Annotated in this window: 421 protein-coding genes, 1 tRNA gene and 11 pseudogenes (2 of these 433 only partly in view); 223 read left to right on the forward strand and 210 right to left on the reverse strand. The window is 67.5% G+C overall.

The annotated features are described in order from the left end of the window. The 13 genes from GO592_RS00775 to GO592_RS44005 form a co-directional block, all read left to right on the forward strand. A protein-coding gene (locus GO592_RS00775) for an enoyl-CoA hydratase/isomerase family protein (protein WP_007301673.1) crosses the window boundary here: on the forward strand, positions 1 to 138 show its end. Its footprint begins 591 nt before the window's first position; 138 of the gene's 729 nt are visible here — the last part of the coding sequence; its start codon lies off the left edge, out of view; it ends in the stop codon at positions 136 to 138. Beyond that, on the forward strand, positions 135 to 989 hold the full coding sequence (locus tag GO592_RS00780) for a 3-hydroxyacyl-CoA dehydrogenase family protein (RefSeq protein WP_007301672.1): 855 nt from the start codon (positions 135 to 137) through the stop codon (positions 987 to 989). Before GO592_RS00775 ends, GO592_RS00780 begins: the two co-directional genes overlap by 4 nt. A 40-nt stretch (positions 990 to 1,029) precedes the next feature. Beyond that, on the forward strand, positions 1,030 to 1,821 hold the full coding sequence (locus GO592_RS00785) for an enoyl-CoA hydratase-related protein (protein ID WP_007301671.1): 792 nt from the start codon (positions 1,030 to 1,032) through the stop codon (positions 1,819 to 1,821). 86 nt (positions 1,822 to 1,907) lie between these two features. Continuing rightward, positions 1,908 to 2,861, forward strand: coding sequence for a 1,2-phenylacetyl-CoA epoxidase subunit PaaA (gene paaA, locus GO592_RS00790; protein WP_007301670.1), 954 nt, complete (start codon positions 1,908 to 1,910; stop codon positions 2,859 to 2,861). Next, complete coding sequence (gene paaB / locus GO592_RS00795) at positions 2,858 to 3,163, forward strand: 1,2-phenylacetyl-CoA epoxidase subunit PaaB (RefSeq protein WP_005250775.1); 306 nt, start codon at positions 2,858 to 2,860, stop codon at positions 3,161 to 3,163. Before paaA ends, paaB begins: the two co-directional genes overlap by 4 nt. A gap of 8 nt (positions 3,164 to 3,171) precedes the next feature. Beyond that, positions 3,172 to 4,089, forward strand: coding sequence for a 1,2-phenylacetyl-CoA epoxidase subunit PaaC (gene paaC / locus GO592_RS00800; protein WP_039953157.1), 918 nt, complete (start codon positions 3,172 to 3,174; stop codon positions 4,087 to 4,089). Between the two features lies 1 nt (position 4,090). Next, entirely contained in the window at positions 4,091 to 4,600 is a 510-nt protein-coding gene (gene paaD, locus GO592_RS00805; protein WP_007301668.1) for a 1,2-phenylacetyl-CoA epoxidase subunit PaaD, read from the forward strand. A gap of 2 nt (positions 4,601 to 4,602) precedes the next feature. Further along, entirely contained in the window at positions 4,603 to 5,700 is a 1,098-nt protein-coding gene (gene paaE, locus GO592_RS00810; RefSeq protein WP_007301667.1) for a 1,2-phenylacetyl-CoA epoxidase subunit PaaE, read from the forward strand. Positions 5,701 to 5,732: 32 nt separating this feature from the next. Then, the gene (gene paaK, locus GO592_RS00815) at positions 5,733 to 7,031 is read left to right on the forward strand and encodes a phenylacetate--CoA ligase PaaK (RefSeq protein ID WP_007301666.1); all 1,299 of its coding nucleotides are present in this window, start codon (positions 5,733 to 5,735) and stop codon (positions 7,029 to 7,031) included. 11 nt (positions 7,032 to 7,042) lie between these two features. Further along, positions 7,043 to 8,002 carry a helix-turn-helix domain-containing protein gene (locus tag GO592_RS00820; RefSeq protein WP_007301665.1) on the forward strand — a complete coding sequence of 320 codons (960 nt, stop codon included), beginning with the start codon at positions 7,043 to 7,045 and terminating at the stop codon, positions 8,000 to 8,002. Positions 8,003 to 8,072: 70 nt separating this feature from the next. After that, positions 8,073 to 8,291, forward strand: coding sequence for a hypothetical protein (locus tag GO592_RS00825; RefSeq protein ID WP_007301664.1), 219 nt, complete (start codon positions 8,073 to 8,075; stop codon positions 8,289 to 8,291). After that, entirely contained in the window at positions 8,258 to 8,509 is a 252-nt protein-coding gene (locus GO592_RS46455) for an amidase family protein (protein ID WP_167332400.1), read from the forward strand. The genes GO592_RS00825 and GO592_RS46455 overlap by 34 nt, the downstream gene beginning before the upstream one ends. Then, positions 8,473 to 8,916: an amidase family protein gene (locus tag GO592_RS44005; RefSeq protein WP_007301663.1), complete on the forward strand. Its 444-nt coding sequence runs from the start codon at positions 8,473 to 8,475 to the stop codon at positions 8,914 to 8,916. Before GO592_RS46455 ends, GO592_RS44005 begins: the two co-directional genes overlap by 37 nt. A 16-nt stretch (positions 8,917 to 8,932) precedes the next feature. Here the strand turns inward: GO592_RS44005 and GO592_RS00840 are convergent, their stop codons facing one another. The 4 genes from GO592_RS00840 to hpaC are packed head-to-tail and all read right to left on the reverse strand — an operon-like array spanning position 8,933 to position 12,653. After that, a complete protein-coding gene (locus tag GO592_RS00840) occupies positions 8,933 to 10,210 on the reverse strand; it encodes an amidase (protein WP_007301662.1) in 1,278 nt (425 codons plus the stop codon). Continuing rightward, the gene (locus GO592_RS00845) at positions 10,207 to 11,757 is read right to left on the reverse strand and encodes a solute symporter family protein (RefSeq protein ID WP_007301661.1); all 1,551 of its coding nucleotides are present in this window, start codon (positions 11,755 to 11,757) and stop codon (positions 10,207 to 10,209) included. The genes GO592_RS00840 and GO592_RS00845 overlap by 4 nt, the downstream gene beginning before the upstream one ends. A 6-nt stretch (positions 11,758 to 11,763) precedes the next feature. After that, entirely contained in the window at positions 11,764 to 12,057 is a 294-nt protein-coding gene (locus tag GO592_RS00850) for a DUF485 domain-containing protein (RefSeq protein WP_007301660.1), read from the reverse strand. Between the two features lie 2 nt (positions 12,058 to 12,059). Further along, on the reverse strand, positions 12,060 to 12,653 hold the full coding sequence (gene hpaC, locus GO592_RS00855; protein ID WP_007301659.1) for a 4-hydroxyphenylacetate 3-monooxygenase, reductase component: 594 nt from the start codon (positions 12,651 to 12,653) through the stop codon (positions 12,060 to 12,062). Between the two features lie 224 nt (positions 12,654 to 12,877). Here hpaC and GO592_RS00860 point away from each other — a divergent pair, with 224 nt between their 5' ends. Continuing rightward, positions 12,878 to 13,498: a response regulator transcription factor gene (locus tag GO592_RS00860; protein ID WP_007301658.1), complete on the forward strand. Its 621-nt coding sequence runs from the start codon at positions 12,878 to 12,880 to the stop codon at positions 13,496 to 13,498. A 16-nt stretch (positions 13,499 to 13,514) separates the two neighbouring features. Here GO592_RS00860 and GO592_RS00865 read toward each other — a convergent pair whose 3' ends face one another. The 7 genes from GO592_RS00865 to GO592_RS00895 are packed head-to-tail and all read right to left on the reverse strand — an operon-like array spanning position 13,515 to position 19,157. Next, complete coding sequence (locus GO592_RS00865; protein WP_007301657.1) at positions 13,515 to 14,474, reverse strand: PDR/VanB family oxidoreductase; 960 nt, start codon at positions 14,472 to 14,474, stop codon at positions 13,515 to 13,517. Positions 14,475 to 14,519: 45 nt separating this feature from the next. Further along, positions 14,520 to 15,260 carry an SDR family NAD(P)-dependent oxidoreductase gene (locus tag GO592_RS00870; RefSeq protein ID WP_007301656.1) on the reverse strand — a complete coding sequence of 247 codons (741 nt, stop codon included), beginning with the start codon at positions 15,258 to 15,260 and terminating at the stop codon, positions 14,520 to 14,522. A gap of 41 nt (positions 15,261 to 15,301) precedes the next feature. Further along, on the reverse strand, positions 15,302 to 15,805 hold the full coding sequence (locus GO592_RS00875) for an aromatic-ring-hydroxylating dioxygenase subunit beta (protein ID WP_007301655.1): 504 nt from the start codon (positions 15,803 to 15,805) through the stop codon (positions 15,302 to 15,304). Then, the gene (locus tag GO592_RS00880; protein WP_007301654.1) at positions 15,795 to 17,084 is read right to left on the reverse strand and encodes an aromatic ring-hydroxylating oxygenase subunit alpha; all 1,290 of its coding nucleotides are present in this window, start codon (positions 17,082 to 17,084) and stop codon (positions 15,795 to 15,797) included. Before GO592_RS00880 ends, GO592_RS00875 begins: the two co-directional genes overlap by 11 nt. Continuing rightward, positions 17,084 to 17,584 carry a nuclear transport factor 2 family protein gene (locus GO592_RS00885; RefSeq protein ID WP_007301653.1) on the reverse strand — a complete coding sequence of 167 codons (501 nt, stop codon included), beginning with the start codon at positions 17,582 to 17,584 and terminating at the stop codon, positions 17,084 to 17,086. Before GO592_RS00885 ends, GO592_RS00880 begins: the two co-directional genes overlap by 1 nt. A 5-nt stretch (positions 17,585 to 17,589) precedes the next feature. Next, the gene (locus GO592_RS00890) at positions 17,590 to 17,967 is read right to left on the reverse strand and encodes a hypothetical protein (protein ID WP_005255968.1); all 378 of its coding nucleotides are present in this window, start codon (positions 17,965 to 17,967) and stop codon (positions 17,590 to 17,592) included. A gap of 29 nt (positions 17,968 to 17,996) precedes the next feature. Further along, complete coding sequence (locus GO592_RS00895; protein ID WP_007301652.1) at positions 17,997 to 19,157, reverse strand: acyl-CoA dehydrogenase family protein; 1,161 nt, start codon at positions 19,155 to 19,157, stop codon at positions 17,997 to 17,999. A gap of 198 nt (positions 19,158 to 19,355) precedes the next feature. Between GO592_RS00895 and GO592_RS00900 the strand changes: the two genes are divergently transcribed. Further along, on the forward strand, positions 19,356 to 20,861 hold the full coding sequence (locus GO592_RS00900) for a PAS domain-containing sensor histidine kinase (protein ID WP_007301651.1): 1,506 nt from the start codon (positions 19,356 to 19,358) through the stop codon (positions 20,859 to 20,861). A gap of 98 nt (positions 20,862 to 20,959) precedes the next feature. Then, positions 20,960 to 21,229, forward strand: a complete 270-nt coding sequence (locus tag GO592_RS00905; RefSeq protein ID WP_005250812.1) for a hypothetical protein — start codon at positions 20,960 to 20,962, stop codon at positions 21,227 to 21,229. A gap of 170 nt (positions 21,230 to 21,399) precedes the next feature. Here the strand turns inward: GO592_RS00905 and GO592_RS00910 are convergent, their stop codons facing one another. Next, entirely contained in the window at positions 21,400 to 22,407 is a 1,008-nt protein-coding gene (locus tag GO592_RS00910) for an Lrp/AsnC family transcriptional regulator (RefSeq protein WP_039953126.1), read from the reverse strand. A 137-nt stretch (positions 22,408 to 22,544) separates the two neighbouring features. Between GO592_RS00910 and GO592_RS00915 the strand changes: the two genes are divergently transcribed. The 3 genes from GO592_RS00915 to GO592_RS00925 are packed head-to-tail and all read left to right on the forward strand — an operon-like array spanning position 22,545 to position 26,130. Beyond that, the gene (locus GO592_RS00915) at positions 22,545 to 23,963 is read left to right on the forward strand and encodes a spinster family MFS transporter (protein WP_202715091.1); all 1,419 of its coding nucleotides are present in this window, start codon (positions 22,545 to 22,547) and stop codon (positions 23,961 to 23,963) included. Between the two features lie 44 nt (positions 23,964 to 24,007). Then, positions 24,008 to 25,114: an NAD/NADP octopine/nopaline dehydrogenase family protein gene (locus GO592_RS00920; protein ID WP_007301648.1), complete on the forward strand. Its 1,107-nt coding sequence runs from the start codon at positions 24,008 to 24,010 to the stop codon at positions 25,112 to 25,114. Then, positions 25,114 to 26,130 (forward strand): 3-hydroxybutyryl-CoA dehydrogenase, encoded by a 1,017-nt coding sequence (locus GO592_RS00925; RefSeq protein ID WP_007301647.1) that lies wholly within the window; start codon positions 25,114 to 25,116, stop codon positions 26,128 to 26,130. The genes GO592_RS00920 and GO592_RS00925 overlap by 1 nt, the downstream gene beginning before the upstream one ends. A 79-nt stretch (positions 26,131 to 26,209) precedes the next feature. Here the strand turns inward: GO592_RS00925 and GO592_RS00930 are convergent, their stop codons facing one another. From GO592_RS00930 to GO592_RS00955, 6 genes are all read right to left on the reverse strand, one after another. Beyond that, positions 26,210 to 27,922: an amidohydrolase gene (locus GO592_RS00930; RefSeq protein ID WP_007301646.1), complete on the reverse strand. Its 1,713-nt coding sequence runs from the start codon at positions 27,920 to 27,922 to the stop codon at positions 26,210 to 26,212. Between the two features lie 34 nt (positions 27,923 to 27,956). Beyond that, positions 27,957 to 28,478, reverse strand: a complete 522-nt coding sequence (locus GO592_RS00935) for a hypothetical protein (protein ID WP_007301645.1) — start codon at positions 28,476 to 28,478, stop codon at positions 27,957 to 27,959. 8 nt (positions 28,479 to 28,486) lie between these two features. Further along, positions 28,487 to 29,926 (reverse strand): APC family permease, encoded by a 1,440-nt coding sequence (locus GO592_RS00940; RefSeq protein WP_007301644.1) that lies wholly within the window; start codon positions 29,924 to 29,926, stop codon positions 28,487 to 28,489. Then, positions 29,919 to 31,877: a primary-amine oxidase gene (locus GO592_RS00945; RefSeq protein ID WP_007301643.1), complete on the reverse strand. Its 1,959-nt coding sequence runs from the start codon at positions 31,875 to 31,877 to the stop codon at positions 29,919 to 29,921. The genes GO592_RS00940 and GO592_RS00945 overlap by 8 nt, the downstream gene beginning before the upstream one ends. Before the next feature lie 172 nt (positions 31,878 to 32,049). Then, positions 32,050 to 32,619 carry a TetR/AcrR family transcriptional regulator gene (locus GO592_RS00950; RefSeq protein ID WP_007301642.1) on the reverse strand — a complete coding sequence of 190 codons (570 nt, stop codon included), beginning with the start codon at positions 32,617 to 32,619 and terminating at the stop codon, positions 32,050 to 32,052. A 52-nt stretch (positions 32,620 to 32,671) separates the two neighbouring features. Beyond that, positions 32,672 to 32,971: a DMT family transporter gene (locus GO592_RS00955; protein WP_039953156.1), complete on the reverse strand. Its 300-nt coding sequence runs from the start codon at positions 32,969 to 32,971 to the stop codon at positions 32,672 to 32,674. Between the two features lie 522 nt (positions 32,972 to 33,493). Between GO592_RS00955 and GO592_RS00960 the strand changes: the two genes are divergently transcribed. Then, positions 33,494 to 35,368, forward strand: a complete 1,875-nt coding sequence (locus tag GO592_RS00960) for a zinc ribbon domain-containing protein (RefSeq protein WP_007301640.1) — start codon at positions 33,494 to 33,496, stop codon at positions 35,366 to 35,368. Here the strand turns inward: GO592_RS00960 and GO592_RS00965 are convergent. Then, positions 35,326 to 35,520, reverse strand: a pseudogene (locus tag GO592_RS00965) (alcohol dehydrogenase); the annotation flags it as partial. The gene GO592_RS00960 and the pseudogene GO592_RS00965 overlap by 43 nt on opposite strands. 40 nt (positions 35,521 to 35,560) lie before the next feature. Then, positions 35,561 to 37,048 (reverse strand): phenylacetaldehyde dehydrogenase StyD, encoded by a 1,488-nt coding sequence (gene styD / locus GO592_RS00970; protein ID WP_005255982.1) that lies wholly within the window; start codon positions 37,046 to 37,048, stop codon positions 35,561 to 35,563. A 170-nt stretch (positions 37,049 to 37,218) separates the two neighbouring features. On the opposite strand from styD, the gene GO592_RS00975 reads away from it, so the two are divergent. Then, positions 37,219 to 37,884 (forward strand): helix-turn-helix domain-containing protein, encoded by a 666-nt coding sequence (locus tag GO592_RS00975; RefSeq protein ID WP_005255983.1) that lies wholly within the window; start codon positions 37,219 to 37,221, stop codon positions 37,882 to 37,884. Between the two features lie 72 nt (positions 37,885 to 37,956). Beyond that, on the forward strand, positions 37,957 to 38,553 hold the full coding sequence (locus GO592_RS00980; RefSeq protein ID WP_039953122.1) for a cupin domain-containing protein: 597 nt from the start codon (positions 37,957 to 37,959) through the stop codon (positions 38,551 to 38,553). Between the two features lie 73 nt (positions 38,554 to 38,626). Here the strand turns inward: GO592_RS00980 and GO592_RS00985 are convergent, their stop codons facing one another. Further along, on the reverse strand, positions 38,627 to 39,979 hold the full coding sequence (locus GO592_RS00985; protein WP_007301638.1) for an ammonium transporter: 1,353 nt from the start codon (positions 39,977 to 39,979) through the stop codon (positions 38,627 to 38,629). 201 nt (positions 39,980 to 40,180) lie between these two features. Between GO592_RS00985 and GO592_RS00990 the strand changes: the two genes are divergently transcribed. After that, on the forward strand, positions 40,181 to 40,585 hold the full coding sequence (locus tag GO592_RS00990) for a HutD/Ves family protein (RefSeq protein WP_007301637.1): 405 nt from the start codon (positions 40,181 to 40,183) through the stop codon (positions 40,583 to 40,585). A gap of 317 nt (positions 40,586 to 40,902) precedes the next feature. Here the strand turns inward: GO592_RS00990 and GO592_RS00995 are convergent, their stop codons facing one another. The 3 genes from GO592_RS00995 to GO592_RS01005 all read right to left on the reverse strand — a co-directional run bounded on the left by GO592_RS00995 (position 40,903) and on the right by GO592_RS01005 (position 43,311). Further along, complete coding sequence (locus tag GO592_RS00995) at positions 40,903 to 41,223, reverse strand: hypothetical protein (RefSeq protein ID WP_237720670.1); 321 nt, start codon at positions 41,221 to 41,223, stop codon at positions 40,903 to 40,905. Between the two features lie 44 nt (positions 41,224 to 41,267). Continuing rightward, complete coding sequence (locus GO592_RS01000; RefSeq protein WP_157234356.1) at positions 41,268 to 41,417, reverse strand: hypothetical protein; 150 nt, start codon at positions 41,415 to 41,417, stop codon at positions 41,268 to 41,270. A gap of 187 nt (positions 41,418 to 41,604) precedes the next feature. Then, on the reverse strand, positions 41,605 to 43,311 hold the full coding sequence (locus tag GO592_RS01005; protein WP_007301634.1) for a sensor histidine kinase: 1,707 nt from the start codon (positions 43,309 to 43,311) through the stop codon (positions 41,605 to 41,607). Between the two features lie 252 nt (positions 43,312 to 43,563). Here GO592_RS01005 and GO592_RS01010 point away from each other — a divergent pair, with 252 nt between their 5' ends. Beyond that, positions 43,564 to 44,013: a pyridoxamine 5'-phosphate oxidase family protein gene (locus GO592_RS01010; protein ID WP_007301633.1), complete on the forward strand. Its 450-nt coding sequence runs from the start codon at positions 43,564 to 43,566 to the stop codon at positions 44,011 to 44,013. Positions 44,014 to 44,118: 105 nt separating this feature from the next. Then, positions 44,119 to 44,767 (forward strand): annotated as a pseudogene (locus GO592_RS01015) (response regulator). A gap of 210 nt (positions 44,768 to 44,977) precedes the next feature. Here GO592_RS01015 and GO592_RS01020 read toward each other — a convergent pair. From GO592_RS01020 to GO592_RS46460, 3 genes and pseudogenes are all read right to left on the reverse strand, one after another. After that, entirely contained in the window at positions 44,978 to 45,595 is a 618-nt protein-coding gene (locus GO592_RS01020) for a transposase (protein WP_283236604.1), read from the reverse strand. After that, positions 45,562 to 45,666: a helix-turn-helix domain-containing protein gene (locus tag GO592_RS01025; protein WP_202715093.1), complete on the reverse strand. Its 105-nt coding sequence runs from the start codon at positions 45,664 to 45,666 to the stop codon at positions 45,562 to 45,564. The genes GO592_RS01020 and GO592_RS01025 overlap by 34 nt, the downstream gene beginning before the upstream one ends. Positions 45,667 to 45,686: 20 nt before the next feature. Continuing rightward, positions 45,687 to 45,965: pseudogene (locus GO592_RS46460) on the reverse strand (helix-turn-helix domain-containing protein); the annotation flags it as partial. A 395-nt stretch (positions 45,966 to 46,360) separates the two neighbouring features. Between GO592_RS46460 and GO592_RS01035 the strand changes: the two are divergent. From GO592_RS01035 to GO592_RS01045, 3 genes are all read left to right on the forward strand, one after another. After that, the gene (locus GO592_RS01035) at positions 46,361 to 48,100 is read left to right on the forward strand and encodes a CocE/NonD family hydrolase (RefSeq protein WP_007301632.1); all 1,740 of its coding nucleotides are present in this window, start codon (positions 46,361 to 46,363) and stop codon (positions 48,098 to 48,100) included. A gap of 373 nt (positions 48,101 to 48,473) precedes the next feature. Continuing rightward, complete coding sequence (locus GO592_RS01040; protein WP_007301631.1) at positions 48,474 to 48,638, forward strand: hypothetical protein; 165 nt, start codon at positions 48,474 to 48,476, stop codon at positions 48,636 to 48,638. A 992-nt stretch (positions 48,639 to 49,630) separates the two neighbouring features. Beyond that, positions 49,631 to 50,395 (forward strand): 2OG-Fe dioxygenase family protein, encoded by a 765-nt coding sequence (locus tag GO592_RS01045; protein ID WP_007301630.1) that lies wholly within the window; start codon positions 49,631 to 49,633, stop codon positions 50,393 to 50,395. On the opposite strand, the gene GO592_RS01050 is transcribed toward GO592_RS01045, so the two are convergent. The 5 genes from GO592_RS01050 to GO592_RS44030 form a co-directional block, all read right to left on the reverse strand. After that, entirely contained in the window at positions 50,364 to 51,884 is a 1,521-nt protein-coding gene (locus GO592_RS01050) for an MFS transporter (RefSeq protein WP_007301629.1), read from the reverse strand. The genes GO592_RS01045 and GO592_RS01050 overlap by 32 nt on opposite strands. 415 nt (positions 51,885 to 52,299) lie before the next feature. After that, a complete protein-coding gene (locus GO592_RS44015) occupies positions 52,300 to 52,527 on the reverse strand; it encodes a hypothetical protein (protein ID WP_007301628.1) in 228 nt (75 codons plus the stop codon). Next, positions 52,527 to 53,183, reverse strand: coding sequence for a hypothetical protein (locus tag GO592_RS44020; protein WP_237720669.1), 657 nt, complete (start codon positions 53,181 to 53,183; stop codon positions 52,527 to 52,529). Before GO592_RS44020 ends, GO592_RS44015 begins: the two co-directional genes overlap by 1 nt. Next, positions 53,180 to 53,743 (reverse strand): tyrosine-type recombinase/integrase, encoded by a 564-nt coding sequence (locus GO592_RS44025; protein ID WP_237720668.1) that lies wholly within the window; start codon positions 53,741 to 53,743, stop codon positions 53,180 to 53,182. Before GO592_RS44025 ends, GO592_RS44020 begins: the two co-directional genes overlap by 4 nt. 5 nt (positions 53,744 to 53,748) lie before the next feature. Next, positions 53,749 to 54,138, reverse strand: a complete 390-nt coding sequence (locus tag GO592_RS44030; RefSeq protein ID WP_237720667.1) for a hypothetical protein — start codon at positions 54,136 to 54,138, stop codon at positions 53,749 to 53,751. A gap of 98 nt (positions 54,139 to 54,236) precedes the next feature. Between GO592_RS44030 and GO592_RS01070 the strand changes: the two genes are divergently transcribed. Further along, entirely contained in the window at positions 54,237 to 54,404 is a 168-nt protein-coding gene (locus GO592_RS01070; protein ID WP_007301627.1) for a hypothetical protein, read from the forward strand. A 45-nt stretch (positions 54,405 to 54,449) separates the two neighbouring features. Here GO592_RS01070 and GO592_RS01075 read toward each other — a convergent pair whose 3' ends face one another. From GO592_RS01075 to GO592_RS01095, 5 genes are read right to left on the reverse strand one after another with little or no spacing between them, the layout of a single operon-like run. Beyond that, entirely contained in the window at positions 54,450 to 55,025 is a 576-nt protein-coding gene (locus GO592_RS01075) for a TetR/AcrR family transcriptional regulator (protein WP_007301626.1), read from the reverse strand. After that, a complete protein-coding gene (locus GO592_RS01080) occupies positions 55,022 to 56,020 on the reverse strand; it encodes a heme-dependent oxidative N-demethylase family protein (RefSeq protein ID WP_005569852.1) in 999 nt (332 codons plus the stop codon). Before GO592_RS01080 ends, GO592_RS01075 begins: the two co-directional genes overlap by 4 nt. After that, positions 56,017 to 56,994 carry a PDR/VanB family oxidoreductase gene (locus GO592_RS01085; protein ID WP_007301625.1) on the reverse strand — a complete coding sequence of 326 codons (978 nt, stop codon included), beginning with the start codon at positions 56,992 to 56,994 and terminating at the stop codon, positions 56,017 to 56,019. Before GO592_RS01085 ends, GO592_RS01080 begins: the two co-directional genes overlap by 4 nt. After that, on the reverse strand, positions 56,991 to 57,527 hold the full coding sequence (locus GO592_RS01090; protein ID WP_007301624.1) for a dimethylamine monooxygenase subunit DmmA family protein: 537 nt from the start codon (positions 57,525 to 57,527) through the stop codon (positions 56,991 to 56,993). Before GO592_RS01090 ends, GO592_RS01085 begins: the two co-directional genes overlap by 4 nt. A gap of 6 nt (positions 57,528 to 57,533) precedes the next feature. After that, positions 57,534 to 57,917: a cupin domain-containing protein gene (locus tag GO592_RS01095; protein ID WP_005250830.1), complete on the reverse strand. Its 384-nt coding sequence runs from the start codon at positions 57,915 to 57,917 to the stop codon at positions 57,534 to 57,536. 315 nt (positions 57,918 to 58,232) lie between these two features. On the opposite strand from GO592_RS01095, the gene GO592_RS01100 reads away from it, so the two are divergent. The 6 genes from GO592_RS01100 (at position 58,233) to GO592_RS01125 (ending at position 65,101) form a co-directional block, all read left to right on the forward strand. After that, positions 58,233 to 59,426 (forward strand): NAD(P)/FAD-dependent oxidoreductase, encoded by a 1,194-nt coding sequence (locus GO592_RS01100; protein ID WP_007301623.1) that lies wholly within the window; start codon positions 58,233 to 58,235, stop codon positions 59,424 to 59,426. 45 nt (positions 59,427 to 59,471) lie between these two features. Then, entirely contained in the window at positions 59,472 to 60,833 is a 1,362-nt protein-coding gene (gene glnT / locus GO592_RS01105) for a type III glutamate--ammonia ligase (RefSeq protein WP_007301622.1), read from the forward strand. Positions 60,834 to 60,857: 24 nt separating this feature from the next. After that, on the forward strand, positions 60,858 to 61,754 hold the full coding sequence (locus tag GO592_RS01110; RefSeq protein WP_007301621.1) for a class II glutamine amidotransferase: 897 nt from the start codon (positions 60,858 to 60,860) through the stop codon (positions 61,752 to 61,754). Then, positions 61,742 to 62,440, forward strand: a complete 699-nt coding sequence (locus tag GO592_RS01115; RefSeq protein WP_007301620.1) for a protein glxC — start codon at positions 61,742 to 61,744, stop codon at positions 62,438 to 62,440. The genes GO592_RS01110 and GO592_RS01115 overlap by 13 nt, the downstream gene beginning before the upstream one ends. Positions 62,441 to 62,450: 10 nt before the next feature. Next, positions 62,451 to 63,767 carry an FMN-binding glutamate synthase family protein gene (locus GO592_RS01120; RefSeq protein ID WP_005569862.1) on the forward strand — a complete coding sequence of 439 codons (1,317 nt, stop codon included), beginning with the start codon at positions 62,451 to 62,453 and terminating at the stop codon, positions 63,765 to 63,767. A 104-nt stretch (positions 63,768 to 63,871) separates the two neighbouring features. Beyond that, entirely contained in the window at positions 63,872 to 65,101 is a 1,230-nt protein-coding gene (locus GO592_RS01125; protein ID WP_007301619.1) for an allantoate amidohydrolase, read from the forward strand. A 37-nt stretch (positions 65,102 to 65,138) separates the two neighbouring features. Here GO592_RS01125 and GO592_RS01130 read toward each other — a convergent pair whose 3' ends face one another. Continuing rightward, entirely contained in the window at positions 65,139 to 65,732 is a 594-nt protein-coding gene (locus GO592_RS01130; protein ID WP_007301618.1) for a TetR/AcrR family transcriptional regulator, read from the reverse strand. Between the two features lie 80 nt (positions 65,733 to 65,812). Here GO592_RS01130 and GO592_RS01135 point away from each other — a divergent pair, with 80 nt between their 5' ends. Both GO592_RS01135 and GO592_RS01140 read left to right on the forward strand, forming a co-directional pair. Then, entirely contained in the window at positions 65,813 to 66,199 is a 387-nt protein-coding gene (locus GO592_RS01135; RefSeq protein ID WP_007301617.1) for a DUF1304 domain-containing protein, read from the forward strand. 26 nt (positions 66,200 to 66,225) lie between these two features. After that, positions 66,226 to 67,233, forward strand: a complete 1,008-nt coding sequence (locus tag GO592_RS01140) for an NADP-dependent oxidoreductase (RefSeq protein ID WP_007301616.1) — start codon at positions 66,226 to 66,228, stop codon at positions 67,231 to 67,233. A 53-nt stretch (positions 67,234 to 67,286) separates the two neighbouring features. Here GO592_RS01140 and xylB read toward each other — a convergent pair whose 3' ends face one another. The 4 genes from xylB to GO592_RS01160 are packed head-to-tail and all read right to left on the reverse strand — an operon-like array spanning position 67,287 to position 72,082. Further along, on the reverse strand, positions 67,287 to 68,669 hold the full coding sequence (xylB, locus tag GO592_RS01145; RefSeq protein WP_007301615.1) for a xylulokinase: 1,383 nt from the start codon (positions 68,667 to 68,669) through the stop codon (positions 67,287 to 67,289). Beyond that, on the reverse strand, positions 68,666 to 69,589 hold the full coding sequence (locus tag GO592_RS01150; protein WP_007301614.1) for a carbohydrate kinase family protein: 924 nt from the start codon (positions 69,587 to 69,589) through the stop codon (positions 68,666 to 68,668). Before GO592_RS01150 ends, xylB begins: the two co-directional genes overlap by 4 nt. Then, the gene (locus tag GO592_RS01155; protein ID WP_007301613.1) at positions 69,586 to 71,067 is read right to left on the reverse strand and encodes a mannitol dehydrogenase family protein; all 1,482 of its coding nucleotides are present in this window, start codon (positions 71,065 to 71,067) and stop codon (positions 69,586 to 69,588) included. Before GO592_RS01155 ends, GO592_RS01150 begins: the two co-directional genes overlap by 4 nt. 10 nt (positions 71,068 to 71,077) lie before the next feature. After that, positions 71,078 to 72,082, reverse strand: coding sequence for an NAD(P)-dependent alcohol dehydrogenase (locus GO592_RS01160; protein ID WP_007301612.1), 1,005 nt, complete (start codon positions 72,080 to 72,082; stop codon positions 71,078 to 71,080). A gap of 150 nt (positions 72,083 to 72,232) precedes the next feature. On the opposite strand from GO592_RS01160, the gene GO592_RS01165 reads away from it, so the two are divergent. Genes GO592_RS01165 through GO592_RS01185 form a run of 5 tightly spaced genes read left to right on the forward strand, consistent with a single transcriptional unit; the run spans position 72,233 to position 77,610 of the window. Further along, a complete protein-coding gene (locus tag GO592_RS01165; protein ID WP_005261020.1) occupies positions 72,233 to 73,255 on the forward strand; it encodes a sugar-binding transcriptional regulator in 1,023 nt (340 codons plus the stop codon). Positions 73,256 to 73,307: 52 nt separating this feature from the next. Beyond that, positions 73,308 to 74,633, forward strand: coding sequence for an ABC transporter substrate-binding protein (locus GO592_RS01170; protein ID WP_007301611.1), 1,326 nt, complete (start codon positions 73,308 to 73,310; stop codon positions 74,631 to 74,633). After that, a complete protein-coding gene (locus GO592_RS01175) occupies positions 74,630 to 75,595 on the forward strand; it encodes a carbohydrate ABC transporter permease (RefSeq protein WP_007301610.1) in 966 nt (321 codons plus the stop codon). Before GO592_RS01170 ends, GO592_RS01175 begins: the two co-directional genes overlap by 4 nt. Beyond that, complete coding sequence (locus GO592_RS01180) at positions 75,595 to 76,473, forward strand: carbohydrate ABC transporter permease (RefSeq protein ID WP_007301609.1); 879 nt, start codon at positions 75,595 to 75,597, stop codon at positions 76,471 to 76,473. Before GO592_RS01175 ends, GO592_RS01180 begins: the two co-directional genes overlap by 1 nt. Before the next feature lie 51 nt (positions 76,474 to 76,524). Next, a complete protein-coding gene (locus GO592_RS01185; protein ID WP_007301608.1) occupies positions 76,525 to 77,610 on the forward strand; it encodes an ABC transporter ATP-binding protein in 1,086 nt (361 codons plus the stop codon). Positions 77,611 to 77,689: 79 nt separating this feature from the next. On the opposite strand, the gene GO592_RS01190 is transcribed toward GO592_RS01185, so the two are convergent. Then, a complete protein-coding gene (locus GO592_RS01190; protein ID WP_039953119.1) occupies positions 77,690 to 79,099 on the reverse strand; it encodes an FAD-binding oxidoreductase in 1,410 nt (469 codons plus the stop codon). A gap of 9 nt (positions 79,100 to 79,108) precedes the next feature. After that, complete coding sequence (locus tag GO592_RS01195; protein ID WP_007301606.1) at positions 79,109 to 80,302, reverse strand: L,D-transpeptidase; 1,194 nt, start codon at positions 80,300 to 80,302, stop codon at positions 79,109 to 79,111. A gap of 258 nt (positions 80,303 to 80,560) precedes the next feature. On the opposite strand from GO592_RS01195, the gene GO592_RS01200 reads away from it, so the two are divergent. Together GO592_RS01200 and GO592_RS01205 are read left to right on the forward strand one after the other, a co-directional pair. Further along, positions 80,561 to 81,016 (forward strand): MarR family winged helix-turn-helix transcriptional regulator, encoded by a 456-nt coding sequence (locus GO592_RS01200; RefSeq protein ID WP_005261013.1) that lies wholly within the window; start codon positions 80,561 to 80,563, stop codon positions 81,014 to 81,016. Continuing rightward, positions 81,013 to 82,437 (forward strand): MFS transporter, encoded by a 1,425-nt coding sequence (locus tag GO592_RS01205; RefSeq protein ID WP_007301605.1) that lies wholly within the window; start codon positions 81,013 to 81,015, stop codon positions 82,435 to 82,437. Before GO592_RS01200 ends, GO592_RS01205 begins: the two co-directional genes overlap by 4 nt. 8 nt (positions 82,438 to 82,445) lie before the next feature. Here GO592_RS01205 and GO592_RS01210 read toward each other — a convergent pair whose 3' ends face one another. Continuing rightward, positions 82,446 to 83,024 carry a TetR/AcrR family transcriptional regulator gene (locus tag GO592_RS01210; protein ID WP_005261011.1) on the reverse strand — a complete coding sequence of 193 codons (579 nt, stop codon included), beginning with the start codon at positions 83,022 to 83,024 and terminating at the stop codon, positions 82,446 to 82,448. A 70-nt stretch (positions 83,025 to 83,094) separates the two neighbouring features. Between GO592_RS01210 and GO592_RS01215 the strand changes: the two genes are divergently transcribed. After that, positions 83,095 to 83,565, forward strand: a complete 471-nt coding sequence (locus GO592_RS01215) for a group II truncated hemoglobin (RefSeq protein WP_007301604.1) — start codon at positions 83,095 to 83,097, stop codon at positions 83,563 to 83,565. A 26-nt stretch (positions 83,566 to 83,591) separates the two neighbouring features. On the opposite strand, the gene GO592_RS01220 is transcribed toward GO592_RS01215, so the two are convergent. From GO592_RS01220 to mdlC, 3 genes are read right to left on the reverse strand one after another with little or no spacing between them, the layout of a single operon-like run. Continuing rightward, positions 83,592 to 85,049: an aldehyde dehydrogenase family protein gene (locus tag GO592_RS01220; RefSeq protein ID WP_007301603.1), complete on the reverse strand. Its 1,458-nt coding sequence runs from the start codon at positions 85,047 to 85,049 to the stop codon at positions 83,592 to 83,594. 27 nt (positions 85,050 to 85,076) lie between these two features. Beyond that, the gene (locus GO592_RS01225) at positions 85,077 to 86,453 is read right to left on the reverse strand and encodes an MFS transporter (RefSeq protein WP_082325089.1); all 1,377 of its coding nucleotides are present in this window, start codon (positions 86,451 to 86,453) and stop codon (positions 85,077 to 85,079) included. A 47-nt stretch (positions 86,454 to 86,500) separates the two neighbouring features. Beyond that, the gene (gene mdlC / locus GO592_RS01230; protein ID WP_007301601.1) at positions 86,501 to 88,087 is read right to left on the reverse strand and encodes a benzoylformate decarboxylase; all 1,587 of its coding nucleotides are present in this window, start codon (positions 88,085 to 88,087) and stop codon (positions 86,501 to 86,503) included. Between the two features lie 77 nt (positions 88,088 to 88,164). Here mdlC and GO592_RS01235 point away from each other — a divergent pair, with 77 nt between their 5' ends. Continuing rightward, complete coding sequence (locus GO592_RS01235) at positions 88,165 to 89,124, forward strand: LysR family transcriptional regulator (protein WP_237720664.1); 960 nt, start codon at positions 88,165 to 88,167, stop codon at positions 89,122 to 89,124. On the opposite strand, the gene GO592_RS01240 is transcribed toward GO592_RS01235, so the two are convergent. Further along, on the reverse strand, positions 89,092 to 90,222 hold the full coding sequence (locus GO592_RS01240) for a nitric oxide synthase oxygenase (RefSeq protein WP_007301600.1): 1,131 nt from the start codon (positions 90,220 to 90,222) through the stop codon (positions 89,092 to 89,094). The genes GO592_RS01235 and GO592_RS01240 overlap by 33 nt on opposite strands. 141 nt (positions 90,223 to 90,363) lie before the next feature. Between GO592_RS01240 and GO592_RS01245 the strand changes: the two genes are divergently transcribed. The 10 genes from GO592_RS01245 (at position 90,364) to GO592_RS01290 (ending at position 101,401) form a co-directional block, all read left to right on the forward strand. Further along, positions 90,364 to 91,338, forward strand: a complete 975-nt coding sequence (locus tag GO592_RS01245) for an LLM class flavin-dependent oxidoreductase (protein WP_007301599.1) — start codon at positions 90,364 to 90,366, stop codon at positions 91,336 to 91,338. Positions 91,339 to 91,450: 112 nt separating this feature from the next. Continuing rightward, a complete protein-coding gene (locus GO592_RS01250; protein WP_007301598.1) occupies positions 91,451 to 92,467 on the forward strand; it encodes a LacI family DNA-binding transcriptional regulator in 1,017 nt (338 codons plus the stop codon). Continuing rightward, a complete protein-coding gene (locus tag GO592_RS01255; protein ID WP_007301597.1) occupies positions 92,468 to 93,472 on the forward strand; it encodes a 2-hydroxyacid dehydrogenase in 1,005 nt (334 codons plus the stop codon). After that, the gene (gene manD / locus GO592_RS01260; RefSeq protein WP_007301596.1) at positions 93,469 to 94,686 is read left to right on the forward strand and encodes a D-mannonate dehydratase ManD; all 1,218 of its coding nucleotides are present in this window, start codon (positions 93,469 to 93,471) and stop codon (positions 94,684 to 94,686) included. The genes GO592_RS01255 and manD overlap by 4 nt, the downstream gene beginning before the upstream one ends. Before the next feature lie 5 nt (positions 94,687 to 94,691). After that, positions 94,692 to 96,227, forward strand: a complete 1,536-nt coding sequence (locus GO592_RS01265; protein WP_007301595.1) for a mannitol dehydrogenase family protein — start codon at positions 94,692 to 94,694, stop codon at positions 96,225 to 96,227. Between the two features lie 49 nt (positions 96,228 to 96,276). After that, positions 96,277 to 97,656 (forward strand): MFS transporter, encoded by a 1,380-nt coding sequence (locus tag GO592_RS01270; RefSeq protein ID WP_007301594.1) that lies wholly within the window; start codon positions 96,277 to 96,279, stop codon positions 97,654 to 97,656. After that, a complete protein-coding gene (locus GO592_RS01275; RefSeq protein WP_007301593.1) occupies positions 97,653 to 98,267 on the forward strand; it encodes a bifunctional 4-hydroxy-2-oxoglutarate aldolase/2-dehydro-3-deoxy-phosphogluconate aldolase in 615 nt (204 codons plus the stop codon). Before GO592_RS01270 ends, GO592_RS01275 begins: the two co-directional genes overlap by 4 nt. Then, positions 98,267 to 99,205, forward strand: coding sequence for a sugar kinase (locus GO592_RS01280; protein ID WP_007301592.1), 939 nt, complete (start codon positions 98,267 to 98,269; stop codon positions 99,203 to 99,205). Before GO592_RS01275 ends, GO592_RS01280 begins: the two co-directional genes overlap by 1 nt. A gap of 35 nt (positions 99,206 to 99,240) precedes the next feature. Further along, positions 99,241 to 100,311 (forward strand): L-idonate 5-dehydrogenase, encoded by a 1,071-nt coding sequence (locus tag GO592_RS01285; protein ID WP_039953151.1) that lies wholly within the window; start codon positions 99,241 to 99,243, stop codon positions 100,309 to 100,311. Between the two features lie 88 nt (positions 100,312 to 100,399). Continuing rightward, positions 100,400 to 101,401 carry an MDR family oxidoreductase gene (locus tag GO592_RS01290; protein WP_007301590.1) on the forward strand — a complete coding sequence of 334 codons (1,002 nt, stop codon included), beginning with the start codon at positions 100,400 to 100,402 and terminating at the stop codon, positions 101,399 to 101,401. A gap of 21 nt (positions 101,402 to 101,422) precedes the next feature. On the opposite strand, the gene GO592_RS01295 is transcribed toward GO592_RS01290, so the two are convergent. Genes GO592_RS01295 through GO592_RS01310 form a run of 4 tightly spaced genes read right to left on the reverse strand, consistent with a single transcriptional unit; the run spans position 101,423 to position 108,272 of the window. Beyond that, on the reverse strand, positions 101,423 to 104,644 hold the full coding sequence (locus GO592_RS01295) for an acetyl-CoA carboxylase family protein (RefSeq protein ID WP_007301589.1): 3,222 nt from the start codon (positions 104,642 to 104,644) through the stop codon (positions 101,423 to 101,425). Then, on the reverse strand, positions 104,641 to 106,350 hold the full coding sequence (locus GO592_RS01300; protein ID WP_007301588.1) for an AMP-binding protein: 1,710 nt from the start codon (positions 106,348 to 106,350) through the stop codon (positions 104,641 to 104,643). The genes GO592_RS01295 and GO592_RS01300 overlap by 4 nt, the downstream gene beginning before the upstream one ends. 33 nt (positions 106,351 to 106,383) lie before the next feature. Beyond that, complete coding sequence (locus tag GO592_RS01305) at positions 106,384 to 107,010, reverse strand: TetR/AcrR family transcriptional regulator (protein ID WP_007301587.1); 627 nt, start codon at positions 107,008 to 107,010, stop codon at positions 106,384 to 106,386. Positions 107,011 to 107,036: 26 nt separating this feature from the next. After that, positions 107,037 to 108,272, reverse strand: a complete 1,236-nt coding sequence (locus tag GO592_RS01310; protein ID WP_007301586.1) for a cytochrome P450 — start codon at positions 108,270 to 108,272, stop codon at positions 107,037 to 107,039. A 250-nt stretch (positions 108,273 to 108,522) separates the two neighbouring features. Here GO592_RS01310 and GO592_RS01315 point away from each other — a divergent pair, with 250 nt between their 5' ends. After that, complete coding sequence (locus GO592_RS01315; RefSeq protein ID WP_007301585.1) at positions 108,523 to 109,083, forward strand: TetR/AcrR family transcriptional regulator; 561 nt, start codon at positions 108,523 to 108,525, stop codon at positions 109,081 to 109,083. On the opposite strand, the gene GO592_RS01320 is transcribed toward GO592_RS01315, so the two are convergent. Then, positions 109,061 to 109,600 (reverse strand): nitroreductase family deazaflavin-dependent oxidoreductase, encoded by a 540-nt coding sequence (locus tag GO592_RS01320; RefSeq protein ID WP_007301584.1) that lies wholly within the window; start codon positions 109,598 to 109,600, stop codon positions 109,061 to 109,063. The two genes, GO592_RS01315 and GO592_RS01320, sit on opposite strands and share 23 nt — an antisense overlap. Before the next feature lie 181 nt (positions 109,601 to 109,781). On the opposite strand from GO592_RS01320, the gene GO592_RS01325 reads away from it, so the two are divergent. Beyond that, positions 109,782 to 110,249 (forward strand): DUF6069 family protein, encoded by a 468-nt coding sequence (locus GO592_RS01325; protein ID WP_005260988.1) that lies wholly within the window; start codon positions 109,782 to 109,784, stop codon positions 110,247 to 110,249. On the opposite strand, the gene GO592_RS01330 is transcribed toward GO592_RS01325, so the two are convergent. From GO592_RS01330 to GO592_RS01340, 3 genes are all read right to left on the reverse strand, one after another. Further along, complete coding sequence (locus GO592_RS01330; protein ID WP_007301583.1) at positions 110,246 to 110,896, reverse strand: TetR/AcrR family transcriptional regulator; 651 nt, start codon at positions 110,894 to 110,896, stop codon at positions 110,246 to 110,248. The genes GO592_RS01325 and GO592_RS01330 overlap by 4 nt on opposite strands. Positions 110,897 to 111,081: 185 nt before the next feature. Beyond that, entirely contained in the window at positions 111,082 to 111,693 is a 612-nt protein-coding gene (locus GO592_RS01335; RefSeq protein WP_005250938.1) for a TetR/AcrR family transcriptional regulator, read from the reverse strand. Between the two features lie 132 nt (positions 111,694 to 111,825). Beyond that, positions 111,826 to 112,776, reverse strand: coding sequence for a hypothetical protein (locus tag GO592_RS01340; protein ID WP_007301582.1), 951 nt, complete (start codon positions 112,774 to 112,776; stop codon positions 111,826 to 111,828). A gap of 140 nt (positions 112,777 to 112,916) precedes the next feature. Between GO592_RS01340 and GO592_RS01345 the strand changes: the two genes are divergently transcribed. From GO592_RS01345 to GO592_RS01375, 7 genes are all read left to right on the forward strand, one after another. Continuing rightward, entirely contained in the window at positions 112,917 to 114,068 is a 1,152-nt protein-coding gene (locus tag GO592_RS01345) for an acyl-CoA dehydrogenase family protein (RefSeq protein ID WP_007301581.1), read from the forward strand. A gap of 124 nt (positions 114,069 to 114,192) precedes the next feature. Next, positions 114,193 to 114,987, forward strand: coding sequence for an enoyl-CoA hydratase-related protein (locus GO592_RS01350; protein ID WP_007301580.1), 795 nt, complete (start codon positions 114,193 to 114,195; stop codon positions 114,985 to 114,987). 29 nt (positions 114,988 to 115,016) lie between these two features. Beyond that, a complete protein-coding gene (locus GO592_RS01355) occupies positions 115,017 to 115,754 on the forward strand; it encodes an SDR family NAD(P)-dependent oxidoreductase (protein WP_007301579.1) in 738 nt (245 codons plus the stop codon). A 25-nt stretch (positions 115,755 to 115,779) separates the two neighbouring features. Beyond that, entirely contained in the window at positions 115,780 to 117,459 is a 1,680-nt protein-coding gene (locus tag GO592_RS01360) for a class I adenylate-forming enzyme family protein (RefSeq protein ID WP_007301578.1), read from the forward strand. Positions 117,460 to 117,470: 11 nt separating this feature from the next. After that, positions 117,471 to 118,613 carry an acyl-CoA dehydrogenase family protein gene (locus GO592_RS01365; protein ID WP_007301577.1) on the forward strand — a complete coding sequence of 381 codons (1,143 nt, stop codon included), beginning with the start codon at positions 117,471 to 117,473 and terminating at the stop codon, positions 118,611 to 118,613. Between the two features lie 89 nt (positions 118,614 to 118,702). Beyond that, positions 118,703 to 119,365 carry a TetR/AcrR family transcriptional regulator gene (locus GO592_RS01370; RefSeq protein ID WP_007301576.1) on the forward strand — a complete coding sequence of 221 codons (663 nt, stop codon included), beginning with the start codon at positions 118,703 to 118,705 and terminating at the stop codon, positions 119,363 to 119,365. A 19-nt stretch (positions 119,366 to 119,384) separates the two neighbouring features. After that, the gene (locus GO592_RS01375; RefSeq protein WP_007301575.1) at positions 119,385 to 119,984 is read left to right on the forward strand and encodes a hypothetical protein; all 600 of its coding nucleotides are present in this window, start codon (positions 119,385 to 119,387) and stop codon (positions 119,982 to 119,984) included. Here GO592_RS01375 and GO592_RS01380 read toward each other — a convergent pair. Both GO592_RS01380 and GO592_RS01385 read right to left on the reverse strand, forming a co-directional pair. Further along, entirely contained in the window at positions 119,981 to 120,214 is a 234-nt protein-coding gene (locus GO592_RS01380) for a hypothetical protein (protein WP_007301574.1), read from the reverse strand. The two genes, GO592_RS01375 and GO592_RS01380, sit on opposite strands and share 4 nt — an antisense overlap. Before the next feature lie 115 nt (positions 120,215 to 120,329). Beyond that, positions 120,330 to 120,789 (reverse strand): annotated as a pseudogene (locus tag GO592_RS01385) (peptide deformylase); the annotation flags it as partial. On the opposite strand from GO592_RS01385, the pseudogene GO592_RS46225 reads away from it, so the two are divergent. Further along, positions 120,777 to 120,935: pseudogene (locus GO592_RS46225) on the forward strand (PadR family transcriptional regulator); the annotation flags it as partial. The pseudogenes GO592_RS01385 and GO592_RS46225 sit on opposite strands and share 13 nt — an antisense overlap. Positions 120,936 to 120,956: 21 nt before the next feature. Here GO592_RS46225 and GO592_RS01390 read toward each other — a convergent pair. The 3 genes from GO592_RS01390 to GO592_RS01400 all read right to left on the reverse strand — a co-directional run bounded on the left by GO592_RS01390 (position 120,957) and on the right by GO592_RS01400 (position 122,739). Beyond that, the gene (locus GO592_RS01390; protein WP_007301571.1) at positions 120,957 to 121,262 is read right to left on the reverse strand and encodes a WhiB family transcriptional regulator; all 306 of its coding nucleotides are present in this window, start codon (positions 121,260 to 121,262) and stop codon (positions 120,957 to 120,959) included. Positions 121,263 to 121,505: 243 nt separating this feature from the next. Continuing rightward, positions 121,506 to 121,805 carry a hypothetical protein gene (locus GO592_RS01395; RefSeq protein ID WP_007301570.1) on the reverse strand — a complete coding sequence of 100 codons (300 nt, stop codon included), beginning with the start codon at positions 121,803 to 121,805 and terminating at the stop codon, positions 121,506 to 121,508. Between the two features lie 76 nt (positions 121,806 to 121,881). Then, on the reverse strand, positions 121,882 to 122,739 hold the full coding sequence (locus GO592_RS01400; protein WP_007301569.1) for an SGNH/GDSL hydrolase family protein: 858 nt from the start codon (positions 122,737 to 122,739) through the stop codon (positions 121,882 to 121,884). A gap of 153 nt (positions 122,740 to 122,892) precedes the next feature. Here GO592_RS01400 and GO592_RS01405 point away from each other — a divergent pair, with 153 nt between their 5' ends. Then, entirely contained in the window at positions 122,893 to 123,753 is an 861-nt protein-coding gene (locus tag GO592_RS01405) for an SDR family oxidoreductase (RefSeq protein ID WP_007301568.1), read from the forward strand. A gap of 2 nt (positions 123,754 to 123,755) precedes the next feature. Here the strand turns inward: GO592_RS01405 and GO592_RS01410 are convergent, their stop codons facing one another. Next, positions 123,756 to 124,511 (reverse strand): IclR family transcriptional regulator, encoded by a 756-nt coding sequence (locus tag GO592_RS01410; protein ID WP_005260968.1) that lies wholly within the window; start codon positions 124,509 to 124,511, stop codon positions 123,756 to 123,758. Next, positions 124,508 to 125,962: an APC family permease gene (locus GO592_RS01415; RefSeq protein ID WP_172651640.1), complete on the reverse strand. Its 1,455-nt coding sequence runs from the start codon at positions 125,960 to 125,962 to the stop codon at positions 124,508 to 124,510. The genes GO592_RS01410 and GO592_RS01415 overlap by 4 nt, the downstream gene beginning before the upstream one ends. Before the next feature lie 422 nt (positions 125,963 to 126,384). On the opposite strand from GO592_RS01415, the gene GO592_RS01420 reads away from it, so the two are divergent. The 4 genes from GO592_RS01420 (at position 126,385) to GO592_RS01435 (ending at position 131,957) form a co-directional block, all read left to right on the forward strand. Next, on the forward strand, positions 126,385 to 127,890 hold the full coding sequence (locus tag GO592_RS01420) for an aldehyde dehydrogenase family protein (RefSeq protein WP_007301566.1): 1,506 nt from the start codon (positions 126,385 to 126,387) through the stop codon (positions 127,888 to 127,890). Between the two features lie 169 nt (positions 127,891 to 128,059). Beyond that, positions 128,060 to 129,553, forward strand: a complete 1,494-nt coding sequence (locus GO592_RS01425) for an APC family permease (RefSeq protein ID WP_007301565.1) — start codon at positions 128,060 to 128,062, stop codon at positions 129,551 to 129,553. Then, positions 129,550 to 131,496 carry a primary-amine oxidase gene (locus tag GO592_RS01430; protein WP_007301564.1) on the forward strand — a complete coding sequence of 649 codons (1,947 nt, stop codon included), beginning with the start codon at positions 129,550 to 129,552 and terminating at the stop codon, positions 131,494 to 131,496. Before GO592_RS01425 ends, GO592_RS01430 begins: the two co-directional genes overlap by 4 nt. Before the next feature lie 5 nt (positions 131,497 to 131,501). Then, on the forward strand, positions 131,502 to 131,957 hold the full coding sequence (locus GO592_RS01435; RefSeq protein ID WP_007301563.1) for a hypothetical protein: 456 nt from the start codon (positions 131,502 to 131,504) through the stop codon (positions 131,955 to 131,957). A gap of 9 nt (positions 131,958 to 131,966) precedes the next feature. Here the strand turns inward: GO592_RS01435 and GO592_RS01440 are convergent, their stop codons facing one another. Together GO592_RS01440 and GO592_RS01445 are read right to left on the reverse strand one after the other, a co-directional pair. Beyond that, entirely contained in the window at positions 131,967 to 132,857 is an 891-nt protein-coding gene (locus tag GO592_RS01440; protein WP_007301562.1) for an alpha/beta fold hydrolase, read from the reverse strand. A gap of 80 nt (positions 132,858 to 132,937) precedes the next feature. After that, a complete protein-coding gene (locus tag GO592_RS01445) occupies positions 132,938 to 133,846 on the reverse strand; it encodes an amidohydrolase family protein (protein ID WP_039953115.1) in 909 nt (302 codons plus the stop codon). An 80-nt stretch (positions 133,847 to 133,926) separates the two neighbouring features. Between GO592_RS01445 and GO592_RS01450 the strand changes: the two genes are divergently transcribed. Next, positions 133,927 to 134,745: an alpha/beta fold hydrolase gene (locus GO592_RS01450; RefSeq protein ID WP_007301560.1), complete on the forward strand. Its 819-nt coding sequence runs from the start codon at positions 133,927 to 133,929 to the stop codon at positions 134,743 to 134,745. Here the strand turns inward: GO592_RS01450 and GO592_RS01455 are convergent. From GO592_RS01455 to GO592_RS01475, 5 genes are all read right to left on the reverse strand, one after another. After that, entirely contained in the window at positions 134,720 to 135,946 is a 1,227-nt protein-coding gene (locus GO592_RS01455) for a cytochrome P450 (protein ID WP_007301559.1), read from the reverse strand. The two genes, GO592_RS01450 and GO592_RS01455, sit on opposite strands and share 26 nt — an antisense overlap. A gap of 71 nt (positions 135,947 to 136,017) precedes the next feature. Next, on the reverse strand, positions 136,018 to 136,848 hold the full coding sequence (locus tag GO592_RS01460; RefSeq protein ID WP_007301558.1) for an ABC transporter permease: 831 nt from the start codon (positions 136,846 to 136,848) through the stop codon (positions 136,018 to 136,020). After that, positions 136,845 to 137,801, reverse strand: coding sequence for a daunorubicin resistance protein DrrA family ABC transporter ATP-binding protein (locus GO592_RS01465; RefSeq protein ID WP_007301557.1), 957 nt, complete (start codon positions 137,799 to 137,801; stop codon positions 136,845 to 136,847). The genes GO592_RS01460 and GO592_RS01465 overlap by 4 nt, the downstream gene beginning before the upstream one ends. Positions 137,802 to 137,831: 30 nt before the next feature. Further along, positions 137,832 to 138,677 carry a DUF4097 family beta strand repeat-containing protein gene (locus tag GO592_RS01470; protein WP_007301556.1) on the reverse strand — a complete coding sequence of 282 codons (846 nt, stop codon included), beginning with the start codon at positions 138,675 to 138,677 and terminating at the stop codon, positions 137,832 to 137,834. Positions 138,678 to 138,749: 72 nt separating this feature from the next. Further along, positions 138,750 to 139,265 (reverse strand): YlcI/YnfO family protein, encoded by a 516-nt coding sequence (locus GO592_RS01475; RefSeq protein WP_007301555.1) that lies wholly within the window; start codon positions 139,263 to 139,265, stop codon positions 138,750 to 138,752. Between the two features lie 224 nt (positions 139,266 to 139,489). On the opposite strand from GO592_RS01475, the gene GO592_RS01480 reads away from it, so the two are divergent. Next, a complete protein-coding gene (locus GO592_RS01480; RefSeq protein WP_039953150.1) occupies positions 139,490 to 140,677 on the forward strand; it encodes a serine hydrolase domain-containing protein in 1,188 nt (395 codons plus the stop codon). A gap of 26 nt (positions 140,678 to 140,703) precedes the next feature. On the opposite strand, the pseudogene GO592_RS01485 reads toward GO592_RS01480, so the two are convergent. Both GO592_RS01485 and GO592_RS01490 read right to left on the reverse strand, forming a co-directional pair. Next, a pseudogene (locus GO592_RS01485) lies at positions 140,704 to 141,124 on the reverse strand (dihydrofolate reductase family protein); the annotation flags it as partial. A 51-nt stretch (positions 141,125 to 141,175) separates the two neighbouring features. Continuing rightward, positions 141,176 to 141,721, reverse strand: coding sequence for a GntR family transcriptional regulator (locus GO592_RS01490; RefSeq protein ID WP_007301552.1), 546 nt, complete (start codon positions 141,719 to 141,721; stop codon positions 141,176 to 141,178). Between the two features lie 243 nt (positions 141,722 to 141,964). On the opposite strand from GO592_RS01490, the gene GO592_RS01495 reads away from it, so the two are divergent. Beyond that, positions 141,965 to 143,743, forward strand: coding sequence for a CocE/NonD family hydrolase (locus GO592_RS01495; protein ID WP_007301551.1), 1,779 nt, complete (start codon positions 141,965 to 141,967; stop codon positions 143,741 to 143,743). Between the two features lie 133 nt (positions 143,744 to 143,876). Continuing rightward, complete coding sequence (locus GO592_RS01500; protein WP_007301550.1) at positions 143,877 to 145,016, forward strand: EstA family serine hydrolase; 1,140 nt, start codon at positions 143,877 to 143,879, stop codon at positions 145,014 to 145,016. Between the two features lie 20 nt (positions 145,017 to 145,036). Here GO592_RS01500 and GO592_RS01505 read toward each other — a convergent pair whose 3' ends face one another. From GO592_RS01505 to GO592_RS01525, 5 genes are all read right to left on the reverse strand, one after another. After that, positions 145,037 to 145,945, reverse strand: a complete 909-nt coding sequence (locus GO592_RS01505; protein ID WP_007301549.1) for an ABC transporter substrate-binding protein — start codon at positions 145,943 to 145,945, stop codon at positions 145,037 to 145,039. Between the two features lie 11 nt (positions 145,946 to 145,956). After that, complete coding sequence (locus tag GO592_RS01510; RefSeq protein ID WP_007301548.1) at positions 145,957 to 146,712, reverse strand: ABC transporter permease; 756 nt, start codon at positions 146,710 to 146,712, stop codon at positions 145,957 to 145,959. Next, the gene (locus GO592_RS01515; protein ID WP_007301547.1) at positions 146,709 to 147,359 is read right to left on the reverse strand and encodes an ABC transporter permease; all 651 of its coding nucleotides are present in this window, start codon (positions 147,357 to 147,359) and stop codon (positions 146,709 to 146,711) included. Before GO592_RS01515 ends, GO592_RS01510 begins: the two co-directional genes overlap by 4 nt. Next, complete coding sequence (locus GO592_RS01520; protein ID WP_005571860.1) at positions 147,356 to 148,471, reverse strand: ABC transporter ATP-binding protein; 1,116 nt, start codon at positions 148,469 to 148,471, stop codon at positions 147,356 to 147,358. Before GO592_RS01520 ends, GO592_RS01515 begins: the two co-directional genes overlap by 4 nt. Before the next feature lie 65 nt (positions 148,472 to 148,536). Continuing rightward, the gene (locus GO592_RS01525) at positions 148,537 to 150,033 is read right to left on the reverse strand and encodes an aromatic amino acid ammonia-lyase (protein WP_039953111.1); all 1,497 of its coding nucleotides are present in this window, start codon (positions 150,031 to 150,033) and stop codon (positions 148,537 to 148,539) included. Between the two features lie 256 nt (positions 150,034 to 150,289). Here GO592_RS01525 and GO592_RS01530 point away from each other — a divergent pair, with 256 nt between their 5' ends. Genes GO592_RS01530 through fdhD form a run of 4 tightly spaced genes read left to right on the forward strand, consistent with a single transcriptional unit; the run spans position 150,290 to position 155,136 of the window. Continuing rightward, positions 150,290 to 151,375, forward strand: a complete 1,086-nt coding sequence (locus GO592_RS01530; RefSeq protein ID WP_005571858.1) for an S-(hydroxymethyl)mycothiol dehydrogenase — start codon at positions 150,290 to 150,292, stop codon at positions 151,373 to 151,375. After that, on the forward strand, positions 151,372 to 152,004 hold the full coding sequence (locus GO592_RS01535) for an MBL fold metallo-hydrolase (protein WP_007301545.1): 633 nt from the start codon (positions 151,372 to 151,374) through the stop codon (positions 152,002 to 152,004). Before GO592_RS01530 ends, GO592_RS01535 begins: the two co-directional genes overlap by 4 nt. A 4-nt stretch (positions 152,005 to 152,008) precedes the next feature. Continuing rightward, entirely contained in the window at positions 152,009 to 154,315 is a 2,307-nt protein-coding gene (locus GO592_RS01540; protein ID WP_007301544.1) for an FdhF/YdeP family oxidoreductase, read from the forward strand. Next, positions 154,315 to 155,136 (forward strand): formate dehydrogenase accessory sulfurtransferase FdhD, encoded by an 822-nt coding sequence (gene fdhD, locus GO592_RS01545; RefSeq protein ID WP_007301543.1) that lies wholly within the window; start codon positions 154,315 to 154,317, stop codon positions 155,134 to 155,136. The genes GO592_RS01540 and fdhD overlap by 1 nt, the downstream gene beginning before the upstream one ends. Before the next feature lie 79 nt (positions 155,137 to 155,215). Here the strand turns inward: fdhD and GO592_RS01550 are convergent, their stop codons facing one another. The 4 genes from GO592_RS01550 to GO592_RS01565 all read right to left on the reverse strand — a co-directional run bounded on the left by GO592_RS01550 (position 155,216) and on the right by GO592_RS01565 (position 157,847). Next, positions 155,216 to 156,454, reverse strand: coding sequence for a helix-turn-helix transcriptional regulator (locus GO592_RS01550; protein WP_007301542.1), 1,239 nt, complete (start codon positions 156,452 to 156,454; stop codon positions 155,216 to 155,218). Between the two features lie 101 nt (positions 156,455 to 156,555). Further along, positions 156,556 to 156,714 (reverse strand): hypothetical protein, encoded by a 159-nt coding sequence (locus GO592_RS01555; protein ID WP_007301541.1) that lies wholly within the window; start codon positions 156,712 to 156,714, stop codon positions 156,556 to 156,558. A gap of 87 nt (positions 156,715 to 156,801) precedes the next feature. Further along, complete coding sequence (locus GO592_RS01560) at positions 156,802 to 157,017, reverse strand: hypothetical protein (protein WP_005260938.1); 216 nt, start codon at positions 157,015 to 157,017, stop codon at positions 156,802 to 156,804. 59 nt (positions 157,018 to 157,076) lie between these two features. Further along, positions 157,077 to 157,847 carry an IclR family transcriptional regulator gene (locus GO592_RS01565; protein ID WP_005260937.1) on the reverse strand — a complete coding sequence of 257 codons (771 nt, stop codon included), beginning with the start codon at positions 157,845 to 157,847 and terminating at the stop codon, positions 157,077 to 157,079. A gap of 213 nt (positions 157,848 to 158,060) precedes the next feature. Between GO592_RS01565 and dctA the strand changes: the two genes are divergently transcribed. The 8 genes and pseudogenes from dctA (at position 158,061) to GO592_RS01605 (ending at position 165,602) form a co-directional block, all read left to right on the forward strand. Then, positions 158,061 to 159,494, forward strand: coding sequence for a C4-dicarboxylate transporter DctA (gene dctA, locus GO592_RS01570; RefSeq protein WP_007301540.1), 1,434 nt, complete (start codon positions 158,061 to 158,063; stop codon positions 159,492 to 159,494). Beyond that, a complete protein-coding gene (locus GO592_RS01575; protein ID WP_007301539.1) occupies positions 159,487 to 160,269 on the forward strand; it encodes an MTAP family purine nucleoside phosphorylase in 783 nt (260 codons plus the stop codon). Before dctA ends, GO592_RS01575 begins: the two co-directional genes overlap by 8 nt. A gap of 4 nt (positions 160,270 to 160,273) precedes the next feature. Then, a complete protein-coding gene (locus GO592_RS01580; protein WP_007301538.1) occupies positions 160,274 to 160,681 on the forward strand; it encodes an allophanate hydrolase-related protein in 408 nt (135 codons plus the stop codon). 26 nt (positions 160,682 to 160,707) lie between these two features. Next, positions 160,708 to 161,529 (forward strand): hydroxypyruvate isomerase family protein, encoded by an 822-nt coding sequence (locus tag GO592_RS01585; RefSeq protein ID WP_007301537.1) that lies wholly within the window; start codon positions 160,708 to 160,710, stop codon positions 161,527 to 161,529. A 33-nt stretch (positions 161,530 to 161,562) separates the two neighbouring features. After that, positions 161,563 to 162,447, forward strand: coding sequence for a 2-hydroxy-3-oxopropionate reductase (locus GO592_RS01590; protein WP_202715094.1), 885 nt, complete (start codon positions 161,563 to 161,565; stop codon positions 162,445 to 162,447). Between the two features lie 36 nt (positions 162,448 to 162,483). Next, a pseudogene (locus tag GO592_RS01595) lies at positions 162,484 to 163,074 on the forward strand (thiamine pyrophosphate-binding protein); the annotation flags it as partial. Continuing rightward, a pseudogene (locus GO592_RS01600) lies at positions 163,053 to 163,283 on the forward strand (pyruvate kinase alpha/beta domain-containing protein); the annotation flags it as partial. The pseudogenes GO592_RS01595 and GO592_RS01600, both read left to right, overlap by 22 nt. Before the next feature lie 135 nt (positions 163,284 to 163,418). Then, entirely contained in the window at positions 163,419 to 165,602 is a 2,184-nt protein-coding gene (locus tag GO592_RS01605; RefSeq protein ID WP_202715095.1) for a malate synthase G, read from the forward strand. 58 nt (positions 165,603 to 165,660) lie between these two features. Here the strand turns inward: GO592_RS01605 and GO592_RS01610 are convergent, their stop codons facing one another. The 9 genes from GO592_RS01610 to GO592_RS01650 form a co-directional block, all read right to left on the reverse strand. Then, entirely contained in the window at positions 165,661 to 166,398 is a 738-nt protein-coding gene (locus GO592_RS01610) for an anti-sigma factor (RefSeq protein WP_007297550.1), read from the reverse strand. Next, positions 166,391 to 166,969 (reverse strand): sigma-70 family RNA polymerase sigma factor, encoded by a 579-nt coding sequence (locus GO592_RS01615; RefSeq protein ID WP_005259110.1) that lies wholly within the window; start codon positions 166,967 to 166,969, stop codon positions 166,391 to 166,393. Before GO592_RS01615 ends, GO592_RS01610 begins: the two co-directional genes overlap by 8 nt. Before the next feature lie 98 nt (positions 166,970 to 167,067). Beyond that, positions 167,068 to 167,868 carry a DUF1295 domain-containing protein gene (locus tag GO592_RS01620; RefSeq protein WP_007297551.1) on the reverse strand — a complete coding sequence of 267 codons (801 nt, stop codon included), beginning with the start codon at positions 167,866 to 167,868 and terminating at the stop codon, positions 167,068 to 167,070. Next, entirely contained in the window at positions 167,865 to 169,175 is a 1,311-nt protein-coding gene (locus GO592_RS01625; protein WP_007297552.1) for a class I SAM-dependent methyltransferase, read from the reverse strand. The genes GO592_RS01620 and GO592_RS01625 overlap by 4 nt, the downstream gene beginning before the upstream one ends. Then, on the reverse strand, positions 169,172 to 170,554 hold the full coding sequence (locus GO592_RS01630; protein ID WP_007297553.1) for a class I SAM-dependent methyltransferase: 1,383 nt from the start codon (positions 170,552 to 170,554) through the stop codon (positions 169,172 to 169,174). The genes GO592_RS01625 and GO592_RS01630 overlap by 4 nt, the downstream gene beginning before the upstream one ends. Beyond that, on the reverse strand, positions 170,551 to 171,291 hold the full coding sequence (locus GO592_RS01635; RefSeq protein WP_039951340.1) for a DUF1365 domain-containing protein: 741 nt from the start codon (positions 171,289 to 171,291) through the stop codon (positions 170,551 to 170,553). Before GO592_RS01635 ends, GO592_RS01630 begins: the two co-directional genes overlap by 4 nt. Then, positions 171,288 to 172,628, reverse strand: coding sequence for an NAD(P)/FAD-dependent oxidoreductase (locus GO592_RS01640; protein WP_039951341.1), 1,341 nt, complete (start codon positions 172,626 to 172,628; stop codon positions 171,288 to 171,290). The genes GO592_RS01635 and GO592_RS01640 overlap by 4 nt, the downstream gene beginning before the upstream one ends. Next, the gene (locus tag GO592_RS01645) at positions 172,621 to 173,268 is read right to left on the reverse strand and encodes an alpha/beta hydrolase family protein (protein WP_007297556.1); all 648 of its coding nucleotides are present in this window, start codon (positions 173,266 to 173,268) and stop codon (positions 172,621 to 172,623) included. Before GO592_RS01645 ends, GO592_RS01640 begins: the two co-directional genes overlap by 8 nt. A gap of 172 nt (positions 173,269 to 173,440) precedes the next feature. Then, positions 173,441 to 174,106 (reverse strand): fasciclin domain-containing protein, encoded by a 666-nt coding sequence (locus GO592_RS01650; protein WP_005259097.1) that lies wholly within the window; start codon positions 174,104 to 174,106, stop codon positions 173,441 to 173,443. A 194-nt stretch (positions 174,107 to 174,300) separates the two neighbouring features. Here GO592_RS01650 and GO592_RS01655 point away from each other — a divergent pair, with 194 nt between their 5' ends. Next, positions 174,301 to 174,903, forward strand: coding sequence for a lipocalin family protein (locus GO592_RS01655; RefSeq protein WP_007297557.1), 603 nt, complete (start codon positions 174,301 to 174,303; stop codon positions 174,901 to 174,903). Here the strand turns inward: GO592_RS01655 and GO592_RS01660 are convergent. Then, positions 174,882 to 176,363: an SDR family oxidoreductase gene (locus tag GO592_RS01660; protein ID WP_007297558.1), complete on the reverse strand. Its 1,482-nt coding sequence runs from the start codon at positions 176,361 to 176,363 to the stop codon at positions 174,882 to 174,884. The two genes, GO592_RS01655 and GO592_RS01660, sit on opposite strands and share 22 nt — an antisense overlap. Before the next feature lie 58 nt (positions 176,364 to 176,421). Here GO592_RS01660 and GO592_RS01665 point away from each other — a divergent pair, with 58 nt between their 5' ends. Then, the gene (locus tag GO592_RS01665) at positions 176,422 to 177,774 is read left to right on the forward strand and encodes a TIGR01777 family oxidoreductase (protein WP_007297559.1); all 1,353 of its coding nucleotides are present in this window, start codon (positions 176,422 to 176,424) and stop codon (positions 177,772 to 177,774) included. On the opposite strand, the gene GO592_RS01670 is transcribed toward GO592_RS01665, so the two are convergent. Beyond that, entirely contained in the window at positions 177,755 to 178,123 is a 369-nt protein-coding gene (locus GO592_RS01670) for an MmcQ/YjbR family DNA-binding protein (protein WP_005259088.1), read from the reverse strand. The genes GO592_RS01665 and GO592_RS01670 overlap by 20 nt on opposite strands. 77 nt (positions 178,124 to 178,200) lie before the next feature. After that, complete coding sequence (locus tag GO592_RS01675) at positions 178,201 to 179,316, reverse strand: acyl-CoA dehydrogenase family protein (RefSeq protein ID WP_007297560.1); 1,116 nt, start codon at positions 179,314 to 179,316, stop codon at positions 178,201 to 178,203. Between the two features lie 164 nt (positions 179,317 to 179,480). Between GO592_RS01675 and GO592_RS01680 the strand changes: the two genes are divergently transcribed. The 3 genes from GO592_RS01680 to GO592_RS01690 are packed head-to-tail and all read left to right on the forward strand — an operon-like array spanning position 179,481 to position 182,819. Beyond that, on the forward strand, positions 179,481 to 180,713 hold the full coding sequence (locus GO592_RS01680) for an aminotransferase class I/II-fold pyridoxal phosphate-dependent enzyme (protein WP_007297561.1): 1,233 nt from the start codon (positions 179,481 to 179,483) through the stop codon (positions 180,711 to 180,713). Next, the gene (locus GO592_RS01685; protein ID WP_202715201.1) at positions 180,713 to 182,356 is read left to right on the forward strand and encodes an NAD-dependent epimerase/dehydratase family protein; all 1,644 of its coding nucleotides are present in this window, start codon (positions 180,713 to 180,715) and stop codon (positions 182,354 to 182,356) included. The genes GO592_RS01680 and GO592_RS01685 overlap by 1 nt, the downstream gene beginning before the upstream one ends. Before the next feature lie 43 nt (positions 182,357 to 182,399). Continuing rightward, positions 182,400 to 182,819 carry a carboxymuconolactone decarboxylase family protein gene (locus tag GO592_RS01690; RefSeq protein WP_007297563.1) on the forward strand — a complete coding sequence of 140 codons (420 nt, stop codon included), beginning with the start codon at positions 182,400 to 182,402 and terminating at the stop codon, positions 182,817 to 182,819. 16 nt (positions 182,820 to 182,835) lie between these two features. On the opposite strand, the gene aztD is transcribed toward GO592_RS01690, so the two are convergent. The 4 genes from aztD to aztB form a co-directional block, all read right to left on the reverse strand. Next, positions 182,836 to 183,990, reverse strand: a complete 1,155-nt coding sequence (gene aztD / locus GO592_RS01695) for a zinc metallochaperone AztD (protein WP_039951309.1) — start codon at positions 183,988 to 183,990, stop codon at positions 182,836 to 182,838. A gap of 75 nt (positions 183,991 to 184,065) precedes the next feature. After that, positions 184,066 to 184,977, reverse strand: a complete 912-nt coding sequence (gene aztC, locus GO592_RS01700) for a zinc ABC transporter substrate-binding protein AztC (RefSeq protein WP_007297565.1) — start codon at positions 184,975 to 184,977, stop codon at positions 184,066 to 184,068. A 5-nt stretch (positions 184,978 to 184,982) separates the two neighbouring features. Further along, positions 184,983 to 186,257, reverse strand: coding sequence for a hypothetical protein (locus GO592_RS01705; RefSeq protein WP_007297566.1), 1,275 nt, complete (start codon positions 186,255 to 186,257; stop codon positions 184,983 to 184,985). Between the two features lie 13 nt (positions 186,258 to 186,270). Then, positions 186,271 to 187,125, reverse strand: a complete 855-nt coding sequence (gene aztB, locus GO592_RS01710; RefSeq protein WP_007297567.1) for a zinc ABC transporter permease AztB — start codon at positions 187,123 to 187,125, stop codon at positions 186,271 to 186,273. Between the two features lie 18 nt (positions 187,126 to 187,143). Here aztB and aztA point away from each other — a divergent pair, with 18 nt between their 5' ends. After that, entirely contained in the window at positions 187,144 to 187,779 is a 636-nt protein-coding gene (gene aztA, locus GO592_RS01715; RefSeq protein WP_007297568.1) for a zinc ABC transporter ATP-binding protein AztA, read from the forward strand. Here the strand turns inward: aztA and GO592_RS01720 are convergent. The 3 genes from GO592_RS01720 to GO592_RS01730 form a co-directional block, all read right to left on the reverse strand. Next, positions 187,760 to 188,152 (reverse strand): VOC family protein, encoded by a 393-nt coding sequence (locus GO592_RS01720; RefSeq protein WP_007297569.1) that lies wholly within the window; start codon positions 188,150 to 188,152, stop codon positions 187,760 to 187,762. The two genes, aztA and GO592_RS01720, sit on opposite strands and share 20 nt — an antisense overlap. A 26-nt stretch (positions 188,153 to 188,178) precedes the next feature. Continuing rightward, on the reverse strand, positions 188,179 to 188,655 hold the full coding sequence (locus GO592_RS01725; protein WP_005566320.1) for a VOC family protein: 477 nt from the start codon (positions 188,653 to 188,655) through the stop codon (positions 188,179 to 188,181). A gap of 91 nt (positions 188,656 to 188,746) precedes the next feature. After that, positions 188,747 to 190,024 carry an MFS transporter gene (locus GO592_RS01730; protein ID WP_007297570.1) on the reverse strand — a complete coding sequence of 426 codons (1,278 nt, stop codon included), beginning with the start codon at positions 190,022 to 190,024 and terminating at the stop codon, positions 188,747 to 188,749. 194 nt (positions 190,025 to 190,218) lie between these two features. On the opposite strand from GO592_RS01730, the gene GO592_RS01735 reads away from it, so the two are divergent. From GO592_RS01735 to GO592_RS01745, 3 genes are all read left to right on the forward strand, one after another. After that, complete coding sequence (locus tag GO592_RS01735; RefSeq protein ID WP_039951310.1) at positions 190,219 to 192,294, forward strand: acyltransferase family protein; 2,076 nt, start codon at positions 190,219 to 190,221, stop codon at positions 192,292 to 192,294. Between the two features lie 16 nt (positions 192,295 to 192,310). After that, entirely contained in the window at positions 192,311 to 193,048 is a 738-nt protein-coding gene (locus GO592_RS01740) for an IclR family transcriptional regulator (RefSeq protein WP_007297572.1), read from the forward strand. A gap of 91 nt (positions 193,049 to 193,139) precedes the next feature. Further along, positions 193,140 to 194,318 (forward strand): 4-hydroxybenzoate 3-monooxygenase, encoded by a 1,179-nt coding sequence (locus tag GO592_RS01745; protein WP_007297573.1) that lies wholly within the window; start codon positions 193,140 to 193,142, stop codon positions 194,316 to 194,318. 32 nt (positions 194,319 to 194,350) lie between these two features. Here GO592_RS01745 and GO592_RS01750 read toward each other — a convergent pair whose 3' ends face one another. The 6 genes from GO592_RS01750 to GO592_RS01775 form a co-directional block, all read right to left on the reverse strand. Beyond that, positions 194,351 to 194,977, reverse strand: a complete 627-nt coding sequence (locus tag GO592_RS01750) for a TetR family transcriptional regulator (protein ID WP_007297574.1) — start codon at positions 194,975 to 194,977, stop codon at positions 194,351 to 194,353. Between the two features lie 10 nt (positions 194,978 to 194,987). Continuing rightward, positions 194,988 to 196,253 (reverse strand): NAD(P)/FAD-dependent oxidoreductase, encoded by a 1,266-nt coding sequence (locus tag GO592_RS01755; RefSeq protein WP_007297575.1) that lies wholly within the window; start codon positions 196,251 to 196,253, stop codon positions 194,988 to 194,990. 5 nt (positions 196,254 to 196,258) lie between these two features. Continuing rightward, the gene (locus GO592_RS01760; protein WP_005251084.1) at positions 196,259 to 196,444 is read right to left on the reverse strand and encodes a rubredoxin; all 186 of its coding nucleotides are present in this window, start codon (positions 196,442 to 196,444) and stop codon (positions 196,259 to 196,261) included. A gap of 1 nt (position 196,445) precedes the next feature. Then, the gene (locus GO592_RS01765; protein ID WP_005259056.1) at positions 196,446 to 196,613 is read right to left on the reverse strand and encodes a rubredoxin; all 168 of its coding nucleotides are present in this window, start codon (positions 196,611 to 196,613) and stop codon (positions 196,446 to 196,448) included. Further along, complete coding sequence (locus GO592_RS01770; protein ID WP_039951345.1) at positions 196,613 to 197,845, reverse strand: alkane 1-monooxygenase; 1,233 nt, start codon at positions 197,843 to 197,845, stop codon at positions 196,613 to 196,615. The genes GO592_RS01765 and GO592_RS01770 overlap by 1 nt, the downstream gene beginning before the upstream one ends. A gap of 324 nt (positions 197,846 to 198,169) precedes the next feature. Beyond that, positions 198,170 to 198,658, reverse strand: a complete 489-nt coding sequence (locus tag GO592_RS01775) for a hypothetical protein (protein WP_007297577.1) — start codon at positions 198,656 to 198,658, stop codon at positions 198,170 to 198,172. A 121-nt stretch (positions 198,659 to 198,779) separates the two neighbouring features. On the opposite strand from GO592_RS01775, the gene GO592_RS01780 reads away from it, so the two are divergent. Beyond that, positions 198,780 to 199,862: an NAD(P)H-dependent amine dehydrogenase family protein gene (locus tag GO592_RS01780; RefSeq protein ID WP_007297578.1), complete on the forward strand. Its 1,083-nt coding sequence runs from the start codon at positions 198,780 to 198,782 to the stop codon at positions 199,860 to 199,862. Positions 199,863 to 199,894: 32 nt separating this feature from the next. On the opposite strand, the gene GO592_RS01785 is transcribed toward GO592_RS01780, so the two are convergent. The 7 genes from GO592_RS01785 to GO592_RS01815 all read right to left on the reverse strand — a co-directional run bounded on the left by GO592_RS01785 (position 199,895) and on the right by GO592_RS01815 (position 204,642). After that, entirely contained in the window at positions 199,895 to 200,593 is a 699-nt protein-coding gene (locus GO592_RS01785; RefSeq protein WP_007297579.1) for an HAD family hydrolase, read from the reverse strand. A gap of 53 nt (positions 200,594 to 200,646) precedes the next feature. Continuing rightward, a complete protein-coding gene (locus GO592_RS01790) occupies positions 200,647 to 200,970 on the reverse strand; it encodes a putative quinol monooxygenase (protein WP_005259041.1) in 324 nt (107 codons plus the stop codon). After that, complete coding sequence (locus GO592_RS01795) at positions 200,967 to 201,578, reverse strand: TetR/AcrR family transcriptional regulator (RefSeq protein WP_007297580.1); 612 nt, start codon at positions 201,576 to 201,578, stop codon at positions 200,967 to 200,969. The genes GO592_RS01790 and GO592_RS01795 overlap by 4 nt, the downstream gene beginning before the upstream one ends. Before the next feature lie 20 nt (positions 201,579 to 201,598). Next, entirely contained in the window at positions 201,599 to 202,069 is a 471-nt protein-coding gene (locus tag GO592_RS01800; protein ID WP_007297581.1) for a nuclear transport factor 2 family protein, read from the reverse strand. A 142-nt stretch (positions 202,070 to 202,211) separates the two neighbouring features. Continuing rightward, on the reverse strand, positions 202,212 to 203,816 hold the full coding sequence (locus tag GO592_RS01805) for a solute symporter family protein (protein WP_007297582.1): 1,605 nt from the start codon (positions 203,814 to 203,816) through the stop codon (positions 202,212 to 202,214). Beyond that, positions 203,813 to 204,166, reverse strand: coding sequence for a DUF485 domain-containing protein (locus GO592_RS01810; RefSeq protein WP_007297583.1), 354 nt, complete (start codon positions 204,164 to 204,166; stop codon positions 203,813 to 203,815). The genes GO592_RS01805 and GO592_RS01810 overlap by 4 nt, the downstream gene beginning before the upstream one ends. Further along, positions 204,163 to 204,642, reverse strand: a complete 480-nt coding sequence (locus GO592_RS01815; RefSeq protein WP_007297584.1) for a nuclear transport factor 2 family protein — start codon at positions 204,640 to 204,642, stop codon at positions 204,163 to 204,165. The genes GO592_RS01810 and GO592_RS01815 overlap by 4 nt, the downstream gene beginning before the upstream one ends. 203 nt (positions 204,643 to 204,845) lie before the next feature. On the opposite strand from GO592_RS01815, the gene GO592_RS01820 reads away from it, so the two are divergent. The 6 genes from GO592_RS01820 (at position 204,846) to GO592_RS01845 (ending at position 211,357) form a co-directional block, all read left to right on the forward strand. After that, positions 204,846 to 205,451: a TetR/AcrR family transcriptional regulator gene (locus GO592_RS01820; protein WP_050998621.1), complete on the forward strand. Its 606-nt coding sequence runs from the start codon at positions 204,846 to 204,848 to the stop codon at positions 205,449 to 205,451. Between the two features lie 136 nt (positions 205,452 to 205,587). Further along, a complete protein-coding gene (locus GO592_RS01825) occupies positions 205,588 to 206,781 on the forward strand; it encodes an acyl-CoA dehydrogenase family protein (protein WP_007297585.1) in 1,194 nt (397 codons plus the stop codon). Then, entirely contained in the window at positions 206,778 to 207,581 is an 804-nt protein-coding gene (locus GO592_RS01830; protein WP_007297586.1) for a hypothetical protein, read from the forward strand. The genes GO592_RS01825 and GO592_RS01830 overlap by 4 nt, the downstream gene beginning before the upstream one ends. Then, positions 207,578 to 208,426 (forward strand): alpha/beta fold hydrolase, encoded by an 849-nt coding sequence (locus tag GO592_RS01835; protein ID WP_007297587.1) that lies wholly within the window; start codon positions 207,578 to 207,580, stop codon positions 208,424 to 208,426. Before GO592_RS01830 ends, GO592_RS01835 begins: the two co-directional genes overlap by 4 nt. Continuing rightward, positions 208,423 to 210,129 carry an AMP-binding protein gene (locus GO592_RS01840; protein WP_007297588.1) on the forward strand — a complete coding sequence of 569 codons (1,707 nt, stop codon included), beginning with the start codon at positions 208,423 to 208,425 and terminating at the stop codon, positions 210,127 to 210,129. The genes GO592_RS01835 and GO592_RS01840 overlap by 4 nt, the downstream gene beginning before the upstream one ends. After that, positions 210,122 to 211,357: an acetyl-CoA C-acetyltransferase gene (locus GO592_RS01845; RefSeq protein WP_007297589.1), complete on the forward strand. Its 1,236-nt coding sequence runs from the start codon at positions 210,122 to 210,124 to the stop codon at positions 211,355 to 211,357. Before GO592_RS01840 ends, GO592_RS01845 begins: the two co-directional genes overlap by 8 nt. Positions 211,358 to 211,361: 4 nt before the next feature. Here the strand turns inward: GO592_RS01845 and GO592_RS01850 are convergent, their stop codons facing one another. The 4 genes from GO592_RS01850 to GO592_RS01865 all read right to left on the reverse strand — a co-directional run bounded on the left by GO592_RS01850 (position 211,362) and on the right by GO592_RS01865 (position 215,307). After that, positions 211,362 to 212,156, reverse strand: coding sequence for an alpha/beta fold hydrolase (locus GO592_RS01850; RefSeq protein ID WP_007297590.1), 795 nt, complete (start codon positions 212,154 to 212,156; stop codon positions 211,362 to 211,364). Between the two features lie 71 nt (positions 212,157 to 212,227). Next, positions 212,228 to 213,076 carry a catechol 1,2-dioxygenase gene (catA, locus tag GO592_RS01855; RefSeq protein ID WP_005251124.1) on the reverse strand — a complete coding sequence of 283 codons (849 nt, stop codon included), beginning with the start codon at positions 213,074 to 213,076 and terminating at the stop codon, positions 212,228 to 212,230. A 20-nt stretch (positions 213,077 to 213,096) separates the two neighbouring features. Further along, entirely contained in the window at positions 213,097 to 214,713 is a 1,617-nt protein-coding gene (locus GO592_RS01860; RefSeq protein WP_007297591.1) for a 4-hydroxyphenylacetate 3-hydroxylase family protein, read from the reverse strand. Between the two features lie 21 nt (positions 214,714 to 214,734). Beyond that, positions 214,735 to 215,307: a flavin reductase family protein gene (locus GO592_RS01865; RefSeq protein WP_005566286.1), complete on the reverse strand. Its 573-nt coding sequence runs from the start codon at positions 215,305 to 215,307 to the stop codon at positions 214,735 to 214,737. Between the two features lie 239 nt (positions 215,308 to 215,546). On the opposite strand from GO592_RS01865, the gene GO592_RS01870 reads away from it, so the two are divergent. Both GO592_RS01870 and GO592_RS01875 read left to right on the forward strand, forming a co-directional pair. After that, positions 215,547 to 216,494: an AraC family transcriptional regulator gene (locus tag GO592_RS01870; RefSeq protein ID WP_007297592.1), complete on the forward strand. Its 948-nt coding sequence runs from the start codon at positions 215,547 to 215,549 to the stop codon at positions 216,492 to 216,494. Positions 216,495 to 216,560: 66 nt separating this feature from the next. Further along, positions 216,561 to 218,084: an HNH endonuclease signature motif containing protein gene (locus GO592_RS01875; RefSeq protein ID WP_237720425.1), complete on the forward strand. Its 1,524-nt coding sequence runs from the start codon at positions 216,561 to 216,563 to the stop codon at positions 218,082 to 218,084. Here GO592_RS01875 and GO592_RS01880 read toward each other — a convergent pair. From GO592_RS01880 to GO592_RS01890, 3 genes are read right to left on the reverse strand one after another with little or no spacing between them, the layout of a single operon-like run. Further along, the gene (locus GO592_RS01880) at positions 217,981 to 219,192 is read right to left on the reverse strand and encodes a cytochrome P450 (RefSeq protein WP_007297594.1); all 1,212 of its coding nucleotides are present in this window, start codon (positions 219,190 to 219,192) and stop codon (positions 217,981 to 217,983) included. The genes GO592_RS01875 and GO592_RS01880 overlap by 104 nt on opposite strands. 14 nt (positions 219,193 to 219,206) lie before the next feature. Beyond that, positions 219,207 to 220,571, reverse strand: a complete 1,365-nt coding sequence (locus GO592_RS01885) for an NAD(P)/FAD-dependent oxidoreductase (protein WP_007297595.1) — start codon at positions 220,569 to 220,571, stop codon at positions 219,207 to 219,209. After that, positions 220,561 to 220,779, reverse strand: a complete 219-nt coding sequence (locus GO592_RS01890; RefSeq protein WP_007297596.1) for a ferredoxin — start codon at positions 220,777 to 220,779, stop codon at positions 220,561 to 220,563. The genes GO592_RS01885 and GO592_RS01890 overlap by 11 nt, the downstream gene beginning before the upstream one ends. A gap of 358 nt (positions 220,780 to 221,137) precedes the next feature. Here GO592_RS01890 and GO592_RS01895 point away from each other — a divergent pair, with 358 nt between their 5' ends. Then, entirely contained in the window at positions 221,138 to 221,422 is a 285-nt protein-coding gene (locus tag GO592_RS01895; protein WP_007297597.1) for an ANTAR domain-containing protein, read from the forward strand. Here the strand turns inward: GO592_RS01895 and GO592_RS01900 are convergent. Beyond that, complete coding sequence (locus tag GO592_RS01900) at positions 221,419 to 221,760, reverse strand: TraR/DksA family transcriptional regulator (protein ID WP_005259009.1); 342 nt, start codon at positions 221,758 to 221,760, stop codon at positions 221,419 to 221,421. The genes GO592_RS01895 and GO592_RS01900 overlap by 4 nt on opposite strands. Positions 221,761 to 221,843: 83 nt before the next feature. On the opposite strand from GO592_RS01900, the gene GO592_RS01905 reads away from it, so the two are divergent. After that, complete coding sequence (locus GO592_RS01905) at positions 221,844 to 222,605, forward strand: class I SAM-dependent methyltransferase (RefSeq protein ID WP_007297598.1); 762 nt, start codon at positions 221,844 to 221,846, stop codon at positions 222,603 to 222,605. Between the two features lies 1 nt (position 222,606). Here GO592_RS01905 and GO592_RS01910 read toward each other — a convergent pair whose 3' ends face one another. Together GO592_RS01910 and GO592_RS01915 are read right to left on the reverse strand one after the other, a co-directional pair. Continuing rightward, on the reverse strand, positions 222,607 to 223,146 hold the full coding sequence (locus tag GO592_RS01910) for a DinB family protein (protein ID WP_007297599.1): 540 nt from the start codon (positions 223,144 to 223,146) through the stop codon (positions 222,607 to 222,609). A 41-nt stretch (positions 223,147 to 223,187) separates the two neighbouring features. Beyond that, a complete protein-coding gene (locus GO592_RS01915) occupies positions 223,188 to 224,207 on the reverse strand; it encodes an Lrp/AsnC family transcriptional regulator (protein WP_007297600.1) in 1,020 nt (339 codons plus the stop codon). 128 nt (positions 224,208 to 224,335) lie between these two features. Between GO592_RS01915 and GO592_RS01920 the strand changes: the two genes are divergently transcribed. From GO592_RS01920 to GO592_RS01945, 6 genes are all read left to right on the forward strand, one after another. After that, the gene (locus GO592_RS01920; RefSeq protein ID WP_007297601.1) at positions 224,336 to 225,580 is read left to right on the forward strand and encodes a M20 metallopeptidase family protein; all 1,245 of its coding nucleotides are present in this window, start codon (positions 224,336 to 224,338) and stop codon (positions 225,578 to 225,580) included. Continuing rightward, on the forward strand, positions 225,577 to 226,893 hold the full coding sequence (locus tag GO592_RS01925; RefSeq protein ID WP_007297602.1) for an MFS transporter: 1,317 nt from the start codon (positions 225,577 to 225,579) through the stop codon (positions 226,891 to 226,893). The genes GO592_RS01920 and GO592_RS01925 overlap by 4 nt, the downstream gene beginning before the upstream one ends. Positions 226,894 to 226,986: 93 nt before the next feature. Next, on the forward strand, positions 226,987 to 228,129 hold the full coding sequence (locus tag GO592_RS01930; protein ID WP_007297603.1) for a lipase family protein: 1,143 nt from the start codon (positions 226,987 to 226,989) through the stop codon (positions 228,127 to 228,129). 157 nt (positions 228,130 to 228,286) lie between these two features. Continuing rightward, entirely contained in the window at positions 228,287 to 229,942 is a 1,656-nt protein-coding gene (locus GO592_RS01935) for a sigma-54-dependent Fis family transcriptional regulator (RefSeq protein ID WP_007297604.1), read from the forward strand. 116 nt (positions 229,943 to 230,058) lie between these two features. Then, entirely contained in the window at positions 230,059 to 231,567 is a 1,509-nt protein-coding gene (locus GO592_RS01940) for an aldehyde dehydrogenase family protein (RefSeq protein ID WP_005251153.1), read from the forward strand. A gap of 25 nt (positions 231,568 to 231,592) precedes the next feature. Continuing rightward, a complete protein-coding gene (locus GO592_RS01945; RefSeq protein ID WP_005258992.1) occupies positions 231,593 to 232,705 on the forward strand; it encodes an NDMA-dependent alcohol dehydrogenase in 1,113 nt (370 codons plus the stop codon). 34 nt (positions 232,706 to 232,739) lie between these two features. Here the strand turns inward: GO592_RS01945 and GO592_RS01950 are convergent, their stop codons facing one another. After that, positions 232,740 to 233,744 (reverse strand): LLM class flavin-dependent oxidoreductase, encoded by a 1,005-nt coding sequence (locus tag GO592_RS01950; RefSeq protein WP_007297605.1) that lies wholly within the window; start codon positions 233,742 to 233,744, stop codon positions 232,740 to 232,742. 109 nt (positions 233,745 to 233,853) lie between these two features. Next, positions 233,854 to 234,837: an LLM class F420-dependent oxidoreductase gene (locus GO592_RS01955; RefSeq protein ID WP_007297606.1), complete on the reverse strand. Its 984-nt coding sequence runs from the start codon at positions 234,835 to 234,837 to the stop codon at positions 233,854 to 233,856. 202 nt (positions 234,838 to 235,039) lie between these two features. On the opposite strand from GO592_RS01955, the pseudogene GO592_RS01960 reads away from it, so the two are divergent. From GO592_RS01960 to GO592_RS01970, 3 genes and pseudogenes are all read left to right on the forward strand, one after another. Continuing rightward, positions 235,040 to 239,567 (forward strand): annotated as a pseudogene (locus tag GO592_RS01960) (amino acid adenylation domain-containing protein). A gap of 31 nt (positions 239,568 to 239,598) precedes the next feature. Continuing rightward, the gene (locus GO592_RS01965; RefSeq protein WP_007297607.1) at positions 239,599 to 240,375 is read left to right on the forward strand and encodes an RsiV family protein; all 777 of its coding nucleotides are present in this window, start codon (positions 239,599 to 239,601) and stop codon (positions 240,373 to 240,375) included. Between the two features lie 154 nt (positions 240,376 to 240,529). Then, on the forward strand, positions 240,530 to 242,152 hold the full coding sequence (locus GO592_RS01970) for a flavin-containing monooxygenase (protein WP_039951348.1): 1,623 nt from the start codon (positions 240,530 to 240,532) through the stop codon (positions 242,150 to 242,152). Between the two features lie 73 nt (positions 242,153 to 242,225). Here GO592_RS01970 and GO592_RS01975 read toward each other — a convergent pair whose 3' ends face one another. Beyond that, positions 242,226 to 242,732: a hypothetical protein gene (locus GO592_RS01975; RefSeq protein ID WP_007297609.1), complete on the reverse strand. Its 507-nt coding sequence runs from the start codon at positions 242,730 to 242,732 to the stop codon at positions 242,226 to 242,228. A gap of 225 nt (positions 242,733 to 242,957) precedes the next feature. Between GO592_RS01975 and GO592_RS01980 the strand changes: the two genes are divergently transcribed. The 5 genes from GO592_RS01980 (at position 242,958) to GO592_RS02000 (ending at position 248,208) form a co-directional block, all read left to right on the forward strand. Next, positions 242,958 to 244,118: a Rieske 2Fe-2S domain-containing protein gene (locus GO592_RS01980; RefSeq protein ID WP_007297610.1), complete on the forward strand. Its 1,161-nt coding sequence runs from the start codon at positions 242,958 to 242,960 to the stop codon at positions 244,116 to 244,118. Between the two features lie 29 nt (positions 244,119 to 244,147). Then, positions 244,148 to 245,329, forward strand: coding sequence for an acyl-CoA dehydrogenase family protein (locus GO592_RS01985; RefSeq protein ID WP_007297611.1), 1,182 nt, complete (start codon positions 244,148 to 244,150; stop codon positions 245,327 to 245,329). A gap of 37 nt (positions 245,330 to 245,366) precedes the next feature. Beyond that, positions 245,367 to 246,272, forward strand: coding sequence for a biphenyl-2,3-diol 1,2-dioxygenase (gene bphC / locus GO592_RS01990; RefSeq protein WP_007297612.1), 906 nt, complete (start codon positions 245,367 to 245,369; stop codon positions 246,270 to 246,272). Between the two features lie 170 nt (positions 246,273 to 246,442). Beyond that, complete coding sequence (locus GO592_RS01995) at positions 246,443 to 247,234, forward strand: IclR family transcriptional regulator (RefSeq protein ID WP_007297613.1); 792 nt, start codon at positions 246,443 to 246,445, stop codon at positions 247,232 to 247,234. Between the two features lie 20 nt (positions 247,235 to 247,254). Further along, complete coding sequence (locus GO592_RS02000; RefSeq protein WP_007297614.1) at positions 247,255 to 248,208, forward strand: alpha/beta hydrolase; 954 nt, start codon at positions 247,255 to 247,257, stop codon at positions 248,206 to 248,208. Here GO592_RS02000 and GO592_RS02005 read toward each other — a convergent pair. After that, positions 248,205 to 248,942 (reverse strand): PadR family transcriptional regulator, encoded by a 738-nt coding sequence (locus tag GO592_RS02005; protein WP_007297615.1) that lies wholly within the window; start codon positions 248,940 to 248,942, stop codon positions 248,205 to 248,207. The two genes, GO592_RS02000 and GO592_RS02005, sit on opposite strands and share 4 nt — an antisense overlap. 130 nt (positions 248,943 to 249,072) lie before the next feature. Here GO592_RS02005 and GO592_RS02010 point away from each other — a divergent pair, with 130 nt between their 5' ends. The 9 genes from GO592_RS02010 to GO592_RS02050 all read left to right on the forward strand — a co-directional run bounded on the left by GO592_RS02010 (position 249,073) and on the right by GO592_RS02050 (position 257,450). Beyond that, positions 249,073 to 249,588 carry a flavin reductase family protein gene (locus tag GO592_RS02010; RefSeq protein ID WP_005258963.1) on the forward strand — a complete coding sequence of 172 codons (516 nt, stop codon included), beginning with the start codon at positions 249,073 to 249,075 and terminating at the stop codon, positions 249,586 to 249,588. Positions 249,589 to 249,758: 170 nt separating this feature from the next. Continuing rightward, positions 249,759 to 251,474 (forward strand): FAD-binding protein, encoded by a 1,716-nt coding sequence (locus GO592_RS02015; protein WP_007297616.1) that lies wholly within the window; start codon positions 249,759 to 249,761, stop codon positions 251,472 to 251,474. Then, the gene (locus tag GO592_RS02020) at positions 251,475 to 251,729 is read left to right on the forward strand and encodes a hypothetical protein (RefSeq protein WP_007297617.1); all 255 of its coding nucleotides are present in this window, start codon (positions 251,475 to 251,477) and stop codon (positions 251,727 to 251,729) included. Positions 251,730 to 251,741: 12 nt separating this feature from the next. Then, positions 251,742 to 252,542, forward strand: a complete 801-nt coding sequence (locus GO592_RS02025) for a mycofactocin-coupled SDR family oxidoreductase (RefSeq protein ID WP_039951311.1) — start codon at positions 251,742 to 251,744, stop codon at positions 252,540 to 252,542. A 2-nt stretch (positions 252,543 to 252,544) separates the two neighbouring features. Further along, a complete protein-coding gene (locus GO592_RS02030; protein WP_005251199.1) occupies positions 252,545 to 253,375 on the forward strand; it encodes a mycofactocin-coupled SDR family oxidoreductase in 831 nt (276 codons plus the stop codon). 103 nt (positions 253,376 to 253,478) lie between these two features. After that, positions 253,479 to 253,961, forward strand: coding sequence for a nuclear transport factor 2 family protein (locus GO592_RS02035; RefSeq protein ID WP_007297620.1), 483 nt, complete (start codon positions 253,479 to 253,481; stop codon positions 253,959 to 253,961). Further along, complete coding sequence (locus tag GO592_RS02040) at positions 253,961 to 254,722, forward strand: SDR family NAD(P)-dependent oxidoreductase (RefSeq protein ID WP_005258951.1); 762 nt, start codon at positions 253,961 to 253,963, stop codon at positions 254,720 to 254,722. The genes GO592_RS02035 and GO592_RS02040 overlap by 1 nt, the downstream gene beginning before the upstream one ends. Positions 254,723 to 254,991: 269 nt before the next feature. Continuing rightward, positions 254,992 to 255,858: a TauD/TfdA dioxygenase family protein gene (locus GO592_RS02045; RefSeq protein ID WP_007297621.1), complete on the forward strand. Its 867-nt coding sequence runs from the start codon at positions 254,992 to 254,994 to the stop codon at positions 255,856 to 255,858. Between the two features lie 56 nt (positions 255,859 to 255,914). Beyond that, positions 255,915 to 257,450, forward strand: coding sequence for a phospholipase C (locus tag GO592_RS02050; RefSeq protein ID WP_007297622.1), 1,536 nt, complete (start codon positions 255,915 to 255,917; stop codon positions 257,448 to 257,450). Between the two features lie 65 nt (positions 257,451 to 257,515). Here the strand turns inward: GO592_RS02050 and GO592_RS02055 are convergent, their stop codons facing one another. Next, positions 257,516 to 258,931, reverse strand: coding sequence for an amino acid permease (locus GO592_RS02055; RefSeq protein ID WP_007297623.1), 1,416 nt, complete (start codon positions 258,929 to 258,931; stop codon positions 257,516 to 257,518). Positions 258,932 to 259,188: 257 nt separating this feature from the next. On the opposite strand from GO592_RS02055, the gene shiA reads away from it, so the two are divergent. Further along, the gene (gene shiA, locus GO592_RS02060; protein ID WP_007297624.1) at positions 259,189 to 260,556 is read left to right on the forward strand and encodes a shikimate transporter; all 1,368 of its coding nucleotides are present in this window, start codon (positions 259,189 to 259,191) and stop codon (positions 260,554 to 260,556) included. A 103-nt stretch (positions 260,557 to 260,659) separates the two neighbouring features. On the opposite strand, the gene GO592_RS02065 is transcribed toward shiA, so the two are convergent. Then, the gene (locus GO592_RS02065; protein ID WP_005568382.1) at positions 260,660 to 261,439 is read right to left on the reverse strand and encodes an IclR family transcriptional regulator domain-containing protein; all 780 of its coding nucleotides are present in this window, start codon (positions 261,437 to 261,439) and stop codon (positions 260,660 to 260,662) included. A gap of 54 nt (positions 261,440 to 261,493) precedes the next feature. Further along, the gene (locus tag GO592_RS02070; RefSeq protein ID WP_007297625.1) at positions 261,494 to 262,309 is read right to left on the reverse strand and encodes an arylamine N-acetyltransferase family protein; all 816 of its coding nucleotides are present in this window, start codon (positions 262,307 to 262,309) and stop codon (positions 261,494 to 261,496) included. A 90-nt stretch (positions 262,310 to 262,399) separates the two neighbouring features. Between GO592_RS02070 and GO592_RS02075 the strand changes: the two genes are divergently transcribed. Beyond that, positions 262,400 to 263,479, forward strand: coding sequence for a PQQ-dependent sugar dehydrogenase (locus tag GO592_RS02075; protein WP_007297626.1), 1,080 nt, complete (start codon positions 262,400 to 262,402; stop codon positions 263,477 to 263,479). A gap of 39 nt (positions 263,480 to 263,518) precedes the next feature. Here the strand turns inward: GO592_RS02075 and GO592_RS02080 are convergent, their stop codons facing one another. Then, positions 263,519 to 263,848, reverse strand: coding sequence for a hypothetical protein (locus GO592_RS02080; RefSeq protein ID WP_005251221.1), 330 nt, complete (start codon positions 263,846 to 263,848; stop codon positions 263,519 to 263,521). Between the two features lie 120 nt (positions 263,849 to 263,968). Between GO592_RS02080 and GO592_RS02085 the strand changes: the two genes are divergently transcribed. Next, complete coding sequence (locus GO592_RS02085; protein WP_007297627.1) at positions 263,969 to 264,820, forward strand: spermidine synthase; 852 nt, start codon at positions 263,969 to 263,971, stop codon at positions 264,818 to 264,820. Here GO592_RS02085 and GO592_RS02090 read toward each other — a convergent pair. Genes GO592_RS02090 through GO592_RS02105 form a run of 4 tightly spaced genes read right to left on the reverse strand, consistent with a single transcriptional unit; the run spans position 264,817 to position 269,840 of the window. Beyond that, the gene (locus GO592_RS02090) at positions 264,817 to 266,208 is read right to left on the reverse strand and encodes a GntP family permease (protein WP_005258920.1); all 1,392 of its coding nucleotides are present in this window, start codon (positions 266,206 to 266,208) and stop codon (positions 264,817 to 264,819) included. The two genes, GO592_RS02085 and GO592_RS02090, sit on opposite strands and share 4 nt — an antisense overlap. A gap of 41 nt (positions 266,209 to 266,249) precedes the next feature. After that, positions 266,250 to 266,879 carry a bifunctional 4-hydroxy-2-oxoglutarate aldolase/2-dehydro-3-deoxy-phosphogluconate aldolase gene (locus tag GO592_RS02095; protein WP_007297628.1) on the reverse strand — a complete coding sequence of 210 codons (630 nt, stop codon included), beginning with the start codon at positions 266,877 to 266,879 and terminating at the stop codon, positions 266,250 to 266,252. Continuing rightward, positions 266,876 to 268,495 carry an N-acyl-D-amino-acid deacylase family protein gene (locus tag GO592_RS02100; RefSeq protein WP_007297629.1) on the reverse strand — a complete coding sequence of 540 codons (1,620 nt, stop codon included), beginning with the start codon at positions 268,493 to 268,495 and terminating at the stop codon, positions 266,876 to 266,878. The genes GO592_RS02095 and GO592_RS02100 overlap by 4 nt, the downstream gene beginning before the upstream one ends. 22 nt (positions 268,496 to 268,517) lie before the next feature. Beyond that, entirely contained in the window at positions 268,518 to 269,840 is a 1,323-nt protein-coding gene (locus tag GO592_RS02105; protein WP_007297630.1) for an amino acid deaminase, read from the reverse strand. Between the two features lie 220 nt (positions 269,841 to 270,060). On the opposite strand from GO592_RS02105, the gene GO592_RS02110 reads away from it, so the two are divergent. The 3 genes from GO592_RS02110 to GO592_RS02120 are packed head-to-tail and all read left to right on the forward strand — an operon-like array spanning position 270,061 to position 272,271. After that, entirely contained in the window at positions 270,061 to 271,074 is a 1,014-nt protein-coding gene (locus tag GO592_RS02110; protein WP_007297631.1) for a sugar kinase, read from the forward strand. Further along, positions 271,071 to 271,820: an IclR family transcriptional regulator gene (locus tag GO592_RS02115; RefSeq protein WP_007297632.1), complete on the forward strand. Its 750-nt coding sequence runs from the start codon at positions 271,071 to 271,073 to the stop codon at positions 271,818 to 271,820. The genes GO592_RS02110 and GO592_RS02115 overlap by 4 nt, the downstream gene beginning before the upstream one ends. A 46-nt stretch (positions 271,821 to 271,866) precedes the next feature. Further along, on the forward strand, positions 271,867 to 272,271 hold the full coding sequence (locus GO592_RS02120; RefSeq protein WP_005251231.1) for a RidA family protein: 405 nt from the start codon (positions 271,867 to 271,869) through the stop codon (positions 272,269 to 272,271). 4 nt (positions 272,272 to 272,275) lie between these two features. On the opposite strand, the gene GO592_RS02125 is transcribed toward GO592_RS02120, so the two are convergent. Further along, positions 272,276 to 273,616, reverse strand: a complete 1,341-nt coding sequence (locus GO592_RS02125; protein ID WP_007297633.1) for a potassium channel family protein — start codon at positions 273,614 to 273,616, stop codon at positions 272,276 to 272,278. A 220-nt stretch (positions 273,617 to 273,836) separates the two neighbouring features. Continuing rightward, positions 273,837 to 274,493: a hypothetical protein gene (locus GO592_RS02130; protein WP_007297634.1), complete on the reverse strand. Its 657-nt coding sequence runs from the start codon at positions 274,491 to 274,493 to the stop codon at positions 273,837 to 273,839. On the opposite strand from GO592_RS02130, the gene GO592_RS02135 reads away from it, so the two are divergent. Continuing rightward, complete coding sequence (locus GO592_RS02135) at positions 274,492 to 274,941, forward strand: PPOX class F420-dependent oxidoreductase (protein ID WP_007297635.1); 450 nt, start codon at positions 274,492 to 274,494, stop codon at positions 274,939 to 274,941. The genes GO592_RS02130 and GO592_RS02135 overlap by 2 nt on opposite strands. Before the next feature lie 53 nt (positions 274,942 to 274,994). Next, entirely contained in the window at positions 274,995 to 275,477 is a 483-nt protein-coding gene (locus GO592_RS02140; RefSeq protein ID WP_039951312.1) for a hypothetical protein, read from the forward strand. A 70-nt stretch (positions 275,478 to 275,547) separates the two neighbouring features. On the opposite strand, the gene GO592_RS02145 is transcribed toward GO592_RS02140, so the two are convergent. The 6 genes from GO592_RS02145 to GO592_RS02170 all read right to left on the reverse strand — a co-directional run bounded on the left by GO592_RS02145 (position 275,548) and on the right by GO592_RS02170 (position 279,882). Next, positions 275,548 to 275,775 (reverse strand): hypothetical protein, encoded by a 228-nt coding sequence (locus tag GO592_RS02145; RefSeq protein ID WP_007297637.1) that lies wholly within the window; start codon positions 275,773 to 275,775, stop codon positions 275,548 to 275,550. A gap of 110 nt (positions 275,776 to 275,885) precedes the next feature. Beyond that, positions 275,886 to 276,641 carry an AIM24 family protein gene (locus GO592_RS02150; RefSeq protein ID WP_005251237.1) on the reverse strand — a complete coding sequence of 252 codons (756 nt, stop codon included), beginning with the start codon at positions 276,639 to 276,641 and terminating at the stop codon, positions 275,886 to 275,888. Beyond that, positions 276,638 to 277,336: an AIM24 family protein gene (locus tag GO592_RS02155; RefSeq protein ID WP_005258896.1), complete on the reverse strand. Its 699-nt coding sequence runs from the start codon at positions 277,334 to 277,336 to the stop codon at positions 276,638 to 276,640. The genes GO592_RS02150 and GO592_RS02155 overlap by 4 nt, the downstream gene beginning before the upstream one ends. A 5-nt stretch (positions 277,337 to 277,341) precedes the next feature. Then, positions 277,342 to 277,965 (reverse strand): AIM24 family protein, encoded by a 624-nt coding sequence (locus GO592_RS02160; protein WP_005258894.1) that lies wholly within the window; start codon positions 277,963 to 277,965, stop codon positions 277,342 to 277,344. An 80-nt stretch (positions 277,966 to 278,045) separates the two neighbouring features. After that, positions 278,046 to 279,188, reverse strand: coding sequence for a DUF475 domain-containing protein (locus GO592_RS02165; RefSeq protein ID WP_007297638.1), 1,143 nt, complete (start codon positions 279,186 to 279,188; stop codon positions 278,046 to 278,048). Between the two features lie 118 nt (positions 279,189 to 279,306). Beyond that, positions 279,307 to 279,882 carry a TerD family protein gene (locus tag GO592_RS02170; RefSeq protein WP_005251244.1) on the reverse strand — a complete coding sequence of 192 codons (576 nt, stop codon included), beginning with the start codon at positions 279,880 to 279,882 and terminating at the stop codon, positions 279,307 to 279,309. 258 nt (positions 279,883 to 280,140) lie between these two features. Between GO592_RS02170 and GO592_RS02175 the strand changes: the two genes are divergently transcribed. The 7 genes from GO592_RS02175 (at position 280,141) to GO592_RS02205 (ending at position 288,625) form a co-directional block, all read left to right on the forward strand. Continuing rightward, positions 280,141 to 281,262 carry a hypothetical protein gene (locus GO592_RS02175; protein WP_039951314.1) on the forward strand — a complete coding sequence of 374 codons (1,122 nt, stop codon included), beginning with the start codon at positions 280,141 to 280,143 and terminating at the stop codon, positions 281,260 to 281,262. A 12-nt stretch (positions 281,263 to 281,274) separates the two neighbouring features. Then, complete coding sequence (locus GO592_RS02180) at positions 281,275 to 282,477, forward strand: HpcH/HpaI aldolase/citrate lyase family protein (protein ID WP_085990376.1); 1,203 nt, start codon at positions 281,275 to 281,277, stop codon at positions 282,475 to 282,477. Beyond that, positions 282,474 to 283,757 carry a phosphoribosyltransferase family protein gene (locus tag GO592_RS02185; protein WP_039951315.1) on the forward strand — a complete coding sequence of 428 codons (1,284 nt, stop codon included), beginning with the start codon at positions 282,474 to 282,476 and terminating at the stop codon, positions 283,755 to 283,757. The genes GO592_RS02180 and GO592_RS02185 overlap by 4 nt, the downstream gene beginning before the upstream one ends. Beyond that, positions 283,754 to 284,863: a cysteine protease StiP family protein gene (locus GO592_RS02190; RefSeq protein ID WP_039951317.1), complete on the forward strand. Its 1,110-nt coding sequence runs from the start codon at positions 283,754 to 283,756 to the stop codon at positions 284,861 to 284,863. The genes GO592_RS02185 and GO592_RS02190 overlap by 4 nt, the downstream gene beginning before the upstream one ends. After that, entirely contained in the window at positions 284,860 to 285,738 is an 879-nt protein-coding gene (locus GO592_RS02195; RefSeq protein ID WP_007297641.1) for a hypothetical protein, read from the forward strand. Before GO592_RS02190 ends, GO592_RS02195 begins: the two co-directional genes overlap by 4 nt. Before the next feature lie 62 nt (positions 285,739 to 285,800). Then, positions 285,801 to 287,048, forward strand: a complete 1,248-nt coding sequence (locus GO592_RS02200) for a TerD family protein (protein WP_007297642.1) — start codon at positions 285,801 to 285,803, stop codon at positions 287,046 to 287,048. An 8-nt stretch (positions 287,049 to 287,056) separates the two neighbouring features. Continuing rightward, positions 287,057 to 288,625: a TerD family protein gene (locus GO592_RS02205; RefSeq protein WP_007297643.1), complete on the forward strand. Its 1,569-nt coding sequence runs from the start codon at positions 287,057 to 287,059 to the stop codon at positions 288,623 to 288,625. Positions 288,626 to 288,646: 21 nt separating this feature from the next. Here GO592_RS02205 and GO592_RS02210 read toward each other — a convergent pair whose 3' ends face one another. The 4 genes from GO592_RS02210 to GO592_RS02225 all read right to left on the reverse strand — a co-directional run bounded on the left by GO592_RS02210 (position 288,647) and on the right by GO592_RS02225 (position 291,913). After that, a complete protein-coding gene (locus GO592_RS02210; RefSeq protein ID WP_039951319.1) occupies positions 288,647 to 290,053 on the reverse strand; it encodes an ABC1 kinase family protein in 1,407 nt (468 codons plus the stop codon). A 117-nt stretch (positions 290,054 to 290,170) separates the two neighbouring features. Beyond that, positions 290,171 to 291,025 carry an LLM class F420-dependent oxidoreductase gene (locus tag GO592_RS02215; RefSeq protein ID WP_007297645.1) on the reverse strand — a complete coding sequence of 285 codons (855 nt, stop codon included), beginning with the start codon at positions 291,023 to 291,025 and terminating at the stop codon, positions 290,171 to 290,173. Between the two features lie 56 nt (positions 291,026 to 291,081). Then, entirely contained in the window at positions 291,082 to 291,516 is a 435-nt protein-coding gene (locus GO592_RS02220) for a hypothetical protein (RefSeq protein WP_007297646.1), read from the reverse strand. Between the two features lie 76 nt (positions 291,517 to 291,592). Next, entirely contained in the window at positions 291,593 to 291,913 is a 321-nt protein-coding gene (locus GO592_RS02225; protein WP_007297647.1) for a GYD domain-containing protein, read from the reverse strand. Positions 291,914 to 291,996: 83 nt separating this feature from the next. On the opposite strand from GO592_RS02225, the gene GO592_RS02230 reads away from it, so the two are divergent. Together GO592_RS02230 and GO592_RS02235 are read left to right on the forward strand one after the other, a co-directional pair. Next, positions 291,997 to 292,812 carry a DUF72 domain-containing protein gene (locus GO592_RS02230; protein WP_007297648.1) on the forward strand — a complete coding sequence of 272 codons (816 nt, stop codon included), beginning with the start codon at positions 291,997 to 291,999 and terminating at the stop codon, positions 292,810 to 292,812. A 184-nt stretch (positions 292,813 to 292,996) separates the two neighbouring features. Beyond that, positions 292,997 to 293,470, forward strand: coding sequence for a hypothetical protein (locus GO592_RS02235; protein WP_007297649.1), 474 nt, complete (start codon positions 292,997 to 292,999; stop codon positions 293,468 to 293,470). Positions 293,471 to 293,475: 5 nt separating this feature from the next. Here GO592_RS02235 and GO592_RS02240 read toward each other — a convergent pair whose 3' ends face one another. Beyond that, positions 293,476 to 293,793: an ArsR/SmtB family transcription factor gene (locus GO592_RS02240; protein ID WP_005251263.1), complete on the reverse strand. Its 318-nt coding sequence runs from the start codon at positions 293,791 to 293,793 to the stop codon at positions 293,476 to 293,478. Positions 293,794 to 293,883: 90 nt separating this feature from the next. On the opposite strand from GO592_RS02240, the gene GO592_RS02245 reads away from it, so the two are divergent. Further along, entirely contained in the window at positions 293,884 to 294,939 is a 1,056-nt protein-coding gene (locus tag GO592_RS02245; protein WP_420228098.1) for an SDR family oxidoreductase, read from the forward strand. Positions 294,940 to 294,945: 6 nt separating this feature from the next. Here the strand turns inward: GO592_RS02245 and GO592_RS02250 are convergent, their stop codons facing one another. Further along, positions 294,946 to 295,470, reverse strand: coding sequence for a MarR family winged helix-turn-helix transcriptional regulator (locus GO592_RS02250; protein ID WP_007297651.1), 525 nt, complete (start codon positions 295,468 to 295,470; stop codon positions 294,946 to 294,948). 66 nt (positions 295,471 to 295,536) lie between these two features. On the opposite strand from GO592_RS02250, the gene GO592_RS02255 reads away from it, so the two are divergent. Further along, entirely contained in the window at positions 295,537 to 296,949 is a 1,413-nt protein-coding gene (locus GO592_RS02255) for an FUSC family protein (protein ID WP_039951323.1), read from the forward strand. 6 nt (positions 296,950 to 296,955) lie between these two features. Here GO592_RS02255 and GO592_RS02260 read toward each other — a convergent pair whose 3' ends face one another. Then, positions 296,956 to 297,264 carry a hypothetical protein gene (locus GO592_RS02260; protein WP_007297653.1) on the reverse strand — a complete coding sequence of 103 codons (309 nt, stop codon included), beginning with the start codon at positions 297,262 to 297,264 and terminating at the stop codon, positions 296,956 to 296,958. Positions 297,265 to 297,357: 93 nt separating this feature from the next. Beyond that, complete coding sequence (locus tag GO592_RS02265) at positions 297,358 to 297,945, reverse strand: TetR/AcrR family transcriptional regulator (RefSeq protein WP_007297654.1); 588 nt, start codon at positions 297,943 to 297,945, stop codon at positions 297,358 to 297,360. 96 nt (positions 297,946 to 298,041) lie between these two features. On the opposite strand from GO592_RS02265, the gene GO592_RS02270 reads away from it, so the two are divergent. The 3 genes from GO592_RS02270 (at position 298,042) to GO592_RS02280 (ending at position 300,909) form a co-directional block, all read left to right on the forward strand. Beyond that, a complete protein-coding gene (locus GO592_RS02270) occupies positions 298,042 to 299,076 on the forward strand; it encodes an ABC transporter permease (protein WP_007297655.1) in 1,035 nt (344 codons plus the stop codon). Between the two features lie 20 nt (positions 299,077 to 299,096). Further along, a complete protein-coding gene (locus tag GO592_RS02275) occupies positions 299,097 to 299,765 on the forward strand; it encodes a SanA/YdcF family protein (RefSeq protein WP_007297656.1) in 669 nt (222 codons plus the stop codon). Positions 299,766 to 299,832: 67 nt separating this feature from the next. Beyond that, positions 299,833 to 300,909 carry a VIT1/CCC1 transporter family protein gene (locus GO592_RS02280; protein WP_007297657.1) on the forward strand — a complete coding sequence of 359 codons (1,077 nt, stop codon included), beginning with the start codon at positions 299,833 to 299,835 and terminating at the stop codon, positions 300,907 to 300,909. Here GO592_RS02280 and GO592_RS02285 read toward each other — a convergent pair. Further along, positions 300,832 to 301,281 (reverse strand): hypothetical protein, encoded by a 450-nt coding sequence (locus GO592_RS02285; RefSeq protein WP_007297658.1) that lies wholly within the window; start codon positions 301,279 to 301,281, stop codon positions 300,832 to 300,834. The two genes, GO592_RS02280 and GO592_RS02285, sit on opposite strands and share 78 nt — an antisense overlap. Positions 301,282 to 302,028: 747 nt before the next feature. Between GO592_RS02285 and GO592_RS02290 the strand changes: the two genes are divergently transcribed. After that, complete coding sequence (locus GO592_RS02290; RefSeq protein ID WP_007297659.1) at positions 302,029 to 303,501, forward strand: DUF4185 domain-containing protein; 1,473 nt, start codon at positions 302,029 to 302,031, stop codon at positions 303,499 to 303,501. A gap of 58 nt (positions 303,502 to 303,559) precedes the next feature. Here GO592_RS02290 and GO592_RS02295 read toward each other — a convergent pair whose 3' ends face one another. Next, a complete protein-coding gene (locus tag GO592_RS02295) occupies positions 303,560 to 304,771 on the reverse strand; it encodes an SfnB family sulfur acquisition oxidoreductase (RefSeq protein ID WP_007297660.1) in 1,212 nt (403 codons plus the stop codon). A 126-nt stretch (positions 304,772 to 304,897) separates the two neighbouring features. On the opposite strand from GO592_RS02295, the gene sfnG reads away from it, so the two are divergent. Further along, entirely contained in the window at positions 304,898 to 306,013 is a 1,116-nt protein-coding gene (sfnG, locus tag GO592_RS02300; RefSeq protein WP_007297661.1) for a dimethylsulfone monooxygenase SfnG, read from the forward strand. A gap of 43 nt (positions 306,014 to 306,056) precedes the next feature. On the opposite strand, the gene GO592_RS02305 is transcribed toward sfnG, so the two are convergent. The 3 genes from GO592_RS02305 to GO592_RS02315 form a co-directional block, all read right to left on the reverse strand. Beyond that, positions 306,057 to 307,712 carry an FAD-binding dehydrogenase gene (locus GO592_RS02305; RefSeq protein WP_007297662.1) on the reverse strand — a complete coding sequence of 552 codons (1,656 nt, stop codon included), beginning with the start codon at positions 307,710 to 307,712 and terminating at the stop codon, positions 306,057 to 306,059. Continuing rightward, the gene (locus GO592_RS02310) at positions 307,709 to 308,416 is read right to left on the reverse strand and encodes a TetR/AcrR family transcriptional regulator (RefSeq protein ID WP_007297663.1); all 708 of its coding nucleotides are present in this window, start codon (positions 308,414 to 308,416) and stop codon (positions 307,709 to 307,711) included. Before GO592_RS02310 ends, GO592_RS02305 begins: the two co-directional genes overlap by 4 nt. 107 nt (positions 308,417 to 308,523) lie before the next feature. Continuing rightward, on the reverse strand, positions 308,524 to 309,849 hold the full coding sequence (locus GO592_RS02315; protein WP_007297664.1) for an MFS transporter: 1,326 nt from the start codon (positions 309,847 to 309,849) through the stop codon (positions 308,524 to 308,526). Between the two features lie 135 nt (positions 309,850 to 309,984). Between GO592_RS02315 and GO592_RS02320 the strand changes: the two genes are divergently transcribed. The 3 genes from GO592_RS02320 to GO592_RS02330 are packed head-to-tail and all read left to right on the forward strand — an operon-like array spanning position 309,985 to position 312,067. After that, the gene (locus tag GO592_RS02320) at positions 309,985 to 311,154 is read left to right on the forward strand and encodes an LLM class flavin-dependent oxidoreductase (protein ID WP_007297665.1); all 1,170 of its coding nucleotides are present in this window, start codon (positions 309,985 to 309,987) and stop codon (positions 311,152 to 311,154) included. Positions 311,155 to 311,173: 19 nt separating this feature from the next. Beyond that, a complete protein-coding gene (locus tag GO592_RS02325; RefSeq protein ID WP_039951326.1) occupies positions 311,174 to 311,626 on the forward strand; it encodes a helix-turn-helix domain-containing protein in 453 nt (150 codons plus the stop codon). A gap of 9 nt (positions 311,627 to 311,635) precedes the next feature. Next, positions 311,636 to 312,067, forward strand: coding sequence for a VOC family protein (locus GO592_RS02330; RefSeq protein ID WP_007297667.1), 432 nt, complete (start codon positions 311,636 to 311,638; stop codon positions 312,065 to 312,067). A gap of 10 nt (positions 312,068 to 312,077) precedes the next feature. Here the strand turns inward: GO592_RS02330 and GO592_RS02335 are convergent, their stop codons facing one another. After that, positions 312,078 to 312,590, reverse strand: coding sequence for a CGNR zinc finger domain-containing protein (locus GO592_RS02335; RefSeq protein WP_007297668.1), 513 nt, complete (start codon positions 312,588 to 312,590; stop codon positions 312,078 to 312,080). Positions 312,591 to 312,853: 263 nt separating this feature from the next. On the opposite strand from GO592_RS02335, the gene GO592_RS02340 reads away from it, so the two are divergent. The 4 genes from GO592_RS02340 to GO592_RS02355 are packed head-to-tail and all read left to right on the forward strand — an operon-like array spanning position 312,854 to position 316,589. After that, positions 312,854 to 314,704 carry a hypothetical protein gene (locus GO592_RS02340; RefSeq protein ID WP_007297669.1) on the forward strand — a complete coding sequence of 617 codons (1,851 nt, stop codon included), beginning with the start codon at positions 312,854 to 312,856 and terminating at the stop codon, positions 314,702 to 314,704. Further along, positions 314,701 to 314,895, forward strand: coding sequence for a hypothetical protein (locus tag GO592_RS02345; RefSeq protein ID WP_007297670.1), 195 nt, complete (start codon positions 314,701 to 314,703; stop codon positions 314,893 to 314,895). Before GO592_RS02340 ends, GO592_RS02345 begins: the two co-directional genes overlap by 4 nt. After that, the gene (locus tag GO592_RS02350) at positions 314,896 to 315,258 is read left to right on the forward strand and encodes a hypothetical protein (protein ID WP_007297671.1); all 363 of its coding nucleotides are present in this window, start codon (positions 314,896 to 314,898) and stop codon (positions 315,256 to 315,258) included. Continuing rightward, positions 315,255 to 316,589 (forward strand): hypothetical protein, encoded by a 1,335-nt coding sequence (locus GO592_RS02355; RefSeq protein ID WP_007297672.1) that lies wholly within the window; start codon positions 315,255 to 315,257, stop codon positions 316,587 to 316,589. The genes GO592_RS02350 and GO592_RS02355 overlap by 4 nt, the downstream gene beginning before the upstream one ends. Before the next feature lie 15 nt (positions 316,590 to 316,604). Here the strand turns inward: GO592_RS02355 and GO592_RS02360 are convergent, their stop codons facing one another. Continuing rightward, positions 316,605 to 317,411 carry a family 1 encapsulin nanocompartment shell protein gene (locus tag GO592_RS02360; RefSeq protein ID WP_005251300.1) on the reverse strand — a complete coding sequence of 269 codons (807 nt, stop codon included), beginning with the start codon at positions 317,409 to 317,411 and terminating at the stop codon, positions 316,605 to 316,607. Then, a complete protein-coding gene (locus GO592_RS02365; RefSeq protein ID WP_039951329.1) occupies positions 317,408 to 318,460 on the reverse strand; it encodes a Dyp-type peroxidase in 1,053 nt (350 codons plus the stop codon). Before GO592_RS02365 ends, GO592_RS02360 begins: the two co-directional genes overlap by 4 nt. Positions 318,461 to 318,611: 151 nt before the next feature. Here GO592_RS02365 and GO592_RS02370 point away from each other — a divergent pair, with 151 nt between their 5' ends. The 5 genes from GO592_RS02370 (at position 318,612) to GO592_RS02390 (ending at position 323,799) form a co-directional block, all read left to right on the forward strand. After that, entirely contained in the window at positions 318,612 to 319,037 is a 426-nt protein-coding gene (locus GO592_RS02370; protein ID WP_039951331.1) for a pyridoxamine 5'-phosphate oxidase family protein, read from the forward strand. 196 nt (positions 319,038 to 319,233) lie between these two features. Continuing rightward, positions 319,234 to 320,586, forward strand: coding sequence for an MFS transporter (locus GO592_RS02375; RefSeq protein WP_007297675.1), 1,353 nt, complete (start codon positions 319,234 to 319,236; stop codon positions 320,584 to 320,586). Continuing rightward, the gene (locus GO592_RS02380) at positions 320,583 to 321,635 is read left to right on the forward strand and encodes a Gfo/Idh/MocA family protein (RefSeq protein ID WP_005569696.1); all 1,053 of its coding nucleotides are present in this window, start codon (positions 320,583 to 320,585) and stop codon (positions 321,633 to 321,635) included. The genes GO592_RS02375 and GO592_RS02380 overlap by 4 nt, the downstream gene beginning before the upstream one ends. Beyond that, on the forward strand, positions 321,632 to 322,684 hold the full coding sequence (locus tag GO592_RS02385; protein WP_007297676.1) for an alcohol dehydrogenase catalytic domain-containing protein: 1,053 nt from the start codon (positions 321,632 to 321,634) through the stop codon (positions 322,682 to 322,684). Before GO592_RS02380 ends, GO592_RS02385 begins: the two co-directional genes overlap by 4 nt. A gap of 101 nt (positions 322,685 to 322,785) precedes the next feature. Further along, the gene (locus GO592_RS02390; protein ID WP_005251307.1) at positions 322,786 to 323,799 is read left to right on the forward strand and encodes a LacI family DNA-binding transcriptional regulator; all 1,014 of its coding nucleotides are present in this window, start codon (positions 322,786 to 322,788) and stop codon (positions 323,797 to 323,799) included. 9 nt (positions 323,800 to 323,808) lie between these two features. On the opposite strand, the gene GO592_RS02395 is transcribed toward GO592_RS02390, so the two are convergent. Continuing rightward, the gene (locus GO592_RS02395) at positions 323,809 to 324,615 is read right to left on the reverse strand and encodes a sugar phosphate isomerase/epimerase family protein (RefSeq protein ID WP_007297677.1); all 807 of its coding nucleotides are present in this window, start codon (positions 324,613 to 324,615) and stop codon (positions 323,809 to 323,811) included. A gap of 1 nt (position 324,616) precedes the next feature. After that, positions 324,617 to 325,774, reverse strand: coding sequence for a DUF993 family protein (locus tag GO592_RS02400; RefSeq protein WP_007297678.1), 1,158 nt, complete (start codon positions 325,772 to 325,774; stop codon positions 324,617 to 324,619). Positions 325,775 to 325,892: 118 nt separating this feature from the next. Between GO592_RS02400 and GO592_RS02405 the strand changes: the two genes are divergently transcribed. The 14 genes from GO592_RS02405 (at position 325,893) to GO592_RS02470 (ending at position 341,947) form a co-directional block, all read left to right on the forward strand. Beyond that, entirely contained in the window at positions 325,893 to 327,455 is a 1,563-nt protein-coding gene (locus GO592_RS02405) for an acyl CoA:acetate/3-ketoacid CoA transferase (protein ID WP_005251310.1), read from the forward strand. Between the two features lie 10 nt (positions 327,456 to 327,465). Continuing rightward, complete coding sequence (locus tag GO592_RS02410) at positions 327,466 to 328,635, forward strand: acyl-CoA dehydrogenase family protein (RefSeq protein WP_005569690.1); 1,170 nt, start codon at positions 327,466 to 327,468, stop codon at positions 328,633 to 328,635. Next, positions 328,632 to 329,390, forward strand: a complete 759-nt coding sequence (locus tag GO592_RS02415) for an SDR family NAD(P)-dependent oxidoreductase (RefSeq protein WP_007297679.1) — start codon at positions 328,632 to 328,634, stop codon at positions 329,388 to 329,390. Before GO592_RS02410 ends, GO592_RS02415 begins: the two co-directional genes overlap by 4 nt. Continuing rightward, a complete protein-coding gene (locus tag GO592_RS02420) occupies positions 329,387 to 330,214 on the forward strand; it encodes an aldo/keto reductase (RefSeq protein WP_007297680.1) in 828 nt (275 codons plus the stop codon). The genes GO592_RS02415 and GO592_RS02420 overlap by 4 nt, the downstream gene beginning before the upstream one ends. After that, a complete protein-coding gene (locus tag GO592_RS02425) occupies positions 330,201 to 331,325 on the forward strand; it encodes a glycerate kinase (RefSeq protein ID WP_007297681.1) in 1,125 nt (374 codons plus the stop codon). Before GO592_RS02420 ends, GO592_RS02425 begins: the two co-directional genes overlap by 14 nt. Positions 331,326 to 331,445: 120 nt before the next feature. Next, complete coding sequence (locus GO592_RS02430; RefSeq protein ID WP_007297682.1) at positions 331,446 to 332,555, forward strand: sugar ABC transporter substrate-binding protein; 1,110 nt, start codon at positions 331,446 to 331,448, stop codon at positions 332,553 to 332,555. 36 nt (positions 332,556 to 332,591) lie between these two features. After that, positions 332,592 to 333,623 carry an ABC transporter permease gene (locus tag GO592_RS02435; RefSeq protein ID WP_039951333.1) on the forward strand — a complete coding sequence of 344 codons (1,032 nt, stop codon included), beginning with the start codon at positions 332,592 to 332,594 and terminating at the stop codon, positions 333,621 to 333,623. After that, a complete protein-coding gene (locus tag GO592_RS02440; RefSeq protein ID WP_007297684.1) occupies positions 333,620 to 335,137 on the forward strand; it encodes a sugar ABC transporter ATP-binding protein in 1,518 nt (505 codons plus the stop codon). Before GO592_RS02435 ends, GO592_RS02440 begins: the two co-directional genes overlap by 4 nt. 44 nt (positions 335,138 to 335,181) lie before the next feature. After that, entirely contained in the window at positions 335,182 to 336,159 is a 978-nt protein-coding gene (locus GO592_RS02445; protein ID WP_007297685.1) for an ABC transporter permease, read from the forward strand. A gap of 34 nt (positions 336,160 to 336,193) precedes the next feature. Next, positions 336,194 to 337,312, forward strand: coding sequence for a Zn-dependent alcohol dehydrogenase (locus GO592_RS02450; RefSeq protein WP_007297686.1), 1,119 nt, complete (start codon positions 336,194 to 336,196; stop codon positions 337,310 to 337,312). 16 nt (positions 337,313 to 337,328) lie between these two features. Continuing rightward, on the forward strand, positions 337,329 to 338,840 hold the full coding sequence (locus tag GO592_RS02455; RefSeq protein ID WP_007297687.1) for an aldehyde dehydrogenase family protein: 1,512 nt from the start codon (positions 337,329 to 337,331) through the stop codon (positions 338,838 to 338,840). After that, positions 338,837 to 340,438 carry a GMC family oxidoreductase gene (locus tag GO592_RS02460; protein WP_005569676.1) on the forward strand — a complete coding sequence of 534 codons (1,602 nt, stop codon included), beginning with the start codon at positions 338,837 to 338,839 and terminating at the stop codon, positions 340,436 to 340,438. The genes GO592_RS02455 and GO592_RS02460 overlap by 4 nt, the downstream gene beginning before the upstream one ends. Positions 340,439 to 340,442: 4 nt before the next feature. After that, positions 340,443 to 340,934, forward strand: coding sequence for a hypothetical protein (locus GO592_RS02465; protein ID WP_007297688.1), 492 nt, complete (start codon positions 340,443 to 340,445; stop codon positions 340,932 to 340,934). Beyond that, complete coding sequence (locus GO592_RS02470; RefSeq protein WP_007297689.1) at positions 340,931 to 341,947, forward strand: aldo/keto reductase; 1,017 nt, start codon at positions 340,931 to 340,933, stop codon at positions 341,945 to 341,947. The genes GO592_RS02465 and GO592_RS02470 overlap by 4 nt, the downstream gene beginning before the upstream one ends. Before the next feature lie 7 nt (positions 341,948 to 341,954). Here GO592_RS02470 and GO592_RS02475 read toward each other — a convergent pair whose 3' ends face one another. Continuing rightward, the gene (locus GO592_RS02475) at positions 341,955 to 345,452 is read right to left on the reverse strand and encodes a serine/threonine-protein kinase (RefSeq protein ID WP_007297690.1); all 3,498 of its coding nucleotides are present in this window, start codon (positions 345,450 to 345,452) and stop codon (positions 341,955 to 341,957) included. A 69-nt stretch (positions 345,453 to 345,521) separates the two neighbouring features. On the opposite strand from GO592_RS02475, the gene GO592_RS02480 reads away from it, so the two are divergent. Further along, positions 345,522 to 346,193, forward strand: coding sequence for a cyclase family protein (locus GO592_RS02480; protein ID WP_005258787.1), 672 nt, complete (start codon positions 345,522 to 345,524; stop codon positions 346,191 to 346,193). Positions 346,194 to 346,199: 6 nt separating this feature from the next. Here the strand turns inward: GO592_RS02480 and GO592_RS02485 are convergent, their stop codons facing one another. The 3 genes from GO592_RS02485 to shbA are packed head-to-tail and all read right to left on the reverse strand — an operon-like array spanning position 346,200 to position 348,224. Beyond that, positions 346,200 to 346,490, reverse strand: a complete 291-nt coding sequence (locus tag GO592_RS02485; RefSeq protein ID WP_007297691.1) for a MoaD/ThiS family protein — start codon at positions 346,488 to 346,490, stop codon at positions 346,200 to 346,202. Continuing rightward, a complete protein-coding gene (locus GO592_RS02490; protein WP_005258783.1) occupies positions 346,487 to 347,584 on the reverse strand; it encodes a WD40/YVTN/BNR-like repeat-containing protein in 1,098 nt (365 codons plus the stop codon). The genes GO592_RS02485 and GO592_RS02490 overlap by 4 nt, the downstream gene beginning before the upstream one ends. Before the next feature lie 52 nt (positions 347,585 to 347,636). Then, positions 347,637 to 348,224: an RNA polymerase sigma factor ShbA gene (gene shbA / locus GO592_RS02495; RefSeq protein ID WP_007297692.1), complete on the reverse strand. Its 588-nt coding sequence runs from the start codon at positions 348,222 to 348,224 to the stop codon at positions 347,637 to 347,639. 169 nt (positions 348,225 to 348,393) lie between these two features. On the opposite strand from shbA, the gene GO592_RS02500 reads away from it, so the two are divergent. From GO592_RS02500 to GO592_RS02510, 3 genes are all read left to right on the forward strand, one after another. Next, positions 348,394 to 349,581: an AAA family ATPase gene (locus tag GO592_RS02500; protein ID WP_005258779.1), complete on the forward strand. Its 1,188-nt coding sequence runs from the start codon at positions 348,394 to 348,396 to the stop codon at positions 349,579 to 349,581. 130 nt (positions 349,582 to 349,711) lie between these two features. Further along, a complete protein-coding gene (locus GO592_RS02505) occupies positions 349,712 to 351,667 on the forward strand; it encodes an aconitate hydratase (RefSeq protein ID WP_007297693.1) in 1,956 nt (651 codons plus the stop codon). Positions 351,668 to 351,695: 28 nt separating this feature from the next. Continuing rightward, complete coding sequence (locus GO592_RS02510) at positions 351,696 to 352,412, forward strand: M50 family metallopeptidase (protein WP_039951336.1); 717 nt, start codon at positions 351,696 to 351,698, stop codon at positions 352,410 to 352,412. Here the strand turns inward: GO592_RS02510 and GO592_RS02515 are convergent. Both GO592_RS02515 and GO592_RS02520 read right to left on the reverse strand, forming a co-directional pair. Then, positions 352,347 to 367,067 carry a non-ribosomal peptide synthetase gene (locus GO592_RS02515; protein ID WP_082324919.1) on the reverse strand — a complete coding sequence of 4,907 codons (14,721 nt, stop codon included), beginning with the start codon at positions 367,065 to 367,067 and terminating at the stop codon, positions 352,347 to 352,349. The genes GO592_RS02510 and GO592_RS02515 overlap by 66 nt on opposite strands. Before the next feature lie 135 nt (positions 367,068 to 367,202). Continuing rightward, a complete protein-coding gene (locus GO592_RS02520) occupies positions 367,203 to 368,210 on the reverse strand; it encodes an NAD(P)H-dependent glycerol-3-phosphate dehydrogenase (protein WP_007297696.1) in 1,008 nt (335 codons plus the stop codon). A 106-nt stretch (positions 368,211 to 368,316) separates the two neighbouring features. Between GO592_RS02520 and GO592_RS02525 the strand changes: the two genes are divergently transcribed. Beyond that, positions 368,317 to 368,985 carry an Rv1157c family protein gene (locus GO592_RS02525; RefSeq protein ID WP_039951338.1) on the forward strand — a complete coding sequence of 223 codons (669 nt, stop codon included), beginning with the start codon at positions 368,317 to 368,319 and terminating at the stop codon, positions 368,983 to 368,985. Between the two features lie 8 nt (positions 368,986 to 368,993). Here the strand turns inward: GO592_RS02525 and GO592_RS02530 are convergent. Further along, positions 368,994 to 370,312: pseudogene (locus tag GO592_RS02530) on the reverse strand (HNH endonuclease). Positions 370,313 to 370,509: 197 nt separating this feature from the next. On the opposite strand from GO592_RS02530, the gene GO592_RS02535 reads away from it, so the two are divergent. Next, positions 370,510 to 371,733 carry an ISL3 family transposase gene (locus GO592_RS02535; protein WP_172651615.1) on the forward strand — a complete coding sequence of 408 codons (1,224 nt, stop codon included), beginning with the start codon at positions 370,510 to 370,512 and terminating at the stop codon, positions 371,731 to 371,733. Between the two features lie 207 nt (positions 371,734 to 371,940). Here the strand turns inward: GO592_RS02535 and GO592_RS45735 are convergent, their stop codons facing one another. Beyond that, the gene (locus GO592_RS45735) at positions 371,941 to 372,075 is read right to left on the reverse strand and encodes a hypothetical protein (protein WP_007297181.1); all 135 of its coding nucleotides are present in this window, start codon (positions 372,073 to 372,075) and stop codon (positions 371,941 to 371,943) included. 56 nt (positions 372,076 to 372,131) lie between these two features. Continuing rightward, positions 372,132 to 372,413: a hypothetical protein gene (locus tag GO592_RS45740; protein WP_007297182.1), complete on the reverse strand. Its 282-nt coding sequence runs from the start codon at positions 372,411 to 372,413 to the stop codon at positions 372,132 to 372,134. A gap of 138 nt (positions 372,414 to 372,551) precedes the next feature. Here GO592_RS45740 and GO592_RS02545 point away from each other — a divergent pair, with 138 nt between their 5' ends. After that, positions 372,552 to 373,196, forward strand: coding sequence for a dihydrofolate reductase family protein (locus tag GO592_RS02545; protein WP_007297183.1), 645 nt, complete (start codon positions 372,552 to 372,554; stop codon positions 373,194 to 373,196). A 31-nt stretch (positions 373,197 to 373,227) separates the two neighbouring features. On the opposite strand, the gene GO592_RS02550 is transcribed toward GO592_RS02545, so the two are convergent. Together GO592_RS02550 and GO592_RS02555 are read right to left on the reverse strand one after the other, a co-directional pair. Beyond that, complete coding sequence (locus GO592_RS02550) at positions 373,228 to 374,064, reverse strand: class I SAM-dependent methyltransferase (RefSeq protein WP_007297184.1); 837 nt, start codon at positions 374,062 to 374,064, stop codon at positions 373,228 to 373,230. Between the two features lie 103 nt (positions 374,065 to 374,167). Further along, on the reverse strand, positions 374,168 to 376,870 hold the full coding sequence (locus tag GO592_RS02555; RefSeq protein ID WP_007297185.1) for a helix-turn-helix transcriptional regulator: 2,703 nt from the start codon (positions 376,868 to 376,870) through the stop codon (positions 374,168 to 374,170). Positions 376,871 to 376,992: 122 nt separating this feature from the next. Here GO592_RS02555 and GO592_RS02560 point away from each other — a divergent pair, with 122 nt between their 5' ends. Together GO592_RS02560 and GO592_RS02565 are read left to right on the forward strand one after the other, a co-directional pair. Beyond that, a complete protein-coding gene (locus GO592_RS02560) occupies positions 376,993 to 378,927 on the forward strand; it encodes a 2-oxoacid:acceptor oxidoreductase subunit alpha (RefSeq protein ID WP_005562297.1) in 1,935 nt (644 codons plus the stop codon). A gap of 5 nt (positions 378,928 to 378,932) precedes the next feature. Beyond that, positions 378,933 to 380,000 (forward strand): 2-oxoacid:ferredoxin oxidoreductase subunit beta, encoded by a 1,068-nt coding sequence (locus GO592_RS02565; protein WP_007297186.1) that lies wholly within the window; start codon positions 378,933 to 378,935, stop codon positions 379,998 to 380,000. Here the strand turns inward: GO592_RS02565 and GO592_RS02570 are convergent. The 7 genes from GO592_RS02570 to GO592_RS02600 form a co-directional block, all read right to left on the reverse strand. Further along, entirely contained in the window at positions 379,976 to 381,340 is a 1,365-nt protein-coding gene (locus GO592_RS02570) for an MFS transporter (protein WP_039951182.1), read from the reverse strand. The genes GO592_RS02565 and GO592_RS02570 overlap by 25 nt on opposite strands. 146 nt (positions 381,341 to 381,486) lie before the next feature. Further along, the gene (locus GO592_RS02575) at positions 381,487 to 382,281 is read right to left on the reverse strand and encodes a 1,6-dihydroxycyclohexa-2,4-diene-1-carboxylate dehydrogenase (RefSeq protein ID WP_007297188.1); all 795 of its coding nucleotides are present in this window, start codon (positions 382,279 to 382,281) and stop codon (positions 381,487 to 381,489) included. Further along, a complete protein-coding gene (benC, locus tag GO592_RS02580; RefSeq protein WP_007297189.1) occupies positions 382,278 to 383,816 on the reverse strand; it encodes a benzoate 1,2-dioxygenase electron transfer component BenC in 1,539 nt (512 codons plus the stop codon). The genes GO592_RS02575 and benC overlap by 4 nt, the downstream gene beginning before the upstream one ends. Before the next feature lie 36 nt (positions 383,817 to 383,852). Next, positions 383,853 to 384,362, reverse strand: a complete 510-nt coding sequence (gene benB / locus GO592_RS02585) for a benzoate 1,2-dioxygenase small subunit (RefSeq protein ID WP_007297190.1) — start codon at positions 384,360 to 384,362, stop codon at positions 383,853 to 383,855. Positions 384,363 to 384,376: 14 nt separating this feature from the next. Continuing rightward, positions 384,377 to 385,753 carry a benzoate 1,2-dioxygenase large subunit gene (gene benA / locus GO592_RS02590; protein WP_007297191.1) on the reverse strand — a complete coding sequence of 459 codons (1,377 nt, stop codon included), beginning with the start codon at positions 385,751 to 385,753 and terminating at the stop codon, positions 384,377 to 384,379. 183 nt (positions 385,754 to 385,936) lie between these two features. Continuing rightward, complete coding sequence (locus GO592_RS02595; RefSeq protein ID WP_007297192.1) at positions 385,937 to 386,932, reverse strand: 2Fe-2S iron-sulfur cluster-binding protein; 996 nt, start codon at positions 386,930 to 386,932, stop codon at positions 385,937 to 385,939. Positions 386,933 to 386,934: 2 nt separating this feature from the next. Next, positions 386,935 to 388,146 carry a cytochrome P450 gene (locus GO592_RS02600; protein ID WP_007297193.1) on the reverse strand — a complete coding sequence of 404 codons (1,212 nt, stop codon included), beginning with the start codon at positions 388,144 to 388,146 and terminating at the stop codon, positions 386,935 to 386,937. 218 nt (positions 388,147 to 388,364) lie between these two features. Here GO592_RS02600 and GO592_RS02605 point away from each other — a divergent pair, with 218 nt between their 5' ends. Next, on the forward strand, positions 388,365 to 389,312 hold the full coding sequence (locus GO592_RS02605) for an AraC family transcriptional regulator (protein WP_007297194.1): 948 nt from the start codon (positions 388,365 to 388,367) through the stop codon (positions 389,310 to 389,312). 23 nt (positions 389,313 to 389,335) lie between these two features. Here the strand turns inward: GO592_RS02605 and GO592_RS02610 are convergent, their stop codons facing one another. Next, entirely contained in the window at positions 389,336 to 390,952 is a 1,617-nt protein-coding gene (locus tag GO592_RS02610) for a 4-hydroxyphenylacetate 3-hydroxylase family protein (protein ID WP_007297195.1), read from the reverse strand. Between the two features lie 24 nt (positions 390,953 to 390,976). Continuing rightward, positions 390,977 to 391,537, reverse strand: a complete 561-nt coding sequence (locus GO592_RS02615; RefSeq protein WP_007297196.1) for a flavin reductase family protein — start codon at positions 391,535 to 391,537, stop codon at positions 390,977 to 390,979. A gap of 165 nt (positions 391,538 to 391,702) precedes the next feature. On the opposite strand from GO592_RS02615, the gene GO592_RS02620 reads away from it, so the two are divergent. After that, positions 391,703 to 392,641 carry an AraC family transcriptional regulator gene (locus GO592_RS02620; protein WP_007297197.1) on the forward strand — a complete coding sequence of 313 codons (939 nt, stop codon included), beginning with the start codon at positions 391,703 to 391,705 and terminating at the stop codon, positions 392,639 to 392,641. A gap of 10 nt (positions 392,642 to 392,651) precedes the next feature. Here GO592_RS02620 and GO592_RS02625 read toward each other — a convergent pair whose 3' ends face one another. Beyond that, positions 392,652 to 394,136, reverse strand: coding sequence for a multicopper oxidase family protein (locus GO592_RS02625; protein WP_007297198.1), 1,485 nt, complete (start codon positions 394,134 to 394,136; stop codon positions 392,652 to 392,654). Positions 394,137 to 394,188: 52 nt separating this feature from the next. Next, complete coding sequence (locus tag GO592_RS02630; protein WP_007297199.1) at positions 394,189 to 395,136, reverse strand: acyl-CoA thioesterase; 948 nt, start codon at positions 395,134 to 395,136, stop codon at positions 394,189 to 394,191. Positions 395,137 to 395,368: 232 nt separating this feature from the next. Between GO592_RS02630 and GO592_RS02635 the strand changes: the two are divergent. Next, a pseudogene (locus GO592_RS02635) lies at positions 395,369 to 395,722 on the forward strand (dioxygenase family protein); the annotation flags it as partial. A 190-nt stretch (positions 395,723 to 395,912) separates the two neighbouring features. Here the strand turns inward: GO592_RS02635 and GO592_RS02640 are convergent. After that, entirely contained in the window at positions 395,913 to 396,683 is a 771-nt protein-coding gene (locus GO592_RS02640) for an IclR family transcriptional regulator domain-containing protein (RefSeq protein ID WP_007297201.1), read from the reverse strand. Between the two features lie 208 nt (positions 396,684 to 396,891). Between GO592_RS02640 and catA (GO592_RS02645) the strand changes: the two genes are divergently transcribed. From catA (GO592_RS02645) to catC, 3 genes are read left to right on the forward strand one after another with little or no spacing between them, the layout of a single operon-like run. Next, complete coding sequence (gene catA / locus GO592_RS02645; RefSeq protein ID WP_005264057.1) at positions 396,892 to 397,734, forward strand: catechol 1,2-dioxygenase; 843 nt, start codon at positions 396,892 to 396,894, stop codon at positions 397,732 to 397,734. Between the two features lie 29 nt (positions 397,735 to 397,763). Then, on the forward strand, positions 397,764 to 398,885 hold the full coding sequence (locus GO592_RS02650; RefSeq protein ID WP_007297202.1) for a muconate/chloromuconate family cycloisomerase: 1,122 nt from the start codon (positions 397,764 to 397,766) through the stop codon (positions 398,883 to 398,885). A 15-nt stretch (positions 398,886 to 398,900) separates the two neighbouring features. Continuing rightward, the gene (catC, locus tag GO592_RS02655) at positions 398,901 to 399,182 is read left to right on the forward strand and encodes a muconolactone Delta-isomerase (protein WP_005573881.1); all 282 of its coding nucleotides are present in this window, start codon (positions 398,901 to 398,903) and stop codon (positions 399,180 to 399,182) included. 49 nt (positions 399,183 to 399,231) lie between these two features. Here the strand turns inward: catC and GO592_RS02660 are convergent, their stop codons facing one another. After that, positions 399,232 to 400,425, reverse strand: a complete 1,194-nt coding sequence (locus GO592_RS02660; RefSeq protein ID WP_007297203.1) for an ROK family transcriptional regulator — start codon at positions 400,423 to 400,425, stop codon at positions 399,232 to 399,234. Between the two features lie 151 nt (positions 400,426 to 400,576). Here GO592_RS02660 and zwf point away from each other — a divergent pair, with 151 nt between their 5' ends. From zwf to GO592_RS02685, 5 genes are all read left to right on the forward strand, one after another. Beyond that, on the forward strand, positions 400,577 to 402,055 hold the full coding sequence (zwf, locus tag GO592_RS02665) for a glucose-6-phosphate dehydrogenase (protein ID WP_007297204.1): 1,479 nt from the start codon (positions 400,577 to 400,579) through the stop codon (positions 402,053 to 402,055). Then, positions 402,052 to 403,905, forward strand: coding sequence for a phosphogluconate dehydratase (gene edd / locus GO592_RS02670; protein WP_005264062.1), 1,854 nt, complete (start codon positions 402,052 to 402,054; stop codon positions 403,903 to 403,905). The genes zwf and edd overlap by 4 nt, the downstream gene beginning before the upstream one ends. A gap of 11 nt (positions 403,906 to 403,916) precedes the next feature. Beyond that, positions 403,917 to 404,543, forward strand: a complete 627-nt coding sequence (gene eda / locus GO592_RS02675) for a bifunctional 4-hydroxy-2-oxoglutarate aldolase/2-dehydro-3-deoxy-phosphogluconate aldolase (protein ID WP_007297205.1) — start codon at positions 403,917 to 403,919, stop codon at positions 404,541 to 404,543. Between the two features lie 29 nt (positions 404,544 to 404,572). After that, entirely contained in the window at positions 404,573 to 405,751 is a 1,179-nt protein-coding gene (locus tag GO592_RS02680) for an ROK family transcriptional regulator (protein ID WP_005573886.1), read from the forward strand. 216 nt (positions 405,752 to 405,967) lie between these two features. After that, the gene (locus GO592_RS02685) at positions 405,968 to 407,419 is read left to right on the forward strand and encodes a sugar porter family MFS transporter (protein WP_007297206.1); all 1,452 of its coding nucleotides are present in this window, start codon (positions 405,968 to 405,970) and stop codon (positions 407,417 to 407,419) included. Between the two features lie 37 nt (positions 407,420 to 407,456). Here GO592_RS02685 and GO592_RS02690 read toward each other — a convergent pair whose 3' ends face one another. Next, positions 407,457 to 408,188: a FadR/GntR family transcriptional regulator gene (locus tag GO592_RS02690; RefSeq protein WP_005251406.1), complete on the reverse strand. Its 732-nt coding sequence runs from the start codon at positions 408,186 to 408,188 to the stop codon at positions 407,457 to 407,459. 167 nt (positions 408,189 to 408,355) lie between these two features. Between GO592_RS02690 and GO592_RS02695 the strand changes: the two genes are divergently transcribed. The 3 genes from GO592_RS02695 to GO592_RS02705 all read left to right on the forward strand — a co-directional run bounded on the left by GO592_RS02695 (position 408,356) and on the right by GO592_RS02705 (position 411,479). Then, entirely contained in the window at positions 408,356 to 409,750 is a 1,395-nt protein-coding gene (locus tag GO592_RS02695) for a GntP family permease (protein ID WP_005264067.1), read from the forward strand. Positions 409,751 to 409,783: 33 nt separating this feature from the next. Then, a complete protein-coding gene (locus GO592_RS02700; protein WP_007297207.1) occupies positions 409,784 to 410,335 on the forward strand; it encodes a gluconokinase in 552 nt (183 codons plus the stop codon). Positions 410,336 to 410,507: 172 nt separating this feature from the next. Next, complete coding sequence (locus tag GO592_RS02705) at positions 410,508 to 411,479, forward strand: alpha/beta hydrolase (protein WP_007297208.1); 972 nt, start codon at positions 410,508 to 410,510, stop codon at positions 411,477 to 411,479. Between the two features lie 48 nt (positions 411,480 to 411,527). Here the strand turns inward: GO592_RS02705 and GO592_RS02710 are convergent, their stop codons facing one another. After that, positions 411,528 to 413,024 (reverse strand): MFS transporter, encoded by a 1,497-nt coding sequence (locus tag GO592_RS02710; RefSeq protein ID WP_007297209.1) that lies wholly within the window; start codon positions 413,022 to 413,024, stop codon positions 411,528 to 411,530. A gap of 64 nt (positions 413,025 to 413,088) precedes the next feature. Here GO592_RS02710 and GO592_RS02715 point away from each other — a divergent pair, with 64 nt between their 5' ends. Next, entirely contained in the window at positions 413,089 to 413,469 is a 381-nt protein-coding gene (locus GO592_RS02715) for a MarR family winged helix-turn-helix transcriptional regulator (RefSeq protein ID WP_005264071.1), read from the forward strand. 4 nt (positions 413,470 to 413,473) lie between these two features. Here the strand turns inward: GO592_RS02715 and GO592_RS02720 are convergent, their stop codons facing one another. From GO592_RS02720 to GO592_RS02785, 14 genes are all read right to left on the reverse strand, one after another. Further along, positions 413,474 to 414,277, reverse strand: coding sequence for a transglutaminase-like domain-containing protein (locus tag GO592_RS02720; RefSeq protein ID WP_007297210.1), 804 nt, complete (start codon positions 414,275 to 414,277; stop codon positions 413,474 to 413,476). Positions 414,278 to 414,328: 51 nt separating this feature from the next. Then, complete coding sequence (locus tag GO592_RS02725; RefSeq protein ID WP_007297211.1) at positions 414,329 to 415,168, reverse strand: alpha/beta hydrolase; 840 nt, start codon at positions 415,166 to 415,168, stop codon at positions 414,329 to 414,331. Positions 415,169 to 415,238: 70 nt separating this feature from the next. Continuing rightward, positions 415,239 to 416,837: a phytoene desaturase family protein gene (locus GO592_RS02730; RefSeq protein ID WP_007297212.1), complete on the reverse strand. Its 1,599-nt coding sequence runs from the start codon at positions 416,835 to 416,837 to the stop codon at positions 415,239 to 415,241. 33 nt (positions 416,838 to 416,870) lie between these two features. After that, entirely contained in the window at positions 416,871 to 418,094 is a 1,224-nt protein-coding gene (locus GO592_RS02735; RefSeq protein WP_005569476.1) for a cytochrome P450, read from the reverse strand. Between the two features lie 103 nt (positions 418,095 to 418,197). Then, a tRNA-Met gene (locus GO592_RS02740) sits at positions 418,198 to 418,274 on the reverse strand. Between the two features lie 61 nt (positions 418,275 to 418,335). Continuing rightward, positions 418,336 to 418,974, reverse strand: a complete 639-nt coding sequence (locus GO592_RS02745; protein ID WP_007297213.1) for an LON peptidase substrate-binding domain-containing protein — start codon at positions 418,972 to 418,974, stop codon at positions 418,336 to 418,338. Further along, positions 418,974 to 419,447: a DUF309 domain-containing protein gene (locus tag GO592_RS02750; RefSeq protein WP_007297214.1), complete on the reverse strand. Its 474-nt coding sequence runs from the start codon at positions 419,445 to 419,447 to the stop codon at positions 418,974 to 418,976. Before GO592_RS02750 ends, GO592_RS02745 begins: the two co-directional genes overlap by 1 nt. A 16-nt stretch (positions 419,448 to 419,463) precedes the next feature. Continuing rightward, on the reverse strand, positions 419,464 to 420,213 hold the full coding sequence (locus tag GO592_RS02755) for an ESX secretion-associated protein EspG (protein ID WP_007297215.1): 750 nt from the start codon (positions 420,211 to 420,213) through the stop codon (positions 419,464 to 419,466). Beyond that, positions 420,210 to 421,550 carry a hypothetical protein gene (locus GO592_RS02760; protein WP_007297216.1) on the reverse strand — a complete coding sequence of 447 codons (1,341 nt, stop codon included), beginning with the start codon at positions 421,548 to 421,550 and terminating at the stop codon, positions 420,210 to 420,212. Before GO592_RS02760 ends, GO592_RS02755 begins: the two co-directional genes overlap by 4 nt. A gap of 3 nt (positions 421,551 to 421,553) precedes the next feature. Next, the gene (locus tag GO592_RS02765; RefSeq protein WP_039951180.1) at positions 421,554 to 422,126 is read right to left on the reverse strand and encodes a DUF3558 domain-containing protein; all 573 of its coding nucleotides are present in this window, start codon (positions 422,124 to 422,126) and stop codon (positions 421,554 to 421,556) included. Continuing rightward, on the reverse strand, positions 422,123 to 422,464 hold the full coding sequence (locus GO592_RS02770; protein WP_007297218.1) for a hypothetical protein: 342 nt from the start codon (positions 422,462 to 422,464) through the stop codon (positions 422,123 to 422,125). The genes GO592_RS02765 and GO592_RS02770 overlap by 4 nt, the downstream gene beginning before the upstream one ends. Before the next feature lie 91 nt (positions 422,465 to 422,555). After that, positions 422,556 to 423,899, reverse strand: coding sequence for an HNH endonuclease signature motif containing protein (locus GO592_RS02775; RefSeq protein ID WP_039951181.1), 1,344 nt, complete (start codon positions 423,897 to 423,899; stop codon positions 422,556 to 422,558). A 53-nt stretch (positions 423,900 to 423,952) separates the two neighbouring features. Then, positions 423,953 to 425,176, reverse strand: a complete 1,224-nt coding sequence (locus tag GO592_RS02780; protein WP_172651615.1) for an ISL3 family transposase — start codon at positions 425,174 to 425,176, stop codon at positions 423,953 to 423,955. A gap of 177 nt (positions 425,177 to 425,353) precedes the next feature. Next, positions 425,354 to 425,983, reverse strand: a complete 630-nt coding sequence (locus GO592_RS02785) for a TetR/AcrR family transcriptional regulator (protein ID WP_202715096.1) — start codon at positions 425,981 to 425,983, stop codon at positions 425,354 to 425,356. A gap of 134 nt (positions 425,984 to 426,117) precedes the next feature. On the opposite strand from GO592_RS02785, the gene GO592_RS02790 reads away from it, so the two are divergent. The 7 genes from GO592_RS02790 (at position 426,118) to GO592_RS02820 (ending at position 432,749) form a co-directional block, all read left to right on the forward strand. Then, the gene (locus tag GO592_RS02790; protein WP_005264084.1) at positions 426,118 to 427,263 is read left to right on the forward strand and encodes an acyl-CoA dehydrogenase family protein; all 1,146 of its coding nucleotides are present in this window, start codon (positions 426,118 to 426,120) and stop codon (positions 427,261 to 427,263) included. Positions 427,264 to 427,303: 40 nt separating this feature from the next. Continuing rightward, a complete protein-coding gene (locus GO592_RS02795; protein WP_005251443.1) occupies positions 427,304 to 428,065 on the forward strand; it encodes an SDR family NAD(P)-dependent oxidoreductase in 762 nt (253 codons plus the stop codon). 44 nt (positions 428,066 to 428,109) lie between these two features. Next, a complete protein-coding gene (locus GO592_RS02800) occupies positions 428,110 to 428,805 on the forward strand; it encodes a TetR/AcrR family transcriptional regulator (RefSeq protein WP_005264085.1) in 696 nt (231 codons plus the stop codon). 122 nt (positions 428,806 to 428,927) lie between these two features. Further along, on the forward strand, positions 428,928 to 429,737 hold the full coding sequence (locus tag GO592_RS02805; RefSeq protein WP_172651562.1) for an SDR family oxidoreductase: 810 nt from the start codon (positions 428,928 to 428,930) through the stop codon (positions 429,735 to 429,737). Between the two features lie 22 nt (positions 429,738 to 429,759). Continuing rightward, positions 429,760 to 431,001 (forward strand): acyl-CoA dehydrogenase family protein, encoded by a 1,242-nt coding sequence (locus GO592_RS02810; RefSeq protein WP_202715097.1) that lies wholly within the window; start codon positions 429,760 to 429,762, stop codon positions 430,999 to 431,001. Further along, positions 430,998 to 431,756, forward strand: coding sequence for a 3-oxoacyl-ACP reductase FabG (gene fabG / locus GO592_RS02815; protein ID WP_007296548.1), 759 nt, complete (start codon positions 430,998 to 431,000; stop codon positions 431,754 to 431,756). The genes GO592_RS02810 and fabG overlap by 4 nt, the downstream gene beginning before the upstream one ends. 3 nt (positions 431,757 to 431,759) lie before the next feature. After that, the gene (locus GO592_RS02820; RefSeq protein WP_007296547.1) at positions 431,760 to 432,749 is read left to right on the forward strand and encodes an NADPH:quinone oxidoreductase family protein; all 990 of its coding nucleotides are present in this window, start codon (positions 431,760 to 431,762) and stop codon (positions 432,747 to 432,749) included. On the opposite strand, the gene GO592_RS02825 is transcribed toward GO592_RS02820, so the two are convergent. Next, positions 432,746 to 433,204 (reverse strand): SRPBCC family protein, encoded by a 459-nt coding sequence (locus GO592_RS02825; protein ID WP_007296546.1) that lies wholly within the window; start codon positions 433,202 to 433,204, stop codon positions 432,746 to 432,748. The genes GO592_RS02820 and GO592_RS02825 overlap by 4 nt on opposite strands. A gap of 119 nt (positions 433,205 to 433,323) precedes the next feature. On the opposite strand from GO592_RS02825, the gene GO592_RS02830 reads away from it, so the two are divergent. From GO592_RS02830 to GO592_RS02845, 4 genes are all read left to right on the forward strand, one after another. Then, on the forward strand, positions 433,324 to 433,944 hold the full coding sequence (locus GO592_RS02830; protein ID WP_007296545.1) for a TetR/AcrR family transcriptional regulator: 621 nt from the start codon (positions 433,324 to 433,326) through the stop codon (positions 433,942 to 433,944). Between the two features lie 99 nt (positions 433,945 to 434,043). After that, positions 434,044 to 435,255, forward strand: coding sequence for an acyl-CoA dehydrogenase family protein (locus tag GO592_RS02835; RefSeq protein ID WP_005261344.1), 1,212 nt, complete (start codon positions 434,044 to 434,046; stop codon positions 435,253 to 435,255). Beyond that, on the forward strand, positions 435,252 to 436,277 hold the full coding sequence (locus GO592_RS02840) for a phosphotransferase family protein (protein ID WP_007296544.1): 1,026 nt from the start codon (positions 435,252 to 435,254) through the stop codon (positions 436,275 to 436,277). Before GO592_RS02835 ends, GO592_RS02840 begins: the two co-directional genes overlap by 4 nt. Next, a complete protein-coding gene (locus GO592_RS02845; protein ID WP_007296543.1) occupies positions 436,274 to 437,011 on the forward strand; it encodes an SDR family NAD(P)-dependent oxidoreductase in 738 nt (245 codons plus the stop codon). Before GO592_RS02840 ends, GO592_RS02845 begins: the two co-directional genes overlap by 4 nt. Here the strand turns inward: GO592_RS02845 and GO592_RS02850 are convergent. Then, positions 436,999 to 437,559: a hypothetical protein gene (locus tag GO592_RS02850; RefSeq protein WP_005261347.1), complete on the reverse strand. Its 561-nt coding sequence runs from the start codon at positions 437,557 to 437,559 to the stop codon at positions 436,999 to 437,001. The two genes, GO592_RS02845 and GO592_RS02850, sit on opposite strands and share 13 nt — an antisense overlap. Before the next feature lie 94 nt (positions 437,560 to 437,653). On the opposite strand from GO592_RS02850, the gene GO592_RS02855 reads away from it, so the two are divergent. Genes GO592_RS02855 through GO592_RS02880 form a run of 6 tightly spaced genes read left to right on the forward strand, consistent with a single transcriptional unit; the run spans position 437,654 to position 441,464 of the window. Next, on the forward strand, positions 437,654 to 438,160 hold the full coding sequence (locus GO592_RS02855) for a methylated-DNA--[protein]-cysteine S-methyltransferase (protein ID WP_007296542.1): 507 nt from the start codon (positions 437,654 to 437,656) through the stop codon (positions 438,158 to 438,160). Further along, positions 438,157 to 438,648 carry an RNA polymerase sigma factor gene (locus GO592_RS02860; protein WP_007296541.1) on the forward strand — a complete coding sequence of 164 codons (492 nt, stop codon included), beginning with the start codon at positions 438,157 to 438,159 and terminating at the stop codon, positions 438,646 to 438,648. Before GO592_RS02855 ends, GO592_RS02860 begins: the two co-directional genes overlap by 4 nt. Then, positions 438,645 to 439,247: a methylated-DNA--[protein]-cysteine S-methyltransferase gene (locus GO592_RS02865; protein WP_005261350.1), complete on the forward strand. Its 603-nt coding sequence runs from the start codon at positions 438,645 to 438,647 to the stop codon at positions 439,245 to 439,247. Before GO592_RS02860 ends, GO592_RS02865 begins: the two co-directional genes overlap by 4 nt. Next, positions 439,244 to 439,954, forward strand: a complete 711-nt coding sequence (locus GO592_RS02870) for a 2OG-Fe(II) oxygenase (RefSeq protein ID WP_007296540.1) — start codon at positions 439,244 to 439,246, stop codon at positions 439,952 to 439,954. The genes GO592_RS02865 and GO592_RS02870 overlap by 4 nt, the downstream gene beginning before the upstream one ends. A 5-nt stretch (positions 439,955 to 439,959) precedes the next feature. Then, complete coding sequence (locus GO592_RS02875) at positions 439,960 to 440,616, forward strand: alpha-ketoglutarate-dependent dioxygenase AlkB family protein (RefSeq protein ID WP_039950822.1); 657 nt, start codon at positions 439,960 to 439,962, stop codon at positions 440,614 to 440,616. After that, positions 440,613 to 441,464, forward strand: coding sequence for a DNA-3-methyladenine glycosylase family protein (locus GO592_RS02880; RefSeq protein WP_039950806.1), 852 nt, complete (start codon positions 440,613 to 440,615; stop codon positions 441,462 to 441,464). The genes GO592_RS02875 and GO592_RS02880 overlap by 4 nt, the downstream gene beginning before the upstream one ends. Here the strand turns inward: GO592_RS02880 and GO592_RS02885 are convergent. Together GO592_RS02885 and GO592_RS02890 are read right to left on the reverse strand one after the other, a co-directional pair. Further along, entirely contained in the window at positions 441,461 to 443,683 is a 2,223-nt protein-coding gene (locus GO592_RS02885; RefSeq protein WP_007296537.1) for an MMPL family transporter, read from the reverse strand. The two genes, GO592_RS02880 and GO592_RS02885, sit on opposite strands and share 4 nt — an antisense overlap. Before the next feature lie 83 nt (positions 443,684 to 443,766). Continuing rightward, complete coding sequence (locus GO592_RS02890) at positions 443,767 to 445,302, reverse strand: bifunctional 3'-5' exonuclease/DNA polymerase (protein WP_007296536.1); 1,536 nt, start codon at positions 445,300 to 445,302, stop codon at positions 443,767 to 443,769. A gap of 122 nt (positions 445,303 to 445,424) precedes the next feature. Between GO592_RS02890 and GO592_RS02895 the strand changes: the two genes are divergently transcribed. Continuing rightward, positions 445,425 to 445,634: a hypothetical protein gene (locus GO592_RS02895; RefSeq protein ID WP_005251476.1), complete on the forward strand. Its 210-nt coding sequence runs from the start codon at positions 445,425 to 445,427 to the stop codon at positions 445,632 to 445,634. A gap of 1 nt (position 445,635) precedes the next feature. Here the strand turns inward: GO592_RS02895 and GO592_RS02900 are convergent, their stop codons facing one another. Further along, the gene (locus GO592_RS02900; RefSeq protein ID WP_007296535.1) at positions 445,636 to 446,979 is read right to left on the reverse strand and encodes a YhgE/Pip domain-containing protein; all 1,344 of its coding nucleotides are present in this window, start codon (positions 446,977 to 446,979) and stop codon (positions 445,636 to 445,638) included. A 75-nt stretch (positions 446,980 to 447,054) separates the two neighbouring features. Continuing rightward, on the reverse strand, positions 447,055 to 447,303 hold the full coding sequence (locus GO592_RS02905) for a phosphopantetheine-binding protein (RefSeq protein WP_037230874.1): 249 nt from the start codon (positions 447,301 to 447,303) through the stop codon (positions 447,055 to 447,057). A gap of 146 nt (positions 447,304 to 447,449) precedes the next feature. Here GO592_RS02905 and entS point away from each other — a divergent pair, with 146 nt between their 5' ends. Beyond that, positions 447,450 to 448,715 carry an enterobactin transporter EntS gene (entS, locus tag GO592_RS02910; protein WP_007296534.1) on the forward strand — a complete coding sequence of 422 codons (1,266 nt, stop codon included), beginning with the start codon at positions 447,450 to 447,452 and terminating at the stop codon, positions 448,713 to 448,715. Positions 448,716 to 448,731: 16 nt separating this feature from the next. Here the strand turns inward: entS and GO592_RS02915 are convergent, their stop codons facing one another. Then, positions 448,732 to 449,796 carry an iron-siderophore ABC transporter substrate-binding protein gene (locus GO592_RS02915; protein WP_039950801.1) on the reverse strand — a complete coding sequence of 355 codons (1,065 nt, stop codon included), beginning with the start codon at positions 449,794 to 449,796 and terminating at the stop codon, positions 448,732 to 448,734. Then, positions 449,793 to 456,265 carry the 3' portion of an amino acid adenylation domain-containing protein gene (locus GO592_RS02920; RefSeq protein WP_007296532.1) on the reverse strand. 610 nt of this gene lie beyond the right edge of the window, so 6,473 of the gene's 7,083 nt are visible here — the last part of the coding sequence; its start codon lies off the right edge, out of view — the gene reads right to left on this strand; it ends in the stop codon at positions 449,793 to 449,795. Before GO592_RS02920 ends, GO592_RS02915 begins: the two co-directional genes overlap by 4 nt.

The following is a 456,265-nucleotide window of genomic DNA, read 5'->3' on the forward strand; positions in this document are numbered from 1 at the left end:
CTGGCTCTCAAGCTCACGAAGATGATCGTCGACGCGCCGGGCTCGCACCCGTTCGCCGACGACATCGCCCAGGCGGTGCTGTTCGAGAGCCGCGACAAACACGACCGCATGACTGCGTTTCTGGAGAAGAGAAAATGACGAGCACAGCACCGAAGAACATCGGAGTGGTCGGCGGCGGCCGGATGGGCGCGGGTATCGCGCAGGTCTTCGCCACCCTCGGCTCCACCGTCACCATCGCCGAGAGCGGCGACCGGCAGGCGGCCCTGAAGCGGGTGTCCGACGGACTGGACCGCGCGCACGAACGCGGCAAGCTCGGCGACGTCGATCCCGCGACGATCCTCGGACGGGTGTCCACGGTGGCCGCCCCCGATGCGCTTCCGCCGGCCCTGGATCTGGTGGTCGAGGCGGTGCCGGAGTTGGTGGACCTCAAGCTGGCCGTGCTCTCGCTCGTCGAGAAGACGGTCGACTCGTCCACGGTGATCGCCAGCAACACGAGTTCGATCTCCATCGCCGGCCTGGGGGCGGCGCTGAACGACCCGGCGCGGCTGATCGGCATGCATTTCTTCAACCCAGTTCCGGCGTCGACGCTCGTCGAGATCGTCCGCGCCCCCGCGACCGACGCCGGCGTCGTCGAGAAGGTCCGGGAGTGGGTCGCCCAGCTCGGCAAGACCGAGGTGCTGGTCAATGATTCCCCCGGTTTCGCGACCAGCCGTCTCGGCGTGTGCCTCGGGCTCGAGGCGATCCGGATGCTCGAGGAAGGCGTCGCCGACGCCGAGTCCATCGACCGGGCCATGGAACTGGGCTATCGCCACCCGATGGGACCGCTGCGGTCCACCGATCTGGTCGGACTGGACGTCCGGCTCGCGATCGCCGAGCACCTCGCGAAGACGCTCGGCGACCGGTTCGCGCCGCCCGCGCTGCTGCGCGAGAAGGTCGCCAACGGCGAACTTGGCCGCAAGACCGGCCAGGGGTTCTTCACCTGGTCCTGACCGGGCCACGCACACCACAACCAGCAGGAGGCACATTCTCATGAGCACTGACGACGTGGTCGGACTTTCCGTGGACGCAGGCCTGGCCACCATCACCCTGCGCCGCGCGGGCGCGTCCAACGCCCTGGATCGCGCGGTGAAGGAGCAGTTGCTGGCGGCGGTGGAGAAGGTCGCCGCCGACGACGACGTGCGTGCCCTGCTGCTGCAGGCGGAGGGCAAGAACTTCTGCGTCGGCCAGGACCTGGCCGAGCACGTGGCCGGCCTCGAGGCGGACGCCGCGCACGCGATGGACACCGTCGCCGAGCACTACAACCCGCTGCTCCGGGCGCTGGCCGGGGTCCGCGTCCCGGTCGTCGTCGCGGTCGGTGGGGCCTGCGTCGGGGCGGGGCTGGGCATCGCCCTGGCCGCCGACATCCGGATCGCAGGGGAGGGCGCGAAGTTCGCCACGGCGTTCACGGGGATCGCGCTGGCCGGCGACTCCGGGCTGAGTCACACCCTGGTGCAGGCGTTGGGAGCGAGCCGGGCGACCGGGCTGATGATGCTCGGCGACCGGTTCACGGCGGCGCAGGCGCTGGACTGGGGGCTGGTGCACCGAGTGGTGCCCGACGCAGAACTCGGGGACGCGGCCACCGCGCTCGCGCGGAAGCTCGCCGACGGTCCCACGGCCGCGTACGCGCAGGTCAAGGCTCTGGTCTCGGCGTCGTCCACCGGACTGTCGGAGGCGCTCGAGCGGGAGCGCGGGGCCGCGGAGCAGCTCGGCCGGTCGAAGGATCACCGCAGCGCGGTCGACGCGTTCCTCGCGAAGCGCACGCCCGCCTTCGAAGGCCACTGACGTAATTCGGCTCCCGCCCTTGTGTGGGCGGGGGCTGACATGCATACTTGATACCAACCGATCATTCGGTAATAGAGGTAGGACATATGACCACGTCACACGCATCCGATGAGCTGCAAGAGCTCTTCGATGACACCATCGCAGCCGACCGGAGGGTCGAGCCGCGGGACTGGATGCCCGACGGCTACCGCAAGACGCTGATCCGGCAGATCGCGCAGCACGCGCATTCGGAGATCATCGGCATGCAGCCGGAGGGCAACTGGCTCACCCGCGCGCCGTCGCTGCGTCGCAAGGCGATCCTCATGGCGAAGGTCCAGGACGAGGCCGGACACGGCCTGTACCTGTACTCGGCGGCCGAGACGCTCGGAGCCGACCGCGCCGACCTCACCGAGAAGCTGATCGAGGGCAAGCAGAAGTACTCCTCGATCTTCAACTACCCGACGCTGACCTACGCCGACGTCGGCGTGATCGGCTGGCTCGTCGACGGCGCCGCGATCTGCAACCAGGTCCCGTTGTGCCGCAGCTCCTTCGGTCCGTACGCGCGGGCGATGATCCGGGTGTGCAAGGAGGAGTCGTTCCACCAGCGTCAGGGTTTCGAACTGCTGATGACGATGATGCGCGGCACCGACGCCCAGCGCGAGATGGTGCAGGAGTCGGTGAACCGCTGGTGGTGGCCGGCGCTGATGATGTTCGGACCGCCGGACGATCAGTCGCCCAACTCCGAGCAGTCCATGAAGTGGCGCATCAAGCGGCACACCAACGACGAACTTCGTCAGCGGTTCGTCGACATGTCCATCCCGCAGGCCGAGGTGCTCGGCGTGACGTTCCCGGATCCGGACCTGAAGTGGAACGCCGAGCGCGGCGCTCACGACTTCGGCGAGCCCGACTGGAGCGAGTTCATGCAGGTGATCAAGGGCAACGGCGCATCGAGCGTCGAGCGCGTCGCCAACCGGCGGGCAGCACACGAGAACGGGGCGTGGGTGCGGGAGGCCGCGACGGCCTTCGCCCGCCGCGAGAGCAGCAAGGAGAACGCACGATGAGCACGGACGACAACGCAGTGCGCGCGGACTGGCCCCTGTACGAGGTGTTCCTGCGTGGCAAGCGCGGACTCAACCACGTTCACGTCGGATCCCTGCACGCCGCCGACGACGAGATGGCCGTCCGGCACGCCCGGGACGTCTACACCCGCCGCAACGAGGGCGTGAGCATCTGGGTGGTGCGGTCCAATTCGATCGTGGCGTCCAGCCCGTCGGAGAAGGACCCCTACTTCGCGCCCAGCGGCGACAAGGTGTACCGGCACCCCACGTTCTACGAGATCCCCGACAACGTTCCCCACATGTGAGGCTGACGATGACCGACCACGACAATGCTTACGAAGGCCTCGTCGACGAAGACAGCCACGGCCAGTGGGCGTTCGGCACCAGCTTCGACGACCCCCTCGCGGGTGTCGACACCACGGTTCCGGAGGACGTCGACCTCTCCGCGCTGGCGGGCTACTGCCTGATGCTCGGTGACGATGCACTGATCAGCTCACAGCGTCTCGCCGAGTGGAGCACGCGCGCACCGGAACTCGAGGAAGAGGTTGCGCTCGCGAACGTCGGACTCGACCTGCTCGGTCAGGCGCGACTGCTGCTCGCCCGTGCGGCCGCGGCGGACGCGTCGGTGGTGCCGTACATCTCCGACACGAGCCCGATTCCCCCCGAGGACGCGCTCGCGTTCTTCCGGGACGAGAATCGGTTCCGCAACACCCGGCTGGCCGAACTCGACAACGGCGACTTCGCTCAGTCGATCACGCGACTGCTGGTGTTCTCGACGTGGCGCCTCGCACTGTTCGACCGTCTCCGCACGTCCCGGGACCCGGTCCTCGCGGCGGTCGCGGTGAAGGGCGTCAAGGAACTCACCTACCACCGCGACTACGCGGCCCGCTGGGTTGTGACGCTCGGCTGCGGCACGGAGGAGTCGAAGACCAGGATGGCAGCGGCGCTTACCCACGTGTGGCCGTACGTCGAGGAACTGTTCGTCCCGACCACCGAGGAGCTTGCGCTTGCGGCGGTGGGGGTGGGCGTCGACCCGCGGGACGTGCGCGAGGAATTCGATTCGGTGCTCGAGCAGGTGCTGCACGCCGCCGAGCTCACCGCCCCGACCGGCCGGACAGTCGGCACCGTCGGCGGTCGGGCAGGCAGGCAGGGGCTGCACACCGAGGCGCTCGGACTGCTGCTCGCCGAGATGCAGAGCGTGGCCCGGGCGCATCCCGAAGGAGTGTGGTGACATGACCACCGCCGTGCGCAGCGACGCCCGTCGCCTCGCCGAATCCGTGCTCGACCCCGAGATGCCGATGCTCACGCTCGCCGATCTCGGTGTGCTGCGCGACGTCGAGGAATACGCCGACGGGTCGGTGGTCGTGACCATCACCCCCACCTATTCCGGTTGCCCCGCCATGGCCACCATGCGGGACGACATCGCGCACACCCTGCAGGACGCCGGGTTCGGCAGCGTCGAGGTCAGGACCGTCCTGTCGCCGCCGTGGAGCACGGACTGGATCAGCGAGAACGGGATGCGCAAGCTCCGCGAGAACGGCTACTCGACACCCGGTCCCGCGCCGCGACGTGCATCGGGTCCGGTGCCGTTGACGCTCACCGTCAAGCCGCGACCCGTGGCATGCCCCAAGTGCCACTCGGCGAACACCCGGCTCGACTCGGAATTCGGGGCGACGCTGTGCAAGGCGCTCTACCGGTGCCTGGACTGCCTCGAACCCTTCGATCACGTGAAGGAAATCTGACCATGACCACAGCGGTCTCCCCGAAACCCGGTGCGGCGTTGCGCAACAGGGCGTTCCACGCCCTCACCGTCGCCGACGTCGAATCCCTCTGCGACGACGCAGTCGCGGTCACGTTCGACGTTCCGGCCGAGCTCGCCGACGAGTTCGCGTTCGGCCCCGGACAGTCGCTCACGCTGCGGCGGACGATCGACGGCGTCGAACACCGCCGCTCCTACTCCATCTGCGCCCCTGCCGGTTCCGCGCCGCGGGTCGGTGTGCGCGAGGTGTCCGACGGTCTGTTCTCGACGTGGCTCGTGCGCGACGTCCGCCCCGGCGACCGGATCGAGGTGCAGGGCCCGAGCGGAACGTTCGTCGCCGACCCCGCGGCCGGTGGTCGCCACGTGCTGATCGCCGCCGGATCGGGCATCACGCCGATGCTGTCGATCGCCGCATCGATGCTCGCCAACCCCGAGGCCGAAGTCTTTCTCCTGTATGGCAACCGGCGCACCCGCTCGGTGATGTTCGCCGAGGAGATCGCCGACCTCAAGGACACGTACGGGTCGCGCTTCGACATCATCCATGTCCTGTCCCGCGAGCCCCGCGAGGTGGAGCTGTTCACCGGCCGTCTCGACGCCGACCGGCTCCGGGCCATCTTCGACGCCGTGGTCCCCGTGGCCGACATCGATCACTTCTGGCTGTGCGGCCCGTACGGGATGGTCACCGACGCCGAGACGGTTCTCGGCGACTTGCAGATCGACAAGAGCCGCGTGCATCACGAGCTGTTCTTCGTCGACGACGTGCCCCCGCCCATCGAAACCCACCGCGAGCCCGGCGTCACCGGGCCGAGCAGTGAGGTGACCCTGGTTCTCGACGGTCGCTCCACCACCGCGACGTTGCCGCGGGACGAATCGATCCTCGACGCCGCCGAGAAGTACCGCTCGGACCTTCCGTTCGCCTGCAAGGGCGGCGTCTGCGGAACGTGCCGCGCCAAGATCACGTGCGGTGACGTGGACATGCGCCGCAACTACGCGCTCGAGGACTACGAGGTCGACTCCGGCTTCGTGCTGACGTGCCAGACCTTCCCGGTCAGCGACAACGTGACCGTCGATTTCGACGCCTGACCATACCCAGCCCGCACACCCCGGAGACTAGAATGACCAGTATCGCCGCCCCCTCGCAGGACATCGAGTTCGCCACGCGCGACCGGATCTCATCGCTGCAACTCGAACGCCTGCAGTGGTCACTTCTCCACGCGTACAGCAACGTTCCGCATTACCGGAAGGCGTTCGACGACGCCGGTGTGCACCCGAGTGACCTGAAGGACCTGTCCGATCTGGCGAAGTTCCCGTTCACGGCAAAGGCGGACCTGCGGGCGAACTATCCGTTCGGGATGTTCGCAGTGCCGCAGGAGAAGGTCTCGCGCATCCACGCGTCCTCCGGGACCACCGGGCGCCCGACGGTCGTCGGGTACACCACGGGCGACCTGAACAACTGGGCCGATCTGATCGCCCGGAGCCTGCGGGCGGGTGGGGTGAAGCCGACGGACAAGGTGCACGTCGCGTACGGGTACGGCCTGTTCACCGGTGGCCTCGGGGCGCACTACGGTGCCGAGCGGCTGGGCTGCACGGTGATCCCGATGTCCGGTGGCATGACGGACCGCCAGATCCAGCTGATCGAGGATTTCGAACCCGACGCGATCATGGTGACCCCGTCGTACATGCTCACGATCGTCGACGCGATGATCAAGAAGGGCATCGATCCGTCGAAGACGTCGCTGCGGACCGGTGTGTTCGGGGCGGAGCCGTGGACCGAGGAGATGCGCACCGAACTCGAGAAGCAACTGAACATGGACGCCGTCGACATCTACGGACTGTCCGAGGTGATGGGCCCGGGTGTCGCGATGGAATGCGTCGAGACCAAGGACGGCCTGCACATCTGGGAAGACCACTTCTACCCGGAGATCATCGACCCGGTCACCGGGGAGGTGCTGCCCGACGGTGAGGAGGGCGAACTCGTCTTCACGTCGCTGACCAAGGAAGCGATGCCGATCATCCGGTACCGCACCCGCGACCTCACCCGGCTGCTGCCGGGGACGGCGCGGTCGGTGCGGCGGATGCAGAAGGTCACCGGGCGCACCGACGACATGATCATCCTGCGCGGGGTGAACCTCTTCCCCACCCAGATCGAGGAACTGATCCTCGCCGTGCCGGCGCTGGCACCCCAGTTCCAGTGCATCCTCGACCGCCCGGGCCGCATGGACGAGCTGACCGTGCGGGTGGAATCGCGTCCGGATGCCGTGACCGACGACCACGCGCGGGCCGCGGGTGAACTGCAGAAGCTGGTGAAGAATAGGATCGGCGTGAGCGTGAAGGTCGACGTCGTCGCTCCCGGCGACCTCGAACGCTCACTCGGTAAGGCACGTCGACTGATCGACAACCGCTCCGCTCTGTGAGGTGATCGAAGGTGCGTCTCGGTGGTGGGCCCGCGCGTGACGACGGGCAGTTCGAGCACTGGCGTCAGGCCGTCTCCACGGCGTTCGTCCCGCTCGCCGTGGTGTCCACGGCGGAGGACGGGCCGGGGCGCTTCACCGGGACCCTGCGCACCACCGCGCTCGGCGGGTTGCAGCTCAGCGAGGTCGGGGGGCACGCGGTCGACGTCCGCCGGACCCACACGTCGATCAAGCGGTCCGACCCCGGCCTGGTGAAGGTGGGCCTGCAACTGTCGGGGAGCGGCGTCATCGTCCAGGACGATCGAGAGGCCGTGCTCGGGCCCGGCGACTTCGCCGTCTACGACACCAGCAAGCCGTACGACCTGCACTTCGCGGGCGACTTCAGCATGTTCGTGCTGATGTTTCCCCGCGAACTACTGCGCATCGCCTCGCGGGAACTGGGCACCGTCTCCGCGCGCCGCATCCACGGCAGCACCGGCATGGGCGCGCTCGTCTCGCCGTTCCTGACGAACCTCCACCACTCCGTCGTCACCGGCACCATGCCGACGACCCCTCTCGTCGAGGACGCGGTGCTCGACCTGCTCAGTGCCGCGGTGCAATCGGAGGCGCCCGCCGACGCCATCGCTCCCGGCGCGTCGTTGCTGCTACGTGTGAAGGCGTTCATCGACGCGCACCTGCACGACCCCACACTCGACACCGCCACGGTGGCGTCCCACCACCACGTATCGACGCGGCACCTGCAAAAGATGTTCGAGGCGGACGGACACACGGTGGCCGGGTGGATCCGCCACCGCAGGCTCGAGAAGTGCCGCCGCGACCTCAAGGACGTCCGATTCCGCGGCGACAGCATCGGAACCATCTGTGCCCGATACGGTCTCGTCAACTCGTCGCACTTCTCGCGGCTATTCAAGGAGACGTACGGGATCTCGCCGCGCGCCTTCCGCGAACAGGAACTGCTGTCGATCACCGTGTGACGGCGGCAGAAATTCGGTCGCGCCGCACGGTCCTCCGGGGCACACTGAATCGGTCGTCGCGACCTGAGGAGTGGGACCGCTGGAACTGCACGAGTACACCGGACTCGACGCCGTCGGTCTGAGTGAGCTGATCCGCGCCGGTGAGGTGACGGCAACGGAGGTCGAAGCCGTTGCGCGCGTCGCGATCGCGCAGGCCGATGCCGACCTCGGCGCACTGACGATGCGCACGGCAACGACGGTGCCGGTTCGCTCCGGGTGCCTGCCTCGTGCTGCGGGCTCGTCGGCCTGAAACCGAGCCACGGCCGAATCCCCTGCGGCACACTGGTCGGTGAGGCGGGGTTCGGGCACATCTACGAGTTCGCCCTCACCCGGACCATCCGCGACACGGCCCATCCGCCGTCGCCGTCGCCGCCCCGCCGGTCGGTGAAAAGTACACCGCCCCGGCGCAGTCCGGTCGCTACGCCGACACGATGCGCGCCGATCCCGGCCGTCTGCGGGTGGCCCTGACGACCGAGCCGTGGGGTGGGAGTTCGGTCGAGACGCAGGTATCGGCGGCCACGATCGCCGCCGGCAAGATCCTCGAATGGATCGGCCACACTGTGACCGAGACACGCCCGCAATTCGACGTGGAGGACGTCGTCGAGGCGTCGACCCTCACTGCGATCGCCACGGGTGCGGCGATCCTGCGCTCGTGGCTACGCCGCATCTTCGAGTTCGGACCGTTCACGGCACCGTTCAACGTGTCCGGGTATCCCGCGATCAGCCTGCCGCTCGCGCTGAGCCGGGAGGGCCTCCCCATCGGGATCCAGCTCGTCGCGGCCACCGGCAGAGAGGATCTGCTGCTGCAGGTGGCCGCGCAGTTGGAGCAGGCTGCGCCGTGGAAGGATCGCCAGCCGTCGATCTTCGTCGACTGACGATCTTCTGTCCCTGTCAGAGCACGGATTCCAGCCACGCGGCTGTTTCGAACAGGCGTTGCTCCGCGCCGGGTCGCCCGATCAGCTGCACTCCGAGGGGAAGACCCGCGCTGTCACGCTTCCCGGGGATCGTGACCACCGGCAGACCCAGGGCCTGCCACGGTCGGCTCAGGATGGGCGTCCCGGTCGCGTCGTGCCCGGGTGGAGCGGCGCCGAGAGCCGCGGGCCCGAGGATTGTTTCGTCTTCGTCCAACGCCGAGAGCAGCAGCTGTCGGGTCTCGCGGATTCCGGCGAGGGCGGCACGGTAGTCGGCTTCTGCGGTCGCCGCCCCCGCGGCGAACAGTTCGGCGAGGGGTGCGCTGATCCTGTCGGTCTGCGCGGCCTCTGCGGCGCGTTCCCCGGCCGCCTCGTACGCCATCACCGTGTGGTGGTGTTCCGTCAGTGGCACAATCGTTGCGGCGGCGTCCAACTCACGACATCGGATCCCCGCCGACTCGGCAAAATCAGCGGTCGTCCTGAGCGCCGTTGTCATCTCTCGGGACACCTCGCCGACCTCGAACCCACTCCACAGGCGAAGCCGGCGCGGAGCGGAAGGCTCGAGAACGGGCGCCCGCGTGCCGTCGCGCAGTGCGGTCCACGCGAAGTGGAGATCGGGCACGGTTCGTGCCAGCAGCCCCACCGTGTCGAGACTGGGACTCAGCCCGGTGATGCCCGCGGTCGGAAGTTCGCCGTGGGCGGTCACGAAACCTGCGACTCCGCAGAACGACGCGGGCCTCGTCAGCGACCCCGCGGTCTGCGTGCCGAACGCCAGCGGCACCATGCCCGCGGCCACCGCTGCCGCCGAGCCGCTCGACGACCCGCCGGGGGTGTGACCCAGGGCGCGGGGATTGCGGGTCGGACCGGGCTTGAAATACCCGAACTCGGTGGTGACGGTCTTGCCGAACGGGAGCGCGCCGAGGGCGCGCGCACGTGCCACACAGTCGGCGTCCGTCGTCGCCGGATCCGTGCTCCGCAGCTCACTGCCACAGCGCGTCGGCATACCGGCGACGTCGATGAGATCCTTGACGCCGACGGGCACGCCCCAGAGCGCGCCGCCCGGGCCGCTGTCCTGGATCCGGGCGGCCGCGGACCGCACCGCGTCGGCGTCGAGGTCGGCCCAGGCGTGGATATCCGGCTCGAGGTCCGCGATCCGTGCGAGTGCCGCCTCCGCCACGTCGCTCGGCGTCGTCCCGCCCGTCGCCAGCTGCTCCGCGAGGTCCCGGAGTGGGCTCGGTGACCGTAGTTCCGTCTTCATTGCATCGCCACCATCGTGTCGTCGTTCGTAGTCTCGGTCTGCCCGGTGAGTGCTCGGGTGCGCATCACCGAGAAGAGGTGATCGGCTCGTGCTTTCGTCTCCCCGGACGGCGCCGACACCAGCGCGACGATGACGGACACCGCCAGCGAGAGGGGTGCCACGGCAAGTGCCGGGTTCGAGAATCCGAGGATGGAGTCCGGTCCCTGCACGACCGGGCTGAGCAGGATGACGGTGACCGACAGGACGAGCCCGACCACGATGCCGGAGATGACGGCGCGCGCCGTCATGCGCTTCCAGTACATCGTCAGAAGCAGTGCCGGCAGGTTCGCGCATGCTGCGATGGACATGCCCAGTGACGCGAGGAACGCGACGTTCTGCTTCTGCGCCGCGAATGCGATGGCGACACCGATGACGCAGGTCGCCACAGTCGCGACGCGGGCCGCGCGGTGCTGAGCCTTCGCCGACACCGATCCGTTCCTGATCACCTGCCCGTACAGGTCGTGTGCGATCGCACCGGAAGTGGCGATCACCAGGCCGGACAGCGCGGCCAGAATGGTCACGAACGCCACGGCCGCGACGAACGCCAGCAGGACTCCGCCGCCGACTGTCTCGGCGAGCTGCGCGACCGCGAGGTTGCCGCCCCGATTCTCGGACTTGATCACCTCGACACCGACCAGCTTGGCGGCGCCGTAGCCGAGCACGGGAACCAGCAGGTAGAAGGCGAAGAAGATCCAGATCGCCGTGTAGGCGGACGTTCTCGCCTGCTTCGCGTCCGGAACGGTGAGGAAGCGGATCATCACGTGCGGCAGGCCGAGCACGCCGAGGACGAGCCCGACGGTCTGCGACAACTGGTCGAACGACGCGGTACCAGACGTGCGCTGCGGCGCGACGAATGATTGCCCGAACTCGGCGAGCGCGGTGCTGAACGGGCCGAAGGGATTGAAGTCGAAGCGCACCAGCACGAGAACGAACAGCACGACGGCGCAGACCATGAGGAGACCGGTTTTGATGATCTGGATCCAGCTGGTAGCGAGCATGCCACCCACCAACGTGTACGCGGTGGTGAGTGTTCCGATGATCAACACGGCCACGGCGTAGTCGAGGTCGAACAGCAACGACACCAGAAGCGCGGCACCGACCAGCTGCGACACGAGATAGACCACGCTGATCACCACCGTGCTGATCGCCATCATCGACCGCACGTCCTTGCCGGGGAATCGGGTGGCGAGGACATCCGCCAGCGTGAAGCGGCCGAGGTTGCGCAGGGGTTCCGCGATCAGCAGCATCGCGAGGACGAACGCGACGGGCACGAAGACCGCGAGGTAGAACCCGTTGTAACCGGTCAGCGCGATCGCACCGGTGACTCCGAGAAACGAGGCGGCGGAGATGAAGTCGCCGGCGATGGCGACACCGTTCTGCCTGCCGGTAAGGCTGCCGCCCGCGACGTAGTGATCGGCGGCGGACTTGTTCCTCTTGGAAGCCCACGCGGTGATCATCAGGGTGACAGCGACGAGGGCCGCGAAAAGTGATGCGGAGACGAGGTTCATGGCGCGTTATCCTTTCGCCCGCGAGGCGGTCCGGGAGTCGAGTTCGGCTGCCCGCGCCATGTAGTACCGGGCCACGACGATGGCGACGACGAATTGCGCGACCGCGTAGAGCCACGCCACGGTGACACCGCTGAAGACGACGCCGTCGAGCAGCGAGGTGAACCCACCGAGGATCGGCAGGGGCAGGAACAGTGCGAGGACCAGGGCGCTGAGACGAAACGTCAAGGCGGCACGCGTGTCCGCGAGCGCCTGCAAGCCGGAATTCTGTGGGACTTGTTCGGGTGGTGACGAGGTGGTCATGGCTATTTACCTCCGGCTGCGGCGGGAACGAGGGTGGGCGTCACGGTGATCGGATCGGACCATTCGTCGTAGAACAGCCAGTCGGGGGACTCGACCGGAACCGACAAACGGTGGAATTTGCGTTGGAAGTAGACGAGGCTGTCGCCGTGTTCGCGTGTCTGCACGCGGTCCAGTTCGACGAACATCACCGAATGCGATCCCACGGTCTTGCTGTCCGCGATTCGGCCGGCGAGCACCACGTGGGCGGCGCGCAGGATCGGAACACCGTCGTCGGTGTCTTCTTCCCAGATGTCCCACCGGAACCGGTCCGCCATCGCGACTTGGGTTGCGCCCGCGAAATGCATGGCCAGCTCTTCGTCGTCGCCGGAGAGCACGTTGATCCCGACTCGGCCGTTGTTCTGGAACACGTTGTGCATGGCACTGTTCTGATTCACGCACACGAGTGCGGTGGGCGGGGAGTCGGTCACCGAGCAGACGGCGGTCACCGTCATTCCGCAGCGCCCGGCAGGGCCGTCGGTCGTCACGATGTTGACCGCGGCCGGCAGATTCGCCATGGCGGTGCGGAAGCTCAGTTGCATGGTAGTGAGTTCGGGCATTTTCAGCCTCCGTGAGTTGGAACAGGAAGTCATGTCTTTCGTGTGCGCCCGCGTTCCCCGAGAAGAATAGGACGAATCACCTGGGTGGGAACATTGGCGGCGACGCTACTTTGTCGCAGTAAGTCGCCTACCCGGGTAGGGGATTCCTTCAGTTGGCTACCGCTTCCGTTACGGTCGGTGTTCACTGGACGAGCAAGCAAGCCATCTGTGCAAGGCAGGATTCGATGGATCAGCAGGAAACACGGGTTTACATCGTCGACGACGATCAGGAGTTGTGCGCATCGCTTGCGTGGCTGCTTGATTCGGTCAACATCACGTCGGAGTACTACTTCTCGGTGCAGTCCTTCCTGGACGAGTACCGCCGCGACATCCCGGCCTGCCTTGTTCTGGATGTCCGGATGCCGGAAGTCGGGGGGTTCCAGCTCCAGGAGGCACTCCTCGCCGACGAATCCCCGATCCCGATCATCTTCGTGTCGGCACACGGTGACATTAAGATGTCGGTGCGGGCGCTGCAGCGGGGTGCGCTGACGTTCATCGAGAAGCCCTACGATCCGCAGCACATGCTCGACGTGATTCAGGATGCGCTCCGGGTCGCGCGTCAACGATTCGGCGAGCGACGCAACAGAACGGAGTTGCAGGGCCGGATAGACACGCTGACGGTGCGAGAAAAGGAAATCCTCGCACTCGTCCTCGACGGATTGCCGAGCAAGAACATTGCGAAAGAGCTGGGAATCAGCGTGAAGACGGTCGACGTGCATCGCACCCGTATCAAGGAAAAGACCGGAGCGGAAAGCATCGCGGTTCTCGTACGCGATATTCTGCAGGCCGGAATTGCCGTCACCTGAAATAATTCAGTTCTCTTCAGGGAAGTTCGACGAGTAGTCGCCCGGATTTCGCGCGCGACACACACGCGGCAATTCTGTCTCCCGCCTTTCTCTCACTCTTGGTGAGGCAATTGTCGCGGTGGTCGGGCTCGCCCTCCAGCACGTCCATGACGCACGTGCCGCAGATACCTTCCCGGCACGACGTGTCGATCTCGATATCGTTCTCTTCGAGTACGTCGGCGATGGACTTCCCGGCAGGCACTTCGAACACCTCGCCCGTGTCGAGTTCCAACTCGAACGCGGTGTCCGATCCGGTCGCTATAGACGTCGCCGCCTCGAAGTGTTCGAAGTGGACCGCGTCCTCGCCGACCGCGGGTTCCGCCAACCCTCGCACCCGATCCATGAAACCTTCGGGGCCACAGGTGTAGACGTGCGTGGCGGCGGACGCGTCCGCCAGGATCTTCTCGAGGGCGGAGAGCTGGTCGTCCCTCGTCAGGCCGAAGTGCAGGTGCACGTCCCGGCGGAAATCCGCACTCTCCAGTAATTCAACGAACGCGGCCTGCGCCCTCGTCCGCGCGAAGTAGTGCAGGTCGAACTGTTGTCCCCGCCGGTGCAACGCGAACGCCAGACTCAGCATCGGGGTCAGCCCGATCCCCGCCGCCACGAGGATGTGCCGATCGGCGCCCTCGGCGAGCGTGAGGAGTGTGCGCGGCCGGCTGATCTGCAACTCGCTGCCGATCGTCACACGATCGTGCAGTGCGGCCGAGCCACCGCGGGGTCCGGTCTCGCGTTTGACGGCGACCACATAGGATTCGGACTCGTGCGGCGGACTGCACAGCGAGTACTGGGTGAGGATCTCGGTGGGGCCGAGGATGTCGATGTGGGCGCCGGCAGGGTACGGGTCGAACGGTGAACCGTCCCTCCGAACAAGCCGGAACGATTTGATGTCCGGCGTTTCGTCGACAATGTCCGCAACAGTGACAGTGAGCATGCTCATGGTGATTTTTCCTCCGGTGCTGCGACCCGTCGCCCTGGAGCGGGGTCAGCGCATGTACAGGCCGCCGTTGACGTCCCAGCAGGCTCCCGTGACCGACGCGGCAGTCGGCGATGCGAGCAGGGCGACGGTCTCGGCTATGAAATCGGGCGAGCCCAGGGTGCCCACCGGAATCGTGGTGAGGATGGCGGCCAGCTTGTCCGCGGGCACCGTCTCACGCACCACCGGTAGATCCAGAGGACCCGGGGAGACGGCGTTCACCGTGACACCCGACGGGGCGAGTTCGCGTGCGAAGACCTTGGTCAGTGTGCCGACGCCGCCCTTGGCCGCGGCGTAGTGCGCGCCGGTCGCCGTGCCACCGTTCTGTCCCGCCAGCGACGCGATGTTGACGATTCTGCCGTATCGCTTCTCGGCGAAATAGCTTCCGAACACCTGGCAACCGAGAAAGGCGCCGTTGAGGTTGATCTCGACGATGTCGGAGAATTCCTCCGGCGCGATGTCCATCAGCGTGCCCGTCTGCGACCGGCCGGCGTTGTTGACGAGGACGTCGATGCCGCCCCACTCCTGGATCAGCCGGTCACGTACGGCTTCGAAACTCTTCCGCTTCCGGACGTCCAACTCCACGCCGATGGCCGTGTCGCCGTCCGGATCCAGCTCCGCCGCGGTCTCTTTCGCGGCACCGCTGTCGATGTCCGCGACCGCGACGCGGTATCCCCGGTCGTGCAATTGGTGTGCGATCGCGGCACCGAGGCCGCGTCCGCCGCCGGTGACTACTGCGACAGAATCCACGTCGAGCTCCTGTTCGATCGATGAGGTTCGGAGAATGCTGATCAGAGCAGGTAGCCGGAGGCGTTGACCGCTGCCTGCGAGTTCACCAACCGGATGACCTTGAGATCGAACCGCGGTCCCCTCTCGGTGTAGCGGATGCGGTGCGTGACGTCGGCGGCGAGGGTCTGCTGGTCGTCGCGCTTGAAACCCACGAGGATTTGCGCGGACCTCACGGTGATCGAGTCCTCGGTCCGTTCCTCGACCGTGAACCGCGAGACGGTGCGGACCGTCCGGGCGGCGGCGAGCGCGGACATCGAGTATCCGGAGGTCAGTCGTTCGATACGCATGCGCCGCATGCGAGTGTCGTCGTTGACCATGTTCAGGGATCCGTCGAAGTCGTCGGTGTCCGGGTCGATGGGAATGACGTACCGGCCTTCGTCGGTCCAGAGGGCGTCCCACGCCTGGTAGTCCTTGGCGTCGAGGAGGGCCGCTTCGTGCCAGATGAGTTCGATCGCCTGCAGTACCCGGGTGTCGGCGAGTTGGGCGGTCATCAGATCAGTGCTCATCGGACATCATCCTCTTCCACATTGCGTAGGCCTCGCGCATTCCGGTTTCGTCGGTGACGTGCGAGGTGCGGTGTCCGTCGCTGTCGAGCGCTTCACGATTGAGACCGCGGTTCACCATGATCGGCATTCCGGGTGCGCCGCGGGATCCGCGTTGTACCCGGTCCCAGGCCTCGGAATCGTCGGGGCTGCCGAACCCGAACGGGCCCTGGAAATGTTCGTGGATGCGGAGGCGTTCGCGGTTGACGATCTCCGGTCCGCCGTCCATGCCGAGGGCGATGTGCCGGATCTCGGTCTCGTCGACCGAGATCGGGCGCAGTACCCGGAAGAACGACATCGACATCGCGACGTTGGGGAAGATGTTGAGGTTGAACCCGGCGCCGTGCATGGAGCGGACGATGCGGCGGACCTTGTCGGCGGGCATCGTCTTCGACAGTTCTTCGACGATGTGGTCGAAACGGGCCTGAATCTTCTCGGTGCCGTCGTCGTGGTCCAGGTCGACGTGCTCCGGGACCATGATCGCGACGCTGTGGCCGTTTCCGAGAGCGTGGGTCACGGCGTTGTCGTCGGTCATGAAGGAGAGCATGTCGGCGGTCTCGGCGTCGACGGAAGACATCCAGGACCGGTGCACGATCGGGAAGTGGTATCCGTCGGTGGTGTTCTCCAACTGGATCTTCCAGTTTCCGCGGAAGCGGAAGCAATGTTCGCCCTGCGTCTTGATGGGGAATCCGGCGCCCTGCTTCATGAACAGGTCCATCCACACCTTCGCGTCGCCGAGGAAGTCGTCGAGGGGTTCGACGTCGGGGTTGAAGCTGGCGAAGATCATCCCGGCGTAGGACTCCACCCGCAGGCTCTGCAGGGGCAGGTCCTTCTTGTCGAGGTCCTCGTCGTAACCGTCGGGGTACGGGATTCCGCGCAGTCGCCCGTCGAGGGCGTACGACCAGCTGTGATAGGGGCAGGTGAACCCGTTCGCCTTGCCCTTGGGGACCTCGCAGACGCTGGCCCCGCGGTGGCGGCACCGGTTCAGCAGGACATTGAAGTTCCCCTTGCGGTCGCGGTTGACGATCACCGGTTGCCGGCCGATGGTCGCCATCTTGTAGCTTCCGGCCTCGGGGATCTCGCTCTCGTGGGCAACCCAAACCCAGGTGCGGTAGAAGATCCTTTCGAGTTCCGCCTCGAACATGTCGGGGTCGGTGTACAGCGATCCGTCCACGCGGTCGTCCGTGGCGAGGGCCGCAAAGTTGGTGTCTGTAGTGGTGGTGGGATCCAGGGAAGTGGTCATCACGTTCTCTTTCCATTCGATTCGAACAGTCGTGTCGCCTCGTCGAGGCGAGTGACGAACAGCTTCTCGGTCGTGAAGTGCTTGATTCGGGCGATACCGCCCCGCACTTCACACTCGGCGGTGATGCGTGCGACGAGCAGTTCGGCCGATTCGTCCTCGTATCGCGACAGCTGCTGCATGATCCACCGCCCCCGCGCCGCGGGGCCGTCCACGTCGATCTGCTCACTCCCGAGCAGGTGCACATTTCCCCGAAAATGGGAGTTCGGTGGAAGGTACGCGGTGAGCATTCCGACGATCTCCGGCCGGCCCCGACGTGTGCCGAACTTGCGCGCGTACTCGGCGCCGATCCCTTCCCACACCGCGTCGGGCGTGAACAGCGAGGCGAGTTCCTCGACCGAAAACTCCACGGAGGGAACATCGCACAGTTCCATGTAGCGGCACATCACGCGGTGAACGGCCTCGCGGCTCTCGATGCGCTCGGTCGCGGTCGCAGAGTGCATTTTCCTCACACGCCGAGGTCGACGTCTTCGCGGACGGTGAGCGCACGGCCGATGCGGGCTTCGATCTTCGCGTATCGCCACAGCGTGTACTCGCCGACCGGGGTGGTGCGGAAGAGGTTGCAGACGGCCTTGACGGTCTCCTGGGTGTCGACGTCGGCGAGGATGTAGCAGGTCCAGGGCCAGCCGTCCGACGGTCCGACCAGGTGGCTGTCGTCGTCGATGTCGCCGATCACCCGGACTCCCGGTGTCTCGGCCACCGCGTCCATCATCCCGGAGAACGCCTTCCACACCAGCCCGCCCTGGCCGGTCGGGAGGTCGAAGAAGTTCTGGTTGATGCCGATGCAGAACAGGACTCGCAGCGGTGCGGTCTTGGTGTCACTCACGATTGGTCTCCTCGATTCGAACGGGGTGGTCAGATGAAGCCGGGGAACGGCGGGATGTCCATGAGCACCGCACCGGCGCTGTCGTAGATGCCGTCGCCGAGGAAGGCGTGCTGCGGCGGGACCAGGGCCTCGCGCATGTACCGCTGCATCGCGTTGCCGTCGTAGATCGCCCCGGTGCCCGACAACTGGAATGCGGTGTGCACGGCGGAGGCGCCCGCCTTGGCCACGTGCGTCGAGGACAGGCGAAGAAGCGCCGCAAGCTTGTCCGGGACGGGGTTACCGGCGACCACCGTGGCGTACGCCTCGTCGGTGACCTCGTAGAAGAAGGCACGGGCGGACCTCAGCGTCGCCTCCGCCTTGGCCAGGTCGATGCGGTAGTAGGCCCGATCGGCGAGCTTGGGCGCTCCGGTGATTCCCGTACGTCCCGCACCGACCTTGATCGCGTAGTCGAGCGCGGCGCGGCCCACTCCGAGATTGACGACGGCCAGGACCTGGGCGGCGTACGCGATGGAGGGGTAGCGGTAGAGGGGTTCGTCGACGGTCGGGGTTCCGCCCCGGATGAACGTCCGATCCTCGGGGACGACGACGCCGTCGACCTTCAGTTCGTGGCTTCCGGTACCCGACAGGCCGACCACGTCCCAGTTCTCGACGATCTCGACGTCCTTCGGCCACAGCAGGGCGGTGCGGGGTTTTCCGGCTGTGGAGTCGCCACCGCGGATTCCGACACCGAGAATGTCGGCACCCTTGCATCCGCTGGCGAACTTCCACTGCCCGGTGATCTTCAGGCCACCCGGCACCTGTTCGGCGGGTTGGACCGGGAACAGTCCGCCGGCGAAGACGAGGTCCGGGCTGTCCTTGTACAACTCCGCCTGTGTCGCGAGCGGCAGTGCCGCCAGGTAGACGAGGGCGGAGCCGAAGCTGGCAACCCAGCCCGCCGACGCGTCCACCGCGGAGATGCGTTCGATCATCCGCAGAAACTCGCTCGGGGGCAGCGCGTCGCCGCCGAATTGGCGGGGGGTCGCCGCGCGGTAGATGCCGATCTGCTTGAACTCGTCGATCATGTCGCGAGGCACGAACTTCTGGCGAGCGAACTCTTCCCGCCGCATTGCGACGTGCTCGAGGACGTCCTCGAAGGACAGCGTCCCGTTCGCGGAGGCGTCCGTCGTGTCGAGGGTCGGTGCGTTGGTCATCAAATACTCCGATCGACGCGAAGTAGAAGGGGTGATGCGTTTTTCGTGTCGAACTCACGCTATTGCGGTGGCGGGCATCACTCAATCGGTGCTTCCTCGCGCGGACGTGCAGAGATGTCGCCTCGGAGTAAAGGATTTCCCTATCGTGTCCGCGGTCCGTCCGCTCAGTAGACTCGAGGTGAGCCGAAGGAGGCCGCATTGTCCGATCTCGCGCCGTCCGACTACGAACGACTCGTCGAGTCCCTTCGCTACTGCGTCCTGGTCCATGATGCGGCCACCAAGGACATCCTCTGGGCGAACCGGGCTGCGTCCGAACTGCTCGAGTTCACGGTCGAGGAACTCAAACCGCTCAAGGCGCCCGACATGAGTTCCCCGGCGAAGCGATACCGCCGGTCGGTGGGACGGCGGTGGCTGCAGGAGGCTGTCGACAACGGGGCGGCGGTCATCGAATGGACGTATCGCGCGAAGAGCGGGCGAGAAATCCTGACGGAGGCGATCGCGATCCGGGTCGAGTTGAGCGCCCGGACCGTGGTGATGGTGCAGTTCCGCGACATCGAGCAGGAAACGTCGATGCGTCGCGACCTCACCCGCACCGAGGCCGACCTCACCCGCACCGAGGCCCGCCTGGCCGCGTTCCTGCGGAACATGGCCGAAGGAATCCTCGTCCTGGACGACGACAGCCGTATCACGTACGCGAGTGAGGCGGCGTCGCAGCTCCTGAAGGTTCCGGTGGCATCGCTTGTCGGCGAACGCTTCACGGAGTTCTGCCGGGCGGGGCAGTCACGGGAGAGCGTGCGGCGCGCCCTGCAACTGACGACCGCCGACGGGGGCTCCCAGAGCCTGCGCTACGAGGTGGAACTGTCAGCCGAGGAGCGCCGGTGGCATGCGGGGAGCTGCCAGCACATCGGTATCGAGAACGATCTGAGCGGCCACCTGCTGCTCTTCCACGACGTCACCGAACACGTCCGCACCGAGCAGGAGCACGAACGGGACTCGCAGTACCTCAATTACCTGGCCCGCTACAACGCGATGGGCGACATGGCGATGGCCATCGCTCACGAGTTGGCCCAGCCGCTCGCGGCCGCCACCAATTTCATCGCCGGAACGCAGAGCCGCCTCGACGACGGCCGGACCGGTCACGACGAGGTGAGCTGGGGCCTGGGGGAGGCGCGCAAGCAGATCGACCGGGCCAATCAGATCGTCCGGAGTCTGCGTGAATACGTGACGCAACTCGAGGAGTCACAGCAGATCGTCGATCTCAACGACATCGTCGACGAATGCGCGTATTTCATCGACATCCGGGCGCGGCAGAAGGGAGTTCGCGTCGAGTACCTCCGTGCGCACGACACGGTTGCCGTCGTGTGCGAACGTGTGCTCACCGGGCAGGTCATCCTGAACCTGTGTTTCAACGCGATCGACGAGATGGCGGAATGGCCGGCAGCCGACCGCATCGTGACGGTACGCACCGACGTCACCGAGACGGAGGGCGTCGTGAGTGTCGAGGACCATGGCAAGGGGCTCTCGCACATCCCGGACGGCCGAATCTTCGACGGCGCGTTCACCTCGAAGTCCACGGGTCACGGAATCGGGCTCGCACTGAGCCACCGCATCATCACCCGCCAGGGTGGGACACTCACCGCGCGCGAGAACGATCCGCACGGGGCCGTCTTCACGTTCACGTTGCCCGCCGATCTGAACCACTGAGCGGCCGACCCCCACGCGGGTAAAGGTTTCTTGGATTCCGTTGGGCGCGATCCGGTTCTAGCGTGGTGGGAAACACCACCGCGGCCCGGAGGTACCTCGTGGACTATTCGCATCATCACCGGACATTCCTGACCTGTTACGCCGACACCCACCGCTACGGGTGGCACCATGTCGACCTCTTCGTGCACGACGAGGACGGCAACGAAGTGAACTGGGTCCACTGGCAGACCCGCGAGGACGGACCGGACGGCGCCGACGCGGCTACCGCGCGCGTCGAACCGAACCTGAGACGGACCACCGACTGGCAACGCGGAATCAGCGCCGACGGAAGCGAGTACTGGATCGCCGAGGCGGCATGGGCTCAGTGACGGCCGTCGGCCACACCGGGGAATGCTCTCGGTAAAGAGCACGACTGCCTCGATTCGCAGCGCGCCCCCTCCATTGCCTCCACGCCCGGCGTCGCGCGGGTCGGTTGTGCCATCGCCATCACCGCCGCTGCTCACGCGGAGCGCGTCACCGACCGAGATTGCGGCAACAGTTACGGCTCTATGGGTACCGTGCCGACGCGGCGACCGCCGGTATCGAGCAGTGCTCCTAGCCGTTTCACGGTCTCCAACGTCACCTCTCGTTCGACAACCGAAAGCTCCGGTTGCTCTTTCTCCAAGCGGGTTTCGAAAAGCTGGAGATCGCCGACGTGGCGCAGCCATACCGTGAGCACGAGATTGGACCGTCCCGTCACTCCGCAGCAGACACGGACCTCGGGGTACTCGACGAGATCACGTCCCACCGTGTCGAGACACTCCGCGGGAACGCGCGCCCAGATCGTGGCGGTGACCGGCCAGCCGTTGAGGACGTGTGCGACTTCGCAACGGACCGAGAGGATTCCCTCACTCACGAGTCGGTCGAGACGCTTTCGCACAGTGGGTGCGCTGACACCGATCTGCTCGGCGAGTTCGACGGCCGACCGCCGCCCGTCGGGAGCGAGGGCTGTCATCAGCCTCTGCTCGTCTGCCCTGGGTGGCCGGGTCATCGTGCCTGTGTCGGGCACGTACGGACTGAGCACGTGCTGTTGCATCGGGCTGAGCGACCCGAGTCGCCACCGCACGCTCTCACCGTAAATGCGCGTCACGATCTTCGTTCGGATTCCGCGAACACCGTCGACGCGACTGAGGTCGTTCCGGATCCACTCGGACAGTGCACGGAGGTCAGCGACCATCACCGTCAGGAACAGGTCTTGTTCACCCGCGACGACCTGAATGCTCGCGACCTGCGGCACCGTCGTCAGCAACGTGGTCACATGCTCGCGGTGAGTGGGTTCGCAGGTCACGTCGACGAATGCGCTGCACTGGGCGTTGAGGAGCGACGGCCCGGGGTACGCGATCACCCATGCCACACCGTCCTGCACGAGTCTGTCCCAGCGCCGGGAGGCGGTGACGGGGCTGACCTGCAACGCCTCGCTCACCGCGCCCCACGGCGCGCGCGGGGCGATCTGCAGCGCGTGAGCGATCTGGTAGTCGATCTCGTCGAGCACCGCCTCATTCTGCATCACGGTCGCGAATATTTTCAGAATCGTCCAATCTCGGCCCTGGTTCGGCTCCGGACCTAAGTTGAGACCACTGCGACAGTCCGCTGCGGGAATGCTCACTCCCGGTGTGACTCCGACCCAATCGAAGGAGCTGATCGATGCCTGATCACGAGTTGCCCCAAAGGGGAGAACGATCGTATCGATACGAGTGGTATGTCGTGACGATCTGCATGATCGCGTATGTCTTCTCGTTCGTCGACCGGCAAGTGCTCTCGTTGATGATCGAGCCGATCAAGCACGATCTTCAGCTGAGCGACACGCAGTTCAGTCTGCTCCACGGGCTCGCGTTCTCCCTGTTCTACGCGTTCATGGGAATGCCGATCGCGGTACTCGCCGACAAGCGGTCGCGGCGTGTGATCATCTCGGCGGGCGTGGCCTTCTGGAGTCTGGCAACCGCGCTGTGCGGGTTCAGCAAGAATTTCACCCACATGTTTCTTGCCCGAGTCGGTGTCGGCGTCGGTGAGGCGGCGCTTTCGCCGGCTGCCTACTCGATGTTCAGCGACATGTTCCCCAAGGAGAAACTGGGGCGGGCGTACGGCGTCTACTCCGTCGGTTCGTTCATCGGGGGAGGCACAGCATTCCTCATCGGTGGATATGTCATCAACCTTCTTGCCGGAGTCGACAGCGTGCACGTTCCCCTGCTCGGCTCGATGTTCGGCTGGCAGGTGACGTTCCTGGTGATCGGGCTTCCGGGACTCTTGGTAGCCATATTGATCTTTTTCACCGTGCGCGACCCTGCCAGGAAGGGGCTGACGCGTACCGCTGACGGGCGGGTGGAGAAGGTGACCCTGCGCAACGCGTTCGCCTTCATCGGTGGGCACCGCAGTACCTTTGCCTGTCACTTTCTCGGGTTCTCGTTCTATGCGATGGTGCTTTTCGCCCTCATGGGGTGGACCCCGGCCTTCTACATACGCCACTTCGAGCTGAGCGCGACCACCGTCGGATACATGCTCGGAGCTGTCGTCCTCGTTGCGAACACCACGGGGGTTGTCTTCGCAGGTTGGTTCATCGACTGGCTGGCGCAGCGAGGGCACACCGATGCCGCTATGCGTGCGGGCGTGGTCGGTGCGGTGGGAATGGCGCTGCCCGCAGTGTTCTTCACCCAGGCGCCCGAACTCTGGCAGTCCATTACGCTGCTGTCCGCTGCGATGTTCTTCGCATCATTCCCGATGCCGGCGTCCACCGCGGCCATGCAGGTGCTCAGTCCGAACCAGGTGCGCGCCCAGATTTCGGCGCTGTTTCTGCTGACATCCAACCTCGTCGGACTGGGAGCAGGAACGACGCTCGTCGCAGTCCTCACCGACCGATACTTCAAGTCGCCGCAACTGGTGGGATCGTCGATGTCGGTCGTCATCGGAATCGCGGTCGTATTGACGGTGGCACTTCTCGGGCGGGGATGCCGTTATTTCCGCGAGAGCGCACGCACCGAGACGGTAGCGGAATCGATTTTGCTCGACCAGACCGAAATCGGCAATCCCGCGATCGATCCTTCGGTTCGCGGCGTCCGCATTCACTGATCATCCAACCGGTCACGAGATGGCCAGAAGAGGGAGAGCTTCACATGAAGGTTAGCGTTCTCGGTGGCGGTCACGGCTGCTACGCGGCAGCGGCTGCACTCGCGGAGAATGGGCACGAGGTGCGGTTCTGGCGACGGGACCCCCGCGCTCTCGCCGACATCTTGCGTCACGGCGGACTCACTATTCGGGACCACAAGGGGGAGAGGATAGTTGCTCTCGGTGACACACCGGGCACGATCGCGCCCACCGGTGTTCTGGCCGAGGCGATCTCCGGCGCGGAAGTGGTTGTGATCCCGCTCCCGGCACACACCCACGACGATCTTGCGCCGCAACTCGCGCCGCTGCTCGAGAACGGCCAGGTGGTGTTTCTCCCACCTGGCACGTTCGGAAGCTATCTCTTTGTCAAGGCAATGGCCGATGCAGGCAACCGTCACGATGTCGCATTTGCCGAGACAGGAACGTTGCCGTATCTGGCGCGCAAGCACGGACCAGCCGAGGTCGTGGTGAGTGGGTATGCGACGAGGCTTCCAACGGGGGTCTTTCCGGCCCGCCTCACAGACTCCACCCTGGCGGTCCTACGAGAGGTCTATCCCAGCGTCGAGCCTGTCGAGGACGGGCTGAGCGGTGCTTTGATGAACGCCGGGCCGGTGATACACCCTCCGCTCATCATGATGAACGCCGGTCCTCTCGAGCATTTCGATGCGTGGGACATTCATAACGAAGGCACGCAGCCGTCCATCAGAAGGGTCACCACTGCGCTGGACCGGGAGCGCATTGCAGTGCGCGAAGCACTCGGCTACCGAGCGCCGCATTTTCCACTGGCTGACCACTATTCGCTGGACGGAGACGAGTGGATGTACGGGCGGGCCGCGCACGAGAAGCTGACGGACAGCGGTGACTGGCGTGAGAAGATCGAGTTGGACAGCCACAGATACATGCTCGAAGACACGCGCCTCGGTCTCTCATTCCTGGTGTCGGTGGGCCGGTGGGCAGGTGTGCTGACACCGGTCGCACAGGGACTTCTGAATCTCGCGTCCGCGATCAGCGGAATCGACCTGTATGAGAAGGGTCGCACGCTGGAGGGGCTTGGCCTGTCGCAGCTGTCGCGCGAGGACATGCGCGAACTGCTTCACATCGGAGTACCGGCGTGATGGGACGGGTCCCGCATGTCGCAATCGTCGGTGCGGGACGAATGGGGCAGGGCATTGCGCTCGCGTTCATTCACGGTGGACTATCTGTCGCATTGATCGACATGAAAGTGCGTGAACCCGATGACGAGCGGCTGTACTCGGAGCGGGTTCGCCTCGATCTCGACCGGGAATTGTGTGCCAAGATCGGCCTGGGGCGGATCACAGCGGAGCAGGCGCGCGAGTCCGCCGGCCGCGTGAGCATCTTCGGCCGGGAGGACGGATTGCAGGCGTTGTCCGATGCGGACGTGGTGTTCGAGAGTGTGCCCGAGGTCATGACTGCCAAAGCCGCTGCATTGAGCTTGATCAGCGACGTTGCCCGGCACGACATTCCCGTGGCGTCGACGACGTCGAGTTTCCTCGTCACAGAACTTGCGACGCTGATCGAGGGGCCGCAGCGTTTCCTCAACGCGCACTGGCTCAATCCTGCAGATCTCATGCCTCTTGTGGAGATCAGCAGAAGCGAACAGACAGACGATGCTGTGATCGACGACGTCGTAGGGTTGCTCGAGCGGGTAGGGAAGGTGCCGGTCGTGTGTTCGGCCTCCGCCGGATACATCGTTCCGCGGATTCAGGCGCTCGCGATGAACGAAGCCGCGCGGATGGTCGAAGAAGGAGTGGCGAGCGCCGAAGATATCGACAAGGCTGTCCGCGTCGGCTTCGGCTTGCGATTCGCGGTGCTCGGACTCGTCGAATTCATCGACTGGGGTGGTGGCGACATCCTGTATTACGCGTCGCGGTACCTTGCGGGCATGCTCGGTGATCGATTCGAAGCGCCGGAGGTCATTGCCGCGAACATGGCGTCGAGTCGAAACGGTCTCCGCGACGGCCAGGGGTTCTACACCTACGATCCCGATACGGTTGGTGACTACAAGTCCCTTCGCATGAGGGAGTTCTCGGTCCTCCTCGACGAAGTCGGGCTCAGCCCCGAGTACGGAGCAGCCCTTGCTCCGGTGCCGGAGAAGACCCGCCGCGGATAACGGGAGTGGTCCACGACGGTTCCCGCGGAACGGCCCCACATCTGATGTGGGGCCGTTCCGGCTCAGATAGGTAAGCCGACTACGACGCGACACTCGCGGCGACGCGCTGGAACACGACCTCTCCACCCAGCACGGTCGAGACGACCTGCATTGCCGGGATGTCGTGCGGGTCGATGGTCTCGAGGTCGCCGTCGAGGATGCATAGGTCGGCCACCTTGCCGGCCTCGAGGGATCCCTTCCAGTCCTCGGCGAAGTCCTGCCAGGCCGCGTTGATCGTGTAGGTGCGGACGGCGTCGGCCAGGCCGATGCACTGGTCGGGCCCGCTCACCGCGCCGCTGGCCTTGCTCTCGCGCAGGATCATCGTCGAGATGCCCTGGCGCCAATCGGGCGGTGTGACCGGTGCATCGGAACTGCTCATCAGGTGCACCCCGGATTCGACGGCGCTGCGATACGGCCATTCGTAGGCGGCTCGTTCGGTCCCGACCACCCCGACCTCCAGGTCGGCGATCGTCCACTTGATCGTCGGGTTCATGTTGACGCCGATGCCGTTGTCGGCCAGGCGCTTCAGGGTGGCTTCGCTGATGAAGTCGCCGTGGATCAGGTAGTGCCGGGCATCCTCACGGGGGTGCGCATTCTGCGCGGCGATGATTGCGTCGGCGACGGTGTCGATGGCACGGTCACCGGTGACGTGCACACCGATCTGGTAGCCGGACTCGTGGGCGATGCGGACCATCTCGGTCACCTCGTACACCTGACGCTCGTCGGTGTCGCCGCCGACGCAGAGTGAGCCGCAGCCGCCGCCGACGTACTCCTCGTGCATCCACGCGGTCTTGCTCGGCGGGATCCCATCGGCGAACACCTTCACCCCGAGCACCCGGAACATCCGCGGATCCACCGATTCCGGAACCTCGATGTCCGCCAGGTTCTGTCCAAAATCCTCAGCCGATCCGGACATTCCGGTGGGCAGGAGGAGAAGGTTGACGCGGGCGCCCAGTTCGCCGCGGCGGGCGAGGTCGGCATACACCGCGAGGCCCTCGGCGCCCATCGCGCCACCGGCGAGGGCCTCGCCGCCGGGGCCGATCGCGGGATCGGTGAAGCTGGTGATGCCCTCGCTCTGCAGAATCGAGATCGCCGAGCGGAGTGCCTCCTCCCGGCGCTCCCGGGTGAGGGCCGGGAGAACACGCTGCACCAGCGCCTGCGCACCCTCCATGACGATGCCGGTCAGCAGGCCGTCCTCACCGACGGGCATGAGGCTGCCCGGCGGCAACGGGGTGGTCTCGTCCACCCCGGCGAGCGTGAGCGCCGCGCTGTTCACCCACGACGTGTGGCGCGAGAAGTCCTGCAGGAAAACGGGATTGTTCGGGGACACCTCGTCGAGGTCCCAGCGGGTCGGCGTCCGACCGGCCTCGGCGAGACACTCGTCGAGATACCCGTCGTCCCAGCCGGTTCCGATGATCCACTCGCCGTCCTCGGCCGCGGCGGCGGCCTCCCGCACGAGTTCACGGACGTCCGCGATCGACCGGACAGCCGGGAACGACACGTCCAGCGACAGCGGCGGAGTGTCGAGCCCGTAGGCGATGGCGTGCAGGTGCGAGTCGTTGATTCCCGGGAGGATCGTCTTCCCGCCGAGGTCCGTGACCACGGTGTCCGGCCCGATCAGGGTTTCGATCTCCGCATCGCTGCCCACCGCGTGGACGAGTCCGTCGCGCACCGCAAGGGCGGTGGCGATCGTGAAGTTCTCGTCGACGGTGAAGACCTTGCCGTGGGTGTAGACGGCATCGGCGTAACTCATCGGTTCCTCCAGGTTGCTGTCGGTGGGATGGATGTCAGACGGCCATGGGAGCCATGCCCAGGATCATCAGTGCGGATCCCGTCGCCGCGGTCGTGATGCCGGACCCGTGTTCGGGGCGCGGGGTGGAGCGAAAGAGATGCAGTGTCAACAGTGCCCAGCACACGAGCACAGCGAGAGGGAACCAGCCCGTCGAGATCCCTGCGCCACCGTGGTGGTGGCCCGAGGGTGCCGGCGCCGACGCCGTCGAGGCGGGAGCGGACGTCGGGGCCAGGAGCAGTAGCACCCCCATGGCGGTGAGGTCCACCGCGCAGGGAACGGCTGTCCGGCGGTGCATGGTCTCACCGGTGACGAAGACGGCGAGGGCGATGAGGACGGCACCCTCGAGCAGGTGAATCCCCGCCGGCACGCCGGGGATCATCATCGCGACCATGGACACCGCCATCGCACCGTGCGCGATCCGCACCCGGCAGTCCGTTCCGTGCGCCCGCCACATCGGCACGACGGCCCCGACCGCACCGACGAGCATCGCCGCGTGCACGGCAGGGATCTCGAACATCGTCGAACTCAGATCGTGGGGGTGAGTTCGCGACGCTGCCCGACGTCCGCCCGGCTCTGCCGGGTGACCCGGGCGACGACCAGTCCGGCGACGAAGAACAGAGCGATCACAGCCAGCAGGATGTCCGCGAGCAGTTCCGACCCGCCGATCAGCGTGGTGAAGTTGTCGAGCACCAACCCGGTGACGGCCACCAGACCCACGCATCCGAGCACCGGAGCGATACGCGTGTGCCAGAGTCGGGTATCCAGCCGGGTGCGGGCGAAGAACGCGATGATCGCGACGCTGGTGAGCACCATCAGCACCAGGATGCTCACGGTGGCCAGACCTGCCATCCAGGTGAACAGTTCCAGCACCGGGTCCGCGCCGACGAGCGCGAACACCCCCACGACCACCGTCGCGGAGATCGTCTGGGCGACCGAGCCGATATGCGGGGATCCGTGCTTGGTGTGGGTGCGGGACAGTGCGCGCGGAGCCGCGCCCTTGCGGGCCAGGGCGAACACGTACCGGGAGATGGCGTTGTGGAAGGCCAGGAGTGCGGCGAACAAGCTGGTGACCAGCATGATCGCCATGACATCGGCCGCGGGTCCGCCCAGGAAGTGCGCGGCGGCGGCGAACGTCAGCCCGGCAGGGTCGGCGGCGGCCGCCGCGGAGACGTCGTCGCTGCCGAACGCGAGCACCACCGCCCAGCTCGCCAGCGCATACACCAGTCCGATGACGATCACGGCGGCGTACGTCGCGATCGGAATCGTGCGCCGGGGGTTGCGGGCCTCCTCGCCGTAGATCGCGGTCGCCTCGAAACCGATGAACGACGCGATCGCGAACATCAATGCGACACCGGGGGATCCGCTGAAGAACGACGTCGGGGTAAACGACGCGAAGTCGATACCCGCGGCCCCGCCCCGCACCAGCACGCCGAACGACAGCGCCAGGATGATGCCGATCTCGAGCACGAGGAGCACCCCGAGGACCTTGGCGCCGAGGTCGATGCTGCGGTATCCGAGCACGGCCACGAGTGCGATGAGTACCAGCGCCCACATCCACCACGGCAGGTCGGGTCCGTCGTACTGGACCACGAGGCCCCGAATCGTCGCGGCGGCCAGGCCGTACACGGCGGCCTGAATGGCGGTGTAGGTCAGCAGAGCGAGGCCGGCCGCGCCGAGCCCGCAGGACTCGCCCAGCCCCTTGGCGACGTAGGCGTAGAAGGCGCCGGTGTCGACCATGTGGCTGCTCATGGCCGCGTATCCGACGCTGAAGACGAGCAGGACCAGTGCGGCGATGAGATAGGCGGTCGGGGCGCCCGCGCCGTTGCCGATCGCGATCATGACGGGCAGAGCGCCGCCGATCGCGGTCAGCGGTGCGGCCGCGGCGATGACGAGGAAGACGATCCCGACGACGCCGATGGATCCGCGTAACGTGCCAGCTCCCGAACCCGTGGTGGTGTCAGACATCTGTTCCCCCGTCCGCGTGGCAGCTGCCGCCTCCGGTCGCGCAGTGCTTCGACGTCGTGCGGGGAACGTCGAGAGCGGGGTTGCGGTCGAAGAAGCCGTTGGGCTTCAACGTGAATCCGGTGTAGTCGACGGGCATGATCGGCCAGTCCTCCGGTCGCGGGAAGTGCGTGAGGCCGAACGTGTGCCAGACGACGACGTCTTCGTTCTCCAGATCCCGATCGCCGGCCACGAAGCTGGGCAGTCCGGCGCCACCCGCGTGCTGGTTCACGAAATCCCCTGCCGCGTAACGCTCCTTCTCGTCGAACTGGGTGACCCACAGGTGCTTGGTGGCGAACGTCGCCCGCGCCGCGATCGAGGAGTCGTCGTCGGCCAGCAGGATCGGCTGACCCTCCGGGTGGAGTGCGTACGCCACCGGCTTGCCCAGACGATTCAGCTTGTTCGGGTTGCTGATGTGCCACACGCGTCCGACGCTGTTGTCCGCGAGGCGCTGCGCCTCGGATTCCTTCGTCAGCGGCGTGCGCTCGAGGGTGAACGCGTTTCCGTGCAGGTTTCCGGGGCCCATCTTCACCCGCTTGGTCTGCACCTCCTCGACGGAGTTGCGGTCGCCGTCGATCATCATGTCGAGGCGGGCGCTGAACAAGTGCTGGTGGTACGGGGCGCCGAGGCCGGGGGCGATCTCCGAGGCATACGGGTAGTCACCGCCCGGGTGACCCGACGTGAAGACGATGCCGGTGGCCTTGACCTCGAATTCGATGGTGCCGTCGAGGTACAGGTACCAGAAGAAGCCGTAGTCGTAATTGCCGATGGTGGTGAAGAAGGAGATGACGAGACGGCGCTGGCGGCGGGTCTCGGCGGAGCCGGCCCACAGATCGGTGTGCTTCCACAGCACGCCGAAGTCCTCCTCGTGCATGCACACGGCGTTCTTCAGCGTCTTGGGGGTGCCGAACTCGTCGGCGATGACGGCGTCGAAGTAGGTGATGTCGCCGACGCAGTCGCAGCCGAGTTCGAGGGCGTTCGCGTAGCGGCCCACCATGTACTCGCCGGTGTCGAAGTAGTTCTGCCACGACCGGACCGGCGAGGGATCGCCGTAGGGCACCACCATCTCGGCGATGGACGCGCGGTGGATGATCGGGCGGACCCGGTCACCGTCGGCGAATCCGAGCTGATGGAGGACGAGACCCTCGCGGGCGTCGAAACCGACGCGGAACGACCACTTCTCCCAGTCGACGCGGTTGCCGTCGACGACGAAGCTGGGGCCCTCGGGCTGGGTGATCTCGATGGGCTTCTGGGTGGTGCGCAGGGGGCCGGTGACGGCGAGGTCGTCGAAGTTGCCCGATTCCTCGGGGACCGGGACGGCGCCGAGGTCGAGAACATCGGTGACGGTCCGGTTCATGACGTCGACGAATCCGACGAGCCCGTCGATCGGGTGGGCCCAGGCATGGTCCTTCGGGTGGTCCTGGCGGAACGCGAGCCCCCGGAGGATCCGTGTGCCCGTCTCGCCGGGGTAGTCGAAGACACCCGCGGAGAGGGGAGCGACCCGGACGTCGGCGACGTCGAGTCCGCGGGCGGCGAGCGCGGCGAGCCAGCGTTCGTCGGCGGCCAGTACCTGCTCGACGAGTTCGAACTCCTCGTCCAGGACGGGCATCTGACCGTCGCGGGCGGCGTCGAGGGTCACCGAGCTGATCACCGACCGCTGGGTCACGGACACCACGACGTCCACCGCATTCGGCGACGAGATGTCGTGCAGCAGAACGCGGAATCGGCGATCGGTCTCCGGGGCCTCCGCCGTGTACAGCGTCGACTTGTCCGGTTCCTCGAGGCCGACGTAGACGAATCTCGTCTGCTCGGTCAGCGCGTCGGCGGCCTCGAGGATCTCGCGGAGGGAGGCGATTTCTTCGACGGTCGGCAGCGACAGCGGGTGGTCGATACGCGCAGGGGAAAGGGTGGGCATGTCGCGATCCTTTGGTTCTACGGGCGTTGAATAAAAAGCTTAGTGACGTACGTTACAGCCGAGGTGCCCTCGTGTAAACAGTGAGTTTCGCGCCCGAACATACTGACCGTTCGGTCAATAATGCCGAGCTAACAGATTCCGGGGCAACGTTTTTGGTCGAGCCGCGGCCGGCTCAGAGCGCGGCGACGAACTGCTCGAGCATCTCCAGCTGACGTGCCGCCGACGTTTCGCCCGGCGTGAGGACACCCAGAATCTGCATGCCCATCATCATGTTGAGTAGTTGCTCGACCACGATGCTGACGTCGATGTCGCCGACGGAGCCCTCCTCGCGCGCCTGCTCCAAGAAGACGGCCATCTGCTCGCGCCAATTGTCCATCGTCCGGCGGTTGGTCGCGGCCATCTGCTCGTCGTACATGGCCCGGGGCCACAGCGAGGCGGCGATCCGCGCCTCGAGGAGTTGCTCCTCGTTGATCGGCATCACTTCGCGGCACAGGATGCGCAGCGCGTCGAGCCCGGTCGCGTCGCCGAGCGCCTCCGCGATCCGGCGGTCGGTGGCCTCGGAGATGTGCTCGTACGACGTCCGGAGGATCTCGTCCTTGCCGGCGAAGTAGTGACTCAGGGCGCCGTTGGTGTAGCCGGCCTCGGTGGCGATGTCGCGCATGTTGGCGGCGTCGATACCGCGGGTGGCGATCAGCCGCCAGGCGGCGGCGGTGATGCTGCGCCGACGCTCGTCGTGATCCACGAGCTTAGGCACGACGCGTACCTACCCCACCAGCGATCATGCGACCACGGTATCAATGAGCTCCGCCGAGATTGAGAACGACCACTCCCGAGACGACGAGACCCAGGCCGAATACCTTGGTCGCGGTCAGCGGCTCGCCGAGGAACGCCGCGCCGATCGCGACGATCGCCGCGGTCCCGAGCCCCGACCACATGGCGTAGGCGATGCCGACCGGCACCGTCTTGACCGCCTGCGACAGGAACACGAACGCCAGAATGTAGCCGGCGAGGCACCCCACCGACGGCCAGAGCTTGGTGAAGCCCTCGGTGGACTTCAGTAAGCTTCCAACTGTTGCCGATATATCTAACACTATTGATAGGTTCTGACATCGTCTGCCGGTATGAATTGATGAGGCCGCGGAATGCTGGGGATGTCGGTGGTTGGGCTGTGCACGGCGGCATGGGAGGGCCGGTGGCCTTCTCGGCGCACCGGTTCGGTTCACCGACTCGTTGACCGCGCGGACCTCGACTCCTATCTGGGCAGGCCCGGATGGGAGTGTGCGGGAGCGACGCCGGAGAGGTGGAGGCAGTGTATTGCCGGGTGGGGGCTCGACATAACAAAGGAGCGTTGACGGCCAATCGGGAAAAGATGTTGCGGGAGAGCGCTACTGGTGAGGTGCATTCGGGTATGCATGGATCGCGGTTCGAGTCCGCGGGGGCAGCGGGCGGGGTTGGGCCGGATGCTCGACGGCGCGACTGAGGGCCGGTTCACGGTGGTGTGGCGCGGGATCGCTTGGCACGCCTGCGGACTCCCTCCGAGGCTAAATGTCGGGGGTCGGCGTTACAGTCGAGACCGTATGAGGCCGGGGGTGCCACATGTGCTGGTGGGAGGGTTGATGGATGACGTCACGGCGGTGCCGGCATCGTTGTTCGGCCCGTTCTCTGGGCGCTGTGGTCGAAACAGAATCAACGACGGGGTCTCCACGACGCCGCGGCAGTTCGCGTTTACCACCCGCGCCCATGTGGCGATCGACGACGCAACCGGCGAGCCGATCGGACTCGACGACGTCGACACCCGGGTGGGATGGCTGCTCGACCTGATCGCCGCGGCCGGCGCCGAGTTGATGTCGCGGCTGTGGCATCCGGCGACCTTCGATGTCCTCGCCGCCGGCCGTGACCGCCACGACCGCAGACTGCCCACACAAGGTCACGTCGCCGCGGCCCGCCTCGGCTGGAACCCGCGATACCCGGACGGGGCTTATGTGCCGTCGCGGGTGAGCCGGGTGGTGACCGCTCAGGTGATGGCGACCCTGCGGACCCTGGCCTACCGTGACGCCGCGATCGCGGCGCTGTCGACCCGATTCGATCCGGACACCGGGGTTGTGGCGCCGCCGATCGGGTCGGGCGATCACGTGTCTGCGGGTTTCGCTCGGGGCGTGCAACGTCAGCTCGCCGCCCGCGCCCGCTCCAGTGGCGGGGAACCGGCCGGCCGGGTGCGGATCACCGACCTGCAGGAACCACCGCGAATGGCGGCCATGGCCCGACTGTCGGCCGCCGATCGACAGCTCGCACAGATCACCGTGGCAGACCACGAGCTGGTGTTGACGGTGAAGCTGCCAACCAGCCCCGCACCGGCCGGGCGGGCGCAGTGGCGCGGGGTCCGGCTGACCGCCGCCATCCCCGCGCACCTACACCGCCGGGCGATCACCGACTGGCATCTGCCGACCCTGATCCTCGACCGCCGGGGCCTGCTCTGGCAGTGCGCCGCGACCGAACTCGTCCCGGCAGACGACCCGGAATCGGCCGCGGTCGCGGTCGGGGTCGACTGGTCCCCGTCCACACTCGGCGCCGCCGCCATCACCACCGACAGCCCGGAGGGGCTGGTGTCGGATTACCGGGGCTGGACCTACGACGACCGCGGCCTCGGGATCAAACTGGCGCGCCTGCAGGCCGAAGGCCAGATGCTGCACCGCAAGGCCGCCCGGCTGACGCGGCTGACCGCCACCGCCCCACCGGAGGTCCGCGCCCAGCTGGAGGAGAAGATCGCCGTCCTCAGCGAGCATCGGACCGCGGTGGGCGTCAAACGGGGCAAGATCAACCGGGAACTGGCGTTCCACTTCGCCCGCCAAACCATCGACTACGCCGCCACCGCGGGCGCACACGTGATCGCGGTCGAGGACCTCACCACCCTCGAGACCCGCGGCCACGGACACGTCAACAACAATCGGGCCGCGCAGTCCGCCCGCCGCCAAGCCGTCGCCGCTCTCACCCACACCGCCGCCGGTGTCGGTGTGACGGTGGTCTCGGTGCCGGCCCGCGGATCCTCCGCGTTGTGTCCGGGCTGCGACGAACCCCTTTCGCGCCCCGGCGGATACCACACTGCGTGGTGCCCGGGTTGCCGGGTCGGCGGCAACCGGGACCACGTCGCCGGGGTGAACCTGGCCAAACGCGCCCTGCTCGGTAGAACCAAGGTCACCCGGCGGCGTGGGCAGATGCCTGCCGTCCGGGTCGCCGAGCACGCATCGGTGCGCCGGTGCCGCGACAAGAACGGTCCCACCCCGCGTCGGCCGCGGCACCGCCGGGTCCGCCGCAGCCTGCCCACCGTCACACGGCGGTTGGGGGTGACTCCGAAACAGCATGTTCCTGCACCACAAGCGTCGGTGTGGGACACGGTCAAACCCGCACCGCCGCACGGGGGCGCGGGTAGCCGTGACACACGTCTATCTCAGGCGCCCGCCACGCCAGCGGCAGACATTATGAGATCTACGTAGACGCTGCCGTCCCGGACGTGTTCGTCCGAGTGGCACATCCCCGACGCCGCCAGCTGCAGAAGCACTTCACCGTGCTTCGGCGGGTCGAGTTCCAGTTCTTCGATCTGCCACGGCTGACCGGGCTCCCACAACACTGCGGCCTGGGTTTTCATAAGTCCTGCTCCTGTCCGACGACGTCGATGCTGGGGGCGATCAGAGGATGATCGTGACGACCTTCTCCTCGGTGTTGGCTTCGATTCCGGCCCAGCCGAGTTCGCGGCCGGTGCCGCTGGTCTTCATGCCGCCCCAGGGCAGTGCGGGGTCGATGGGTGCCCAGCCGTTGACCGCGACCGCTCCGGCGCGGACCTTGCCGGCGAGGGTGTGGGCGTGGGACACGTCGCGCGTCCAGATGGAGGCGGCGAGCCCGTAATCGGTGGCGTTGGCGATCGCGATCGCCTCGTCGGTGGTGTCGAACGCGATGACGGTGCCGACGGGGCCGAAGATCTCCTCGCGCGCGATCTTCATGTCGTTGTTCGCGTCCGCGAAGATGGTCGGCTGGACGAAGAACCCGTCCCCGTCCGGACGGCCACCGCCGGCGGCGACCCGTGCGCCTTCGCTGCGTCCGGCCTCTATGTAGCCGAGGACGGTGTCACGCTGCTTCGCGTTCACCAGGGCGCCCATCGTGGTGGCCGGATCGAACGGGTCGCCAAGGACCTGCGCGGCAGCGGCGGCGGCGAGACCGTCGACCACCTGCGAGTACAGCGAGCGGTGCACCAGGATGCGGGTGCCCGCGGCGCAGACCTCGCCCTGGTTGAAGAACAGTCCCATCGCGGTGCCGTTGATGGCGGCCTCGAGGTCGGCGTCGGGGAGGATGATCTGCGGGGACTTGCCGCCGAGTTCGAGGGTGGTGCGCTTGAACGTGTCGGCGGCGCGCTTGGCGATGATCCGGCCGACGCGGGGGCTGCCGGTGAAGCTGATCTTGTCGACGCCGGGGTGGCCGGCGAGTGCGTCGCCCGCGACCTCGCCGAGCCCGGGCACGATGTTTACGGTGCCTGCGGGCAGTCCGGCCTCTTCCAGCAGCGTCGCGAGGTGCAGGATCGACAGCGGTGCGTCCTCCGGTGGCTTGACCACCAGGGTGTTCCCGGCAGCGAGCGCGGGGGCGATCTTCCATGCCGAGATCATCAGCGGGGTGTTCCACGGGACGATCGCGCCGATCACGCCGACTGGTTCGCGGACGGTGTACGAGTGGGTGGGCTGGCCGAAGTAGCCGGCGGTCGGGATGGATTGGCCGGTGATCTTGTCGGCCCAGCCGGCGAAGTGCCGGAACGTGCCCGCGGCCATCGGGATGTCGAGCATGGTGGGCTGGCCGACGGGCTTGCCGACGTCGAGGGCCTCGAGCCGGGCCAGGATCTCGCCGTCGCGTTCGATGAGATCGGCGACCTTGTTCAGGATCCGTCCGCGGGCGGCGCCGGGCAGTGACCCCCATTCACCGTTCAGTTGGGTGCGGGCGGCCCGGACCGCGTCGTCGATGTCCTGGGCGGTGCCGGACGCGATCTGGGCGAGGGGGCGACCGGTGGCCGGGTTCAGATCCGTGAACGTCCCGCCGTCCGACGCCGCGCGCCACTGCCCGCCGATGAACAACTCGGTCGCGGTTCCATCAGGAAGTCCTGTGGCACTGACGTTCTCGTGTACTGCGGTCATAGCGTCAACTCTCCCGGTGGTGTTGTGATGGCTGTCACAAGCATGCGGGCGCGGGCGCGGCGTCGTCTTGCACGCATGCGCATGGTTGTTGCTCGTATGCGCACCGATTCACCGTCCGGCGTAGTGAGTCGCGGTTTCCTGACAGTAAACGGCGCTGCTACGATGCGGACGTGACCACTCGACCCGAGACCGAGGTCCACCGCGACACGGGAGACCCAGCGCCCGTCGAGCGTGAGGTGCCGTCCGATACGCCGACCGGGCCCGATCTCGAGAAGGTGATCGCCAGGCAGGTGCGGTCGCTTCGTAAAGCCAGTGGACTCTCCGTGGGGGACATGGCGGCCAAAGTCGGAATCTCGAAGGCCATGCTGTCGAAGATCGAGAACTCGCAGACCTCCTGCAGTCTGTCGACGCTGGCGCGTCTGGCGGCCGGACTCGACGTGCCCGTCACCTCTCTGTTCCGGGGCGCCGACACCGCCCGCGATGCCGTGTACGTCGAGGCGGGCCACGGTGCGGTCATCGTCGGGCGAGGCACCCGGGTGGGCCACCACTACGAACTGCTCGGCGCACTGCGTGGGCAGCACAAACGACTCGAGCCGGTGCTGGTCACGCTCACCGACTCCAGCGAGACGTTTCCGCTGTTCCAGCATGCCGGCACTGAACTGCTCTACATGCTCGAAGGCGTCATGGTCTACGGGCACGGCGAGGCCGAGTACACGCTGCGGCCGGGGGATTCGCTGCTGCTCGACGGTGAAGGTCTGCACGGTCCCAACGATCTCGTGCGGTTGCCGATTCGCTTTCTCGCCGTCACCGCATACCCCGACCACCACGAGGACTGACGGCGGTCATCGAGATTTCGACCTTCCTCCGCCTCCGCGCCGGGCGTAGAGTGGCGGTTGGTTCGAAAGGTCGTGGTTACCGTGATAGCGACAGTTCAGATAGCGTCCGACGACAAGACCGCGCTGCCCTTCGACCGCCTCGAGCCGGTTCACGTGGCCACGGCCGGCACAATCGGTGTCTACTATTTCGACTACGGCACCGATGCGCGGATGAATCCGAATGATCTCGGCGACTTCTACGTCGTTCAGATCCCGCTGTCGGGTACGGCTCGAATTACCTCTGGCGCAGAGGAATTCGATTCGACCATGTCGATCGCGTCGATTCTGCAGCCTGGACGCCCCGCAACCATGCAGTGGCACGAAGGGCAATCTCAGCTGATCATCCGACTGGCGCGCCGAAGTCTCGACGAGCACTTGCAGGAAATTCTCGGCAGCCCACTCGTCGAACCCCTGCGATTCGAGCCGCAGATGGAACTCGGAAGACCCGCGATCCGTGGGTGGCGTGAGGCGGTCGAACTACTCGAGCACGAAGTGACGAATCATGCCTCGATTACTTCCGATTCGGCCGCCATGCAGGAATTCGACCTGATCGTGCTGAGTCAGTTCCTTTCGGCCCAGCCGAACAACTACAGCACGAGGCTTCGGGGTCTGGCTCAGAGCCTGACCTAGCTGGGACACAGGCAGTGGCCCTGCCCCCGCAGCATTCCGCGGGGCTGGGCCACTGCCTGTGTCGGACGCTGGATCAGGCCTTCGCGGGGTCCGCCGCCCTGGTCGTGATCGCTTCTGCACCGAGCACCGCGTCGGTGCTGTGCTTCGAGGCGCCGGTCAGGCCGACGGCATCGAGCACGTAGGCCGTCTCGCCGTGGACGGAGACGTCGAGACCGTCGTATTCGCTTTCCTGGTCGGCGCGGATGCCCATGAATTTCTTCAGTGCGAGGACGATCACCAGCGTGACCGCGAAGGAGTACGCGAGAACGGCTGCCACGGCGACACATTGGCGCCACAGCACGTCGACGCCACCACCGTAGAAGAGTCCCGTCGCACCGCTGGGAGCGGCCGGATCCGCGAGGAAACCGATCAGAACGGTACCGAGGATGCCGCCGACCAGGTGCACGCCGACGACGTCGAGTGCGTCGTCGTAGCCGAGCCGGTACTTCCAGGAGACCGCGAAGCAGCAGACCGCGCCGGCCGCGCCTCCCACGACCAGCGCGCCGAGGGGTGAGACGGCGCCACAGGCCGGCGTGATGGCGACCAGCGCCGCGATCAGACCCGACGCGGCGCCCAGCGACGTGGCGTGGCCTTCGCGCAGTTTCTCGACGACCAGCCAGGCGCAGATGCCGGCGCACGACGCGGCGACCGTGTTGAGGATGACGACGGACGCACTGTTTCCGGCGGAGAGAGCCGAGCCACCGTTGAACCCGAACCAACCGAAGAACAGGATTCCTGCGCCGAGCATGGTCAGGGGAAGGCTGTGCGGGCGCGGCGAGACGGGGAACGTCTTGCGGGCCCCGAGGACCAGGACGACCGCGAGAGCGGCAACGCCGGCATTGATGTGCACGGCCGTGCCGCCGGCGAAGTCGACGGCGCCGAGGGTGTTTGCGATCCATCCACCGATCACCGATCCGTCCTCGGAGTCGAACGCGAAGACCCAGTGTGCGATCGGGAAGTAGACGAACGTGGCCCACAGTCCGGCGAACACCATCCAGGCACCGAACTTCATCCGGTCGGCCAGCGCTCCGGAGATGAGCGCGACGGTGATGCCGGCGAACAACAGCTGGAATCCGGAGACCAGGGCGGGCGGCAGTCCGGGTTCGGCGGGGGCCTCCAGTAATGAACTGGAGCCGAAGTACTTGAGGGGGTCGCCCAGGAGGCCGAGACCGCCGAGGGAGTTACCCAGCACGGCGGAGTAGCCGAACACGATCCACAGCACGCCGACGACGGCGAACGCGCCGAACGTCATCATGGCCATGTTGAGGGTGTTGCGCACGCTGACCATTCCGCCGTAGAACATTGCCAGGCCCGGCACCATGAGGCTCACTGCCGTGAAGGCCGCAAGAATCCAGGCGGTGTCGGCCGCAGCGACTGCTTCGTTCATAGTCGTCCACCTTGATCGAGGATGGCGTGACACTTGTCGTGTCCGCCTTTGGGAATCAATGTCTAGTGTCAGTGAACCAAAGCGGAGATTGCGGAAATGGTTCGCCGCGTGACAACTGCGTAACGGACTCCGGCGTGCGCCTGCGTGCTGGTGTGCGAAACAAAGTATCTTGACAGTGGAATTTCTAGGTTAGGAGAAAGCGTGACCACAGTTCGCGAGGCCCGCATCGTCCGTCACGCGGATCGCCGGATCACCCCGTGGGCCAACGGCGCGGGCACCACAGCGGAGATCGCCGCCGGTGTCGCGTCCCGGTGGCGATTCAGCGTCGCGACGCTCGAGGCGGGTTCGACTTTCTTCTCGCCGTTTCCCGGGGTGGATCGGATACTCACGGTGATCGGCGACCATCCCGTGTCACTCGACTTCGGCGGCGGCCCCACCCTGATTCCGCGCCTGAGTCCGACGGCCTTCGCCGGTGAGCGCGGCCCCGACTGCGTGGCGGAAGGGCCGACCGAGGCGTTCAACGTCATGGTCCACAGGACCACCACCGCGGCCTCCGTGATTATGTGGACAACATCTCGCAGTCAAGACACCGCCACCGGTTGTTGACCTCGCTCGTCTGAGAAGTATCGATAGGTGCCCGATTTGGGTGCTTGGGGTCCGGCTCACCGGTGGGGGTACTTAGGTTCGTCCGGGCGATGTGGTCGAGTAGGACGGACAAACTCGAGACGGCGCTGGTGTCCCCTTCGTCGAGTGGCTGCACGCACTTGCCTGCGAGGGCGTCGGCGAGGCTCCTCCGGTCGAGTGAATCTACGTGTTCCCTCCGAGCACGCGCATCAGGAATAAGTCCGGCCAGGACAATGGCAGAAGAACCCCCGGATCCGGACGCGTGCCGGTCTCGATTACGTGCGCCCAGGGCTGTCGTCTCAGTGACGCTGGTAGGTCAGGGACCAGGGTTGCTGTCCGCGGCCGATCTGCTGCCAACCGTCGTTCTCGATGGCGCGCCGAAGCTCGGCCAGGGACGCCGTCATCCCCGGCGCCCACGCTTCCTGTGGCGGAACGGTGCCCCACATGCGGGGGACCGGGAAGGTGGAACTGAGATACCGAGGCCGGCCGTTGACGACACCGACGAACCGCATGTACGTGTTCCCCGATTGGGAGGCCAGGGTCGCCAATAACGAAGCCCACCAGTGCCGCGCCCCAACCTCTTCCAGCTCGACCCGCAACGTCTTCGGCTCTGCCGACATGCTGCCCATTGTGGCTTCCTCACTCATGTACGCACAGGACGATGTCAGATCGGGATCGAGGCAAGGGCGACCACGAGGAAGACGAGGAGTTCGGCGGCCCCGGTGATGAGCGCGGAGCCGCTGATCATTGCGGCGGTCACGGTCGCCGCCGCCGTGGCACCGATCGCGAGTCGCGGTGCTGTGTAACCCGGCACCGCGGGACTGTCGTCACGTCGGGGATGGTGGTGCAGAGGTGATTGCGAGAACATCGGTTCCCTCTCTTCCCTCCGTGACGCCTTTCGCTACCCCACCTGCGCGCGTAGAGGGCAACATCAGCAACAGGACCTCGGACCTTTCGGTCTGCGGCCGGGGTCGCCGCAGTCAGGAAAGTGACTTGGTTTCCTAGACTGCGGGCAGCGGTGCGGCCCAGGTCAGGCGGGTGCCGGTGGGTTCGTGGGGTGTCACGGTGCAGGTGCCGCCGGCCTGTTCGGCGCGGGTGGTGAGGTTGTGCAGGCCGCTGCGTGCCACGGTGGCGGGGATGCCGATGCCGTCGTCGGTGACGTCGAGGGTGAGGTTGTCGCCGACGGAGACGGTGACCGTGACCGTGCGGGCGTGGGCGTGATGGACGACGTTGCTGAGTGCTTCCCGCAGAACGGCTTCGGCGTGGTCCGCGAGGGGGCCGGTGACCACGGTCAGTGGCCCCGACATCCGCACGGTGGTGCGCAGTGCACTGTTCTCGGTCTGTTCGGCAACGATGCCGGTCAGGACCTGCCGCAGGTTGCGGGTGTCGTCCCCCGTGCCGGCGTGCAGATCGAAGATGGCGGTTCGCACGTCATCGATGATCTGTTGCACGTCGTCGACCATCTCGCTCAACCTGGAGCTGATGTCGGGGGCGCGGGTGCGTGCCTGGGTGCTTTGCAGTGCCAGACCGTGGGCGAAGAGCCGTTGGATGACGTGGTCGTGCAGGTCGCGGGCGATCCGGTCGCGGTCGGAGATCAGCGACAGCGCCGCCAACTGCTGTTGGTCGTCGGCCAGTTTGAGGGCCAGCGCAGCCTGGTCGGCGAACTCGCCGGCCAGCACCTGCTGCCGGTCGTCGAACGAGTCCGACCCGAGGCGGCGGATGATCGCCAACACCCCGGTCACCGCGTCGACGGACACCCGCAACGGCAGCAACAGCGCCGGACCATACCGGCCACCGTCGGTGAGCTGCGGGACCTGCCGGCGCTGGCCGTCGCGGAAGACCCGCCCGGTCTCCGAGTCGTTCACGCGAATCTGCCGGTCGCAGAACTCATCCGGTTGGTCGCCGGCGTAGGCGGTGATGGTGAGGGCGGTGATCTCGGCCGGGTCCGGGTCGGGGGTGTCGGGTTGCGCGATGAAGACGTGATCGGCAACGGCAAGGTCGCGGGCCCGGCGGGCGATCAGGTCGAGCACCTGGCTGGGGTCAGCGGCCGCGAGAAGTTCCCCGCGGATCTCGCTGGTCGCCTTCTGCCACTGTTGCCGAAGCCGCGCTTCCTCGAACAGGCGGGCGTTGTCGACGGCGACACCAGCGGCGGCGGCCAGCGCCTGTACCACCACCTCGTCGTCCTCGGTGAAGGACTGGCCACCGGCCTTCTCGGTCAGATAGAGGTTGCCGAACACCTCGCCGCGGACCCGGACCGGCACACCGAGGAACGTCTGCATCGGCGGGTGATGGTCGGGGAATCCCGAGGAGGCGGTGTGCTGGGCGAGGTTGTCGAGACGAATCGGTTTGGGCTGTTCGATCAGCAAACCGAGCAGCCCGTGCCCGGTCGGCAGATCCCCGATCAACCGGCGCGTGTGCTCGTCGATGCCCTCGTAGACGAATTCCTGAAGCCCGTCCCGGGTGCGGTTGAGCACCCCGAGCGCCCCGTACCGGCAATCGGCCAGTTCGATCGCCGCGTGCACGATCCGTTTCAAGGTCGCTTCCAGATCGAGCCCGGAGGCCACGGTCAACACGGCCTCGAGGAGACTGTCGACCTGATCGCGGGCGCCGATCATCTGATCGATCCGATCCTGGACCTCGACCAGCAACTCCCGCAGCCGCAGCTGCGACAAGGTACCGGCGAGCAACGGCTCGTCCTCGGCGGTCATCTCGGCGCCTCCTCCCGCTCGCCTGATACCGAGTGTGCGCTTCCCGCGCGCTTGCTGCAGCGGTTCACCGGTTCCGTTAGCAGCGTCCTGCGCGGACAAACCGAGGTGACGCCGCCAACGGGATCCTTTCCCGGCCCTCGGGGCTATCCGGTGGCGAGCGGGCATGGTGACGACTTTGTACTCTGTCCCGGTCCGCCTCCGAGGACCGATGCTGGTGGTGTCCACGGCAACTGCGAAAGCGAGAAGGTGGTCATGGACCAGCAAGAGGCCCAGCGAATCGGCACCGCGGGCACAGACGGACCCCTGACCACGGCCGCCTGCATGTCGCTGCTGCAATCGGTCCCCACCGGTCGGCTGGTCTACACCGAGGACGCGCTGCCCGCCGTGCGGCCGGTCACCTTCGCCGCCCCCGACGGGGAGATCGTCATCCCGACCGGCGACAACCCGTGGTTCGGCCGCTTCGACGGCACCGTGCTCGGGTTCGAGGCCGGGGTGATCGACCCGGCCACCCGGGCGGGTTGGACCGTGCTGACGGTCGGGAGGGCGCGGCTCGTGCCCGAGGCCGCCGGTCTGATCGGCTTCGACGACCCCGTCGCCGCACCGTGGGACACCACGCCTGGTGACTGCTACCTCGTCATCGACATCGGACAGATCACCGGGCACCGCACCACCCTGCTCCGCCCGCCGGGCGATGCCCGCTGACCCTGGGCGCGCCTGCACGGCCCTTCCTCGATCCTGTGCGATCGGATTCATCCCCGTACCGTGGACCGGGACAGAGCTGACACCGGAAATTGGGGGCTCGCCGCAATGATCACCGTATTTCTCGTCGACGACCACGAAGTCGTGCGCCGCGGCATCGCGGAACTGCTGAGCGGCGATCCGGAACTGACCGTGATCGGTGAAGCCGGAACCTGTGAACAGGCCCTGGCCCGTATTCCCGCCCTGCGACCCGACGTTGCCGTACTCGACATCCGATTACCCGACGGCAACGGCATCGAACTGTGCCGCGATCTGCGCTCGCTCCTGCCCGAGCTGCGGTGTCTGATGCTGACTTCCTTCGGCGACGAACAGGCCATGGTCGACGCCATCCTCGCCGGCGCCCGTGGATACGCACTCAAGGACATCCGCGGAACCGAACTGACACGCCGTCCGTGACGTCGGTTCGGGCAAGTCCCTGCTCGACACCCGGGCCGCTACCGTCCTGATGAACCAGCTGCGGGCCGCGCCCAGCGCGGAGGAAAACGCTGTCGCCGGCCTGACCCCGCAGGAACGCACCCTCCTCGAACTCCTCGGTGAAGGCTTGACCAACCGGCAGATCGCCGAACGAATGTTCCTCGCCGAAAAGACCATCAAAAACTACGTCTCACGGCTGCTGGCCAAACTCGGGGTCGAACGCCGCACCCAGGCCGCCGTCCTCGCCGCCAAACTCCCCAGCACACCTCGCTCATCACGCTGACCACGCCTACCGTTTCGCTTGCCTTCTCCATCGCAGCATTGCCTCTCGACCCGAAACGCCCACCTCTCCTGCGGCAGCGGTCGTCACCGGCTACGCACTCACGACCTGCCCTTCGGTGGTCGGCCGTTGGAGGTGCACGTCCCCAGATACGTGGTGGTGGACGATGCCCCTCGTCGAGGTACTAAAGGCGAGCGTAAGTATGTCGACTGATTATGCGGCGGCGCGGATGTAGGTGAGGTGGGGGTCGGCGAAGAAGCCGCGGACGAGGTGCGGCATGCATTGCAGCCGCCGCAGAGCCCGGGTGCGCAGGGTCTTGAACTGGTCGGGCCCGGTGATGCCGGATCGGCCGATGCGGTCGTGTTTGACGTTCTTCCATACCCATTCGTCCGGGTTGAGTTGCGGCGAGTAGGCGGGGATGCGGAACAGGGTCAGTTGGCCGCCCGTGGCGTCGGCGAAGGCGGTGACGGCCTTGGACCGGTGGACGGGATGCCCGTCGAGGATCAAGAACACCGGCCCGTCGTTGTCGCGGAGCAGGCGTTTGCAGAAGTCGATGAACTTCGCTGCGGTGAGGGTGCCATCGACGATCGAGAACCGTAGAGCGCCTTTGGCACTGATCGCGGAGATCATGTTCACCGAGAACCGGGCCCGGTCGCTACAACGACCGGGGTGCGCCCGGCCGGCGCCCAGGTGGTGCCGGCGTGGTAGTCGCTGCGCACGGATGCCTCGTCGGTGAAGTAGATCGTCGCCTTCGCCTTCTTCGCCTGTTTCTGGATCTTCGGGAACGTCGAACTCTTCTATTGCTCGACGGCCTCCGGGTCGGCCTGATATGCCCGGTAGAGGGGTTTCTGCGGGGACAATCCCATCGCTTTGAGCCACCGGCCGACGGTGACCTCGGACATGGTGACCTGAACTCGCGGCCTATCACCTCGCGAATCATGTTCCGCGTCCACAGGGCGAACTCGAACTCGAGCCGACGCGGATCGGTGCCGACGATGATCGAATACAGCCGCGCCAGCTGATCGCCGGTCAGGATGGAAGGTCGGCCGGGCACCGGTTTCGCTTCGAGCGCCTCCCAGCCCCCGGCGCGGAACTTCGCGACCCACCCGTAGACGGTCTTGCGGTGCAGCCCCAACGTCTCGGCGACCTGTTCGGGGTGCGCCCCGGCCTGAACCTGCTCCACCGCAATCCTTCTCAACACAGCAAGGGTTGCATGGTCGAGTTTGCGGCCATCGTTTTCTCGCTGATTCAATCAGACACAAGGCCAATAGTCGACATACTTACGCACTAGTCAAGGACGTCGCCACACGGCTGTCATCTCACCACGCACCGTGCGAACCACCTCACCCACGTCTACGCCTAACTTGGGGTCGCATACCCGTACAACTCGTCCAAGAAGCAGCACCCCACATCTGAGCCGGTGGGGGCCCAGTTTGGTCGGTGCATCAAGCAGAGGCCGCCCGAGTTGTAGAAATGCAGCATCGCGGAAGGCGAGCGCTGTGCGATCGCTGTGAGACAGAGAGTTGTCGTAAAGGGTTTGCACGTTTTACGATCAGTTCCGTGTTTCACCAATTCGTGAAATGACGGAGGTCATGGATGTCGAGTGGTGTTTCCGGCGTCGATGTCGGTCAGCGTCAGCTCAACGGCCCGCAGACCACCGGCCGGGAGTACCGCAACCTCAGTGAGCCGCGGTTCGGGGCCGTCGCCGATTGCAATGTCGCCGTGCCGATGCGCGACGGCGTCGACCTGCTCGCGGACGTCCACCGGCCTGCCGCTAACGGCCGCTTCCCCGCTCTGATCGCCGCGTCACCCTACCCTCGGCAGATCCAGGACCTCGGCGCTCCCGCGGGATTCATCGAGGCAGGTGCGACGGACTTCTGGGTGCCCCGCGGCTACGTGCACGTGATCGCCAACGTGCGCGGCACCGGTGGTTCCGGCGGCACATTCGGGTTCTTCGATGCCCGAGAGCGCCGAGACATGTATGACTTGGTCGAATGGGTGGCAGCGCAGCCGTGGTGCGACGGCAATGTCGGCATGATCGGCATCAGCTATTTCGCGATGACCCAGTTGGAGGCAGCCGTCGAGCGCCCGCCACATCTCAAGGCGATCTTCCCGGTCGCGGTCACCGCCGACCTGTACGAGGCCGCGGTTCATCACGGCTTGTTCAACGCATCGTTCGTCACACCGTTCCTGTCGATGCTCGGACTGACCGCGGACCGCACCGACCACCTGTGGCGTGGCCCGCTGCTGGGAATGGCCCGACACATCCTGACCTCGCCACGGGTACACCACAAGTTCGCCACGATGAACGGTGAAGCCGCCGTCACGATGATGCATGCGCTGCTGAAGCTGCCCCATGACCCACACCCGTGGGACGAGCTGTGGCTCGATGCTGCCGTACGGCACCCCACCCGCGACACCTGGTGGGAAGAACGCAACCTGCTGCCACTACTCGGAAACATTGATATCCCGGTCTACCTGGGCTGCGATTGGCAGAACGTCCCGCTGCACCTGCCGTCGACGTTCACCGCCTGGCGCGCGCTGTCGGGTAGTCCAACCGTGCGGATGGGCATGCTCGGCGAATATGGGCTGACCTGGCCGTGGGAAAGCCTCCATATCGAGGCGCTGGCCTGGTACGACCACTGGCTCAAAGGCGCAGACACCGGCATCCTCGATGGCCCGGCCATCCGCTACATCGTGCCCGGTGCCGACGAATGGCACACCGCGGAGTCGTGGCCACCGGCCGACGGCCACCGTGAGCTGGCGTTGCGCGCCGATGGCGGGCTCGACAGCGAGGAAGGAGATTCGGGCAGCCGGGAGTTCATGGCGCTGGGCGCCGGCCTGAGCCGCGCGAAACCGAGCCCGATCGACCCGCCGTCATCGCTGACGTGGACCAGCAGACCGCTGGACGGACCGCTCGTGGTAGTCGGTGGCATCGAACTCCGGTTGGTCGCCGCCGCCACCGCCGCGGACACCGCCTGGATCGTCACCCTGCAAGACGTAGCGCCCGACGGCAGCGCCGAGGACGTCACGGCCGGGTGGGTGCGTGCGAGCCTACGCGAGGTCGACGAGGCTGCGAGTCGCCCGGGTGCACCGGTGCTACCGTGTCGCAACCTGGCCACGATACCCATAGGTCAGGACATAACCTACCGAATCCCCTTGGTGCCCAACGCTCGCCGATTCAATACAGGCCACCGCATCCAGCTGGTGCTGACCAGCGACGACCAAGATCCGTCGACGCCGGCCATCATGAACTTCCGCCATGCCAGCGTCGGCACCAGCAGCGTCAACACCGTGCGCGCGTCATCGCGGCTGCTGCTGCCAGTCCTCCGGTGAGCACCGGCGACAGGTGCCCTGCCGAACCGAACCCGCGCGATGACCCACGACGCAGTCGAGGCGGATGTCCTCGTCTCGGGCACCGGACCGGCCAGGACTGACCGCGGCAGGAGACCTCGCGCGTCGACCGGTCGGTCATCGTGTCGGAACGATGGTCCACGATCGATCCGTCGAGCCGTGCCTTCGCTATCCTGAGTCCTCGTCGCCGAGTGTTGATCCTCAATAGCACTGCGGGGCAGTGTATTACGTCTCGTATGTCAGTGCTCTCGGCACGGAGGTGAACGCGGTTGGCCATCGTCTGGAGATCCTGTGCTGTAACCTCGGCGGGGCGGGAACTGTCTCCTCGGATGACTCAGCGTTCGGACGCCACCGGATGAGTGGGGACCCGTTCCCGGCGGGTACCCCCCGGTGCGGGGACGGCCCGCTGGTCACCGGCACCGATTCCGGCATCGACGAAATCCCGGCGTCGGTGCGGGACTGGCTCGCGCAGCGCGACTGGGTAGTGGATTCGGACCTGTTGTGCCCCAACCATTCCTGAACCTCATCGGGTTTCGCCGTCGTCGAGGTCGTCGAGCAGGTGCTGGAGCCGCCGGCACGTTGCTTCGTGCCGTTCGACTTCCCGGTCCCAGCCGCGGGATCGGGCGTCTCCGATCAGGACCTGCTCGTCGCCAGGCGCGCCCGGATCCGCGGCGCGTACTCGCTGGGCACATTACGGGCAGCTAACCCGGACCACGGACCGCTGACACGACCATAAGTCGGAATCTCACGGTGAGTGGCGGGCAGATGGCGGATCCGCCATTGTCGTGAGACAGGCCCACGCCAATGTCGGGTCAACGGATCACCAGGGTTGATGATCGATGGTGAAGGGCTGCGGTAGTGCGGTCCGCTTCGGTATCGAGGTTCCCTGATGGCCGTTGATCTTGATCCGCCTCCGACCTCCGTAGTGGCGAGCGTCCGCCGTAAGGCCGCTGGTGTTGAAGCAGAAGCTGATTGGGGCGATGTCTCGCCGGAGGAGCTGGTCGACGTCGCCGCACCGTGGCGAACGTTCAGCTGGTACCACGGTCAGAAGCACTATTCCGGCGCCTACTGGGCCAGCGCGGAGCGAGCGCTAGTGGTCTACGAGTCGCGGCTGGAGTTGGCTCGCACTGCGAGAGAAGTGACAAGTCCGCAGGTCGCAGCGTCTCAAAATGCCACCGACCGCGGGGACCCTACAGGAGCTCCCGTCTGAGGTCAGACCTCCGGCGGGTTCCCGAAGGTGCCGCGCCGATCGCCCGCGCGGTACATCTGATCCTGCAGCTCCGCAGGATAGGCTAGCCGCTCTGCTTCTAGTTGGGGGTTCGATATTGCTCCGATGACAGGTTGGTACGTGGGGTGCTCGCGGTATGCGCCTGGACCATCCGCCGCATCGCCCAGCAGGACCGGCCGAATACGGCGGGGAGGTCTGGCCCACCGAATCGCTTCCCGAATTCATCGCCGCCCCTGCACCGGCGAAGGTTGCGCTGTGGGACCGTCCTCGCCGACTCTGAGTAGATGAGGGAGGACGCCGCGGGGGGTAGGGAAGCCGGCACGGACCCGGTCGACGCCGCACGGCGAGCGCTCGCTTCCGTGGGTACGTTCCTGATGCCGGCGGCAGACCTGTGGCGATCCATCGGTGCCGACGCCGATACCTGGGTTCGGTTCTCCGCGCATTGGGAGGAGCTTGCGCCCGACCCGTACGCGGCAGAACAGGGCGTGCACCGGCTGCGGCGCTACGGCCGGTTCCAGTACCGGGCGGCCGACGGCGCGCTGGAGCCGACGGCGCACGGTGAATTCGTACAGCCTGACGACTCCAACCTTCTCTACCTCGGACGAGACCGCCATTTCGAACCGCTGACAGCCGCGTTCCTCGAAGATCCGCTGTTCGAGCGCACGGTGAAGCTGGTGGGCCGGATCGCGCCGGTCCTCGACGACGCTCCCGAATGGACGGTCTGGGTGCATCCGTTCCGCGTGGTCGCATCGGCTGACAACGAGGGCCGGCCCACGCCCGAGGGCGTGCACCGCGACGGTGTCACGCTGGTCGGTTCCCTGTTGATCGGCGTCGACAATGCCGTCGGGGGCGAAAGCTCGGTGTTCGGCCCGGACGGCGAACGACTCGTGACGGCGACCCCGCGCGAACCCGGCACCTTCCTCCTGGGCGACGACCGTCGCACCTGGCACGGTGTCTCGCCGATCCGACCCGTCGACCGCGGTGAGCCGGCCCGAAGGGACGTGCTGGTAGTCACCTTCACACCGTCGGCTTCTTGCGGCGGGCCATGAGCACGAAGGCCGCCCCCGCCACAGCGACGGGCAGGACGCTGACGGTCAGCATGGTGAGTCGCACCGCGTCGGCGAAGTCCGCTCCGAGGTCGAGACCGCCCACCTGCCGAAGCAGATTCGGGTCGTACCCGGCGCCACCGAGGCTCTGCGCCACCGAACTGCGCGCGGCATCCACGGCTTGCTCGCCCTGGGTCGCCGTCAGTCCGCGTGCCTCGGTGTCGGCCAGCCATTCGCGCCGGAAGAACACGTTGAGAAGCAGCAGGTACACGGTGGGTCCGAACGCATAGCCGGTCATCCCGAAGGCCAACTGCACGGAAGCCACCGTTCCGGACTGCCCGCTGGGCGCCTGGGAGAGCACCGTCTCGGACACCGATGTGGAGGTCACCATCGAGCCCAGGTTGTACAGCCACACGGCCGAGACGAGCAGCCACAGCGCCATCGTCGGGTCGACCGTGCCCGCCATCAGCAGTCCGGCGGCTGCCATGAACAGGAGGCCGACGACCATCACCGGTCTCGGCGAGAACTTCCCCACCAGACTCCCGGACAAGACCACGAAGCCGGCGATCAGCAGCGTGCCGGGGAGGAACAACAGGCCGATGGTCTCCGGCGACAGCGCGAGCACCACACTGCCGAACTGCCCCAGGACGATGCCGAGCCCGGCCATGAGGAAATTCAGCGTGAAGGTCGCGGCCAGAGCCACGCTGAAGGGTCGGCTTCCGAACAGAGCCAGGTCCAGTGCCGGTTCGGAGGTGCGGCGTTCGTGGCGAACGAAAAGCACGGCGGCGACCACGCTGACAGCCAGCGGCAGCCATGTCTCGGGCCGGACCATGCCGTTCTGCGCGGCTGCCAGTCCGATGACGAGTGCCAGGAGCGCCGTACCGACCAGGGCGACGCCGGCCACGTCCAGCCGAGCGCGATGCTGAACGGGCGTCTCCGGGACGTACCTCGCCGTCAGCAGAAGCGAGATCACGGCGAGCAGCGGTGCGACCAGGAACACGACTCGCCAGCCGACGGCCGCCACCGCCCAGCCCGTGAGCGCCGGGAGTACCCCACAGAGAACCATCTCGACCGCCACGAAAACGCCGATGGCCGTCGGCCGCTGCTTGTCCGTCACGGAAGCCTTGAGCAGGGCCAGCGGCACGCCGAGCAGCGCCGTCATTCCCAATCCGTCCAAGACTCGCATCGCAAACAGAAAGGTGTAGTTGGGCGAAAGCATGGAGAGCAGGTTGGCGACCGTGACGACGACCAGTCCCGACATCAGCAAGCGTCGAAGCCCGAACGCGTCGCCGAGGTTGCCCGCGGCGAGGACGGCGGCGGCCATCACCAGCGTCGCCATGCCGCCCAGCAATCCGCCGAACTGCGGTGGCACATCGAGGGCCCGGCTCACCTGCGGCAGATTCAGGCTCAGCACCAGCGGGTCGACGACCGTGATCGTGAAGGCGAAGGACAGGGCCAGGATGATCGGCAGGGTCCTCAGGTCGGCCTGCAACCGAGACGTAGGCACCGCCCACCTCCCCTGCTCCCACATCCGACGTGATCGACTCTAGCCTCCGGCTTCCGCATCCCGTCCGAGGTTCGGAGGACCGAACCGACTGCCCGACCCAGTGGCTCGTGGTGGATGCGAGAGACCGCCGTCGTCGAGGATCTAACCGAGACCCGGCCACCGACGCGTTGCGCGCGGTCGTGTGGGCTACGCCCGGGACGGCGTGTCCGAGAGGGTGCACGAGCCAATGTAAGTCGACATCAGGTCGATGTCCGAGGCGACGAACCACGCCCGATCCTGGGGCCACCACAGATCCGGCCCGCACGACCCCAACGTGCGCACGGCATCGCGCACGGTGCCGCGCGCGAGGTAGTTTTCCCGGAACGGAATTATGGACGGCGCGGCCCGGGATGGGGCAGGTTCATGCCATGACCGGCGCGGCCTTCCCAGAAGCCGAACCAGCAGTCGTCCGGAGTAGTGGTGTGTTGCACGAGGACATCGGCCAGCGCTGCCCCACCCCTTCCTCGCGCACCGCGGCCACGATGTTCGTCAGGGCCTCCCACTGGTGGAACCGGGGGAAGAGCATGCTCGTTCGCCGCACCGACGTCCCGGTCGTGAGGTCCCACTCCTCCTTGGTCTCCACGATCATCAGCCGGCCGATGATGCCCAGCCAGGCATTCTTCTCCCAGACCCGCTCCCACAGATACGCCGTCGCTGACCGCGCGCTCTCCTGACAACCGCGACGAGCAACAGGTCGCCACCCACTGCCCAGACCGGTGACCTGATCACGGTCCTGATCTGCGGTATTCCGCGGATTGGCAGGTGCGTGGCGGCCTGTTTCTCTTTGCGATCTGCGGGTGAACCCGCCATCACTCGGCCTGCACCCAATAGGGCCCACTCATTGGGTAGCTGTACCGATCCGCCTCCGGCGGTCGAAACGCAGCGCAGGAGGTGCGCTTTGTCGAGCAGACGGGCGTACTTGCGGGCGAGGAGGAACTCGAAGTCGAGGCCGACTCCCTGGACCATGGACAGATACACCAGGTAGCCGCTGGCGCGATGCGAGTCGGTGCGCCCGTTCGAGCGCATGCCCTCGCCGACGAAACCGAGCCGCACCAGTAGCGGTTCGGCGAACCATGTTTCCAGGTCCGGCCAGCGCTCGACAAACCGGCGATAGGCACCCATCCGCTCCCACCGGGCCGGAAGTTGGGGCACGTGGGCGTCCACCCACGCCTGGTATTCGCCTTCGTCGACGTGCCGCCGCGGGCGCGGACCCGATGCTGGCAAGGCCGTCGCCGGCCCGGTCACCGGCGATCCCGCAACGCGGCCGAGTACTCTTCCCGCACCTGCTGATCGGAGACCCGGGTGTAGATCCGGGTCGATTCCGGTGAGGCGTGCCCGAGACGACGCTGCAACGCCAACTCCCGCATCCCCGCCTCCCACATCGCTGTTGCGTGGGTATGCCGCAGGGCGTGTGGGGTTTTGTCGGCCGTACGTACTCCGAGCGTGTCGAGCCGCCGGGCGAACATCCGCACGAGCGCGTCGTACGAGAGCGGCTCGCAGCGGCGAGCGCCCCGGCCGCCCACCAAGAACACGAACAAATTCGGTGCGTCGACCGGACGTTCATGGAGCACATACCGATTCACCGCATCCAGCGTGCGGGGGTCGAGCAGGTCGACGACCCGTTCGTGCCGGGACTTCGCACGCACGCCCCGCGGATGGTCGTCGCGTTTGCGGATCGTGACCCGCCGTCGGCGATAAGCGATGTCGCCGAGCTGCAGCCCGAGAACCTCTCCTGGACGCAGGGCACCGTCGAGCATCAACAGCATCATCGCCAGATCCCGCAAACAGCGCATACTCTCCAACAACGCCGTCACCTCGCACTCACGCAGCGGCCGGGGCAAGCGGCGCGGCAGCCGGACCCGCACCTCCCCGCTGACTGGCTGCTGCCGACTCGCGTTCCCGGTGAACGGGCGGTGGCGCTCGGCGACCATCGCCAACGCGACATCGCGGCGGCGGCGCAGCCATCCCAGCAGTTCCAGGGCCAGCGCTGGCCGGAATTCGCGCCAGTCAATCCGCGTTCTGCGAAGAACTCGAACACCAGGCGCAGGTCGTAGCCGTACGCCAGCGCGGTGTTCGGGCCGCGGCCGGAATCGAGCACGTATCGCAGGAACCGGGTCACCGGCGGCACCGGCTCGCCATCGGCTCCGACCAGGACCACCGAGGACACGATTCCGCCCGTCTTCACGGTCTGCACGTGCATGACCCCAGCCCACCACTGGCTGCCCTGACCGGCGTGCCGACTCGCCGTGAGATGTCCACATAAGAAAGAACATCGTCGACATCGGAGCGGCGCAGGACGTGACCGCCGACGGACGGCTGGCCGCTCTCGCCCTGGTCTTCGGTGGGCGGCTGACGACGGACCTCGGTCCCGTCGGGCCGGGCGACTGCCTCCTCGTCGAGCGGGGGTCGGTGCGCGTCTCAGGACCGGCGTCGGTCGTGGTGGCGGAGATCCTCGACCTCACGTGAGTGGCAATGCGTGCCAGGGCACACTTTGCCACTCACGTGCAGGGACTACCTCGCGGTCGACAGGATCCGGCGTAGGCGCTCGATCGCGCGCTCGGTCGCGGGACGGTCCTTCGCGACGAGCTGGTGCATGATGAATCCCTCGATCGCCGAGTACACCAGCAGGGTCAGGTCTTCGTCGGCGGTGATGCCCAGCCGGGTCAGTGCCTGCGACGTCGCCTCGATGTACGTGGCGTACAGCAGTTTCACGTGCGGGTCGAGGCGTGGCGTGCGCCGGGACTCGAGCATCAACTCGTACTGGAAGACCTGGAGGTCGGGATCGCGGGCGACGAGATCGGTGAGGTGTTCGACGAAGTGGTCGAGCGACGATCCGGCGGCGATGTCGGCGAAGACGCTCGCGCTCTTGTCCAGTGCGTAACGGAGTGCGGCGTCGACGAGGGCGTCCGTCGATCCGACACTGTGCAGGACGGCCTCGTCCGAAACGCCGGCCTCACGGGCGACGGCCTGGGTCGTCAGACCGCGCAGGCCGTCGCGGGCGATCACGGAGACCGTCGCGAGAACGAGGTCGAGAGCCTGAGCGGTCTGGGGTGCCGGCCTTCGCGGCCGCCCGTCGGCCAGCGTCACGGTGCGACGTTCCCATGGGTCAACAGCCATCTCATGCCGGGTTCCCGGGTGCGGCTGATGCCCTTGTATTCGGCCATGTCCACCGGGAGGTCCTCGAGCACCCGGTACAGCCGATCGCCCCACTCCGGAACGGATGCGACGTCCCGGAACGAAAGCAGATACGTCCGGATCAGGAACATGACGGTGCCGGAGTGCGCGAGCCGGATCAGATGCTGCACTTCGGTTCTCAGGAACAGGCGGTCCCCGACCTCGTCCAGCGGACCGTCGGCGAGGGTGCGCCGGTCCTTCCCCCACCGGGGATAGGTCTCGGTCGAGGTGTCGAGTTTGCCGTCCACGGTCAACGACCAGTTGGTGCGCCGATAGCTCTGGCCGGGCTCGAGCCGCATCAGGAAGTTGTGTGCGCGGGTGATGATCTTCTCGCTGTGAATTCGCGGGACGGGGCCGTGAATTTCGAGAAAGCTCATGCCCACGTCGAATCCGAAGGACCAGTCCGCCGCGAACGTCACCAGTCCGGCGTCGCCCCACAATTCGCCCTCACGCTGGTCGAGCAGCACGACGTCTTCCTGGATCTGGCCGCAGATGTACACCAGCGGCGGCGCCGGCAACGTGTCGAGATCGCCGAACACGAAGCTGTGCTCGATCCCGAGGAGGTCGTTCTTCCAGAACCAGCTGCCCTCGCGCCGTTCGAGGGTCATGGTGCCGGGGTATTCGTCGGCGAGCATGCGCATCAGCGTGAGCATCGCGTCCCACGCGGCGGGGACCATGTGGGGCAGGCACTGGTGCCGCGACGGATCCTCGGCCAGGATGCGCTCGCGTTCGGCGAGTTCGCGGTGGTAGTCGGCGTCGATGGCGATGCGGGTCTCACCCCAGCTGCCGGTCGCGGTGTCGGTCGAGTGTCCGGCCGGTTCGACGTTGGTGCTGTAGCGGTACTGGTCGCGGGGAAAGGGGAACGGAAAGCGCGCGATGTGGTCGGCGCGCGAGTCGGTGGTTGTCACAGATCCAGCTCCAATCGGTCTCCTGCGGAACGTGATACGCACGGCATGATCGAATCTCCGGAGGCCTTCTCCTCCTCGGTGAGGAAGAGGTCGCGGTGTTCGATCTCACCGCCGCGAACCGACAGCCGGCATTCGCCGCACACACCCTGCCGGCAGAGGTTCGGAACTTTGATTCCCTTGTCCAGCAACGCTTCGAGGAGACTGATTCCCGAGGGCACGGGCACGATCATTCCGGTGCGCCCGAGCGTGGCGGCAAAGGGCGCCCCCTCGGGCAGCGGGCCCGCCCCGAATGCCTCCGAGTGCACGCGCCCCGGCGGCCAGCCGCAGTCGCGGGCCCACTCGGCCACCGCCGCGATCATCGGCGCGGGACCGCACGTGTAGACGTGGGTACCGAGTGGCTGGTCCGCCAGCTTCGGGATAAGGCGGTCCGCGAGTTCTCCGGGCGTGGAGACCGTGATCATCCGGTCACCGCACAGCGCCGCCAACTCGTCGGCGTGCGCTCCCGACTGGTCGCGGAAAGAGTAGATCACTTCGAACGAACGACCCCACTCGAGCGCGGCCCGGACGTGCGACAGGATCGGTGTGACGCCGATTCCACCCGCGACCAGCAGGTGGTGCCGAGCATTGAGCACGGGCGCGAACGCACTCCGCGGAAGGCTCACACGGATGCGCTGATCCGGCTGGAGGTCGTGGACCCAGCGCGAACCCCCGTGGCCGTTCTCGTCGAGCCGGACCGAGATCGCGTAGTGGTCCGGCTCGATCGAGGGGCCGGTGAGCGAGTAGGAATTATGCCGACCCTCGGCCCAGGTGACGGCGATGTGGCTGCCCGGGGTGAACGACGGCAGGGTGCGGCCTGCCGGGTCCGCGAGGACGACGTGACGGATGCCCGGGCACAGCAGCCGTGCCTCGCGCACTGTCAGAGTGAGCCCTCCGGTGATGCTCTCGCCCGCAACTGTTTCGAGGGCCGTGGTCATGGCAGTTCCTCCGAGTCGGCTCGATATCCCAGGTAGGCGCTGTGGCGTCGGGAGTAGTGGAAGTAGACGGTGAGTTCGGCGGAACAACCGGCGCACGGTGTCCGGCCGCCGATGGCGACCGGCACCGAGGGCGACGTGGTGTGGCAGTGCGCGCAGAACACGTCGCGCACCGGGGCGTCGGGGTCGATGATCGCGGCGATCTCGGCGGGCAACGCGCCCGCGGAGATCAGCCGGGCACGCGCCGCCCCCACCATGCGCTCGGGGCCCGCCACGACGAACCGCCACCCGATGCGCGCCTCGGACAGCAGTTCGCCGAGCCCGCCGAACCCGGATCCGGCCCCGTCGTCCACGATCACCGTGCGAGTGGGAACGGGCGCCACGCGCTCGGACAGCTCGCGGATGACCTGCGCGCTGACCGAGCGCTCCGAGACCAGTACGTAGCGGGTGACGAGAGCGCCCGCTGCGAGGTCGTCGACGGCCGAGTAGTCGGATCGCCACCGTGGGACGCTGGTCGACCTCATCGATACCGCCATCGCGGATCAGGGAGCGAAGGAACGGTGGCCGACGAAGTAGGCCAGTGCGCGGTCGGGGGTGGTGAAGCGGATACGCGAGCCCCTGGGGAAGAAGATCGCATCCTTCGCCTTCGCCACCTCGACCTGGCCGGTGTCGAGGTTCTCGAGGGTGAACTCCCCTTCGAGGACGACCTTCATCTCGTCGTAGGCGTAGTAGTAGTCGAGCGGGGCGTCGGTGCGCTGGAGTTCGAAGTAGCCGGCCGACATCTCCGAGCCGTCCGGGTTGGCGAAGACGTCGTCGATGTATCCCTTGGTGCCCGGGTACTCCGAGACCGGCATCTGAGGCAGGTTCTCGTGGAATCCAGCGGTGACGCGGAACGGGACGGCGGTGGGCTTGTCGGTCGTGGTCATGGGTTCTCCCTGAAGGTGTGGTGAGTTGGGTCCGCGACCTCCTCTGTATGAAACGAGGAGTAGCAACAGGAAACCACAAGACGTATTTCGATGACGTAAATCAATCGGACAGAGCCGGAAACGTGCAGATCGGCGCGAGGATATTTATTGAAAGAGCGTTTGAACGCCGTAATTTGGTGATGCACCAACAACGTTGCCGTAACACGATCGACATAGTAGAACTGTTTCATAGTGAACAACAGCGATTCATGACATGAAACGAACCGCTACCCATGCCGACAGCGCCCGATCATCCGGCCGAATGAAGGAAGCAACGTGACACAGACAGCAAAGTTCGTGATCGTCGGTGGGGGACTCGAAGGTCTCGCCATCGCGTGGTCGCTCGCGGACCGCGGAGAGACCGATGTCCTGGTCCTCGAGCGTGACACCCTGTGCTCGGGCATGACCGGCAAGTCCAGTGGCGTGGTCCGGTGCCACTACGGGACGCCGTCGCTGGCGGCGATGTCGTGGTACGGCGTCGACATCTTCACCAGTGCCACCGAGATCTTCGGCGACGACATGGCATTCCGCCAGTGCGGATACGTGGTCGGCGTCGGTGAGAACAACATCGACCCGCTGAAGGCGAACGTCGCGATGATGCAGGGCCTCGGTATCGACGTCGACTACATCGGCCACGACAAGATGGCCGAACTGTGGCCGGGGCTGCATCTCGACGACTTCGCCGCCTTCGCGTACGAGCCCCTCGGTGGCCGCAGTGAGGCGTACATGGCCGGCATGGCGTTCGGTGCCTCGGCCCGCAAGCTGGGCGTCACGATCCGCCAGAGCACGCCGGTGGCATCGCTGCTGCAGAACGCGGACGGCCGCGTCTACGGGGTGACGCTCGCGAACGGCGACGAAGTGCATGCCGAGCAGGTGATCCTCGCGACCGGTCCGTGGGCCCCCGAACTCGGCGCCGGTGTCGGCGTCGACATCCCGGTGAAAGCCCAACGGGCGCAGCTTGTCCTGATCGACCAGGGTGTTCCGACTCCGGAGGTGCCGGTGCTGTCGGACCTGGCCGGACTGCAATACATCTGCCGCGAGCCGAACGGTGAACTGCTGGTGGGCAACAGCGACCACGCCGCGCCCGAATACATCGACCCCGACAAGTACAGCAACCGCGCGGACGACAGCACCATCGAGAAGAACATCGGCAAGCTCGGGAACCGTCTGCCCGACATGCCCGATCCGCGGATCACCTCGAGCTACGTCGGCGCGTACGACGTCACTCCCGACTACAACCCGATCATCGGACCCGCACCGGTCGACGGACTGTTCCTTGCCACCGGGTTCTCCGGTCACGGTTTCAAGATCTCGCCGGCGGTCGGCCGCCTCGTCGCCGACATGCTCCTCGACGACGGCACGACCAGCCTCCCGAACGTCGAGCCGTCCGACTTCCGCTACTCACGCTTCGAGGAGGACGACCTCCTCTTCAGCCTGCACCCCTACGAGGGTGCCGGCGAGATGCGCTGACCCACAGACCCCCTCACCCGTAGACCACCAGTTCAGGAGCTACCCATGGCTGTCGACACTGCTGACGCGTTCACCGCGCAGAACATCGTGACAACCCCACCGCAGACCTTGTCCGAGGTGGCACGGGCCACCGGAACCACCTTCATCCTCGCCCTGTTCGTGACGCTGTCCGGCAAGCCGTGCGCCAAACTGGTCCCGATCGAGGCCGTCGAGCAGCTTCAGGACGACGGCGTGGGCTTCGCCGGGTACGCGGCGGGGCACATGGGGCAGGAGCCCAAGGATTCCGATCTCGTTGCCGTACCGGATGTCTCGTCGTTCACGCCGATCCCGTTCGTCAAGCCCGGACTGGCGATCGTGCACTGCGACCCGCACGTGGAGGGAAAGCCCTGGCCGTACGCGCCGCGGGTGATCCTGAAGGAGACGCTGAAGAAGGCGTCCGATCTCGGCCTGTCCGTCAACGTCGGCGCGGAGATCGAGTACTTCCTCGTCCACCGCGTCGGAGACGGCGCCCTCACCACCGCGGACACCGCCGACGTCAGCCGTCAGCCGTGTTACGACGCCCGCGACGTCACCCGGATGTACGACCATCTGACCGAGGTGTCCGCGGCCATGAACACGCTCGGCTGGGGTAACTACGCCAACGACCACGAGGACGGCAACGGGCAGTTCGAGCAGAACTTCGACTACGCCGACGCCATGACCACCGCCGACCGGGTGATCACCGCCCGGTACCTGCTGTCGGTGATCGCCGAGAAGCGCGGCATGAAGGCCACGTTCATGCCCAAGCCCTTCTCCGACCGCACCGGGTCCGGCATGCACCTGCACCTGTCGCTGTGGAACGACGCCGGTTCGGTGTTTCCGGACGGCGACGATCCGAAGGGGCTGGGACTGTCGAGGACGGCGTACGCGTTCATCGCGGGGATCCTCGAGCACGCGTGCGCGCTGCAGGGTGTGATCGCGCCGACCGTCAACTCGTACAAGCGGACCGGCGCCACGTCCACGAGCAGCGGCGCGACCTGGTCTCCGCGGTACGCCACGTACGGCGGCAACGACCGCACCCACTACCTCCGGGTGCCGGACAAGAACCGGGTGGAACTGCGCGGCGGCGACGGCTCGGCCAACCCCTACCTCGCCGCGGCCACCGCCATCGCCGCCGGCCTGGACGGCATCGAACGCGATCTCGACCCCGGCACCCCCGGCTCCGGCGACAGTCCCAGCGACATGCTCCCGATGACGCTGCTGCACGCGATGGACGCACTGGAATCGGATCCGGTCGTGACGGGCGCCCTGGACGTCGCGGGCGCCGGGGTCGCCGAGTACTTCGCAACACTCAAGCGCGAGGAGTTCTTCGCCTGGCACAACACCGTCTCCCCCTGGGAACTCGACCACTACCTGACAGCGTTCTGACAGACCTCCCGAAAGGAGACATCCATGTGTGGAATCGTCGGACTTCACCTGCGTGAGCCGTCCCTCTACCCACAACTCGGCGCCCTGCTCACCGACATGCTCGGTCAGATGTGCGACCGCGGACCCGATTCCGCAGGCATGGCGATTTACGGGGACCGGGCCTGGTCCCCGGTCGGGGAGTCCACGGTCTCGCTGCTCGACTGCCCCGTCCCCGCAGCGGAACTCGCCGCAACGCTGTCGGCGTCCCTCGACACCACCGTCACCGGAATCGACCTGCAACCGACGACGATCCTGCACGGCGTCGTCGGCGCCGAGGATCTCGCGGCGGCAGTGCGCAGCGTGGTGCCGTCGGCGCGGGTCATCGGCTTCGGTGACGATCTGACTGTTCTCAAGGGCGTCGGAAACCCCATCGACCTGGCGAACCGGTTCGGGCTGCCGTCGGCGAGCGGCTGGCAGGGTGTCGCGCACACCCGCATGGCCACCGAATCCGCGGTGACCGCCGAGGGATCGCACCCGTTCTCCGTCGGCCCCGACCAGTGCCTCGTTCACAACGGCTCGTTCTCGAACCACATGAGCATCAAGCATCAGCTCGAACGTGACGGCGTCGCGTTCGACAGCGCCAACGACACCGAGGTCGGGGCGCGGTTCGTCGCCAAGCAGCTCGCCGAGGGCGTCGACCTGGAGAAGGCGCTGCTGATGCTGAACGAGACGTTCGACGGCTTCTACACCCTGCTCGTCTCGACGGCCGACTCGTTCGCCGTGGTCCGGGACGCCATCTCCTGCAAGCCCGCCGTCATAGCCGAGACCGACCAGTGGGTCGCGATGGCCTCCGAATACCGCGCCCTGGCGAACCTGCCCGGCGTCGACAACGCCCGAATCTTCGAGCCCGAACCGGAAGAGGTGCACGTATGGCACCGGTAGCCACCACCGAAGCGACTGTCCTGAACCTCGAGACGTCGAGTACCCGTGCCGTCAACGAGCGGCTCACCTCCCCAGAAGCCCCGAAGAAGGTCACGGTCACCGGTCCGCAGGGCGCGCACGCGCTGGCCTGCGGCCTCGACTCCGACATCGACGTCACCATCGAAGGACACGTCGGCTACTACTGCGCCGGCATGAACCAGCACGCGACGGTGACCGTCACCGGCAACGCCGGAGTCGGGGTCGCCGAGAACATGATGTCGGGAACGGTGCACGTCAAGGGTGATGCGTCGCAGTCCGCGGGCGCCACCGCCCACGGCGGCCTCCTCGTGATCGACGGCAATGCCGCTGCGCGCTGCGGCATCTCGATGAAGGGCGTCGACATCGTCGTCGGCGGCAACATCGGCCACATGTCCGCGTTCATGGGTCAGGCCGGACGTCTCGTCGTTCTCGGCGACGCCGGCGAGGCCCTCGGCGACTCGCTGTACGAGGCCCGCATCTACGTGCGCGGCACCGTCGCCTCCCTCGGCGCCGACTGCATCAAAAAGGAGATGCGCGAGGAGCACCTGACGGAACTGCGAGAGCTGCTGGATCTGGCCGGTTTCGACGCCGACCCGTCCGAGTTCACCCGCTACGGCTCTGCCCGCAAGCTCTACAACTTCCACGTCGACAACGCCAGCGCGTACTAGGAGAACCGTCATGAACACCCCGAACCCGGCCCTGCGCGAATCGGCGACGTTCGACCGCGGCGTCATCTCCGAGATCCAGCGGGCCGCCGAGACCGGCATCTACGACATCCGCGGCTGGGGTGCCAAGCGCAAGCTGCCGCACTTCGACGACCTGCTGTTCCTCGGCGCGTCGATGTCGCGGTACCCGCTCGAGGGCTACCGCGAGAAGTGCGACACCGACGTCGTGCTCGGCGACCGCAACGCCAAGTTCCCGCTGCACCTGGACATCCCGATCACCATTGCCGGCATGAGCTTCGGGGCATTGTCCGGGCAGGCGAAGGAAGCCCTCGGCCGCGGCGCCAGCGAGGTCGGCACATCCACCACCACCGGTGACGGCGGCATGACCCCCGAGGAACGCGGGCAGTCGAAGAACCTCGTCTACCAGTACCTGCCGTCCCGGTACGGGATGAACCCGGACGACCTCCGCAAGGCCGACGCCATCGAGATCGTCCTCGGCCAGGGCGCCAAGCCCGGCGGTGGCGGAATGCTGCTGGGACAGAAGATCACCGAACGCGTCGCCGGGATGCGCACCCTCCCGATGGGTGTCGACCAGCGGTCGGCCTGCAGGCACCCCGACTGGACCGGTCCCGACGACCTCGCGATCAAGATCATCGAACTGCGCGAGATCACCAACTGGGAGAAGCCGATCTACATCAAGGTCGGCGCCACCCGCACCTACTACGACGTGAAGCTCGCAGTGAAGGCCGGCGCCGACGTCGTCGTGGTCGACGGCATGCAGGGCGGCACCGCCGCCACCCAGGACGTGTTCATCGAGCACGTCGGCATCCCCACCCTGGCCGCGATCCCGCAGGCGGTCCAGGCGCTGCAGGAACTCGGGGTGCATCGCAAGGTACAGCTCATCGTGTCGGGGGGCATCCGTAGCGGCGCTGACGTCGCGAAGGCCATGGCCCTCGGGGCGGACGCCGTCGCCATCGGTACCGCCGCCCTGATCGCGCTGGGCGACAACAGCCCCCGCTACGCGAAGCAGTACGAGGAACTGGGCTCGGCGGCCGGGTTCTACGACGACTTCCAGGCCGGCAAGGACCCCGCCGGCATCACCACCCAGGACCCGGAACTGTCCAAGAACCTCGACCCCGTCGAAGGCGGACGGCGGCTCGCGAACTACCTGCGGGTGCTCACCATGGAGGCGCAGACCCTCGCCCGTGCCTGCGGCAAGTCGCACCTGCGCAACCTCGAACCCGAGGACCTCGTCGCCCTCACCGTCGAGGCGTCGGCGATGGCCCGCGTGCCCCTCGCCGGAACCACCTGGATCCCCGGCGCCCTGTAGGCGGCTCCGCCACCCGTGTGCCTTTTTGGTAGCTGGAGCAACCAGAAAGGCGCACGGGCGCGGAGCGCCTACCGGCTTTGAACTATGAGTAGAGGACCGAGAACATGACTTCCTTCGATTCGCTGTGGGCGAGCATCCTCGATGTGGGACAGCACAAGTCGACCAGGGGATACCGAAGATTCGCGTGGAACGACGCCGACATGACGCTGCGCGAATGGTTCTCGGACTGTGCGCAGGCTCGTGGCATGAGCGTCGAGGAGGACCGCAACGGCAATCTGTGGGCGTGGTGGATGCCCGAGGGCTGGGACGGCGACCCTCGCGACGCGTTCGTCACCGGATCGCACCTCGACTCGGTACCCGACGGCGGCGCCTACGACGGACCGCTGGGGGTGGTGTCCGCGTTCGCCGCGATCGACCTCGTCCGCGAGCGGGGGATCACGCCGACGCGTCCGGTGGCGGTCACGGCCTTCTCCGACGAGGAGGGCGCACGGTTCGGTGTCGCGTGCGTCGGCTCGCAACTGTCCACCGGGGCAGTGGCACCCGAACGCGCCCTGGCGCTGCGGGACAACGACGGCATCAGCCTCGGCGAAGCACTGGTCGGCGCCGGCCGCGACCCGCACCATCTCGGCGAGGACCCCGACCTGGTCGACCGCGTCGGCGTGTACGTCGAGTTGCACGTCGAGCAGGGACGCGCCCTCGACCTGATCGACAGTCCCATCGCCGTGGCCTCGTCGATCTGGCCGCACGGCCGGTGGCAGTTCGTGTTCTCCGGAGAGGCCAACCACGCCGGCGCAACCCGACTCGTCGACCGCCGCGACCCGATGCTCGCGTTCGCGTCCTCGGTCCACACGGCCCGGACCGCCGCGACGCTGCACGAGGCGGTCGCGACGTTCGGTAAGGTGCGGGTACTTCCCAACGGTGCCAACGCTATTCCGTCGGAGGTGCGGGCGTGGCTCGACGCGCGGGCCGCCGACGAGGAGACGTTGACGAAGCTGGTGCAGCAGATCACCGCCGAGGCGCAGGCCTACGCGGCCGCCGACGGTATCGGTCTCGAGGTCGACGCCGAATCGGTCACGCCGATCGTCGAGTTCCCGCACTCGACCCGGGAACGACTGCGCCGCTCGCTCGCCCACCTGGGTGACATTCCCGTCCTCCCGACCGCTGCCGGGCACGACGCCGGAATCCTGTCCGCGAAGGTGCCCACCGCGATGATGTTCGTCCGCAACCCCACCGGCGTGTCCCACTCGCCCGACGAGTTCGCCGAAGCGGACGACTGCAACCGCGGCGCCGAGGCGCTGGCGGACGTGATGGCGGACTGGGTCACCGCCATGTGAGTGGCAAAGCGTGTCGGGGCACACTTTGCCACTCACGTCAGGAGGTGGGCCGCCATTCCTCCAGTTGCTCGACAGCGGTGTTCGCGACCGCGACGGCTTCGTCCCGATTGACCCGCGACAACAGGAGGGCGCTGACGGACAGTGATGTCAGGAGCCGGGTCCGGTGTGCCAGGGTGGCAGTCGACGCGTCCGGGTCGTGGGCCCGGAGAGCGTGGGTGAGCGCCCCGGACAGTTCGCGCTGGTATGCGTCGACGACGGACCGCTGCGTGTCGTCGTGTGCGGCGAAACTTGCGGCACTGTTGAGCAGCAGGCAGCCGCGTCCGGGGGTTTCGTCGGGGAGGGACGCGAGGGCGCCGGCGAGGCTGCGGTAGTAGCGCTCGGCGGCGTCGGGGCGGGTCGGTTCGTCGGTCAGGATGCGGAGGCGGGGGCGAACCACCCGGTCCAGGTAGTCGTGCACGGCGGCGTCGAAGAGTCCGCGTTTGCTGGTGAATGCGTTGTACAGGCTCGACCGATTCAGTCCGGTGACGCGTTCGAGGTCGGGTATCGACGTGGCTTCGAAGCCCTTGTCCCAGAACAGGTCGCGGGCGCGGCCGACCACTTCGGCCGTGTCGAAATCCTGCGTGCGCGGCATGACGATCCTCACTGCTGGTTGTGAAACGACCATTTCAGTATATATTGAAATGGTCAGTTCAGAACGAGGAGGAGTTTCGTATGGTCGCCGCGGGTCTTGTTCTTGCCGCACTCGCCAGTGCGCTGCACGTGTACATCTTCGTGCTCGAGTCCGTCCTCTGGACCGCTCCGCGCACCCGCGCGACGTTCGGGACCACTGCCGAAGAAGCCGCGGCCACCAAGGAGATTGCCTTCAACCAGGGCTTTTACAACCTCTTCTTGGCGATCGTGACCGCAGTCGGCATCGTCGCCGTGATCATCGGCGCGACCGGCGTCGGTGCGGCTCTCGTCTTCGCCGGCGCGGGATCCATGCTCCTCGCGGCCCTCGTGCTCCTGCTGTCGTCGCCCGACAAGGCTCGCGCAGCGATCACGCAGGGAACACTTCCGCTGCTCGCGGTACTCCTCCTCGCGCTCGGACTGGCGCTGTGACCTCAGAAGTATCGAAAGGAACACCCATGACGACGAGCACCCAGATTCAGCTGATCAACCGGCCGGTGGGCTGGCCCACCCAGGACGACTTCCGCACCGCGACCGTCGAGCTGCCCGACCTCGGGCCCGACCAGGTGCGCGTGGCCAACGAGTTCGTCTCGGTCGACCCCTACATGCGCGGCCGGATGAACGACGTGAAGTCGTACATCCCGCCGTTCGCGCTGGGCGAGACGATGACCGGCGGAGCTGTCGGTCGGGTCGTCGAATCCACCGCCGCCACGCATCCGGTCGGCTCGGTGGTGGTTCACGACCTCGGGTGGCGGGACGTCGCGCAGGGTGACGCCTCGGCGTTCCGCGTCGTCGACGAGATCCCGGGAGTGTCGATCTCAGCCTATTTGGGGATTCTCGGACTGACCGGGCTCACGGCCTACGTCGGACTCGTGCACATCGCCCACCTGAAGCCCGGCGACTCCGTGTTCATCTCCGGCGCCGCGGGTGCGGTGGGGACCGCCGCCGGGCAGATCGCACGACTCGAGGGCGCGTCGCGCGTCATCGGATCCGCCGGGTCCGCCGAGAAGGTCGCCCTGTTGACCGACCGCTACGGATACGACGCGGCATTCGACTACAAGCAGGCACCGGTGCGCGAGCAGCTTCGCGGACTCGCCGGTGACGGCATCGACGTCTACTTCGACAACGTCGGCGGCGACCACCTCGAGGCCGCGCTCGACGTCATGCGGAACGGCGGACGCGCCGCCCTCTGCGGTGCCATCTCCGCGTACAACGCCACCGAGCGCACGCCGGGCCCCGACAACATGGTGAACATCATCAGCCGCGGGCTCACCCTCGAGGGCTTCACCCTCGGCAACTACACGCACGTCTTCCCCGAGTTCGCCGCCAAGATGGGACCGTGGCTCGCGTCCGGCGACGTGGTCCACGACGAGACCGTCGTCGACGGCATCGAGAACTCGGTCGACGCGTTCCTGCAGCTCATGCACGGCGGAAATGTCGGCAAGATGCTGGTGAAGGTGGCGTAGCCACCCGTGCGCCTTTTTGGTAGCTGGAGCAACCGGAAAGGCGCACAGGCGCGTCAGCGCCTCACGGAGGCGTACCGTTCGCGCACTTCGGGTGCCGAGTCGGCTTCGTAACGCTGGGTGGACGTCTGATTCCACTGGGGTGGTTCCAGGGTCCCGGCCAGCGTCCAGGCCGCCTGCCTGCAGGCGCCGATCGCGACGTACTCCGCCGGTTGCGGCACCAGGACCGGCGCCCCGAAGATGGCGGGCGCGAGTTCGCACAGTGCCTGTGAGCGGGCGCCGCCCCCGACGAGGAGGATACGACGCACCGTGACGCCCTGGGCGATCAGGTGGTCGATGCCGTCCGCCAGGCCGCACAGCAGCCCCTCGACTGCCGCGCGGGCGAGGTGAGCGGGGGTCGAATTGGCCAGCCGCAGTCCGTGGACGGAGCCGGTGGCGTTCGGGCGGTTGGGGGTGCGCTCACCCTCGAAATACGGCACCATCACCAGCCCGCCGCTGCCCGACGGCGCCGACAGCGCCAGCCGCGACAGTTCGTCGTGATCGACGCCCAGCAGGGAGGCGGTCGCGTCGAGCACCCGGGCGGCGTTCAGGGTGCACACGAGGGGCAGTTGACGTCCGGTGGCGTCGGCGAAGCCGGCGACGAAACCGCCTGGATCGTTCGCCGGTGTCACGGACACCGCGGATACGACACCCGACGTTCCCACCGAGACGACGACGTCGCCTTCCTGGGCGTCGAGGGCGAGTGCGGCGGCGGCGTTGTCGCCGGTGCCGGGACCGACGGCGGCGCCCCATCGGGTTTCCCCGATCCGCTCGGCCGGGCGGGCCACGCGCGGCACGGCGGCGGTGCGTCCGCGTAGTGCCAGCGACAGCAGGTCGGGGCGGTAGGAATCCGTTGCCGCGGAGAAGTATCCGGTGCCGCTGGCGTCGCCGCGATCGGTGGCCAGGGTGCCTAGATCGGACCTGCCGGTGAGCTGCCAGCCGAGCCAGTCGTGGGGCAGGCACACCGCGGACGTCCGGTCGGCGTTCGCCGGTTCGGAATCGGCGAGCCAGCGCAGTTTGCTGACGGTGATCGCGGCGAGCGGCACCACCCCCACCGCGTCCGCCCACGCGTCCGGACCACCGAGATCGTCCACCAGCTGTGCGGCGGCGTCGGCGGAGCGAGTGTCGTTCCACAGCAACGCCGGACGCACGACCGTTCCGGCGTCGTCGAGGCACACCATGCCGTGCTGTTGCGCGCCGACCGACACCGCGGCGACGTCGTCGAGTCCGCCGGCGGCGGCGATGGCGTTGTCGAGGGCCGACGCCCACGCCTGCGGGTCGACCTCGGTGCCGTCCGGATGCGAGGCCCTGCCCTCACGGACGAACTCACCGGTGTCGGCGTCGCAGACGATCACCTTGCACGACTGGGTGGACGAATCGATGCCCGCGACGAGGGTCATTGCTGGACACCTGCCGCGCGATCCAGTGTTTCGCGGCTGGGGAGGTCCGCCCCTGCGCGCGCGACGGTGAGACCCGACATAAGTACCGCGTTGTCCAGCACGTTCCGCACCTCTTCCGGGGCGATCGCGTGGAGGGCGTCGCGGCTCTCCGCGCCGAGGAAGCCGTGCGCCCAGAACCCGTCGAGGAGCCCGGCCATGAAGGCGTCACCCGCGCCGACCGTGTCGACCACCTCGACGTTGCGGGCCGCGACCTCGACGAGTCCGGCCGCGCAGACCGCGAATGCGCCCTCGGCGCCCTTCGTCACCGCGACCATCGCCGGTCCGCGGGACAGCCATTCGCGGGCGATGTCGTCGGGATCCCGTTCGGGGTCGTACCAGCGGAGGTCCTCGTCGCTGACCTTGACGATGTCCGAGATCGACACGAGGTGCTCGATCCGCTGCCGGGCGCGTGCTTTGTCGGTGATCAGCACCGGTCGCACGTTGGGGTCGTAGCTGATGGTCGCCGACGAGCGGCGGCGGTCGAGCATGTCGGCGACGACGTCGCAGCCGGGTTCCATCACGGCGGCAATGGAACCGGTGTGGACGAGCGCCGGGGTAGACGACCCGCTGGGGCAGGGGAGGTCCCACTCGATGTCGAACTCGTAGGTGGCGGATCCGGCGGAATCGAGGGTGGCGTGGGCCGTCGCCGTTCGCTGCGCGGTGACGCTGCCGGGCGCGAGGCTCACTCCCGACTGCTCGAGGTGCCGGACGATCGCGCCGCCTCTCGTGTCGCCGCCGATCCGGGTGACGAATTCGACCGGACGATCGAGCCGGCCGAGACCGACCGCGACGTTGAGCGGGCTGCCGCCGACATACTCGGTGGTGGCGCCGCTGCTTGCCGTCACGATGTCGATGAGGGCTTCACCGATGACCAGACTCATGACTGCACCTTCTCACGCAGAGCCTCGAGTGTCTTCCGTGCACCGACGCTGTGCAGTGAGTCCAGCGCCCAGAGGTACGCGGTGACGAAGCGCGGATTGTCGGCCAGGTCGCCGAAGACCGACTGATTCTCGATGAACGCCGTGCGGTTCTCGTGCTGGCTGCGCGCAATCGGCACGAGGGAGTCCTTCAACTGGTCGACGACGTCGATGGGCTCGCCGTCCTCATCGACTCCCTCGGCATACCGGGCCCAGCTCGCGACGATCGCGGCCGACAGCCGGATGTGCCGGTCGGCCAGCAGGTTTTCACGGATCACCGGCAGCAGCCACTTCGGGATGCGGTCGGACGATTCGGCGCACAGGCGGGCGACGGTGTCGCGGATCTCGGGGTTGGAGAAGCGTTCGATGAGCGTGCGCGTGTAGTCGTCCAGGTCGACTCCGGGCACCGGCGCCAGGGTGGGCGTGGCCTCCTCGTCCATGTACGCGAGCAGGAAGTCGGCGAAGAGTGGGTCCTGCGCGACGTCGTGCACGAGCCGGTATCCCGACAGGTAGCCGAAGTAACAGAGGCCCTGGTGGCTGGCGTTGAGCAGACGCAGCTTCATCAGTTCGTACGGTTCGACGTCGTCGACCACCTGGACGCCGACGTCCTCGAATGCGGGGCGGCCGAGCGGGAAGGCGTCCTCGAGCACCCATGACGTGAACGGTTCGGCGGCGACGGGCCACTGGTCGTCGATGCCGAACCGCGTCGACAGCGCCTCCGTCACCTCGGGGGTGGTGACGGGCGTGATGCGGTCGACCATCGAGTTGGGGAACGACGTCTCCTCGCGCATCCACGCCGCCAGTTCGGGATCCTTCAATTCGGCGTACGCCAGGAACATCTTGCGCGCCACGTCGCCGTTGCCCTGAATGTTGTCGCAGGACATGATGGTCGGCGACGCCAGCCCGCGCGCTCGGCGCCGGGCCAGCGCCTCGATGACGAGTCCGAACGTGGTCCGCGGTGCGACGCCGTCGGTGAGATCGTGTACGACATCCGGGTTCTCGGCATCGAACTCGCCCGTGTCGTGGGTGAAGTTGTAGCCGCCCTCCGTGATCGTCAGCGAGACGATCTTCGTGGACTCCGCGGCGATCTTCTCGATTACGGCCTCGGGGTGGTCGGGGGCGAAGAGGTAGTCGACGATGGACCCGATGACGCTGACGTCCCAGGTGCCGTCCGGGTGCCGCAGCGCCAGCGTGTACAGGCCGTCCTGCGCGTCGAGGACGTCCTTCATGCGCCGGTCACCGGGCAGGACCCCGACCCCGCAGATGCCCCACTCGCGGGCCTCCCCGCGCCGCAGCAACCGGTCGACGTACATCGCCTGATGTGCGCGGTGGAATCCGCCGACACCGAAATGCACTATCCCTACGGTGATGTCGCTTCGATCGTAATTCGGCACCTGCACGGTGTCGTCGAACTGCTGCAGTGCCTGCGCGCACAGTTGCATCGGTCTCTCCTCATTCCTGGACGCGTACGACGGCCTTGAGGCTGCCCGGCGTCCGGTCTGCGTTCAGTGCTTGCTCCGCCTCGGCGAGCGGAAATCTTCCAGTGACCATCGAATCGAGGTCGACCCGCCCCGACCGCGCGAGGGCGATCGCCGTCGGCCAGGTGTTGGCGTAGCGGAATACCCCGGTCAGCACCAACTCCCGGTTCTGGATGGTCTGGACCGGCAGTGTCATCTCGGGGGCCCCCATGCCCACCAGAACCACGGATCCCGCGGGCCGGACGGCCTGGATCCCGGCCAGCACCGCGCTCGGGGCGCCGGACGCGTCGACGAATGCGTCCACGTGGAGTCCCGCGACGTCCTGCTCGCGAGGGTCGAGCACCGCGGTGGCACCGAATTTCGTTGCGACGTCGAGTCGCCGGGGATCGAGGTCCGAGACGACCACTTCGGTGGCGCCGAACGCGAGGGCCGTCTGCACCATGGCGATCCCGATCGGTCCCGCGCCCGCGATCAGGACGCGGGATCCGGCCGTCACGCCGGCTTTGCGGGTGGTAGCGATGGCCACGGACAACGGCTCACACAGCGCGGCCGCGTCCTCCGACATCTCGTCCGGAATCGCATGGGCGAACGCCGAGCCGATGGTCACGTATTCGGCCAGCGCCCCGTCGATCGGCGGGGTGGCATAGAACTGCATGTGCGGACAGAGGTTGTAGAGACCGCGCCGGGATTCGTCGCTGTCCGGGTCGGGGCGCTGCGGTTCGATGGAGACTCGCTGCCCGATACGCGCTGCCGGGACTCCGGTACCGACACCCACGACGGTGCCCGACGCTTCGTGGCCCAGCACAATCGGCTGGTCGACCACGAACTCGCCGATGTGGCCCTCGCGGTAGTAGTGGGCATCCGATCCGCAGACGCCTACCGAGGCCACGCGGACCAGGACGTCGCCGGGGCCGGGAGTCGGGACGGGTCGTTCCCGAATCTCGATCACGCCCGGCTCCGAGAGCACGCTGGCACGCATCGTCCTGGGGATATCCGAAGGGAGTGTTGTGTGGGTCACACTTCGATGCTAGCGTATTGAGCAGATGAACGCATAGTGATCATTTGCTCACGGCTTCTCGAGGCTCTGAAGACACACACGACGGGCTCGAGATCATGGCGAGGAGAACCAGTGACGTCCCCCAACTCGACGGCCCCGACGCCGTCTCCCATCACGGCACCACCGCCGTCCACCACGGAGGATCTGCGCCTCGCGTTGCGCGCTGCAACGCTGTACTACCTCGACGGAATGACCCAGGCCGAGGTCGCCACACGCCTCGGTGTCTCCCGCCCGACCGCGGGCCGGCTGGTGGCGCGAGCCCGCGCCCAGGGCCTGGTGCGCATCGAGGTGCAGGCTCCCGCGCATCTGCGTGATGCGCTGCGCTCGGACGAGGAGCGTGCGCTCGAGGAGAAGTACGGACTCGTCGAGGCGGTGGTGGTCGCCGATTCCGTCGACGCCGCCGGTGCGATCGACGACCACAACAGCTTCGCCGGCGTCGGCAGGGCCGCGGCGTCGCTGCTGGTTCGCCGGATTCGGGAAGGCGACACCCTCGGATTCACGTGGGGCCCGGAGACGGTCGCCGTCGCGCAGGGCCTGCCGTCCGGGGCCGCCACGTGCGCGTCCGTCGTCCAGCTCGACGGTTCGGTGAGTGCCATCAACTACCAGACCGGAACGGAGTACGTCCTGGGTAGGTGCGCGGAGCAGTTGCAGGCCAACACTGTTCGGCTTCCCGTTCCCCTGTACGCGGACGCATCGACCGTGGTATCCATGCGGGGCGACTCCGTCATCTCCAAGGCGCTCGAGGCCGGGCGGACGGCGGAGATGATGATGTTCGGCACGGGCGCCGTCTCCACGTCGACCACCCTGTTCGAGGGCAGCTTCATCGACACGGACATGCTGTCCGTGCTCACCGGCCTCGGCGCGGTCGGCGAAGTCGGTGGGCGCTTCTACCGGCTCGACGGAACCGAGGTCGCCGGCCCTCTGGACGAACGGGCCATGTCCGTTCCACTCGACGACATCCGCGCGTGCGGGGGATCGATCCTCGTCACGGGTGGCGTCGCCAAACACCAAGCGGCACTGGGTGCCCTCCACGGCGGACTGGCCAAGATGCTGGTCTGCGACATTGAATGCGCGCGTTGGCTGCTCGATCAGTAGCACCACGCAAGAGAGGTGAAGATCGGTGAAGAAACACAGGAAACCGGCGACGATGCTGGTAGCCGGCGCGGGCGCGCTCTGCCTCACGCTCAGCGGTTGCGCGGGCGCAGGAACGCTGGGCGCGTCGGACCAGACCATCACCATCGCGATGGTCTCCAACTCACAGATGCAGGATGCCCAGAAGCTCGCCTCGCAGTTCGAGGAAGAGAATCCCGACATCGACCTGAAGTTCGTGACGCTGTCGGAGAACCAGGCGCGCGCGAAGATCACGGCATCCACCGCAACCGGTGGCGGCGAGTTCGACGTCGTGATGATCAGCAACTACGAGACCCCGCAGTGGGCCAAGTACGGCTGGCTGAAGAACCTGTCGCAGTACGCGCAGGCCACCGAGGGCTACGACGAGGCCGACTTCATCCCCACCCTGCGCGAATCCCTGTCCTACGAGGGGAACATGTACTCGGTGCCGTTCTACGGCGAGTCCTCGTTCCTGATGTACCGCAAGGACCTGTTCGAGCAGGCCGGAATCACCCTGTCGGAGAAGCCGACCTGGACCGAGGTGGCCGCGGCCGCAAAGCAACTCGACTCCGAGGACATGGCGGGAATCTGCCTGCGCGGCAAGCCGGGCTGGGGTGAATTGCTCGCACCCCTCGACACGGTGATCAACACGTTCGGTGGCCGCTGGTTCGACGAGGACTGGAACGCTCAGCTGACCAGCCCCGAGGTGGAACGCGCGGTGCAGTTCTACGTCGACCTGGTGCGCGAGTACGGCGAGCCGGGCGCCGCGACGAGCGGTTTCGGTGAGTGCGCCACGCAGCTGGCTCAGGGTCAGGTGGCGATGTGGTACGACTCGACGTCCGCGGTGTCCACGCTGGAGGATCCGGCGTCGAGCGCCGTCGTCGGCAAGATTGGCTACGCGCCCGCGCCGATCGAGGTGAAAGACAACTCCGGTTGGCTGTACAGCTGGTCGCTCGGCATTCCCGAGAGCAGCGAGAATCCCGATGCGGCGTGGAAGTTCATCTCATGGATGACCGACGAGCAATACATACGCACGGTCGGTGAGGATCTCGGCTGGGAGCGGGTGCCTCCGGGCAGCCGGCTGTCGACCTACGAGATTCCCGAGTACAAGGAGGCCTCGGCGGCCTACGGTCCGCTGACGCTCGAAGCGATCGAGAACGCGACACCGGAAGCGCCCACCGTGCAACCGGTTCCGTACACCGGCGTGCAGTTCCTGGCGATCCCGGAGTTCCAGGATCTCGGAACCCGCGTCAGCCAGCAGATCAGCGCGGCGATCGCAGGACAGCAGACCGTGCCCGAGGCGCTCGCCCAGGCACAGCAGTACGCCGAGGTGGTCGGCGCGACGTATCGGGAGGAACGATGACAACCATCGCCGAGAAACCCACCGCGGACGGCACCGCCGACCGGGTGCGGCAACTGCGGGAGGCCAAGGACGACAGCGTCTCCCGCGCCGAGGGATGGCGTCGCCGGGGACCGTTGCTCCCCGCCCTGATCTTCATGATCGTGGTGACCCAGATCCCGTTCCTGTTCACGCTGTACTACTCGACGCAGTCCTGGAACCTGGTCCGTCCGGGGTCCCAGGCCTTCGTCGGCCTGCAGAACTATGTGGACGTGTTCCAGGACAGCCAGTTCCGTGAGGTCGCGGTCAACACCGTGATCCTGATCGTCGGGACCGTGCTGATCTCGGTGGTGCTGGGTCTGCTGCTCGCACTGCTGCTCGACCGCGCCTTCCTGGGCCGCGGCATCGTGCGGACCCTGCTCATCACCCCGTTCCTGGTGACGCCCGTCGCCGGCGCGCTGCTGTGGAAGACCACGATGTTCGACCCGGTGTTCGGCATCGTCAACTTCGTGCTCTCCCCGTTCGGGGTGGGACAGGTCGACTGGGTCAGCAAGTTCCCGCTCGCCGCGGTCATGGTGAACCTGGTCTGGCAGTGGACCCCGTTCATGATGCTGCTGATCCTCGCCGGTCTGCAGTCGATGCCGCGCGACATCCTCGAGGCGGCACGGGTGGACGGCGCCACGCCGTTCGCGATGTTCCGTGAACTGACGCTCCCGCATCTGCGCCGGTTCATCGAACTCGGCGCGGTGCTGGGCGCGATCTACCTGATCAACACGTTCGACGCCATCTACATGATGACCCAGGGCGGGCCGGGCACGGCCAGCGCCAACCTTCCCTTCTACATCTATCAGCGCGCATTCCTCGGTTTCGACATCGGGCAGGCCGCCGCGATGGGCGTCATCGTCGTGATCGCGACCATCGTCGTCGCGACCCTGGCGCTGCGCCTGATCTTCAAGAGCTTTACCGGTAACGAGGAGGCAGCGTAATGAGTACCGACACCGCGGCGGCACCGGTGGAGTCCACCCCCACCGCGCCGGAGACGAAGCGGGCGCGCAAGCACCGCAAGTTCAGCCCGTGGAGCGTGGTGGCGTGGATCGTGGCGCTCGGCTTCTTCTTCCCCGTGGCGTGGATGGTGCTCACCGCGTTCAAGCAGGAGGGCGACGCGTACACGACTCCGCCGAAGCTGTTCTTCACGCCCACCCTGGACCAGTTCAAGGCGGTCCTCGACAGCGGAATCGGCACCGCACTGCTGAATTCGGCGTTCGCGACCGCCATGTCGACGATCCTCGTGCTGGTGCTCGGTGTGCCGGCGGCGTTCGCGCTGTCGCTGCGGCCGGTCCGCAAGACGAAGGATGCCCTGTTCTTCTTCATCAGCACGAAGATGCTCCCGATCGTCGCCGCGATCATCCCGCTGTACGTGATCGTCAACGACATCGGCTTGCTCGACAACATCTGGGCGCTGGTCATCCTGTACACGGCGATGAACGTCCCCATCGCGGTGTGGATGATGCGTTCGTTCTTCCTCGAGGTCCCGGGCGAACTGCTCGAGGCCGCGAGCATGGACGGTGCAAGCCTGTGGACGTCGGTGCGTGAAGTGATCCTTCCGCTCGTGTCACCCGGCATCGCGGCCACCGCGCTGATCTGCGTGATCTTCTCGTGGAACGAATTCTTCTTCGCGGTCAACCTCACCGCCGTTCAGGCTCAGACCATTCCGGTGTTCCTCGTCGGGTTCATCACCGGTGAGGGCCTGTACTGGGCCCGGCTGTCGGCGGCGGCGACGCTGGCGGCGCTCCCGGTCATCCTGGCCGGCTGGATCGCACAGAACAAACTGGTCCGCGGCCTGTCCTTCGGTGCGATCAAATGATCACCCCGGCAACCACTACCCCCGACTTCGGTACCCACAAGAGGAGCAATCATGGCTGACATCGCGTACAAGGGCGCATCCTGCCTCTACGAGAATGCCGACACGCTGGCGGTCGATTCGCTCGACCTCGACATCGAAGACGGCGAGTTCATCGTCCTCGTCGGCCCGTCGGGTTCCGGCAAGAGCACCGCACTGCGGATGCTCGCCGGCCTCGAGGACATCGACGAAGGCACCATCGAGATCGGTGGCAAGGACATGGTGGGTGTGCCGTCGAAGGACCGTGACATCGCGATGGTGTTCCAGAACTACGCCCTCTATCCCAACAAGACGGTGGGCGAGAACATGGGCTTCGCTCTGAAGATGCGCGGAGTCGGTGTGGAGGAACGTAAGAAGAAGGTGGCCGATGCCGCCAAACTGCTCGACCTGACCGACTACCTCGACCGTAAGCCCGGCAAGCTGTCCGGCGGTCAGCGCCAGCGCGTCGCGATGGGCCGGGCGATCGTGCGGGAGCCGCAGGTGTTCTGCATGGACGAGCCGCTGTCGAACCTCGACGCCAAGCTGCGCGTCCAGACCCGCACGCAGATCGCGGCGTTGCAGCGCCGGCTCGGCACCACCACCGTGTACGTCACCCACGACCAGGTCGAGGCGATGACCATGGGTGACCGGGTGGCCGTCCTCAAGAACGGCAAGCTGCAGCAGTTCTCGGCGCCGACCGAGCTGTACGACCGGCCCACCAACGCCTTCGTCGCCGGCTTCATCGGTTCGCCCGCCATGAACCTGATGACGATGCCCATCATCAGCGACGGCGTGCGCCTTGGAAACTCGACGCTCGCGCTCGAGCGCGACCAGCTGTCGGCGCTGCACGCGGCCGGAGTGGAGACCGTCACGGTCGGTGTGCGCCCCGAGCAGCTGGAGTTGTCGACCGGGGACGGTGGCATCGAGGTGATCGTGGACCTGGTCGAGGAACTCGGGAGCGAATCCTACGTCCACACCCACATCGCCGGTGACGGTACGCAACTGACCGCCCGGTCACTGACCCGCACCCCCGCGCGGCTGGCCGACACGGTGTCCCTGCGCAAGCGGGACGGAGCGGTCCACCTGTTCCACCCGGAGACGGGGGAGCGGATCGGCGACTAGGGCATATCTCCCAATCCCCATTTCGGCGCACCTGGCGCCCAATCGCCAGGTCCATCCGAGAAGGATTGGGCGATATGCCCTAGAGCGGATAGTGCGTTAGTACCCCCATCGGATCGTGCCTCTGCCGCAGTTCGCGCAGTCGGCGAAGGTTTCCACCGTAGGCCGCGTCGATCTCGGCGCCGGTCTCGGGGAAGCCGGGCCGGACCTCGACGCTGTAGACGCCGATCGTGTGGGGTGCAAGCGCGTCGAGGGTGCCGCCCGCCCACGACAGGCAGGCGGCTCCGTCGTAGGGGTCGGACCAGACGGCGTTGAGCGGGATGTTCCACTCGCCGCTTCGGCCCCAGAACGCGGTGTCGCCGTCACCGACGTCGGCGAGGGCACCGCCGGTGTGCTGGAAGTCGATACGACAGTCCCGCGTCGGCGCCCCACGGATCTGGGTGGCCAGAGCCTCCGCGAGTTCGGAGTCGAGGGTCGGTCCGGTGAAGACGGCCTTCCCGAAGAACGACCCACGGCGCTCGCCCGGTTCGGGCAGCCGGATCGGTTCCGGTTCTTCGCCGTCGGGGCCGGGTGGCGCGAATTCGGGTAACCCGGTGAGGTACGTACCGGACATCTCGGATCGGTACAGCACCTTGCCCGACACGTCGGCGACCGTGGTGGCGGCGGATCGGGCGCGGTCGATGTCGGACTCGTCCCCGCTCGCGCACGCGGTGTACACGAAGAGGACGGGCTCGTCGGGAGACAGTGCGCTGTAACCGAGTACCGCGCCCATCGTCGTGTCCCGAGGAAGCGTCGGTGCGACACGGAAGTAGGTGGCGAGCGCTTCGAGTCCGAGCACCATCCGGTCGACCCACACCGGACCCACCGGGTGTGTGCGCAGCACCGCCGACGTCACGACGCCGAAGCACGGTGCACAACCCCGGACCGCCCACCACAGGTCCGCCTCGTCGCCGGTGCTGGCATCGGACAGGTGGACGACCTCACCGGACGGAAGCACCAGTTCGGCCTCGACGAGCTGATCGATCGTCAATCCCAGACTGCGCGTGAGGTATCCGACGCCGCCGCGGGTGACGAGTCCGAATCCGGCGTGGCCCACGATCCCCACCGGCACCACCCGGCCGGTGGGTGCGAGGGCGTCCAGCATGGTTCCCACGGTGGCGCCGCCGGCGACGACCACCCGGTCGTCCTCGGGTCGGGCCGTGTTCAGGTGCGCCGACAGGTCGAGCATGACGGCGTCGTCGGCGACGCAGTTGGAACTCAGCCCGCCGCCGCGGACGGTGACGGTGCCGCCCGTCCGGTGCGCGACCCTCATGACGGTGGAGACCTCCGCCACGGATACCGGTTCGACGACGCAGGACGGACGGCGTCTCGCGGCATCGGGAAAGAACACTCTGCCCAGCGCGGTGCGGTAGTCGTCGGTGTCCGGCAGTTGAACCCGGTGCGGGAGAACCGCCTTCAACTGTGCGACACATTCCGCGGATGGTGAACTCACGAGCGCCTCCTATCCCGTTGCGTTACCTGCCAGCCACTGATCCCACGGGACCTCCCAGTCACCGTACGTGTCCCACACGGGCAGGAGCGGCCCGCCCGAGTTGGTGATCTCGACGACGTCGCCGATACCGAAATGGTCGAACATCCACTGGGCGTTGGCGGGTGCCAGGTTGACGCAGCCGTGGGAGACGTTGCTGCTGCCCTGATCACCCACCGACCACGGCGCCGAATGGACGAACTCGCCGTCGTTGGAGATCCGCAGGTTGAGATCGACCTTTTCGCGGTAGTAGTCGGGATCGCCGGCGCACACCCCGTACGTGCAGGAGTCCATGATGATGCTCTGCTGCTTGTCGGAGATCACGTGCGGACCCTCGTGCGAGGGGTGGTCGGGGGTGCCGAGACTCATCGGCATCGCGTTCTCCTGGACGCCGTTGTGGAAGACGGTGAGCATTTTGCTCGCCCCGTCCGCCTTGGCCACCCACGAGTCGTGCACGGTGTAGTCGGCGGAGTTGTTCTCGGCGCCGAAGGCCCCGTCGCCCAGATCGACGCCGTACACATCGGCCTCGATGTGGATCTTGGTGCCGGGCGCCCAGTATCCCGCCGCGCGATAATGCGCGTTCTGGTCGTCGGTCCAATACCAGGCGCCGGGTTGCGGCGGTGTCGTCGTCACGTGCAGTCGCTGCTGCACCTCGGCCTTGTTCACGACCGGTGCGGTGAACTGGAAGACCATTGGCTGGCCGACGCCGATACCGGTGTCGGCGACGACTTCGGGTGCCGGGACGACGTTCGCGTACGCGGTGGTGCCGGGTGTCAACGTCGTGACGGTGAAGGTCTGTTCGATCGGGGCGCCGTCGGGGTTGACCGCGTCGGCGACGACTGTGTACGTGGACCCGTAGCCGAGTGGTTGGCTGCTCGTCCACTTCGTCCCGTCGGGCGTGAGATTTCCGGCGACCAGGGTGTTCTGCTCCGCGGGATTCGTGACGGTCACGGCGGTCAGTCTGCCGCCTGTCGCGGTGACCACGATCGGGGTGGTCGGGTTGATCGGCGCCCCGTCGGCGGGGACGGCAATCGAGGCCGGCGCGGACTGTGAGGTGGTCGGGGGTTCCGACGTGCCGGTGTCTCCGATGGTGCACGCCGTGGCCAGGAACGTCATGGCCACCACCGCGACAATGCCGGCTGTCCGTGTGCGAAGAGTCACGACCACCTTCTTTCGGAATCTGGATCAGCGCTCGCCGTCCTCATACTGCCAGCGATCGCGTCGGACTTTCCTGTGAGACGCTCGCTCCGCCCGCCCCACCTGCAGAAATTCGAGGTCGCGGGGTCTCCCCTCGAAGCATTAGACAGCAATGCTGATGAAAAACTGTGACTAAATCGTCTGTTTTCAGCGTTAATCGATCGATTGAAGAAGGTAAATAGAACAGCTAGACTGGCTAATGAACCTGACTGTGAGAGGGAGGCCGCCATGGACCAGATGGTCGATCAGTTCCGCGAGGACGTCGTTCTGTTCAACCGACGTATCCGGAAGCAGCGCGCCGGGCACCTGCTCACCCCCTCGCAACTCCAGGCCCTTGCGCACCTCGACCGGGAAGGTCCGATGAGCGCACGCGCTCTCGCCGATCTCGAGCAGGTGGCGCCGCAGTCCATCGCTCGGACCGTCTCGATGCTCGAGGAGTCCGGAATGGTTTCCCGGACCGTGGACCCCCAGGATGCGCGCGCAAGCATCGTCGCGATCACCGCGCTGGGGTTGCAGACGCTCGTCGACGATCGGTCGCGGCGAAGCGAGTGGCTGGCGGCCGCGCTCGCCGCCGAATGCACCGACGCCGAGCGCGACCTCCTCTTCATCGCCGGACGACTACTCCGTCGACTCGCCGGAACTACCGAGCCGGCGCCGCAGCAGGAGTCACTGATGAACTCGTGAGCGCGACCGTCGCCGATACCGGCCTCGCGCAGAAGTCCCCGTCCGTACCGTTCCGGGTCAGCGGTTCGGTCGCCACCGGGAGCGTCCTCCAACCGCTGAACTCGTCGATGATCGCGGTGGCGATCGTCGGCATCGCCGCCCAGTTCGGCTCCTCGTCCGGGATCGCGTGGGTGATCTCGGGGCTCTACATCGCCACGGCCGTCACCGCTCCGATGGCAGGCAAGCTCGGCGCGCTGCTCGGAGCCCGGAAGGTCTACCTCGGGGGTCTCGCCCTGGTGGCGCTGGGCTCGATCGCCGGTCTGCTCGCACCCAGCGTCGGCTGGCTGATCTTCTCCCGCATCCTCGTCGGAATCGGAACCGCCACGCAGTATCCCAATGCGATGACGATGATTCGCGGGTACGCGGAGCGGCGCGGCGCGCAGCCGCGCACCGCGATCACGACCCTCGCGATCTGCAGCCAGGCGGTCGTGGCCCTGGGCCCGACGCTCGGCGGACTGCTCGTCGGGGCGTTCGGCTGGCAGTCGATCATGTGGATCAACCTTCCGATCGTCGCGTTCAGCGCGGTGGCGGTCACGAAATTCGCCAAGGTCGGCTTCGTCGGCGGCATCTCGGTCAGCGGTCGGCAACTGCTGCACGCGCTCGACGTGGCCGGGGTCCTGCTGTTCCTCGGGCTCGTCTCGTCGACGATGCTGTTCCTGCTGTCGCTCACCAGCGATCCCGTGTGGTGGCTGATCCCGGTGTGGGCGCTGGTGTTCGCCCTGTTCGTCCACTGGGAACGTCGTGCGGACGAACCGTTCATCGACGTTCGGGCCCTGGCCCGGAACCGTGCGCTCAGCGCCACACTCGCCCGCACCCTCCTCACGTACACGGCGTTCTACTGCGTCTTCTTCGGCATCCCGCAGTGGCTGCAGTACTCCCGCGGAATGAGCGCCACCGACGCCGGTCTGACGATGCTGCCCGTCGCTGTCGTCGGCATCGGCTCCACGCTGTTCGCGTCACGGACGTATCGGCGGCACGGGGTGCGCCGGACGCTCACCGTCGGAACGGGTGCACTCCTGGTGGGAGGGCTGCTCCTGGCCTCGGTAGAGAGCAGTACGGCCCCGATCGTCGTGCTACTCCTGGTGGCCGCGGTGCTGGGGATTCCCAATGGATTCAACAATATCGGCAATCAGAATCTGATCAGCTCGGTCACGTCCGTCGAGGAAGTCGGCACGGCGATCGGGATGTACCGCACCGTGCAGTACATCGGAGCGAACCTGTCGGCCGTCGTACTGCAGACCACCGCCGGTCACATCATCGGGGACGACGGACTGCACCGCACGGGCTGGTTCATCGCCGTCGCGGGCGTTCTCCTCCTCATCGGCGTCCTGATGTCACGGAACATGGGAGACCGGCGGTCGACGAACGCGTCGACGGCGTAGCAACCGCGTCAGGTCGGCGGCACCCCGCCGACGGCCCGCCAGATCAGTGTCGCGGTCCGGGCCGGCCAGTCGGCGGGTGGGCGATCACCGGCCAGCGCCCGGCCGTACCAACTGCCGGTGGTCATGGTGACGGCGACGTCGAGATCGGCGTCCGCGTCGATCAGCTCCAGTTCGGCGGCGCGGTCCAGGATGGCGCGGATGCGGCGGCGGCGCGGCGCCACCACCCGGGCGCGGTACTGCGCGCGGACGTCGGCGTCCGTCGTGTCCTGCAGCATCGTGCCGACGAGCGACAACCGGCCGCTCCGCGACACCCCGCGCCGGAAGTCGGTCAGCTCGCGGACCAGATCCCCGAACGGATCGGCCGACGCCCTCCCCGACTGTTCGTCGGCCAACTGCGCCACGACTGCCGCGGCGAGCTCCGACTTCGACGCCCACCGCCGGTACAACGCCTGCCGGGTGGTGCCTGCCTCCGCGGCGATCGCGGCGAGCGACATCGCGTCGTAGCCGGCGCAGGACAACTGCCTGCCCGCCACTTTCAGAACCCGGGTGTCGATATCGGTGTCGCGACTGCGCCCGGCCACACTCATGCTCGAACCCCTTTTCAATCCAATACTGATGTGTATTGTAATGGACAGACGACGGAAATCGGGAGCTCCCATGAGTGATCAGGAAACACCGTCCCTGTACGAGTGGGCGGGCGGTGAGCAGTCGTTCCGGCGGCTGATAGACGCCTTCTACGACCGGGTGGAGGGCGACGAACTGCTGTCGCCGATGTTCCCCGGCGGCGTGCACGAGGAGCATCGGCGCAACGTGACTCTCTGGTGGTGCGAGGTGTTCGGCGGCCCGCCGGGCTACAGCGAACAGCTGGGCGGCTACGAACGGATGTTGCGCCACCACATCGGCCTCGCCATCAGCCCGGAGCAGCGGCACCGCTTCGCGTCGACGATGAGCCTCGCCGCCGACGACGCCGCCCTCCCGTCGGATCCCGAATTCCGTTCCGCATTCATGGCATACGTCGAGTGGGGGACCAGACTCGCGCTGCAGAACTCGAGCCCCGGTGCCGAGGTGGTCGAGCACGCACCCGTCCCGCACTGGGGTTGGGGCGTGGCCCCGCCCTACCGCGGCTGAGTAGGGCAGGGTGTCAGCCTGTCCGATCAGAACGGGTACTGCTGAATCGGCCCCTGGATGGTGGCCCACTGGAGTTCGGTGAACGCCTCGAGGTTCGCTGCGGCGCCGCCGACTCGTCCGCCGTTTCCGGAGGATCCCATTCCGCCGAACGGGATGTGGGCGTGGTCGCCGACGGTCTGGTCGTTGATGTGCACGAGCCCGGTGGGAATCTGCCGCGCAACTTCCCAGGCCGCCATCGCATCCGAGCCGAGGACGCTCAGCGACAATCCGTACTCGGTGTCGCGCGCGATCTCGACGGCCTCGTCGATCGTCGAGTAGCGCAGCACGGGAGCGACGGGGCCGAACACTTCGTGGCAGAACGCGGGGGTGTCGCGCTGCACGTGGTCGAGGACGGTCGGGCGGTAGAACAGCCCGTCGTGGGTGCCGCCCTCGACGAGGGTCACTCCGGCCGAGACGCTCTCGGTCACGAGTCGGTGGATGCTGTCGCGCTGCACCGCGTCGATGATGGGGCCGAGTGCCACCTCACTGGTGTACGGGTCGCCGACGGGGAGCGCCCGCGCCTTCTCGGCGAGCACCGCCACGTATTCGTCGGCAACCGATTCGTGGACCAGGTGCCTGCCTGCGGCCATGCAGATCTGGCCCTGGTGGAGGTATGCGCCCCAGGCTCCGGCCGACGCAGCCTTGGTGACGTCGGCGTCGGGAAGGACGATGAGGGCGTTGTTGCCGCCGAGTTCGAGGTGTGCCCGCGTGAGGTGCGCCGCCGCGGCCTGGCCGACCTTCCGTCCCGCCGACGTGGAGCCGGTGAACGCGATGACGCGGGTGTGCCGGTCGGTGACGAGGGCGGCACCGGCATCGGCGCCGCCGGGCAGCATCTGGAAGACGCCGTCCGGTACCCCGGCGGCCGCGAACACGGCCGCCAGCACCACACCGCCGCACACCGCGGTCCGGGTGTCGGGTTTCAGAATCACTGAGTTGCCCAGTGCCAGTGCGGGTGCCACTGCGCGGATCGAGAGGATCAGGGGGAAGTTGAACGGAGCGATCACGCCGACGACACCCGCTGCGATCCGACGGCTGAAACTCAGACGTCCGTCGGCGGACGGGAGCACCTCACCCTTGGGATGCGAAGGCAACGCCGACGCCTCGTAGCATTCCTGCGCTGCGACGTGCGTCTCGAGGCTCGCTTTCGCGCGAATCGATCCGGCCTCCCGGACGATCCACGTCTCGATCTCGGAGGCGTGCTCCTCGAAGAGCTGGCCTGCGCGGCGCAGGATCGCGGCCCGATCCTCGAAAGGCATTTTCTCCCAGCGGCGCTGGACCTCGGCGGCCTTGATGCAGGCCGCGGCGACGTCGGCGGCGGTCGTGGTGCCGACGTGACCGAGGGTGCTACCCGTCGCGGGCTCCACGACCTCTGAGAACGCGCCTTCGGCGGCGGTCCAGCTGCCGGTGAAGACCTTCTTCTCCCAGTCGATGTCGAGCAGGCTCATGGTCGATCCTTCTTTCGGTGAGGTCGGTCAGGACGCGAGTACGGGTGATGGCGCCGCGGATTCGGTGCGGGGTGAGCGGAACTTCCGCTTGGCGACGATTGCCACCGCGACCGCGCCGACGACTCCGGGGACGGCGACGGCGAGAAAGTTCTGCTGGAACGGTAGATGAAGAGCGAGGAGCGCGCCGCCGAGGGTGGGGCCACCGATCGCACCGATCCGTCCCATGCCCGCAGCCCACCCGACGCCGGTCGACCGTACCTCGGTCGGGTAGAACTCGACGGCGAACGCGTGGACGATGGCGAGCGCGCCGATGGTCGCCGCACCGGCGACGAACAGCAGCACGTTGAGCAGTGCGGCGGCTGGGTCGAAGGACAGTCCCACCAGCGACAGGGAAGCCAGGGAGAAATACGTGATCAGGGTGTTGCGGTAGGACCAGCGGTCGGCCAGCCAGCCGCCGAAGATCGCGCCGGCGATGCCACCGAGATTCAGCACCACCAGGGTCCACAGCGCGGAACTCAAAGCGTAGCCGGCGGTCTGCATCAGTTTCGGTAGCCACGTGTTGAGCCCGTAACTCAACAACATGCACATCGCGAAGAAGACCCAAATCAGGAAGCTGTTCAGGGCGTTTCCGTTGGTAAAGAGCTGGGCGACGGGCGCCTTCCGAGCTTCCGGACGTGGCGTGGCCACGACGTCGCTCAGGTCGCGACCCGGGTCGACCTTGGACAGCACAGCCTCCAGCTTGTCCTGATGACCGTTGATGGCGAGGAACTCCGGCGACTCCGGCAGGTACTTCAGCAGAACGGGTAGCAACAGGAGCGGCAGACCGGCGACGTAGAACACACCGCGCCACGTCCAGAGCGGCTCCACGTTGATTGCGAACACCGCGGCGGCGATGCCACCGACGGAGTAGAACGACGACACGAACGTGACGAGCAGTGCCTTCGACGTGAGTGGGGCGAGCTCGGCGATCAGTGCCGTGAAGTTGGGTACGAGCGCGCCGAGCGACACACCGACGACGAGGCGGAGAATGCCGAGTTGTGCCGGGGCGCCGGCGAAGGCGCAGCTGAACGACGCCACGCTCGCCACCGTCACGCAGATGAGCATGAGCGGACGGCGGCCGTACCGATCGGCGAGCGGGGCGACGAACAGTCCGCCGATCAGCATGCCGACGAGCGCCGCGGATCCGAGGGTGCCGGCGGTGACCGGGTCCATGTTCCACTCGTCCATCAGATGGACGATCACGGTGCCGTACGAGACCATGTCGTATCCGTCGATGATCATCAGCAGTGAGCACAGGGCTACGACACCATAATGGAACGGCCGCAGTCGGGCCTTGGAGATGATCGAGGTAACTGTGTTCTGGGACAGCGGGTTCTGGGACAGCGGGTTCTGGGACAAGGGCATACTCCCGATGCGGGGCAGCGTTGCTGCCGTGGGAACGAGTGGGGCTATCACGGCTCGGTGAGGTCGGTCTCGACCTCGATCACGGCAGGCTTTCCGCTGCCGAGGGCGGTCTTGAAGGCGCGGACGAAGTCGTCGCCGGTCCGTACCGCGGTGGCCGTCACGCCGTACCCCGCAGCGATGGCGGTGAAGTCGATCCCGGGAACGTCCATGCCGGGGGTCTCGCCGGACCCCAGCACCGTCGAGAACCAGCGCAGTGCGCCGTAGGTCCCGTTCTTGAGGATGACGATGATCACCGGAATGTCGTACTGCGCGGCCGTCCACAGGGCGGTGATGCCGTAGTTGGCCGAGCCGTCTCCGATCAGGCCGATCACCTGACGGTCCGGATTCGCCAGCTGGGCACCGACTGCGGCGGGCAGTCCGAATCCAAGCCCGCCCGATGCGGGGAAGAAGTAGCTGCCTTGGCGGGAGACGTCGGCCTGCGACCAGAACGCGCCGGTGGTGGACGTCGACTCCTTGACGTACACGGCGTCGTCCGGCGCAGTGCCGCGCAACAGTTCGAACAGCTCCTCCGGATGCACGCGCTCGGACGACGTCCTGGCCTGCGGGATGTCCGGCAGCGACGGCAGGACCGGGCGGCGGCCCGGCGTCACGCTGTCGGCGAGGCGGGACAACGCATCCCGCACACCGCCGACCAGTGCGTCACCCATCGGGGCGCGGGCGGCCTCGCCGGGATCGCTGGTGAGGTGGATGAGCCGGGCGCCGTCGGGCAGGTACTCGCCGGGGACGAACTGGTGGTACCGGAACACGGGTGCTCCCGCGACGAGGATCAGGTCGTGCCCGACCAGTGCGTCGGTGATGCCCTGGACGGCGGCTGGCAGGACCCCGCGGAAGCTGCGGTGGCGGGTGGGGAACGGGCATCGTGACGGGGACGGCGCGATCCAGACGGGGGCGCCGAGTGCGTCCGCGAGACGGACCGCGTCGTCATTGGCGTACTCGGCATCGACTTCCGGTCCGAGTACGAGGACCGGGTTCTCGGCGCGGTCGAGGGCGTCGACGAGGGTGGCGAGTTGATCCGCACTGAGGGAACCGGCAGTGGTTGTGGCGCGGGTGAGGAGGTGCTTTGTCTCGGCGGGTGCTTCCTGCGCCCAGTCGTCGTACGGCACCGACACATAGACCGGACCCTTCGCGGGCAGGTTCGCGATGTGGATGGCCTGGCTGATCGACCGCGGCACGTCCTGCGCGCACGCCGGCTCGCAGGACCACTTGACCAGGGGTTTCGGCAGCGACTGCGCGTCCACGTTGGCGAGCATCACCTCCTGGCCGATGGTCGAGCGGACTTGTTGCCCGGCGGTGATGATCAGCGGGCTGTGGGAGTAGACCGAGTTCGTGAGCGCGCCCATCGCGTTGCCGGTGCCCGCGGCGGCGTGCAGATTGACGAAGGCCGCGCCGCCGCGGGCCTGGGCGTACCCGTCGGCCATGGCCAGGACGGCGCCTTCGTGCAGACCCAGGATGTAGCGGAAGTCGTCGGGCATCCCGGCGAGGAAGGGGAGCTCGTTCGATCCGGGGTTGCCGAAGATCGTGGTCAGGCCATGCGCCCGCAGTAGGTCATAGGTCGCTTCGCTGACGTCGGCCATCAGGTGTTCTCCATTTCTTCGCATGGTCCTCGCGGTGTGACGTGAACCACGGTAGGGAGCCGCGTCCTATAGGTCCAATGAATACTTTCGATCAGCACATAGACAGGATCTATATTATCGGTATGGCCGACGTGGATCTCAACCTCATCAGGACCTTCGTGCTGCTGTATGAAACGCGGAGCGTCACCCGTACGGCGGAGCTGCTGTTCATCACGCAGCCGTCGGTGAGCCATTCGCTCCGCCGACTGCGGCGGCAGTTCAACGACGACCTCTTCATCCGGTCGTCGGACGGCTTGGCGCCCACGGTTCTGGCGGCGAGTATGTACCCGCAATTGCATCAGGCGCTGGAGGTCATCGACGAGACCGTCTCCGGTGTCGGTCAATTCGACGCCGAGACGTCGGACCGAACCTTTCGGATCTGCGCCACCGATCTTGGGGAGATTTCACTGCTCCCCGGAGTGCTCGCGGCGCTGGAAACCCGCGCTCCCGGCTGCGCCGTGCAAGTAACGCCGCTCGATTTTGCCAGTGCTGCAGAGGAATTGCGTCAGGGTCGTGCTGACGCCGTCATCTGCACCCCGCGCATCGACGCGCCGGATCTGCGCCGCGACCCCCTGTTTCGGGAAGGCTATCTCGGACTGTGCGCACTCGGGCATCCGCGGATCGGAGTCGAACCCGGACTGGACGATTTCCTTGCCGAACGGCACATCGTCGTCGACGCCGCCGCCGGGCACGTGGACGCTGATCAAGCCCTCGCGAGGATGGGGCGTCGCCGTGACATCGCCGTGCGGGTACCGCACTTCGCGGTGCTGCCGGAACTGGTGGCGCAGACCCGGCACCTCGCCGTGGTGCCGAGCCGGGTCGCGGAACTGTTCACCCGGTCCTCGCCCGTCCGCACGTTCGCGCTACCTGTCGAGATCCCGAACGTCGAGGTGTCGCTCTTTACCGTGCGGCGGGCTCTCCCGTCGCCGGGCGTCGATTGGTTGCGGGAGTTGATAGCCGACGTCCTACAGGCTCCCGCCGCCGATTGGACATCCTGATGCAGTGGCGGCCGGGAGAAAGTTCGGGCGGATGTCCATGTCGGGTGCGTCGTAGAGCCGGTGGAAGGTGGGCGTCAGCGCCGCCGACATCGGCGGGTTGATCCACGACCAGTCGGTGGGGCACTTCCGGCCGAGTGACTCTTCTCGTTCGACGTGGCTGATGAACTGCTTGGCGACGGTGTGATGATCGACCATGTGCACACCGGCCTGCCGGTAACTGTGGATCACGGCGCGGTTCAGTTCGACCAGTGCGCGGTCCCGCCACAGCGTTCGCTCCGACGTCGTGTCCAGGCACAGTCGTTCGGCGATGGCGGGCAGCATGTCGTACCGATCCTGGTCGCTGAGGTTGCGGGCCCCGACCTCGGTGCTCACGTACCACCCGCTGAACGGGGCGAGCGGGTAGGTCAGCCCGCCGACCGAGAAACTCATGTTCGACACGGCGGGCACCGCATGCCATTTGAGACCGAGATCGGCGAACCACGTGTAGTCGGGGTGCTCGATCTGGACCTCGAGCACCAGCTCGGATGGAATCTCGTACCAGCGCAGCGTCTCGTCGGGTGTGCTGACCAGCAGCGGCAGCACGTCGAACGGCGTGCCTGCGCCCCGCCACCCCATCTTCGTCACCGCCTCGGTGATGCCGACCTGCGCGGGGTCCCCGGTCACCGTCCCGTCCGCGTGGCGGTAGCCCGCGTACCGGATCAGTTGCGGGCTGACGATCTTGTACTCGCGACCGTCCGCCAGCGGTAGGGGACCGACCGTGATGACCGAGCGCAGGGCGCCGCCGTTCGTCGCGACCCGCAGGTGCTCCCAGCACGCCTCCGCAATCTCGTCCGCGGTGGTGACGTGCCGGGCATCGATCAGCTTCAGCGTGCGCCAGTGCTTGCGACCGACGCACCGGGCGTGGTTGCGCCAGGCCAGCTGCGAGCCGACTTCCAGTTCCTCCACGGTGTGCTCGTAGCGGCCCGTCTCCGCCAGCGACTCCAGTGCGTCCGCGAGGCGGGCCGTGGGCAGGTGGGCCAGCTCGGGCTCACTGAAGAACTCTGCGCACTCCCGCATCTGCGCTGCAGACTGCGACGTGACGTCCAGCGAGGACGACATAGTCCCTGTGCTGCTCACCATTGACCTCCCAGCGATCGTGGATCGTGCGGCGGTCAGTATGTCAGCGAAGCGCGCACACCCGTCCACCGAGTGCGGACGGGGTGAGGAAATACCGCCGGCAGGCGGACCGTTGCCCCGGGGGTGAAGCTGTCGATTCTGGACCGGTCCCGCACACGCCGGGGTGCGCCCGACTCTGCCGCGCTGACCGGGACGATCGAGCGGGCGGTGCATGCCGAGCAACTGGGGTTCCATCGGTTCTGGGTGGCCGAGCATCACGCCGTGCCGGGCATCGCGAGTGGGTCGCCGCCGGTGCTGCTCGCTGTCCTCGGCGCCCGCACCGATCGGATCCGGCTGGGCTCGGGTGGTGTGATGCTGCCGAATCATCAGCCTCTCGTGGTGGCCGAGCAGTTCCTGATGCTCGCGGCGATGTACCCGGGCCGGATCGACCTGGGCGTCGGACGGTCGCTGGGATTCACGAAGCCGGTCCGCGAGGCGCTGCGCCGCGACCGCAACGCCCCCGACACGTTCGCCGCCGACCTCGACGAGGTGCGGAGCTACCTCGAGGGCAAGGGAGCCGTGATCGCCCGGCCCCAGGTGGCCGGTCCGCCGCCGATGTTCGTTCTCGCTACCCGGCGCGGGCTCGACTTCGCCGCGCAGGCCGGTCTGCCGGTGGTGGTCGGTGGGCCGATCCTCGGCGGGTCGGGCGCCCGCGTTCCGGAACTGGACCGGTACCGCGACAGCTTCGTCCCGTCCGCGCGTAACCGGTCCCCGTACGTGATCGTCTCGCTCGAGGTCATGATCGCCGAGGACGAAGACCGAGCCCGTGAGCTGCTGCTTCCGGAGGCGTGGGCGCTGGCACAGTCGAGCCGGACCGGGGAGTTCCCGCCGCTCGAATCGGTCGCGGACATCCGGGGTCAGGCGTGGACTCCGCGGCTGCGCGAACAGGTCGACGCGTCGATCGCGAACTCCATTCACGGCACCGCCGAGCAGGTGAGGGTCGCGCTCGGGGCCCTGGCCGCGCGTACCGGTGCGGACGAACTCCTGGCCTCGACGTCGACGTTCGACCGGGCCGCGCTGCTCGAATCCGATCGGCAGTTGTCGCTCCTGGACGTGTGAACACACACGACGCACACGCTTGCCGCAAGCCTTGCGCAACTATTGACAATCTTGCGCAAGCCGATGGATAGTGTGTGTCGGCAGTCACAACGAACAGCGAGGCGGTAGCACCGTGGCACCCACCTTGACCGAGGTCGCACAACGCGCAGGGGTATCCCTGTCCACCGCGTCACGGGCATTCAGTGCCCCGGACCGGATCGGACCGGACACGCTCGCGCGGATCATCGCGGTCGCCGACGAGATCGGCTACCGGGCGGCGTCCCCGACCCGCACCGACGGCGTGCGCCCCACCGCCACCACCGTCGCGGTCGTGGTACCCGACATCGGGCACACCGTGTTCGCGATCTTCGTGAAGGCGGCGCAGGCGCAGGGGTGGCACCGGCGCCAGACCGTGCTCCTCACCGACACCGACGGCAGCGCCGACCGTGAGCGTGAGGTTCTCGGCGAGTTGCAGGGGCGTGTCGACGCACTCGTGGTCTGCGCTCCACGGCTGCCCGCATCGGACATCGTGCAGCTCGCCGGCGACACACCCTTGGTGCTCGTCAACCGCTCGTCACCCGAATGCGATTGCATCGTGGCGGATTCCGAAGACGGAATTCGCCAGGCCATCGACTACCTCGTCGCCCTCGGACACGAGCACCTCGCGTACGTCCAGGGCTCGCCGCAATCCTGGTCGAACCAGCGCCGCGTCGCCGCGGTCGAGGAATTCTGCAAGGCCCGCGACGTGCAGCTGAGTCTGCTCGGCTGGCAGCAGGAAACCCTCGCGGGCGGTCACGCCGCGGCCGCGAGCGTGATCGCGACGGGTGCGAGCGCCGTGATCACGCACAACGATCCGATGGCCATCGGAGTGATGAACGGCGTCCGCGCAATGGGCTTCTCGGTGCCGGCGGACCTGAGCGTCGTCGGCATCGACGACTCGCCGCTGGCCGAACTCGCCAGCCCCGCACTCACGAGCATCAACGTGCCGATGGCACGAGCGGGTGTGCTGAGTCTGGACCTGGTGTTCCAGCGCGCGAACGAGCCGGACTCCGATATCCGAGAAATCCATCTCCCCACGCAACTGGTCGTCCGGGCTTCGGCCGGACCGGCGCACGATCGGGTGTTTCGCCCCGGAAAAGAGAGCCGCTAGATGAAAATCGTTGTTGCCGACAGCAACCTGATGCCGCACCGACCCCGGCTCGAGGCCGCAGTTCCGTCCGATACACGGTTGTCGTGGCACGACAGCTTCGACGAGGCCGCCCTGATCGAGGATCTGCGCGACGCCGACGTCTACGTCGGGGGAAAGTTCACACCGTCCATGGCGTCGGCTGCCGAGCGGCTGCGTCTGGTCCACGTCGCCGGTGCCGGCACGGACAACATCGCCTTTGATGCCCTGGCACCGGACGTGCTGGTGGCGAACACCTTCCATCACGAGAAGTCGATCGCCGAGTACGTCGTGGCGGCCACGGTGATGCTCCGGCGCGGCTTCGTCGCGCAGGACACGGCGCTCCGGCAGGGCGTCTGGGCGACCTCGGTCTACGACGACCGTCTCACGCAGTCGAATTCGCTGCAGGGAGCGCGAGTGGGATTCGTGGGGTTCGGCCACATCGGCCAGGCCGCGTGGACTCTGTTCCGGGCATTCGGCGCGACAGGAGCGGCCGTGACCGGTCGTGGCAACGTCGACGCGCCGAGTGCGGGACTGGACTGGGCTGCCGACGTGTCCCAGCTCGGGCGTCTCCTCGTCGAATCCGACGTCGTCGTGGTGTCCGCACCGCTCGACGACCGGACGCGGGGCATGATCGGCGCCGACGAATTGCGCGCGCTCGGCCGCGACGGGGTGCTGGTGAATGTGGGCCGCGGACCTCTCGTCCAGGAGCAGGCCCTGTTCGACGCACTGTCCTCGTCGACCATCGCCGGTGCGGCCATCGACGTCTGGTACGACTATCCCGGACCCGACGGTCGTGGGACGCCCAGCGCTCTGCCGTTCTCCGAACTCCCCAACATCCTGATGACACCGCATTCTTCGGGAGTCTCACAACAGACTTTCGTCGGCCGCGTCGACGACATCGCCGACAACATCACTCGACTCGCTCGCGGTGAGCAACTGCGCAACGTCGTCACCCCCGCCGTCGGCTCGAAAGGATCACGGGCATGACCGACAAGATCATCTCCGCGGACGTGCTGGTCTGCAGCCCCACCCGCAACTTCGTCACCCTCAAGATCACCACGGCCGACGGCGTCGTCGGCTACGGTGACGCCACGCTCAACGGCCGTGAACTGTCCGTCGCGTCGTATCTCCGGGACCATGTGGCGCCCTTGCTGATCGGGCGCGACCCCGCGCGGATCGAGGACACCTGGCAATACCTCTACCGCGGCGTGTACTGGCGGCGCGGGCCCGTCACGATGGCCGCGATCGGCGCCGTCGACGTCGCACTCTGGGACATCAAGGGCAAGACCCTCGGCCAGCCCGTCTACCAGCTGCTCGGCGGCGCCGTCCGCGACCGGGTGCTCTCCTACACCCACGCGACCGGGTGGGACGCGCCCGCGCTACTCGACTCCGTCGACGCCAAGCGCGCGATGGGCTTCCAGGCGATTCGAGTGCAGTCCGGGGTTCCCGGCCTGGATTCGGTGTACGGCGTGCACCAGGGCGCCGCCGGATACGAGCCCGCAAGCCGCGGCGCACTCCCGGTCGAGGAAGTATGGGACACCGATGCCTACCTCAACCATGCACCGCGGATCCTCGAAGCGGTCCGTGAACACGTCGGCCCCGACCTCAAATTGCTGCACGACGCCCACCATCGGCTCACCCCGCAGCAGGCCGCACGGCTGGGGAAGTCGGTCGAACACGTGGACCTGTTCTGGCTCGAGGACGTCACGCCCGCCGAGAACCAGGACGCGCTGCGTCTGGTGCGCAACCACACCACCACACCCCTGGCGATCGGGGAGGTCTTCAACACGATCTGGGACTGCCAGCACCTGATCACCGAACAGCTGATCGACTTCATCCGGGTGGCCATCGTCCACGCGGGCGGAATCAGCCACGTCCGCAAGATCTTCGCGCTCGCCGAGGTGTACCAGATTCGCGGCGGACCGCACGGCCCGTCGGACGTCTCGCCGATCTCCCTGGGCGCGAGCCTGCACCTCGGGCTTGCGACGCCGAACTTCGGAATCCAGGAGTACATGGGCTACGACCCGCTCGTCAGCGAGGTCTTCCCCCACGCGTGGTCGTTCTCGGACGGGCACCTCACCCCCGGCGACGTTCCGGGCATCGGAGTGAGCATGAACGAGAAACTCGCGGAGCAATATCCGTACGAGCAGGCCTACCTCCCGGTCGCCCGGCGCCGCGACGGCTCCATGACGGATTGGTGACGAGCATGTCCGAACCGAAACTCTCGCGCCGAAACGTTCCCGCTGCGGCACTGATCCACCGGCGGGTACCGGAAGGCACCGGGATCGTGCACCTGGGCCTCGGCAACTTCCACCGCGCACACCAGGCGGTGTACACCGCGCTCGCGATGGAACGCGAACCCGGACCGTGGGGCATTCTCGGTGTGGCGAGCCGCTCGAGCACCGTCGCCGATGCGATGAACGCGCAGGACCTCCTGTACAGCGTCGTCGAGATCTCGCCGGACGGTTCTCGTGTGAGCGTCCCGGGTTCACACACCGGAACGCTGGTGGCCGAGCAAGACCCGGAGGCCGTCGTCCGTGCGATCGCGGACCCGGCGACGAAGATCGTCACGATCACGGTGACAGAACACGGGTACACGGTGTCACCCGAGACCGGTTCCCTCGACCTCGATTCCGACGTCGTTCGCCGCGACCTCACCGAGGTGCGGACGCCCCGCACCACGATCGGGCAGATCGCCCGCGGACTGGCCCTCCGGGCGAGCACGCACGGCGCCCCGGTCACGATCCTCAGCTGCGACAACCTGCTGTCCAACGGGCGCCAGACCGAAAGGCTCGTACGCGAGTTCGTCGGCACCTTCGCGCCGCCTCTCCGCGACGACCTGCTGTCCTGGATGAACTCGTCCGTGACGTTCCCCAACTCGATGGTGGACCGGATCGTGCCGTCCGGTTCGGACCGCTACAACGAGGCGGCGCTGGCACACCTCGGCGTGCGCGACACGATAGCCGTCCCCGCGGAGCCGTTCACGATGTGGGTCATGGAGAAGCGGTTCGCCGCCGGCCGTCCCGTCTGGGAGCACGGTGGCGCGCTGTTCACCGACGACGTCGAGCCGTACGAGCTGATGAAGGTCCGACTGCTCAACGGGACGCATTCGCTCATCGCCTACCTCGGCGCACTCGACGGGCGCGCCACCATCCCCGAGTCCGTTGCGCAGCCGTTCGTCGAGGACGCAGCGCGGCGGATTCTGTGCGACGAGTACCTGCCGACGGTCACCGTTCCCGAATCGGTGGACACGGACGACTACATCCGGCAGCTGTTCTCGCGTTGGTCCAATACTGCTCTGGGACATCGCACCTCGCAGGTCGGCTCCGACGGATCGGTCAAACTGACGCAGCGCATCCCGATTCCCGCGCTCGAACACCTCGGCCGCGGTACCGTCCCGCAGTACCTTTCTCTGACGGTGGCGGCATACCTTTGCTGCATCGCACCGCCGCCCGGGTTCGATCCCGGCCCCCACGCACGATCCATGACCGACCCCGCTCGACCGCGCCTGGCAGGAATGGCCGACAACGCCGCTTCCACTACAGAATTCGTTCGCTCCGTCTTCTTCGACGGAGGTCTGTTTCCCAGCACTCTCGCTTCGCACACCGACTTCGTCTCGCGGATCGCCGACTTCGTCGACATCATCGTCCGTCACGGGCCGGTAGCTGCGGCAGGCGAAGCATCCGACCCGGTCCCGGACCTCGGGACTACCACGTCGCTGCAGTCCAGCGCGACCATCTGACTCCCTCAACCCTGCCCGGACACTCCGGGAACCACCAATGGAGGAATCCATGGACACTACACTCGACCCCACGGTGAACCCGAAAGTCCCCGGCCGCGCAGGCGGTACACCTCAGGCAGACCCGTCCGCGGTCCGCCGGGCGGCGTGGGCGGGGCTCATCGGCACCACGCTCGAGCAGTACGACTTCGTCATCTACGGCACCGCTTCGGCGCTGATCTTCAACACCCTGTTCTTCCCGAACATCTCGCCGGCGGCGGGCATCCTCGCGAGCTTCAGCGCCTACGCCGTCGGATTTCTCGCCCGGCCGCTCGGCGGCCTGTTCTTCTCGCGGTACGGAGAGCGTCTCGGCCGCAAGTGGGTGCTCGTCGCGACGCTGATGCTGATGGGCGGCGCGACATTGGGGATCGGTCTGCTGCCCACCTACAGTCAGGTGGGGCTGCTCGCACCGGCGCTCCTCGTCGCGTGCCGATTCTTCCAGGGCTTCGGCGCGGGAGCCGAACAGTCCGGTGGTGCAACCCTTCTGACGGAGACGGCGCAGATAGGCAGGCGAGGTCGGCTCGCCGCCCTGGTGATGACCGGGGCCGCACTGGGCACGGCGCTCGGCGCAGTCGCGTGGATCGCCGCGCAGCTCCTGCCGGAAGAGCAGCTCATGTCCTGGGGTTGGCGTCTCGTCTTCATCAGCAGTCTGCTCGTCACCGTTGCCGCGTTCGTCATCCGTCGCAAGCTCACCGAGAGCCCGGTGTTCCAGGAACTCAAGGAACAGCACCAGGTTCCGAAGACGCCCGTGAAGGAGATCTTCGCGAACGGCAAGAAGCCGCTGTTCATCGTCATGTTCATGACGATTGGCATCAGCGCGCAGTCGTACACGTACCAGGTGTTCATGGCGTCGTACCTCAAGAACGACGTGCACGTCGACCCCACGTTCATTCCCAAGGTGCTGCTGGTCGGGGCCATCTGCGGCGGCATCGCGGCCTACGGGTTCGGTCGACTGTCCGATCGGGTGGGCCGCAAGCCGGTGTACATCTCGATCGTGATCGCCCTGATCATCCTGCCGGTGCCGACCTTCCTGGCCCTGAACACCGGCTCACATCTGCTGATCACGATGGCGATGATCGTCGGTTTCATCCTGGCCTGCCAGGGCGCCGTCGGCGTCACGATGAGCTATTTCCCGGAGATCTTCGGCTCCCGCTATCGCTACGCCGGCGTCACACTCGGCCGCGAATTCGCCTCGATCTTCGGCGGCGGTGTCGCACCGCTGATCTGCGCGGCGCTCGTCACGGCCTTCTCCGGCTCATGGATCCCCGTGGCCGTCTACATGATCCTGATGGCCGTGACCGTTCTGATCGCCTCGGCGATGGCACCGGAAACCCGCGACCGCGACCTCACGCTGGCCGCCAACGCCACCGACCGTGAGGTGACGGCGGCATGACGTCCTCCGTCATCGCGGTGCTGCGCGCCGCGCACGCCGACCGGTACGCCCCGGTGGTGAACGTCCTCGCCGAGAACGGCGTGCGCGCCGTCGAGCTGACGATGAGCACGCCGGGAACCCTCGAGTCCCTGAGCAGCATCCGGCGCGCCGCACCTGACGGCGTCGAGATCGGGGTCGGGACGGTCACCACCGTCGACCACGCCCGTGCTGCCCTCGACGTGGGAGCCGACTTCCTCGTGACGCCGACGACCAACCTCGACGTCATCGCCACGGCAGTGCGTGCCGGAGTTCCGATCTACCCGGGCGGATTCACCCCGACCGAGCTGTGGACCGGATGGAACGCGGGTGCGACTGCCGTGAAGCTGTTCCCGGCGTCGGCGGTCGGGCCGGAGTACATCGGGCACCTGCGCGGGCCCTTCCCCGACATCCAGGTCGTCCCCTCGGGTGGGGTGGGCATCGACGACGTCCGCGCGTGGTTCGCGGCCGGAGCGGCGGCGGTCAGCCTCGGCGGACCGTTGATCGGGGACGCACTCCGCGGTGGCGACCTCGGGCAGCTGGCCGAACGATGCCGGCGCCTCGCCGACGTCGTCGCCGAACTGGAGGTCGTGTGATGACGGTGCTGACGTTCGGCGAGACGATGGCCCTCACCAGGGCGGTGGACACCGGTGCCCTCGCCCACACATCGACACTTCATCTGGGAATCGGCGGCGCCGAATCGAACTTCGCGATCGCCTTGCGGCGACTCGGCGTCGACGTCACCTGGATCGGGCGCGTCGGCCAGGACAGCCTGGGCGACCTGATCGAACGGGAACTCCGGGCCGAGGGAATCACCGCCGACGTCATCCGCGATCCGGACGCTCCGACCGGACTGATGGTGAAGGAGCGGCGAACCGCCACCGCCACCCGCGTCTGGTACTACCGGACCGGCAGCGCGGGGTCACGGCTCACGATGTCGGACATCGCGGACGACCGTCTCGAGTCGGCGTCCCTGCTGCACGTCACCGGCATCACCCCCGCCTTGTCCGACACCGCCAGGAAGACCACCCTGCACTGCGTCGAACGGGCACGCGCACTGGGCATTCCGGTGTCGTTCGATCTCAACTACCGCCGCGCGCTGTGGTCGCCGGACGACGCGGGCCCCGTCTTCCGTGAGCTGATCGCGTTGTCGGACATCGTCTTCGCAGGTGAGGACGAGGCCGCCATCGCGGTGGGCGACGGCTCCCCCGACGAACTCGTCGCCCGTGTCCGCGACCTCGGACCACGCGAGAGCATCCTGAAACTGGGAGACCAGGGATGCCTGGCGATCGTCGACGGAGAGACGTACTCCCTGCCCGCGGTGCCGGTGAGCGTGATCGACTCCGTCGGGGCCGGAGACGGTTTCGTCGCCGGCTACGTCGCGGAACGACTGGCCGGTGAGGCACCCGCCGACCGTCTGAGAACCGCTGTCACGGTCGGGGCGTTCGCGTGCACCGTGTCCGGCGACTGGGAGGGCATGCCACGCCGGGACGAACTCGGCCTCCTCACCACAACGGAACCCGTCACCAGATGACCAGCTCCGATCTCCGACAGAACTGGACTCCACGCATGAACACCAGCCCGACCACCGCTTCAGACGCCACCGAGGTTCCGACGCACGCGCAGGCGGTCGTCGCCCACGGTGCGCAGGACCTGCGCGTGGAGGAGGTGCCGATCGCCGCACCGAAGCCGGACGAAGCGGTGATCCGCATCGCCTACGGCGGGATCTGCGGATCCGATCTGCACTACTGGCAGCACGGCGCCGCCGGCGAGTCGATCCTTCGCGCACCGATGCGGCTCGGACACGAGGCGTCGGGCACCGTCCTGATCGGCGCGACGGACGGAAGCGGTCCCGGCGCCGGCACCCCCGTCACCATCCATCCCGCGACCCCCGGCGGCGACAGCGCGAAGTATCCAGCCGATCGCCCCAATATTTCCCCCGGATGCACGTACCTCGGCAGTGCGGCGCACTACCCGCACGCCGACGGGTTGTTCGTCAGCCACGTCGCCGTCCCGACCCGCATGCTCCGGGTTCTTCCCGACGGCCTCGATCTTCGTCTGGCGTCACTGGCCGAGCCGGCGAGCGTGGCGTGGCACGCGGTCGCGCGGGCAGGGGAGGTGAAGGACCGGTCGGTCCTCGTCATCGGTGCCGGGCCCATCGGCGCGCTCGTCGTGGCGGTGCTGAAGCGAGCGGGCGCCGGGAAGATCACGGCGGTGGACATGCACGAGTACCCGCTGAGGATCGCGTGCGCCGTGGGTGCGGACGCGACACTCACCGCCACCGATGCCGACGCAGTCGCGGCGGTGGAAGCGGACGTCACCATCGAATGCTCCGGCAACCATCGTGGTCTGGCATCGGCAATCCACGGCACGGCCCGCGGCGGCCGGGTCGTGATGGTCGGTCTGCTTCCCTCGGGGGATCAGCCGGTACCCATGTCGATCGCGATCACCCGGGAACTGGATGTGGTCGGCTCGTTCCGGTTCAACGACGAGATCGACGAGGTGGTGGCCGCCCTCGCCGACGGCTCGCTGGTGGTGGATCCGATCGTCACGGCCGAGTACGACGTCGCCGATGCGCTCACCGCGTTCGCGTCGGCCAGGGATGCGTCCTCGTCGAGCAAGGTGCTCCTGAGGTTCTGATCCGGGGAACGTCGCCCCGGCCTCGTCTGCGGGGCACGGCTGTCGCATGATGGTCTCGACGCACCCCCGAGGTCAGGAGAGCAAGCTGATGAAGGAATTCACCGCCTGGATCGCTCGCGAGAACGAGGGCGCCATCGGCCTCTCCCAGGAGACGGTCGCCGAGTCGTTCCTGCCGCAGGGCGAGGTCACCATTCAGGTCGAGTACTCCAGCGTGAACTTCAAGGACGCACTGGCGCTCACACCGAAGGGTGGAGTGGTCCGCGAGTACCCCATCGTGCCCGGCATCGACGTGGCGGGCACCGTCGTCGAGTCGCAGTCCCCGGAGTTCTCCGTCGGTGACACGGTCATCGCGCACGGTTACGACATCGGCACCGCCCGTCACGGTGGGTACGCGCAGTTCGCCCGCGTCCCGGCCGACTGGGTGGTGAAACTCGACGGCATGTCCACCCGCACCGCTGCCGCGATCGGTACCGCCGGTTTCACGGCCGCGATGAGCGTGGAGGCGCTGCTGTCCCGTGGGGTCGAGCCGGGCAACGGTCCGGTGCTCGTGACCGGTGCGAGTGGCGGCGTCGGTACCGTCGCCGTCGACCTGCTGTCGGCGGCGGGTTTCGAGGTGGTCGCGTCGAGCGGAAAGCCGGAGAAGGCGGAACTGCTCACCGAACTGGGTGCGAGCACGGTGATCGGCCGCCTCCCGGAGCCCGACACGAAACCGCGTCCGCTCGGCAAGGCGCAGTGGGCTGCGGCCGTCGACTGCGTCGGCGGCGCCACCCTCGCGCACGTGCTCAGCACCATCGAGTACGGCGGTGCGGTCGCGGCGAGTGGGCTGACCGGCGGACCGAAGTTGGAGACCACGGTCCTGCCGTTCATCCTGCGCGGTGTCAGCCTGCTCGGCATCGACTCGGTGCAGTACCCGATCGAGCAGCGGCGCCGGCTGTGGGGCCGTCTCGCGTCCGACCTCGCGCCGTCCCGGCTCGAGTCGATCACCCACGACGTTCCGATCGCCGACGTCGTCTCGGTGATCGACCAGGTGCGGGCCGGCACCTACTCCGGCCGGGCCGTGGTGGGCGTCGCCCCCGTGAGTACTTATTAACGTCCCGCGGTTAACAAGTACTCACGGGCGCCGGAGGCGCACGATCCAGGCACGGGAGGCGGCCGGATCGATCACGTCGTCGAGTTCGAAGATCGTCGCCGCGTTCAGGGCCTTCCCGTGCTGGTAGGCGGCGTCGACGAGTTGCGCGAACGCGGTGTCGCGCTCGGCGGGGTCGTCGATGGCCTCGAGTTCCTTCCGGAATCCGAGCCGCACCGCGCCCTCCAGCCCCATGGCCCCGATCTCACCGGTCGGCCACGCGACCGTGAACTCGGACGCGTGGAAGGAGCCGCCCGCCATGGCCATCGCGCCGAGGCCGTACCCCTTGCGCAGGATGATCGTTCCGTACGGCGCGGTCATCCGCGCGCCCGCGACGAACAGCTTGCCGAACCGGCGAACCGTGGCCTCCTTCTCCGAGTCGGGGCCGACCATGAATCCCGGTGTGTCGCACAGCGAGACGACGGGCAAGCCGAACGATTCGCACAGCTCCAGGAAGTGGGCCATCTTGTCCGCCGCGACCGCGTCGATCGCGCCGCCGAGGTGGTGGCTGCTGTTCGCGACCAGCCCGTACGGCGCACCCTCCACCCGGATCAGCGCGGTGACGATGCCGACGCCGTGGTCGCGGCGTAATTCGAGGACCGAGCCGACATCGGCGATGGATTCCACGGCACTGCGAACGTCGTAGGCGCGCAACCGGTTCTCCGGGACGACGTGGCGTGCGAGCCGCTCGTCGGGGGCTTCCCACTCGGGGAGCGCGCCCTGGAAGTACGACAGGTACTTCTTGGCCAGTTCGACGGCGTGCGCCTCGTCCCGGGCGAGCAGATCGATGACGCCGTTGCGCCGCTGCACGTCGACGGGCCCGATGTCCTCCGGCCGGTACACACCCAGTCCACCGCCCTCCACCATTGCCGGGCCGCCCATGCCGATGTTCGCGTCGGGGGTGGCGATGAGGACGTCGCAGACTCCGGCGAGGGCGGCGTTGCCCGCGAAGCAGCGGCCGGAGACCACCGACACCAGCGGAACCTTCCCGTTCAACGCCGCCAGCGACCGGAAGGTGTTCAGGTCCAATCCTGCTGCCGGTCCGGCGTCGGTGTCGCCAGGCCGCCCGCCGCCACCCTCGGCGAACAGGACGACCGGGACCTGCTTGCGGCCGGCGAGTTCGATCACCCGGTCAGTCTTCGCGTGGTTCCGCATGCCCTGGGTTCCGGCGAGCACCGTGTAGTCGTACGACAGCACGACCGCCTGGGCGTCGCGCGAACCGAACACGTCACCGTTGACGGTGGCGAGCCCGGCGACGAGCCCGTCGGCGGGGGTGTTCTCGATCAGGTCCTGCTCGGATCGGCGGCTACGCTGCGCGGCCAGGACGAGAGGTCCGTATTCGACGAAGCTGCCGGGGTCGACCAGATCGTCGATGTTGGCGCGTGCGCTGCGCCGCCCGAGCTTCGTGCGCTTCGCGATCGCGGCGGGCCGGGCGGCGTCGAGGGTCACCTCGTGTCGCTGCCGGATCTCCGCCAGGTCCGCGCGCTCACGATCCAGATCGGTTGCGCTGTCGGCGACGTCGCGGGCCTCCGATCCCGTGCGGCGGATCACGACCAGCGGGTCGCCGGCGTTGACGTTCTGCCCGGGCGCCGCCAGATTCCGCTCGACTACCGCACCGGCGGGCGCGGCGATCACGTGCTGCATCTTCATGGCCTCGAGCACCACGAGCTGGGCCCCCGACTCCACGGTCGCACCTTCTCCGGCCGCCTCTACGACGGTTCCGGCCATGTGGGCGCGCAGCACGTCCTCACCCGCCCGCAACTCGAGTGTTTCCGACGCCACCTCCGCCGGCTGGTGCACGTGGGCGGCGTCGATGAGCGCACTCATCCGCTCGGCGAGATGATCGGTGCCGACGACGCCGTCGGCGAAGCCGGGGTCCGCCAGAATCGCCCGGAGAAAGCCGATATTGGTGGGGACGCCCTCGACGACGAACTCGGCGAGCGCCGCATCGGCCTTACGCACCGCGGCGGAGAAGGACGGGCCCCGCGAATGCACGATCACCTTCGCGAGGAGCGAGTCGTACCGCGGGCTCGGTGACAGTCCGGGCCGCCCGTAGGTGTCTACGCGCACACCCGGTCCCGTCGGCGGCGAGAAGACGGACAGGGTGCCCGCGGCGGGGACGGCCTGACCGTCGGGGCGCATCGTCTCCATGTTCACCCGAGCCTGGACGGCGATTCCGCGCGCAGCAGTGGGTGTGCCCGACGCGTCGAGCCCCACGGCGCTGACGCCGTCCGGCAGTGACAGCTCCCCGTAGTCGGCTCCCCGGGCGATGTCGATCTGCACGGCGACGAGGTCGATCCCCGTCACCTCCTCGGTGACCGTGTGCTCCACCTGGATTCGGGGATTGACCTCCAGGAACACGAAGCCGTCCCGGGACACCAGGAATTCGACGGTGGCGAGTCCCCGGTACCCGACACTGGCGCACAGCCGGGCCGCGGCCTCGTGCAGTTCGCTGCGCAGTCCCGGGTCGAGCCCCTGCGCGGGGGCGATCTCGACGAGTTTCTGGTGGCGGCGCTGCACGCTGCAGTCGCGGTCGCCGACGGCCAGGGCCCGCGTCACGCCCGCGTGCGGTGCCGCCACCACCTGCACCTCGATGTGCCGGCCGCCGTCGAGAAGGGACTCGGCGAACAGCGCGGGGTTGCCGAACCCGAGCTGCGCCTCGGACGCGCACAGCCGGTACTCCTCGTCGATCCGGTCCGCGCTGCGGACGGCACGGATGCCGCGACCGCCGCCGCCCGCGAGCGCCTTGATCATGATGCCGCCCGGGTGTTCCGTGAAGAACGCGCGGATGCCGTCCAGGTCGGTGGGACCGTTGGTCGCGGCGAGCACCGGCACCTTCGCGGCCACGGCGGCCTCGCGTGCCGACGACTTGTCGCCGAAGATGTCGAGCACTTCGGGGCTCGGACCCACGAAGGCCAGTCCCGCCTCGGCGCAGGCGCGTGCGAAATCGGCGTTCTCGCTGAGGAATCCGTATCCGGGATGCACTGCCGTGGCACCGAACTCCGCTGCCGCGTCGAGAATGGCGCGAGCGTCCAGGTAGGCGGACGGGCCGGACCCGCGGAGCGCGACCGCTTCGGTTGCCGCGCGCACGTGGGGGCTGTCCGCGTCGTCCTCCGCGTAGACGGCGACCGTGTCGACCGACATCTCCTCGGCGGTGCGGATGATGCGGAGCGCGATCTCGCCACGATTGGCGACCAGCAGGGTCACTTGTACTCCTCGGCCAGAGCGAACAGGTCGGCCTTGCGGACCTTCCCGGTCGCCGTCATGGGTAGGGCGTCGAGCACCTCGACGGTAGGGACTTTGTAGGTGGCCATGTTCCGGGCCGCCCACTCCCGCAGTTCCTCACCCGAGACCTGACGGTCGGGCAGGAGCTGGACGAACGCGAACGGCACCTGGCCTTTGCCCGGATCGGGCTTCGGCACCACCGCGGCCGACTGGATGTCGGGGTGCAGCATGAGCAGTGCCTCCACCTCGGACGGGAACACGCTCATCCCGTTGGTCTTGATCATTTCCTTGTTGCGCGCCAGATAGTGCAGTGCGCCTTTGCCGTTCAGCTTGCCCACGTCGCCGGTCTGGAGCCATCCGTCGCGGAGAGCGGCAGCGGTGGCGTCGGGTTTGCCGTAGTAACCGGTGAGCAGCGACGGACTGCGCACGACGATCTGTCCGGCTTGCCCAACCGGCACGGGCGCCCCGGCCTCGTCGACGATCAGCACGTCGGTGCCCGGAACCGGAAGTCCGCAGAACACGGGTTCGCTGAGCAGGTCTTCGTCGTCGGTCTGGAAACCGAGCGTGATGGTGTCGGCGGTGTGCGTCTCCGTCATCCCGTAGCTGGCCTCTCGCAGCACGTGTCCGGTGGCGTCGCGCCAGCGGCCGCGAATCGCGGGGTCGAGCTTGAGCACGAACGACACGGCCATCGCGTTGTCCAGGGTGGAGAAGTCTCGGTCGGTGAAGCCGGGCAGATCCATCAGTTCCACATAGTTGTCGACCGTCCCGACCATCGACGTCACCCCACGACTGTCGACGAGCGTCGCCGCGGCCTCCGGGTCCCAGCGGTTGAGGAGCACGACGGTGCCGCCGTTGATCAGCGGGTACAGGATGCCGAAGTCCTCGCCTGCGATCCAGAAGATGGGCAGAAACCCGAGGACCACAGGGGGAGCCTCGCCCACCTGCCTGCCGCCGGCCAGTGTCGCGGTGGCGGCGGTGTAGACCATGTGCGCCTGCGTGTGTTCGCAGCCCTTCGGCATCCCGGTGGTGCCACCGGTGTAGTTCAGTGCTGCCAGCGCGTCGGGGTCCATCGGAATGGGCTCGGCACGTGGGGAGTCCATGATCTCCGCCCAGTCGGTGGGCCCGGAGGTCGAGTCGAACGGCGGTGTGACGCTGGGTACGGCAGGTAGCAGGTCCGACACGGCGGTGATCGCGACGTGCCGCAGCGCCGTCTGGCCGCGCACGGATTCGACCATGGCCGCGAACGAATCCTGCGTCAGCAGGATCTCCACGCCGGCGTCGTCGAGTTCGTACGCCAGTTCGTGCTCCCGGAACAACGGGTTGATAGGGACGTGGACGGCGCCGATCTTCAGGATCCCGAGCATGGCGACATGGAACTGCGGACAGTTGGTGAGATGGACGCCGACGCGGTCGCCGGCGGACGCGCCCCGCTGCAGGAGCCAGCCGCCGAAGCGGTCGGACAGTTCGTCGAGTTCGGCGTAGGTGATCGCACGACCGTAGAAGTCGATCGCGACAGTCTGCGGTCGTGCCGTCGCCCAGTGCCGCAGGTAGTCGATCACGGTGCGGCCCTCGATCGGGTACTCGACTGTCCGCGGTACCTGCGGTGGCCACGCGGCGTCCTGGAGTTCGCGTATCTCGGCGAGGGCCGATTCCAGGGCTGTGGGGTCACTCGAAGGCGAAGTGGGCATACCGAACTCCCGATTCTGTGCGGATTGTCGTTGTCAGGCGAAGCCGATGAGTCTTTCGGAGATGGCGGTCAGGTCGGCGGTGTAGCGGCGCTGTTCACGGGCCGTCGCGTCGACCAGCCGGGCGGCGCCCGCGAGCTGGGCGTCGGCGAGGGTCTGCGCGATGCGGGCGGGCGGCGCGCACGGCGTGACGTCGCACGTGGCGATGATGCGCTCGATGAACCGGGTGTAGCGGCGGATGAGCCGGGTCTGCACGGTGGTCCAGCTTCGGCCGACCTCGGGGTCGAGCCGGGCGCGGTGCCTGATCAGTTCGAGGACGCGTCCGTTGGTGTACACGGCTTCCACGAACGCTTTCGTGGTGGTGCGCAGCACCTCTCGCAGGTCCTCGCTCGCCGGTCCTTCCACGTGCTGCGACTCGAGGAATTCCTCGCACACGTCGGCGGCGACGGCGTGGAACACCTCGTCCTTCGACGAGAAGTAGGCGTAGAACGTTGCCCGCGACACTTCGGCCCGGGTGGTGATCACCTCGACGGTCGTCCGGTCGTAGCCGAGTTCGGCGAAGCATGCGCTCGCGGCGCGGAGGAGTTCGCGGCGGCGGGGACCGTCGTTGTCTTTCCGCGCCGACCGCGCCCGCTCCTGAGCCTCACTTGTGGTCACGGTCACAGTATGTGTTGATGTTGACGTCAATGTCAATCTCTGGGTGTCACCTCGAGTCGGAGCGGGAGCGCGCTGTGGCGTCGCACGAACAAGCTGGGGACCCAACGTGGCTCGGAGTCGGCGGCGAGGGCGAAGCGGCCGGTGCGCGCGAGCAGTGCGGTGGTCGCGGCGAGCGCTTCCATGCGGGCGAGCGCCGATCCGACACAGAAGTGGACGCCCTTGCCGAATGCGAGATGCGAACGGATGTGCGGCCGGTCGAGTACTACCTCGTCCGGACGCTCGAACACGGCCGGATCCCGGTTGGCTGCGCCCCACAGCAGGAGCAGGTGACTACCGGCGGGCAGATCGGCGCCGCCCAGCGTGGTGTCGGCAACTACGTGCCGGTGATGCCCGCGGAACGGGGACTCGAGGCGGAGCGCCTCGTCGAGGAACGCGTCGACGAGTGCGGGTTGTTGCCGCAGCCGGGTCTGCAGTCCGGGGCGGATGGCGAGGAGCCGTGCGGCGCCCCCGATCAGCCCCGCGGTCGATTCGCCGCCCGCGGCGACCAACTGGACCAGGACGAGTGTCGCCACGTCCTCGGAGAGTTCACCGGCATCGCACGCGTGTGCCAGGACGCCCAGAAGGTCGTCGCGTGGGTCCGACCTCGCCCGCACGAGTTCCGCCCGCAGATAGCCGGCCAGTTCGGCCGCGGAGGTGACGAGGGGACCGAGGCGGTCCGCGGCGACGACCCCGCCGAGCAGCTCCGTGCTGTCGTAGGCCCACGTCAGTAGCTGGGGTACGTCCGACTCGGGCAGGCCGATGAGATGCGCGACCATCGCCAGCGGCAGCCGGTCCGCCATCGCGGACGCCCAGTCGATCTGCCCGTCCCGCATTCCCTCGTCCCACAGCGTGTCGACGAGCGAGTCCACGGCCGGGGCCAGCGCGCGGATGCGGCGGCCGAGCGCCGGCAGCACGAGCTTGCGATGGTGCAGGTGCGCCGGGTCGTCGGCGGTGGCCAGCACGTGCACGGCCTGACCGCCGCCGTCCATGTCGAACGTCGCGGGCGGCCCCGCCGGTTGCTGCACCAGCACACCGGTGAGATTCGACGAGAAGACCTCGGTGCGGTTTGCCGCCTCGGTCACGAGATCCCACGTGGACACCAGAAAGAAGTCGGTTCCGGCGACCCGGTGGACGGGGGAGTGCTCGCGGAGTGTCCGGTAGAGCTCGTTCGGTTCGTCGAGATGGACGGGATCGAAGATGTCGATTCCGAGGGTCGGCGTGTGGGCCATCGAGGACTCCTTGTTGACGAGAACCTGTTGCAGATGATCACAGTTCGCGCCGAAGGAGGGTGCTGTCAAGGGTGGCCGGAAGACTGCGACTCCGCTGTTCAGCGATGAATTTGCCCTTGTCTCAGCGTGAGTGGATCTGGAGCCGTCGAGCCTGATCATGACCCCAATTTGGAAAACGTGTTCTAGAATTTCTCGTGTATTCGTCTCACTGTGAGACACAAGGGCAACGATGTTTCGGACGGCGGCGCGGATGGAACACGCGGATTGGTTGACCGGCGGCAACCGGCGGGTGCTTGCCGTCGAGAGGATTCACGCCGCCGCGGCCGACCTCATCCGCGAGCGGGGCATCGACGGCGTGGGTGTCGACGAGGTCGCCGCGCGGGCAGGGTGCTCGCGCGCGACGCTCTATCGCTACGTCGGGGGCAAGCGGGCTCTCGTCGACGCCGTGATGTCCCGCGCCGCCGGAGCCGTGGCGGCCCACGTCGAGCAGTCGCTGGAATCGTTCGAGAACTCGGAGCGGATCGTCGAGGCGATTCTTGCGTCGGTGACCGCGATCCGCGCGGAGCCGACGCTGGCGCGGTGGTTCACCGGGTCGCGGTCGAGAAGTACGGACGAGTACCTGGCCCGCGCACCCGAACTCGGCCGGGTGGCAATCTCGCTCACCCACATCGCGCCCGACGAGGAGGCGGCGGGGTGGATCGTGCGCGTCGTCCTGTCGCTGTTGACCTGGCCGTTGGGCGATTCGGCCGCCGAGCGTCGCGCCGTCGAACGCTTCGTGGAGCCGGTCTTCAGGATTCGCGACTCTCTGTAGCCGAGCGGGTGGGCTCGAGCACGAACAGCCGGAACTCACGTCCACCGGACCGTCGATGCTCCATGAGGTAGCCGGGCCAGTAGTCGACCACCAGTTTCCAGAGATTCTCGCGTTCGTCTCCGGTGACCATCCGGACGCTCATCCGGGATTCGTGCGACCCGGCCTTCACCTGGGCTTCGTCGGCCGCACGCAGATTGACCGACCACGTCGGATGCTCGGGACGTCCCCAATTCGAGCCGGTGACGATGTACCCGTCCCCGTACGGAATGCACAGAAGGGCCGTCGTGCGCGGGGTGCCGCTCTTGCGTCCCGGGACCGTCACCTGCACGGACTGCAGTCCGGCGATACCGATCAGGCTCACCCGGTTGCCGGTCCACGCGCGCAGGTGCGACTCCAGCCAGATGATGATCGGCGCCATCCGCATCACCCATTCGCGGGTGCCGAGCCAGCGCGCGAGTATGCGGAGGGGGTTGCGGAGCCCCCGCGGTCGGGGAGGTGTCGTGGGGGCAGAGTTCATGGTGACCATCTTTCCCCAGATGGCCGACCGGGGCCGACCGCGATGAGTTTTGCGTTCCGCCCGGGTCTATCTGTTCGGGTCTCACCGACAAGACCTCGATTTAAGGCCTTGACCCAAACAATGGTTGAGGTTGCAGGATCGGTCAGTAGCACTTCGAGCCACTCGACAGGGAGAAACGAACATGTCCAGCACCGGAACCACGATTTCTGCAACCACGACCTCACGGATCAACCCGATGACGCTCGAACTGAGCCGCCCGTGGGCGATCGCCGCGACTACGATCGGCGCGCTCGTCCCCAACCTGGTGATCTGGCTGCTGGGATTGGCTGCCGGCGGTTCGTTCGAGATGACGGATGCCGGCAAGACCAGCAGTGTGGCGCCCGGCGGTGTCGTCATCCTGACGGTCGTTCCGATACTGATCGGAATGACACTGGCCGCGCTGATCTCGCTGAAATGGGTGGCCGTCATCCGTCCGGCCGAAGTGATCGGCGCCCTGCTGCCGCTCGCGACGATCGCCCTGACCATTCAGGCCGACTTCGACACCGCCAGCACCATCGCGCTCTCGGTCATGCACGTGGTGATCGCCGTGGCGGTCGTCGCGGGCCTGGAAGCGATGCGGCGACCGCTGGTTCGCGCCGCGCACGTCTAGGGGGTGCTGTTCACCGGCGCATGAGCCTCGATGGTGAGTGCGATGTGCTCGACGATCCGCTTCTGCGAGATCTTCGGGCTGCCGGTGAGCCAGCGCTGGTACAGAAAGGCGATCGCCCCGAACAGGGCAATCGCGTTCAGCTGGGTGTTGACGGCGTCGCGGGGTGCGCCGTCGACACCCAGCATTGTCAGTGCCGCCGTCATGGGAGTGGTGAACTCGGTGACGAGTTGGTCGCCGCGCTGGGCCAATTCCGGCACCGATTGCGACTCGACGAACATGATGCGTCCCCGCCGCCGGTCCTGGGCGATGTAGCCGGTGAACGCCTTCACGACGTGGCGGACGAGTTCGCCCGGATCGTCGGGACCCGTCTCGAGAGCCCTGAGCAGGGTGTCCCTCGCGCCCAGAACGACGTGGTCGAGGAGTGCGACGAGCAACGCCTCGCGATTGTCGAAACTCTCGTAGAAGTAGCGCTCGGTGAGGCCTGCCTGGCGGCAGGTCGCGCGCATCGTCGTCGCTGCCGTTCCCTCGGTTCCCATGATCTGCAGGCCGGCCTCGATCAGAGCCGCACGCCTCGCGGCGCGGCGGTCGGCCGGCTCCCGGCCACGCCATTTGCGTGGCGCTCCACGTGGGTTCTCGCTGTCGGTCATGCCGTCATCGTCTCATCGATCCCGGTAACGATCGGGGATCCCCTCTCGCCCCACTGTTGACACCAGAGGTCAACAATCATCCCGAATGCACCACGGTCCGCATCGAGCGGCATCCGGAGATCGTCATGAACACCACAGAGCTTCCGTCCCAACGACGTTCGGCGCGACGGTGCGGGCCGCGGTGGTCAGGTGCGGCGCAGCCCGTCGAAGGTCAGCTCGACGACGGCGTCCGCCAGATCGGCGACAGTCCCGCCGGTACGCGGGCGGTACCACTCGATCAGCGAGTTGACCGTGCCGAACACGAGCCGGCTGGTGAGCGCGGGATCGATGCCGGGCCGCAGGTCTCCCTCTTCCGCCGCCGCGACGACGAGGTCGCTGACGAACGCGTCGAACTCGCGGCGGCGGGCGAGTGCGCGACGCTCCACCGCGGTGTTGCCGCGAACGCGCAGCAGGAGCGTCACGTAGGGAAGCTCGGCGGCGAGGACCTCGACACTGCGGCGGACGAGATACTCGAGACGGTCGATGTACCGGCCGCTCGTCGCCTTCTCCTCGGTGGTGACCGCGAAGAGGGCGTTGAGCGCGCGCGACAATGCCAGCTCGAGCAGCTCCGACTTCCCGGACACGTGGTGATAGATCGACGACTTCGTGATTCCCAGGCGCTGGGCCAGCACCTCCATGCTGGTGCCGTCGTAACCTTTGTCGTTGAAGACCTTGACTGCGACAGCGAGCAGCGAGTCGAGGTCGTAGCCGGGACGTCCGGGCGATCCGGTCTTCCGTGCAGGGCGTGCCGTAGTCATGCGCGCAATCCTTCCAGGTGCAGAACTCCACCGCATCGGTGCGCCGTCATCCACGGGAGCCGACCGAAGGTTCGGTTGAGGTGAGAATACCGCGAGTAACCCGGCGGCGGTGAACCACGTGTGACGGGTGAATCAGCCGCCCATGGCCTGGGTCCGGCCCTCCTTGCGGGCCTTCGCCAGCCCCCGCCGGGCGAGAAACCCGTTGGCGAGGAGTAGGAGGGTCTTGTTCGGCGGCGCCGCGAACCCGGCCTGGGTATGGGGCGCATACAGCGCCTCGGTGCCCGTGACCTCGATCCAGCCGGTGTTCTGACGCGACTCGAGGCCGACGAGCTTGGCGCGATAGGCGTGGGCAAGCAGCCCGGCGCGGCGGCCGCCCTGCGGCACGCCGGCGGGCACCGTCAGACGCACGCCCTCGCTGCTCGCAGAAGCCACGTCGACCGGGACGACGACCGGATAGCCGTCCGCCTGACGGTAGGCGAGCAACCGGTGTGACAGCTTCGCCGCGCGGCCTCCGGTTTTGGCCGCATCCACCCGTGGGCCGGTGCCCTTCTTCGGCGGAGTCTGGGGTTCCGGGTCGACGGCGGGCAGCGGTGCGCCGAACACCTCGGGCCGGCCGGTCAGGTGCAGGTCGGGCCAGGCGACGACCCGTGTCACCGTCACGGTCACCGGTACCCGGTCGGCGTAGTACGCGCTGAGCCACCGGTCCCAGAGCGCGCCGCGGCGTGGCTCGCCCGTGTAGGGGGTCGAGCGCCGGCCGATGTCCTCGAGCAGTTCCGGGTCGGGGGTGGGGTCGAACGTCGCGTCTCCCTGCACGAGCACGTAGCGCTGATTGGTGCCGTCGCCGATCCCGTGCTCGCGGGCGTGGTAGGCGAGCGCCACCCGGGGTTCACCCTTGATGCGTTCGAGCTTGCGGCCGAACCCCAGCGAGGTGGTGAAGCCGACCGTTCCCCGCTCGCGGTCGCTCAGCCCGAGGGGTGCCACCGCCGTCACCACGGCCCCGCCTGCGGGTGTGATGTACGCGAACCCGCAGGTCAGATCGCCACGGATGACGTCATCGACCCCGTCCGACCAGGTGACCGGCATGAGTCGAGCCTACTCAACCGACGCGGCACCGGGCCAGTGCTGGGGGTTGACGACACCCGGGAGTGAATATAGCTTCACTCCAAGTGAGTGATAACTCACAAAGAGTGATCGTGTATTCAACGCGGCATCGAGGAGCATCCATGGACCTGACACTGACCGAGGAGCAGAAGGAGTTCCGGCAGCTGGCCCGCGACTTCGTGAACAAGGAGGTCGTGCCGCACCGCGCCGCGTGGGACCGCGCCGAATCGGTGGACACCGCGATCGTCGAGAAGCTCGCCGACATCGGCTTCTTCGGCATGACCATTCCGGAGGAGTACGGCGGTCTCGGCGGCGACTACATCACGTACTGCCTCGGCATGGAGGAACTCGGCCGGGCGGACTCCGCGGTCCGGGGCATCGTGTCGGTGTCGATGGGGCTGGTGGGCAAGGTCATCCTCTCGCACGGCACCGAGGATCAGAAGCACGAATGGCTGCCCCGCATCGCGTCCGGTGAGGCGCTCGCCTGCTTCGGGCTCACCGAGCCGGACAACGGTTCCGACCCGGGCAATCTGAAGACCAAGGCGGTACGCAGCGGCGACGACTACGTCATCAACGGTTCCAAGATCTTCATCACCAACGGCACGTGGGCGAAACTGTGCCTGGTGTTCGCACGCACCGGAGGTCCCGGGCCCAAAGGGGTTTCGGCCTTTCTGGTTCCGACGGACACCCCCGGATTCGAATCGCGCGAGATCCACGGAAAGCTCGGACTGCGCGGGCAGGCGACGGCCGAGTTGTCCTTCACGGACGTCCGCGTCCCCGCGAGTTGCCTGCTCGGATCCGAGGGGCAGGGCTTCTCCATCGCGATGCACTCGCTGGACAAGGGCCGCGTGTCGGTGGGCGCGGGTTGCGTCGGAATCATCCAGGGCTGCCTCGAGGCCGCCGTCGCCTATTCCCGCGAGCGCACGCAGTTCGACCGTCCGCTCGCCTCGTTCCAACTTGTGCAGGACCTGATCGCCGACATGTCCGTCGACGCCGACGCGGGGCGGTTGCTCACCTGGCGGGCCGCCGACCTGATCGAGCGCGGTGAACCGTTCGGGACGGCCGCGTCGAAGGCGAAGTACTTCTGTAGTGAGGCCGCGGTTCGCGCCGCCAACAACGCAATACAGATCTTCGGTGGGTACGGGTACGTCGACGAATATCCCGTCGCCAAATACATGCGCGACGCGCGGGTGATGACGCTCTACGAGGGCACCAGTCAGATCCAGAAGCTGCTGATCGGCCGAGCGGAGACCGGGGTCAGTGCCTTCCTCTAGCACCACCGAGCGCCGGGTGACCCTTGACACACTCCATGATGTGAATATACGTTCATTCGCAGAGAATGACTCTTCACCAGTTATGAACACCAACTCATTGCAGACTCCAGAGAGAGAAATCACCGTGACCGACTACGAAGACATCACCTACGAGGTCGACGGCCCGGCTGCGGTCGTGACGATCAACCGTCCCGCGCGCTACAACGCCTTTCGTGGCAAGACCGTCGAGGAGCTGATCAAGGCCTTCCGCTCGGCGTGGGCCGACGACGCGGTGCAGGCGATCATCCTCACCGGTGCGGGGGAGAAGGCGTTCTGCACCGGAGGCGACGTCAAGCAGCGCGCGGAGACCGGCGACTACGGCCCGACCGAGAGTGGAATGTTCGAGATCGGCAACCTGCACAAGCTGATACGCGACGTCCCCAAGCCCGTCATCGCCGCGGTGAACGGCATCGCTGTCGGCGGCGGCCACGTCCTCCACGTTCTCTGCGACCTCACCATCGCGTCCGAGACCGCGAAGTTCGGCCAGGCCGGTCCCCGAGTCGGCTCCTTCGATGCGGGCTTCGGGTCCGCCTTCCTGGCGCGAGTCGTCGGCGAGAAACGCGCCCGGGAAATCTGGTACCTCTGCCGCCAGTACGACGCGGTCACCGCCGAACGCTGGGGCCTCGTCAACTGGGTGGTTCCCGCCGACCGACTGCTCGACGAGGCCAAGGCCGTCGCCGCGGAGATCGCCGAGAAGAGCCCCACCACCCTGCGTTTCCTGAAGCAGTCGTTCAACGCCGACACCGATCACCAGGCCGGGCTGAGCAACCTCGCGATGTCTGCGCTGGACCTGTTCACGCACTCACCGGAGGGCCTCGAGGGGGCGGCGGCGTTCGCGGAGAAGCGCAAGCCCGATTTCAACAAATACGTGAACGCCTGAGTCCGACAGCACGGGAAGTGGGAAAAAACATGAGCAACAACATCGCAGTGGTCACCGGCGCAGGATCCGGCATCGGCCGGGCCATCGCCCTCGCGCTCGCCGAGCACGGCGACACGGTGGTCGTCGCCGACCTCGACCCGCAGGCCGCGGAGAAGACAGCAGCCGAACGGCCCGACGACCGGCTCATTCCGATGACCGTCGACGTCGCCGACCGGGCGCAGGTCGACGCCCTGCGCGACCGGGTGACGGCCGAGGTAGGCGTCGCGAACGTCCTCGTCAACGCGGCGGGATGGGACCGCACCGATCAGTTTCTCAACGCCACTACCGAATTCGCCGAGAAGGTCGTCGCCATCAACTATCTCGGGCCCGTCCACATGTGCAGTGCGTTCCTTCCCGGCATGGTGGAGGCCGGTAACGGCGGGCGCGTCATCAATCTCGCGAGCGATGCAGGCCGTGTCGGCAGTGCGGGGGAGAGCATCTACGCCGGTGCGAAGGGGGGTGTGATCGCGCTGTCGAAGTCGCTCGCCCGTGAGATGGCCCGGTACGGGATCAACGTCAACTGCGTGTGCCCGGGCCCGACCGACACCCCGCTGTTCCAGGCGCAGGCGGAGAAGCTCAAAGAGGCTCTGGTGAAGGCCATTCCGTTCCGGCGGCTCGCCCGCCCGGAAGAAGTGGCGGCGCCGGTCCTGTTCTTCGCGTCCGAATCCGCATCGTTCATCACGGGCCAGGTGATCAGCGTCAGCGGTGGCCTCACCATGGCCGGCTGACCGGCACCGGGACGGAGGACTCATCATGACGTACACATACGATGCTCACGCCTATCGTCAGTACTTCGAGCACGATTTCACCTATCTGAACGGCTTCCGGCGCAACACCCACCGGTATGCCGATCGACTCGCGATGCAGTCCCCGTCGACCGGTGAGAGCTGGACGTACGCCGAACTCGGCGATCGCGTCGACCGGCTCGCCACCGGGCTTGCCCGCGCCGGCGTCGCTCCGGGCGATGTCGTGGCCTACCAGTTGTTCAACGGTTCCGAATTCGCCCAGCTGTACCTGGCCGGGCAGGCCTGCGGCGCGGTCGGAGCGCCGATGAACTTTCGGCTCGCGTCCGGGGAGACGGCCGTCATCCTCGACGCGAACCGCCCCACGGTGTTCGTCTACGACACCGAGATCGGCGAGATGGTGCGGGATGCCTTGTCGCGCTCCACACACAAGCCCGCGCTCGTCGTTGCCGTCGGACCCGGAGAACCACTGCGGGGAAACGGGTTCGAGGTGATTCGCTTCGACGAACTCGTGGCCGAGTCGGCCTCACCGCCGGACGTGAGTCGCACGGTGTGGGACGAAACCACACGGCTGTTCACGTCCGGAACCACCGGCATGCCCAAGGGTGTTCCGCTGAACAGCATGATCGAGATCTTCAGCGCCCACGACGTGATCATGCACTTCCCGCTGACAGCGGAAGACAAGACACTGAACATGACTCCGTGGTTCCACCGCGGCGGACTGTACTGCGCCGGGCCGAATCCCACGTTCTATCTCGGTGCCTCGCTGGTGGCGCAGCGCAGCTTCGACGCCGAGGTCACCCTCGACTACGTCGAGGAATACAGGCTGACGTTCCTGATCGGTGCCCCGACCAACCTGGCGATGCTCGCTCGCGCACAGGAGGAGAGGCCCCGGGACCTGTCGACACTCAACGGCATCGTGACGATGGGCGCGCCACTCGAACGGGAAGCGGCACTGCACTATCAGAAGGTGCTGAATCCCCGCATCTTCAACGGGTACGGCAGCACCGAAGGATTCTGGAATACTTTCCTCCGGCCCACCGATCTGCCGGAGATGGCCGGGACCGCCGGGCGGGCCTGCATCGACGACGACGTCGCCGTGGTCAGGCTGTTCGACGACCGCCTCGCCGACGCTCACGAGACGGTCGCCAAGGACGGAACCGAGATCGGTGAGATCATCGTCCGCTCACCGAAAGGCGCCAACGCCTACTTCGATGCCCCGGAGCAGGAGAAACGGAAGTTCCGGAACGGCTGGCTCCACATCGGTGATCTGGCCACCTGGGACGACAAGGAGTTCGTGACGATCGTCGGCCGCAAGGACGACATGCTCCTGTCCGGCGGCGAGAACGTCCACCCCGTGCAGATCGAGGAAGCACTGGGCGGGCACCCGTCGGTCACGGATTCGCTGGTGGTCGGGGTTCCCGACGACAAGTGGGGGCAGATCGTCGTTGCCTACGTCGTCACCACCGCACCGGTCCCGTCCGCGGACGATCTGGACGACTTCTGCCGCAGACACCCGATGCTCTCGCAGTTCAAGCGCCCCCGGGCCTACCGTTTCGTGGAGTCACTCCCCGTGTCGGCGACGGGAAAGAAGTTGCACTACAAGGCCACCGACACCGCGCGCCGGGAGTTCGAGAGCGGGGCGTTTGTCGTTCCGAGTGCCCGCGGATCCCACACCGTCAGCTCGTAAAGGACACCGTCATGACCATCGAATTCGAGTCCGAGCACCACCAGTTCCGGGACAGTGTCCGCAGCTTCGTGCGCGAGCGGATCGTCCCGAGGCACGAGCAGTGGGAGAGCGAAAGCTGCCTCGACCCGGCACTGTTCACCGACGCGGGTAAGCAGGGGCTGCTCGGCTTCCCGGTTCCCGAAGCCTACGGCGGCCCCGGCGTCGAGGACTTCCGCTACAACGCGATCGTCGTCGACGAGGTCAATCGGGCGGGTGCCGCCGCCGCGGGCATCGCATTCTCTCTGCAGAACGACGTCGTGCTGCCGTACCTGACGGACATGACGACCGAGGAGCAGAAGGCGCGCTGGCTTCCCGGAACCGTCACCGGTGAGACGATTCTCGGCATCGCGATGACCGAACCGGGCACCGGCAGTGACCTCACCGGGATCCGCACCACGGCAGTGCGCGACGGCGACCATTACGTGGTGAACGGCAGCAAGACGTTCATCTCCAACGGTCAGAACGGCACGCTCTTCGTCGTCGCCGTGCGCATGTCGGCAGACAAGCACAAGGGGTTGTCGCTTCTCGTCGTCGAATCCGACACACCGGGATTCTCCCGGGGCCGCAATCTGGAGAAGATCGGGTTGCACGCCCAGGACACGAGCGAGCTGACGTTCGCCGACATGCGCGTGCCGGTGGCCAACCTCCTCGGCGAGGAGGGGCAGGGTTTCTATCAACTCGTCCACAATCTGCCGCAGGAGCGCCTCTCGCTGTCCGTCGGCGCGGTCGCGGCCGCCGAGGGAGTGCTCGAGCAGACCCTGGAATACGTGAAGGAACGCACCGCCTTCGGAAAGCCGATCGCCGGTTTCCAGAACACCCAGTTCGTTCTCGCGGAACTGGCCACGGAACTCGATCTGGCCCGGACCTATCTCGACGACTGCATCCGGCAGCATGTCCGCGGAGAACTGACCCCGGCCCGTGCGGCGCGGCTCAAGTGGTGGACCACCGAACTGCAGGTTCGCGTGGCCGACCGGTGCCTGCAACTGCACGGCGGGTACGGATACATGCGTGAATATGCGGTGGCGCGTGCGTTCGTGGACGCTCGGATCCAGACGATCTACGGCGGTACCACCGAGATCATGAAGACCATCGTCGCGAAGGATCTCGGGATCTGACGCGGGCCGGACTGCGGTTCCGGCCCCGCGCGGGATACTGTGAATACTCGTTCACCGCAGGTTCTGCCAGCAAGGAGAGGTCATCTGTCATGGCGAAGGACACGTCCGCCCTTCCACTCGACGAAGCCGTCCGCGCCGTCCGTGTCAGCTCGCGGCGACGTCAGGTGCTCGACGCCGCGGTCACGGTGATGCAGCGGACCGGCTTCCACCAGATGTCCATGCAGGTGCTGGCCGACGAGGCACAGGTAAGCGTCGGGCTGATCTACAAGTACTTCGGCGGCAAGGAGGACATCCTCCTCGCCACGATCGTCGACATCCTCGACGCCTTCCGTGATCAGCTCGAGCCCGCGATGGACGCAGCGGGAACCGACCCCGTGGAACGGCTGGTGGCCGGGTTCCGGCGCTATGTCGAGATCGTCGACGAGAATCTGGATGCCGTCGTGCTGACGTATCGGGAGAGCCGGACGCTCGACCAAGATGGGCGTGAGCGGATCAAGGATCTCGAGGTGGCGACTTCCAAGCCGCTCCACGACGCCCTAGATGCCGCGATCGCCGCGGGCATCGCGAGCGATCTCGACGTCGATCTGACGACATTCGACATGATGATGCTCGCGCACGGGTGGGCGCTCAAGCACTGGCATTTCGCGTCCCGCTACACGGTGGACCAATACATCACGGCGCAAACACGATTCATTCTCCGCACCGTGCTGTCGGACCGGAGCATCGCGAAGTACCGACACCTGACGGAGTGACCGCGCCTACGCTGGCCCGATGACCAGATGGCGGTTCGACGGTGAGATCACGGGCCTGGGCACCGGCTCGGGCGTGCGCATCGTCGTCGGGCACTGGTGGCGATCGCCGCTCGGTGAGTTCACGGATGTCATGGTCGAACTCGCCGACGGTCACCGCGTACTCCTCGCCCCGTCGGACGCGGTCCGCGACTTCGTCACCGCGACGTACGTCCTCGACGAGACCGTGATCGCGCCCGTCCGGTGCTCGCGGTCCGGTGCCACTCGAACCGTCGAGGCCGGTGACCTGCGCGTGAGTTTCGAGGTCGGCGCCCGCACCACGCTCGGACGATTGCTGAACCTGATCCCGCGGACCCTCGCTAGTGCACCGTGGTTCTGTGTGGTCAGCGACCCGATTGCCCGTGTCGTTCTCCGCGGTGTGCGTACCCGCGGCACCGCAGGCAACGGGCGCCGGGAGTACTACGGCGCCGTCGATCAGCGGCGAGTGATCGGAATGTCCGCATCCTGGCGCGGCCGGGACCTCGGTGCGCTGCGGCCGGTGGATCCGCCCGTCCGATTCGGGTTCGGTTCGACCCCGCGGACCCCGGCTGCCACGTCGATCGTCACTACGATTGTCGACTAGTCGAAGAGGGTGGGGGCCTCTCCCTGCTGGTCTCGGTCGGCCGGTTCGACCTCGCCGGCCGGGCTCGTCGCCTTGTGCACCACGGACAGGGCCGTCGTCCGAACCGAGAGCCGATGTCCGTCGGGATGCTGCAGCGACGCCATGCCCTTGCTGAGCTCGACTACCAGCCAGGGGCCGGCGTGACCGGACGCCTGCACCAGATCACCCACCTGTATCTGTACGGCTACCACCGCTTCCTCCCAAGGTTTACTGCATCGGCCTGTGCCCAGCGTAGCGACATCGGCGGGTGTCAGCCGAGTGACGGGAACTCGATCGGATCAGACCCGACCGACAGTGGAACGCCTGTCACCAACCGAAGGGGTCACGGTCCGCCCCGGGGACCCACATATTGCCAGGGTCGGTCCACTGACGCCGTTTGATCATCTTGCGGGCGGCGCGTGCGGGCGGCGCGGTGATTGCCTCCGACGAGCCGGTCGAGGTAGAGGTGCCCGGCGAGATGATCGGTTTCGTGCTGCAGGCAGCGGGCCAGATAGCCGGTGCCCTCGACGGAGATCGGGTTGTTGTCGATGTCCACGCCGACCACTCGTGCCCAGTCGGCTCGGCCCGTAGGGTAGCGCTCGCCCGGAACGGAGAGGCATCCTTCGAGTTCGTCCGGGTCGGGCATGGTCTCGGGCAGCGGCGAAGTCTCGAGTGTCGGATTGATGACGTGCCCTCGGTGTCGCCGGGTGTCGTCGATCAGGTCGTACACGAAGATCGCCCTCGGGTCTCCGACTTGGTTGGCGGCCAGACCGGCTCCGTGAGCTGCAGTTCGACCACCAGCTCGATCGCCGATGGCCCGACCAGAGTACTGCCGACGATCTCATCGTCGCCCACGCCAAGATGCGCATCCAGACCGAGATCGCCTGGCACAAGAAAGTCCTCGCCGACATCGACAAGCTGGAGGCACGGTGATCCGCGGGGAGTAGGCGCCGGTCAGCGGCGGCTGCCGGAACGGAGTCGGCGGGCGTGCCGTCGGCGGTCGGCTTCGGTCATCCCGCCCCAGATTCCGTACGGTTCGTCCTCGGCCAGGGCGTGGTCGCGGCACTGGGCGAGTACGGGACAGTCCTGGCAGATCTGCTGGGCGTTCGCTTCGCGGCGGGCGCGGGCATGACCGCGTTCGCCGTCGGGGGAGAAGAACACCGACGATGCGACTCCGCGGCATGAGGCCAGCTCGCGCCAGTCCTCGGGGTGGGGCGCGGCCGCGTGGGCCGGTGTTCGTGACGTTTCTGCCAACAGCACTGCGGTCCTTCCGTTCCCGGCGCGTGGAACAGAACCACGTGTCGGGAAACAGATATCGATGTTCTTCGTGTGAGCGTCGGTATCGGTTACGAGCGTTCCCTTTAACAAACCGGACGGCCTGTTTAAAGGTATACCGGACGACCGCACGCCTGCGCCACTGGGTCGGATGTCCAGTAGTGCGGCGGTGCATCGACGTGCTTACGGATGGATTGACGAGCGTGTCGGGAGTGGCTTCCGCGGTCGTTAACGTTGCACGGCGGAGTCGAGGAGTGGAACCAACTGTCCCAGTGCCCAATCGAGGCTGGGCGGTGAGGGGAGGGCGATGGACTGTGCCAGCGTCGGTGCCAGCGGCACGTATGCGCCGCGCTCGACGGCGCCGAGCGATTGGAATGCCGGCTGCTGTTCCAGACTCTCCAATGCGCCGTTGGAACTCATTGCCAGGATGAGATCGGCATCGGTGTCGGCGAGTAGTTCAGTGCTGATCTGGGCACGCCCGGGGATGTTGCTGACAGGTTGTGCCGTGGCGAACGGGGTCAGCGTCAACCCCGGTTGGTCGAGGAACTTCGCTCCGGCGTCGTCGGTCCAATTGACGACGTAGGGAATGGCGCGACCAGGCCGGTCATGGACGGGTCGCGACGACGAGTGCCGCCATTGCCCTCAGCCCTTCGTGCGTGGGGTGCAGGGGCATCGTGAACGATCGGGGGACGAGGCCTTCGAACCACCGGAGATCGGATCCGGCGCATGCATCGTGCCCTACCGCGGCGGCGGCCACGTCGACGAAGTACGCGCCGTTACTCCGTGCCGCGTCGGCGAGAACGCTGTTCATTCTCACGAAGAACTGCACCACGAAGGCGGCGTCGGCATCGCTGGTGGGGATGTTGGGCCAGCAACCGCGGTCGCCGAAGATGCCGCCGTGCCCCACCAGGAGCACGGTCGCAGCGGGGGCCTTCTCGGTGATCGCAGCCAGGGTGGCGGACACCTTCGGGCTGAGCACGGTGAGAGCGTCGTTCATGCGCCGGGCCGTGGTGGCGTCGGAGCGACAGTTCGCGTCGAGCCCCGGGGCGAGCGTGTAGCAGGGCTCCACCAACGACGACCACGCGATGTCGTTTCCCCCGATGCTGACGGTGACGAGCGTCGTGTCCGGCTGGAGTGCCCCGATCTGCGGTGGTTGAGGTCCGGTGATGGTGAATTGTGGTTTCTCCGTGATGTTTTCGGTCTTTGCTGCCGCGCACGCCCTGCTGACGTACGATTCCGCGCGCAGGGTGTCGGCGACGATCTGCGGGTACGCGTCGGCTGTGCGGAAGCACCCGTCTCGGATCGACAACGGATCGTGTAGCGACCCGGTGGCTCGCGAATCACCCAACGCGACGTACCGGATGGCGGAGTCGGGCGCGGCGTCGGCCACCGCGAGATGCGCCCACGGGAGTGCGAGCGCCACCACGCACCCGGCGAGGATCGACGACAGAGTCGACTTCACGGGAGGGCTTCGAGGACGACCGGATGGTGTGGGGCCGGCGCGTTTTTCGTCATCACTCATCTTATTTCCGCGCACCGGATATCGCCTGGCTTCGACGGACTCGGAGGAAATTCGACCTACCGACGTAACTCAGATACTGCTAGTCTCCGAAATATGAGCATCTTCGGCGGCCGGAACTATCCCGTGATCGACCTGGACGGCGCTGTCGTCGTCGTGACAGGGGGAGGGCGGGGCATCGGTCGCGCCACCGCCGAACTGTTCGCGGCCAGGGGCGCGACCGTGTGCATCGGTGACCTCGATCGCGCGGTCGCCGACGAGGCCGCGGCCGAGATCGGCGCCCGCGCGTACACCGTGGATGTCGCCTCCGCGGAGTCGTGGCGGCGGTTCGTCGATGCGGTGCTGGCGGACTGCGACCGCATCGACGTGCTGATCAACAACGCCGGCGTCATGCCGCTCGGCGGCTTCCTCGAGGAATCCGACGCGACCAGCCGGATGACCATGAACGTCAACGTGTGGGGTCCGCTGCACGGGATGCGAATGGTGTTGCCCGGCATGGTCGAGCGCGGGAGTGGGCACATTGTCAACGTCGCCTCCATGGCCGGCAAGCTGCCCGTGCCCGGCATGGCCGTCTACAACGCCAGCAAGTTCGGGGCGGTGGGGCTCTCCGCCTCCGTCCGGGCGGAGTTCGCTCCCGCCGGCGTCAGTGTGAGCACCGTACTCCCCAGCGCGGTGCGCACCGGACTGTCGTCGGGTGTGCCGCTGGGCGGCGGGATGCCGACCGTCGACCCGGAGGACGTCGCGGACGCCATCGTCCGGACGCTGGACCATCGTCGCGCCGAAACCGCCGTGCCCGGGTACCTCGCCGGGTGGGATCTGATCGACGCCGTGGTCCCGGAGCGTCTCCTCGATCTCGGCCGCCGTCTGATCGACGACCGGCGGGCGCTCACTGCCGTCGACCCCGTCGGGCGCGCCGACTACGACCGCCGGCTCGCCCGTCAGTCGCGGACGCCGTAGCGCTACGCCATCAGCGGTGCCAGCCGCTCCGCATGCTCCCGCAGCGACGGGACGTGGCGCAGCATGAGGTGTTCGTGATCGACATGTCCCGACAGTGCCAGACTGCCGACGAGGGCCCCCGTTCCGGACCGGACGGGGACGGCCACGCAGGCCGACGCGTCCTGGAGTTCCGCGAGTTGGGTGGCGAAGCCCTGGCTCCGGATCAGGTCCAGATTCGCGAGCAGCTCGCTCCTTACGACGATGGTGCGGGCCGTCAGCGCCCGTGGCTCCCAACGGGGAATCACGGATTCGAGTTCCGACTTCTCCGCGAGAAGGAGCTTGCCGACCGCACACGCGTAGAGGTGTTGGTTGAGAAACGACTCGTCCTCCGGCGGCGGGTATTCGGGGTCCGCGTCGGCCGTGCGGACGGCGACGTTGGTGTAGAAGAACAGGTGGACCCCGAAGCGCACCGACAGTCGCAGTTCGGCAAGAACCTCACGCGCCGCCGCACATACCGTGGGCACGACGGCCGCGTCGACGAGGATCCCGATCTTCTGGCCCAGCGCGAACCCGGACAGGTCGGGGAGCCGCACCACATAACCTTCGCCCACGAGGATGTTGAGCAGGCGGTACGTCGTCGCCGACGGCATCGACAGGCGGGCCGCGATGTCTTTCGCTGTGACACCCGAGCCGGCCCGGGCCACCTCCTCGAGCACCCGCAGGGCGCTGGTGACGGCCTTCGGCTGACGCCCCGACAGGGCTCGGTCGTCCGCGCTCACCGGCGGACCTCCCACGGTCGGTACCGGCCGAGCAGGTCTTCGGCCACGGCCTCGTCGTACACACCCATCCGTTCTCCGATTCCGGGGGATCGCCTCGCGCGGATCGCGAAGACCGCGGCGCCGACAAGCATCAGAAGCACGTAGACGGCGGTCGCCGCGCCCGCGACATACGTCCGCGAGAACGCCGCCCACCCGACCAGTGCGACCATCGCCGTCGCCGTCAGCACGCCGACGATCACGGGAAGTCGAGTCAGTTCGCCGATCCGCCGGAGGAACGCCGGCGTCGCGACGCACAGCAGGACGTACGCTAGGACGTAGCCGTGGGCGGACACGGCGAGGAGTCCGATCAGGACGTCGCGGCTCGAACCGCTGACGAACAGATAGAGGACGGGCACCGCGACGACGACCGGCATCGCGGCCGTCAACGCCACATGCGGAGTGTGGAACCGGTGGTGCGTCCGGCCGAACACACGCGGAACCACCCCTTCGCGGCCCATCGCGAACAGGGTGCGCGACAGCGCCGTCGTCGAACCGAGGACGCACGCGAACCAGGAGGCGGTGATGCCGAGTTCCATGACGATCGACAGCGCCGACGAACCTGCGCCGGACGTGTCGGGCAACGTGAGGACGATCGGCAGCGAGTCGACTCCCTGCCGCACCGGCTCCGGCAACTGCAGGGCGGCCGCGAACACGTACAGAACGCCCAGCGCGACGGGGGTCCACCGGATGGCGCGCGGGACGGCGACGAACGGGTTGCGGGCCTCCCGCGCCACCGTGCCCGCGCTCTCGAATCCGACGAACGACGTGATCGCGAGCAGTACGGCGAACCCGACCGCGGATCCTGACTTCGCGCCGCCCGCGGACGGGGTCGCGCCCTCGCGGACCGATTGCACGAACGCGACCACCAGCGCGGCGGAGGCGGCCACGATCGCGAAGACCTCGATGGCGAGCATGATCCGCGCCGACAATTGCACGCCCCGGACCATGAGGAGAAGGGCGAGCAGTCCGACGATCGCCGCGAGGACCGCGATGAGGGGCGACCCCGCCGGAAGCCCGACTCGGCCGAGCAGCGCGGCGAGGTAACTCGCGGCACCGAGTGTGCTCGCCATGGCGGCGGCCGCGTAGCCGACGAGCAGCGACCAGCCCCCGCCGAAGCCGGGCACCGCCCCGAGTCCCTTCACGATGTAGCTGTAGAGACCACTGACGGCCACCATCCGGGTGGCGAACTGTCCGATGCAGTAGCCGACCGCCGTCATCAGAATCGCCGCCGCGACGAACACCGCGATGGTCGCCCGGCCCGCGTCGGGTATGACGAGAGCAGGCAGCGTGACCATCACGGCCGACGGTGCGACCGCGGAAACGGACTGCCCGAGCACCTGGACGAAACTCAGACGCGCCCGCTCGAGACCGGCGACCGGTGATCTACTTCTGATTCTCGGTGTACCGGACACCACGCACCTGCTCTCCACACTTTCCGGCCGGCCCCGCGCGAGTGATCAACCCGGGGCTGCATGAGTTGCACGCTAGCGCAGGAGACGAGCGCGATGCGCCGATCGGAATTAATTTTCGATCACCTCGAATGAGAATGGCCGGAGAATGCGTTCCCGATTCCGGAGCCTGCGTCGGCGCACACGGCGGATCAGCTGCACCGAACCGAAAAGCCGGAATGAGAATCGGCGCCATCGTGGCCGGAAAAGTCGAATGAGAATGCCGCAGTCGCTGATTCCCATCCGGAATTAGTAGTGACCGGCGACACATTCGGGGTTTATCGTGGGTTCAGGCCGCAGCACGACGAGGCGAAATCTTCCGCCAAAAGTGCTCTGCAGAAGCCGGATTCATTCACAGATTCATTCACTCCATCGAAGAGGACATGATGACTGCAGTCGTTCACACCCCCGCCGGACTCGACCCCCTGGTCGTCGACTTCGTTTCGTCGCCGAAGCGCATGTTCGTCGACGGCCGATGGGTGGACTCCGCGTCGGGAAGGACGTTCGAGACGGTCGATCCCGCCACCGGACAGGTGATCACGACAGTGCCGCACGCCGGAATCGAAGACGTGGACCGGGCGGTAGCGGCGGCCCGGCGGGCCTTCGAGTCCGGGCCGTGGCGCTCGCTCACCCCCGCGGAACGTCAGCGGATCCTCTGGAAGATCGGCGAGGGGATTCTGGCCCGGGCCGATCAGTTCGCGCAGCTCGAGTCGATCGACAACGGCAAGTCCGTGGCGGTGGCGAAGGCCGTCGACGTGACGTGGGCGGCGGAGATCTTCTTCTACTACGCCGGCTGGGCCACCAAGATCGAAGGCCGCACCATCCCCGTGTCGGTGCCGTGGGCGCCCGGAGCCCGATTCCACGCGTTCACCACCCGTGAACCGGTCGGTGTGTGCGCACAGATCATCCCGTGGAACTTCCCGCTGGTGATGGCCGCGTTCAAGGTGGCACCCGCGCTGACCTGCTCGAACACCATGATCCTCAAGCCTGCCGAACAGACACCGCTCACCGCGCTGCTCCTCGCCCAGGTGATCGCCGAGGCCGGCGTCCCCGACGGCGTGTTCAACGTGCTCACCGGTTTCGGCGACATCGGCGCGGCGCTGTCGAGCCACGACGACGTCGACAAGGTCGCGTTCACCGGTTCGACCGAGGTCGGAAAGAAGATCGTCAATGCCGCGTCGGGGAACTTGAAGAAGGTGTCCCTCGAACTCGGTGGCAAGAGCCCGCAGGTGGTCTTCTCCGACGCCGACCTCGAGGCTGCGATCCCAGGCGTGGCAAGCGGGTTCCTGTTCAACCACGGCCAGGCCTGCACGGCCGGAACGCGTCTGCTCGTCGAAGACCGGATCTTCGACGAATTCACGTCCGGTGTAGCCGATTTCGCGAAGTCGCAGAAGATCGGACCCGGACTCGACCCCACCAACGACATCGGCCCGCTGATCTCCGAGGAACAGTTGGGCAAGGTCACCGGATACATCGACGCCGGACTCGCCGACGGTGCCCGCGCGCTCTCCGGTGGGCAGCGGCACGGCGACACCGGCTTCTACGTGGAGCCCACCCTGCTGGTCGACGTGAACCGTGACTCCAGCGTGTACCAGGAGGAGATCTTCGGCCCCGTCGCGGTGGCGGTGCCGTTCAACCGGGAAGACGGCGTCCGCGCGGCCGCCAACGACACCCCCTACGGCCTCGCCGCCAGCGTGTGGACCCGGGACGTGTCCCGCGCCCATGAGGTGGCCGCCGAGATCAAGGCGGGCACGGTGTGGGTGAACTGCCACAATGCCTTCGACACGGCGCTTCCGTTCGGCGGCTACAAGCAGTCCGGGTGGGGACGCGAACTCGGTGAAGGTGCCATCGCCGAGTACACCCAGAGCAAGTCCGTCAACATCGCCCTCTAGATATCTCGACCGGACCCGAATGAGAATCGTCCTGCGTGCGTTCTCATTTGCTGTCGACGGACTGTGACGCTTCGGCAACTGCGCCGACAACCCGCAGTCGCATGCTCGTCCCAGAGCTCACCGCGGAGCATCCACGCAGACCCTCTCCTCGTGAAAGTCGAAGGAAACCATGACAACCAACGCCCCCACGCACTCGAGTGCGGTCAGCGACGGCACCCCTCGCAGACTGGCAGGCACTCTCGGTCCGGGTGCCATCGTGTTCATGGTCGTCGCAGCGGCGGCCCCGTTGACCGTGATCGCCGGAACCGTCCCTCTGGGCATCGCAGCGGGCAACGGCGCCGCCTACCCCGCGTCCTACATCGTCTGCACGGTGGTACTGCTGTTCTTCGCCGTCGGATTCACGGCGATGGCCAAGCACCTCCCCGGCGCCGGCGCGTTCTACACCTACATCACACAGGGCCTGGGCCGGCATGCCGGTCTCGGCTCCGCATTCCTCGCGCTGCTGTCCTACACGGCAGTCCAGGGCGCGGTGTACGGATACATCGGAGCCGCCGTCAACGATTTCGTCACCGCTCACGGCGGCCCCGAACTTCCCTGGTACGTGTGGGCCCTGGCCGTGACGGCCGTGGTCGCGATCCTCGGATACCGGCACATCGACCTGTCCGGCAAGGTGCTCGGCGTACTGCTCGTCTGCGAGGTCGGGATCGTCCTCGTCATCGACGCCGCCGTCATCGTCCGGGGCGGCGGCGGCGGCGAGGGATTCTCGACGGCGGCGTTCCACCCCGCCGAGTTCTTCTCCGGAGCACCCGGCATCGCACTGATCTTCGCCATCGCCGGGTACATCGGCTTCGAGGCGACCGCCGTCTTCCGGGACGAGGCCCGCGACCCGGGCCGCACCATTCCCCGGGCCACCTACCTGGCGTTGCTGGTGATCGGCGGCTTCTACGCACTGTCGAGCTGGGCGATGGTCAGCGCGTGGGGCGACGAAGGTGCCGTGGCCGTCGCGACCGAGAATCCGGAAGGGATGATCACCGAGACCGCCACCCGCTACGTGGGTGCGATCGCCGGCGACCTCGTCCAGATCTTCCTGATCACGAGCCTGTTCGCCGCCCTGCTGTCCTTCCACAACGTGCTCTCCCGGTACATCTTCTCCCTCGGGAACAGTGCGGCCCTGCCGGCGGGATGCGGCCGCTCGCACGTCAAGCACGCGTCGCCGTACATCGCGTCGGTCGTGCAGACGGCGTCGGCTCTCGTCCTGATCGTCGCGTCCGCCGTTGCCGGACTCGATCCGGTGACCGAGGTGTTCGCGTGGTTCGCCGGTGTGTCCTCGGTCGGCATCGTCGCACTGATGACCCTGACCTCCGTCGCCGTCCTCGTCTACTTCGGCCGGACCCGGGTGGACCGGCGGGTGTGGAACACCGTGATCGCACCACTGCTCGGGCTCGTCGGCCTGGCCGGGCTTCTGATCATGACCGTCGCCAACCTTCCCCTTCTCGTCGGCGGGTCGAGCACTCTCGCCGCCGTCATCGGGGTCCTGCTCATAGGAACGTTCGCCGGTGGAGCGGCCGTCGCCGTGCTCCGACCCCACGCCGCACGCCACGACACCGCTCTACCGCAGCACGACACGAACGACACCATCATCGACAAGGAGATCGCACGATGAGTACCGCCACCACCGAGACCCCGGCCGCCATCGGTTCCGCCACCCCGGACCATCCGCTCACTCCGTTGTCGGCGGACGAGATCCGGTCGGCGAAAGCGCTCCTCACCGACGAGGGACTGATCGGCGAGCACGTGCGCTTCGTCTTCGTCGCACTCGCCGAGCCGCACAAGTCCACGGTCCTCGCGTTCACACCGGGCGACCCGATCGAGCGACGCGCCCGGATCCTGCTGCTCGATCGCTCCACCGGCATCGGCACCGACCTCGTCGTGTCGGTGACGGAGAACCGCGTGATCAGCTCGACCACCGTCGATTCCGCCACCGACGGCCACGTGCCGATCCTCGACGAGGAGTTCGAGGACATCGAGGCGTTCCTGCTCGGCAGCTCCGACTGGCTCGCGGCGATGGCCAAGCGCGGCATCGAACCGTCGAAGGTCCGGGCGGTTCCCCTGTCGGCCGGCGTGTTCGGTCACGAGGACGAGGTCGGGCACCGCATCGTCCGCGTCCTCGCCTTCCACCAGGAGGACAAGGCGGACCTGCCGTGGGCGCACCCCATCGACGGGGTCGTGGCGTACGTCGACCTCACCGAGCGTCGCGTCGTGAAGGTGGTCGACGAGATCGAGCTTCCCGTCCCAGCCGAGCGCGGCGAATGGAACGCCGAACCGCACGCCACACCCACCCGCACCGACCTCAAACCCATCGAGATCACTCAACCCGAAGGTGCCAGCTTCTCCGTCGACGGCAACGAGATCACCTGGGCCGACTGGAAGTTCCGCTTCGGTTTCGATGTGCGCGAGGGCTTGACGCTGCACCAGCTCTCGTTCGACGACGGGGGAGTGGAACGTCCCGTGATCTATCGTGCCTCGATCGCCGAGATGGTGGTTCCCTACGCCGATCCGTCCCCGGTTCGATACTGGCAGAACTACTTCGATCAGGGCGAGTACCTGTTCGGCCGGTACACCAACTCGCTCGAACTCGGCTGCGACTGTCTCGGTGAGATCCAGTACTTCGACGTCACGATCGCCGACGAGTCCGGTGACCCGCGCGTCATGAAGAACGCGATCTGCCTCCACGAGGAGGATTACGGCGTCCTGTGGAAGCACACGGACATGTTCAACGGCATGACCGAGACCCGCCGCTCGCGCCGCCTCGTCATCTCGTTCTTCCTCACCATCGGTAACTACGACTACGGGTTCTACTGGTACCTCTACCTCGACGGCACCATCGAACTCGAGGCAAAGGCCACCGGAATCGTCTTCACCTCCGCCTACCGCGGTGCCGACGGATTCTCCACACAGATGGCACCCGGCCTCGGCGCCCCGTTCCACCAGCACCTCTTCTCCGCCCGGCTCGACATGGCCGTCGACGGCAATGTGAACACCGTCGAGGAAGTGGATGCCGTGCCCGTCCCGATGGGCCCGGAGAACCCGTGGGGCAATGCCTTCCGCTGCCAGAAAACCAAGCTGACCACCGAATCCGAGGGGCAACGCACCGCCGACAACCTCAAGGCCCGGGTCTGGCACATCACCAATCCCACCAGGCAGAACCGGCTCGGTCAGGACGTCGGGTACGCGCTGCACCCCGAAGGTCAGCCGGTGCTCCTGGCCGACCCGTCCAGTTCGATCGCCTCCCGTGCCGCGTTCGCGACCAAACACCTGTGGGTCACGCAATACGACGAGTCCGAGCGTTATCCCGCAGGCGACTTCGTCAACCAGCACCCGGGCCAGGCCGGTCTGCCGACGTTCGTGGCGGGCAACCGGGACATCGAGGGGCAAGACCTGGTGCTGTGGCACACGTTCGGGCTGACGCACTTCCCCCGGCCCGAGGACTGGCCGGTCATGCCGGTCGACTATGCCGGGTTCACGCTGAAGCCGGTCGGATTCTTCGACCGCAACCCCGCGCTCGACGTGCCGGCGAGCACCGTGAAGCACTGCTGCGAAGGCTAGAAGTCGTGTCCGCCGTCTTTTCTCCGATCGCCCGCCGCACCAGCCACTGGTTGCGGCGGGCGGCCGCGGCCCTCGCGGTCGCCGCGGCCGGGCTCCACGCCGCGTCGTTCGGTGAGCATGCGACGTCGTCGCCGCTGGTCGCCCTGGTGACCGTTGCGATGACCTTCGGATGCCTGTACTGCGCACGGCACCTGTGGATGCGTGGTTCGCACCGGGATTGGGGTCTCGTCGCGCTGATGAACGTCGGCATGATCGCGTTGCACGTCACCGTGATGAGTCCCGGTTCCGGTGGCGGCGGCCACCACGGGCACGCGATGCATGCGGGGGCGTCGGCTCCGATGGGTCATTCGATGTCGACTCCGATGGTGGCGGCGCTCGCGACGGCCGCACTCGAAGCGGTCGTCGCCGTGACGGTGCTGTTCTACCAGACTCGGCTCGACGCCCGAGACGTCCCGGCCTGACGAAGAGCGTCAGTGTTCGGCTGGCGCAAGATGATTCGCTACCAACGCGAGAATGTCGTCCGCGTGACTGACGGCAATGAAATGACCACCACCACTGATCGGGTGCCAGACGGCGCCCGGGGTCTTGTCCGCTACCGTCTTGTTGATGATCTCAGGCACCAGGGTGTCGGCGCTTCCCTGCCAGAAGTGCACGGGGCGCGTCACTTTCGTCACGTCGAACGGCCAGGCCTTGTACAGCATCGTGGCGTCGGCGACGAGTCCGTCCGCGCCATGTCGAAAGCATTCGCGCCCTGCCCTCAGAAACGCGCCGAGGACCTTCTCGTCAGCCAGCACCTCCCGATCCGCGGTGCACGCCGACTGTGTGATCGCCTTCGCGTAACGATCCGCGAAATGTGTGGCACCGATACCGAGCACGTCGTACATGAGTGTGAAACCGGGATGGAAGTGAAGCGCCAGGCGGCCGCCCAGCGCGTCGACGCTACTGAGATACTTCGCGGCCCAGTTCGATCCGAACGTTCCGTAATTGCCACCGGCGATGCACACGACATCGACCAGGCGCGCGGGTTCCAGATACGCGGCGGCCGCCAGGGCCCACGGTCCACCCTCGGACCAGCCGGTTACCGCGAATCGCTGTGCGCCGAAGGAGTCGGCCAGCAGCAGGAGGTCATCGGTCCAGCCTTCGAAGGTGCGGCCCGGCTGAAGGTCTGACCCGCCCATGCCGGGCCGGTCCGCGCACACGAATCTCAGTCCGTTGGCCTTCGCATACGGGTCGAACAGTTCGGCCTCCAGTCGGCTCGAGGGTCCCCCGTGGTTGTGCAGCACGAGTGGCCCGCCCGGGTCACCGGCTTCGAGATACGTGATGGTCCGGTCGCCGACCCGGATACTTCCCTCTCGCGTCACGTGGACTCCTCACAGTGTGGGCCGGAACCCGAAACTGGATTGGCGGCGTCGAAACTGCAGGTACTCCGATCTCCCTCATATTAGGCGTCACCGGCGGGCAGGCGATACACCCGTCGTGCGGTTTCGCCGAAGAAGAGTGCTTGTTCTGTCGAGGGCAAGTCGCCGAGTGCTGCCTGGACGGTGGACACCATGGTTTCGGTATCCCACAGCAGGTGGTCGATCGGGTAGTGAGAGGCGAACATGCATCGCCCGGCGCCGAAGATGCTGAGGGCCGCCCGGACCCACCGACCGATCGCTTCCAGAGATGTTCCGAAAATGAGGGCGATTCCCTGCAACTTGAGGACGACGTTCGGGAACTGACTCACCGCCGTGAGGCGTTCCTCCCAACGGGTGAAGCCCTCGGCAGTGAGATCGACCGGCCAACCGGCCGCCTCCAATACAAACGTGGTGTCGGGAAACGCGGCGATGAGTTCGTGTGTGGCGGGTAGCTGCTCGTCGTAGACGAGCAGATCCCACACCAGCCCCGCATCGGCGACCTGCTCGAATCCACGCAGCCAGGCCGGGTCTGACAGGTAGTCGCCGCGCGCACCCAGGCGCTTGATCGGGTCGGCCGCCCAGTACAGCGGCTGACGCACCGCCCGGACCACCGGGAGATCCCGGTATCGCGCGAGAACGCCTGTCAGATCGCCTGAATCGAGCTGCACGGCCGCGATGAAGGCGTTCGGAACACCGACACGGTCGGCGCAATGCTGAACCCAGACGGCCTCCGCGATTCCGTCTGCAGCACCGAATTCGCACGCGACCGAGGCCGTGACGGGCGTTCCCTCGACCTGGGCCCGATAGTCGTGCGGCAGGTACCGGTGCGCAGCGTCGTAGTAGTTCGGCAGCAAGGCGGTGAGCGGGGGTGGGCGACTGTCGATCCACGGGTACGCGAGGTCGGGCAGGTTGATGAAATGATGATGAGCATCGACAATGTCCACCTCACACAGCCTATTTCAGTTGTCGACGGGGGATCGGGCAATTGGTCGAGCGCGGCTCCTGTGGTCGCGTGGATCGTTAAGGTGTCGACATGGAACGCCGGATCGACGAAGCCCTGGTCCATTACGTCGAGCACGGCACCGGCGTGCCGCTCGTGGCTCTGCACGGCGCCGGCGTCGATCATCGTGAGATCGAGGCCGCGATCGAGGCCGTCGTTCCCGGCACGGGATATCGGCGGATCTATCCGGACCTGCCGGGGATGGGCCTCTCGACAACTGACGGCCTGACCTGCAACGACGATGTGGTGACGCTGCTCGGCGACTTCATCCACAGCCTGGGTGCGGGCCCGGTGTTGCTGGTCGGACATTCCTACGGCGCCTATCTGGCACGCGGGGTGGCCGCACAGCGACCGGACACGGTGCGCGGCCTGGCATTGTTGTGTCCGGTCACCGAGCGGTCGCGACACGTGCCCGATCACACCGTGGTTCGCCAGGACTCCGATGCCTACGACGAACTCGAACACGTGCAGAGGGCGGGATTCGACGAGTATTTCGTCGTGCGCACGCCGGCCACCGCTCGCCGCTACCGCGACCATGTTCTGCCGGGTACGACGCTCGTCGACGAGGATGCCCTCGGGCGCATCTTCGCAGGGTGGACGGTCGACGTCGGGTCGAGCGCGTTCTCGGGGCCGACGTTGATCGTGGCGGGCCGCCGCGATTCGGTCGTCGGGTACACGGACGCGGCCGAACTGCTCGAGCGCTACCCGCACGCCACCCTGGCCGTCGTCGAGGACGTCGGTCATGCACTCATGCACGAGCGGCCGGAACTACTTGCCGCACTGTTCGGCGACTGGTTGGATCGGCTGACGCGCTCGGCCGACCGTTCTAGGGGGACGTTTCCGTCCAGGTGACCGGCAGTTCGTGGACACCGTAGATGTTCATGTCGGTCCTGAGTTTCACGTCGCCGGCGGGGATGGCGAGCCTCAGGGTCGGGAAGCGGCGCAGCAGTCCCTCGAATCCGGCACGCATCTCGAGACGGGCCAGTTGCTGGCCCAGGCACAGATGGACGCCGTGGCCCAGGGACAGGTGACCGCGGGCCTTGCGGCGGATGTCGAGGGTGTCGGGGTTGTCGAAGCGCTGCGGGTCGCGGTTCGCGGCCAGCAACGAGACGACCACCGTCGATCCCTCGCGGATCGTTTCACCGCCGAGTTCGATGTCCTCGGTGGCGTAGCGGTAGAAGATGTCGGCGACGGACAGGTAGCGCAGGAGTTCCTCGACGGCGTCGGGGAGTAGGTCCGGGTCGGCGCGCAGTTCCGCCAGCTGCTCGGGTTTCTCCAGCAGCGCGAAGGTGCCCAGCGCGAGCATGTTGGCGGTGGTCTCGTGGCCGGCGAGCAGCAGGAGGAAGGCGGCACCGGTCAGCTCCTCGATGGTGAGGTCGTCGTCGCGGGCCAGATCGGACAGGATGTCGTCGCCGGGGGCGGCGCGCTTGTGCGTGACCAGTTCGGCCAGGTATGTGCTCAGTGCGCCGTACGCGGCCATCTTCTCGTCGAGCGGCTGGTCCTTGATCAGGAACTTGGCGGAGTTGACCTGGAAATTGTCCCGGTCCGCGTAGGGGACACCGAGCAGTTCGCAGATCACCAGCGAGGGCACCGGCAGCGCGAACTCCTTGACCAGGTCGACCGGCGGGGTCAGGCGCGCCATCTCGTCCAGTTGCCGCTCGGCCAGGTCGATGATGTGGTCTTCGAGCTGCTTCATGCGTTTGACGGTGAAGGCGCCGGTGAGTGTGCGCCGCAGCCGGGTGTGGTCCGGCGGGTCCATGGCGATGAACAGTCCCGGCACCTGCGGCGACGGCTCGGTGGCGACGGGGATGCCGGGCGTCTCGTACGGCACGTGGAGAATGCCGATGTCCTGGCGTGAGCTGAACCGGGTGTCGGCCATGAGCCGGCGGACCGCGTCGTAGCCGGTGACGAGCCAGCCCTCGTGACCGTCGGGGAAGACCATGGGACTGACGGGACGAGTCTCACGCAGCCGGGTGATCTGCTGGGGCGGGTCGAAGGGGCCCGCATCGCGCTCCATCGGGAGGCCGTACGGGATGGCGACCGTTCTACTCATCGGATTTCCTTTCGTGACGGTTGGTCTGTCGACGGCGGTGTTGCAGACCGGTTTGGCTCGGGGCCGTGCCGCTACCGCGAGTACTCGCGGTTGAAGAGCTTTTTCGACCAGAGGTATCCGCCGAGGGTGATGAGGGCGCACCAGCCGAGCGCGATCCATGCGTTGTTCCCGATCGGGGTCCCCATCAGCAGGCCGCGCAGGGTTTCGATGATCGGGGTGAACGGCTGGTACTCGGCGAACCAGCGCAGCCCGGCAGGCATCGAGTCGGTGGGGACGAACCCGCTGCCGAGGAAGGGCAGCAGAACCAGCGGCATACCCACATTGCTTGCGGCCTCGACGGTCTTGCTCACCTGGCCGAGCGCGACGGAGAGCCAGACGAGCGCGAACGTCACCACCACCAGGAAGCCGACGGTGGCCAGCCACGCACCCACCCCGGCGGTGGGCCGGAAGCCGACCAGCAGTGCCACGCCGATCACGATCGCGACGCTGACCGTCGCCTGGATCACGCTGCCCAGCACGTGTCCGGTCAGCACCGAGACGCGGGCGATGTGCATGGTGCGGAACCGGGCGATGATCCCCTCGGTCATGTCCATCGCGACCGAGATCGCTGTCCCTTGCACCGCGGCCGTCACGGTCATCAGGATGATCGCGGGCACAACGTAGTTGACGTACTCGGCGCGCCCGCCGGACACCCCGCCCAGCCCTGCGCCCAACGTCCCGCCGAACACGTAGACGAACAGCAGCAGGAAGACGACCGGCATTCCGACGAGAGTCACGGTCATCGACGGGTACCGCAGCATGTGATTGAGGTTGCGGCGCAGCATCGTTGCCGAGTCGCGCAGCGGGTGGAACCGGAGGTCCGCCGGGGCCGGCCCGGCGAGAGTGGGGGCGGGGGCGCTCATGAGGTCACCTTCTCGTTGTGGGGGTTGCCGGTGAGGGCGAGGAAGACGTCGTCGAGATCGGGGGTGTGCACGGACAGCTCGTCGACCTCGATGGCCTCGTCGTCGAGCCGGTCGATCAGGGTCTTGAGCGAGCGGAGGCCGCCGTCGCTGGGCACGCGGAGGGCGAGCGCGTCGGGGTCGCGCGAGACCTGGTCGAGGACGCGCTCGGCCGCTTCGAGGCCGCGTGGGTCGGCGAACTGCAGGCGGACGTGGCTCCCGGGGATGCGGCGCTTGAGCTCGTCCGCGGTTCCCTCGGCGACCAGGCGGCCGTGGTCGAGGACCGCGATCCGGTCGGACAGTTCGTCGGCTTCCTCCAGGTACTGGGTGGTCAGGAAGATGGTGACGCCGGTGGCCACCAGGTCCCGGACGATCTGCCACATGGCCCGGCGGCTGCGTGGGTCCAGGCCGGTGGTCGGCTCGTCGAGGAAGATCACGCGCGGGCTGCCGACCAGGGTCATCGCGAGGTCGAGCCGCCGCCGCATGCCTCCGGAGTAGGTCGAGACCGGCTTCGAGGCCGCATCGACCAGGTCGAACTGTTCGAGCAGCTGGGCGGCGCGCCGCCGGCCGTCGCTGCGGGCGAGGTGGTGCAGATCCGCCATCAGCAGCAGGTTCTCCTTGCCGGTGAGCAGGTTGTCCACCGCCGAGAACTGGCCGGTGACACCGATCGCGGCGCGCACCGCGTCGGATTCGCGGGTGAGGTCGTAGCCGGCGACCCGGGCGTCACCGGCATCGGCGCTGATCAAGGTGGACAGGATGTTGACCGTGGTGGTCTTCCCGGCGCCGTTCGCGCCGAGCAGGGAGAAGACCGTTCCCTGCGGGACGGTCAGGTCGATGCCGTCGAGCACGACGTGGTCGCCGAACGACTTGCGTAACCCGGTCACCGCGATGGCCGGCTGAGATTGCCTGGTGGTCATGGTTTCCCTTTCTCGAGGTCCAGAAGTGGATCAGGAACGGCGGATCGTGATGCCGCCGAACGAGGTGTGCGCGCGGACCTCGACGGTCTCGTCGGACGCCTCGGGCCGGGTGGTGTTGTCCAGCAGGTTGCGTACCTGCCCGAACTTGGTGTTCACCTCGAGCCAGGCGGCGGTGCCCTCGGCGATGCCGATCTCCAGGTCGCCCATCGCGGTCCCGAGTTCGACCGAACCGCGGGCCACCTCGCCGAGGCGAATGCTGCCGTTGGACGTCTTCGCCTCCACGCCCGCACCGGCGCGGTCTACGGAGATGTCGCCGTTCGCCGAGCGCACGTGGACGTCGCCGGTGACCGCGGCGATCGTGGTGTCACCGTTGGAGTTCTTGACGATTGCGGAGCCTTCGATCTCGCCGATGCGGACCTTCCCGGAGCCGGTGCGGATTTCGGCGTTGCCCGCGACGCCGTCCGCGGTGACGTGACCGGCCGCGGTGTCCACACGCAACGGACCGGTCTGCTCGAGCCGGACGTTTCCGGTGGAAGTCTTGAACCGGCACTGCCCGAGCCGGCCCGTGCCGCTGACGTCTCCGACCTGCACCTCGCCGGAAACCTGCGAACCGCTGGGCAGGTCGATGGACACCTCCACCGACCTGGATTTGCGGGAGAAGTCGAGAGCGCGCGCTTTCGGCCCCACGACCTGGAGCACGCCGTTCGCGTAGTCGACGCGGACCCGCTGGGCGGCTTGCACATCCGACTCATCGGATGCGTCGCTCGGGCGCACGTCGACGGTGGTGTCGGTGCGGTCGCTCGCGGTGATCCGCACATTGCCGACACCGAGTTCGAGCGTGACGGAAATCGGTTCGGGTGTATCGAAATTGGGCATAGCTGTCCCCTCGAGATGAGTAGGTGACACATCCCCGCAGGTCGGGGACGTGGTGTGGTGGTGGCGGTGTGGCTAGCGCACCCAGCCGGTGAGGCTCTGCTTGGTCTGTTTGCCGCGCTGCTGGGCGTGCTGGACGCGGTCCGGTTGCTGCAGCGCGGACGAAGCCGCGCGGACCAGCCAGGCGTTGACCGAGCGCCCCTCCTTGGCTGCGGCTTCCTCGACCGCGGCCTTGAGCTGTTCGGGGAGGCGCACGTTGATCCGCGCGGTCGGGCCGTCCTCGGCGATCGGTGTGCCGCCGTCGGCCGGTGCCGCATCGTTCTCGGCCGCTTCCTCGATCGGCTCGGCGGGCCGTGCGGTCACGACGAAGTTCGGGTCGCGTCCGCGCAGGCGCAGCTCCACCGATCCCGGGGCCAGATCTTGGGTGATCTCGTCCGTGGCAGCGGACAGCGCGTCCAGCAGCGTCATCCGGATCGCCGATTCGAGCGACCCGGTCAGGCGCTCGACCAACGCACGGGATTCGTCACCGCCGGCTTCGGCGAGGGTGGCGAATTCACGTCCGAGGTTGCTCACATACGGTGTCAAATCCATGGTGCCATCGTGGCACACGTATGGCACCAGCACAAGGGATTGATGGCTCAATAGTGGTGCCATGTGGCACCACTTGGCGCAGCTCGGATGAAAGTGCTGGTTATTGCCCCTCGACCAGTCGATCAGATAATGGCCGGAACGTCCCTGGGCGGCGACAGTCTGCACTTAGGATCCAAGTGAGCAGCGACTTCCACTCGACCTCTGCGTACGAAGGGATCGACCCCATGAGCTTGTCGACTCGTAGCCGGCTGCGTCGAACGGCCGCCGCACTCAGCATCGTTCTTGCTTTCGCCACCGTTTCTTGCGGATCGGACGATCGCACCGGCGAACAGCAATCAGCGGAGCACGGTCCCGACGTCGCGCATACGGATGATCCCAGCGCCGACAAGATCGTCAATATCGTTCGCGACAAGCTGACGGAACTCGATCTCACCGGCGCCGTATTCGGCGTGTGGCGCGGCGACGAGGAGATCGCCGCCGGGGCGGTGGGGGAGTCTCCGCTCGGCGTTCCCGCGACGCGTGACATGCAATTGCGAGTCGGCCAGCCGATGGAACCGATGCTGTCGACAGTTCTGCTGCAGCTGGCCGAGGCCGGAACGCTGAGCCTGGACGAGCCGATCGCCAAGTGGGTGCCCGACTTTCCGCGAGCCGACAAGATCACCCCGCGGATGCTCGCCAACAGCACCACCGGCATTTCGGACTACGTGACGAACCCCGATTTCCTGAAGATCTTCTACGCCAATCCAATCAAGGGCTTCACGTCTCAGGAGATCTTCGATTTGGCCAACGCCCGCCCGCCGCTGTTCGAACCGGGAACCAGCTTTGCCTACGCGCACAGCGACCTGTGCCTGCTCGGCGTCGTACTCGAGAAGGCGACGGGAAAGCCCCTGGGCGATCTGCTGAAGGAGCGGATCTTCACGCCGCTGGGGATGGACGCGAGCAGCGTGATGCTGACACCTCAGATGAGTGAACCGATCCTGCACGGCTATACGAACGAACGTGGCGTCTTCGAGGACTCCACGTTCTGGAATCCCACGGCGTTCCTCAACAGCGGCAACACGAATTCGACGGTGGCCGAAGTCGCGCGGTGGGTTCGTGCGCTCGGCACCGGCGAACTCCTGTCCGACACGGCGTTCACGGAGATGATGGCGGACAAGACCGCCGGGCTGGGCCCGCTGACTGCCGACAAGTACTTCGCCTTCGGAACCGTTCACCTGGGCAGTTGGCTGCTCATGAACCCGGCATTCGGGGGGTACAACGGCATCGCCCTCTACGAAACGGAGTCGAAGACCACGATCGTCGTATACGCCACGCTCGGACCGACGGCCAACGCCAACACCAATAACGCTGTGCCGATCGGCAAGGATATCGGTGCCCTCCTCTTCCCCGACAACCCGCCGAAGGTGCCCTGATCGAACCGGCACCGGCTTGGTCGCCGGACCGCCACATGCATGGTGTCGACGAGGTCGGCGTCCAGGAACTGCCGGATCGTGGTGGCCCCGCCGCGAGCGGACGTCCTTGCCCTAGGACGTATCCCGCGCCTGATCGACGACCGTTGCAGGATCGGCGTCGACGAAGTGGAACGTGGTGTCGCCGAGGGTGAACGACGGACGGGTGTGGTGGGTCAGCACGAACACCGGAGTGTGGAACGGAGGCTCGTCACCCCACCAGCCGCGCCAGTCGTGGTCGTGCCAGGGACCGCGCTGCGGGCCGAATTTGTCGCTGCCCATGAACTCGGCGCCGATGTTGCGGGTGAAGTCCCGCGTGAAGTAGTCGTCGAGGCCGCGGCTTCCGCCGGGGTCGGTTCGCATGGGCCAGCTCGCCGTGGCACCGGCCCAGGCGAACATTTTCCCAGGGTCGGTGTCTCCTCCTGCGCTCTCGATGACCGGTGAGATCCGTTGTCGCTGGCGCTAACCGGCATCCTGTTGAGCGGCGAGTTGAACCCTGATCCGCGACGTCGCATCGATCAACGATTCATTGTTGACGGCGGCCGCGGCGTCGGCGTCACCCTTGCGGGCGGCCTCGACGAGACGTTCCTGGTACCTCCACAACGAGTCGTCTCCCGCCGTGTCTAGGGTGCCCTGCGCGCCGACGATCTTGTAGGCGCGGCAGTGCTGCCACAGGGAACGGATGGAATCGACGAGCACGGGGTTCGCTGCCGCCTCGTAGAGAATGGTCAACAGTGCCTCGTCGTGATCGAGAAGCGCCACCACCCGCCGTTCGGCGATGGCGGCCCGCATGAGTTCGTACTCGGTCTGCATCCGGTCGACGTCGGCGGGGCCGATCTGCTGGGCGCCCAATCGTGCGTCCTCCACCTCGAGCAACCGGCGGACGTCGTAGACATGCACCAGCTCGGCCAGGGGCAGGCCTTTCACGACCGCGCCCTTGTGGGGGACACGCTCGGCCAGACCGGCTTCCTCGAGCCGTCGGATCGTCTCGTAGACCTGGTCGGTCAACAGGGACGTTTCGGCTCGCTCGTCATGACCACAGCTCAAATATAAACCGCACGAGGGGCGCAGCCGTGTGCCAGGACGACCTGCGCGAGTCTGCGAGCCGCGGTCCACACCGATGCCCGCGACACACCGTCAGCCTGAGTTGGTCGTGCGTCCAGAGCGTTTACGCTCGTCAGAGGTGCTCGGGGCGGAGTGACGGACGGCGGGTGGGCTGTGAAACACAGGGCGCGTAGATCAATTCTGGCGGTGGTGACGGCGGCGGCCGCGGTACTGACACCGATCGCGGCGGCGGCTCCGGCGACAGCCGATCCGCTCGGTTTCACGAAGACCACGCTCCATTTCCAGGTTCTCGTCGGACCGAACCGCGACGAGCCGTGCGACGTGATCGGCGACGTGTACAAGCCCGATTCGGCGTCGGCGTCGAATCGGGTGCCCGCCGTCCTCACCACCAACGGCTTCGGCGGTTCCAAGAATGACCAGGCCGGTATCGCCTCGTTCCTCGCGTCCCGCGGTTACGCGGTGCTCGCGTACTCCGGGCTGGGCTTCGGCGGTTCAGGCTGCAAGATCCACATGGACAATCCCGAGTACGACGGGCGAGCGGCGAGTGAACTGGTGAGCTTCCTCGGTGGACGCGACCGGATGGCGTTCGTCGATCCCGCGCACACCGTTCCCGTCCCCGGTCTCGACTACGTGGTGCAGGACGCGACCGCGCACCACGGCCTCGCCGAGGCGCACGATCCGCGGGTCGGCATGGTCGGCGGCTCCTACGGTGGGGCCGTGCAGTTCGCCGCGGCCTCGGTGGACCCCCGGATCGACACGATCATCCCGATGATCACCTGGAACGACCTCAGCTACTCGCTCGCGCCCAACGGCACCGACCAGATCACCGGGGTCAGCACGTCGATTCCCGGGGCGTCGAAGGTGGTGTGGTCGCTCATGTTCGGGGCCATCGGCGCGACCAACCCCCGGGCGGAGGGCTACGCGCAGGACCCCGCGCGGGCCTTCGGTTGCCCCAATTTCGCCGACCCCGCGTGCCCCGCACTGGCGCAGTCCGCGGTGCAGGGCTACCCGGACCCAGGGTCCCTCGAGTTCCTGCGCCGGTCGTCCGTGGTGTCGTACGCGGACCGGGTGAAGATCCCGGTGTTGATCATGCAGGGACAGCAGGACACCCTGTTCGACCTCAACGAATCGACGGCCACGTTCGAGACCCTGCAGGCGCAGGGCAACGACGTGAAGATGATCTGGCACAGCTGGGGTCATTCCGATCTCACTCCCGCCGAGGGGGAGATCAGCATGAAGGATCCGAACCCCGACACCCAGTACGAGACGGGCCGGATGGTCGACTGGTTCGACCACTATCTGAAGGACAGCGAGGTCGACACCGGGCCGGTGTTCAGCTACTTCCGCAACTGGGTCGACTACACCGGCAACGCCGCACCCGCGTACGCCGAATCCTCGGATGTCTCGGTGGGCCAGGACTATTCGCTCTACCTCTCCGGCGACGGCGCACTCACCGACCGCCTCGACGGCATCGTTCCCGGTGCACAGACGCTGAACACACTGCCGGTCGGCCTCCCCACCGACCGGGAAGCGCCGGACACCCGGCCGGAGAATCAGGTCCCGCAGGGCGTGGTCCCCGGCACCCAGGCCGAATGGTCGTCCGTCATCCTCGGCGCCCCGGTGGACGTGGTCGGAGCCCCGACGCTCGACGTCCGCGTCACGGCCGCACCCGCGGTCGCCGGTGTCGAGGATTCGGTCGTGGTCTTCGCGAAGCTGTACGACGTGGCTCCCGACGGCACGGAAACGCTTATCAACGGACAGGTCGCGCCGGTGCGCATCGTGGCACCCGGTGAGCCCGTCCGCGTCACGATGCCGGCCATCGTCCACCGCTTCGATGAGGGCCACCGCGTACGCCTCGTGGTATCCGGGGGAGACCCGAGCTTCCGTGGAAGTCTCGTGCCGCACCAGGTCACCATCGCCTCGGGTGATCCGGGTCAGGCGCTGATGCTGCCCGTGACAGGCTGAGGTCGGGCCCCGTCCGGACGCGAGTCGTCACGAACGAGTGATTGACATCACACGAGGAGCGGGCTCACACTGGAACCCTCAATTGAACCCGATGTCAAGATCAATTGCGTCGGCTGGTGGAGAGGAACCGCAGGTGACCAAGCTCGGAGGAGTGTGCGACAAGCGCTTCACGGCGTTGCAGGAGGCCCTGAAGGACAACCTCGACTCCGGTGAGGAACTCGGCGCGTCGATCGTCGTGACCCTCGACGGAGATCCGGTGGTCGACATGTGGGGCGGATGGTCCGACACCGATCACGCCACCGAATGGGAGCGCGACACCATCACCAACGTGTGGTCGTGCACCAAGACGGTCACCGCGCTCGCCGCACTGATGCTCGTCGATCGCGGACTGCTGGATGTCTACGCGCCCGTCGCGAAGTATTGGCCGGAATTCGCCGCGGCAGGCAAGGAACGCGTCGAGGTCCGCCATCTCCTCTCGCACACGTCGGGTGTCTCGGGATGGGATCAGCCGATCACGGTCGAGGACACGTTCGACCTCGCCGGGTCGACGAAACGACTTGCCGCCCAGGCGCCGTGGTGGGAGCCGGGCACGGCGTCCGGATATCACGCGCTGAACTACGGCCATTTGATCGGCGAGGTCGTCCGCCGAATCGACGGGCGCACGCTCGGCCGTTTCGTCGCGGAGGAGATCGCCGGACCGCTGGGTGCCGACTTCCACATCGGACTGGACCCGTCGGAGTTCGGCCGGGTGTCGAACGTGGTCCCGCCGCCTCCGCTGCCGATCGACCTGGCCTCCCTCGACCCCGCCAGTGTCATCGTCAGGACGTTCACCGGCCCCGGACCGGACGCGTCCGCGTCGTGGTCCGACGAGTGGCGCAAGGCGGAGAACGGTGCGGCCGGTGGCCAAGGCAACGCCCGGTCGCTCGCCCGGATCCAGTCCGTCGTGGCCTGCGGGGGCGAGCTCGACGGCGTCCGTCTGCTGTCGCCGGACACCATCTCCCTGATCTTCGACGAGCAGTCGAACGGTGTGGATCTGGCTCTGGGGCAACCGATTCGATTCGGCATCGGTTACGGACTGCCGACGCCCGTGTCCGTGCCGTTCGTCCCCGAGGGCCGCATCTGTTTCTGGGGTGGCTGGGGCGGCTCGCAGGTCGTCGTCGACACCGAACGACGGATGACCATGACGTACGTGATGAACAAGATGGGTCCGGGACTTCTCGGCTCCGACCGGACCGCCCAATATGCAACGGCGACGTTCGATGCGCTGAGGTGACGCGCCCGCCCGGGGCGTGATCAGGACGCCAGCCCCTTGTCCTCCAGCCATTCCCGGGCGATGTCGCCCATGTCCTCGAGGTCGGCCACCCGCTGGTTCATCTCGATGAGATCCTCGGTCGTCAATGCGGCCGACACGTCGGCCAGGACGCCGCGGACGTCGTCGCCTGCCTTGTTCTCGTTGATGATCGGGGTGATGTTCTCCGCCAGGAACAGGTGCTTGGTGTCCTCGAGTGCCACGAGGTTCTCCGAACGCATCGCCGGGTCGGTGCTGAACACGTCCGCCACTTCGATCTGACCGCTCAGCAGAGCGTTGAGCGTCAGGGGACCGCCCGCGTCCAGTGCCAGGAACTCCTTGAACGTCAGGCCGTACTTGTCCTGCAGGCCTGCGACGCCGTTCTCCCGGGTCTTCCACTCGGGCGGGCCGCCGAGGGTCAGTTCGTCGGCGTGGGGCACGAGGTCCTCGATCGCTTCGAGCGAGTACTCGTCCGCGGTCTCCTGCCGCACCGCGAGAACGTCCTTGTCCTCGGCAGGGGACGGTTCCAGTGCGACGAGCCCGGCGGGCAGCTTGGCCTTGATCTCCGCGGTCACCTCGTCCGAGGCGGTCGCGGTGGTGGCGCTGTCGAGGTACTGGAGCAACGCACCCGAGTATTCGGGCAGCAGGTCGATGGAGCCGTCCCGGATGGCCGGGACGTACACCTCCCGGCTCCCGATGTTGAGCTTCTCGGTGACGTCGATGCCTTTCGCGCGCAGCGCCTCCGCGTAGATCGTCGCGATCAGCTGGCTTTCGGGGAAGTCCGCGGAGCCGACGACGATGGCGCCGTCACTGCTTCCGCCGTCGTCGGACGCCAACGGGTCCTTGCCGATCCCGCATGCCGTCAACGACATCAGGGTGGCGCCGGTCAGCGCGACGATCAATGCCTTCTTCATGATGATGTCCTTCAGATCAGCGAGGGCTCGGGAGCGGATGTGGGTCGGGCCGCGACTGCGGTGTCGTCGGAACCGGATCGCTTCGTCGCGCCGCTCCGGACGCGTCGTGTCAGACCGGGTGAGACGACCCGAACCGTGAGGAATCCGATCGCCAGGTCGAATGCGAGCGCGAGGAGCGACACGAGGACCGCTCCGGCGGCCATCTGCGCGTAGTCGCTCTGCGCCTTGCCGTCGATGAGGAGACGTCCCAGTCCGCCCAGCGAGATGTAGGCGGCGACGGTCGCGGTCGAGACGATCTGCAGCACGGCGCTGCGCACACCTGACAGCATCAGCGGCAGCGCGCACGGCATCTCCACCTCGGTGAGGATCCGCATCGACCGGAACCCCATGCCCCTCGCAGCGTCCACGGCGGCCGGGTCGACCGAGCGAATGCCCGCGTACGTGTTGGTGAGAATCGGCGGGATGGCCAACAAGACCAGCACGACCAGGCTCGGAATCAGATAGGCCAGCTTGGTCGAGAACGACGGCGCGATGACGAGCACCAGCAGGATCAGCAAGCCGATGGTGGGAAGGGCGCGCAGCGAGTTGGCCAGGCCCGCGACGACGACCGCGCCGCGACCGGTGTGCCCGATGTACAGACCGAGCGGAACCGCGATCAGCGCCGCCGCGAACAGGGCGAGGAACGTGTACATCAGGTGCTGGAGGAAGAGAGCGGGAATGCCTTCGGGCCCGGTCCAATGAGCACCGTCGAGCAGAAAGTCGATCATGACGCGACCACCTTCGGGGTCCACGGTGTGAGTAACCGATTGGCGAGCACGATGAGCAGGTCGAGAACAAGCGCCAGCAGCAGGCACAGCGCGATACCGGTGATGATGGGTGTGTAGAAACGCAACTGGAAGCCCTGGGTGAACAGTGACCCGATCTGCGGGATCCCGAGCAGCGCGGCGAGAGAAACGAGGCTGACGTTCGACACGACCGCGACGCGCAGTCCGGCGCAGATGACGGGAACGCCCACCGGCAGCTGGACTTTCAGCAGAGTCTGGTAGGGCCGGTAGCCCATCGCCGTGGCGGCGAGCACCGTCTCCTGCGGCACCGAATCCAGGGCGTCGGCGATGACGCGGACGAGCAGGGCGACGGTGTAGATCGTCAGCGCGACGACGATGTTCATCGGATCGAGGATCTTCGTTCCGAGGATCGGCGGGAGCAGGACGAACAGCGCCAGCGACGGGATCGTGTAGAGCAGGCCGGCTGTCCCCACCACATAGGGGTTGATCCGGCGACTGCGATGCGCCAGCCAGCCGATCGGCAACGCGACGATCACGCCGACGACGAGCGGCACGAGCGAGAGCAGGATGTGCCAGCCGACCAGTTCGGCGATGCGATCGGACTGGCGGCTGAGCCATTCGATGTTCATCGGGCCATCGCCTCCGCGGCCACGAGATCCGCCGACTCGATCGCCGCCACCGCCGCGTGTGCCGTCACGGTTCCCACGAGCACACCGTCGCCGTCGACGACGACACCGCGTTTGCTGGGTGCGGACAGGGCGGCGTCGAGCAGGGCCCGCATCGTCCCGTGCGCATCGGCGACCGTGCCACTGAGATTCACGTCGTCGGGGCGAATGCGGTCGACGACCTTCGCCGGTTGCACCCAGCCGATCGGCTTGTTCGCGGGGTCGACGACGAGCAACCAGTCGTCCGTGGTCCGCGTGCGGGCGTCGGATGACGAATCACCCAGACGAGCAACGGGTTCGGCGACCGTCTCCACGCGGCCGTCGAGGTTCGAGAAACCCAGCGAACGGTAGCCGCGGTCGCGTCCGACGAAGTCGGCGACGAACTCGTCGGCGGGTTCGGTCAACAACTCCAGTGGCGTCGCCGACTGGGCCAGGATCCCGCCGGTTCGCAACACGACGACCTGGTCGCCGAGCTTGAGTGCCTCGTCGATGTCGTGCGTGACGATGATGATCGTCTTGCCGATGTCCTTCTGCAGTCTCAGGAATTCGTCCTGGAGCTGGCTCCGGACCACCGGGTCGACAGCGCTGAAGGGTTCGTCCATCAGCATGAAGGCCGGGTCCGCGGCGAGGGCGCGCGCGACGCCCACTCGCTGCTGCTGGCCGCCCGAGAGCTGCCAGGGATACCGGTCCGCGAAGTTCGCCGCGAGACCGACCGTCTCGAGCAGCTCCATCGCCCGGGTTCGGGCCTCCTTCTTCGTCTTTCCCAGCAATTTCGGCATCGTCGCGACGTTGTCCACGATGGTGCGGTGCGGGAACAGTCCGGCATGCTGGATGACGTACCCGATCCGCCTGCGCAACAGCGCGGGATCCATGTCCGCCGTGGATTCGCCGTCGAGGGAGATGGTTCCGGAGGTCGGTTCGATCAGTCTGTTGATCATGCGAAGCGACGTAGTCTTGCCGCATCCCGACGGCCCGACGAGTGCTGTGATCTTCCCGCTCGGGCACTCGAGGTCCAGTTCGTTCACCGCTGTCGTGCCGTCCGGGTACGCCTTGGTGACTTTGTCGAATGTGATCATTCGCGTGCTACTTTCGTGTAATCCGAGTGGTGACACACTCGGAAGTTCGGTCTCGTGGGATTGCTTTACCGAGTAACGTCTTTCTCCGGATTCGGCATCTGTTCCAGAAACTTCACCGCTGCTTTCAGGTCGTCGCTCAGAGGACGGTCGGTCGTCCGCGGGTCCAGGCACCTGCGCGCTCGGTCCAGGTACGCGCCGAGTTCGGTTGTGGTGTCGAGTTCGTGGTTCTGCTGGCCGAGGGCGCGTACCGCCGAGATCAGTTCGCACGCGAGCACGATGCGGGACTGGGCGAGGATGTCGGTGAGCTGGGTGGCGGCCTGCGACGCGAAGCTCGCGTGGTCCTCGGTTCCGCGGGAGATCACGGTGTGTCCGAGAGAGCCCGGCGCCGCGGCCATCCGGATCTCGGCGATGGCCGCGGACGTCGTGTACTCCAGCAGCATGGTGCCGCTGCTGCCGGCCGGACCGTCGGCCAGGAACGGCCGGAGTCCGGTGACCACCGGATCCGAGAGATTGGCAAGCCTGCACTGCGACAACAGCGCTGCGCTCGACAGCGCGAGTTTCGCCTCGTCCACGGCGAGGGCGATCGGCATTCCGTGGAAGTTCCCGTTGTGGAACACGGCGTCGTCCTCGACGGAGATGAGGGGGTTCTCGGAGGACGAGTTCATCTCGATCGCGAGTGTGCCTCGCAACCGCTGCAGCGCCTGCCATGTCGCCCCGAGGATCTGCGGCAGGGCGCGGAACCCGTAGGAATCCTGCACGCGGGCAGCCTGTACACGGTGGCCCGCGAGGAGTTCCCGGACCCGGCCGGCCACCTCCTCCTGACCGAGGTGCCTGCGGGCAGCCTGCACCCGGGCCGCGAACGGCTCGACGGAACTGCGCGTCGCCAACAGCGACAGCACGCCGACGATCAGCGAGTGCTCCAGCCAGTTCGCCACGCTGTCGGTGGCCGACGCCGCGAGCGCGACCGTCATCGCGTTGGTCGAGATCAGCGGGAGTGCGTCACCCTGGTGTGCGGTCCACCGGGTGACGAACCGACCGTCGCGCAGCGGTGCCTCGCCCATCAACCCGAGCGCGATCTCGGAGAATGCGCTGAGGTCGCCGGTGCCTATCGCCCCGCGAGCGTGCACGGTGGGCTGTTCGTCCGCCGCGACGGCAGCGATCAGCGCGGTCACGATGTCGGGGTGCAGACCGGATCCGCCGTTGAGAATCTGATTGACGCGAATGATCATGGCGGCTCGGACGACGTGATCCGGCAGTGAGGGGCCCGAGCCGGTGGCGTGGCTGCGGAGAAGTCGAAGGTCCTGGTCGACGCCGTCGGAGACGGAGGTGTCCCGGTTGCCCCCGACGCCCGTGGTGCGTCCGTAGATGGGCTGCCGTTCGGCGATGCGCACGGCTGTCTGCCACGAACGGCGTGTGTGGTCGAGCGCTGCGGGGTCGGGCTCGATCACGATGGGCTCCCGGGCGAGCGCCGTGAGTTGGTCGACGGTGAGCTGGGCGCCGTCGAGCACCACAGGATGGGGCGGGTGCGGTTCCTCGGTCGAGCTGGAATCTCTCCGGGTCATCAGAACTCCGTGATCGATGTGGTGTGCCTCACTCTTCGAGATGTATAGTCCTGTATATACCGCGACGTGTCAACCGTCAGTTTCCCGCCATGACCTCTATCGCAATACCGCCGCGAGCGGCTGGCATTCCGGCTAGGTCAACCTCTCACTTCGATCAGTCCCTCCGTGATGTTCCAGAACGTAAGGTCTCGGGAGAGGTGCATATATGGCCATGCATCGATCCCGCTATGACTGATCGACCGAAGGAATGAGTCCAATGCCGCAGCAGGTACGAGGCGTCATCGCCCGCTCCAAGGGTGCCCCCGTCGAGATCGCGACCGTCAACATTCCGGATCCCGGTCCGGGTGAGGTGGTGGTCGATATCGCGGCGTGCGGTGTGTGCCACACGGACCTCACCTATCGCGACGGCGGGATCAACGACGAGTTCCCGTTCCTGCTCGGCCACGAGGCGTCGGGGATCGTCGAGAGTGTCGGTGAGGGTGTCACGTCGGTGGCGGTCGGTGATTTCGTCGTCCTGAACTGGCGCGCCGTCTGCGGTCAGTGCCGCGCCTGTAAGCGTGGTCGCCCGCAGTACTGCTTCGACACACACAACGCTGCGCAGAAGATGACGCTCGAGGACGGCACCGAACTCACGCCCGCCCTGGGGATCGGCGCGTTCGCCGACAAGACGCTCGTCCACGCCGGACAGTGCACCAAGGTGGATCCCTCCGCCGACCCGGCAGTCGTCGGGCTGCTCGGCTGCGGCGTGATGGCCGGCCTCGGTGCCGCCGTGAACACCGGCAACGTCTCCCGCGGTGACACCGTCGCCGTCATCGGCTGCGGTGGTGTCGGCGACGCCGCGATCATGGGCGCCCGCCTGGCAGGCGCCGTGAAGATCATCGCGATCGACCGGGACGACAAGAAGCTCGAATGGGCGAAGGACCTGGGCGCGACGCACACGATCAACGGCGGCCAGGTGGACGCCGTCGAGGCCGTCCAGGAACTCACCGGCGGTTTCGGCGCCGACGTCGTGATCGATGCGGTCGGCCGCCCCGAGACGTGGAAGCAGGCGTTCTACGCCCGCGACCTCGCCGGCACCGTCGTGCTGGTCGGTGTCCCGACCCCCGACATGACCCTCGAGATGCCGCTGATCGACTTCTTCTCCCGCGGCGGATCCCTGAAGTCCTCGTGGTACGGCGACTGCCTGCCCGAGCGTGACTTCCCGATGCTCGTCGACCTGTACCAGCAGGGCCGGCTGCCGCTGGAGAAGTTCGTCACCGAGCGCATCAAGATCGACGAGGTGGAAGCGGCATTCCACCGCATGCACGCCGGTGAGGTGCTGCGTTCGGTGGTCGTCCTGTGAGCGGGGCGCTGCGGATCGAGCGGGTCGTCACCGAGGGAACGTTCGCCCTCGACGGCGGGGAGTGGAACGTCGACAACAACATCTGGCTGATCGGTGACGACACCGACGTCGTGATCGTCGACGCCGCCCACGCTGCGCGGCCGATCATCGACGCGGTCGGGGACCGGCACGTGAACGCCGTGATCTGCACCCACGGTCACAACGACCATGTCACCGTCGCCCCCGAACTGGCCGAGCGTCTGCACGCCCCGGTGCTGCTGCACCCCGGCGACGACGTGCTGTGGAAGATGAGCCACCCCGACGCCAAGTACTGGCAGCTCGAGGACGAACAGCGGATCGCCATCGCGGGCACCGAGATCCAGGTGATCCACTCGCCCGGTCACTCGCCCGGGTCGGTGTGCCTGTACCTGCCCGAGGCCGGGGCACTGTTCTCCGGTGACACCCTGTTCTCGGGTGGCCCCGGCGCCACCGGCCGGTCGTACTCGGATTTCCCGACCATCATCGGGTCGATCCGCGACCGGCTGTTCGCTCTTCCCGAAGAAACGCTCGTCCACACCGGACACGGTGACGGAACCACGATCGGCACCGAGGCCCCGCACCTCGCCGAATGGATTGCACGAGGAAACTGACTCCATGACCGACACCACCGACAGGTACACCTTCGACGAGGACGATGTCGTCGTCACGCACGAGAAATCCTATGCGGCAGGTGTTCCTGCGGTGTTGGTGTCGTTGCGTCGTGGGCTCGAGCAGATGGGTCCGGTGCGCACGGCCCGGACGTTGATGAAGTTGAACCAGCGGGAGGGGTTCGACTGTCCGGGGTGTGCGTGGCCGGAGACTCCGGGGCACCGCAAGCATGCGGAGTTCTGTGAGAACGGGGCGAAGGCGGTCGCGGAGGAGGCCACCACCCGAACGGTGACGCCGGAGTTCTTCGCCGCGCATTCGGTGTCGGATCTGCTGAGTCGGACCGAGTTCTGGTTGGGTCAGCAGGGCCGGTTGACGCATCCGATGGTGCTGCTGCCGGGGGCCTCGCATTACGAGCCGATCGGCTGGGACGCGGCGTTCGCGATGATCGCCGGCGAGCTGCGGGCGTTGACGTCACCGCACGAGGCGGTGTTCTACACCTCCGGCCGCACCAGCAATGAAGCGGCGTTCGTGTACCAGTTGATGATCCGGGCGTTCGGGACGAACAACCTGCCGGACTGCTCGAACATGTGCCACGAATCGTCGGGCAGTGCGTTGGTGGAGACGATCGGGATCGGGAAGGGGTCGGTGTCGGTTCCCGACCTCGAGAACGCCGATCTGATCCTGATCGCCGGGCAGAACCCGGGCACCAACCACCCGCGGATGCTCTCGACCCTGGAGAAGGCGAAGGCCAACGGGGCGAAGGTGATCGCGATCAACCCGCTGCCCGAGGCCGGACTGTTGCGGTTCAAGGACCCGCAGAAGGTGCACGGGGTGGTCGGCGACGGTGTGCAGATCGCGGACGAGTTCCTGCAGATCCGGATCGGCGGCGACCAGGCCCTGTTCCAGGGTTTGGGCCGGTTGCTGCTCGAGGCGGAGGACCGCAATCCCGGGACCGTGCTGGACCGCGAGTTCATCGACCGGCACACCGCAGGCTTCGAGGAGTGCGCGGCGCATCTGCGGCAGGTCGATCTGGGCACGGTGGCGGCGGCGACCGGGCTGACGCGCGAACAGATCCAACAGACGGCGGAGGCGTTGATCGCCTCGAAGAAGACCATCATCTGCTGGGCGATGGGGTTGACCCAGCAGACGCACGGGGTCGCGACCATCCAGGACGCGGTGAACCTGCTGCTGTTGCAGGGGATGATCGGCAAACCCGGGGCCGGGGTGTGCCCGGTCCGCGGGCACTCGAACGTGCAGGGCGACCGGACGATGGGCATCTGGGAGAAGATGCCCGAATCGTTCCTGGCCGCTCTCGACGCCGAGTTCGGTATCCGGTCACCGCGGGAGCACGGCCTGGACGCGGTCGACTCGATTCGGGCGATGCGGGACGGGAAGGCGTCGGTGTTCATCGGAATGGGCGGCAACTTCGTCTCGGCGACCCCGGACACCGAGACCACCGAGGCCGCGTTGCGGGGCTGTGCGCTGACGGTGCAGGTGTCGACGAAACTGAACCGCTCCCACCTGGTCACCGGGCGGACCGCGCTGATCCTGCCCTCGTTGGGCCGCACCGACAAGGACGTGCAGTCCGGTAAGAAACAGCAGGTCACAGTCGAGGACTCGATGTCGATGGTGCACCTGTCCCGCGGCAGCCTCACACCCGCCAGCGACCATCTGCGCAGCGAGGTCGCCATCGTCTGCGGGCTCGCGCAGGCCCTGTTCGGACCCGACCACTCGGTGCCCTGGGCGGAATTCACCGCCGACTACGACCGCATCCGCGATTCCATCGCCCGGGTCATTCCCGGGTTCGAGGACTTCAACACCAAAGTTCGCGGGCCGGACGGATTCGGACTCCCGCACCCACCGCGGGACGAACGCCGGTTCGTCACCGACACGGGCAAGGCCAACTTCGTCGTCAACGATCTGCACTGGCTGCCCGTCCCGCAGGGAAAGCTGATCCTGCAGACGATGCGCTCCCACGATCAGTACAACACCACCATCTACGGCCTCGACGACCGCTACCGCGGCGTCAAGGGCGGCCGCCGGGTGCTGTTCATCAGCACGCAGGACCTCGAGTCGTTGGGGTACGCGGCGGGGGATCGGGTGGACCTGATCTCCGAATGGACCACCCCCGACGGGACGGTGCAGGAGCGCCGCGCCGACGATTTCCGGCTGGTGCCCTACCCGACGCCGGTCGGGAACGTCGCCGCCTACTACCCGGAGACGAATCCGCTGATCCCGCTCGATCACGTGGCCCGCACATCGAACACCCCGGTGTCGAAGGCGATCACCATCCGCCTCGAACGGCGGCCCTGATGGGGCGTGTGACCACCCGGACCCCGGTCACCCGGATCACCGACACCCGGCAGTCCACCCGACCGGACACCGTGGTGGTGGAGGAGCCGCTCGAGATCCGGGTGAACGGGACACCGTTGGCGGTCACCATGCGCACCCCCGGTTCCGATGTCGAACTGGCGCAGGGTTTCCTGCTGACCGAGGGCATCATCGCCGACCGCGCGGACATCGCGTCGATCCGCTACTGCAACAGCGTCGACGACAACGGTGTCAACACCTACAACGTCCTCGACGTCGATCTCGCGCCCGGGGTGTTTCTGCCCGACACCGGAATCGAACGCAACTTCTACACCACCTCCTCGTGCGGGGTGTGCGGGAAGGCGTCCCTCGACGCGATCCGGCAACGCACCCAGCACTCCCCGGCCACCGACACGGTGCGGGTGCCGGCCGCGACGATCTCGGAGCTGCCCGACCGGTTGCGGGCCGCACAGAAGGTGTTCGAGACCACCGGGGGCTTGCACGCGGCCGGATTGTTCACCCGGACCGGGGAACTGCTCGCGATCAAGGAGGATGTGGGACGGCACAACGCCGTCGACAAGCTGATCGGCTGGGCCACCGAACAGAACCGGATCCCGCTGCGGGGCAGCATCCTGCTCGTGTCCGGCCGGGCGTCGTTCGAACTCGCGCAGAAAGCGGTGATGGCCGGGATCCCGATCCTCGCCGCCGTGTCCGCCCCCTCCTCGCTGGCGATTGACCTCGCCCACGACACCGGGCTCACCCTCATCGGATTCCTCCGCGGCACCACCATGAACATCTACACCCACCCGGACCGCATCACCTGACGTGAGTGGCTAAGCGTGCGCACGCACACTTTGCCACTCATGTGCGGGGGTCAGTGCCCGATCGGCGGCCTCGCGACGCTCATGCGTGCCTGCCGGTGGTGTCGGCGCGGATGCCCGCCTCGAGGGCGATCGCGCCCGCCTCACCTCGGGACGCCACCCCGAGCTTCTTCAGCACACCCGCGACATGGAATTTGACCGTGCTCTCGCTGATGCCGAGGCTGTCGGCGATCGCCTTGTTCCGCTTGCCGGTCGCGAGGTGACCCAGGACCTCGAGTTCGCGGGGATTGAGGTCGCCGAGTTGCTGTTCGTCCGGTCGCGCCACCGGTACGTCGAGGGGGATCGCGACGGCCACCCGGGACCCCCACCCGTCGACCGACTCGACGTCGATCCGGCCACCGAGGGTGTGCACCCGGCCGGACAGTTGCCGCACCAGCGCGTCGGTGTCGAGACCGCCGTCGCCGTCGTCGCGGACCTCGACCAGGAGGTTCGCGCCGTCACAGTCCCAGGCGATGCGGATTCGCTCGAGGGCGGCCTGCGCCGCGAATGCCAGGACGGCGCTCCGGACGACGGCCCGCGCCGCACTGGCCACTTCGCCGGGCAACGCCCGGCCGTCCACCGGCGGATCGACGTAGTCGACGCGCACGGGACGGTGCTGGAGCAGCGGCCGCAATTCGCCCTGCAGCCGGGCGAACGCGGTGGTGACCGCTTCCTCCGCGAGGTTGCGGTCGGATTCGCCCGCGGAGCGCAGGGTCACCAGCGCCGAGGACGCCGTCTCGCTCGCCGTGATCCGCGACCGGCGGTCGTCGAGGTCCTTGGACCGGAGTGTCGACAGGATCGATTCGAGCGTCGCCGCGTGCAGGTCCGTCAGCTCCACGATGGTCCTGGCCCGTTCGCTCGACGCCGCCCGCGACTCCGCCAGGTACGCCGGGCTCGCCTGCGCCACCTGGTGCCGGATCGACACGGCGACGACGCCGAACGCGCCGGCTACCAGCGGGACCTCACGAATGCGCTGCCGCGGCTTCGGGAGAACGAGGAGGAGGGTCCCCGTCGCGTCCAGCAGCGCCCACACCTTCCGCTTCGCGCCGGCAATCACGGTCTGGTCGTCGAAAGGAGTGCCTTCCGTCATGCGGGTGCGCAACGCGTCCAGTTCGGCGATGGTCACGCGCTCGACCACCGACGGATCTCCGCTGACCTTGCGGGGACGTCCCGTGCATTCCCGAGTGAAGATCACCAGCGCGGTGTGCGGCCAGATGTCGGCGAGGAACTTGGAGAAGCGCACGGCGATGTCGGGCAGCGGACCGTCGATGACGTCCCGCATGGAGCCGAGAACATCTGCAGGGGACACAGAAGTCGAGCTGGGAAGAACCACGTGTCGAGCCTATCCGCGCAGGCGGCGGCTGCCGGGCCTGGGCCGTCCGCTCACGGTGCCGGCTCGGCGCGGGCGGCGTCGACGACGTCGGACCGGACGAGTCCCAGTGATTCCAGTGCCCGCGCCGCGGTGCCGTGCGTGATGGTGGCGACGGCTGCGACGAGGTCGGCTCCGACGATCGGTCTCCGTTCCGACTTCGCGAGCGCCACCGCATTTCGGAACGCGGCCTGGGCCGGTTCGGTCAGCCGCAGTGGCCCGGTGCGGGGGCCGCATGTCGCGCCATGCCCGGGTGAACTTCATCGTGTGCCCCTCGTCTTCTTGTCGGAGGATCGTCCGGGGCCGAGGCGTTTGTGCGCCGCCTGACCCGAGACGCCGAGAGCCTGACCGATGTCCGCCCAGGTCCAGCCGGCGGACAGTGCGTGTGCGACGGCGTCACGCTCGAGCTGATCGGCCTGACGCCGCAGCGCGACGACGGCAGCAAAAGCGGTCGCCGGGTTCGGATCGTCACTCACAGGATCAACTTAAGTTGATGATCCGGATCCGTCAACCTTTGTTGATGGGCCGTCCGGCTTCAGAGCGCGGCGTTCTTGTCGAACTCGGTGCCGAGTTCCTTTGCCACGCGCTTGAGCAGCGGCACGATGTGGTCGGCCGACTCGAGGGTGACCCGGGCCGCGGGGCCGGAGACGGAGATGGCAGTGGGGGTCGGAGCGTTCGGCACCGGCACCGAGAAACAGCGGACGCCGATCTCCTGCTCGCCCTCGTCGATCGCGAACCCGCGGTTTCTGCTCAATTCGAGATCGGCGATCAGCATGTCGGGGTCGGTCAGGGAGTTCTCGGTGTACGTCGTCATGCCGGTCCGGCCGACCAGTGAGCGCACGGCGTCATTCGAGAGTTGCATGAGGATGGCCTTGCCGACGCCGGTGCAGTGCGGGTAGACGCGTCGGCCGACCTCGGTGAACATGCGCATCGCGTGCTCGGACGGCACCTGTGCGACGTAGACGGCCATGGTGCCGTCGAGGACGGCCATGTTCGCGGTCTCGCCGGTGCCTCGCACCAGTTCGGACAGGTGCGGCCGTGACCAGGCGCCGATCAGCTGGGTGGCGCTCTCGCCGAGGCGAATGAGCTTGGGCCCGAGCGCGTACCGCCGGGTCGGTAGCTGCCGCACGTATCCGCGGTTCATCAGTGTGCGGATGAGCCGGTGGATGGTCGGGAGGGGGAGTCCGGCCAGGTCGGCGAGTTCGCTGACCCCGATGGACCCGCCGGCGCTCGCCATGATCTCGAGTATGTCGAATGCGCGCTCGACCGACTGCACGCCGCCGGCCGGACTCTGACCGTTCGTCATGTCTGTCTCCATCCTCTGACTGCCCGAGAGCCTCCACATTCTTTCCGTCAGACGGAAAGGGCGCTCCGTATGACGATAGCGCGGGCGCGGCGGATCGCGACGATTCCTTCGCTACATCGGTTGACAAACCTCGGTGTAACGGCGTTCACTATATCGAGATACGAAATACGACTTCCATGATATGGAAAACATTAAGCCCCGAGGGAGGGCCCCGTGTCTGAAGTCGAAATCGCTGCGAAACCCACAAAGCAGCGTTGGTACAGATCACTTTTCGTCCAGGTCCTGATCGGAATTGCCCTGGGCATCGCCACCGGAATCCTGTTTCCGGAGTTCTCCCATCACCTGGCGCCGCTGGGTGAGGGCTTCATCAAGCTGATCAAAATGGTCGTGTCCCCGCTGATCTTCCTGGTGATCGTCACCGGCATCGCCAAGGTCGGCAGCATGAAAGCGCTCGGAAAGATCGGCGGAAAGGCGCTGCTCTGGTTCACGGCCGCGACGACCTTTGCGCTCGGGCTCGGCCTGCTCGTCGGAAACTTCGTCAAGCCGGGTAGCGGGCTCAACATCGACCCGGCCACGCTGGACACCAGCGCCCTGGACGAGAAGACGCAGGGCGGCCACCTGCCGGGTGGCGTCGAGTTCGTCATGCATATCATCCCGACCAGCGTGTTCGATGCGTTCGCACAGAACAACCTGCTGCAGGTGCTGCTGTTCGCGATCCTGTTCGGCGTCGCGCTGGCGTCCTTCAGTGAATCGGCTCCGCCGATCCTGATGGATGTGATCGACCAGACGCTGCACGTCATCTTCCGCATCGTCGGCTACATCATGTACCTGGCGCCTCTCGGTGCGTTCGGTGCGATGGCATTCACCGTCGGCAATTACGGTGCCGGCTCCCTCAAATCCTTCGGAGTACTCATCCTGGCGTGCTACGGCGCTGCAGTGGTCTTCATCGTCGTCCTGTCGATCGTGGTCAAGCTGATCACCGGAGTGAACGCGTGGAAGTTCATCAAGTGCTGCCGCGAAGAATTCATGCTCGCCCTGCGCACCGGATCGTCCGAGGCGGTCATGCCCCGCATCATCAAGAAGTTGGACAACGCGGGATGCGACCGCGCCGTCGTCGGTCTGGTGATCCCTACCGGCTACTCGTTCAACCTCGACGGAGCCGCGATCTACCTGTCGCTGGCGATGATGTTCCTGGCGCAGGCGGTCGGGGTGGACCTCGGCTTCGGCGAGCAGCTCGCGATCATGGGCATCCTCATTCTCAGCTCCAAAGGTATGGCGGGTGTGCCGGGGTCGGCCTTCGTCGCCCTGTCCGCGACCGCTGCCGCGATCGGCGCGTTCCCCGTGGCCGCCGTCGCGTTGCTGCTCGGCGCCGACCGGCTCATGGACTCCATGCGCGTATTCACGAACCTGCTCGGTAACTGCCTCGCCACGTTCGTGGTCGCGAACTGGGAGGGCATGCTCGACAAGGACAAGATGCGAGCGGTTCTCGACGGGAAGGTCACGCCCGACGACCCGGACGACGTCACCATCCACCCGCACCCGGGGCACGAACACCTCCAGGACGGCCCGGCACGGCCGGCGATCGAGAGGCGCGAAGCGCTGACCACGAACGGGGCCTCGGAAGGAACGGTGAACCACCATGCCTGACACCCAGCCCACCGTCGCAGTGCTCGGCACCTGGGGATACTACGGACTCCTCGACGACGCCGGGCAGGTTCGGGTCGACACCCCGTACGGTCCGACGTCGGACAGCATCGTCCTCGGGTCGTCAGGGGGCCGCCGGCTCGCCTACCTGACCCGCACCGGACGGCACCGCGACGTCCCGCCCCACCGCATCAATGCTCGCGCGAACATCTGGGCCTTGCACAGCCTGGGCGTGCGCACGATCCTCGCGCCCACCCCGTCCGGCTCGCTGCGACCGGCGATCGGCGTCGGCTCGGTCGTCGTGCCCGACCAGCTCGTCGACCGCACCTGCCGCACCGACGACACCTTCCACGACGACGACGTCCACGTGTCCTTCGCGGAGCCGTTCTGCGTCCGCGGACGCCAGGCGGCGGTCTCGACGCTCCGCAGGAGCGGATGGGTGGTCAACGACGGCGGCGTGATGGTGGCGATCCGCGGTCCCCGATACTCGACCCGCGCCGAATCACGCTGGTACGCGGCCCAAGGATGGGACCTGATCAGCATGACCCCGTACCCGGAGGTTGCGCTGGCCCGCGAACTGGGCATGTCCTACACCTGCATCGCCCTGGTCACCGATCACGACGTCATCAGCGACACCCCGTGGCCGGTCACCCAGGACCTGGTGCGTGAAGGACTCGACGCCAACACCAAACGACTACGCCAAGCGCTGCTTCAGGTAGCGATCGAACTGGCAGGCACGCCCGAACCGGCGTCACCTGCCCACGGAAGAAGGAGCTGACACGATGGCCGAATTGTTCTGCAACGGTGGAGCGATGCGCGGCGGAAACCTGCATCACAACGTGTCCGCGCACACGTTCCTCGGCACGGTCCGGACCGCACCGAAGTACCGATTCTTCTCCGTACGTGATGAATTCCCTGCGCTACTGCTGGCGGAGGCCGGGGGAGCCTCGATCGAGGGCGAGCTCTACGACGTGCCGATCGGCGACATTCGCACCGACTTACTCCCCGAGGAGACCGAGGAACTCGAGCTCACCGTGACCGAACTGTCCGACGACCGTTCGGTTCTGGCGGTAGGTCTGCGGCCGGGCCTCCTCGGGAGCAGAGCCGACGAGCTCACCGAGATCACCGATCACGGCGGCTGGCGACGCTATCGCGGCCTGCCCGAGCCCGACAACACCACCGTCTCCTGAACACCCCGAAAGTGAAAGAACAACCGATGGATACCTTGGCCTACACCCTGAACTGCTCGATCCTGCTCACTGACGTGCCACTCCTGCAGCGCCCGCAGGCTGCCCGCGACGCCGGATTCGACGCCGTCGAATTCTGGTGGCCCTTCGACACCGCCGTACCGCGGGACAGCGACGTCGACGCGTTCGTGGCCGCGATCGAGAACGTCGGAGTGCAGCTCACCGGGTTGAACTTCGCGGCGGGCAACATGCCGGCGGGTGACCGCGGACTGCTGTCCGACCCGGCGCAGGTCTCGGCGTTCCGCGACAACATCGACATCACCGTCGGAATCGGAGAACGACTGGGCACCAAAGCTTTCAACGCCCTGTATGGTAATCGTATCGACGGCACGGATCCGAAGATTCAGGACGACACGGCCGCCGAGAACCTCGCCCAGGCGGGCAAGGCGGCGGACCGCATCGGTGCGGTCGTGCTCGTCGAACCGGTCAGCGGCACGCCGGCGTACCCGCTGAAGAGCGCGGCCGAGGCGATCGCCGTGATCGACCGGGTGAAGGCCGAGCACGGTGTCGACTCGCTCCGGCTCCTCGCGGACCTCTACCACCTCGAGGTCAACGGCGACGACGTCGGCGCCGCGATCGACGCGTACGCCGATCGCATCGGGCACGTCCAGATCGCGGATGTTCCGGGACGCGGAGAACCCGGCACCGGAACGCTCGACATCGACGGCTACCTGAAGAGGCTCGCCGGACACGGCTACCGCGGATACGTCGGGCTCGAATACAAGTCCACCCGGCCGGACACCTTCGACTGGTTGCCCCGCGAACAGCGCGCGTCCCGCGCCGCCCACTGACACACACCACTTTCGACGGAATCGAGGAGACTCGTGAGCACTATCGCATTCATCGGACTCGGAATCATGGGTAGCCCCATGGCCGTTCATCTCGCCAAGGCCGGCCACCGGGTGGTCGGATACAACCGCTCGCCCGAGCGCACCGCGGCACTGGTCGAGGCCGGCGGCACCGCAGCGGACTCCATCGCCAAGGCCGTCGCCGGCGCCGACGTCGTGGCCGTGATGGTCCCCGACTCGCCCGAGGTGCAGGCCGTACTCGCCGGTGAGGACGGAGTCTTCGAGCACGCCCCGGCAGGCGCGCTGATCATCGACTTCTCCAGCATCCGGCCCGACGTCACCACCGCACTCGCCGCGCAGGCGGCCGAGCGTGGATTCCGGCTGATCGACGCCCCGGTATCGGGTGGCGAGGCCGGTGCGGTCAACGCCGCACTGTCGATCATGGTCGGCGGCGCCCCGGAAGACTTCGAGTCGGCCCGCCCGATCCTCGACGTCGTCGGGAAGACGGTGGTCCACGTGGGCCCGAACGGATCCGGGCAGACGGTGAAGGCAGCGAACCAGCTGATCGTCGCCGGCAACATCCAGCTGCTCGCGGAGGCGATCATCTTCCTCGAGGCCTACGGTGTCGACACCGCGGCCGCGGTGGAGGTACTCGGCGGCGGGCTTGCCGGATCGGCCGTCCTGAACCAGAAGGCGCAGAAGATGCTGGACCGGTCGTTCGAACCCGGATTCCGCATCGACCTGCACCACAAGGACCTCGGCATCGTGACCAGCGCTGCCCGTGAGGCAGGCGTCGTGATACCCCTCGGCGCGGTCCTCGCCCAGCTGATGGCCTCCGCCCGTGCGAACGGTGATGGTGGCCTGGATCATTCGGGCCTGCTGCGCGGAGTGGAGCGGCTGTCCGGCCGCCCCTCCCAGTGACCCGCCTCAACTCGTAATCCTCGATGGAGAACTGATATGCCTCGTATGCGCGCCGCTGATGCAGCGGTCAAGATTCTGGAACTCGAAGGTGCCACCCAGGCCTTCGGCCTCCCCGGTGCGGCGATCAACCCGTTCTACGCAGCAATGCGTGACCACGGTGGGATCAAGCACGTCCTCGCCCGCCACGTCGAGGCCGCATCCCACATGGCCGAGGGATTCACCCGGGCCAAGGCCGGAAACATCGGTATCTGCATCGGGACGTCCGGGCCGGCCGGGACCGACATGATCACCGGCCTGTACTCGGCGATGGCGGACTCGATCCCGATCCTCGCGATCACCGGGCAGGCCCCGGTCGCGCGCCTGCACAAGGAAGACTTCCAGGCCGTCGACATCGCCGCGATCGCGGGTCCGGTCACGAAGATGGCGATGACGGTGCTCGAGCCCGCCCAGGTTCCGGGTGCGTTCGCGCAGGCATTTCACCTGATGCGGTCCGGCAGGCCCGGACCGGTTCTCCTCGACCTGCCGATCGACGTGCAACTGGCGGAGATCGAGTTCGACCCGGACACCTACCAGCCGCTGCCCGTGTACAAGCCGGCGGCGACCCGCCGCTCCCGGCGGTGCGCGCTCAGCTCGCGCTGACGTGGGGGACCGAGACGTTCCTCGTCGACCCCGTCGAGTCGACCGACCAGATGATCCATCAGGTCGACCACGCGCTCCTCGGCCTGGGCCGATACCGGCGGGGCGACCTCGTCGTCATCGTCGCGGGATCACCTCCGGGCACCGTCGGCTCGACCAACCTGATCCACGTCCACAGGATCGGCGAGGACGACCACTGATCGGATGTGACGCTGTAACCGTACGCCCGTCCGCTATTGACAGAACTCGATGGACACGGTTTTCTTGATGTCAAGATACGAAACTGTGTTTTCGCATCGTGGAAGTTTTGCCAAGTGCGGAAGGTGAGTCATTTCATGACTGAGCGTGTTGAGGTCGGCGGTCTGCAGGTCGCGAAGGTGCTCTACGACTTCGTGAACGAGGAGGCGCTGCCGGGGACCGGGGTGGACGTCGACGGGTTCTGGTCGGGTGCGGCGAAGGTGATCGACGATCTGGCGCCGAAGAACAAGGCGCTGCTGTCCACCCGCGACGACCTGCAGGCCCGGATCGATGCCTGGCACCGCGACCGGGCCGGTGCCGTGATCGACCCGGCCGAGTACAAGGCGTTCCTGACCGAGATCGGGTATCTGGTGCCCGAACCGGCCCCGTTCGAGGTGTCGACGGCGAACGTGGACACCGAGATCACCGCCACCGCCGGCCCGCAGCTGGTGGTCCCGGTCCTCAACGCCCGCTTCGCGCTGAACGCCTCCAACGCGAGGTGGGGGTCGTTGTACGACGCCCTGTACGGCACCAACGCCATCCCCGACGACGGCGGCGCGGAGGCGGGCAGCTCCTACAACAAGGTCCGCGGCGACCGGGTCATCGCCTGGGCCCGCACCTTCCTCGACACCGCCGCCCCCCTCGCGACCGGGTCGCACGCCGACGCCGCCGCCTACACCGTCGACGGCACCGCCCTGACCGTGCAGCTCGCCGACGGCACCATCACCGGCCTCGCCGAGCCGGGCAAGTTCGTCGGCTACCTCGGCGCCCCGGACGCCCCGACCAGTGTGCTGCTGCGCAACCACGGGTTGCACGCGGAAATCCAGATCGACCCGACCTCCCCGATCGGGTCCACCGACGCGGCGGGCGTCAAGGATGTGGTGCTCGAATCCGCGGTCACCACCATCATGGACTTCGAGGACTCCGTCGCCGCCGTCGACGCCGACGACAAGGTGATCGGCTACCGCAACTGGCTCGGCCTCAACCGCGGGGACCTGACCGAGGAGATGACCAAGGGCGGCACGGCGTTCACCCGCCGGCTGAACCCGGACCGGGTCTACACCGCCCCGGACGGGTCCGAGCTCACCCTGCACGGGCGGTCGCTGCTGTTCGTCCGCAACGTCGGGCATTTGATGACCACCCCGGCGATCCTGCACGGCGACGGCACCGAAATCCCGGAGGGCATCCTCGACGCCCTGATCACCTCCCTGTGCGCGGTCCACGGGCTGTCCCGGTCCGAGGCGACGGGGCCGTTGGACAACTCCCGCACCGGGTCGATCTACATCGTCAAACCCAAACAGCACGGCCCCGACGAGGTCGCGTTCACCACCGAACTGTTCGGCCGCGTCGAGCAGGTCCTCGGGCTGCCCGCCAACACCCTCAAGGTCGGCATCATGGACGAGGAACGCCGCACCACCGTCAACCTCGCCGCCTGCATCAAGGAAGCCAGTGAGCGGGTGGTGTTCATCAACACCGGATTCCTCGACCGCACCGGCGACGAGATCCACACCTCGATGGAGGCCGGGCCGATGATCCGCAAGGCCGAGATGAAGAAGCAGACCTGGATCACCGCCTACGAGGACTGGAACGTCGACGTCGGGCTGGCCTGCGGGTTGCAGGGGCGGGCGCAGATCGGCAAGGGCATGTGGGCGATGACCGAGCTGATGGCCGAGATGCTCGAGCAGAAGATCGGCCACCCCAAGGCCGGCGCGAACACCGCGTGGGTGCCGTCCCCGACCGGGGCCACCCTGCACGCCACCCACTACCACCAGGTCGACGTCGTCGCCGTCCAGAACCGGCTCAAGGGCGCCCGGCGGGCCACCCTCGACGAGATTCTCACCATCCCCCTCGCCCCCGACACCGACTGGTCCGAGGCGGAGAAGCAGGAAGAACTCGACAACAACTGCCAGTCCATCCTCGGGTACGTGGTCCGCTGGATCGTCGCCGGCGTCGGCTGCTCCAAGGTCCCCGACATCCACGACGTCGCCCTGATGGAGGACCGCGCCACCCTCCGCATCTCGTCGCAGTTGCTGGCGAACTGGATCCGGCACGGTGTGGTCACCGCCGACCAGGTCGTGCAATCGTTGCAGCGGATGGCCCCCGTGGTGGACCGGCAGAACCAGGGCGATCCCACCTACCGGCCGCTGGCCCCGGACTTCGACACCAACATCGCCTTCCAGGCCGCGAAGGAACTCATCCTCGACGGCACCACCCAGCCCTCCGGCTACACCGAACCGATCCTGCACCGCCGCCGCCGCGAATACAAAGCAGCCAACGCCTGACCCGGTTCCCCGCACGTGAGTGGCGAAGCGTGCCCCGGCACGCTTCGCCACTCACGTGTCAGGCGAGGTTCACCGTCGCGAAGATGTCGCCGGTCGGCTGGGTGGAACCGCCGGGCGGTTCCACACTGAGTCCGAGTTCCGTGGACTGGTCGATGTCGTTCACGACCGCGGTGGTCGACGGTGACACGTCATCGGCTTCCATGATTCCGGCGGACACCGGCTCGTGCGACGGTCCGAGCAGCCACATCTGATACACCGAACCCGGTGCGGGCGGCGGGACGTCGTTCATCACCAGCACTCCGGCGTCGACGTCCTTGGAGTACACGACGGTGGCCGAACCGCCACCGGCGATCGGTGCCACCGCAGTGCGGACGTCGTCGGCCGCGAGGATCTGCGCGGGCACGGGTTGGCCGTCCTCGCTCTGCAACTGCTGAGCGACGGTGATGCCACCCACGGCGAGGACGACGACCGCGGCCGCCGCACTCAACGCCGCCACGAGACGCCTGCGCTTGCGCGCACGAACCTCGTCCAGCGCTATCGGTGCGGGCGCAGCGGCAGTGCCGGGCAACGCATCGAGGATTCGCCCGAGCAGGTGAGCGGGCGGCTCGACCGCGGTGGACGCCGACTGGGCGGCCATCGTCTCGTGCACACCGCGGACGGTGGTGTCGAATTCGAGGCGAACGTGGGACGGTGCACTCTGGACCGCGGTGTCGATCTCGAGGCGCTGCTGATCGTCGACGGCGTCGAGGGCGTACACCTGAGCGAGGTCGAGGATGTCGTGCTGGGACTCATCCATCGAACTGCACCCCCAGACATTGCTTGAGCCTGATCAATCCGTCTCGAATTCGTGATTTCACCGTGGGAAGCGCCACGGACAGCCGTTCCGACACCTCTCGGTACGTCAGCCCTCCGTAATAGGCGAGGACCACCGTTCTCTGCTGGACTTCTGTGAGCGTGCCGAGGCAGTCGACGACGTCGCTGGTGTCGCCGCGTCGGGTGACTTCCTCCGACACCGCGTCGAACGGTCCGTACCAACTCGAGGCGCCGTAGGCGGCTTCCCGTTCGGTGCCGGACTGCTCGGACCGCACCCGGTCGACGGCACGACGATGGGCGAGGGTAATCAGCCACGACAGCGGCGACCCCTGCTTCGGATCGAATTTCTCCGCGTTGTTCCAGACCTGCAGGTACACCTCTTGGGTGGTTTCCTCGCTGTATCCGGGATCGCGCAGGACCCGCAGCACCATCCCGTACACGCGCGCGCTGGTGCGTTCGTAGAAGTCGCTGAAGGCATCCCGCTCGCCCTGTGCGATACGCGCCAGCAACGCCGTCAGCGTCACGTTCTCCGTGTCCCTGTCGACGCCGGTCATCGGCCCATTCCGTTCATCGATCCACAGCCTAATAGCAGGTTGCGGCCGGTGTGACCACGATGGGGCTCGAGGGGGAGCGAGCGATGCCGGCATGGCACTCACCGCTTCGGCGGCAAGGGAAGGAAATAGCTGGTGCGCTGCTGGTATTCGGGGTAGCCGGGTCGCTGCGACATCGACTTCTCGAGCAGCTTCGCGCCGGTCGCGAACACCAGGAAATACGTCATGACCACCGGAGACAGCACAGTGAGAGCTCCGGGCCACACGCTCGCCGCGATGAGCCACAGTCCCCACCACACACAGGAATCGCCGAAGTAGTTCGGGTGCCGCGTCCACGCCCACAGGCCGACGTCCATGATCTCGCCCTTGTTGGACGGGTCCGCCTTGAACGCCTTCAACTGGTGGTCGCCGACCGATTCGAACACGACACCCACCACCCACAGGAGGACGCCGAGCACCCCGACGACCGCGCCGAGCCCGGATGCGGGACCGAGGACGGCCGACACCTGCAGCGGCAGCGACACGAACCACTGCGCGAGGCCCTGGGTGAGAAAGATCTTCCTGACGACGACACCGGGCGAGTCGCCGCCCGCCCGGTCGAGCATCTCCACGTAGCGCGGGTCCTCGCCCTTGCCTGCGGACTTGGCGTACATGTGCCAGGTCAGTCGCAGACCCCACACGGCGACGAGCACCACCACCAGCCAGCGGCGCAGTGTGTCGCCGTCGCCGATGACGGCGGCCACGAGCGCCACCAGGACGAAACCGAGGCCCCAGGACACGTCGACGACGTTGTAGCGTCCGATCCGCCGGCCGACGAGGAACGTCGCGGCCTGGAGGACGGCGAGCACGAGAACGCTCGCCGCGGTGACGGTGCCGAAGTCCGACCAGTCGAATCCGTTCATCGGAGCACGCCGGATCCCGCGGAGTCGACCCGCACGGCAGGCATGAGAGATCGACCCGCCGCGGTCGGCTTCACGGCCAGGATCTGATCGACGCCCATGCGGCCCTGCTCGAAGCTCATCCCGCCGCCGACGAGGTACAGCCGCCACACCCGGGCCATCTCGAGCCCGACCATCTCGACGACGTCGTCCCAGCGGGACTCGAACTTCTCCAGCCACGCGTCGACGGTCCAGACGTAATGCTCACGGAGACCATGCACGTCGCGCACCTCGAGCCCGGCTCGTTCGAGGTACGCGACGCTCTCGCCGACGGGACGCATGGTCATGTCGGGAGCTATGAACGACTCGATGAACGGGCCGCCGCCGGGATGGCGTCCGGTGCGGGACATCTGCTGGATCAGGACCCGCGCACCGGGCTTCGCGTTGTCGTAGAGGGCCTGCGCGTACCGGGCGTAGTTCTTCTCGCCCACGTGCTCACCCATCTCGAGGGAGGCGACGGCGTCGAACGGGCCGTCGGGGACCTCGCGGTAATCCTGCAGACGGATCTCGACGCGGTCCTGCAACCCGCGCTCGGCGATCCGCTTGTCGATGAACGCCTTCTGCTCACGAGAGATGGTGACACCGACGACGTGTGCACCGTACTCGGCTGCGGCGTGCAGGCTCAGCGATCCCCAGCCGCATCCGACGTCGAGCAGCCGCATGCCGGGTTCGAGTCCGATCTTGCGGCACACCAGGTCGAGCTTGTCCCGCTGGGCGTCCTCGAGTCCGTAGTCCGAATCCTGCGGTGTTCCCGGCGCATTCCGGGTGAAATAGGCGCACGAGTAGGCCATCTGCGGGTCCAGGATCAGAGCGTAGAAATCGTTGGAGAGATCGTAGTGGTGACTGATCGCGGCGCGGTCGCGCAGCAGACTGTGCAGCCGTCCGCGGATGTTCGCCTGTGTGGCGGGTGTGGGGAGCGGCCCGCCCACGACCCCCAGCTTCGCGGCGACGCGCAGCACCTTCGCGACCGTCATCGGGCTCGGCCGGACTCCGTTGAGCCCCCGCTCGCGGGCCACCGCCCACACGTGTGCCAGCGCCTCGCCCAGGTCGCCCTCGACGTCGATCTCACCCGTCACGTAGGCCTGCGCCGCTCCGAGTTCGCCGGGGTTCCAGAGCAATCGGCGCAGGGCGTCGGGACTGCGCAACACCACCCTCGGCGCCGTGACCGGGCCTGCGCTGCTGCCGTCCCACGCGGTCAGATGCACGGGCAGTTCGCCGCGGACGAGCGGACGCAACGCCTTGTCGAGTTCGGCGGCAACGGTCACGGTCATGCTCCCGTCTTGTCGAGGACGAGCTGCTGGACGTCGATGTAGCCGGAGCGGAACCCGGCCTCCGAGTAGCAGAGGTAGAAATGCCACATACGCCGGAACGTCTCGTCGAATCCGAGTTCCTCCGCCTGCGAGCTGTGCGCGGCGAACCGCTCCTTCCACAGCCGGAGCGTCTCCGCGTAGTGCTGTCCCATGCTCAGGCGTTCCCGCACCCGCAACGCGGTGTGTTCGGCGGTGACGGATTCGATCGCCTCGGTCGACGGGAGGAATCCGCCCGGGAAGATGTACTTGTGCACCCAGGTGTAGGTGTTGCGGGTCTGCAGCATCCGATCGTGCGGCATGGTGATCGCCTGCAGCGCAACCTTTCCGCCCGGAGCCAGGAGTTTGTCGAGCACCCGGAAGTAGGTGGCCCAGTACTGATGTCCGACGGCCTCGATCATCTCGACCGACACGATGGCGTCGTACTCGCCGTCGACGTTGCGGTAGTCGAGCAGGTCGATCTGCACGGTCTCCGAGTGGCCGGCCTCGGCGACGCGCAGGCGGGCCAGGCTCTGCTGTTCGCTGGACAGCGTCACCGAGCGGACCACGGCGCCGCGTTCCGCCGCCCGGATGCACAGCTCTCCCCAGCCCGTCCCGACCTCGAGCAGCCTGGTTCCCGCACCGACACCGGCCTCGTCGAGCAGCCGATCGATCTTGCGGCGCTGCGCGTCCGCGAAGTCCTCCCACTTCGGGGTGATCTGTGGGACGGGTGCCCGCAGGACCGTCACGTCCCGGACCTGCCCCACGCGGGTCGGGGTCGTCGAGAACAGTGCACTCGAGTACGTCAGCGTCTCGTCGAGAAATGTCTCGAACATCTCGTTGGACAGGTCGTAGTGCCGGGAGATGTTGGAGCGGGTGTTCTGCTCGGTGTTGCGTTCCTGGGCGGGGTGTTTGGCGACATAGAGTGCGCGCAACCGTTGCAGCGGGTGGGGAATGAGGGTCGCCATCCGTGAGGCGAACACGCTCAGCACTGCGGCGAGATCCGGCGACGTCCAATCACCGGCCATGTACGACTCGCCGAAACCGATGAGGCCGCTCGTCCCGACCCGCCGGGCGAACGCATCCGGGTTGCGGATAATCATGCGCGGCAGGATTTCCTGCTCCCGGCGTGCCCCCACCAGAGTGCCGTCGGGGTACTCGATGCGGACGTCGAGGTCGGCGGCCGCGCGGCGGAACAGGCGGTCGGCGACCTTCGCCGACATCGAGGCACGCGGACCGGTCGGCACGTCGGCCAGGCCAGGCCAGATCCGGTTGTCGATTCGCGGATCCTCCCCGGTGAACTCGAGGTCGGCGGTACTCACGGCAGGCGATGCGTCCATGTCGGTGTCCTTGTTCCTTCTCACTGAACTGTCTCCTTCTGCCGGCCGTCGGGCCGAGCCGTGACGGGGAGTCCACGGGCCCACAAAGTGATTCCCTGGATACGAATGCGAGCCGACACCACGAGAGGTGCCAGGGGAGTGCGTAGTTGAGTCCTCAGGACCGTCCGGCGGGTGGCGGGCCGCCGCGTTCCCCGCACCGTCGCGGTGAACGGGGCGTGCCCGTCCCGGTGGAGCACCACGTTCAGCGAGAGCCTGTCGCCCGGCTCGGGGAACCGCATCTCGTAACGTCCGCTCACGTCGTTGAACGGGGAGACGTAGAACTGCTTGTCCACCTCGGCGCGGTCGCTGCCGTCGGGCCGGATCAGGTAGCTGTGCCGCTGACCATAGGTGTTGTGCACCTCGGCGATCACGCAGCGGAGGCTGCCGTCGACGTCGTGGCACCAGTACACGCTGAGCGGGTTGAACACGTAGCCGAGCACCCGCGCGTTGAGGAGCGCCGTCACCGTCCCGCCGCGGAGGTCGACTCCGTGTGTGGCGAGGAACGCATCCACCCTCGCGCGCAGCGTGTCCGCGCCGGCACCGGAGCCCGGTTCGAAGTGGTCCTCGGCGCGGAAGCGGGCGAACGGACCGAGCCACCCGGGTAGGCGCGGAAGGTCGTCGACGTCGACGTACCAGCTGTAGCTCGAATACTCGAAACTGTTGCGGACGGGTTCGGTGCGTGCGTGCCGGATCGTCGTCGAGTAGATCGCCGGCGCGGTCACGACACCGTCTCCCGTTCGCGGTGTCGCCCGGCGTGCGTATCCCACGATCCGCCGATCCGTTCGGCGGCGCGCAAACCCGAGAGCGCCCCGTCCTCGTGGAACCCCCAGCCGTGGTAGGCGCCCGCGAAAGCGAAAGTACAGGAACCGAGTTCGCGCAACCGCGACTGCGCGGCCACGGAATCGGGGGTGTAGACGGGGTGTTCGTACGTCATCTCGGCGACGACCTTCGACGGGTCGACGAGGTGCTTGCCACCGAGTGTGACGAGGAACCGCCGGTCGCGCACCGTGTCCAGGCGCATGAGCCGGGTCATGTCGTAGGTGACGATGACGCCCGTCGCGTCCGTGCTGTCGGCGGGCGTCAGGTAGTTCCAGGAGGCCCGGGCGTTCTCCGCGCGGGGGAGCAGCGACTCGTCGGTGTGCAGCTGGGCGTGGTTCACCGAATACGGCATGTCACCGAGGATCTCGGTCTCCAGGTTCGAGGCATCGCCGAGCATGGCGAGCGCCTGACGGGGGTGAACGGCGACCACCACGGCGTCGAAGTACCGGACGTCGCCGCGGCCGTCGACGACGCACGCACCGCCGTCCGGGGTGCGTTCCACCTGCTGCACGGGGGTGTCGAGAAGTATCTCGTCGAGGTGTGCCGCCACCTTCTCGACGTAGCGGGCGGAGCCACCGGTCACGGTGCGCCACGTGGGTGACCCGAAGACGGTGAGCATTCCGTGGTGCTCGAGGAACGTGAACAGGTAGCGAGCCGGATAATGCGCCGCCGTCGTGGGATCGCACGACCACACCGCCGCGACGAGCGGTGTCATGAAATTCTCGACGAAGTAGGGGCTGAAACCATTGCGGCTCAGGAACTCGCCCAGCGGTTCCTGCGCGCCGGCCTCGTCGGCCGGGGTGTCGAGCACGGCACGGGCGCAGCGGTGGAATCGAAGAATCTCGCCGAGCATCCGCCAGTACCGCGGCCGGGCCAGGGTGCCCGTGGTGGGGAACAGCCCGCGGATCCCCTTCGCGCCTGCGTATTCGAGCCCGCTAACATCGGATCGGATCGACATCGACATGTCCGAATCCTGGGTGGCCACGTCGAGTTCGGCGAACAGGCGCAGCAGGGTGGGGTAGGTGCGGTCGTTGTGCACGATGAAGCCCGTGTCGACGTCCACTTCTGCGCCCGAGTCGAGTGCCAGGTGGTGGGTGTGGGCGTGACCGCCGAGACGGGCGTCGGCCTCGTAGAGGGTGACGCGGTCGTGGCGGGACAGAACGTAGGCGGCGGTCAACCCTGCGACGCCGCTGCCGATCACCGCGACGTTCCTGCGTTCGAGCTTCTCCGAATCATGCATGGCGACCTGCTTTCCGGTCTGTCGGTGCGGCGACGACATCTTCCGCAGTGAAGGCGTCGAGAACGAAATCGGCGGTGATGCGATGCCACCAGCGAGGCCGGGTGAGCATGAAGTGTCCGGCTCCCGGCAGGGGAGTCCACGAGGCGTTCACCCCGCGAGCCAGCACCCGCTCGGTCTGGACCCGGGAAGAGGTGGGATCCGTCCAACGGTCGGCGGTTCCGTGCGCGACCATCAGGCTGCGGTCGGCAGGCACCAGTTCGCCGTCGGACTCGGGCCACCAGGGTGCGAGCGCGGCGATCGCCCGTACGTTGTCGAGCGCAGCGAGGTGAGCGGCGACGCGGCCGCCCATCGAATGTCCGACGACGGCGACGGGGACGTCCCCGAACCGCAGCCGGGCCCGCTCGACGGCAACCCGGGCGTCGTGCACCGGGCTGGCCTCGGGGGCGTTCCATCCGCGGACCCGGTATTGCAGCCGCTCCACGACGATTCCGTGCCGGCCGAGCGTGCACCTCAGAGACCAGGCCATCCAGGTCATGCGCAGATTCGACAAGTGCCAGAACCGCGAGGGTGCCTGACTGCGTGGTTTGCCGCCGGGCAGCACGAGTACGTACGCCGGGGCGGTGGGTGAGCCCTTCTCCATATCAATTATTCGGAGCTGGCTTTGTGTCGGATGGGCGGACCCGCACCCGCTCACGTGAGTGGCGAAGCGTGCCCGAGCACACCGTGGCACTCACGTAAGCGCAGCGAGAACCCGGCGGCATCGGTGTGGGACCGATGCCGCCGGGCGCGGAGAACTGTGAGACCGAGCGTGCTTACTGGGGCATCAGGACGGAGTCGATCAGGTACACGGTGGCGTTGGCGGTCTGGACGCCACCGCAGATGACGCCGGCGTCGTTGACCTTCAGATCGTCGCCCGAACCGGTGACGGTGACCGTGCCACCCTCGACGGTCGTGTGCTGGCCGTCGATGTCACTCGGCGCGATCTGACCGGGGACGACGTGGTAGGTCAGGACCTTGGTGAGCAGCGCCGGGTCGGTCTTGAGGGTCTCGATGGTGGCCGGGTCGACCTTCGCGAACGCGGCGTCCACCGGCGCGAACACCGTGAACTGTCCGCTGTTCAGCGTGTCCACCAGGTTGACCTGCGGGTTGAGCTGACCGGATATGGCGGCGGTGAGGGTGGTGAGCAGTGGGTTATTGGACGCGGCCGTCGCGACCGGATCCTGCGCCATGCCACTGACCGAACCGGCACCGTCCGGCACCGTCTTCGCGTACTCGGCGCAGCCCGGACCGACCAGGTTGGCGGCGGGATCGGCCATCGCGGACGAGGTCATCGAACCGGACGACATCGACTCGGACGTCATTGCCTCCGAGGCCGAGCCGCTGCTCGACGAGTCGCTGTCGTCCGACGAACACGCTGCGCCCAGCAGGACGAGGGATGTGCTCGCTGCGACTGCCAGAACTCGTGTGGTGATGTTCATGGGTTATTGCCTCTCTCCGGTGTGGGTGCGGATGAGCACCATCGACAGGCATTCGGAGCGGTCTCCCGATCGGATGGGCCGAAGGTTTTCTCGGATCGACCCATCCGATCCGGGAGGGGCGTCGAATGCCCTGAGAGAGGGTGCTGGACAGGCCCTCTGTTCCGGCTGCCCGTTTTATCGTGAAAGGACCCGAGATGTCACGCTCGAAGGTACGTGGATTCGCCGCAGGACTGCTGACCGCGGCTGCGGCCGTGGTGCTGGCGGCGAGCCCGGCACAGGCTCAGCCCGGTGCGCTCGCACCCGTCCCGTCTCTCGACGTCCAGAGGTACCTCGGTACGTGGTATCAGTTGGCCGCTGTGCCACAGCCGTTCAACCTGGACTGTGCGCGGGACACCAGGGCGACGTACGGGCTCGTCGACCCGTCGAACGTCAGCGTCGCCAACTCGTGCACCACCTGGGCGGGAGGGACGAACGGAATCAACGGCAACGCGCGTGTCACCGATCCGATCACCAATGCGCAACTCCACGTGAGTTTCCCGGACGTTCCGTTCCAGAGTTCACCGGACGGACCCACCAACTATGTGGTCACCTACATCGCCGAGGATTACTCGTGGGCGCTCGTCGGTGACCCGACACGGGCTTCGGGTTTCGTCCTCTCCCGCAACCCGGCGGTCGACGACGCGGGATGGAAGCAGATCCGGCAGGTGGTGGAATCGCGTGGCTACAACTCGTGCCTGCTGCTGACGTCCCCGACCACCGGTGGCCGAGAAGGAATTCAGCCGCTCTGCACGGTCTGACGGGCAGCCGAGCCGGTGATGTTCTCCATCATGCCTTTGAAGATGATTCCGTGGAACGGCATGATGGAGTACCAGTACAGCCGTCCGGCGAGGCCTTTCGGGAAGAAGATGGCTCGTTGATCGAGTCGGGACCGGTCGGAATCCACACTGTGGACTCGCCATTCGAGCCACGCCCCGCCCGGTGCCCGCATCTCGGCGCGCAGCCGTAGCAGAGACCCCCGGTCGATGTGTTCGACCCGCCAGAAATCCAAGGGGTCACCGGTGTTGAGCTGCTTCGGGTTCCGGCGTCCGCGGGTGAGTCCGACACCGCCGACCACGCGGTCGAGCCAGCCGCGCACCGACCACGCGAGTGGGAACGAGTACCAGCCGTTCTCGCCGCCGATGCTCTCGACGACGCTCCACAGCGTACCGGCGTCCGCTTCGCAGTCCCTGGTGCGTTCGTCGGTGTAGACGACCTCACCGGCCCAATCCGGGTCGGACGGCAACGGATCGGACGGGGCGCCGACCGGGGACGCACTGGCCCAGGTCGTCTCCACCTCGCCGTTGTCGATGCGCCGCAATGCCAATCGCACGGCGTCCCGGTACGTCGTCAGGCCCGCCTTCGGCGGTGGGATGACGTCGTCGATGTCGTGCTCGGTGGCGACGGCATCGTTGTGGAGTGATTCGATCAGTGCCCGCCCGAGGGAGCGGGGGATCGGGGTGACCAGACCGATCCACAGACCGGCGAGCTTCGGGGTCAGCACCGGGAGGACGAGGATGCGACGCTGACGCAGGCCCGCGACCTCGGCGTACGTCTGCATCATCTCGCCGTAGCGGATGACGTCGGGGCCACCGATGTCGAAGGTGCGGCTGCGCGGCAACGGCGCCTCGGCCGCGGCGACGAGGTAGTGCAGCACGTCGCGGACCGCGATCGGCTGGATCCGGTTGTTCACCCACCGCGGGGTGGTCATCACGGGGAGCCGGTTGGTGAGGTGGCGGATCATCTCGAACGACGCCGAACCGGAGCCGATGACAACCCCGGCCTGCAGAACCATTGTGGGAACACCGGAGTCGACGAGGATCTGCCCCACCTGTGTGCGGGAGCGCAGGTGCGGCGAGAGGTCCACCGAGTCGGGATGCAGTCCGCCGAGGTAGACGATCCGGCCGACACCGGACGTGCGGGCCGACTCGGCCACGTTCTCGGCGCTGACGCGTTCGGCCTCCTCGAACTCCTCCGAACCGCCCATCGAATGCACGAGGTAGTAGACGACGTCGACGTCCGTGAAAGCGGCAGAAAGGGATTCGGGATCGCTCAGGTCGCCGCGGACGATCTCGACGTCGGACGCCCACGGAACGTCGGTCAGTTTCTCGGGTGAACGCACCAGCACCCGCACCCGGTAGCCGGCTTGCGAAAGCCTGGGGGCGAGGCGTCCGCCGATGTATCCGGTGGCACCGGTGACCAGTACACGTAACTGCGTCATTCCCACACGCTACCGTCGTTGTCACCGCCTCGCCCGCCATCGCGGCTAAGGTCGGGTCATGGGCATCGTGCATTCGAGTGTGGTCGAGGCCTCGCGGGACGAGTTGTTCGCCTGGCACACGAGGGCCGGGGCGTTCACCCGGCTCTCACCGCCGTGGCAGCCGCTGAGCCTCGTGAAGGAGTCCGAGTCTCTGGAATCGGGTCGTGCCGAACTGCGCATGCCCGGTGGCCTGACGTGGATCGCGCAGCACGACGCGAACGCGTACGACCCTCCGAACCGGTTCGTCGACTATTCGGCCGCGCTGCCGCTGCGACTGCTGGTGCCGTGGCGGCACACGCATACGTTCGACGTTGTGTCCGAGGGCCGGACCCGGGTCACCGACCAGGTCGACACCATAGTGCCCGGCCACTTCCTCCGGTCGACGTTCGTCTACCGCCACCGCCAGCTCGCCGACGACATCGGCCGGCACCACTGGGCGTCCACCCTCCTGCCCGGTCCCCTCACCGTCGCGGTGACGGGGAGTTCCGGTCTGGTCGGCTCCGCTCTCACCGCGTTCCTGAGCACCGGCGGGCAACGGGTGATCCGTCTCGTGCGCCGCGCTCCCAGCACACCCGACGAGCGGCGCTGGAACCCGGACGCTCCTGCCGGGGACCTGCTCGACGGAGTCGACGCCGTGATCCACCTCGCCGGCGCGTCCATCGCGGGACGGTTCACCGACGGTCATCGCCGGGCGATCAGGGACAGTCGAATCGAGCCCACCCGTCGGCTGGCGGAAGTGGCGGCCGCGTCCGGGCAGGGACCGAAGATCTTCGTCGGTGCGTCGGCGATCGGGTACTACGGCCCCGACCGGGGCGACGAGGTGCTGCACGAGCAGGACCCGCGGGGTGACGGCTTCCTCGCCGACGTCGTGGCGGACTGGGAGGACGCGGCGAAGCCGGCCGCCGACGCCGGACTGCGGGTGGTCCACGTCCGCACCGGGATCGTCCAATCGCCGAGCGGCGGCGTGCTGCGCCTGCAACGGCCGCTGTTCGAGGTCGGACTCGGAGGTCGTCTCGGTGCCGGAACGCAGTGGCTGTCGTGGATCGACATCGACGATCTGATCGACGTCTACCATCGCGCCGTCGTCGATTCGGGGTTGAGCGGTCCGGTCAACGCGGTGGCGCCGAATCCGGTTCGCAACGAGGAGTACACCGCAGTCCTGGCGTCGGTACTGCACCGCCCGGCCTTCCTTCCCGTCCCCGATTTCGGGCCGAAGCTCCTGCTCGGCGAGCAGGGCGCACGCGAACTCGCCCTCGCCGATCAGCGCGTCGCCCCGGAGAAGCTCCGCGAGCGCGGTCACCGGTTCCGCCGCCCCGACCTCGACACGGCGCTGCGCCACCAGCTCGGGCGGTTCAAGACCGACGAGGGGTAGCGCGCCCCGCGTCGTACGCCGCCACAACCCGCTTCGGGGCGGTGAGACGCCAGGCCTCCTCGACGAGTTCGGCCAGTTCTTCGGCGTCGACGCGGTCGAGGACGACGTCGATCCAGCCCCACCGCCCGAAGAACGGTGCGACCAGGAAGACGTCGGGATCCTCCTGCAGCAGAGCCGCCTGCGTTTCCTTCGTCGCTTTGAGGCAGACGGTGGGGGCGCCGTACCCGACGAGACCGAACATCTTCTTGCGCACGCGGAACGTCGGCTGGTCGCCCCAGTTGGCGATCACCACCTCGTGCGCCTCCGGCAACGCCAGCATCATCGCGCGCACGTCGTGTTCGGTGGGCATCACAGCTCCTGGTCGGGCGGTCGGTGGTCCGGGGACCTTTATATCCCGGATCACCGACAGCCCGGACCGCGGCGGGGTCAGACGAAGGCGAATTCGTCTCCGGCGTGGAACTTGGCGAGCGATTCGGAGACCGATCGCCGTGACGGCGGGTGGAAGGCGAATGCGTGGACGGCGGCGGTAAGGTAGCCGATGTCGGAGGATGTGATGAACGCGATCCCGCCGAGCGATTCGACGGCCGCCGCGGACGCGCGGACGAGTGCGTCGCGAATCGCGATACGCGAGAACAGCAGCCGCACCGAGATATCCTGTCCGCGTTCGCCTTCGTCGACGGCGCGGGCGATGTTCTCGATCGCGGCCATCGCGTTCTCCACGTCGGCGGCGGCGCGCACGTAACCCTCGTAGTCGTCCTTGCCCGCCGCCAGTAGCCGCTCGAGCAGCGCGCTCGCCGCGCCCAGGTAATTCGCGGTGACGAGCATGCCGAACCACAGGTACCCGGTCATCTCGTGTCGGCCGTCGGGGTCGTCGGCGCCGTTGAGGAGGACGAGGTCGGCGGGCACCTCGACGTCCTCGAGGTGCACCTCGTCGCTCTCGGCTCCCGCGAGTATCCAGCTCTCCCAGAACGGGCGCACTGAAATGCCGGGGGTGCCGGCGGGGATCAGCGCGATCGCCCGCTCACCGGTGTCGACCTCCACACTGGCGGTGAGCAGGTCCATCGAGCTCGACAGGCTGCACGGCTTCTTGCTGCCGTTGACGATGTAGCTCGACCCGTTCCTGGTGGCGGTCATCGTGGGGATGAAGACGTTGCCCCCGGTGACGCCCTCGGAGAAGCCGGAGGCGACGACGGCGCGTTGTTCCACCAGGCTCGTGATCAGCGCGCGGTCCTCGTCCGTCGCCTCCTGCGCGAACTCGTTGAGGGTGGCGAGCGACAGATGGTGCATGGTGGTGGCGGCGCCGAGAGACGGCGACCTGCTCCCGATCGCCCGTTGGACCCGCACGGAGTCCAGGGCGGAGGCGCCCAGCCCGCCGGACTCCTTCGGAATGGTCAGTGCGGTACCGCCCGCGTCCCGGAAGCGCCCGATCGCCCCGCTGCCCCGGCCCTCCAGCGTCAGCAGTGGTGTCTCGTCCAGGTAAGTTGCGAGGTCGGGCAGATACGACTTCAGCGCTGCGTGTTCACGGGCCATCAATGCGGTCATGACACTCCTCGAATGTGTTCGCGGAAATTCCGGATCTCCAGGGCGATCCATGGGGATATTCGGAGTGAGGAGTAATCCGGTTTGGTCGGTGCCACCAAACCGCATCCGCCACCGCTCCGAATCAACGGAGAAATTCCGATCATGCACACCGCGAGGAGAAATCGATGGCTGTGAACAGATTGATCCAGAGGCTGGGTGGCGACGACCGGGTAGATCTGCTCCGGGCAGTTCGTGAGTCCGACGTGAGTCCGTACTTCCGGGTGATGGAGTCCGCCACCGCGCCCATCGTCCAGGTGGAGGGCGCCGACCGGATCATGCTCGGTTCCAACAACTATCTGGGGCTGGCCGATCACCCCGCCATCCGTCAGGGAGCGCAGGACGCCCTCGACACGTTCGGCGGCGCGATCACCGGAAGCCGCCTCCTGAACGGCACCATGGACCTGCACCTCGACCTCGAATCGGAAATCGCCGAATGGCACGGCACCGAGGACGCCATGGTCTTCACCACCGGCTATCAAACGAATCTCGGCACCATCAGTGCCGTCGTCGGCGTGGGCGACGTCGTCGCCGTCGACTCCGCCGCCCACGCGTCGATTCGAGACGGATGTGCTCTGTCCGGTGCGACGATCCGCAAGTTCCGTCACAACGACGTCGCCGACCTGGAGAGCATTCTCGGCGACACCGCAGACGCGGACGGCGTGGTGCTGGTGATCGTGGACGGGTTGTACTCGATGGAGGGCGATCTCGCCCCACTCGGCGCGGTCTCCGAACTCTGTGACCGCTACGGTGCGGCCCTGATGGTGGACGAGGCGCACAGTCTCGGCATCTTCGGCGAGCAGAGGACCGGCGCCGCCGAACTGCTCGGCATCGACGGCGACACCGACATCCGGATGGCGTCGCTGTCCAAGAGCCCCAGTTCCACGGGCGGATTCATCGCGGGGTCGCGTGACCTCCTGGACTCGCTGCGAGTGAATGCCCGTGCCTTCCTGTTCACGACATCCGGTGTTCCCGCCGCGGTGGGGGCGTCCCTCGCCGCGGTGCGGCTGATCCGCAGCGAGGAAGGGGAACAGCGCGCACGACGCGCACTGGACAACGCCGCGGTCCTGCGGTCCGGACTGGTGGACAACGGACTCGACGTGGGTGCGCTGTCGCCGCTGCCCGATGGTGGTGAGACGGTGACGCCCATCGTGTCCGTCCACGTCGGCGACGACCTCGAGGCGATGAACCTCTGGCGCACCCTGTTCGACAAGGGCGTGTTCACCAGCGCGGCACTCTATCCCGCCGTTCCCCGCTCGGGCGCGATGCTCCGGTTGTGCGTCATGGCCACCCACACGGACGCACAGTTGCGGCGGGCGGTGGAAGTGATCTCCGAGACCGTCACGGAGGCCGCCGCGTGATGAAGGTTGCCGTCACCGGGGCGACGAGCGACTTCGGCGCCGCGATCCTCCCTGTGCTGCTGGCGGATCCGGACATCGACACGGTGGTCGGGCTGGGCAGGCGGGAACTGCCGATCGAACATCCGAAACTCGAGTCGGTCCGGATGGACATTCGTGATCCGGGCATCGAGGAGGTGTTCCGTGGCTGCGAGGCCGTGGTCCACCTGGCGTTCGTGGTGGAGGAGATCCGGGACAAGACGGCGACCCACGACATCAACCTGAGGGGTTCCCGCAACGTCATCGACTCCGCCTACCGGGCAGGCGTGGTGCGCGTCGTGATCGCGTCGAGCATCAACGCGTACGGACCGGAGTTACGGCCGGAGCCGGTGAACGAAGACGTCTATCCCGCAGGTGATCCCGACCGATACTATTTCCACGACAAGGCCGAGGTCGAGCATTACGCGGAGTGGTGGCTGCGCCGCCATCAGGGGGAGATGGCGATCTCGATGCTGCGTCCCACCTACATCATCGGCCCGGACTTCTCCAACGACGGCATCGACCAGCTCACCGGCCCGGTCGGGGCGTTTCCGCGGGCCGACGACGCCGCGTATCAATTCCTGCACCAGCGGGACATGGCGGACGCGTTCCATCGCGCCGTGAAGCAGGATCTCGTGGGCCCGTTCAACCTCGGACCGCGGGACTGGGTGGGTGTCCGCGAGCTCGCGGCAATGCAGGGGCAGCGGATGTTCGACGTACCCGAACGACCGGCGGTCGTGGCGGCGAACGTCGCGTTCCGGCTCGGACTCACCGCGTTCTCCGGCCAGTGGGTGACCGTGGGCGAGACCGTCGTCGATTCGACGCGCCTGACCGAGGCGACCGGCTGGGCACCGACGCTGACGGCCCGGGAGTCGGCGGCCGTCATGGTCCTGCTGCAGGGGAAACCCGTGCTGCGCAGGGAAGATGCCCTGGAACGGCGCATCGCCTGCGAGGCGGCGCTGGAGCCGGCGTCCGAATTCGTCGGCGTCGACGGCCGCGGGCTCGAACACGTCCAGATTCCCGCGGCGACCGGGGCCGTGCACGCCGAGGTTCACGCGGCGCGGTCGCGCGGCGCAGCCACCGTGGAGTCGGGCGGCTCAGCCACCGTGGAGTCGGGCGGCTCAGCCACCGTGGAGTCGGGCGGCTCAGCCACCGTGGAGTCGGGCGGCTCAGCCACCGTGGAGTCGGGCGGCTCAGCCACCGTGGTCCTGCCCGCGCCACCCGGGCTCCACGCGCGGTATCTCACCCCGTTCGCCGCGGAATTGGCGGAGAACGGGGTCGACGTCGTCGTCGTGGACCTCCCCGGGCACGGGTTGAGCACGGGGAAGCGTGGTCGTGCGACGGTGGCCGGGGTGAACGACGCCCTGGCGGTTGCGCTCGGCTACGCCCGGATCCGGTTCGGTGTCACTCCGCTCGTGGTGAGGGTCGGCGACGCGACCGAGCGCGTGTCGCGGCCGGGACGATGGCGATCGAAGGTGGCCCGCTCGCGGACCCACGCGTCGGTCAACCCGGCCGACGGGCTGCTCCCGCGGAGGCTGCGGTACGAGGGTGGGCTCGGGCACATCCCGCACGCCCACTCCGTCCGAGACGTCGTCGCACTCACCCGCGCCGATCGCGTCGACTCGTAGAGTGACTCCCGAACACACAGGCGCTGTGAACAGGAGTGAACCCATGACCAGTGAAGAACCCGGGAAGCGGAGTCCGGCCGTCGAGGCGGGTCTGACGGTACGGCGTGAGGTGATGGGCCCCGACTTCGTCGAGCGGGCACTCACTCGCACGGCGGGGACCGACAGCGAGCAGCTGCAGGAGTTCGTCACCGAGCACGTCTGGGACGCCGTATGGAACCGGCCGGGGCTGGACCGGCGCAGCCGCAGCCTCCTCAACCTCGGCATGCTCATCGCGCTGCGTGCACACGGTGAGCTGAAGGGCCACGTGCGGGGTGCACTGCGAAACGGTCTGACCCGCACCGAGGTCGTCGAAGCGGTGATCCACGCGAGCGCCTACTGCGGCGCCCCCGCCGGGTTGTCGGCGATGGCCGTGGTGCAGGAGGCGCTCGACGCGGAACTGGGACCGCTGGAAACCGAAGACTGACGCCGCGGTATGCGAATCAGCCCGTGACGCCGGTGATCTCGTTCGGGATCTCCGGCAGGTCGGCCTGGTCGGATACGGTCCAGGTGTCGAGGTCGACCGTGTGGATCTTCTTCTTCGCGGGGTCGGTCACGTAGGCGGTGTGGTCCTGCACGTACAGCGCAGGCCGCGGCGACTGCCACTTGTCCGGCTCCGTCCACGGATCGAGGACGTCGACGGTGCGGCTCACCGCCTTGCTGTTCGGGTCGATCACGTGCACGGCGCCGTCGGTGCCGAGGACGAGTGCCTCACCGTGCGGGGCGCGCCCGAGCGAGCGGAACGTGTAGCTGGTGCCCAGGTCGACGAGGGTGAGTTGTCCGGTGGAGGTGTCGGTCAGCGAGACCCGTTCGGGGCGCTCGAGTTCGGCGTCGGGGTCGGTCTTGTAATCGCCCAGCAGTATCGGTGAATCCTCGTCGCCGGCCTGGTTGCCGATGCGCCCGTAGGGATCGGGGCTGGTGACCTTGGTGATGAAGCCGTCCCGGTAGATCAGCAAGCCGTTCTGGCATCCCACCACCACCGTCTCGTCGGCGGCGACGGCCTCGCCGTGCACACCGGGGCAGTCCTCGTTGCGTGCGATCTCCTTGCGGTCGCGGTCGAGTACGACGATGCCGGTGCGCTCGTCCTCGTTGCCGACGGTGGTGAGCAGGCTGCCGTCCGAGAGTTCCACGGCCACTCCGTGATGCGCCTCGGGCGTCGTGAACTCGGTGGTGTCGGGTGTTCCTTCGGAGAGTCCGGCCGGATCGAACACGCGCACCAGTCCGGTGCCGTCGTCGAACAGCACCGTCTTGCCGTCGTGCCGGACCACGTGGCCGGGCGTCTTCGCCTCGAACGCGACGTCGGTGAGGGCGGGTTCGGCGGTGTCGAGGGCGGTAAAACTGTTTCCGGTGCTGACCAGCACGTGCCGGTCGTCGCCTGCGGGGTTGAGCCGGGTGAATCCGTCCACCTCGGCAGAACCGACCACGTCGAGGCTGTGCGCGTCGAGAACCAGCACGCCGCCGTCGTAGGTCAGTGCCAGCCGCGGCGCGGCGGTGTCGGTGGTGGTCCCTTCGGCCGCGCCGGAGTCGGTGGAGCAGGACGTGAGAAGTGTCGCCGAGAGTGCCACGGCGGCAACGGCGGTGGGGAGAGGTCTACGCATAAGGGTCACCCAGGAGAATTAACTCTTAATGCAAACGGTTGTCAAAGTCGGAAGTGTGCATGTGTGAATGCATCGCTACGCCAGGCCCTCCGCGATCGCCAGGGAATTCGAATCCATCATCTCGATGTACGTGCCCGCGCCCGAGCCGTACTCGCCCAGTGACTCCGTGAACAGCGAGACGACGTCCACGGGAACACCGGCCTCCGAGGCCATTACCTGCGCGAGCCGATCGGGCTGGGAGGAGTCGACGAAGATCGCGGGAACCCTCGCCGCGGTGATCGTCGCGGCGAGGTCCGAGAGGTCCGACGCGCTGGGCGACGCCAGGGTGGTTCCGCTGGGAATCACCGCCCCCACGGTATCGAAGCCGAAACGTTCGGCCAGATAACCGAAGACATGATGATTGGTCACCAGCTTTCGCCGATCTGCGGGGACGGTCGCGAATCTGTCCGCGATCCGGGCAGTGAGTTCCTCGAGTTGCCGGGCGTAGCTGTCCGAGTTCGTGCGGACGGCTCCCGCATCGATCTCCGGCACGTGTTCGATCACCGCGTCGCGGATCAGTGCAACAGCCTCGCGTACCCGGTCCGGATCGGTCCAGATGTGCGGATCCATGGTGCCCGTGGACTTTCCGGAACGGTACTCGATCGGCCGCACGGCCTCACCGACCTGCAGGATCGGGACACCCTCGGAGCGTGCGGTGTCGACGGTCTTGCCGATTCCCTCCTCGAGTCCGAGACCGTTCGATACGAGGAGGTCGGCACGCTCCACCCGCGCGGCGTCCGATGCGGAGATCTCGAACGAATGGGGATCGGCGCCTCTCGGCATCAGCACCTTCACGTCGGCCTGGTCGCCGACGACGTTCTGCACCACGTCGCCCAGAATATTCGTGGTCACGACCACCACGGGCCCTTCGGACGCGCCCGGGGTGCACCCGGTCACGGACAGTGCCGCGAGTGCGGTCAGGAGGGTCAGCGGCAGTAGGCGCTGCATTTTGCTCACAGCCCGACCACGCCGAGGGTGGACGCGGCGACTCCGACGTCGAGAGTCCGCGCCACCCGCGCGTTGTCCCGGAAGTCGATCTCGGTCACCGTCTTCGATGCGGGATCCGAGACGTACGCGCGGGTGCCGCCGACGACCACGGCAGGCGGGGTCGCGGACTCGTCGCTCCAGTCGTAGGGGGTGGCCAGTACGTGCGAGGACGCGGTCTCCGCGCCGGTCGTCGTGTCGAACATGCGGAAGGTGCCGTCCGCGAGGACCGCGAACACGGAGCGACCGTCGCCCGCCACTGCGACGCTCAGCGCGCGGTCCGGGGTCCGGACGTGCGTCCACCCGCGGGTGCGTGCATCGAAGACCAGCACCCCGACGTTGGTGGCGGAGGGTCCGGCGGCGGCGACGTGAATCGGCAGGCCGTCGTGTCCGCGGAACGACGTGGGTCGGGTGGCGGCGTCGATGCCCGCCGGGTACGGAACCTTCTCCGACGTCCACGCCCCGGCTGCGGTGGTCGCGAGGAACAGTCCGTCGTCGCACGCGGCCAGTACGCCCGTGTCGGACACGGCCGTGCCTTGTATGTTCGGGCAGGCGGTCTCGAAGCTCTGCTCGACCTGCCCGTCCGCCGTGTGGACCTCGAACGTGCCGGGGCGGGAACCGGTTCCGTCCGCGGCCGAGCGCGACACCACGAACCCGTCGGCGATCGGGAGGGCGACGCCGTGGTGCGGAGCGTCGGCGTCCACGACGGCCCCGACGTGGATGCTGTCCTTGCGGAGCGCGGCGAAGTCGATCACGCGGGCGAGTCCGTCGCCGTCGAAGAACGTCGCCACCTTGTCGTCGCCTTCGATCACGTGCGCCGGCTTGCCGCCCTCGAGGGCGCCGAGTTCGACCGGTGGCTTGGTGTACGAGTGGGTGTGGTCCCCGTGATCGATGGTCCAGGAACCGGCGTCCACGACATGCACGGCGCTGCCGGCGCCGTCCACGGCGAACGCGTAGCGGTCCTTCACCGTCGTCACCCGCGTCGGGTTGTCGAACTCGAACGAATGGAGAGTCTCTGCCGTCGCGAGGTCGAGCACGTCCACGCGACCGGAGTCGGCGTCCGACACGACGAGCCGAGGTTCGGGCCCCTCGACCTCGGTGGATCCGGCCTCGGCGGCAAGGTCGCTACCCGGTTGGCTCCGGCCGTCGGGGGATGCGGCCTCCTCCTGTGGGGATGCGCAGGCGCCGAGGGTCAGCGCGGCGACCGCGGCAATTGCTGCGCGGGCGAGGGTCGTGTTCGGCATTCGTGGTCTCCATCTATCGAACGGGCATCGGAGTGGGTAAGAGGGCAGGCCGAAGTCGTCGCGCCGCCGACCGGGCCAGGGCCGCGACGAAGAACTGGAGCACGGCGATTCCGGCGATCGTCGCGCCCGCAGCGGTGTCGGCATTCCACGACACGATCAGCCCTGCGAAGGTGGCCGACCAGCCGAGGAGCACGGCAATCGCCATCGTCGCGCCGATCGACCTGCCGAACAGTGCTGCGGTGGCGGACGGAGCGACGAGGAGGCCGAACACGAGCAGGGTGCCGACGATGCGGAACGACGCGACCACCGCGAGGACCACCAGTGCGAGGAGCGCGAGGTGCGCCCACCGCGGCTGCAGACCCAGGGTGTGCGCCTTGCGTTCGTCGAAGACGAGGGCGACGAAGGGGCGGTATGCGATCACCGAGACGATCCCGGCGACGGCGGCCGCCGCCGCGAGCCAGATCAGGTCTCCCCGTGTCGCCGACAGGACGTCACCGAACAGGAAGGCTGTGAGATCGACCGCGAACGACCGTGCGCGCGAGACGATCACGACACCCAGCGCGAGCATGCCGACGAACAGCAGGCCGATCCCGGTGTCCTCGGACAGTCGCGAATTCTTCGACACCCAGGCGACACCGAGGATCATGACGACCGCACTCGCGGCCGCGCCGACGAGGAGATTCGCGCCGGCGAGATAGGCGACGGCCACGCCGGGCAGCATGCCGTGCGAGATGGCCTCGCTCATGAAGGCCATGCCGCGCAACACGACCCACGTGCCCACCAGCCCGCAGAGCACGGACACCAGCATTCCCGCGAAGAGCGCACGCCGGACGAAGGACACCATCAGGGGGTCGAGTAGCCACTGCACTCTGCTAATCTAACGATAATGATTGTCGTAAGCGAAATCGCGGTCCGGTATGGCCCGACCCCGGCGTTGAACCGTGTGAGCGTGCAGCTCGCACCAGGTACCGTCACAGCCGTCGTGGGGCACAACGGTTCGGGGAAGTCGACGCTCCTGCAGTGCCTGGCGGGCATCGCGCGACCGACGACGGGACGGATCGACGGCACGAGGGGGTTGGGAACGGCATATGTGCCGCAACGCAATGCGGTGAGCGATCAGCTACCGCTGACCGTGCGCGAAGTGGCGGCCATGGGGGCCTGGCACCGACGTGGATTGTGGCGGCGGCTCACTCCCGGCGACCGGGACGCCGTCGACGAGGCGCTGAACAGGCTCGGTCTCGCGGATCTCGGCCGACGGCGGATCGGCACACTGTCGGGCGGGCAGCGTCAACGCGCCCTGCTCGCGCAGGCGCTCGTTCAACGCGGCGACCTGCTGCTCCTCGACGAGCCCACCACCGGTCTCGACGCGGAGGCCCGCGCGGTGATCGGCGACGTCGTCGGCGAAGAAGCGGCGCGGGGTGCGATCGTCGTCGTGGCCACGCACGAATCCCACGACGCGGAACGCGCCGACCAGGTGCTGACCCTGTCGTCGGGGGTGCAGCTCACCCCACTTCGACGATGACGAGTTTGTTGCCGTCCGGATCCCGGAAATAGAACATGGGCGGCACGTAGTCGCCCATCCGTATGACCTCCGCGTCCACGTCGACGCCGTTCGCCGACAGGGTCGCATGATCGGCGTCGGCGTCCGAGGTGGTGAGGCGGATGCCCGTCTCGACGCCCGCGGGGACGCCGTCACGGGTCGGGACGAGCGCGATCGACGTCGCCGATCCCGGTGGCGCCACCTCCACCCACCGCTGTCCGGGGCTGAACTCCGCATCCATGCGACGCTCGAAACCGAGTGTGCCCACATAGAATTCGAGCGCCCGATCCTGATCGGTGACTGGGACCGCCACCGTGTGCACCCCGTTGATGTGGGTCTTGCCGTCCGCGCTCATACCGTCCATCCTCTCGTCGGCAGGCGTCACGCCTGCGCGAACGCCTTCTCGAGTTCGGCGACGTCGAGTTTGCGCATCTTCAGCATGGCCTGCATGGCGCGCTGTGCCTTCTCGGTGTCCGGGTCGCGCATGAGTTCGTACAGCCGCTCGGGCACGACTTGCCAGGAGACGCCGAAACGGTCCTTGACCCAACCGCATTGGCTTTCCTCGCCGCCGTCGCCGGTGAGGGCGTCCCAGTACCGGTCCACTTCCTCCTGATCCTTGCACAGGATCTCGAAAGAGATGGCCTCGTCGAACGTGAACTGCGGCCCCCCGTTGAGCGCGATGAACGGCTGCCCGTTGATCTCGAAGGACACCGTCAACACCGCCCCCTCCGGACCGGGAGTGTTCGGACCGTAGTGGGTGACCTCCGTGATCCGCGAATTCGGAAACAGGGACGTGTAGAACTTCGCGGCCTCTTCGCCTTGGGTGTCGAACCAGAGGCAGGGGGTGATTGGTTTCATGGCGCAGTTCCTCTCGCAGGTCCTCGTCGATTCATCCTCGCCGATATAGACCGCGCCCACGCCCGAAACTCATCGGACGGCTGTCAGGAGTTCAGCGCACCGTCCGGGTGGAGGAGATGGCGATCGCTCCGAACAGCCCTACCAGGGCGAATGCGTAGAAGCCCCACGGCACCGCGTAGCCGGCGCCCAGCAGAACGCCGCCGAGGATCGGACCGCAGATCGCGCCGACCCGGCCCACACCGGCCGACCAGCCGAGTGCGGTGGCGCGGATCTGCGGCGGGTGGTTGGCGCTCGTGAACGCGTAGACGAGAACCTGTGCGCTGAACACGAAGCAGCCGGCGAGGAACACCAGGGCGTAGATGCCGAACGACACCTTGACGCTGAGCAGGGCGAGGAACACCGCGGCGCCCGCGAACCAGATGATGGCCGCCGTGCGAGGGCCGATCTTATTGGCGACGCCGCCCGCGATCAGCAGTCCGACCACCGCGCCTGCGTTGAGGATCAGCAGGAACGTCAGCGACGCGCCCAGGTTGTAGCCCGCCTCACGCATGATCGTCGGCAGCCACGTGTTGAGGCCGTAGACGAGCAGCAGTCCCATGAAAGAGGTGACCCAGATGGCGATGCTGTTACGCAGGAACGGACGCGAGAACAGGGCGCGCACCGGGTTCGCCGAGGCCGCGACGGGAGCGTCGGCTGCGGGTGCCGCCTCCAATTCCAGGCCGTACTGCTTCGCGACGGCCTCGGCCTCGGCGCGCTTGCCGTGCGCCAGCAGGTACGAGGGGGATTCGGGGAGGTACCGCAGCATCAGCGGAATCAGGACCACGGCGGGCAGGGCGCCGACGACGAACATCGAACGCCAGCCGAACGGTTCGATCAGCACGATCGCCAGCGCAGCGGTCGCGACAGCACCCACGTGATACCCGGTCATCAGCAGCGTCGACGCGGAGCCGCCGCCCTGCCTCTTCGAGAACTCGTTGACCAGGGCCAGCGCAGTCGGCAGTGCGCCGCCGAGTCCGACCCCAGCCAGGAAGCGGAACAGTCCGAAGAAGAACGGGTTGGGCGCGACCGCGCAGAGGAGCGTGAGAACGGAGAACGCCGCAACGGCATACAGGAGGGCCCGCCGGCGTCCGATGACGTCGGTGAGCGTACCGATGACCAGTGCGCCGATGGTCATGCCGACCAGGCCGAATGTCGAGATGAACGTGATCGTTCCGGTGGTCAGACCCCAGTCCTCGTAGTCGAGGAGTGAAGGGATGACGGCGCCGAGGACCACCAGGTCGAAGCCGTCGAGCAGCACGGCTACCCAGCAGAGGGGCGCGACCCAGAGGGCGGTGGAGGCGCGGACGGCGCTTCGTTGGGAAGTGGGCATGATGTCCTCGACATTCGGTGGTGATGTGCGCGGGGCGTTCGCGATGCGAACCCTGGTTCTATACGCGGACTTATTGTGTGGCGCGCCATAGTTGCCTGTCAAACATCGGCTACTCCACACCCCGGTTGGTCAAGAACTGGTAAACCCCGTGTGGATAATCGATCGGGTACCGAGTCGATGAGCCAGGACGGATTGTGAGACCCAACCCCCAGGTGGCTGCGAGCCGTCCGAGCCACGCCGCGGCGCCAGCGTCGGCTACGGGCGGTTACCGGTACGACCTCGACGGACTGCGCGGAATCGCGATCGCGCTGGTCGTGGTCTATCACGTGTGGTTCGGGCGGGTGTCCGGCGGCGTGGACATCTTCCTGGTCCTCTCCGGGTTCTTCTTCACGGGCATGCTCGTGCGACGCGCCGGGGCGGACTCGGGTCCGTCGATCCCCGCCGTCCTGCGGCGCACCGCCCGCCGGCTGCTGCCCGCGCTCGTGGTGGTGTCGGCCGCGACCGCGGTCGTGACCGTGATCCAGCGGCCGTTCACGCAGTGGTCGGGGATCGCGGACCAACTCCTCGCGTCACTGCTGTACGTGCAGAACTGGCAGCTGGCCCGGACGGCATCCGACTACGCCGCCGCCGACGCGTCGGTCAGTCCGCTCCAGCACCTGTGGTCGATGTCCGTGCAGGGTCAGTTCTATCTGCTCGCCCTCGCGGTGGTGGCCGGGATCGCGTGGACGTGCCGTCGTCGCGGCCGACCGGACCTCCTCCGGCCCGTGCTCGGCGGCGTCCTCGTTCTCGGGTTGGTGGCGTCGTTCGCCTACGCGGCCGTGCTGTCGCAGGACCGGCAGTCGTGGGCGTACTTCGACACGTTCGCGCGACTGTGGGAGCTGCTCGCGGGGGCGCTGCTCGCGCTCGTCGTGCACCGGGTCGCGCTGCCCCGGCGGTCGCGGACCGTCCTCGCGATGTCGGGGTTCGCGGTGGTCCTCGGGTGCGGGTTCCTCGTCGACGGCGCCGCCCTGTTCCCCGGCCCGGCCGCCCTGATCCCGGTCAGCGCGGCGGTGGCGCTGATCCTCGCGGGCGTAGGCGAGTCCGAGCAGCCGGGGATCGTGACGATGATGGCGTCGCGGCCGTACGTCGAACTCGGTGGCCTGGCGTATTCGCTGTACCTGTGGCACTGGCCGATCCTCATCTTCTACCTCACGTGGCGGGAGCGGCCCGCGGTCGGAGCGCTCGGCGGACTCGCGGTGATCCTCGTGTCGCTGATGCTGGCGTGGCTCACCCAGCGGCTGGTCGAAGCGCGGTTCCAGACCGGGTCGGCCCGTCCGAGGCGAGCGCTGACCGCGCTGGTCGTGATCCTCGGCGTCGCCGTGGTGGGGACCGCGTGCGGCTGGCACGTGTATCTGGTCCGCAACCCCGAGACGACCGCCCGGGTCGGTGAGCTGGACCCGTGGCTGTACCCGGGCGCGGCGTCGCTGACCGACGGCGCGTTCGCGCCGCGCACGGACATGCGACCCACCCTGCTCGAAGCGTCGGGAGATCTTCCGCAGCCGACCCTCGACGGCTGCATCTCCGATCTGAGCACCCGCGACGTCGTCACCTGTGTGTACGGCGACCTCACCGCCGACCGGACGATCGCCGTGGTGGGCAGTTCCCACGCCGAGCACTGGGTGCCCGCGCTCGACCGCATCGGGCAACAGCGCGGCATCCGGGTCGAGACGTACCTCAAGATGGGGTGCCCGCTGACCGTCGCGGACGTTCCGCTGCTCGCCGGCGAGCCGTATCCCGACTGCGGCGACTGGTCCCGCGACGTCCTCGAGCGTCTCCGTGATCACCGACCGGACTGGGTGTTCTCGACGTCCTCGCGTCCCAACGAGGAGGGCGCCGGCGACGTCACCCCCGACGACTACGTGGGCCTCTGGGCGCGGCTCGCGGCTTTCGGGCTCCCGTTCCTCGGCATCCGCGACACGCCGTGGCTGCACAACGACGGCGTGCCGTATTCGGTTGTCGACTGCCTCGCCGACGGCGGCGACGCCGACAGTTGCGGAATGCCCCGGGACGACGTGCTGGCCCCGGACAACCCGACGCTCGAGGCGGCCCGCGACCTGCCGTCGGTGCATCCCCTCGACCTCACGGACGCCGTGTGTGACGTGGCGATCTGCCGTGCGGTGCAGGGAAACATCCTCGTGTACCACGATTCGCATCACCTCTCGGCGACGTACGTCCGGAGCCTCGTCCCCGAACTCGACCGTCAGATCGGCATGGCCACCCGCTGGTGGTGACCGGGATACTGGCGGCATGTCCGAAGACGACCGCAGCATGCTGGGACGCGCCTTCCTGGTGCTGGGTTCGTTCACCTCGGAGCGCCCTCGCCTGTCGCAGTCGGAGCTGAGCCGGCGCACCGGACTGCCGCTGCCGACGGTGCACCGGCTGTGCCGCCAACTGGTCGGCAACGGCGCGCTCGAACGCGTCGACGACGGGCACTACGAGATCGGGGTGCGGCTGTGGGAGTTGGGTGCGCTCGCGCCCCGCGCCCACGGATTGCGGCAGGTGGCGTTGCCGTACCTCGAGGACCTGTACGAGGCGACGCGTGAGAACGTCCAGCTCGTGGTCCGGGAAGATCTCGAGGCGCTCTACATCGAACGGCTGTCGGCGCGCGGCGCGGTGACCGTCGTCGGGAGGGCCGGGGGCCGGTTGCCGCTGCACGCGTCGAGCGGCGGTCTCGTGCTGCTGGCATTCGGCGGCACGGACCTCCTCGACGAGGTTCTCGCAGCAGGGCTCGAACGCTTCACGCCGTCGACCATCACCACCGAACATCGCCTGCGCAGCACCCTCGACGACATCCGCAGGACCGGCTGGGCCACGTGCCGCGAACACCTCAACGTCGGAACGCTGGCCGTGGCCGCGCCGGTGTCGCGATCGACGGGTGAGGTGGTGGCAGCGGTGTCCGTCGTGGTTCCGGCGGAGAAGGATCCCGCGCCCCTGATCCCGGCGGTGCGGGCGGCGGCGCGCGGCATTTCCCGCGGCGTCGCGTAGCTCGTCTTTCACTCAGTGAAAGAGGGGGTGTTGCGATCACACGGCGGGCAGCACAGTGACTGGTGTCACGAACTACGCGAGGAGTCTGCTCATGAACACACAGGTCGGGATCGTCGGCGGGGGTCCCGCAGGACTGATGCTGTCCCATCTCCTGCACCTGAAGGGCATCGATTCCGTCGTGCTCGAAAGCCGCACCCGCGAGGAGGTGGAGGGAACGATCCGGGCCGGTGTGCTCGAACAGAACACCGTCGACCTGATGGTCGACACCGGACTCGGCGACCGCGTCAAGCGTGAAGGACTCACCCACCACGGCATCGAACTGCGGTTCGGCGGCCGCGGCCACCGCATCGACTTCGACGAACTGACGAACGGCCGCGCCGTCACCGTCTACCCGCAGCACGAGGTCCTCAAGGACCTCATCGCCCGGCGTCTCGAAGACGACGGCGACCTCCGCTTCGGCGTCTCCGACGTGCAGGTTCTGGACCACACGTCCGACAACCCGAAGATCACCTACCTCGACGCCGACGGCAACGAGCAGACGCTCACCTGCGCGCTCGTCGCCGGTTGCGACGGCTCGCGGACGACCACCCGCGGTCTCATCCCCGAGACCACCGTGCGCACCGATCACTTCCGCCAGTACCCGTTCGCCTGGTTCGGCATCCTCGCCGAGGCCCCGCCGTCGTCCGAGGAACTGATCTACGCCAACCACCCGCGCGGCTTCGCGCTCATCAGCACCCGCACACCGGAGGTCCAGCGGCACTACCTGCAGGTCGACCCGGACGACTCCGTCGACAACTGGTCCGACGACCGCATCTGGTCGGAACTGCATGCCCGCGTCGACGGCGAAGGCGCGGAGATCAAGGATGGCAAGATCTTCCAGAAGTCGATCCTGCAGTTCCGCAGCTTCGTGTGCGAGCCCATGCAGCACGGCAACCTCTTCCTCGCCGGCGACGCCGCCCACACCGTGCCCCCCACCGGCGCCAAGGGCATGAACCTGGCGATCGCCGACGTGTACTTCCTCTCCCAGGCGATGGCCGAATACTTCGCCACCCGCAGTCGGGCCGGGCTCGAGGGCTACACCGACAGTGTCCTCCCGCGCGTGTGGCGGACCCAGCACTTCTCCTGGTGGATGTCCTCGATGCTGCACCGACTCCCCGACGAGACCGGGTTCGGACACAAGCGGCAGGTCGCCGAACTGGACATGGTCACCCGGTCCGTCGCCGGACGCACCCTCATCGCCGAGAACTATGTCGGCACGCCATTGGGCTGACGCCCCCGTGAGTACTTGTTAACGTCGGGCGGTTAAGAAGTACTCACGGGTGGCGGAGCCGCAACGAACGGAGCGAAGAGCCGGGCCGTGTTCGCCGACGCCGCCGCGGTGTCCTCGGGTGGGTTGGCAATGAAACTCAGGGCGAGCCGGACGATGGCGTGCGCGATGACGTCCGCGTCGTCCGGGGAGGAGTTCACCCACGACCGTTGCAGCGTCTGTGCGAGCCGTTCGGCCGCGGGTCGGATGATGATGTTGCTGTCCGTCGTGATCAGGCGCAGCAGATCTTCCGGTGCCTTCCCCTGGTGCAGAGACATCACCAGGGGATCGGCTCCGCTGAGTTCGAAGAACGTCGCATACCCGTGCCGCAGCGCAGTTGTCGCGTCGCCGGGGTTCTCGTACAGAGCGGATTCGATGACGGTGACGAGGTTGTCGGTCAGCCGTAGTGCGTACCCCTCCGCCAGGCCGCGCCGCGACCGGAACTCTTTGTAGATCGTCTGCCTGCTCAGGCCCGCGGCGACCGCGACGTCGGTCATCGTGATTGTCGGCCACGGACGTTCGAGCAGCAGCTCCCGAAGCGCATCGAGGGTGGTCTCCCGCATCAGCGACGTTGCGGCCAGCCGGTATCGACTCTGTCGCTCGGTGCGGTCGTCTGCGGACATGACCTCGATGCTAGCGGGCGGCCGCGGCCCGACCTTCCCGCTCGTCGGCGAGCACGTCGGTCAGAGCTACCGACTCGTCCGCCAATGCGGCGCGGTCGACGGTGCCGCCCCGGGCGATCATCGTGCGCACGGTGCGGAGGTCCTTCGGGCGGCCCACGGCGATGACCCCGACCGGCGTGTCCTCACGCACCGCGACCGCTGTGAAATCGCGATCTGAGATCGAACCGCGGATCACGTAGTCGTCGTCGAAACGGGTCGCGCCGGCGAACTGCACGGTGTGGCCGTACTGCGTGGACCACCCCCACGGAACGTCGGTGAACGGCGCGGGCTTTCCGAGGATGGAGTGCGCGGCGGCAATCCCCTGGGCCTGAGCGCCGTTCCAATGTTCGGAACGGTAACGCTCGGAGTCACGTACACCGGGGATGTTGGCCGCGTCGCCGGCCGCGTAGACGCCGTCGGCCGACGTGCGAAACTGCCCATCGACGGTGATGCCGTTGTGGACGCGCAGTCCCGCCGCGACCGCGAGCGTCACCTCGGGGACGGTGCCGACCGACACGAGGACGGTGCCGGCGCTCCAGCTGCGACCGTCGTCCGCGGTGGCGCGGGCGGATCCGTCGTCGCTCACGTCGAGCGACGACAGTGCGACATCCGTGCAGACGTCGACGTCGTTCTCGGAGTGCAGCGAAGCGATCATCGTCGAGATGTCCGGGGGCACAATTCGACTGAGGAGCGACCGGTCGCGTTCGAGGACGGTGACCTCCGCGCCGAGCGACCGCGCCGTGGCCGCGACCTCACATCCGATGAGACCCCCGCCGATCACGAGCAGGGACCCGGTGCGTCGAATCGACTCGCGAAGGGAATCGGCGTCGGCCATCGACCGCAGAGTGAAGAAGTGCGCACCGGAGACACCCTCGAGTTTTCGGGCCCGGCCGCCGGTCGCGAGCAGCAGAGCACTGAATGACAGGGTCTCTCCGGAGGAGAGCGTCACCAACTTCCGCCTGGTGTCGAGTTCGACTGCCGTTGCACCGGTAATCAATTCGATATCTCTTTCCTTCCAGAAAGAGCCCGGCTTCAGTGCGGTCTTCTCCGCCGCCGTGGCACCCGACAGGAAGTCTTTCGACACCGTCGGACGCCGATAGGGCGGTGCGGGTTCGTCTCCGATCAGGACGACGCGTCCGCTGAAGCCTTCCGACCGGAGCGTCTGCGCGGCGCTCGCCCCCGCGATACCGGACCCGACGATGACCACCGTCGACAGTTCCGTGGAGTGATTCGACATTGCGCTCACGCCCGGCTGACCTCGACCATGTCGAAGTCCGCCTTGGCGGCCCCGCAGTCGGGGCACGACCAGTCCTCGGGAATGTCGTCCCACCTGGTGCCGGGCTCGATGCCGTCCTCCGGCCAGCCCTCGGCCTCGTCGTACTCGAATCCGCATTGGACGCAGCGGTAAAGCTTGAAATCGGTGCTCATGTCACGCCACCCTCGGGTCGAAATCGATCTTCTCGCGGACCCCGCAGTCGGGGCAGCACCAGTCGTCGGGCACGTCGGCCCACGCGGTGCCGGCGGGGAATCCCTCACGCGGTGCGCCGGACGCCTCGTCGTAGACGTAGTCGCAGACCGGGCACTGGTAGGCGGCCATCACCGAACTCCGCCGCTGTACTTGGCCAGCACCTTCTCGCGCTTGCCGGGTTGGATGTTCACACGGGTGATGTCACCGTCGTAGTGGTCGAGCACGCGGTGATCCATCACCTTGCGCCAGAGCGGCGGGAAGTACGCGAGCGTGATCATGCTGGCGTAGCCACTGGGCAGGTTGGGGGCGCCGTCCATGCTCCGGAGCGTCTGGTAGCGCCTGGTCGGGTTCGCGTGATGGTCGCTGTGGCGCTGCAGGTGGTACAGGAAGATGTTGGTGACGATGTGGTCGGAGTTCCAGCTGTGTGCGGGAGCGCAGCGCTCGTAGCGGCCGCTGGCGGTCTTCTGACGCATCAAGCCGTAGTGCTCGAGGTAGTTGACCGTCTCGAGGAGAGAGAATCCGTAGACGGCCTGAATGATCAGGAACGGGATGACGACCGGACCGAATATGGCGATGAGCGCACCGAACAGCACCACCGACATGAGCCAGGCATTGAGCACGTCGTTGTGAATGCTCCAGGTGCTCTTGCCGAGTCGCTGCATCCGCGTCTTCTCGAGCTCCCAGGACGACTTCAGGCTTCCCCAGACACTGCGGGGCAGGAACGTCCAGAAGCTTTCTCCGAATCGTGAACTCGCCGGGTCCTCCGGTGTGGCGACTCGGACGTGGTGGCCCCGGTTGTGCTCGATGTAGAAGTGGCCGTAGAAGGTCTGCGCGAGAGTGATCTTGGCCAGCCACCGTTCGAGTTCGGTCTTCTTGTGACCCATCTCGTGCGCGGTGTTGATGCCGATGCCGCCCATGACGGCGACGGTGAACGCGACGCCGATCTTCGACGCCAGTCCGAGGCCGCCGTCGATGCCGAGCCAGGAGAGATTGTCCGCCGACCAGAGGTAGCACGCGAAGACGAGGCTCGTCAGCTGGAACGGGATGAACACGTACGTGCAGTACCGGTAGTACCTGTCGTTCTCGAGCTGTTCCATCACTTCCTCGGGAGGGTTCTGGCCGTCGGGCCCGAAGAACCTGTCGAGGAGGGGGAGCATTCCGAACAGCAGTAGGGCGCCGATCCACCACCACACCGGTGCTGCCGCCGACCAGCCCAGTTGGTTGAAGGCCCACACGAGCCCTGCAGCGAGGAACAGTGCGGTCGGGGGAATCAGTCCCATCAACCATAGGTAGCGCTTGCGGTCACGCCACGCTTTCGGTGGCGCCTCTCCTGCCATCCTGCCGATATTCGACGTCGTCACGATGCGAACCTCCTCGTTCAGTAGCCGTGCCGGTATGAACCAGCTCACTCTCATTTGGACAGTACACCGACTTTGATCCAGCGTCTAGACAAAACTAGAGATTTGTAAATCCAACAAGATGCAGTGCTCTAACGCCGGGGTCTTCGCTGCCGATAGAGAGGTCGACACCGTTGCACCGTGCTGAGGAGGCCCTCGATGTTCCGAGACCCCGGACTTCCCGACTGGCTCGAATTCGTCCTGGGCCTGCTCGGGTACCGCTGGTAGCTCCGCCCGTGAGTACTTATCAACCACCGGTGGTTGACAAGTACTCACGGGCGAAGCATTTCATCGCCTTCCGCGGTCCCACACCCGCTGCGTCTGCTCGGCGATGTCAGGGTGGTGGGTCTGCTGGAAGTTGCGTCCACCGCGGGCGAAGGTGTGCACGGTCGCGGGCGGTACGTCGAGCTCGGCGACGGGTGCGTCGAGCCACTCGCAGTCTCGGAGGTGCACCAGATCCACAGTCGCGGCCTCCGGACTCGAGTCGTAGCGCCACGGACCGTCGATCCGGCCGAGGAGGTAGAGCCCGTCGGCGTCACGCGACCAGACGAACGATCCGTCCAGCACCTGCGTGAAGCGTTCGAGCCGGCGTGCGGCCGGATCGCCGTAGGTGCGCTCGGTCGCGTCGAGCGCCTCACTCAGATCGACGGGAGGTGGGGCCAGCAACCCGCCGATTCCACACACGTCCATCGTGAGCGCGCGTTGCACCGCGAGCCCTGGGTCCACGTCGTCGCGGCGGGAACGCATCGGTGCGCGGTAGACGTCGGTGGGTGTCATACGTATGGATTCTCCCTGACGCCGAACCGCGACAGCACTCTTCGGCAATCGTCCACCCGGGTAAACTAGAACCTGTTACATTCGCGGGAGGGGTGCTACTTCTGGAACTCGGAGAGAACTCATGACATACCGCGTCGTCGGATGGTCCACCGGTACGGTCGGGCGTCACGCCATCGCAGGGATCGACGCCCGCGACGACCTCGAACTGGTCGGCGTGTGGGTGTCCAACCCGGAGAAGGTCGGGAAGGACGCCGGGGAGCTGGCGGGCCTCGCCCGAGAACTCGGCGTGGCGGCGACCGACGACAAGGCGGCACTTCTCGCTCTGAAGCCGGACTGCATCGTGCACACGGCGATGACGGACGACCGCATCTTCGACGCCATCGAGGACCTGATCTCGTTCCTCGAGGCCGGCATCAACGTCGTGTCCTCGGGACCCGTTCTGTTGCAGTATCCGATCGGTGTGGTCCCGGACGAACTCGTCGATCGCATCCGCCGCGCCGGCGAGCAGGGCGACGCGAGTCTCCACGTGAACGGTATCGACCCCGGGTTCGCGAACGACGTTCTGCCGCTGGCCATGACGAGCCTGTCGCAGCGGATCGACGAGGTGCGGTGCTCCGAGATCGCCGACTACTCCACCTATTACCAGCCGGTGGTGATGAGCGAGATCTTCGGTTTCGGCAAACCCGTCGAGGAGACGCCGATGCTGTTCCAGCCGGGCGTGCTGTCGCTGGCGTGGGGGAGCGTCGTCCGCCAGATCGCCGCGGGACTGGACCTCACGCTCGACGAGCCGCTGGTGGAGAAGTTCGAACGCATCCCCGCCGAGGAGGATCTGGACATTCTGTCGTGCCACATCGCGAAGGGAACGGTGGCGGCGGTGCGATTCGAAGTCGTCGGCACGGTCGACGGGGTGCCGCGCGTGGTCCTCGAGCACGTCACCCGCACCCACCCCGAACAGAAACCGGACTGGCCGAAACCCACCCGCGGCGACGGGTGCTACCGCATCGACATCACGGGCGAGCCGATGATGACCGTCGAGTTCAACCACCACGGCGAAAACGGCGACCACAACGTGTCGGGGATGATCGTCACCGCGATGCGGCTGGTGAATTCGGTGCACGCGGTGGTCGAGGCGAAGCCCGGATTGGTGACCGCACTCGACCTGCCTCTCGTCACCGGCCGCGGATTGTGCGCTTCGCGCTTGTGAGTACTTGTTAACCGCCCGTGGTTAATAAGTACTCACAGGCCGAAGGCATTGAGCGCATTTCGGAGACCGTCGGGGCGCTCCGCGAGGGGAACGGGTTCGACGAGTGCGAACGCGCAGCCCACCTTGCGTGCGGCGCCGTCGGCTTCCTCGCTGTCGCCGATCATGAGAGTGCGTTCGGGCTCGGAGCCGAGCGCGGTAAGGGCGTGCTCGAAGATCTTCGGGTCCGGTTTGATCGCACCCACCTCGAACGACAGCACGAACGCGTCGACGAGATGCTCGACTCCCAGATCCGCGAACGCGGGCCGGATGTCGAACGCGATGTTGCTCAGCACCGCGATCTTGATTCCACGGTCCTTCAGTGACGCAAGCACTTCCGCGGTGTCGGGATATGCGCTCCAGCACCCCGGGTCGATCACCCGCTCGTACAGCCCGACCGCCTGGTCCTCGTGCGCGACCCCGGACTTGCGCAAGACGTCGAGGTACGCCTGCCGGTGGAACCGAGGGTCGAGGTCGCGGTTGGTCCACGCGTGGTGCTCGGCCGCGTCCATCTCGACGGTCTGACCGACCGGCGCCGTCATGCGCCGCATCAACTCGGCCTGCTGGTGGAGGTCGAACGGTTCACCGTCGTGGTCGGTGAGGTCGGCCATCCAGCTGTCGTCCTCCTCCAGCCGGAACAGCGTGCCGGAGAAGTCGAAGATCACTGCGTCGAATTCGGTGAGATCGGAAGCCACGTTTTCCAGGCTAACGCGCGGTGCGCGCGACTTCAGGGTGAAGCCGGACGGGGTCAGTCGACTTCGAGTTCACCCATCAGCGACCACTCGGTGCCGTCGATCGTGGTGTTGATGATCCGCGGTGTCTGTGCGAGGGCGGGTTTCAACTCGCGCATGGCGTTTTGGAAATGCTCGCTCTGCACGTGGGCGACGGCGGCGTCGTCGTCACGGAACGCCTCGACGAGGACGTACAAGTTCGGATCCTCCACCGCCCGCGACCAGTAGAACCACAGGTTGCCCGGTTCGTTCCGGGTCGCGTCGGTGAACGGCTGCACCAGGTCGAGCCAGCCGTCCGCGTGGTCCGGTTTCACGGTGAAGTTGACGACGATGAAAATCACGGCTGCCTCACTTCTCGAGTCGACGATTCGAATCCTACGCGCGCGATGTCGTTCGGATCCCCGACCGAGCGGCGTAGCCGGGTGAGGATGCGCGTGAAACTGTCGGGGTCGTCCAGGGCACGCGCGAGGACGAGCGCGCCCTGGATTCCCGCGACGACCTCCTCGGCGAGCGGCCGCGACTGCCTGCCGTGGCCGGCGTCGGCGAGAGCGCCGGCGAGCGAATCGACCCAGTCGGTGAAGTAGGCACGCACCCGGTCCGCGAAGCGGTCACGTTCGAGGCCGAGCGCGAACGCCCCGAACAGGCAGATTCGGCGTCCCGACCGGAAGTACGTCTCGACCTCGTCGAACATCCGCTCCAGACGGGCAGTGGCGGGCTCGGACCCGCGCAGCGGCAGGTACACGGCGGTCTGGAACCAGGCGTCGACCTCGTCGAGGACCGCCTCGGCCATCTCGTCCTTGCCGCGAGGGAAGAAGTTGTACAGGCTGCCTTTGCCGAGCCCTGTGTGCTCGGTGATGACGGCCAGGCTCGCGCCGTCGAACCCGTGGGATCGGAACACCTCCGCCAGCACGGGGACGACGTCGCCGCGCTCGGCTACTGCTCGGGGCATGACTACTCCTCGTGTGGCGGTCAGAGGCCGAGATCGCTCAGTCCGGGATGATCCGACGGTCGCACGCCGGACATGTCCCAGAAGAACTTGCGGTCGGATTCGTCGATCGGCACGTCGTTGATGCTGGCGTGACGCCACCGCATCAGACCGTTGTCGTCGAACTGCCAGTTCTCGTTGCCGTACGCGCGGAACCACTGCCCGTCGGTGTCGTGGAACTCGTACGCGAACCGGACCGCGATCCGATTCCCGTCGTGCGCCCACAGTTCCTTGATCAGACGGTATTCCAGTTCGCGGTCCCACTTCCCGGCGAGGAAGTCGACGATCTCGCGGCGCCCCTGCAGAAAGGTGGACCGATTGCGCCACCAACTGTCCTCGGTGTAAGCCTGCGCGACCTTCTCGGGATCACGGGAATTCCAGCCGTCCTCGGCGGCGCGGACCTTCGCGATCGCGGTGTCGAGTGTGAACGGGGGTACGGGTGGGCGAACGGACATGGTGAGCGTTCCTCCGGGAGGTGTTGTACCTACCGGTACAGACTGTACCAATTGGTACAGTGCGCTGTCCAGGGTTGCGGCGGACACACGTGACGGCCGATGCCCCCGCCGTGACGGCGAGGGCATCGGCCGAGCGTGAAACCTAGTGCGTTTCGGCGAGTTCCGCGCCGATACCGGTCTCGGCGCGCACCAGCATCTCGGCGAACTTCTCGTCTCGATCCGCCGAACGTCCGTGAAGGCGTTCGCCGGCGAGGGAGCCGATCACGGCGGCGGCCAGCCCGAGCGGCATCGTGATGATCACCGGCAACTGAATGGTCAGCGGCGCCGGACCACTACCCAGCCAGAGCGCCTCCGTGAACATCAGACTGACCACGGTGGATGCTAATCCCACCGAGATGCCCCACACGGCGCCTGTGCTGTTGAACCGCCGCCAGTTGAGGCTGAGCAACAGGCTGGGCAGGTGCGCACTGCCTGCGACCATGAAGGCCATACCCATGAAGTAGGTGATGTTGGTGGTGTCGCCGATCGCCATCGTCAGTCCGATCGCGACGACGCTGAACGCGACCGCCGCATACCGGGCGATCTTCGCCTCGCGGGCATCCGCCGTCTCGGTGCCGGCATCGGCGGATTTCCGGCGGGTGAGGGTGGGCCACACGTCGTGGGCGAACGTTCCCGCAGCCGAGATCACGACGCCCGCGACGACCGCGACGATACTCGCGAATGCGACGGCTGCCACCATGGCCAGCGCGATCGAACCACCGATGGTGCCGACGCCCCCGCCGAGTTCCGTGACCAGCGTGGGTGCCGCGAGATTGCCGCCGGCGCCGACGCGATCCGCCCCGTCGGGACCGAGAAGCGCGGCGGTGCCGAAGCCCATGACGATGACGATCAGGTAGAAGATGCTGCACAGCGCGACGGTCCAGCCGAGCGACTTTCGTGCCGTCGCGGCCTCGGGGACGGTGAAGAAGCGAATCAGGATGTGCGCCATACCGGCCGTGCCGAGCGCGAACGCCAGGGAGTACGAGATCAGGTTGATCGCACCGGTCTGCCCGAAGATCAGGCCCGGCGAGAGGATGGCATCTCCGGCCGCGGCGTTCGAGGTTGCCGCCCCGAGCATGCCGGGGACGCTGAAGCCGAACTTCGCGAGGATCCCGAGGCACACCACGATCGCCAGGATCGACAGGATCGACGACTTGATCACTTGAACCCACGTGGTCGCCAGCATTCCGCCGACGAAGACGTAGATGCCCATGAGTGATCCGGCGACCACGACGGACAGGCCGAACGGGATCCCCGAGACGGACTCGAGCAGTACGCCGGCCGCCACGAGTTGGGCGAGCAGCACGAACGTGCCGGTGACGATGGTGCTGAGTGCAACCACCACCCGGACGCGACGTGCGCCGGTCCGGAACACCAGAACATCGGCGAGCGTGAACTTTCCGACGTTCCGCATCTTCTCGGCGAGGAGGAAGAGGACGGGGAGGAAGGAGACCACCGACGTGCACAGAATGACGGCGCCGTCGACGCCCTTGTAGAAGATCAAGCCCGTGGTGCCCAGGAAACTGCCCGCGGAGATGAATTCGCCGGCGATCGCGAAACCGTTCTGCCAGCCGGTGATCGAGCGTCCCGCAGCGAAGAATCCGGTGGCGCTACGGCTTCGGCGCGATGCGGCGAACGTCACCCACAGCGTGAGCGAGATGACGGCGGCACAGATGCCGATGGCGAGGAAATCGGCGTCGCCGGTCATGAGGCACGCTCCTGATCACGTTGCGCGATGGCCCGGACGGCGGCATCGGCGGCGGGTTGGATGAAGGTACGGGAGAGGCGGAAGTACGCGAACACGAGCACCCAGGTGCCGGCGAACTGGGAGAACACCACCCACAGCGACAGTGGAATGCCGAATGCCGTGTTGTCGCCGAGGAGTTCGGGGAAGAAGGCGAATCCGACGAGAAACCCCGAGAACAGTGCGAGCGCGATCAGGCCGAGTCCGGTGGTGACGGCCCGGCGTCGTCGCCGCAGTTCGACGAACTCCGGCAACGCGAGGATCGGTGACCAGACGGCTGCGCTCGCCGCGGTGGCGGGGGACTCGGTGGTCACGCGTTCACCGCCGCACGTCGCGCCGAGTCGAGCGCGAACTGGTTCTCGTCCCAGCCCTCCGTGAGCGGACCGAAGTAGTGGAAGCGCACCTGCTTGACGCGGTACAGCCAGCGGCCGTCGACCTTGACGGCCTCGTCCGTGTACCGGCCGGCGGCGATCGAGGCGTCGCCGTCTGACACGCAGGGCTGCCACAGGAACGAGCGGACGGTGGCGCGATCGCCGTCGAGGTCGATCTCCAGGTTGGTGATGAAGTGCCAGAACGCGGTGAGCCCGCCGGGTGCGAGGCCGGCGAAGAACGCCCGCATCTCGCTCTTGCCCTTCGGGTTGGACAGCCCGTCGAATTCGCCGTCGTCGGTGAACAGATCCATCAGGGCGTCCCAGTTGCCGTCGTCGAGATGGCGGCAGTACTGCGCGTCGAGGTACCGGATGGCCTCCAGGTCTTCGAGGCGGCGGATTCGTTCTTCGAGAGTGCTCAAGGTGGCATACCTCCACGGTGTGAGGAGCGGAATGCGCGAACCGGTAATTAACAATCGTTCACGTGATCTGGACCATAACGGACGCGCTACCGTCGGTCAACACCGTGCGCCGCTCACCCTGTCCGCCGTGCGTGATGCGTGGTGAGCTGCATTTTCTTCAGGGTGTATTGCCCGCGCCTCGCGTGGCACCTACCCTCCGAGGGATGAACACTCGGTCAAGCGGTGCAGTGATTCCCTCCGTCCGGCAGCGGATCCTGGACGCGGCGCTGGAGGAGTTCTATACCGCCGGCTTTCATGCGGCGACCATGCGCACCATCGCCAAACGTGCTGGCTGCAGCGCCGCCAACGTGTACAACCATTTCGAGAACAAGGACGAGCTCCTGGTCGAGATTCTGCGGTCGGCCAGTGACGAGCAGTTCACCGCCACCCGGACCGCCCTGCGGAGGGCAGGGTCCGCACCGGCGGAGCAGTGGACGGCTGCGGTGGTCGCGCATTCGCTGTACACCGCCCGCAACCAGCAAGCCTGCCTGGTGGCGAACACCGAATTGCGGTACCTCGACGAGGTGGACCGCAAACGGGTCGTGGGCTCGCGCGACGCGCAGGAGCATTTGTTCGTCACCATCGCGGAGGCGGGTGTGGCCGGCGGCGACTTCGACGTCCCCCACGTTCACCAGGCGGTGACCGCGGTGCTCACCATGTGCGCGGGAATCGCGCTCTGGTACCGCCCGGACGGACCGTTGTCCGCGCAGGCGGTCGCGGACTCGTACGGCGTCTATGCGCTCAACCTGGTCGGATACCGTCCCGCGTGAAGCGGGGAGATTCGGCATTGACGGTGCGTTCCCGTCCGTGCTGTACTGGGTGAACAAGCGTTAATGTGATCCGAGTGTGGAACCGCGAGTTCTCCCGAGTCACGCGCCCCGTAGTTCGAGTGGATGAGGAGTGTCCATGACTCACCGGCCGTCACAGCCGCGTACCGACTCACCGCGGTATCTGACCGAGGACCGGGTGGCGATCCGCGACCTGGCACGCGATTTCGCGATGAAGCAGGTGCTCCCGGTCGCGAACGAACTCGACCCGGTGCAGGGCACCATCCCCGACACGTTGAAGAAGGCGATGGCCGAGGTCGGGTTCTTCGGGATCATGATCCCCGAGGAACACGGCGGTCTCGGTCTCGGAGTGTTCGAGTACTGCCTGGTCGCCGAGGAGTTGTCCCGGGCGTGGATGAGCGTGTCGGGGCTGCTGGCCCGCGGTAACGGGATGGGCGGCGGATTCACCCCGGAGCAGGAGGCGGCGTTGCTGCCGAAGGTCGCCCGCGGTGAGTACCTCGGTGCGTACGCCCTGTCGGAGGCCGAGGCCGGATCCGATGTGGCGAACATTTCGTGCCGCGCGACCCGCGACGGCGACGACTGGGTGATCAGCGGCACCAAGATGTGGTGCACGTACGCCGACGAGGCCGACTACCTGGTGCTGTTCGCGCGCACCGATCCGAACAAAGATCCGGCGAAACCGCACCGCGGGATCAGCGCGTTCCTGATCGAGAAGCAGCGCGGCGGGTTCCCCGAAGGGATCAGCGGGACGAAGATCCGCAAGATCGGATATTTCGGGTGGAGCACGTGGGAGCTCTCGTTCGACAATTTCCGGGTGTCCGCCACGGCCATGCTCGGTGAGGAGGGCAAGGGCTTCTACCTGGCGGTGTCCGGTCTCGAGGTGGGGCGGGCGCATACCGCGGCCCGCGCGATCGGTCTGGCTCGGGGCGCGTTGGAGGATTCGATCGCGTATCTGCACACCCGCAGACAGTTCGGGCACGAGTTGGCCGATTTTCAGCATCTGCGGTTCAAGGTCGCGACGATGGCCGCCGACATCGAGGCCGCCCGGCAATTGATGTACTCGGTGGCCACCGATATCGACACCGGCCGGCGGTGTTCGCTGGAGGCGTCGATGTGCAAGTTGGTGGCGACGGAGATGGCCGAGCGGGTCACGAGTGAGGCGGTGCAGATTCACGGCGGCGCCGGGTACACCACCGACTTCCAGGTCGAACGGCATTGGCGCGATGCGCGGTTGACGAAGATCTTCGAGGGCACCAGCGAGATCCAGATGCGGATCATCTCCGACGAACTCCTGGGGAGGGCGGGCGAATGAGCTCACTCACCACAAGTATCGCCGTCGGCGATCGCACTGTGAGCGACGCCCGGCGCGTCTCCGAACTCGGACTGTCGCTGCCGGAGGCGTCGCTGACGGGAATCGTGGTAGCGGGAGTACTCGCTCCGGCGACGACGTCCGGTGCCACACGCACCGGACTGCAATGGAATTCGCAGTACGCGGTGGCGGGCGACGACGTCGTCCACGTCGAGTCCGTCGTCACGCGCATCGAACAGTCCGAGACCGGAGCCGAGTTCGATCGCCACGTGCGGCTCGTCGACGAGGCCGGGTCGATTCGCGAGGAGGGAATCGAGACGTGGCGTTCGCCCGAACCGTCCGACGTGCGATTCGATCCCGCTGTCGACTTCTGCACACCGGCCTGGGGAGAGCGTCTCCGCGAATCTGTCTCCACCGATACAGCCTTCGCGTCCTCCCTGTCGACGTGGGACGGCACCGTGGGTCTGCGTTGCACCGACTCCTCGGGCCGGGCCCGCGAACTGCAGCTGCGGATCTACCGCGGAACGATCATCGACGTCGCCCGCCGCGTCCCGGGTGGGGCTACGTTCACGCTCATCGCCCCGGCTGTCACCTGGGTCGACCTCGTGTTCGCCGAACGGAACGATTTCATGCGCCGCGCCATCAGTGGTGAATTCTCCTCCAGCGGTGACGGGTACGAGTACCTGCGCCTCACCAAACCACTCGACATCATCATCGCCCATGCCCGCAGCGCCGCACGTGAGTGGCAAAGCGTGTCGGGGCACACTTTGCCACTCACGTGCGGAAGGGAGGCCCGGCCATGATCGAGGCCCGATACCTGGAGATCGACGGAGCGCTCGGCTTCGTCGAGATCATCACCCCCGACAATCAGCCGGACACCGAGGCGCCCACAGTTCTGTGCCTGCACACCGCAGGCCAGAGCGGAGTCCAGTGGCGGCGCGTCGCGTCCGAACTGGCAGGCCGGGGCTACCGGGTGATCGTCCCCGACCTTCCGGGGCACGGACGTTCCGAGCCCGCGGTCGACGGTCCCGTCACCAGCATCGTCACGTTCGGAGACTGGCTCGGGAAGGTCCTCGATGCGCTCACCGTCGAACGGCCCTTCGTCGTCGGGTGTTCCATCGGTGGCAAGCTGACACTCGAGCTCGCCACGCGGTCGTCGAGGCCGCTGGCCGGAGCGATTGCGATGGCAGCGGAGGCCGGTCCCGGCCGCGTCAACGTGGGTGGGCTGCGCCGCGAACTCGAGGATGTCGCCGGGCCCAGCCGCGCCGACCGCACCTACCTGGGCACGCTCGCCTCCGTCGGACATACCGTGCCCGAGGCGAAGGCGCACCTGATCGCCACGATGCACAAGCGTGAGGACCCGGAGATCTCGTCCTCCGACCTGATCGGCTGGGGCACGCACGACGTGCGCGACCGGATCGCCGAGATCACCTGTCCTCTCAGGCTCGTCGCCGGAGCGCAGGATCCGTGGATCGACGCCGGACGCGTCGAGCAAACCGTGTCGGCACTCGACGCCGCCCGTCCCGGACTTGCGTCGTTCACCCTGCTCGAGGGCATCGGCCACTACCCCATGGAGGAGATCGACGACTTCGCCTCGATGGCGGACGAGTGGTTGACCGAACTGCGTGCGGCGGTGGTGCTCTCGTGACGGCGCACGACACGGCGACGCGCCGTGACACACTCGCCTCGCTGCTCGACGAACTCGTGACCGCCGACCCGGGTGCCGCCGCAACCCTCGACGTGGTCGACGGCGATCCGGTCGTCACCAGCCGCAGCGAACTTCGTGCCCGCGTCGACGCCCTGAAGTCGGAACTCCTGCGCGTCGGCGTCCGGCGCGGCCAGTGTGTGGCCGTCCTGCTGCCGAACTGGTCGGACGCGATCGTGTGGCAACTCGCCGCGTCCGCTGTGGGTGCACACGTCATCGGCGTCAACACCCGCTACAACACGCACGAGATCGCACACATCCTCACCTCGGCGCGCCCCGCGGTGGTGGCCGTGGCCGACCACTTCCACGGTCTCGACCTGTTCGGCCGACTCGAAGAGGCACAGCACTCCCTCGACCTCCCGGCACCGGCTGTTGCCGTCGTGTGCGGACCTCGAACGGAAAGCGCCGCTCCCGACCTGGCGCGATTCGACCTCGGCGGCGGTGCCTGGACAGCGGGCAGCGCGGACACCGGAACCGTCCAGGTGCCGGAGACACCCGACATGGCGACCGTCACGGCTGCCGGCGAGCGGGCTGACCCGGACGACGTGCTCGCAGTCGCGTTCACGACGTCCGGATCCACCGGTGTCCCCAAACTCGCGGCGCACCGCGAATCGGCGGTGGTACGGCACGCGCGGGCCGACGCCGTCGTCCTCGGCGTCGAACCGGGCGACGTCACCCTGTGCGTCCTGCCGGTGTCCGGGGTATTCGGATACTCCACTGCCCTGGCCACTCTCGCGGGTGGCGGCACGCTGCTGATGGAACCCGTCTTCGACGCCGCGGCCACGCTGGCCCGGATGGAATCGGCGAAGGTGACGCACGTCGTCGGCGGTGACGATCTCTTCACCCGGCTCCACGACACGTGGCAGGCGGGTAACCGTGCCGACCTGTCGTCGTTGAAGCGCCTCGGCATCGCCGACTTCCTCGGCCGGTCGCACGAGGTCGCCGCGTGGGTGCGCGACGAATTCGACGCCGTCACCACGGGTGTCTTCGGGTCGTCCGAGGTGTTCGCCCTGATGCTGCTGTGGGATGCCGCGGACCCGGAATCCCTGCGCTGGAACGGCGGTGGGCGCCCGGTCGAACCCGGCATCGAGGTTCGCATCGTCGACCCGCTGGACGACTCGGTCCTTCCGGACGGTGAGCAGGGTGAGCTTCAGGTGCGCGGACCGAACGTCGTCGACGCCTACCTCGGCAATCCGGATGCGGCCGCACGGGCGTTCACGAGGGACGGGTGGTTCCGCAGCGGCGACCTCGCCGTCGCGACCGGCGACGGAGGCTATACGTATGTATGCCGAATGGGGGACGTGCTCCGGCTACGCGGGTTCCTGGTGGACCCCGCCGAGATCGAGCACCGGCTGGCGGAACACGACGCCGTCCACCTGACGAAGGTCGTGGGCATCACCGGCACCGGCGGATACACCGAGGCCGTGGCGTTCGTCGTCCCTACCGACGGTGCGTCGGCCGGCGCCGCCGAGCTCAGGGCCTGGTGCGCAGAGTCGCTGGCGGCGTTCAAGGTTCCCGCCGCGGTGCACGTGATCGAGGAAATGCCGACCACCGTGGGCGGCAACGGAGCCAAGATCCGAGCGGTCGAACTGCGTGAATGGGCGCAGCGCTGGACCGATCAAGAAAGGGATTTCCGCAGTGCCTGAAAGTACGAATGCCCAGGCGGACGACGTCGTCGTCTGCGAGCCCCTGCGCACCCCCGTCGGCCGATACGGCGGGCAGTTCAAGGACGTGCCCGCCGCCGACCTCGGCGCTCGGGTGGTGTCCGAACTGCTCACGCGGACGAAGGTAGATCCGGGCCGCGTCGACGACGTGATCTTCGGTCAGTGCTACCCGAACGGTGAGGCGCCTGCCATCGGCCGCGTCGTGGCCCTGGACGCGGGAATGCCGGTGACGGTTCCCGGTCAGCAACTCGACCGTCGTTGCGGATCCGGTCTGCAGGCCGTGCTCGACGCGGCGATGCGGGTGCAGACGGGGATCGCCGAGCTGGTGATCGCCGGCGGCGTGGAATCGATGAGCCGCGCCGAGTACTACACCGAGTCGATGCGCTGGGGAGCCAAAGGTGCGCCGGCAGCGCTCCACGACAGGCTCGCCCGCGGTCGTGTCACCGCAGGCGGACGCAACTATCCGGTGCCGGGCGGCATGCTCGAGACGGCGGAGAACCTGCGCCGCAAGTACGACATCAGCCGCCTCGAGCAGGACGAGCTCGCGGTGAGTTCCCACCGGCGGGCGGTCGCCGCGATCGACTCGGGAAAGTTCGCCGAGGAGACCGTGCCGGTGGAAGTTCCCGTCCGGAAGGGCGATCCGCAGGTCGTCGATCGGGACGAGCACCCCCGTGCCGACACGACAATCGAGTCGCTCGCTCGGTTGCGGCCCATCGTGGGCGCCACCGACCCCGAGGCGACCGTCACCGCCGGCAACGCCAGCGGGCAGAACGACGGTGCGGCAGCATGCCTCGTCACCACCCGGGCGGAGGCGGAGCGTCTGGGGCTCCGGCCCCTCGCACGCCTGGTCACCTGGGCGGTCGCGGGGGTGGAGCCGTCCGAGATGGGCATCGGACCGGTGCCGTCCACCGAACGGGCCCTGAAACGCGCCGGGCTGACCCTCGCCGACATCGACCTCATCGAACTGAACGAGGCCTTTGCCGCACAGGCGCTGGCCGTCACGCGCGAATGGAACTTCGGTGCACAGGATTTCGACCGCACCAATGTCAACGGCTCGGGAATCTCGCTCGGGCACCCCGTCGGCGCGACGGGAGTGCGGATCCTCACCACACTGCTGCGCGAGATGGACCGTCGCGGAGTCCGTTACGGCCTGGAGACGATGTGCATCGGCGGTGGCCAGGGGCTGACCGCCATCTTCGAAAGGGTCTGACAGCTCAGCTGTCGAGAGCCCGAATCCAGTCGGTGAGCGCCCGCACAACCTGTGCGGGCGCTTCCGGCATCAACGCATGGCTCGCGTTCGGCACGACGGTCACGGTAACCAATTCGCCGAACCGATCCCGCAATTCGTTCTCCGTCTCACGCGGACGGAACGGATCGAGAGCGGACTGCAGATCCAGGATCGGCTGGTGCGCGACATCCCACCACTCCTCCTTGGGTGTGGCGGACGAGGCGGCGAGCTGCCGCTTCGACACCCCCGGATACCAACCGGTGAGCCACTCCCTCGGATCGTTGCCGGGGGCGAAGAATCCGATCTGCAGGTAGCCGATCCGCTCTTCGTCGGGCAGTGACGAATCGGAGCATTTGACCGCCAGCGCCGTCAGCGCGGCCGGGTAGTTGCGGGCACCCGCCGCAGCCACGACGACGCCGCGCACCAGGTCGGGCCGGTCGGCGGCGAGCATCCGGGCGACGTAGTGCCCGAAGGCATGACCGAGAACGACGGCCGCACCGTTGTCCTGCGCCTCGATCACCGCTCCGATATCTGCGGCCAGGTCGCGCAACGTGATGTTCTCCAATGGTCCCGTGCTCCGGCCGATGCCACGCGGCTGGGGTCGGGAGACCCGGAAACCGTTCTGCGCGAGTCCACAAGCGACGTCGTCGTAGTCGTACGACTCGCGCCCGAGCGAAGGCAGCAGGATCACCGACGGACCGCTGCCCTCGACGACGACCTCGATCACGGCGGTCGCGGTGTGCACGAATTCCGTTGTCCGCGCAGGTGATGTGCTCGGCATGATGATTCCTCCACAAACGTCGATCCCCGGGCGACACGATCTTCCGCGTCGCCCGGGGGAGGGTGGGTGTCTCAGTCCGCGGCGGGATCGAGCGCGAAGTCGTAGCTGACAACCTTACGCCCGGCGTCGTCGAGCTGGGGATCCAGGAGGAGTTCGGGTTTCGTTGCGGTGGCGACGTCGTCGTCGATCCAGTCGCCGCCGGCGAAGTACAGTTGGGTGATGATCGGCTGCTTGCCCGGGGACGTCACCCGCAGGTGCAGGTGCGCCGGCCGCCACGGGTGCCAGCCGGCCCCCTCGATGAACTGACCGGTCGGGCCGTCGGTCGGGATCTGGTACGGGGCAGGCTCGATGGTGGTGATCTCGTACCGCCCCTCCGGGTCGGTGACGATGGTGCCGCGCAGGTTCCATTCCGGTAGGTGCGGCGCGAACTGCGAATAGTAGCCCTCGTCGTCGGCGTGCCACAACTCGATGGTGGCGCCGCCGAGGCCGGCCCCGTCGAGGTCGGTCACCCGGCCGCGGAGGACAAGCGCGGGGTGGGCCCGGTCCTCGTCGCGCATCGGCAGGGTGCACCGCGCGGGCAGTTCCGGTGCCCCGGGCACGTAGTACGGTCCCTCGATGCTGCCCTTGGTGCCCCGGAACCTGGTGGAGTTCACCTCCTCGATGTCGTGCTCGACGAACACGTCGAGCAGCAGCGGCCACTCGCCGCCCTCACCGACATCGATGAGCCACTGCTTGAGGACCCGGTACTCCGGGTAGGTGACGGCGTGCTTGTGGATCAGGGCGCTCAGCCCGGCGAGCGCCTCGGTGGCGATCGCGGACAGGCGTTCCGGGGACGTGTCGGCGGTGAACCTTGCGCCCTTGAACTTGTCGGTGGCGGCGTTGCCGGAGCCGACCGCGGTAGGGCTGTCGATGGTGGTCATGTTTCTCCTGGTCTGCGCGATTAGCTGCGGCCGAAGTAGGACACGTCGTCGTTGCCGATCAGGTCGGGCACGGTCCACCCGTCGAGGTCGTACTCGGCCAGGCACTGCTCGGCCAGACCCTTCATCGAGCTGACCGTGCCCCGGTTCTCGGCGAACATCAGCAGTTCCGCCTTCACGCCCTCATGGTTGCCGGCGTAGTTCCGTTCGTACAACTCGTGGCGGCCACCGAACTCGCTGCCGATCGAATCCCACAGTGCCTTCATGATCTTGACGCGTTCGACCGCGGTCATCCCCTCCGAACCGCGGACATACTTGTCCAGGTACGGGCGGACGTCGGGGCTCTTGAAGTCGGCGGACGAGGACGGCAGGTAGATCAGCCCGGACGCGACGTCCTGTTCGATGATCTCCTTGATCCGCGGGTAGCCCTGCTGCATGAACATCCGGTACGTCAGCCCGTACTCGAGCTTCGGGATGACGGTGTCGCCCACCCACGGTTCCGGGTCGCGGACCATCGATTCGGTGAGTGACCAGAACAGGTTCCGCCAGCCGATGACCTCGCCGACGCGGGTCTGCACGCCGCGGAACCCGCCCGCGCCGGTGGCGTCGAGGGCCTTCATCAGCATGCCGGCGATGAAGTCGAGCTTCACGGCGAGACGGGTGCAGCCCTGCAGGGTGAAACGCGGCAGGAACCCGGACTGCGGGAAGAACGCGTTGATCTTGTCGACGTCGCCGTACATGAAGACGTTCTCCCACGGCACCAGCACCTTGTCGAAGATGAAGATGGTGTCGTTCTCGTCCATCCGCGACGACAGGGGGTAGTCGAACGGGGAGCCCATCACCGCGGCCTGCTGGGTGTAGGAGGTTCGGCAGATCAGCTTCACGCCCGGTGCGTCCATCGGGACGGTGCAAATCAGCGCGAATTGCTTCTTCTTGATCGGCAGACCGTAGTGGGCGATGAAGTTGTAGTTGGTGATGGCCGAGCCGGTGGCCACGACCTTGGCGCCACTGACGATGAGTCCGGCGTCGGTTTCCTTCTCCACCTTCATGAACACGTCACCGACCTCGTCGGGCGGGAGCTGCCGGTCGACGGGCGGGTTGATGATCGCGTGGTTCCAGTACAGGACCTTTTCCTGCGATTCCTTGTACCAGCGCTCGGCGTTGTCCTGGAACGGCGAGTACAGCTCCTTGTTCGCGTGCAGGGTGCCGAGGAACGACGCCTTGTAGTCGGGGGACCGGCCCATCCAGCCGTACGTCATCCGCGCCCAGGTGGCGATCGCGTCACGATCCTTCAGCAGATCGTCGGAGTTCTTCGGCGCCCGGAAGAACGGCATCGTCACACCCCCGCTGCCGGTGTCCGTCGGTGTGGTCAGGGTGTCGACGTGCTCGCCGGTGTGCATCGCGTCGTAGAGGCGGGCGGTCATCCGGATCGGGTTACGGAACGCCGGATGCGTCGTGACATCCTTGACACGCTCGCCGTGCAGGTAGATCTCGCGGTCGTCGCGCAGCGACTCGATGTACTCGTCACCGGTCATCGGACGGGTGGCGAAGTTCGCGGTCCGGTTCGCTTCACAGTCGGCGGAGACATTGACCTTCGTGCGGTCGACGTCGGTATCGGGGGCAGCTTCGGTGGTGGTCATGGTGTTCCCTTTCGGTCAGGATTACGAGGCAGCCTGAGCGAGCTGCAGGTGGAGCGGAGTGAACGACGCGGCGGCATCGAACCATCCGCTGTGGGGGTCGTCGAGGCAGCCGTTCCACGCCGTGGTGCCCGAGGTGGCACCGAGGTCGTGGAAGGTGCTGCGGTAGAACAGCAGTGGGTCCTTGGTCGCGTCGACGGTCGCGTCGACGATCTCGCCGATGAAGATGATGTGGTCACCGCCGTCGTAGGAAGCCCAGGGTGAGCACGTGAGCGTGGCCGCGTTGCCGGACAGCGCGGGAGCGATGCCAGCGGAGTCCCACACCGGTTCCGTCCGTTGCGGTTTGCCCGCGAAGTGCATGGCCGTGTCGAGCTGATCGGCGGCCAGAATGTTCACCGCGAAAGGCGCATCACCGAGGTAGCTGCATGCCTTCGACTTCCGGGTCAACGTCACCTGGCACAGCCGCGGCTCTATCGAGACGGCGGTGAAGGCGGTGACGGTCGCGCCGTGCGGCTCACCGGCGGCATTGGCGCACGTGATCACGGTGACGCCACTGGCGAACTGGCCGAAAATGTTACGCAGAGTGCGCTGGTCCATTTCTCCTGACCGCCTTTCTGCACGATTCGTGCGATTACCCCTGCGATTGGGGACCTGCACAACGTATGACGGGCGTCACAGTCCGTCGATCCGCAATGCGAAGGCGCGATCCGGAACGCGAAACGGGTTTGCCGGACGTGGGTCGCCGGCGCTTGCAGTGACGTGAGTCACAGGCGATGCTAAGGTCGGGAGTTGCCCATGCGCGGTCGTGGCGCGAGGTGAGAGGTCTGGACGTACGCATGCGAGGACGGTTGGAAGGTCCCGGTTTCACCGACTGGGACGAGGTTCACGAGGTGGTCGCGGACGCGTACTTCCCTCACGAGCTGCGTCCGCTGTCACGGGACACCGCTGCGCGGTCTTCCCTGGAGTCCTCGCAGATGGGCCCGTCCAGGCTCGCCCGGATCGGTTTCGGCGCGCCCGTGTCGATCGAGTCCGACCATCCCGGTGCGTACGGCATCAACATCCCCCTGGCCGGCCGCATCGTCTCCGTCACCGGCGGGACGGAAGTGACCTCGACGCCGGGGCTGGCCACCATCTGCCCGCCCGACACCCGCACCGTCATCACCAACTGGAGCAGTTCCTGCGAGATCATCGGATTCAAGGTGGACCGGGACTACCTGCAGCGCGAAATGGACCGCGTGCTCGCACGGCCCGGCCAGGAGTTGCCGCGGCAACTCGACCTGCGCACCGGCGCAGGCGCCGACTGGCTGAGGTTCGTCCGCTCCGTCGCCGACCAGGCGTTGCGCGACAGCGTTCTCCTGCACAGCGATCAGGTGTCGCAACAACTGTGTGGAGCGTTGACCACCGCGCTCGTGCTCACCGCGATGCCGGACGACGACACGGGTGCCGCGGGAATCCGGCCGCGCATCGTCAAGCGGGTCATCGACGCGATCCAGCAGGACCCGGCCCGGCCCTGGAGCGCGGGGGAGATGGCCGAACTCGTCGGCGTGAGCGTCCGGCGCATGCAGCAGGGGTTCCGCGAATACGTGGGTATGACTCCGATGGAGTACCTCGTCGACGTGCGCCTCGAGCGTGTCCACGCCGACCTCACCGGAATTGGCTCCTGCGCTACCGTTTCCGAAGTCGCGACACGCTGGGGAATCATGCATACCGGAAGATTCGCCGCCGCCTACCGCCGCAAGTACGGCGTGACGCCGTCCGAGTCACTGCGCGATCGCGGGGTCTGATCGGTCCGGTGGGGAGGCTCGGTTTCGCCTCTGAAACGTGTCGGACCCTCGCGGTAGTATTCGCACATGAGTTCGACTGGGGGGTCGTCGGCGGGTAGCCGGGTGGCGGAGCATCTGTCGATGCTCGCTGCCGCGGTGGACGGGTTGCTCGATGCCGAGTTGTCGGACTCTGATCTCGTCGAGGTGATGCGCGGGGTGGAGCAGTGCCTTCGCCGCGCGGAGGCGGTCTCACACCGATTGGTCGTGGAGAGCGTGGAACGTTCGGTCCCGGCAAGTCTGGGGTATTCGTCGCCGAAGAAGCTCCTGATCGACGTGCTCCGGATCTCGGGCGCGGACGCGTCCGCCCGCGTCACCGCTGCCCGCGAGCTGGGCGTGTGGCACGCCCTCGCTGGCGTTCCGATGCCACCGGTGTTGCCGGAAACCGCTGCGGCACAGAGCGACGGTGACATCGGCACGGATCATGTGCGGGCGATTGCGAAGGTGATGCGCAAGATTCCCCACGCCGTCGACAACGACGCGGTCGCCGACGCCGAGGCCGTGCTCGCGAACTTGGTGAGAAGCGGAACCCCGGAGGATGTGGAGGAGGCCGGGCACCGGTTGCTGGCATACCTGAATCCGGACGGGAACCTCGGCGACGACCGAGACCGGAAACGCCGACGGGGCATCTCGATCGGTCGGCAGGACACCGAGCTGATATCGAGAATCTCCGGTGAGCTCGATCCCGTAGCGCGGGCGATGCTCGATCCGATCCTCGCCACATGGGCGCGGCCCGGAATGAACAACCCGAACGATCCCGCCTCGCCGGCCGGCGACGGCGAAGACCCGTCGATCGATCGTGACCTGTTGGCGGCGGCGGCCGTCCGCGATACCCGCACCGCAGCGCAGCGCAATCACGATGCGTTCAGCGCAGTGTTCCGGGCGCTGCTCGAGTCGGGGGTGCTCGGCCGGCACCGGGGCCTCCCTGCCACGGTGATCGTCACGATGACACTCGAGCAGCTGGAGCAGGCGGTCGGTGGTCTGGCCACGACCGCCACCGGTGGGTTGCTCCCGATCGCGGACGCATTAGTATTGGCCGAGGAGGCGCATCCGGTGCTCGCGCTATTCGACCATGCGGGTCGTCCACTGCACCTTGGTCGGCGACGTCGTCTGGCCAACGCCGACCAACGGCTCGCGCTGATCGCCGCAGATGGGGGTTGCACCCGGCCGGGGTGCTCGTCACCGGCGAGTCTGTGTGCGGTTCACCATGTCACGGACTGGCACAAGGGTGGGCACACCGACATCGAGGGTCTCGCCCTGGTCTGCGACGCCTGCCATGCTCAGGTCAACGACGGTCCGGCCGGATGGGCGACGAGGTCTGCGCCCCACCATTCCGCATACGCGGGCCGGACCGAATGGATTCCGCCACCACACATCGACCCCACCCGAAGACCGCGAATCAATAACCGACATCACCCCGGTGAGTTGATCGAGGATGCGCGGCGGCAGCTCACCCACAGTCCACCAGCAGGTGCCGCGGGCCTCGCAGCACCGGGTTGGGCCGGTAGGGCGGCGGGTCCTCGACGAGGCGCGGATTGTGGAGGCGGCGGATGAGTTCGGCGAGCGCCATCTGCCCCTCGAGGCGGGCGAGGGGAGCGCCGAAGCAACTGTGGATGCCGCTGCCCAGACCCACGTGCTGGTTGTCCGCGCGGTCGGGGACGAACTTGTCGGCGTCGACGAAGCGTTCGGGATCACGATTGGCCGATGCCAATGCCAGTACGAGCGGCGAACCCTTCGGGACCGTGACACCGTCGATTTCGATGTCCACGATCGGCGTTCGCTGACCCAGGAGATGCACGGGCGGTTCGAAGCGGAGCAGTTCCTCCACGGCCTGCGGCATCAACTGCGGTTCGGCGCGAAGACGTTCGAGAACATGGGGATTGCGCAGCAAGGTCAGCATGCCGTTGGTGATGAGGTTGACGGTGGTCTCATGCCCGGCGATGAACAGCAGGATGGAATTGGTGACCAACTCGACGGTGTTCAACTGACCGTCGGGCCCCGAATCGTTGGCCAGGCCCGACAGCATGTCGTCACCGGGATCGCGGCGACGGTCCTCGATGAGACCCGCCATGAACATGGCCATCTCCATCTGGGCCTTCTGCGCCACCTTCACCTGCTCGTTGTCGGCGCTGGTGCGACGCGGGTCGATGGCTGCCACCAACGCGTCGGCCCAGGCGTGGAACCTGGGTTCCTCCTCGTGGGGTACTCCGAGCAGTCGGCAGATCACGGTGACGGGGAAGGGGTAGGCGAAGTCGTCGACGATGTCGATGCGCTCCTTACCGTCCAGCCCGTCGACCAGTTTCGTGACGAGTGTGGCGAGTTCGCCACGCATGGAGTCGATTCGGTCGGGGCTGTGCGGCGGGCCGAACTGTCGCGTCGTCAGTCTCCGTAACCGATCGTGCTCGGGTGGATCGAGTTTGAGGAACGACTCCGGCCCGTCGCCGGCACGATCCGATCCGGGAAGTCCCGGACCACGGTTGTGCAGGTCGGAGCTGATCCGCGGGTCGTGCAGGAGCGCCATGACGTCGTAGTACCGTCCGACGAGGTAGGAGCCGTTGTCCTGCGGCGCCACCCGGGACTCGCGAAGTTCCTCGTACAGCGGATACGGATTCGGCCGGCTCGCCTGGTCGGTGATCCGCTGGAACAGCTGCGCACGCGACATGGACACTCTCCCTGTTACTTCGGTAGCGAGACGAACTCGACGCGACGTTCGGTGGGCAGATGGCCGGTCACCGCGACGGTGGGTCCGTGGCTGAGAACGGCCGGGTCCGGCAACTCCGACGCACGCACCTCGAACGGCTCCGCCCGGTCCATGACGTCGAAGTCCGGGGGGAACGCGGCCGCCGACTCGATCAAGCCCCGGTAGAAGTCGAGCCACTTACCCTGATTGAACGCCACAGCCGCCGTGACGCGTCCGCGGAAGCCGTACGCCGCCACGAATCGCCGGTCGGCGACGAAACCCTGCGTGATTACCACCTGATCGGAGTAGGTGGGGATACCCACGGACTTGATGTTGACGCCGAACTGGCTGGACCAGAACGCCGGAATCTCGAGGTGCGGTCGCCGACGGAGACCGTCGTGGATCATGTTGTGCGCCGCCACCTCGGCCTGACCGATCGCGTTGCCCCAGTGCTCCAGTGCCAGCAACTGGTAGTCGTAGAGCGGATGTGGCTGCCGCGCAACGTCACCGGCGACGAATACGTTGTCGGTGACGATGCCGTTGATGTCGAATGCCCGGCAACCGGCGTCGCACGTGACCCCGCGGGGTCCCGCGGCGAGACCGGAGCCGAACAGCCAGTCGGTGTTACGGATACTGCCCTGCGCGACGATCGCCACATCGACGTCGAGTGTGGTCCCGTCCGACAGGTGCGCACGGCACAGCTGCCCGTTGCCGTCCCCGTCGAGCCCGGTCACCGTGACCCCGGTGCGCAGGTCGACGCCGTGGTCGCGTTGCATGTCGGCCGCGACCGCCGCCACCACTCCGCCGAGCGCGCCGACCAGCGGTGCCGGGCCGCGTTCGGTGACCGTCACGGACAGCCCGCGCTCCCGGCACACCGACGCGATCTCCGAGCCGGTGAACCCGGCCCCGATCACCAGGACATGACGAGGTCCGGCGGACAGTCGCTCGTTCAGCCGGCGTGAGTCGTCGCAGGTTCGGATGGTGAAGACGCCGTCGAGTGCGGCCTCGGACGAGTTCGACCACGGCCTGGCGCGGACGCCGGTCGAGATCAGCACCTTGTCGAACTCGACGGTGGCGCCGTCGCTGAGAACAACCCGGTTGTTCTCCAGATCGAGACGGGTGGCCCGCACACCGAGCCGCCACTGCGCGTCGAGGTCCGGGCGGAAGGGCAGCGCCGCGTGGTCGGGCGGCATGATTCCGAGGAGCACGGCCTTCGACAGCGGGGGCCTGTCGTACGGCTCGTAGGGTTCGTCGCCGATCAGGGTGAGGGAACCGTCGAAGCCCTGCCCCCGCAGTGCCTCCGCGGCGCGCAGGCCCGCGAGCGACGCACCGACGATGACGATCCGCACGTCACTGCCCATCGTGTCGGTCGGGGATGTCCGTGGTGATGGCATGCACCGGGCACGCGGCGGCGGCTTGCGCCACATGGTCGCGTTCGTCCTCGGTGGGGCCCGCGTCGTAGAGAAGTGCCTCTTCTCCGTGAAGGGTGAAGACGCCGGGTGCGAGGAACACGCACTGCGCGTAACCCTGGCACCGATTGAGGTCGACGACGAGCTTCACGTCAATCATCCCGATTCTGAACAGTTCTGGTCACACGGGTCCACAGGGACTGCGCGGCGCACGGCCGTCCGATCGCGTCGGGCGGAGACCTCCACCCGGAAACCAGTATTCCGGAATGGCCGAACTGTTCGGTTTGGATCCGCTGTTCTGGAGCCATTCAGAAATGTGGCGCCGTCCGCCCCTACCGACGGGTAGTACCCTGAAGTAGTAACGAGAGTTACAAGTATCTTGCCGGAGTTCGTATCCTGCTGGCGAGAAACAACTTTCGGACACGGTCTCGATTCGGCAACACGGACGCCCCGATCGTGATGTGATGTGGTGACAAGAGACCGACAACGCCCAGTGGCGGCACCTCAGAGGCGGAAGATTGACGATCGAAGCTCACCGCGACACCCGCGCGACACGGCACCTGTCCGCTTTGGACGGTGCAGTACAGATCCTGACCACCGCGCGCGGTAGCTCGTACAGCGCGGACCAGGCCTTCGACGAACTACTCGATTCCTCCATGCGGCATCAGGTCGATGTCGGGGATCTGGCGGAAGCCCTCGCCGACCTCGCCGACGGCGTGCACCCCGCCGCAGACGACCATCGACGGGCACGGGACGTGGCCACCCGGGAATGGGGAGCCCTCCTGTCCGGTAACACCGGCTAACCGGCGCAGTCGATACACGTCTGCGCGGCAGGTAGCGCGTCGAGCCGGACGTCGGCGATCGGCAGGCCGCACCGAGTGCAGAGGCCGTACGTCCCGTCGTCTAGCCGCTGCTGCGCCGCCGCCAGATCCTCCAACTCGCGCCGCGCGTCGGCCAGTAGCGCCGACACCTGGGCCCGCTCGAACGCGATGGTCGAACCCTCGGGGTCGTGTTCGTCGTCGTCCGTGGTGAATTCCGAACCCTCCACGATCGCGGTGAAACGGCCGGTCAGCGATGCGATCCGGCGTTCGGTGTCGGCGCGTTCCTCGGCGATTCGGGTGTGGTGTTCCGGGACGGTCATGTCTGGGTCAACGTCGGTAACGGCCCGGTGCTTCCCCACGTAATCCGCTCGATCGACCCAGAATTTTCTGTCAGGCTTCCGGCATGGGACGCACATTCGAGGAGTTGGTGGCCGAGGCGGAATCCGTGTCGGTGGACGGCTGGGATTTCTCCTGGCTGGACGGCCGGGCCACCGAACAGCGGCCGTCGTGGGGATACCAGCGCCTGATGGGTGAACGGCTCGCGCGCGCGAAGGCCGCTCTGGACATCCAGACCGGGGGCGGGGAGGTCCTCGCCGGTGCGGCGAAGATGCCTCCTGTGATGGTGGCGACGGAATCGTGGCCGCGCAATGTCGCGAAGGCCACGGCGCTGCTGCACCCGCTCGGTGCGGTGGTGGTGGCCGACGCGGACGAGCCGCCGCTGCCCTTCGCCGACGGCGCCTTCGACCTGGTGACGAGCAGGCACCCCACCACGGTGTGGTGGGACGAGATCGCCCGCGTCCTGCAACCCGGAGGCACGTACTTCTCGCAGCACGTCGGTCATGCGAGTGTCTTCGAACTCGTCGAGTACTTCCTGGGGCCGCAACCGGAGAAGGTGCGGCGTGGCCGCCACTACGAGGACGAGTGTGCGGACGCGCAGGCCGCCGGTCTCGACGTCGTCGATCTCCGCTTCGAATCCCTGCGGATCGAGTTCTTCGACATCGGCGCCGTCATCTACTTCCTGCGCAAAGTGATCTGGATGGTGCCCGGCTTCACCGTCCAGCAGTACCGCGAGCGGCTGCGGGAGCTCCATGAGCTGATCGAGGCGGAGGGGCCGTTCGTGGCGCACTCGACCCGCTTCCTCATCGAGGCTCGCACCCGCGGCTGACTCAGCCCATCGACTTCGACCCGTCGAGAGCCTCCCGGATGATGTCGGCGTGCCCGGCGTGCTGGGCGGTCTCGCCGATGATGTGGAGCAGGACACGGCGGGCGGACCAGCGTGATCCCGGTTCGAACCACGGCGCTTTCGGCAGCGGATGCGAGATGTCGAGGTCGGGCAGCGAGGCCACGATCTCGTCGGTCCGGTGCCCCACCTTCGCGTACCGGTCGAGGACGTCGGCCAGCGTCTCGTCGTCGCGGAGTGTGAACTCCTTCTCGCGATTGTCGGTGCCGGTGCCGTCCGCGGGACCGCCCCGAACGGCGTCGGTGCCGCGCACGATGAAGTCGGCCCACACCCGTTCGACGTCCGACACGTGTTTGACGAGTCCGCCCAGGCACAGTTCGCTCGCCGTCGTGCGCTGGGCCGCCTGCTCGTCGGTGAGGTCCCGGACGGTGTAGCGGAGGAAGTAGCGGTGCTTCGCCAGCGACTCCAGCAAATCGGCACGCTCGCCGGTCGTCGACGTTTTCGCGGTAGAGGTCACGGTGATCACCTGCTCCAGCCGGTCCGATGATGCCCATTCGACCGTAGCGGTCAGCCGCCGTGCGCGGTGACATAACCGGTCGCGCGGCCGTGGGTGTCGAGTTCCCACCCCATCCGCTTCCGGGACCGGAGCGTGACCGACGAGTCGATGATCTCGAGACTGGGGGCTCGGCTCTCCAGCCACTCCTGAACCCGCAACAGGTCGGGCAGCGAGGGCACCCACATGCTGACGAGGAAGTTCGCGGGCCCGGTGAGCGACATGCACAACCTCAGTTCGGGCCGGGTGTTGACGATCTCCACGACCTCCCGGTGTGCGCGCACGGGCAGGCGGCACCACCACGTGACGGTGATGGGCCACCGCGTCGCGTCCTGGGCCACGTCGCAGCGCAGCACCACCGCACGGGAGCGCAGCAACCCCGCGAGCTGCCTGCGAACCGATGATGCCGGCCGGTCGATGACCGAGGCGATCTCGCGCGCGGACGCCCGGCCGTTCCGGGTGAGTTCGCGGACGAGCGCGCGGGCGACCTCGTCCGTCAGGCTTTCCGGCCGAGCCGATCCGGACTGCGGAGGGGTGCTTTCCAGCGCGGCGATCGCGGCGGACTGTGCCGTGTCCAGGGAATCGAGGCGCCAGCGACTGCCCTCCGCGTGGAGTGCGGTGCACGTGTGGGTCCGGGTCGAATTGACGCTCGGATGGCCGGGCAGTTCCTCGAGCACCAGGTCCGACAACTCGTTCAGGGATCCCGTCTGCACGGTCAGAATGAGGTCCCGCCCGCGCGCCGCTTGCTCGATGGACGCCACCCGCGGGTCGCGAGTGAGGGCCTCGACCAGCGCCTTCGTGCCGCTGAGATCGCACGTCACCTCGATCATGGCGGTGAATGCACCGGCGCCCGTCATCGGCGCGGGGTACGCGGTGATCCAGGCCAGTCCGCGCTCGGTGATCGACTCCCATCGCCTCGCCAGCGTCGCGGACGTCGTCCGCAGGATCGGGGCGAGCTCGGACCACGTCGCCCGCGGACGGATCTGCAACGCGTGAATGAGCGAAAGCTCGGATTCTGTCAGAATTTCGCGCATAGAACACTTTCTGAGTCAGTACAGGTGATCGTTTTCGACGATCTCGGCAGTCCGTCGCTGCGCGGATCACAGCATATGACCACCGACGCATTCGGTCGAGAAAGTGACCACCGACATAAGGGAGAGCAATGAATCTCGTGGACGACGCCCGCGCCCTCCAGGGCGACCTCGTGCAATTGCGTCGCGTACTGCACCGCGAACCGGAGGTCGGACTGGACCTGCCGCGCACGCAGGAACGTGTCCTCGAGGCGTTGGACGGCCTGCCGCTCGAGATCTCGACGGGAACGAACACGACGTCGGTGACCGCGGTGCTCCGCGGCGGCAGGCGCTCGATCGACGCCACGCAGACGGTGCTGCTGCGCGCCGACATGGACGGACTCCCGGTCACCGAACAGACAGGACTCGACTTCGCTGCGCAGAACGGCGCCATGCACGGATGCGGACATGATCTGCACACCGCTGCGCTGGTCGGCGCGGCGCACCTGCTCAGCCGTCATCGCGACCACTTGGCGGGTGACGTCGTCCTGATGTTCCAGCCCGGCGAGGAGGGGTGGGACGGCGCCAAGGTCATGGTGGACGAGGGTGTGCTCGACGCCGCCGGGCGCCGCGCCGACACCGCCTACGGCATGCACGTCTTCTCCTGCCAGAAGCCGCAGGGGCGGTTCTTCTCCAAGGCGGGCACGCTGCTCGCCGCGTCGTACAAGCTGACCGTCACGGTGCGCGGGGCGGGCGGCCACGGATCGTCCCCGTCGACTGCCCGGGATCCGATCACCGCGCTGGCCGAGATGATCACGTCGCTGCAGACGATGGTCACCCGGACGTTCGACGTGTTCGACCCCGTCGTGGTGACGGTCGCGAACGTGCAGGCCGGGTCGCGGCACAACATCATTCCCGACGATGCGCGGTTCGAGGCGACGGTGCGGTGCTATTCGCCCACCACGTACGAGAAGGTCCCGGCGGCGCTGCGCCGGGTGCTGGAGGGGGTGGCGTCCGCGCAACGCGTCGAGGTCGACGTCACCGTGGCCCCCGAGTTCCCGATGACAATCAATGACGTGGACGAGGTCGCGTTCGGTGCCGAAGTGGTCAGCGACCTCATGGGCGAGGACCGATACGAGACGGTCACCCATCCGATGGCAGGGTCCGAGGACTTCTCCTACGTCCTGCAGGAAGTGCCCGGTGCGTTCATCGGACTGGGCGCGTGCATGCCCGGTGCCGATCCCGCGGCCGCTCCGATGAACCATTCGCCCCGAGCGCAATTCGACGACGCGGTGCTCGCCGACGCCGCCACCATCTACGCCGGACTGGCCGTTCGACGGCTGGACAAGGCCCGATCCGACAATGCTGCTGTGGCGGCGGGGAGCGACGCACGATGACCGAGATCGCCACCGAGAGCGGGACCGTGAACACCGTCCAGCAGAGATCCGAGCGCTGGGAGAAGGCGCGCGCGATCGTCGGCGTGGGCACGGGCAACGGGATCGAGTACTTCGACTGGACCGTCTACGCGACGTTCGCCGCGTTCTTCGCCCCGCAGTTCTTCCACACCGGCTCCGCGGTCTCCGACCTGCTCGCGTCGTTCGGAGTCTTCGCTGTCGGATTCGTCGCCAGACCGTTCGGCGGTCTGCTGTTCGGCTGGCTGTCGGATCGGCGGGGACGCAAACTGTCGATGACGCTCGCCGTCGGACTGGCGGCCGTCGGCAGTCTCGTCATCGGTCTGACGCCGACCCATCAGACGATCGGCGTCGCGGCGGCGGTGGTCCTCGTCGTGGCGCGTCTCGCGCAGGGTGTCGCGCACGGCGGCGAGTTGCCGTCCGCGCAGACCTACATCGTCGAATTCGCGCCGACGGCCCGGCGTGGACTGTGGTCGAGTCTCATCTACATTTCCAACACCACCGGGGTCGTCGTCGGCACGCTTCTCGGCGCATTGCTCACGACGACGCTGAGTTCGGAACAGATGGCCGACTGGGGTTGGCGGGTGCCGTTCCTGCTGGGCGGCGTGCTCGGGCTGTTCGTGTTGTGGATGCGGTCCCGGATGAAGGAGACCGAAGTCTACGAGGAGTCGGGTGACGAGTCCGCGAAGCAGTCGATGTGGCAGCTGTTCCTGGCGCACCGGCGGCAGGTGTTCCAGATCCTGTTCTTCACCGTCGGCGGCACCGTCGTCTACTACGTGTGGGCCGTGTCGGCGCCGGCCTACGCGATCGCCGTCCGGGGCATCGATCCGTCCGGCGCACTGTGGGCGGGGGTCGGCGCGAACCTCGTATTGATTGCGTCCCTGCCGTTGTGGGGTGCGTTGTCGGACCGGATCGGACGCAAGCCGGTGCTGTACATCGGCAACGTCGGTATCGCTGCCCTGCTGTTCCCGCTCAACGCCATGATCGGGCACAGCGCGGTCACGCTGTTCTTCGCGATGGCGATCGCCCTGTTCGTGATGGGCGCGATCCTGTCCGTCATGCCGGCGATGATGGCCGAACTGTTCCCGACCGGGTTGCGTGCCGCCGGTGTCGGGGTGCCGTACTCGATCGGTGTGGCGGCGTTCGGCGGGACCGCGGCGTATGTCCAGACGTTCTTCGCCGACCGCGGTACGCCGGACCTCTTCGAGTGGTATGCGCTCGCGCTGGTCGCGGTCTCGATCGCCGCACTGTTTACGATCCCCGAGACCCGGGGACAGGATCTCGCGTCCCAGACGTAGCGCACGTGAGTGGCAACGCGTGCTCCCGTACGCTTTGCCACTCACGCGCGGGGGAGGCCCTATCTTGAAGCGGTGAAGACACACTCGGTACGGATGGCGCGAGCCGCGGCAAGCGTCGCGATCGCATCGCTGACGGTGGGCGGCACCTGCCTCGCCTCCCCGGCCGCGTTCGCGGACGAGGCCGAACGCGCGCCGGGGAGCGTCGTGGAGGTCGAGTCTCTGCCCGTCGACCTCTGGATCCCCGGCGCCGCCGACGCGCAGCGAATCACCTACTGGTCGATCGGGTCCGACGGGAGCCCCGCACTCAGCAGCGGCGCCCTGTACGTGCCGCCGGGGGAGGCGCCCGACGGGGGATGGCCGGTGGTCGCGTGGGCGCACGGCACGTCCGGTCTCGCGGACGACTGTGCGCCCTCGCTCGTCGGGCCTGCGCTCCCCGAGCGGGACTACCCGTACCTCGGACGCTGGCTCGACCAGGGATACGCCGTCGTCTCCACCGACTACGTCGGCCTCGGCACACCGGGTGTGATGCCGTACCTCGACGGAAAGGTCGAGGCGCACAGCGTCGTCGACTCGGTGAAGGCCGCCCGCGCCGTCGACGAGTCCCTGTCGAACAAGTGGGTCGTGGTCGGCCAGTCGCAGGGCGGCGGCGCCGCGATCACCACCGCCCGCTACGCCACCGAGTACGGCGGCGAGACGCTCGACTACCGCGGGGCCGTGGGAACGGGTGTGCCCGCGAACATCGAGCTGACACTGCTGCCGCTCGGCCCGGGAGTGCCGCCCACGGCGATCCCCGCCGGCCTCACGTCGTACCTGTTCTACATCCTCGCGGGACTGCGGTCGGCGCACCCCGAGATCGACCTCGACTCGTATCTCACCCCGCTCGGCGCCCACTACGTGAACGCCGCGGAGCAGCTGTGCGTCAACGACCTCCACGACGCCGCGGAGGGTGTGGTGGTCGGCGCCCTGTTCAGTAAGCCGCTGAACCAGATCCCGAACTTCCACGGACTGCTCGTGGACTACATGGGCGTCCCGACGAGCGGGTACGACCGTCCCCTGTTCATCGGGCAGGGGCTCACCGACATCGACGTGCCCGCGCCCTCGGCGTTCTCGCTGGTCGCGGCGCTGACCGCCAACGGTGAGCCGGTCATGTTCAAGACCTATCCCACCGACCACAGCGGCACGCTCGTCGATTCGCAGGCCGACACCATCCCGTTCGTGCGGGGGCTGTTCGACTGAGTGAACGCGGCACTGTCCAGATTCCGGACAGTTGCTCGCCGCGCCCGCAGGCACTATGGCGTGGGTCACACTGGGTGGGTACGTTCGGGTGTGAGTCGTGCACCGGTGCACGACCTGACCCGCGCGCGGCAAGGAGTCGAGGTTGGAGTTTGGCGGCATGACCGGGCACGCGGCGATGCGGCCGGAGATCGCGTTGTCCTGGAAGCGTTCGGCGCTCAGCGGCCTGGAACCGAGTTCGACGCCGACCGGTGACTCCTGCTCCGACCTGGACAAGTCCAGCCGGCTGTTGCAGGCGGCCCGGCCCGTCCTCGACGAGATGGAACAGCAGATCCAGGGCACCGGATTCTGTGTCCTGCTCGCCGACCGCGACTGCCGCATCGTCGCCCGGCTCTTCGACGGCCCCCGACTCGAGCGTCTGATCGACGGCGCCGGGGCGGTGCTGGGGTCGAGGTTCGGCGAGGACTGCGTCGGGACCACCGCGCTGGGGACTCCGATGGAGGTCCGGCGTGGAGTCGTGATTCACGGCGAGGAGCATTACCTCGAGCGGTTCAAGGACCTCAGCTGTTACGGACACCCGATCGTGCATCCGGTGACGCGCCGCGTCGAGGGCATCCTCGACATGACGGGCGTCGCGTCGCGTGCCAACCCGCTGTTCGCCCCGTTCCTGGCCCGCGCGGCGGGGGACATCGAACGACGGCTGCTCGAAGGGTCCAGGGTGTCTCAGCAGCGGCTCGTGGACGCGTTTCAGCGGGTCTCGCCGCAGAATCAGATGGCGGTCACCGCGATCGGCGAGGACATCCTGCTCAGCAATCGGGTGGCGCTCGACCTGCTCCAGGTGTCCGATCACGCGACGCTGCGGGGGCTTGCCGCGGACCTGCGTCCGGAGCAGTCGAAGACGGTGCGCATCCAACTGTCCTCGGGCGAACCGGCGTTGGTCCGCGCCGACCGCGTGGCAGGCACGGACGGCGGGGCCGTGTTCGTCGTCCGGCCGGACCGCCGGACCAGCACCCCCATCCGGCGCGGCAAGTCCCCGTCGAGTTCCGTCGTCGAACGCAGCAGGTCGGAGTTGTCGCGGCTGCGCGGGACCCGGGATCCGGTGGTGATCAGCGGCGAACCGGGAACCGGCAGGACGACGGCGGTCCGCGACCTGGCCGGCGACCGGTCGCTCGTATGCATGGACGCCACCGCCATCGCTCTCGACGGCGCCGAGGCCTGGACCGACCGACTTCTCTCGCTGGCGGCGGGACCCTCCGCGGTCCTGGTGATCGAGGAAGTGCAACTGTTGCCCGAGTCGATGCTGCCGCTGGTCGTGAAGATGCTGGCGGCCGACGCGGGGCCACGCATCGTGATGACGAGTTCTCCTCTGGGTGACCTGCCGCCGGGCGTGGCGGGTCTGGTGGGCCGCTGTCCCGGACAGGTAGTGCTTCCGCCGCTGCGGCAACGCAGCCGCGAATTCGCGGACATAGCGCAGGGGATCCTCGATTCGGTCCGTCCCGATCTCCGGCTCACGGCGAGCGCGCTCGACGCTCTGATCGCCCGCGACTGGCCGGGCAACATCGCGGAACTGTCCGTCGTGCTGCAGGCCGCCGCGGGCAGACGCAGCAGCGCGAACATCGCTGTCGCGGATCTGCCCGACCAGTATCGGACGCCGACGCGGGTGTCCCGGCTGGCCGGCCGCGAGCGCGCCGAACGCCAGGCCATCGTCGACGCACTGCAGGAATGTGGCGGCAACAAGGTGCACGCCGCGGCCGCGCTCGGCATCAGCCGCAGCACGCTCTACGTCCGGATCCGAGCCCTCGATATCACCGTCTAGCTGCAGTTTCATCCACCGATCCGCGACCGTCCGGAGGTGTCCGAAGTCAGGACAGTTAGTGATATGGCAACCAGTGCACTATGAGCCACGTCACATTCACAACTTCGGAGGTTTTGATGACAGCGACGATCGAACCCAGCCAAGCGGAACTCTTGCCGTCGGTACGGAACTTTCTGTCCGGCACCAAGCGATTCCTCGTCGGAGGGCAGTGGGTGGAATCAGCGAGCGGCGAGACGTTCGAGACGATCGACCCGGCCACCGGGCAGGTGCTGACCACCGTCGCGCGCGGTGGCGCCGAAGACGTCGACCGCGCGGTCCGGGCCGCTCGCACGGCATTCGACGAGGGCCCGTGGGCGACCATGAAGCCCAACGAGCGGGAACGGCTGATCTGGCGGGTCGGCGACATCCTCTCGGAGCGCGCCGAGGAATTCGGCCAGCTCGAGGCGCTGGACAACGGCAAGTCGGCGGGCATCGCGGCCGCTGTCGACGTCGCCTGGTCGGCCGACATCTTCCGCTACTTCGCGGGCTGGGCCACCAAGATCGAGGGCAGCACGGTCAACGTGAGCATGCCGTTCGTCCCCGGTGGCCAGTTCCATGCGTACACGCTGCGTGAACCCGTCGGCGTCTGCGGTCTGATCGTTCCCTGGAACTTCCCGTTGCTGATGGCCGCGTTCAAGCTGGCCCCCGCGCTCGCCGCAGGCAACACGGTGATCCTCAAGCCCGCGGAGCAGACCCCGCTCACCGCGATCCTGCTCGGTGAGGTGTTCGAGGAGGCCGGCTTCCCGCCCGGCGTCGTCAACATCGTCACCGGCTACGGCGACGCGGGCGCGGCACTGTCGGCCCACGACGACGTCGACAAGATCGCGTTCACCGGCTCCACCGAGGTCGGGAAGAAGATCGTCGACGCCGCCAGGGGCAACCTGAAGAAGGTGTCGCTCGAACTCGGCGGCAAGAGCGCCAACGTCGTGTTCGCGGATGCGGACTTCGACGCCGCCGTCACCGGATCGCTCAACGCCTGGCTGTTCAACCACGGCCAGTGCTGCGTCGCCGGCACCCGGATGTTCGTCGAGGACAGCATCTTCGACGACTTCACCGCAGCGGTCGCCGAGGCCGCCGGCCAGGTCAAGATCGGCCCAGGACTCGACCCCACCACCCAACTCGGACCGCTGGTGTCGCAGGAACAGTTCGACAAGGTCACCGGCTACCTGGCCGCCGGACTCGCCGACGGCGCCCGCGCCCTCACCGGCGGAAAGCGCTGGGGCGACACCGGCTTCTACGTCGAGCCGACGGTGTTCGTGGACGTGAAGCCCGAGTTCAGCATCGTCGAGGAGGAGATCTTCGGCCCCGTCGTCGCAGCGCTCCCGTTCAACGCAGAGGAGGGAGTCGCAAAGGCGGCGAACAGCAGCATCTACGGCCTCGCCGCCGGAATCTGGACCAAGGACCTGTCCAAGGCCCACCTCACGGCCCGTCAGCTCAAGGCCGGTTCGGTGTGGATCAACCAGTACAACGGGTTCGACACCGCCATGCCGTTCGGCGGATACAAGCAGTCCGGGTGGGGACGTGAGCTCGGGGCCACCGCCATCGATCTCTACACCCAGACCAAAGCCGTCAACATCGCACTCTGACCGTCACTCAACGAGGAGAGAAGACATGAAGACCAAAGCAGCGGTTCTGTTCGAGACGCACAAGCCGTTCGAGATCATCGAACTCGATCTGGACGGTCCGGGTCCCGGCGAAGTGCTCATCAAGTACGTCGCGGCAGGCCTGTGCCACTCGGACCTGCACCTCACCGACGGCGATCTGCCGCCGCGTTTCCCCATCGTCGGCGGGCACGAGGGTTCCGGCATCATCGAGGAAGTCGGCCCCGGTGTCACCAAGGTGAAGCCCGGCGACCACGTGGTCTGCAGCTTCATCCCGAACTGCGGCACGTGTCGGTACTGTGCCACCGGCCGCCAGAACCTGTGTGACATGGGCGCCACGATCCTCGAGGGGTCGATGCCCGACGGATCGTTCCGGTTCCACTCGGGCAAGCAGGATTTCGGTGCCATGTGCATGCTCGGCACGTTCGCGGAGCGCGCCACCATCTCCCAGCACTCGGTGGTGAAGGTGGACGACTGGCTCCCGCTCGAGACCGCCGTCCTCGTCGGCTGCGGTGTGCCGTCCGGTTGGGGCACCGCGGTGTACGCCGGCGGAGTTCGCGCCGGTGACACCGTCGTCATCTACGGCATCGGCGGACTCGGCATCAACGCGGTGCAGGGCGCGGTCAGCGCCGGCGCCAAGTACGTCGTGGTGGTGGATCCGGTGGCCATGAAGCGGGAGGCCGCGCTGAAGTTCGGCGCCACCCACGCGTTCGCGGACGCCGCGACCGCGGCGGAGAAGGTCAACGAACTGACCTGGGGACAGGGCGCCGATCAGGCCCTCATCCTCGTGGGCACTGTCGACGAAGAGGTGGTGCAGAACGCGACCGCCGTCATCGGCAAGGGCGGCACCGTCGTCATCACCGGCCTCGCCGACCCTGCCAAGCTCACCGTGCACATCTCGGGAACCGACCTGACCCTGAACCAGAAGACGATCAAGGGTTCGCTGTTCGGCTCGGCCAACCCGCAGTACGACATCGTCCGACTGCTACGCCTGTACGACGCGGGTCAGCTCAAGCTCGACGAGCTGATCACCACCAAGTACACGCTCGAGCAGGTGAACGAGGGCTACCAGGATCTGCGGGACGGAAAGAACCTGCGTGGCGTGATCGTCCACCAGCAGTAGGCGGCTTCGCCGCCCGTGCGCCTTTCTGGTTGTGCTAGCTACCAGAAAGGCGCACGGGCGCTCCGCGCCACACGTCGGCGAGCAGGTCGTACGTCTTCAGCCAGGACTCGGTGTTCTCGGCATGGGAGGCGACGATCAGCTCGTCGGCCTGCGCGTGCTCTGCGAATTCGTCGAGGTACGTCTTGACCTCGGTGGGGGTGCCGACGGCCGAGTAGCGCACCATCTGCGCGACCTGCTGACCCGCCGGGGACGTCATGATGAGGTCGACCTCCTCGGGGGTGAACTTCTGCCCGCGACCGACCATCTGCACCACCCGCCGCCGCAGGGACGCTTCGAACTGCCGGTGCGCGTCCTCGGTGGTGTCCGCGGCGATGGCGTTGACGCCGGCGATGACGTACGGCTCGGACAGATCCTCGGACGGCTCGAACCGCTCCCGGTACAGCGTGACGGCATCGACGAGCGAGTCGGGGGAGAAGTGGGACGCGTTGGCGTAGGGGAGTCCGAGCTTCGCGGCGAGCTGTGCGCCGAACGTCGAGGACCCGAGGATGTAGAGGGGAACGTTCGTACCCTTGCCGGGGATCGCGTCGACGCCGGGAACCCGTGACACACCGCGGAGGTATGCCTGGAGTTCCAGCACGTCCTGCGGGAAGCGGTCCGCGGACGCCGGGTCGCGGCGCAGCGCATACATCGTCTTCTGATCACTGCCCGGGGCGCGTCCGAGTCCGAGGTCGATGCGACCGGGGTGCAGTGTCTCGAGGGTGCCGAACTGCTCCGCAATCGTCAGCGGCGCGTGGTTCGGCAGCATGATGCCGCCGGCGCCGAGCCGGATGCTCTCGGTGTGCGCGGCGACGTGCGCGATGAGGACGCTCGTCGCGGATGAGCCGATCGACGGCATGTTGTGGTGCTCCGCGTACCAGATGCGGCGGTACCCGCGGGTCTCCGCGAGTTGCGCGAGCTTCACGCTCGCATCGAAACTGTCCCGCGCCGTGTCGCCCTCGCGGATGTAGGCCAGATCGAGAATCGACAGAACAGCGCTCACGGGATTCGTCACCTTTCGTCACCAAGAACAGGCGCGTGAGGTTGGCCTCGCGCACTACCTCTGGGTTCAACCGCAGAGGTAGTGCGCGTATTCCGGGCGACCGGAACGGTCAGGCGTCGACGAGGGGACGCAACGTGCGCCCGGTGAGTTCGACGATGCCGGGTTCGTGCCCGTTGGCGACGAGATTGAGGACGATGCCGTCGATTCCTGCGTCGAGGACACGGGCCTTCAGCTGTTCGGCCACCTCGTCGGGGGCGCCGCAGAACTGCCGGTCGGTGGCGGCGGCGCGTTCCTCGTCCGACGCCTTCGACAGGTCGACACCCTGCGTGAGCAGGAAGTCGTGCTGGAGCTGCCGGGCGCGGTCGCCGTCCTCGTCGATGATGACGAAGGCGAGATAGCTGGTCTCCAGCGTGGACCGGTCGCGACCGATCTCCGAGCACCGGGCATCGAGAGCCTCGAGCTTGCGCGGCAGTTCGCGGGCGTTGCAGATGATGTTCAGGTGGTCCGCGAACCGGGCGGCGAGACCGAACGTCTTCTTCTCACCGCCACCTCCGAGCATGATCGGCAGGTTGTCGCGGATCCGTGGCTCGTTGATCGCGTTCTCGACGTGATACCACTTGCCGTCGAACGTCGGACGTTCGCCGTGCAGCATCGGCGCGATGATCTGCAGTGCCTCGTCGAGTCGTTCGAATCGGTCGGTGAACGTGCCGAACTCGTAGCCGTACTGCTTGTGCTCGAGTTCGAACCAGCCGGCGCCGATTCCGAGGACGGCCCGTCCGCCGCTGGCGACGTCCAGGGTGGTCACCGCCTTGGCGAGCATGGGAGGGTTGCGGTAGGTGTTGCCGGTGACCAGGGCGGACAGCTGGATGGTGTCGGTGGCCGTGGCGAGGGCGCCGAGGGCGGTGTACGCCTCGAGCATCGGTTCGTCGGGCGCACCGATACCCGGCAGTTGATAGAAGTGGTCCATCACGAATGCGGTGTCGAAGCCCGCGGATTCGGCCTCGCGGGCCTGCGCGACGACGGTCGGGAACAGGTCCGCGACGGGGGTGGAGTAACTGAAATTCGGCATCTGGTATCCAAGGCGAATAGTCACCCGTTCGACGCTACTCGGATGTCGGCGTGGGCACCTCCCCGAATTCGAGGGTGGGTAGGTGCGCACCCTGGGGTGCCTGGCGGAGGCGGTGCGGGTCGAGCAAGCTGTTGATTGGTGCCACAGCAGTCGCCGATCCGACATCCGCGACGACTCTGCGCAGTGGGGTGATGGAGTGCAGAGCGCAGCAGCCCGAGGGGGAAAGATGAACTTCGATTTCGATTCGCAGCAATCCGGTGGTACGGCGTGCGCCTGCCCGGAAAGGCCCACGCTTGTCCGGCCCGATGTCGCCATCGTGGAACGCCCGCTCGGGCACCCGACGCGATCGACGGTGGGCGCCTTCCCGCTGACCGCGGCGCAGCGGTCCATCTGGTTCGCGCAACAGCTCACACCGGAGATCCCGTACGTCATCGCCCACTACGTAGATCTGCGCGGTCCGGCCGAACTCGCCGTTCTGCGTGACGCCACCCGTCGCGCGAATCGCGAATTCGGCTGGGGGTCGGTGCGCCTGGTGGACATCGACGGGCAGCCGCATCAGGTCGTGGACCCGACCGTCGACGACCGGGTGCCGACCACCGACCTTCGCGGCGAGGACGATCCGGTCGACGCTGCTCACCGCTGGATGCGGAACGATCGGAGCGCTCGCACCGACATGTACGACGGACCGCTCCTCGTCTCGCACGTTCTGCAACTGGGCGACGATCACTATTACTGGTACTCCCGCGCTCACCACATCGTGTCGGACGGGTACGCCGCGATGATGCTGATGAGCCGTACGGCCGAACTGTATGTCGCTGCCATCGAGGGCAGGGAACCGCCGGACAGCCGAATCGTGGGACCGGAACCTCTCGTGCGAGAAGACGCGACCTACCGTGCCTCCACCCGGTTCGCCCGCGACCGCGACTACTGGCGCGGCACCGGCGGCGACCCGGCTTCGGTCCTCAGCCTCAGCGGCCGCACGGCGCGACCCGTCACCGACGCCCGGACGGCGACCGGGCACACGAGTCCGAGCGGGAACTCACGGAATTCGACGGCTGTGACGGTCGCCGCCTTCGCCGCCTACCTTGCCAGGACGACCGGCGTCGACGACGTCGTCCTCTCGTTGCCGGTGTCGGCGAGAACGACGGCCCGCCTCAGGTATTCGGGCGGTTCGGTGTCCAATGTGATCCCGTTGCGGTTGAAGGGGATCGGTTCTGCCACAGTCCGTCATTCGGTCGGAACCGCCGAGGCGGCGTTGACGGCGGCACTGCGCCATCAACGCTACCGCCGCGAGGACATCGGCCGGGACCTCGCCACGGGTGGTGTCGAACTCATGCATTTCGGTCCGGTGGTCAACGTCATGATGTTCACGAAGGAGATCACGCTCGGCGCCGTGAACGGGACGGTCCGGGTGCTCACCACCGGTCCCGTCGCCGACCTCGCCGTCAACATCTATCCTGGGGCCGAGGGCAGTGCCGCCCGCATCGACTTCGAGGGAAACCCGGCACTGTACGACCACGCCGAACTGACCGGACATCACGCGCGTTTCCTCGCCTACCTCGACCGGTTCACCGAATCGCTCGAGTCGGAACGACCGGTCGCCGACCTCGACGTCTTCTTCGCCGGCGAGCGCGAAGATTTCGCTCCCGCGCAGGGACGTCCGGATGCCGACCCGATCACACTCGATCGTCTCCTCGCGGGGACCGTCGCGGACGCCCCGGGGGCGATCGCGATCCGCGACCGCGGGCGGGAACTGTCCTACGGCGACCTGGACCGGCTCGCCGGCCGGCTCGCCCGCGTCCTGACCGGCCGGGGTATCGGCCCCGAGAGCATCGTCGCGGTCTCCATCCCGCGGTCGCTCGAGTCGGTGCTGGCGTTGTGGGCCGTCGCGAAGGCCGGCGCGGCCTACGTGCCGATCGATCCCTCACACCCGAGCGCTCGCATCGCGTACACCCTGGAAGATTGCGGCGCGACGGTCGGGCTGACCGTCCGCACGGAGCGCGCCCGACTGCCCGGCACCGTCGCATGGCTGACCATCGATATCGACGACCTCGAAAACCTCTGTGAAGAAACCCTCCCCGGTGCGGAACGGACCCGTCCGCTACTCGTGGACCATCCCGCGTATCTGATCTACACGTCCGGATCGACGGGAGCGCCGAAGGGCGTCGTCGTCACCCATCGCGGCCTTGCCAACCTCGCCCAGGAGATTCGGGACAAGTACGCGGTGTCCGCGCGTTCTCGTGTCCTGCATTTCGCCTCACCGAGCTTCGACACCGCGCTCGTCGAAGTACTCGCGGCCTGTGTCGGCGGCGCGACGCTCGTCGTGACCCCGCCCGGGGTGTTCGGCGGTGAGGAACTGTCACGACTGTTGCGCGACGAACACGTCACTCACCTCCTGATGACGCCGTCCGCCCTGGCCGCCATCGATCCCTGCGCGATGGACGAACTGGAGTTGGTGCTGGTCGGAGGGGAGGTGTGTCCGCAGGAGCTGGCGCGGCGGTGGGCCGGTGGCCGGACCATGCGGAACGCGTACGGTCCGACGGAGACGACGTGCAGCGTCACTCTCACGGATCCGGTGTCGCCGGACGAGCGGATGACGATCGGCTCTCTCATGCGCGGTGTGGACGCCGTGGTTCTGGATCACCGTCTACGTCCGCTTCCACCGGGCGCTGTCGGTGAGCTGTACCTCGCCACCCCGGCACTCGCCCGCGGCTACCATCGGCGCCACGGGCTGACCGCTGCCCGGTTCGTCGCCGACCCGTTCGGCCGCAGCGGATCCCGGATGTTCCGCACCGGGGACGTGGTGCGGTGGACGGCGGCAGGGACGCTCGAGTTCCTGGACCGAGCGGACGACCAGATCAAGATCCGAGGGTTTCGTGTGGAGCTGGGCGAGATCAACGCCATGCTGAACACGCATCCGGGCGTCGCCTTCGCCGCGACGGTGGTGCAACGGAATCCGGCCGGCGACCCGAACCTGGTGTCCTACATCATGGCCGACGGGGACGCGTCGATCGATCGCGAAACGTTGAAGGCGCACCTGGCACGGTTTCTGCCGGAATACATGGTTCCGAAATCGATCATGCTCGTGAACTCGATCCCGTTGACTCCGACGGGAAAGCTCGACCGGGCGGCGCTCCCGCTGCCGGAGTTCGGCTCGGATTCGGTGATTCATCGTGACCCCGAGACCCCGGCCGAGCGCCGCGTCGCGCGGGTGTTCGCCCAGGTGCTCGGCGTAGATTCGGTCGGCGCCGACGATTCCTTCTTCGATCTCAGCGGCGATTCACTGTCGGCCATCCGGGTGGTCGCGACGATCAACGCCGAGTTGGGCACCACGCTGGGCGTGCGCGAACTCTTCGACGCACCGACGGTCGCGGCACTCGCACGGACGATCGCGGAGGCCGGCGCACACCCGCAGAACGCGGGGCGCCCCCCACGGGCCGACGTTGGGCGCCGCACCACTGCCGGACCTGGTGCCGCTGTCCCCGTCGCAGTACTTCATCGACCGCACCGTCGTGGAACCCGCTCTCCACAACATCCCGTTCACGGTACGAGTGCGCGGCGGATTCGACGTCGACGCGCTGCGCTCGGCGATGGCGGATGTGCTGGGCCGGCATCGTTCGCTGCGGACGGTGTTTCCCGACTCGCCGTCGGGCCCGTACCAGCATGTGCTCGACGTGGCCGATGCGCTGCCCGACCTGACTCCGGTCGAGACCGGCGCCGCGGACGTGGAAGCGCAGACGTCGGAACTGCTGTCCGCGGGATTCGACGTGCGGCGCGAGCCTCCTCTGCGTGCCCGGCTGTTCCGGCTCGGCGACGGCGACCACCTTCTGGCCTGCGTCGTCCACCACATCGCGGCCGACGGCTGGTCGCTCGCACCCTTGGCGCGAGATCTCGCCGACTCGTACCGTGCCCGGTCGACGGGCAGTGAGCCCGTGTGGGAGCCGCCGGTCGTGCATTACGCCGACTACACGGTGTGGCGGCGGGCATTGCTGGGCGACGAGAACGACCCGGACAGCGTCGCGTCCCAGCAGATCGCCCACTGGACGAAGGAACTGTCGGGACTTCGGGGGGAGCTTGCGCTGCCCACCGATCGCCCCAGGCCGCATCAGTGGACCTATCGAGCGGGACGACTTCCGTTCTCGCTCGACGAGCATGCGCACCGAGGCCTGCTGGCCACCGCGCACGAGCACCACGCCAGCCTGTTCACGGCGCTCAGGTCGGCAGTGGCGGTCCTGCTCGCCCGCGTCAGCGGCGACCCCGACATCGCGATCGGAACTCCGATCGCGGGCCGGGGAGACCCGGCGCTCGACGACGTGGTGGGAATGTTCGTCAACACACTCGTTCTGCGCACCCGGGTCGACCCGACGATGACGCTGTGCGACATCGTCGATCGGTCACGCGGCGTGGAGCTTCGCGCTCTGGCAAACGCCGACGTGCAGTTCGAGCGACTCGTCCAGGTGCTCGATCCGCCGAGGTCACCGTCCCTGCACCCGCTGTTCCAAGTCGCGCTGTCGCTGAACAACTTCGCTCCCGCAGCCCTGAACGTGTCCGGGCTCGACTTCGAGGTCACACCCCGTCCACTCGACATCGCCAAGTGCGATCTGCATTTCCACTTCACCGAACGTCACGACGTCGACGGGCGGCCCGACGGTATCGATGCCGAACTGGTGTATTCCGCCGACCTCTACGACGCGTCCACCGCACAGGGTTTCGTCGACACGCTGCACACCGTCGTAGACCCGATCGGTAGGTGACCCCGCGGAATCGACGTGGTAGAGATAGCTCATGAGCGGCATCCGGAGATCTGGTCGGGCAGCGGCGCTCGTCGCGGTCGTCGTCGCACTGGCCGCCTGCTCCGACCAAGCCGGCACCGCAGTGAGCGAGCCGTCGACAACGACGACCGTGTCCGCCGCGGACACGTCCAGCGCCGAGGCGACCACGCCCGCGAGCCTGTCGTACACGGAGACGGAGTTGCAGGTCACGGGTTCCACCGGCCGTGTCGGCTACGACGTCCTCATCCCGCAGATCGAGGGTGGAAATCCGGCGGTCACCGCCGAGTTCAACGAATCGATGCGGGCCGCACTCCAGGACCAGATCGACGGCTCGGGCACCGACGCCTTCACGCTGAGCAGCCAGGAGCACAGCGTCGCGCACATCGGCGAGCATGTGATCAGCGGTCTGCTGGTGACGTCGTGGAATGCCGATCCGCCCGGTGCGCATCCCACCCCGATCGTCGCGACGGTGGTGGTGAATGCCGATACGGCCGCGCCGATTACGCTCGCCGATCTCTTCCCCGACCTGCCGGCGGGACTGCAGGCGCTGTCGGACGAATCCGCGCGTCTGCTCCCCGCGACGGTCGCGGGACCGGACTTCGAGCGCAGCGGCATCGAACCGACCGAGGCGAACTTCGCCAACTGGCTGGCCACCCCGGCAGGCATGGAGATCCATTTCAACGACTACCAGGTGGGACCGCACGCTATCGGACTCGTCACCGTCACCGTGCCGTGGGACGCCCTGGCCGACGTGATCGACCCCGCTCTCGCTCCCGTCGTGTCCAGTTAGGCGCTGCCCGACCGCTCACCGGGAACGAACCTGTGGCTGCCCCGGTGCCGCGACCTACCGTCCCAGACAGGCCTTGCTGCCGAATGTGTCTGTCGAATGGGAGAGGAGCGCGCCCGTGAGTGCACGCACCGAAGTTGATGCTCGTGCGAATCGGATCGGCGACGTGGACGCGGTTGTCGTCGGCGCGGGATTCGCGGGTCTGTACGCCGTCCACAAGTTGCGGAGCCTGGGTCTGACCGTCCAGGGTGTGGAGGCGGCGGGAGGCGTCGGCGGAACGTGGTTCTGGAATCGCTATCCCGGTGCCCGGTGCGACGTGGAAAGCGTCGACTACTCGTACTCGTTCTCGCGGGAACTCGAGCAGGAGTGGGATTGGAGCGAGAAGTACGCCACCCAGCCCGAGATCCTGGCATACATCAATCACGTCGCGGACCGGTTCGACCTGCGTGACCGTTTCCTGTTCGGAACCCGGGTGACCTCCGCGGAACTGGACGAGGAGACGCTCCGGTGGGAGGTGCGCACCGACCGCGGCGACGTCCTGTCCGCCCGGTACTGCATCTTCGCGACCGGTGCGCTGTCCACCGCGAACACGCCGAAAATCCCGGGCCGCGAATCGTTCACCGGCGACACCCATCACACCGGTCAGTGGCCGCACGAGGGTGTCGACTTCACCGGCAGGCGGGTCGGGATCATCGGCACCGGTTCCTCGGGAATTCAGTCGATTCCCCTCATCGCCGAGCAGGCCGAGCACCTGTACGTGTTCCAGCGCAGCGCCAACTACAGCGTCCCGGCGGGCAACCAGACGTGGGACGACGAGATGCGGCGCGCGATCAAGGCGGGATACGACGAGCGCCGACGGCTGTCCCGGGAGAGCGGTGGCGGCTCGCCCTACAACACGCATCCGAAGTCCGCGCTGGAGGTCTCCGACGAGGAACGTCGCGACGCCTATGAGACGCGATGGAAGCTCGGCGGGGTGCTGTTCGCGAAAACCTTTCCGGACCAGACGAAGACCGAGGCCGCGAACGCGACGGCACGCCAGTTCGCCGAGGAGAAGATCCGCCTGCTCGTCGACGACCCCGCCGTCGCGGACAAGCTGATCCCGAACGATCACCCGATCGGGACCAAGCGGATCGTCACCGACACCCACTACTTCGAAACGTACAACCGGCCGAACGTCACCCTGGTGGATCTGAAGGCGGCGCCGATCGAATCGATCAGCCCGTCGGGGATCACCACCGCCGACGCCGACTACGCCCTGGACACGCTGGTGTTCGCCACCGGATTCGACGCCATGACCGGCGCCCTCGACCGCATGCGGATCGTCGGGCGCGGCGGTGTGTCGCTTTCCGAGTACTGGAGTGAGGGACCGAAAACCTATCTTGGTCTGGGTGTTCCGGGGTTCCCGAACCTGTTCGTCGTGACGGGACCGGGCAGCCCGTCCGTGCTGGCGAACATGGTGCTCGGCGCCGAACAGCACGTCGACTGGATCGCGGACTGCATCGAGCACCTGTGGGAGAAGGGCCACGACGCGATCGAGGCGTCCGTCCCCGCCACCGAGCAGTGGGTGGAGCACTGCCGTGAGCTCGCAGCGCAGACCCTGTTCCCGTTGGCGAACTCCTGGTACATGGGCGCCAACATTCCGGGCAAGCCCCGCGTGTTCATGCCGTACCTCGGGGGCTTCGGCGCGTACGGGCGGATCTGCGCGGACGTCGCGGAGGAGGGGTTCCGCGGTTTCGAGTTCAGCCGATCCCGGGCGAGGCTGGCCGACCCGGTGGGATAGTTTCCCGGACATTGGTCAGCCGCGCAGGCAATTGCCTGCGCGGCTGACCATTTCGTGGGAGAACGGGGCGAGATCAGTCGGGGAGTGCGTACGTGGCCCACGCCTGCGCGAGCACGTCACCGTCCCACGTGGACGTGACGGCGACGTCCGCCATGCGTGTGCCGTCCTGGACGTACGTCTGCTGAAGCGAAGACGTGAAGCCCGCACCGGACGGCACGGCCCGCCGGATGCGGGTGCGGAACCTGCGGAGGGCACCGGGGAACTGCTCGGCGCAGTAGCGCTCCAGCAGGTCCACCGTCTGGTCGTCGGGTGTGACGGTCCCGGTGAAGCTGTTCGTCCAGAACTCGAAGACCAGCTGCTCGTCGCGGTTGCGGAAGCGGACGAGCAGGTCGTGGTCGCCCACCCTCCGGACCTGCGCGGACAGGGCGTCGTCCGACGTCCGGTGCGGTCGCAGCAGGAGGAAGTCCTGTTCGACGGCCGCCCCCGGCTCGGGTGCGACGACCACCCCGCTCGGGACGGCGTCGGCGCAGAGCCGGCGAACCTCCGCTGTGCACGGCTGCGAAGAGATGAGTGCGGCCATCGTTCCTCCCAATTCACGGGTATGTGATCCGCACGGTAGTCGTCGCGGCCGGTGAACGGGGGTGTGGTCCCTGTGATCGGGACGCCGACGTTCCGCCGAAGTGGGTGGATGCGAAAGCCTCTCGCTGAGTGGGAGAGTCGGGTACCGCTGCGGACCCGTCTCGCCGACTATGAGCTACACCACACCCCGAGGGTGTTCTTGACGTACAGCGAGGCGGAGGTAGACATGGCGCGCAACAGTGCCGTTGACGGCGACGAAGTCCGGATGATCGAAGTGGGATCGGCACCAACGCGTTTCGCGCGGGGGTGGCATTGCCTGGGTCTGGCGAAGACCTTCAAGGACGGCGCCCCGCATCAGATCGATGCGTTCGGCACGTCGCTGGTGGTGTTCGAGACGTCCGACGGGACCCTCAGTGTGCTCGACGCCTACTGCCGTCACATGGGTGGCAACCTGGCGCACGGCACCGTGAAGGGTGATTCCATCGCGTGTCCGTTCCACGACTGGCGCTGGGGCGGCAACGGCAAGTGCACGGGAATCCCGTACGCGCGACGTGTCCCGCCGCTGGCGCGGACCCGGGCCTGGACGACCATCGAGCGCAACGGGCAGCTCTACGTCTGGAACGACCCGCAGGGCAACCCGCCGCCCGCCGACGTGACGATTCCCGAGATCGAGGGATTCGGCTCCCCGGAATGGACCGACTGGACCTGGAATTCGCTGCTCGTCGAGGGCTCGCACTGCCGCGAGATCGTCGACAACGTGGTCGACATGGCGCACTTCTACTACGTCCACTTCTCGTTCCCGCGTTACTTCAAGAACGTCTTCGAAGGGCACGTGGCCACCCAGTACATGCAGTCGACACCCCGCCACGACATCTCGGTGGGCACCAGCTACGACGACCCCAATTCGACGCTGCGCTCGGACGCGTCGTACTTCGGCCCGTCCTACATGATCGACAAGCTGTGGAGCGAAGCGAACGGCATGATGATCGAGACGGTGCTGATCAACTGTCACTACCCGGTCACCGCGAATTCGTTCGTCCTGCAGTGGGGCGCCATGGTGAAGAAGCCCGAGGGGCTGTCCGACGAGGTGGCGAACGGAATGGCGGCGCAGTTCGCCGAGGGCGTGGAACTCGGGTTCAAGCAGGACGTCGACATCTGGCTGAACAAGTCGCGCATCGACAACCCGCTGCTGTCGGAGGAGGACGGGCCGGTGTACCAGCTGCGTCGCTGGTACCAGCAGTTCTACGTGGACGTCGAGGACATCACCGACGACATGACCAAGCGCTTCGAATTCGAGATCGACACCACCAGGGCGGTGCAGAGCTGGGAGGCGGAGGTTGCCGACAACCTCGCCAACGGCGTCGTGCCGCTCGACACCAACGCCTGAGCCCGGCTCCGAAAAGAAGGACACGACAGATGACCCACGAGGTTCTCGACAACATCATGGCGATCGCGGATCAGCTCCGCGATCAGGCGCCCGAGGCCGAGCGGATCGGCCGGCTGCCCGACGACACGGCGAAGAAGCTCCGTGAGGCCGGGCCGATCAAGCTTCTCCAGCCCGGCAAGTATGGCGGCTACGAGGCTCATCCGCGCGAGTTCGCGGAGACGGTGATGGCCGCGGCGTCCCTCGACCCGGCCACGGGCTGGGTGTGCGGCATCGTCGGCGTGCACCCCTGGCAGCTGGCGTTCGCCGACCCGAAGGTGCAGGACGAGGTGTGGGCGGCCGACTCCGACACTTGGATGGCCTCGCCGTACGCCCCGACCGGGATCGCGATGCCCGTCGACGGCGGCTACCTCTTCAGCGGTCGCTGGCAGTTCTCGTCGGGAACCGATCACTGCGACTGGATCTTCCTCGGCGCGATGCTCGGCGACAAGGACGGCGCGATGGCCCTGCCGCCGAAGATGCTGCACATGATCCTGCCGCGCAGCGACTACGAGATCGTCGAGGACTCGTGGAACGTCGTCGGGCTCAAGGGCACCGGTTCCAAGGACATCGTCGTCCGGAACGCCTTCGTCCCGGACTACCGGGTGATGGACGCCGACGAGGTCATGAACGGCACCGCGGTGCGGAAGTTCGGGCGCACCGAGACGCTGTACAACATGCCGTGGTCGACGATGTTCCCGCTCGGAATCTCCTCCGCCGTGGTGGGAATCGCCGAGGGCGCTCTGGCCGCTCACCTCGACTACCAGCGCGACCGCGTCGGCGCGCAGGGCACCGCGATCAAGGACGACCCCTACGTGCTGTTCGCGGTCGGCGAGGCCGCGGCCGACATCAATGCCGCCCGCCAGGAACTCCTCGCCAACGTCGACAGGATCTGGGGCCTCGTCGAGTCGGGCAGGGAGGTCACGTTCGAGGACCGTGCGGCCGGGCGCCGGACGCAGGTGCGTGCCGCGTGGCGTGCGGTCACCGCCGTCGACCAGATCTTCGCCCGCTCCGGCGGCAACGCGCTGCGCATGGACAAGCCGCTGCAGCGGTACTGGCGGGACGCGCACGCCGGTCTGGCGCACGCCATCCACGTGCCGAGCACCGTCTACCACGCCTCCGCGCTCAGCTCGCTCGGCCTCGACCCGGCCGACAACCTCAAGTCGATGATCTGACCGCCGTCGGACCTCGAAAATAGCAGAAGGACAACACATGACAGACATCAAGGGGCTTGGCTACGTCAAGATCCAGACCAACGACCTGGAGCGGTGGCGCACGTTCGCTTTCGACGTGCTCGGATTCGCCCAGGGCACGGGCTCGGACGAGGACGCCCTGTACCTCCGGATGGACGAGCGCGCGGCCCGCATCGTGATCGTGCCGGGCGAGACGGACGAGGTCGTCACCATCGGGTGGGAGGTCCGCGACCATGCAGGTCTGGTCCGTGTCCAGGAGGCGGTCGAGGGCGCCGGGATCGCCGTCAAACCGCTGTCGGTGGAAGAGGCCGACGCCCGCCGCGTCGAAGAGGTCGTCACGTTCCAGGATCCGACCGGTGCGACGATCGAGATCTTCCACGGCGCCGTCCTCGACCACAGCCCGGTGGTGACCCCGTTCGGCGCGAAGTTCGTCACGGGGGCGCAGGGTCTCGGCCACGTGGTGCTGCCGGTGATGGATTTCGGCGGCGCGTTCGACTTCTACACCGAGGTGCTCGGATTCCTGCCCCGCGGCGCCTTCCGCATCCCGGCACCGCCGGAGTTCGGTCCGATGCGGGTGCGCTTCCTGGGTGTCAACGAGCGGCACCACAGCCTGGCGCTGTGCCCGGCACCGCACGGCGGTGCACCGGGACTGGTGCACATCATGGTGGAGGTCGACACGCTCGACGCCGTCGGCCAGGCGCTCGACCGCGTCGTCAAGGACGGGTTCTCCGTCTCGTCGACCCTCGGCCGCCACACCAACGACAAGATGGTGTCGTTCTACGTGCGTGCCCCCGGCGGCTGGGACATCGAGTTCGGCACCGAGGGGATGAAGGTGGACGAGAAGTACTACTCCGCGGAGGAGATCACCGCCGACAGCTACTGGGGCCACGACTGGTCCGGAAGCGAGCCGCTGGCGGCCATGTAACGGGTGTCCGGGCCCGGTGCACGCATCCACTCGATGCATGTGCCGGGCCTTTGGGCTGTTCGGGGCCGTTCGCCCAGCACTATTGCAAATAGGTATATGCCTATTTATAGTAAGTGTCGCCAGTCACACACCGCGTCGCCGCACCGAGCAGCGCCGCTACGGAGGTCCCCATGACGACGACACTCAGCCCCACCCCCACCGCCGGCCTCGATCGCGCCGCCCTTCTCCTCGACGCGTTCGACGGCCCGGGCAGGCTCACGCTCGCGCAGATCGTGCGCCGCACGGGGCTTCCGCGCAGCTCCGCTCACCGGATGCTCGAACGTCTCGTCCAGCTGCGGTGGCTCCGCCGGGAAGGCCGGGACTACGAACTAGGGATGCGACTGTTCGAACTCGGGTCGCTGGCCGTGCACCAGGACCGTCTGCACCGGGCTGCCCTGCCCTTCCTGCACGAACTCCACCGGCTCACCGGGCACGCCGTGCACCTCGCGGTACTCGAGGGAATCGACGTCGTCTATCTGGAGAAGATCGCCGGACGGTTCGGCGTCGGGTTGCCGTCCCGCGTCGGCGGCCGCCAGCCCGCGCACTGTACGAGTGTCGGCAAGGTTCTGCTGGCCCATTCGCCCGAGTCCGTGGTCGACCGCGTCGTCGAAGCGGGTCTGCCCCGCAGCACACGTTTCAGCATCGACTCACCCGCGGCGTTCCGCGCCGAGTTGCAGAAGACCCGCGAACGCGGAGCGGCCTACGACCGGGAAGAGGATCTCGTCGGCGTCAGCTGCGTCGCCGTGCCGGTGGGCACCGAGGACAACGTGGTCGCGGCCATCTCCGTGTGCGGCCCGAGCAGTCAGATCAAACTCGATCACCGTCTGACCGCGCCGATTCGCATGTCCGCCAAGGGCACCTGGCGCAACTACATGTCGACCGCGACGCCGGCCGCCGGACGCGCCGACCGATACTCCGCCTGAGGCGGGGCGAAGGAGCACGAATGCCGTTCGACGAGCAGGCCGAGACCATCCTCCGGGGACTGAACGAGAACTTTCCCCGGGTGGAGACCATGACGGGCGCGCAGGCGCGGGCGGCGACGAAGGCGGGACGCAAGGCCGTCGCCGACCCCGAGCCGGTCGGCAGTGTGCGCGACCGGGAGATCCCCGGCGGGGCCGGACCGATTGCGGCACGCATCTATTCGCCCGCGGGGGACCCCGCGGAGTCCCTGCCCGTCGTCGTCTTCTTCCACGGCGGCGGGTTCGTGATCTGCGACCTCGACAGCCACGACGGCTTCTGCCGCGCGATGTGCAACGGGATCGGAGCCGTCGTCGTCTCCGTCGACTACCGACTCGCCCCGGAATCGCAGTGGCCCGCCGCAGCAGACGACGCCTACGCCGCGACGTGCTGGGTCGCGGAGCACGCCCGCGCGTTGGGCGGCGATCCGGACCGGCTCCTCGTCGCCGGCGACAGCAGCGGGGGCAACCTCGCGGCCGTCGCGGCGCTGATAGCCCGGGACCGGGAGGCCCCCGCGGTCGCCGGACAGCTACTGATCTACCCCGTCATCGAACCGGTCTTCGACACCGAGTCCTACGAGGAATTCGCGGAGGATCACTTCCTCACCCGCTCTGCGATGCAATGGTATTGGGATCAGTACCTGCCGACGCACCGCGAGACCGTACCCGCCTACGCCGCCCCGGTCCGGGCGGAGGATCTCGGCGGGCTCCCACCCGCGATCGTGATCACCGCCGAACGCGATCCCCTCAGGTGCGAGGGGGAGAAGTACGCTGCGGCGCTCGCCGACGCCGGTGTTCCCGTGCAGGGCCGGCGGGTGGAGGGAATGTTCCACGGATTCTTGACGATCGACGCGCTGGCCGCGGCGCAGACCGCGCGGCGGGAGCTGTGGCCTCGGCTCCGGAATCTGGTGGCCGAACCGGTGCGGACTCCGTCCGACTAGTCTTCGCGCTCCGCCTCGTCGTCCGCGTCCCGTGCCGCCTTCATCGCGGCCTGGTACTCCTGCAGCGCCGCGCGGGAACGCCGGATCGAATGTGATGCGGTCGGTTTCGGCACACCGGGATGCTCCGGCGTCCCTGCGCCGTGCATCCGCTCGACGGCTTCGTCGATGTCGGCGAGCATCTGCTTCGCGAGCTCGCTCTCGGCCGCGTAGTAGCGCTCGGACCACTTGTTGACCATGTGCGCGAACGCCCACGTGGGTTCGACGTCGGAATCGCGGGCGTCGAGCGCTGCCTGCCTGCTCATCCCCTCCACATACGAGATGTGCTCCTTCAGGGCATCTTTGAGCTGCTCCGGCTCGGTGAGGTGACCGAGCCACATGCGCAGCATCACACCGTGTTTGAGGACGGGCGGATCGATCGGCGCCTCCCGCGCCCAGCTGCGCATGACGGCCATGCCCGCGTCCGTGATCTTGTACAGGCGCTTGGGTTTCACCCGTGCCTCGTCGTCCACGACGGTCCGCGACGTCACGTATCCCAGGTCCTCGAGCTTCTTCAGCTCCGAGTACACCTGGCTGAAGGACGGGCTCCAGTAGAAGAACCGCACACTGTACGACGCCCACTTCTTCAGGTCGTAGCCGGACAGCTCCTCGCCGAACGACAGGATGCCGAGTACCGGCCAGCTCGTGGATCGAAGGCCGGCGAACCCGGAACTCTGTGTGGGGTCGGACGATGGCATTTCCCGAGCCTATCAACCGTGCGCCGCCGGCCGGACAGCGCGAAACCCTGCCGCTGGGCGGGACGAGGCATTCCCCGCCGGAAGGCGCCGCGGCCAGGCTGAACGCAACCCGTCGATCCGAGGAGACACGATGACCCGAACCGAAGAACCCGTGCCGGTGGCACGACGCATCGACCCCGCCGAGCTCAAGTCGGTGCTCGGGCACTTCTGCACCGGAGTCACGGTGATCACCGCACACGACGGCGAGAGCCCACACGGCTTCACCTGCCAGTCCTTCGTGTCGCTGTCGCTGGACCCGCCGTACGTGTCGTTCAGCCCCGCACGGACGTCGACCAGCTGGCCGCGGCTGCGGGCGAGCGAACACGTCTGCGTCAACGTTCTCGCCCACGACCAGCGCGACGTGTGCGGGACGTTCGCGACCAGCGGCGCCGACAAGTTCGCCGACGTCGGGTGGTCGCACGCCCGCAATGGTGCTCCGGCGCTGGACGGTGTGCTGGCCCAGGTGCAGGCCACCGTCGAATTCGAGCACGACGCCGGCGACCACACCATCGTCGTCGCGCGCGTCACCGGTCTGGACGTGCTCAGGGATGCGCCGCCGCTCCTGGTGTACCGCGGCGGGCTCGGCATCTTCACCGCGGCCACATAGCCGCGCTTTCTCCCGCGCGGCGGCGGTGCCGCTTTCTCCCGCGCGGCGGCGGTGCCGCTTTCTCCCGCGCGGCGGCGGTGACGCTGTCTCCCGCTCCGCGGGAAAGGCTGTGGGAAACAGCAATTGACACCGGAAAGGTGTGATCGAGACCACTTCGGAAGGTGTGCACGATGAGCGTAGACGAGCAGAACTGGGACCGGGAGGTAGATCTCCTGGTGATCGGCAGCGGTGCAGGGGGCATGACCGCCGCCCTCGCCGGGGCCGAGCGAGGACTCGACACCCTCGTCGTCGAAAAGTCCGGGGTGTACGGCGGTTCGACGGCACTGTCGGGTGGCGCCCTGTGGATTCCCAACTCGCCGATCCTCGTCCGTGAAGGCCGCGCCGACGACCCCGACGACGTCCGGAAGTACCTGGAGTCGATCGTCGGCGGCAGCGTGCCGGCCGAGCGCCTCGACGCGTACATCGAGCAGGGGCCGGCCATGATGCGGTTCTTCGAACAGAACTGCCCGCATCTCCGGTTCTCCTGGTGCGAGGACTATTCCGACTACCACCCCGAGAACGTGGGCGGACGGCCGAAGGGGCGGACGGTCGAACCGCTGCCGTTCGACATGAACCAGCTCGGCGCCGACGGCGACCTGCAGCGGCCGAACTCCCTCGCGATGCCCGGTGGGCTGTACATGACATCCACCGAGTTCCGCCACCTCAACATGGTCTTCCGCACCTGGGCCGGACGCAGGACAGCGCTGGGTGTCGGCTGGCGGTCGGTCGTGGCGATGCTGCGGCGCAGGCGGATGGAGACTCTGGGGCAGGCCCTCGTCGGCCGGCTGCGGCTCACGCTCCGGGAGGCGGGGGTTCCGCTGTGGCTGAACTCCCCACTGAAGGGTCTGGTCACGGACGAGTCGGGAGCTGTCACGGGCGCGGTCGTCGAGTCCGGGGGACAGGAACTGCGCATCCGCGCCCGCCGCGGCGTGATGATGGCCACCGGCGGATTCGAGCAGAGCGAGGAGATGCGGAAGCAGTACCTCCGGGAAGGCGGCAAGGACAACTACAGCGCCGGCTCACCCGACAACACCGGAGACGGAATCGTCGCGGGAGAGCAGGTCGGCGCCGCCGTCGATCTGATGGACGACGCGTGGTGGATGCCGTCGTTCCGGCGGCCGGACGGCATCATGCACGTCCTGGTGTCGGAGCGGTCGATCCCGCCGTCGCTGATCGTCGACCAGAACGGCAAGAGGTTCACCAACGAAGCGTCCCCGTACGTGTCGTTCGTCCACGACCAGATCGCCGGTGGTCACGACCCAGTGTGGTTCGTGTTCGACTCGAAGGCCAAGAGCCGCTACCAGTTCGGTGGGGTGATGCCCGGGCAGAAGTTCCCCGCGGAATGGTTCGAGACGGGGCTGATGCAACGCGCCGCATCCGTCGGCGAGCTCGCGCAGAAGATAAGCGTTCCCGCGGAGTCGCTGTCCGCGGAGATCGCCCGGTTCAACGGTTTCGCCCATGCGGGGGTCGACGCCGACTTCGGCCGCGGCGACAGCGCCTACGACCGGTACTACGGCGACCCGCGACTGCCCAACCCGACCATGGACGAGGTGGACCGGGCTCCGTACTACGCGGTGCGGATGGAAGCCGGCGACCTCGGCACCAAGGGCGGGCTCGTGTGCAACGAGCACAGCCAGGTGTGCCGCAGCAGCGGCGAACCGATCCCCGGGCTCTACGCCACCGGCAACACGTCGGCGTCCGTGATGGGCAACGACTATGCCGGTGCGGGCGCGACGATCGGTCCCGCGATGGTGTTCGGCTGGGTCGGCGCTCGGCATGCAGCCGGGGCGGGGCCCCGCAATGTCACCGGGGCTGGGCCCCGCAATGTCACCGGGGCGGTGAGTTGAGTGCTTCCGGTCGAATGCCGGCGCTGCGGTAACGCGGTGCTCGTGGAGAAATACAGCGAGGCGCACACGAGTGTGCAGTGGCTGGGCGACGCCGAGCAGACCTGCCCGGAGTTCGCACTGCGTGCGCAGGAGGGGGAGCACTCGATGTTCGTCCCCACCTGCGGCGCGCTGCGCGGCTCGATCGACGACGCGGTGGAGGACGGGCGGGTGGGGCTCTCCCTGCGCAGCTACCCGACTCCGGGCCACCTGGACTAGAGAGGACAACCGATGTCACGGATGGCGGGCAAGGTCGCCTTCATCACCGGTGCCGGGAACGGCATGGGACGCAGTCACGCGGTCCGGCTCGCGGAGGAGGGCGCCGTCGTCGTCGTCGTCGATCTGCCGTCGGCCGAGGCGGATCTCGCCGAAACCGGAAGGCTGGTCGGCGAACTCGGCCGGCGCGCAGTCGTCGCCCACGCCGATGTGCGTGACCCGTCCGCGTTGCGGGCGGCCGTCGACGCCGGAGTCGCGGAATTGGGGCCCCTCGACGTCGTCGTCGCGAACGCGGGTGTCTGCGACAACCCCGGCCCGGCGTGGTCGATCGACGACGCGGTCTGGCACCGATCGCTCGACGTCAACCTCACCGGCGTCTGGAACACGGCGAAGGCCGCGGTCCCGGCGATGCGGGACGGCGGCGGTTCCGTCGTGATCGTCAGTTCGACCGCCGGCATCAAGGCGGTGGCCGGGGCCGCCCACTATTCGGCGTCCAAGACCGCCGTGGTCGGGTTGGCCCGGACCCTCGCCAACGAACTCGGACCGCAGTTCATCCGGGTGAACGTGCTGCACCCCGGTGCCGTCGGCACCCGCATGACCCTGAACCCGGAGACGATGGCGCGGCTGCGGCCGGACCTCGAGAATCCGACCCGGGACGACGTCGTCCCCATCCTCGCGGCGAACCACATGCTGCCCGTTCCGTGGCTGGACTCGCGGGATGTCAGCAATGCGCTGCTGTTCCTGGCCTCGGACGAATCGCGATACATCACCGGCACACAACTCGTGGTCGACGCCGGACTGACCCAGAAGGTGTAGAGATGACAGGTCGAGTGAACGGAAGAGTCGTCCTGGTCACCGGTGCCGCACGCGGGATCGGCCGGGCGCAGGCGTTGCGGTTCGCACAGGAGGGCGCGGACGTCGTCGCCGTCGACCTGTGTGGCCCGGTCGGCACGGTGGTGACGCCACCGGCGAGTCCGGAGGACCTCGAGGAGACCGCGAAACTGGTCCGGGACACCGGCCGCCGGATCGTGACCGCGCAGGTGGACGTGCGTGACGGAACGGCGCTCGCCGAGGCGGTCACCGCGGCGGCCGGCGAACTGGGCGGGCTGGACTTCGTGTGCGCCACGGCAGGCATCACGTCCTCGGGTGCCGCGTTGGAGCTCGACTCCGAGACGTGGCAGACGATGCTCGACGTCAATCTGACGGGGGTGTGGCAGACGTGCAAGGCGGCGGCGCCGCACCTGATCGAGCGGGGCGGCGGTGCGATGATCCTGACGAGTTCCATCGCCGGTCTGCGCGGGCTCGTCGGCGTCGCCCACTACACCGCGGCCAAGCACGGGGTGGTGGGCCTGATGCGGTCGCTGGCCAAGGAGCTCGCGCCGCACCGGGTGCGGGTCAACAGCGTGCATCCCACGAACGTGGACACGGACATGATCCAGAACGACATGGTGCGGCGGGCGTTCCGGCCCGACCTCGAGCATCCCACCCGCGAAGAGTTCGCGGCGGCGGCCGTGACGATGAACATGCTGTCGATTCCGTGGATCGAGCCGGTCGACGTGGCCAATGCCGCGCTGTTCCTGGCCTCGGACGAGGCGCGGTACATCACGTCCGTCGCCCTGCCGGTCGACGCGGGCAGCGTCAGCCGATGACCGCCGCGGGCAGCACCGGCCGGAATCCCCGAGTCCGCCCCCACACCTGACGATCCGTGGTAGAACAGGTGTCAGTTTTGGGGGCGGACGAAGGGTGAATTCCGTGGATCTCGAGGCCGTCGCCGCGATCAGCAGGCTCAAGTACGCGTATCTGCGGGCCCTGGACACGAAATGCTGGGACGAGTTCGCCGACACGCTCCTTCCCGACGCAACGGCGAACTACGGCGAGCATCTCGCGTTCGAGTCGCGGGACGCGCTCGTCGAATTCATGAAGTCGAATCTGGGGCCGCAGACCATCACCGAACACCACTGCGGTCACCCGGAGATCGACGTCGACGGCGACACGGCGACCGGACGCTGGTACCTCTCCGACATCGTGCTGATCCCGGAGCACGACATGGTGCTGCGCGGGGCGGCGTTCTACTCCGACCGCTACGTCCGCGGACCGGACGGCCGATGGCGGATCGCCCACACCGGATACGAGCGCACATACGAGGCGGTGATGTCGCTGGCCGACATTCCCAGCTTCCGGCTGACGTCCAACCGGTGGGCAGCCGACACGGAACCCGGCAAAGGAGACGCGTGATGGGGACACTGGACGGCAAGGTCGCACTGATCACCGGCGCCGGGCAGGGCGTGGGCGCCGGCATGGCGTTCGCGCTGGCCAAGGAAGGCGCCCGGATCGCGGTGGTCGGGCGAACAGAGTCGAAACTCGTCGACACGTGCGCCGCCATCGCCGACTTCGGCGGCGTCGCCGAGCCGATCGTCTGCGACGTCAGCAAACGCGATCAACTGGGCCCGATGGTCGACCGAGTCGTGGACGCATTCGGTGGCATCGACATCCTCGTCAACAACGCCAACGCGAGCGCGCTCGGACCGCTCCTGGACATCACTCCGAAACTATTGGACCGTGCCATGGCCGTCGGTCCGGTGGCCACCCTGTTCCTCATGCAGCTGTGCTACCCGCACCTGAAGGCGCGCGGCGGCGGCTCGATCATCAACCTCGTCAGCTCCTCGGCGGTGCGGTGGGACACCAGCGGTTACGGCCTCTACGCGGCCACCAAGGAAGCGATGCGCTCGCTCACCCGGACCGCGGCCAGCGAATGGGGACCCGACGGAATCCGCGTCAACGCGATTGCGCCGCACGCACTGTCACCGGGCCTGAAATGGTGGACGGAGAACAACCCCGAGGAGGCCGCCGAGTTCGTGAAGTCGATCCCGCTCGGCCGGATCGGTGACTGCGAGCAGGACATCGGACGTGCCGTCGTCTTCCTCGTGGGCCCCGACGCCGGTTACCTGTCGGGTGCCACCATCCCGCTCGACGGTGGTCAGGCGCGCTGGAGCTGATCGCCGCCGATTGCCCCGAGCTTGCTCATTTCCCTCCCATCCGGTAGGAATTGCTTCGTGCATACGACTCACCTGGTGCGACGCCTCACCGTCGACCTGTGCCGTACGTGCGCCAACATCTGTTGTTGCTGATGGTCCGGCGCGCGTACCGCGTGCTGTCCACTCCTCGGTAGCCTCCGGCATCCGGTCTTCCTCACGCATTCTCCGCGTTCGCAGGTCCGGGCCGGTGCGCCCGTACCCAGGCACCATCACCTTCGCGGAAAGACACCATGAGTACTGCATTCGAAACCAGAACTGCGTCGCTGACGCTCGACAAGTTCGGCCCCCACTTCGGGGCCGAGATCATCGGCCTGGACGTCGCGTCCGCCACCGACGACGAGGTCGCCGCGATCCGTTCGGCGTTGACCGAGCACAAGGTGCTGGTCCTGCGGGGTCAGTCACTCGACGACACGAGTCACATCGAGTTCGGTCGCCGGCTCGGCCGGCTGACCGCGGGGCACCCCGTCCACGACAGCGGCAACGTCGCGCAGGAGGTGTACGCACTCGACAGCCAGGACAACGGTTTCGCCGACGTGTGGCACACCGACGTGACGTTCATGAAGCGACCGCCGTTGGGGTCGATTCTCCGCCCCGTCGTCCTCCCACCGCACGGCGGCGACACCAACTGGGCCGACAGTCAACTCGCGTACGAGTCGCTGTCGCTGCCGATCCGGCAGATGATCGATCAGCTGACCGCGGTGCACGACGGCAACCGCGAGTTCGGGTACTACCTCGCGCAGAAGCGGGGCGGCAAGGGAAACGTCTGGGACGGTGAGGAAGTCACCGCGCTCGTGCCCGTCGAGCATCCCGTCGTGCGGGTGCACCCGGAGACGGGACGCAAGGGCATCTTCGTGAACCCGGGCTTCACGTCCCACATCGCCGGAGTGTCCGAGGCGGAGAGCCGGGGAATCCTCGACTTCCTCTACGCCCACCTGACCAAACCCGAGCACATCGTGCGGCACCGCTGGCGCCTCGGCGACCTCGTGCTGTGGGACAACCGCAGCACCGCGCACTACGCCAACCGCGACTACGGAACCCAGCACCGCGTCATGCACCGCATCACGCTGGAAGGTGACGTGCCGTTCGGCCCGCAGTAGAGCAACCTGCGCATTCGCCGGGCGCGCGGCGTCCGCAGCGACTACCGTCACGATCCGTGACCCCGGCATCGGACATCTCACGACGCAAGTTCCTCGCCTCCGCCGCGGCGGCCGGTGGTGCCGCCTTCCTCAGCTCGTGGGCGGGCCCGGTCATCGACCGCGCCTACGCGCAGGACCCGGGCGGCAGCGGGTCGCTGAACGACATCGAGCACTTCGTCTACCTCATGCAGGAGAACCGCTCGTTCGACCACTATTACGGCACCCTGTCGGGGGTGCGTGGGTTCGACGACCCGTCACCGGCGTGGCAGCAGTACGGCTGGACTCCGGGTGCCGGGCCCACCCCGACCGGGTTTCTCAACCCGTTCCGGCTCGACACCACGCAGGGCACACACCTCGACGGCGAATGCATCAACGACCCCACCCATTCGTGGGGTCCGCAGCACGACGCGTGGAACGGTGGCGCGATGGACCGGTGGATGCCGGTGCACATCGCGCACGAGGGGCCGCTCAACGGTCCCGCGACGATGGGCTACTACACGCGAGCCGACATCCCGGTGCACTACGACCTCGCCGACGCCTTCACGATCTGCGATCACTACTTCTGCTCGGTGCTGGGACCGACGGACCCGAACCGGCTGTACTGGATGACCGGCACGATCGACCCGGACGGGCTGGCCGGTGGGCCGCTGGTCGAGACGCCGACGGTGATCCCCAGGTTCGTCTACTCCTGGCGCACCTATCCGGAGAACCTGCAGGAGGCCGGCGTCAGCTGGAAGGTGTACGCCAACAAGGATCTCGGTCCCGTGTCGAGTGTCGCACTCGACGGGATGCTCGGCTGCTTCACGCAGTACAGCGACCCGAATTCGGAACTCGCTCGCCGCGGTCTCGATCCGACGTATCCGATCGACTTCCGGGCTGACGTCGCGAACGGCACGCTGCCCACGGTGTCCTGGATCGTGCCCAACATCTTCACGTGCGAGCATCCGGCGCTGCCCCCGGCCGCGGGCGCGGTCGGGATCGTCGAGGTACTCGACATCCTCACGTCGAACCCGGCGATCTGGGAGAAGACCGCGCTGATCATCAGTTACGACGAGAACGGCGGTTTCTTCGACCACGTGACCCCGCCCACGCCGCCGCCGGGCACCCCGGGCGAATATCTGACGGTTCCGCTGAACACCGTGTCGGAGAGCGAGAACAATCCGGGACCGATCGGCCTCGGTTTCCGGGTGCCGTCGCTGATCGTCTCGCCGTACAGTCGCGGCGGCCTCGTCGCCTCCGACACGTTCGACCACACGTCGCAGCTCCGGTTGCTGGAGAAGCGATTCGGCGTGCCCGTCCCCAATCTCACCGACTGGCGCCGCGGCGCCGTCGGCGACATGACGTCCGCGTTCGACTTCTCGTCGGCGCCGAACGCCGGCGTTCCCGTGATGACCGATCCCGGGCCACGCCTGCAGGCGGCGATCGCGCAGTGCGGGCCGAACGTGGCCGCGGGGACACTCAACGCCGGTGCGCCCTACCCCGTCCCGCCGAATTCGATGCCCGTGCAGGAACAGTCGCCGCTGCGGCGTCGCCCCAGCGGGCTGATCATGTAGCGGACTCTCTGACTCCTGACTCCTGACTCCTGCTCGACGATCGAACGGCGGCGGCCGATCCGAGCTCAGGGGCGGAGGGCGTCGACCTCTTCGCCGGAGGTCGAGGGATCCGGCGTCTCGTCGGTGGTACCGCGCGTGCGCTGGCGGTAGATCCCGATTCCGACCACGACCACGGCGAGCCCCATCGAGACGTACATCTGGCTCCTGGTCTCCGGCAACACGAGCATGCCGACGCAGAGCGCGATGATGGCGGCGATGGTGCACCACGTCAGGTACGGGAACAGCCACATCTTCAACGACAGGTCCTTGCCCTCCGCCTCGAGGCTGCGCCGCATGCGCAGCTGCGACACCGAGATGGCCAGCCACACGAACAGGGCGATCGCTCCCGAGGAGTTGACGAGGAACAGGAACACGGTGTCCGGGTACAGGTAGTTGAGGCCCACGGTCAGGAATCCCACGACCGTCGAGACGAGCACGGCCTGGCGGGGAACACCCGACGAGCCGATCTTCGACAACGAGGCCGGGGCGTCGCCGCGGCGGGAGAGCGAGAAGATCATGCGGCTCGCCGTGTACAGGCCGGAGTTCAGGCAGGACAGCACCGATGTGAGCACGACGACGTCCATGATGTTGCCGGCTGCCGGGATGCCGAAGGAGTCCATGACGGCGACGTACGGGCTCAGCGCGACGGAGGCATCGTCCCAGGGGAGCAGCGTCACGACGACGGCGATGGAGCCGATGTAGAAGATGAGGATGCGCCACACGACGGAACGCACCGCGTTGCGCACTGCCGCCACGGGGTTGGCGGATTCACCGGCGGCGATGGTGGCGATCTCGGCGCCGAAGAAGGAGAACACGACGACGAGGACCGCCGCGAACACGGCACCTGCCCCGTTGGGGAAGAACCCGCCGTGACCGGTGAGGTTGCTGAGGCCGGGGGCTTCGACTCCGGGCAGGGCTCCGCAGATCGCGAGGACGCCGAGCACCAGGAAGATGACGATGGCCGCGACCTTGATCGACGCGAACCAGAACTCGAACTCGCCGAACGACTTCACGGACGCGATGTTCGTCAGCGTGAGCAACACCATCAGGATCAGCGCCCAACTCCACTGCGGGACGTCGGGGATCCAGCGGTTCATGATGACGGCGCCTGCCGTCGCCTCGATGCCGAGGACGATGATCCAGAACCACGCGTAGAGCCAGCCGATGCTGAAGCCGGCCCATCGGCCGATCGCGCGGTCGGCGTACGCCGAGAACGATCCCGTCTCGGGGTTGGCGGTCGACATTTCGCCGAGCATGCGCATCACCAGGATGACGACGATGCCCGCGAGTGCGTAGGCCACGAGTACGCCGGGGCCCGTCTCGCGGATCGCGACCCCGGAGCCCACGAAGAGGCCTGCGCCGATCACCCCCGCGATAGCGATCATCGAGAGGTGCCGCTTCTTCAGTGTGTGCTGAAGCTGCGGATCGGTGGTTCCTGACATGGAGAAATCCCTTCGGCGCTACTCCGGGTGTGATGTGCGTCGCTGATTCGGAAAAGTGTGTACGAGTCGTGGGGGCTCCGGAATCGCCGATTCGGTGAAATTCGTGCGGCCGAGATGGACGAAACGGCAGTACCACTCATCTGCACCTTCTTGACAACGCGGAAACGCTATGGCTACCGTCACATTATTCAACCAGCGGACATGAGTTCGGTATGCGAACAGAATCTGTCCGGCACCAACCTAGACGGGACATCGGAATGAGCGATCACGCCTTCACCCCGGCAGCCGAGAAGCAGGCGCGAAGAGCAGCGCTGAGCAGTTTCGTCGGCGCAGTCATCGACTGGTACGACTTCCTGCTCTACGGGTTGGTCGCCGCACTGGTCTTCAACTCGGAGTTCTTCCCGAATGTCAGCCCGGCGATCGGAACGCTCGCCGCGTTCGCGACGTTCGGCGTCGGATTCCTGTTCCGGCCGCTCGGCGGTGTGGTGTTCGGCCACTACGGCGACCGCATCGGACGCAAACGGATGCTGATCCTGACCGTGCTGATCATGGGAACGAGCACCGCCCTGATCGGACTGTTGCCGGCGTTCGAGTCGATCGGCTGGTGGGCTCCAGTCCTGCTCGTCACGCTGCGCGCCATCCAGGGCTTCGCCGTCGGCGGCGAGTGGGGTGGGGCAGCGTTGATGGCCGTCGAGAGCGCCCCGCCGAAGAAGAAGGCGTTCTACAGCAGCGGAGTGCAGGTCGGCTACTCGGTCGGGCTCATCCTCGCCACCGGATTCGTCATGCTCATGAGCAACCTGACCACCGACGACGCGTTCAGCCAGTGGGGTTGGCGTGTTCCGTTCGTCGCCAGCGTCGTCCTGGTCGGAATCGGCCTGTGGATCCGCGCCGGAGTGCAGGAGAGCCCCGAGTTCGTCGAGAAGGTCGAGAAGGTCGAGAAGATCGAGGAGGAGCAGACCGCGCAGGACAAGAAGCGGATTCCCCTCGTCGAAGCACTGCGCAACCACCCGAAGGCCTTCCTCCAGATCATCGGCCTGCGTTTCGCCGAACTGTTCTCCATGTACATCGTGACCACGTTCGCGTTGAGCTACTCCACCCAGGAACTGGGGATGGAGCGCAACTTCATGCTCAACGTCGGTCTGCTCGTCGGTGCAGTGGGTATCGGCACCATCCCGCTGTTCGCCTGGCTGTCCGACAAGCACGGCCGGCGGCGCGTCTACATCCTCGGCGCACTGATCGGCGCGGTGTGCGCGTTCCCGTTCTTCATCTTCCTCGAGAACGGGTCGATGATCGGCACCGTCATCCTCGCCGTGCTCCTCGTCAACATCTCGCACGACATGGTCGTCAGCGTGCAGCAGCCCCTGTTCACCGAGATGTTCGGGGCCGAGTACCGGTACAGCGGCGCGGGCGTCGGCTACCAGGTGGCCAGCGCGATCGGCGGCGGGTTCACCCCGTTCATCGCGGCAGCCCTGGTCACCGCCAGCGGCGGGTCCTGGCACCTCGTGGCCGTGTACCTCGCCGGCGGCTGCATCGTCAGCGCCCTGATCGCGTGGCGACTGCAGCCCGATGCGAGTGCCGACGCGTCGGATGCCGCCACTCGAGCCGAGCTCGAGAACTCGCACTGAACATGGCGGCGCGGTCGGTGCTCCGGGAGTTGCCGGGTGCGAGCCTCGACCGCGTCGTGCAGGTCGGGGCCGGTGGTGCAGGAGTCGCCGTCGCCCTAGGCGGTCAGCCGAGGGACAGGTCGGAACCGATCCGCTCCGCGGTCGCGACGAGTTTCGGCACCACCGACGCCGCGACGTCGTCCCGCGTGTACTGCGTGCCCTGCAGCGAGGAGTTGAGGGCGGCGACCACGGCGCCCGTCCGATCCCGGATGGGAACGGCCGCGCCGCGGATGCCGATCTCGAGCTCGTTCTCCGACATCGACCAGCCGTCGGCGGCGACCTTCCGGACGTCTGCACGCAGGTGTTCGACGTCGGAGATCGTGTGGGGTGTGAAGGCCTGGAACTCGGTGGTCTTCAGGTAGTCGTCGAGCGCGCCGGCCGAAAGTCCGGCCAGCAGAACCCGTCCCGTGGACGTCGCGTACGCGGGGAACCGCATGCCCACCGTGATGGAGATGCGAATGATCCGGGGCGAGCGGACCCGCGCCACGTACACCACGTCGGGACCGTCGAGAATGGTGACGGAGATGGTCTCGCCCAGTTCCTTCGCGAGAGCCTCGATGTGCGGGTCGGCGACCTGCGGCAGTCGCAGCGCGGCGAGGTACGAGAAGCCGAACCGCAGCACCCGGGGTGTGAGCGAGAAGTTGCGTCCATCGAGACGCAGGAAACCCTTGTCCACCAGGGTGAGCAGAATACGGCGCGCCGTGGACCGGGTGATCCCGACAGCCTGCGCCACCTCACTCAGTGTGCGTTCCCGGTGCTGTTCGTCGAAGCATTCGAGAACGGTCAGGCCACGGTCCAGGGACTCGAGGAAATACCGTTCCCCCGACGCCGGCTGCTCGGCCACCTCAGCAGCCACCTGTTTCGCACACGCCGTCATGCTACCGGGCGACTAGGTGTGTCAGAGCCGGCTGAACGCCGCGTCCAGTGTGGCGAGTCCGCTCGTGTCGATGAGGAAATCGGTTTCGAGAGTGTCGCGCAGTTCGTCGACGGTCGCCAGTTCGCGCCGCTCGGACGTCCCGCCGAGGTGGTGCACCGTCAGCCGCGTACCGGCCAGGGCGTAGCGGCGGTCTTCCGTGGCCCGCGCCGCCATGAGTCCGGTCACGAAATGCGATCCGGGCCAGGTCGACAGGTACCAGTTGGGGGCCTCGTAGTCGACGGGGAACTGCCTGGTGAGGTCGAACCGGTAGATGGTCCGCCACTCGTCGCCGACGAGTGCCTGCATCGCGTAGTCGCCCGCGACGTCGACCAGCCGGAACGGTTCCAGCGGAGTGTCCTGCACGGTGTCCAGTTCGAGGCGCAACGTCGTGGTGAGGGTCATGCCGCCGAACCCGACGTCGATGAGCCTTCGCTCCCCGGCCACGTCGACGAGCAACAGCATGTGCGAGCGCGGAGTGATCGCATCGATCGGAGATCCCCACAGAACGCGGGCGGCAAGTGGCGTCACGTCGAACCCGAGCTCGAGCAGGACGGCCCGCAGCAGGAGATTCTGCTCGAAGCAGTAACCGCCCCTTCGGGATTCGACCAATTTCTGGTGCAGTGACGGCAGGTCGAGCCGGTTCGGTGTGCCGAGGAACGGGTCGAGGTTCTCGAACGGGATCGACCGGGCGTGATGTGCGGCAAGCTGGTTCAGCGTCGCCGTCGTCGCGGATCGGTCGCCGTCGTACCCGATCCGGTCGAAGTACCGCTCGAGGTTCAGATCGCCCGCAGTGGCCATGGCGCACAGTGTAAGCGCGGCGAATGACCGATCAGGGGCCGTCACTGGGGGAGGATGGACAGGGTCCGGTCGCGTGACGGGAGGACACCCATGGGACGGCGACGTTTCTCGGTTGCAGCGTTGCTGGTGGTCGTCACGTGCGCGGCATGCCAGTCCGAGGGGAGTTCGGCGCAGCCGTCGACGACCACCGCGGTCGCCGCACCGGCAGGCAGCGAGCCCACGGTGATCGCAGCCGACCTCGACGTGCCGTGGGGGATCGCGCTCCTGCCGGACGGGACGGCACTGATCGCGGAACGGGACAGCGGCGCGATCCGGCACCTGCAGGCGAACGGCGACACGACCGTGATCGGCGAGGTGCCCGGCGTGGCGGCGCGGGGCGAATCGGGACTGCTGGGCCTCGCCGTCTCACCGGCCTACGCGACGGACCAGACCATCTACGCGTACCTGACCACCGACGACGACAACCGGGTGGTCGCCCTGCGGTTCGACGGTCGCAGCCTCGGCGAGCCGGCCCCGATCCTGACGGGCATCCCCGCCGGATCGATCCACGACGGCGGCCGGATCGCGTTCGGCCCGGACGGCACGCTGTACGTCGCCACCGGTGAAGCCGGCGACCGGCCACGCGCCCAGGACCCGTCCTCGCTCGGCGGCAAGATCCTGCGGATCAACCCCGACGGGTCGATCCCGGCCGACAACCCCACGCAGGGATCACCCGTGTGGTCGCTCGGGCACCGCAACGTGCAGGGCCTCGCGTGGGACGACGCCGGCCGGCTGTGGGCCACCGAATTCGGGGCGAACACCTGGGACGAGGTGAACCTGATCGAACCCGGCGGCAACTACGGATGGCCGGAGGTCGAGGGGCGGTCGGGCGAGGCGGGCTTCGTCGATCCGGTGGTCCAATGGTCCACCGGCGAGGCGTCCCCGTCCGGGCTCGCGTTCCAGGACGGCGCGCTGTGGGTCGCGGCGCTGCGCGGCGAACGACTGTGGCGGATTCCCGTGGGCGGTGACGGCTCGCTCGGCGAACCGCAGTCGCTGTTCGAAGGTGAGTACGGCCGACTGCGCAGCGTCGTCGCGACACCGGACGGAGCAGTCTGGTTCAGCACCAGCAACCGTGACGGGCGCGGCGATCCGGCGGAGGGCGACGACCGCATCCTCATGCTCCGCCCGTGAGTACCTGTTAACCGCGGGCGGTTGACAAGTACTCACGGGTCAGTCGGTCCAGGGGACGATCGGCGGCTTCACCCACATGATCTTCTCGTCCCGGTGCGCCGGGGTGGCGGCGGGATGGTCGGGGTGGCGCTCCGCCCACGCCGACTTCTGGTCGAGCAACTCGACCACGGTCAGCCACGTCTCCATGGTGCTCGGCGGGTTCGACCCGGCCGCCCGGGCGAGTTTCCGCAGCGTGCCGTCGGTGAGGTCGAGGAGTTCCTGACCGCTGATTCCGCGATCCCACACATACCGTGCGAGTCCCATCGCCTTCTCGCGACGTCGCTTCGCAGCGCCTTCGGTGTGCGCGAAGTCGACTTCCTGAGGTTCCATCGTCTTCCCTTCTCGTGCGCGTCACCACGGTAGGTCACCCGTGTCTCGTCCCGGTATCGTGGGAGGACGATTCTCGCAGCAGACGCGAGCGGACGGCGCGAGCAGTAGGGAAGACGGACGATGGGCAGGCAGCGCGGCGGTCGGGCTGCCCGGACAACCGACGGGGGTCCCGTCGCAGGCGTGTACCCGATCGACACGGGCACGTGCGAACTCACCGAAGACCACCTCAACCCGCACGGCTGGGTGCTGAAGGTGAACGGGGTCGAGAGTTCCCACATCGACCTGTCGGATCCCACGCACCTCGATTTCGAGTACATGCGGTGGATCGCCGAACTGGTCGCTTCGCACTGGGGAACGGACCAGCGGGTGCGGTCCCTGCACCTCGGTGGCGGTGCCTGCTCACTCGCGCGGCATCTCGCCGCCCGGTATCCGGACGCCCGGCAGGTGGTGGTCGAACTCGACGGCAAGCTCGCCGAGTTGGTGCGCGAATGGTTCGACCTGCCGCGGGCACCACTGCTGCGACTGCGGGTGGGTGAGGCGCGGGCGGTCACCGAGACGCTGACGGAGTCCAGCCGCGACCTGATCGTGCGCGACGTGTTCGCCGGCAACACGACTCCGACGCCGCTGACGACGACGGAGTTCACCGGGCACGTGCGCCGGGTGCTGGCGGCCGGCGGGATCTACGCGGTCAATTGCGGCGACACCCGCGACCTCGTCCTGGCGCGCCGGGAGGCGGCGACCATCGGCGGCGTGTTTCCGCACACCACGGTCATCGCCGATCCCGCCATGCTCAAGGGCCGCCGCTACGGCAACATCGTGATCGCGGGCAGCGACGTGCCGATCGGCGACGACCCCGCACTCGTCCGCACACTGCTGGGTGGTGGTGTGCCTGCCCATGTCTGGGACGACCGGCAGGTGCGGACGTTCGCCGGTGCGGCGCGGGTGCTGCGCGACGCGGACCCCGGGAGCTAGACCAGCACCCAGATCAGCGAGGCCATCGCGAAGCCCACCACCGACAGGATGGTTTCGAGCACCGTCCACGTCTTCAGGGTGTCTTTCACCGACATGTTGAAATACCGTGACACGATCCAGAATCCGCCGTCGTTGACGTGGCTGGCGATGATGGATCCGGCCGACACGGCGATCACGATCAGGGCGATCTGCGGGGACGAATAATTTCCGGCTGCGATCGACGGCTCGATGACGCCTGCGGTGGTGACGATGGCGACAGTCGCAGAACCCTGGGCGATGCGGAGTGCGCAGCTGATCAGGTATGCGGACAGGATGACCGGGAGGCCGAGTGCGTCCATCGAGTCGGCCAGCGCCTGCCCGACTCCGGTGGCCCGCAGCACAGCGCCGAAGAACGCACCGGCGCCGACGACCAGCAGGATCATGCCGACCGGTTTCAACGCCGCCGCGGACATCGCACCGATCTCCTGCGCCGTGATTCCGCGCCGGGTCCCGAGCAGATACAGCGCCAGCAGGACTGCGATGGTCAGTGCGATCGTGGGTGTGCCGAGGAAGATGAGGACGGACAGTAGTGTCGAGCCTTCTTCGAGGACCACGTTGCCGACCGTCGCACCGAGGATCAGCACCATCGGCACGAGGATGATGAACGAGATCAGCCAGAGCGGCGGCGGATTCTTGTCGGCTTCCTTCTCCTCCGGGATGAACTCGTCCGGGACCTCGATGATCACGCGCTTGCCGATCCAGCTACCCCAGACGACGCCACTGACGAACCAGGCGGGGATACCGCAGGCGAGGCCCATGATGATGATCCAGCCCATGTCGACGTGCAGCAGACCGGCGGCGGCGACGGGTCCCGGGTGCGGGGGCAGGAACGCGTGGGTCATGGACAGGCCGGCGAGCATCGGCATCGCGTACATGACCAGCGACTTGCCGCCGCGCTTCGCCGCCACGTACACGAGCGGGGCGAGGATGAAGATGCCGATGTCGAAGAAGACCGGGATACCGAGGACGAGGCCGGTGACACCCATCGCGAGCGGAGCGCCCTTGGGCCCGAACAACTTCAGGAGCCGCTCGGTCAGGACGTCGGCACCGCCGGAGCGTTCCATCATCGCGCCGAGGACGGTGCCCAGGCCGATGATCGGGGTGATGTGCCCCAGGATTCCGCCGAACCCCTTCTCCAGAATCGAGTCGGCCGCCGACGTCGGTGTGCCGACCAGTTCGACCACCGACACTCCCGCGATGAGCGCGACGCCGACGCCGACGACGATCAGCGCGATGAACGGCTCGAGCTTCAGCTTGATGATGAGGATCAACAGCACGGCGATGGATATCGCCGCGAGAGTGAGTAGTCCGGCTGTGTCGTGCTGCAGCCAGTCGACGAACGACGTCATTGCGTCTCCAGGGGAGGTGGTGGGGTCGGGCGAGAGTGGGACTAGTTCGAGAGCGCGGCGACGAACGATCGTGCGCGGTCGGTGATGTCGGTCCAGTTGCCTGCCGCGACGCTGGACGGTGGGACGACGCTGGTGCCCGCGCACACGGCCAGCGCGCCGGCGTCGAGGAACTGGCGGGCGTTGGAATCGTTGATCCCGCCCGACGGCAGGAGTTCCACGCCGGGATACGGGCCGTGCAGGTCCGACAGGTAGTCGGGGCCGAGCCGCTTGGCGGGGAAGATCTTGACCGCGGCCGAGCCGAGGTCGACGGCCATGGCCACCTCGGTGGGGGTGAACGCACCGAGGAAGACGGGAATCGACCGCCCCGTCGCGACTTTCGCGACGTCGGGTCGGATGCCGGGGGTGACGAGGAACCGGGCGCCGGCGTCGATCGCGGCGGCGGCCTGATCGCCGGTCATCACGGTTCCGACGCCGAGGATGCTGCCTGCCGCGGCTGCGGCGTCGGCGGCGCGACCGAGATGATGGAGCACGTCGGGCGTGGTGAATGTCAGCTCGACCGTCCGGATTCCGCCCTCGGCGAGTGCGTGGCACAGGTCTGCGGCGTCGGGGATGGTTTCCGCTCGCACCACCGTCAGTACCCGGTCGGCACGCAAAATGTCGATCTCGGTCATCGAACTGCTCCTCCTTCTTCGCGGCGCAACGATCTTCCGGCGGTCGCGCCGGTGAGGCGGCCGTCCTCGAGGGCGAGGCGGCCGCGGACGAATACGTGGGAAATACCGGCCGCCGCCTGGCGCGGCTGCGCGTAGGTCGCGGTGTCGCTGACCGTGTCCGGATCGAAGAGTACGAGGTCAGCGGCGTATCCGCGGCGGACGAATCCGCGATCCACGAGCCGCAACCGCGTCGCGGCTCGGCCGCTGAGGTGACCGACACACTCCTCGAGGGACATCAGGCCGAGGTCGCGGCTGTAGTGCCCGAGGTAGCGTGCGAACGTTCCCCACCCGCGCGGGTGCGGTTTCGCGCCGACCAGCAGTCCGTCGCTGCCGCCGGTGTGCCGGGGGTGCTGCATGATTGCGCGCACGTTCTCCTCGTGGCCGACGTGTTGCAGGATTCCGCTGCCGAGTTGGTCGCGGATCAGGATGTCGATGCACACGTCGAAGGGGTCGCGGTTCTCGGCGACGGCGATGTCCGCGACGGTCTTCCCGACGTAGTCGTCGAGTTCCGCGTTCTGCACGCCGCTGATCTCGAGCGTGTGCCACTCGGCGATCACCCCGTGGCAGCCGTCGGAGCCGGTGACCTCGAGATGCTCCCGGATGCGTTCGAGGGCAACCGGATCCCGGAGCCGATCGAGCGTCTGTTCCATGCTGCCCGCCGACGCCCAGCTGGGCAGGATCGCCGACAGCGTGGTGGCGCCGGGAAGGTAGGGGTAGGTGTCGAGGCTGATGTCCGCGCCGGCGGATTCGGCCGTGTCGAGCAGGGCCAGCAGTTCCGGGGCGCGGCCCTTGTTGGGTCCGAAGTTCAGCGTGGCGTGAGCCAGATGCAGTGCGCACCCCGCCCGCGACGTCAGGTCGACCATCTCGGCGTAGGCCTCCATGGCGCCGGCGCCGTAGGACCGGTGGTGCGGGGAGAAGTAGCCGCCGTACTCGGCGACGGTCCGGCACAGTGCCAGCAACTCCGCGTTGTCCGCGTACATCCCCGGCGTGTAGGTCAGTCCCGCGGACAACCCGACGGCACCCTCCGCCATGGACTGCGCGACGATCCGCTGCATCTCCTCGATCTCCGACGGTGTCGCCGGCCGGTCTTCCCAGCCGACCACCAGGGCCCGGACCACTCCGTGCGGGACGAGATACGCGACGTTGGTGGCGATACCGCGGTCGAGTCGGTCGAGGTATTCGCCGACGCTCCGCCAGGAGAAGTCGAAATCCGAGGGATCGGTGTTCCACCCCGCGATCTTGCGCCGGACCACCGCGAGCACGTCGTCGGTGACGGGTGCGTAGGACAGCCCGTCCTGCCCGAGTACCTCGGTGGTGACGCCCTGGGTGATCCGCGACGGGTGCACGGGGTTCAGCAGGATCTGCAGATCCGAGTGGGCGTGCATGTCGATGAAACCAGGCGCGAGCACCAGGCCGTCGGCGTCGATCACTCGATCCGCGCGAGGGCGTCCGGTCTCGGAGTGAACTGCCTCGGGCCAGATTTCGGCGATCCGGTCTCCGTCGACGAGCACGTCGGCGCGGTACCTCGGCGCCTCCGAACCGTCGACGACGGTGGCGGAGCGGATCAGTGTGGTCATGATGTGAGTCCTCGGCCGGGGATCAGAAGAAGGTGCGGATCAGGTCGACGACGACCGGATCGTCGGAGTCGTCGCCGACGACGGGAATCCAGCGCCACTTGTCGAACGCGGTGCACGGGTGCGAGAGACCGAGCCGGACGACGTCCCCGACACGCAGATCGTGTTCGGGCCGTGCGGGATCGAGCCGGAGGAACGCGTGCTGGTCGTTGACGGCGGTCACTTCGGTGCCGACGAGGGGCCGCGGCGTCGCCCCGAGTTGGTCGGCGACGGTCTGCGCGGTGGGGAGTCCTTCGTCGAACGGGACGTCGCGCTTGCCGGCGTCGAGCAGGGCGAGGCCCGGCTCGGGGCGGGACACCACCCGGGCCCACGTGTGCATCGCCGACGTGAGTCGACGTGCCTGCCTGTCTTCGCTGCGGCTGAACGGTGAGATCCCGGTGTAGAAGCCGTCGTCGTGGATGATGTATGCGCCGGCGCGGACCACCACTTTGGTTCTGCCACCGGCAAGTTCGGCGAGCACCTCGGCGACCACGTCGAAGTAGGCGCTGCCGCCCGCGGTCACGTACACGTCCTGGCCGTCGGGGTAGCGACCCTCGGCCTCCAGTCGGCGATGCAGTTCGGCCATCGACCGGAGATACGTGCGGACCCGGGTGAGGGACTCCTCGGACGCGTCGTGTGCGAGGGCGCCCTCGTAACCGGAGACACCGGCCAACCGCAGTGCGGGGCTTTCACCGATACGTTCGGCCACCTCCACTGCCTCGGCCACGGTTCGTGCGCCGGTGCGTCCTCCCTCTCCGCCGAGTTCGACGAGCACGGGCAGCGGACGGACCACCGTGACGTGCGCGAGCGCCGCGGTCATCGCGTCGACCGTCTGCGGGGAGTCGGCCCACGTCAGGACTTCGAGTTCCGGGTTCGCGTCCATCTGCTCGGCCAGCCACCGCAGCGCGGTCGGGTCGACGAGCGAGTTCGCGATCTGCACCCGGCGCGCGCCGAAGCGCACCGCCACCCGGAGCTGACCGAAGTTCGCGAGCGTGATGCCCCATGCGCCGCTGCGGATCTGCCGGTCCCACAGCACCGGAGACATCGTCGTCTTCCCGTGCGGCGCGAGGTCGACCCCGTGCGCCTCGCACCAGGCCGCCATCGTGTCGAGATTGCCGGCGATGGCTGTCTCGTCGAGGACCATGACGGGCGTGCTGAAGGCGGACAGCTTCGGCTGCGTTCCGAGGAACTCGGTCTTGGTGAGGCCGTTCGCCGCGGAGGGGAGGGCTTTGTCCACGTCGGACAAGCGCAGCTCGTCGAGCTCCGCCAAGGCGCCGGAATCGAGTGTGTCCGGTTCGCTGATCGTCATCGTCGATCCTGTCGTTCGGGTTCTGGGGGGCAGGCCTGCAATCGGAGGGGGCCGTGAAGTGCTACGTTGCGCTCTATGCAACGGTGATTGCGTTTTTGAGTCACCTATGTCTAGCATTGGCCTGGGTCATCGTCAACGGTCCGGTGTGGCATGCATCGCCGGGGCGAGGGCTCTCGAAACGCAACCCCAGTGCCGGTCCGAGCAGTCGTAGAGGTAACAAGTGCAGGAATCGACCCCCACCCCCGAGTCCGGTGTCGCGTGCCTCGGTGAGGCGATGGTCCTGGTGGCCCCGGACTCGACACTCCACCTGGCCGGCGCCGAGGCGAACGTCGCCGCCGGACTCGCCGCGCTGGGCATACCCGCCGCCTGGGTCGGACGGCTCGGCGACGACGAGTTCGGCACCCTCATCCGCACCGAACTGCAGGCGCGGGGTGTCGACGTCCGCGCGATCGAGGTCGATCCCGACAGGCCCACCGGGCACTACTCGAAATCCACCGCCCTCGACGAGCACGGCGAGCCGCGAACCGACAGCCTGTATTCCCGGGCCGGTTCGGCGGCGTCGGCCATGGATCCCGGATTCCTCGACACGCCGGCCGTCGCGGACCTGTTCGGCCGCGCCGCCGTGGTCCACTGCAGCGGAATCACACCGGCCCTGTCCGATTCGTGCCTCGCGCTGATGCGGCGACTGCTCCGCGACCGGCCGGGAATCTCCGGTGTGGTCAGCTTCGACGTCAACTGGCGTGAACAACTGTGGCCGGACGGCGACCCGCGGATGGTCGTGGAACTGGCGAATCTCGCCGATCTGGTTCTCGTCGGCGCGGACGAGGCCCTGCGCGTTCTCGGCACCGCGGATCCGCACGAGTTGCGGCTCATCCTGCCCGCCCCGGCCACCGTCGTCGTCAAGGACGGAGCGCACCGGGCGCTGGCCGTCGACCGACGTGGCCGCAGTGTGGCAGTTCCCGCGCTGCGCGTCGACGTCGTCGAACCCGTCGGAGCGGGCGATGCCTTCGCCGCCGGATATCTCAGCGGGGTGGTGCGCGGCGAGGATCAGGCGCGGTGCCTGCGCCGCGGGCACATCGGTGCCGCCGCCACTCTGACGGTGGCAGCGGACTCGGCACCCCCGCCGCCCGCCGAACTGCTGGACGAGCTGCTCCGGTGCTCCGAATCGGACTGGGCGGCAACGAGCGTCACCGCCGACGGCTTCTCCCCCCGAGGAAGTGGAGTGAACGGATGAGTCAGAGTGTCTCCCGCGCCCTGCACCTGCTGGTGCAACTCGGCAACGGTCCCGCCAATCTCGACCAGCTGGCCGAATCCACCGGGGTCCACAAGACCACCGTGCTCCGGTTGCTGCGAACGCTGTCCGACGAGCGGTTCACGTTCCGCGACAACAGCAACCAGTATCACCTCGGTTCCCGCATCTTCGAGCTCGCCGCGCAGGCCACCGATCAACGGGAAGTGCGGCGCATCGCGTCGCCGCACCTCGTCGCGTTCAACCGCGAATACGGGCGCACCACGCACCTCGCGGCGATGGAAGGAGGTGACGTGGTGTACATCGACAAACTCGAATCGCACGATCAGATCAGGATGTACTCGCGAATCGGACTGCGCGCCAACCTCAATTCCACCGCCGTCGCGAAGGTGATTCTCGCCGACCTGCCGGATTCGGAACTGCTTCCGATCGTCGACTCGATGGACTTCTCCGCCCGCACCGCCAACACGATCACGACGCCCGAACGCTACCTCGACGAGATCCGTCTGGTCCGGGAGCAGGGCTGGGCGCACGATCAGGAGGAGAACGAGCCGTCCGTCAATTGCATCGGGGTGCCCATCCGCGGCGCGTCCGGCCGCGTCGTCGCCGCCGTCTCCGTCTCGGTGCCCGACGTCGTGCTCAGCTACGAACGCGTCCTCGACCTGCTCGAACCCCTTCAGGCAGTGGGGACGCGGATCTCCCGCGACTGCGGATACCGCGCCCAGCCCTGACCGTCCCCCGTCCACCCGAAAAGTAACGACACACAGGAGAATCGATATGTCCGACACCACCGTCATCCGCACCGAAGGCGCCCCCGCCCCCGCGCACACGTTCAGCCAGGGCATCAAGAAGGGCAATATGCTCCAGGTGTCGGGGCAGGGTCCGATGGACCCCGTCACCAACAAGTACATCGCGGAGGGCGACGTGCGCGAGCAGACCCGTCGCACGCTCGAGAACGTCAAGGCGATCCTCGAAGCCGGCGGCGCGAGCGTGGAGGACGTGCTGATGTTCCGCGTCTACCTCACCACCCGCGACGACTTCGCCGCGATGAACGACGTGTACGGAGAATTCATCGCGGAGAACGTGCCGAGCGGACAGCTGCCGTGCCGGACCACGGTTTTCGTCGACCTCCCGCACGAGGTCATGCTCGTCGAGATCGACGCGCTGGCAGTGACCGGCTAGGTCGCTACGCGGTGACGAGGTGCCGGCAGCTCATCCGCGGCGACATGGGCAGCTCGGTGAAGACGGGCTCGGACGTGTCCGCCGTCGGCACCTCCAGGTAGAGGTGGCTGCCGTCCGCGACGACCCCCTGCGGTTGCAGGCCGATCAGCTTGGCCACCACGTACGTGGCGCTCAGGCTGGTGACGTCGCGGATGATCCCGAGCCGCAGCAACGACCGCGTCTCCGCGATCGCCTCCTGCTCGCCGGCCCGCAGGACCAGCCGCAGTCCGGGTGACACGGCCTGCGCCGCCACGGACACCGCGATGTTGTCCAGGTCGTCGGAGCCGACGGCGGCCAGCGCGAGAGCTCGGCTCACACCCAGTCGCTCGAGGAGTTCACGGTCACCACCGTGCCCCACGACGGTCGGGATGCTCATCGACCGCACGAGCCGCAGGTTCTTGGCGTGGGGGTCGCGTTCGACGCCCACCACCGCGACACCGAGAGCCTGTAGTTCCCGGCAGAGCCGGAGCCCGACCTGGCCGAGGCCGACGACGATGACGTGGCCGGAGCGGGGCAGGACGCGGCTGCCCACCAGGCCGACCAGCCGGGGGCCGAGCAGGCGCTCGATGATTCCGGCGGTGAACATGGCCGTGAAGACGACGGTGAACAGCATCGCCACCGAGGCGAACACCGCGTAGGCGGGGCTGCCGTGGGTGTCGGTTCCCGGACCCACGGTGGTCACCACACGCACCGCCTCGTTGAAAGCGTCGAGCGGTGCCACGTGCTGGCCGAGCATCAGCCACAGCCAGTCGGCGAACAGCACTGCGAGGAGCCCGGCGAGCCCACCGAGCAGGATGCGCGTGCCGATGTCGTGCGAGCGCAACAGTCCGGTCGCGCCGGTCGCCGCGGTGCGCCACCAGCTCCGCCGGGGCAGGTCGACGTGGGCGCCCTCGGGGTGGCCGTCGATCATGCGGACCGTCAGCATGTGCTCACCCGCGTGCCGGGCCGCGACGAGTTCGGGTTCCAGGCACGGACCGGCGAGCGTGGGTGCGGCCAGGTCTGCCGGTGACGTCACCTCGCACTGCGGAAGGAGCTGCGACAGCTGGTCCGCGACCGTGCGGTCGAAGATCGTCACCACCAACGGGATCGACGCCGAGATGTGCGCCGCGGCCAGCGCGTAGCGCAGTGCGACGACGTCGTCGCGCACCAGTACGGCCATCCCGCAAGGTTCGTCCGCCATCGCCAGGCGGAGCTCGTCGTCGTCGGGGGCGACGAGATGGCGTACGTGAAAGTCCCTTTCGCGGAGGGACGCACAGACCCGTCGGGCCACGGTGGTTTCGCCGATGACGAGATATGAGTCGTTCACGTGTGGTCCTTCCGGCTCGGGATCACGAGAGCGTACCCGAGTAGAACCGCAGATCCCACACGAGAATGCCTACCGGTGAGTAGCCGGCAATGTCCTGGAACACGTTATCGGCCAATGATTTTGCGAAACCGTCAGCCTACTCGTCGGTAGGAGCAGCGCCCTGTATCGCCAGGACGAGTCCGATCACGGCGATCCAGACCAGGCCGCTCAGAGCGGCGGTCTACGGGAACCACGTGTGCAGCAGGGCAACCACTCCCAGGACTGCGCCGACCGCCGTCCACCGTGGCAGCACCCCCGTCCGCCACGCGACGATGGAGGTCGCGAAGATCATCGCCGCCGTACCCACCTGGCAGTAGTGGTAGAACCACGCCGCGATCGTGAGCAGGAGCGGCGCGATCTGGTCGTCGAACGGCAGTTCGTCGAAACGCATCAGGGTCGCGGGATACGCCACCTCCGCCGTGAACCCGGCCGCGGTCAGTGCGACGAACACGGTCCCGCCGGCCAGCGCGGTGTTCGCGAGTCCGGTCCGTTCACCGTCCGCCCGGCGCAGCACCCCGGCGAGCGCGCCGAGGAAGAACAGGAAGAAGAGCACGTGCAGCACCGGGACGACGCCGTTGGCGGTGACGAAGCCCGAGTACGACGAGTAGTAGCGCTCCGCTTCGGCCGTGTCGGCGGGACGGTCCGGGGTGCCCACGACATACGCCGGAATCATCACCAGAGCGGACGCGACCCCGAGCACTCCACCGATTCTCACCATCGTGGTGTCCATGGCCTCCACCTCGCAGGTACGGGTTCCTGATCCGAGGCTGACGAGCCGTGAGCATCCGGCGTGGCAGAACGGGAACACCTCCTCGGTGACCGTGGTTGGGTGAGTCATGAGCCTCGATGCGAATGACGACCGGCGCCCACTTCTCGACCTCGTCGCTGCACACAACCGTGCGGTCCTCGCGACGATCAAACGCGACGGGCGCCCGCAATTGTCCAACGTGATCTACGCCTGGGACCCCGGCACGCAGACCGCGAGGGTGTCGGTGACGGCGGATCGGGCCAAGACCCGGAACGCCGCCCGCGACCCGCGGGTGTCGCTGCACGTCAGCGCGACCGACTTCTGGAGCTACGCGGTCGTGGAGGGAGATGCGGAACTGAGCGCGGTCGCGGCGGATCCGCACGACGCGGTGGCGGACGAGCTCGTCGACGTGTTCCGGCTCGCGTCCGGAAAAGAGCACGACGACTGGGAGGAGTTCCGCCGCGCGATGGTGTCCGAGCACCGGCAGGTACTCCGGGTCCGCGCGACGAAGGTGTACGGCATGGCCCAGTTGCCCTGAGTGTGCAGAACGTAGCTGTGGCAGCCGGTCGGAGCCGGTGGGACGATTGAGTCATGCGCAGGAGACGGTGGCCGGCGGCACCGCCGCCTGCCACGGAGGGAATCGTGGTGCACGGGCCGGTGGAGCTCGTGACGAGCCGCGACCTGAGCTTGCGCCTGGCGGAGGTCGTCGCGCACCCGACGGGCATGCTGCTGCGCATCGAGCTGACGGCGAGAGGCAGATCCGCTGATCTGGCGCGCCACGAGACGCGTCCACTGGACGATCCCGACGACCCGTCGGCTCGGTGGTCGTATCTCGCGGTGAACGTGCATGTCGACGATATGGAGGGTGTCGCCGATCCACGCCACCCGCATTCGACGTCGAAGTCCGATGCCGCTGACGCGTCCGAGTATCATTCCGCGCCGCATTACTGGATCAGCGACTACCCGGAGTCGGGAACGATCACGCTGACCGCGGGGTGGAAGGAAATAGGACTCCTGCCGAGAACGCGGACGATCACTCTCGGCCCGAATCCGAGTATGCGACCCACCCGGTAGACATACGAACGTGCCCTTCGGCGCCGTGGGAGCGTCGAAGGGCACGTTCGTCCTGCGAGGGGAACGCAGATCAGGGCAGGGGAACCCAGGTGCCGAAGAACCAGAATCCGTGTGGGCTCGGCACGGGTGCCTGCTGCTGCGGAGCGTGCTGCTGCGGCTGAGGCTGCGGTGCCTGCTGCTGCTGGGCGGGGACGGGGTTGTGGCCCACCGGGTCGGCGCTGGCGACACCGGCTCCGATGCCGAGGGCTGCGAGGGCGATACCACCGGTTGCGACGGCCTTGGTCACGACGGACTTCATGCGGTTCCTCCTGGAACGTATCGGATGCGGTGTCAGAACTTCCTGACACAGACCAGATTGCTGCCCGTCCCTGCTGAAACTCTTCGCTCAGCCTGTCAATCTCCTCGGTGTCAGCGCGGCTGCTCCGCCAGCTTGGCGGCGATCACGCCGTTGAGCCGTTGCAGACCGCTCGGGGTGAGGCCGTGGATCTGGCCCTCGATGCTGCGCACGACATGCGTGTCGCTGAGGACCTTCTCGCTCGACTGGATCAGAACCGTTCCGGCGCCGGTGAAGTCGAACTGCCGTTCCTCCCCGGAGTTGATTCCCATCATGTGGGCGCCCGCCGCGAGGAAGTTGCTGATCCACCCCTGGTCGTAATGGTGGCTCGGGGACGGGCAGTCGGCCCACCCGACGAGCGCCTCGGGGTCGATCCGCAGCGGCGGCTCGGCGAACATCACCGGGCCATTGGACGACGCCAGGAACTTGCCGGTCCCGATGAGCGTCAGGAAGCCCGGCACGATGGACTGGTTCAGGGCCAGACCCGGCTCGAACGCAAGGAGATTCGACGCCCGGATCGTGAGGTTGCCGTCGTCGAGGTCGTACGAGTTGATGTCGTAGCCGCGGTCGCCGATGATCAGCTTCCCGAATCCTTCGGCCACCGCGTAGTCGCCCATGTACAGCGGCGCGGAGAACTGGTTGGCGACCATGTGCAGTGCGGCGCCGTGCAATCCGTGGGTCAGTGCCTGGAACTGCATCTGCCCGTAGTAGGCGATCATCGCACCCTTGCGGATGAACCAGGGTGCGGTGAGGTCGATGCAGAACGCGTAACTGTTGTCGGGAATGTTGTCGCTGGCGCCGAGAGTAGACGGATTGTGGATGGCGGTCACAGTTTCTCCTCCGAAGCCTGAACGTAGACGATGCCCTGACCGGTGCACTGCAATTGCATCGCTTCCCCGACGCCGCGGCCCATGGCCTCGCGCCAGCCGACGGCGGATTTCAGTTCCACCTGGACGCTCCCGTACGTGCCGACGAATGCGTCGGGGTCGACGAACACCGGATTCGGTCCACCCACAGGGAGTTCGATGAAGCCGCCGTGCGCGAGGAGGACCGCCGACCCGTACCCGGACAGCTGCGTCGTGAACATCCCGGTACCGGCGAGGGCGCCTGCCGCAGCGCCACGCAGGGCGCCGAGCATGCCGCGTCCGCCGCCGCCGCCCTGACTCGTCACGGAGATCACCGAACTCTGCAGTCCCGCATTGTGAGCGAGCAGCCGGGACGCCTCGACACACAGCGCACCGCCCTGCGACATGTCGACGACGTGCACCTCGAGCCCGGCGTGGCCGTAGTGCACCTCGCCCTGCCCCTGCGCGAGCATCGTGCGTTCGTGCTCGCCCTGCATCATGCGTCCGGCCATCCGGGTGAATCCACCCATGCCCGCCATCGACTGGGAACCCGGCACCTGATGCGGCGAGAACTGGACCTGACCCGTGTAGAACAGCATCGCGCCCGTGCGGGCCACCACACCGCCGGCGGCGCCGACGTCGACCTTGACGACCTTCGAGTTCACTTTCGAGAAGACCATGGGACTCACCGCTCTGCCGGTTGAATGGAGACGACGCCGTGACCGTCCCACCTGAGGGAGAAGGCCTCACCGTTGCCCTGGCCGACGGCGTTGCGCCACGACACGTCGGTCACGAACGACTGCGTCACCTGTCCGCGCGCCGAGACGAACGCGTCGGGATCGACCACCAGCGGGTACTGCGGCGACACCTCGAGGTGGATGAGCGGCCCGCCGGCCGACAGCAGTGCCACCTGTCCCTGGCCGGAGACGGTCGTGGTGAACAGGCCCTGACCGCCGACCCCGCCGCGCAGTCCGGTGAACGTGACGTTGGTGTTCAGGTTGCCGCTCAACGCGAGAAGCTGCTGCGACTCGACCTGCAGGGTCTCGTTCGCCAAGTCGACGACGGAGACGTACTGACCGCCCACCGCGAGGTACACGACACCGTGGCCGGAGCATTCCATCAGCGACAGCGCCTCGCCCGTGGCACGCCGCTTCATCCCGGCGAGCACCCCGTCACCGCCACCGAAACCTGCCGACTTGAAACTGACATTGCCCTCGTAGGCGATCATCGAACCCTGTATCGCCCGGATGGTGGTTCCGGCGAGCTGCGCCTCCACCACCTTCTTCGACTTGTCGAGCAGCCGCCCCATGGGTGCCCTTTCCAGTGTCGAGCGGCAGTGCCCGTGACCGAGTCACGAGCACTGCCGCTGGATGTGAGTACAGGCAGAACCTAGCCGACGGACACCGGGTCCTGCTCGTCCACGTCGTCTTCCACTGCGCCGGCCGCTGCAACGGCCTTGCGGTTGCGGACGATGCTGGAGATGAAGGCGGCACCGATGAGGGCGACGCCCACGAGTCCGGTGACGTTCTCGTTGACGTGGTAGCCGATGGACACCAGCAGGATCACGGCCAGTGCGCCGATGGCCCAGTGGGCGCCGTGCTCGAGGTACACGTAGTCCGACAGGGTGCCCTTGCGGACCAGGAACACCGTGATGGAACGGACGAACATCGCGCCGACGAAACCGAGGCCGAGGGCGATGATGATCGGGTCGGACGTGATCGCGAACGCGCCGATCACACCGTCGAAGGAGAACGACGCGTCGAGGACCTCGAGGTAGAGGAACAGGAAGAACCCGGCCTTACCGGTGGCCTTGGCCAGCTCGGTCGGTCCGCCCTTGGACCCTTCGACCAGTTCACCGTCTTCGTCTTCCTCGGGCGTGTTGAACAGCTCACCGAGACCGTTGACGGCGATGTAGGTGACCATGCCGAGGACGCCGGCGATCATCACCGTGGACACCGTGTCCGCGGGGGCGATGTACGCGGCGGTGATCAGCAGCAGGGCGCCGGCGATGATGACGGCCAGCTGGTCGAGCTTGCCCGCGCGGGCGAGGGGCTTCTCCAGCCAGGACAGCCAGGTGATCTCACGCTCTTCCAGGATGAAGCCGAGGAACAGCATCAGCAGGAACATGCCGCCGAACGCCGCGATCTGCGGGTGCGCGTCGGTGAGCAGGGTTTCGTAGCTGGCGCTGCCGTCGGGGAAGTACGCGGCGCCGTCGGCAGGCGGGTTGAGGGCGAGGTCGAGGGCGGCGACGGGGCCGAGACCGGACGCGAGCCATACGATGACGAGCGGGAAGACCAGACGCATACCGAACACCGCGATGACGATGCCGACGGTGAGGAAGATCTTCTGCCAGAACTCGCTCATCCGGCGCAACACGGTGGCGTTGATGACGGCGTTGTCGAACGACAGCGAGATCTCGAGGATCGACAGGATCACCACGAGGAGGACGGCCTGGGGGCCTCCGTAGATCGCCGCGATGATGAGGGAGATCACCGTCACGGCGAAGGAGAGACCGAATATTCGCAGAACCACGAAGCGTGGCCTTTCTCTAGTGGGCATGCAGGGTGGCTACTGCAGGTGGACGAACACCGGGGGAGGGTTTCACGTCAGGGCCGTGAAACCCTCCCCCGGCTATAGAACGTGACGACTGTCAGACGTTGACGCCGTAGTCGCGGGCGATACCGGCCAGCCCGGACGCGTAGCCCTGGCCGATGGCGCGGAACTTCCATTCCGCACCGTTGCGGTACAGCTCGCCGAAAACCATAGCGGTCTCGGTCGATGCGTCCTCGGACAGGTCGTAGCGGGCGAGCTCGGTGCCGTTGGCCTGGTCGACGACGCGAATGTAGGCGTTGCGCACCTGACCGAACGACTGCGAACGGGTCTCCGCATCGTAGATCGAGACGGGGAACAGGATGCTCTCGATGTTCGCGGGGACCGCCGCCAGGTTGACGTTGATCACCTCGTCGTCGCCCTCGCCCGCACCGGTGGTGTTGTCACCGATGTGCTCGATCGAGCCGTCGGGGGAGCGCAAGTTGTTGAAGAACACGAAGTGCTGATCCGACACGACCTTCTTGTCGGCGCCCGCACCGATGGCGCTGGCGTCGAGGTCGAAGTCGGTGCCGGTGGTCGAGCGGGCATCCCATCCGAGTCCGACAGCCACCGCGGTCAGGTTCGGCGCCTCCTTCGTGAGAGAAACATTGCCGCCCTTGGTCAAGCTGACGCCCATTCAGGGGTCCTTTCGAGAGGAGGTGGGTGGACCCTCGACAGCTGTCGAAGTTCCGGGTTCGTCGTGCAACACCACGATAATGAATTTGTCCGACTTGTCCCATCCCGCGAACTGTCCACAGGTTTGTGCACAGGCAATTCCGGACCACTCGGGGTTGTCGGCCCGACCAGTACGATTCAGGACGTGACGAGCGGATGGGCGGGACGCTTCCGAGGAAGAGCCCGAGGCGACGACTCGGCTCGTCGCGCCCACGACACGATGGTCGCAGCGTTTCTCGATATGGACAACCGGCAGAGCATCGCCGCCGCGGCCGTGGACGCCTCGGAACAGCTGACTCCGGAACGCGGAATCCGGCGGGCCTGGGAACCGGTTCGCGACGGGTGCTACCAGGCCGCGACGGCGTATCTGGCGGCCGAAGACCAGTTCGAGAACGTGCAGTCACCCGCCGCCACCGCCGCGTACGAGCAGGTGACGCGGCAGTTGGTCGCGGCAACCCAGACCCTCGACGAGTTCTATCGCACACATCGCGGCCATCTCGAGGAGTCGACCGCAATGCTGGCGGCCGTTCCCCAGGTTGCCCAGCAGGCGCTTCAGGTCGCCTCCGCCGCGCAGCAGCGGGTGCAGACCGAGGGCGCCGCGTACGCTGGCTACCCGTCGGTGCGCGACCGGGGAGCGGCACTCGACGCCGCGGTCGTGGCGCTGCAGGGCGCCCGTGGCGCCAATCCGATCCGCGAAGCGGCGGCGCGCGTGCGGGAGGAGTCGGCGGCGCTGGAGAAGGCACTGGCCGCGGCCCCGTCCAGAGAGCAGGACGCCGCTCACGCGGTGTCGTCGGTGACGACGAGGATCGCCGCCGTGCAGACTCGGGCGGAACGCCTCGCGCCCGCCTACTCCGCGCTGCTGCGCGAGTTCAACGCGGCCAGTTCGGCGGATCTCGTCCACAACGACCGCGAGAGCCGCAGGCACATCGAGCAGGCGCAGACCGATCTGCAGCAGGCGCAGAAGGCTCTGACCGCGGGTAATCCCGAGGGGGCGCTCGAACTGACTGCCGCGGCGCGGACCCATCTGGTCGACGCCGAGGCGAACGTCGACGGCGTCACCGATCGCCTGCGGTTGCTGCGCGCGGTCCGCGAAAACCCGCGGGCCAAGGAAAACGAGATCAGATTTCGTCTCCGCGACGCCCAGATGTTGGCTGTCAATCGTGGGCTCGTGCGGGAATGGGGGTCGGTCCTCGACGCTCAGCTCGAGCGGATAGACCGAATTGCAGGGACACTGACCGGGAGGCATCCCGACTACTGGGCATACGTCGCCCAGCTCGATGCCGTGTCGGCGTTCATAGCCGAGGTGGTTCAGAAGATGAGAGGACACACAGGACAGCGATGACACGGGGGGACGATGAGCATTAGCGAAGAGATGATGCCGGCTGCGGTAAGGCATGTTCGGCACTTCCACCACCTCGATCCCGAGACGCACGGCCGGCTGTTCCTGCACGCTCCGCAGGCGCTCGGGCCGGACGAGGATCGTACGGTGCTGGCCGTCGCGCTGGGCGCGACGCTGTACGTGCCTGCGACGAGGTCCGACCTCGCGGACACCATCCTTCGACGGTCCGGTGACGGTGTCTGCTCGATGGTCCTGGACCTCGAGGACGCGGTGGCCGACGACCAGGTGGAGGCGGCGCTGCTCAACACCGTCGACGCGCTCGATCGGCTCGCGGTCCACGGTGGTGCGCGGATGCAGTTGTTCGTCCGGGTGCGGGCGGCCGAGGACCTTCGGCGGATCGCCGATCTGCTGACCACCGGCGTCGAGGTGTTGTCCGGATTCGTGATTCCGAAGTTCGGTAGTGCGACGGGGCGTGCATTCCTCGACGAGCTGGCCGCGGCATCGGAGCGGCTCGGCAAGCACCTGTATGCGATGCCGGTGCTCGAATCGCCCGCACTGGTGCACCGCGAGGCCCGCGACGACGAACTGGCGAAGATCGGCGCACTGCTCGTCGAACACCGCGAGCGGATCCTCGCCGTGCGCATCGGCGCCACCGACATGTGTGCCACGTTCGGCATCCGCCGCGACCGCGACCTGACGATCTACGACGTGCGGGTGGTCGCGGACGCGATTGCCGGCATCGTCAACTTCCTGGGCCGCGCCGACGACACCGGACACGTCATCACCGGTCCCGTGTGGGAGTACTTCGCCGACCACGAGCGGATGTTCCGGCCGACCCTGCGCGCCACGCCGTTCGAGGAGCACAACGAGGTGCGGTTCCGTCAGCAGCTGGTCAGCCGGGATCTGGACGGCCTGCTGCGGGAGATCGCCCTCGACCGCGCCAACGGTATCCAGGGCAAAACCGTCATCCACCCGACGCACGTCGCGGCCGTGCACGCGCTGTCCGCGGTGACGCACGAGGAGTACCACGATGCGCTCGACATTCTCGGCGCCGAGAATGTCGGCGGCGTCCAGGCGTCGGGGTATCGCAACAAGATGAACGAAATGCGCCCGCACCGCAGCTGGGCCGAGAAGACACTCGTCCGGGCGAAGGTGTTCGGCGTGACAAACGAGGGAATCACGTTCGTGGATCTACTGACCGCACTGGCCGTCCGATGAGCTCACCCACCGCCGTGCGCGCGGTGCCCTGGGCCACGGAACATCTGGGGCTGACGCTCGCCCACGTGGGTTCGGACACGGGGCTGACCATCCCCGAACTCGTCGAACCCGGCCTGCGGCGCAACCCGCGACGTGCCCATCTGCTCGTCTCGACGGTCCTCGGCAAGCACGTGCCCACCGACCCGGCTGCCGTGATCGGCGCAGGCGACCGCCTCGGCGATCTGGTCGCCGACGTCCTCGCCCCCGATGCAGATCCCGTCGTGCTCGGATTCGCCGAGACCGCAACAGGTCTGGGGCATTGCGTCGCGGCCCGGCTGCGCGCCCGGTGTTACCTGCACTCCACGCGCCGGGACGTCCCCGAGATCGGGACGTCCGCCGGGTTCGAGGAGGGGCACTCGCACGCGACCAGTCACCAGCTGCAGCCGACGTCCGTCGAGTTGTTCACGGGCGATCGTCCACTCGTCCTCGTGGACGACGAGATCTCCACCGGCGCCACCGCGGTCGACGCGATCCGAGCGCTACACCGGCAGAACCCGCGCAGCCGTTACGTCGTGGCGTCGCTCGTCGACATGCGCGAGCAGGGCCACCGGGACGCCGTCGACGCCGCCGCCGCCGAATTGGGGGTGCAGATCGACAGCGTGAGTCTGGCGGTGGGGCGCACCGAGCTTCCCGACGGACTGATCGACTCGGTCGGTGCCCTCCCTGATCCGGTGCTCAACCCCGTCGGTACGCGGACCGGAGCTGTCGAGCGCGCCGACATACCTTGGCCCGCAACAGTTCCGGAGGGCGGGCGTCACGGGTTCCTGCAGGAAGACACCGAGGAGTTCGATGCGGCCGTCGCGTCGGCGGCCGCGGTGCTCCGTGACCGGCTCGACCCGCAGCGCCCGGTGATCGTCGTCGGACACGAGGAGCTGATGTACCTCCCTCTGCGAATCGCGGGCGCGCTGTCCACGTCCGGTTTCCGGGTTCGTTTCCAGACGACCACGCGGTCGCCCGCCTACGTGCTCGACCTGCCGGGGTACCCGCTGCGCCGCGGATTCCGCTTCACGGCCCCCGAGATCGGGGAAGAGCAGCCGCGTTTCGTCTACAACGCGCAGTGGCCGGACGAGGACGCCGTCGTGGTCGCGGTGATCGACGCCGCGGCCGACACCGACCGGCTCACGGAAGCCGGCGGACTCCTCGACGTCCTCACCGCGTCGGGAACGGATGTGCTCCTGGCCGTCGTGTCCGGCGCCGACCCGCGGTCGCTGCGCGCCGCGCGTGCGGGAGCGTCGACGTGACGGCGCCCCTGACCGGCCCGGCGTTCGGTTCGTACGCCGCCGACGAGGTGGGCTGGCTGCTCAAAGACCTGTCGCACGTCGACCTCGAAGCCGATGTCGCCGAGCGGGAGCGCCGCATCCAGTCGGGTGAAGCCCACTACGCGGAAACGCTGCCCATCGAATACCAGCCCGACGCGGAGTATCGCGAGCTGTTCGAGAAGGTGCTGCAGGACAGCTCCATCCGGCTGGCGCGTGCCGTGGGGACGGTCACCGACCTCGTGCTGGCCGAGCGCGGCAGCGACGTCACTCTCGTGTCCCTGGCGCGGGCGGGAACCCCGGTGGGTGTGCTCATGCGCCGCTGGGCGCGCGACGTCCACGGGTTGACGCTGCCGCACTACGCCGTCTCCATCGTCCGGGACCGGGGGATCGACGCCGTCGCGCTCGACTACCTTGCACAGCATCACGACCCGGCGAACGTGGTGTTCGTCGACGGATGGACGGGCAAGGGTGCCATCGCCCGCGAGTTGTCGCAGGCACTCGCCGAGTACCGCGCCGCCGGGGGCGCCGAGTTCGACGACGACCTCGCCGTCCTCGCCGATCCCGGGCACTGCGTTCGCACGTTCGGCACCCGCGACGACTTCCTGATCGCCTCGGCGTGTCTGAACTCGACTGTGTCGGGCCTGGTGTCGCGGACCGTCCTCAACGACACGCTGATCGGCCCCGGTGACTTCCACGGCGCCAAGTTCTACGCGCACCTGGCGGGCGAGGACGTGTCCAATCACCTCCTCGATTCCGTCAGCGCCTCCTTCGGGGATGTGCGTGAACACGTTCCCAACGACGTCGAGGACTTGCTGCGGTCGGACCGCACCCCCACCTGGGACGGCTGGAAGTCCGTCGAGGCGGTTCGGGAGCAGTACGGAATCTCGAGTGTGAACTTCGTGAAGCCGGGCGTCGGCGAAACCACCCGCGTGCTGCTGCGCCGGGTGCCGTGGCGGGTGCTCGTCCGCGACCTCGACGCCCCGGAGCACGCGCACATCCGGCTCCTCGCCGCCGCGCGTTCGGTCCCCGTCGAAGAGGTTCCCGGCCTGGCCTATTCGTGCATGGGCCTGATCAAGGATGTGACATGACCGCGCTGATCGCGACCGACCTCGACCGGACCATGATCTACTCGCGCGGGGCCATGGAACTCGCCGTCACCGAGAGCGACGTGGCCGAGCGGCCCGGCGACGAGGACCTGCTGTGCGTCGAGGTGTACGACGGCAAACCGCTGTCCTACGTCACGTCGGCCGCCGAGGCCATGCTGCGGAAGCTCACCGCGTCCGCCGTGGTCGTGCCCACCACCACGCGCACCGTCGCCCAGTTCCAGCGCATCGACCTGCCGGGGGCGCCGTGGCGGTACGCGATCACGACCAACGGCGGCAATATCCTCGTCGACGGGGTGCCCGATGCGCGGTGGCGGTCGGGTGTCGACATCGCGATGGCCGACGGTGGAGCCTCGCTGGTGGAGGTCGGCGCCGAGCTGAGCCGACGGATCGACGACGGCTGGGTGCGTTCGTCCCGGGTGGCCGACGAGTTGTTCTCCTACCTGGTCGTGGACCTCGACGCGATGCCGGCCGGCTTCGTCGAGGAGTGGAACGACTGGTGCGCGGATCGGGGATGGGGAGTGTCCCGGCAAGGCCGCAAGATCTACACGATGCCCGACGCGGTGTGCAAGAGCCGTGCGGTCGCCGAGGTCCGTGCAAGGCTCGTCGACGACGGAGTGCTCGAGGCGGAAGCGCCCGTGCTGGCGGCCGGGGACGGGGCGCTCGACGCCAACATGCTCAGTGCGGCCGACGCCGCCATCCGCCCCCGGCACGGCGAACTCGAAACCCTCGACTGGCAGCATCCGACCCTGTCGGTCACCGGAAGCAGCGGTATCGCCGCTGGTGAGGAGATCCTGCGCTGGTTCGCGGACCGTGTCGCGCGGGGTGCGGGGACGACGGCCGTCGGCTCTCTTTTGTAGGTTGTAGGCAAACAGACCAAACGGGACAAACCCGACGCTCCCACAGTGAAGGAACCACCGCAGTGTCCACTCCTCTAGCCAAGGGTCAGAACGGCCCGCTGAGCGTCGACGACGTCATCGTCTCCCTTGAACTGACGGCCGCCGCCGACCTGTCCGCGCTGCTCGTCACGGACTCGGGGAAGGTCCGCTCGGACGCCGACTTCGTCTTCTTCAACCAGCCGGCCGGTCCCGGCGTGCAACTCGTCCCCGGAGCCACCGGACAGGCGGCCTCGCTGAAGGTGTCTCTCGGCGCGGTGCCTGCCGACATCGCCCAGGTGCGCGCGGTCATCACCCTCGACGACGCCACCAGTAACTTCGGCCGCTCGGCGCCGCCGACCGCCCGGGTCTCGGACGGCACCGGAAACTCGCTGTACGAGTACAAGATCGAGGGACTGAACTCAGAGTCGATCGTCATCGCGCTCGAGCTGTACCGACGCCAGGGCGCCTGGAAGGTGCGGGCCGTCGGGCAGGGCTACGCCGGCGGGTTCGCCGCACTCGTCACCGATCACGGCGTGTCCGTCGACGACGCTCCCGCACCCGCCGCCGCTCCCGTCCAGCAGCCGCCCGCTCCCGCACCGACACCGCAAGCCGCCTACCCGCCGCCGGTCGCACCGGTTGCGACCCCGGCTCCCGCTGCACCCCCCGCACCCGCCGCCCCGTCCGCTCCGGCCGAGGTCAGTCTCACCAAGTCGCGACCGGTCAGCCTCTCGAAGGGCCAGAAGGTGACGCTCCGCAAGGACGGTGGCGTCGCACTGACGTACATCCAGATGGGGCTCGGCTGGGATCCGATCGAGAAGCGCGGCATGTTCGGGAACCGTTCCGCCAACGTCGACCTCGACGCGTCGGCGGTCCTGTTCGCGGACAACAACATGGTTGATGTCGCCTATTACGGGCAGCTGACGTCGAAGGACGGGTCGATCCGGCATCAGGGCGACAACCTCACCGGTGAGGGCGCCGGCGACGACGAGGTGATCCTCGTCGATCTCACCCGCATTCCGCCGCACATCTCGACCATCGTGTTCATCGTGACGTCGTACCGCGGGCACACGTTCGAGCAGGTGAAGAACGCCTTCTGCCGCCTGGTGGACACCACGTCGTCGGCCGAACTCGCCCGGTTCACGCTGCAGGGCGGGATGCCGTTCACGGGAATGGTGATGGCCAAGGTGTACCGGGTGGGCGGCGAGTGGAAGCTGCAGGCCATCGGTGAGGGCATTCAGGCCAAGCATGCCGGGGAGGCCGCGCCTCAACTCGCCCGCTTCCTCGGCGTCTAGGGGCGGCGGTGACAGTCCACCTCGTTCCGGGGCAGAACGCTCCGCTGCCGTCGCGCGAACTGCGTTTCCGCGCGGTCGATGCGACGCCGATCGACGTCTCCGCGCTGATCGTGGACGGCGATCTCCGCGTGCTGTCCTCGGACCATTTCGTGTTCTACAACCAGCGCCGCGCCGCCGGGGTGGAACTCGACGCGGACGGAACGGTCCGGCTGCAGCTGGACGAGGTGGACGCCGCTGCGGTGGCCGTGCTCTGCGTGGTCAGTGTCGATCCGGCGTCCCCGAACGGTCCGGCGACGCTGGCCCGCGAGGGGCTGTCGGCCACGCTCGCCGACGAAAATGGTCTTCCCCTGGTCGTTTTCGACGTCCCGCTGGTCGGTTCCGAGGCGGCCGCGATCTGCCTCGAGGTCTACCGGCGCGGCACCGAGTGGAAGGTGCGGGCCGTCGGGCAGGGATACGACGGCGGCCTCGCCGAACTCGTCACCCGGCACGGCGTCGAGGTGGACGAACCCGCGCACGCTGTGGCCGAGGAGGTTCCGGCGATGCCCGGTCCTGCGGGCATCCCGCTCGACCCGGCCCACTCGTTCGAGAGGGCGTGGATGATCTTCGAGGACGCCGCCCGGTCCGCGGCCTCGTTCCGATCCTCCCGCGACTACGCGCAGGCCCGGCTGGACGACGAACTGTCCGAGTCGGTGGCCGACCCGTCCACACGCAACAGTCCGGCGGTCGTGCAATCGCAGGCCAGGGCGCAGGAGCGGTGTGATGCCCTCGTCGCCGAGGCGCAGCGCAAATTCGACGGCGAGACTTCGCAATTGGCCGACGAACTCCGCGCCATCGATCCTCTGCTGCCGCGGTCGCTGGCCACCTTCGAGTCCGCCGCGTGGACCAGCCCGGTCACCGGCAGCGCCGTGACGGACGGGCTGAGGCTCGGTGAGTTGACCGCACCCGACCTCGGTGAGCTGCGGGTGCCGTTCTGCGTTCATTACCCGTTGGGGCGTCCGCTCTGGATCGTCGGCGATCCGGCCGAGGCCGCACCGGTGGTCGCGGCGCTGGCGGCGCGCATGCTGGTCGCATCACCTGCGGTGGCACAGCGGTTGGAGGTGGTCGACCTCAGCGGCTCGCTGCGCACGTTCACCGAACCCCTCGGTGCTCTGCTGGCTTCGCCCGTCGTGTCGTCGGCTTCCGACATCACCGCCCGCCTCACCGCGCTGTCCGAGAGCGTCGACCTCGCAGAAATGGCGGCCCGCAGCGGAATCCGCGACGGCCGGCCGGAGCCGCGCCTGGTGATCCTGGGCGACTTCCCCCACGGGTACGGCGCCGAGGACGCCGCCCGGATCGTGCACCTCGCCGATCACGGTCCCGCACTCGGGACGTCGCTGATCATCGTCGGCGACAGCGCCTCCGCCGATTCGGATCCGGGCGTCGCGGTGCTCGAACGCATCGCGCAGCAGGTTCCGACGTCCGGGGTCCTCACCGTCTCCGACCCGTGGACGGGCAACGACTGGCTCCTGACACCCGACCGGCTCCCGGACCACCCCCTCCACCGGGCCTCGGTGCTGGATTCACTGACCGGGCAATAACACCCTCGCCGCGAGCTAGCGTCACTCGTCGGGCAGTTCGACCCCGAGTTCGAGAGCCTTCGTGGCGACGGCGTCCGGAAAGACGTTGCGGAACAGGAACAGGTCCTGCCCGATCACCCAGCCGGGGGCGAGTTCCGTGGCGTAGCGCTCGAAGTAGCCGAGTTGTTTTCCGAACAGGACAAGTTCCTCGGGGCTGGCGACGCCCCATTTCTTGCCGATGCCGATCAGCGCCATGATGAGTTCGCTGAGCCGCAGCTCGCCGAGGTCCCGGCCCAGCAGGGGTGCGAGCGCGGCGGCCACCTGGAGTCCGATCTCGTCGTCGGTGGCGTCGTTGTCGGTCGCATAGCCGAGGCTCCGGATTCCGCGGGCCATCCGGGAGAAGTCGCCGTCGATCAGAGTCGCGTAGAACATGTCGCGCAGGATCTGCCGCCACGACTCGGGGAGCTCACCGACGATGCCGAAGTCGAGCATCGCGATGCGTCCGTCGTCGAGGACCCACAGGTTCCCGGCGTGCACGTCGCCGTGGAACGGGCCGTGCAGGATGACGGACTCGATCCACACCTTGACGCCGCGGCGGATCAGCATCCGGGTGTCCATGTGGACGAGGTCGGGGAACCGGTCGAGCGGCAGGCCGTACATGCGTTCCATACAGATGACGTGCGGACCGCAGTAGTCCCAGTACACCTCAGGGGTGGTGACGCCCTTGTTGTCGCCGAACGCCCCGATGTTCGTCCGGAACCGGGCCTGGCGGTCGGCCTCGACCGCACTGTTGAGTTCGGTCATCGTGGCGGCGTGGAGGTCGCGGATGATGGCGGTGGCGTTGGCGATGCGGAAGAACTCGAACAGTTTCTCGAGGATCCGCGCGCCCCAGTACGCGGTGCGCAGGTCCACCACCATGCGGCGGAAGATGTCGGGGCGTTGCACCTTGATGACGGCTTCCCTGCCGTCGGGGAGAACGCAGCCGTGCACCTGCGCGACGGAGGCGGCTGCGAGGGGGACGTTGTCGAACGACGCGAACAGTGCGTCGACGGGATGCCCCAGATCGGCTTCGATCACCCTGCGGGCCTCCTGGGCGGGCACCGGCGGCACGTCGTCGAGACATCGCAGACAGGCGTTGGCCAACGGGGCGGGGAACACGCCGGAAGACGACGCCATCAGCTGCCCGACCTTGACGAACGTCGGGCCCAGCACCTCGAAACCGTTGACCAGGCCCTCCGACGCCGCGTCCGCAAGGGTGCGGCCGCGACGTCGGACAGGCCAGGTGACCAGCGCTGACAAGGTGAAGGCGACGACGACCACGCCGATGACCAGCGCCCGCCACAGCTCTGCGGCGCGGAAATGATCGAGGCTCGCGGAGTGCACGGTCAGGGCTGCAGGTGGCGGCCCCGAAGCGTACGGGCCGACCGGACGTGCCGTTGGCTCTTGCACAGTTCCTACCTTGCGTTCAGTGCTGCCTGCCGTTCAGAAGGGGACCATACCCCGACCGTTTCGGCGAACCCCTTTCAGTATGCGGTACCCGCCATCACACCATTTCGTTAGCAGAACTCAGAGTCCCAGCGCGCCTGCGAGTTCCCGCAGGGCAGGCACCGGATCGTCGCCGGCGGGGAGTACCTGGATGGCCACGTGATCGGCGCCCGCGTCCAGGTGTTCCCGGAGGCGGCCGGCGACGTACTGCGTGTCGCCGTGGGCGACGAGCGCGTCGATCAGGTCGTCGCTGCCGCCGTTCGCGATCTGCTCGTCGGTGTACCCGAGCCGTTTCAGATTGTTGACGTAATTGCGCAGGTGCAGGTACGGATTCTCGACGGCCGAACGTCCGATGGGGCGGGCGCGTTCCGGATCGGTGTCCAGCACGACCTTCTGCTCCGGCGCGATCACCGGACCCGGGCCCAGCAGCTCACGCGCTTCACGGGTGTGCTGCGGAGTGGTCAGGTACGGATGGGCGCCGGCGGCGCGGGCTGCGGACAATTCCAGAACCTTCGGACCGAGTGCGGCGAGGACGCGTCGTCCCGCTGGGACACCGGCAGCATCGAGGGCGTCGAGATACTCCACGAGCGCGGCGTACGGCTTGCTGTAGTTCAGCCCGGGCTGTTCGGGATGGCCGACACCGATGCCGAGGAGGAAGCGCCCCGGATGACGGGCTTCGAGCCGGTGGAACGAGGTCGCGATCTCGTCGGCGGGCGCGGTCCAGATATTCACGATTCCGGTCGCGACGGTGATCGTGGACGTCGCGTCGAGCAGGCGTTCGGCGATCTCGAGGTCGGCAGGCGGGGAGCCGCCGATCCAGATCGCGCCGTAGCCTGCTGATTCGATCGCCGCACCCACCTCGGGCGCCAATCCGCCGGCGTGACGCCAGACGCCGAACTGTCCGAGCTGCGGGGTTTGTGCTGTGGTCTCCGTCATGTGGCGTGCAACCTTCCGTCGTTGTCATTCATTCCGGTGTTCTCGAGTACGTGGTCTCAGGCCTGGTGCAGCCAGGAGCGGAACAGGAGCGCGCCCGCGGCGGCGAGCACGAGCGCGACGGGAACGGCCCACGCCGGACCACCCCAGCTGTACTCGTAGGAACCGTCGGTGATCAGCCCGTAGAACAGGCCCCGGAACGTGGCGATCCCGCTGAGGAACGCGAAAAACCAGGCCACCATCCCGATCAGCAGCGACAGCACCGAGTGGGCGAAAACGCTCGGCCACGACGGCGAACGCACGTCGATCCGCTCCGACGCGCGCGAGTCGGCGGCAGCGAGTTGCCACCGCCCGGCCCAGCGGTGCCGTCCGGTCATCGCGGCGCCGAGCGAGACGAGGCCGGCGGGAAACGCCCTCAGCGCGAACAGGGCACGGCGAGCGGACTCGGTGGTAAACGGGTTCACCGATGTCGAGTTGGCCTGGTCAGTTGACATGGCTCGACGCTATCGACCGACTCCGCCGCCGCACATCATCCTGCAGAACGATATTCGCTACCGCAGGGGTAGTCGATCAGCTGCCGGGCGCCCGGTACTCGGCGTCCCGGCGGACCGCGTCGTCCACCTGCTCCGGCGTGAGCAGCGCCACCGATTCGGACCGCGCCGCACCGGAGGCGGTGGTGCGGATGCCGAGCGCGGCGGCCGCGACGTCGTCCGGCACGACACCGATCACGAACAGATCCCGGCCACCCAATGCGAAGTAGCAGGATTCGACTGTGCCCCCGACGCTTTCGACCATCTGGGTGATCGCGTCGCGTCGTACGGTGCCGCCTTCGGCGAGTAGTCCCTTCGCGCCTTCGGGTGAGTACGTGACCTGCCAGAGATATCTCGGCATCAGTGCCTCCTCGATTGTGGGGTCCTCTCATGGTTCTCCCGGGACGGGCCACATGCAATAGGTTCCGGCGCTAGGGTCGTGAGATGGCTGAGGCCCGCGTAGGTATCTCCGGCTGGACGTATCCCGGTTGGCGCGGTGACTTCTACCCGGACGGCCTGGCCCATCGCAAGGAGTTGGCCTACGCCGCGGGGCGATTGACGTCGATCGAGATCAACGGGTCCTTCTATTCGTTGCAGCGACCGACGAGTTACGCGAAGTGGCGTGACGAAACACCGGAAGGTTTCGTGTTCGCCGTCAAGGGCGGTCGCTACATCACGCACATGAAGAGGCTGGTCGGCGCGGAGTCGGCGCTGGCGAACTTCTTCGCATCCGGGGTGCTCGCGTTAGGCCCCAAGCTCGGACCGCTGCTGTGGCAACTGCCCCCGACACTCGCGTTCGATTCGACGAGTCTCGCAGCATTCTTCGACCAGCTGCCGAGGACGACCACCGATGCCGCGGCGCTCGCGTCTCGACACGACGACAAGCTCACCGACGACAGGGCGTGGACGGAGACGGACGCCGATCGGCCCGTCCGCCACGCCCTCGAGGTCCGGCACCCCAGTTTCGATACGGAGGAGGCGAGGAAGTTGCTCCGCGCGCACGACGTCGCGTTCGTCGTCGCCGACACGGCAGGCCGGTACCCGTACGTCGAGGCTGCGACGAGCGATTTCGTCTACGCCCGGTTGCACGGCGACAAGGAGCTCTATGCCAGCGGCTACACGGACGAGGCGCTGGACGAGTGGGCCCGCAAGCTCGAGCGGTGGCTCGGGGAGGGCCTCGACTGCTTCGCGTACTTCGACAACGACATGAAGGGGTACGCGCCGTTCGACGCGCTGCGGCTGATCGAGCGGCTGCGTTGACTGTCGGTGTCCCGTGGCACAGTGCGCCGTTTGTCGGTGTCCCGTGGCACAGTGCGCCGTTTGTCGGTGTCCCATGGCACAGTGCGCCGTTTTGTCGGTGTCCCATGGCACAGTGCGCCGTTTTGTCGGTGTCCCATGGCACAGTGAGCCTCGGTTCGACGAAGACGAGAAGAGGATCTACCGGATGTGGCCCACTCACTGGCCTGCTGTCGCGCGTGACATCGCCGAAGCGCTCGACGCCGCCATCGTCGCGGCGCGTGCGTCGGATTCGGCGGCGCTGACCGAGGCGACGGAGGAACTGGCGGCCCTGCCCGCGGAGCAGGTCGGTGCGGTGCTGGCGGGGGTGGTCCGGGAATTGCTCGAGACGCTGCACCCGGACGGTCTGACGGGCGAGGACGTGCAGGACGTTCTCACCCGCTGCGCGCGGGCGGCGGCACTCTGGTTTCCGGTCGTCGATGTCGATTCGCTGGTGACCGTGCTGACCGGTGCACTCGGCGTGGCCGATGTCGAGGAGAACCCGCGCAGACCGGAGCGTGCCGTGGAGGCCGCGATCCTGGTCATCGCCGATCTGCTGAGTGCGGCGGAGGTTTCCGCCGACGGTTACGTCCGCCGGGCGCTCGACGAGATCGCGCGCGCCGAAACCGTCGAGATGCCCTGATTCGTTCAGAGTTCGGTGCGGATGTGATCGGCCAGCCGGGCGATCCGGTCCTCGTTGCGGCGGTAGTGGGTCCACTGGCCGATCCGATGGCTGGTGACCAGTCCGGCGCTCTGTAGCGCGGCCATGTACTGCGAGGCCGTCGACTGGGAGACCTCGGCCCTCGCCTGAATGTGCTTCAGGCACACGCCCACCTCGTCGGCGGGTTCGAGTTGCGGGGGAAAGCTGTCGGGGTCCTTCAGCCACTGCAGGATGCGCACGCGGGTCGGGTTCGACAGCGCTTTGAAGACCAGGGCCAGGTCGGTCGCGTCCGGAAGCTCACTCACAAACTCATCGTACCGCTATATCGCGATTTTTCGATATGTGTGCTTGTATCGGTATATCGCAACTTCGCGATATACCGATAGGGGTGAGTGATGGAGAAACGCAGAGTGGCAGCGGTCGTCGGTGCGCGCGGGGTGATCGGCGGCAATCTGATCGACCACCTCGAGGCGACCGGGGAGTGGGAGGTCATCGGACTGTCGCGACGCGGCGGATCCGACACCGACCGGGTGCGGCACATCGCGGTCGATCTGCTCGACGAGCGCGACGCCGCCGAGAAGCTGGGTGGACTGCGCGACGTGACCCACATCTTCTACGCCGCCTACCAGGACCGTCCGTCGTGGGCGGAGCTCGTCGCGCCCAACGTCGCGATGCTGGTCAACACGGTGAACGCGCTCGAACCTGTGGCTGCCAGGCTCGAGCACATCAGTTTGATGCAGGGCTACAAGGTCTACGGCGCGCACCTCGGGCCGTTCAAGACGCCGGCACGCGAGAGCGACCCGCCGCACATGCCGCCCGAGTTCAACGTGGATCAGCAGCAGTTCCTCGAAGACCGTCAGCGCGGCAAGAGCTGGACGTGGTCCGCGATCCGCCCCTCGGTCGTGTGCGGATTCGCTCTCGGCAATCCGATGAATCTCGCGCTGGTGATTGCCGTCTACGCGACGATGTCGAAGGAACTCGGCGTGCCACTGCGGTTTCCGGGTAAGCCCGGCGCGTACACGAGTCTGATCGAGATGACCGACGCCGGACTGCTGGCGGAGGCGACCGTCTGGGCCGCGACCACCCCCGAGTGCGCGAATCAGGCGTTCAACATCAACAACGGGGATCTGTTCCGCTGGGACGAGATGCTGCCGAAGATCGCGAATTTCTTCGAGCTGGATGTCGCACCACCGCTGCCGATGTCGATGGAGGTCGTCATGGCCGACAAGGAGCCGGTATGGAACGACCTCGTCGCGAAACACGGACTGGAGCCCACGCCGTACTCGGACGTCTCGTCGTGGGCGTTCGGCGATTTCGTCTTCGGCTGGGACTACGACGTCATCGCCGACGGTTCCAAGGCGCGCCGGCTGGGTTTCCACCGTCACGTCGAGACCGAGCGGATGTTCCTCGACATCTTCCGCGACCTTCGAGCCCGGAAGATCATTCCCTGAGGGGGACTACCGGCGAATCCCGGATTCGACGTTGGCGGCGATCCGCCGGAGCAGCCCGGCCAGGACGGCGCATTCGTCCTCGTCGAGTCCGGCGAGGAATTGCCGGTCCCGTTCGACACGCTGCGGGAACTCGGTGTCGACGAGTTGCCGCCCGGACTCGGTCAGGTGGAGCAGTACGACGCGCCCGTCGCGTTCGAACGGTAGCCGTTCCACGAGTCCCAGCCGGGCCAGGCGGTCGACGTGTTTGGTGGTGGATGCGCCGCTGAGCATCGTCACGGCGGTGACCTCGCTGGCTCGCAGTGGCCGATCGCTGCGGGCGAGTACACACAGGACGTCGAACTCGGCGCGCGAGACCCCGCTCGCGTCCAGGGCGCGGTCGAGTTGCTGCAGGGCCTGGGATCCGATCCGGGTGATGCGACCCATCACTTCGATCGGTGACGTGTCCACTTCGGGATGGGTCTCGGCCCATTCGCGTCGAACGCGATCGGTGAAATCCTCATCCGGACGTGGGGCAGTGCTCATGAAATCCATCGTAGCGACCAACTTCACATTAATTCAGAACTATTTTACTAGTGAAGTATACGGTACGCTGAGGTCATGCAGGCTTCCCCTCGATACGCACCCGACCTCAGCCGGCTCCATCACTCCCGTGGGGCTTTGGCCTATTCGGTGGCGCCGTCGACGTGGCGTCGTGCGTTCGAGGTCCGGAACGCCGATGCCACCATCGCTCCTGCACTGCGGGTGGGTGCGGCGACGGCCCTGGTACTGGTCATCGGTGGCCTGCTCGGGCACGGCAATCTCGCGGGTTTCGCGGCACTCGGTGCGCTGACCGCCGCGTTCGGCCGATACGAGCCGTACCCGCGGCTCGCCCGCAAGGCAGGTCTCGTCGGTGTCGCGCTCATCGCCTTCGTCGCCGGGGGAGCGCTCCTCGGTGCAGCGGGGCTGTCACTCTGGCTGCAGATAGCGGTCATGTCCGTGGCGTCGGGGGTCGCCGCGTGGCTGCTGGCGGCGTTCCGCATCGCCGGTCCCGGACCGGTCATCTTGGTCTTCGCGGCGACCGCGGCGGTCGGGCACGCGACCCGGCTCTCCGATCTCGGACCGGCCGTCGTGGCCGTGGCGATCGGTGTCGTCGTGGGCTGGCTCGCCGCCATGACGCCCTGCCTGTTCGTTCCCCTCGGTCCCGCCCGGCTGGCGGTGGCGCGGGCACTCGCCGCGACCGCGGAACTGGAGCATGCACACGACGACTCCGCGATTGCGGCCGCACGCAAGGCCATCGACAACGCGCGTGACGTGATCGCACACAGCGGGCGGGGCCGGGACGGGCACTCCCACCAATTGTTCGCGCTTCTCGCCGAAGCGGACACGGTCGTCGATCAGTGGGCGCACGAACGTGACCGCGACACCCTGCGCGCGCTCGTCGATCACGAGTCCGAATTGCGTAAGGTGAAGCGCCGCAGCGACCTTTCGGCGTTCGGAGCCGAGATCGCGGTACTCCCGAAGCCAGGCGGCTTCTTCGCGGACGGTCTCCAGGCGTTGCAGTCGCGAGAGGGGATCGTCAACGCGGCCCGTATCGCCGCTGCGGCCGCGCTGGCCGGATGGATCTGTGTGGCAATGGGATTGGAGCACCCGCTGTGGGCGTCGATGGGTGCGATGGCCGCGATGCAGGGTTTCAACTTCAGTCAGACCGTGCAGCGGGGAATTCAACGCCTCGTCGGAAACGTGGGAGGCGCCGTCCTCGCCGCCGGGCTGATCGCCGCAGCGATGGGGTACTGGCAGACCGTCGTGGTCATCGTGGTGCTGCAGACCGTGACCGAACTGGTGGTCATCAAGAACTACGCGTTCGCGTCCGTCGCCATCACACCCATGGCTCTGCTGCTCACGGGCCTCGGCTCGGCGGTCGCCCCGGACATCGCGGTGAGCCGCATCGTCGACACGCTCATCGGTGTGGTGGTCGGGGTGATCGTCTCGGCGGTCGCGATCAGCCGGACCGACCACCACCACGTGAACTGAGTCGGCTCAGATCCCCGTCGCGGAGACGTAACCGGCGAATCCGATGGCGCACGCGCCCGCGCAGAGGATCAGGGTTCCGCACGCCACCGGCCACGCGATCGTGCGCCGCGCGATGCGTGCGATCGTGACCAGGCCGCCGATCACGGTCGCGAGTGCGGCGACCGCGAGCGCCACGCACACCGCGATCCACGCGTTCTCGGCGCTGCACGTCTCGGGCGGGCAGTAGTCCAGGAACAGCAGCCAGAACAGTCCCGCGACCGCGGAGATGCTGGCGACGGCGACCGCGACGACGAGTGTGGCCGCCGACACGGCCACGTCCCAGCCGTTCAGCGGCGGCTGATCGTCACCCGCACGCGGGTGATTCCATGGATGTTCTCGAGGCCCCCCTGGCTGCATATGCGTCACAGTCTACTTCGGGAGGATCGGTGGCGGCAGCGGAGCCCCGTCCGGGCGCAACCCGGCGAGGAACACCGTGATCAGCCGCGGAATGAGATTTGCTGTCGTGCGGTCGAACATCAGCACGTGGGGCCGGGTGAGCATGGCGATCCCCATGATGATCTCGAGCGGCACGACGTCCTCGCGGACCAGTCCGACGTCCTGGAGCCGGCGAATGAAGCCGGTGACCGTCGACGTCGTGTGCTCCCTCGACTCGCGGACGTCGGATGGTAGCTCGTCGAGGCTGTTGACCAGCGCGGGAACCAGTGCTCCCATGCGCAGTTCGACCACTGCGTCGACGAACCGTCGCCACGCCCCCTCCGGGTCGTCCGTGCATTCGTCCAGTCCTCGGACGGCGAGTTCGCGGACTTCGGCGAGCGTCGTCCGGGCGACGGCGTGGGCGAGTTCGTCCCGGCTCGGGAAGTTCCGGTAGAGAGTGGCGATTCCGACGCCGGCCTTCGCGGCGATGGCGTCGAGGGGTGCGTCGTGCCCGCGATCGGCGAACACCGCGCGGGCAGCCTTGATCAGCGTGTTGCGTCGTTCCAGCGCGTCTGCCCGCACGATTCCACCTCTTCCGTTGACAACCCAGCATAACCGGAGGAATATTCTCCACAAGTAACGGAGAAATTTCCTCCACTTAGTTTGAAGGGGAGTCCGATGAGCACTTCGGATACCGGGACACTCGCGCCGCGCACGGAGCCGATCGGGCGGTCGGCGCACGGCCCGTCCGATCCTGCGAAACTGGCCGCTGTCGTGCTGGGACTCACCGCGGTGATCGCGCTGATGCTGCTGGCGTTCGCATTGCCCGCCGTCAACAGCGGCCCGCACGACCTCCGGCTGGGCGTCGCCGGACCCGACGCGGCCGTCACCCGGATCGACTCCGCGCTCGCCGCGGGGCACCCCGGCGCGTTCGTCACCGAGCGCTTTCACGACGCCGGTGCGGTCCGGACGGCGATCGAACACCGGGAGGTGGTCGGCGGAATCGTCGCGACACGGGACGGCATGAAGGTCCTGTCCGCGGGCGCCGGCGGGGGACCCATCGCGCAGACGATGAACGGTATCGCGGCGGGCATGAGCAAGACTGCGGGACACACCGTTCCGGTCGAGGACGTCGTTCCGCTGACGGCCGACGACCCCGCCGGCGTCGGTCTCGGCGCCTTGGCGCTTCCCCTGGTCTTCGGCGGCATGATCCCCGCGCTCGCGCTCGTGCGGCTGTTTCCGCGCAGTGTCGGTCGGCGGGTGGCCGGGGCGGTGCTGTTCGCCGTGAGCGCCGGGGTGGTGCTGACGGCAATCCTGCAGTTCGGTCTCGGAAGCGTCGACGGCAACTACTGGACGACCACCGGCGCCGTCGTGCTCGGCATCGCCGCCATCTCGCTGACCGTTCTCGGGCTCGAATCGGTGCTGGGCACAGCGGGGTTCGCGCTCGGCGCGGTGACGATGATCTTCTTCGCCAATCCGCTGTCCGGCCTGGCGACGTCCGCGGCGTGGCTGCCGTCGGGGTGGGGCGCATTCGGTCAGCTGCTGCCACCCGGAGCGGCGGGAACCATGGTGCGGTCGACGGCGTTCTTCGACGGACACGGAGCCGGTGCGGCAGTGCTCGTGCTGACCTGCTGGATTCTGTTCGGGCTCGGCCTGTGCCTGGTATCCGGACTGCGTGAGCGGCGCGCCGGGGAAGAACCGGCCGTCGCCTGAGGCTGTGGTTTGATGGCGGCATGGGGGAACGACGGATCGTCCGCCGACTGGTCGGCATCGGAGCGGGCCTCGGCGCGCTCGCGGTCCTCGTCGTCGCGGCCTCGACGGTGTGGATATCGCGCGAGGCCTCCGGCCACGTCTACGACGTCGACGACGCACCCGAAGCACCGGTGGTCATCGTCCTCGGTGCGCAGGTGCGCGACGGCAAACCCCGGGAGTACCTGGCCGGACGCCTCGACGTCGCCGTCCGTCTCGTGGAGGACGGCCGTGCGCGGGCGGTCCTCGTCTCCGGCGACGGCGCAGGCAGATCCGGCGACGAGATCGCGGCGATGACGGAATACCTGGTGGAGAAGGGCATCGACCGCAGCAAGATCGTCGGCGATCGGTACGGGCTCGATACCTACGACACGTGTGCTCGCGCCGTCCAGACGTACGGCGTGACCAAGGCGCTGATCGTCACTCAGGGTTTCCACGTCCCCCGTGCGGTCGCGCTGTGCCGCGGTGCCGGGATCGACGTCGCCGGTGTCAACGCCGGATGCGAATGCCGCCCGATCACGATGGCCAGGAACACCGTGCGCGAATCACTGGCCCGGCCGAAGGCCGTCCTCGACCTGCTGTCCGGGCGCGATCCCGTGGTGGTCTCCGAACCGGAGGACTCACTCGGGAAGGCGCTCGCCGCCGAGGACTGATCCCGAACCGCCGCGGTGGGGAGGGTGCGTCGGTAGGCTTCTCCCGTCGACGATCGGGAGGCTCACGATGGTTGGTGCACGACCGGATCCCGGTCCGCGTGAAATCCGGAAATGGCGTCGCTACCTCGCCGACGAACGCGCCGAGGCGGCCGTCTACCGCGATCTCGCGAAACGTCGGACCGGCGAGGAACGCGAGATTCTGCTGGCGCTCGCCGACGCCGAGGGACGGCACGAGGCGCACTGGCGCGAACTGCTCGGCGAACACGTCGGCAAGCCCGTGCGCGGTGACGTCCGCACACGCATCCTCGGTGTGCTGGCCCGGCGGTTCGGATCGGTGTTCGTGCTGGCCCTCGCGCAGCGCGCGGAGACCCGGTCGCCGTACCCGACGGACGTCGACGCCACCGACGCCATGGGCGCGGACGAGCGCATCCACGAAGAGGTGGTGCGGGCGCTCGCGGCGCGCGGGCGAAATCGTCTGTCCGGCACGTTTCGTGCCGCCGTGTTCGGTGCCAACGACGGCCTGGTCAGCAATCTCGCCCTCGTCCTCGGCATCAGCGGTAGCGGCGTCGACAATCACATCGTCCTGCTGACCGGGCTCGCCGGTCTGCTCGCGGGCGCGCTGTCGATGGGCGCCGGCGAGTACGTGTCCGTGCGGTCGCAGCGTGAACTGCTCGAGGCGTCGGCGCCGGGGCAGGGCGCCCGTGAGGCGCTGCCGCTCCTCGACGTCGACGCGAACGAACTCGCACTCGTGTACCGCGCGCGGGGCATGCCCGCGCAGGACGCCGAGAAACGCGCGGCCGACGTGCTGCGGAGAGCCGTTCAGCCCGAGCCCGTTTCGCGTACGGAAACCGCCGACGAGCACGAGGCCATCGGCACCGGGCTCGGTGCGGCTGCCGCGAGTTTCTGCTTCTTCGCATCCGGTGCGGTGATCCCCGTGCTGCCGTACCTCTTCGGCATGGAAGGCACCGCCGCGCTCGTGGTCGCCGCCGCGCTGGTCGGCGTCGCGCTGCTCGGGACCGGTCTGGTGGTGGGGTTGCTGTCGGGTGGACCCCCGGTGAAGCGCGCGTTACGCCAGCTGGCAATCGGGTACGGCGCAGCCGCCGCCACCTACCTGCTGGGCATGCTGTTCGGGACAGGCGCCTGAGAACGTCATCATCACCACGGGTGTGGAACCGTAGCCGGGGACGGCAAACGTGCGCACCGTGTGCCGGGACCAGGACCCGTCCGACAGGGCGACGCGGGCGTTTCCGGGAAGACGCGCCGGGATCCGTTGCCGCACCGCCGCGAGGTCGTCGTCGTGCAGCAGCCCGATCTGCCCGCCCTCCGCCGCAGACAGACCCGCCAGCGGTGCCGTGATCCATTTGATGGCGTACCCGTGCTGTGAATCGACCAGTGCCGCATGAACGCCGGCGACCGCGTGCGGGGTCGACGCGATGTCCGAATCCATCACCCGGATCGCCAGTTCGCCGACGTCGGTCTTGTGCGTGACGTCGTGATCGACGCCCCGCAGCACCACCCCTCGGGTGTCTCGACGGCGCGGCGCACGAACCGGACGAGGCGCAGCGTTCCGTCGTCGTGGCGGGCGATGAGTTCGCCGGACAGGAATTCGCCGTCCCGCGCAGTAGCTGTGGACTCTGGGGAGCTGCACACCGAGACGAAACTGTGGGTAACTCTCGCAGATGATGTCGGTGAGGAAGACCTCGCAGATCGCGGCGCGGTGCACGTGCGCGCGGGCGATGGACGACGAATAGGACAGGGTTGTTCCAGGACGGCGGTCATGTCGATTCCTTTTGTTGGCAGCGGAATTCGCACGGGTCGATGCCGCCGGACGACGACGGCGGTGATCAGTGGATTGCGGGACCCGGGCAGAACGGTGGTTCGCGCTGGATCGGAAGAACGCGGGCGAGCCCGCAGCGCAGAGGGCGAGGAGCTCGGGGTCTCGTCGCGGGCCGGGGATCCCGGTGGATGCGCACGATCAGTGAATACCGGGCGATCTGGAGCGTCAACCGATGTAATCCGGTGTTCACCGATCCCGTGACGGTGTTCGGCAGGCGAACGCGACAGTCGAAAGTCGTTGACCTGCGATATCGGTGACTCCGCGTACGGGTAACTTCCGCTGTCGCGTGGCAGGAGTCACAGCCCCGGTTCCGGATCGGGACAGAAATGTTACCGCCAGGTATGGCGTGTGGTAACCGGCGAGCGTAGAAGGCCGATGCTATGTTCCCCTCGCCGGGAGTGGCCGGAGTTGACGGAGGGGTCGGGGATGTCGAAGAGGTGGGTCGCGTCGGTCGCGGCAGTGGCGATCGGCTCGGGCATGATCGCCTATTCGAACCAGAACGCTGCCGTCGCGGAACCCGAGCCGGTATCCAACGGCATACCCGGCAGCGGTCCCTGCGCCAGCGAGGTGTCGAACGAGACGCACTCGCTGATACCGGAGAAGCTCGAGATCCCGATCCCGTACCCGAAGATCACGACGGTGCCGTATCCCGCTCCCGTCACGGAGCCCGTCCGCGTCTCGCAGGCGTTGCCCGCCGACACGTGCACCGATCCGTGCCCCGACCTCACGGACGAGACCGACCAGGCCCCGGGAAACCTGTCGAGCGTGCTGAACATCCCGGACGTCAGCGTGAAGTTCACACCCTTCCACTTCGGTATTCCCGTCCCGGGCGCCGACATCCAGTTTCCCCCGCCGCCGCCCCTCGTGCACCCCGCGACCGAGGAGGCGCCGCGCAGCGCGGCCCCGGCAACCCCGAAGATCGGCGACGTGACCCGCGTGGCAAAGGTGACCGGGTCCGGATCGGTCAGCCGCACCGACAAGCGTTACCAGGTCAACGGCACCGACCTCGGCATCATGTGGGAGAGCGCACCCGACCAGATCGCCGTTGCGTTCGGCGACACGGTCGGCAAGGGATTCCAGCCGCCCGGTGGCCAGGGCGGCGACTGGCGCAGCAACGTCCTCGGGTTCAGCTCCGACCGCAACCTGTCCGACGGCATGAGTCTCGACAGCATGGTCCAGGACAGCCGGTGCCACGCGGCGGAACTGCTCGACAGCCGCAAACTCGACAACATCGAGATCACCACGATCCCGACCTCGGGTTTCGCCGTCGGGAACCGGCAGTACATGAGCTACATGTCGATCCGCACCTGGAACAGCATCCCCGCCACGTGGTGGACGAACTACGGCGGCATCGCCTACTCGGACGACGGTGGATCGACGTGGACCAAGGACCCGTACGCGAAGTGGGACAACATCTTCGGGGTCACCAAGTTCCAGGTCGCGTCGATGGTCCCGGCCGGCGACTTCGTGTACATGTTCGGCACCCCCAACACGAGGCTCGGCGCCATCGGCCTGGCCCGCGTCCCCGCCGCCGATGTGCTGAACACGTCCGCGTACCAGTACTGGCAGAACGGCAACTGGACGCCCGTCGGTGGTTACACGGAGGCGACGCCGATCGTGGACGCCCCCGCCGCCGAACTGTCCGTGCGCTACGAGGAGGCCACCGGCAAGTGGCAGATGACGTACCTCGACACGTCCAAGGCGGCCATCGTTCTTCGTGAGTCCGACTCGCCGCAGGGCGTCTGGTCCGAGGGGGCGCCGATGGTCAGCGCCGTCGAGTACCCGGAACTGTACGGCGGCTTCATCCACCCGTGGTCGAGTGGCGACGATCTGTACTTCACCATGTCGACCTGGTCCGACTACAACGTCTTCCTCATGAAGGCGGACATAGGCGCGTAGCGCCCGTGCGCCTTTTTGGTAGCTCCCGCAACCAGAAAGGCGCACAGGCCCGCAGGGCCTACAGCAGGCCGTGACGGGGCGGGACGGTGCCTGACAGTGCCCACCGGCCGATGTGCTGGATCTTCCACCGCGTGGGGTCGTGCAGGGTGTGGGTGCGGGCATCGCGCCAGTACCGCGAAAGGTTGGACGTTTCCGACGCACTGCGGGTGCCGCCCAGTTCGAACAGCACGCTCGACGCCTCGAGTGACGCACGGGCGGCGGCGACCTTGGCTGCGGCGGCGTCGATCGAGGCGACCGCGGCGCTCTGTTCGGTGAGGTCGCGCCGCGCTGCGTCGATGCTGCGCGCACCCTCCCGGAGGAGTGCCGTCGCGGACCGGACGCTGACCGCCGCCTCACCGGCCAGTTGGATCAGCAGGGGATCGTCGACGGCGTCGGTGACGCCCGCCTCGAAATAGGGCCTTGCCTGACGTGCAGTTCGCACGCCCTCGTTCAGGGCTGCTGCGGCGATCCCGGCGTCGATCGCGGCGTGCAGGATCTGGGCCTGCGACCCGTACGTGGTGGGTGCGTCGAAGATGGGAGAGAACGGCACGACGTGGAATGCGGGCACCCGGACTGCGTCCAGCGTGACGGTTCCGCTCGCCGTGGTCTTCTGCCCCATGCCGTCCCAGTCATCGACGATCGACAGCCCGGCAGCGGTGCTCGGCAGGTAGGCGACGGCCTTGGTGGGTTTCCCTGCCGGCGTCGTCGTCCCCGGAAGGGTGGCCCGGACCGCGATCCAGTCGGCGAACAGTGCGCCCGTGCTGTAGAACTTGCGACCGTCGACGACGAAGTCACCGCCCTGCTCGGTGAGCGTCGTGGCGTCGATGTCGATCGTCTTCGTTCCGCGCTCGCTCTGGGCGTTGGCGAACCGGCGCCCCGCGAGCACCTCGGAATAGAAGAATTCCTGCTGCGCCGGCGTGCCCTGGTGACGCAGCACCTCGAGGAACGTGTAGTGGCTGTGCGGGATCTGCGCGATGCTCGGATCGCCCTCGGCCAGGAGACGGAAGACTTCGGCGAGGGTTTCGGTCCGCGCGTCGACGCCACCGTGCTCGCGGGGAACACCGAGTGCGAGCAGTCCGGACGCGGCGAGAGCGCCTACCTGTTCGTAGGGAAGTTGCCGACCGGCATCGCGAGCTGCCGCCTCCTCGGCGAATTGTGCCGCGAGATCGGCGGCGACGGCGAGGGCTTCGGCCTCGTCACTGATGCGGTGGGCGTTCTGGACGGCGGTCATGCCTGATCTCCCGGTACGGCGGTCATGGCGTCGAACCTCACACGGACCCGCGAGCCGGGTGAAGGGTTGTGCGCGCAGTGATCGGAAGGGTGGGCGTGGGCTGCACGGGCGGGTTGCATGCTGGGTATGTCAACCGAACACATCGCTGAGCAGATCAAGTTCGCCTACTGGGTGCCCAACGTCAGTGGCGGGCTCGTCACGTCCGACATCGAACAGCGGACCAGCTGGGATTACGAGTACAACAAGAAGCTCGCCCAGACCGCCGAGAACAACGGTTTCGAGTACGCGCTCAGCCAGGTCCGGTACGAGGCCAGCTACGGGGCCGAGTTCCAGCACGAGTCGACCAGCTTCAGCCTCGCACTGCTGCTGGCCACCGAACGGTTGAAGGTCATCGCTGCCGTCCACCCGGGTCTGTGGCAGCCCGCGGTCCTGGCGAAGCTGGGGGCCACCGCCGACCACCTGTCGAACGGCCGGTTCGCCGTCAACGTCGTGAGCGGCTGGTTCAAGGACGAGTTCACCCACCTCGGGGAGCCGTGGCTCGAGCACGACGAGCGGTATCGGCGCAGCGCCGAGTTCCTGCAGGTGCTCCGCAAGATCTGGACCGAGGACGACGTCGACTTCCGTGGCGACTTCTACCGCATCCACGACTTCACCCTCAAGCCGAAGCCGCTGAACACGCCCGACCGTCCGAACCCCGAACTGTTCCAGGGTGGCAACTCCGCCGCCGCACGGCAGAACGCGGGCCGGTACTCCGACTGGTACTTCAGCAACGGCAAGGACTACCACGGCGTCACCGAGCAGATCGTCGACGTGCGACAGGTGGCCCGCGAGCACAACCGGGAAGTGAAGTTCGGGCTCAACGGATTCATCATCGCCCGCGACACCGAGAAGGAAGCACGTGACACCCTCCGCGAAATCATCGAGAAGGCGAACAAGCCCGCGGTCGAGGGATTCAGGTCCGCCGTCCAGCAGGCCGGCGCGTCCACCGCCGACAAATCGGGGATGTGGGCCGACTCCACGTTCGAGGATCTCGTCCAGTACAACGACGGATTCCGCTCCCAGCTGATCGGGACGCCGGAGCAGATCGCCGAGCGCATCGTCGAATACCGCCGCCGCGGAGTCGACCTCATCCTGGGCGGCTTCCTGCACTTCCAGGAGGAGATCGAGTACTTCGGCGCCAACGTCCTGCCGCTGGTCCGCGAACTCGAGGCTTCCGAGAGGCTCGCGCCCATGAGCGGTTAGCGAGTCCAGGGACTCGTCAACCACGCACGGGCGGCGGAGCCGCCTACAGGTGCCGGGCCAGCGCGCGACCCGCGGCCCGGCCGGAGAAGATGCAGCCGCCGAGGAAGGTGCCCTCGAGCGCGCTGTAACCGTGGACGCCGCCACCACCGAATCCGGCGACCTCACCGGCGGCGTAGAGACCCTCGAACGGTGTGCCGTCGGGCCTGATCACCTGCGAGTCGAGGTTGGTCTCGAGCCCGCCGAGGGTCTTGCGGGTGAGCAGGTGCAACCGGACCGCGATCAGCGGACCGTTCTTGGGATCGAGCAATTCGTGAGGGCTCACGACGCGGGTGATCTTGTCGGCCAGCAGATTCCGTGCGTTGCGGATCGCCATGATCTGGAAATCCTTGGTGTAGCTGTTCTTCACCTCCCGGTCGCGGGCCACGATTTCGCGTTCGAGGTCCTCGTATTTCAGCGGTGCCTCCGGGGTGAGGGCGTTCATGCCGTCGACGAGGTCACGGAGATTGTCGCGGACGACGAAGTCCGCACCGTGCTGTTTGAACGCCTCGACAGGACCGGGTGCGCCCTTCTTCAGGCGTTCGGCGAGCAGTTTGAAGTCGCGGCCGGTGATGTCGGGGTTCTGCTCGGAGCCCGACAGCGCGAACTCCTTCTCGATGATCTTCTGGTCGAGGACGAACCACGTGTGGTGGTGGCCGCTGTTCATGATGTGGTCGAGGGTTCCCATGGTGTCGAAACCGGGGAAGTTGGGGCTGGGCAGGCGTTTGCCGTTGCCGTCGAACCACATCGACGACGGTCCGGGGATGATGCGGATGCCGTGGTTCGGCCAGATCGGGTCCCAGTTCTGGATGCCCTCGGTGTAGTGCCACATCCGGTCGCGGTTCACGATGTTGCCGCCGGCGTTCTCGGTGATCTCGAGCATGCGGCCATCGACGTGCGCGGGGACGCCGGCGAGCATGTTCTCGGGAGCCTTGCCGAGGCGCGCGGGCCAGTTCTTCTTGACCAGTTCGGGATTTCCGCCGATGCCGCCGGACGTGACGACGACCGCCTGCGCGGCGAATTCGAATTCCCCGACCGCGGTCCGCGAACTCTTCACACCGCGTGCTTCGGTGGACGGTTCCAGGATTGTGCCGCGCACGCCGGTGGCGGCGCCGTCGGTGACGACGATCTCGTCGACCTGGTGACGATGCTTGAACGTGACGAGGCCCCGCTTCGACGCGGCCATCACGCGCGTGAGGAAGACTTCGACGACCCCCGGTCCGGTGCCCCAGGTGATGTGGAAGCGCGGGACGGAATTGCCCTGTCCGAGTGCGGATCCGCGTCCGCGTTCGGCCCACCCGACGTTCGGCATCAACCGCAGCCCGAGGTCGTGGAGGTAGTGCCGCTTCTCGCCTGCCGCGAACTCGACGTACGCCTGGGCCCACAGCCGCGGCCACTGATCTTCGCGGGCGCGATCGAATGCCGCAGTGCCCATCCAGTCCTGGATCGCCAGTTCGTACGAGTCCTTGATGCCGAGGCGCCGCTGTTCGGGGCTGTCGACGAGGAACAGGCCGCCGAGCGACCAGAAGGCCTGCCCGCCGAGATTCGCCGAACTCTCCTGGTCGACGACGAGCACCTTCCGGCCGGCCTTGACCATCTCGTAGGTGGCGACGAGTCCGGCCAATCCGGCGCCGACGACGATCACATCAGCCTGTTCGGTCACGAGGACCCCTCTTTCCGGTGTGTGTGGGTGTGGGTGGTGTCGGGTTCGGTGTACGCGGCCACGACGTGGGTGAACAGTTCGAGACGCAGTTCCCGGGCGGACGCGTCGTCGTCTTCGATGAGGCACTGGACGCTCGTGCCGTCGTGCAGGGCGACGAGCGCGCGGCCGAGCACCCGGGGATCGCCGACGACGCGGCGCCCGAGCCGGTGCAGCGCCTTCTCGAGGATCGGCACGATGGTCTCCAGAATCGTGTCCTCACGTGCTGCGAGGGCCTTCTTCAGCGACGGGTTGCGTAGGGCGTGGGCGGTGAATTCCGCGTTTATCCGGTACCACTGGTCGTCGACGGGGACGACTCCGAGCACCAGTTCGGTACCGGCGCGCAGTTTTTCGGCAGGCGTGAGCCCCGAGAGGTCGATGCTGGACGAGTCGGCGGCCAGCCGGATCTGTGCGAGCATCGCGCTGGAGCGCTGTTCCCACATGGCGAAGAACATCTCGTCCAGCGATGCGAAGTTGGAGTAGAAGGCGCCGCGGGTGTAGCCACCGCGTTCGCAGATCTGCTCGACCGTCGACCGTCCGAAGCCGTTCTCCGCGAACACCTCGACCGCGGCGTCGAGCAGACGCCGACGAGTCTGGCCTCGCCGTTTCGTGACCCGGCGGGGTGAGCCGGTGGCAGGCTCGGAGGAGCGCGCCGGTGACGTCGGCATGGGCACTCCTCCGATCGGGTCGACAGCAGCCGTCGATACACTAGCGTATCGGATACACCAGTGTATTGAACTCGGCTGTCAGAGCCCGTTCGGAGAGTTCTGCGGTCTCAGAGGTAGAGGTCCTGCTTTCGGATGAGGGCCGTGGCCACGACGCTGACGACCGAGGTGGCGACGAGGTATCCGCAGGCCAGCCAGGGAGTTCCGCCGCCGGCCGCGATCAGGGCCGTGAGAATCATCGGCGTGACGCCGGAGGCGTAGATCCCGGAGAACTGGTACACCACGGACAGGCCGGTGTAGCGGATCTCGGTGGGGTACAGGTTTGCGTACAACGTCCCCTGCGCCCCGTAGAAGAGGGCATGGACGACGCCGAACACGAGCACCATCGCCACACCGAACAGGATGAGATTCTCCGTGCCGAACAACCCGAATGCGGGGAAGACCGCGAGCCCGTAGGCCCCGATCCCGACGAGGTAGATCCTCTTGGCACCGTATCGGTCGACCAGCAGCCCGGAGAACGGCAGGAGCACGGCCATGACCGTCGCGGCGATCGTGACGACCAGGAGCACGGGAATCTTCGCGAACTCCAGATTCTTGGTGGCGTACGTGATCGCGAAGACGCCCCAGGTGTTGAACGCGGCGCCCTCACCCCAGCGAGAGAGCAGGCCGAGGACGGTGCCCCGGCGCACCCGGCCGCGGAACACGTCCTTCAGCGGAGCGGAGGAGCGCTTCGAGAGGTCGTGCACCTCCTGGAACGCCGGAGTCTCCTCGACCTTCAGCCGCACCATGAATCCGACGAACACGAGTATCAGGCTCAGCAGGAAGGCGATGCGCCACCCATAGGAGAGGAACTGGGCGTCGTCGAAGATCACCTGCAACGCGGCGAAGACGCCGGTGCCCAGGGCCAGGCCCAGTGCCAGACCGATCTGGGGGATGCTGCCGAAGATGCCGCGCTTCTTCGCGGGACTGTGTTCGACGGCGAGCAGCACGGCGCCCGCCCATTCACCGCCCAGTGCGAACCCCTGCAGTATGCGCAGGAGGAGCAGCAGGATCGGCGCGACCACCCCGACCTGCGCAGCCGTGGGCAGCACACCCATCAGAGCGGTGGCGATGCCCATGATGAACATGGTGAGCGCGAGCGTCTTCTTGCGTCCGATGCGGTCGCCGATGTGGCCGAAGACGACTCCGCCGATCGGCCGGACCACGAAACCGACCGCGAACGTGGCGAACGCCAGCATGGTGCCGACGAACGAACTCTGATCGGGGAAGAACAGCTGGTTGAACACCAGGCTGGCGGCCGTCGCGTAGAGGAAGAAGTCGTACCACTCGACTGTCGTCCCCAGGAGGCTGGCGGCGACGACGGTGCGGAGCCGCTTGCGCCGCTCGAGGTCGGATTCGGTCGAGGATGTGTACGGGGCGTCGGACAGCGTAGTCATAGCGCGGCGACCGTAACCCTGCTCGCTGCGGTCGGGCACGATTCCGAATCACGGTGATCGAAACCCTCGCGCTACGGCTTCGTCGTTGATGAACTGTCCAGCGCTGCCCATCTGTCGTCGACAAGAGGATCGCGCGTGTCTCTGCATTTCCACTGGTTCCTTCCCACCTACGGTGATTCCCGCAATCTGATGGCGGGTGGTCACGGGAGTTCCATGGCAGGAGACCGTCCCGCCACGCTGCGGTACCTCAATCAGATCGGCGCGGCGGCGGAGTCGAACGGCTTCGAATCGGTCCTGACGCCCACCGGCGCGTGGTGCGAAGACGCCTGGCTCACCACGGCCATGATGCTGGAGACCACCGAGACGTTGAAGTTCCTGGTCGCACTGCGGCCGGGCCTGCTCAGCCCCACGCTGGCCGCACAGATGGCGGCGACGTTCCAGTGGCAGTCGCAGGGGCGGCTGTTGCTCAACGTCGTCACCGGCGGCGAGGACCACGAGCAGCGCACCTACGGCGACTACCTCGACAAGAACCAGCGCTACGCCCGCTGCGGCGAGTTCCTCGACGTCATCCGTCAGCTGTGGGCGGGAACCGGACCGGTCGACTACGCCGGCGAATACATCCGGGTCGAGAACGCCCAGTTGCAGCGCATCCCCGACCCGGTGCCGCCGATCTTCTTCGGCGGGTCGTCGCCGGCCGCGGGCACCGTGGCCTCCCAGTTCGCCGACACCTACCTCACCTGGGGTGAACCGCCGAGCGCCGTCGCCGGGAAGATCGCCTGGATCCGCGACCTCGCCGACGTCCAGGGCCGCACGCTCGATCACGGCATCCGGCTGCACGTGATCAGCCGCGACACGTCCGAGGAGGCGTGGGCCGAGGCCGACCGCCTGCTCTCCGCCCTCGACCCGGCGACGGTCGAACAGGCACAGCAGAGCCTCGCCCGGTCGGGTTCCGAAGGTCAGCGTCGTATGCGGGAACTGCACGGCGGGGGAAGTGCCTACTCGAAGGACGCCGGAGCACGCGCCCTCGAGGTGGCCCCCAACCTGTGGTCCGGTGTCGGGCTGGTCCGCGGCGGCGCAGGCACCGCGCTGGTCGGCTCCCACGAGGAGGTCGCCGATCGCATCGCCGAGTACGCGGCGATCGGGCTCGATCACTTCGTCCTCTCCGGCTACCCGCACCTCGAAGAGGCCTTCAACTTCGGCGAAGGGGTCCGGCCGATTCTCGAGCGCCGGGGGCTCGTGCAGTCGCGCAGTCACCGCCCCGGCGACCTGTCCGGGTCGACGGCGTTCCTGTCCTCGAGTCGGTAGCCACTGCCAGACTGGGGGCATGGCAGCAACTGCGCGAGTGCCGGGGGAACTGCTCCCGCACCTGCGCCGTGCCCGCGACCTCGCCGACCGTGACTACGCGCAACCGCTCGACCTCGGAGAACTCGCGGCGACGGCGGGGGTGTCGAAATACCACTTCCTCCGTTGCTTCGCGGCGGTCTACGGCAGGACTCCGGGCGTCTATCTCGCGGAGCGTCGCGTCGAGCGCGCCCAGGACCTGCTGCGGGCGACGAACCTGACGGTCACCGAGATCTGCCACCTCGTCGGGTACACCAGCGTCGGGTCGTTCAGTGCCAAGTTCCGTCAGCTGGTCGGCACGTCACCGTCGGGGTACCAGGCGAAGTTCGCCGAGCACGGGGCGCCGCGTATCCCCGGCTGCTACGTGTTCATGCACGGGCTGAGCGACAGAAATACCGCAATTTCCGAGAAGCGCGGTCCGTCGCGCCGGACATAGGTTGGTCGCATGATCACCAACGTTTCTCTCGTCACTCTGTGGGTCACCGACCAGGACGACGCCAAGAAGTTCTACATCGACACGCTGGGTTTCGCCGAGGGCACCGACGTCACGATGGGCGACGGGTTCCGGTGGGTGACGATCCTGCACCCCGACCACCCGGAACTCGAGGTCACGCTCATGAAGCCCGGGCCGCCGCTCGACGCCGACATGGCGGAGGCGATCCGCCGGTCGCTGGCCGCGGGAACGATGGGCGGATTCGGGCTGACCACCACCGACTGCCATCAGACGTACGAGGATCTGGTCGCCAAGGGTGTCGAATTCACCCAGCCACCGGCCGAACGTCCTTACGGCATCGAGGCGGTGATGCGGGACAACTCCGGCAACTGGCTGGTGCTGGTGGAAAAGCGTGAGTACACCGGAGAAGACTTCCCGCACTGAGCGATAGGGGTCAGCGCGCCCGGTGACGTCGCACGGCGTCCCGGTTCGCGCACTTCGGTGAGCAGTACCGCTGACGGCCGTTGCGGGACGTGTCGGCGTAGATGGCGGTGCACTCGTCGAGTGCGCAGCGGCCGAGTCGGTGCATGCCGCGGCCGACGAGGTGTAGTGCGGTGCCGACCGAGAAGAGCGCCTCGAGCACGCCCGCCAGCGACTGCTGGTCGTCGCGGTAGTGGAGGTGCCAGCCGTCGCCGGCGTGGTTGGTCAGTCGCGGGTAGGCGGACGCCTTCGTGAGCATGAGGTTCACCTGTTCGGCCCGGGCTTCGTCGCTGGTGGTGTCCGCGATCGACGACCACCGGTCGAGCATCGCGAGCACGTCGGCGAGGTCGTCGTCGGTGACGGGGAAGTCGACGACGATGCCGGCGTCGACGCACCGGTCGACGAGTTCGCCGGTCGAGTCGGGTGGGTGATTCGCGAGGTCGGCGGCGAGTGTGACCGCGTATTCGCCGTAAGGGTTGAGATGCACAATGCCATTACATCACGCTGGGTGCATGAGCGAACATCACGAACACGACTGGCAGGAAGTCTCTCGGCACCGGACGAGTACGGGAGTCGTCACGTACCTCGGCTGTTCCTGTGGGCGGTGGCAGTTGTCGCTGGTCGAGGCGTCGGTAGGGGAATCTAGCCATATCTACGTCTGATCGCAGATCTGAATAGATTTGTCTACGAACCGCCGTCTTGCGGGTCGAGGGTCTGGCGTTTTCGGTCCGAGGAGCACATAATCACCACGTGAGCCAAGTTACTGTTACTCCGAGTTCACCCATTCTCGCCCAATCAGGCGGAGAGGGTGGCGGTGCGGCGTTCGATCAGATCATCGGAATCTCGGTGGCGACGGCGATCATCACCGTGGGTCTGCTGTGGATCGCGTACCTGCACCGCACACGCAAAATCACGTGGCTGCAGACGACCGCCGACACGGCGGCGCGCGCGCTCGACCGGCCGCCGTGGGTGGCACTGCCCCTGGTGACGTTCGTCGGGACCATCCTGACGGCGTTCTTCGGTTTCATCTGGGACGTCAGCCTGCACATCGGGCGAGGCCGCGACGACGGGCCGCTCGCGAACCCTGCACACTACTTCATCCTCGTCGGACTCTTCCTGCTGTTCATCACGGGAATGCTGGCGATGATCCTGCCGCGCGACGAGAAACCCGGTCCGGCGGCGATCAAGATCACCCGCACCTGGTACGTCCCGGTCGGCGGGGTCCTGGTGGCCGGGGCGGGGCTGTACGCCCTCATCGGGTTCCCGCTCGACGACGTCTGGCATCGCATCTTCGGTCAGGACGTCACGCTGTGGGGGCCGACGCACCTGATGCTGATCGGCGGTGCGGGACTGTCGCTGATCGGCGTCCTGCTCCTGGACTACGAGGGCCGGATGGCCACCCCCGGTGACACGAAGCAGGACAGCAGGCTGATCTGGTTCCTGCGGTGCGGCACGTTCGGTGGCCTGCTCATCGGCCTGTCCGTCTTCCAGATCGAATACGATTTCGGCGTCGAACAGTTTCGCCTCGTCCTGCAACCGATGATGATCGCAGGCGCGGCCGCGTTCACCCTGGTGGCGGCGCGCATCGTTCTCGGACCCTTCGCGGCGATCGTGGCCGTGGCGGTGGCCGGCGTCGTGCGTGCGATCACGGCACTGATGGTGGGACCGGTTCTCGGCGCCCCCACGAACGTGTTCGAACTGTGCCTCGGCGCCGCGGTGCTGATCGAACTGCTCGCCCTGACACCGCTGATCAAGAATCGGGTGGCCTTCGGTGCCGTCGGCGGACTCCTCGTCGCGACGGTCGGGCTGTGGCTCGAGTCGCTGTGGATCGACGCCGTGTACATCTACCCCTGGCCCACCAGTATGTGGCCGGAGGCGCTGGCCATGGCCGTGCCCGTGGGCATCGCGGCCGGGGCGTGCGGCGCCCTGCTCGGGCGGGTGCTCCGATCCGAGGGGCTTCCGCGTCCCGCGATCAGCCGCACCATCGTCGTCGCCACGGTCGTGGTGATCGCCGGTGCCACCGCCAACGGACTCGTCGCGACCGTCCCGGAGAACGCCACGGCGACAATCGCTCTCACGGAGGCCGCGCCGGACGGCGGCCGGATGGTCGACGCGGAGGTGCGCATCGACCCACCCGATCTCGCCGGCGACGATCCCGCCTGGGTGTCCATTCTGTCGTGGCAGGGTGGCCCCGGGCTGGGCAACGGATTCACGGTCGACCGACTCGAACGCACCGGGCCCGGCACCTACCGAACTCACGAACCGGTGCCGGTCCACGGAACGTGGAAGACGTTGCTGCGCGTGCAGGACGGGCGCACGATGACGGCCGTCCCGATCTACCTGCCCAGCGACCCGGGCATCGGCGCCGAGGAACTCCCCGCCGTCGCGTCCTCGACCCGCGACTTCGTCCCGGAAATCACGATCCTGCAGCGGGAGCGGAACTTCGATCACCCGTCATGGCTGTTCGGTGCCGCGTCGCTGGTCGTGCTCGTGTGCACTCTCGCGCTGATCACCGCGCTGGCCTGGGGAGCGGGCCGGATCAGCAAGTACACGCAGGGTCAGGCGGCCACCGGCACCCGTGAGGACGTGACGGTGACATGAATCCGGTGAACGACCCGGACATCGTCTTCCTCGCCGATCATTCGGTGCTGCTGGCGATTCCCGCGTTCGTCCCTGCGTTCCTGGTGGCCGGCCTGGTCATCTACCTGGCGGTCCGGGACCGCAAGGCGGAAGCCGCCGAGAATGCCGAGAGTGCGAGACACGGCCCGAGTGAGAAAGACAAGGAGAATTAGGTGATCAGGCGGTTGGCCGGAGTTGTCGTGGTACCTGCTGTCGTCGTCAACCTGGTCTCGGGCTGTGGAGGCGACAACGACACTCCGGCAACGGAGGACGGTGTCGTGATCGACGTCGTGATCGACAGCGGCTCGGTCACACCGAGCAACGAGCGCATCGAGGCCACGGTGGGGGAGACCGTCACCGTGCGGATCGAGAGCGACGCCGCCGACGAACTGCACGTGCACGCCGTGCCGGAACATTCGTTCGAGATTCACCCCGGAACGCAGGAAACCCAGTTCTCCGTGGACGTTCCGGGCCAGGTGGCGGTGGAGTTGCACGACACGGGTAAGACGGTGGCCACCCTGCTCGTGCGTCCATGACCGTTGTTCTCGCGCACGGCCTCGGTGGATCCACCGACCTTCCGATTCCGTTCACGTATGCGCTGATCGGGGCGAGTTGGGCGCTCACCGTGTCTTTCGTGGTCCTGGCGTTCGCGTGGCGCACCCCGAAACTGGATCCGGACAGTCCCGGGCGGAGGTTGCCGGGCTGGGTGACGCGGTTCGCCGACGCGCCGATCACGCGGAACGTGCTGGCGGCGTTCGGCCTGGTGCTCGCGGTGTGGGTGGCCCTCGCGGCGTTCTTCGGACCCGCGGCATCGTCGGAGAATGCACTGCCGGGCGTGTTCTACGTGCTGCTCTGGGTGGGACTGGTCGCGGCGTCGCTGGCGTTCGGCCCGGTGTGGCGGGTGCTCTCCCCGGTCCGCACGGTACACCGATCGGTGTGCGCGGCGATCGGGCGCTCGCCGGCAGAAGGCAATGCGCGGTACCGCAACTCGTGGGGCTACTGGCCCGCGGTCGCGGGACTGTTCGCCTTCGTCTGGCTCGAGCTCGCCTCTGGCGACCCGGGTTCCGTTGCCGCCGTGCGCACCTGGCTGCTGGTCTACGTCGTGGTCACGACGGCCGGGGCCTTCGCGTGCGGCGAACGCTGGTGTGAGCGGGGCGATCCGTTCGAGGTGTACAGCACGCTGGCGTCGCGGTTGTCTCCGCTGAGCCGGAATCGGCACGACGGCCGGATCGTGCTGCGCAATCCGCTGGACCACCTGGGATCGATGCCCGTCCGTGCCGGCTCGGTCGCGCTGATGGCAACGCTGCTGGGATCCACGGCCTTCGACAGTTTCTCGGCGTTCCCGTGGTGGTCACGGCTGGTGGACGGAATCGGTTCGCCGATTGGCGCCACTCTCGTGCGCACGGCGGGGCTGCTGGTGTTCATCGGCTTCGTCGGGGTGTCGTTCTGGGTGGCCTCGCGGGCCGCGGGCGGACTACGGCCGGAGCAGCGCTCCGCTCTCCCCGGGCTGCTGTCGCATTCGCTGATCCCGATCATCATCGGCTACGTCTTCGCCCACTATCTGACGTATCTGGTGGAGAAGGGGCAGGCGACGGTGATCCTGCTGGCCGACCCGATGGGGCGGGGATGGAACCCGCTGGGGCTCGGCGACGCCGACGTCTGGTACGTGCTGTCCGAGCATCCGGCCGCGACGGCATCGATCAAGGTGCTGTGCGTCCTCGCCGGACACGTCCTCGGAGTGATTGCGGCACACGACAAATCCGTGCGGGTCCTGCCGCGGGGTCATCAGCTGACCGGGCAGCTGGCACTGCTGTTCACGATGGTCACGTACACCTTCGGTGGGCTGTACCTGCTGTTCGGCGGCTGACGACCCCGGCGTGCGTCAGCGTGCGAGGACGACTGCCGCCTCCGCGGTGAGCGAGGCGAACGTGAACGTCTCTTCGAGGTAGAGCGTGACATCGGTGGCGGTGTGGCTGTCGTAGCCGATCGACAGGTCCGTGCCGAGGGTCAGCTGGTTGTCGCCGCCGCGGGTGGACAGCACGTACCCGCCGCTGATGGCGGGTGCCCAGATGATGTCGCCGGTGACCAGGTCGCGCAGGTGGTGGAACACGGGATGTCCCTCGTCGCGGGTCTCGCTGACCGCGGTGTACGCGTCGGCGTCGAGCACCACCGAATACGGTCCCTCGACACCGGCGAGTCGCAGCGCCGACAACGCGGACGCGACGGCGTCGGGAATGAGCAGCGGATCCTCCGGCAGGCTGAGAACCGGGTTGTCGCTGGACGGTCCGAGTCCGCGGATCCCCGCCTCGTCGAATCCCTGGAAGATCGACTGGTCTTCGGCGAACGCGACGGCCTTCGCGGCGTCCTTGACGGGCTGCCAGTCGGAATCGAGGGAACCCCGGGCGACGTCGTCGACCTCGGCGCGGCTGAGGGTGAACGGGAACCGGAGTTCGACGAGCGGGTCCACCTGCCGTTGCTGCGCCCGGATCCTGCTGTCCGACGTCTTGATCGGAGTGACGCGGCCAAGGTTGTGAGCCGAGTAGGAGTATCCGAACGGTCCCGCGACGTCGACGACACGCCGCCCCGCGACGTGCCGCTTGAACGTGCGGGCGGCCTCTTCGCCGATCTGCTGCCAGGCAACCTCGGTGACGGGCGCCAGGTTGCGGTGCAGATTGCTCGAATCACTCATTGCGATACTCCTTTGAGACCACCGATTTTCAGGGACAGGTCGTACGGTCCGGCCGCGGCGGGCTCGACCGGGTCGTCGGGTGCCGACTCTGCGGTGGCCGGCTCGTCGCCGAGCGATTCGAGCACGTCCCGGCTCGGGACGAAGAACAACGTGCCGGTGGCCGCCGTGGAGAAGTCGAGGATGCGGTCATAGTTGCCGGGCGGCTCGCCGAGAAACATGCGCCGCAACATCAGTTCGGTGACGGCAGGATTCTTGGCGTACCCGATGAAGTAGGTGCCGTACTCGGCCTCGCCGAGGCTGCCGAATGCCATGTTGTCGCGCAGGATGTCGTGTTCGACGCCGTCGTCGTCGACGATGGTGTTGAGGGTGACGTGCGAATTGCTGGGCTGGACGTCGTCGTCGAGTTCGACGTTCTCGAGCTTGGTGCGCCCGATGATCCGTTCCTGTTCCTCGGTGCTCAGCGTGCTCCACCCACTCATGTCGTGCAGGTACTTCTGCACGATCACGTAACTACCGCCCCGGAAGTCGGGATCCTCGTCGCCGATCAGTGCGGCGTCCGCGGCGTCGTCGTCGGTGGGATTCTCGGTGCCGTCGACGAATCCGAGGAGGTCGCGGGAGTCGAAGTAGCGGAAGCCGTGCACCTCGTCGACCACGGTGGCGGCGGAGCCCAGCGCGGAGACGATCTGGCGGCCCAGTTCGAAGCACAGGTCTTTGCGGGCGGCCTTGATGTGGAACAGGATGTCACCCGGCGTGGAGGGCGCGCTGTGGACCGGTCCGGACAGCGGGACGAACGGATGCAGGTGCGCCGGTGTCGACGACGGGCTCACGCGGTCCCAGAACTGCGCACCGATACCGACCACGCACGACAGTGAGCCGGCGAGTTCGCGGAATCCCACCGCCTTGAGCGGTCCGTCGATCCCGGAGATCACGTCGCACACCGTCGCGCGGTCGTCGTCGGAGTCCCCGGCGACGAGCACCAGGAACAGCGAGGCAGGGCTGGGCGGAGTGAGGACTGCTTGGGGTGCCAATCTCGCGACTGGGCCTGGCATCTGTGTCTCCGTTCACCTCGACGTACGACGCTGCACTGTCCGGAACCTAGGTCCATCTAACCGTTTCGCACCGCCAGGTTCCATTCCATCGGTCCGCCGCGCCGCCGCGGGGCTCCGGAATCTGTCGGTGGGGGCTCCTATCGTCGAGGTCATGCCATTGTCTGTGTCCGAGCGCGAACAGTTCCTGTCCGAGCCGCACATCGCGGCGCTGTCTGTCTCCGCGGGTGAGAGCCGCGGACCTCTGACGGTCCCGATCTGGTATCAGTACGCCCCGGGCGGTGATCTGTGGGTACTGACCGGCGCCGGTTCGGAGAAGGCGCGCCTCATCGAGGCGGCCGGGCGATTCACGATGATGGTCGAACGCGTCGCCCCCACCGTCCGATACGTCTCCGTCGAGGGTGCGGTGACGCGCACCGTCACGGGAACCGACGCCCAGCTGCGGGAGATCACCGAGCGCTACCTCGCGCCGGAAAAGGTCGACGGCTACCTCGATTTCGCCCGGGCCGAACTCGGCGAGCAGGTCGCGATCTACCTCAGACCCGAGCACTGGCGATCGGCAGACATGGGTACCGCCTGACCGCGGGGCCGGTCACGGCCCGGTGTCAACATGAAAGCGGTATCTGACCGGTACTAGTCGGGAAACGTCGAGTATTTTGCTGTGAACTGTGGAAACGGGAATCTGTCCGCGTAGCCGAGAAAGCGTTTACAAATTCGGTGACGTGGGTCATAGTAGTCGGGTTCCGGCAGATTCCCTTCACAGTCAGGAGTTCTCGATGGGCATGACCGAACTCGGCACCGAGCGGTCGACCGCGGTGCCACACGGGTCGGCAGGGCAGCAGCGCCGCCGGGTGATCAAGGCGAGCGCGGCGGGAACCGTGATCGAGTGGTACGACTTCACGCTCTACGGCCTCGCCGCTGCCCTCGTCTTCGGGCCGCTCTACTTCCCCGGGGCGGGATCCCTCGCCGGCACGATGGCCGCCTTCGGGACGTTCGCCGTCGGGCTCGGCGCCCGCCCGATCGGTGGGCTGGTGTTCGCGCACTTCGGCGACCGGCTCGGTCGCAAGCCGATGCTCCTCATGACCCTGCTCGTCATGGGCGCCTCGACGACGCTGATCGTTGCGCTGCCCACCGCGGACTCGATCGGAATCTGGGCGCCGATCCTCCTCATCGTGCTTCGCCTGTTCCAGGGCGCCGGCGCGGGCGCCGAGTTCGCCGGGGCGATCACGATGGTCACCGAATCCACGGACAGCTCCCGCCGCGCTCTCTCCAGCGCCTATCCGGGAGCCGCGATCTACGTCGGGACCGGCGGCGCCACCATGATCTTCGCGCTGCTCACGCTGATGCCCGACGACCAGTTCCTGTCCTGGGGCTGGCGTATTCCGTTCCTGGCCAGCGCCGTCATCGTTCTCGTCGCCGGCTATCTGCGGTTGAAGGTGAACGAGACCGCCGTGTTCGAGGAGGCCGCGCAGCACGGCGAGGTCGACCGCGCGCCGCTGGTCGAGGCGGTCCGCAACCACTGGCGGCAGATCCTGTGCGGACTTGCCCTGTTCAGTTTCGTGATTCCGTGGGCCTACGTCATGCAGGTCTTCGCGCTCTCGTTCGTGACCAAGACCCTCGGCGTCGATTCCACCCAGGCCCTGATCGGATTGATCGTCGCCGAGTTCTGCGCCATCCCCGTCATCATCGGATTCGGCCGACTGGCCGACAAAGTCGGCCGCAAGCCGGTCCTGTTGTCCGGCGCGATCTTCGGCATCATCTTCCCGTTCCCGATGTTCATGATGCTCGACACGCGGTCGCCGTGGATGGTCGGACTGGCACTGATCCTCGGCATCTGCCTCGTCCAGGGCACGACGTCCGGTCCGGGCGGTGCGCTGCTCTCCGAACTGTTTCCCACCAAGATCCGCTGGAGCGGCATCGCGATCTCCCGGGAGATCCCGGCCGCCGTGGTCGGCGGCACGATCCCGCTGGTCGCCACCGCCCTCGTCGCCGTCGCGGGCGGGACGCCCTGGCTCGTCGCGAGCTACCTCATGGGCTTGAGCGTGGTCGGGCTGATCGGCATCGCCCTGCTTCCCGAGACCCTCGGCCGGAGCGTGGGTTCGCGCACGTCCGTCGAGGTCGCACCGTGACCCGTCGCGTCGTGGTGGTCGGCGCCGGGCTCGCGAGCGCCGCACACCTCACGGCGCTCCGGGCTGTCGGCGCCGACGTGGTCGGTGTGGTGACGCGCGACGAGACGAGGGCGGCGGCCGCACGCCGGCTGGCACCGGAGGCACGGATACTCCCGAACGTCGACGCGGCAGCGGACCTGGACGCCGACACGGCGGTGGTGGTCACGCCGCCGTCGAGTCACCTGGCCGTCGCGTCGGCACTGGCCGAGCGCGGCCTGGACCTGGTGATCGACAAACCGCTGGCCGCGTCGTTGCACGATGCGCAGGCGATCGTCGACGTCGCCGAGCGGTCCGGCGTGCGGGCGGCGGTCACGCTCCAGCACCGCTACAAGGAGGCGGCGCGTCGCGCCCGGCAGCTTCTGTCGGACGGAGCGATCGGCGCCCTCCGCTCGGCGACCGTCACCGTCCCGCTATGGCGCCCCGACTCCTACTACGCCGAGGCCGGACGCGGGACCTGGGACCGCGACGGCGGCGGAGTGCTGATCACCCAGGCCATCCACACCCTCGACCTGTACCTGTCGCTGGCCGGTCGGGCGCGCAGTGTCGTGGCCGCTGCTTCCACCAGCAGAGGCCGGCTCGAGGCCGAGGACACGATTCACCTCCTGATCGACCACGGCACGCATGCGGCGTCGGTGACGGCGAGCACGGCCGCGTGGCCGGGCGGTGCCGAGACGATTCACCTCTACGGCGACGCGGGACAGCTGCGGCTGGTGGGGGATTCGCTCGTCCAGATCGGCGACGGGGTCCGCCGGGTCGTCGACGGTTCCGTCGACGCGTCCGGCCCGGACCCATTGTCGATGATGGCGTGGTTCCGGTCGCTGTACGACGACGTCTTCACCAGTTGGGCGGCAGGTGCGGCACCGCTGTCCGACGCCCGGTCCGGGCTGCCCGTGCAAGCGGTGATCGACGCCGCCTACCGGTCCGCCGCGGCCGGCACGATGCCGGTCACTGTCTCCGAGGAGATGCGTGACACTGTCTCCGAGGAAAGGGAAAGTGCATGTCAGTCTTGAGTATTCGGGTCGACGGTCCGAACGAGTATCGCCTCGATCACGGTGACGTCGCGGCGCCCGGCGAGGGGGAGGTGCTCGTCGCACTCGACTCGGCCGGGATCTGCGGCGGTGACCTGTCGCATCTGCGCGGCCGGAACGCCGTCGCCGCATATCCGACGGTGCTCGGCCACGAATGCGCGGGACGTGTGTCGCGGGTGGGTCCGGGCACGAGTCTCACGGTCGGTCAGCCGGTGATGGTCTACCCGACCACGGGCTGCGGCCGATGCCGCGCGTGCCGCGACGGCCGGATCAACAACTGCCCGAGCATCCGCGTGTTCGGCCTGTCCGACCCACGCGGGTGTTTCAGCGAGGAGTTCGTCGTTCCCGAGACGCAATGCGTGCCCGTGAGCGACTCGGTGCTGGACCGTTTCGGGGCGCTCGTCGAACCGCTCGCCGTCGGAGTTCACGTGGTCCGGCGCGGCGGCGCGTCGGAGGGGGACACCGCGCTGGTCATCGGGACCGGTGCGATCGGTCTTGCGACCACGCTGGTGGCCAGGAGCCGGGGCGTCCGGGTGTTCGGTGTCGATCGCTACACCGAACGTGAGCAGCCCGCCCTGGCGTGTGGGATGAGCGACTTCACGACGGACTCGGGGGCCGCGCTCGAGGGCTGGCTCCGGGACCGGACGGACGCGGTCGACCTGGTCTACGACACGGTGTGCACCGACGAGTCCTCTCGGCTGGCGCTGCGGGTCCTCGCTCCGGGCGGCCGGTACGTCGCGATCGCGTCCGCGAAACCCGGGCACGAACTGACCCTCGACTACAGCACGCTCTACGCCCGCGAACTGTCCGTCGTGGCCTGCCGGAACTACGTCCGTCAGGATTTCGTCGAGGCGGCCGAACTACTCGAATCGGGGAAGGTGGACGCGTCACCGCTGCACACCGCGACGTTCCCGCTGGACGAGTTCGGCCGCGCGGTCGAGGAACTCGAATCGAACGGCAGCAAGCACGTCAAGGTGCTGCTGACGTCGCGGAAACTGCTCGGAACGCGCGCCTTGTTGCGCAAGGAGTGAGCGTCCGCGTGATCCGGGGCCGTCTTCGCGATACGCTGTAAGCGTTTCCACCCACCGAGGTGTAGACGGTAGCAATGGCGACGAGAGATGTAGAGGCAGCTATGGCTGATCAGACCCGAGTGCCCGCGAGCCGTCGCGTCACGATCAACACCGTAGCGAAGGCAGCCGGGGTCTCGATCGCCACCGTCTCCCGTGTCATGAGCGGCAGCTCGTCGGTGACCCCGGACCTCGCGGCCCGGGTCCACAAGGTCGCCGACGAGCTGTCCTACCGGCCCAGCACCGCCGCCCGCGGACTCGTCCTCGGGTCGCTGAGGAACATGGGCGTGATCCTGCCGGACCTGGCGAACGCGTACTTCTTCGACGTCGTCAAGCAGATGCACCACGGCGCCACCGCCGACGGATACCGCATGCTCGTCGCCGACTACTCCGGTGACGCGGCCGACGAACTCGCCACCGCACTCGACCTGCTCGGCCAGGTCGACGGCCTCGTGCTGCTCTCGTCGAGGATTCCGACGAGTGGCCTGAAGGAACTCGCCAAGCAGTCGACTCCCGTCCTGCTCGTCAACCGGGTCGAGCTGGAAGTCGATCTCCCCATGGTGGCCGTCGACAACTTCACCCCCATGATGCAGCTGTGCGGGCATCTCGCGAAGCTCGGCCATCGCCGGATCGTCTACGTGAAGGGCTCGGATCTGGCCTGGCAGAACCGCGAGCGGTGGCGGGCCATCGAAATGGCGAAGGTGCTCGGGATCGAGGCGACGGCGGTGCCGTCGGACGGCACCATCGAGGGTGGCTACGACGTGGTGGAAGAAGCACTCACGCACGAGCCGACCGCTCTCGTCTGCTTCAACGACCTGACCGCGCTGGGCGTCATCTCGAAACTGCGTGAGCGCGGACTCCGCGTCCCCGAGGATATTTCGGTCACCGGCTTCGACGACATCGACATGGCGCGCCACCTGGCACCGCGCCTGACCACGGTGGTCAGCCCGAAAATCGACCTGGGCGACCAGGCGTGGTCGCTGATGCGCGCGGCCCTGAACAACGAGACCACCACGTCTCCGCCGCTGATCCCCGCCGACGTCGTCATTCGCGAGTCGACGGGGCCCGCCTCGAGTTGAGCCGGGATTTCAGACGGCGGCAAGGCCGTTCGCCGCGGCGTGGACCGCGTCTTTCGGGTCTGCGGCCCACCAGCGGTCGCTGAGGATCTCGACCTCCACGAGCCCCGCGTAGCCGCCGGCGTTCCTGCAGTCGGCGACGAATCCGGTCATGTCGATGCACCCTTCGCCGGGCATGCCGCGGCTGCTGAGTTCGCCGTGGATCGGGGTGACCCAATCGGCCAACTGCACCGAGAACAGGCGTTCGCCTGCCCGGGCGATCTGCTGCGGCAGCGCTGCGTCCCACCACACGTGATACGAATCGAGGGCGATCCCGACGATGTCGGATCCAATCGCCTCGACCAGGTCGTTGGCCTCGCTCAGTGAGGTGATCACCGAACGACTCGACGCCATCATCGGGTGCATCGGCTCGACCGCGAGCCGCACCCCCGACTGGCGGGCGTACGGCTCGAGTTCGGCGATGCCGTCCCGGACCTGCCGCCGAGCGTCGGCGAGGTCACCGGGAGCGGCGCCGCAGACCAGCACGAGGCAGTCGGCGCCGAGGGCGTGCGCCTGATCGACCGCCACTCGGTTGTCGGCCGTGGCTTCTCGCCGCAGCCGGGCGGTCGGTTGCGGGAACATTCCGCCCCGGCAGACGCTGGTGACGCGCAGACCCGACTGCCGGAGCCGGGCCGACGCGTCCACCAGATCCACGCCGTCGAGGACGTCCCGCCACAGGCCGACGCCGCCGAATCCCCACTGCGCGGCGAGGTCGGCGACCTCGGTGAGGCCGGCACCCTTGACGGTGACGGAGTTGAGACTGCAGTGCGCCAGGTCCATGTCAGTGGATTCCGTGAACGGCGAAGTAGGCGGCGGCGCGGGTGGCGGTGAAGTCGGGATCGGTGAACAGCCCGATCGCGTCGGCGGCGCGAACCAGTTCGGCCAGGTGGGTGAGGCTGCGGCCGGTCTCGAAGCCGCCGATCATCCGGAAGTGCTCCTGCTTGCCGTTCAGGTACGCCAACCAGGCGACGCCGACCTTGTAGAACTGCGTCGGGGCGGCGAACAGCAACCGGCTCAGGGTTTCGGTGGGGCCCAAGATGTTCCGGAAGCCCTGCTCGTCGCCGTCGTCCAACCGCGCGAACGCGGCGGAGGCGAACGGTCCGAGCGCGGCGAATGCACCGAGGAGGGCGTCGCTGGTGTGGGTGCCGTCGCCGGCGATCAGGCCGACGTAGTTGTAGTCGTCGCCGGTGAACACCCGCACCCCGGCGGGCATCCGCTCACGCAGGGCGATCTCGAGCGCCGGGTCGAGCAGGGACACCTTGATGCCGCGCACGGTGTCCCGGTGCGCGGCGATGATCTGCAGCACGGTGTCCATGGCCGCGCCCGAATCCGCGAATCCCCAGTAGCCGTCCAGGGCGGGATCGAACACCGAACCCAGCCAATGCAGGACCACCGGGCGGGTGGCCGCCGACAGCACCGCGTCGTACACGGCGAGGTAGTCGTCGGGACCGGTCGCGGCGCGGGCGAGGTGCCTGCTCGCCATCAGCACCACCTCACCGCCCGCGGATTCGATTGCCTCGACCTGCTCGAGGTAGGCGTCGCGGATCTCCTCGAGCGAGGGGGTGTCGGTCTTCAGTTGATCGGTGGCCACCCCCACGACCACCTTCCCGCCGACCGTCTTGGCGTCGGCAAGGGTGCGGACGGCGAGTTCCTTCGCCGCGGCCCAGTCCAGTCCCATGCCGCGCTGGGCGGTGTCCATCGACTCGGCCACCCCGAGGCCCAGCGACCACAGGTCGCGGCGCAGGTGCAGGGTGGCGTCCCAGTCGATCTGGTCCGCGGCATTCTCCGCCGACGCCCGCAGCGGATCGGCGACCACATGCGCGGCCGCGTACACCGCCCTGCTGGTCGGCGGGGTGGACCGGGTGTCCAGCCGTGCCGGTGCGTTCAACGCGAGAGTCGTGGGCGAACCGTGGCGATCGGGCAGCAGGATCGAGGCCATGAGATCTCCTGTAATCGTTTTCTTGATGTTGTGCAGCTCACAATATACTGTGTCAATCACCGAGGTCCATAGCGTTAATGGGCCGATTGGCAGAATGTAAGCATTTACAGGAGCGGATATGACACAGCCCGGAACGGGTGCCGCCTCGAGGCGCTGGACACTGACCACCGCGACCCGAGCCGTGAGCGACATCGCGCCAGGATCGACGATCGCCCTCACCGGTTCGGGCGGCGGGATCCTCGAACCGGACACCGTCCTGAAGGCGCTGGAGGAGTGCTTCCTCGCGACCGGATCGCCGAGGGAACTCACGATCGTGCACGCCCTCGGCATCGGCGACCGGGTGAGCCGCGGAACCAACCACCTCGCGCACAAGGGCATGGTCAAGCGGGTCGTCGGCGGGCACTGGACGTGGTCGCCGACCATGATCGACCTCGTCCGCAACGACGAGATCGAGGCGTACGCGTGGCCCGGCGGCGCGATCAGTCAGCTGCTGCGGGAGATCGGCGCACGCCGGCCGGGCCTCATCACAGCGACCGGTCTCGACACGTTCGTCGACCCGCGGCACGGCGGGGGCAAGTTCACGCCGTCCGCCACCGAGGACCTCGTCGAACTCCTGACTCTGGACGGCCGCGAGTACCTGCGCTATAAGCCGTTTCCCGTCGACGTGGCGATCGTCCGCGGCGATTCCATCGACCCGTCCGGGAACGTCACGTGCTCGGGCGAGGCGGCCCAGCTCGACGCGCTGGCCGTCGCTCAGGCGGCGAAGGCGAGCGGCGGCCGGGTCATCGTGCAGGTGAAGAACCTGCTGGACCGGCCGATCGATCCGCGGCTCGTGCACATCCCGGCGGTCCTCGTGGACGACGTCGTGCACGCGCCGGCCCAATGGCAGACGTACGCGGGCGAATTCGATCCGGAACTCTCCGGCGATGCGGCGAACTCCGGTTTCGGCGCCACGAACCACGACCCGATCCGCATGCTGATCGCCCGGCGGGCGGCCGCCGAGGTCCGGGACGGCGACGTCCTGAACGTCGGCTTCGGGGTGTCCGCGCTGGTCGTGGACGCGCTCGCCGAACAGGATCGCCTGGACGACATCACACTTGCCATCGAGCAGGGGCTGATCGACGGCATCCCCGTCTCCGGCGACCTGTTCGGGGCCGCGCGAGGACCGAAGGTCGTGCACTCGTCGACCACCCAGTTCGATCTGTTCTCGGGCGGCATGCTCGATGTCAGCTGCCTGGGTATGGCCGAGGTCGACTCCACCGGCGCCGTCAACGTCAGCAAGATCGGCGGCGGAATCGTCGGACCGGGCGGGTTCATCGATATCTCCCAGAACTCGCCGCGCGCCGTGTTCTGCGGAACGTTCACCGCCCGCGGCCTGGACGTCGCGATCGTCGGGGGAGAACTGGTGATCCGGCGCGAAGGCTCGGTGCCCAAGTTCGTCGACCGCGTCGATCAGGTCACCTACTCCGGCGCTCTCGCCGTCCGTGAGGGACGTGAGGCGGTGTACGTCACCGAACGCGCCGTCTTCGTCCTCACCCGGGACGGCCTCGAACTCGCCGAGATAGCACCCGGCATCGACATCGATCGGGACATTCTGCCGCACATGGGATTCCGTCCGATCATCAAGAACCCACGCGTGATGGACGCGGGGTTGTTCGCCCCCGTCGCCGTACACATCTGAGGAGAACTACATGTCAACCGGAAACAGCGTCATTCCCTCGTCGGTGCTCGGCGCCGACGAACGCAAGCTCGTCGCCGAGTTCGTCGACGAACGGATCCGTCCGGTCGCCACCGAGCTGGACGAAACCGAACGATTCCCCGAAGAGATCTACCGGGAGATGGGCAAGATCGGGCTCTTCGGCATCACGGTGCCCGAGAAGTTCGGCGGCTTCGGCGGCACCGCCCTCGACTACCTGTTCGTCATGGAGTCGCTGTCCTACGGGTACGCGTCGGTGGCCGACCAGTGCGGCCTCGTCGAGATCCTCGGCAGCCTGCTCGGCAACTACGGCACACCCGAGCAGCGGGAGCAGTACCTGCGCCCGATGCTCACCGCCGAGAAGCGCTGCGCCTACGCGCTCACCGAGCCGGGATCCGGATCCGACCTCGGATCGATCACGACACGGGCGGTGCGGGGCGGTGACGGCTGGGTGCTCACCGGTGAGAAGATCTACATCCACAACGCCCCCGTCGCGGACTTCGCGGTCGTCCTCGCCGTCACCGACCCCGAACTGGGGAAGCGCGGCGGCATCTCCGTCTTCCTGGTGGACGTCGACCAGCCCGGTGTCAGCCGCGCGTACCACGAACACAAGATGGGCCAGCGGGCCTCGCAGGTCGGCGGGCTGGTGTTCGACTCCGTCCAACTGCCGGCCGACGCCCTCCTCGGCGAGGAAGGCAAGGCCTTCGGTTACATGATGAAGGTGCTGGCCAAGGGCCGTCTCGGCATCTCGGGCCTGAGCCTCGGCATCAGCCGCGCCGCACTGGACGCCGCCACCCGGCAGTCCCTCGACCGCAGCCAATTCGGCAAGCCGATCTCCGCGAACCAGGGCATCTCCTTCTCCCTCGCCACCGTCGCCACCGAACTGCGGGCAGGCACCGCGCTGTCGGTCGAGGCGGCGCGGGCACTCGACACGGGGGCAGCGGACGCCGAGACGCTGTGCTCGATGGCCAAGCTCTACGCGTCCGAGGGATGCGTGCGCCACGCCGACGCCGCCGTGCAGGTGTTCGGCGGCAACGGCTTCATCCGCGGATACGAGGTCGAGCGCCTCTACCGCGACGCCCGCATCACGAAGATCTACGAAGGCACCAGCGAAATGCAGCGGCTCATCATCAGCCGGGCAGTACTGAAGGGAGCCGCGGCATGAGCGGCGTTGCACAACCCACCAACTCGGTCGATCTGTCAGGGAAGACCGCCATCGTGACCGGTGCGGCCGGCGGGATCGGTTCGGCGATCGCCCGGGCCCTCGCCCGGAGCGGGGCACTCGTGGTGGCGGTCGACGCCGACCCGAAGGTCACCGACGTCGCCGCGGAGTTCGGCGGACACGGTCTCCGCGGCGACCTCACCGACCCCGAATTCGGTGCACGCGCCGTCGACCTCGCCCAGCAGCTGTCGGGGTGCCTCGACATCCTGATCAACGCGGCCGGGATCCAGTTGCGGACCACCGCTATCGACGTGGACGAGGACGGATGGGAACGTCTCCTGGACGTCAACCTCTCGGCGGCCTACCGGTTGACGCGGCAGGCGGCCAAGTCCCTGGTCGACGCCCGCGGCAGCATCGTGAACATTGCGTCGCTGTCCGCGGATCGCGCTGTCCCGGGGATCGTTCCCTACGGCGCGACGAAGGCCGCACTGACTCAGCTCGGCAAGGGATTGGCCGTGGAACTCGGCCCCCACGGCGTGCGCGTCAACACCGTCTCGCCGGGCTACATCGAAACGCCGATGACGGCGGACGTGCTGGGGCAGGAAGACTTCCGCGCCCAGAAGCTGAGCCGTATCCCGTTGCAACGGTTCGCCGACGGCGACGACGTCGCCGACGTCGTGCTGTTCCTGGTCTCCGACGCCGCCCGATACGTCACCGGGGTGGTCCTGCCCGTCGACGGCGGGTACTCGATCACATGACGAGCCTGGCGACCGTTTCCTCGGTCACGTTGAACAACGAAGTCACGATGCCCGCGCTCGGGTTCGGCCTCTTCACGATCCCCGACGAGGACATGGGTTCCACGGTGTCGCACGCGCTGTCCGCCGGCTACCGTGCGTTCGACACGGCCCCGATGTACGGCAACGAGGCCTCTCTCGGCGCGGCGCTGGCCCGGGCGGACGTCGATCGGCACGAGATCTTCGTGACCACCAAGATCTCCAACGAGGACCAGGGCTACCAGCAGACACTGGACGCGTTCGAGGTGAGTGCGGCGAAACTCGGCCGAATCGACCTGTGCCTGATCCACTGGCCGGCACCGAGCCGCGGACGGTATCTGGAGACGTGGCGAGCACTCGAAAAGCTGTACTACGACGGACGGGTGCGGGCGATCGGTGTGTCGAACTTCCAGCCCGAACAGCTCGAGCGGCTCGCGGAGATCGCGACGATCACCCCGGCGGTCAATCAGATCGAACTGCACCCGCTGCTCACGCAGTCCGCACTGACGGATCTGCACCGGTCGATGGGCATCCGCACCCAGGCGTGGGCGCCGCTGGCGAGGGGGCACCTGAACGACCACGCACTCCTGGCGGCGCTCGCCGCCCGGCACCGTGTGTCGGTCGCGCAGATCGTGCTCCGCTGGCATGTGCAGATCGGGACGATTCCACTGCCCAAAGCTTCTGCGGTGCACAGGATGCGGCAGAACGCGAATGTGTTCGACTTCCGGTTGTCCGCCGCGGAGATGGACGCGATCTCGGCTCTGAATCGGGATCAGCGCACGGGACCCCACCCCGATGACGTCGACTGACGCCGGCTCGATGCGGGTGGTGCTGGCCCCGGATTCGTTCAAGGGCTCAGTGACCGCGACGGAGGTGGCGGCGGCTCTGGCAGCCGGCTGGTCGACGGTCCGGCCGAACGACGAGCTGATCCTGCTCCCGCAGGCGGACGGCGGCGAAGGCACGGTGGACGCCGTCGCGTCCTGCCACGACACCGGCGTGTGGCGTGAGGTGCCGGGGGTTCGAGGCCCCGACGGACGTCCGACGACCGGACGCTGGCTGCTGCTCCGGGACGGCACGGCGGTGGTCGAGCTGGCCCAGATGAGTGGGCTGCCCCTGATGGACTCGCCGGATCCGGGGGGAGCGTCGACGACCGGCCTGGGACAGGTGATCGCCGCCGCACTGGCGGACGGCGCGAAGGCACTGCTGGTCGGACTCGGCGGTTCCGCGTCCACCGACGGCGGTGCGGGCGCCCTGCGGGCGCTCGGCGCGAAGCTCCTGGACCGCGACGGCCGGGAGATCCCCGACGGGGGCGCCGGCCTGGTCGCTCTCGCCTCGATCGACGTGGGCTCGCTGACCGAGCCCCCAACCGGTGGCGTCGAACTGCTGACGGACACTACGGCTGTCCTCTGCGGCCCACACGGGGCAGCGCACGTCTTCGGGCCGCAGAAGGGCGCCGACCCCGCGGAGCGCGACCGCCTCGATCGCGCGCTCGCGACGTTCGCCGCTTGCCTCGGCGCACGACTGCCGTGCAGTCCCGACGAACCCGGCGCGGGAGCGGCGGGAGGCACTGGATTCGGACTGTCGGCCTGGGGCGGCCGGCTGGTGCCGGGCGCCGCCCGCATCGCGGAGCTCACCGGGCTGAGCGCCGAGTTCGGCCGCGCCGACGTCATGGTCACCGGTGAGGGCCAGTTCGACGCGACGTCGCTGTCCGGCAAACTCGTCGGCTCCGTGCTGGAACGGTGCGCTGAGACCGCGACCCGATCGATCGTCGTCGCAGGCCGCCTCGCGGCGGCGCCACCCGGGATCGGGATCTCACTGTCCGACCTGGCGGGGAGTTCCGAATCGGCACTCGCCGCACCCGCGATGTGGTGCCGGGTGGCCGGAGCGGTCGCCGCCGCCCGGCTCACCAGCACTTTGTAATCGATTTCTGATCTGTCCGGTCGATCCGGATGGTCCTTGACCACACCATGCAGCGCTTGACTTGTGACGCCGATCACGGTAAGAAAGCGTTTACATTCTTTTTCAGGAAATGGACGAACGATGACACGGACGCAACGATCAATCAGGGCGGCAGCCCGGGCCGTCGGCGTGGCCGCGGCAGTCTCCGTCATGGCGAGCTCCGCCATCGCCTGCTCGACGGGATCGGACCAGATCGAGCGGGACGGGGCAGCCGTCGACCGGGGCGACATGGTGATGGTCTCCGAGGTGCGGTCGCTCACCAACCCGTATGAAGCCGCGTGGGTGCAGGGCAGCCGCGCGTACGCCGAATCGCTGGGGATCGAACTGAAGGTGATCGTCTACGGCGGCGACTCGCAGAACGCGCTGTCGCAGTTGCAGTCGGTGCTCGCCGCAGGCAAGACCGTGCTGCTCAACATCAACCCGAACACGAGCGCCGACACCCCCGCGATCGTGCGCGCCGTGCAGAACAGCGGCGGGTGCGCGGTCACCCAGTGGAGCAAGCCGGCCGACCTGCACCCCTGGGACGTCGGGAACGGATGGGCGTCGTACGTCGCCTACGACGGCGTCCAGCAGGGAGCCGACACGGGGAAGGCCCTCGTCGATTCGCTCGGCGGCACCGGCGGCGTGATCGCGCTGCAGGGTTTGCTCGCCAACGAGATCAGCCAGACCCGGTTCCAGGGCTTCCAGCAGGCGATGGACGGACAGTCCGGCGTCACCCTGCTCGACGACCAGCCCGCCGACTTCGACCGCAACAAGGCCTACACCACCACGCAGACCCTGCTCAACAAGTACGGCGACCAAGTGAACGGTATCTGGGCCGCAACAGATTCCATGGCACTGGGCGCTCTGCAGGCGGTGCGTGAGGCGGGCCGCGCAGGGGAGATCAAGATCGCCAGTGCCGCGGACGCCACCCCGGAAGGCCTGAGCGCCATCGCGAACGGGGAATTGCTCTCCACCTACACGACCGACCCCTACTTCAACGGCGCGATGGGACTCGCCATCTGCTACCAGGCCATGACCGGCGCACTCGACGTCGAGTCGCTGCCCCGTGAGAACCGCGAATTCTTCGTCGATCAGTCTCTGATCACCGCGAACAACGTCGACCAGTTCCTCGCCGTTCCGACTGACGACGAGATCGTGCGGTCCGTGCAGGATCCGTTCTCCCGCATCACCGGGCCCGTCGCCCGATAACCCTCCGAACACCACCGAACTTCCGAAGGAGTAACGATGTCGACGACTGAAGTGACCGGGGAGGTGACGACCCCCGCAGAACCCGTTGCGCCCGTGCGCAGCACACGACCACGAGTTCGCCGGCTGCTCTCCACCGCCGGCCCGCTCGCCGCCCTGCTGGGACTGTGCGCCGTCTTCGCCGCGCTGGCTCCCGGCTTCGCGACGGCGAGCAACGCGATGGCGATCGTGGAGCAGGCCGCGATACCCGTCGTCCTCGCGATGGGCGCCACGCTGGTGGTCCTGGTGGGCGGCGTGGACCTGTCGATCGAGGGCGTGATGGCGGCCAGCGGGCTGACGTTCGTCCTGCTCGCAGCGAACAGCGTCAACGGCAACGACCTGGGACTCCTCGCGGTCCTGCTGGCGCTGGGGGTCGGTCTGCTCTTCGGAGTGGTCAACGGCGTGCTGCACGTCGTCGTCCGGGTGCCGTCCTTCCTCGTCACACTGGGTACGTGGTTCGTCGGTCTCGGCGTCGCCACCGTGCTCTTCGGCACCGCCACCCCTCAGCTCGCCGACCCGTCGCTCGCGGCCTGGGCCGGCGGCCACTGGCTCGGGCTTCCCGTCGTCGTGGTGTTCGCGCTCGCCGCCGTGGCGGCGACAGTGCTGCTGTGCAAGGGAACCCGGCTCGGCATGCACACCTACGCGATCGGCGGCGACGAGGCGACCAGCCGCCTGGCGGGCGTCCCGGTCGGGCGCACCAAGATCATCCTGTTCGCCGTGGCCGGACTGCTGTCCGGGCTCGGCGGAGTGCTGGCCACCATCCGGCTCGGCGTCGGCGACGTGAGCGTCGGATCGGGAAGCCTCTTCCTCACCCTGTCCGCGGTGGTCGTCGGAGGCACCCTGCTGAGCGGCGGTCGCGGCGGACCCCTGCATTCCCTCGTGGGTGTGCTGCTCCTCGTGGTCCTCGGCAACGGACTTCTCCTGTCGGGCGCCAGCCCGTACATCCAGCAGGGCGCGCAGGGTCTCATCATCGTGGTCGCGGTGATCGCCACCGGGTGGCCCGCCCGCAGTCGATTGAGGGTCGTGAAATGACATCTCTCCTGGAACTCCGCAATGTCACGAAGAAATTCGGACCCAACACCGTCCTCGACGACGTGAGCCTGTCCATCGCTCCGAACGAGGTCGTGGGGCTGATCGGCGAGAACGGCGCCGGAAAGTCGACGCTGCTCAAGATCCTCGCGGGAGTCCACCGCCAGGACGGCGGACGGATGGTGCTGGGCGGGCGCGACGTGAGCTTCGGAAGCCCCGCCGACGCCGCCGACCACGGGATCGGGGTGGTGCACCAGGAGCAGTCGCTGCTCCCGAACCTCACCGTCGGCCAGAACCTGATCCTCGGACACGAGGGTGACACCGCCCGCGCCGGGTTCCTCCGCCGACGGAAGATCAGGGCCCGCGCCCAGGAAATGTTGTCGGTGGTGGAGTCGACGGTCGACCCGGGCGCGCTGACCGAGACGCTCGGGTTCGCCCAGCGCCAGATGGTGGAGGTGGCTCGGGCCGTCGGCGGCAGGCAGGTGGAACACCCGCCGCTGCTCATCCTCGACGAGCCGACGTCGGTGCTCGAACCCGAGGACGTCGAGGTGCTCCATCGCCGGATCACCGCCCTCAAGGAGCGCGGTTCCGTCATCTTCGTCTCCCACCGTCTCGACGAGGTCCTCCGCTTCTCCGACCGTGTGTACGTGCTGCGCGACGGCAAGGTGGTCGGCGAGCGGATCGCCGCGGCGGCGACCGAATCCGAGCTGTACCAGCTGATGATCGGCAAGGGTGCGGCCGAGGAGATCTACTCGTCGGAGCGCAAGCAGGCCGTTCCCCGGACGGGCACGCCGACGCTGTCGGTCCGCAACCTCACCTGCGGCGGCAAGGCGAAGGACGTGTCGCTGGACGTCCATGCCGGCGAGATCGTGTCGGTGGTGGGCGTGGTCGACTCCGGCCGCGAGGAGGTGGCCCGCGCCGTCTTCGGCGCCGTCCCCATCGACTCCGGAACCGTCGAGATCGACGGACAGCGGTCGGCCCCCGGATCACCGGCGGACGCCGTGCGGTCCGGTGTCGCATACGTTCCCGCCGAGCGTCGCGTCGAAGGCATGATCGCGGGCGCGACCGTTGCGCAGAACATCGCGACGGTGCATCCGGTGAAGGCAGGCGGTGGCCGGATCTCCTCGGGTGCCCGGGTGGAGGAGACCGCCCGCGGCTGGATCGCGAAACTCGGCATCCGGCCCGCGGACCCCGACGCCGACATCGCGCGACTGTCGGGCGGCAACCAGCAGAAGGCCGTGGTGGCCAAGTGGATCCTGGGCGACGGCCTGAAGGTACTGGTTCTCGACCACCCCACCCGCGGCCTCGACATCGGTGCGAAAGAAGACCTCTACGCCGTCTTCCGCGACCTCTCCGACAGGGGAGTGGCGATTCTGGTGCTCGCCGACACCCTGGACGAGGCGATCGGCCTCGGCCACCGCGTGATCGTGATGCGGGACGGCGAGATCACCGGCGCGTTCGACTCGCCGCCCGGAAACCCGCCCAGCAAACTCCAACTCCTCGAGAAGATGATGTGATCGCCGTGGCAACAAGAACTTCCGCCGAGAGGACTTCCACCGAGATGCGCGCACCCGAGGGCGCGGCGCAGGCGGTGTCCCGGACGACGCGGGACCGGTTGCGGCTGGCAGGCCCGTCGGTCGTGCTGGTCGCGCTCGTCCTCCTCGTCGCGCTCGCCGAACCGAACTTCCTGTCGATGAACGCCCTCGCGGTGGTCTCGGCGCAGGCGGTCCCGATTCTGCTGCTCGGGCTGGGCCAGATGTTCGTCATCCTCACCGGCGGCATCGACCTGTCGGTGGCGGCGCTGGCGTCGCTCGCCACGGTGATCCTGGCGACGGTGATCGGCTCCCTCGGTCCCCTCGCCGTCGTCGTCACCCTCGTGGCGCTCACTCTGATCGGTGCGCTGACCGGTCTCCTGATCGTGTTCGGTCAGGTCCCGTCGTTCGTCGTCTCGCTCGGGGCGCTGGGGTTCTGGGGTGCGGTCGCGCTCGTGGCGTCCGGGTCGACCACCATCTACATCAGCGAAGGCTACGACGCGATCTTCTGGCTCAGTTCGTGGACGGTGCTCGGTCTCCCCATGGCGGTGTGGGCCGCAGTGGCGGCGGTCGCCGCGGTATTCTGCGCGATGCGGTTCTCGCCGCGGGGCAACGTCTTCCACCTCGTCGGACTGGGGGAGAAGGCCGCGATGATGAGCGGCGTCCGAACCCGGATTGTCCGGATCGGCGCATTCGCCCTGTCCGGATTCTTCGCAGGCGCGGCGGGTGTCGTACTGTCGGCCCAGCAGCAGAGCGCCGCACCGCAACTCGCGGATTCGCTGCTCCTGCCCGCCATCGCGGCCGTGCTGGTCGGTGGCTGCGCCATCACCGGTGGAATCGGCGGAGCGTGGCGGGTGCTCGTCGGCGCTCTGGTGGTCACCGTTCTCCGGGTCGGCGGCTCGGTGGCCGGCATCGACCCCAGTTTCCAGCAGATCGTGTACGGCGCGGTCGTCATCGTCGCGGTCGCCGTGACCCTCGACCGCGGCCGGCTGTCGATCATCAAGTAAGACTCTGTGTCAGTGTGAGATTCGAAGGAGAACGATGAGTACGACGGCACGCGGTGCGGTGATTCACGAAGTGGGCGGCAAGTGGGAGGTCGACGACCTCGTCCTCGCGGAGCCCGGTCCCGGCGAGGTGCGGATCAAGGTGATGGCGTCCGGACTGTGTCACTCCGACGATCACCTCGTCACCGGTGACATTCCCAATACGCTGCCGCTGGTCGGCGGACACGAGGGTGCCGGTGTGATCGACGCGGTCGGGCCCGGTGTCACCCGGCTCGCCGTCGGCGATCACGTCGCCACCGCCTACCTCCCGGCTTGCGGAACTTGCGCCTGGTGCGCGCAGGGGATGCAATATGTCTGCGACACTGGGGCCGGTATGGAGGCTGGTTTCATGCTCGACGGAACGGCGCGGTTCGCCACGCAGTCAGGGCGGCCGATCGGCGCCATGCAGCGCCTCGGCACGTTCGCGAACTACCTCGTCACCTCGCAGGCACAGGCCGTCAAGATCGATGACGACATCCCGTTCGACGTGGCCTGCCTCGTCTCTTGCGGGGTCGCCACCGGGTGGGGCTCCGCCGTGAACGGCGCGGGCGTCCGTCCCCGGGACACGACGCTGGTCGTCGGGGTCGGCGGTGTGGGGATCAACGCGGTGCAGGGCGCCCACCACGCGGGTGCCGCGCACGTCGTCGCGGTGGACCCGGTCCCGTTCAAACGCGAACGAGCACTCGAACTCGGCGCCACCCACGCGTACGCGTCGATCGACGAGGCCATGCCGTTCGTCCGCTCGGTCACCAACGGGCAGGGCGCCGACAGCGCCGTCGTCACCGTCGGCGTGGTGGACGGACAGCTGATCGCCGACGCGTTCGGCGCCGTCCGCAAGGAGGGAACCGTCGCCGTCGTGTCGATCGGCCAGAACGAACCCGGGATCCCGATCAGCCCGCTCGAACTGGTGGTCTACGCCAAGCATCTGCGGGGGGTGCTGTTCGGCAACTGCAACCCCACCCGGGACATCCCGGCCCTGCTGGACTACTACAAGTCGGGACGACTGAAGCTGGACGAACTGATCACCCGGCGCTACAGCCTGGACCAGGTGAACGACGCATACGTGGACATGCACGCGGGGCTCAACCTGCGTGGTGTCCTGATCCACGAACACTGACGAGGAACTGCCAAAGATGTCGACAGTCGAAGCAACACAGATCCGCAGCTACGGACACTTCATCGGCGGGCGCAGCGTGCCCCCGTCCGAGAACATCATCGAACGGGTCAGCCCGGCCGACGGCCGCGTCGTCGCCACGTTCACCGCGGGCACCCGCGCCGACGCGGCCCTGGCCGTTGCGGTCGCGCGGGAGGCCTTCGACGAGGGCGAGTGGCCGCACTGGACCGCGATGGACCGCGGCCGGGCACTGCTGCGGTGCGCGGGGCTGATGCGCGAGCACGAGGAACGACTCGCCCGGATCGACGCGGAGGAGTCGGGCAAACCGATCACTCTGGCCCGCGGCGACGTCGGGGCGAGCATCGAGTTGTTCGAGTACGCCGCGGCGCTGGCCATGACGATGCACGGTGAGGCACACACGGCGCTCGGCGACGACTGCACCGCCATGGTGGTCCGGGAGCCCGCCGGCGTGGTCGGCATGATCATCCCGTGGAACTTCCCGCTGCTCCTGCTCGCGCAGAAGTTGCCGTTCGCGCTCGGCGCGGGCTGCACGGCGGTGGTGAAGCCGTCCGAGTTCACGTCCGGCACCGCCGTCGAGCTGGCCCGGTTGCTCACCGAGGCGGGGATCCCCGACGGGGTGGTGAACGTGGTGACGGGCGCGGGTGCCGAGGTCGGTGCCCCGCTCGCGGAGAGCAGCCTGGTCGACATCCTGTCGTTCACCGGGAGCACCGCCACCGGTAAGCGCATCGTGGAGGCCTCGGCGGGCAGCGTCAAGCGACTGTCGATGGAACTGGGTGGCAAGGCCGCCAGCGTCGTGTTCGACGACGCCGACCTCGACGACGCACTCGACGGCGTCCTGTTCGGTGTGTTCTTCAATCAGGGTGAGTGCTGCGTGTCGGGTGCCCGGCTCCTGGTCCAGGACTCGATCGCGGACGCCTTCCTCGCCGGCCTCGTCGAGGCCGCCGGCCGTATCAGGGTGGGCGGACCGCTCGACGACGCCAGCGAACTGGGTCCGATGATCGACGCCGGCCACCTCGAGAAGGTGCTCGGGCACATCGACGCGGCGCGGCGGGACGGTGCGACCGTCCTGACCGGCGGTGACCGGCTGTGCGGAGAGAACTGGGGGAGCGGGCATTTCGTCGCTCCCACGATCCTCGACGGCGTGGCCGAGGAGTCCGCCGCCTTCCAGGAGGAGATCTTCGGACCCGTGCTCACCGTCACCCGGTTCAGCGACGTCGACCACGCCATCCGGCTCGCCAATGCCACGGAATACGGACTCGCCGGCTCGATCTGGACCAAGAACATCGACAAGGCGCTGCGGGTGGCGAAGGAGATGCGCAGCGGCCGCGTGTGGGTGAACACCACCATCGACGGCGCCCCGCAGCTGCCTGCCGGCGGCATGAAGCAGAGCGGGTTCGGCCGCGAGATGGGGCAGGCCGGCTTCGACGAGTTCACCGACGTCAAGACCATTCAGATCCGCACCGGACCACGTCAGCGCGTGTTCCCGAACTGGACCGGAGGCAACCGATGAGTGCCACCTACGACTACGTCATCGCGGGCGGCGGCACCGCGGGCTGCGTGCTGGCCGGACGGCTGACCGAGGATCCGACGGTCCGGGTCCTCCTGCTCGAGGCCGGCGGCAACGACCGGCATCCGTTCATCCACGTGCCGGCGGGCTTCGCGAAACTCACTGCGAGCAAGTACGACTGGGGATTCTCGAGCGTCCCGCAGAAACACTGCAACGACCGGGTCATCCCCCTCGCCCAGGGCAAGGTCATCGGCGGTGGCGGCTCGATCAACGCTCAGGTGTTCACCCGTGGCGCGCACGAGGACTACGACGAGTGGGCGCTGAAGTACGGCTGCGCGGGATGGTCGTTCGAGGAGATCCAGAAGTACTTCCTCCGGTCCGAGGACAACGAACGGCTGTCGGCGCCGTACCACGGCACCGACGGGCCGCTCGGCGTCTCCGATCCCGTCAACCCTCATCCGCTGTCGAAGTCGTTCGTCCAGGCGGGTCAGGAATTCGGGCTGCCGTTCAACGGCGACTTCAACGGCGAGCACCAGTACGGTGTCGGCCTCTATCAGACGACCACGAAGAACGCCCGCCGGTGCAGCGCCGCGGTCGCGTACCTCGCACCCGCCAGGAAGCGGCCCAACCTGACGGTCCGCGAGAACGTCGCCGTGTCGCGGGTGCTGCTCGACGGCGGACGCGCCACCGGGATCGAGGTGCTCACCCCGCACGGTGTGGAGACGTTCCGTGCGTCCCGCGAGGTGCTGGTCGCGGCGGGCGCGTTCGGTTCGCCCAAGATCCTGCAGCTGTCGGGGATCGGTCATCCCGACGATCTCCGGGACGCGAATGTCGAGGTGGCCCATGCGCTTCCCGGTGTCGGCCGGAACCTGCACGACCACTGCGATCTCGACGTCATCTACGAACTCCGTGAATACCAGAGCCTCGACCGACTGAACCTGATGCGTCCGGCCACGGCGAAGGCGGGACTCGAGTACGCGGCCTTCCGGCGGGGCCCGCTGGCGTCGACCGTCGTCGAGGCCGGTGGGTTCAGTTTCGGGCACGCGGCGGAGTCGATTCCGGATCTGCAGTTCCACTTCCTGCCCGCCGCCGGCGTCGAGGCCGGTGTCGCCGCGGTCCGTCCCGGCTACGGCTGCACCCTGAACTCGTACTCACTGAGGCCGGAGAGCCGCGGCTCGGTGAAGATCAGGTCGAACGATCCCACCGCCCAGCCGCTGATCGACCCGAACTTCCTCGCCACCGACTTCGACCTGGAGTCGAGCATCGAGGGGCTCCGGCAGAGCCGCGAGATCATGGCGCAGTCGTCGATGGCGCGCCACATCAAGGCGGAACATCTGGCCGGTGGTCTGTCGGTGAACACGAAGGACGACTACGTGAAGTTTGTTCGCGCGTACGGCCGCACCTCGTATCACCCGGTCGGCACGTGCGCGATGGGTGTCGGCGACGACGCCGTCGTCTCGCCGGAACTGAAGGTGATGGGCATCGAGGGTCTGCGGGTGGTCGACTCGTCCGTCATGCCGCGCATCGTCAGTTCCAACACCCAGGCTCCCACGGTGATGATCGCCGAGAAGGCGATCGATCTGATCCGTGGGGAAGGATGACCGGATGACCAATTTTTCCGGACTGACCGAGGACGTGGCTCGGGAGGCCGTCGAGGTGGCGCGGCCGTCGATCGAGAACCTCTCCCACGGATCTCCAGGGCATCTCGTCGTGCTCCGGCCAGGCGTCGCCCCAACCGCCGACGCTGAGTTGCCCGTCGTCTTCCGCTGTAGCTGGGGTGAGAAGGCGGACTGGGCCGGGCCGTACGACGTGATTGCCGAGTCGAAGGCTCGGATCAGCTGGACCACCGGCCTGCCGTCGCACGCCGTTCAGCAGTTGCATCCCTACCTGTACCAGCACGGTTGGACCAAGTGGGGTGGCAGCGCGGTGGGCGAGGGCGGGCTGGTCGTGGCGTACAGCGGCGACAAGTGGTTCCACGACCAGTTCTACTCGGAGCTGGTCGTGGCGGCGATCAAGGTCGTGTGCCTTCGCGAGATGGACTCCGTGATGCGCGACCCGAGCACCCTGTTCCTCGGCAACGGAAGCGAGAATCCATGAAGGTGAACGACACTCGGACGTTCGGGCGCGCAGGGTTCGACGTGACCCTGCTCGGGTACGGCGGTGCGCCCATCGGCAACATCTTCCGGCCGGTCCCCGAGGCGGAGGCGCAGGCGCAGATCGCCGAGGCGTGGGACATGGGGGTGCGTTCGTTCGACACCGCACCCATGTACGGGCACGGGCTGTCCGAGCACCGGGTGGGCCATGCACTGCTGACGAGGGCCCGCGACGACTACGTGTTGTCCACGAAGGTGGGGCGCACGTTGACGCCCGCGCGCCGTGGGTCGTTCGACACCGGAATCTGGGTGGACACCCCGCCGTTCCGGGCCGACTTCGACTACTCGTACGACGCGGTCCTGCGGCAGGTGGACGACAGCCTGCAGCGCATGTGCCAGGACAGATTCGACATCCTCTACGTGCACGACGTCGACCGGTACACGCACGGCGACGCCCAGCCCGCGCGGTTCGCGGAAGCGCTCGAGGGTGCGTTCCCCGCGCTGATCCGGTTGCGGGAGGAGGGCGTGGTCCGGGCGATCGGCGTCGGGGTCAACGAGGCCGACGTCGTCGTCGACGCCCTCGAACGCGTCGATCTCGACTGCGTCCTCCTCGCGGGAAGATACTCCCTGCTCGAGCAGGATCCGGTGAAGGACCTGCTGTCGCTCGCGGTGGAGCGCGACGTTGCGATCGTCCTCGGCGGTGTGTTCAATTCGGGCATCCTGGCCACCGGCGCGGTGCCCGGCGCCAAGTTCAACTATCAGCCCGCACCCGAAGAGGTGCTGAGCCGGGTGCGCGACATCGAGAAGCACTGCGAGCGTCATCGGGTTCCGTTGGCGGCCGCGTCGATTCAGTTCGCGGCCGCGCATCCGGCGGTGCGGGAACTTCTGCTGGGCGCACGGAACTGCGAGCAGTTGCGGCAGAACGCGGCCTGGCTCGAACACCCGATCCCGGCCGAATTCTGGGAGGACCTGCGCGCCGCGGGACTGATCCTGGAGGAGGCGCCCACTCCGTCCTGACCGCCGGTCACATCGTGTACGGAGCGGTCGCGTTCTGTAGCTCCTCGAGAAAGTCGGCGGGCACCGTCGGCCACTCCGGCCGCCAGTTGCCGGCCAACTGATCTGCCCGGAGATCCGCGACCAGGGCGACGACGAGGGGTCCGCCGTCGGGAAGCACGCGGTGGAGTCCGCGTGCCGCGCAGATCGAGGCGATGGAGGCGAGGGTCTGCTTCGCCTCGTCGTCGCGGCCCGCGGCGGCGAGGCACGCCACCCGGAGGCGCTCGGCCAGCAGGTAGGCGCGGTTGCGGCCGGTGCCGGCCAGTCGATCGGTCCACTCCTGCGCCCAGGTGCACGCCAGCTCGATGTTCTCGCGCGCCCCGGTGGCGAGCAGCATCCGGATCGCGGTGGTCTCCTCGACCTGCGCGACGATCTCGTCGATGCCCGACACCGGGCGCCGCCGGTCTTCGTGTGAGATCGGGTCCGGAGCCCGCAGCGAGGGATGCGGGGTGATGCCGAGCCGCCGGCGTTCGTTCTCGATGCGGGCCCGCAGGCGGGCGAGGGAGTAGGTCTCGGCCACCTCGAGTCCGGCGTGCAGGCGTGTCGTCGCCTCCTCACGGTCACCCCGCAGCGCCTTGACGTGAGCGCCGGTCACGAAGCGGGCGACCTTGAAGTCCACCCCACCGGTCTCGACGGCGAGGGTGTATCCGTCGTCGAGGAGACGTTCGGCTTCTTCGATGTCCCCACGTTCGTAGAGCACCTCACCGAGCAGCGACCCCGCGAGCCGGGCGGACGGCGCTCGCGGCCCGCCCAGTTTCCGTCCGGCTCGCCGGGCCCGCCGGAAGCGGTCGACGGCGTCGTCGACGTCGAGCTGCTCGTAGGACGCGACACCCAGATAGCTCTGACCGTGAACGACGTTGTGCGGTCCCGTGTTCCGCTCGTAGTAGGGCCGGGCCACTTCCTGGATCCTGCGCACCTCCGCGAAGTCGAAGCGGTACACGGCGGCGAATGTGGTGACGTTGAACGCGGCGCACACCACCCACGGGGACATTGTCTCCGGCCGCGCCAGGCAGTCGGCGGCGAGTTCGTCGATTCGGCCGCTGCGGTCGTTGCGTAGTTCCGCCACCGCACGGACGACGCCCGCCTCCGCCCGCAGATCCGCCGTGTCGCTCGCGCTCGCGCCGCTGTGGTCGAGTGCCCATTCGGCTCGCTCGAGCGCGCGTTCGGCGGCCATGGTCCGGTTCGCCATCGCGTGCGCCCACGCGGTCGTGACCTGCAACCGGGCGCTCGCGGCGACGAGAGCCGGTGGCAGCTTGTCGACCACCGCCGACAACGTCGCCGCCTGGGACTGCTCGAGCAGTATCAGTCCGTCCGCTTCGACGAGTTTCACCGCGCGTTGCTCTTCGCCGCCGGCGATGGCGTGGTCGACGGCCTCGCGGAGCAGACTGTGGTCGCAGAACCAGCGGGACGCGACGCGGTGCAGTTCCCGGACGCGGTCGGATTGGTCGCGTTCGAGCCGGCGGCGCAGGAACTCGGCGAACAGGGTGTGGTAGCGGAACCACGTTCGCTCGTCGTCGATGTGGCGCAGGAACAGGTCCCGGTCCTCGGCGGCCTCGAGCATCGCCTGCCCACGCGCGGTGTGTGCGAGGGCGCCTGCGAGACTGCCGCACGTGCGTTCGGTGATCGAGGTGGCCAGCAGGAAGTCGAGCATCTCGGGTTCGAGGGTGTCGAGGACGTTCTCGGCGAGGAATTCGCCGATCGCGTGGTGGCGGCCGGACAATCCGGCGATCAGCTCGGAGGGATCCGCTCGCCCGCGCAGCGACAGCGACGCCAGTTGGAGCGCCGCGACCCACCCGTCGGTGGAGTCGCGGAGCTCGGTGACGTCCTCGGTGTCGAGGGGCAGGCCACCGAGGTCGACGAGGAACGACCGGGCTTCGGAATCGTCGAAACGCAGTTCGGAGTAGTCGATTTCGACGAGTTCGTCCTTGACGCGCATGCGGCTCATCGGCAGCCCGGCCCTGGTCCGGCTCGTCACCACGACCTGCAGGTGGTGACACCCGTTGTCGAGGAGGAACTCCAGTGCGGCGATCGTCGCGGGCTCGGACACGCGCTGCCAGTCGTCGATGATCAGGGCGATCCGTTCGCCGCTCTCGTGGATCTGGTTGACGAGCGAGGTGAGCACGTAGCGTTCGGCCTCGTCGTCGTGCTCTTCGAGGACCTGGCCGAGTTCCTTGGCCAGGTTGGGGCGCACGCGGCGGATCGCCTCGATGAGGTGGGCGACGAACCAGACCACGTTGTCGTCGTCGCTGTCGACGGTGAGCCACGCGACGGCCACGCCCTCGTCGGCGAGGACGTTCCGCCACTGGGCGGCCAGGGTGCTCTTGCCGAATCCGGTGGGGCCGTGGATCACGGTCAGCAGGCGTCGGCGTCCGGCCCGCAGCAGGTCGATCAGCCGGTTCCGCTCGACGAGCTGACGGGTCGCGGCGGGCGGCCGGAACCGGGTGGCCGGTGCGGGCGGCGGCGTCGACGGGTATCGCGCCCGTCCCGTCGTGGACGTCCGGAACGGACCGGAGATGGTCGAGACGGCCCCGTGTGCGGAAGCCTCGACGTGGTGGACCCCCGCGTCGACGGGCATCGCCATCTCGTCCACGGCCAATCCGTGGTGGCGTTCGACCTCCCGCAGTTCGTCCCCGAACGCGGCGGCGGACGCGGGGCGATCCTCCGGTTTACCGGACATCGCCCGCTGGATCACCGCGCTGAGGTCCTCGGGGAATCCCTCGGTCCGCAGGTCCGGGACGGGTTGGGTGGTGATGCGCAGGAACTGCGCGATCACCTCCTCGCCGTTGTGCCGTTCGAAGGCCGCGTGCCCGGTGATCGCGCTGAACAGGGTCGCACCGAGGCTGTACACGTCGGAGGCGGCGGTCGGGGTCCGCCCGGACAGAACCTCGGGAGCGGTGAACGCTGGGGAGCCGGTGACGGTGCCCGCAGTCGTCTCGAACGCCCCCGACATCCGCGCGATCCCGAAATCGGTGAGCTGCGGTTCGCCGTACTCCGTCAGGAGGATGTTTCCCGGTTTGACGTCCCGGTGGAGGATGCCCACCCGGTGCGCGGTTTCGAGTGCACCGGCAAGTTTCACCCCGACACGCAGGGCGTCGCTCCAGGGAATGGGCCCGCGCCTGCGGATCTGCGCGTCCAGCGAATCGTGGGGATGGTACTGCATCACGATGTACGGACGGCCGGTGTCGGTCGTCCCGACCTGCATGATGTTGACGATGTGCGGGTGGCCGCTCAGCCGGCCCATGGCGCGCTGCTCCCGCAGGAACCGCTCGAGGTTCTCGGCGTCGAGCGCCGCGGTGAGGACCTTGACCGCCACGGTTCGATCGAGTTCCGGTTGCGCACACCGATAGACCACCCCGAACCCACCGTGCCCGATCTCCCTGGCGTCCTCGAGACCGACTGCGGACAGCTCGGATATGAGGGTTTTCGACACCGACTCACGCTGGGTGGCGAGCGGGTCAAAATCGGTCATTCCACCACCTCTTCGCTCGTCATCGAGCATATCGCGGTACGCGTGACCCCGAGGCCGGACAATCGAGCGATGCCACACGTGCGGAAAATCGTGGATCTGTCACACACCATCGGTCCGGGGATGCAGGTGTATCCCGGCGACCCGGTGCCGACGCTGATCCGGCACTGCACCCTCGAACGCGACGGCTACAACGTGCTGGACGTCAGGATCGGTTCGCAGTCCGGGACGCACGTCGACGCCCCGGCGCATCTGAAGGCGGGGGCCGCGACCGTCGACCGGCTGGCGCCGGAGCTGTTCGTGGGACGTGGCGTCGTGTTCGACCTGCGCGAGCTCGTTGCGCGGCAGCGGATTACCCGCGACCTGATCATGTCCCGGGCGGAGGACGCCGGGCCGGGCGACATCGCCGTGTTCCATACCGGGTGGTCTCGCCACTACGGAACGGATGCCTACTACACACATCCGTTCCTCGACCCCGCGGCATGCGCGCTGCTGCTCGACCGGGGAGTGCGGACGTTCTGCCTCGACGCTCCGAGCATCGACGAGACGCCGGACGGGGAGCACGCCGACGCCGGATACCCGGTTCACCATCTGATCGCCGACGCAGGCGGAGTGATCGGCGAGAATCTCTGCCGGCTCGACCGGATCGACTTCCCCGACCCGCTCCTCAGCCTCCTGCCGATCGCACTGGAGGCAGGCGACGGAGCCCCCACCCGGGCAGTGGCGATGGAGCTGGCCGAATAGTCCCGCTCAGCCGCCGGCCACGGACTGCAGGATCTGCAGTTCCTGCCCGGGCGCCACCTCGGTGCCGACACCGCCGAGGAGCCGGACGTCCTCGCCGTCCACGTAGACGTTGACGTACCGCCGCAGGGCGCCGGTCTCGTCGCGAATCCGGCGGCCGAGGATCGGGAACTCGCCCGCGAGAACGTCGAGCACGTGGGACAGCGGCGAGGCGGTGTCGAGGGGCACGTGTACGGACCGTTCACCGCCGACGATCGACGCCAGCGCCCGCGGAACCCGCACGGTGACGCCCTCACTCATGACGCGATCACTGCGGCCCGCACGCACAGGATGTCGGGCAGATGCGCCGCGACCGTGCCGAACGTGGCGCCCTCGTCGGCGCTCCCGTACACCTCGCCGCCGCGCGTGCCGAAATACACGCCGACCGGGTCGCCGGTGTCCACTGCGGCGGCGTCGCGGAGCACCACGTTGTAGTCGCGTTCCGGTAGCCCGCTGTCGAGGCGGGTCCAGCTGTTCCCGGCGTCCTCGCTCCGGTAGACGGCCAGCCGGCCGTCGGGTGGGATTCGTTCACGGTCCGCCTCGATCGGAACGACCCAGATGGTCCCCTCGCGGCGCGGGTGGGTGAGCATCACGAATCCGAAGTCCGTCGGCAGCCCGTCCGCGATCGACTTCCACGTGTCGCCGCTGTCGTCGGTGCGGTAGACGCCGTGATGGTTCTGGGCGTACAGCCGGTCGGGGGCGACGGCGTCGCGGGCGATCTTGTGGACGCACTGACCGAACTCCGGATTCGGGTCCGGCAGGAAGTAGGCCGTGATCCCGGTGTTGCGCGGCTCCCAGGACGCACCCCCGTCCGTGGTGCGGTAGACCCCTCCGGTGCTCATCGCGACATGCACCGTGTTCTCGTCCTGTGGATGTGGTACGACGGAATGCGCTGCGGCGCCGCCGTATCCGGCTCCCCACTCCGGTCGGTGCGGATGGTCCCACAGCCCGCGTTCGAGGTCGAAATGCTCGCCGCCGTCGACCGACCGCCACACCGAGATGGGTTCGCACCCCGCCCACACGACGCCCGGACGGTCGTCCGTGTCGGGCCGGAGCTGCCACACCCGCTCGAGCGCGGCGCCGTCTCCGTCGCCGAAGCGGATGGCGCCGTGATCCGGTTCGGTCCAGGTGGAACCCAGATCGTCGGAGTGCGCGACGGTGGGACCCCAGTGCTCGGACCGGACCCCGACCAGAATGCGGGTGCGCCCACCCCGCGTGTCGATCCCGATACTCGGAATCTCATTCATCAGGAAGTGTGGGCCGGACAGCGACCAGGTGGCGCGGTCGCGGCTGGTGGCCAGCCACAGGCCCTTCTTCGTTCCGATCGCGACCAGGACGGTGTCGGGTGCGCTCATGAATCCATCGGACCACTCGGCCCGGCAGTTGGCAACGACGGAGCGGGAACTCTCAGCGGGCGGGCCCGTGCCCGATCCGCGCCCGCAGGTGGCTCAGTGCCCGGTGCTGGGCGACGCGGACGGCGCCCGGTGTGGTGTCCAGGACCCGTGCGGTCTGCTCGGCCGACATTCCCACGATGACGCGCATGAAGAGGATCTGCTGGTGCCGGACCGGAAGGGTCTCGACGAGCTGGCCCATCTCGCCGCGCAGTTCACCGCGCAGGATGTGATGCTCGGGGCCGTCCTCGACGTCCACCACGTAGTGTGCGGCGGCGGCGCGCGCGGTCTGCGGCACGGACAACCGGGTGGCGCGGCGCCGCGCGTCGGACACCTTGTGCGCGGCGATGCCGAAGATGAACGACAGCAACGATTTTCCCTGGTTCTCGTACGTCCGCAGGGCGCTCATCAACGCGAGGCACACGTCCTGGGTGACGTCGTCGGCGGTGGTGTGCGGGTGATCCACCGACTCGAGTCGGCTCGTGCAGTAGCGGTGCACGAGGGGGTGCGCAATGCGGAGAACCTCTTCGACGGCGTCCTCGTCGCCCTTCGCTGCGTGCGGCGCGAGGCGTTCCAACTCGGCTCTGGCGTCCAACTCGATCATGGTGTTCTCCCTGTTCCTGGTGCTGCATCCAGCCTCGGGGGAACGCGCGACAGTCGATAGGCACCGAAGGGTGCGGAAGTCCCCACCCCGGCTAGGACTCCATAGCGGGATCTAGGACACGCGCTAGATGAGCGCAGATTCGGCAACAGAGGTTGTTACCTTCGTGGCCATGGACCCTGTCCGTAACCCCTATGCGCCCGGCGCGGGACAGCGCCCGCCGGAGCTCGCGGGCCGAACCAGGCAGCTCGACGCGTTCGACGTGGTGCTCGAGCGGATCGCGCGCGGTCGCCCGGAACGCAGTGTGATGCTCACGGGTCTGCGTGGCGTCGGCAAGACGGTCCTGCTGAACCACCTGCGGTCGGCCGCCATCTCGCGGCGGTGGGGAACGGGGAAGATCGAGGCCCGACCGGATCAGGATCTGCGGCGGCCGCTGTCGTCGGCGTTGCACATGGCGGTTCGGGAGATCGCGGGCTCGCACCGCGACCCCGACCGGGTGGAGGAGTTCCTCGGCGTCCTGAAGTCGTTCGCCCTGCGGGCGACGGCCGACAAGGGCATGCGGGAGCGGTGGCAGCCGGGCATCGACGCCCCCGCGGTGAAGGGCCGCGCCGATTCCGGGGACATCGAGATCGACCTGGTCGAACTGCTGCTCGACGCGTCGTCCCTGGCCCGCGACGTCGGGGTCGGGATCGCACTGTTCATCGACGAGATGCAGGACCTCGGCGCCGCGGACGTCTCGGCGGTGTGCGGGGCCTGCCACGAGCTCAGCCAGGACGCGGCGCCGCTGATCGTGGTCGGAGCCGGATTGCCGCACCTGCCCGCGGTGCTGTCGGCGTCCAAGAGTTACTCGGAGCGGCTGTTCAGCTACCACCGCATCGACCGGCTGGACCGGGTGTCGGCCGACCGGGCGTTGATCGCGCCCGCCGAGCGGGAGGACGTGAAGTTCACGGACGAGGCGCTCGACGCGTTGTACGCCGCGGCCGACGGCTACCCCTATTTCGTCCAGGCCTACGGCAAGGCGACGTGGGACGTGGCCGCGGCCAGCCCGATCACCGAGGAGGACGTGCGGGTGGCCGCGCCGACCGCGGAGGAGGAACTCGCGGTCGGGTTCTTCGGGTCACGGTACGAGCGCGCGACGCCTGCCGAGCGGGAGTACATGCGGGCGATGGCCGACCTCTCCGGGGACGACGGGCCGGTCGCCACGTCGGCGATCGCCTCCGAGCTCGGCCGCAAACCCGCGTCGCTGTCACCGGCGCGGGACGGGCTGATCAAGAAGGGCCTGATTTATTCGGCCGAGCGCGGGTCGATCGGATTCACCGTGCCGCACTTCGGCAAGTACCTGCGGGCGCAGCACGACTAGCGGAATCTAGCTCTCTCTATGACTTTGCATAGAAAGCCGAAGATTGTCCTGTCGAGTGCGGAACGTGTTCCGGGCGCTGGCCCTCGCCGTGGCTCCGGCGCATCCTGGAGGTACGACGAAGGGATCAGCGATGTCGGACACTGTCGCCCGCAAGGTCATCGGTGCACACCTCCTCGACGGCCGGATGGAACCGGGCGAGGAGATCTCGATCCGGATCGACCAGACGCTCACCCAGGACGCCACCGGAACCCTGGTGATGCAGGAACTCGAGGCGCTCCACCTCGATCGCGTCAAGACCGAGTTGAGCGCGCAATACGTCGACCACAATCTGCTGCAGGCCGACGAGAAGAACGCCGAGGACCACGAATTCCTCCGCACCGCCGCCCTGCGGTATGGGTTGTGGTTCTCGAAGCCGGGCAACGGGGTCTCTCATCCCACCCACATGCAGCGCTTCGGCGTCCCCGGCAAGACCATGGTCGGGTCCGACTCGCACACACCGGCGGCGGGCTCGCTGGGCATGCTCGCGATCGGCGTCGGTGGGCTCGAGGTCGCCATGGCGATCGCGGGTCAGCCCCTGCACCTGCGGATGCCTCAGATCTGGGGCGTGGAGTTGACCGGCAGGCTCCCCGACTGGAGTTCGGCGAAGGACGTCATCCTCGAGATGCTCCGCCGCCACGGGGTCAAGGGCGGGCTCAACAGAATCATCGAATATCACGGTGAGGGGCTCGCGACGTTGACGGCGATGGATCGTCACGTGATCGCGAACATGGGCGCCGAACTGGGCGCCACGACGTCCATCTTTCCCGCCGACGACGCCGTCCGCGATTTCCTGCGCGCCGAGGGCAGGGAAGGCGACTTCGTGGAACTGCTCGCCGATGCGGGCGCGGAATACGACGTGCACGAACACCTCGACCTGTCGACGATCGAGCCGCTGATCGCGAAACCCTCTTCGCCGGGAAACGTGGTGCCCGTCCGGGAGGTCGCCGGTGAGGACGTGAGCCAGGTGGTGATCGGGTCGTCCGCCAATCCCGGGCTGCGCGACTTCGCGATCGCTGCGGCCATGGTGTCGGGGAGGCAGACCGACCCGAGCGTGAGTTTCGACGTCAATCCGAGTTCGCGGGAGATCCTTTCCGATCTGACCAAGATGGGCGCCACGCTCGCACTCGTCGTGGCAGGCGCGCGAATTCATCAATCCGGGTGCATGGGCTGCATCGGCATGGGCCAGGCGCCGGCGACCGGCCGGAATTCCCTCCGGACGATGCCCCGCAATTTCCCGGGTCGTTCGGGCACCCGTGAGGATTCCGTGTGGCTGTGTTCACCCGAGACGGCGGCCGCGTCGGCTCTCACCGGGGTGATCACCGACCCGCGGGACTGGGCGGAGAAAGCGGGGATGCCGTACCCGGAGATCACCCTTCCGGACGAGGCCACCGTCAACACGGCCATGCTGGTGGCTCCGCTGCCGGAAGAGGAAGCGCGGCACGTCGAACTCGTGAAGGGGCCCAACATCTCGTCCCTGCCCGAGTTTCCGCCCCTGCCCGACCGCATCGAGGCACCGGTACTTCTCAAGGTCGGTGACAACATCTCCACCGACGAGATCTCTCCGGCCGGGGCGCGGGCCCTGCCGTACCGTTCCAACATTCCCAAGCTGTCCCGGTTCACGTTCACCCAGGTGGACGAGACCTATCCGGCGCGCGCGGAGGAGACGGCGAAGACCACCGGGCATTTCATCGTCGGCGGTGACAACTACGGGCAGGGGTCCTCGCGTGAGCACGCCGCGATCACCCCGCGCTACCTCGGGTTGCATGCGGTGATCGCCACCTCGTTCGCCCGTATCCACTGGCAGAATCTCGCCAACTTCGGTGTACTCGCGCTCGAATTCGAGAACCCGGACGACTACGACACGATCCGGCAGGACGACGTGCTGGTCCTCGACGGAGTTCGGGACGCCATTCGTTCCGGCCCCCGCCTGACCCTGTTCGACTCGACCCGTGACGTGGAGATCCCGGTGCGTCACCGGCTGTCCCCACGTCAGGTCGACGACGTGCTCGCGGGCGGATTGATTCCACAGCTGGCACGCAGAGAGTGATCAGCCGGTCGCCGTACACTCGGCGCCGATGAATGGAATTCAATCGTTGTGGGAGCGCATGAGCGCCGTCAGTCCCGCGCCGGCTCCCTGGATCGTTCAGGTCACGGCGGTGGTGGCGGTGATACTCGTCCTCGAACCGCACGCCTGGCGAGTCACCCGCAACGTGGTGACCATCGTGCACGAGGGCGCGCATCTGGTGGTCGCCCTGCTGTTCGGTCGAACGCTGAAGGGGGTGCGGCTGCACTCGGACACATCGGGTGTGGCCATCTCGTCCGGTAAACCGACCGGGCTCGGTGTGGTCCTCATGACGTTCGCCGGCTACGTGGGTCCTGCCGTTCTGGGGCTCGGCGCGGCCCGCGTGCTGGGTACCCAGCACGCGGTCGCGGTGCTGTGGATCGGCGTCGTCGCTCTTGCGGCCATGCTGATCCTCGTCCGAAACCTGTACGGGTTGTTCTCCCTCGCGGTGGCCGGGGCGCTGCTGTTCGGAATCGTGTGGTTCGGGACGCAGGACCAGCAGGTGGCCGCGGCGTATCTGATCACCCTGTTCATGCTCGTCGCCGCGCCGCGCCCGGTCCTCGAACTGCAGCGGCAACGGGCCCGCGGCGCGGCCCCGGAGTCGGATGCGGATCAGCTGGCGCGACTCACCCGCGTGCCCGGCATCGTCTGGGTGGGTCTGTCCCTACTCGTGACGCTGGGCTGTCTCGCGCTGGGTGGCTGGTGGATTCTCCGTCCCGTCGGTGGCTGACGCGCCCGCGAGGTATTCGGCCAGGATCGGTCCGATGACGGCCAGCGCATCCGGGTCGGTCATCCGCGCGTGAGGGCGGTCGACTGTGTGCGCGATGACGTCCCCGTCGATCCACGGCCGCCACGTCGTACTCGCCGGCACGGGCTGGGATCCGTCCCCGGCCGCGCCGAAGAACACCAGGCTCCCGTCGAAGTGTCCCGGAACGAAGTCGGCGGCAGCGTCGACGACGTCGACGTAGTCCTCGTACAACCGGGTCAGCTGCTCCGGCCCGAGCTGCTCCGACGCCCCGCCGCCGAATTCCGTGAGCAGTTCCGGCAGTGTCGGTGCCGGGGTGTCCCGCTCCGCCGACGCGTAGCTGTCGATCATCGCGAGCACACGCACCTCCTCGCCGAGCGACCGCAGCCCGACGGCCATCGCGTGCGCGATCACGCCACCCACCGAGTACCCGAGCAGGTGGTACGGCCCCCGCGGTTGCACACGGCGGATCTCCTCCACGTATCGATGGGCCCGCTGTGTGATCGACGAAAACCGTTCGCCGGGCACGGTCACGGCGGGGGACTGCACACCCCAGACGGGGCGGTCGGGGCCGAGATGCGTACTCAATCCCGCGTAGCACCAGGCCAACCCGACTGCCGGATGAATGCAGAACAGCGGCTCGCGGCCGCCGTCAGAATGCAGCGGCAGCAGCACCCCGAGTCCGGCGGAGGCGTCGGAGGCCGCGGCGAAACTCGACGAGATTCGCGCGGCGATGCTCTCCGCGGTCGCGTCGGCGAAGAACCATTCGAGCCGGACCTCGACCCGAGTGGTGGCGTGCAGTCGTGACGCCGCCCTGGTCGCGGACAGGGAGTTGCCGCCCAGTTCGAAGAAATTGTCGTCCAGCCCCACCAGGCCTGTGCCGAGAACGTCCGCGAACACCGCGGTGACCAGTTTCTCGGTGCGGGTCGTCGGGGGACGGAACCGCTGAGCCCGCGGCACACCCGGATCCGGAAGCGCCCGTCGATCCAGCTTGCCGTGGGGTGTCGACGGTAGCGCCCCCAGCACCACGATCTGGTTGGGCACCATGTACCGGGGCAGTCGCTGCGCCAGTTCCGCCGACACGGCGCGGGTATCCACCACCATGTCCGGCCGCGGCACGACGTAGCCGACCAGCCGGACGCCGGTGCCGGCTGATTCGTACACGGCCGCCGCGGACTGCGCGACGGCGGTATGGCGTCGCAGTGCCGTCTCGATCTCCTCGAGTTCGACGCGCTGACCGCGGATCTTCACCTGGAGATCGCGCCGGCCGAGGTAGTCGATCGTGCCGTCTCGGCGACGACTCACCACGTCGCCGGTCCGGTACATCCGTTGACCGGGCGGTCCCCACGGATTCGCCGGGAATCGGGAGGCCGTCACCCCCGGTTGTCCGAGATAGCCGCGCGCCAACTGGGCACCCGCCAGGTAGAGCTCGCCCGGAACGCCGACGGGCACCGGATGCAGCCGCGAATCCAGCACGAGCACGCCGACGCCGTTCTGCGGCACACCGATCGGAACGGTCGCGTCCACGGTGCCGACGACCGTGCGGGTCACGGCGACCGCCGTCTCGGTCGGACCGTACTCGTTGTACAGCGTCGCGTCCGGGCACCGCGCGTGGAAACTGTGTGCCGTGCCGGGCGGCAGGACCTCGCCACCGCACGACAGCTGTCGCAGTGACGTCAGGTCCGCGTCGGCGATCGCCAGGATCTCGGCCAGCATGAGGGGAAGGAAGTATCCCGCGGTCACCCGGTGCCGTCCGATCAGCTCGGCGAGATGCCGCGGGTCGCGGTGGCCGTCCGGTCGAGCGATCACCAGCCGCGCACCGGCGATCAGCGGCCACCAGAATTCGCGGACCGAGGCGTCGAACGTGTACTGCAACTTGAGCATCACCGTGTCGTCCGCGCCGAGCGGGTCGGTGTCCTGACGCCAACTCAGGAAGCTCACGACGGCCGCATGGGTCACGACGACCCCCTTGGGGGTGCCCGTCGAGCCCGACGTGTGGATCACGTACGCGGGGTTGTGCGCCCGCAGGGACGCGATCCGGTCCAGGTCGGAGATCGGCGACGGATCGATACCGGAGAGGTCCAGTCGGTCGACGACGACGAGTTGTGTCTCCGTGGGCAGGACGTCGGAGAGGTCGAACCGGTCGCGCTCGGTGGTGAGGACGACGCGTGTGGCCGAGGACCGGATGATCTGGGCATTGCGCTGTGCGGGCTGATCGGGGTCGATCGGCACGTACGCCCCTCCTGTTTTCGATACGGCATACATTCCGACGATGAGGTCGACCGAGCGGCGAATCGCCAGTCCCACCATGGACTCCGGGCCGACGCCGGCGCCGATCAGGTGGCGGGCCAGTCGATTCACGTGCTCGTCGAGTTCACGGTAGGTGAGCGCACGATCTCCGGAGACGACCGCGGTCGAGTCGGGCGAACCGGCGACCTGCCGCGCGAACAGATCGACGAGGGTCTCCCCGGAGGACGGCACCGCGGTGGGGACATCCGGGTCCGGATCGAGAAGGGCGAGGTCGCCGACGGCCGTATCCGGTTGTGCGACGGCCTCGCTCAACGTCCGGATGAAACGTTCGCCGATGTCCGCGACGGTGTGGTGATCGAACAGATCGGTGGCGTACGTGAACACCGCCGCACGCCGAGTGCGTTCCGTCGACGGGTCCGGATCGGCGGTCACGGTGAGTTGCAGATCGAATCGGGCCGACCGGGTAGGGGGAGTCATCGCCGACACCCGCAGTCCGGGCAGGGTGAGCGCGGTGTGGTCGAGGTTCTGGAACGCCAGGGCCACCTGGAACAGCGGATTGCGTGCGCGTGACCGGGCGGGATCGAGGACCTCGACCACGGTCTCGAACGGAACGGTGGAGTGCGCGAACGCGTCCAGGTCGTCCTCCCGCACGCGGCCGAGCAGTTCCGCGAAGCTTTCCGAGGGGATCACCTCGGTGCGCAGGACCAGGTTGTTGACGAACATGCCCACCAGGTCGTCGAGGGCCTCATCCCCGCGTCCCGCGACGGGGGTGCCGATCACGATGTCGGTGGATCCGCCGAGCCTCGCGAGGAGCACCGCGAATACCGCGTGCACGACCATGAACGGGGTGACGGCAAGGGCCGTAGCGGTGTGCTCGACCGCACGGTAGAGCACGTCGTCGAGCGCGAACTCGACTGTGCCACCGCGGTGCGACGCGATCGCGGGATGTGGCCGGTCGGCGGGGAGGGACAGCTGTTCCGGCGCACCCGACAACGTCTCCTTCCAGTACGACAGTTGCTGCGCGGCAACGGATTGTGGATCATCGCGGTCGCCCAGTAGTTCGTGCTGCCACAGGGTGTAGTCCGTGTACTGGACGGGAAGTTCGGCCCACCGCGGCGGCTCGCCCGAAACCCGCGCCTCGTAGGCGGTCATCACGTCGCGGACGAGCAGCGGCACCGAGAACCCGTCCGCGCTGATGTGATGGACCATGACGGCGAGCACCCACTCGTCGGGGGCGAGGGCGAACAGCCGGGCACGGATCGGCGGTTCGGCGCCCAGGGCGAAACCCTTCGACGCGAACGTCGCAACCCGCGCGGCGACGTCGCCGCGGGACACGGGTGTCGGACTGAGAGTGGGAGCGGCCCGCGACACCGGGACCACCTGCTGGTACGCGACACCGTCACTGTCGGGGTAGAGGGTGCGCAGCGGTTCGTGACGGCCCACCACGTCCGCGACGGCCGCGGTGAGGGCGGCGACGTCGAGTGTTCCGGTGAGCCGCAACGCCATCGGGATGTTGTATTCGGGGGAGCCGGGGGCGAGGCGGGCGAGGAACCACAATCGTTGCTGCGCCGGCGACAGCGGCACGCGGGCCGGGCGCGGACGCACGGTCAGGGCGACGTGCGTCGCGCCGTCGGTCTGCTCGGTGACGGCCGCAGCGAGCGCGGAGACCGTCTGCGAGTCGAACACTGCACGTACCGGCACCGTCGTCTCCAGCGCGGCACCGATCCGGGACGCAACGCGCGTGGCAGACAGGGAACTGCCGCCCAGGGCGAAGAAGTTATCGTCCCGCCCCACGAGGTCGAGTCCGAGCACCTCGGCGAACGCTGTCGCCACCACCCGTTCGGCGGGCGTGTGCGGGGCCTCGAACTCGGTTGCCGCGGGAACGGGGTCAGGCAGCGCCGCGCGGTCCAGTTTCCCGTTGACGGTGAGCGGGACGGCGTCCACCACGACCACGATCGCGGGCACCAGCGGGGTCGGCAGGCGCGTCGCCGCGTAGCGGATCAGCTGATCCGGATCGACCGTCTCGTTCCGAGCCGGCAGCACGTACGACACGAGAACCTCGACGCCGTCCCGGAGTTCACGCACATCCGTCGCCGCGAATCTCACGGCCGGATGGGTGAGGAGGGTGGCGTCGATCTCGCCGAGTTCGATTCGGACGCCGCGTAGTTCGATCTGCGAGTCGTTGCGGTACAGATACTCGATCGACCCGTCGCGACGCCGACGACCCACATCGCCCGTCCGGTACATCCGCTCCCCGGCTGTGCCGAACGGGGAGGCGACGAAGCGCGCGGCGGTCAGCGCGGGCCTGCGATGGTAGCCGCGGGCGACACCCGGCCCGCAGATGTAGAGTTCGCCGGCCACTCCCGTCGGAACCGGGTGCAGCCGCGAATCCAGCACGAGTACGGCGGCGCCGCGGACCGGGCGGCCGATGGTGACCGGCCCGCCGGCCGCCAAGGGATCACTGATACTCGTCATGACCGTCGTCTCGGTCGGACCGTATCCGTTGAACATCTGCGCCTGCTCGGCCCACACCGCCGCGAGTTCCGGCGGGCAGGGTTCGCCGCCCACCACGACGACCCGCAGGTCGTGCAGGCCGCGCGGGTCGACCGTCGCCAGAACCGTCGGTGTGGTGAACACGTGGCTGACCCGCTCGCGGGCCAGCAGGTCCGTGAGTTGGTTCTCGCCCTGGACCATCGGTGGTGCGAGCACCATGCAGGCGCCCGCACCGAGCGCGAGCAGTATCTCCAGCACCGCACCGTCGAAGCTGGGAGACGAAGCGTGCAGCGTGCGCGACGACGCCGTCACCGAATACCGATCCCGCTGTTCTGCCGTGAAGTCGGCGAGACCGGTGTGGGTGACCACCACTCCCTTGGGATTTCCTGTCGAACCGGACGTGTAGACCACGTACGCCGGATGGCGCGCATCCAGCGGCCGAGCACGGTCGGCATCGGTGACCGGGTCCGAAGACCAACCGCGACATTCGGTTCGGAAGGCCGGGTCGTCGAGCACCAACCAGTCCGTACCGTCCGGCAGGGCCTCGTGGTCCGCAACGGTGGTCAGCCCGAGGGCGGCGCCGGAGTCGTCCATCAGATACCGGACCCGCGCGGCGGGGTAGTGCGGGTCGACGGGCACGAACGCGGCACCCGTCTTCGCGACGGCCCACACGGAGACGACGGACAGGACGGACCGCGGCAGACGGAGCGCCACGAGTGCCTCGGGGCCCACCCCGCGCCGCATCAGGGCGCGGGCGAGCCGATTCGATTCGGCGTCGAGTTCGCGATACGTCATCGACCGGCCGTCCGCCGTCAGCGCCGACCCTCCCGGATTCCGCCGGACGGCGGCGGACATCAGGTCGGGCAGTGTGCGTTGCGGCAACGACGGCGGTCCGTCGTGCCGCGCCTGCTGCTCCGCTGGGTCCCGCACGTCGATGTCGCCGATCACGATGGACGGGTGTGCGAGCGCCGCCCGCAGAATGCGCCGGAACCGGTCCGCGAATCCCGCGACCGTGGCGTCGTCGAACAGATCGGTGGCGTACGTGAAGACGCACGACAGTGGTCCCGGGCCGCCTGCGTCGTCGACCGATTCGGTGACGGTGAGCTGGAGGTCGAATTTCGCGGTGTGCGTCTCGATCTCGACGATCTCGGCGGACACCTCCGGCAGGTCGATCACGACCGGCGCCGTGTTGTGATAGGCGAATGCAAGCTGGAACAGCGGATTGCGACTGCGGGACCGAGCGGGCGCGACCGCCTCCACGACCTCCTCGAACGAGACGTCCGCGTGGGCGTACGCGGCGAGATCGACGTTCCGCACGTGGGTGAGTGTGTCGGCGAACGTGGTGTGCAGCGAGACATCTGTCCGTAGCACCAGTGTGTTGACGAACATCCCGACGAGGTCGTCGAGTGCGCGGGGCCCGCGTCCCGCGATCGGCGCGCCGACGACGATGTCCGACGTGTCGCCGAGTCTGGCCGCGAGGACGGCCAGCGCCGCGTGCACCACCATGAACGGAGTGGCGTCGTGCGTCCGCGCGAGAGCACGAATCCGCCGATGAATCTCGGCGTCGATGGTGAACTCGGCGTTCGCGCCGCGGTGCGTCGCGACGGGCGGGCGGGCACGGTCGAACGGCAGGGGGAGTAACCCGGGCAATCCGGACAGCGTCTGCGTCCAATACGCCAGGCCCTGCTGCCCGTCCTGCAGTTCACGCTGCCAGACGGCGTAGTCGGCGTAGCGGACGGGCAGTGGTGTCCAGCCCGGGGAGTCGCCCTCCGCCTGGGCGCGATACGCCGCCATCACATCCCGGGCGAGTGGTCCCAGCGAGAACCCGTCCGCACTGATGTGATGGACGACGAGAGTCAGCACCCACTCGTCGGTGTTCACCGCGAGAAGCTCGGTGCGAACTGGGGGTTCGGCGGTGAGGTCGAACCCCGCCGACAGCAGGTCGCGGACCCGGGCGATCGGGTCCGTCGTCCTCCGGACCGTGCACGCCGGCACGGCGGAAGCGGGGAGAACGTGCTGGCAGGGGATCCCGTCGTGTTCGGGATACACGGTGCGCAGGGGTTCGTGTCGTTCGATCACGTCACCCACCGCCGCACACAGAGCCGATTCGTCGAGCGTGCCGGTGAGGCGGAGCACGACGGGAATGCTGTCGGTGGCCGAGCGTCCGTCGAGCCGGTTCAGGAACCACACACGCTGCTGTGCGAGGGACAGCGGAACATGCGCGGTCGGGGCGCGGCGGACCAGGGGCGTCCGCTCGACCTCGTGCGTTCGTTTCGGGAGATACTCCGACAGTTCCGCGACCGTCGGGTGGTCGAACAGTTCGCGGATGCCGACGGAGGTTCCCAGCGCCGCTCCGACGCGGGCGACGGCCTGCGCCGCGGTCAGCGAGTTTCCGCCCGCCGCAAAGAAGTTGTCGTTCCGGCCCACCCGGCCGGTGCCGGTGACCTCCGCGAACACGAACGCAATCACGTCCTCGGTGGGGGTGGCGGGCGGATCGGAGGCAGACTGCGCGGGCGCCGGTTCCGGTAGGGCGGCGCGATCCAGCTTCCCACTGGTGGTGAGCGGCAGCGCCGGGAGCGGGACGACGGCGGAGGGAATCATGTAAGCCGGGAGCAGACCGGTGAGACGGTCGACGATCCGGCCTTCGTCCGGCGGCACACCGTCCGCGGGCACGACGTAGGCGATCAGCCGGTCTCCCGCTTCCGGGTCGCGGTGCACCGTGACCGCCGCGTGGGTCACCGCCGGGTCGGACGTGAGTGCGGACTCGATCTCGCCGGGTTCGATGCGTTGGCCGCGGAGTTTGATCTGGAAGTCGCTGCGGCCGAGATACTCGAGCCGGCCCGACTCGTTCCACCGCACCACGTCGCCAGTGCGGTACATCCGGCCGCCCGTTCCGCCGACGGGATCGGCGACGAAGCGTTCGGCGGTCAGATCGGGGCGTCCGGCATACCCCCGCGCCAAGTACCCACCGGCAAGGTACAACTCGCCCCTCGTCCCGACCGGCACCGGTCGGAGCCGGCTGTCGAGTACATACGTACGTATGTTGTGAATGGGGCGGCCGATGGCGACCGAGGTGCCGAACTCGTTGCCGTCGACCGACTCCGAGGTCGCCGCCGCCGCCTCGCACGGGCCGTACCAGTTGTACAGCGCGGCGGCGCCGCGTTCCCTGAATCGCGATGCCGTCGCCGCGGACAGGGGCTCGCCGGCCGAGTACACGCGGCGCAGCGTCGAGGGCGCCCGCGGCCCGCACTGCTCCAGGAAGGCGTCGAGCATCGACGGTACGACGTGGAGAGTCGTGATCGACTCCTGCTCGACGATGCGAGCGAGGTAGCGGGGGTCGCGGTGTCCGTCGGGTGCGGCGATCACCACCCGCGCACCGGTGTGCAAGGGCCACAGCAGCTCCCACGCGGAAATGTCGAACGTGAGAGGGGTCTTGTGCAGTACCGCATCGGAACCGTCGAGCGGCGTCAGTGTCTGCGCCCAGCGGAACTGGTTCACCATCATCTCGTGGGTCACCGTCACGCCCTTGGGCCGGCCGGTGGAACCGGACGTGTAGACGACGTATGCGGCGTTCGCCGGATGCAGTGCTGCGCGTCGCTCGGAATCCGTGATCGGTCGGGGGCTGTACCCGGTGGCGTCGAGCACGTCGAGATCCACGACGGCGACTCCGTCGGAGACCGTGCGATTCCGGCAACCGGACGTGAGGACCAGTGTTGGTGCGGCCGAGTCGATGACGAGTGCAGTGCGTTCGGGCGGCTGCTCGGGGTCGACGGGCACGTAGGCGCCGCCGGCCTTCAGCACCGCGTGCAGCGCGACGAGAAGCTCGATCGAGCGGGGAGCCGCGACACCGACGACGGTTTCCGGTCCGACTCCCTTCGCTACGAGATACCGGGCGAGCCGGTTCGCCCGTGCGTCGAACTCCGCGTATGTCAGTCGATCCCGGCCGAAGACCACCGCCACGGCGCCGGGGGAGCGCTCGACCTGTGCGTCGAACACGTCCACCAGGGTCTGCGAGGGCACCGGGGCGTCCGTCGCGTTCCAGGTGCGCAGAACCTGCTCGCGCTCCTGCTCGCCGAGGAGATCGAGCCTGCCGAGGACGACGTGCGGATCCCTGCCGATGCACTCGAGGACGCGGCCGGCCCGCGCGAGCAGGGCCGCCCCGTCGTACCGGCGTGACCGGCACTTCACTGTCAGCCGCAGGGGCCGGGACACAGTCGCCGCCAGCGTCACGGCGTAGTGCGAGGCATCGTGTGCGCGGACCCCGTCCAGGGTGAGTCCGTCGACGGGTTCCGGCAGCGCGCTGCGGTCCACGGGGTACGACTCGAATGCGACCAGCGTGTCGAACAGCGGCGCCACGCCGACTGCCCGCTGGATGTCTGCGAGGCCCAGATGGTGATGTTCCAGGAGACGGATGTGATCGGCGTGCAGGCGGCCGAGCAGTGTGGCGGTGTCGATGCCGGGATCCAGCGGGATCCGCACGGGCACGGTGTTGACGAACAATCCCACCGCACTCTCCACCCCGGCGACGTCCGCGGGCCTGCCGGACACGGTCGCGCCGATCACGACGTCGTCCCGGGCGGTCGCCTGCCCGAGGACAATTCCCCAGGCCGCCTGCACGATCGTGCTCAGCGTGACGCCGAGCTCGGTCGCGCGAACCGTCAGCTTTCGGGTGTCCTCCTCGCTCAGCTCCAGCACCGTCTCCGACGTGGTGGGGGTGGGTTCGGCCGGCGCGGCGGGCTCGGTGATGCCGTCGAGAGCCACGGCCCACGCCCGCGCCGAGGCCTCGATGTCCCGCTCCGCCAGCCATTCCAGGAAGTCGCGGTACGGGCTCGAATCCGGCTGCTCGGTGCGGACGTCGTCGCGTTGGTAGGCGGTGAAGAGTTCACGCACCAGCAACGGCATCGACCAGCCGTCCAGCACGATGTGGTGAGCGGTGATCGCCAGTTCGGCGCGGTTCGGCCCTCGCGACAGCAGGGTGAACCGAATCAGCGGCGGGGCGGACATGTCGAAGCGGGCGGTGCGGTCGCCCTGCAGGATCTCCTCGGCAACCTCGCCCGTGTCGCCGTCCGTGAGCTCGACCTGCCGCCACCGCAACGGCACGTCGTCGAGCACGAGTTGCACCGGGACGCCGCGACTGTCGCGCACGAACGCGGTGCGCAGGTTCGCGTGCCCCGCGAGGACGGCGATGCATGCGCGCCGGAGTCGATTCTGATCGAGGTGTCCGGACAGGGTCAGGACCACCTGCATCGCATACGGGTCGGCGTCCGCGCCCGCGAGAGCCGCGTGGAACAGCAAGCCCGACTGCAACGGCGTCAGCGGCCACACGTCGAGCAGACCCGGCCGGTCCCGCTCCCACTCGACGATGTCGTTCCGCTCCACGGCGACGAGCGGCAGATCGGAGGGGGTGAGCCCACCTGCGTGTGGAGAACGGGCCACCGCGGCGAGGGCTGTCAGCGCCTGCTCCCACAAATCGGCCAGCGCCTGCACGTCCTCGGACGCGATCGCGCCTGTCGGGTATGCGAAGGTGGCGTCGAGGACGCCGTGGGTGGTGAACGCGGTGATGTCGATCAGCGCGGTGACCGGCATCGACGGTTCCGCCGACGAGAACACGGCGGTGCCCTCCCGCACCGGGCGCCACTCGCGTTCGGTATCCGCGGTATCGAGACGACCGAGGTAGTTGAAGGCGACCTGGCCGATGCCGTCTCCCGGAAGCCGCAGCAGCCCGTAGCCGATGCCCTTGTCGGGCACCGCACGCAACTGTTCCTTGACGGACTCGATCGCAGTGCTCGCGGAGCGCCCGCCCGCGAACGCCTCGTCCAGATCGACGTCCCCGAGGTCGAGGCGGATCGGGAAGATGCTGGTGAACCACCCGACTGTGCGGGAGAGATCGGCGCCGTGGAGCACCGCTTCCTCGCGGCCGTGCCCCTCGAGCCGGATCACCGGCGCGGTGGCCGGTCGTCCCCGCCGGCGCTGCCACTGCGTGAGGGCGAGGGAGAGCGCGGTGAGCAGTGCGTCGTTGACCTCGCACCGGAAGGCGGCTGTGAGCTCGGTCAGCAACGAGTGCGTGACGGCTGCGGTTACTTCCGTGTGGACCCGATCCACGGTGGAATTCACGTCACGCCGCGCGTCGAGTGGGCGGGTGCCGAGCGGCGGATCCTCGCCGGCAGTCATGGTGCGCCAGAACGACAGCTCGGACCTGCGGCCCGGCCGCTGCGCCTCCTCGATCAGGCCGTGCGACCACCGGCGCAGGGAGGTGCCGATCGGTGCGAGAGTGGGCGGTACCCCCGCCGTTACCTGCGCCCACGCTGCGGCGAGATCACCGATCAGGATTCGCCACGAGACCCCGTCGATCACCAGGTGATGGGCGACGAGGAGGAGCCGCCCGCGGCGGGTGGTGTCGCCTGGTCCGGGATCGAGCCACACGCATTGCATCATCACGCCCGCAGTAGGATTCAACCGGCGGATCGCGGCTTCGTGTTCGTCCCTCGTTCGCGGCGCCGGGTCGGCGTCGGCGGGCAGCGGAACCCGCAGGATCGTGTCCTCCGGCAGCGGTGCGCCTGCCGGGCTTACGGTGAGAAACGCCGTCCCGTCCGAGCCGCGCACGAGGTGCGCCCGCAGTGCGTCATGCCGATCGATGACGGCGGCGATCACCGTGTGCAACCTCTCCGCGTCCATGCCCCGTGGCAGTTCCACCACCACAGCCTGTGCGTACCGGTCGACGACGCCGGCCCGGTCGAACAGGAATCGGGCGGCCGGGGTGAGCGGCATGTCGCCGACCCCGCCGCCGGGAAGTTCCTCGAGGGCGGGTCTGCCGACGTCGTTTCCGGCGACTTGGCCGAGGCGGGCGATCGTTCGCTGCTCGAACACGTCACGCGGCGTGAACGAGATTCCCGCACTCCGTGCCCGGGAGGCCAAAAGGATCGCCATGATGCTGTCGCCGCCGAGCGCGAAGAACGACTCGTCCACACCGAAATCGGACGTCCCGAGGATGTCGGCGTAGAGGGTGTGGAGTGTGCGTTCGCGCTCACTGCCGGGGGCGGTCCGGGAACGGGACCGGAGGCCGTGCTCGGGGAGAGCAGTGCGGTCCAGCTTGCCCGACGGGGTCAGCGGAATGTGGGAGAGCACGACGACGGCGGCCGGCACGAGATGCGGGGGCAGTGCGGCGGTGAGGAACGACAGCAGCTCCTGCTCGGTCGCGGTGTCGGCGCCCACCACATACGACACGAGCTGATCGCCGGCCGCCTGCGAGCGAATCACGGTGACGGCGAATCGCACCGCCGGATGCCGGAGGAGTGTCGCGTCGATCTCGCCCGGCTCGACGCGCAGGCCCCGGATGTTCACCTGTTCGTCGCTGCGTCCGAAATATTCGAGTTCGTGGTCGCGGGTCCAGCGGACCGTGTCGCCGGTGCGGTACACGCGGGTGCCCGGTGGTCCGTACGGGTCGGCGACGAACCGTTCCGACGTCTGCCGGGCGTTGCGGTGATACCCGCGGGCCAGGGCGGTCCCCGCGACGTACAGTTCGCCGACCACACCGACGGGGACCGGACGGAGCCGTTGGTCGAGAACCACGGCCCTCGTGCCGTGGATCGGCCGGCCGATGGTGACCGGTCCGGACTCGGCGAGAGGCTCGCTGACGGTCGCCATGACGGTGGTCTCGGCCGGACCGTACGCGTCGATCATCCGGCATCGGGACGCCCACCGAGACAACAGTTCCGATGGACACATCTCACCGGCGACGACGAGTGTGCGCAGCAGCAGACCTCCGACCTCGCCGGGTTCCATCGACGCCAGGACCGACGGGGTGATCACCGCGTGGGTGACGTGTTCGGTGGTCATCAGCTGCGCCAATAGGGATCCACCGAACACCGCGGGCGGGGCGATAACGAGAGCAGCGCCGGAGCCGAACGCCATCAGCATCTCGAAGACGGAGGCGTCGAAGCTCGGCGACGCGACATGCAGAACCCTCGCCGCACTGTCGAGGTCGAGTCGGGTGCGTTGCGCGGAGACCAGATTGGCGAGCCCGCGGTGCGTGACCACGACTCCCTTGGGGACGCCGGTTGATCCGGACGTGTAGACGAGGTAGGCGGCGTCGTCGAGTCGTATTGCCGGCGTCGGGAAATCGTGGACGTTCGAGTTGCCTGCCTCGTCGAGCAGTAGCCACTCGATGCTGTCCGGCAATGTGGTTGCGTACTCCGCGGACGTCAACCCGACTGCCGCGTGGGAGTCGTCGAGCATGTGCCGAACACGGGGGACCGGGTAGTTCGGATCCACCGGAAGGAAGGCGGCCCCCGTTTTGGCGACGGCCCAGACCGCGCAAACGTAGTCGGAGGACCGGGGCAGAGCCACCGCGACGATGTCGCCGGACCCGACGCCGGACCGTGCCAGCGTCGCAGCGATCCGATCCGATCGCCCGTCGAGTTCGCGGTAGCTGATCGTGCGGCCGGCGCTGACGACGGCAGGCGCGTCCGGATGCTGTGCGGCGGCGCGGAACACGTCGGCGAGCGTGACCGGGACGCTGTCGGGCGGTCCGGGGAAGGGGACCAGCGCCGCGGTTTCGTTCTCCGTGAGGACCGGGAGTTCCCCGATCGGGTGGGCGGCATCGGCGTCGAGGAAGTGCCGGAAGTACCGCAGGAATCTCGTGTGGTGCCCCTCGAGCTCATCCTGCGAATACAGTCGCGGGTTCGCCTTGAAGTCGAGGTGCACACGTCCGCGAGGACCGTACCGGTACAGGTTCACCAGGAGGTCTTCGATCGGACCCGACGACAGCACATGCAGTTGGCTCCGCAGCGAACCGAGTTCCAACTCCTCGGGGAACAGCATGATGTTGACGGCGGGGCCGAACAGTCGCGGCCCGGACAGGGCGCTTCCCAGGTCTGCGCGGATGTCCTCGTGCCGGTACCGCTGATGCCGCAGGGCACCCGACATCACGAGGCGCGTGCGGGACACTAGATCGCCGATGGTCGCCGTCCCCGCGGACGTGATGCGCAGCGGCACCACGTTGGACACCATGCCGCCGGACCGGCGCAGCGCCGCCGTCGTGCGGGCCGACACCGGGAGACTGAGCGTGACGTCGTCCTCGCCGGTCATTCGCGCCAGATAGCCCGCGACCGCGCAGACGGTAAGCGTCGCAGGATTGACGCCGTGCGCCGCCGCGCACTTCTCGAGCTGGTCGACGACCTCTGTGGTCAACGTTCCGCCGACGTCCCGGGAACCGGCGGTCGCAGGCGCGGAGCCGCGCGCGAGGGTGCTCGCGCGGGTGACACCGCGCATCGTCTCGGTCCAGTACTCCCGGTCGGACTCCCGGCGGCCGGAGTTGCGGTAGTCGGTCTCGAGTTCGTGGATGCGCCGAAGACCGACGGGCTTGCTCGCGGGTGGCGGCAGTCCGTGCACCGCGGCGGTGTAGAGCGCGGCGATCCGGTAGAGCATCGTGACGGACCCGAAACCGTCCATCGCGATGTGGTGGGCGCGCGAATACCAGAAGTAGTGGTCGTGTCCGACGTGGAGAAGGAACGAGACGGTCAGGCGGTCACGCTGGACGTCGATCGGATCGGCGGTCTCGGTGCGCATCCACGCGTGCGCCGCCGCCTCGGGGTCCGGCGTGTCCCGGAAGTCGAGGTAGCCGACGGGAGCGTCCAGGCTCGGTTCCACCCATTGCAGCGGTTGCCCGTCGACCTCGGAGATCTGCAGGAAGAACGACTCGAACTCGGCGGCCGCTCGGACACACGCAGAAGTCAGGACGCTCCGGTCGAGATCGCCGTGGATGTCGACGTACTGGGCGACCGACACCGGAACCGTGGGGTCGACGTGCTGCGCGAGCCACATCCCCGTTTGCGCGGGTGACAGGGGGAACGCGCGCGCCGACGAGTCTCCGGGACCAACCGAGGTCGGTGAACTCATCGCTGACTTCTCTCACGCATACGTCCCCGCACGACGCTGCTTGCTGGGGTGCCTCCATTCAGGAGTCTGCCCCAGTTTTCTAGGAGATTGCTTAGAAACGTCTAGATAGTGCTACTGCCGGTTGCAGTTGTGCGGTCACGCCACCTCATCCTCTCCGCCGGCAGCGACTTTCCGCAGGCCGCGGTAGGCGCCCTCCGGCGTCTGCCGCCCCGCGACCACTGCCTCGACCTCGGCGGCGATGGGCATGTCCACGTTGAAGTCGCGGGCCAGTTCCATCACGGTGGGGGCGGTCTTCACACCCTCGGCCACCTGACCCAGCTTGGCGACGGCCTCGTCGACCGTCATGCCGCGGGCAATGAACTCGCCCACCCGCCGGTTGCGCGAACTCGGGCTCATACAGGTGGCGATCAGATCTCCAACCCCGGTGAGTCCCGCGAACGTCCGAGGGTTCGCGCCCATCGCCTCACCCAGCCGGGTCATCTCGGCCAACCCGCGCGCCAGGACCATCGCGCGCGTGTTGTCGCCGACGTCCAGTCCGTCGGCCATGCCCGAAGCGATGGCCACGATGTTCTTCAGCACACCGCCGAGTTCGCAGCCCAGCACATCGGTGTTCCGGTACACACGGAACACGGCGGACGCGAACAACGGCTGCAACGCCGTGGCCACCCGGACGTCCTGAGTGGCGACGACCGACGCCGCGGCGAGCCCGTCGACGATCTCCCGCGCAATGTTCGGGCCCGCCAGAAGCCCGACCGGATGCCCGGGCAGGCACTCGGCGATCACCTCGGTGGGTCGTAGCCGTGTTCCCGGCTCCAGCCCCTTCGCCAGCGACAACACCGGCACCCACGCCCGCACCTCGTTGGCGATCTGAGCAAGAGTGCTGCGGACCGCGTGCGACGGCACCCCGACCACGAGAACGTCGGCTTCCTGCGCCGCCTCCAACAGGTCGGCTGTGGAGCGCATGGAGTCGGGGAGTGGGCGGTCGCCGAGATACCGAGAGTTGCGGTGCTCGTTGTTGATCTCGTCGGCCGTGTCCGAGTTTCGCGCCCACAGCAGGGTCGGTGTGTTGTGGGCGGCGAGACCTGCCACCGTCGTTCCCCACGACCCGGCGCCGAGCACGACGACGCGTACCGGGCGGGCCATTACCGATCACCCATCGTGTTGATGCTGTCCATGACCTCAAGCCTGGCACTTGCCGGGCGTTCACGAAGCTGATTCGGCAAGTCCCTGCGGCCGCTAGCATCCATTCATGCGTGGACGAATTGCGGGACTTGCAGCGTGTGTCGGTGTGCTCGCCTCCATGGCAGCCGGTGAAGCGCACGCTGCGCCCCCGCCGCTCGACGACGTGGCCGCAGTGCGAGCCGCCCTCCAGTCGGCCGCCATGCCGATCAGCACCCGCACCGCGCAGTCGATCACGACCACCATCGAGCGCATCGCCGCCGGTACACCGCGATACAACTACTTCCCCCGATCGGTTCATCTCGCCGAGGGCACAGCTCAGCCGTTCTTGTACGACACCATCGCTGCGGATTGCCTCCCTGCCGGTTTCGGAGAGCAAAACGATTCGGTCGGTATCGCGCGAGCGATAGCCGGCCCCGCCGTGGACGAAAACCTTCCTGTCCCGGTCATTCCGCCGGGGAAGGTCAATGTATTCTTCAGCGGGATGAACACGGCGATGTCGTCGCCGCTGCAGGCCGACCTCGTGGAGGTCGCCTGGCTGAACCTCACCACCATGCAGTCGGGGCGAGCGCCGCTGTATCAGGAGCGACCGGCCGATTACATCGTCACGCTGTCCAACACCCTCGAGACAGGCAGGGGCACAATCGTTTTCGTCGTCTTCGGGGGCATCCTCGACAACACCAGCCGAGCATTGCCGCCGTGTGATTACGCCCCGGTGGTCGGCGTCGTCCAGGCTTGATCGCGCTGTCATGACGCTCGGAGGTGTGCGATCAGCACGGCTTCGACCTCCGACTGTCGTGCCGCGGACGGGAGCGGCGGGGCCGCCGACCGGTAGTGGTGCCCGGTCGGGGTGCCGAGGTCGATGAGGGGGGGTGCGGCCGGGGTTGTGCACCGGTCGGGCCGTCCACCCTGGTGCTTCCTTCGCGTAATTGCAGGCCTCGCACAGCCCGGACCCGTTTCGCGCGGTGGTCCTTCCCAATTTCCTGCGTGAGCGGATGTGATCGTGATGCCGGATCGGCGCATCGCACCACGGAGTCCTGCACGTCCGATCCCGGAGATCGATCAGCTTCCGCAGGCTCTTCGGGAACGTGCGGGACTGCGATTCCATCGCCGTCAACGCCCCCGACCGCGGGCACGAATACACCCGCCGCAGCGACGTCTCGGTGCCACGATCGACGGCGTCGGCCACCAACTGCCGGGCAATCCCGGCCGGCACCGGCCCCGAAGCCGTGTAACTGCGCGGCCTCGTGCCCGTCGGCCAGCAAGGTCTCATCCGAGAGCACCAGATTCACCGCCACCGGCACACCCGACGCCACGGATGCTCCGGTGCCGCGCTCGAACAACAGATCCACCATCAACTGATTGCGAGTCCGGCCACCACTGTTCCCGGTCGCGATCAGGCTGTCCGCATCCCGCCCCAGCGTGGCCTGCAGACACACCGCCCGCTCCACCGGCATCAACGCACTCAGATACGCCATCGAATCCGGCGCCGGCCGCGTCGTCACCCGACGCTCGGACACCGCCTTACGATGCCGGGCCACGACCGCCGCGGCATCGAGTTCCACCGCCAACGCCTTCGCCCGTGCGATCAGACCGCGGTCACCGACCCCGTCGAGAATGGCCGGGTCCGAGCACAACCGGCGGTCCACGATGCCCCGATCGGCCGCCGACAGGCACGCTGTTTCCCGCACCAACAACGTCGCCCGCCATTCGTTCAACCGCCCGGTCCGCAACATGGCGAGGGTGTGCGGCATCTCGTGCACCAGAGCCTGCGCGAAGCCCAGATGTCGGCCACCACGGTTCGGAGATTCTCTGCGCGCCAACGCAATCTGCGAGGCAATACCGCGGTCCCACTCCGCCCGCGGCAACCCCCGAGCCCTGCGATCCGCACGAATACTCGTCGCGACGCCGTCGGTGATCACCGTCTGCACCGCACACCCGACCGACTTCAACGCCTCGATCGCATCGAGCAGATCTATGCCCAGTCCCGGATCTCCACTTGCCGCCTCGGCGCATTGCAGTCGCGCCGTGAATGTGCGCAATTCTTCGAGAAGTACTGCCCCCACAACCAACCTCCCCCAAGGTCGTTCGAATACATGTGGCGCTCCTCGGGTTTCTGTGGGCGCCATTTCTGCTGTTCAGGGTGGGTTGTGTTGTTGGCCGCACTGTTCGGCGTTTCACCGGTGAGATGAGGGACGCGCACGTGCAGCACCTCTAGGTTTCGGGGTTACCACACCTACCTCAACCCGGAGGCCCGCTACACGTGCGCGTCAGTACTGCATTTAACCGTCTCTTGAAGATCCCCGGTGCATCGGTGTCCGCGGTGTCGATCACAGACAGCGATGTCAAGGTCGAAGTCCGCCTGCGCGCCCGCCGACTCCAGTGTCCCTGCGGGTATATCTCGTCGGCAACATATGACCGGTCCACTCGCCGTTGGCGACACCTTGACCTCGGCACCCACCGCCTGTGGTTGGTCTACGAGATCCGCCGCATCGACTGCCCCGACTGCGGGGTGCGCACCGAACAGGTGCCGTGGGCGCGGCCCACCGCCCGGCACACCCGAGACTTCGAAGACACCATCCTGTGGCTCGCCGCCCGCACCGACCGCACCTCCGTCGCGACGTTGATGCGCTGCGCGTGGGAAACGGTCACCGCAATCATCAACCGCACCGTCGACGAACTGATCGACAGTCGCCGACTCGGGGCGATCTACCGCATCGGCGTCGACGAAATCTGCTACCGACACCCGCACAAGTATTTGACTGTTATCGGCGACCACGACACCAAGACCGTGGTGCATATCGAACCCGGGCGGAGCACCGAATCACTCGCGGCCTTTTATGAGCAGCAACAGGAGTCAGATCTCGACTCGATCGAGTCGGTATCGATGGACGGATCGAAGGCATATCGCGTCGCCACCGAGGAGCACGTACCAAACGCCCGTATCTGTTTCGACCCATTCCATGTCATGCAGTGGGTAAACCGGGCGTTGGACCGAGTGTTCTCCGAGGCTTCCTCGGCCAACCGCCGCAGAATAGAGCTCTCGAGCGGTAGCTGGCGCAAAGTCCGCATCGCGTTGCGAACCGGCGCCGAACGACTCACCGACCAGCGCCGCGCCCTGGTCGACACGCTCACAGGTCAGGATCAGCAGGTCGGGCACGCATGGCGACTGAAAGAGCAAATGCGGGACTTGTTCCGCACCGTCAAACCCTCACGTGCCAAACGACATCTACGCGCATGGATCGACGACGCCGCACACAGCGGAATCCCGGCATTCACAATGCTCGCCCAACAGATCCACAAGCACTACGACGGAATCATCGCAGCAGTAGAACTCGGCATCTCAAACGGCCTCATCGAAGGTATCAACTCAAAGATCAGACTCATCAACGCTCGCGGCTACGGACACCATTCCGCTGAATCGCTGACCTCGATGATCTACCTGACGCTCGGAGGAATTAATCCAAAACTACCCACACAAAGGTGAGGAGCGCCATACATGTTCGACTCTAGCAGCGAAGTCCCGACCGGGCAATGCCCGAATCGCAGGCTGGGTAGTTGGCGGTCGGTGGAGAATACGTTCCACTGTTCGGCGAGGCTCTCCTGGTGGACGAGGTCGCGGAACCGGCCGAGCGCGCCCTTGCCCCCGATCGCCCGCTCCAGTCGATCCCTCAGCGCCGAATCATATTGCCGCTCAGCGAAGGCCGACATGTCCCGCCAGCCGTCCCCGCGGGCCGGTGCAGTCGAACCGGAGCCAACGGTCGGGCTCCTCCTCCACGTCGACGGCGGCGTCCTCCCCGACCATCATCCCGAGGTCGACCGGCGCCACCCGCCCCGTCAGCGGCTCGCGGCGGACACGCGAGCAGGTCCTCGGCCAGCACCTCGTCACCCGGGCCTGCGCGCCACGTCACCCGGTTGACGACCGACAGGCGCCAGCAGCCGAGCGACCCTGGACGACTCGATGTCCACCGGCTCCGCAATGGGCCCACCGATCGACCCTGCCATCTCGGCCCCCGGCTCCGTGTCGGTGACGACCCGTCCATCGGCAAGGGTGAACATCGACAGGTGAGACCTGTCCCACCGGCCGAAGGCGTCGTTGACCGCATTCGCGAGGTCCATGAAGGTGTGCGACGGTCCGACCGCGACGACATTCCCCGAGGATGGCATGCGGGCTGCGGCGCTGTCAGGTTGCAGCCTCAGAGTACGGCTCGAGGGAATACGATTTCCAACGTTCCGCGATGAGTTCGGCCATCTCTTCAGGTCTGTCTATTTGTATCCCGCACCCGGTTATTGGAGGAATCGCCCATGCCCCGCACCCGGATCCACAATATGAATATCTCCCTCGACGGCTACGCCGCCGGCGAGCACGTGACGTTCGACGCCCCGATCGGCGGTGCCGAACGGCTATTCGATTGGTTCGACGGACGCGTCATCCACGGGGTCGACCGGGTAGACGCCCCAATCACCCTGGACCGCGCCGTGACCAGCCTGTGGAGCCAGGGCATCGGCGCGGAAATCATGGGCCGTCGCAAGTTCGGCCCTCAAACCGGTGAGTGGCCCGACGACGGGTGGCGGGGCTGGTGGGGCGACGAACCGCCATTTCACACACCGGTGTTCGTCATGAGCCACTACCCACACCCCAGCATCGACTTTCCCAACGGAACCAGCTTCCACTTCGTGGACGCGCCACCCCATGAGGTGCTGCGCCTGGCCCAGGAAGCTGCCGACGGTCGGGACGTCCGGATAGGCGGAGGGCCCTCGACCGTGCGGCAGTTTCTGCAGGCCGACTTGATCGACTTCATGCACCTGGTGATCGTGCCCATCACCCTCGGGCGCGGCGTATCCCTCTGGGAGGGCTTGGCCGGCATCGAAGACCGCTTCACCGTCGAGACCGTCACATCCCCCAGTGGGCTTACCCACCAGTTCTGGAACAAGAACGGCCACGACTGATCCCGGTGGCTGTTGCGACCTCCGTCCGCAATTACCACTTCCGCGCGGTGAGCAGGAGGTATTCCCAGTTCATCACGGTGCTGCCGGTGCCGTGGTCGAAACGACGTGCGAGATCGGCGAGTTCGTGATCCAGTGCGGCGACACGGGCGGGGTCGTCGGCGATGTTCCGGTACACCGCGATGGTCGGACCGTAGCGGGTCTTGAAGTAGTCGCGGAAGTCCTCCGGCGACCGGAATTGATCGATGCGCACGGTGTGCCGGGTTGCCACGATGTCGGTGATGCGGTGGCCGAACAGCGCCCGGACGTGTTCCTCGCGACCCCACAGTGGCGGGGGCTGTGCGCCCGGTGGGGGCGGGGGTGCATACGGTTTCATCGTTGCGAACATCTGGCCGATGAAACCTTCGGGGGTCCAGCTGAGTAGACCGATCGTCCCTCCCGGCCGGCAGACGCGGACGAGTTCGTCGGCGCTGGCCTGATGGTGCGGCGCGAACATGACACCGACGCACGACATCACGGTGTCGAACTCGTTGTCGGCGAACGGCATCGCCTCGGCGTCGGCCTCGCGCCACTCCACCTCGGCTCCGAGTTCGGCGGCCCGGCGGCGGCCGGCGTCGAACAGTTCGGGGGTGAGGTCACCGGCCACGACGCTCGCACCGGACAGCGCCGCAGGGATGGCGGCGTTGCCGGAGCCTGCCGCGACGTCGAGAACACGGTCACCGGGCCTGACCCGGCTCGCCCGGACCAGGGCGGGGCCGAGGCCGGCGATGATGTCGGTGGCCAGGGTGGGGTAGTCGCCGAGAGCCCACATGGCGCGGTGTTTGTTCTTCAGGTCGCGGTCGGCTGGCACTGCGTCGATCGTGTCATCCATCTCGGTACTCCGGTGGGTCGGCTGCATCGGTCGAGATCCAGCCTGGCCGGATGGTGCTGCCCCGAACAGGCACCCTCGGGGTAGGTTCCCGCCACCCCGAACGTCACTCCTGGTCGCGGAACTGCGCCGCGAGTTCGCTGCGCGAGCGGATGCCGAGCTTCGCGTAGACCCGGGTCAGGTGGTATTGCACGGTCTTGACGGACAGGAACAGCTCGCCGGCCGCCTCCTTGTTGCTGGCTCCGCCGGCGACGAGTTCGGTCACGGCCCGTTCCTGCGGAGTCAGTTCCTCGAGCGTGAACCGGCTGCGTTTGAGGTTGAGGCCGCCGGCCTTGAGTTCGCGGTCGCACCGCTGCACGTAGGAGGTGGCTCCGAGCGCGAAATATCCCTCCCGGGCGGCCTGCATGACGGCGTCCGCTTCGCGCCGCTTACCTGCCCGGCGCAGGGTCTGGCCGTACGCGAAGTTCACGCGGGCGCGGTCGTAGGGGAGGGGAAGGGTGTCGAGGTGCGTCAACGCCGTCTCGAACACGTCCCGGGCGGCATCGATGTCGCCACGCGCGCCTGCGACGCGACCTCGGGCGTAACCGAGACGAGCCATCGCCGACCGGTGCCCGCGCTCGGCGGCGCGTTCCTCGTGCGGGGTGAGGAAGGTGTCCGCGTCGTCGACGCGACCGGCCATCACGAGAGCGTTCGCGTAGACGTCGGGCCACTGCCAGAAGCCTGGCTCGTCGATGCCCTCGCGGGGCTGCAGGCGGGTGAGAGGCTCGAGCGCCCTGATCACTGCCGCGTAGTCGGCCTGCACCTCGGCGCATTGGGCGCGTGCCAGTGAGGACGGAATGAACATCATCGGGTAGTCGTGCGAACTCGCCGCCGCGAGACGGAGGTGCTCGTGCGCAGCGGGCCAGTTTCCGCGCAGCGCGTGTGTCTGCGCGCCGGTCCAGTGCACGAGGGGCCGGACGAGGTCGAGCGCGGCGTCCTCGAGTTGGTGTACCGCACGGTCGACAGTGGCGATAGCGCCGCTCCAGTCGCCGAGGGCGAATTGCGTTCGCGCCAGCCAGGCCTGCGCCCACAGCGAGATGCGGGTCGAGCCCATCCGGAAGGCCGTGGGGACGGCGCTCTCCAGTTCCTGACGCGCCGATTCGGGATCGTCCAGCGCCAGGTCGAGCCACCCCCTGGCCATGTCGAAGCGCTGGGACTGGGCACCGAGAGCGATCTTTGCGGACAGCGTGTCGTAGGCGGCCCGTGCCTCCACGACCTGACCCGTGGCAGCGAGTCCGAGTCCCATGATCGCCGCGGATTCGACGGCCGACGGATCCCCCGGATCGACGAGAGCCACGGCCCGGCTGGCCCATTCGACGAGGTCCGGTCCGTGCCAGCGCACGAGCGAGTCCAGGACGCGGCGCTGGCAGATCAGCGCGGCGGTCGCCGGATCGGTGCCCGGGTCGCATGCGGTCCACGACTGGGTGAGCAGCAGATCGGCCTCCGCGGGTCGTCCCCGGAGGATTGCGAGGTAGCCGAGTACGGCGTCGCGTAACGGACTTTCGGGGAAGCTCTCGATCTCCGGCGCGAACGCCAAAGCCTGGGGAAGGTTGCTGGCACCGACGAGAGCGTCGACGGCCCGGATGAGGCGTTGTTCGCGTTCGCCGCGGTCCACGGTGAGGCGGCTCGACTTGATCAATGCGTCCGCGACGGCCGACCACGCCCCGACGGTCGCCCGCTGCGCAGAATAGGTGTCCAGTTCGTCCGCGAGCGCGGGGTCGGCGAACGGCGCGGCCGCGGCGCGATGGTCCAGCCGCCTGCCTTCGTCCTCGACGATCTGCGCGGCATGATCGTGCAGGTCACGTAGCCGGATCGGCCCGAGGCTGCGGTAGACGGCGGCCCGGGTCAGCGGCGACGGGAAGGTCAGCACGGTGACGCCGCGATGCTCACCGACGGTGAGGAGGCCCGCCCGATGGATTTCGTCGAGCGCTTCCACCGGGTGCTCGATGCCCGCGAGCGCGGCGGCGTCGGCGAATCGGGGATCCCCGGCGAGTACGGCCGCCGATTCGACGAGTGCCCGGGCAGGCGCTGAGCACGCGGACAGTTGTGACTGCACTTTCGCGGCGAACGTGCGGGGCACCGGGAGCACTGGCTGCCACTGGCTCCACGCGCTCGGGTCGACTTCCTGCAGAAGTTGCGTGAGGTGCCGTGGATTCCCCGCCGTGTGCTGAACGAGCTGGTGCGCCACCGGGGCCGGAAGGTCGAGATGCGCAAGGGTATTCGCAAGTCTGCGGGTGTCGGACGCATCGAGTGGACGGACGTGGATCCGATGCCGGCGGTGCCGGTCGAGGAGGTCGAGGACGTCCGCAGGAACACCCTCAGGAGGTTCCGAGTTCGTGACGAGGACGATCATTGCCGGTCGGTCCAGCAGATGCACGGCGGAAGTCAGCGCCTGCAATGAGGCGAGGTCTGCCCACTGCGCATCGTCGAGCACGAACACGAACGGAACGTCACCGGCAGGCGGATCCACTGCAGCGACGAGTTCGCGGGCGACGTCGACGGGGTCTTCCGACGTCACGGCCGCCCCGAGGAGCTGTTGGGCGACGCCGAAGGGATGGCCCGACGCCCACGGGGTGCAGACGGCGGAGAAGGCGGGCAGGTCGGGATGCGCCGCGAGGAAGTGTTCCACCAAGGTGGTCTTGCCGATGCCCGGCACGCCTTCGACGACCACGACGACGGGCGCGTTCTCGCCCGCCTCACGCAGGATCGACTCTAGTTCGGCGAGTTCGCGGGAACGCCCGACGAGCTCGATGTTCCCTGGATCCCTCACACCACTCACCGTATCGCGACGCCTGATTTCGGCGTGTTCCTGGCGAAAACTGGGAACGCTTGTACCGTGAGGTTAGAAGCTGCTGGTCAGAACGACTACGAGTCGAGGGATTCGGTGCATCCATGACGACGGAGGCGAACTCCACGAAGTTGGAGCGAGTGGCGATCCGCTTTGCCGGAGACTCCGGCGACGGTATGCAGTTGACCGGCGACCGGTTCACGTCCGAGGCGGCGGCGTTCGGCAACGACCTCGCCACCCAGCCCAACTTTCCCGCCGAGATCCGGGCGCCTCAGGGCACGCTCCCCGGTGTGTCGTCGTTCCAGATCCAGATCGCGGACTACGACATCCTCACGGCCGGCGACCGCCCGGACGTCCTGGTCGCCATGAACCCGGCGGCGTTGAAGGCGAACCTGGCCGATCTGCCGCGTGGCGGCATGATCATCGTGAACACGGACGAGTTCACCAAGCGGAATCTCGCGAAGGTCGGATACGCCACGAGCCCCCTCGACGACGACTCCCTCGAGGACTACGTCGTGCATCCGGTGGCGATGTCGACGTTGACGGTCGGCGCGGTCGAACCCGCCGGACTGAGCCGGAAGGACGGTGAGCGGGCGAAGAACATGTTCGCGCTCGGACTGCTGTCGTGGATGTACAACCGCCCCACCCACAGCATCGAGCGGTTCCTGGAGACCAAGTTCGCAGCGAAACCGCAGATCGCGGAGGGCAATCTGCTCGCGTTCAAGGCCGGGTGGAATTACGGGGAGACGACGGAGAGTTTCGCGACCACCTACGAGGTGTCCGCGGCGACGCTCCCACCGGCCACGTACCGCCAGGTCACCGGGAACACGGCCCTGGCCTACGGGGTGGTGACCGCGGGGCGGCTGGCGTCGCGGGACGTCTTCCTCGGCACCTATCCGATCACGCCGGCGTCGGACATCCTGCACGAGCTGAGCAAGCACCGGAATCTCGGCGTCACCACGTTCCAGGCCGAGGACGAGATCGCCGGAATCGGCGCGGCGCTTGGCGCGTCGATCGGGGGTGCGCTCGGCGTGACGAGCACGTCCGGACCCGGACTGGCGCTGAAGAGCGAAGCCATCGGGCTGGCGGTGATGACGGAGGTCCCGCTGCTCGTCATCGACGTCCAGCGCGGTGGCCCGTCCACCGGGCTCCCGACGAAGACCGAGCAGTCGGACCTGTTGCAGGCGATGTACGGACGCAACGGCGAGTCGCCGGTCGCAGTGATCGCGCCGCGCTCACCCGCGGACTGCTTCGATGCCGCGGTCGAGGCCGCCCGGATCGCGTTCACATACCGCACACCGGTGTTGTTGCTGTCGGACGGTGCCATCGCGAACGGCAGCGAACCGTGGGCCATCCCGGACGTGTCCGAACTGGACCGGATCGACCCCGGCTGCGACACGGCGCCACCGGTGGACGGCGAATTCGCGCCGTACGCCCGCGACCGGGAGACGCTCGCCCGTGCCATGGCGATACCGGGAACGCGGGGGCTCGAACACCGCATCGGCGGACTCGAGAAGGCCGACGGCAGCGGCGACATCTCCTACGATCCCGCCAACCACGACCTCATGGTGCGGTTGCGCCAGGCCAAGATCGACGGAATCGCCGTTCCCGACGCGGTCGTCGACGACCCCTCGGGTGAGGCCGACCTGCTGCTGGTCGGGTGGGGCAGCTCGTACGGACCCATCGGTGAGGCCTGCCGGCGTGCTCGGCGTGAGGGCAAGAAGGTGGCCCACGTGCACGTGCGCAACATCAACCCACTGCCCGCCAATCTCGGTGCGGTGCTGCGCAGCTACGGGACCGTCGTCGCACCGGAGATGAATCTGGGCCAGCTCGCGATGATCCTCCGTTCGAGGTTCCTCGTCGACGTGCAATCGGTGACCAAGGTGCGGGGGCTCGCCTTCCTCGGCGACGAACTGCACGAGGTGATCGACTCCGCGCTGGCCGGAACGTTGCGTGAGCACGAGCTCGCGAAGACCTCCGACGCGCTCGCGTCGGCGACTTACCGATCGACCGGACCCCGGCAGGAGGAATCGGCGTGACACGGATGATCAGTCGTGTCGGTGCGGACCTGGGGCTGAGCGCCACCGCGCACGTGCCCCAGACCGACGAACCGCAGAAGGCCAAGGACTTCACGTCGGACCAGGAGGTCCGGTGGTGTCCGGGCTGCGGAGACTACGTCATCCTCGCCACGATCCGAAGTTTCCTGCCGGAGTTGGGACTCCGACGCGAGAACCTGATGTTCGTCTCCGGCATCGGTTGCTCGAGCCGGTTCCCGTACTACCTGGACACGTACGGCCTGCACTCGATCCACGGTCGTGCGCCCGCCATCGCGACGGGTCTCGCGGTGACGCGCCCCGACCTGTCGGTGTGGGTGGTGACCGGTGACGGTGACGCGCTGTCGATCGGGGGCAACCATCTCATCCACGCCCTGCGGAGAAACGTCAACATGACGATCCTGCTGTTCAACAACAGGATCTACGGGCTGACCAAGGGGCAGTACTCGCCTACCTCGGAGGTCGGCAAGATCACCAAGTCGACACCTCTGGGGTCGGTGGACCACCCGTTCAACACGCTGTCCCTCGTGCTGGGAGCCGAGGCCACGTTCGCGGCCCGCGCCATGGACTCGGACCGCAAGGGGCTGACGGAGGTGCTGCGGCAGGCGGCGGCCCACCGCGGCACGTCGTTCGTGGAGATCTACCAGGACTGCCCGATCTTCAACGACGGCTCGTTCGACGTCCTACGCAAGGACGGTTCGGAGCAGCGCCTCATCCCGCTGACCCACGGCGAGCCGATCGTGTTCGGCGGAGCAGGCGAATACTGCGTCGTCCGATCGGGTTTCGGTCTGAAGGTGGTCGCGACCGCCGACGTCGACCGGGACGAGATCGTCGTGCACGACGCCCACACCGACGACCCCGACTACGCGTCCGCCCTGTCGAGACTTTCCGACCAGGACCTCACCCACACCGTGACCGGTGTGTTCCGCAGCGTCACACGGGACACGTACGACGACATGGTGCGTCTGCAGAACGAGATCGCGCGCGAGAAGGATCCCGTCGACGACGGCTCGCTGCAGCGCCTGCTGACCGGTCACGACACCTGGACGGTGGAGTAGGCGGCTTCGCCGGTGCCCGCCACCTCGGCGCGGGTGACCCGTGCACGCGGAACGAAGAACGTCACGATCCCGCCCAGGACGGCGATGCCCGCGAAGACGTAGAACGCCACCTGGCTGCTGATGCCCGCGCTGATCAGTGCTCCGCCGATCAGTGGGCCGAAGATGCCGCCCAGCCGGCCGAATCCGGCGCACCACGCCACCCCGGCGCCGCGCGCGGACGTCGAGTAGTAGTTGGAGACGAAGCCGTAGATCAGGACCTGGGTGCCGATGGTGCCGACTCCGGCGACCGCGACGGACGCGAGCAGCACCGGCAGCGGGAAGCCGAGCGTCAGGAGGATCAGGGCGAGTGCGGCGAGACCAAACGTCGTGGCGACGACGCGTTGCGGTCCGATGCCGTCGGCGACCTTGGAGGCGATCAGGCCGCCGAGGATCGCGCCGCCGTTGAGGACGAGCAGGAACGACAACGAACCCTTCGCGTTGAAACCGGCGTCCTCCATGATCTTCGGAAGCCACGTGTTGAGTCCGTACGTGAGCAGCAGGCCGGAGAAGCTCATCATTCCGAGAAGTGCAGTGCCCCAAACGTAACGGCGCGTCGCGAGTGCGGCGAAGCCGACCTTCTCAGCCGAGGCCCGTTCCGCGGCGATCTCGTCGGCGCCGGGCATCGGGATGCCCGTGCGTTCGGAGATGCGGCGGGCCTTGTCCTCGTGGCCGCGGGCGGCGAGCCACTTCGGCGACTCGGGCAGTTTCACGAGCGCCAGCGGCAGCAGGATCACGATGGGCAGTGCGCCGATCCAGAAGAGGCCGCGCCAGCCGATCGTGTCGCGCAGGACGATCGCGAGGAGGGACGCGAGCACCCCGCCGGCGGGGACGCCGCTGTAGACGATGGCGTTGTACAGGTTCCGCTTTCCGGGAGGGGCGAACTCCGCCACCATCGCACCGGCGGTGGCGACGAGGCCACCGACCCCGATACCGGTGAAGAATCGCAGCAGGCCGAACATGGTGACGTTGGTGGCCAACGCGGCGAGCCCCATTCCGATGGAGAACCACGCGATGTTGACGAGCATCATCCGCCGCCGGCCCAGGTAGTCGCCCACGGCGCCGGCGGTGAGCGCGCCCACCATGACACCGATGAGCGCGTACGAGCCCAATGCACCGGCCTGCTGCGCGGAGATCTCGCCGAGCTGGCCGGGATCGTTCATCAACGTCGGGAGGATGGTGCCGTACACGACGAGGTCGTAGCCGTCGAAGATGATCGCGATCGTGGCGATCGCGACGACCCACGTGACGGCACTGCGGTGTCTCGGACTCGCCCAGGTATCGGGGGTGGTGGATGGGTTCATGGTGATCTCCGCTCGGTGGGTGTGACGGGGAACCGGGCCGAACTCGTAAGTGTGCTGTGCCACAATCGAATTCGGCTAAAGAAATGCCCCATCGGCGAGACGATGCAATGCGCCCCGCCGATGAGGCGGTCGAGATCTGTGGGCAGCTAGCCGAGGTCGCCACCGGCGACAGGCAGTACCGTCCCGGTGATGTACGTGGCCTCGTCGGAGGCCAGGAAGACGATGGCCGCGGCCTGCTCGTCCAGCGTTCCGTACCGCTTCAGCAGGGACGAGTCGACGGTCTGGTCGACGATCTGCTGGTACCAGGCCTTCTCCTGATCGGTCTCCGCGCCGGGGCCGCGGGGAACGCGGCGAGCGGGCGCCTCGGTGCCGCCGGGTGCGGTGGCCACCACGCGGATTCCGTACTGTGCGGCTTCGAGAGCGAGTGACGCGGTCAGGGCGTTGACCCCGCCCTTCGACGCCGCGTAGGGCACGCGGTTGACACCCCGCGTGGCCACCGAAGACACGTTGACGATGGTGCCCGACTGCTGCGCGATGAGGTGGGGGAGGACGGCGCGGCACGTCCACAGGGTCGGGAACAGCGACCGCTGCACCTCCGCCTGGATCTGCTCGGCGGTGTAGTGCTCGTACGGCTTGGCCCAGATGGTGCCGCCGACGTTGTTGATCAGCACGTCGAGCCGGCCGTGCTGCTGCCGCGCCTCGTCGATCGCCGCCTCGGCGTCGGCGAACTGTTCCAGATCGGCGGTGATACTGTGCGCGTCGGTACCGTTCTCGCGCAACCCCTTCGCGACGTCATGGACGAGTTCGGCGCGGTCGATCAGGATCAGCGACGCACCCTCGGCCGCGAGTCGGGTCGCGACCGTCAGGCCGATGCCCTGCGCTGCGCCGGTGACCGCGACGACCTTGCCGTCGAAACGGTGCGGAGTGACGAGTCCACTCATGCGACGGCACTCCTCTCGATGGCGCGGCACATGGTGGCCTTGGCGTGCGCGCTGTGGCTGACGATCAGGTCGTGGGCGGCGGCCCGGTCACCCTTCTCGAAGGCGGCGACGATGTCGAGGTGGTCGTGCTGGATGTGCTCGTCCACCCAGTCCGCGGTGCGGAGCACCTTCGTCATGAGCTGCGTGACCTCCAGGCGGTTGTACGCCTCGAGGAGCACGTCGTTGGCGGTGCACCGGAACAGGAATTCGTGGAATGCGGCGTTGGTGTCGGTAAACGCGCCTGCGTCCGTGAAGTGGTCGTTCTCGATCGATTCGCACGAGGTCTCGGCGAGGATCCGGTACTCGGACAGCTGTTCCTTCGTCATCCGGCCGATGGTCAGTTCCATCGCCCCGAGTTCGAGCGCCATGCGGGCGTCGAACTGCGCGTCCGACTCGGACAGCGGCTGGTGTTCCTCGCCGATCTCGTACTCGGGGGCCGCCTCGACGGCGTCGGCCGCCGGCGGTGCGGACACCTCGGACCCACTCGGTGTCGCGGCGTTGTTGAACTTCTCGAAGTAGAAGTTCGCCGGCGTGACGCCCTCCGACTTCAGGTGGTCGCGCACCGCCTCGACCATGGGAGGCGGACCGCACAGATACACGTCCACGTCGCCGTCGTTCAGGTGTGCGGGCTCGAACAGGCCGGTGACGTATCCCTTGTTCGGTGCACTGCTCGCCGGGTCGGACACGCAGTAGTCGAACGTGAACCGGGGCAGGGACTTCGTGTACTCCTCGAGCTTGTCCAGTTCCACCAGGTCCGCGTCGGACGAGACTCCGTAGACCAGGTGCACGGGGTGGTCGGCGGCGTCGGTGCGCATCTTGTCGAGGATCGACAGCAGCGGGGCCAGCCCGGTGCCGCCGGCCAGCAGCAGGGCGCGACGCTTCTGCTCACGCAGGAAGAAGCTTCCCATCGGGCCGGTGAACTCGAGCGTGTCGCCGACCTGTGCGCGGCTACGCAGGTACTCCGACATCAGGCCGCCGTCGGTGATCTTGACCAGGAACGACAGTTCCTTCGACGTGGGTCCGGTGCTGAACGAGTACGAGCGCGTCGCTTCGGTCCCGGGAACGGTGATGTTCACGTACTGGCCGGGGAGGAAAACCAGGTCGTCCCGGTTCGCGATCTCGATCGTGAACCCGATGGTGGTGTCGGAGAACTTACGGATCTCCGTGACCGTCGACGAGAACGTGCCTGCGGCGGTCTTCGCGACGTCGGACGTCGTCGGGATCTGCAGCACCAGATCACTTTCCGGCATCATCTGGCACGGAAGGCAGTAGCCTTGCTCCGCCTCTTCGTCGGTGAGCGCTTCCTCGATGTAGTCGCCGCCGTCGTACGTGCCGGATTCGCAGAGCGACTTGCAGGTGCCGCACGCCCCGTCTCGACAGTCGAGGGGAATGTTGATGCGCGCGCGGTAGGACGCGTCGGCGACCGTCTCGTCGCCGTCACACTTGATGAAGCGGGTGATCCCGTCCTCGAAACTCAGTGCAACTTGGAAAGTCATGGAAAACAGCTCGATTCGCGAAGAATGGGAAAGAAATCAGATGTGGTAGATGTCGACCACGTGGTGGATGTAGTCGTTCTTGAGCACGACCTTCTTCTTCAGGATCAGAGGCTGCTCACCAGAGAAGTCGATGGTGTAGAACGAATTCCCGAAGTACGTGTCGACCGTGTTGTACCGGAAGTAGAGCGTGAACCAGTTGAACCGGACGTCCACGACGTCGCCGCGACGGTCGGTGACCTCGACGTTCGAGATGTTGTGACCGGTGCGGGGTTCCGGAAGGCTCGTCGCGCTCGACCGGTCGGTCTTGATGCGGAACACCCGGTCCTCGATGCCACCACGGTTGGCGTAGTAGATCAGGGAGATCTCGGTCATCGGGTCGGTGGTCAGTTCACCGTCGTCGGCCCACGCCGGCATCCAGAACTCGGAGTCGGGGTGATAGCACTCGATCCACTTCTCGAACTCGCGGTCGTCGAGGTAGCGGGCCTCACGGTAGAGGAACTGCTCGATGGCGTGCTGGGTGACAGTGCTTTCGGCTACTGCAGTCATGTTCGTCGTCTCCCTCAGCGGTTGTTCGCGGCAACGTCGGCGTCGAGCGCCTTGGTGAGCGCTTGTACCCAGTAGCCGTGCTGGATCGGGTAAAGGCCCTCGTCCTCGGTCTTCACACCACTGGAGATGGGATTGATGCCGATCTTCTTCGCACCCTCGTCGGGGCCCTGGAGTTGGTGGGTGACACCGCGGCTGAGGTCGTTGAACGGTGCGGCTCCGGCCTGGTACGTCTTCTGGCAGGAGCGGAACTCCTCGAGATCGTCCGGGGTGGCCATGCCGGTGGCGTTGAAGAAGTCCTCGTACTGGCGGATGCGGGCGGCACGTGCCGTGCGGCTCTCACCCTTGGGGGCGATGCAGTAGATGGTGACCTCGGTCTTGTCGACGGAGATCGGACGGAAATGCCGGATCTGCGAACCGAACTGGTCCATCAGGTACACGTTCGGGTACAGGCACAGGTTGCGGGACACACCGATCATCCAGTCGGCGCGATCCTCCCCGTACTCGGCGACCAGTTCGTCGCGACGCTCGTTCAGCGGACGGTTGGCGGGGTCGGCCCACTTCGTCCACAGCAGCAGATGACCGTTGTCGAACGAGTAGTAGCCGCCCTGCTGCTTCGACCACTTGCCGGCGTCCATCGCCTTCGTGGCGTTGGTGGACTCGCCCGACTCCCGGCGCGACGTGGTCGCGGCGTAGTTCCAGTGGGTGGCGGACACGTGGTAGCCGTCGGCACCGTTCTCGGTCTGCAGCTTCCAGTTGCCGTCGTAGGTGTAGGTGGACGCACCGCGCAGGACCTCGAGGCCGTCGGGCGACTGGTCGACGATCATGTCGATGATCTTCGTGGTGTCACCGAGGTGCTCCTCGAGCGGCGGGACGTCGGCGTTGAGGCTGCCGAACAGGAAACCGCGGTAGTTCTCGAACCGCGCGACCTTGGTGAGGTCGTGGGAGCCGTCCTTGTTGAACTGTTCCGGGTAGCCGGCCTCACGCGGGTCCTTGACCTTGAGGAGCTTGCCCGAATTGTTGAACGTCCAGCCGTGGAACGGGCAGGTGAACGTGGTCCGGTTGTCCGTCTTGCGCCTGCACAGCATGGCGCCGCGGTGGCTGCACGCGTTCACCAGGGCGTTGAGTTCGCCCTCCTTGTTGCGGGAGATCACGATCGGCTGGCGGCCCATGTACGTGGTGAAGTAGTCGCCGACATTCGGGATCTGGCTTTCGTGGGCCAGGTAGATCCAGTTGCCCTCGAAGATGTGCTTCATCTCGAGTTCGAACAGGTCCTCGTCGGTGAAAACGCTACGTCGCACCTGGTAGCGACCGGTTTCCGCGTCCTCGACGAGCGCGTCGGCCAGCTTGGCGCGCACGTCGTCGGACGGCGCTGTGTACAGGGTGTCAGTCATGGGATCCTCCAAGATCTCCGGGGGCTTGCGCCCTGTGAGGGCGCCCGGGTCCGGCAATGAATTCCACTCTTGCAGCCTGTGCGCTGCATCACACTAGGCATTTACCGAGTACTGACTAGGACGTGTTCGGCATGCGTACGCCGAGGCTCGGAGGGCCTCGGCGTACGCATCGGGGTGCGGTCGTCACGCGGCGGGCGTGAACTTCTCCCGGAAGATGCGTCGCGGAGCCATGCGCCGGCGCTTGAACGCCTTGACTCCGGCGTCGACCATCGCCGGCGGCCCGCACAGGTACCCGGAGTAGCCGCGACAGGTGTCGAAGTCCTCCACGAACGCGTCGGTGACGTAGCCCGTCCGGCCGGACCACGTCGAATCGCTCAGACACGGAACGTATCGGAACCCCGGGTGTGCGCGTTCCCACTCCCGAAACAGGTCGACGTCGTACAGGTCGGCTGCTTCCCGCACGCCGTGATAGAGGTGGATCGCGCGTTCCGGTGCGACGGTGAGTGCCTGGCGGACCATCGATTTCAGCGGGGCGAGCCCGGTTCCGCCGCCGAGCAGGATCATCGGACCCTCGTCCTCCGGATCGAGACGGAAGTCGCCGAGCGGCCCCGCCATCTCGACGCGCTCGCCGACTGACAGCGCGCCGAAGACCCAACCGTCCGTCGCGACTCCGCCCGGCTGTCTGCGGACGTGGAACTCGAGTTGTTTCGACTCGCCCGGCGTGTTCGCCATCGAGTACTGGCGGCGGTGGTCGGTGCCGGGTACTCGTAGTTCGACGTACTGCCCCGCGGAGAATTCGAGCGGGCTGTCGAGCGTGACGAGAACCCGCCGCGTGTCACGGGCGACGTCCTCGATCGCGCTCACGGTGCCGACCAGGTCCCGCAGGGCGTGGACGGTGCCCGCCGGCGCCGTGTCCAGGCGTTCCACCACGGTGTCACCACACGGAGTGGCCTGGCAGGCCAGGGCGAATCCCTGCTCGCGCTCGGCCTGGGTCAGCGTGGTCTCGGGCGAGCGCCCGTGATCGACCGATCCCGACACGACCCGCAGCTTGCACGTTCCGCACGTGCCCTGGTTGCACGAGTTCGGCATCCACACGCTGCCCCGGAGGAAAGCGTCGAGTATCGGCTGGTCGGTGCGGCATTCCACCCTGTCCGCGGCGACCGAGACGGTGACGGTCACGGCTACACCTCCCACGTGGCCCGGAGGGCGGTCGGGCCGCGGAAACCCCAGCCCCAGAACTCCACGTCCGCGCCGGAGTCACGTTCGAGGTTCGGGATCGCCTCGAACAACTCCTCGAGGCCGATGCGGCAGACGTGGTTCGCGAAGTAGATACCCGCGCACGCGTGATTGCCGGAACCGAACGCCAGGTGGGGGAGCGGGGGGCGCGTCATGTCGTAGTCGGAGGGGGCGTCGTAGACGGCGGTGTCGTGGTTGGCCGAACCGTAGGACAGCAGGACCACGGATCCTTCGGGAAGGAACACGTCCCCGAGCGTGACGTCCTTGGTGCTGATGCGGGCCGTGGCCGACCAGATCGGGGAGGTCCAGCGCATTCCTTCGGATATCGCCCGCGGAATCAGGGCAGGCTCGTCGATGACGGCCTCGAGCTGCTCGGGGCGGGTGAACAGGCCCACGAGTGTCGATGCCATGCCGTGCCCGGGTTCCTGCATCGCGCCCAGCAGGTAGACGAAGAGCGTGGGGTAGATGTACTCGCGGTCGCGGACTTTACCTTCGGGCATGCCGTCGTGCAGCCAGTGCGAGATGGCGCTGTCGTCGGGTTCGACGGTCCACTTGTCGATGAGCGGATCGACGACGGCCCGGATCTCTGCCTTGGCCTCGTCCCCCTGCACGAATCCCTCCGGGTTCGTGAACTCGCCGTCCGCGTCCACCCCGGCATTGGTGAAGGAGTTCGACAGCCGGTGGAACCAGTCACGCAACGTGTCCGAGCTGACGTCGTTCAGCCCCAGGAGATCACCGAGTGCGCGCACGCTGACGGGTTCGCAGTACTGCGAGACCAGATCGGCCTTGCCGTCGTTCTCGAACTGCTCCACGTAGCGACGCGCGATGGGGCGGACGAGTCCGTCGACCCAGCGGTCCACCTCCGACGGTTGCAGTGCGGGGTCGACCATCGAGCGGAGGTCGCGGTGGATCTCGCCGTTGACGCCGATCACCGCCGGGTGGCCGAACGTGCGGCCACCGGCCTTGGTGATGATCCCCTCGAAGTCGGGGCTGTTGGCGATGGTGCGGCACAAGTCGGCAGTGGTCGCGACGAACGAGCCGAGGACCGGGACGTAGGCCAGCGGCGCCTCGGCGCGCAGCCGCTCGTAGACGGGGTACGGGTTGCGCTCGAGTTCCGTCATCGTGATCTCGTCGATCCAAGAGAGGGTGGCGGTCATCTGAATCTCCTCATTCAAAGCAACTGCTCGGAAACAACTTTCGTTGTGTGAGCGGGGTGAGGAAGAAGGTAGGCCGTCGCAGGAGGGTGGTCTAGCCACTCTGCGCGGTCTCTGGACCATCTGCGCGACTACTTGTGATTGCGGTCTCAGTTATCCTCGACTGGGCGTGACGACACGGTTTCAATGAGGTCGGAACGATTCTTCAGTGAGGCAGGTGCATGACGATGGCATCGAAGATCACCGAAACCCAGGACTGGGATGCGGCGTCGAGGGCGGTGGCCGGTGCGTACTTTCCCCACACGTTGACCGACTTGTCGCCGAACGGAGCGATGAAGCTGTCGATGCGGACCGTTGACCTCGGCCCCGTCACTCTCGGGAGGCTGGGCTGGGGTGCCGACGTGTCGATCGAGTGCGACTATCCGGATGCGTACGAGATCAACATTCCGCTGTCCGGTTCGCTGGAGTCCTGTTCGCAGGGCGACACGGTGCTGTCGCGCCCAGGTCAGGCCACGGTCTTCCGGGCGGATGAGCCGACCCTGATCACCCGGTGGAGCGGCGACTGCTCGGTGCTCGGCGTCAAATTCGACAGCGACTACCTCGAGCAGGAGGCTGACCGGATCCTCGGCTCCGACCTGCGGCCCGGGCTGCACCTACCGTCGCAGATCGATCTCACCGAGGCCCCGGGACACAGCTGGTTTCGTCTGGTGCGCTCATTGACCGCGCAACTGCGGGAGCCGGCCGACCTCCTGGCCAACCCGGTGGTCGGCCCACAGCTCGCCGGCGCGATCACCTCGGCGTTCATCCTGGCCGTCACGCCCGACGAGGAGGTGCGCGGGGGCGCACCCCGACCACGAATCGTCAAGCGGGTGCTCGACGGACTCAACGACGACCCGGCCCGCGCCTGGACGGCAGCCGACATGGCAGAACTGGCGGGTACCAGCGTCCGCCGGTTGCAGGAAGGGTTTCGCGAGTACGTCGGGCGCAGTCCGTCGGAATGCCTCCTCGACATCCGCCTGAGTCGCGCGGACGCCGACCTGCGGGCGCTGGAACCCGGTGTCACGGTCTCCGAGGTCGCTGCCCGGTGGGGGTTCACCCATGCGGGCCGGTTCTCTGCCGCGTACCGCCGGCGGTACGGCAAATCCCCGTCAGAGCTGATTCGCTTCTGACGGGGATCGCGGCGGGTGTGCGGTTACTTGTTGCCGAAGTACGAGACGTCGTCGTTGCCGATGAGGTCGGGGACCGTCCAGCCGTCGAGGTCGTATTCGGACAGGCACTGCTCGGCGAAGCCCTTCATGGACGCGACGTCGCCACGGTTCTCGGCGGCGAACAGCAGTTCCGCCTTGACGTTTTCGTGGTTGCCGGAGTAGTTGCGCTCGTAGAGTTCGTGCCGGCCGCCGAACTCACTGCCGATCGAATCCCACAGTGCCTTCATGATCTTGACACGTTCGACGGCGGTCATGCCGTCGGAGCCGCGGACGTACTTGTCGAGGTACGGGCGGACGTCGGGGCTCTTGAAGTCGCGGGCGCTCGAGGGCAGGTAGATCAGCCCGGACGCGACGTCCTGTTCGATGATCTCCTTGATCCGCGGGTAGCCCTGGATCATGAACATGCGGTACGTGAGGCCGTATTCGAGCTTGGGGATGACGGTGTCGCCGATCCACGGCTCGGGGTTGCGTGCCATCGATTCGGTGAGTGACCAAAACAGGTTTCGCCAGCCGATGACCTCACCGACGCGGGTCTGCACGCCGCGGAAACCGCCCGCGCCGGTGGCGTCGAGGGCCTTCATCAGCATGCCGGCGATGAAGTCGAGCTTCACGGCGAGACGGGTGCAGCCCTGGAACGTGAAGCGGGGCAGGAATCCGGACTGCGGGAAGAAGCCGTTGATCTTGTCGACGTCGCCGTACATGAAGACGTTCTCCCACGGCACCAGCACCTTGTCGAAGATGAAGATGGTGTCGTTCTCGTCCATGCGGCTCGACAGCGGGTAGTCGAACGGGGTGCCCATCACGGCCGCGTTCTGGGTGAACGAGGACCGGCAGATCAGCTTCACGCCCGGTGCGTCCATCGGGACGGTGCAGATCAGGGCGAATTCCTTCTTCTTGATCGGCAGGCCGTAGTGGGCGATGAAGTTGTAGTTGGTGATGGCCGAGCCGGTGGCCACGACCTTGGCGCCGGAGACGATGAGGCCGGCGTCGGTCTCCTTCTCGACCTTCATGAACACGTCCCCCACCTCGTCGGGCGGGAGCTGGCGGTCGACGGGCGGGTTGATGATCGCGTGGTTCCAGTACAGGACCTTCTCCTGCGATTCCTTGTACCAGCGTTCGGCGTTGTCCTGGAACGGGGAGTACAGCTCCTTGTTGGCATGCAGGGTGCCGAGGAAGGAGGCCTTGTAGTCGGGGGAGCGGCCCATCCAGCCGTACGTCATCCGCGCCCAGGTGGCGATCGCGTCGCGTTCCTTCAGCAGGTCGTCCGAGGACTTCGGCGCCTTGAAGAACGGCATCGTGACGCCGCCGTTGCCGGTGTCGGTGGGGGTGGTGACCTTGTCGACGTGTTCGCCGGTGTGCATCGAGTCGTAGAGGCGTGCGGTCATCCGGATCGGGTTGCGGAACGCCGGATGCGTGGTGACGTCCTCGACACGCTCGCCGTGCAACCAGATTTCGCGGTCGTCGCGCAGCGACTCGATGTATTCGTCACCGGTCATCGGGCGCGACGCGAAGTTGGCGGTGCGGTTGGCCTCGCAGTCTGCGGCCGGGTTGACCTTCGTCGGGTCGAGCGCGGTCTCGGGAGCGCTTTCGGTGGTGGTCATGGAATGTCCTTTCGGATCGGGCGGTCAGTTGACGGGCTGAAGATGGAATGGGGTGAAGGAGGTGGTGGAGTCGAACCAGCCGTTGTTCGGATCGTCCATCGATCCGTTCCACGCGGCCGACGCGGACGGTGAGCCGAGGTCGTGGAAGGTGCTCCGGTAGAAAAGCAGCGGGTCCTTGCCGCTGGATTCGGCCGCGACGATCTCACCGATGAAGATGATGTGGTCGCCGCCGTCGTACTCGGCCCACGGCCGGCACGACAACGTGGCGGCGGCACCGCAGATGATGGGGGCGGTCGGTCCGTCGGCCCACACGGGTTCGGGGTTCTGCGGTCGCCCGGCGAAATGCATCGCGGTGTCCACCTGGTCGGCGGCGAGAATGTTGACGGCGAACGGCGACTTGCTCAAGTAGTTGCAGGCCTTGGACTTTCGGGTCAGGGTGATCTGGCACAGTCTCGGCTCGATCGAGACGGCGGTGAAGGCGGTGACCGTCGCTCCGTGCGGCAGGCCCTCGGAGTTGGCGCACGTGATGACCGTGACTCCGCTGGCAAACTGCCCGAAAATGTTCCGGAGTTCGCGTTGCTCCATGGTCGGAGCCTCCCTTCCTGTCCGGGGCGCTGATGAGGTACGGACGAAAGTACGACCGTGGGAACGGTGCGTCGATCCGCTGAGCGCGGAGGTGATCCGCTTTGCGCGGTGACTTGGATCACGCCGAAAATTGCAATCGAAGGTGTCCGTAGTCACACTGGTGCCATGCTGCCCGCGTCCAAGCTGATTCGCCCCGAAGATTGGGACGAAGCGTCGCACGTGGTGTCGGACGTGTACTTCCCGCACCGGCTGACCCCGCTGAACAGGTCGAACGCGGGCAACACCGTCGCGGAGGCGGTGGAACTCGGGCCCGTGAAGATCACCCATATCGGTTGGGGCGCCGACGTGTCGATCCAGTCCGACCACCCTGGCGCGTATGCGATCAACGTGCCGCTGTCGGGACATCTGGAATCGGTGACCGGCAAGCACGAGGTGTCGTCCGTGCCCGGGGAGGGAACGATATGCCCACCCGACACGACGACGCTGATCACCGACTGGAGCAAGGACTGCTCGATCATCGGCGTGCGCGTCGACCGCGACTACCTGCACCGCGAGATGGCGCGGATCCTGGCGCGGCCAGGGCTGCGACTTCCCCCGCAGCTGGACCTGACCAGCGAGAACGGTGCCAGCTGGCTGGCCCTGGTGCGGTCACTGCTCGACCAGATGCTGCGGTCGGACGGCATCTACACGAACCCGCTCGTCGCCGAGCAACTGTCGGGGGCGGTCACCACGGCACTGGTCCTGGCGGCGATCCCGGACGACGAGACGGCCGGTGCGGGTACCCGGCCGCGCATCGTCAAGCGCGTCATCGACGAGATCCACGCCGACCCCGCGCGGGCGTGGACGGCGGGCGAGATGGCCGGGATCGCGGGCGTCGGCGTCCGCCGCCTGCAGGAGGGATTCCAGGAGTACGTCGGGGTGAGCCCCCGCGACTACCTGCTGAACGTGCGGCTCGAACGCGTCCACGACGACCTGCTGCGCGCGGACGGTTCGTCGACGGTCGCCGAGGTCGCGATGCGCTGGGGATTCACCCACACGGGGCGGTTCGCGGCGGCGTACCGCCGGAAGTACGGCGTGGCGCCCTCGGAAGCGCTCCGGGGCTGACGGTGCGGCGTCAGCTCACGTAGGAGAAGATCGTCGCCATCCCGGCGGCAAGGTGATAGTCGTTGTGACAGTGCGTGATCCACTGACCGGGGTTGGTCGTGTCGATGTCGGCGGCGACGGTCTGCCCGGGAAGCACGATCACGGTGTCCTTCCGCGGTCCCGAACCGTCCGACCGGGCGACGGCGAACGTGTGCCCGTGCAGGTGCATGGGGTGGAACATCATCGTGGGGTTCGTATAGACCAGCCGCACTCGCTGGTCCCGGTGGACGGTCAGCGGGGTGTGGTCGGGGTAGGCCTTGCCGTTCACCGTCCACACGTACTGCATCATGTGGCCGCCGAGCGACGCCTCCAGGGTGACACCCGGGTCGACGACGGGTAACCGGACGGCGTCGGTGGCCCGCAGGCCGACCACGGTGAGTGGGGGAGGGCCCAGCTCACGGGGCGCCACGGCGGGGTCGGGTTGCGCGCCGCCGCCGGTGCGCACCACCGCGAATCCCTGCGCACCCTTCCCCTCTGCGGCCGCGACCAGCGGGAACACCCCGTCCTGAAGGGTGACGACGGCGTCGTACCGCTCGCCCATGCCGATCAGCACCGAGTCGGTGTCGACCGGTTCGACGGGGAAACCGTCCGTGTCCGTGACGGTCAGCCGGTGTCCACCCAGCGCGACCCGGAACGCGGTGTCGTCGCCCGCGTTGATCAGCCGGATGCGGGCTCGCTGCCCCGGCCGTGCGGTGAAGACGGTCGGATCGCCGGGTGGTTTCCCGTTCAGCAGGTACACCGGGTACCGGACGTCGCCGGAGTCACCGCCGAGCACGCGCGACGTCATCTCGGGCATGGACGTCATCCGCCCGCCGTGGAGTTCGTCGAAGACCTGCGAGGGCGTGCGGTCGGTCAACCAGTCGGAGAGCACGACGACGAACTCGGCGTCGTAGTTCGCGGGAGCCCCGGGATCGTCGATGATCAGAGCCCCGTACAGCCCTCGGCCGCGCTGGAGATCGCCGTGCGTGTGGTACCAGTACGTGCCCGGGTCGGGCGGGATGAAGTCGTAGACGAACTCTGTGTCCGCCGGTATCGGAGCCTGCGTGACATCCGGGACCCCGTCCATGTCGTTGCGGATGGCCAGCCCGTGCCAGTGCACGGTGGTGGAATCCGGCAGCTGGTTGCGAAACCGCACCTGGACCCTGTCCCCGACGTTCGCCCGCAGGATCGGGCCCGGCAGCTGCGCGTTGTACAGCCACGCAGCAGTGCGTTTACCTGCGAGGTCGACGTCGGACTGCGTCGCGGAGAGTTCGTACCCGACCGGTCTGCCGCCGGGAAACCGGCGTTCCTCGGACTCGGCGTACGCGCGCACCTCCGGGGAGTCGGGCCCGATCGCAGCCTCGGTGTCGTCGCTGCGGGCGCAGGCCCCGGTGAACCCGAGGAGTGCGGCTCCCGCTCCCCACTGCAGCACACGCCGCCGGGACAACTGCGCGTCGAGTGGACGGTTCCCAGGCATCCCCACGCTCCTTCCGCGGGTAGACCGTTTCCCGTGACGCTACTCGGGCGGATTACGCCAGGGCACCGATTCGCGCCCGGTCGCGGAGGGCGATGAGTTCGCGGGCGTGCGCCTCCAGTTTGCGGTCCTCGTCGGACCGGGGCACCCACTGCTGCACTGCGGTTGCGGCGCCGTCCTCGTCGACGGCGGCGACGACGGTGAGGCAGTGGGTGGTGAGGTTCATTTCGCGGGTGCGCGGGTCACCGGATCGCACGTGCACCGAGATGTGCATGGTCTGCGCGCCGGTGTGCAGCAGGCGGGCGTCGACCTCGACGACGTGACCGATCTGGATCGGGCGGTAGAAGCGCACCCCGCCGGCGTAGACGGACACGCACGGCGTGCCGTTCCACGACGTGCCGCACAGGTAGGCGGCCTCGTCGATCCAGCGCATCACGGTTCCGCCGTGGGTCTTGCCGCCCCAGTTGACGTCGGTGGGCGCGGCGAGGAAGCGGGTGAGCGATTCCGGTGCGGTGCCCGCGTCGGTGTAGTTCTGCTTGCTCATCGCCTCTTCGATGTCGGCTCGCAGGCCGATCCGCATGACCGCCTCCTCGGACTCGGCGCGGTCGGTGGCGGTGACGGGCTGCCACGGCGGCACACTCGTCGGCTTACCGGAGTCGTCGACGGCGACGAAGATGATCAGGCAGTTGCTGGCCTCGGTGAACTGTCCGGTGCGCGGGTCGGCCGACGACACGGTGCACTGGATGTGCATGCTCGAGCGCCCGGTGTGGACGAGCCGCGCTTCGACCTCGACGAGATGGCCCGACTCGATGGACCGGGTGAACTTGATGTTTCCCACATAGGCGGTGACGCAATAGCTCCCGCTCCAGCCGACCGCGCAGGCGTAGGCGGCCTTGTCGATCCATTCGAGGATCCGGCCACCCTGGACGGCTCCTCCGAGCGTCGCCACCTCGGTGGGTGCGGCCAGGAAGCGGAGGGTGATGCTGCGGGGAGGCGTGGTCATCGATGTGATCCTCGGGGATTCGACGTGGCCGGCACGAGGGCGCGAACCGGGAACGGCGAAACGTCGTTGTCCGCCGGTGGCGGGGGAAATTATCCCACAGATGCACCGGGCCGACCCGTGCGCGATGTGAACGGACCGAGGTTGACGAAAGCGTGTGACCACGCGCACACTCGACATCGATCGCACAGCGTTCTAGATGTACGCACAGCGTACGAGAGGATCGGATCAGGTGATGACCTCGACATCGACGACGACCGCACCTCATGTGGACCAGGCAGGCCTCGACCACGTCGACCGGGAGTTCTACCTCCCCGCGCAGCGAGTGCTGCCGTGGAAGGCGAACCTCGCGGCACTTCCCGGCGAACCGGGAACTCCGCTCCGCATCGCGGGAATCGTGCGCTCACGCGACGGCGAACCGCTGTCGGGGGCGGAGCTCGAGATCTGGCACGCCGACGCCGACGGCTGCTACTCCGGGTACTCCGTCGAGATTCTGCGCAACAACCTGCGCGGCATCGTCGTCACGTGCGCCGGGGGCCGCTTCGACATATCGACCGTGCAGCCAGCGCCGTGTGAATTCTCCAGCGCCCGAGCCGAAGCCGATATCGGACACGTCAACGTCGTCGTGCATGCGCGCGGCTTCCGGCCGCTCGAGACGCGCCTGGTGCCGACGCCGGGCGCATCACGAGAAGTGGTCGCGTCCGCCGTCGAGTCGCTCGTCGACCTCGGTGCCGGCGGACAGGTCTCCTGCTCGACCCGATCTGACCGACGTGACGCCGTCAGCCGGCGAAACCCATATCCGCGCTCAGGGCGGCCGCGGCGGCGAGGACGCAGGGAACGGCCTGTTCCCGGAACTGCGCCGGAGTGTTCCGCGCGGACGACGTGGAGCACGCGACCACGCCGACCACTGTGCCGCCCGCGTCGTGGACGGGGGCGGCCAGCGAAATCAGCCCCTTCTCCAACTCCTCGGACGTCAGGGCGAACCCCTGCTCGCGGACCTTGGCGAGTTCCCGCTCGAGTTCGGCTGCCGTGCCGATGGTCTCGGGTCCGAGTTTCTCGAACGTCGACTCGGCGACCACCCGCTCGACCACGTCCGCGGGGGCCCAGGCCAGGAGCGCACGGCCCATGGACGTGGCGTACGCGGGGACGCGGGTGCCGACGGAGACGTTGATGCTCATGATCCGCCGGACGGGAACGCGCGCCGCGTAGACCACGTCGGCGCCGTCGAGCACGCCGAGCGACGCGGACTCCTGCGTCTTCTCGGCCACCTCGAGCAGCCGGGGCATCGCGGCCTCGATCAGTGCGTGCGACTCCGAGTAGTGCTGTCCGATGCTGAGCACGCGGGGCGTGAGCGACCACCGGCCTCCCGAGCCGGCGACGTACCCCAGCTTCTGCAGGGTGAGCAGGATCCGGCGGACCGCGGGACGCGACAGTCCCGCTTCCGTGGCGAGTTCGGCGAGCGTGGGGTTCGGACGCTGCGCGTCGAACGCGAGGAGCACTGCGAAGCCGCGCTCGATGCTCTGGATGTAATCGCGATCGCTCTCGGTCATTGCGGCCTCCACCAGCGATTCGTCTGCGTCTTCGGACTCGGGGTTGACATTTCAATGTGACTGCGCGCACAGTAGTGGTGTACGCACAGCGTGATATTAGTACGCACAGCGTACACCATGCAAGATCTTCGGCGCGTGAACACCCACCGCGTCGCCCAAAACTCGATATCAGCCCAATCCGATCCCCTCCCAGCCCAAGGAGAAACAGATGACCACCACCGAGAGCCCCACCGCAGCCGGATCCGGCTCCGCCGCCACCGACAAGTTCAAGGCCGAGCGCGTCACCGCCGACACCTCGCCGGAGCGGCTCGCGGCCATCGCCAAGGACGCACTCGGCGCACTCAACGACGTGATCCTGAAGCACGGCGTCACCTACCCCGAGTACCGCGTGTTCAAGCAGTGGCTCATCGACGTGGGCGAGGGCGGCGAATGGCCGCTGTTCCTCGACGTGTTCATCGAGCACTCGGTCGAAGAAGTCCTCGCTCGCAGCCGCAAGGGCACCAAGGGCAGCATCGAGGGCCCGTACTACATCGAGAACTCGCCCGAGCTGCCGTCGAAGTGCACCCTGCCGATGCGGGAAGAGGACGAGAAGATCACCCCGCTCGTCTTCTCCGGCCAGGTCACCGATCTCGACGGCAACGGCCTCGCCGGCGCGAAGGTCGAACTGTGGCACGCCGACAACGACGGCTACTACTCGCAGTTCGCTCCGCACCTGCCCGAGTGGAACCTGCGCGGCACCATCATCGCCGACGAGGAGGGCCGCTACGAGATCACCACGATCCAGCCGGCGCCCTACCAGATCCCGACCGACGGCCCGACCGGTCAGTTCATCGAGGCGCAGAACGGTCACCCGTGGCGTCCCGCGCACCTGCACCTCATCGTGTCGGCGCCGGGCAAGGAGTCGGTGACCACGCAGCTGTACTTCAAGGGTGGCGAGTGGATCGACAGCGACGTCGCGTCGGCTACCAAGCCGGAACTCATCCTCGACCCGAAGACCGGTGACGACGGCAAGAACTACGTCACCTACAACTTCGTGCTCGACCCCGCGTGACCCGTTCCGCCCGTAGAGAAAGTGATCCGATGACCGACCTGTCGATCGTCTCCGTCGAAACGACGATCCTCGATGTGCCGTTGGTGCGTCCCCACAAGTTCGCCACCACGTCGATGACGGCGCAGCCGCTGCTGCTCGTCGCCGTCACGACCGCGGGCGGCGTGACCGGTTACGGCGAGGGCGTCGTCCCCGGCGGCCCGTGGTGGGGCGGCGAATCGGTGGAGACGATGCAGGCGATCGTCGAGCGGTATATAGTCCCGGTTCTGCTGGGGCGTGGTGTCGACGAGATCACCGGCATCATGCCGGACATCGAACGAGTCGTCGCCAATGCACGTTTCGCGAAAGCCGCCGTCGACGTCGCGTTGCACGACGCCTGGGCCCGAAGCCTGGGTGTGCCCGTACACACGCTGCTCGGCGGCGCCTTCCGAAAGAGTGTCGACGTCACGTGGGCCCTCGGCGCCGCACCCGCCGAGGAGATCATCGAGGAGGCCCTCGATCTCGTCGAGTCGAAGCGGCACTTCAGTTTCAAGTTGAAGATGGGTGCGCTCGATCCCGCCGTCGACACTGCCCGGGTGGTCCAGATCGCGCAGGCTCTGCAGGGCAAGGCCGGCGTCCGCATCGACGTCAACGCCCGCTGGGACAGGCTCACCGCGCTGAAGTACGTGCCCCGCCTCGTCGACGGCGGCGTCGAACTGATCGAGCAGCCCACACCCGGTGAGCAACTCGAGGTCCTCGCCGAGCTCAACCGACTCGTCCCCGTCCCGGTGATGGCGGACGAGAGCGTGCAGACTCCGCACGACGCCCTCGAGGTCGCACGCCGCGGCGCCGCGGACGTCATCGCCCTCAAGACCACCAAATGTGGCGGCCTGCAGAAGAGCCGCGAGGTGGTCGCAATCGCCAAGGCAGCCGGAATCGCCTGCCACGGAGCCACGTCCATCGAAGGCCCGATCGGGACCGCGGCGTCCATCCACTTCGCGTGCGCGGAACCCGGCATCGACTTCGGCACCGAACTGTTCGGACCGCTGCTGTTCAGCGAGGAGTTGCTGCAGGAACCGATCCGCTACGCCGACGGCCAGGTGTTCCTGCCCGAGGGGCCCGGACTCGGAGTCGAGCTCAACATGGACGCAGTCAAGACCTGGACCAGGAACTAAGGAGCACACCACCCGATGGCACTCTTTCACGTCCGCATGGACGTCGCCATTCCCCGAGACCTCGACCCGAAGGTGCGGGACGAGACCATCGCCAAGGAGAAGGCGTACTCGCAGGAGCTCCAACGCTCCGGCAAGTGGCCCGAGATCTGGCGCATCGTGGGGCAGTACAGCAACATCAGCATCTTCGACGTCGAGTCGGCCGACGAACTGCACGAGATCCTGTGGAACCTTCCACTGTTCCCGTACATGAACATCGAGATCATGCCGCTCACCAAGCACGGTTCCGACGTCAAATAGGCCCTCCGGGCCCGTGCGCGGTCAGCGAGTCTCTGGACTCGTCAACCGCTCACGGGCGCGGAGCGCCTGCGAGCAGCTGGTCCACCGCGCGCACGCTGAGGACGTGGTCGAGTGCCATGGTGGCGCTGCCGACGACGCCCGACAGTTCCCCGTGCGTCCAGGGGAGGATCTGAAGCTGTTGGGTGGCAACGGCGATGGCGTTGCCGTAGAGGGTTTCGCGTAGCCCCGCGACGAACGTGTCGTAGGCCTGCGCCATGTCGCCGCCGACGATCACGACCTCCGGGTTGAGGAGGTTGATCGCGCCCGACAGGACCTCGCCGATCTGCCGCCCGCTCTCACGGATCATCCGCCGCGCCTCGGCGTCCCCGGCCAGGGCGAGCGTGATCACGTCGCGGATGTGGGTGACTTCGCGTCCCTGCTCCTGCAGATTGCGGACCAGCGCCCACCCGCCGGCCACGGCCTCGATACAACCCACATCACCGCAGCGGCACACCACACCTTGTGCCGCTGCGGTTTTCGTGTGCCCGATTTCGCCCGCCGCGCCGAGGGCGCCCCGCTGGAGCACGCCACCGGACACGAGTCCGGCGCCCAGTCCGGTCGACGCCTTGATGAGCAGCATGTCGGCGAAGTCGCGACGTTCTCCGCGCCGCTCCGCCAGCACCATGACGTTGGCGTCGTTGTCGACGAAGACGGGCGCGTCGGTGACGTCGGCGAGGAACGGCTGGAGAGGGACGCCGTCCCAGCCCGACATCATGGGGGAGTTCAGGCTGCACCCGCGTTCGGTGTCGACGGTCCCGGGGAGGCTGATCCCGATCCCGACCGTCCGTCCCGCGGTCTCGCCCAGACTCTCGCGCAGCGCGATGAGGCGTTGCGCGATGACGGGCATCAGCTCGGCCGGGCTGGTGCCGATCTCCTGCTCCACGTCCTCGGAGACGATGACGTCGCCGGCGAGGTCGCAGATGGCCAGTTGGGTGCGGCTCCGGCCGATGGCCGCCGACAACACGACACCGGCCTGAACGTGAAACGAGAGCTTCACCGGCGGCCGACCACCGGTCGAGACGCCCTCCTCGCGTTCGACGACGAGCCCCGACGCCTGCAGCGAAGACACCCGGGCCGCGACAGCGGTGCGGGAGAGGCCGGTGAGGGTGCCGATCTCGGTGCGAGTCGTTGCTTGCCCTGCGCGAATGAGGGCGAAGACGTCGCCACCCGTCGCCGGGGAGGTCGTCGAGCGAGGCGTCCGCATGCAGGCCATTCAACCAACCGGACACGCGTCTGACAACGTAAGGCCGTGATCTTTGTTCGCAGAAATACTTAAGTCTGTATTGATCGAAAGCCAAAGGTCGCCTACTGTCGTCTGTGACGGCCCACACATCCGGCTTTCAGAGGGAGATGACATGTCACCAGCGACCACCGTGGAACCGTGCGATTTCGTCGTGTTCGGCGGAACCGGCGACCTGGCGGTTCGTAAGCTGCTTCCCGCGCTCTACCTGCGCGATCGGGACGGCCAGCTGCCCGCCGAAACCCGCGTGATCGGTGCCTCGCGAGCCGGTCTCGACACCGACGGTTACCGCGACAAGGTGCGGGGAGAACTCGCGCGGTTCGTCTCCAGCGATCAGCTGGATTCGGACACCTGTGAGCGATTTCTCAATCGCCTCGAATACGTCTCCGTCGACGCCGCGGATCCGGCGAACTGGGCGGGCCTGAGCGAGTGTCTCGCCGCCAGGGAAGGGGCGATCCGGGTCTTCTACCTGGCCTGCGCTCCCGGTCTGTTCGGGCCGATCTGTGAGAACCTCGCCCTGAACGGTCTCGCCGACGCGCAGTCCCGCGTCGTGCTGGAGAAGCCGATCGGACACGACGTCGCCTCGGCCCGCGCCGTCAACGACGCGGTCGGCGCCGTGTTCGAGGAATCGCAGATCTTCCGCATCGACCACTACCTCGGCAAGGAAAGCGTCCAGAACCTTCTGGTCACGCGATTCGCCAACACGTTCCTCGAGCCGCTGTGGAACTCCTCGTCCATCGACCACGTGCAGATCAACGTCGCCGAGTCGCTCGGAGTCGGCAGTCGCGGCGGCTACTACGAGTCGGCGGGTGCCCTGCGCGACATGCTGCAGAACCACCTCCTGCAGATGCTCTGCCTCGTCGCGATGGAACCGCCCACCTACGTCGACCGCGAGACCGTCCGAGACGAGAAGCTCAAGGTCCTCCAGGCCCTCAAGCCGATGAGCCCACAGGACGTCGAACGCTGCACGGTCGCAGGCCAGTACGGCCCCGGACTGGCCGACGGGATCGCCGTCCCCGGCTACCAGGAGGACGTCGAGAACCCGGAGAGCGCCACCGAGACGTTCATCGCCGTCAAGGCCGAGATCCAGAACTGGCGTTGGGCCGGCGTGCCGTTCTACCTGCGCACCGGCAAGCGCATGGACCGACGCTGCTCGGAGATCGTGGTGCAGTTCAAGCCCGTCCCGCACCCCATGTTCCCCGGCAGCGAGGGCCACAGCGAACCCAACCGCCTAGTCATCCAGTTGCAGCCCCACGAAGGCATGCGGCTGCACATGACGGCGAAGGAACCCGGACCCGGCGGTATCCGGCTCAAGCCGGTGTCGTTGGACCTCAACTACATCGAAACGTTCAAGCGCCCGTCGCCCGACGCCTACGAGCGGCTGCTGATGGACGTGGTCCGGGGCAACCCGACCCTGTTCATGCGCCGCGACGAGGTCGAGGCCGCCTGGGAGTGGGTCGAGCAGATCCTCGTCGGCTGGAAGAAGTCCGACCGCGCCCCGCGCCGCTACCCGGCCGGCACCAACGGACCCACCGACGCGACCACCCTGATCGAGCGCGACGGCCGCGCCTGGCACGAAGGAGTCACCGCATGACCGACGCACCCACACCGACGGCCGACGTGCACCCCGTCCTCGCCGCTGTCACCGAACGCATCATCGAGCGCAGCAAACCCGAGCGCACGATCTACCTCGACCGCATCCGGGCGGCGGGGGACCGCGGCCCGGCGCGCGGCAAGCTGGCCTGCGCGAACCTCGCGCACGGCTTCGCCGCGTCCGGCCCGGCCGACAAGAAGGCGCTGCGCAGCTTCGTCAAGCCCAACATCGCGATCGTCTCGTCGTACAACGACATGCTGTCGGCGCACCAGCCGTTCGAGCACTTCCCGCGGCAGCTGAAGGCCGCGGTCATGGAGGCCGGTGGCATCGCCCAGTTCGCCGGTGGTGTCCCCGCGATGTGCGACGGCATCACCCAGGGCCGCGACGGCATGCAGCTGTCGCTGTTCAGCCGCGACGTCATCGCGATGGCGACGGCGATCGGACTGTCCCACGACATGTTCGACGGCGCCCTCATGCTCGGTGTGTGCGACAAGATCGTGCCAGGGATGCTCATCGGCGCCCTGGGGTTCGGTCACCTGCCGACGATCTTCGTCCCGGCCGGGCCGATGACGTCCGGTCTGCCCAACAACGAGAAGTCGCGCGTGCGGCAGTTGTACGCGGAGGGCAAGGCCGAACGCGAGGAACTGCTCGACGCGGAGGCGGCGAGTTACCACGGCGCGGGCACGTGCACGTTCTTCGGCACTGCCAACTCCAACCAGCTCCTCATGGAGGTCATGGGCCTGCACCTGCCCGGATCGAGCTTCGTGAACCCCGGTACCCCGCTGCGTGAGGCCCTCACGTCGGAGGCGGGTAGGCGCGTCACCGGTCTCACCGCACTCGGCGACGACTACACGCCGGTCGGTGAGGTCGTGGACGAGAAGGCCGTGGTCAACGGTTGCGTGGCGTTGCTCGCCACCGGCGGTTCGACCAACCACACGATGCACCTCGTGGCGATCGCCCGCGCCGCCGGAATCATCCTCACGTGGGACGACCTGGCGGAACTGTCCGCGGTGGTGCCGCTGCTCGCCCGGATCTACCCCAACGGCTCGGCCGACGTGAACCACTTCCACGCGGCCGGCGGACTCGGCTACGTCGTGTCGTCGATGCTGGACGCGGGACTGCTGCACGAGGACGTGAAGACCGTCGTCGGCCCCGGGCTCCGCCGGTACACCGAGGAACCGAAACTGTCGGGCGAGGGCGTCGAATGGCAGCCGGGCACGCGAATCAGCCTCGACACCAGCGTGTTGCGCGGACCGGAAGATCCGTTCGACGTCAACGGCGGGCTCAAGATGCTCACCGGAAACCTGGGTTCGTGCGTGATGAAGACGTCGGCCGTCCACCCGGACCACCGCGTGGTGACCGCTCCGGCCCGGGTCTTCGACGATCAGCTCGACTTCCTCGCCGCGTTCGAGGCGGGCACGCTGACCGGCGATTTCGTGGCCGTACTCCGGTACCAGGGCCCGCGCGCCAACGGGATGCCCGAATTGCACAAGCTCACACCGGTACTCGGCGTTCTGCAGGACCAGGGCCGGAAGGTCGCGCTGGTCACCGACGGCCGGATGTCCGGCGCCTCCGGGAAGGTTCCCGCCGCCATCCACCTCACCCCCGAGGCGGCCGCGGACGGACCGCTCGCGCGTGTGCGTGACGGTGACGTCCTGACCGTCGACGCCGTGACCGGCTCCGTGAACGTGCACCTCGACGACGAGGAACTGGCCGCCCGCCCGGCGACCGGTCGTGCGCTCGGTGCCGACGAATGGGTCGGCACGGGGCGCGAACTCTTCGCCGGCCTGCGTGCCGCTGTCGGACCGGCCACCCAGGGCGCCAGCGTTTTCCACCCTCAACCCGTCTAAGGAGTATCTCAGTGACGAACAGCCCCTCCCTCCTCGACCGCGTCCCGGTCATCCCCGTCGTCGTCGTGGACGACCTCGGCGACGCAGTGCCGGTGGCCCGCGCCCTGGTGGCCGGCGGCATCCCGATGATCGAACTGACCCTGCGCACACCGTGTGCTCTCGACGCCATCAAGGCGATCGCGAACGAGGTGCCGGAGATCTGCGTCGGCGCGGGCACGATCGTGGAACCGGTGCAGGCCGCGCAGGCGGCCGAAGCGGGAGCACAGTTCCTGGTCTCGCCGGGTAGCACCGAAACTCTGCTGAAGGCGATGACGGACACCGGACTGCCACACCTCCCGGGCGCGGCGACGGTCTCCGAGGTGCTCTTCCTGCTCGAGCGCGGCTATCGCGAACTCAAGTTCTTCCCCGCCGAGGCGTCGGGTGGCGCGAAGTTCCTCGGCTCGATCCACTCACCCGTTCCGGCGGCACGGTTCTGCCCCACCGGCGGTATCTCGACGTCGAACGTCGGGGACTACCTGTCGCTGCCCAACGTCGGCTGCGTCGGCGGATCCTGGCTCACGCCCGCCGACGCCGTGAAGCAGAAGGACTGGGACCGGATCAGCGGCCTCGCGCGTGAGGCGGCGGCACTCGCCCGGTAGCGCGAGAAGCGGCGCGGTACGGTGATGTCGTGCGCGACAGTGACAACGGTGACTCCCCGAGGCCGGGTTCTCAGTCCTCGCTGAAGTCCGCCAACCAACATCGTGTGGTCCGCGCGCTCCAGACGTCGGGTGAGCTCACCCAGGCGGAGATCGCGCGCCGCACCGGGTTGGCGCCCGCCACCGTGTCCAACATGGTCAAGGAATTGACCGCGGCCGGGATGGTTGCCGTGCCGGGCGGCGACCACCCGGGCCAGCGGGGCCGTGCGGTGAAGCTGACCCGCAAGATGGGGCTCGCCGTCGGGATCGACTTCGGGCATCGCCATCTCACCGTGGCCGTCGCCGACATGGCACACGAGGTGCTCGCCGAGGAGCGCGTCGAACTCGGTGCAGGGCACCGCGCCGCGGACGGCGTGGTGCAGGCGGGCGCTCTTCTCGACGCGGCGCTCGATCGCCTCGGCTGCGACCGTACGTCCGTCCTCGCGGTCGGGATGGGTCTGCCCGCTCCGCTCGAGACCGACACCGGCGAGGTCGGTGGCCCGTCGATCCTCCCGGGGTGGGTCGGTGTCGATGCGGCCGCCATCGCGTCGGAGTATCTCGGCACCGCGGTGCAGGTCGACAACGATGCGAACCTCGGCGTACTCGCCGAGCACATGTGGGGAGCGGGCCGCGGAACCACCGATCTCGCCTACATCAAACTGTCCGACGGAGTCGGTGCCGGCCTCGTACTCGACGGCCGGCTGTACCGCGGAAGAGGCGGCACCGCAGGCGAAATCGGCCACCTGACACTCGACGAGTTCGGTCAGGTATGCCGCTGCGGCAATCGCGGCTGCCTCGAGACCCTCGTCGCCTCGCATGTCGTGATCGGGTTGCTGGCCCCGAGTCGCGGTCCCGATCTCACCATCGCCGACATCGTCGCGATGGCCGAGGGCGGCGACGCCGCCTGCATCCGGGTGCTCGCCGACACGGGGCGGCACGTCGGCGTCGCGGTAGCGAGCCTGTGCAACCTCGTCAATCCCGAACGACTCGTCATCGGGGGCGAACTCGCGCTGGCCGGCGAACTTCTGCTCGGGCCGATGCGCGAGGTGGTGGGCCGCTACGCGGTGCCCAGTGCGGTCCGTTCCCTGGACATCCGCGTGGCCGAACTCGGCCCCCGGGCGCAGGTGCTCGGCGCCGTCGCGCTGGGTCTGCGATCTGCGCTTCCGGCCTGACTGTTCGCCGCTGAATTCGCTCCTCTCGCGGACACGGCTCTGCCGCCTTGGGTGTTCATCAGTGAACATAAACCTGGCATAACCGTCTATCCATGTTCATGTCTTGACGATTCCTGTGTTCGTTGCCTACTGTGTTCCACACCACAACGAATGCGCTATCGCGCAGGCCTCGGCTCGATCCGAGACTCGATCACCCCCTTGCTCACGAGGAGTCCCATGACTGAAAACGTCCTGTTGCCCGGCGCGGAATCGTCCGGCGACACAGCAGAGGGCACTTCGGTTCCCGTCCGTATCGCGGTCGTCGCCGCACTCGGCGGGTTGCTGTTCGGCTACGACAGTGCGGTGATCAACGGCGCGGTGTCGGCGATCGAGGGCAAGTTCCAGGTCGATTCCGCCCTCCTCGGATTCGCGATCGCCTCGGCGCTGCTGGGCGCCGCGGCGGGAGCGATGCTGGCCGGCCGGATCGCCGACCGGTACGGACGCCTCGTCACCATGCGGGCCGCTGCCGTGATGTTCCTGCTGAGCGCCATAGGCACCGGATTCGCGGCCAACGTCGAGATACTGGTGACGTTCCGGATCGTCGGCGGCATCGGCGTGGGTCTGGCCTCGGTCATCGCACCCGCCTACATCGCCGAGATCTCGCCCGCCCGGGTCCGGGGACGTCTCGGGTCGCTGCAGCAACTTGCGATCGTCACGGGGATCTTCGTCTCGCTCCTGGTCGACTACGCCCTCGCTGCCCTCGCCGGCGGGTCGCAGGAAGAACTCTGGTTCGGGCTCGAGGCCTGGCGCTGGATGTTCCTCGCGATGTGCGTGCCCGCACTGGCCTACGGACTGCTGTCGCTGACGATTCCCGAATCCCCCCGCTATCTGATCGCCCAGGGCCGCCTCGGCGAGGCCCGCGGCATCCTCGCGGTCCTGCTCGGCGAGAAGGGACTGGACCTCAAGATCGAGAGCATCCGCTCGACGCTGGCCCGTGAGACGCAACCGTCGATCCGTGATCTGAAGGGCTCCGCGTTCGGCCTGATGCCGATCGTGTGGATCGGCATCGGACTCTCCGTCTTCCAGCAGTTCGTCGGTATCAACGTGATCTTCTACTACTCCAGCGTCCTGTGGCAGGCCGTCGGTTTCGACGAGGGCAGCTCCCTGCAGATCACGGTCATCACGTCGGTGGTCAACATCGCCACCACCCTCATCGCCATCGCGTACATCGACCGTGTGGGCCGGCGACCGCTGCTGATCATCGGCTCCGCCGGTATGGCCGTGACGCTCGCGACCATGGCGTTCATCTTCGGAACCGCGTCCACCACCGTCGTGGACGGCGTCACGACGCCGCACCTGACCGGACTGCAGGGCCCGATCGCCCTCGTCGCCGCCAACCTCTTCGTGGTGGCCTTCGGAATGTCCTGGGGCCCCGTGGTGTGGGTCCTGCTCGGTGAGGCGTTCCCCAACCGCATCCGCGCCGCCGCCCTCTCCCTCGCGGCGGGCGCCCAGTGGGCCGCGAACTGGCTCATCACCGTGACATTCCCGTCCATGAAGGACTTCTCGCTGGGAATCTCCTACGGCTTCTACGCCGTGTGCGCCGTGCTGTCACTCGTCTTCGTATTGCGCTGGGTCAAGGAGACGAAGGGCGTGGAACTCGAAGCCATGCAATCGGATTCGGTCGCATAAGATTCACCGAGCTACGAGGAAGACACCCGCGAGTACCTCACTCGTGGGTGTCTTCTTCGTCCTTCATCTGCTCGACCGCCGTCGCGGATTCGCTCACGATCGCACGCATGGCCGCCTCCGCCGCGTCGGCGTCGCCCATCTGAATGGACGACGCCACCACGCCGTGCAGGCGGATTGCTTCGGTCTCGGCGACGTGCGGCATCAGCGAGTGCCGGGTGCGGCCCTCGAGCACCTCCACGACGATCTGCGACATCGCGCGCAACAGGGGATTCCCCGACGCGGTCAGCAGCGTGCGGTGAAAATCGGAGTCGTGGGCCAGGTAGGCGTCCGTGTCCGCGGCGCGGGACGTCGACGACATTCCGATGACGGCCGCCGTCAGCGCCCCGCACTGTTCCGGTGTCGCCCGCGTTGCCGCGAGACGCGCGGCGAGCGGTTCGATACCCGACCGCAGTTCGCTCAGGCTCGACAGTTGTTCGAACCGCTGCGGGCCGGCAAGTTTCCACCGAATCACGCTCGGATCCAGTGAATTCCAGTGCTCCTCACCCAGGACGGTGATCCCGACGCGACGTCGGACGGCCAGCAATCCGAGCGATTCGAGGACGCGGACCACCTCGCGGACGACGGTGCGGGAGACCGAGTACTGGGTGACCACGTCGTCGGCGGAGATCCGGGTGCCGGGTGCGACGACTCCGGCCACGATGTCGCTACCCAGCCGATCGAGCACGGTTTCGTGCAATTGCCGGTACTCGCCGCCGTCTGCGTTGGTCATCCGCCGATGTTCCCACGGTTGCCCCCATTGAACACACGTTGGCGCGCGATTCAGACTCTAAGTAGTACTTAATCTGGTTGAGCCTTGAAATCATATGGTTTATGAGGCAGAGTGACCTGAGTCACGAACAAGGGTCATTCCAACACCGATCTCCCTGGAGCAACAGAATGAGTACCGCGTCACTACTCGCAGCGGCCGACAGTGCCGGCCACGACGCGCGGCTGATCACGGCCGCCGTCGTCGGCGTCGCCGTCATCATCGCGCTGATCACCTGGCTCAAACTCCATCCGTTCCTCGCGCTGTCGATCGGCGCCGTCGGCGTCGGCATCGCCGCAGGTCTGGGTGGGCAAGATTCGGTGAAGTCGTTCGTCGAGGGCTTCGGGGCCACGATGGGCAGCGTCGGAATCCTGATCGGATTCGGTGCCATGTTCGGCAAGTTGCTCGCCGATTCCGGTGGCGCCGACCGCGTCGTCGACACCCTCGTCGGACGGGCGGGCCCGCGGACGCTGCCGTGGATGATGGCGCTGGTCGGCGCCGTGATCGGCCTGCCGATGTTCTTCGAGATCGGCCTCGTGCTGTTGATGCCCGTCATCATTCTGGTCGCGCGTCGTTCGGGGCTGTCGCTGATGCGGATCGCGATTCCCACGCTGGCAGGTCTGTCGGCCATGCACGGTCTCGTTCCGCCGCACCCCGGGCCACTGGTCGCGGTGGCGGCCCTGAACGCCAACCTCGGACTCACCCTCGCCCTCGGCGTCCTCGTCGCGATTCCCACCGTCGTCATCGCCGGGCCGCTGTTCAGCAAGCTGGCGGCACGCTGGGTGGACGTTCCCGTCCCCGAGCTCTACGTGACCGTCGAGGACCGGGAAGGCGCGGAAGCCGCCGCCGAGCGTCGCCGGCCCAGCTTCGCGGCAACCCTGTCCGCGATCCTGCTGCCTGTCGTCCTGATGCTGGGCAAGGCGATCGCCGACGTCATCGCCGCCGACTCGGAGTCGCCCGCGAAGGCGCTGCTCGACTTCCTCGGAACGCCGGTCGTGGCCCTCGGTCTCGCGGTGCTCGCCGGGATGGCGCTCCTCGGCCGGGGTGGCGGCATGGACCGCAAGGCCATCGCCGGCTCGCTGGAGAGTTCACTGCCCCCGATCGCCGGAATCCTCCTCATCGTCGGCGCCGGCGGCGGATTCAAGCAGGTCCTGATCGACACCGGCATCGCCGACGTGATCGCCGACGCGATCAAGGACAGCGCCCTTCCCGTGCTGTTCCTCGCCTGGCTCGTGGCCGTGCTCATCCGCGTCGCCACCGGATCGGCCACCGTCGCGACCGTCACCGCGTCCGGAATCCTCGCACCCGTCGCCGCCGAACTGACCTCCACGCACGTCTCGCTGATGGTGCTGGCGATCGGGTCCGGCTCGCTGTTCCTGTCGCACGTCAACGACGCGGGATTCTGGCTCGTGAAGGAATACCTCGGCGTCACGGTGGTACAGAACCTGAAGACGTGGACGGTGATGGAATGCATCATCTCCGTCACCGGTCTGGCCGGTGTCCTCGCACTGAGCGTATTCATCTAGAGGGGCTGAGAAATGTCGAGTGAGGTTGGTGAGATGCACGTGAGTACGCGCGAATCTGCAGGACGCACGCCGCAGACCGCGGATCCAGTCCTGGTGCTGATGGGCGTGTCGGGGTCCGGGAAGTCGACGGTCGCGGGGATCATCGCCGGCGCCATGGGCTGGGACCTGCAGGAGGGAGACGCCCTGCACCCACCCGCGAATGTCGCGAAGATGGCGTCGGGGCAGCCGTTGACCGACGAGGACCGCTGGCCGTGGCTCGATGTCGTCGCGGGGTGGATTCGGGAACACACCGAGAACGGTCTTCCCGGGGTCATCACCTGCTCGGCGCTGAAGCGCAGCTACCGCGATGTGTTGCGGGGCGCCAACGTCGTCTTCGTGCATCTCGCCGGGTCGCGGGCGCAGATCGGGGAACGGCTGACCGCCCGGCTCGACCACTTCATGCCCCCGTCGTTGCTGGACACGCAGATCTCGACGCTCGAACCGATCGAGCCGGACGAGGACGCGATCGTGGTGGACGTGGGCGGATCGCCCACCCAGGTGGCGACCGAGATCATCGCTCGGCTGGAGGAGCGACTGGCTCGGTGAACCTCCGGCAATCGGACGAAAATCAGTCGAAGTCGCTCGGCAACGGGCGACTTCGACTTACCGTGGCGGGAGGTCTCGGGGAGCGGACGTGACAGTTTCGGGTGCGTTTCTCTCCGGATCGCCCTAGGGTGTCCACTTGGCTGGACAAGCGTCCGATACAACGGAGGGCAGTATGCGAACGCGTGAATCGATCGTGTGGCACTGGAATGTCAGTCGGCGGGCGCGCATGACGTTCTGGTTTGCCAGGGCTTTCGTCAAACCGCTGTTCACGATATGGCCGACGACGGACCGCGGCATCGAACTGCTGGCGACCCTCGACGAGCTGATCGACCGGCTTCCCAAGCCGAAGGGCCTCGACATCGAGGCGATCTCGCTCGGCGGGGTGCCGTGCGAGAAGATCACCCATCCGCGACCCACGATCACCTCGATGGACGGCGCCACCATCCTCTACTTCCACGGCGGCGGATTCGTGTTCTGCGGTCTGGCCACCCACCGGGCGCTGTGCGGACTGCTCGCCGCGCGTTCGGGTGCGCCCGTCGTCTCCGTCGAGTACCGGCAGCTTCCCAAGGGGGCGATCGGGGCGTCCCTGGTAGATGCGATGACCGCGTACACCGAGGTGCTGAACGTTTGCGACGACCCCAGCAGGGTGATCGTCGCGGGGGACTCGGCGGGTGGATATCTCGCGATGAAGGTCGCGGAAGTTGCCGCATTGCGGGGCCTCACCCGCCCGGCGGCCGTCATCGGGTACTCCCCGCTGCTCAACCTCGACCTCGAGGATCACGACCCCGATTTCCTGAAGCGCGACGCATACCTGCCGATGTCGCAGGTGGCCAAGCTGAAGGATCGCTGGCTGGCCGGGCCCGATCAGATTCCGGGAGCGCAGTCTCCGGTGAACGCGGATCCTGCGCTGTTCCCGCCCGTCTTCCTCACCGCCGCGGAGTACGAGATCATGCGGCCCGACGTCGAGATCATCACCGACAGGTTCGACCGCGAGGGGCGGCAGATCGAGACCCATCTGTGGAGTGGGCAGATCCACGCGTTCCCGGTGATCGGCAAGGTGCTGCGGGAGAGTCGCACGATCATCGGACTCACCGTCGACTTCGCGTCCCGCGCGCTCACGGAGTCGAAGCGCCACTCGGCCTGAACGAGCAGAACGGGTGGGCCTGTGCCCACCCGTTCTGCCGTTCGGGTCCTATGCGGGGTTGAGCACCCTGCGAAGCAGCGGTGACACCGTGATCAGCAATCCCAGCAACGCGACTCCCGTGACCAGCACGAGGCCGGAGTGGAACTGGTGGAACCCGGCGCCGCTGATACCGGTGGCCGTGTGCGAGCCGGCGGTGACGAGCGCGGTGGTGAGTGCCAGCACGAGCGCTGCACCGACCTGTGCGGACGTCTGCACGAGGCCCGACGCCAACCCCTGCTCGGAGTCGTCGACGCCCGACGTGGCCTGGGCCATGATCGACGTGAAGCCCAGCGCGAAACCGACGCCCAGTAGCAGCACGCTCGGCAGGATCGCGACCGCGTAGTGGGGCTGGTCGCTCCCGGCGAAGAGGAACCACAGGTAGCCGAGGCTCAACGAGGTCAGTGCCGCGATGATCATGCGTGCCGTGCCGAACGCGTCGATCAGACGTCCGACGAACGGCGATCCGAAGGCCACGATGATGCCGGCGGGCAGGAGACCCAGCGCCATCTCCAGCGGCGACCATTCGAGCACCGACTGCAGGAAGATGGTCATCATGAACTGGAAGCTCAGGTAGGAGCCGAACAGCGCGACGATGCTGAGGTTCGCCCGCACGATCGAGCCGACCCGGAGGATGCTCAGACGCACCAGCGGGTGCGCCACCCGGTTCTCCACGACGAAGAACGACGCCAGCAGGGCTGCGGCCAGTGCGAACGAGCCCAGCGTGAGCGGATCGGCCCAGCCGCGGGCCGGTGCCGACACCACGGTGTAGACGGCGAGCAGCATCCCCGACACCAGCGTGGCGGCTCCCACGATGTCGTGTCCGCCGTTGTCGGCGGCGCGGTCGCGGGGGATCAGGACGGCGCCCGCGACCAGGGCGAGAACCGCGAACGGCACCGGCATCAGGAAGGTCCAGCGCCACCCGGCGCTGGTCAGCAGTCCGCCCAGGATCAGGCCGGACGAGTAGCCGCTGGCTCCGAAGACGGAGAAGATCGACAGGGCCCGGTTGCGGGCGGGCCCCTCCTTGAACGTGGTGGTGAGGATGGACATCGCGGTCGGCGCGGTGAACGCTGCGGCGAGTCCCTTCACGAAGCGGCTCGCGATGAGCAGCGTGCCGTTGTCGACGAGTCCGCCGACCAGGGACGCGATCGCGAACACGGTGAGTGCGATCAAGAAGACGCGGCGGCGTCCGAGGAGGTCGGCAGTGCGTCCGCCCAGCAGCAGCAGACCACCGAATCCGAGTACGTATCCGTTGATGATCCATTGGAGCGAGGTGGTGGACAGCCCCAACTCGGTTCCGATGGAGGGCAACGCAACACCCACCATCGAGACGTCGAGACCGTCGAGGAACATGACGAGGCACAGCACGGCCAGGACGCCCCAGAGGCGGGGTGTCCAGGCCTGGTCGGTCGACGGGGTGGCGGTGGCGCCCGACGAGGTGGCGAGGTCCGGGGTGGCGTCGCTGATAGTGACAGAGAGAATGTAGATGCACGTGCAATAAATGCGCAAGCACTAATTTCGTTTGCATTTAATTCGCTTGCACCTTTTGCGTGCGCGCGCTAGGGTGCGGGGCATGAGCTCTGAAGCGGACCTGCGCGGCACGTGGCGGCTGCTCGCGAGCAGATACAACGAGATCGCCTGCGAGTTGGATCGTGAGATGCAACACGCTCACGGCCTGAGCATGAGTGATTTCGAGACGCTCGACCGACTGATGGACGCCACCTGCGAGCGACCTCGGATGCAGGACCTGGCGGCCGAGATGTACCTCAGCCCCAGCGCCCTGTCCCGGAGTGTGGCCCGGCTGGAGAAGGCGGGCCTGGTCGCGAGGTCGCTGTGTGAGGCGGACCGGCGAGGTGTGTTCGTCGACGTCACCGACGCCGGCCGCGAGGTGCACGCCGACGCCAAGAAGATTCAGGTGGGCGTGCTCACCGAAAGGCTTTCGGACGCAACCTGACCCGTCAGGTCAGTGAGGTGGGTGTCGCGTAGTCGTCGGACGGGAATTCGCCGTCGACGACGGCTGTCACCACGGTGTTCTCGAGCGTGATCGCCCCTCCGTGATTGTCCAGGAATGCCGTGTCCGCGGCGTCGCGACCCGTCGCGATCCGCAGGAGTGCCGAACGCGGAGCCAATCGGGTCGCGTCGACCACACGCCATTCGTGATCAACGAACGCCTCGACGACGGCATGGAAGTCCATCGGATCGCACCCCGGCGCGTACACGGCCACCAGCCGCGCCGGAATGGTGACGGCCCGCAGAAGCGCCACCGTGAGGTGGGCGAAGTCACGGCACACGCCCGCCCCGGACAGCATCGTGTCGACGGCGCTGTCGGTGGATCTGCTCGAACCCGCCTGGTACAGCAATCGCGACCCCACCCACGAGGTGATGTCCTGCAGTAGTTCCGGGTGCGGCTTGGACAGATTGAATTCGCCGCCGGTGAAACCGAAGAACTTGTCCGCCTCTGCATATCGGCTCGGGCGCAGATACTTCGACAGGTCGTAGTCGGTGACCGGAGGCGAATCAGCTTTACCCGCAACTGAAGCCGAGTACTCGACGTGTAGCGATCCAGGTTCACTGTCCAGGAGGTGGACGCGAGTGCCGTGCTCCGCCAACATCTCTCGTGCATCCACACGATGACCGTCGAGGGTGAACGTCAGCGATTCCGACAACTCCGAACCGGGGGTCCGGGCCACCGCGATTTTGAATTCGAGACTGGTGGCGTCGGTGACCTCGATGTCGAGAGTGGCGCTGACGTGACGTTTCATCAGCCCATCCTGGCATCCATCGGCCGGGGGTGCAGAACACCCCCGCCGAAGTCAGGACTGCACGCGCGGCCGCAACCACTCGACGAGGTCGTCGAGTACCTCCTCGTTCTCCGGTTCGTTGAACACCTCGTGGAACAGGTTTTCGTAGATCTCCACCGTGAGATCCTCCGAACCGACGTACTCCGCGATCAGTTCCGTGCCGTGCACACTCGCAAGTCCGTCGTCCTGGCCGTGCTGGAGCAGCAAGGGAACCGTCAACGACGGCAGACGCTCCGGCAACCGTTCGGCGGCGAGGATCATTCCGCGCGCAATCCCGGCAGGCACCTTTCCGTGGTGGACGAGAGGATCCTCCTCGTAGGCCGATACGACCGCAGGGTCGCGAGAGACCAGCTTCGCGTCGAGCGACTCGACGGGCACTCCGGGGAGAAAGCGGCCCACCAGCTTGCCGATCTCGACCACGATGCGCGGCGTGCCGCTCGTCACGTCGACCGCAGGCCCGGACAGCATGAGTGCTTTCAGGTCCTGCTGGTGGTCGAGTGCATAGGTCAGCGCGATGGAACCGCCCATGCTGTGCCCGAGGAGGAACCGGTCGGTGCCGGGCCAGTCCGTCGATGCGATGCCGAACAACTGGTGCAGGTCGTCGGTGAACTCGGTCCAGTCCTTCAGGTGGACCCGTTTGCCGCCCGACCGCCCGTGCCCGCGGTGGTCGGGCGCGTAGATCGCGAGGTCGAGCTCCCCGAGCCGTTCGATCACATGGTCGTAGCGCCGGGCATGCTCGCCGAAGCCGTGGCACAGAACCAGCACGCCACGCGGGCGCCGCTCGGGGAGCCACACGTCGTAGACGATGGGAATTCCGCCGACGCCGGCGAAGGATGATTCTCGATGCTGCATGATGCCCCTTCGTGGTCCGAATTCGACGACTCAGATCATTGCACGGTGAGGTACCCCGGCACGGGACAAATTAGGGTATCGGTCCCTTCGACAACAGGTCGATGACGGCGCGCGACGTGCGCCGCCGCAGCCACCCACGCGGTCCGTCCTCGCCGAGCGCGGCGCGGGCGGCGTTCAGGCCCGACACCCCGTGTACGCCGCCACCCGGGTGTGCGGAGGCGCTTCCCAGGTACAGGCCCTGAACCGGCGTCTCCGAACGGGACGTGCCCGGCCCCGGCCGGAAGATCAGCTGCTGATGGAGTTGCGCCGTCCCGCCGTTGACGGCGCCACCCACGAGATTCGCGTCGGCCGCCTCGAGATCCGACGGGCGCTGGACGACCCGTCCGACGACCCGCTCCGAGAAACCCGGTGCGTGCGCCTCGAGGACGTCGTCGACCCGCGCGGCCAGCAGATCGGCGGACGCGTCGTCGGTGACGTCGCGCGGTAGATGCGTGTACGCCCAGGCGCTTTCGGTACCTGCCGGTGACCTGGTGGGATCCGCGGTCGTCATCTGCCCGAACAACAGGAACGGGCTGGACGGAACGGTGCCGGTGGTCAGGTCGGCCATCCAGCGGACGAGTCCGTTGTCGTCGGCACCCAGGTGTACGGTGCCCGCTCCGCTCAGGCTGGGGGAACGCCACGGAATCTTCTGCGACAAGGCGTAATTGACCTTCAGGACGGGCGTGTCCCACTCGAAGTGCTCGAGGTCGGCCCGCACGCGGGCGGGGACGGCGTGGTCGGGAAGCAGCGACCCGTACAGTGCGGGCGCAGAGACGTCGGCGATCACCGCCCGACGTGCCGTGTAGCGGACACCCGACGCCGTCCGTACCCCCACGGCGCGACCCGACCGGACGTCGATCCCGGTCACGCCGTCGCCGTAGTGGAAGTGCGCACCCGCGTGCTCGGCCCGGCGCACCATCGCGGCCGACAACTCGCCCGCACCGCCCACCGGAACGGGGTAACCCCCGTCCTGGGCGAGCATCGTCAGGATGTAACCCATGACGCCGCTGCCCGGTGCGTCCGGCGGGGTGTCGGCGTGCATCGCGTTACCCAGCAACAGAAGTCGTGCCGCCTCGCTCCGGAACAGTTCATGGGCCATCCGCCGTGCGGGCAGGAGGAGGAATCGGGCCAGCCGCAGCGACTCGGCGGTCCCCAGCTGTCGCAGCAGTCGGCTCGGACCACGCACGGGCGGGAACGGGCTGAACAGGGTGCTCAGCAGCGGTTCCTTGATGTCGTGCCACTGCTCGACCAGCGCCGTCCACGCGACGCCGTCACCGGGTTGACGGCGTTCGAGGTCGGCGGCCGTATCCGCGGGTTTCGGGTGGATCACCGGCGCGTCCTCGTCGGCAGCCGAGCGGGCGTGCCCGAGCGCGCTGGGCGCGTGACTCCACCGCAGTCCGTGCGACTCGAGGTCGAGACCGCGGAGCGCCGGCGACACGGTGGACAGGGGATAGAACGCGCTGAACAGGTCCGACGTGAAGCCGGGGACGAGTTCCGCCGACCTCACCGCACCGCCGGGCGTCGGCTGCGCCTCCACGACCGCGACGTCCCAGCCCGCATCTGCCAGGGTCGCGGCCGCGACGAGTCCGTTGGGACCGGACCCGATGACCACTGCGTCGACGTTGTTCACTCGACCAGGCTGTCAGAAAAGGCGGCGCTCCGCTCAGATGGACGAGGGTGTGAACGTCACCGGCATGTGCTTGAGCCCGTTGATGAAGTTGGAGCGCAGGCGCTGTGCCGGTGCCGTCTGTTCCATGTCCGGCATGCGACGCAGAATCTCGCCCAGCATCACCTTCATCTCGGCGCGAGCGAGGTTGGCGCCGAGGCAGAAATGGTGACCGCCGCCGCCGAACGCAATGTGCTGGGAGTAGTGGCCCGTAGGGCGGTCGATGTCGAACGTGTAGGGGTCGTCGAACACCGCCTCGTCGCGGTTTCCCGACATGTGCCAGATGACCACGCGGTCGCCCTCGGAGATCTCGACATCGTGCAGCACGGTGTCCGTGGTCGCGGTCCGGCGGAACTGCATGACCGGGGTGGCCCAGCGCAACCCCTCCTCGATCAGAGCGTCGAGCTTGGACGGATCCTCGAGCACCTTCCTGCGCTCCTCGGGATGCTCCATCAGCGCCAGCTGGGTGTGTGAGATGGCGTTGCGGGTGGTCTCGTTACCCGCGACCGCAAGGAGCATGAAGAACATGTTGAAATCCAGTTCGCCCAGCTTCTCGCCGTGTACATCGGCCTGGATGAGAGCTGTTGCGATGTCGTCGCGCGGGTGCTTCTTGCGGTCCTCGAACATCTCCAGGCTGTACGCGAACATCTGGGCCGCCGCCGCCCGTTCCTGCCCTTCCTCGAGATGGAATTCCGGATCGGACGAGCCGATCATCTGATTCGTCAGATCGAAGATCAGCTTGCGATCTTCCTGGGGCACCCCCAGGAAATCGGCGATCGCCTGAAGCGGGAGTTCGGACGCGACATCGACGACGAAGTCGCACTCGCCGCGCTCGATCACCGCGTCGACGATGGTCGTGGCCCGCCTCGCGAGAATCTCGTGCAGCTGGCCGATGCGGCGGGGCGTGAAACCCTTGCTCACGATCTTCCGCAGCGCCGTGTGGTCGGGCGGGTCCATGTTCAGCATCATCAGCTGCTGGCCCGCCAGGTCGTCGGGGCTCAGGTCGTCGATGTAGGTGGCGCCCCGCCACGACGAGTACGTCTCGGCGTCCCGGTTCACCGTCACGATGTCGGCATGCCGGGTGACGCACCAGAACGGGTCGCCCCGCTCGTCGAGGTGCCGGTAGACCGGTGCCTCCCGCCGCAACACGGCGAACATCTCGTGGGGCACGCCCTTCGCGAAGGTGTCCGGGTTGTAGAGATCGACGTCGGCGAGCTGCACTGTCCCTCCTGAGGCCTCACGTACGAGAATACGTTCTAGTCCCGGAGGATGTGGAACAACGAAAAACGGCTCCGGAGAATTGAATCTCCGGAGCCGTTTCCAGTGGTAGCGGGGACAGGATTTGAACCTGCGACCTCTGGGTTATGAGCCCAGCGAGCTACCGAGCTGCTCCACCCCGCGTTGCATTGACAACACTACACCCTTCCCGGAGTGCTCTTGACCAACCCCGGGGAGGGCTAGGTCACATCAGCCGGAACTGGACCATTTCGATGGCGTTCTCGATCGCCTCGGAGACCTCCCGCAAGCGTTCGTCCGCGCCCGCCGCAGCGAGGATCTGCAGGCGGTCGGCGTCCCCCATCGGAATGTAGGTGGCGATCTCGTAGAGCCGCGTGCCGAGCGACCCGCGGAAAGCGCCGATGACGGGAACGTCGGGCGGGACATTGCCGGTCTCCGTCGCGAGACGGCGAAGGAGACCGTACAGGAATTCGAGTCTCTCGATGAGGGACGGGAATTCGTAGTCCGCCGTCTGGGTGCCGGTGTTCTCGTCCGGCCAGACATCGACCTCAGCGACCGGATACGGGTTGTCGGGCAACCACTTCGACACCTTGATCCGTTCCTCGGTGCGGCAGAACAGCTCGTACCGCCCGTCGCCGATCGACGCGTGGGATTCGATCCGCGCGATGGTGCCGACATCGTGGCGGACGTCGCCGCCGCCCACCTCGTTGCCACGGGCAATGAGAACGACCCCGAAACGGGGACCGTCCGGTGCGTCCAGGCAGTCGCGAACCAGTTCCTGGTAGCGGGGTTCGAAGACGTGGAGGGGAAGCTGCTGACCGGGCAGCATCGTCGAGCCCAGCGGGAACATGGGGAGCAGAGTCATCAGGGGATTCTCAATCGGGGTACGGGCGTCGCCGGCAGCGGGTCGACGCGATCGATCTCGTCCGTGAGGTGTTCCGACCATGTCAGGAGGCCGGCGATGTCGAGGCCGTGCGGCGCCTCCACCTCGTAATGCCGGATCCGGTCGTGGCCTTGGCGCAGCAGTGACCGCGCGCCGGTCTTGTTGCCCCGCATCAGGTGGGTGAGACCCACCGCGAGCTGTGCGAGCCCCTGCCACAGTTCCCGCTCGTCCTCGGGGGCGATCTTCCACGTACCCTCGAGGATCTCGTGGGCGTGGAACGGCATGCCGTGGTCGAGTAGCCGCTGAGCCTCGGTGATCGCCTCGTCGGGTGGTAACCGCAGGTCGTCGGGGATGCGGGGCACACCCTCGGCGTCGTGGGGCAGGGGTCGGCCGAGTTCATCGCGGGGGCGTGCGTTGAGGGGTTTCCCCGTCCCGTCCCTGTCCCGATCGGTCATGGGACAAGGGTAACGCTCAGTCGCGGGTCGGCGAAGGGTTGGCGAGGGCCGCCGACACGCGTTTCGACAGCTCGTCGCGAACCAACGGGACTGTCGCGGACCGCAGGTGAACACGGTTGTCCTGGTGATAGAGGTACCGGCCGTCCGCTTCCACGTCGATCCAGGTCAGTTCACCCAGAACGGGCTCGTCGAGCCCGCTGCGCGTACCCCGGATGCAGATGTATCCGATTCCGGTCCGCGGCCGGCCGACGATCCCTCGCAGAAGAGTGCCGTCGGAGGCGCGAGCGTTCTGCAGGACGGAAGTACCGCTGCTTCGGTTCTCGAGGTCGTCGGGGTGCGCGGTCAGGGACGGGGTCCGTCCGGGCGCACAGTCGGGCAGGTCTTTCAGGAGTTGAGTGGTCAGCCAGTCGACGCCCTCGGTGCCGGCGTCGATCCGGATGTCGCCGCGGCCCGGTTCTCCGCGCAGTTGTTCGGCGACGACGGCGACCCGGCCACGGATGCTGCCCCTCCGGCGAAGCCCGGAGTCGAGTTCGGGGGAGGGGGCGAGCACCGTGACGGACAGTTGCGGATCCCGGAGCGCCTGGATTGCGGCGACCAGTTTCGGTTCGTCGAGCGCGGTCCGCCACTGCTCCAGCTCGCGTTGCTGGGCGGCATACTGATCTTCCGTCGCAGCTGCGGACCGGTATTGCAGCGGGTACGGCATCCGGTCGAGATCGGTTGCCTCCCAAAGGCACATGAATTGGGCTGACGTCAGCCGCCAGTTCATGCGCCGATCACCGGGGGTGCGACGGGGTCGAGTTTGCCGATCAGTTCGTTGCCGTTGTCGACGGTGATGAGATAGCTCGGCGTCTGATGCTCCGTGTCGCCATCGCCGTTGCCGCCCACTCGGCCGGGTGCACCCATCATCCCGGGTGCCATTCCCATTCCGGGACGACTCATGCTCGGTTTCACCGGAGTCGCCGCCGCAGCAGCGGCAGCCGCCCCTGCGCCGGCTGCGGCGCCACCGGACGGGATCGGGCCACCCGGAACCACACCGCTCGAGCTGGACTCGGAGTCGCGCTTGTCATTCTTCCGGCGCGCGCCCGACGCCGAACCCCCGAGGCCCGAACCTCCGGCACCGGACCCCGAACCTCCGCCGATTCCGCCGCCGTAACCCGCGGCACCCGCGCCGCTGCCCGCCTGCGAACCGGCACCGGCCGCATTCTGCGCATTCGCTGCGGCAGTCTGCGCGGCCGATCCGGATCCAGCCCCAGCGCCCTGGTTGGCAGCAGATTCGGCATTCGCTGCGGACGTAGCCGCGGCATCATCCCCCGCGGAATTACCGTCCGCGGAGTTCTCGCTATCTGCCGACAAATCGCCCTCTCCCGACGCGGAGGAGATATTGCTGTCGGTTGTGCCCCAGGGGTTCGAACCGTGGGGGAACGTTCCATGAGCAGTCAGGACACCGTCGGAGCCGGCACCATCTCCAGAAGGGGCGTAAGGCTCCGGGAGTTGCGGAACATTCGTGCCGACATCGCGGTAGTTCGGCACGTAGATCGCTTCCAACCTCCGAACCGCCTCGAGTCGTGCGGCTTCCCTCGCAGTCTCGGACGATTCCGCCGCAAGCGGACTCAGCGGGAGTTGGGACAGGACGCCTTCGGCACTAGCTGGCTGAGGCACAGACGCTTTCACGTCCGCAGCCGCGCTGCTCAAGATATCGAGCTTCACCGCGATTGCCGCGATACTCGATGTCAGCTGACCGCTGGTTTCAGCGAGTTTCTCGGTCGCTTGTGCCGCGGCGTCTGCCGCCTCGCCCTCCCAACGTTCAGAAATCGTATTGCGGAGGACTGCGAATCCGAAGGCAAGTGGGAGGGAGTTCGAGATGCTGTGGCAGGCCTGGGCGAGTTGACCGATGGCGTCGGGAACCATGGTCTGCACCATCGCGTACATTTCTTCGTGACCCATACCGTGGAAGCTCTCCATGGTGCGGATGTACGGGTCATCTGTTCCCGAACCCGCAGCGAGCCTGTCCGCCGAGCTCTGGAGGCTGGTGCGGCGTTGCTCGCCCGCACCATTCGGGTTCATCGAGCCGAGGATCGCGGACACAGTATCGTTGGGCGGCATGGCTCAGCCCTCCTTAGGAATGTAGCGCTCGAAGATGCGGGCGGTGTCTTCGAGGCCAGCGCACCATTCCGGTTCAGGAGCGGACCCAGCGTAATCGGGGAAGATGCTTCGTGTTAGTCCGAACATGCCGTAGGTGGTTTCCATGCTGAGATCGCACGCATTCCTTACCTCAGGGTCGAACTTCAGAAGCGCCCGACGACCGTTGATCTCAATCTGCGTTGCGTGGTGGTCCTTGGATTTTTCCTGCTCTTCAGCCCAAGTGATATTCCCGGACAACGCGTTCATCCCGTATAGATCGTCGGTGGAATCGTACGAACAACCAAGGAAGGTGTAATTCCCCGCAGGGAAGTCGGCATTCTCTTCACTGCTCGGGTCGTACCCCGCTTCCAGCAAAGCTTCGTCGGGAATGTCGAGGCACGGATCGAAGGCAACCTGAGGGCGAGTCGATTCGTCGACGTGACGCGGAACTCGGGTGGAGGATGTTTGTGGATTCGACTCAGTCGTCGCGGTCGCCGTGCACCCCATTAGCGCTACGGCGGTCGAAGCAATGCCGATCCATGAAAGGGAACGCCTCATGCTGGAGTGTCCTCCTGGATGGCACCGAGGGCTTGGCGGATTGCGCTGTCAGCGTTCGCGAAGGCTTCGCCTCCGGCCGCGAAGGTATCGCGCATCAGAATGATTGCGTCACGAAACTGAATAAGGCGTTGATGCACTGACCCAGCCTCGCCGGTGAACTTCGATTGATAGCCAGCCTGCAGCTCTTGCGCGGAGGCGAACCCTCCGAAGCCAGTGACCATGCGAAGCCTGTCGGCTTCCTTGATCGCATCACGCACCTGCTCCAGCATCGTGTTGCACACGCCGACACACTTCTCGATTGCGTCATCTTCCAGACGCAGTGTTTTGCTCATTCCCATCCCCCCAGTACTCGACAGGACCCCCACGGCCGCGTGCGGAGATGCTACCGCACGGGTGTGTCACTCGGTCTAGTGTGCGGCGACCCGATGTTCAGGCTGCGTGGAGGTATTCGATGAGGATGCGTTCCACTGGTGAGCTGATCTGAACCTCACGGAACGGCAACGGTTTCGGTAGTGGTCGTGCGGTTGATCGGTACCGGTGTCCGGTGGGGGTGTGGATCTCGATCTTGTGCAGTCCGCCGGGCAGCTGATGGGGCTTGGCGTTCCACCCTGCACCTTGTTTGGCGTAGTTGCAGGCCGCGCACAGGCCGGCTCCGTTGTGTGCGGTGGTCGGGCCCTCGTACTCGCGGGGTTGGATGTGGTCGTGATGCCGGATCGGCGCATCACACCACGGTGTCCGGCACGTTCGATCGCGGAGATCGATCATCCTCGCCAACCCGGCGGGGAAGCAGCGGGCTTGGGACTCGGTTGCGGTCAGGGCTCCCGAGTGCGGGTTCGCGTACAGGCGGCGCAGGGTCACCCGCGCCTCGTCCCCGGTTTCCGGATCGATCGCGGCCTCGACTGCCTCCTTGATCCAATGCCCCGCCAGTGCCGCGGGGACGGGCCCGTACCCCTGCATGTAGGCGGGTTCGGACCCCCGGTCGAGGAGCGCACGGTCGGAGATGACGAGGTTCACGGTGATCGGAGGTGCCGTCGCGGTGTGGGGCGCGCCGGTTACTCGGGAGACGAGGAGGTCGGCCATGATCTGCGCCCGCGTGCGCTCGTCACCGGCGGCGAGGATCGAATCGGCGTCACGGGCAAGAGTCGCGTGCACCGCGACCCCCTGTGCCACCGGCAGTAAAGCGCTGACGTAAGCCATGGTGTCCGGTGCGGGACGGGAGGTGACCCGCCGATCCGATACCGCCTTGCGGGCCCGCCGCACCACGGCCTCGGCGTCGACTTCCGCAGCGGCCGCGCGAACTTTCGCGCACACCGCCTGATCGCCGAGCCCGTCCAATGTCGCCGGGTCGGCGCACAGCAGGTAATCGAGTGCGGTGCGATCTTCTCGGGTGAGGAATGCAGTTTCGCGGACGAGAATTGTTGCCCGCCACTCGCTCAGCAACCCTCGTTCGAGCAGCGCCAAGGTGCAGGGCATCTCGTGGACGAGAGCGGTCGCCATGCCGAGATGGCGGCCCCCTCGAAACGGTGAGTCCCGTCGTGCCAACGCCACCTGGTTGGCGATGCCTCGCCCTCGCTGTGCGGCCGGCACTTCGCGGTCTGCTCGTGCGGCGCGGATGGAGGCGTCGAGGTCTGCGGTCACCCGGGCTTGCACGCCCGCGCAGGCGGCTTTCACCTCTTCGAGTGTGCGGAGTACGTCGATGCGTGTCGCATCGTCGATGTCTCGGTCGAGTTTTGGTAACTCGGCCAGAAATGCGATCACCGCTGCTGCATCCACCCCGACCCCCCGGTTGCCGTCGATTCCCCCGAATCGAACGTATGTGGCGCTCCTCACCTTTGTGTGGGTAGTTTTGGATTAATTCCTCCGAGCGTCAGGTAGATCATCGAGGTCAGCGATTCAGCGGAATGGTGTCCGTAGCCGCGAGCGTTGATGAGTCTGATCTTTGAGTTGATACCTTCGATGAGGCCGTTTGAGATGCCGAGTTCTACTGCTGCGATGATTCCGTCGTAGTGCTTGTGGATCTGTTGGGCGAGCATTGTGAATGCCGGGATTCCGCTGTGTGCGGCGTCGTCGATCCATGCGCGTAGATGTCGTTTGGCACGTGAGGGTTTGACGGTGCGGAACAAGTCCCGCATTTGCTCTTTCAGTCGCCATGCGTGCCCGACCTGCTGATCCTGACCTGTGAGCGTGTCGACCAGGGCGCGGCGCTGGTCGGTGAGTCGTTCGGCGCCGGTTCGCAACGCGATGCGGACTTTGCGCCAGCTACCGCTCGAGAGCTCTATTCTGCGGCGGTTGGCCGAGGAAGCCTCGGAGAACACTCGGTCCAACGCCCGGTTTACCCACTGCATGACATGGAATGGGTCGAAACAGATACGGGCGTTTGGTACGTGCTCCTCGGTGGCGACGCGATATGCCTTCGATCCGTCCATCGATACCGACTCGATCGAGTCGAGATCTGACTCCTGTTGCTGCTCATAAAAGGCCGCGAGTGATTCGGTGCTCCGCCCGGGTTCGATATGCACCACGGTCTTGGTGTCGTGGTCGCCGATAACAGTCAAATACTTGTGCGGGTGTCGGTAGCAGATTTCGTCGACGCCGATGCGGTAGATCGCCCCGAGTCGGCGACTGTCGATCAGTTCGTCGACGGTGCGGTTGATGATTGCGGTGACCGTTTCCCACGCGCAGCGCATCAACGTCGCGACGGAGGTGCGGTCGGTGCGGGCGGCGAGCCACAGGATGGTGTCTTCGAAGTCTCGGGTGTGCCGGGCGGTGGGCCGCGCCCACGGCACCTGTTCGGTGCGCACCCCGCAGTCGGGGCAGTCGATGCGGCGGATCTCGTAGACCAACCACAGGCGGTGGGTGCCGAGGTCAAGGTGTCGCCAACGGCGAGTGGACCGGTCATATGTTGCCGACGAGATATACCCGCAGGGACACTGGAGTCGGCGGGCGCGCAGGCGGACTTCGACCTTGACATCGCTGTCTGTGATCGACACCGCGGACACCGATGCACCGGGGATCTTCAAGAGACGGTTAAATGCAGTACTGACGCGCACGTGTAGCGGGCCTCCGGGTTGAGGTAGGTGTGGTAACCCCGAAACCTAGAGGTGCTGCACGTGCGCGTCCCTCATCTCACCGGTGAAACGCCGAACAGTGCGGCCAACAACACAACCCACCCTGAACAGCAGAAATGGCGCCCACAGAAACCCGAGGAGCGCCACGTATGTTCTATCTTAGCCGACCCCACTGGATCCTGGCAATACCTCGCCGGCACCCACCATGCGCATGGCGAGGTCGGCGTACAGGTTCGCGACAGCCTCCGGCTCGGTGTAGGCGCCTGCCGGGAACCAGCGGCAGATGTCGACGCACAGAGACATGAGGGCGAGGGTGACGCCTTCGCTGTCGGGCACCGTGAATTCGCCGGATGCGGCCCCGGCGTCGACGACGGCACGAACGATGTGGGTGATGTCGCGGCGCAGTTTGACCACGTCGCGATAGTGCTCGGGTGTGAGGGCGTTGAGTTCGTACTGCACGACGCGAGCCTGTGCGTGGTGCGTGGCCTGCCAGCTCGCGAACGCGCCGATCATCGCCTGCAGTCTCGTCGAGGGCGCCTCGTCGGGGAGGTCTGCACTCACGACGACGTCGAGCGCCGCGGTGTGGCCTTCGTAACTGATCGCGAAGAGCAGCTCTTCCTTGGATCGGTAGTGCGGGTACATCGCGGCGGGGCTCATGTCGAGGCGGGCGGCGATCTCACGGGTGGTGGTGCCCCCGTAACCGCTGGTCGCGAACGCGTCGACGGCTGCGGCTCGGATGCGGGCGGCAGCCTTGGAAGGGCTGATCACCTGGTTCGGTGATTCGCTCATGTCTTTCTCCATCCTCGGCTGCGCGGCTGTTGACAATACCGCGCCGCACCATCAGTATAAGCAAGCGCTTAGAAAATAAGCACACGCTTACAAGCGTGCACACACCACAGCTGGATTTCGAAAAAGGAGCGGTCATGCGACGCACCCTGTACGGCCCCGATCACGAGGCATTCCGCGAATCGGCCCGGGAGTTCGTGAACCGCAACCTCCTGCCGGTGGCCGACAAGCTCATCGAGCAGCGCTTCATCGACCGCGAGATCTGGCTCGAAGCCGGCCGCAACGGATTCCTCGGCCTCGAGGTCCCCGAGGCGTACGGTGGAAGCGAGGCCGGTGACTACCGGTTCAACGCGGTTCTCGCCGAGGAGCTTTCGCGGGCGAGCGCCGCCGTGTCGTCGAGCTTCGGTATTCACGCCGACGTCGTCGCGCCGTACCTCGTGCAGCTCACGACCGAGGAGCAGAAGCAGCGCTGGCTGCCCAGGTTCTGCACCGGTGAGCTGCTCACCGCGATCGGTATGACCGAGCCTTCCGGCGGTTCCGACCTCGCGTCGCTCAAGACCACCGCGGTCAAGGACGGCGACGACTGGATCATCAACGGTTCCAAGACGTTCATCACCAACGGCTACAACGCCGACCTGGTGATCGTCGCGGCGCGCACCAGCCCCGAGAAGAAGTCCAAGGGCATCACCCTGTTCGCCGTCGAGACGGGCATGGAGGGCTTCGAGCGCGGACGCAAGCTCGACAAGGTCGGCCAGCACGAGTCGGACACCGCCGAACTGTTCTTCGAGAACGTGCGTGTCCCGTCTACGAACATCATCGGTGAGATCGACCGCGGATTCATCCACATGATGGAGATGCTGCCGCAGGAGCGGGTCGGCGCCGCCGTCTCGAACATCGCGCACGCCGCGCCGATCCTCGAGGAGACGATCCAGTACGCCAAGGACCGCAAGGCATTCGGTCAGCCCATCGGCTCGCTGCAGTGGAACAAGTTCCTCCTCGCGGACCTCGTCACCCGTGTCGAGGTCACCCAGGCCTACGTCGACAACTGCGTCGCCGCACATGCCGACGGTGAGCTCACGGCAGTGGACGCCGCCAAGGCCAAGTGGTGGACTGCTCAGGTGCAGAACGAGGTCCTCGACCACTGCGTGCAGCTGCACGGTGGCTACGGATTCATGACCGAGTACCGTGCCGCCCGTGCGTGGATGGATGCCCGTGTCACCAAGATCTGGGCCGGTTCCAACGAGATCATGAAGGAACTGATCGGCCGCGACCTCGGCCTCTGAACCCGTACCCCGTAGCCCGACGACAAAGGAGTCGCTTCATATGTCCGTTCTCGACAAGTTCAGCTTGACCGATCGGGTGGTCGTCGTGACCGGTGCGTCGTCGGGCCTCGGGGTGGCGTTCGCGCAGGCCGCGGCGGAGGCCGGCGCCGACGTGGTGCTGGCAGCACGCCGCACCGACCGTCTCGAGAAGACCGCCGAGCTGGTGCGGGCCGCGGGACGTCAGGCGCTGTGCGTTGCGACGGACATCGCCGACCCGGCTCAGGCGCAGAACATGATCGACGCGGCCATGGAGAAGTTCGGCCGCGTGGACGTGCTCGTCAACAACGCCGGCGTCGGTACGGCTGTCCCCGCGACGCGGGAGACGCCGGAGCAGTTCCGGCAGGTCGTCGACATCAACCTGAACGGTTCCTACTGGGCGGCGCAGGCGGCGGGCAAGGTCATGAAGCCGGGCAGCGCGATCGTGAACATCGCGAGCGTGCTGGGTCTCACCACCGCGGGACTTCCGCAGGCCGCGTACGCCGCGAGCAAGGCCGGGGTCATCGGTCTCACCCGCGACCTGGCGCAGCAGTGGGGTGCCCGCAAGGGCATTCGAGTGAATGCGATCGCTCCCGGGTTCTTCGAGACGGAGATGACGGATCAGTACCAGGACGGGTACCTCGAATCGATGAAATCGCGGCTGGTTCTCGGTCGCCTCGGCGATCCGGAGGAGCTGGCCGCGACCGTGGTGTGGCTCGCGTCGGACGCCGCCGCGTACGTCACCGGCCAGACGATCGCGGTGGACGGCGGCATCACCATCACCTGAGCGTCGGGTTGGGCGGGGCTGCCGTGCTGGCGTATAAGTAGGAAATGACCACGCGCACCGTCCATGAAGAGTGGGACGACAAGCCCGCCCCGTCGATGGCGGCCACCGATCTGTTGCGGGAGCCTCCGGCGACCCCGCGTGGAGCACGCACTCGCGCGGCGTTGGTGGCGGCCGCGCGGACGGTATTCGAGCGGTCCGGGTACCTCGATGCCAGGCTCACCGACATCACGAAGGAAGCCAACTGCTCGACGGGGTCGTTCTACACGTACTTCGACAACAAGGAACAGGTGTTCGCCGCCGTGCTCGAGGTGGCGCAGGAAGACATGATGCACCCGGGGATGAAACGGGTGCAGGACACCGACGACCCGTACGCCGTTCTGGAGGCGAGTAACCGCGCCTACCTGGAGGCCTATCGGCGTAACGCCAAGCTGATGGGGCTGCTCGAACAGGTCGCGCACATCGACCCGGCGTTCGCGGACCTGCGGCGTCAGCGGGCCGACGCGTTCATCGCGCGCAACGCGCGGGGCATCGCGGAACTGCAGGCGCGGGGCATCGCCGACAAAGAACTCGACCCGATGCTGGCGTCGCGGGCGCTATCGGGGATGGTCAGCCGGTTGGCGTACAACGTGTTCGTGGCCAGCGTGAACGGGACCGACGGCACTCCCGTCGACTTTGACGACGTCGTGTTCACTACGACGCGCATCTGGGCAAATGGACTGAGGTTCCCCGAGCGGAGCTGAGCTCTCTCCGACGGCGTCAGCGCGTGGGACACCCAGGTCGACGAAACTGAATCCGACACCGGGTTCAGGTGTTTTCTGTGGAAGACTGGGGCACGTCCGTGTCCCTTCGAGGGAGGAATCTCGTGCAGGTTGCGCAGAAGGTCGCCATCGTCACCGGTGGCGGAGGTGGAATCGGCGGTGCACTCGCGGAGCGGCTCGCCGCCGAGGGCGCCCGGGTCGTCGTCACCGATCTCGATGCCGTATCGGCCAAGGCGGTGTCGGACCGGATCAACGCGACACGTCCGGGGGCCTCGATCGCCCGCGGTGCCGACGCGTCCGAGGACGCACAGATCGCGTCGGTCATCGACGCCGCGGAGGAGGCGTTCGGCCCCGTCGACCTCTACTTCGCCAATGCGGGTGTCGCGGCCGGGGAGGGCCTCGAACCCGACGATACGGTGTGGGACCTCGCCCTCGACGTGAATGTCCGTGCGCATATCCGCGCGGCACGCCGCCTGGTCCCTGGCTGGATCGAGCGCGGCGAGGGGTACTTCGTCAGCACGGCCTCCGCCGCTGGGCTGCTCACCCAGATCGGGTCCGCCCCCTACTCGGTGACCAAACATGCCGCAGTCGGATTCGCCGAATGGCTGTCCGTCACGTACGGCGACAAGGGCGTCCGCGTCAGCTGCCTGTGCCCGATGGGCGTCAACACCAAGCTGCTCACCGACGACGCCGCCCTGTCGGCCACGGCCGCACGCGCCGTCACCACCGCGGGTTCGGTGCTCGAACCATCCGAGGTGGCCGAATGCGTGCTCGCCGCAATGGAAGCCGAACAGTTCCTGATCCTTCCGCACCCCGAAGTGCTGGAGATGTACCGGCACAAGGGCGCCGACTACGACCGATGGATCCGGGGAATGCGCCGCTACCAGGCCTCGCTCCTCGCCCAGTCGTCCTGACCCGACCGCACGAGGAGTCCGCATGTCGCTGTTCGACTTATCCGATCGCGCCCGGCAATACCAGATCGATCTGCTGGAGTTCATGGATTCGCATGTGTATCCGGCGGAGGCGGTGTATGAGGAGCAGATGCGGGAGTCGGGGGATCCGCATTTCCAGCCGCCGGTGTTGGAGGAGTTGAAGGTTGAGGCGCGGCGTCGGGGGTTGTGGAATCTGTTTCATCCGCATCCGGGGACGGGTGCGGGGTTGACGAATCTCGAGTATGCGCCGTTGGCGGAGATCATGGGGCGCAGTCATATTGCGTCGGAGGCGTGTAATTGTAATGCGCCGGATACGGGCAATATGGAGGTGCTCGAGTTGTTCGGTACGGCCGAGCACAAGGAGAAGTATCTGATGCCGTTGCTGGAGGGGACGATGGCGTCGGCGTTCGCGATGACGGAGCCGGCGGTGGCGAGTTCGGATGTGACGAATGTGGAGTTGTCGATGGTCCGGGACGGTGACGAGTATGTGCTGAACGGCCGGAAGTGGTTCGCGTCGAATGCGTTGCATCGGAATTGCCGGGTGTTGATCGTGATGGGGAAGACGGATCCGTCGGCGGCGCCGCATCGGCAGCAGTCGATGATGGTGGTGCCGATCGATGCGCCGGGGGTGACGGTGATGCGGGGGTTGCCGGTGTTCGGGTATCAGGATCGTGAGGGGCATGCGGAGATCGACTTCGCGGATGTTCGGGTTCCGGTCAAGGATGTGTTGAAGGGCGAGGGGGAGGGTTTCGCGATTTCGCAGGCGCGGTTGGGTCCGGGTCGGATTCACCATTGCATGCGGGCGATCGGGATGGCGGAGCGGGCGTTGGAGTTGATGTGTCGTCGGGCGTCGTCGCGGGTGACGTTCGGGAAGCCGGTCAGTGAGAATGCGAATATTCAGGATTGGATTGCGGAGGCGCGGATCGAGATCGAGATGATCCGGTTGTTGACGCTGAAGGCGGCGTATCTGATGGATACGGTGGGGAACAAGGAGGCGCGGACGGAGATCGCGGCGATCAAGGTGGCGGCTCCGAATATTGCGTTGAAGATTGTGGATCGGGCGATTCAGGTGCACGGTGGGGCCGGTGTCACCGACGACTTCCCCCTTGCCATGATGTACGCCCATCTGAGGACATTGCGTCTCGCGGACGGACCGGACGAGGTCCACAAGATGTCCATCGCGAGAAGAGAACTCCGCAAATACCGTACGAAGACCGAGAACAACCAGCATGGAGGAAACAAGTGAGCCAGGAACGTAGAACCGCCATCGTCACCGGATCGGCCCGGGGGATCGGCGCCGCCGTCGCGAAGCGGCTGGCCGACGACGGCTACGCGGTCGCCGTCCTCGACCTCGACGAGTCCGCGTGTGCCGGCACCGTCGACGCGATCACGTCCGCCGGGGGCGAAGCGCTGGCCGTGGGCGCGAACGTCGCCGACGAGGCCTCGGTCGCCGCGGCGGTCGAGCGAGTGGCGGCCGAACTCGGTGCCCCGACGATCCTGATCAACAACGCCGGGATCACCCGCGACAACCTGTTGTTCAAGATGACCGTCGACGACTGGGACGCGGTCATGAACGTGCACCTGCGCGGTGCGTTCCTGATGTCGCGGGCCGTGCAGAAGTACATGGTGGACGCCGGGTTCGGGCGAATCGTGAACCTGTCGAGCACCTCTGCGCTCGGTAATCGCGGGCAGGTCAACTACTCCGCCGCCAAGGCGGGCATGCAGGGTTTCACCAAGACGCTGGCATTCGAGCTCGGCAAGTTCGGTGTCACCGCGAACGCGATTGCGCCCGGGTTCATCGAGACAGAGATGACCGCCGCCACCGCCGAGCGGGTGGGTGTCGGCTTCGAGGATTTCAAGAAGGCGGCGGCGTCGCAGATCCCGGTGAACCGCGTCGGGCAGCCCGAGGACATCGCGCACACCGCGTCGTTCTTCGTCAGCGAGGGCGCCGGATTCGTCTCGGGGCAGGTCGTCTACGTCGCCGGTGGACCGAAGGACTGATCGATGAAGGCGTGGCGTGTACACGAATTGGGGCAGCCGAGGGACGTTCTGACGTTCGAGGACGTTCCCGACCTCGAACCGAAGCCCGGGGAGTTGCTGGTCAAGGTGCTTTCGGCCGCCGCCAACTTCCCGGATGTCCTGTTGTGCCGCGGCGAGTACCAGATCAAGCCGCCGCTTCCGTTCACTCCCGGTGTGGAGCTGTGCGGCGAGGTGGTGGGGCTGGGCGAGGGTGTCACCGAGTTCTCCGTCGGTGACCGGGTGATCGGCATGCCGAGTCTTCCGAACGGCGGGTTCGCCGAGCTGGCCGTCATGTCCTCGGCCACCGCGTTCCCCGCTCCGGAGGCCCTCGACGACGCCGAGGCGTCGGCACTGTCGATCGGGTACCAGACGGGATGGTTTGCGCTGCACCGCAGGACGCAGATCCAGCCCGGTGAAACCCTGCTCGTGCAGGCTGCGGCAGGTGGTGTGGGCAGCGCGGCCGTGCAACTGGGTAAGGCGGCGGGTGCGAAGGTGATCGGCGTCGTCGGCGGTCCCGAGAAGGCGGCCTACACGCGGGAACTCGGTGCCGACCTCGTGATCGACCGGCACAGCGAGGACTTCGTGCAGGCCGTGAAGGACTTCACGGACGGCCGCGGTGCCGACGTCGTGTTCGATCCGGTGGGTGGCGACTCCTACACGAAGTCGACCAAGTGCATCGCGTTCGAGGGTCGCATCATCGTGATCGGGTTCGCGAGCGGCACCATCCCGTCGCCCGGGCTGAACCACGCGCTGATCAAGAACTACTCGATCATCGGGCTCCACTGGGGGTTGTACAACGCCTACAACCCCGCTGCGATCCGGGAGTGTCACGAAGAGCTGACGAGGATGGCCGCGGCCGGCGAGATCAAGCCGATGATCAGCGAGCGGCTCGGGCTCACCGACGTCGCGGACGGCATCGCACGGCTCGGTGAGGGGACGACAGTCGGACGGCTGGCTTTCCTGCCCGGACGCTAGCGGTTGCGCTTCGCGTACAGCTCCTCGAGGTTGTGCCGCAAGGTCACCTCGGTGTTCTTCACGGCCGTTTCGACGAACGGTTCGACGATGAGACCGAGTGCCTTGCCGGCGAGACCGCCGGGGAGCTTGTACGCGAAGTCCACGCTGATCTCGGTCTTGTCCTCACCGTGAGCGGTGAACTCCCAGGTCGAGGAGTTGGCGGCGCCGTCGAGCGACGCCAGGGTGATGACCCGGTCCTGCTCCCACTCGGTGACCTCGAGCCGCGACCGCAGGGTGCTGGGGCCGATGTGGATCGCGGCGTCGAAAGTCGACTCCATCCCCTGGTCGAATTCCCCGATCGGACGGAACTCCGAGACCCCGAACATCCAGTCGGGGACCGTCCGGTAATCGTCGATGTACGCGAACGCCACGTGGATGGGGACGGCTGCGATCGCGGAGTGACGGACGTGGATCATCAGGTGGTCCCTGGCTCTCTGTCGGAGAAGGCTGTCGATCTGGGCGACCTCGTTCGACTCTAGTCAACTCCCGCGACCACAGCAGGGGAGCGGCGGGTATCTGTTCTACCGTAGGACCCATGACGGTAGAGGGCACCCAGCGCGGCAGTTCCTGGCGTGAGTACACCGACCAGGGCTTGTCCAAGGTTCTGGCCGCGGCGCTGGCGGCGTTCGTCGAGAAGGGGTACGACGGGGCGTCGATCCGTGAGATCGCGTCACGCGCCGGTCTGTCGGTCCCCGGTCTCTATCACCATTACCCCTCCAAGCAGGCGCTGCTGGTGGGGCTGACCAACGCGGTGATGCGCGAACTCCTCGATCGCAGCCACGCGGCGGTGGCCGAGGCGGGCCCGACACCGGGCGAGCGGTTCGACGCAGTCATCGAGTCGCTCCTGCGGTTCCACATGTACCGGCGTGAACAGGCCTTCGTCGCGTCCCGGGAGACGCGGAGCATGGAACCGGAGAGCCGGAAGGCGTACATCGCGCTGCGCGACGAGCAGCAGGAGATGCTGGACGACATCGTCCGAGAGGGGGTGGCGGCGGGGTTGTTCCGGACGCCGTTCCCGGAGGACGCGAGCCGTGCCGTCGTCACGATGTGCGTCGCGGTGTCCACCTGGTACCGGGAGGACGGGCCGCTGTCGCCCGACGAACTGGTCGAGCGGTACCTGGCGATCGCGAGGAGCACGGTCGGCGCGTCCGACTGAGTCTTGACCGGCTTTCGAAGGTGTGGAATTGTCGGGGACGACTTCGACCGAGCGAGTGATCGGTCGGTACTGGAGTCGCCGTATTGACTGGAGGTAGTTGTGGCGATCGATCTGTCCTACGCACCCGAGGTGACCGCGCTCGTCGAGAAGACCGAGGCGTTCACCCGCGAAGTCGTGCTGCCCATCGAGGACGAGCACGGCGGCGACATCACAGCGGCCGGTGGCGACACCCTGCGCGTGGAGCTGCAGAAGGCAGCCAAGGACGCCGGAGTCTTCGCCCCGCACGCACCCGTCGAGTACGGCGGACACGGCCTGAACATGACCGATCGCGCGCCCGTCTTCGAGGCTGCGGGCTACTCGCTGTTCGGCCCGACAGCCCTGAACATCGGGGCCCCCGACGAGGGCAACGTCCACATGCTCGCGCACATCGCCAGCCCGGAGCAGAAGGAGCGGTTCCTCGCCCCGCTGGCGCACGGCGACATGCGGTCGGCGTTCGCCATGACCGAGCCGTCGCCCGGAGCCGGATCCGACCCCTCGGCGCTGACCACGCGCGCCGAGAAGGTGCCGGGCGGGTGGAAGATCAACGGCCACAAGTACTTCATCACCGGAGCCGACGGCGCGGGATTCTTCATCATCTTCGCGCGCACGTCCGGCGTGCCCGGCGACCGCGGTGGTGCGACGATGTTCCTCACGCCGGCCGACGCCGAGGGGCTGAGGGTGGGTCGTCACATCGACACCCTGGACCGGGCGATGATCGGTGGGCACTGCGAGGTGTTCTTCGAGGACCTGTTCGTCCCCGACAGCGGGGTTCTCGGCGAGGTGGACCAGGGATTCGCCTACGCCCAGGTCCGGCTCGGGCCCGCCCGGATGACGCACGTCATGCGGTGGCTCGGTGCGGCTCGGCGCGGCCACGACGTCGCCGTGGCACACGTCGCGCAGCGTGAGGGTTTCGGAGGCAAGCTGGGCGATCTCGGCATGGTCCAGAAGATGATCGCGGACAACGAGATCGACATCGCCGCCACCCGCGCACTGTTGACGCGGGCGTGCTGGGAACTCGATCAGGGCGGCCACGCGAGCAACTCCACGTCCATCGCCAAGACCTACGCCTCCGAGGCCATCTTCCGCATCGTCGACCGCTCCATCCAGATGTGCGGCGGTCTCGGCGTGTCCGGTGACCTGCCCCTCGCCCGGCTGTCCCGCGAGGTGCGACCGTTCCGTGTCTACGACGGACCGTCCGAGGTGCACCGCTGGGCCATCGCCAAGCGTGTCGTCGGTGCCGCGAAGAAGGCCGCGCGGGAGGCGGGCGCATGACCGAACATCGGGGACTCGATCTCGTTGCGCTGCGGAAGTTCCTGTCCGAGTCGGACGTTCCTCTCGCCGGTGAGTTGCGGGCCGACCTGATCTCGGGCGGCAAGTCCAACCTCACGTACGCCATCTGCGACGACTCCTCGCGGTGGGTGCTGCGAAGGCCGCCCACCGCGGGGCTCACACCGTCGGCGCACGACGTGGCCCGCGAATTCCGCATCACCTCGGCGCTGCAGGGCACCGACGTCCCGGTGGCCGCCACCGTCGCGTTGTGCGAGGACGACAGTGTGATGGGCGCGCCGTTCACCCTGGTGGAACACGTGACGGGCCAGGTGATCCGGACCAAGTCGGATCTCGAGGCGCTGTCCGACGACGACATCGACTCGTGCACCGACGAACTGGTCCGCGTGCTCGGCGCTTTGCACAACGTCGACTACGACGCCGTCGGTCTGGGCGAGCTCGGCCGCCCGGACGGGTACGTGGCCCGGCAGGTCACGTTGTGGGCGAGCCAGTGGGGGCGAGTGAAGACGACGGACTCCGCGGACGTCGACCGCCTGCATGCCGCGCTGGTCGAATCGATTCCGCAGCAGTCGGAATCGTCGATCGTGCACGGCGACTACCGCATCGACAACACCATCCTCGCGGCCGGCGACGTGAGCACCGTTGCGGCGGTCGTCGACTGGGAACTGTCGACCCTCGGCGACCCGCTCACCGACGTCGCCCTGATGTGCGTCTACCGGCATCCGGCTCTCGACCTGGTGCTCGGCGAACCGGCGGCCTGGACGAGCACGCGACTGCCGTCGGCCGACGATCTCGCGCAGCGCTACACCGTGGCGTCGGGGCGCGAACTGGTCCACTGGAACTTCTACCTGGCGCTCGCGAACTTCAAACTCGCCGTCATCGCCGAGGGCATCAACCACCGCTACCGTGTCGGTGCCACCGTCGGAGAAGGTTTCGACAAGGCAGGCGACGCGGTGCCCGAATTCGTCGCGGCCGGCCTGCGCGCCCTGAAAGGACAGACCGTATGAGTCGCACCGCACTGATCACCGGCGCCTCGCGTGGCATCGGACTCGGCATCGCCACCCGTCTCGCCGCACAGGGGTACGGGCTGACGATCACCGCCCGTGATCGTGATCGGCTCGAGTCCGTGGCCGCCGACCTGCGGACCGCGGGCGCGAAGGACGTCGTCGTGGTCGCGGGTGACCTCGCCGACGAGGCATCCGCGGGACACGTCGTCGAGGCGCACGCCGACGCGTTCGGGTCGCTCAACGCGCTGGTACTCAATGCCGGGGTCGGAACCGCGGGCCCCATCGGCGAGTTCCCCATGCGCCGATTCGACAAGAGCCTCGGAGTCAACCTGCGGGCGCCGTTCAGCCTGCTGCAGCAGTCGCTGCCGCTGCTGCGGACCGGTGCGGCGGAGAACCCGGGACGCGGGTCCAAGGTCGTGGCCCTGGCATCGATCACCGGCGTGTACGCCGAGGCAGGGCTCGCCGTCTACGGGGCGACCAAGGCCGCGCTGATCTCCCTGACGGAGACGCTGAACGTGGAGGAGTCGGGCAACGGAGTCTCGGCGACCGCGCTCGCCCCGGCGTACGTCGACACCGACATGTCCGCGTGGATCCACGACACGATCCCGCCCGAGGCGATGATCGAGGTCAACGATATCGTCGAACTCGTCGACGCCCTGCTGCGGCTGTCGTCGCGCGCGGTGGTCCCGAAGATCGTCGTCGGACGCGCCGGAACGGACGGCTACCGCGCGTAGTCGTCGTCCTCCTGGGCCTCGCCACGCTTGCGGAAGAACTTGAAACCGGGGACGCCCTGGATCGCCTGACGCACGCCCTGGACCTCCTCGAGGAGTTGGTGGATCTCCGGCGACACGGTGTCCAGGGTCGCCAGGATCGGCATCAGCCCCTCCATGCGCAGGGTCAGCTCGGGCAGGTGGTCCACCAACCCGATCGCGGCGTGAATCTCCTCCTCGGTGAGGTCGTCGACGAACCGCTGCGCCAGTGGGGCGGCCTTCGTCGCCAGCGGCTCGTACAGACCGATGAGAGTTTGCGCCGACGCGGACGCGTGGTCGGCGGCGGAGACGACGGTCGCCGCCGATTCCGCAACCGCGTTCGCCCGCGCCACGGCGATCTCGGCGCCGTCGCTGATCGCCTCGATGCGCGCAATCAGCACTTCGACCTGGTCCAGGAGGGTGCCGATCCGGCCGGGAAGGGAGACGACGAGTTCAGCGGTGTCCGCCGACCACCGGGCGATCCCGGTGACGGTACGCACCAGGTCGCGGGGGCCGAGTTGTACGAGAGCCATCGGCCCATCCTGCCTGATGCTTTCCGCACCTCACGTTTCGGTCGTGGCAGACGTCTACCTTTCAGAGGCCCGCACACCTGGAAGGATTGGCACCGTGAATGCCGACCGAGCAGCACACACAGTCATCGATTCACCGATCGGCCCCCTGACGCTGGTGAGCGTCGACGGGGTGCTGCGCGGCATCTACATGGTCGAACACCGGCACCAGCCGAACCCCGCGGCGTTCGGGGAACGCGCCACCACAGGTTTCGACGAGGCCGTCACCCAGCTCACCGAATACTTCGACGGCAGGCGCACCGAGTTCACCGTCCCGCTCGCCGCGCGAGGCACCCCGTTCCAGCAACGGGTGTGGGACGCCCTGCGCACCATCCCGTACGGCGAGACGTGGACGTACGGTCAGCTGGCCGACTCCCTCGGCACCCCGACCGCGATTCGCGCGGTGGCGGCGGCGAACGGCAGAAATCCGATCAGCATCATCGTCCCGTGCCACCGCGTCATCGGGAGCAACGGCAACCTGACGGGGTATGCGGGCGGGCTCGAGCGCAAACGGTTCCTGCTCGAACGCGAAGCGGAACGGGCGGGACTCCGGCTGAGCCGATGACCTTGAAGCCGTTCGAAGACATCGTGGTCGAGCACGGACCGACGGTGCTGCGGGTCTGCCGGGCCGTGGTCGGTCCGGTGGACGCCGAGGACGCGTGGTCGGAGACGTTCATCGCCGCGATGCGGGCGTACCCCGACTTGCGTCCCGGGAGCAACGTCGAGGCGTGGCTGGTGACGATCGCGCACCGGAAAGCGCTCGACCACATCCGTGCGCGCGACCGGCGGCCCGTCCCCACCGACGCGCTTCCCGAGCAGACCACCGATCGCGGACTTCCCGGCGGTCACGATCTCGAGTTGTGGAACGCGGTCGGCGCCCTGCCGATGAAGCAGCGGGCGGCGGTGGCGTATCACTACCTGGCCGGGCTGCCGTACGCCGAGATCGCGGTGATCCTGGGCAACTCCTCGGACGCGTCGCGGCGGGCCGCCGCCGACGGGATTGCGGCGCTACGCAAGACCCTCTCGATCTCTGTGAGTGGAGACATCACATGAACATCCCCGACATCGTCTACGCCCTGTCCACGTCGGACTCCGCGGTCGAGCAGAATCTGCGCGAGCGGCTCGCCGCCCTCGCCGCCGAAGCAGGGCTCCTCGACGTCGCGTACCGGACCCTCGACACCCCCGTCGGTTCGCTTCTCCTCGCCGCCACCGATCGCGGGCTGGTACGGGTCGCCTTCCCCAGCCAGGATCACGACGCCGTGCTGCAGACCCTCGCCGAGCAGATCAGCCCCCGGATCCTGCGCGCACCGGCCCGGCTCGACCGAGTGGCCCACGAGATCGACGAGTACTTCCTCGGCGAGCGCACGAGCTTCGACGTTCCGCTGGATTTCAGGCTGTCCAAGGGATTTCGGCTCGAGGTACTTCACCATCTTCCCGAGATCGACTACGGACACACCGCGAGTTACGCCGCGGTCGCGGCGGCCGCGGGCAGCCCGAAGGCAGTGCGCGCGGTCGGAACCGCCTGCGCCCTCAACCCGCTCCCCGTCGTGGTTCCCTGCCACCGGGTGGTCCGCAGCGACGGCAGCATGGGCCAGTACGCGGGTGGGCCGGAAGCCAAGTCGATTCTGCTGACATTGGAGGCAGCGGCATGACTACCTTGACGCAACGCGTGAACGACCTCGATTGGCAGGGTCTCCACGGCGAGACCGACGCCGCGGGATGCGCGCAATCCGAGCAGATCCTGACGGCCGAGGAGTGCGGGCAGATCGCGGACATGTACGAGGAGGTCGAGCGTTTCCGGTCCACCGTCGACATGGCCCGGCACCGTTTCGGCTCGGGACAATACCGGTACTTCGACTACCCGCTACCGGAGGTCGTGGCCGAACTCCGTGCGGCCTTCTACCCGAAACTGCTTCCCGTGGCACGGGACTGGGCGACCAAGCTGAGGAAGCCCGCGCCGTGGCCGGACACCCTCGACGAATGGCTGGACATGTGCCACGACGCCGGCCAGAAACGGGCGACACCCATCCTGCTCAGCTACCGCGCGAACGACTGGAACGCTCTGCACCGCGACCTCTACGGTGACCTGGTGTTCCCGTTGCAGGTGGTGATCGGCCTCGACCGCCCGGGAGTGGACCACGAGGGCGGGGAATTCATGCTCGTCGAGCAGCGACCCCGCGCCCAGTCCCGGGGCACGGTGACGACGCTGCGGCAGGGGCATGCGCTGATATTCACCACCAGGGACAGGCCCGTACGCTCGACCCGCGGTTGGTCGACGGGACCGGTACGACACGGTGTCAGCACCGTTCGGCGCGGCACCCGCCGGACCCTCGGCCTGGTCCTGCACGACGCCGAGTGACCGTGATGTCCGCGTTGATACCCCGGCCCCGAACTGTGGTGGCGCCCGGCGCCGTCCACGTCCCCGACTGGCTCACGCCGGAGGAGCAGCGCCACCTGGTGGCCGAATGCCGGCGCTGGGCCACCGCACCGGTCCCGATGCGGGCCGCGCAACTGCCGACGGGGCATCGCATGTCGGTGCAGACGGTGTGCCTCGGCTGGCACTGGAAGCCGTATTCCTATTCGCGCACCGCCGAGGACGCGGGCGGCGGCCGTGTCGCGCCGGTGCCCGGCTGGCTGGTCGAACTCGGCCGGCGAGCGGTGAGTGAGGCGTACGGGCAGCCCGCCGACGGGTACACACCCGATGCCGCGCTGATCAACTTCTACGACGACACCGCGAAGATGGGCATGCACCAGGACAAGGAGGAGCGGTCCGATGCGCCCGTCGTGTCGTTGAGCATCGGCGACACGTGCACGTTCCGCTTCGGCAACACTGCCACCCGCACGAAGCCGTACACCGATGTCGAGTTGCTGTCGGGCGACCTCTTCGTGTTCGGTGGTGAGTCCCGGTTCGCGTATCACGGAGTGCCGAAAGTGTTTCCCGGCACGAGCGATCCGGACTGCGGACTGACAACGGGCCGACTGAACATCACGCTGCGGATGACGGGACTCGAGGACGCATGAGAGTGCAGCTGCCGTACCGGGGCCCGTTCACCCATGCGCCGTTGTGGGGCGCGCTCCGCGCCCACACCGTGTCCGGGCTCGAGCGACACGACCCCGACGGAACCCACACCCGGGTGGTGAACGGTCCGCACGGGCCCGCGCTGGTGTCCGTCGTCGTACGTCCCGCCGGCGGGTACGTCGAGGCGCACCTGACACCGGCGGATCCGGGAGACGTCGAAGCGCTGACCGCCGCGGTCCGGCGCTGGCTCGACCTCGACGCGAATCCGCTGCCGATCGACGCCGCGTTGAGCCGTCACCCGCAACTGGCTCCGCTGGTGGCACTACGACCGGGTCTGCGGCGCCTGGGGAGCGTGGACGGGTTCGAAACGGCGGTTCTGACCGTTCTCGGACAACAGGTTTCGCTGGCGGCGGCCCGGACGTTCGGCAGCCGGCTCGTGTCCGCGTACGGCAGGCCCGTCCACGACGGATTCTTCGCGTTCCCCGAACCGGAGACGCTCGCGGCGCTCGCACCCGAACAGTTGCGCTCCACCCTCGGTCTCACCGGCGCCCGGGCCAGGACGGTGCTCGCGCTGGCCGAGGCCGCGTCCGACGGTCTGCGCCTCGACGCGGACACCGACCCGGCCGAGTTCCGGGCCGGTCTGCTCGCACTGCCCGGCATCGGCCCGTGGACGGCGGACTATCTGACGGTGCGGGTGCTGGCCGACCCGGACGCGTTCACACCCGACGACCTCGTCCTCAAACGTGCGCTGGAGGTCAGGACCGGCAGGCAGGCAGCGGAACTCGCCGAGTCGTGGCGACCGTGGCGGGCCTACGCGCTGTTCCACCTGTGGACGGACGAAGCGTATTAGTCCTTGGCTTTCGCCAGCGCCGACGGCCACCAGATCTTCTTGCCGATGTCGTGAGAGAGCGCCGGGACGAGGATGCTGCGCACGATGATCGTGTCGAGCAGTACACCGAACGCGACCGCGAAACCGACCTCGGCGAGGAACACCAGGGGCAGCACGCCCAGTACCGCGAACGTCGCGGCGAGTACGACACCGGCCGACGTGATGACGCCACCGGTCACCGCCAGTCCCCGCAGCACACCGGATTTGGTGCCGTGTTCCTCGGTTTCCTCGCGGACCCGGGTCATCAGGAAGATGTTGTAGTCGATGCCGAGCGCCACGAGGAACACGAACGCGAACAGCGGGAACGCCGGATCTGCGTTCGCGAAATGGAAGACGTGGGTGAAGAAGAGTCCGCACACCCCGAGGGTGGCCGCGAACGACAGGACCACGGTGGCGATGAGGATGATGGGTGTGAGCAGGGCGCGGAGCAGGAGGGCCAGCACGACGAAGATGACGACGAGAACGATCGGGATGATCAGGTTCCGGTCGTGCACCGACGCCGTCTGCACATCGAGAGTGGTTGCCGTGCTGCCACCGACGAGCGCATCGGCACCGGGTACGGCGTGCGCCGCGTCGCGCAGTCGCTTCACCGTCTCGAGGGCTTCCGGGGAATCGTACGAGTCGGCGAGTGTCGCGTTGACGACCATGCGCCCGTCGATCGGTGCGGCCGTGAGGAAGTCGGGTGCGCACCCCTGCCCGGCCGCCGAAGCCACCGCGGCCGGGTTGGACTTGACGAGTGCGGACAGTCGCTCGACGTCGACCTGCGGGCACACCGCGCCGGGATCCGTCGACACCCCGTCCACACCGCTCACGGCCGCGATGACCGCCTCCGTCTGATCGGCATTGGTGACGATGACGGCGGGCGCGCCGGCGCCCGGATCGAATTTCGAGTCGTACAACTCCTGACCGACGACGGCGTCGGGGCGGTTGGTGAAGTTCTCCGACGACGACAGCCCGTCCGTCTTCAGACTGCCGATGCCGACCAGGAACAGCACGGCCAGAAGCACCGTCGTACCGATCCAGAGGGGGCGGTCCTTGCTTCCGACCTGGGCAGCGATCTTGCCCCACAGACCGTGCGTGGTGAGGTCGGCGGCCTCGTCCACCTTGGGTTTCCGCGGCCAGAACACCCACCGTCCCGCCGCGGACAGCGCGACGGGCAGGAACGTCATCATCACGAGGTACGTGCACGCAATGCCGATCGCGGCGACCGGCCCGAGGCTCTTGTTGGAGTTCAGTTCGGAGAACGTCAGGCACAGCAGACCGAGGATGACGGTGACCGCCGACGCCGTGATGGCGGGGGCGGATTCCTTCCACGCCTTGACCATGGCGTCGAACCGGCTGGGATAGAAGTGAAGTTCTTCCCGATATCGGGAGATCAGGAGTAGCGCATAGTCGGTGCCCGCACCGATCACGAGGACGAACAGGATGCCCTGACTCTGTCCGGTGAGCGTGAGCACCTCGGCCTTGGCGAGGAAGTAGATGACCATCGACGCCAGGCCGAGCGCGAGCAGTGCCGAGAAGAGCGGGAAGAACCACAACACCGGGGAGCGGTAGACCACCAGCAGGATCAGGACCACCACGAGCAGGGCGGCGCCCAGCAGTGCACCGTCGAGCCCGGCGAACGCGTCGATGAACGCCACCAGCAGACCACCGGGACCGGCAGGGAGCACCTCGAGCCCGGCGGCCGCGTTCTTCGCGGCGGTGAGGACGTTCTCCTCGGTGGCGGCGAGCACATCGCCGGCGACCGCCGTGCCGTCCTCCTTCGCGACGAGGGGAACGAAGATCGATGCCGTGGTGCCGTCTTGGGAGAACTGTGTCTGGGACATGCCTTCGGCGTCGACCCCGTCGACTGCCGCGATGGCGTCACGTGCCTGGGCGATGGCGGTCTTGTCCTGCTCGGTGAGCGGGGCGTCGCTGTGGAACAGCACGAAACCGGGGATCGTTTCGACGGTGAGGAACTTGGACGATTCGTTGGTGACGATCGTCGATTCGGCGGAACTCGACAGGTAGGCGGCGTTGTCGTTCTTCTGGACCTCGGTGAGCTTGCCCTGGAAGGAACCCCCGAATCCGCCCGCGAAGAACGCGATGATCGCGATGGCCACGATGGTGAACGCAGGCCAGCGGAATCTACGCGGCGTCTCGCCGCTGGTGCTCGAGTCCGTCGAATCCAGCTTCGTCATGGGTTCTCCTTCGCCGCCCCCGCCAGCAGTGCGTCCCAGTACACCATGTCGAGCGCACCGGCGACACCGGAAATCCGCGCGCGTCAGGCCTCGTCGGAGGTTTCGGCGTAGCAGTCCCGCACCGCCACATCCATCGGGAACCGCACCCGCGTCTCGCCGAACAGCAACCGGGTGGCTACCTCGACCGCGCCCAGAACGTGCCGCGTCGCCGACTCCGGATCCCGGGTATGCACCATCACCTCGTCGTGCTGGAAGAAGACGAGTTCGCTGTCCGGGTCGTCCGCCAGCCGGCGCCGCAGATCCGCGAGCACGCACAGTGCCCACTCGGATGCCGTGGCCTGCACCACGAAGTTTCGTGTGAACCGGCCGCGGGAATGCGCGTCGCCGTGCGACCAGAAGTCGGGGGACCGCGGCGGGCACGCCCGGCCGAGCCACGAGTGCACGACCTCGCCGCATTCACCGGCGCGGGCCGCCCTTTCCACATATTCGACGGCGACGGGAAAGCGGGTGCGCAGGAGGGTGAGCAGGGAACGGGCCTCGCCCGCGGTGGCGCCGTACAGGACGCCGAGGATCGCGACCTTGGCCTTGCCTCGATCGCCGTCGAACGTCTCCGCCGCGACCGGTGCGTACAGGTCGTCGGCGCCCGCGGCGGCAACCATGCGGGCGTCCCCCGACATGGCGGCCAGGATGCGGGGTTCGAGTTGGCCGGCGTCGGCGATGACGAACGTGTGACCCGGGTCGGCGAGCACGCTCGACCGCAGCGGTTTCGGAATCTGCAGTGCGCCGCCGCCGCGGCTCGCCCAGCGGCCCGAGACCACGCCGCCGGGAACGTACACGGGCCGGAACCGGTCGTCGCGGACCCAACTGTCCAGCCACTGCCAGCCGTTCGTGCTGAACAGCTTGGACAGATCCCGGTGGCGCAGGAGCAGCGGCACGGCAGGGTGATCGACCTCCCGCAGCAGGTGTTTGCGGGTCGACGCGAGTTCGATGCCCTCACGGCGAAACGCGTCGACGACCTCCACATGGGACGCCGGGTTGATGCGACGGCCGAACGCCGCCCCGATCTCCACGGTCACGTCCTGGATGCGCTGCGGCAGGTCGTACCCGGCCGGCCGCGGACCGAGCGCCGCCTCGAGGAACGCGCGATGGGTGCGGGTGGAAAACGGCAGCCCGTCGAAGCTCATCTCCGCGGCGGCCAGCGCTCCCGCGGACTCGGCGGCCACCAGAAGGTCGAGCCGGGCGTCGTCACCGATCGTCTTCCGCTGTTCCGCGAAGTCCGCCACCACCTGCGCCGGATCCGTGGTGGGTGCGGTCTCGAACAGGCCGGGCCGTTCGTCGACGGGTTCGTCCGGCGGTGGCGCGGGTACACCGTCGCGCATGCTGAGGATGGCGTGGGTGAGCGCGAGGTCCTGGCAGCGCCGCACCCGCACCCCGGCTCGCAGCAGTGCCGGATAGACGGCCGCGGTACTCGTCCAGACCCAGCGGGGGTGTTCGGTGGTCTCGATGTCGCGGACCGCGGCCACGACGTCGGGGTGACGACGTGGCGACTCGATCGGAACGCCCGCGGGATCGGTGCGAACGCTCGTCGCGCCACCGTCGGCGTCGGGAACCAGGACCATTCTCACGGGCCCAGTCTGCTCTGCGTCACCGACAGTCGATAATCCGCCGCCGGACGAGGGCAAACCCGCAGGTCGGCACTACACTGAACGCAGACGCTTCTCGCCGGAAGGAGGGGCATCCGATGGCAACCATCGAAGAGTTCGAGCAGACGGTGACCGACAAGGTGATCGCCGGACTGCACGACAAATTCGCCGACTACGAGCGCCGCGGAGTCGGACTCGCCGAACTCGGCGACCCCGATCGGTTCGTCGAACGGATCCTGGCGGCGGTGCCCGCCCCGCATCCCTGGTACGAACAGTTCGGCACGGCCTGGTCGTCCGCGCCCGCGTGACTCACGCCCCTGCTGCGTCCACCGGTTCGGGTTCGGTCTGCGCCTTGTGGCGGCGATGCAAGCCCTTGCGGTCGTAGAACCGGGTGATGACTGCACCGAAGACGAGGCCGATGAGAAGGCCGGCGAGGGTCATCCACACGGCGTGGATGAGCCCTGCGTCGCCCGCTGCGCCGAAGAACATTATGGCGCGCACCCCGATGTAGATCTGGTGCATCGGTTCGAACTCGCCGAGCCAGGTGTACAGGCGCGGCGCGGCCTCGAGCGGGATCGTGCCGCCCGACGAGGGCAGCGCCAGGACGACGAAGACCAGCAGGTTGATGAGCAGGCCCAGGTTGCCGAACGCGGCCATCACGGACATCGCCGTGATCCCGACCGCGGCGATCGCGACGGCGCCGTATTCCCACAGGGCGAGCGGATCGGTGATCGGCAGGCCGAGGGCCGAGCTGATCCACAGGTACAGACCCGACACGATCATCGCCAGCACAACCATCACCGCCCACTTGATGAGCAGGGTGTTGAAACGTGAGATCGGGACCGCCTCGTTGTGGAGGTACAGCGGCCCCACCTCGGTCGGAGTGAATCCGAGCATGCCGTCGACGAGGGTGCTCGCGATGGTCGCACCGGTGAAACCGGCCAGGACGATCAGGAGCGCGTAGTAGAACGCCGCCAAGCCGAAACCGGTGCCGTCGGGCAGCGGGTTGTGGGCCACGACCCGCACGTCGATGGGGTCGTCGAGCACGAGCCGGCTGGCCCCCGACAGTTGGAGGTCGGGGGCTGTCGCCTGGAGTTGCTGCGTCACCTGGGTGGTGAGCTGCTCGCCCATCGTCTGATTGGCCTTGTCCAACGCCATCTCCCCGATGTTCTGGACGAGGTTCGCACTGATCGTGCCCGCGCGGGGGTTCGTGTAGATCGTGATCACCGGACGTTCGACGTCTCCGGGAATCACGCCGGCCTGGGCGAGGATGAACGTGCGCTTCGTGAAGTCGCTCGGTATGACGATCGCACCGTAGATTTCCCCGTTGTCCAGCGCGGACTGGGCCTGCGCGATCCCGATCTGCCGAAGTTCGACCTTGTTCGGATCGACACCCTCGACGAGCCCGGCGGTGATCTGGTCGCCGAAATTCTGCTGCTGCGGCGGGTTGGAATTGGGCGTGGTGTCGCCCTCGTCCTGATTGACGAGCGCGATGGGGAAGTGGTTGAGGTGTGTGGTGGGGTTGAGCATTCCACCCATGTACAGCGCGGCCAGCAGGGACATGACGACGGAGACGAGGAGCAGGGGAGCTATCCAGAACCGTGGTGTCCGGAGCACGCTCATGCTGCCTGCACCGCTGGTTTCGTGAGCCATGTCCCCTCGCATCCTCCCGTGTCCGTGCCGACCCTGGGATCGACCAGCCGGATCAAGAGTAGGCGGTGGGACCGCTCAGCGTGCTGCCGTCACCTCGAACCAGGCGTCGAGTGTCGGCTCACCGACCAGGTCCACGAGATCCACCTGGACGCCGTCCGCCCGCCATCGTTCGACCAGCGCCATCACGCGCACGGAATCCATTCCCTCGTCGAGGAGGTTCGCGGAATCGTCGATCTCGGCGACCGGGACGTCGAGCACGTCGGCTACGTCGGCGCGGATTCGGTCGCGGGTCGGAACTGTGCTGGGAGCGGAACTCACTGTCATCCTCCGGTGCCTCGGTCGAACCACGGCCCGTTGAGCCGATTCGACGACATGGGGTAGGTTGCTGGGTTAGTGAAGCCTAAGCATAGTTGCTCTCCGCGCGAACGGCGAAACGGAGAGCTGTTGCAACCGAATGTGAATGGATGACAATGGCTGGATTATCGCGATACGCAATCGACGTGACGCCTCTACGGACGAGTCGCGAGTTCCGATACATCTTCATTGCCCGCACGATCTCCATCTTCGGTCTGGGTCTGCTCCTGGTGGCGGTGCCGCTGCAGGTGTACGACATGACGAATTCCACACTGGCAGTGGGCGCGGCGAGCATCGTCGTGGGCTCCTCGGTGTTCATCGGCACCCTGTTCGGCGGCGTGATCGCCGACCGGCACGACCGCCGACCGGTCATCTCGCTCGCCCGTGCCGCAGCGGGTCTGGCGTTCGCGATCCTCGCGGTCAACGCGTTCCTCCCCACACCCCAGTTGTGGATCATCTACCTGTGTGGCGTGATCGAGGGCCTCGCCGGCGGCATCTCCGCGACCGCGCTGATGGCGGTGATCCCGTCGCTGCTCCCCAAGGACAAGATGGCCGCCGCCGGTGCCCTGATGACCGTGATGGCCGACCTCGGCACGGTCGCGTCACCGGCCATCGGCGGTGTGATCATCGCGGCGACATCTGTGGGCACCAACTACGTTCTGGCCGCGGTGTCCTCGGGAATCACCGCGTACTGCATCGCCAGGCTGCCGTCGCTGCCGCCGCCGGTCAAGAACACCGAGAGTCCGCTGCGGTCGATCGTCAGCGGTTTCACCTATGCCACCAAGGACTCCGTGGTCGGTGGGACGCTTCTGGTCGGCTTCTGCGCCATGATGCTGACCGGCTGGAACGTGCTGCTGCCCGCCTACGCCAGCCAGGTCCTCCACGCCGGACCGGCGGCCACCGGACTGCTCTACAGCGCCCCCGCGGTCGGCGCCCTCACCGGATCACTCACGAGTGGCTGGACGGGGACTGCTCGTCGCGGTGGCCTGATCGTGTTCCTCGCGGCCATGATCGCGTCGGCCGGGCTGATCGGCGTCGGCGCCGTCCCGATGATCGCAGTCACGTTCCTCGGGCTCGCCGCGCACGGATTCGGCCGCGTCCTCGGTGACATCCTCCGGTACGCGGTAATCCAGACCGAGACCCCCGAGGAATACCGCGGACGCGTCGCCGGTGTGTGGGGCGCCCAGATCTCCACGGGCTCGGCCGCCGGAGCGCTCGTCGCCGGCGCCGTCGGCGCCGCGGTGGGTCCGCGGGAGGCGTTCCTCCTCTACGGGGCGGGCGGCATCGTGGTGCTGGCGGTTCTCGCACTGACCTTGAAGGGGTTGCGCACCTACAGCAGTGCCGCTGCCGAGGAGGACGACCTCTCGGCAGCGGCACAGTGACGCTGTCAGGTGGAAACTAGCTGGCCTGAGCGTTGTTCGCGGCCTGCGACAGCTGCGGGAGCAGCTTGTCCAGCAGCCACGGCATGCTGAGCACGTTCGGTGAGCTCGACGCGAACACCAGCGGCGGGTCGGTCAGACCCACGTAGGCGTTGTCGCGCACGGCCTTCATCCCGGCGAACAGCGGATTCGACTGGACCTCGTTCTGCAGCTCCGGTGACAGGTACCAGGCGAGCAGCACGTCCGGGTTGTACGTCGGCAGCAGTTCCAGGCTGACGGGGGCCGCGAACTTGGTCTGGTCACTGCTCTCGCGCAACTGCTGGGCGAGCGGATCGACCGTGAAACCGAGGCTGGCCAGCATCTTCAGGCGAGGATCGGTGTCGAAGTAGAAGTTGTACGACCCCGGCTCGGTGCCACTACCGAATGCCACCGTCTTCCCGGCGAACTCGGGGTGCTGCGACTTCGCCTGCGCGAGGGTGTCCTGCGTCTGGGTCACCAGTGCCTCGGCCTGTGCCGACCGGCCGAGGGCCTTGCCGACGGTGGTGATCTGGTCTTCCCAGCTGGTGGCCCAGCGACGCTCCGGGTACGCCACGGTGGGGGCGATGGCCGAGAGCTTGTCGTACTGTTCCTGGTTCACGCCCGAGTGCACGGCCAGGATCACGTCGGGGGCGAGTGCCGCGATCTGCTCGTACGGCATCTCCTTGCTCGACGCCGTCAGCAACGTGGGTTCCGCGTTCGGATCGAGCTCTTCGAGCTTCGCCCGCGACCACGGCAGCAGGCCGTCGTCGGTTCCCGTGTCCGACTTCATGTTCTGCACGGCGACGGGCACGACGCCGAGCGACAGTGCCGCGTCCTCGCTGCCCCAGCCGAGCGTGACGACACGTTCCGGGGCCTCCGTGATCTCCGCGGTGCCGAGCGCCGACGGAATCGACACGGGGAAGGCCGACGCGTCGGCCTGTCCGGTGGCGGATCCCGCCGCGTCGGTCGAGTCGGTATTCGACTCGCTGCAGGCACCCGCGAAGAGCGCGGTTGCCGCCATCATCACGATTCCGGCTCTACGCCAGTATCTTCCGGACGGTTTCATCGATCTCCCTGTTCTTTGTTGATGGGGTTCATGCGCGAGCCGAACGAGGCGAGGGCCTCGTTCACGACGGAGCCGACTTCGCCGATCCAACGGGGCTGAGTCATGTCCTTGTGCTCGCAGTCGAGGTCGTGGTTGACGATGGTGCCGGTCAGGTAGGGCCGCCACAGGTCGTACGTCGCCGCGGTCGCAGGATTCCTGGCCGCAGTGAAGAAGAGCATGTCGGAGTCCACGACGATCTGTGAGGGTTCGGATTCGAGGCGCACGGCGTTCGCGAAGTTGTCGATCATCGCGGCCGGTGTGTGCTCGTTGATCCCGGCCAGCGCGCTGCCCTCGCCGCGCAGGATGTCGATCACCTGCTGCCGGTCGAGTCCATCCGCGAGGAGCGGTTCCGGGTCGTAGCCGACCATGTAGAGCAGCGCGGCGAGCGCGTCCTGCTCCGTCGGCATCGAGGCCCACGCGTCCGACGGGAAGGAGTCGAGCATGACGAGCATGCCGAGTTCCTCCCCCTGCTTCTGCAACGCACCGGCGATGGCGTGCGCGACGACGCCGCCCAGTGACCATCCGAGGAGGTGGTAGGGGCCCTTCGGCTGCACGGTCCGCATGTGCTCGATGTACTCGGCAGCCATGTCCTCGAGCGTTTCCGGCGGCCGCTTGGACGTCGACAGGTTGGAGGCCTGCACGCCGTACAGCGGGTAGTCGTCGTCGATGTGCCGCAGCAGGCTCGAGTAGCCCCAGCTGATTCCACCGGCGGGGTGGAAGCAGAACACCGGCGGCTGGGACCCCTCGGTGCGGAAGGGCAGCAGGACGGCCAGCGCGTCGGCGTCGTGATCGTTGTCGAGACGGCCGGCCAGCTGGGCCACCGTCGGCGCCGCGAACAGCGAGGCCACCGTCGCGGTGACGGACAGCCGCTTCGAGATCGCGCTCATCAATCCGGCCGCCATCAGCGAGTGTCCGCCGAGGTCGAAGAAGCTGTCGTCGATGCCGACCCGCTCGATACCGAGAGCCTCGGCGAACAACTGGCACAGCACCTCTTCGCGCGCCGTGCGCGGACCCCGCTCGGACACCTGCAGTGACAGGTGCGGAACGGGAAGCGACGACTGGTCGAGCTTGCCGTTGGGGAGGGTGGGGAACTCGTCGACGGCGATGAACGTAGCCGGGATCATGTAATCCGGCAGCCGGCTGGCGGCGCGGCGGTGCAACTTGTCGGGGTCGATCCGGCCGCCCGGCACCGACGTGGCGTACGCGACCAGCCGCTGATCGCCCGGGCGGTCCTCGCGGACCACGACGACGATGTGCTCGACGTCCGGGTCACCGGACAGCACGGCCTCGATCTCGTTGAGTTCGATGCGGAATCCGCGCACCTTGACCTGGGAGTCGGCGCGGCCGGCGAAATAGATCTGACCGTCCCGGCCCCACCACACCACATCCGACGTCCGGTACATGCGAGTGCCCGGCTCCGCGAACGGGTCGGCGATGAAACGTTCCGCCGTCTTGGGGCTCTGGTTGCGGTATCCCCGGGTGACGCTGTCGCCCGCGAGATACAGCTCGCCGGACACGCCCGGAGGCACCGGCCGCAGCGCGTGGTCCAGGACGTACGCGTGCTTGCCGGGATCGACGACGCCGATGGGGACCGGACCTTCGTGTCCCGGTTCGACGAGAGCCAGGGTGGCGTTGACCGTGCACTCGGTCGGTCCGTACGCGTTGAACAGCCGGCGTCCGGGTGCGTACCGCTCGATCAGCTGGGGTGTGAGCTTCTCGGCACCGAGCATCAGGTCGACGCCGTCCGGGATGGGATGCTCGGGCGGCAACGCGGCGGCGAAAGACGGTGGCACGCCGACGAAGTTCACGTCGTGTTCGTCGATGACGCGGGCGAGCGGCTCACCGGGGATGCGGTCGGCGTCCGTCGCGACCACCAGCGTTCCGCCCGAGAGCACGCCCCACATGATCTGCCAGAACGCGAGGTCGAAGCTGATGGACGAGAAGTGGAGCGCACGAGTGTTGTGGTCCATGCCGATCACGTCCGACTGCAGCGACAGCAGATCCGCGATGCCCAGGTGGGGAACGACGACGCCCTTCGGCACCCCCGTCGATCCGGACGTGTAGATGAGATACGCGGCGTCGTCGAGTTGCAGCGGTCTGCTCCGGTCGGCGTCTGTGGGGCCGGTGACCGGCTGGGCGTCGATCAGGGCCTGCAGGTCCGGATCGTCCAGGTCGAGAATGGGCACGTCGGTGCCCAGCGGGGTGCGGTCGGGCACACCGACGGAGGACGTGAGGATCGCGACCGGTGCGCCGTCGGCGAGCATGTGCGCGATCCGGTCGGCCGGGTAGGTGGGGTCGACGGGAAGGTACGCGGCACCGCTCTTCAGCACGGCGAGAACGCTGACGATCAGCTCGGCGGAGCGGTCGAGTGCGAGCGCGACCACGTCACCGGGGCCGGCACCACGCGAGATCAGCAGGTGGGCAATCCGATTCGCCCGTTCGTCGAGCTGCCGGTAGGTGAGGGAGACCGCCGGTCGCACGCTCGCACCGACGGCGAGGGCCTCGGCGTCGGGTGTCTGCGCCACCTGCGCGGAGAAGTACTCGTCGAACGTGCGGGCCGGGATGGAGTGCTCCGCGTGGGACCATTCGCCGAGCACCCGGCCCCGCTCCTGCGGGGTCAGGATGTCGAGCCGGGCGATCCGCTGCTCGTGGTTCGCGACGAGCCGCTCGATCACCACGGCGAGGCGGTCCGCGAAGGATTCGACGGTCGCGGCATCGAAGAGTTCGGTGGAGTACTCGAACGTCACGTCGACCCCGCCGCTGTCCGGGCTTTCTTGGAAGCGCAGCGCCAGATCGAATTTCGCGGACGTCGCGTCGAGCATCCGTACCGAGGCGGTGGTCCCGGCGAATCGCTCCGCCGCACCGTCCTGTTTCCAGTGCGACAGCATCACCTGGAAGAGGGGATGGCGGGCCGACGACCGTGGGGGATTGACGAGTTCGACGATCCGGTTGAACGGCACGTCGGCGTGGTCGACGGCGTCGAGGTCGACGGCTCTGACCCGGTCCAGCAGTTCGTCGAACGTCGGGTCGCCCGAGACGTCGGTCCGCAGGACCACCGTGTTGACGAAGCAGCCCACCATGGCGTCGAGGTCGGGGTGACTACGACCCGCGACAGGCACGCCGAGGGCGATGTCCTCGCCGGCGCCCAGCCTTTCGAGCAGCACGGCCACGGCGGCGTGCACGATCATGAAGAAGCTCGCGCGCCGCTCGGCAGCGAGCGACTCGACGGCCGCGTGCAGCGACGGCGACAGCGTGCGGTGGACGCTCGCGCCGCGGTTGGTGGGCAGGGCGGGCCGGGGGCGGTCGGTGCGCCAGCCCAGTTCGAGTGGCAGACCGGCGAGTTGCTCACGCCAGTAGTCGAGTTGGCCGGTCAACAACGGGGTCGCGTCGTCGTCGCCGGCGCCGATGCGTTCGCGTTGCCACACCGCGACGTCCGGGTACTGCAACGGCAGCGGCGTGAACTCCGGTGCCCGTCCGGCGCGGCGGGCGTTGTACGCGAACGCGAGATCGTCGAGGAGTTTCGACTGCGACCACTCGTCGCCGATGATGTGGTGCATCAACAGGACCAGTGTGCGCTGCGGTTCGTACAGCACCGCGCGCAGCGGCGGCTGGTCGGTGAGCCCGAGACCCACCGTCGTCATCGCCGCGATGTGTCCCTCGATGTTGCCGACGTTGTCGACTCGTTCGAGCCGGACCTTCGCGTCTCCGGCGGGAAGGACGACCTGGTGGGGCACCGAGTCGACGAGGGGGAACACCGTCCGCAACGACTGATGCCGGGTCACGACGTCCGCGAGCGCCGCTGACAGGGCGTCGGGTTCGAGGCCTTCCCCGAAATCGACGGCCAGCGCCAGCAGGTACGTTCCGCCGCCGGCCGCGCTGTCGAGGAACCACAGGCGTTCCTGCGCGGGCGACAACGGCACCGGCGTGCCCTCGGGGAGGCCCCGCGGGGACGGCCTGCTCGCCGACACCGGCTCGCCGGCATCCTCCAACTGCGCGGCCACGGCAGCCACGGTGGGATTCTCGAAGACCGTCGCAACTCGCAGCGGAACACCCAGTTCGGCAGTGATCGCGGACACGAGAGCGGCGGCGAGGAGAGAGTTTCCGCCGAGTGCGAAGAAGTCGTCGTGGACGCCGACCTCCTCGGCGCCGAGCACCGAGGTGAACAGCGGGAGGATCCGGGCTTCGGTGGCGGTCCGCGGTGTGTCGCAGGCCTGTCCGAGCCAACGGGGGGCGGGCAGCGCGTCCTTGTCGACCTTGCCGTTGTGGGTCAACGGCAATCGGTCGAGCATCACCAGTGCGGACGGCGTCATGTACCCGGGGAGGGAGCGGACCAGGTGCGCCCTTACTTCCTCCTCGACAGCGTCGTGCTCGCTGCCGGGCCGGGGAACGACGTACCCGACGATCCGCTGGTCGCCGCCGGCCCGCCCGTGCACCGTGGCCACCGCCGCCTGCACGTCGGGCACCGCAGTCATCGCGGCGCCGACATCGCCGAGTTCGACACGGTAACCGCGCAATTGGATCTGGTCGTCGATCCGGCCGTGGTAGTGGAGCGCGCCGGTCGCGTCGTACTGTGCGAGGTCGCCGGTGCGGTACATGCGCGTCCCGCTCGGTGCGAACGGGTCGGCCACGAACCGTCCCGACGTCAGGTCGGGGCGCCCGAGGTAGCCCGGGGACAGTCCGGGGCCGGACACGTAGATCTCGCCGGTGACGCCGGGCGGTACCGGACGCAGCCCCGGTCCGAGGACGTACGTGCGGAGGTCGCCGAGTGGAACGCCGATGTCGACGACGTCGGCGGCAGTGACCTTCGTGGCGGTGACGTGCACGGTGGTCTCGGTGATTCCGTACATGTTGACCAGTTCGGTTCCCGCGTCCGGGCCGGTCGCGGCGAACCAGGCGCGCAGGACGGCGGGATCGAGAGCCTCACCGCCGAACACGACGTACCGCAGTCGCAGCCGGTCGAACGAGTCCGCGCGGACGAGAGCGTCGACGAGATGCCCGAACGCGGACGGCGTCTGGTTCAGCACCGTCACACCCTCGTCGACGAGAAGTGCGGCGAGGTCGGCCGGTGACGTCAGGGTGGCCTCGTCGACCGTGACGAGGCGGCCGCCCTGCAGCAGCGCACCCCAGATCTCCCAGACGGAGAAATCGAATGCATACGAGTGCAGCAGCGGCCAGCAGTCGTCCTCGGTGAACGTGAACCATTCACGGGACACGTCGAACAGCCGCATCACGTTACGGTGCGGAATCGGAACGCCCTTGGGGACACCGGTGGATCCGGAGGTGTAGATGATGTACGCGATGTCGTCCGCGCGCACCGCGTTCTCGAGTTCGCCCAGCTCGGACTGCGCCGCGCCCTCCTCGATTCGTGGGAGGTCGCCGAGCAGATCGGCGGATCCGATCCCCAGCGACGGCTGCGCGTCCCGCAGGATGAACCGGGCGCGGTCGGCCGGGGAGGACGGATCGATCGGCAGGTAGGTCGCGCCGCTGCGGAGAATCGCGAGGACGGCGACGATCAGGTCGGTGCCGCGGGGGAGGCTGACGGCCACGACCGTTCCGCGGCCGGCGCCGGCCGACCTCAGTTGCCGGGCCAGGGCGGCGCTGCGATTCGAGAGTTCTTGGTACGTCAGATCGTTCACCGCGATGCGGTCCGGGTGGGTGCGCACCTGGGTGAGGAAGGCGGAGACGATGCTGTCCGGAAGCGCCGCTGCGGTGCCGGTGGTCCGGTCGAGGCCGGCCGCCGACCGCCACAGGTCCAGTTCGTCCGGAGCGCAGACGTCGACCACGGAGACGGGTTCAGCTGTCACGGAGATGGTTCGGAGGTAGTGCGCGAATCGGTGTGCGTGATCCCGGATCTCGTCGTCCGTGTAGACCTCGGGATTTCCGGCCCATTCGAGGGTGAGCTCGTCCCCGGCACCCGAGACGGAGATCACCACGTCCTCCACCGGACCGGTGGCGAGCTGATGCACCGCCCCGAACGTGGGACCGAAAGCGATTCTGGCGGCGAACGGTTTGACGTTCACCACCGCTCCGCCGGTGGCGCGGATCCCGGCGTCCCGGACGCGCTGGAACGGTCGGGTCTCGGACAGTGCGGCGGCCACTCTGTCGATCACGCCGGCGAACGTCGGTCGCGCGTCGAGCGGAATGCGGAGCGGCACAATGTTCGTGGCCGTCACGGGCGACGCCAGCTCGATGCCCTGCCGGGCCAGAACCGGCACGCGGAGCCGGACTTCTTCCGCTCCCGTGTGGGCGCCGAGGTAGGCGGCCGCGGCCGCATAGACCGCCTCGGCCCACGTCGTCGCCTGCACGGTGGCCGCCTCGCGCAGGGTCTTCGCCACCGCGGGCTCGATCGCGAGCGTGCAGCGATGCGGGTCGGGGACGGGCCGGCGCACGGTGTCGCTGAATCCGGCCGGACGGGAAGCGTCGTGCGGCG

Source organism: Rhodococcus sp. 21391, assembly GCF_016772255.1.
Taxonomy (GTDB): domain Bacteria; phylum Actinomycetota; class Actinomycetes; order Mycobacteriales; family Mycobacteriaceae; genus Rhodococcus_F; species Rhodococcus_F opacus.

Excerpts from the sequence above, each read along its gene's own strand:
- GO592_RS01115 (WP_007301620.1), top strand. The coding sequence starts at position 61,742 with ATGGCACCGGTAGCCACCACCGAAGCGACTGTCCTGAACCTCGAGACG.
- GO592_RS02395 (WP_007297677.1), bottom strand. The coding sequence starts at position 324,615 with ATGGACCTGGCGCACTGCAGTCTCAACTCCGTCACCGTCAAGGGTGCC.
- benC (WP_007297189.1), bottom strand. The coding sequence starts at position 383,816 with ATGACTTTCCAAGTTGCACTGAGTTTCGAGGACGGGATCACCCGCTTC.
- GO592_RS02870 (WP_007296540.1), top strand. The coding sequence starts at position 439,244 with ATGACTACCTTGACGCAACGCGTGAACGACCTCGATTGGCAGGGTCTC.
- GO592_RS02695 (WP_005264067.1), top strand. The coding sequence starts at position 408,356 with ATGAGTACCGCGTCACTACTCGCAGCGGCCGACAGTGCCGGCCACGAC.
- GO592_RS02185 (WP_039951315.1), top strand. The coding sequence starts at position 282,474 with ATGAGCTCACCCACCGCCGTGCGCGCGGTGCCCTGGGCCACGGAACAT.
- GO592_RS01150 (WP_007301614.1), bottom strand. The coding sequence starts at position 69,589 with ATGAGTCTGGTCATCGGTGAAGCCCTCATCGACATCGTGACGGCAAGC.
- GO592_RS02570 (WP_039951182.1), bottom strand. The coding sequence starts at position 381,340 with ATGAACCCATCCACCACCCCCGATACCTGGGCGAGTCCGAGACACCGC.
- GO592_RS01550 (WP_007301542.1), bottom strand. The coding sequence starts at position 156,454 with ATGCGGGACGTCATCGACGGTCCGCTGCCCGACATCGCCGTGCGCTTC.
- GO592_RS01315 (WP_007301585.1), top strand. The coding sequence starts at position 108,523 with ATGGAACACGCGGATTGGTTGACCGGCGGCAACCGGCGGGTGCTTGCC.
- fdhD (WP_007301543.1), top strand. The coding sequence starts at position 154,315 with ATGGGGCGTGTGACCACCCGGACCCCGGTCACCCGGATCACCGACACC.
- GO592_RS01110 (WP_007301621.1), top strand. The coding sequence starts at position 60,858 with ATGTGTGGAATCGTCGGACTTCACCTGCGTGAGCCGTCCCTCTACCCA.
- GO592_RS01210 (WP_005261011.1), bottom strand. The coding sequence starts at position 83,024 with ATGAGTGTGGCCGGGCGCAGTCGCGACACCGATATCGACACCCGGGTT.
- GO592_RS02725 (WP_007297211.1), bottom strand. The coding sequence starts at position 415,168 with ATGCAGCATCGAGAATCATCCTTCGCCGGCGTCGGCGGAATTCCCATC.
- GO592_RS02425 (WP_007297681.1), top strand. The coding sequence starts at position 330,201 with ATGACGTCGACTGACGCCGGCTCGATGCGGGTGGTGCTGGCCCCGGAT.
- GO592_RS01870 (WP_007297592.1), top strand. The coding sequence starts at position 215,547 with ATGCGAGGACGGTTGGAAGGTCCCGGTTTCACCGACTGGGACGAGGTT.
- GO592_RS02650 (WP_007297202.1), top strand. The coding sequence starts at position 397,764 with ATGACCGACCTGTCGATCGTCTCCGTCGAAACGACGATCCTCGATGTG.
- GO592_RS01605 (WP_202715095.1), top strand. The coding sequence starts at position 163,419 with ATGACTGAGCGTGTTGAGGTCGGCGGTCTGCAGGTCGCGAAGGTGCTC.
- GO592_RS02715 (WP_005264071.1), top strand. The coding sequence starts at position 413,089 with ATGAGCTCTGAAGCGGACCTGCGCGGCACGTGGCGGCTGCTCGCGAGC.
- GO592_RS02525 (WP_039951338.1), top strand. The coding sequence starts at position 368,317 with ATGCGTGGACGAATTGCGGGACTTGCAGCGTGTGTCGGTGTGCTCGCC.
- GO592_RS01180 (WP_007301609.1), top strand. The coding sequence starts at position 75,595 with ATGAGTACCGACACCGCGGCGGCACCGGTGGAGTCCACCCCCACCGCG.
- GO592_RS01300 (WP_007301588.1), bottom strand. The coding sequence starts at position 106,350 with ATGCCCACTTCGCCTTCGAGTGACCCCACAGCCCTGGAATCGGCCCTC.
- GO592_RS02245 (WP_420228098.1), top strand. The coding sequence starts at position 293,884 with ATGGAGAAACGCAGAGTGGCAGCGGTCGTCGGTGCGCGCGGGGTGATC.
- GO592_RS02480 (WP_005258787.1), top strand. The coding sequence starts at position 345,522 with ATGCCACACGTGCGGAAAATCGTGGATCTGTCACACACCATCGGTCCG.
- GO592_RS02255 (WP_039951323.1), top strand. The coding sequence starts at position 295,537 with ATGCAGGCTTCCCCTCGATACGCACCCGACCTCAGCCGGCTCCATCAC.
- GO592_RS01880 (WP_007297594.1), bottom strand. The coding sequence starts at position 219,192 with ATGTCGCGTGCGCAGCTGTTCCAGCGGATCACCGACCAGGCGAGCCGG.
- mdlC (WP_007301601.1), bottom strand. The coding sequence starts at position 88,087 with ATGGCCGACGTCAGCGAAGCGACCTATGACCTACTGCGGGCGCATGGC.
- GO592_RS02785 (WP_202715096.1), bottom strand. The coding sequence starts at position 425,983 with ATGAGCGAATCACCGAACCAGGTGATCAGCCCTTCCAAGGCTGCCGCC.
- GO592_RS00985 (WP_007301638.1), bottom strand. The coding sequence starts at position 39,979 with ATGAACGAAGCAGTCGCTGCGGCCGACACCGCCTGGATTCTTGCGGCC.
- GO592_RS01860 (WP_007297591.1), bottom strand. The coding sequence starts at position 214,713 with ATGACCACCACCGAAGCTGCCCCCGATACCGACGTCGACCGCACGAAG.
- GO592_RS02640 (WP_007297201.1), bottom strand. The coding sequence starts at position 396,683 with ATGACCGAGAGCGATCGCGATTACATCCAGAGCATCGAGCGCGGCTTC.
- GO592_RS01460 (WP_007301558.1), bottom strand. The coding sequence starts at position 136,848 with ATGAGCGCCCCCGCCCCCACTCTCGCCGGGCCGGCCCCGGCGGACCTC.
- GO592_RS02885 (WP_007296537.1), bottom strand. The coding sequence starts at position 443,683 with ATGACGAAGCTGGATTCGACGGACTCGAGCACCAGCGGCGAGACGCCG.
- GO592_RS01510 (WP_007301548.1), bottom strand. The coding sequence starts at position 146,712 with ATGATCGACTTTCTGCTCGACGGTGCTCATTGGACCGGGCCCGAAGGC.
- GO592_RS02330 (WP_007297667.1), top strand. The coding sequence starts at position 311,636 with ATGATCACCAACGTTTCTCTCGTCACTCTGTGGGTCACCGACCAGGAC.
- GO592_RS02405 (WP_005251310.1), top strand. The coding sequence starts at position 325,893 with ATGACACAGCCCGGAACGGGTGCCGCCTCGAGGCGCTGGACACTGACC.
- GO592_RS01720 (WP_007297569.1), bottom strand. The coding sequence starts at position 188,152 with ATGAGCGCGGACGGCAAGACCCACATCAACGGGGTGCACACGGTGGCG.
- GO592_RS01120 (WP_005569862.1), top strand. The coding sequence starts at position 62,451 with ATGAACACCCCGAACCCGGCCCTGCGCGAATCGGCGACGTTCGACCGC.
- GO592_RS01125 (WP_007301619.1), top strand. The coding sequence starts at position 63,872 with ATGACTTCCTTCGATTCGCTGTGGGCGAGCATCCTCGATGTGGGACAG.
- GO592_RS01530 (WP_005571858.1), top strand. The coding sequence starts at position 150,290 with ATGCCGCAGCAGGTACGAGGCGTCATCGCCCGCTCCAAGGGTGCCCCC.
- GO592_RS01975 (WP_007297609.1), bottom strand. The coding sequence starts at position 242,732 with ATGGCCGCACTCATCTCTTCGCAGCCGTGCACAGCGGAGGTTCGCCGG.
- GO592_RS02545 (WP_007297183.1), top strand. The coding sequence starts at position 372,552 with ATGCCCCGCACCCGGATCCACAATATGAATATCTCCCTCGACGGCTAC.
- GO592_RS00940 (WP_007301644.1), bottom strand. The coding sequence starts at position 29,926 with ATGTCTGACACCACCACGGGTTCGGGAGCTGGCACGTTACGCGGATCC.
- GO592_RS02865 (WP_005261350.1), top strand. The coding sequence starts at position 438,645 with ATGAACATCCCCGACATCGTCTACGCCCTGTCCACGTCGGACTCCGCG.
- GO592_RS02140 (WP_039951312.1), top strand. The coding sequence starts at position 274,995 with ATGCGCAGGAGACGGTGGCCGGCGGCACCGCCGCCTGCCACGGAGGGA.
- GO592_RS00840 (WP_007301662.1), bottom strand. The coding sequence starts at position 10,210 with ATGAAGACGGAACTACGGTCACCGAGCCCACTCCGGGACCTCGCGGAG.
- benB (WP_007297190.1), bottom strand. The coding sequence starts at position 384,362 with ATGACTGCAGTAGCCGAAAGCACTGTCACCCAGCACGCCATCGAGCAG.
- GO592_RS00920 (WP_007301648.1), top strand. The coding sequence starts at position 24,008 with ATGAAGGTTAGCGTTCTCGGTGGCGGTCACGGCTGCTACGCGGCAGCG.
- GO592_RS44030 (WP_237720667.1), bottom strand. The coding sequence starts at position 54,138 with ATGCACGTGCAGACCGTGAAGACGGGCGGAATCGTGTCCTCGGTGGTC.
- GO592_RS01420 (WP_007301566.1), top strand. The coding sequence starts at position 126,385 with ATGACTGCAGTCGTTCACACCCCCGCCGGACTCGACCCCCTGGTCGTC.
- GO592_RS01925 (WP_007297602.1), top strand. The coding sequence starts at position 225,577 with ATGACCGAGATCGCCACCGAGAGCGGGACCGTGAACACCGTCCAGCAG.
- GO592_RS02720 (WP_007297210.1), bottom strand. The coding sequence starts at position 414,277 with ATGAAACGTCACGTCAGCGCCACTCTCGACATCGAGGTCACCGACGCC.
- GO592_RS02135 (WP_007297635.1), top strand. The coding sequence starts at position 274,492 with ATGAGCCTCGATGCGAATGACGACCGGCGCCCACTTCTCGACCTCGTC.
- GO592_RS02615 (WP_007297196.1), bottom strand. The coding sequence starts at position 391,537 with ATGGAGCAACGCGAACTCCGGAACATTTTCGGGCAGTTTGCCAGCGGA.
- GO592_RS00865 (WP_007301657.1), bottom strand. The coding sequence starts at position 14,474 with ATGAGCATGCTCACTGTCACTGTTGCGGACATTGTCGACGAAACGCCG.
- GO592_RS02760 (WP_007297216.1), bottom strand. The coding sequence starts at position 421,550 with ATGCCGCCCAACGATACTGTGTCCGCGATCCTCGGCTCGATGAACCCG.
- GO592_RS01835 (WP_007297587.1), top strand. The coding sequence starts at position 207,578 with ATGATCGAGGCCCGATACCTGGAGATCGACGGAGCGCTCGGCTTCGTC.
- GO592_RS02270 (WP_007297655.1), top strand. The coding sequence starts at position 298,042 with ATGAGCACTTCGGATACCGGGACACTCGCGCCGCGCACGGAGCCGATC.
- GO592_RS01025 (WP_202715093.1), bottom strand. The coding sequence starts at position 45,666 with ATGTCCGAGGTCACCGTCGGCCGGTGGCTCAAAGCGATGGGATTGTCC.
- GO592_RS02030 (WP_005251199.1), top strand. The coding sequence starts at position 252,545 with ATGACAGGTCGAGTGAACGGAAGAGTCGTCCTGGTCACCGGTGCCGCA.
- GO592_RS01985 (WP_007297611.1), top strand. The coding sequence starts at position 244,148 with ATGACCCACGAGGTTCTCGACAACATCATGGCGATCGCGGATCAGCTC.
- GO592_RS01005 (WP_007301634.1), bottom strand. The coding sequence starts at position 43,311 with ATGACCGCCGAGGACGAGCCGTTGCTCGCCGGTACCTTGTCGCAGCTG.
- paaD (WP_007301668.1), top strand. The coding sequence starts at position 4,091 with ATGACCACCGCCGTGCGCAGCGACGCCCGTCGCCTCGCCGAATCCGTG.
- GO592_RS02520 (WP_007297696.1), bottom strand. The coding sequence starts at position 368,210 with ATGGCCCGCCCGGTACGCGTCGTCGTGCTCGGCGCCGGGTCGTGGGGA.
- GO592_RS00930 (WP_007301646.1), bottom strand. The coding sequence starts at position 27,922 with ATGAGTTACGCCGATGCCGTCTACACCCACGGCAAGGTCTTCACCGTC.
- GO592_RS01285 (WP_039953151.1), top strand. The coding sequence starts at position 99,241 with ATGAACACCAGCCCGACCACCGCTTCAGACGCCACCGAGGTTCCGACG.
- GO592_RS02045 (WP_007297621.1), top strand. The coding sequence starts at position 254,992 with ATGAGTACTGCATTCGAAACCAGAACTGCGTCGCTGACGCTCGACAAG.
- GO592_RS01615 (WP_005259110.1), bottom strand. The coding sequence starts at position 166,969 with ATGACCGGCGTCGACAGGGACACGGAGAACGTGACGCTGACGGCGTTG.
- GO592_RS01335 (WP_005250938.1), bottom strand. The coding sequence starts at position 111,693 with ATGACTACGGCACGCCCTGCACGGAAGACCGGATCGCCCGGACGTCCC.
- GO592_RS02225 (WP_007297647.1), bottom strand. The coding sequence starts at position 291,913 with ATGCCGAGATATCTCTGGCAGGTCACGTACTCACCCGAAGGCGCGAAG.
- GO592_RS01130 (WP_007301618.1), bottom strand. The coding sequence starts at position 65,732 with ATGCCGCGCACGCAGGATTTCGACACGGCCGAAGTGGTCGGCCGCGCC.
- GO592_RS02455 (WP_007297687.1), top strand. The coding sequence starts at position 337,329 with ATGTCGACAGTCGAAGCAACACAGATCCGCAGCTACGGACACTTCATC.
- GO592_RS02755 (WP_007297215.1), bottom strand. The coding sequence starts at position 420,213 with ATGAACTGGCGGCTGACGTCAGCCCAATTCATGTGCCTTTGGGAGGCA.
- GO592_RS02565 (WP_007297186.1), top strand. The coding sequence starts at position 378,933 with ATGATCAGTCGTGTCGGTGCGGACCTGGGGCTGAGCGCCACCGCGCAC.
- GO592_RS00860 (WP_007301658.1), top strand. The coding sequence starts at position 12,878 with ATGGATCAGCAGGAAACACGGGTTTACATCGTCGACGACGATCAGGAG.
- GO592_RS01365 (WP_007301577.1), top strand. The coding sequence starts at position 117,471 with ATGACCATCGAATTCGAGTCCGAGCACCACCAGTTCCGGGACAGTGTC.
- GO592_RS01330 (WP_007301583.1), bottom strand. The coding sequence starts at position 110,896 with ATGACCGACAGCGAGAACCCACGTGGAGCGCCACGCAAATGGCGTGGC.
- GO592_RS01345 (WP_007301581.1), top strand. The coding sequence starts at position 112,917 with ATGGACCTGACACTGACCGAGGAGCAGAAGGAGTTCCGGCAGCTGGCC.
- GO592_RS02365 (WP_039951329.1), bottom strand. The coding sequence starts at position 318,460 with ATGCCAGGCCCAGTCGCGAGATTGGCACCCCAAGCAGTCCTCACTCCG.
- GO592_RS02830 (WP_007296545.1), top strand. The coding sequence starts at position 433,324 with ATGACGGTAGAGGGCACCCAGCGCGGCAGTTCCTGGCGTGAGTACACC.
- edd (WP_005264062.1), top strand. The coding sequence starts at position 402,052 with ATGACCGACGCACCCACACCGACGGCCGACGTGCACCCCGTCCTCGCC.
- GO592_RS02445 (WP_007297685.1), top strand. The coding sequence starts at position 335,182 with ATGCGCGCACCCGAGGGCGCGGCGCAGGCGGTGTCCCGGACGACGCGG.
- GO592_RS02015 (WP_007297616.1), top strand. The coding sequence starts at position 249,759 with ATGAGCGTAGACGAGCAGAACTGGGACCGGGAGGTAGATCTCCTGGTG.
- GO592_RS01755 (WP_007297575.1), bottom strand. The coding sequence starts at position 196,253 with ATGTCGAATCACTCCACGGAACTGTCGACGGTGGTCATCGTCGGGTCC.
- GO592_RS01730 (WP_007297570.1), bottom strand. The coding sequence starts at position 190,024 with ATGCCCACTTCCCAACGAAGCGCCGTCCGCGCCTCCACCGCCCTCTGG.
- GO592_RS02220 (WP_007297646.1), bottom strand. The coding sequence starts at position 291,516 with ATGTCAACTGACCAGGCCAACTCGACATCGGTGAACCCGTTTACCACC.
- GO592_RS02085 (WP_007297627.1), top strand. The coding sequence starts at position 263,969 with ATGGGCAGGCAGCGCGGCGGTCGGGCTGCCCGGACAACCGACGGGGGT.
- GO592_RS01010 (WP_007301633.1), top strand. The coding sequence starts at position 43,564 with ATGGACCAGCAAGAGGCCCAGCGAATCGGCACCGCGGGCACAGACGGA.
- GO592_RS02400 (WP_007297678.1), bottom strand. The coding sequence starts at position 325,774 with ATGGCCTCGATCCTGCTGCCCGATCGCCACGGTTCGCCCACGACTCTC.
- GO592_RS01095 (WP_005250830.1), bottom strand. The coding sequence starts at position 57,917 with ATGACCACGACCGACAAGCCCACCGCCGTCCCGTTCCGCGTCACCGCT.
- GO592_RS01455 (WP_007301559.1), bottom strand. The coding sequence starts at position 135,946 with ATGAGTAGAACGGTCGCCATCCCGTACGGCCTCCCGATGGAGCGCGAT.
- GO592_RS02770 (WP_007297218.1), bottom strand. The coding sequence starts at position 422,464 with ATGGGAATGAGCAAAACACTGCGTCTGGAAGATGACGCAATCGAGAAG.
- GO592_RS02575 (WP_007297188.1), bottom strand. The coding sequence starts at position 382,281 with ATGAGTGGACTCGTCACTCCGCACCGTTTCGACGGCAAGGTCGTCGCG.
- GO592_RS02100 (WP_007297629.1), bottom strand. The coding sequence starts at position 268,495 with ATGACCACACTGATCCGCTCCGCCACCGTCGTCGACGGTTCGGAGGCG.
- aztC (WP_007297565.1), bottom strand. The coding sequence starts at position 184,977 with ATGCAGCGCCTACTGCCGCTGACCCTCCTGACCGCACTCGCGGCACTG.
- GO592_RS00850 (WP_007301660.1), bottom strand. The coding sequence starts at position 12,057 with ATGACCACCTCGTCACCACCCGAACAAGTCCCACAGAATTCCGGCTTG.
- GO592_RS01680 (WP_007297561.1), top strand. The coding sequence starts at position 179,481 with ATGGCTGTGAACAGATTGATCCAGAGGCTGGGTGGCGACGACCGGGTA.
- GO592_RS01915 (WP_007297600.1), bottom strand. The coding sequence starts at position 224,207 with ATGCGCGAAATTCTGACAGAATCCGAGCTTTCGCTCATTCACGCGTTG.
- GO592_RS01360 (WP_007301578.1), top strand. The coding sequence starts at position 115,780 with ATGACGTACACATACGATGCTCACGCCTATCGTCAGTACTTCGAGCAC.
- paaC (WP_039953157.1), top strand. The coding sequence starts at position 3,172 with ATGACCGACCACGACAATGCTTACGAAGGCCTCGTCGACGAAGACAGC.
- hpaC (WP_007301659.1), bottom strand. The coding sequence starts at position 12,653 with ATGCCCGAACTCACTACCATGCAACTGAGCTTCCGCACCGCCATGGCG.
- GO592_RS02290 (WP_007297659.1), top strand. The coding sequence starts at position 302,029 with ATGTCGAAGAGGTGGGTCGCGTCGGTCGCGGCAGTGGCGATCGGCTCG.
- GO592_RS01885 (WP_007297595.1), bottom strand. The coding sequence starts at position 220,571 with ATGGGCAGTGACGTGCGGATCGTCATCGTCGGTGCGTCGCTCGCGGGC.
- GO592_RS01645 (WP_007297556.1), bottom strand. The coding sequence starts at position 173,268 with ATGGAGAAGGGCTCACCCACCGCCCCGGCGTACGTACTCGTGCTGCCC.
- GO592_RS02440 (WP_007297684.1), top strand. The coding sequence starts at position 333,620 with ATGACATCTCTCCTGGAACTCCGCAATGTCACGAAGAAATTCGGACCC.
- GO592_RS02275 (WP_007297656.1), top strand. The coding sequence starts at position 299,097 with ATGGGGGAACGACGGATCGTCCGCCGACTGGTCGGCATCGGAGCGGGC.
- GO592_RS01515 (WP_007301547.1), bottom strand. The coding sequence starts at position 147,359 with ATGAACATCGAATGGCTCAGCCGCCAGTCCGATCGCATCGCCGAACTG.
- GO592_RS02000 (WP_007297614.1), top strand. The coding sequence starts at position 247,255 with ATGCCGTTCGACGAGCAGGCCGAGACCATCCTCCGGGGACTGAACGAG.
- GO592_RS02235 (WP_007297649.1), top strand. The coding sequence starts at position 292,997 with ATGTGGCCCACTCACTGGCCTGCTGTCGCGCGTGACATCGCCGAAGCG.
- GO592_RS02390 (WP_005251307.1), top strand. The coding sequence starts at position 322,786 with ATGGCTGATCAGACCCGAGTGCCCGCGAGCCGTCGCGTCACGATCAAC.
- GO592_RS01575 (WP_007301539.1), top strand. The coding sequence starts at position 159,487 with ATGCCTGACACCCAGCCCACCGTCGCAGTGCTCGGCACCTGGGGATAC.
- GO592_RS01475 (WP_007301555.1), bottom strand. The coding sequence starts at position 139,265 with ATGGATTTGACACCGTATGTGAGCAACCTCGGACGTGAATTCGCCACC.
- GO592_RS01175 (WP_007301610.1), top strand. The coding sequence starts at position 74,630 with ATGACAACCATCGCCGAGAAACCCACCGCGGACGGCACCGCCGACCGG.
- GO592_RS01935 (WP_007297604.1), top strand. The coding sequence starts at position 228,287 with ATGACCGGGCACGCGGCGATGCGGCCGGAGATCGCGTTGTCCTGGAAG.
- GO592_RS00875 (WP_007301655.1), bottom strand. The coding sequence starts at position 15,805 with ATGAGCACTGATCTGATGACCGCCCAACTCGCCGACACCCGGGTACTG.
- GO592_RS01655 (WP_007297557.1), top strand. The coding sequence starts at position 174,301 with ATGTCACGCTCGAAGGTACGTGGATTCGCCGCAGGACTGCTGACCGCG.
- GO592_RS01820 (WP_050998621.1), top strand. The coding sequence starts at position 204,846 with ATGAACACTCGGTCAAGCGGTGCAGTGATTCCCTCCGTCCGGCAGCGG.
- GO592_RS02515 (WP_082324919.1), bottom strand. The coding sequence starts at position 367,067 with ATGAGTTCACCGACCTCGGTTGGTCCCGGAGACTCGTCGGCGCGCGCG.
- GO592_RS01310 (WP_007301586.1), bottom strand. The coding sequence starts at position 108,272 with ATGGCCCACACGCCGACCCTCGGAATCGACATCTTCGATCCCGTCCAT.
- GO592_RS01650 (WP_005259097.1), bottom strand. The coding sequence starts at position 174,106 with ATGAACATCACCACACGAGTTCTGGCAGTCGCAGCGAGCACATCCCTC.
- GO592_RS01865 (WP_005566286.1), bottom strand. The coding sequence starts at position 215,307 with ATGGACCAGCGCACTCTGCGTAACATTTTCGGCCAGTTCGCCAGTGGC.
- GO592_RS01825 (WP_007297585.1), top strand. The coding sequence starts at position 205,588 with ATGACTCACCGGCCGTCACAGCCGCGTACCGACTCACCGCGGTATCTG.
- GO592_RS01780 (WP_007297578.1), top strand. The coding sequence starts at position 198,780 with ATGACATACCGCGTCGTCGGATGGTCCACCGGTACGGTCGGGCGTCAC.
- GO592_RS02485 (WP_007297691.1), bottom strand. The coding sequence starts at position 346,490 with ATGAGTGAGGGCGTCACCGTGCGGGTTCCGCGGGCGCTGGCGTCGATC.
- GO592_RS01965 (WP_007297607.1), top strand. The coding sequence starts at position 239,599 with ATGAGCGGCATCCGGAGATCTGGTCGGGCAGCGGCGCTCGTCGCGGTC.
- GO592_RS00880 (WP_007301654.1), bottom strand. The coding sequence starts at position 17,084 with ATGACCACTTCCCTGGATCCCACCACCACTACAGACACCAACTTTGCG.
- GO592_RS02450 (WP_007297686.1), top strand. The coding sequence starts at position 336,194 with ATGAGTACGACGGCACGCGGTGCGGTGATTCACGAAGTGGGCGGCAAG.
- GO592_RS01565 (WP_005260937.1), bottom strand. The coding sequence starts at position 157,847 with ATGACGAACGGTCAGAGTCCGGCCGGCGGCGTGCAGTCGGTCGAGCGC.
- paaB (WP_005250775.1), top strand. The coding sequence starts at position 2,858 with ATGAGCACGGACGACAACGCAGTGCGCGCGGACTGGCCCCTGTACGAG.
- GO592_RS02625 (WP_007297198.1), bottom strand. The coding sequence starts at position 394,136 with ATGCCTGGGAACCGTCCACTCGACGCGCAGTTGTCCCGGCGGCGTGTG.
- GO592_RS01905 (WP_007297598.1), top strand. The coding sequence starts at position 221,844 with ATGGGACGCACATTCGAGGAGTTGGTGGCCGAGGCGGAATCCGTGTCG.
- GO592_RS02195 (WP_007297641.1), top strand. The coding sequence starts at position 284,860 with ATGACCGCGCTGATCGCGACCGACCTCGACCGGACCATGATCTACTCG.
- GO592_RS02410 (WP_005569690.1), top strand. The coding sequence starts at position 327,466 with ATGTCAACCGGAAACAGCGTCATTCCCTCGTCGGTGCTCGGCGCCGAC.
- GO592_RS02600 (WP_007297193.1), bottom strand. The coding sequence starts at position 388,146 with ATGACCGCCACCCTCTCTTGGATCGACGAGATCACGATGACGGAACTC.
- GO592_RS02810 (WP_202715097.1), top strand. The coding sequence starts at position 429,760 with ATGTCGCTGTTCGACTTATCCGATCGCGCCCGGCAATACCAGATCGAT.
- GO592_RS01220 (WP_007301603.1), bottom strand. The coding sequence starts at position 85,049 with ATGAGCCTGCTCGACATCGACTGGGAGAAGAAGGTCTTCACCGGCAGC.
- GO592_RS02180 (WP_085990376.1), top strand. The coding sequence starts at position 281,275 with ATGAGCATTAGCGAAGAGATGATGCCGGCTGCGGTAAGGCATGTTCGG.
- GO592_RS02130 (WP_007297634.1), bottom strand. The coding sequence starts at position 274,493 with ATGACTCACCCAACCACGGTCACCGAGGAGGTGTTCCCGTTCTGCCAC.
- GO592_RS01520 (WP_005571860.1), bottom strand. The coding sequence starts at position 148,471 with ATGATCACATTCGACAAAGTCACCAAGGCGTACCCGGACGGCACGACA.
- GO592_RS02690 (WP_005251406.1), bottom strand. The coding sequence starts at position 408,188 with ATGACCAACGCAGACGGCGGCGAGTACCGGCAATTGCACGAAACCGTG.
- GO592_RS01800 (WP_007297581.1), bottom strand. The coding sequence starts at position 202,069 with ATGTCCGTTCGCCCACCCGTACCCCCGTTCACACTCGACACCGCGATC.
- GO592_RS01620 (WP_007297551.1), bottom strand. The coding sequence starts at position 167,868 with ATGAACGGATTCGACTGGTCGGACTTCGGCACCGTCACCGCGGCGAGC.
- GO592_RS02510 (WP_039951336.1), top strand. The coding sequence starts at position 351,696 with ATGAATGGAATTCAATCGTTGTGGGAGCGCATGAGCGCCGTCAGTCCC.
- GO592_RS01325 (WP_005260988.1), top strand. The coding sequence starts at position 109,782 with ATGTCCAGCACCGGAACCACGATTTCTGCAACCACGACCTCACGGATC.
- GO592_RS02620 (WP_007297197.1), top strand. The coding sequence starts at position 391,703 with ATGCTGCCCGCGTCCAAGCTGATTCGCCCCGAAGATTGGGACGAAGCG.
- paaE (WP_007301667.1), top strand. The coding sequence starts at position 4,603 with ATGACCACAGCGGTCTCCCCGAAACCCGGTGCGGCGTTGCGCAACAGG.
- GO592_RS00915 (WP_202715091.1), top strand. The coding sequence starts at position 22,545 with ATGCCTGATCACGAGTTGCCCCAAAGGGGAGAACGATCGTATCGATAC.
- GO592_RS01170 (WP_007301611.1), top strand. The coding sequence starts at position 73,308 with ATGCTGGTAGCCGGCGCGGGCGCGCTCTGCCTCACGCTCAGCGGTTGC.
- GO592_RS02345 (WP_007297670.1), top strand. The coding sequence starts at position 314,701 with ATGAATCCGGTGAACGACCCGGACATCGTCTTCCTCGCCGATCATTCG.
- GO592_RS02145 (WP_007297637.1), bottom strand. The coding sequence starts at position 275,775 with ATGAAGTCCGTCGTGACCAAGGCCGTCGCAACCGGTGGTATCGCCCTC.
- GO592_RS01585 (WP_007301537.1), top strand. The coding sequence starts at position 160,708 with ATGGATACCTTGGCCTACACCCTGAACTGCTCGATCCTGCTCACTGAC.
- GO592_RS02875 (WP_039950822.1), top strand. The coding sequence starts at position 439,960 with ATGTCCGCGTTGATACCCCGGCCCCGAACTGTGGTGGCGCCCGGCGCC.
- GO592_RS02765 (WP_039951180.1), bottom strand. The coding sequence starts at position 422,126 with ATGAGGCGTTCCCTTTCATGGATCGGCATTGCTTCGACCGCCGTAGCG.
- GO592_RS01140 (WP_007301616.1), top strand. The coding sequence starts at position 66,226 with ATGACGACGAGCACCCAGATTCAGCTGATCAACCGGCCGGTGGGCTGG.
- GO592_RS01425 (WP_007301565.1), top strand. The coding sequence starts at position 128,060 with ATGACAACCAACGCCCCCACGCACTCGAGTGCGGTCAGCGACGGCACC.
- bphC (WP_007297612.1), top strand. The coding sequence starts at position 245,367 with ATGACAGACATCAAGGGGCTTGGCTACGTCAAGATCCAGACCAACGAC.
- GO592_RS44015 (WP_007301628.1), bottom strand. The coding sequence starts at position 52,527 with ATGATCGTGGAGACCAAGGAGGAGTGGGACCTCACGACCGGGACGTCG.
- catC (WP_005573881.1), top strand. The coding sequence starts at position 398,901 with ATGGCACTCTTTCACGTCCGCATGGACGTCGCCATTCCCCGAGACCTC.
- GO592_RS00935 (WP_007301645.1), bottom strand. The coding sequence starts at position 28,478 with ATGTTCGAGATCCCTGCCGTGCACGCGGCGATGCTCGTCGGTGCGGTC.
- GO592_RS02915 (WP_039950801.1), bottom strand. The coding sequence starts at position 449,796 with ATGAAACCGTCCGGAAGATACTGGCGTAGAGCCGGAATCGTGATGATG.
- GO592_RS01215 (WP_007301604.1), top strand. The coding sequence starts at position 83,095 with ATGAGTGATCAGGAAACACCGTCCCTGTACGAGTGGGCGGGCGGTGAG.
- GO592_RS02750 (WP_007297214.1), bottom strand. The coding sequence starts at position 419,447 with ATGACCGATCGGGACAGGGACGGGACGGGGAAACCCCTCAACGCACGC.
- GO592_RS01430 (WP_007301564.1), top strand. The coding sequence starts at position 129,550 with ATGAGTACCGCCACCACCGAGACCCCGGCCGCCATCGGTTCCGCCACC.
- GO592_RS02465 (WP_007297688.1), top strand. The coding sequence starts at position 340,443 with ATGACCAATTTTTCCGGACTGACCGAGGACGTGGCTCGGGAGGCCGTC.
- GO592_RS02280 (WP_007297657.1), top strand. The coding sequence starts at position 299,833 with ATGGTTGGTGCACGACCGGATCCCGGTCCGCGTGAAATCCGGAAATGG.
- GO592_RS00995 (WP_237720670.1), bottom strand. The coding sequence starts at position 41,223 with ATGTCGGCAGAGCCGAAGACGTTGCGGGTCGAGCTGGAAGAGGTTGGG.
- GO592_RS02505 (WP_007297693.1), top strand. The coding sequence starts at position 349,712 with ATGTCGGACACTGTCGCCCGCAAGGTCATCGGTGCACACCTCCTCGAC.
- GO592_RS02800 (WP_005264085.1), top strand. The coding sequence starts at position 428,110 with ATGACCACGCGCACCGTCCATGAAGAGTGGGACGACAAGCCCGCCCCG.
- GO592_RS02115 (WP_007297632.1), top strand. The coding sequence starts at position 271,071 with ATGAGTCAGAGTGTCTCCCGCGCCCTGCACCTGCTGGTGCAACTCGGC.
- GO592_RS02370 (WP_039951331.1), top strand. The coding sequence starts at position 318,612 with ATGCCATTGTCTGTGTCCGAGCGCGAACAGTTCCTGTCCGAGCCGCAC.
- GO592_RS01875 (WP_237720425.1), top strand. The coding sequence starts at position 216,561 with ATGAGTTCGACTGGGGGGTCGTCGGCGGGTAGCCGGGTGGCGGAGCAT.
- GO592_RS02475 (WP_007297690.1), bottom strand. The coding sequence starts at position 345,452 with ATGACCGATTTTGACCCGCTCGCCACCCAGCGTGAGTCGGTGTCGAAA.
- GO592_RS02250 (WP_007297651.1), bottom strand. The coding sequence starts at position 295,470 with ATGGATTTCATGAGCACTGCCCCACGTCCGGATGAGGATTTCACCGAT.
- GO592_RS01275 (WP_007301593.1), top strand. The coding sequence starts at position 97,653 with ATGACGTCCTCCGTCATCGCGGTGCTGCGCGCCGCGCACGCCGACCGG.
- GO592_RS02095 (WP_007297628.1), bottom strand. The coding sequence starts at position 266,879 with ATGACCGAGATCGACATTTTGCGTGCCGACCGGGTACTGACGGTGGTG.
- GO592_RS01045 (WP_007301630.1), top strand. The coding sequence starts at position 49,631 with ATGAGGGAGGACGCCGCGGGGGGTAGGGAAGCCGGCACGGACCCGGTC.
- GO592_RS02315 (WP_007297664.1), bottom strand. The coding sequence starts at position 309,849 with ATGACTACGCTGTCCGACGCCCCGTACACATCCTCGACCGAATCCGAC.
- GO592_RS01725 (WP_005566320.1), bottom strand. The coding sequence starts at position 188,655 with ATGAAACCAATCACCCCCTGCCTCTGGTTCGACACCCAAGGCGAAGAG.
- GO592_RS02500 (WP_005258779.1), top strand. The coding sequence starts at position 348,394 with ATGGACCCTGTCCGTAACCCCTATGCGCCCGGCGCGGGACAGCGCCCG.
- GO592_RS00885 (WP_007301653.1), bottom strand. The coding sequence starts at position 17,584 with ATGCACTCTGCGACCGCGACCGAGCGCATCGAGAGCCGCGAGGCCGTT.
- GO592_RS01085 (WP_007301625.1), bottom strand. The coding sequence starts at position 56,994 with ATGACCACGGCCCTCGAAACAGTTGCGGGCGAGAGCATCACCGGAGGG.
- GO592_RS02375 (WP_007297675.1), top strand. The coding sequence starts at position 319,234 with ATGGGCATGACCGAACTCGGCACCGAGCGGTCGACCGCGGTGCCACAC.
- GO592_RS02460 (WP_005569676.1), top strand. The coding sequence starts at position 338,837 with ATGAGTGCCACCTACGACTACGTCATCGCGGGCGGCGGCACCGCGGGC.
- paaK (WP_007301666.1), top strand. The coding sequence starts at position 5,733 with ATGACCAGTATCGCCGCCCCCTCGCAGGACATCGAGTTCGCCACGCGC.
- GO592_RS01505 (WP_007301549.1), bottom strand. The coding sequence starts at position 145,945 with ATGAAGAAGGCATTGATCGTCGCGCTGACCGGCGCCACCCTGATGTCG.
- GO592_RS01480 (WP_039953150.1), top strand. The coding sequence starts at position 139,490 with ATGAGCTTGTCGACTCGTAGCCGGCTGCGTCGAACGGCCGCCGCACTC.
- GO592_RS01470 (WP_007301556.1), bottom strand. The coding sequence starts at position 138,677 with ATGCCCAATTTCGATACACCCGAACCGATTTCCGTCACGCTCGAACTC.
- GO592_RS01370 (WP_007301576.1), top strand. The coding sequence starts at position 118,703 with ATGGCGAAGGACACGTCCGCCCTTCCACTCGACGAAGCCGTCCGCGCC.
- GO592_RS02845 (WP_007296543.1), top strand. The coding sequence starts at position 436,274 with ATGAGTCGCACCGCACTGATCACCGGCGCCTCGCGTGGCATCGGACTC.
- shbA (WP_007297692.1), bottom strand. The coding sequence starts at position 348,224 with ATGATCGAGTTGGACGCCAGAGCCGAGTTGGAACGCCTCGCGCCGCAC.
- GO592_RS45740 (WP_007297182.1), bottom strand. The coding sequence starts at position 372,413 with ATGCCATCCTCGGGGAATGTCGTCGCGGTCGGACCGTCGCACACCTTC.
- GO592_RS02610 (WP_007297195.1), bottom strand. The coding sequence starts at position 390,952 with ATGACCACCACCGAAAGCGCTCCCGAGACCGCGCTCGACCCGACGAAG.
- GO592_RS00925 (WP_007301647.1), top strand. The coding sequence starts at position 25,114 with ATGGGACGGGTCCCGCATGTCGCAATCGTCGGTGCGGGACGAATGGGG.
- GO592_RS01740 (WP_007297572.1), top strand. The coding sequence starts at position 192,311 with ATGTCCGAAGACGACCGCAGCATGCTGGGACGCGCCTTCCTGGTGCTG.
- GO592_RS02295 (WP_007297660.1), bottom strand. The coding sequence starts at position 304,771 with ATGACCGCCGTCCAGAACGCCCACCGCATCAGTGACGAGGCCGAAGCC.
- GO592_RS01930 (WP_007297603.1), top strand. The coding sequence starts at position 226,987 with ATGGCGCGAGCCGCGGCAAGCGTCGCGATCGCATCGCTGACGGTGGGC.
- GO592_RS01525 (WP_039953111.1), bottom strand. The coding sequence starts at position 150,033 with ATGACCCGGAGAGATTCCAGCTCGACCGAGGAACCGCACCCGCCCCAT.
- GO592_RS01320 (WP_007301584.1), bottom strand. The coding sequence starts at position 109,600 with ATGAACTCTGCCCCCACGACACCTCCCCGACCGCGGGGGCTCCGCAAC.
- GO592_RS00960 (WP_007301640.1), top strand. The coding sequence starts at position 33,494 with ATGGATGACGTCACGGCGGTGCCGGCATCGTTGTTCGGCCCGTTCTCT.
- GO592_RS02820 (WP_007296547.1), top strand. The coding sequence starts at position 431,760 with ATGAAGGCGTGGCGTGTACACGAATTGGGGCAGCCGAGGGACGTTCTG.
- GO592_RS02490 (WP_005258783.1), bottom strand. The coding sequence starts at position 347,584 with ATGAGCGCACCCGACACCGTCCTGGTCGCGATCGGAACGAAGAAGGGC.
- xylB (WP_007301615.1), bottom strand. The coding sequence starts at position 68,669 with ATGACCCTCGTCGCGGGCATCGATTCGTCCACCCAGTCGTGCAAGGTG.
- GO592_RS02120 (WP_005251231.1), top strand. The coding sequence starts at position 271,867 with ATGTCCGACACCACCGTCATCCGCACCGAAGGCGCCCCCGCCCCCGCG.
- GO592_RS01200 (WP_005261013.1), top strand. The coding sequence starts at position 80,561 with ATGGACCAGATGGTCGATCAGTTCCGCGAGGACGTCGTTCTGTTCAAC.
- GO592_RS02895 (WP_005251476.1), top strand. The coding sequence starts at position 445,425 with ATGGCAACCATCGAAGAGTTCGAGCAGACGGTGACCGACAAGGTGATC.
- GO592_RS01290 (WP_007301590.1), top strand. The coding sequence starts at position 100,400 with ATGAAGGAATTCACCGCCTGGATCGCTCGCGAGAACGAGGGCGCCATC.
- GO592_RS02890 (WP_007296536.1), bottom strand. The coding sequence starts at position 445,302 with ATGGTCCTGGTTCCCGACGCCGACGGTGGCGCGACGAGCGTTCGCACC.
- GO592_RS01270 (WP_007301594.1), top strand. The coding sequence starts at position 96,277 with ATGGACACTACACTCGACCCCACGGTGAACCCGAAAGTCCCCGGCCGC.
- sfnG (WP_007297661.1), top strand. The coding sequence starts at position 304,898 with ATGTCAACCGAACACATCGCTGAGCAGATCAAGTTCGCCTACTGGGTG.
- paaA (WP_007301670.1), top strand. The coding sequence starts at position 1,908 with ATGACCACGTCACACGCATCCGATGAGCTGCAAGAGCTCTTCGATGAC.
- GO592_RS01750 (WP_007297574.1), bottom strand. The coding sequence starts at position 194,977 with ATGTCCGCAGACGACCGCACCGAGCGACAGAGTCGATACCGGCTGGCC.
- GO592_RS01760 (WP_005251084.1), bottom strand. The coding sequence starts at position 196,444 with ATGAGCACCGATTTCAAGCTTTACCGCTGCGTCCAATGCGGATTCGAG.
- GO592_RS01340 (WP_007301582.1), bottom strand. The coding sequence starts at position 112,776 with ATGCCGGTCACCTGGTCGGACGGGGTCGATGACGTCATCCGTGGCGAT.
- GO592_RS02705 (WP_007297208.1), top strand. The coding sequence starts at position 410,508 with ATGCGAACGCGTGAATCGATCGTGTGGCACTGGAATGTCAGTCGGCGG.
- GO592_RS02090 (WP_005258920.1), bottom strand. The coding sequence starts at position 266,208 with ATGACGTCGTTCGTCGACTGGCTGCAGCACGACACAGCCGGACTACTC.
- GO592_RS01690 (WP_007297563.1), top strand. The coding sequence starts at position 182,400 with ATGACCAGTGAAGAACCCGGGAAGCGGAGTCCGGCCGTCGAGGCGGGT.
- GO592_RS44005 (WP_007301663.1), top strand. The coding sequence starts at position 8,473 with ATGCGCGCCGATCCCGGCCGTCTGCGGGTGGCCCTGACGACCGAGCCG.
- GO592_RS01940 (WP_005251153.1), top strand. The coding sequence starts at position 230,059 with ATGACAGCGACGATCGAACCCAGCCAAGCGGAACTCTTGCCGTCGGTA.
- GO592_RS01255 (WP_007301597.1), top strand. The coding sequence starts at position 92,468 with ATGAAAATCGTTGTTGCCGACAGCAACCTGATGCCGCACCGACCCCGG.
- GO592_RS02900 (WP_007296535.1), bottom strand. The coding sequence starts at position 446,979 with ATGGCTCACGAAACCAGCGGTGCAGGCAGCATGAGCGTGCTCCGGACA.
- GO592_RS01240 (WP_007301600.1), bottom strand. The coding sequence starts at position 90,222 with ATGTCGTCCTCGCTGGACGTCACGTCGCAGTCTGCAGCGCAGATGCGG.
- GO592_RS02420 (WP_007297680.1), top strand. The coding sequence starts at position 329,387 with ATGACGAGCCTGGCGACCGTTTCCTCGGTCACGTTGAACAACGAAGTC.
- GO592_RS01225 (WP_082325089.1), bottom strand. The coding sequence starts at position 86,453 with ATGCCCTTGTCCCAGAACCCGCTGTCCCAGAACCCGCTGTCCCAGAAC.
- glnT (WP_007301622.1), top strand. The coding sequence starts at position 59,472 with ATGGCTGTCGACACTGCTGACGCGTTCACCGCGCAGAACATCGTGACA.
- GO592_RS02700 (WP_007297207.1), top strand. The coding sequence starts at position 409,784 with ATGCACGTGAGTACGCGCGAATCTGCAGGACGCACGCCGCAGACCGCG.
- GO592_RS01995 (WP_007297613.1), top strand. The coding sequence starts at position 246,443 with ATGACGACGACACTCAGCCCCACCCCCACCGCCGGCCTCGATCGCGCC.
- GO592_RS02550 (WP_007297184.1), bottom strand. The coding sequence starts at position 374,064 with ATGGATGACACGATCGACGCAGTGCCAGCCGACCGCGACCTGAAGAAC.
- GO592_RS02170 (WP_005251244.1), bottom strand. The coding sequence starts at position 279,882 with ATGGGCGTCAGCTTGACCAAGGGCGGCAATGTTTCTCTCACGAAGGAG.
- GO592_RS01765 (WP_005259056.1), bottom strand. The coding sequence starts at position 196,613 with ATGGCCGCCTACCAGTGCCCGGTCTGCGACTACGTCTACGACGAGGCG.
- GO592_RS02160 (WP_005258894.1), bottom strand. The coding sequence starts at position 277,965 with ATGGGGCGGCTGCTCGACAAGTCGAAGAAGGTGGTGGAGGCGCAGCTC.
- GO592_RS02415 (WP_007297679.1), top strand. The coding sequence starts at position 328,632 with ATGAGCGGCGTTGCACAACCCACCAACTCGGTCGATCTGTCAGGGAAG.
- GO592_RS02025 (WP_039951311.1), top strand. The coding sequence starts at position 251,742 with ATGTCACGGATGGCGGGCAAGGTCGCCTTCATCACCGGTGCCGGGAAC.
- GO592_RS02355 (WP_007297672.1), top strand. The coding sequence starts at position 315,255 with ATGACCGTTGTTCTCGCGCACGGCCTCGGTGGATCCACCGACCTTCCG.
- GO592_RS02825 (WP_007296546.1), bottom strand. The coding sequence starts at position 433,204 with ATGATCCACGTCCGTCACTCCGCGATCGCAGCCGTCCCCATCCACGTG.
- GO592_RS01375 (WP_007301575.1), top strand. The coding sequence starts at position 119,385 with ATGACCAGATGGCGGTTCGACGGTGAGATCACGGGCCTGGGCACCGGC.
- GO592_RS02325 (WP_039951326.1), top strand. The coding sequence starts at position 311,174 with ATGGCAGCAACTGCGCGAGTGCCGGGGGAACTGCTCCCGCACCTGCGC.
- GO592_RS00945 (WP_007301643.1), bottom strand. The coding sequence starts at position 31,877 with ATGCCCACCCTTTCCCCTGCGCGTATCGACCACCCGCTGTCGCTGCCG.
- GO592_RS02230 (WP_007297648.1), top strand. The coding sequence starts at position 291,997 with ATGGCTGAGGCCCGCGTAGGTATCTCCGGCTGGACGTATCCCGGTTGG.
- GO592_RS01450 (WP_007301560.1), top strand. The coding sequence starts at position 133,927 with ATGGAACGCCGGATCGACGAAGCCCTGGTCCATTACGTCGAGCACGGC.
- GO592_RS02005 (WP_007297615.1), bottom strand. The coding sequence starts at position 248,942 with ATGCCATCGTCCGACCCCACACAGAGTTCCGGGTTCGCCGGCCTTCGA.
- GO592_RS02010 (WP_005258963.1), top strand. The coding sequence starts at position 249,073 with ATGACCCGAACCGAAGAACCCGTGCCGGTGGCACGACGCATCGACCCC.
- GO592_RS01625 (WP_007297552.1), bottom strand. The coding sequence starts at position 169,175 with ATGACCGTGACCGTTGCCGCCGAACTCGACAAGGCGTTGCGTCCGCTC.
- GO592_RS01775 (WP_007297577.1), bottom strand. The coding sequence starts at position 198,658 with ATGACACCCACCGACGTCTACCGCGCACCGATGCGTTCCCGCCGCGAC.
- GO592_RS02310 (WP_007297663.1), bottom strand. The coding sequence starts at position 308,416 with ATGCCGACGTCACCGGCGCGCTCCTCCGAGCCTGCCACCGGCTCACCC.
- GO592_RS02850 (WP_005261347.1), bottom strand. The coding sequence starts at position 437,559 with ATGGCTCTCGTACAACTCGGCCCCCGCGACCTGGTGCGTACCGTCACC.
- GO592_RS01900 (WP_005259009.1), bottom strand. The coding sequence starts at position 221,760 with ATGACCGTCCCGGAACACCACACCCGAATCGCCGAGGAACGCGCCGAC.
- GO592_RS01640 (WP_039951341.1), bottom strand. The coding sequence starts at position 172,628 with ATGCATGATTCGGAGAAGCTCGAACGCAGGAACGTCGCGGTGATCGGC.
- GO592_RS02075 (WP_007297626.1), top strand. The coding sequence starts at position 262,400 with ATGGGACGGCGACGTTTCTCGGTTGCAGCGTTGCTGGTGGTCGTCACG.
- GO592_RS01610 (WP_007297550.1), bottom strand. The coding sequence starts at position 166,398 with ATGGATGAGTCCCAGCACGACATCCTCGACCTCGCTCAGGTGTACGCC.
- GO592_RS01920 (WP_007297601.1), top strand. The coding sequence starts at position 224,336 with ATGAATCTCGTGGACGACGCCCGCGCCCTCCAGGGCGACCTCGTGCAA.
- GO592_RS02840 (WP_007296544.1), top strand. The coding sequence starts at position 435,252 with ATGACCGAACATCGGGGACTCGATCTCGTTGCGCTGCGGAAGTTCCTG.
- GO592_RS01185 (WP_007301608.1), top strand. The coding sequence starts at position 76,525 with ATGGCTGACATCGCGTACAAGGGCGCATCCTGCCTCTACGAGAATGCC.
- GO592_RS00910 (WP_039953126.1), bottom strand. The coding sequence starts at position 22,407 with ATGCAGAATGAGGCGGTGCTCGACGAGATCGACTACCAGATCGCTCAC.
- GO592_RS01705 (WP_007297566.1), bottom strand. The coding sequence starts at position 186,257 with ATGCCGAACACGACCCTCGCCCGCGCAGCAATTGCCGCGGTCGCCGCG.
- GO592_RS02795 (WP_005251443.1), top strand. The coding sequence starts at position 427,304 with ATGTCCGTTCTCGACAAGTTCAGCTTGACCGATCGGGTGGTCGTCGTG.
- styD (WP_005255982.1), bottom strand. The coding sequence starts at position 37,048 with ATGACCGCAGTACACGAGAACGTCAGTGCCACAGGACTTCCTGATGGA.
- GO592_RS01745 (WP_007297573.1), top strand. The coding sequence starts at position 193,140 with ATGAACACACAGGTCGGGATCGTCGGCGGGGGTCCCGCAGGACTGATG.
- GO592_RS01265 (WP_007301595.1), top strand. The coding sequence starts at position 94,692 with ATGTCCGAACCGAAACTCTCGCGCCGAAACGTTCCCGCTGCGGCACTG.
- GO592_RS01660 (WP_007297558.1), bottom strand. The coding sequence starts at position 176,363 with ATGACGCAGTTACGTGTACTGGTCACCGGTGCCACCGGATACATCGGC.
- GO592_RS00845 (WP_007301661.1), bottom strand. The coding sequence starts at position 11,757 with ATGAACCTCGTCTCCGCATCACTTTTCGCGGCCCTCGTCGCTGTCACC.
- GO592_RS02080 (WP_005251221.1), bottom strand. The coding sequence starts at position 263,848 with ATGGAACCTCAGGAAGTCGACTTCGCGCACACCGAAGGCGCTGCGAAG.
- GO592_RS02880 (WP_039950806.1), top strand. The coding sequence starts at position 440,613 with ATGAGAGTGCAGCTGCCGTACCGGGGCCCGTTCACCCATGCGCCGTTG.
- GO592_RS01830 (WP_007297586.1), top strand. The coding sequence starts at position 206,778 with ATGAGCTCACTCACCACAAGTATCGCCGTCGGCGATCGCACTGTGAGC.
- GO592_RS01235 (WP_237720664.1), top strand. The coding sequence starts at position 88,165 with ATGAATACTTTCGATCAGCACATAGACAGGATCTATATTATCGGTATG.
- entS (WP_007296534.1), top strand. The coding sequence starts at position 447,450 with ATGGCTGGATTATCGCGATACGCAATCGACGTGACGCCTCTACGGACG.
- manD (WP_007301596.1), top strand. The coding sequence starts at position 93,469 with ATGACCGACAAGATCATCTCCGCGGACGTGCTGGTCTGCAGCCCCACC.
- GO592_RS01160 (WP_007301612.1), bottom strand. The coding sequence starts at position 72,082 with ATGCGTGCCAGCGTGCTCTCGGAGCCGGGCGTGATCGAGATTCGGGAA.
- GO592_RS01795 (WP_007297580.1), bottom strand. The coding sequence starts at position 201,578 with ATGCCCCGAGCAGTAGCCGAGCGCGGCGACGTCGTCCCCGTGCTGGCG.
- GO592_RS02155 (WP_005258896.1), bottom strand. The coding sequence starts at position 277,336 with ATGGTCTTCTCGAAAGTGAACTCGAAGGTCGTCAAGGTCGACGTCGGC.
- GO592_RS01665 (WP_007297559.1), top strand. The coding sequence starts at position 176,422 with ATGGGCATCGTGCATTCGAGTGTGGTCGAGGCCTCGCGGGACGAGTTG.
- aztA (WP_007297568.1), top strand. The coding sequence starts at position 187,144 with ATGATTGTCGTAAGCGAAATCGCGGTCCGGTATGGCCCGACCCCGGCG.
- GO592_RS01355 (WP_007301579.1), top strand. The coding sequence starts at position 115,017 with ATGAGCAACAACATCGCAGTGGTCACCGGCGCAGGATCCGGCATCGGC.
- GO592_RS02040 (WP_005258951.1), top strand. The coding sequence starts at position 253,961 with ATGGGGACACTGGACGGCAAGGTCGCACTGATCACCGGCGCCGGGCAG.
- GO592_RS01090 (WP_007301624.1), bottom strand. The coding sequence starts at position 57,527 with ATGGCGGTATCGATGAGGTCGACCAGCGTCCCACGGTGGCGATCCGAC.
- catA (WP_005264057.1), top strand. The coding sequence starts at position 396,892 with ATGACCACCACCGAGAGCCCCACCGCAGCCGGATCCGGCTCCGCCGCC.
- zwf (WP_007297204.1), top strand. The coding sequence starts at position 400,577 with ATGTCACCAGCGACCACCGTGGAACCGTGCGATTTCGTCGTGTTCGGC.
- GO592_RS01540 (WP_007301544.1), top strand. The coding sequence starts at position 152,009 with ATGACCGACACCACCGACAGGTACACCTTCGACGAGGACGATGTCGTC.
- GO592_RS02435 (WP_039951333.1), top strand. The coding sequence starts at position 332,592 with ATGTCGACGACTGAAGTGACCGGGGAGGTGACGACCCCCGCAGAACCC.
- GO592_RS00780 (WP_007301672.1), top strand. The coding sequence starts at position 135 with ATGACGAGCACAGCACCGAAGAACATCGGAGTGGTCGGCGGCGGCCGG.
- GO592_RS01980 (WP_007297610.1), top strand. The coding sequence starts at position 242,958 with ATGGCGCGCAACAGTGCCGTTGACGGCGACGAAGTCCGGATGATCGAA.
- aztD (WP_039951309.1), bottom strand. The coding sequence starts at position 183,990 with ATGCGTAGACCTCTCCCCACCGCCGTTGCCGCCGTGGCACTCTCGGCG.
- GO592_RS01155 (WP_007301613.1), bottom strand. The coding sequence starts at position 71,067 with ATGCAACTGTGCGCGCAGGCACTGCAGCAGTTCGACGACACCGTGCAG.
- GO592_RS02605 (WP_007297194.1), top strand. The coding sequence starts at position 388,365 with ATGACGATGGCATCGAAGATCACCGAAACCCAGGACTGGGATGCGGCG.
- benA (WP_007297191.1), bottom strand. The coding sequence starts at position 385,753 with ATGACTGACACCCTGTACACAGCGCCGTCCGACGACGTGCGCGCCAAG.
- GO592_RS01580 (WP_007301538.1), top strand. The coding sequence starts at position 160,274 with ATGGCCGAATTGTTCTGCAACGGTGGAGCGATGCGCGGCGGAAACCTG.
- GO592_RS02470 (WP_007297689.1), top strand. The coding sequence starts at position 340,931 with ATGAAGGTGAACGACACTCGGACGTTCGGGCGCGCAGGGTTCGACGTG.
- GO592_RS00895 (WP_007301652.1), bottom strand. The coding sequence starts at position 19,157 with ATGACCAACGCACCGACCCTCGACACGACGGACGCCTCCGCGAACGGG.
- GO592_RS00785 (WP_007301671.1), top strand. The coding sequence starts at position 1,030 with ATGAGCACTGACGACGTGGTCGGACTTTCCGTGGACGCAGGCCTGGCC.
- GO592_RS02360 (WP_005251300.1), bottom strand. The coding sequence starts at position 317,411 with ATGAGTGATTCGAGCAATCTGCACCGCAACCTGGCGCCCGTCACCGAG.
- GO592_RS02430 (WP_007297682.1), top strand. The coding sequence starts at position 331,446 with ATGACACGGACGCAACGATCAATCAGGGCGGCAGCCCGGGCCGTCGGC.
- GO592_RS01280 (WP_007301592.1), top strand. The coding sequence starts at position 98,267 with ATGACGGTGCTGACGTTCGGCGAGACGATGGCCCTCACCAGGGCGGTG.
- GO592_RS02105 (WP_007297630.1), bottom strand. The coding sequence starts at position 269,840 with ATGACGATCAGCGAACCGGACACACTCGATTCCGGCGCCTTGGCGGAG.
- GO592_RS02055 (WP_007297623.1), bottom strand. The coding sequence starts at position 258,931 with ATGTCAGGAACCACCGATCCGCAGCTTCAGCACACACTGAAGAAGCGG.
- GO592_RS02175 (WP_039951314.1), top strand. The coding sequence starts at position 280,141 with ATGGTCGCAGCGTTTCTCGATATGGACAACCGGCAGAGCATCGCCGCC.
- GO592_RS01850 (WP_007297590.1), bottom strand. The coding sequence starts at position 212,156 with ATGCCGAGCACATCACCTGCGCGGACAACGGAATTCGTGCACACCGCG.
- GO592_RS01465 (WP_007301557.1), bottom strand. The coding sequence starts at position 137,801 with ATGACCACCAGGCAATCTCAGCCGGCCATCGCGGTGACCGGGTTACGC.
- GO592_RS01805 (WP_007297582.1), bottom strand. The coding sequence starts at position 203,816 with ATGACCGGCGACGCCGATTTCCTCGCCATCGGCATCTGTGCCGCCGTC.
- GO592_RS01685 (WP_202715201.1), top strand. The coding sequence starts at position 180,713 with ATGAAGGTTGCCGTCACCGGGGCGACGAGCGACTTCGGCGCCGCGATC.
- GO592_RS02685 (WP_007297206.1), top strand. The coding sequence starts at position 405,968 with ATGACTGAAAACGTCCTGTTGCCCGGCGCGGAATCGTCCGGCGACACA.
- GO592_RS02660 (WP_007297203.1), bottom strand. The coding sequence starts at position 400,425 with ATGCGGACGCCTCGCTCGACGACCTCCCCGGCGACGGGTGGCGACGTC.
- GO592_RS01945 (WP_005258992.1), top strand. The coding sequence starts at position 231,593 with ATGAAGACCAAAGCAGCGGTTCTGTTCGAGACGCACAAGCCGTTCGAG.
- GO592_RS01035 (WP_007301632.1), top strand. The coding sequence starts at position 46,361 with ATGTCGAGTGGTGTTTCCGGCGTCGATGTCGGTCAGCGTCAGCTCAAC.
- GO592_RS01670 (WP_005259088.1), bottom strand. The coding sequence starts at position 178,123 with ATGCCCACCGAACACGACGTGCGCGCGATGATGCTGGCGTTGCCGGAG.
- GO592_RS01040 (WP_007301631.1), top strand. The coding sequence starts at position 48,474 with ATGAGTGGGGACCCGTTCCCGGCGGGTACCCCCCGGTGCGGGGACGGC.
- GO592_RS02860 (WP_007296541.1), top strand. The coding sequence starts at position 438,157 with ATGACCTTGAAGCCGTTCGAAGACATCGTGGTCGAGCACGGACCGACG.
- GO592_RS01135 (WP_007301617.1), top strand. The coding sequence starts at position 65,813 with ATGGTCGCCGCGGGTCTTGTTCTTGCCGCACTCGCCAGTGCGCTGCAC.
- GO592_RS02070 (WP_007297625.1), bottom strand. The coding sequence starts at position 262,309 with ATGGCCACTGCGGGCGATCTGAACCTCGAGCGGTACTTCGACCGGATC.
- GO592_RS02630 (WP_007297199.1), bottom strand. The coding sequence starts at position 395,136 with ATGACCACGCCTCCCCGCAGCATCACCCTCCGCTTCCTGGCCGCACCC.
- GO592_RS02905 (WP_037230874.1), bottom strand. The coding sequence starts at position 447,303 with ATGACAGTGAGTTCCGCTCCCAGCACAGTTCCGACCCGCGACCGAATC.
- GO592_RS02790 (WP_005264084.1), top strand. The coding sequence starts at position 426,118 with ATGCGACGCACCCTGTACGGCCCCGATCACGAGGCATTCCGCGAATCG.
- GO592_RS01405 (WP_007301568.1), top strand. The coding sequence starts at position 122,893 with ATGAGCATCTTCGGCGGCCGGAACTATCCCGTGATCGACCTGGACGGC.
- GO592_RS02215 (WP_007297645.1), bottom strand. The coding sequence starts at position 291,025 with ATGACGGAGACCACAGCACAAACCCCGCAGCTCGGACAGTTCGGCGTC.
- catA (WP_005251124.1), bottom strand. The coding sequence starts at position 213,076 with ATGACCACCATCGACAGCCCTACCGCGGTCGGCTCCGGCAACGCCGCC.
- GO592_RS02745 (WP_007297213.1), bottom strand. The coding sequence starts at position 418,974 with ATGACTCTGCTCCCCATGTTCCCGCTGGGCTCGACGATGCTGCCCGGT.
- shiA (WP_007297624.1), top strand. The coding sequence starts at position 259,189 with ATGAGCGATCACGCCTTCACCCCGGCAGCCGAGAAGCAGGCGCGAAGA.
- GO592_RS02560 (WP_005562297.1), top strand. The coding sequence starts at position 376,993 with ATGACGACGGAGGCGAACTCCACGAAGTTGGAGCGAGTGGCGATCCGC.
- GO592_RS01675 (WP_007297560.1), bottom strand. The coding sequence starts at position 179,316 with ATGACCGCATTGATGGCCCGTGAACACGCAGCGCTGAAGTCGTATCTG.
- GO592_RS01890 (WP_007297596.1), bottom strand. The coding sequence starts at position 220,779 with ATGATTGACGTGAAGCTCGTCGTCGACCTCAATCGGTGCCAGGGTTAC.